The sequence below is a fragment of the Janthinobacterium sp. DSP2-3-3 genome (assembly GCF_049897325.1).
In the GTDB taxonomy this organism is placed as follows: domain Bacteria; phylum Pseudomonadota; class Gammaproteobacteria; order Burkholderiales; family Burkholderiaceae_D; genus Janthinobacterium.
On record NZ_JAFCWA010000001.1, the window covers coordinates 109224 to 565124 of the forward strand.

Consider the following 455901-nt stretch of genomic DNA (forward strand, 5'->3'; position numbering starts at 1 on the left):
AGACGGTGAGCGCGCCTGCGTGGGGCAATTTCTATGGCGAGCCGCGCAAGGCGCAACTGACCTTGCGCGCGCGCTTCTAAACCAGGCGCCTAGGTTGCCGGGCGCAGGGGCGCCTTCGGCAGCGGGATGAATTCCGTCTCGCCCGGCACTTGCCCCATGCGCTGGGCGGTCCAGTCCTCGGCCGCCTGCGACAAGCGCTCCTTGCTCGACGAGACGAAATTCCAGAACAGGAAGCGGTGGCCGTCCAGCGGCTCGCCGCCGATCACGACGAATTGCACCGGGCCGCTGCCTGCCGTCACGACAGGTGCGGCACCCGCATCGAGCAAGGCCATGGTGTGCGGCAGCAGCGCCACGCCATCGACCAGCACTTCCCCGCTGATCGGATACACCGCCGCTTCCGGTGGCAAGCCCTCCAGCCGTAGCTCGCGCCCCGCCTGCAGCGCCACGTCCAGGTACACCGTCTGCATGTAGGTGCGCACAGGCGACGTCTGGCCAAAGGCCGTGCCGATCAACACCCTCACCACGGCGCCATCGAGCGGCACGACGGGAATATCGGCTTGCGGCGTGTGCTTGAAACTCGGCTCGTCTTCTTCATGCGCCTTCGGCAGCGCGGCCCACAGCTGCAAGCCGTGCGTGCGGTGCGGCTGGCCGGCCAGGTCGTGCGGCGTGCGCTCGGAATGCACGATGCCGCGCCCGGCCGTCATCCAGTTGATGGCGCCCGGTTCAATGCGCTGGTAGGAACCGATGCTGTCGCGGTGATCGATCGCGCCCTCGAACAGATAGGTAACGGTGGCCAGGCCGATATGCGGATGGGGGCGCACATCGTGGTTGGCGTCGGGCGCCACGTCGATGGGGCCGAAATGGTCAAAGAAAATGAAGGGACCGACGGCCTGCTTGACGGCGGAGGGCAGCAAACGCCGCACGACAAAGCCGCCACCGAGATCCTTTTCATGGCTTTTCAGGATGGCCGCGCTCATGCCAGCACCGTCGTCACTTCGGTGGTCACAGCCGTCATCAATTTATGCAGCGGGCATTTGCCGGCTGCGGCCAGCAATTCCTGGCGCTGCGCATCGCTCAAGTCACCGCTCAGGTGCAGGGTGGCGGCCAGACGGTACACGCCCTTGCGCTCTTCGCTGGCATCGCGCTCGGTCGACACTTCCACGTGCTCCAGCGGAATGCCCTTGTGTTTGGCGTACCAGACGACGGTAAGCGCCTTGCAGGCCGACAGGGCCGCGTCATACAGGTCGTGCGGCGAGGGGCCGGCATCGCCGCCGCCCTCTTCCACCGAGGCGTCGGCGGAAATGATGTGATCGCGCACGTGCACGATGTGGCGCATGGCTTGCGACTGGTCGCGGATGGCTTTGATGGTCATGGCGTTCCTTGGTGCGTTTGGAAAGCCACAATTTACACCGTTTGCCCGCTTTGCGCAGCCTGCTCCCCGGGCGCCAGGCTATTTGATACGGAACACGACGTCGACCGTCTGCCCCATCTTCAGGCTGGTGACCATCAGCATGTCGTCGGGATTTTGCCGCTGGCGGCTGTTGGCGCGCTGGTAGCGGTCGGACGGCACCAGGCCGACCGCATTACCCAGGTTTTTCAGCTGGTCCGACGAGATGCCGGCCACGGCGCCGGCGCGCTTACCGAAACCGCGCGCCATGGAATCGGCCTTGCGCTGCGCATCCTTGACGGCTTCGCCCATCAGCTCTTCTTCCAGGCGGATGCGTTCGGTAGCGCCGAAGGTGACGGCAAACGCATCGAGGTTGGGCATGGCCAGCAGCGGACGCATGACGGCGGGCCATTTCGACAAATCGGCCACATTGATATGCACGCTCGCCTTGATCAGGTATTGCGGATTGGCGGGGTCTTGCTCGGCGCCCTTGCGGATTTCCTTGCGCACGTCGCGCACCTCGATGCCGGCAGCCGCCTCGGGCAAGCCCTGCTCCACCAGCAGCGCCTTGATTTCCGTGATGCGCGTCTGCACCAGGACCGTGGCCGCTTCGGGTGAGGGGTCGAAAACGCTGACATCGAAATCGATCTCGCCCAGGTCCGGCGTGACAAAGCTGAACGCCGTGCCCGTCGCATGGATGAAGGGGTAGCCGGGTAAATCGCCGGCAGCGGCAGCGATGGGCAGGCAGGCGAACAGCAAGGACAGCAGGCGGCGTTTGAACACGGACACTCCGGCACAGTTAGGGAGCATAAAGTATCCGTCAATATGAGTGATATAACAATGAATTAATCGAGCGTGCGCGCCACCCTGAAACCGACGATATCGTTCGACAGCACGGTGGAAAAGCCGTTGCGCAGGGCCGAGCGCAGGTAGCGCGGGTGGTACAGCCAGGAGCCGCCGCGCAGGATGCGCCGGCTGCTGTCGCTGCCCTCTTCCCATGCGCTGCCATCGACGGGCGCGCCTTCGTAACTGTCGTGCACCACATCTTGCACCCATTCCCACACATTGCCATGCATGTCGAACAGGCCCCAGGGATTCGGTGCGAAGCTGCCCAACGGGATGGTGCCGCCCCGGTACACGCCCCGCGGGCCGCCGTTGTAGACATACAGGCCATCGTAGTTGGCTTGCTCGGTGCTGATCGTGTCGCCCACGTTGAAGGCCGTGCGCGTGCCGGCGCGGCAGGCGTATTCCCACTCGGCTTCGCTGGGCAGGCGGTACTGCCGGCCGGTGCGTTCGCTCATCCACGCCAGGTACAGCTGCGCGTCATTCCAGCTCACGCCGACCACCGGGTGCTGGTCGTTCTGCACGAAACCTGGATTGTCCCAGTCCGTTTCAGAACCGCCCGCCCACTGCGTCGCGTTCACGAAAGCGCGCCATTCACCCACGCTGACGGGATGGCGCGCCAGCGCGAACGGGCGCGAGATGCCGACCCAGTGCTGCGGCGTCTCTCGCTCCAGCCAGGCCTGTTGCGAGCCGGCCTGGATGGCGGCCTTGTGTTCCGTCTCGTGCGCACCCATCTGGAAGCGGCCACTGGGAATGAGCACCAGTTCCGGCCCCTGCCCCGAGCCATCGAGGAAATCATCGCGCAAGATGCCTTCGGCATTCGCCACCGGTTCCACCTGTTCCAGTTCTGGCGCCGGCGCCGGCGCGGATGCCGGCGCAGGGACAGATGCGGCGGCGCGGCTGGCCTCTTCCCTGCGCGCCCGTTCCTGCTCGGCGCGGTAAGCCGCCTCCGCCTTGGCGACGATAGCCTTGCGCTGCAATTCCTGATGTTCTTGCAAGGCGGTGGCGGCATCGGCTTCGCGGCGCGCGCGCAACTGGCCGCGCAGCGCTTCCTTGCGCAGCTTGCGCGCCTCTTCCGCTTCGAAATGGCGCTGCGCCTCCTGTTCGCGGCGCAGTTTGTCCTGCCGCTGCTTTTCCAGCGCGGCCGCCTGGATTTCCGCCTTGCGCCGCTGGTCCAGTTCTTCCTGGCGTATCCGGGCCCGTTTGATCTCTTCCTCGCGGGCCTGTTCGGCGGCCAGCGCCGCCTGCCGTTGTTGCTGCGCCTGCTGCTGGCGCGCCTGTTCCGCCAGTTCTTCAGGCGACGGCCCGGCAGCGCGCTCCAGCCCTTCCAGCAAGGCTTGCACCGATTGCGGCCGCAGCTCCGCCGTCAAGGAAAAAGCATTCTGCAAGACTTGCCACTGTTGCGCGTTGAGCGCTTGCGGTGCCGACGGCAAATGGCTGGCGCTGCGCGCCTCGTCGAACGGCATGCGCCCTTCGAGCATCTGGTAAATCATCACCGCCACCGCATACACATCCAGGCGCGGGCTGGGCTGGCGCTGGTTGGCGCCTGCCTCGGGCGCCCGATAACCGTGCGTGCCGGCGTTCGGCATGTCCAGCGCCAGGCTGCTGTCCGCATTGCGCACGCGTGTAGCGATGCCGTAGTCGAGCAATTTGATGTCGCCTTTCGCCGTCAGGAAGACATTGCCCGGCTTGATGTCGCGGTGTACCAGCTTGTGCTTTTCCCACGCATACGACAGGGCGTCGGCCACCGGCTGCAGCAATTGCTGCACCCTGGAGAGCGGCAGCGCACCCTGGCGGCCCAGGTAGTGCTCGAGGTCTTCGCCATCGAGGCATTCCATGATAATGAAATAGCTGGCCGTGGCCGGGTCCTGCGCCCATTCATAGACGCGCACGATGTTTTCATGCGCGAGTTTGCGCGCCTGGGTGGCTTCCTCGATCAGCAGCTTGGCATGCGTGGCGCTTTGCGTCAGTTGCGGCGGCAAAATCTTCAGCGCCACCATTTCGCTGCTGCCCAGCTCCGCGTGCGTGGCCAGGTCCGTCGCTTGCCACACCTGCCCCATGCCGCCCGTGCCGATCAACCGTTCGAGCCGGTAACGGCGGTTTTGCGGGCCGATTTCCTGGCCTGTCATGAAGCCCAGTTCGGTGCCCTGGCGTACGGGCGGCGGCGCGGCCACAGGGGCGACGCCCGGCGGCGCGTATTCGGCGTCGAGGATGGCGTTCTTGCGGCGTTCAAAGTCCTGCTCGCTGAGCAGCCCGTCGTCGTGGAGAGCGCGCAGTTCCCGCAGTTTGTCTCGTGCTTTTTGCATCATCTGGGGTGAAACGCTTCCATCAAGGCTGCAGGGCGACGCCACAGGCGGCGCAGAATTTATCTTCCGGATGGCCCGCGCGCTGCGCATGGCCGTTCTTGCAGCGGGCCGGCGCGCCAGCGGCAGAAGCCGCGCCTGGCTGCAGCGCCTGCGCCGACAGGCCATGGCTGTGCGCCGCATTCTGCAGGTTGATCAGGTCGAGCTGCTGGCGCCGTTCGCGCTCGGCCTGGCCTTCCAGGTAGTTGCGCTCCTGCGCCACGCTGTCCTGCGCCATGCGCATGGCGTCGAGCGGCGCGACGCTGTTTTCGGCTGCCGCCAGCGCCGCCAGCGCATGAATCTGTTCGGCGCTCATGCCCGCCTGCAGCTGCACCTTGAGCACTTGCGCCAGCGCGGCCGCGTTCTGCCCGGCGGCCATGGCCACCTTGCCCGTGTCGCTCAGGGAGCCGATTTTCTCGATGCGGTCGATGTCGATGCGCGCCAATTCAGCCGCATGCGCCTGCTGCGCCAGCAGGGCTTCGTATTCGCCCTTCCAGCGCGCGTAATCGCTTTCGCGCTGCTGCGCCATGGCCAGCAAGTCGCGCTGCCATTGCGCTTCCTGTTCCAGCTGGCGCAGCTGCTGGCGCTGTTCCTCGATGGCCAGCGCGTCGAGTTGCGCCAGTTGCGACTGCTGCTGCAGCTGGCGCGCGTGCACGCCGTCGGCCTCGATGGTCCGCAGCAGCTTTTCCTGCTGCGCGATGGCGTCCTCGCGCGCGCCGCCGCGCCGCAGCGCCGCCACTTTTTCCGCGATCTCCGCCGCCTGCACCTGGGCCGCTTCATCCTTGTGCGCCTCGGCGCGCAGCAGTTCGCGCTGGCGCGCCAGCTGCATCTGGTCTTCCCACTCCTGCACCCGCTCGGCCTCGCGCTTGCGCGCCGCATTCGCCAGCATCAGGCCCTGCCAGGCGGCCTGGTGCTGCTCCGCCTCCAGCTGCGCCTCGCGCTGGGCCGCATCCGCCTCCGCCTGGCGCAGGCGCGCCAGCTGGGTGCGGCGTCCGGTCTCGTCATCGATCAGCAGCGCGCTCTCAATTTGCTGCGCGATCGACTGCAAGTGGACTTGATGGGTAAAGCGCTGCTGCGCCAGCTGGATCTGTTCGCGCCCATGCAGCTGCGACAGTTCCAGCTCGCTGCGCATCTTGATGGCAGCCAGCGCGCGCACGTGTTCCCAGTTGGCCGCTTCATCGGCGCGCTGCGCGCCCTTTTGCGCCAGTTCCTGTTCCAGTTCACCCAGCGTCAGCGCGGCGCCATGGTCGAGCGCCTGGCGCCGCGATTTCGCTTCCAGGATGCGCCCATACAGGTCGATCTGGCGCCCGCGCAGCGCTTGCAGGCGCTCCGCTTCCTGGTGCCCCAGCTCCGCTTTTTCCAGCGTCGCATCCTGCTGCAGTTCGGCGCGCCGGTGCGCATGGCGCGCCGCCAGTTCTTCACGGCGGATGCGCTGCCACTCTTCCTCGTCATACAGCTGGTCGAGCTGCTTCATGCGTTCCAGGCTGTGCTGTTCCAATTCCTGCGCCGGCAAGCCGCCCAGCCACAGGGTGCCAATGGCTGCGTCACCGTTGCCCTCGCGCTTGTCGTGCCGCAGGCTGAGGGTTTCCACGCGCGCCACGGCCAGGCCGCTGGGTGCCAGGCGCTGCGTCAGGGCCGATTGCAGGCGTTCGTTCAATTCGGGCCGCAAGTCGGCATTCGCGTCCATCTCGCGCAATGCGCGGCTGCCAATGAATTCCAGCGCAATCTGGCGCACGGACGGCAGCAGCAAGGCGTGCAGGTGGGCGCGCGTGACGGCGCCCGGCGCACGCATGAACTGGCGCGCGAACGCATCGGGCTGGCCCAGCGCGATATCCACGCGCAGGGATGCGGCAATGCCCAGCAGCTCGGTGCTGGGCAGGCCGGGCAAGTCGAATTCCAGGCTCACTGCGTCGGCGCGCGCGATCAGCACTTCGGCCGGGCGCGCCGGCAACAGCGCCGGCAGGCGCGCAAAGAAGCTGGCGCTGTCGTAGTCACCGGCCGGTATCACGGTGAAAGCGTCCGATTGCACGATCCAGGCGTGCGACTCGGCGGGCACCTGCAGGCGGCGCGCAGCGCTGCCGAACAGCGAGGACAGTTCGCGCACGCCAAAGAACAGGGCTAGTTGCCCGTCAGCAAGGTGCCAATGATTGGCATGCAGCACCGCATCGCTGTCGGGGGCGCCCAGCGACAAGCCGCATTGCGCGCAATAGCCGGCGGCGGCGCCGTTCTTGTGCTCGCAGCGCGGGCAGCGGGCGCCGCCAAAACCAAACAATTGGAACATGTGTGACTCCTGATGAGAATGATTGTGTGCGCAAGTGTGCGCAACACGGCTGCCATGCCGATTCTAGCAGGACAGCTGGCGCAGCACCTGCCGCGCGCCGAGCGTGCGCAACACGGCGCACAACACGGCGCACAACAGGCGCACAACACTGTGCAGTGTCGAATAATGCCATAGGGCAAGTGCATTCATATGCAGGGATACAGGGATAATTAGGCCTCAATTCAAGCGGTCGCTTGCCGGCGCCGTGCGCAGGCATTTCAGCGCCGTTTTTTTGCAGGCCATCCCGCCAAAACCACGGCTGGTCGCATCTGCATGGCGTAACGGCGCGCGCCTGGCTACAGTGCAGACATACCCACCCGCCCACCCGAAAGGAACGATCATGAACACGCCAAAAAACGCCTTGAAAAACATGGAAGCCATCTTCACCGTCGCCGTCGCCATCGCCTGCGGCGTCAGCTACGCCAGCTTTGTCCAGCCACAGGCCGAGCAAACCGCCGCTACCGCGCAAGCGAGCGCCATCCCCGTGGTGGTGGTCAGCGCCAAGCGCCTGACGGAACAGGAAAAGAAAACCTCGCTGATCGAGGAACGGCAAGCCTTGCTGGGCAATGCTATCGCCAGCACGCTGTGAGCCAGCCATGCTGACGCCACGCCGCCTGGCGCACCACGGCTAGCTGCCGCGCCAGGCCGCCATTTGTATCCGCCACGGATACACGGACACACAGTATTGTGTCAATTGTAATAAGTTGAATCAAAGACGAAAAACCGCCAGCAAGCGCCTATAGTCCATTTCACGCAATCACCGAAATGGAGCACACCATGAAACCCATCACACTCTACGCAGCAGCCATGCTTGCCATCAGCACCGCAGCCTTCCTGCCCGTGCAGGCGATGGCACAGAATCAGCTCGGCGTCAGCATTGTCGTCGGCAACGCCCCGCCTCCGCCACGGTTTGAAAGCGCGCCCGCGCCGCGCGCCGGCTATGTCTGGGCGCCCGGTTACTGGAACTGGGATGGCCAGCGCCATGTCTGGACCGGCGGCGAATGGCTGCGCGAACGCGGCGGCAACCAATACCGCCGCGCCGCCTGGACACAAGAGAACAAGCACTGGCGCCTGGATCGTGGCGGCTGGGTCGCCGCGCAAGTGCAGCCCGTGCGCTATGACGAGGTCCGCATCGCCCCACCACCGCCGCGCCGCGAAGCCATCCCGCGCGCCCGCCACGGCTACCTGTGGGCGCCCGGCCACTGGGAATGGCGCAGCCAGCGCTACACCTGGACCCCCGGCGTGTGGATCGCCGAACGCCCCGGCTATGCATATGCGCCGCCCGCCTGGAACCAGCGCGATGGCCGCTGGCAGATGGAGCAAGGCCGCTGGTCGCCACGCGGTCCGAACGGCGACCGCGACCGCGACGGCATCCCCAACCGCTATGACCGCGACAATGGCAACCGCCACGACCGCGACGGCGATGGCGTACGGAACCGCGACGATCACCGGCCAAACAACCCGAACCGCAGCTAATACGCGGCTGTAGTACCCACCAAGGCCACCCATCGCGGTGGCCTTGTCATTTTCCGGACATATCTGTGTATTAAAATCGCGCGACGATCAATTACACTGCGCGAGAAAGATTCACGATGGCGATGGAAACTGCCGGCTTTACCTACGGCTCGGATACCTCGGGCCTGGTCTGGGGCTTCCTGTTTGGCCGCGAGACGCAGCCGCTGGCGCTTGACTCGATGGCCGCACTGGCCTGGCTGGACGATGGCGCAGCCCGTCCGGCGCAGGAATTTGTCTGGCTGCATTTCAATTTATCACATGCCGCCAGCGAAAAATGGCTGATGACGCATACGCAGCTGGCCGATGAATTCTATGAAACCCTGCACCAGGGTTCGCGTTCCACGCGCATCGAACAGGCGGAAAACACCCTGATCGCCGTGGTCAACGATGTGGTGCACAATTTCTCGTTCGAAGCGTCCGACATTTCCACAATGTGGGCCAGCGTGGCACAAAATCTCGTCATTACGGCGCGCCGCGCGCCGCTGCAGTCGATCGAGCGATTGCGCCAGGCCGTCATCAAGAACCACGAGCCGATCCGCTCGTCGGTGGAACTGCTGATCCATTTGCTGCGCGACCAGGCCGACGTGCTGGTCAACATCGTGCGCGATGCCGTGGCGCGGGTCGACGATATCGAAGACCACTTGCTGGCCGGGCGCCTGGTGCCCAAGCGCGAAGACCTGGGTGCCATGCGGCGCGTGCTGGTGCGGCTGCAGCGCCTGCTGGCGCCGGAGCCGGCAGCCCTGTTCCGCCTGCTGCAACGCCCGCCTTCATGGGTGTCGGAGCTGGACAGCCTGGAATTGCGCCAGTCGACGGAGGAATTTTCTGTGGTGCTCAGCGATATGTCGTCCTTGCAGGAACGCATCAAGCTGCTGCAGGAAGAAATTGCCGCCAGGGTCAACGAGGAAAACAGCCGCAGCCTGTTCGTGCTGACCATCGTCACCGTGCTGGCCTTGCCGATCAATATCATCGCCGGCATGCTGGGCATGAATGTGGGCGGAATTCCGCTGGCCGAGCACCCACAGGGCTTCTGGATCATCGTTTCCATCATCGTCACGTTTACCGTCGTGGCGGGATGGCTGGTGGTGCGTGTGCAGCGCAATAGTTGATGATTGGACACACGGTCTGGCAGGCGAACGGCAGGCGCCGTCCGCCGTCACAGCTTAACGGTGGTATTCGCCGGCCCGTTCAGGCTGATAAACGATTTCCTCGATCTTCACCTTCACCACGCCGCCGGGCATGGGCCAGGCGATGCTGTCGCCGACAGACAGGCCCAGCAGTGCACTGCCGACCGGCGCCAGCACGGAAATGCGCTCGGCCTTGCCCTCCACATCTTTTGGATACACGAGCGTCAGGCAGAATTCCTCCTTGTTTTCCACTGTGAAGCGCACGGTGGAATTCATCGTCACGACGGTGGGCGGTATTTCTTGCGGCTCAAGCACCTCGGCACGGCCCAGCTCATCGAGCAAGGCGGCCTTGTCTGGCGACAAGTTATTTCCCAAGGCATACAACAACGCTTCCAGTCGTTCCAGGTCTTGTGACGACAAAATAATTTTTGGCTTTTTTTCCAAGATATCCTCACTATTGATCATTAGGGCGACGTCCGGCTTTGCTGGCGGCTGTTTACTTGGCCGCGGCAGACAAAACAAACAGCATCAGAACGTCCATCATCTGCGGATTATGGACGAACTCGCGGAGCAAGGCCATAGCGTTCTCGCATTCCTCATTAAAATTTATTAAAATCAATGACTTGCAATGGCACATACAAACAAAAAGTTAATCCGTGCCCGGATGAATGGAAGCAATCAAGTTATTCTTCATGACATTTTGTTTGCCGTCAGCATGTTTTTAGGAAAAAAAACCCGCCGGCAAAAAAAGGATTAAAATTCAGATTGTATTATTATTAGAAAGACACGTCCCGCCTTTTACGCCTGACTTGTCGCCTTGCATGCGGCCAACAGCCTGCGGCATGACCACTAAATTGCCGCGCGCCCTGTACTTTCACGCCGCAAAATGACAATATGTCGGCCTTAACAACACGTTGAGAGTTCCGGCTCACTTCGGTTTTCATCAGACTGGAACGTAAAGTATGGCAGGGCGAGGCGGGATCACACGGGGTGGCGACAAGCGAGGCCGGCAGGAGAATGCGTCATGATGGCGCCATTGATGCTGCCCTCGGTGCAGTTGCGCGGTGACCGGATAGCCAGGCTGAACCTGCTGGCCGCAGCGGCCATGCTGGCCGCGGCCAGCCTGCTGCTGATCCTCTTCCAGTTATTTTCCCTCCAGACATCTTTCCAGCGCAATCTGCGCATCCAGGCCGACATGCTGGCGCCTGCCGCCGCCCAAGCCATGCGCCAGGACGATCGTCTTGCGGCGCAACAGCTGCTCGCCTCCCTCGCCGCCGCGCCGCATATCCGGCAAGCGCTGCTCTACAGCCCGTATGGCACGCCATTCGCCCGCTACGCGCGCAGCGCCAGCGATGCCGCGCCCCAGGCGCCGCGTACCGGTCAGCAAATCGATTACCTGGACGGCAGCGCCGCCATCCTCCGGACCTTGCCCGGCGGCGGCGCACTGTATCTGCGCGCCAGCCTGGCGCCACTGCTGGGCAGCCTGGCGCAATTTTCCGCCTTCACCCTGCTGGTCTGCCTGTGTGCATTCGGCCTGACGGCGCTGATGGTGCGCCGCACGCGCAGCGCCGCACAGCATGCGGAACACCATTTGCATTACCTTGCCCACGTCGACCCGGTCACGCAACTGCCGAACCGCCATGAATTCAACGACGCACTGGCCTACGCGCTGGCGCGCGCCGACCGCCAGGACAGCAGCGTAGGACTGCTGTTGCTGGACCTGGACAACTTCAAGGTGGTCAACGATACGCTGGGCCACCACTGCGGCGACCAGTTGCTGAAACTGGTTGCCGAGCGCCTGGTGGCGATCCTGCGCGGCACCGACATCATCTGCCGCATCGGCGGAGACGAATTCGTCGTCATCGTCGAACCGGCCGACGACGCCTCGGAAATGGCCAGCGTGGCGAGCAAGATCCTCGCCGTGCTGGCCACGCCGTTCGCGCTGGAAGGGCACCAGCTGTATGTCAGCGCCAGCATCGGCGTGAGCCTGTATCCGTTCGATGCGCAGGACGTGGCGACCCTGACGCGCAATGCCGACACGGCCATGTACCACGCCAAGCACCAGGGCAAGAACCGCTACGCCGTATTCCAGTCAGAAATGGAATTGCGCGCCCAGCGCCGCCTGCGCATGGAAGCGAACCTGCGCAAGGCCCTGCAAAACGAGGAACTGTATCTGCACTACCAGCCGCAAATCGACTTGCGCAGCGGGCGTATCGTGGGCGTGGAAGCGCTGATACGCTGGCATTGCCGCGAGATGGGGCAGCTCAGCCCCAGCGAATTCATTCCCGTGGCCGAGGAAAGCGGCATCATCGTCGACCTGGGACGCTGGGTGCTGCAAAGCGCCTGCCGCCAAGCGGCCCTCTGGTGCAAGGCGGGCCTGCTCGATTCGCTCGAACACGTGGCCGTCAACCTGTCGGCCTGCCAGGCGCGCGACCCGGGACTGATGGACGATATCCGCGCCATCCTGCACGAGACGCAGCTGCCGCATGGCTTGCTGGAGCTGGAAATCACGGAAGGGGTATTGATGGACAATGTCCACGCCAACGTGGAACTGATGCGACGCCTGCAGGAAACGGGCATCCACCTGTCGATCGACGATTTCGGCACCGGCTACTCCTCGATGTCCTACCTGAAGCGCCTGCCCATAGACCAGCTGAAAATCGACCGCAGCTTCGTGCACGATTTGCCTGGCGAGGGCGAAGCCATCGTCACGGCCATCATCGCCATGGCGCACAGCCTGCATTTGAAAGTGGTGGCCGAAGGCGTGGAAACAGTGCAGCAGGTGGAGTTTTTAAGAAAAGCCGGCTGCGACAACGTGCAGGGCTTTTTCTTCGCGCGCCCGATGACGGCGGCGCAGCTGACGGCATTGCTACTGGAGCGGCGTGACTGGAGCACGCGCACGATCCTGCAGGCGTAAAAAAGGCAGAACCACCGGTTCTGCCCTTGGCACCTACTGCATATTCATTAAGCCAATTTCGCCGAATGCTCGCGCGTCGCGTGGAACTTCAGCTTCGGCCAGCGCTCTTCTGTCAGCCGCAGGTTCACGCCCGACGTCGCCAGGTAAGCCATGTTGCCGGCCGCATCGTAGGCCACGTTGTGACCCAGCGCGTTCTCGAAATCCTGCAGGACGCGCTTGTCGTCGCAGCTGACCCAGCGCGCGCTGCTGATGCTGGTGCCCTCGAACACAGCGTCAACGCCATACTCGTTGAGCAAACGGCTGGCCACCACTTCGAACTGCAACACGCCGACGGCGCCCAGTACCAGTTCGCCGCCCTGCACCGGCTTGAAGACCTGTACCGCGCCCTCTTCGCCCAGCTGTTGCAGGCCCTTGTGCAACTGCTTGATTTTCAAGGGATTACGGATGCGCACGGAGCGGAAGAAGTCTGGCGCAAAGTACGGAATACCCGTAAAGGTCAGCATCTCTCCTTCGGAAAAACTGTCGCCGATCTGCATGTTGCCATGGTTCGGCAAGCCGATGATGTCGCCCGCGTACGCCTCTTCCACCTGTTCGCGCGACGATGCCATGAAGGTCACCACGTTCGACACCTTGATCTCGCGGCCCAGGCGCAAGTGCTTGACCTTCATGCCGCGCTCGAAACGTCCCGAGCAGACGCGCAAAAAGGCGATGCGGTCGCGGTGCGCCGGGTCCATATTCGCCTGGATCTTGAACACAAACCCCGTGAACGGCTGCTCGGTCGGCGCCACCGACCGCACGGTCGCGTCGCGCTCGCGCGGCGCCGGCGCCCAGTCGACCAGCGCGGAAAGAATCTCGCGCACGCCGAAGTTGTTGATGGCCGAACCGAAGAACACGGGCGTCTGCACGCCGGAGAGGAATTCCTCCAGGTTGAACGGGTTCGATGCGCCGTGCACCAGTTCCACTTCCATGCGCAACTGGTCCATCTCCAGCGGGAACATCTCTTGCAGGCGCGGGTTGTCGATGCCCTTGATGATTTCGAAGGCGCCGTCAGCTTTTTCTTCGCCGGCCTTGAACAGCATGATCTCGTCTTTCAGCAGGTGATACACGCCGCGGAAGTTCTTGCCCATGCCGATAGGCCAGGTGACAGGCGCGCACTGGATCTTCAGCACCGATTCGAGTTCGTCGAGCAGGTCCAGCGGATCGCGCGTCTCGCGGTCCATCTTGTTCATGAACGTGACGATGGGCGTATTGCGCATGCGGCAGACAGCCAGCAGCTTGATCGTCTGCGCTTCCACGCCCTTGGCCGCATCGATTACCATCAGGGCCGAATCGACGGCCGTCAGCACGCGGTAGGTATCTTCCGAGAAGTCCTGGTGGCCCGGGGTGTCGAGCAGGTTGACGACGTGGCCGCGGAATTCGAACTGCATCACCGAGGAGGCGACGGAAATGCCGCGCTGCTTCTCGATCTCCATCCAGTCCGACGTCGCGTGGCGCCCCGATTTACGCGCCTTGACGGTACCGGCCATCTGGATCGCGCCCGAGAATAGCAGCAGTTTTTCCGTCAGCGTGGTTTTACCCGCATCCGGGTGGGAAATGATGCCGAAGGTGCGGCGGCGCTGCACTTCGCGCGCGATCACGGCAGGCGCCTTGCTGCTGGCTGACGCTGCGGCGTTGTCCGCATTGTCGCTGGAATCGGGGGTAGTGATGTCGTTCTCGTTGGCCATATTGGTGACCATAATATGGCCCTCGCAAAAAACCCTCGATTTTACAGAAGGATCGCCCTTCCGTGTGAACTGCTTCACTCTGGCGAACGGCAAAATTGACAGGACGAATTAGCCAGGCTGTCGCGCACTTCATCAAGAGGTCACAATCCGCAGGCAACATTGCACTGCAGAAATGTTGTCACCCTACCCTGGAAACCCGATGAAAATCCTCCTCACCCCCGCCATCCGACTCATGCAGCGCTTGCGCCTGCTACCCAAATTCATGCTTGTCTGCCTGGTTTTCCTGCTGCCGCTGGCGCTGGCGACCACCCTGCTGATCTCGGAGCTGGGCAAGTCGCTGGCCCAGGCGCAGGATGCGCAGCAGGGCGTGGCCTATGTGCGCCAGCTACACGAAGGCACGCGGCTGCTGCAGCAGCGGCGCGGCCTGGAGCACTTGCGCCTGAGCGGCAAGGCGGGCATGGACAACACGGCCCTGAATACGCGCATCACGGCCGCGCTGGCAGCCCTGACGCGCTTGCCGGCAGGCGCGGGCCTGCCCCAGGCGACCGAGCTGACGAAGCAGTGGCAAGCCCTGCTGGGCCGCCAGGCGGGCCTCGCGGCGCGCGACAGCTACGCGGCGCACACGGCACTGCTGCGCCAGGCGGCCAAACTGGGCCAACTGGTGGCCGACCGCTCGCACTTGAGCCTGGACCCGGACGCGGGCGCCAACCACCTGAGCGCCGTCTTCACGGCCACCCTGCCCGACTTGGCCGAGAGCCTGTCCGACATCGCCGGGCGCGGCGCCGCCTACATCGACACGGGCCTGTTCGAAGCGAATGAAGATCAACTTGTCAACGCCAACGCCCTGATCGCGCGCCACGAACTGGAGCGCCTGCCGGCCCGCTTCGACGAAATCGTCGCCGCCAAGCCGGAACTGCGCGCCAGCCTGCAAGCAGCCCTGAAAGCCGTGCCGGCCGCGCTGGCCTTCCTCGAACGCAGCAAAAATGAAGTGACGAATTCCTACGACCAGACTTCGGGCGCGCAATTCCACGCGGCCGGCATGCAAGCCATCGACACCTTGCACACGCTCTCGATCGCCGCGGCCACCGCCCTGGACAGCCTGCTGGCGCAGCGCATCGCCCGCGACGAGGCGCGCCGCGCCCTGATCCTGGCTGCCATGCTGCTGGTGCTGCTGGCCGCCGCCTACCTGTGCGCCGGCTTCTATGCCGCGTTCGCGCGCGACGTGACGCAATTGCGCGTGGCCGTCGGCGCGGCGGCGGCGGGCGACCTGTCGCAACGCATCACCTCGCAGGCGCACGACGAAATCGGCGACCTGGTACGCGACTTCGGCGCCATGACGCACGGCCTGGCCACCCTGGTGCAGGAAATCCGCGGCGGCGCGGCCGTCATCGCCGCCGCCGGCGCCGATATCGCCCAGGGCAACGCCGCCCTGTCCGGCCACACGGCCACACAAGCGGACGCGCTGGGCGCCACCGTCGACTCGATGCGCGAACTGACGGCCACCGTGGGCCGCAATGAAGCCCATGTGGGACAGGGGCGCACCCTGGTGGCGACAGCGGCCGACGTCGCCCTGCGCGGCGGCCAGACAGTGGGCGCCGTGGTCGAGACCATGGCCTCGATCAAGGCCAGCTCGCACAAGATCGTCGACATCATCGGTGTCATCAACGGCATCGCCTTCCAGACAAATATCCTGGCCTTGAACGCGGCTGTGGAAGCAGCACGCGCGGGCGAGCAAGGGCGCGGCTTTGCCGTCGTCGCGTCCGAAGTGCGCAGCCTGGCGCAGCGCTCGAACGAGGCGGCGCTGGAAATCAAGCGCCTGATCGGCGATTCCGTGGCCACCGTGGATGCGGGCGGCGACCTCGTCAATGCCGCCGGCAACACCATGCGGCAAGTTGTCGATGCGGTGCAGCAAGTGGCGTTGGTGATCGGACGCATCAGCAGCGCCGGCGCCGAGCAGAATGGCGAGATCGCCCGCATCAACCAGGCACTGGCGCAAATCGATGATATGACGCGCCAGAACGCCGGCCTGGTCGACGAAGCGCGCGCCGGTTCGCAGCGCCTGCACCAGGAAGGTGAGGCACTGACGCAGGCCGTCAGCCGCTTCCGCCTGGGCGAACACGAGATACCTGGCGCGCGCCAGGTGAGCGCCGCGAGCGTGCGTGATGGCTTGCCCAGCGTGCGTCCGGCCGGCCTGTGGAGCGCCAATAAGCCGCGTGTCATATCACAAAATCGCGCAGAACGGCGCAAGGCCAGCTAGTCAAAAGTGTGCACGTAGGACAAGGACTACAATTCCACCTCAAAAGAGACTACAAAGTGGCGACTGCTAATCTTATGTTCGCCACTTACATAAGCTTTTAAAGTAACTACATCGCGATCTGCACCGCGCGGTCGACAAAATGCTGTTACCACATGCGTATTACCACATAAGTATTACCACATGTGTTCGGCAACTTTTTTGACCAGCAACGCGGCAGTCGCACTCCGATGTAAAAAGCCTGTGAGGAATACTATGAACCATACTCAACTTATCACCCCGGTCCAGAAGAACCAGTTGCTGCCGCGCGTCATGCCAGCAGCCGGACGGGAAATCAAGCTTGCGTCGCGGGTTAGCCTCAGCAGTGCCCAACAGAATGAATTGCTGGCAGCCCTGCCGCGCGCCGCGCTCGAATCGCTGTTCGAAGACCTGGAATTGGTGGAACTGCCGTTCGGCAAGGAATTGTATGCCTACGGCAACAACATGGAATACAGCTATTTCCCCACCACCGCCATCATTTCCTTGTTGTATGTGATGGAAGATGGCGCCACGACGGAAATCGCTGTCGTCGGCCATGAAGGCGTGGCCGGTGCTTCGCTGCTGGCGGGCGAGCGCGCCATGTGCACGGCCGTCGTGCAAAGCGCCGGCTACGGTTACCGCCTGAAGACACAAAGCTTGCGCGATGCCTTCAACCAGGGCGGCGCCCTGCCCCAGTTGCTGATGCGCTATACCAACGCCCTGTTTGCGCAAATGGCGCAAAACGCCGTCGGCGGCCGCCACAGCTCGATCGAGCAAAAGCTGTGCCGCTGGCTGCTGGACCGCCTGGACCGTTCGCCATCGAACGAATTGAAAGTGACGCAAGAGCTCATTTCCATCATGCTGGGCGTGCGCCGCGAAAGCATCACGGCCGCTGCCGGCAAGCTGCAGGATGAAGGCTTGATCCACTATCGCCGCGGCAATATCACGGTGCTGGACCGCGCTGGCCTGGAAGGCTATGCGGGTGAGTGCTACAAGGTGGCCAAGACGGAATATGACCGTTTGCTGCGCGACGTGTCGCGCTGCTGATCGACGGTGCAGCAGGATCAAAAAAATGGCCGGGCGGCATGCCCGGCCATTTTTCTATCCCTACCCAGTCAAACGCTGGCGTCTTCGTCGATCTCTTCCGGCTCAGGCGTCAGCGGCAACGGAATCACGGCTTCCACGCACGTGCCCTTGCCTTCCGGGCCCTGGCGCACGGTCAGGCTACCACCCAACAGCAAGGCCCGCTCGCGCATGCCCAGCAAGCCGTGCGACATGGGTTTTTGCAGGGCATCTTCAGTAATACCGATGCCGTCATCGATCACACGCAGCACCAGGCCGTGTTCATTGCGTTTCAATGTCACGCTGACCATGCCGGCGCGCGCATATTTGAGGATATTCGTCAGCGATTCCTGCACGATACGGAACAGGGCGATCGTCAGGGTGGCTTCGCGGTTGTCGATATTGATGGCCACGTCCGTTTCGCAGCGTACCGAACTCATGCGCGTAAAATCTTCGCAATAGCTTTCGATGGCGGCGCAAAGGCCCAGGTTGTCCAGCAGGCTGGGGCGCAAATCCTCGACGATGCGGCGCTTCAGTTCCACCGTTTCCAGCAGGGTGGCCTTGGCACGTCGCAATTGTGCCGCCAGTGCCGGCTGCGTGTGCGCCAGTTGCTGCGTGACGGCGCCCAGGTCCATGCTGATCGAGGTCAAATTGGCGCCCAGCTCATCGTGCAGCTCACGCGCCAGGCGCGCCTTCTCCACTTCATTGACACTGATCAAATGGCGCGACAGCACGGATAATTGCTCCGTGCGCTTGCTGACCGTCGATTCCAGGGTGTCGTTGGCATTTTGCAATGCATACTCGACGGCCGCGCGGTTCTGGAAGCTGCGCCGCACCAGCTGGTAAAACATGATCAGCACGAGGATGGCCAGCGCATTGATGCCAATGCCGAGCAGCACGGCTTTCTGGTACTCATGATAAAAGGCGGCGCTGCCGGACGACAGCGCTTCATTCTGCTCGCGCGTCATGATCACCACCTGCAGGCGGATCTCGTCCATGGTGGCGCGGTCGTCGGTCACGCGCGAGATATTGACGATTTCGGCCAGCCCGCCCTGCTTGTAGACCTCGATCGACTCTTGCAACATCGACATCTTGCGACGGATCAAGCTTTTCAGCTGGGCCAGATTTTTCAGCTGGGTGGGACTGCCCGCGAGCAAGGTTTGCAGCTCGTTGAATTCGTTGTCGATTTCGGTGGTGGCGGTCTTCGACGGCCCCAGATAAGTTTCCGAGCCGGAAATGAAATAGCCGCGCAAGCTGCTTTCCGCGTCCAACACGAGCACGTTCAAATACTGCAGGCGGTCCGCTACGCGGGCGCTCTGGCTGAGCAAGGCGTTCGTGCCCTTCAGCGATTGCAGATTATGAAAGAGACTGAAACCATTAAGTACAAGCAACAAGGCGCAAGCCACGCAAAGGATTGTCTTGTAGAGGGGCAGGCGGTGATTCGGGGCCGGTTCAACGGTGAAATACATCCTGATGTGCATCCTTAGCAAGGTTCGGCGCGGGAGAAAGCGCCGGCGCCGGCCAATTATAATCCTCGCCACAGACTGCTGCACTGCACAAGTCGTGCTGCTTAGCTGGCTGAGCGATCATGTTTCCATGATCGCACCGCTGCGCTAGTCAAGCAAATTGTTTTTCATTGCGTAATAGGTCAAGTCGCTGTTCGATTGCAAGCCCATTTTTTCCATGATGCGCGTACGGTAGGTACTCACCGTCTTGATGCTCAGCGACAAGGCCACGCCGATATCGGACACGGTGGCGCCGCGCGCCAGGCGCAGGAAGACCTGGAATTCGCGGTCCGACAATTCCGTATGCAGGGCGGCATTCGTATCGCGGTCGAACGACTGCGCCAGCAATTCGCCGACGGTGGAACTGACGTAGCGGCGCCCCTGAAACACGGTGCGCACGGCCGTCATCAGCTCATCGGCTTCGCATTCCTTGTTCAGATAGCCATTCGCGCCCATCTTGAACAGGTTCAATGCGTATTGCTGCGCGGGATAGCCGCTGAGGATCAGCACGGGCAATTCCGGCTGGCCCTGGCGGATCGTGCGCAAGGTATCGATGCCGCTCTGATCGGGCATGGCGATATCGAGCAACAGCACATCGCAAATTTCGCGGCGGGCGATATCGAGCGCTTCACGCCCGGTACCGGCTTCCGCCACCACACTGAAATCGCTTGACGACGAAAAAATCTGTTTGAATCCAGCTCGTACTATTTGGTGATCATCACAAATGGCAACGCGTATCATTGTTTCCCCTTAAATTTTCCTGGCCTGGGAAAGACTACCGGAACCTGAACGCTGCTCCGGCTTAGCGTCACTAACAAAAACGCAACATTAACATTATATTCAAAATATAGCGTGTCGTACGATACCCGCAGCGTCTAGGCTTGTGCCATGCAGTATAGTCAAGCGGTATCGGACAACCCCACCTATATTGGTACAAATCTTATTTTAGCAAGTTTAAAATCGCAATTAATTCATTGCGCATCCACACGCGGTCCAGCGGTGCTTCCTGCGGCACGACAGGCACGGTCGGCAGCACAGGCAGCTCATCAAGGATGGCATGCGATGCGCCACGGCTATCGAGCTTGTTGCGCGCGCCACTGATAGTGAAGCCTTGTTCATACAGCAATTCGCGGATGCGGCGTATCAATAGCACTTCATGGTGTTGATAATAACGGCGGTTACCACGTCGTTTGACCGGCTTGAGCTGGGAAAACTCCTGCTCCCAGTAGCGCAATACGTGCGGTTTGACGCCGCACAATTCGCTCACTTCGCCGATCGTGAAATAGCGTTTCGCCGGAATGGGCGGCAAGGCGATCAACTCGGTTTTACTGATGCGCTCGTTCATCGCCACTCACTCAGGCAGCACGTGCCAGCGGACTGGTCTCTTCGACCATGCTTTTCAGCTTCTGGCTCGCATGAAAGGTCACGACACGACGCGCCGTGATGGGGATCTCTTCTCCCGTCTTCGGATTGCGGCCCGGCCGTTGCGGCTTGTCACGCAACTGGAAATTGCCGAAACCGGACAACTTGACGGCCTCTCCCCGCTCGAGCGCATTGCGGATCTCGTCGAAAAAGGTCTCGACCATATCCTTCGCTTCGCGCTTGTTCAGGCCCACTTGCTCGAACAACAGTTCAGCCAGTTCAGCCTTGGTCAAGGTGGGTAAATCTTTTTCCGCTTCCTGGCGCACTTTGGCAACCAGCATGGCCCGATGCAGATCGGCGGCCAGTGCGGATTGCAGTACGGCGGAATCAACGTCGCTGTTATTAATTTTCCTGCCCTGCCTTTTCTGTGCGCCCGAGCCTGCCACATGGCAAGCTCGTCTACGGTTGACGACGGAAAGGCCGTCACGCAAGGCGACGGCCAGTCCGGTAATTACGAACGCAGTTTCGCGTCGTGGCCCTGCTTGGCCGCATCGATCAGGACAGCCATCAGGCCATCGACGACATCGTCTTGCAGAGTGTTTTGAGTATCTTGCAAGCTAATCCGGAAAGCAAGGCTTTTTTCATCCGCTTCCAGCCCTTTTCCACGATATTCATCAAATAAAACAATGGCTTGCACGATACGCGCTGCCGGGCTTGCCTTGGCGGCAGCATGGAAGCTGTCGAGCAGATCCTGCACCGCCACCGATTGCTTGACGACCACGGCCAGATCGCGGCTGGCGCCAGGGAATTTCGAAATTTCCTGGTACACGGGCACGACTCTTTGCGTCAAGGCGGCGGCGTCGACTTCGAACAGCACGGGTGCCAGCGGCAAGTCATACTTTTGCATCCAGCGCGGGTGCAATTCGCCGATGAAACCGATGACCTTGCCATCGAATTCCACGTTGGCCGAACGGCCTGGATGCAGGGCCGGATGCTCCGCCTTCGTGAAGCGCAAGGCCAACGGCGCGAACAGCGCTTCCAGGTCCGCCTTGACGTCAAAGAAGTCGACCGTGCGTGTAGCCTGGCCCCACTGCTCGTCGGCTACCGGGCCGTAGGCCATGGCTGCCACGCGCTTTGGCTGGGCGTAGCCAGCCACCGACAAGGGACCGTTTTCCACGCTGTCGTCGCGCTGGTAAATGGCACCCACTTCGAAGATGCGCACGCGGTTCGTCTTGCGGTTCAGGTTATAGCGCACGTTGGCAATCAGGCTGCCGATCAGCGAGGAACGCATCACGCTCATCTGGCTGGCGATCGGGTTCTGCAATTTGATCGGCTGGGTGTTGCCCGAGAAATCGCGCTCCCATGCCGTATCGACAAAGCTCATGTTAACCACTTCCTGGAAGCCCAGGTCGGCCAGCTCATGACGCACCGCAAACAGCGAACGTGTATTTTCTGGCGCAATCTGCATCACGTTCTCAGCCACGGGCGGCAAGGTCGGGATGTTTTCAAAACCGTACACGCGCGCCACTTCCTCGATCAAGTCTTCTTCAATCTCGATGTCGAAACGGTAGCTGGGCGAGGTCACGGAAAATACGCCGTCCGCCAGGGTGAATGGCAAGGCCAGGCGCGTGAAGATATCGGCGATCAACGCATCATTGAGCGGCACGCCGATGACCTTTTGCGCGCGCGCCGTGCGCATCGTCACTGGCTGGCGTTGCGGCAAGTTCACCACGTGGTCGTCGACAGGGCCGACGCTGGTCGCTGGCGTGCCGCAGATTTCCACGATCAGGGCCGTGATGCGCTCGATATGCTCGACGGTGGTGGCGAAATCGACGCCGCGCTCAAAGCGGTGCGCCGCATCGGTGGAAAAATTCAGGCGGCGCGCGCGGCCTTGAATCGCGTTTGGCCACCAGAATGCCGCTTCCAGGTAGATGCTATGCGTATCGTCCGAGACCGAACTGGCGTCGCCGCCCATGATGCCGGCCAGCGATTCGATTTCCTGGTCATCGGCGATGACGCCGATCCACTCGTCGACGGCAACCGTATTGCCATTCAACAGCTTGACGGATTCGCCCGCCTTGCCCCAACGCACGTCGAGGCTGCCGTGGATCTTCGCCAGGTCAAACACGTGGCTAGGACGGCCCAGTTCCAGCATGACATAGTTGGAAATATCGACCAGGGCCGACAGCGGACGCTGGCCGCTGCGCTCGAGGCGCTGCTTCATCCAGTCCGGCGTGGCGGCACGGGCGTTCAAGCCGCGGATGACGCGGCCTGTGAAACGGCCGCACAGGTCCGGCGCGCTGACTTTCACCGGCAAGACTTCGTCGCTGGAAACAGGCACGGTGCGGAACTGCGGCACATTCAGGGGCACGCCCGTGAGCGCCGACACTTCACGCGCCACGCCCAGCACGGACAGACAGTCCGCCTTGTTCGGCGTCAACTTGATGGTGAATTTCAAGTCATTCAAGGCAAAATAGTCGCGGAAATTCTGGCCGATCGGTGCGTCGTCCGGCAATTCCATCAAGCCGGCGTTTTCTTCCGACAATTTCAGTTCGCGCGCGGAGCACAGCATGCCTTGCGACTCGACGCCGCGCAGCTGGCCCACCTTGATTTCAAACGGCTTGCCATCGGCGCCGGGCGGCAGCACGGCGCCCGCCATCGCGCAGACGACTTTCAAGCCTGGACGCACGTTGGGCGCGCCACAGACGATGTTGAGCATGGTGCCCGTGCCGACATCGACCTGGCACACATTCAGGCGGTCCGCGTTCGGATGTTTTTCCATCTCCAGGACCAGGCCCACCACCACGTTCGAGAACGGCGGGGCGACAGGATCGACGTCCTCGACTTCGAGACCGGACATGGTCAGCAGATGGGCCAGTTCGTCCGAAGTCATCTTCGGGTCGACCATGGTACGGAGCCAGTTTTCGGAAAATTGCATAATCAAGCTTTCAAATGTTCAATACGCGAGCATGCGATGGCACGCTCCAGCGCATCGAGTGACATGGAATAATGAAACGCCTTAGTTAAACTGCTTGAGGAAGCGCAAATCGCCCTCATAAAACAGACGCAGGTCGTTGATGCCATAGCGCAGCATCGTCAAGCGTTCCAGGCCGGAGCCGAAAGCAAAACCGATGAATTTCTCGGGATCGAGGCCGAAGTTCTTCACCACGGTCGGATGCACCTGGCCGGCGCCCGACACTTCCAGCCAGCGGCCTTTCAATGGACCGGAACCGAAAGCGATGTCGATCTCGGCCGACGGTTCCGTGAACGGGAAGTACGATGGGCGGAAGCGCACTTGCAAGTCGTCCGTCTCAAAGAAAGCCTTGACGAAGTTCAGGTACACGCCCTTCAGGTCGGCAAAGCTGATGTCTTCGGCGATCCACAGGCCTTCGACCTGGTGGAACATCGGCGAATGGGTGGCGTCGCTGTCGACGCGGTAGGTGCGGCCCGGCGCGATGACCTTGATCGGCGGCGTATGCGTGCGCGCATAGCGCACCTGCATGGGGCTCGTATGCGTGCGCAGCAGCAATGACTTGCCATCGGTGTCGTTGCCATCGATGTAGAAAGTGTCTTGCATGGAACGCGCTGGATGGTTTTCCGGGCTATTGAGCGCCGTGAAGTTGGTCCAGTCATTCTCGATTTCGGGGCCGTCGGCCACGTCGAAACCGATCGAGCGGAAGATTTCCTCGACCCGCTCCCACGTGCGCATCACGGGATGGATGCCGCCAGGCATGCGGCCACGGCCTGGCAAGGTCACGTCGATCGCTTCGGCGTTCAAGCGGCCTTGCATCTGGGCATCGGCCAGCGCATCACGGCGCGCCGTCAGCGCATCCTCGATCTGCACTTTGACGGCGTTGATCAGGGCGCCTTGCGCCTTGCGCGCGTCCGGATCCAGTTTGCCCAGGCCCTTCATCATTTCAGTAATCTGGCCAGTCTTGCCCAGGTAGCGGGCTTTGGCGTTTTCAAGTGCGGCAGCGTCTGCGGCGGCGATAAAGTCAGCCTGGGCCGAGACGACGAGTTCTTCTAGGGAGTTCATGCGGCATTTCCTGTTTTGGACATCAATTCTGGACTCGATTATCAAAAGTCCAACAATCAAAAACGGAAACGGGGCATAAGGTTCACACCCCTGCCCCGCTCTTTATGACGTCACCCTACGGATGACGTTGTGCAATGACCGATGCTTACGCAGCGATTTTTGCTTTAACTGCGTTGACAATCGCAGCGAATGCTGGCTTGTCCATCACAGCCATATCGGCCAGGACTTTACGGTCCAGTTCGATATTTGCTTTTTTCAAGCCGTTCATGAATACGCTGTACGTTACGCCATGCTCACGGGAAGCTGCGTTGATACGGGCGATCCACAGGCGGCGGAAAACGCGTTTCTTGTTGCGGCGATCGCGGTAAGCGTATTGGCCAGCGCGCATAACTGCTTGCTTGGCAACACGGTATACACGGCTGCGGCGACCACGGTAGCCTTTAGCTTGAACAAGAATCTTTTTATGACGGGCACGAGCTGTAACCCCACGTTTTACTCTAGGCATAGTAACTCCTTATATTGAGTGTGAGATTAAGCAGTCGGCATCATGCGGTAGACGGATTTCACGTCAGACGCAGCGACATTGGTGGTACCGCGCAGAGCGCGTTTCAGCTTGGTGGTTTTCTTGGTCAAGATGTGGCGTTTGAACGCATGGCCACATTTAACAGTACCGCCCGGACGCACGCGAAAACGTTTTTTCGCAGAGCTTTTGGTCTTCATTTTAGGCATAGCAATCTGTCCTCTTACGGACAGCTCCATTTATAACAGGATTGCAGGTGGCAACACGACGCTGCGCTTAGATGCCTGCTTTCACATGCTGTGCAGCGGATGCGAGTCCGCTACAGTTCGCGCGGCCCGGACATTGCTGAGCGGGCCGCGCAAATTCTGCCTGGAATCGTGTGTCGCACCAATGCTGGCACAAACCACGTCGACTCACAGTAAAACGCTATTGTAGCTTACTTCTTCTTCTTAGGCGAAAGAACCATGATCATTTGGCGGCCTTCCATCTTCGGGAACTGCTCGACCTGACCGTACGGTTCCAGATCGGCTTTCAGACGTTCCAGCATACGGAAGCCAATATCCTGATGCGCCATCTCACGACCGCGGAAACGCAGCGTGATTTTGGTTTTATCACCTTCATCGAGGAACTTGATGAGGTTACGCAACTTGATATTGTAGTCACCATCATCAGTCCCCGGACGGAATTTGACTTCCTTCACGAGGATGATCTTTTGCTTCAATTTGGCTTCGTGAGCTTTCTTTTGCTCCGAGTACTTAAATTTGCCGTAGTCCATCAAACGGCACACCGGTGGCTGCGCGGTAGGCGCAATTTCCACCAGGTCGACGTTTGCCTCTTCCGCCAGGCGGAAGGCTTCAGCCAAACTTACGATACCGAGTGGCTCGTTATCGACCCCGCTTAAACGCATTTCAGGGGCAGTGATTTCGCCATTGATGCGATGTGACTTGTCAGTAGCTATTGTAATTTCCTTTAAAAATCTTGTAAGACGGTCGTGCAGCGAGTTTCCTCGTCAGGCCTTGGTGTCGACTTCATGTTTGAGTCGCTCAATCAGGGCATCGACGGACATGACGCCCAGATCGATATTGCCCCGCGCCCGCACGGCCACTGTATTCGCATCCCGCTCTTTGTCGCCAATTACTAAGATGTAAGGCAATTTTTGTACGGAATGTTCACGTATTTTATAGGTAATCTTCTCGTTACGCAAATCAGCCTGTACGCGCAGCCCCGCTTTGCGCAGTTTTGTTGTAACTTCCTGTACATAATCGGCTTGAGCGTCGGAAATATTCAACACCGACACTTGCACTGGCGCCAACCACAGCGGCATCGCGCCCGCATAGTGTTCGATCAGGATGCCGATGAAACGTTCCAGCGAACCCACGATCGCGCGGTGCAGCATGATCGGCACCTGGCGCGTATTGTCTACCGCCACGTATTCGGCACCCAGGCGGCCCGGCATCGACGGGTCGATTTGCACGGTGCCCACCTGCCATGCGCGGCCCAGGCTGTCTTTCAGGTGGTATTCAATCTTCGGGCCGTAGAACGCACCCTCGCCCGGCAATTCTGTCCATTCCACGCCACAGGCGCGCAGGGCCGAACGCAAGGATTCTTCGGCGAAATCCCACGACTCTTCCGTGCCGATGCGGTTATCCGGGCGCAAGGCCAGTTTCACATCGATATTCGTAAAACCGAAAGCCGTGTACACATCCATGGCCTGCTGATGGAAAGCCGTCACTTCGCCGGCGATCTGCTCTTCCAGGCAAAAGATGTGACCATCATCCTGCGTAAAGCCGCGCACGCGCATCATGCCGTGCAAGGCGCCCGACGGTTCGTTACGGTGACATTGGCCGAATTCGCCGTAGCGCAATGGCAAGTCGCGGTAGCTGCGCATACCGTTGTTGAAAATCTGGATATGACCAGGGCAATTCATCGGCTTCAGCGCATAGGCGCGGTTTTCCGATTCCGTGATGAACATGTTTTCACGGTAATTGTCCCAGTGACCGGTTTTTTCCCACAGGCCACGATCGAGAATTTGCGGCGCCTTGACTTCCTGGTAGCCGTTAACTTGGTACACATTGCGCATGTATTGCTCGACTTGCTGCCAGATCGACCAGCCTTTCGGATGCCAAAAGATCAGGCCCGGCGCCTCTTCCTGGAAATGGAAGAAATCGAGCTGCTTGCCCAACTTGCGGTGATCGCGCTTTTCCGCCTCTTCCAGGTTATGCAGGTACAGTTCCTGGTCTTCCTTCTTGGCCCAGGCCGTGCCATAGATACGCTGCAGCATCTCGTTCTTCGAGTCGCCGCGCCAGTAGGCGCCGGCCAGTTTCATCAGCTTGAATACTTTCAGCTTGCCCGTCGATGGCACGTGGGGGCCGCGGCACAAGTCCGTGAACTTGCCTTCGGAATACAACGATACTTCCTGGTCGGCCGGAATCGAGCCGATCAGCTCTGCCTTGTAGGCTTCGCCGATGCTCTTGAAGTAGGCTATGGCTTCGTCGCGCGCGACAACCTTGCGCGTGACTTGCTCATCCTTCTTGGCCAGTTCCGCCATTTTCTTTTCGATCGCCGTCAAATCTTCGGGCGTGAACGGACGCTTGTAGGCGAAGTCATAGTAAAAGCCGTTGTCGATCACGGGACCGATGGTCACTTGTGCGTCCGGGAATAGCTCCTTGACGGCATACGCCAGCAAGTGGGCCGTCGAGTGGCGGATCACTTCCAGGCCATCGGCATCCTTGTCCGTGACAATCGCCAGTTCGGCGTCTTGCTCGATCAGATAGGAGGTGTCGACCAGCTTGCCATCGACCTTGCCGGCCAGGGCAGCCTTGGCCAGACCGGCACCAATATTGGCCGCAACCTGGGCCACGGTGACCGGGCCGTCAAATTGACGGGCGGAACCATCGGGAAGTCGGATTGTAAGCATATTGATCTCCATATCGGCGCTGGCGCCAGGTAAAACTGCGGTGTGATGGGCAAAATAACTGAAAGGAAAACGCAGACGCAAAAAAACGCGGACTAGCCGCGTTTTTCACTTTCTTGAGACAAAGGAAACCCGTTCGACTAGCGTCACTCCCAAAGCTTGGTAGTAGTTCGCGGTGTCATAACCGGTTTTACCTTTCTCTCTCACTGCATTCTGGTGGGCGGTGAGGAATTCGAATCCCCGACCCCTTGGATGTCGACCAAGTATTCTAACCAGCTGAACTAACCGCCCGTAAAACTTTTGTTGATCATTTTATTTCACATGACCGCTTGCGGCTTGCGCCAGCTTAAAAACCATCTACTGCCAAATTCTGGTGGGCGGTGAGGAATTCGAATCCCCGACCCCTTGGATGTCGACCAAGTATTCTAACCAGCTGAACTAACCGCCCCGAAGACCAGCATTATAGAGAGGCTTTCCCAGAATGACAAGGGCTGTTTTACAGGAAACTTTAATCTGTTTTTCATCCGCTTCCCGGGCGTCAGCCCCCTTTATACAGAGTCGGCCCGGCACGCGCGGAATGCCGCTAAAATCGCGGCATGAACTCCACCCTATTCAGCTGGCTGAAAACCCTGAGCCGCGTCTGCGGTTTCGAAACGGCCGATTCCTTCCCGCCCGGCCACCCGTATGCGCGCACGCGCTGGAATGCGGCGTACTTCGATATCGCTTCCGACGTGAAGCCCGACGAGATGGAGCGGCGCCTGTGCGCGGCCATCGCCAACACGCCGAGCGTCTTTGCCTACATCAGCAATCCCACGCCGCGCATGCAGCGCGCGCTGCTGAACGTGATCCACGACCGGCTACGGCGCCAGCCCGGCGCGGGCGCCACGGACCTGGTCTTGTTATTGATCAATGCCTACGCCAGCCCCCACATCACGGAAGCCGTGCCCGGCCTGCGCACCCTGATCTTCAACACGGAACATGAAGACACGAATCTGCGCGTGCATGCCATCCTGGAATTGCTGGTGGGCACGCCACGGGGGCTGGACGTGATCGATATGTAGTGAACGAGATGTAAATCAGGCGTGATTGGCGGGAACATAGCGTGCCCGCAAGCGCATGAACGGCGTTTCCACCACCTTATATAAGATCCAGCCCGTGGCAATGCTGAACGCGATCATCACCAGCATGGCCGGCAGGCTGTCCGGCCCGTAACCGAGATCCTGCAAAATCGGGCGCAGCAAAATGCACAACTGCTTGTGCAGCAGGTAAATTGCATACGACCACAGGGCCAGGCTGGCGGCGCCCGGCACGCGCACTTTGTACAAGACACTGGCGGGACTCAGCGCGGCGACCAGCAGCAAGCTGAAACTGACGGCCAGGGCTGGATAGCCGAACACCGTCACGCTATAGCCATAGTGATCGGTGAGAAACACGTAAAACATCAGCGCCGTGCCAGCGATTCCCGCCAGCAAGATGCGGTTACCGTATGAAGTGAGGCGCGTCCAGGCGATGGGATGGTAGTTTTTCAGCAGCGCCAGCGCCACGCCCGCCACCAACTCGTCGAAACGGCACCAGGAAGCGTAATAAATATACTTGTAATAGCCGAGGCCGCCGCGCGGCACTTGCACATATTCGTCCCATAGATACGCGCGCAGCAGCATGCCGACGATAAAGCTGGCGGCCACGGCCACCCACGCCCACAGCAGCGACTTGCGACAAGCGGCGACAAGCAAGGCCACGGCCGGCAGCAGCACATAGAACTGCTCTTCCACGCACAGCGACCACGCATGGGAAAACGCCGTGCCCGGTGTCAAATTGATGTTCTGCGTAAACGTCAGGAATTTCCACAGGGGCAGCAACGCGCTATCGCCGCGAAACGTGGGCCACAAATAATACAGCGCCAGCACGACATAGAAGTTGGGCAAGGTGCGCAGGAAACGCCGCGCATAGAAGCGGGGCAAGGAAAACCCGTGTTCGCTGCGCAAGGAGGCAAAGATCTGGTTGCCAATCAGATAGCCACTGAGGGCAAAGAACAGGTCCACGCCCGTCCAGCCGATTTCCCCCCAGAAACCAAACGCCCCGCCCTCGCTGACGAACAGCAAATAATGGTTCATGAACACCAGCACGATGGCCAGCGCGCGCAAGGTATCGAGACCAGCCAGGCGCGAGGAAGACGAAGAAGACGACATGGATATCAGCAATGGAAAACAACGGTGGCGCCGATCATGCCATGCCGCACACTGCCATGGCCAACTTTTTACAGGCGGCCACGGCGAATCCCGCTAAAATATGCCGACCTCGCTTTCCCTTCCCGCAACAGCATAGGATATGTCCAGCATGAGCAGCGCACTCCACTTCAAGTCCATCAACTACACGGGCCAGGGCAGCGGCCCGCGCCTGATCGTCACGGGCGCCGTGCACGGCAATGAAACCTGCGGCACCAAGGGCATCCACCGCGTGATGGCTGAACTCGACAGCGGCGCCCTCTCCATCCTGGCTGGCAGCGTCACTTTCGTGCCCATCACCAATCCACTGGCTTACGCCAAGGGCGTACGTAGCGGCGACCGCAACCTGAACCGCAATCTGTTTCCGAACGACAATCCGCAGGATTTCGAAGACCGCATCGCCAACTGGCTGTGCCCGTTGCTGGGCCAGCACGACGTGCTGCTGGACTTGCACTCGTTTAATGCCGACAGCCAGCCCTTCGTCATGGTAGGGCCGCGCAACAACGATGGTCCGCTGCAACCGTTTCAACATGCAGACAAGGAACGCGCGCTGGCGCGCCGCCTGGGCGTGCGCCGCTTCGTCGATGGCTGGCTGCACGCTTACGGCCAGGGCGTACAGCGCCGCCTGGGCAATAGCGACCAGGTGGGCCTGGTCTTGCGCTATGGCGTGGGCACCACCGAATACATGCGCTCGACGGGCGGCTTCGCCTTGACCCTGGAATGCGGCCAGCACGCGGACCCGGCCGCGCCGGATGTCGCCTACCGCGCCATTATGAACACGCTCGCCTTCCTCGGCTTCATCGACGCGCCGCAACCGCAGCCAATCGCCGACGTCGACATGGAAGCGCTGAACATGGTCGTCGTGCACGACAAACTGCACGCGGACGACCGCTTCATCAAGACTTGGTCCAGCTTTGACAAGGTGAAACAAGGCGAGCAGATCGGCGTGCGCGCCGACGGCACGCCCGTGACGGCCGAATTCGACGCCTACATCCTCTTCCCGGACGTCAACGCGGCAGCCAATGCGGAGTGGTATTACCTGGCGCGGGTGGCCAGCAGCTTTTGATTAGTGTCCGACCGACTTCGAAAACAAATTGATCACCAGCACGCCGGCAATGATCAGCCCCAGGCCGATCAAGGCCGGCGTATCCAGGCTCTGCTTGAACCAGAACCAGCCCACGGCGGAAATGAGCACGATGCCCACGCCCGACCAGATCGCGTAGACGATGCCGGTAGGAATGACCTTCAAGGTCAGGGACAAGCACCAGAAGGCGATGCTGTAGCCCACCACGGTGATGACACTGGGCAGCAAGCGGCTGAAACCGTCGGACGCCTTCAAGGCGCTGGTAGCGATGACTTCGGCGATGATGGCGATGGCCAGGTAGAAATACGTCATGGCGAGGCTCATGCGACAGTCCTTTCAAGGTAAATCAAAACAACAACGCCCTGCCCGCCCGCCGCCTGTTACATCAGGGCGGCACGACGGCGCAGGGCGGATCAGGGAAATTATTGAGGGCTGAGCAGCTTCAAGCCCAGGATGCCCGATACGATCAAGGCGATGCAGGCAATGCGCGCGGCGCTGGCCGGTTCACCCAACACCATGATGCCGAAGATGGCCGTGCCGACGGTGCCGATGCCCGTCCAGATCGCATACGCCGTGCCCAGCGGCAAGGTGCGCAGCGCCAGGCCCAGCATCACCACGCTGCCCAGCATGGAAATGGCCGTCAGTACGGATGGCACGAGGCGGGTAAAGCCGGCGCTATATTTGAGGCCGATGGCCCAGCCAATTTCCAGTAAACCTGCCAATACCAGGATGATCCACGCCATCACTACTCCCGAGGCGGCAGGGTCGTCCCCGCCATGCAGCCCCATCATCGAGCGGGGTCGTCCCCACAGGAGCAAAAGAAAAAGTATACCACTGGGTAAAAACACTTGCTGCAAGCACACTTTCCCCTGTGCGACCGCTCCAGTCAAATGTTGCCAAAAAACCTGCTGGTGGCAGCATAATGATTGCATCTCAACCATTCAGGAGCGACGATGCACACTCTGGCCCAAGTTCTTACTGCCCTCATCCTGCTGCTGCACATCTACATCGTGTTGCTGGAAACCGTGCTGTTCGATACCCGCGGACGCAAGGTGTTTGGCCTGTCCAAGGAAAAAGCGGAGCTCGTGCGTCCCGCCATGTCGAATCAGGGTTGCTATAACGGCTTTCTCGTAGCAGCGCTGGCGCTGGGCTTTTTTCACCCGGACGCGGTCATCGCCCATGCGTTTACCGTCTTCGGCCTGGCGTGCATCGCCGTGGCCGGCGTATGGGGCGCAGTGACCGTCATGACACGCATCCTCTATCTGCAAACGGCGCCTGCCGTCATCGCCTTGCTGCTGTTCCACTTCGATTGATTCCTGCCGGGCGGCCATGCGACCGCCCAACGCCTGCCCCCCTGAAAATCCACGCTGTCAGCAGTTTTTTATTTATATCGTAGTATAGCGATATTGAAATTCACAAAAGACGAACCATATATCGTCTACAGACGAACATAGACCTGGAGAAACACCATGGACATCGACGCCATCCACAAGGCGCTGGCCAACCCCGTGCGGCGACAGATCCTGCAATGGCTGAAGGAGCCGGAGCAGCATTTCGCCCAGCAAGACCATCCGCTCGACTTCGGCGTCTGTGCCGGGCTGATCGACCGCAGCCTGGGCCTGTCGCAATCGACGGTCTCGGCCCACCTGGCCACCTTGCAAAAGGCCGGCCTGATTTCCGCCAGAAAAGTCGGGCAGTGGAGTTTCTTCAAGCGCAATGAAGCCACCATTCAGGCTTTTCTGGAACATATGCAACAAGGTTTGTAACCGTAGCCCCATCCTTATCGCCGTTCGCGGCATTCTCGACAGGAAAGATAGCAACCATGGCAACCTTATTCGACCCCATCACCATTGGCAGTCTGCAACTGAAAAACCGCATCATCATGGCGCCGTTGACGCGTTCGCGCGCCGGCAATCCGGGCCGCGTGCCCAACGCCCTGATGGCCGAGTACTACACGCAGCGCGCTTCGGCCGGCATGATCATCTCGGAAGCGACGGCCGTCACGCCGCAGGGCGTGGGCTATGCCGACACGCCGGGCATCTGGTCCGAGGAGCAGGTAGAAGGCTGGAAACACATCACCCGGGCCGTACATGACGCTGGCGGCCTGATCGTGCTGCAACTGTGGCATGTGGGCCGCATTTCCGCGCCCGTCTTCCTCGATGGCGACCTGCCCGTGGCACCCAGCGCCGTCAAGCCGGCCGGCCATGTCAGCCTGCTGCGCCCGAAACAGGAATTCGTCACGCCGCGCGCGCTCGATACGGAAGAGATTTCCGGCATCGTGGCGGCCTACCGCCTGGGCGCCGAGAATGCGAAAAAGGCCGGTTTCGACGGCGTGGAAATCCACGGCGCGAATGGTTATTTGCTCGACCAGTTCCTGCAAGACAGCACTAACTTGCGCACCGACAACTACGGCGGCTCGATTGAAAACCGCGCCCGCCTGATGCTGGAAGTGACGGATGCGTGCATCGAGGTATGGGGCGCCGACAAGGTGGGCATGCATTTGGCACCGCGCCGCGATGCGCACGACATGGGCGATTCCAACCCGCGCGCCACCTTCGGCTATGTGGCACGCGAGCTGGGCAAGCGCGGCATCGCCTTCATCTGCGCGCGCGAAGCGCTCGGTGAAGACCGCCTGGGCCCGTACCTGAAACAGGAATTTGGCGGCGTGTACATTGCCAACGAGAAAATGGACAAAGCGGCGGCCGAAGCCTTGCTGGCCACGGGCGAAGCCGATGCCGTGGCCTTCGGCCTGTGGTTCATCGCCAATCCCGACCTGCCTATCCGCCTGCACAGCGACGCGCCATTGAATCCGCTGAATGCGGACACCCTGTACGCACCCGACGCTGCCGGCTACACGGATTACCCTGCACTGGCGGCACAGGCTTAAACAGCATTCTCAGCGCAGCATTCTCAGCGCAGCACCCTCAGCGGCACTGAGCTGCTCATCCCCCCGGCGGCGGGCGCAACGATACCAACGCAGCTGACTGCGCAATGATCGTGGCGCCCGCCGCCTTACTTTCGCCGCAGTTCCCCCACCTTCAGCGCCATCGGCGCCGTGCCGGCCGGGCCGGACGGCGCGCGTGCACGCTGCTGAACACACGACGTATCACCTCGGCCGGCACCGCGTGCTCACGCAAGTAGGCTGTCGCCACCGTCCGGCCCAGGGTGTGATGAAACGCCACGCCACGCTCGACGAGCTCGGCCATCACTTTGTCCGTCCGGTCATGCTCCCCAGGTACATCATCGATACTGTTTTTCATGCCATGCCTCCCTGTCGGCTGGATCAACGCTGCACCGAGTTTTGACCACATTGTGCGCATTTAGTGCCCGCCACAGTAACAAAGCATCGTTAAAATAGCAGCAACAACAGCCCCGGTGCCGCATGAATAGCAGCCTCGGCTGCTTGTCGCCACCGCCAGCCCCGTATAAAATGCCTGCGCAGAATTTTTGCTTCAAGGAAAATGGCCAGCAGCGCCATCCCATTAAGAACAGTGTCACTGAAGGGTATCAATGGACGATTTATTTGTACAAGCGGGCGACTTGCCGACCTGGCACCAGCGCTGCGCGCTGCGCGTGCTGCAGCTGTTTGGCTGGCGCATGCGCTTCCGTCCCCTGCCTGGGCCGCGCGGCATCGTCGTCGTCTACCCGCACACGTCGAACTGGGATTTCATGGTGGGCCTGTTCGGCAAATGGGCGCTGTCGCTGCCGTTCCGCTGGCTGGCCAAGGATACCCTGTTCCGCGGCCCCATGGGCAAGGTGCTGCGCTACCTGGGTGGCGAACCCGTCGACCGCAGCACCACCAGCGGCACCATCGGCCGCCAGGCCGAGCGCATGCTGGCCGCCGACTGGTACTGGCTGGCCATCACGCCGGAAGCGACGCGCAGCTACCGTCCGAACTGGAAAAGCGGCTTTTATCACCTGGCCCTGGCCGCCAAGGTGCCGCTGTTGCTGGTGTATATCGACTACCCGAACAAGGTGCTGGGCATCGTCGACCATATCTATTTGACGGGCGACAAGGAAGCCGACATGGCCGCCATCGCCGCCGTGTATGCGGGCCACCAGGGCTTGCATCCGGAAAAGGCGGCGCCCATCGTGCTATCCGAGAAGCGCCCCGGCGCTTAATTCATTCCCATCAGCACCACGCCGGCGGCCGTCAAGGCCACGCCGGCCACGCGCAGAACGCGCTCGGCCATCACCTGGCCGGCGAAACGTCCCGCACACAGCAGCATGGCCGAAGCCAGCATGAAGCCGCACGCGGCCGCTGCAGCCGGCAATTCCTGGCCATGCGCATTGCCATGCGCCAGCGCAAACATGCCCACCAGACCCACGCCCAGCCAGTTCGGCAAGGCCAGCGCCAACGCGATAACCAGTCCCACCAGCGCCACCGTGGCGGCGATGCCCGTTTCCAGACCGGGAATGCGCAAGCCCGCCATGCCGGCCAGCGCACCGAGCAGCATCATGCCAAGGAAAGTGGTCGGCTGGCCCCAGCCACGGCGCTGCTGGCCGCCCCAGAGACCCACGCCCAGCATGGCCAACAAATGGTCGATGCCCGTGAACGGATGGGCGAAACCGGCCAGGAAGCCGGCACTCTCGCCATGACCGGGGTGGGCCATGGCGGGCAGCGCCAGCAGGCACAGCGCAGCCACGGCGGCTGTTTTCTTCATCAGTCTTGCGCTCATTGCAGCTCCTTGCCTGGTTGGTCGAGCAAACCTTGCTCGCGGATAAAATCGATGACGACCTGCACGCCGTCGCCGCTGCGCAGGTTGGTAAACACGAAGGGGCGCTCACCGCGCATGCGTTTGGCGTCCTGCGCCATCACGTCCAGGTTGGCGCCTACATATGGAGCCAGGTCCGTCTTGTTGATAATGAGCAAATCGGAGCGTGTGATGCCGGGCCCGCCCTTGCGCGGGATTTTTTCGCCGCCGGCCACGTCGATCACGTAAATGGTCAGGTCCGACAATTCCGGACTGAAGGTGGCGGCCAGATTATCGCCGCCCGATTCGACCAGGATCAAATCCAGATTGGGAAAGTCTGCCTGCATGCGCGCGATGGCTTCCAGGTTGATGGAAGCATCTTCGCGGATGGCCGTGTGCGGGCAGCCGCCCGTCTCCACGCCCATTAAACGCTCGGCCGGCAAGGCACCGGCGCGCAGCAGGATTTCCATGTCTTCCTTGGTGTAAATGTCATTCGTGATGACGGCCATGTCGTAGCGTTCGCGCATGCCCTTGCACAGCATTTCGCACAAAGCCGTCTTGCCCGAGCCGACAGGCCCGCCGATGCCCACGCGCAGGGGATTGGAGTTGATCGATGTCATGTTGTAGTCTCTCGTTGTCGTGTTCAGGATCGGTACAGGCGGCTGTACTGCACTTCGTGCCGCATCGACAGCAGCGACAGGCCGGGCGCCCAGTTGCCCAGCTCGTCGTCCTGCAAGGTTTGCGCCGTCAGCGCCGCCGCTTCCAGCTCCGGCCGCAGCGACAGCAGCAGGCGCTGGCCCGCCACCTGCCCCAGCGGCACGGATTTCACACAGACGAGCACCTGGTTTTCCGCCCACGCAAACAGCATGGCAAGCAACGCTTCCTCGCGCGGAATGGCCAGCGCCGCCACGGCGCAGGCATAGGCCGTGGGCAGGGCCACTTCCGGCTGGCCCTGCAGCATGTCGATCAGCACGCCGTCGGCCACGCCCAGCTCGGCCAGCAGCTTGGTCAAGGAGTATCCCATCTGGATGGTCTCGGCGCGAAACTCCGCCGTGTCGCGCGAAGCGATGAAGCGCTCGCTCCAGCGCTGCACGGCGCACAGATCGTGCGCCTCGAACGCCTGCATCAAACGCCAGCACAGAGGTGCTTCCCAGCGCGCCACCACCTGCGTCAGATGCTGCGCGATCCAGTCGCGCGCGGTGACCGCATCGTTCACCAGGCCGCACTCCAGTGCCGCTTCCAGTCCCTGCGAATAGCTGTAGGCGCCAATCGGCAGGGCCGGGCTGGCGAACTGCAGCAAATGCAGCAGGGCCGAGGCCTGCATCATGCGGTGCCCGGTGTATCACCGGGGCGGTGGATTTTCTGCCGCAACGGCACGGGCGCCAGCAAATGCCGGCCGTGGCCGTCGTGGTGGCCATGGCCACCTCCATATGCGCCGGCCTCCGGCTCGAACGGCGCACTTTCTTCCGTCACAGTCGCCTGCAAGCCTTCCAGCATCTCCTTCAGCACCACGTCCTTGCGGATGCGCAAAAAGCCGTCGCCCACCTGCGCCTGCGTGTGGCGATTCCCCAAATGAAAAGCGCAGCGCAGCAGGGTATGCGCATCAAGGCAGCGCACCAGGTAGGTCGGTTCGCGTGCGGCGACGATCTGCACCACCTGGCCTTCCGGCCCCGTCATGCGCTCGCCGTCGCGCAGCACCGTGCCGCGCACAGTGAACACGGCCACCTCGTCGCCATTCGACAGCACGGCGCGCAGCCGGCATTTTTCGCGCTGGTCATAGGGCAGCACAAGTTGGACAACGGCGGCGCGATGATCGTCCGCCGCCAGTTTGGTATGCAAAGTGAGCATGATTGTCTCCTGCCTAGAATAGAAAATAGCGCTGCGCCATGGGCAGCACGGCGGCCGCCTCGCACACCAGCAGCTGGCCGTCGGCGCGCACGGCATAGGTTTCCGGGTCCACTTCCATGTGCGGCGTGGCGCTGTTATGGATCATGTCGTGCTTGCGCAAGCCGCGCATGTTTTTCACGGCGATGACGGATTTATTCAGTTTCAACTGGTGCCCGATATCGAGGTCGTAGGCCGCCTGCGAGACAAAGGTGAACGACTTTTTCAGGCCGCCGCCAAAGGCGCCGAACATCATGCGGTAATGCACGGGCTGCGGCGTGGGGATCGACGCGTTCGGGTCGCCCATCTGCGCGGCGGCGATCATGCCGCCCTTTAAAATCATCGATGGCTTGACGCCGAAGAAGGCCGGCTTCCACAGCACGATGTCGGCGATCTTGCCCGCCTCGATGGAGCCCACCACGTGCGAAATCCCATGCGTGATGGCCGGGTTGATCGTGTACTTGGCGATGTAGCGCTTGGCGCGGAAATTGTCGCTGCGCGCGGTGTCGGGCGCCAGCGGTCCCCGCTGCACCTTCATCTTGTGCGCCGTCTGCCAGGTGCGCATGATCACTTCGCCCACACGCCCCATGGCTTGCGAGTCGGACGACATCATGGAAATGGCGCCGATATCGTGCAGGATATCTTCCGCGGCGATGGTTTCGCGGCGGATGCGCGACTCGGCAAAGGCCACGTCTTCGGCAATGGCTGGGTCCAGGTGGTGGCACACCATCAGCATGTCCAGGTGCTCGTCGAGCGTGTTGACGGTGAAGGGCCGCGTCGGGTTGGTCGACGAGGGCAGCACGTTGGATTGCCCTACGGCGGCGATGATGTCGGGTGCATGGCCGCCGCCCGCCCCTTCCGTGTGAAAGGTGTGGATGGTGCGGTCCTTGAAGGCGGCCAGGGTGTGCTCAAGGAAGCCGCCTTCGTTGAGGGTATCGCTGTGCAGCGCCACCTGGATATCCATGCGGTCGGCCACCGACAGGCAGTTGTCGATGGCGGCCGGCGTGCTGCCCCAGTCTTCATGCAGTTTCAGGCCGATGGCGCCCGCGCGCACCTGCTCTTCCAGCGGCAGCGGCAAACTCACATTACCCTTGCCCATGAAGCCCAGGTTCATGGGAAACGCGTCGGCGGCCGCCAGCATGGCATGCAAATGCCATGGCCCCGGCGTGCAGGTGGTGGCGGCCGTGCCCACGGCAGGTCCCGTGCCCCCGCCCAGCATGGTGGTCACGCCGCTCATCAGGGCTTCCTCGATCTGCTGCGGGCAGATGAAGTGGATATGCGTGTCGACGCCGCCGGCCGTGACGATCATGCCTTCACCGGCGATGATCTCGGTCGCGCCGCCGATGGGAAGCGTCACGCCGGGCTGGATGTCCGGGTTGCCCGCCTTGCCGATGCCGAAGATCAGACCATTTTTTAGGCCGATATCGGCTTTCACGATGCCCCAGTGGTCGAGAATGACGGCATTCGTGATGACGGTATCCATCACCTCGGCCGCGCAGCGCTGCGACTGGCCCATGCCATCGCGGATCACCTTGCCGCCGCCGAATTTCACTTCTTCGCCGTAGATCGCATAGTCATGCTCGATCTCGATGAACAGTTCCGTGTCGGCCAGGCGGATGCGGTCGCCCTTGGTGGGGCCGAACATCTCGGCGTACGCGCTGCGGGGAATGCTGGCCATCTCAATCCTTTCCTGGTGGAGTGTCTTGCAGTGCGCCCATCACTTCGCGATTGAAGCCGTAAACCTTGCGTTCGCCCGCCAGCGCCACCAGTTCCACCGTGCGCTGCTGGCCCGGTTCGAAACGCACGGCGGTGCCGGCCGTGATGTTCAAACGCATGCCGTAGGCGCGCCAGCGCTCGAAAGCCAGCGCCGGATTGACTTCAAAAAAGTGAAAGTGCGAGCCGACCTGGATCGGCCGGTCGCCCCGGTTGGCCACCACCACGGTGGCCGTGGCGCGGCCCGCATTGAGGCTGATTTCGCCTTCTTCCAATTTGTATTCGCCTGGGGTCATGAGGGGCTCCTTCAAAGATCGCGTTACGCTTGCCGGCGGGTCGCCGGCGCAAAAACAGCCATGGCGCGGGTGGCGCCCTGGCCAGTCAAGAAACTACGGTATTGGATGGTGCACGGTCACCAGCTTGCTGCCATCGGGGAAGGTCGCTTCCACCTGGATATCGGGGATCATCTCGGCGATACCATCCATGACGTCGGCGCGCGAGAGTATTTTCGTACCGTCCGACATCAGCTGCGCCACCGACTTGCCATCGCGCGCGCCTTCCATGATGGCGGCGCTGATCAGAGCCACCGCTTCCGGATAATTCAATTTCAAGCCACGCGCCAGGCGCCGTTCGGCCAGCAGTGCGGCCGTAAAAATGAGCAGCTTGTCTTTTTCGCGGGGAGTCAGGTCCATGGTTTTCCTTGCGCTTCTTTCCTGATCAAGTGTTCCAGCTGCGGGGTACGACGGCGTCGCGTCCCAGCATGGCGGGGCGCAGCAACTGCCAGGCGACCAGCATGATTCGACGCGCCGCCTCGCTGTCGCCGCACAGCAGGCGCACCACCACCAGCGCCTTGATTTGCGTGGCGCCGAATGCGGCGCCGGCCGGCACGGCGATCTCGCGCACGGCCGCCAGCACGGCGGGAGAAATAGACGTGCCGACGGCGATCAGGGTGGCGCATACCGTGTGGCCTCCCAATCCCAGTGGACTGGCCATCAGCGCGCCGTCGGCGGCCAGCACGCCCTGCTCCCACCACAGCAGCTTGCCGCCGCGGCGGATTTGCACCTGCTGGCTGATGCTGCCCGTGTTAAAAATTTCGCCAGAGGCGCTGCGGCCCAGGCAAACGATGTCGCAACCGATGTAGCTGGCGTTCGCCGCCAGTTCCACCTCGTGGCGCAGGCGCACGCAAGCCTGGTCGAAGAAAATGCTCTCCTGTGGCAGCCACTCGATGGCGGCGCCGGCGCCGGCGCGCAGCACGATATGCTGACCCGAGACGTGGCCATTCGCGCGGTACCACTTGGCCGCGCCCGGCGACGTGAGAAACGCATGCGCGCCCTCGCCCACCGTGGCGTCGACGGCCAGCTGGTCGCCGCCCACCACGCCGCCGGGCGGATGGATGATGATGGCGTGGCAGACGGCATCGCCTTCGGGATATAGGGGCTTTTGCACGCGCAAAGGGCCGCTATGCGTGCGCTCGACCAGGCGGCTGACGCCATCGTGCCAGGCAAAGCCCAGGCGCAAATGCGCCTGCCAGGCGCTGTGCGCGCTGGCGTCATTCGATATAGCTGGACGGGTGCTGTCTGGCATGCGGAGCAATCGCGTAAATAAGCGACTACCTAAGCAGGATATGTGCCAGCGTCAGGGGAAGGAATAGTGAGCATTGCGCACCATGCTGCAGCGGATGCACCGGCATGGTGCATCGGCCGCACCGCGGGGCTCAGGTCACAGCCAGGATGCGCCGTTCGCGCAGCAAGGCCGTGAAGGCTTCCGCGGCAAGGGGCCGGCTGAAATAATAGCCCTGCATTTCGTCGCAGCCGTGTTCCGTCAGGAAGGCCACCTGTTCGCGCGTTTCCACGCCTTCGGCGATGACGCGCATATCCAGGTTGTGCGCCAGCGAGATGACGGAACGGGCGATGGCCGCATCGCTGCTGCTGGTGGTAACGTCGTCGACGAAGGATTTGTCGATCTTCAGCACATCGATGGGAAAGCGTTTCAGATAGCCCAGGCTGGAATAGCCGGTGCCGAAGTCGTCGAGGGAAATGCCCACGCCGATATCCTTCAGGCGCGTGAGAGCCGCCACCGCCTTGTCCGGGTCGCCCATCACCGTGCTTTCCGTGATCTCGATACCCAGACAGGCGGGCGCGATGCCGTATTTGCGCAAGGTCGCCTCGACAAACGGCACCGTGCGGTCCTGCGCAAACTGTTTACCCGACAGGTTGACGGCCACCTTGATGCTGCCCAGGCCCGCATCGTGCCAGACGCGGATCTGCGCGCAGACACTTTCGAGCACCCATTCGCCGATGGCCGTGATCGAGCCGTATTCCTCGGCCAGCGCGATGAACAGGCCGGGCGGCACCTTGCCCAGCACCGGGTTATCCCAGCGCAGCAGGGCTTCCGCGCCCAGCATGGCGCCCGTGCGCAAACACATTTGCGGCTGGTAATGCACGGCGAATTCATCGCGGCAGATGGCGCCGCGCAGTTGCTGCTGCATGGCCAGGCGGGCGCGGATATCACTGCCCATGCGCTCCGTGAAGAAGGCGTAATGGTCGCGCCCCATTTCCTTGGCGCGCACCAGTGCCGTGTCGGCGTGGCGCAGCACGTCGTCGAGGCTGTCGCCGTCGGCCGGGCACATGGCGATGCCGATACTGGTGGTCAGCGCCAGGCGCTCGCCATCGACGCTGAGTTCTTCGCGCAAGCCGGCCAGGATGGTTTGCGCCAGCGCAAGCGTGCGCCCCAGCAGGGCATCGTCGTGCAGCAGGATCTGGAATTCGTCGCCGCCCTGGCGCACCACGGTGTCGCCTTCGCGCACGCAGCCGGAGAGGAAACGTGCCACCACTTGCAGCGCCTTGTCGCCCACGGCCTGGCCGTGCGAATCGTTGATATTCTTGAAGCGGTCCAGGTCCAGGCACATCAGCACCACTTGCTGGCTGTCGCGCAGGGCGTTCGCGCGCGCTTGTTCGAAGCGCTCGCGCAACAGCACGCGGTTCGGCAAACCGGTCAGCGCGTCATGGTAGGAGAGGAAGTCGATCAGATGCTGCTCGGCCTTGCGCTCGCTGATATCGAGGAAGACACCCACGTAGTTGACGACGCCGCCATCCGGGCCATGCACGGTGGACACGCTGAGCAAACAGGGATAGGTGTCGCCGCTCTTGCGCCGCGTTTGCACCTCGCCCGACCAGCAGCCGCTGCTGCGCAAGCCCTGGCGCATGGCCAGCAGCACCGCTTCGCCCGTGTGCTCGGCATGCAGGCGCATGATATCCGTGCCCACCACTTCCTGCGCCGCATAGCCGGTGATGCGTGTAAAAGCGGGATTGGCCGTGACGATGACGCCGGCCGGATCCGTGATCAAAATGGCGTCCTGGGTGGCTTCGAAGACCTGGCCCGACAGGCGCAGCAATTCTTCATTGCCGCGGCGGATCTGCACTTCGCGCGCCAGGGTGCTGGCCACCTGCGCCAGTTCGGCCGTGCGTTCGGCCACGCGCCGTTCCAGGTTGGCGCGCTCCTGCGCCAGTTGCAGCTGCGCCCGCGCCAGGCGCACGTGCGCATCGGTGCGGGCCAGGATTTCCTCGGCCTGGAAGGGCTTGGCGATAAAATCGACGGCGCCCAGCGCAAAGCCGCGCACCTTGTCGTCCGTATCGTACTGGGCCGACAGGAAGATCACCGGCACCTGGCGCAAGGACGGTATCTCCTTCAGGCGGCGGCAGACTTCAAAGCCGTCGAGGCCCGGCATGCGCACGTCGAGCAAAATCAGCTCGGGCGGGCGCGCCTGGGCCGTCCACAGGGCCAGTTCACCGTTCGGCGCCTGGCGCACCGCATAGCCGGCGCCACCCAGCAAATCGCTCAACAACTTTAGCGAAGCCGGCGTATCTTCAACGATCAGTACTTCGCCCTTCGAATTTACTTCCGAAAAATCGCGGTGCATGTAGCAGTTCTCTCAGCTTTGGATGAGGCGCGGCGGTCCGTTGCCACGCTGGACAAGACATTTCTTTGCGATGAACTACGTACTATCATCATAATCTTTATTGCAATTTAGCACCATCCATGCGCGGCACTTAGTCCTCTTTTCATCGAATTCGATGTTGTCAGTCCACACTTTCAGGTAGGTGCCAGCGCGCCCTCGCTCTCCAGCAAGACGCACAGCTGACGGTACTGGTGCTGGTCGAGCATGGCCTGCAGCGGCGCCAGCAACGGCGCTGCCGCCGCCGGCAGGGTTGCCAGCAGCTGCGCCACCCTGGCCAGGTTCAATTCGCGCAGCGCCACCAGCAAGGCGGCGCGCTGATCCCCGGCCAGCAGCAGCAAGTCTTGCGCCTGCAGTGCCGGTGGCACTGCCGCCTGCGCCGGCACGGCCGGTGGCGCGGGAGCCTGCAATGGCGCCTGCGCCGCCTGCGCGGGTATGCTGAAACGGAAGATGGCACCCTGCCCCGGCGCCGATTCCAGCGTCAGTTCGCCTTTCATCAACTGCACGAATTCGCGCGAGATGGCCAGCCCCAGGCCCGTGCCATCCTTCGGTCCCATGCTGTCGGCCTGCACGAACGGTTCGAAGATGCGCTGCTGGTCCTCCGGGGCGATGCCGATGCCCGTGTCGCTGACGGCGAACGACAGGCGCCACGTGGCGTCATCGCGCCGCTCGCCGCGCACCCGCAAGGTGACCTCGCCGCTGCCGGCAAACTTGACGGCGTTCGACATCAGGTTCAGTAGCACTTGGCGCAAGCGCGTCGCGTCGAGCAGCACAGCCGGCGGCAGGTCCGCGCAATCGAGGCGCAGGGCCAGTCCCTGCTGCTCGGCGCGCATGCCCAGCATGTCCATCACTTCCTGCAACAAGGGCGCCAGCGCCACTACGGCCGTCTGCGCCTGCAAGCGTCCCGCCTCGCCCTTCGACAGTTCGAGGATTTCATTGATCAGGGTGAGCAAATGGTTGCCGGAGCGGTGGATGATGGCCAGGTTGCGCTTTTCATCGTCCTGCATATTGGGCGAGGCGGCCATCAGGCGCGAAAAGCCGATCACGGAATTCAAGGGCGTGCGCAGTTCATGGCTCATGTTAGCCAGGAAGGTGCTCTTGGCGCGGTTCGCCGCCTGCGCCTGGCTGACGGCCACCGACAAGGCGCTCGTGCGCTCGGCCACCAGTTCTTCCAGATGATGGCGGTGGCGCAGCAGTTCCAGTTCGGCCTCGCGATGCGCCGTGATGTCGTAGTTGGAGCCCACCATGCGCATGGGCTGGCCCCGCCCGTCGCGGAAGATCACGGCATCGGCCTTGATGTAGCGGATGGCGCCATCGGGCCACAGGATGCGGTACTCGTGCGTGAACGCCAGGCCGGCGCTCAGCGCGGCGCGCAGGGCCGCCTTGGTGGCCGGCACGTCGTCCGGCACCAGCGCCGCGCGCCAGATGGCCGCCGGCGCCATGCTGCTGGTCGCATCGGCCTTGAACTGCGCATACATCTGCTCGTCCCACTGCAATGCATCGCTGCTGACATTCCAGTCCCAGATGCCGATGCTGGCCGCGCCGGTCGCCATCTGCACGCGCTCCTCGCTGCGTTGCAAGGCGCGGTAGCGGCTGTCGAGCAGCGCCACCATGTCGCGGATGGAACGGTACAGGGTGCGCAACTCGCCCAGGAACCACGCTTGCGGCGGCGTGCCGAACGCTTCGCCCTGCCCCGCCTTGACGCCCGCGGCGTACTGGCCGATGGCCTTCAGGGGCTTGAGCATCAGACACCACATGAGCAGCCAGATGCTGGCCACCAGGATCACGTCGAGCGCCACGATCATGGCGCCGATGCCCAACGCGCGCTGCCGCAGCTGCGCGTGCAGCAGGGCCGGCGTCGCATACACGGCAACGCTGCCGATGACTTGTCCACCCATCGTCACGGGACGCCGCTGCACCAGCCAGCCCGGTTCGGCCGACAGCGCGGAGAGGCTGTCGATGGCGCCGTCGGCATTGCGGCGCAGGACCAGCGCCTCCTTGCCGATGCCCGGCGTGAGGGAACTGGCCACCAGATCGCGCTTGCCCAGCATGCTGCGCATGATGGCCTGCATCTGCTTTTCATCCAGGTTCCACAAGGGCAGTTCGATGGCCACGGCCAACTGGTCCGCGCTGACGGCCAGGCTGCGATGCAACTGCTGCAAGCGCTGCTCGCGTTCGGACTGGTAAAACAGCACGGCAAACACCAGCAGCAGCGCAGTGACGACACAGGTCAGCGCCACGCTGACGGCCAGCACGATGGATACGCTGCCCAGACGGGCGCCCTTGGGCGAGTGAAAAGTCATGCGTCTTCGCCCTGCGGTTCGCTGGCCAGCTGCGCCAGCAAGGCGCACAGCGGCTGGTACTGGTGCTGTTCCAGCATGGCGGCGATATGCGCGGACAGCTGCGGCAGGCTGGTGGAAACGCCGGCCAGCACGATGGCGCTGCGCCGCAAATCGAGGGCTTGCACGGATTCGAGCAGCGCCTGACGTTCGGCTGCGCCCAGCTGGCCCAGCGCCTGCTGCAAGTCAAAGGCCGCCGCCAGCACACGCGGCGGCGCGGCGGCGGCGCGCTGGAAGCGCACGCCCAGTTGCTGCTCCAGCATGGCAAACAGATGTTCCTGCTCGATCGGTTTGCGCAGGAAGCCGTCGGCGCCAGCCGCCAGCGCCTCCTGCTTTTCTTCCTCGAAGGCGGAGGCGGTCATGATCACCAGGCGCGGCTGCACCAGCGCCGGCTGCGCGCGCAGCCAGCGCGTCAGCGCCAGGCCATCCATGTCAGGCATGCGCCAGTCGCTCAGCACCATGTCGTAGCGCTGCGCCGCCAGCATGGCTTGCGCCTGCGCGCCGCCTGCCGCTTCCTGCAGCTGGAAACCCAGCGGCGCCAGCAAGCCGGCCAGCAGCTTGCGGCAGTTGTCGTCATCATCGACCAGCAGCACCATGCGCCCGCGCTGGCCCGGCGGCAGGCGCGCCACGCGGCCCGGCGCCAGCGCCGCGATGGCCGGCCGCTGCAGCACCGGCGCGCGCAGGTCGAAACGGAATACGGAACCGGCTCCCAGCGTGGAATCGACGCGCAGCTCGCCGCCCATCAGGCGCACGAATTCGCGCGAAATAGTCAGCCCCAATCCCGTGCCAGCCTGCGCCACCGCGCTGTCGGCCTGCACGAACGGCTCAAAGATGCGTTCCAGGTCCGCTTCCGCGATGCCGCTGCCCGTATCGCGCACGGCAAACGCCAGCGCCATTTGCCCATGGTCTGCCGCCTGGCACGCCAGCGACAAGGTCACGCTGCCTTGCTCGATGAACTTGAGCGCGTTCGACAGCAGATTCAGGAGCACCTGGCGCAGCTTGGCGCCATCGAGGCGCACCAGCGGCGGCACGCCGGAACGTTCAAGCTGCAGCGCGATGCCCTGGTCGCTCGAACGCATGCGCACCATCTCGAGGACTTCGTCGAGCAAGCCATTCAAGTCGACGGGTCCCGTTTGCAACTGCATGCGGCCCGCCTCGATTTTCGACAATTCGAGGATGTCGTTGATCAAGGTCAGCAAATGATGACCGGCGCGGTTGATGATCGCCAGGTTATGCTTTTCTTCCTCGAACATGCTGCTCGAATCGGCCATCATCTGCGAAAACCCGATCACGGAATTGAGCGGCGTGCGCAATTCGTGACTCATGTTGGCCAGGAAGACGCTTTTCGCGCGATTCGCCGATTCGGCCTCGGTGACGGCCACCGACAGGGCCGCCGTGCGCTGCTGCACCAGTTCCTCCAGGTGGTCGCGGTAGCCGAGCAATTCCTGCTCGCTATGCTTGCGCTCGGAAATATCGACGATGCCGCTGCGCACCAGGCGCCGCCCTTCCATGGGCAATTTGACCAGCCGTACTTCGCAGGGGAAAATGCTGCCGTCGGCACGTCGCACATTGCGCTCCACCAGGACAGGCTCGCCCTGCATGGCGCGGCGCAGATGCTCTTCCATCATCAGCCCCAGCGGCAGGCCATCGGGCTGCTTGCCGCTATACAGGTCGAAGGGCCCGCATGCCAGCAGCGCCGCGCGCGACAGGCCCAGCATGCGCTGCGCGCTGCTGTTGGCGTCGACGAAGCGGTCCAGGTCCAGGTCGTACACCAGAATGGCTTCCGGCGCATGTTCGACCAAAATGCGGAAGCGCTGCTCGCTCTCGCGCGCCTCGCTCTCGGCGCGGCGCAGGCGCCGCCGCTGCAGCAGCAAGGCGCTTAGCAAGCCAGCCATCACGATGAAGACGCCGCCCACCAGCAGCACGGCGACGCGGTGTTCATGCCACAGTTGCGGCGGCCGGTTAAAGAATAGCGTGTGCGGCGGCAGCAGGCTGATGTCCACATCCCAGCGCTGCAGCTGTTCCCAGTCATACATGGGCACCGGGCGGGCCGGCGGCAACAAGGCGCCCGGAGCGGCAGGCACCTTGCCCGCCAGCACGGCCAGCGACATCTGCGCCACCTGCTGCGCGGCCTGTTCGATGTGCAGGATGGAGCCGCCCAGGATGCCCTTGCCGACCGTCGCGTTGTACATGCCAAAGGTGGGCACATTGGCCAGCCGCGCCAGCTGCACGGAAAACTGCACGGGCGTGGCGACGTTACCGTCCACGTCGCGGTTGACATTGCCCGCCACCAGCACGCTATCAGCGGGCCAGTGCGCCACCACAGAGCGCATCTGCTCCAGGGTCAGGTTATCGAGATAGCGCATGGCCACCTTGCCCTGCCACGCCAGCGCCGCCTGCTGCATGCTGCGCTTCAAGACCTGGTCGGCCTCGCTGACGCCGACGGCCAGGACGATGGTTTTGGTCTCCGGAAACAGTGCCATGGCTTGCGCCAGGGTACCGGGAAAATCGACATTCGCCTTTTGCTGCCAGATGGCAACCGGGCTGCCGGCCGGCAAGGCCATGCCCGAGGTGTTAATCGCCAACACGGGCACGCCGCGCGCCAGCGGCGCCAGATCCGACAACAGGAAATCGAGCGCCGGCTGCTGCATGGCGATGATCAGGTCGGCTTTGCGCCCCATCATCTGAGTGTATCTTAAAAGCAACAAATCACGCATCTCGTTGCGCAGCGCCGGGTCGCCCTGGGTATTCAGGTTGAGGTGCTCAACCATAATGTCTTCGTTGGCCAAGCCCGCAGCCACCATCGCTGCCACATAGGTGCGCGTGTACGATTCCACGCCGGCGCGGCCATAGTCGTAGGCGTTAAGAAACAGCACGCGCTGGCCCTGGTGCGGCGGCTCGGCGGCGGCGGCGGGCGACGATGCGGGCAAAGCCGCAGGGGCTGCGGCGGCACAGAACGCCAGCAGCAATGCGCGGCAGCAGCGGCGCACCGCTGCCCTGCCCATCCCGCCGCCAGCCCGCAAGCCGCCCGGCACATCACGCATCATTTGCCATGCCCATGCCCATGCTCACTCCCGCCTGTCACCATGTTTCAACTATGCACTGACGGATCAGCCACCGACACTTACAAAAACATGATAACGTCAACTGCAGGGACAAGTCTATTCCTTAGGGCAATCTTTTCACAATGCACCCACTCGCAACGCCAACCATCGTTACGCGGCGGTGCCGCTGATACCGAACAATTCTAGCTTCAGCCCTTTTATGCCAGACGGCACATAAATCGCAATCGCCTGGGCTTTGATCATGCTGTCATAAATACTGCCCTTGTCATCAATCGAAAAGTAATACGTATTGGGCCGTACCGGCACTTCAGCAGGAACCTGTGCCATGTGGCGCAACTCGGCACCCGGAAGTGCCCGGTTCAGTAATAGTTCGATAGTGTCCGGAGACGAAATTTTGAATTGCAAGGGCACCGTGGCGACCAGTTCCAGCCCCGGCATATCAGCGTTTACCGCAAGAAAGAGTTCGGTCTGACGGTCAATCCGCGTGGCATCGAGCACACCGTGATAGTGGGTGTTTTGTTGCATGTCATTGGACAGCGCAATCGGGAAGTAACGCGACAGGAGCACAGTGTCGATCAGGTCGCGAATGATGCCATCGAGCTTGCCGAAACCGGGAGCCGCATCAGCGTGACAATAAGCCGGCAAGTCGCTCAGTGTGTATTTTTTAGAAAACGTCATCAAGCCACCAGCCAATGTCATCAATTTTTCAAACAAATACACGGGATGGTGGCGCCGGTAACTGGCGCAATGACTGAGCGTGGCGCTGGCCGTGCTTAATGTATTGAGCATCCAGAACGAGGAAACATCGCCGCCATGAAATTCCACCGTGTGATTACCGGGTTGACGATGGCGGCTGTACAGCGCCTCAATTTTCGCGCCCATGCGGTCGATCAGCGAATCGAGCATCTTCTGCAGCGAGGACTCGGCGCTGATGGTCAGGCCAGGCGGAATGAAGGAGGCATCGATTTCAAAGCTGCCATTGCCAGCCCGGTACAGACGGATCACCGGGATGGCAAGGTAATCATTCAGAGGATCCAGCTGCGACAGCAGATACACGCGTTTCTTCAGGTAAGCCACGTCTATGCTGACTGCCTCGCTGTACAAATCCGGGGTTTCGATATCCGCCTGGACATAGCGCGCGCCTGCAGAGCTCACATTGCCGCCATGTGCCTGCAACATGGGCAGTGCGGCATAAAAAGTAAAACTATGTTCGCCGGAAGGCAGCTTGGACAAATCAACCGCACTGGGCAATACATCGCCAAGCGGCGCTTCAAACAGTTCTCCATCCTGAAAGACGAGCGACATGTTGTCCGCCCGCAGGCTATTGTTAGCCAATGCATCCGCATTCCAGCTGACGCCATGCACACCCCATAAATGGGGATTAATCAACGAGGCCAGACGTTGCAAACGCGCTTCATGGTAGCGGTCCAGCTGCTGAAATTGCTGGGGACCGATAGCCAGCCCCTCGGACCACAGTAATTTGGATGGCAATGTCATTGCGTTCTCCATGTTGACCGTTGGAATCTTGCTGCCTTGCCAGTCTGATGTGGCCAGCTTGGAAGTCTTTGATGTTGCGCAGCAACCTTGTTCAATTATTTGCGCAAACGCAATTTACCTCTGAGCAAACGCTCGGATACTGGCCATTCCGCCACAATGACACAGGAAAAGAGAGATGGAGGACTTGCTGCCGTATTTCGAACGCGAATTGGTGATGCTGCGGCGACATTGCCGTGAGTTTGCCGAACGCTATCCGAGAATCGCCGGCAAATTGCACATGTCCGGCGAGTCTTGCGAAGATCCGCACATCGAACACTTGATCGAATCGGTGGCCATGCTGGCGGCACGCATCTCAAAACGACTCGATGACGACTATCCGCAATTTACCGAAGCCTTGTTCGAAGCCTTGTTCCCACATTATCTGCGCCCCTTTCCATCGTGCACGATCGTGCACCAATCCGCCCCGGCGGCTGGAGCGGGCGTATTGCACCTGCCAGCAGGCAGTGACATGGATGCAACGCCTGTGCGCGGCGTGCGCTGCCGTTTCAAGACGATCTACGCGATGACGACAGGAGCAACGGTGCTGGAAAGTGCGGTTTTCGATGCCATGATCAAGGCGCCGCCAGGCGTACGCCTGCCAGCATCGGCCAGTTCCTCGCTGAACATCAGCATCCGGCATCTCGATGCGGCGCCAGCATCGCTGCGCGTTTTCATCGATGCCGAAGCTTCTTTTTCCGCCGCATTGCGCGATGCCTTGTTCCTGCAGACAGTCTGCGCTTTTGTGTCTATCGACGCGGTGCAATGGTTTGTCTTGCCCGCCGTGCCTTTGACACCCGTCGGCTTCGCCGACACGGATGCCTTGATACCTTTCGGTGCTCGTTCGCAGCCGGCCTACCGCATCCTGAGCGAGTACTTTGCGTATCCGGAAAAATTCAATTTCTTTGACCTCGATATCGCTGCGCTGAGTGCTGCCCTGCCGTCCGGGTGCCAGCGCTTCACCCTGCATCTGTGCATGGCCGGTTTGCGACCCGATTCCGCTACGGCGCGCATGTTATCCAGCATTTCCAGCGAAAACTTGAGGCTAGGCTGTAGTCCGGCGGTCAATCTCTTCCGCCAGGAAGGCGTGCCGATCGCCATCACCCGGCAGAAAACCGACTACTCCGTGCTGGCCCATGCCACCCACGCGCATGGTTACGAAGTCGTCTCCGTCGACGCGGTGCGTTTGCTGCGCCAACGCGGCGGCGACAGCACGCTGACCGAATTTCGCCCGCTGTACAGCCTGCGCCATGGTGAAGGTGCGGCGCAACAGGGCCATTACTGGGTCGTACGCCACGATACGAATTTGGCCATCAACAGTCCTGGTCACGAAAAGAAAATCACGCTGGTCGATAGTGACTTCAATCCCTTGATCCATGAAAAGGCCAGCTTATCGCTGTCGCTGACATGCAGTAACCGCGATCTTCCCCTTGCGCTCAAATACGGCCAGCCGCAAGGAGACTTGCAACCGTGCGGCGGCGGACCTGCACTGCACATGCTGCGACGCCCCAGCCAGCTGCGGCGCTTTTCACCGGGCGCGGGCCTGCACTGGCGCCTGATTTCGCACCTGGCGCTGAATCATCACGCGCTGGTGCAGGAAGGTCTGCCGGCGCTGCGCGAAATGCTGACACTCTACGACTTGTCCCAAACGGCCACCTCGCAACGCCAGATCAACGGCATCGTCGCGCTGGCGCACTCGCCGACCACGACATGGCTGCGACACAAGCGCGGCACCTCGTTGGCGCATGGCGTGGAGGTGCGCATCACGCTGGACGAGGAAGCATTCGTCGGCAGCGGCATGCACCTGTTTGTGCAGGTGATCGATCACTTTCTTGGGCTGTATGTGCAAATCAACAGTTTCATCGAACTGGTGGTGCTGTCATTGCAAAGCGGAGAGGAGCTGATCCGATGCAAATCAAGAAGCGGACTGCAGAATCTGGTGTAATGCACCACTTGCTGGCCGAGCCGTACCGCTACCAGTTCGTGCAGGCGGTGCGTATTCTGCTGTGCTGGCTACGTAGCCAGAATGTATCCCATGCGCAAGCCTTCAAGCAGGTGTTGCGCTTCAAGAACAGCCTGTCCTTGAGTTTTCCCGCCAGTGAAATTGAACAGCTCTCGCTCGACGACAATGAACAACTGATTTTGATACCGACGTTCATGCGTTTTATGGGCGTCGGCGGCACCTTGCCCCTGCACCACACAGAACGCATTGCCGCCTACCGCTTGTCGAGCAAAGACGCTGGCGTCTCGGCCTTCCTTGATATCTTTTCACACCGCATGGTCGTGCTGTATTACCAGGCGTGGGAAAAGTATCGACTGGAATCCACGCTCCAGACCCAGGCAAAAGATGCACAATTGCCTTTGCTGCTGGCACTGGCTGGCGTGCGGCGCACTGCACTGCCGGCGAGCGCCGAACCTGATGCCGTGACGCAAGACGTGGCGGCCTGGTACGCGGGTCAGCTGCGCTGCCGTCCCGTCTCCGCGCAAGCGATTGGCCCCGTGCTGGCTGAGTACTGCGGTGTACCCGTCTCCCTGCAACAATTTGTCGGTGGCTGGGACTATCTAGAAAAAAATCGGCGCAGCCTGCTAGGCAGTGTCAACTTTACCCTGGCGCGCGGCGCAACCGTTGGCCTGCGGCTTTGGCGCCGCGACATGCGCGTCTGCCTGCATATCGGGCCGCTGGATCCCGCCGGCCTAGAACGCTTCCTGCCGCGCAGCACAGGCGCGGCGGCACTGGCAAAAATGCTGGCGCTGTTTGGCGTACCAGACTTGCAGTATGAAGTGCGGCTGATATTGAGTCCGCCATGCATTACCCCCCTGCTTCTGAGTTCCAATCCGTCAGAAAGACGGCGCCTTGGCTGGACGACGTTTCTGCAGACAGCACAAGGCAAGGTAGGCGGCGCCGAAGTGCGTTATTTGCTGCAACTGGCTTGAAGCAATGCATACATGGAAAGCGAGGCAAGCATGAAACATGCGGGACGCGGCGTCATCCGGCTAGGAGACGCAACCGATCATGGCGGCAAGGTCACCAGTGCATCGTCTGGCACCACAGTGATGGGAAAAACCGCGGCGCTGGCCGATGACACAACCTTCTGCCCCAAGTGCAAGGGCAGCTTTCCGATCACGCCCGATGGCGCCGGCGCAAAACATATGGGCAAGCCGTACGCCTATGACGGCGATGCCACCGCCTGCGGCGCACACCTGATCACATCGTTATAGCGGAGGCAGGCTATGCATGCAAGCATCCAGGCGGCACTTTCGGCCTTCGACCTCGCCGCGCAAGAACGGCGCCTGCTGAAGATCGATTTCCCCCATGAAGATGGACCGGCCGGGGCCATCTTGCTGGTCAACTCACTGACCGCCAGAGAAGAGGTATCGCGCGACTTCCGTTTCGAGGCCGAATTGCTATCCGATGATGCGCATATTGCGCTGAAGGCCATGATGGGCCGCATGGTGACCATTTCAATGGTGCGCGACGATGGCACGCTGCGCCACTTTAACGGCTATGTGGGCGAATTTTGCCTGCTGCGCGCCGATGGCGGCTTTGCGTGGTATCGGGTGGTGCTGCAACCATGGCTGGCTTTCGCCCGGCTGCGCCAGGACAATGTGTGCTTCCATGGCCAAAGCGTGATGCAGCTGACCGTAACGACGTTTGCGCACTACGGGCAGCGCGACTGGAAAACCAGCATCCATGGCGACGATCCGCAGATCACCTGCGCCAACCAGCATAATGAAACCGATTACAACCACCTGCACCGGCGCTGGGAAGCGCTGGGCTGGCATTACTGGTACGAGCACCGCGCCGATGGCCATACCTTATGGCTTGCAGACAATAGCACCTTGGCGGACATGATCGCCACAGCATCTGGCGACGGCGCCATGCGTTTCCATTCCGAATCGGGTTCCATGGAAGATGATGGCTTGCAACAGTGGCAAGCCGTGCGCCGGCTCGGCTCCGGGCAGCTGACCTTGGCCAGTTTCGACTATAAAAATCCACAGCCACGCCTTGCCAGCGGCTACTCCCTGAATCGTCAGGGTGATGTATTTGCCCACGAACTGTATGAAAACACGGGCGCTTATGGCTATAAGAATGTCGATGATGGAGAAGCTCTCGCACAGCGGCGCATGGAAGAAAGCGACCATCTGCGCCAGTACTTCGAAGCGGCCGGCAATCATCGTGACGCACAGCCTGGCCTTTGCTTCCGGCTCGATGGACATTTCAGCGCCGAAGAAAAATGCTGCCAGCCTGGCCAGGAGCGCCCTGACAGTATCGCCGAACGCGAATACCTGATCCTGTCAGTGGTGCATAGCGCCAGCAATAATTATCAGGTCGGCCCCAGCGCACCTTCCCACTATGTCAACACTATGGTGTGCGTGCGCCGGGACATCCGTTGGCGGCCGGGCCGTGGCTACAACAGCACGCCATGCATCGTTGCCGGCGTGCAGACGGCGCTGGTGGTCGGGCCGGTCGGGGAGGAAATCCATACCGATGCACTGGGACGCATCCGCCTGCAATTTCACTGGGACCGCCTGGGTGAATTCGATGAACGCAGCTCGCCTTGGATACGGGTCATGATGCCAATGGCGGGGCCGCAAATGGGGCAAATCGCCTTGCCGCGCGTGGGGCAGGAAGTCGTCGTGCAATTCCAGGATGGCAATATCGACCACCCCATCGTCATCGGCGTGGTCTACAACAGTGCGAACCTCCCCCCATGGCAACTGCCGCAGCAGCGCGCCCTGTCCGGCTTGCGCAGCCGCGAACTGGGCGCCCGCGGCGCCAACCACCTTGTACTCGACGATACCAAGGGCGCGATCCAGGCACAGCTGCGCAGCGAGCACCAGGACAGCCGGCTTTCATTGGGCAACATCACCCGCATCGACGACAATGCCGGCCGCAAGGAAGCGCGCGGCGTAGGCTTTGAATTGGCCAGTAACGCCTGGGGTGCACTGCGCGCTACCAAAGGCATGCTGATCACCACAGAAACGCCGGCAGGCGGCGGCTCCGTCAAGCAACTCGACGAAACACAGGCCCGCCTGGCGCAAGCACGTCAACTGCAGCAAGACTTGGCCGGCATGGCCGTCGACGCGGGTGCGCAAGACAGCGCAGCACAACAGGGCGCCGTCGCCGAGTCCATCCAGCAACAAAACGCCGCTATCAAGGGGAGCGCCGGCGATTTTCCGGAGCTGTCCGAACCGCATTTGCTGCTGACCAGCCCGGCCGGCATCGAACTGAGCACGGCACAATCTATCCATCTGGCCGCGAGCGAGCATGTGGCGCTCTCCAGCAGCAAGCATATTTCACTCGCCAGCGGCGACAGCATGTTCGCCAGCATCGCCAAGAGCTTCAGCCTGTTCGTGCACAAGGCCGGCATGAAGCTGATCGCCGCCAGCGGCAAGGTCTCCATCCAGGCGCACAGCGACGAAGTGGAAATCATTGCCCAGAAAGTGCTGTCGCTGATCAGCGAAGCGGACTGGGTCAACATCAAGGGCAAGAAAGGTGTCCGCCTGCACGGCGCCAAGCACATGCTGGAAATCAGCGACAAGGTGCAGTTCTTCACCTCTTCCCCAGTGCTCTTCAACGGCAACCTGGAAACCTTGGCGCCGAAGAGCGTGTCGCAGGAATTTAATGAGAGGCCAGTAACCCGTTTTGATCAGGCCGTCCGGCTGTTGGAAGTCGATGGCACACCCGCCCCCGATATAGCTTTTGAGTTAATACGCGAAGATGGCCACAGAATCAGTGAAAAGAGTAGCAGTGGTGGACTTACCCCAGTACAGAAAGGGGACGGCATGGATAGCTACACAATACGCTACAAGGGAGAACTTCCATGAATGACGATACGGATCTGAATGAACACGGCAATCACCAAGGTGAGTTTCGGCAGAGTGTTGGAGGATGGGCTGAATACACCGTCAATATGACTGAAATAATAGATACGATTCGTCATGACGTAACTATTCCGCCCAGGAAAATAATACCAATCATATTTCTACCGGGTGTTATGGGTAGTAACTTAAGAATGACAAAAAAACGTCAAGATGATATGAAGCGACCAGATAACAGATCATGGAGGCCTGATGATATGGTAGACAAATCTGGAAATTTGGCGGTTGCAACCGGTAGCGGTCTAGGTGGTTGGTTCAGGAGTGCGTCCCCCAGGGAACGACAATTGGCTTTTGATCCGAATGAAACTGAAGTTGAGTACTATCAATATTCAATTGAAAATGAGCGCTTCTTTCCAGGTGGTGATATCACCAAAGGATCCGACGTACGCCACAATAATGTTCCTGACGATTTCCTTGGAGTTCCACCATTGATTTCTGTTAGCCCTAAAAAAAATTCACAAGTAGATTCTATTCAGAAACCTGGAGTAACGGGAAGATTTATTCCCCGTGAGGTACGTGAAACGCCAGCACATATTGCACGGTGGCGCGGATGGAGTGAAGTTCTTTTCGCCGGTGCCTATGGAGAAATGCTTAAAAAGACAGAATTTTTCATGAATAATATAACAAGAAAAGGGCAAGTTTTACCTCATTGGAAAATTGATCCTTCCGATCAACAAACTGGTAGATATTCATTTGGCCAACAAGCCTACCCACCGATTGCCAAGCTTCTGATAAAAGATCCAAAAGAATTTGGTGGTTCTTCCGGAGTACCAATTGACAATTCTGACATGCTAAAGATTGCTCCATGTTGGTATCCGGTTCATGCGTTGGGATACAACTTCCTACAGAGCAATGCCATTTCTTCCGCTGTTATTGCCGAACGCATACGCGGCATAGTAAAAGGTTATCAGAGATGCGGCTTCAAATGCGGCGAGGTCATTCTCGTCACGCATAGTATGGGAGGTTTGCTCGCCAGAGCCTTGATGCATCCTAGATATGGAAATATGCTTAATGACAAGGATGTAAAAATACTTGGAATATATCATAACGTGATGCCTACCTTAGGCGCTGCCAGTGCATATAAACGCATGCGTTTCGGTTTTCAAGAAAAGAGTGGCCCATTAAATACTCTCGCAGCCCAAGTTCTTGCCATTGACGGCGAACATGCCACAGCAATTCTTGCAAATACGCCAGCTCCTCTAGAGATGATGCCCGGCATGGCATATGGTCAAGAGTGGATCAAAGTTGTTGACGCAAGTGATAAATTGCTTTGGAGTTGGCCACGAGATAAGGAGAGTGCGCTGGAGGGTATTTACCTGCAACCTGCGAATGCCTGGTGGAGGCTAATAAATCCTTCGTGGGTGAACCCGGCAAATATTCCACTTAACAAAGGAGGAGGCATCGACAATGTCATGCAACGATTGAAAGATGCCTCTGCCTTATTAAAGGAAATAGAGAAAATATTTCATCCAAATACATATGCAAGCTATTGCGCATCAAAAGAGTTCCTAAGCTATGGGGAAATAACGTTCAAAGTCATTGAAGGTTTGGAAATAAAAAAATCAGCCAGCCAAGAAAATACAACGCCCCCGCCAAATAAATGGAGGCTACTGACTGATGATGCAAAAGGCAACCTTACTATACAGGCTGGAACACGTGTTTTGAAGCTAAAATTACAACCAGCAAATTCCGCTGGCGATGAAACCGTCCCATCGGATCGTTCAGCAAAACACATACCTGGAAAAAAATTTGTCCATGGAGAGAAAGCTGGAACTGGATATGAACATCAAAATAGCTATACTAATCCACATGTTCTAGCATCTATGCTTTACTCAATTGTACAAATTGCAAAAACAGCAAAATGGGAATGAGTATGCAAAATTATAAAAAAGTCCTTATATTCATCATTTATATTCTATCGATCCAAACAGAGGCAAATGAGATTGAGCCGCACAAAATACATGAGGCAAAAGAAATGAACAAAAACAGCATTCAAAGAAAAAGAATAGAAACCTTATTCCAGAAGACAAAAAATATATGCTTTGGCAGATACCTGTTAAATCTACCGAGCGAAGCAGAATTAATAGTCGGAAATTCGGCAGTGGATTTATTTAAAGGAGGCCCGGGTAATTTAAAACACCAGGCAGAAATTGATTTAAAAAAGATACGATCCTTGAACATCTCCCCTGAAATTATTTACAATTACAATGGCCCAATAGAAAACAGTTGGCAACTTCGATACTACAATAGCAGCTCAGCCAAAGAAGCCAATTTTATAATTTACCGAACGTTAATCAACAAAGGGGATTTCATATTTTCCATAGGCGATGCTGTAGGTAATGGCGACACCGAAAGAGCAACTGCAGAAAGACAGCTCATTCAAGCAAAAAGTCTACGCTTGCGTGCTACTGAAGAGGTTCCAACCATGCCAGGCCTCTGCGTAGAACACGGATTCATGAGCGAAAATCAGTATAAATATCAAGAAATAGACGACGTAGGTATTTATTTACCCAGCTTGCCAGATGTTACTTTCTCCATCAGCTCAAATAAAGATGCATACGGTGACTACCCACCGGAAGAATTTGAGTCAAGGTTGCGTGGAGAACTATCACTACTCCATCGCATACAAGACGCAAAAAAAATTCAAGGCAACAACTACCCCAAGCGCACCTTGCTACGCGAAGGCAAGCGCACTGTTCAACACTGGAAAGGCGAAGAGTCGCTGATACGGCGTGCCGATGGCGTACATGATTTCGAATGGGCATTGGTAGGCAAGCCGAAAGACATCGCGAATCCATCTGTGCTGGAGGCATCCATGTACACCAAAGTCGCCCATAACATGGTCGGCGCCGCCGAGGCCGCGTCGCTGACCGACGAGGAGGCGATCGCCTTATGGGACAAGCTGCTGTCCGGCCTGAAATTCCGGGTGAAAGTGCCGGGAGCGCCGCCGGGCTCGTACTACATCGATCCGGACAAGCCAGCGCAGTGATGGCTGGACCAACGTGGCATGCACTCATGCTGGCGCCATGCAAGCCATTGCGCTAGCATGGTCCTTTTGCCCGGAGCTTCCATGCCCATCACCCTGCGCCCTGCCCTGCCCGCCGATATCGCCGCCCTGTGGGCCCTGCGCACGGTGGCCGTGCGCGTCAGTTGTGCCACGCACTATGCGCCGGAACAGATCGCCGTGTGGACGGCTTCGCCCGTGCCGCCTGCGTATGCCACCATGCTGTCTGCGGGCGGCGGCATTGTCGCGATGCAGGACCAGGCCATCGCCGGCTACGCCATGCTGGACGTCATTAAACACGAAGTGGACGCGGTGTTTGTCGATCCCGCGCGCGCGGGTCTGGGCATCGGCAAGCACCTGCTGGCGGCGCTGGAGCAACTGGCGCGCGGGCGCGGCATCGGCCGCCTGCACCTGTCCGCATCGCTGAACGCGGTGCCGTTTTACACTGCGGCTGGTTTTACGGCCTTGCGCGAGGAAGCGTATGCGCATCCCAGCGGCATCAGCCTGGCCTGCGTGGCAATGGAAAAGGCGCTGGCGGCCGCCTGAGCCATCAGTCGCCCGTCGCAGCAGCTTCGGACTCGGCCAGGCATTGCTGCAGCTTCGCTATCAAGGCGCGCACTTCGTCGCCGCCCAGGTCCAGCGGGTCGCCGTGCGCACCGACGGCGATCAGGCAGATGGCCGAGCCGTCGTACCAGGCGTCGAGGCGTTCTTCCTGATTATTCATACTGTCTGACTTCCTCTCGCAGGTCGGCAAGCAGGTCAGCCGGCGCCACGACGCTGGCGCTGCCTTGCGGCACGGCAAACACGGAAGCCAATTGATCATTGCCCGCCATGCCGGGCAGCCACTTGGTCAGGAAATCGTCGAGCGCGATGGCGCGCGGCCGGAAATCCATCCAGTCGCCACCGGCGCACGCCTGCGCAAAGGCCGCTTCCGGCCAGAATGGGATGGCGACCTTGCCGTCGACTTGCGCCGTGGCCCAGCCTGCATGGTACAAACCCCACACTTGCTGCGTATCAGCCACCTTGCGCACAAAGTAGGCATGGCGTTCGGCGGACGGCAGCCCCGCCACCTGCTTGAACTTTTCAGGATGCATGGTCGTCCCCTACCCCGTCCCATACCCGCAGCTGCGGTGTACACCAGCCCGTCACCATGTCGAGGGCGTCCAGTATCACGCCTTCCAACGGGCCTTCCAGCGGGCCTTCCTGCGTGGCCGGACGCAGTTCGTGCAGCAAGATGGCATGCAGCGTGAGCAAAGCTGTACTGCCCTCCGGCGCGGCCAGCAAATTCCGGTCGATATCGGCGATGATGGTTTGCGTGGTTTGCGCCATCTCAATCCGCCTCCCACGCGATGGTGGCCGGCTGTGCGCCGCCCGTCCTGAAAAACGCGACAAAGGCACGCTGGCAGTGTTCCACCTCCACGCACCATGCTTCGGGATACTCGTCCACCTGGCCATTGGCCAACAGGTAGCTGCAGGCGCCGTCTGCCTCCTCGTCGCCCAGTGTATGAAAACTCGAGTCATCCTGCCCCGACAGATACATCAGCCAGGCATTGCCGCCATTGCGCAGCATGCACAGGGCCGGCCCTTGTTCCGCTTCCGTGGCATTGGTCAGCCACAATTCGCATTGCGCCAGCGCACGCGCTTCCTGCAGCGCCTGTTCCAGCGCAAGGAGGCTATCGATCACGCGCGATTCGCCATGCAGATTCAGTTCCATGCTCATGTGTTTACTCCACTTAAGTCGGCAGTCGCCAGCGCCGTGCTCAGGTACAGCTTGCCGCTAAGGTCTTGCAGCAGGCTACTCTGGCGCAAGCGGTCCATCACGGGGCCCTTCACTTCGGCCAGGTTCAGACTGATGCCGCGCTTGGCCAGCGCGCTATTGAGTTCGATCAAGCCCAGCAAGGCCGTACTGTCGATCTGGTTGACGGCCGACAGCACCAACACTAGGTGGCGCGCCGTCGGATGGCCGCGCAATTCGTCCTCGACGCGCTCGGTGACGGCTTCCACATTGCCAAAGAACAAGCCCGCATCGATGCGCAACAGCAAGACGTCGGGCAGAGTTTGCGCTTCGTAGCGCTCCACGTTGCGGAAGTGCTCGCTATTCGGGATACGCCCCAGCACGGCGATATGCGGACGGCTAGCGCGCCAGATCAAGGTGCCCATCGACAGCAGCACACCGATCACCACGCCCGCCTCCACGCCCAGCACCAGCACGCCGGCCGTGGTCGCGAGCAGGGCCAGCGCATCGCTGCGGTCGTAGCGCCACGACAGTGTCAAGGTATCCCAGTCCAGCAGGCTGCTGACGGCAAAGATGATGGTGGCCGCCAGCACGGGCAGCGGCAGCAGGGCCAGCCAGCCCGTGGGCGTCACCAGCGCCAGCGCCAGCAAGCCCGCCGTGATGATGCTGGCCAGCGGCGTGTTGGCGCCCGCCTGGAAATTGACAGCCGAGCGCGAGATGGAACCGGTGACGGGAAAGCCGCCCGACAGCGCGCTGGCCACGTTGGCCGCGCCCAGACCCAGCAGTTCGCGGTTGGTCTGCAGTTTTTCGCCGCGTTTTTGCGCCAGGGTCTGGGCGGCGGACATGCTCATCAGGAAAATGATGAAGGCGATCAGCAGCGCCGGCGACAGCAGGGTGCGCCAATGGACGCTTGAGGTGGCCAGGTTCAGGCCCGGCAAGCCGCTGGGCACATGGCCCGTCATCTGCACGCCCATCGCTTCCAGACCACCATAAGCGACGAGCGCGATGCCGGCCAGCACCAGCGCCATGGGCGCCAGGCGCGCACCCACGTCGGCCGCCACCTTGTTCAAGCCGCAGCGCTGCAGCAGGCGCGACGCGTAGCGCTTGGCCAGCCACAGGAACAGCAAGCCGGACAGGCCGAGGATCAGGCTGGGCGCGTGCCAGTGGGGCCAAGTGGCGCCCAGCAAGGGCGTAATTTGCCCCCAGATGATCAAGATCGCGGCGCCATTGCTGAAGCCGCTAATCACGGGGCGCGACAGGAAACTGGCCATGAAGCCCAGGCGCAGCACGCCGCACAGCAGCAGGACCAGGCCGCTGATGAAGGCCAGCTGGGCGGCCAGGACGATGTATAAGGAAGAACCGGGGTCGGCCAGCGGCGCCAGGGCGGCGGCCGTCATCAGCGAGACGATGGCCATGGGGCCCACCGATTGCGTCATGCTGCTGCCGAACAAGGCGTACAGCACGGGCGGCAAGATGCTGGCATAGATGCCCACCACGGGCGGCAAGCCGGCCACCAGCGCGTAGGCCATGCCTTGCGGCACCATCATCATGGCGACAACGATACCGGCAGTGATGTCTCCGGCCAACAGAGGACGCCGGTATTGCCTGAGCCAGAGCAGCATGGATGATCCCAAAATCTGAAAACCGAAGCCTATCATGCGACGAGGCCGGCTGACAGGGGATACTTGGCTGCAGTGCTCAGTCTGACAGTAATTACGCCGTCACGGCAGCGAGGATTTCTGCCGACAGGGCCTCTGCGCGCCGCATCGACGCGGTGCCTGGTGGTCAGATAATTGTCGATAATGGCGGGCAGCGCGGGTGCGGGTCGCTGGCAACCTTCACCCGCCAGCCTTCCTGCCACTGATGCAAGGCATGCTGGCACGCCGCGATCATCAAGTCTTCCTTGGACGCGAAATGACCATAGAAGCCGCCATGCGTGAGGCTTGCATTCTTCATCAGGTCAGACACGCCGATGCGGTCATAGCCTTGTCATAGCCTTATTTGCGGAACAAGCTGGCGGCCACGTCGACGATGCGTTCGCGGTTCAGCGCCGCCTGTTCCCTGCTCACTTTCGTGCTGCACTCCCGCAATTATGTCAATCATCATGTAAATAACGCCTGTTTGCGCCACTCTGTTAGCAAGCGCACCGTTGGATGCGGGTGCCGCGCCGATACTGGACTTTCGTTTCCACGGAGGCCAGCATGAACGAGAACAAGGACCAGTCCGCCGGTAACTTGCAGCGCAGTATCCAGCAAGAGCAGGATGGCCGCGATGCCACAGCAACAAGCAAACGGGACAGCAATTCCCCCGTGCAGACGGGCAACCGCAGCCAGCCCGTCCCTCCCCTGCCCGCCCAGCACCTGGACAAACCCGGCATCGAAGCGCAGATGCAATTGAAACCCCGCTTCCTGGCGCCCGACTACTGCGGCAGCGGCAAGCTGGCCGGCATGGTGGCCATCATCACGGGCGGCGATTCGGGCATTGGCCGCGCCGTAGCCGTGCTGTACGCGCGCGAAGGGGCGGATGTCGCCATCATTTACTTGAACGAGCACGCCGACGCGAACGAAACCCGCCGCTACGTGGAAGCGGAGGGCCAAAGCTGCCTCCTGATTCCCGGCGATGTGCGCGAGCAGGGTTTTTGCCAGCAAGCCGTCAGCCAGGTGATGGACAAGTTCACGCATATCGACATACTGGTGAATAACGCCGCCTTCCAGGAACACGCGGAGTCCTTGCTGGACCTGAGCGAGGAACGCTTCGACTTCACCATGAAAACCAATGTCTACGGCTACTTTCACATGGCCAAGGCCGTGCTGCCCCATTTGCAGCGGGGCGCCTGCATCATCAACACGGGGTCCGTGACTGGTTTGCAAGGCTCAAAGCACTTGCTCGACTATTCCACCACCAAGGGGGCCATCCATGCCTTCACCATGGCGCTGGCCGGCAACCTGCTCGACAAGGGCATCCGCGTCAACGCCATCGCACCCGGTCCCGTCTGGACGCCCCTCAACCCGGCCGACAAATCGCCCGAGGACATCCAGAAATTCGGCGCGGACACGGACATGCGCCGCCCGGCCCAGCCCGAGGAATTGTCGCCCGCCTACGTCTTTTTGGCCTCGCCCGCCTGTTCCAGCTACATCACGGGCATCATCCTGCCCGTCACCGGCAGCGTGGGGAACTAAGCCATGGCGCGTGCATTGTGGAAAGGCGCCATCAGCTTCGGCCTCGTGCATATCCCCGTCGAGCTGATTTCAGCCAGTCTCGACCATGAACTGGATTTATCCATGCTGGACCGGCGCGACTTCGCGCCCATCGGCTACAAGCGCTACAACAAGCGGACGGGCAAAGAAGTCGAGTGGGACGACATCATCAAAGGCTATGAATACAAAACGGATGAGTACGTGGTGCTGTCAGAGGAAGATTTAAGGCAGGCGAATGTGAAGGCCACGCAAACCATAGCCATCTTCACCTTTGTGGATGCGGCCGAGGTGCCGCTGACCTGTTACGAGCACCCGTATTATTTGCTGCCCGCCAAGGGCGGCGAGAAAGTCTATGCATTGCTGCGCGAGACCTTACGCAAAGCCAAGAAAGTGGGTATCGCCAGCGTGGTCATGCGCACCAAGCAGCATTTGTGCGCGCTTGTGTGCGTCGGCAACGCCATCGTGCTCAACACCCTGCGCTACGCCGATGAAATCCGCCCCACGGATGACCTGGACTTGCCCGGCAACACCCTGAAGGCGGCTGGCATTTCCGACAAAGAACTCAAGATGGCCATGTCGCTGGTAGAAGGCATGAGCGAAACGTGGGAACCGGCGCAATACCACGACAGTTACCGCGAAGACGTGCTGGCACTGGTCAAAAAGAAAATCAAGGCCAAGCAGACCAAAACCATCACGCCGCCCGCGCCCGCGCGGGAAGAAGAGCATGCCAGCAATGTGATCGACCTGGTCGCCCTGCTGCAGCAAAGCCTGGGCAAAAAAATACCCGCCGCGCCAATCCGCAAGCGCGCAGCGGCAGCTCGCAAGCCGGCGCCCGCCGGGCGCAAGGCGGCCTGAACAACCCAACTGGCGCGCGTCGTCCCGCCGTTCAAGCGGGAGGAGTAAAGGCCAGCTTTTTCATCGCCGTATCGAGGCCCTTCGCGCTGCGCGCATAGCCATCCCATGGCGCGTTGCCCACGTCGAGGCGGCTGTGGACATTCCCCACTTTCCATTGATCGCCCGCCTTCAGCTTGTCGAGTTCCTGCCAGGCCAGCGGCACGGAAATGCCCAGCCCCGAACGCGTGCGGACCGACCACGCGCACACGGTGGTAGCGCCCCGTCCGTTACGCAAATAATCGATGAAAATCTTGCCGACGCGGTTGCTCGGCCCGCTTTTCAAGACAAAGCGCTGGGGAATCAGTTGCGCCATGTGCGCCACGATGGCTTGCGAGAACGCTTTCACCGTGTCCCAGTCGTATTTCGGGCGGATCGGCACGACCACATGCAAGCCCTTGCCGCCGCTGGTTTTCAGCCAGGCGGGCAGCCCCAGTTCCGTCAGGAAGGCGCGCAGCAGCACGGCCGCTTCGCGGATCGCGGCCCAGGCCACGCCCTTGCCCGGGTCCAGGTCGAACACCATGCGGTTCGGCGTGTCGTAGGCGCTGGCCAGCGCATTTTGCGTATGAAATTCCACCACATTCCATTGCGCCGCAGACAACAAGCCCTGTACGCTGGCCACTTCCAGCATGGCGGCATGCTCGGGATCGAGACCGGGATCGAGCTGTTTGACGCCCGGCATGGTCGAGGTATCAGCATGTTTCTGGAAAAACAGCTCGCCGCCCACGCCGGCCGGCGCGCGCACCAGCGACACGGGCCGGCCCCGTAAATGCACGAGCATCAGCTTGCCCACCAGCGCGTAGTAGCGCACCAGGTCGATCTTCCTGGCGCCGCTGTCCTTGTCGATCACCCTGTCCGCATGGCTGACCTTGAAACTGGCCGGCAAGACGCCGTCCGGCGTGGATGTATTGTGCATCGTCGTCTCCCTGTCGATCCGCTGCGCCCGCTCGCGCACGATGGCGGCCGGCTTTTTGTCCTCGCGCAAGCCGTGAAACACGGCATGGCGAACGGCGCCGCCACTGGTCCATTGCGCAAAACTCACTTCGGCCACCAGCTGCGGCTCGACCCACAGGGGATGGCGCACGCCGCCCGCCTTGCCCGCAAACGGACTCGTCCCGATGGCCAGCGCGTCCAGGCGGCGCCGCAAGTCGCGCAAGGTGGCATCGTCAAAGCCGCTGCCCACATTGCCTGCATAACGCAAATCCCCGTGCGCATCATGCACGCCCAGCAACAGTGAACCGATGCCTTCACGTGCACCCTGCGGCGCCGTATAGCCGCCGATGAGGAATTCCTGGCGCAGCCCGCATTTGAGCTTGATCCAATCGCCGGAGCGCCGCGTGACGTAGGGCGAGCCGCGCCGCTTGCCGATCACCCCTTCCAGCCCCAGGCGGCAAGCGTGGGCCAGCAACTGCTGCGGCGCTGCATCGAGCGCAGCGCTGAAGCGCACCAGCGGCGAGGCAGGCAAACTCTGCAGCAGCTGTTCCAGCAATGCCCTGCGCGCCTCGACCGGCTGGCCCCGTACATCGTGGCCATCGAAATACGCCACGTCGAACAGGTAATACACGATGTCGCTGGTGGTTTCCGCATCGAACGCGCGCTGCAAGGCGCCAAAATCAGGGTGGCCACTGGCATCGTTGACGACGATTTCACCGTCATACCAGCCTGGCGGCAAGCCCAGCGTTTCCAGCGCCTGCCGCAGCTTCGGCAATTTGGCCGTCCAGTCATTGCCATTGCGGGTGATCAAGCTGACCTGTTCACCATCGCAACGCGCGAGCAGGCGGTAACCGTCGAATTTCACCTCGAACAGCCATTCCTGCGGGTCTGGCGGCGGCGCGTCAGCCAGGGTGGCCAGCTGCGGCGACAGGGTGGCGGGCAGCCTGACGGCTGGCGCTACCGCCTGGTCCACACTCTTGCGCCTGGGCATGGCCTGGCTCTTGACGCTGTCGGGCTGCTCATCGACGACGGAAAACTCGACGGCGGACCGGGCATATTCGTCTTTTTCCTTGATCAGCAGCCAGGCCGGCTGCTTTTCGCTACGTTTATCTCCCTTGCCTTTCATGCGCACCAGTACCCAGTTGCCCTGCATCTTGTGGCCATGCAGGGTGAATTTCAGCTCACCGGCCACCAGCGCCGCGCGCGCGTCCGGCGTGGCCGCCTGCGCTTGCCATGTCCCCCGGTCCCAGATGATGACCTTGCCCGCGCCATACTGTTTTTCGGGGATCGTGCCTTCAAAACTGGCGTAAGCTATGGGATGGTCTTCCACTTGCACGGCCATGCGCTTGTCGTGTGGATCGTAGCTGGGCCCTTTCGGCACGGCCCAGCTTTTCAGCGAGCCATCGAGTTCCAGGCGAAAATCATAGTGCAGACGGCTGGCCCAGTGCTTCTGGATGACGAAGGTGAGCACGTCGCTCGCGTCCTCGCCGCCACCTCCAGGCTCGGGCGTGACAGAAAAATTGCGCTTGGCTTGATAGCTTTTCAGGGCGGCTTTCATGGCGGACCCATGCGGTGACGATGGCATCGAGTCTAGGCTGCTACCAGCTGCGGCGCGGTACGCCAGCTAACAGAGTGTCTGCCCCAACAAATGTAAGTGTTTGTAATGAGCCCGAATCGCTGTCAACGCTATTGCCGCCCGCCGCGTTCTTGCCTCAGTGACAGGGGAAATGCATCTCCTGAACTACAACCCCACTTCTCGAGGAACTGCACCATGAAAAAACGCATTGTCAACTTGACCGCTACTCTGATCGCCGGCTTGTTCGCTACCGCAGCCTTTGCTCAAACGCCAGCCGTTCCTGCCAAGGCCGAAGCCAAGCACACCAAGGAAGTGGTAAAAGCAGAAGCCAAGGAAACCAAGGCCGTCGTGAAAGCCGATGCGAAAGAAGCGGTCGTCGCAGCCGATGCGAAAGCCGATGTTGCCAGCGCCAAGGCCGACGCCAAAGCCACCAAGGCCAAAGCCCATCACAAAGCCAATAAAGCCAAAGCAAAAGCCGCCGAAGACAAGGTTGAAGCGACCGCAGCAGCCAAGTAATCAGCGACGCACGATTGCCGGATGCGCGATGCAAAAAGACAGCTTCAGCTGTCTTTTTGCATTTTCATGCCGCCTTCCCTAACTAACGTCGCTTAAATCACCTAATTGTAAGCAAGTGTAAACAAAGTCAACCATAACCTGTCAGGGCGCGTTTTATGCTCAGTGACACGGGAATCATCCCGCCACCAACAGACATACCAGACAAACCACCACTAAGGACTGCTCCATGAAAAACGTAATCGCCACCCTGATCGCCGGCTTGTTCGCTACTGCTGCTTTTGCCCAGTCCTCTGCTGCGCCAGCAGCGTCGGCAGCGCCCGCCAAAGTGGAAGCGGCCCACACCAAGGCCGTCGTGAAAGCCGATGCCAAGGAAGCGCAAGCCGTCGTGAAAGCGGATGCAAAAGAAGCGAAAGCTGTCGTCGCCGCGAAAACGGAAGTGGCCAGCGCAAAAACGGAAGCAACGGCACGCAAAGCCAAGGCCCATCACAAGGCCAAGCACACGAAAGCCAAGGCCGATGCAAAACTGGCTTCGGCCACCGCTGAAGCAGCACCGGCAGCCGCCAAGTAATCATCGACACCGCATCGTTTATCACTCGCCAGGAAAATAAAATGAAAAAAGTTATCGCCACCCTCGTCGCCAGCCTGTTCGCTACCGTAGCCTTCGCTCAAACCCCTGCCGCCCCGGCAGCATCGGTTCCCGCCAAGGCGGAAGCGACCCACACGAAAGCCGTGGTCAAGGCAGAAGCCAAGGAAACCAAGGCAGTCGTGAAAGCCGATGCCAAAGAAGCCGCCGTCGTCGCCGATGCGAAAGCCGACGTGGCCAGCGCCAAGGCCGATGCGAAAGCCACCAAGGCCAAGGCTCATCACAAGGCAAACAAAGCCAAGGTGAAAGCGGACGCCGCTAAAGCAGACGCAGCAGTTGCCGCCACACCGGCAAAATAAGCGCTGTCGCTTCCAGCGAAAAGACAGCTTCGGCTGTAATGCCGTTCAGTTAAGACTGGACGGCATTTTTATTGTGAGACTAGTAAACGCCCGGGCCAGCTGTAAAGCTATGTGGCTATGCTCGACGACACTCTCCATTTCCTGGCAAACCACTTTGAGGCCCCTGACTGGCGCCGACTAGGGGAACATTTGCAGGTCGAGTGGATTGAACAGGCCATACAACACACCGACACACCGACGCAACGACGCAACGAGCATCCGCCCCGGCGTCTGCCTGCCCAGCAAGTAGTCTGGCTGCGTGCGCCATCACTGGCGGCGATACGCAAGGATGCAAACGTGTCCTATTGACTTCGCTAAGCGATCGACGCCGCTACAAACCTGGCGATATTGCGAACGGCTACACGCGTCGCTGGGGCATGTGCATGACTGACAATCACGACGACAACCAGGACACTCCAAAGTAAAACCATGTAAAGATGTAATAAAACAACGCTTCTCAATCACAAAAATTTCCCATTCTGGTGTGCGCTCCAATAGAATTGAGAATTATTCTCATTCTCATCTTTAATTCAGGAGCCGTTTCAATGCCAGGTCGTACCGCCCCTTCTACCGTACCGTCCACCCTCACTGCGCTGTCATTGCGCCCACTGGCTCTGGCCATATCACTGGCGCTCGGTGCCGGTATCGCGCATGGCGCCGATAGCACACCAGCCGATGGTGCTGGCGACGATGCTCCAGTGATGCAAACCATTACCGTGACTGGCAGCAGCGATGCGAACGCCTACACGGCGCGCAAAAGCACTTCGGCCAGCAAGTTCGACCTGTCGCTGCGCGAGACGCCACAAGCGGTTTCCGTGGTCACGCGCGCGCAAATGGATGATTTCAGGCTCGATAACGCCAGCAAGGTGCTGGCACAGACCACGGGCGTGACGGTGGAAGCGGTGGAAACGGACCGCAGTTATTACACGGCGCGCGGCTATGACATCACCAACTTCCAGTTCGACGGCGTGGGCATTCCTTTCGTCTTCGGCAATGTGATGGGCGACCTCGATACAGCGCTGTTCGAGCGCGTCGACATCGTCCGCGGCGCGAACGGCCTGATTTCCTCGACCGGTAATCCGTCGGCCACTGTCAATTTCATGCGCAAACGCCCCACCCCAGGCCTGGCCGCTTCCGCCGGCGTCACGCTCGGCTCCTGGAATACACGCCGCCTCGACGCTGATGTTTCCACGCCGCTCAGCGACGATGGCATGGTGGCGGCGCGCTTCGTCGTCGCCCACCAGGAGGGCGACTCCCACCTGGACCGCTACTCGCCGCGCAAGGATGTCGCCTACGCCATCGTTGAAGCGAAACTGACACCGGACACCAGCCTGGCCGTGGGCCACAGCTACCAGAACAGCCTGGCCAGGGGCGGCATGTGGGGCGCCCTGCCCATCGCCTACACGGACGGCACGCCAACAAACTATCCGATTTCCACGTCGACCTCGGCCAACTGGTCGCGCTGGGGCATCCTCAACAACAGCACTTTTGCCGAACTGGCGCATCAGTTCAATGACGACTGGCGCGTGAGCGCCACCGCCACCTACAACCGCTCCACCTCCGATTCAAAACTGTTCTACGTCTACGGCACCCCGGACAAGGTCACGGGCGACGGCTTGTTCAGCTACCCTTCGCGCTACGGCTCGACCAACAAGCAGCGCCTGCTCGATATCGCCGCCACGGGCAAGTTCACGCTGGCCGGCCGCCAGCATGACCTCAGTATGGGACTGGCCTGGTCGAAATCCACGCTCGACGATATCTCCTACTATGGCCGCGGCATCGGCACGGCCCTGCCGAACGGTACGGCGTTCGACGGCTCCTACCCTGAACCGCTGTTCGACGCCTCGACCAACGGCAGCAACTACAAGGACGAACGCAAGAACGCCTACCTGGCAGCCCGCTTCAACCTGGCCGACAATGCCAAACTGCTGGCAGGCGTGAATACCGTCAAGGCCGACAGCACGGGCAGCGCGTATGGCGTTAGCCAGGCCAAGTCGCAAAGCGACACCACGCCCTACGTGGGCCTGGTGTATGACATCGACCGCCATGTGTCGGCTTACGGCAGCTACACGGAAATCTTCAACCCGCAAAGCAGCATCGACAGCAAGGGCCAGACGCTGGCCGCCGCCACCGGCAAGAGCCTGGAAGCGGGCCTGAAAAGCGAATGGTTCGACGGCCGCCTGAACCTGTCCGGCACCCTGTTCAAGACGCGCCAGAAGAATGTGGCCGAAGCGGCCGGCACCACGCCCGACTTCAAGACCTTCTACAAAGGCGTCGATTCGGAATCGCAGGGTTTCGAGCTCGATGCCTCGGGCGAACTGGCGAAAGGCTGGCAGGCGAACGCCGGTTATTCGCAGCTGCGCCTCAAGGGCGACGCTGGACAGGATGCGCGCACCTTCATCCCGCGCAAGCAGTTCCACCTGGCCACCACCTATCACGTGCCGGCGGTGCCGACACTCAAGGTGGGCGCCAGCCTCACCTGGCAGGACGCCATTTACAACAAGGTCGATGACGGCACGACCCTGCACCAGGGCGCGTATGCGCAACTGGGCCTGATGGCCAGCTACAACATCAGCCGCAACGTCAGCCTGTCGCTGAACCTGAACAATGTGACGGACAAGAAACATTTGACCAGCCTGTACTGGACCCAATCGCTGTACGCGGCCGGCCGCAATGGCAGCGCCACCCTGAGCTGGAAATACTAGGGAGCCGCCATGCGACTGCGTCCTCCCATGGTCGTTCTACACCGCTGGTTTGGCCTGGCGGTGGCGCTCTTCCTGTTCCTTTCCGGCCTGACGGGCGCCGTGATCTCGTGGGATCACGAGCTCGATGCCTGGCTCAATCCGCAGCTGTTTCACGCCGCCAGCACCGCCGATGCAGGTTCCGCAAAATCGGGGCTGGAGCTGGCGCGCCAGCTTGAGGCGCACGATTCGCGCCTGCGCGTCAATTACACGCTCACGGCGATCGAGCCTGGCCACACGGCGCTGATCTCGGTGGAAGGCCGGCCCGACCCGTCCACCGGCAAGCCGTTTGAACCGGGCTTCAACCAGGTGGCCGTCGACCCGGTCACGGGCGCCATTCAAGGCACGCGTCAGTGGGGCGTGGTTTCGCTGACGCGCGAAAACCTGCTACCCTTCCTGTATAAACTGCATTACACCATGCACATTCCCGATGGCTGGGGCATCGAACTGGGCGTCTGGTTCATGGGCATCATCGGCATCGTGTGGGTCTTTGACTGCGGCATTGCCCTGTATTTGTCGTTTCCGAACTGGCGCAGCTGGCGCAAGTCCCTGGCCTTCCGCTGGCGCGAAGGGGGCCACAAGCTGAATTTCGATCTGCACCGCTCGGGCGGCGTGTGGGTCTGGTTGCTGCTGCTGGTATTGGCCATCACCTCCGTGTCGATGAATCTGCAAACCCAAGTGATGCGCCCCCTGGTGGCGAAGTTTTCCACGCTCAGCCCGAACGCCTTCGACAACCGCACGCCGCAATCGCCCGACAACCCCATCGAGCCGCTGCTGACGCGCGAACAGGTGCTGGCCCTGGCGAAAGCGGAAGCGGCAAGGCGAGGCTGGACACTGCCGGCCGGCGGCGTGTTTTACTCGTCAAGCTACGGCCTGTATGGCGTGGGCTTCTTTGAGGCGGACAACGACCATGGCGATGGTGGCCTGGGCAATGCGTGGCTGTATTTCAATGGCCGCGACGGCAAGCCGGCCGGCGGCGTGGTGCCCGGCACGGGCAGCGCGGGCGACATCTTCCTGCAGGCCCAATTTCCCCTGCATTCGGGACGCATCCTGGGCCTGCCGGGACGCATCCTGATTTCCGCCATGGGCCTGGTGGTGGCCATGCTGAGCGCGACAGGCTTGATTATCTGGCTGCGCAAGCGCCGTGCCCGCGCCGGACAAGCCGGCAAGGCGGCACCGCCGCTTCATGCAAACTTCAGCAAATAGACGGCGCAAGACACCACAAGACGGCGCAGTTGGGCGACACTGGCAATCCGACCATCGCCACGAAAGCTGTCCATGCGCCGCCTGTCCCTGTCATTCCTGAGCACCCTGCTCCTGTCCTGCACCGTCCTGGCGCAGGACACTCCCCATTCCTCGCTCGATCAAGTCCTGCAAGCCCAGGACCACGACAGCCATGGCGACTTGCGCGCCGTCGTCGTGCTGCGCGATGGCGCCATCGTAGCCGAACGCTATTACAACGGCGAGACGGCCGATACCCTGCACGACATCCGTTCGGCAGGCAAGAGCATCACCGCGCTGCTGGCAGGCGCGGCCGTGGCGCGGGGCCAGCTGGCGACAACAAAAACGGTGGGCGACTATTGGCCCGAAGTCGCTGGCAGCCCCGCAGGCAAGGTGGTGCTCGACGACTTGCTGACCATGCGGTCGGGCCTGGCCGCCTTTGACGAAGACGAACACTCGCCGGGCAATGAAGACAAGCTCGATGAGGCGTCCGACCCCGCCGCATTCGTGCGTGGCGTGCCGGCAGCCACGGCACCGGGCAGCACCTACCGCTACAACTCGCTGGGCTCGTACATCGCGGGGCGCGTGGTGGAAAACGCCAGCGGCGCCGACCTGGAAGGCTATGCCGCCAAGGTGTTGTTCGCGCCACTGGGCATTACCCGTTGGCGCTGGGGCCGCGACGTGGCCAAGCACCCGAAAGGCCAGGGCAATCTGTCGCTGCGCGCGCGCGACACGGCAAAGATTGGCCAGATGGTGCTTGACGAGGGCATGGTCGATGGACGGCGCGTGATCGACACGGCCTGGCTGCAAGCCGCGCTGGCGCCGCGCGTGGCCATCGGCGCCGTGGACCGCTACGCGGACAGCTACGGCTATTTCTGGTACGCGAAGACGCAGGACATCGGGGGCCGGAAGCTTGTCGTGCATTTCGCCTCGGGCAATGGCGGCAACAAGATCTATGTGATCCCCGCGCGCCGCATGGTCGTGAGCGTGGCTTCCAGCGCGTATGGCAAGGGTTATGGACAGCACCGCTCGGAAGATATCCTGAAAGCCATCCTGAAGGCCGATGCAAGGCAGATGTAAGCGTTTGTAATGACCGTCAACGCAAGCGTCCGGGGGCGCGTTTTATGCTCAGTGACACGGGAATCATCCCGACACCCACAGACATACCAGACAAACCACCACCGAGGACTGCACCATGAAAAAAGCAATTGTTACCCTGATCGCCGGCCTGTTCGCCACTGCTGCCTTTGCGCAAACGCCCGCAGCTCCTGCAGCGCATGCCACCGCAGCAGCCTCGGTTCCTGCCAAAGTGGAAGCGGCCCACACCAAAGCTGTCGTGAAAGCCGACGCCAAGGAAGCGCAAGCCGTCGTGAAAGCCGATGCAAAAGAAGCCAAGGCAGTCGTCGCCGCCAAGACGGACGTGGCCAGCGCCAAAGCGGAAGCAGCCACCACGAAAGCCAAGGCGCACCACAAGGCCAAGAAAACCAAGGCCAAGGCTGACGAAAAGCTGGCATCGGCCACCGCCGAAGCGGCTCCAGCGAAGTAATTCATTCCCACTGCATTCACTGGAAAAAACACCAAGGATCTCATCATGCAAAAAAATATTTTTAACCTGAGCGCCACGCTGATCGCCAGCCTGTTCGCCACCGCCGCTTTCGCCCAGACGCCAGCTGTCGCACCAGTCGCTCCGGTGGCACCGGTTCCTGTCGTCGCCCCTGTCGCCAAGGCCGAAGCACCGGCAGCCGCCGTCAAGCCTGCGACGCACAAGAAAGCCAAGCATCACAAGGCGAAGAAAGCAGCAGCGGCAACGCCAGCAACTCCGGCGGCAGCTTCCGCGCCGGCAGCAGCGCCAGCCAAGTAATCAAGGCCGCACAAAGCAAAAAGACAGGGTTTTCCCTGTCTTTTTTTTCGTCTGCTTTTTTTTCTGCTTATTTCGGCATCAGCACCGTGTCAATGACATTGATCACACCATTCGATTGATACACATCATAGGTGCTGATGTTGGCGCTATTGCCGCCCTCATCCATCACCACGATGTTGTGCATGCCGTTCATGGCGAACATCAGCTTGCCCCCGCTGGCCGTGGGCAAGCTGGCTTTACCATTGTGCATCTTGATTTCACGGGCCAGCGCCTTGAAGTCGTATTTGCCGGGCACCACGTGATAAGTGAGGATTTTCGTCAGCGTCGCCTTGCTTTCTGGTTTGACCAGGGTCTCGACGGTGCCGGCCGGCAACTTGCCAAACGCCGCATTCGTCGGCGCGAACACGGTAAATGGCCCCTTGCCTTTCAAGGTATCGACCAGGCCTGCCGCCTTGACGGCAGCCACCAGGGTCGTGTGGTCGGCCGAATTGACGGCGTTATCGACGATGTCCTTGGACGGATACATGCTTTGGCCACCCACCATGGTCGTCATATCGGCGGCAAACGGGGCGCTGGCGGCCAGCATGGAAGTGACAAACAGTGCTGCGGGAACGAAGGTGCGCATGATGATATCTCCTGGATGACTGCGTTTGCATGATTGCAGGAGTACTTACGCGGCCTTTCCGCAAACGGATTCAACTTGCAGAAAACAAAAAAACGGCGTCGTGCAAGCGCACGACGCCGTTCCCGATATGCATCCCTTGCCGCGGGCCGGATACTCCAGCCCGCGGTGCCGGGAAACTAGTTGGCCGCCACCTGCGGCTCCGTCTCGCCCCAGCCGCCGCCCAGGGCGCGGATCAGCGCCACCGTGGTAACGGCGCGGTTGCCACGCAGCTGCACGGCGTTGCGCTCGATGGACGCCAGGTTGCGCTGCGCGTCGAGCAAGTCCAGGTAGCTGGAACGGCCCGCGTCGTACAGCTTTTGCGCCAGGTCGGCCGAGCGGCGCGCCGAAACAACGGCTTCGTCGATCTGCTGCGTCTGGCCCGACAGGATGCGCAAGCCGGCCAGGTTGTCTTCCACCTCGGCGAAGGCCACCAGCACACTCTGGCGATACGTCGCCACCGATTCTTCCAGCTGCGCTTCGCTGCGACTCACGGCAGCTTTATTACGTCCGCCGTCAATGATGGGCATCGACATCAGGGCGCCCAGCAGCCAGGAGCGGCTGCTCCACTTGAAGATATCCGAGAAGGTATCGGATGCGCCTCCACCGGAGGCGTTCAGCGTCAGGGCCGGGAACATGGCCGATTTCGCCACGCCGATGCGCGCATTCGACGCTTCCATGGTGCGCTGCGCCGACGCGATGTCGGGACGGCGTTCCAGCAGGGACGACGGCATGCCGGCCGGGATCACGGGCAGGAAGCCGCTATCTTGCAGCGGGTTGACGGTCGCCGTGAAACTGGCGGCCGGTTTGCCCAGCAGTACCGCCAGCGCATGCTCGCCGGTGGCGCGCTGGCGCTGCAGGCCGATGGCTTCGGCGCGCACGGTCGACAGCTCCGTGCGGGCACGCGACAGGTCGAATTCGCCGATGTCGCCTAGGTCATAGCGGCGCTGGTTCACATGCACGCTTTCCTCGCGCAGGCGCACCGTCTGGGCCAATGTCGCCAGTTCGGCATCCGTGGCGCGCAGCTGGAAGTAGGTCTGCGCCACGTCGGCCTGCAGCGACAGCAACACCGAGCGGTAGGTCGCTTCCACGGCCAGCGCATCGCTGCGCGAGGCGCTGACATTCGACGCCACTCTGCCGAACAAATCGACTTCGTAGCTGGCCGTCAGGTTGGCCTGGTAGACATTCGTGGCCGCCACGGGCGCGCCGTTCGGCACGCCGAGCGACACGGCGGAAGCGCGGTTGCGCTGGCCGCCCACGTTCACGCCCACTTGCGGGATGCGGTCCGCTTCGGCGATGCCGGCAATCGCCCTCGCCTGCTTGACGCGGGCGGCGGCGACAGCCAGGTTGGCATTCGCCTGCGTGGCTTCATTGATCAAGCTGGTCAAAGCCGGATCATTGAACGCCAGCCACCATTCGCCGCGCGCCTGGCGCTCGGCCATACCCGTCTGGCCCTGCTTCCAGCGCGTGCCATCGGCCGCCGTCTGCACGGCCGGCAAGGTTTGCGCTTCTTTGAACGCCGTCGGCGTCTCGATCTGCGGCTGCTTAAACTCCGGCGCCGCGCAGGCGGCCAGCAGCACGGCCGCTGCCATGGCGGTCAGCACAGGCTTGACACGCCAGATAATTTCCTTGGTTTTCAATATATATCTCCTTCCAGGTCCAGTGCTGGCGCGGCGACAGGCTTGGCGGCAGCGGCGGCTGGTTTTTTCTCAAAACGCTGCGCCAGGGTGCGCAGCAGTACGTAGAACACGGGCGTCAGGAACAGGCCGAAGAAGGTCACGCCCAGCATGCCGGCAAACACCGCCACGCCCATGGCATGGCGCATTTCCGAACCTGCGCCGTGCGAGAACACCAGGGGTACCACGCCCATGATGAAGGCGATCGACGTCATCAGAATCGGACGCAAACGCAGGCGGCACGCTTCCAGCGCCGCTTGCACGACGCTGCGGCCATGCCCTTCCAGTTCGCGGGCGAATTCCACAATCAGAATCGCATTCTTCGACGCCAACCCCACCAGCACGAACAGCGCGATCTGGGTGAACACATTGTTGTCGCCACCGGTCAGTTTCACGCCAAGGAGCGCGCAGAGGATCGACATCGGCACGATCAGGATCACGGCCAGCGGCAGGGTCCAGCTTTCGTACTGGGCGGCCAGCACCAGGAACACCAGCAGCACGCACAGCGGAAACACATAAATCATCGTATTGCCGGACAAGATGTCCTGGTAGGTCAGCTCCGTCCATTCATACGAAATCCCTTGCGGCAGCACTTCCTTGGCGATGCGTTCCAGCGCGACTTGCGCCTGACCGCTCGACACGCCAGGTGCGGCGCCGCCGTTGAAATCGGCTGCGGCATAGGCGTTGTAGCGCTGCACGCGGTCCGGACCATAGCTATCCTTGACGCGCATCAGCGACGACAGGGGAATCATCTCGCCCTTGTTATTACGCACTTTCAGCTGCGCGATATCCTGGGCATGCGAACGGAACGCGGCATCGGCTTGCACGCGCACCTGGTAGGTGCGGCCAAACTGGTTGAAGTCGTTCACGTACAGCGAACCGAGGTTGATCTGCAAGGTCTGGTAAATCGTTTGCAGCTGCACGCCCATCTGCTTGGCTTTAACGCGGTCGACGTCGGCAAACAGCTGCGGCACGTTGATCTGGTAGCCCGAGAACACGCCCGCCAGTTCCGGCGTCTGGTACGCTTTCGCGGCCAGTGCCTGGGTGGCGTTGTACAGCGCGTCGTAACCGAGGTTGCCGCGATCTTCGATCATCATCTTGAAGCCGCCGATGGTGCCCAGGCCGTTGACCGGCGGTGGCGGGAAGACCATGATGAAGGCGTCCTGGATACCGCCCAGGCGCTTGTTGATCTCGGCCGCGATGGCGCCGCCCGACAATTCCTTGGTGGTGCGTTCATCGAACGGCTTCAGCGTGGCGAAGACGATGCCGGCGTTCGGCGCATTGGTAAAGTCGTTGATCGACAGGCCGGGGAAGGCGATGGTCGATTCAACGCCAGGCACCGACTTGATGACGTCGGACATGCGGCGCACGACATCTTCCGTGCGATCCAGCGAGGCGGCGTCAGGTAATTGCGCAAAGCCCACCAGGTATTGCTTGTCCTGCGCTGGCACGAAGCCGGCCGGCACGGACTTGAAGGTGAAGATGGCGGCGACGACCAGCAGCGCATACACGCCCAGCGAGGCGCTCTTGCGACCCAATACACCCGTCACACCCGCTTCATAGCGGTGCGAAGCGCGGCCGAAGAAGCGGTTGAACCAGGCAAAGAAGCGGCCGAAGACCATGTCCATGCCACGCGTCAGCGCGTCTTTCGGCGCATCGTGCGGACGCAGCAGCGCGGCCGACAGGGCTGGCGCCAGGGTCAGCGAGCTGAAAGCGGAGATCACGGTCGAAATGGCGATGGTCAGCGCGAACTGGCGGTAGAACTCGCCCGACAGGCCTGGCACGAAGGCGATCGGCACGAACACGGCGCACAGCACCAGGGCGATGGCGACGATAGGACCGCTGACCTCTTTCATGGCCTGGATGGTGGCGTCGCGCGGCGACAAGCCTTCCTCGATGTTGCGCTCGACGTTTTCCACCACCACGATGGCGTCATCGACGACGATACCGATGGCCAGCACGAGGCCGAACAGCGACAGCGTGTTGATCGAGAAGCCAAAGCCCAGCATCACGGCAAAGGTACCGACAATCGACACGGGGACGGCCAGCAGTGGAATGATCGATGCGCGCCAGGTTTGCAGGAAGATGATCACCACCAGCACCACCAGGGCGATGGCCTCCAACAGGGTATGGATCACCGCTTCGATGGACGAGCGCACGAACTGCGTGGGGTCGTACTCGATGCGGTATTCCACGCCTTGCGGGAAGTCTTTTTTCAGTTCGTCCATCTTGGCGCGCACGTCGGACGACAATTGCAGCGCGTTGGCATTCGGTGCCTCGAAAATACCCATGCCGACGGCCGGATTATTGTTCAGCAGCGAACGCAGCGAGTAGCTGTTGGCGCCCATTTCCACGCGTGCCACGTCCTTCAGGTGCGTCACGGCGCCGTCGGCATTGGTGCGCACGATGATGGCGCCAAATTCCTCGGGCGTCTGCAGACGGCCCTGGGTATTGACGGTCAGCTGGAAGTCCGAGTTCTTCGCCGGCGAAGCGCCGATCACGCCGGCCGCCACCTGCACGTTCTGCTCGCGGATGGCGTCGACGACGTCATTGGCCGTCATGCCGCGCGCCGCCACTTTTTGCGGATCGAGCCAGATGCGCATGGCGTAGTCGCCGGCGCCGAAGATCTGGATGTCGCCCATGCCGGACAAACGGGCCAGCTGGTCCTTGACGTTCAGCACCGCGTAGTTACGCAGATACATGTCGTCATAGCGCTTGTTCGGCGAGACCAGGTGCACCACCATGGTCAGATTGGGCGAAGACTTGACGGTCGTCACGCCGATCTGGCGCACTTCCTCGGGCAGGCGCGGCAAGGCGCGCTGCACGCGGTTCTGCACCTGCGTCTCGGCTTGCTCGACGTTGGTGCCGATCTTGAAGGTCACGGTCAGCATCATCGAACCATCGGACGTATTTTGCGAGGACATGTACAGCATGTTCTCGACGCCGTTGATCTGCTCTTCGAGCGGCGCGGCCACGGTTTCAGCGATCACTTTCGGGTTGGCGCCCGGATATTGCGCGCGCACCACCACGGATGGCGGCACGACGTCGGGATACTCGGAGATGGGCAGGCCGAATATCGACAGCAGCCCGGCCACGAATATGACTATCGACAGCACCGCCGCGAAAATCGGCTTGTCGATGAAAAAGCGGGAAAAATTCATGTTTATTCCTTGGAAGTCGATGCTGCTTTGGCGGCGATCTTGGCTGCTTCAGGTTTCGCAGGGGCGACCGGCGCGGTCGGGTCAAAATCCATGGCCACCATCTGCGGCGTCACCGGCGCGCCGGGGCGCACACGCTGCAAGCCGTTGACGACGACTTTCTCGCCCGCTTTCAAGCCTTCGCGCACCACGCGCAAGCCGTCCGAGTTCGGGCCCAGCTTGACGGCGCGGTATTCAGCCTTGTTGTCGGCACCCACCACGTACACGTATTTGCGGCTTTGATCCGTGCCGACTGCGCGATCGCTGATCAAGAGGGCCGTGCTTTGCGCCTGCGGGCCGTTGCCGCCGTCGAGCTGGATGCGCGCGAACAGGCCGGGCACCAGCTGGCGCTCGGCATTGGCGAAGGTGGCGCGCATGCGCACGCTGCCCGTGGCAGGGTCGAGCTGGTTGTCGACGAATTCCAGCTTGCCTTCATGCGGGAAGCCCGTTTCGTTGGCCAGGCCCACCTTGACGGTGACGGGCGTGCCCTTTTGCGCCGTGCCGGCCACGCGCAGATACGTATCTTCATCGCCGTCGAAGCTGGCGTAGATGCGGTCCGTCGACACCACCGAAGTCAAGATGGCGGAAGCGTCGATCAGGTTGCCGACGGTGATTTCCGCCTTGCTGACACGGCCGCTGATCGGTGCCTGCACCTGCGTGTACGACAAGTTCAGCTTGGCCGCTTCATATGCGGCTTGCGCCGAGCGGGCGTTCGCGTCCAGCTCTTTCAAGCCCGAAGCCTTTTCATCGAATTCTCGCTGGGCGATGGCTTTTTCGGCCAGCAGCTTTTCAGCGCGCGACAATTCCAGCTTGGCCAGTTCCGCCTTGGCGCGGGCCGAGGCGGCCGTGCCTTCGGCGCGCGACACTTCTGCCTGGAATGGGCGCGGATCGATGACGAACAACACCTCGCCCTTCTTCACTTCGCTGCCCGGCTTGAAGTTGACGGCCGTGATGAAGCCGCCGACGCGCGAGCGGATTTCCACGCGCTCGATCGCTTCCAGGCGGCCCGAGAATTCCTGGGTTTCCGTGATCTGTTTTTCAATGACGGTGGCGGCCGAGATAGGCGGGCCACCGGCCGCTGGCGCGTCGGGCACCTTGCTGTTGGCCGAATCGCAGCCAGCCAGGCTCACGGCCACCAGTCCTGCCAGCGCGAGCGAAGCGGCCATGGGCTTGAGTAAGGTACCCAAGGTGGAAAATTGTTGAACGTTTTTCATTTTATTTCCCTGTTTTATGAAAATTTCTAATGGTATGGACGGCAGGAAGCAAGCCAACTAAAAGTGGAAACTGCAGCGTATGGTGGTGCCATGGCGCCCGACGGCGCTCGATCAAAGGTAAACAGGCCGCCAGCTGCTTAAAAGCGGACGGGGACGACGAAGCTGGCTGTGCGAGCGCACAACGCAGACAAGATGGGAACTACACTGCGTAGTGTAGCAACCGAAAATCAAAAAGTAAACTAGTTGGTGTAATTTTTTACAGCGCCGCAGAAGGCGGCGTCATGACTCAGGCTCCTGCCCCAGTCCAGCGACAAAGCTGGCAATTTCGCTCAATACCTGCACCTTGCAGGCGCACTCATTGCGGGCGGTCGCGTCTTGCAGCGGCGCGGCGGCCATGCGCCGCACGGTGGTCTTGATGCCGCAGGCGATCAATTTGCTGCCGTATTGTTCAGCCTCGTCGCGCAATGGGTCATCTTCGCTGGACAGGATGAGCGCCGGCGGCAGGTTCTTCAGGCGGCTCGACTGCAATGGCGAGGCGTACGGATGGGTACGGTCAGCGGCATTCGGCAAGTAGCCACGGTAGGCGGCGGCGCATTGGTCCGCCACTTCCGCCAGGTCCGGACAGGTCGGCAAGTGGCGCATCGAACAGGTCGACAGGCCGGGGTCGAGCATGGGCATGATCAGCACCTGGCCCGCGAGGGGCGGTCCGCCCCGGTCGCGCGACATCATGGCGCACACGGCGGCCAGGTTGGCGCCCGCTTCGATGCCCGACACTACCATCTGCTTGCCCGTCCAGCCCAGCTTGGACTTGTTCTTTTTTGCCCACAGCAGCACGGCATGCGCGTCTTCCACGGCGGCGGGGAATGGCCGCACCTTCGCCAGCGTGTAGTTCGCGGCCAGCACCACGTGGTCCGGGTTGCTCAGCACGAGGCAGCGCAGGAAGTCATCCGCGTCGTCCAGGTCGCCGTCGACAAAGCCGCCGCCATGGAAGAAGACGATCAGGCTGGACTGCTTGGCGCCCGGCACGCCAGCCGTGTAGACGCGCGCGGCGAGCGCATCCTGCGCCCCCTGCACCTGGATGTCGCGTATCTTCAGCGCCTGGCCAGGTGCCAGCTCGGCTGCGGTCTCGGCAAAGCTCATTGCGCCACCACCGGCTGCACCGCAACATCGAGCACCGTGTCGTTCAGGCACAATAGGGCGACGCCGCCCACTTCATGGGTCAGGGCGCTATAACCGCTGGCTTCGCTTTGCGCCGCCATCGAGTACGCATCCGTCGATACCATCGCGGCCAAAGCAAGCGAGCTCATAGCCAGAGCGAGCAGTGCAAAGATTCCATTCCGATGACCCATGATTTTTCTCCCGTGAACTTCCTGCGGCATCACATTTATGCTGCAGTACAACAACTATAGACTTGATCTACAATCTGATAAAGAGTGCAATGACGAATTGATTGTTCAGGATTCTGAATAATCTGGCATAAAGTGATAGGAAATCAAGTGAACAAGCTGCAAGCCATGGAAGTTTTCATCCAAGTCGTCGATGCGGGCGGCTTTACGCGCGCGGCGGAAAACATGCAGTTGCCGAAAGCCACCGTATCGACCCTGATCCAGTCGCTGGAAGCGAGCCTGTCGGTTAAATTGCTCAACCGCACCACGCGCCATGTCAGCATCACCTCCGACGGCGCCGCGTATTACGAACGCTGCGTGCGCATCCTGTCCGACGTGCGCGAGGCCGAGGAATCGCTGTCGCGCACGCGCCTAAGCCCCAGCGGACGGTTGCGCGTGGATGCCCCCACGGCCCTGGCCAGCGAACTGATCATCCCCGCCCTGCCCGATTTTTTTGCCCGCTACCCGGACATCTCGCTGGAACTCGGTTGCAGCGACCGACCCGTCGACCTGATCGAGGAAGGGGTCGATTGCGCCGTGCGCGGCGGCGAATTGGGCGACCTGAACCTGATCGCGCGCCGGGTCGGCGTGCTGCACTTCATGACGTGCGCCGCACCAGGCTACCTGGCGCACCACGGCACGCCGCTGCATCCGAACGATTTGCCGCGCCACCGCGGCGTGAATTTTTTCTCCGCCAAAACGGGTAAAACGTTTGAATGGGATTTCACGCGCGCCGGCGAACGCATCCAGATCGCCATGCCCAGCCATATCGCCTTGAACGACTCGAACGCCTACACGGCAGCCGGCCTGGCCGGCCTGGGCATCGTGCAAATGACGCATTTCATGCTTGCGCCGCTGATAGAACAGGGCAAAATGGTGGAATTGCTCGGCGAATGGGAATCCGACCCGCTGCCCATCCACGTGATCTATCCGCCCAACCGCCATTTGTCCGCCAAGGTGCGCGTGTTCGTCGAATGGGTCGCCGACATGTTTATCAACCACCCGGCTACGCAACTGAAGGGCAAGAGCAGTCTTCCCAGCGCGCGCGCCACCCAGACCGAGGCACAGCCATGACCGCAACAAGCACATCCCCGCACCCGCACCGCATCGTCTTTCTCGACCGCGACAGCCTGATCGCCACCGTGCGCCCGCCCGCCTTCGCGCACAACTGGGAAGAGTATCCACACACCAAGGGCAGCGAGCTGACGGTGTCCCGCCTGCAAGGCGCCAGCATCGTCATCACGAATAAAGTGCCGCTGCGCGCGGCCGAGCTGGCCCAGCTGCCCGACTTGAAAATGATCGCCGTTGCCGCCACCGGCACGGATATCCTCGACCTGGCCGCCTGCCGCGAACGGGGCATCGTGGTGGCGAATATCCGCGACTATGCGCGCGCCACCGTGCCCGAGCATACGCTGGCGCTGATGCTGGCTCTGCGCCGCCAGCTGGTCGCCTACCGGGCGGACGTGGAAGCGGGTCTGTGGCAGGCATCGGACCGCTTCTGCCTGTTCGGCCACCCGATCCGCGACCTGGCCGGCAGCCGCCTTGGTTTGCTCGGCTATGGCGCGCTGGGCAAGTCCGTGGCGCAACTGGGCCGCGCCTTCGGCATGCACGTCATCGTGCACAACCGTTCTCCCATCGATGAGGAGGGCGTGACGCAAGTGACGTTCGATGAATTGCTGGCCACTTCCGACGTGCTCAGCCTGCACCTGCCGCTGACGGACAAGACGCGCAATATCCTTGGCGCCAAGGAACTGGCGCGCATGCGGCCGACAGCCCTCCTGATCAACACGGCGCGGGGCGGCCTGGTCGATGAAGCGGCGCTGGCCGAGGCGCTGACCCGTGGCGTGATCGCCGGCGCCGGTTTCGACGTGCTATCCAAGGAGCCGCCCCTGCCCGACAACCCGCTGTTGAATTTACGCCTGCCCAACTTCATCCTTACGCCGCACACGGCCTGGGCCAGCGGGGAAGCCATGCAAACGCTGGCCGACATCTTGATCGGCAACGTGGAAGCGTTTGAACGGGGTGCGCCGGTGAATGTGGTGGCATGAGCCTGCTGAACGAACTCGATGAACTGCTGTGCAGCGACGACGATGAATACGACCGCCTCGACCTGTTCCTCGAGGCGGATGCGCTGATCGGGCAACTGCAGTGCGCCGACGTGCCTGCGCTGCTGGCCCTGTGGCAGACGCGCAGCCTGTTCTGGCAACAGCGCTACACGCAAGCCTGCGGCGCCATCGACGGCGCCGTGCTGCGCGCAGTGCTGACGGGCTTGCTGCAGATCAAGCAGGTGCCCCATGGCGTGTTCGAACTGATGAGCCGGCTGCCGCCCGTGGCCGACGCGTCCCCGCTCAGCGAGGCCCTGCTCGATTACGCAGAACAAGCCTGGCATGCGAACCAAGAGCGGCAGCGGCAAATCCAGATCAGTTGCTGGAGTTGCGGGCTGTCGGGCCGGCTGCTGAAGCGGCTGGGACTGGCTTCGTGGAAAGACGCGGGCTTGTAGGCACTACGGCGCGGCGGGCCGCTCGAAGCTGAATCCCGGCGCATACAAGTGATAACCGTCGAAATCACCCTTGCCGATGGCCGCGCCTGCACTGCGCGCAATCGCATACGCCATGCTGAAGTGAAAATAGAAATTCGGCAGAATGTACAAATTCAAATAGGCATCGGCCGGCAGCGCGATGTCGGCGAAGCCGGCGCGGTCGCGGCAGATGCGTCCGGGCGGCCCGTCAAAGCACTCTGCGGGAATGTCCTTGAGGTAGCGCATGGTCTGCGCGATCTGTTCCTGCAGGCTGGCGGCGGTACTGAAATCGGCCACGTCCAGCCCCGCCAGCGGACAGCAGCCGCGCAGGGAAAAGCTCACGGCCGCGCGCACTTGCTGGGCGAACGGCAGCATGTCCGGGTGCAAACGCGCCGCCAGCATCTGCGGCGCGGTGCCGGTCTTGTCGAGCATGGCGGAAAGCTGCGCCAGGGAACGGCAAAAGATGGTGGCGGGATGGATGGGCATCAAGTCCTTCATGACTGGCCCTTGCCGCTGGACAAGCGCAGATACACGCGGATGACGCCCCAGCCTTCGCACACATGGCGGTAGCTGAGGCCGCAGCACTTGGCCGGGTCGAGGGCGCTACGGCGCGGGGCAAAGTATCCGCCTATGTCCGGGTAATGCATGGCCAGGAGCACCTCGCTGGCGCCTTCGGCCTCCAGCCCGACTGCATACCCGCACAGTTCTTCGGGCGAGTGAAAATGCAGCGTCTCATGCTCCGGCGCCGAATACGCTTGCGCCACGGCCGCGCCGGGCTTGGCGAAGATCGCCTCGGCCATGGCCGCGATACCTGCTTCTGAGATTGCCACCATGCTCCCTTCATTTGCCGCATAGCACTGCAGCGATGAACGCCATCCTAGCATGGCGTCAGCGCCGATGGCGGCTGAAAAATTCCCAAATAACCTCATTCGCATCGATGGCGCGCGTGGTCTTGCCGATGGGCAGTCCGATATTGAAGGCATCGGCGCCGGGCCACGTGTGACCGCCTTCCTCGACGCGGATCAAGGCCACGCTGGCGCCGCCAGCACCACTCCCCTGCTCCCGCCAGCTGACCTGCGTGACGTCGCCAGCAGGGCCAGGCATCAGGCGCGGCTGCGGCATGACGCCTTCGATGCCGTTGTGCCTGCGCCAGTAGCCGAACGTGTCTTCGGCCGACAGGTAGCTGGCAGCCTTGCCCTCAAACAGCACCACCTTGTCCGCTGTCCCCTGTATCAACAGCATACCGACCTTGTCCGTCTTCTGGTGATGCTGCTGTACCGGTTCCGGCATGGGCGCGCCCACCGAGGCGACGGCAGCAAAGTATTGGGGCAGCTCGGCCGCCAGGCGCAGGGCAAAGAAACCGCCGCGCGACAAGCCCGTGGCATACACGCGCTTGTCATCGATGCGGTAGTCCTGCTTGAGCTTACTCAACATGGCTTGCGTAAAACCGATGTCGTCCGTGCCCGCCAGGTAATCCATGCCGAAGCCCACATTCCAGTCTTGCTTGATGCCTTGCGGATACACAACGATGAACTGGTGCCGCTCGGCAGCCCCGTTCATCTGCGTGTACAGCATTTGTTCCGCCATGCTCATGCCGCCGCCATGGAAATTGAAGACGACGGGAAACGCCTGCTGCGGCGCTTTATCATAGGCGGCGGGCGTGTAGACGATGTAGCGGCGTTTTTCCTCCTTGTGCTGCAGCGATTGCACCTGGGCCAGCACGGGCGTGGACAGGCTGCACAGGATCAACAGCTTGATGGCAATTTTCATGGGCTTCCCTTCAGAATAAAAGAGCAGCCAGCATAAGCAGGGTCAGGTGAAATCGCGGTGAAATCCAGCGTCTTTATGCTTGTTGCGCCAGCATGATGGCGACGCGGTACTGCGTCGCGCCGGGGTGGAAAGCAATCTCCCAGCGCATGGCCTGGGCCAGGCGCAGCAGCAGGTTCTGGCCGTGCGCAAAACCCTGGACGCGCCGCGGCTGCCCCGCCCGCAGCGTATTGACGATGCTCAGGCAGCCTTGCGCAAACGTAATGCTGAGGCGGCAATCGGCGCCGCCATGGAACAGGGCATTGGCCAGGCAATTATTGATGAGCAACATGACCAGCTGCCCGTTGCCGGCCACATCCAGCCGCTCGGGCAGCGCCAGGGTCAGCAAGTCGGCATCCCATGCAAAATCGTCAAGCAGGCGTAACAGGCATTGCTCTATGCAGCCGCGCAACTCCACCAACTCGCCGGGCAGCTGCTCGGCCCGCGCCAGTGCGAACAACACTTCGATGGTGGCGCGCATGTCGTCGACGCCCTGCTCCAGCTGCGCCCGCTCTTGCACGCCCAAGGGCTGCGCCCCGGCCAGCGCCAGGGTGTTGTGCATCAAGGTCAGCGGCGTGCGCAGTTCGTGGCTGACGTCGCGCGCGAAGGACTGTTCGCGCTGCAAGACCGCCTGCAGGTCGGCAAAGGTGGTTTCCAGGCGGCGCGCCAGGAAACCGATCTCGTCTGGCCGGTCGCGCTCGCTGAAATGGACGGCGCTGCCGGGCGCCAGCTGGCGCGCCTCCTGCGCCAGGCGCTGCAAGGGCTGCACGAGACGCCGCGCCAGCCAGTAGGCCAGCAGCAGGGCCAGGCCGATCAGCGCCAGCGCCACGCCCAGCACGACGCCGCCCACTTGCGGCACCAGGCGCGACACCACCAGCACGGGCGCCACGTCGGCCAGCAAATACGCGCGCCGCGACTGGCCCGCGGCAACGAGGTCCAGCGCCAGCACGTGATAATGCTGGCCAGTCGTGGTAAACACTTCCGCGCGCGGGGCCGATGCAGGCATCTTCTCACGCACCGCTTGAGGCAATGCAAGGTAGCTGCCATAAACCGTGATGAGGTCGCTGCCAGACGGCGTCAGCTTGCCGTGCTGGCGCAAGCGCATGCTGACGGCCGCCGCCTCGCGCTCGAGCAGGCGCTGCACCAGCATGTCTTCCGTCACGTAGGCAATCACCAGCGCCAAGCCCGTGTAACATAGGCACAGCAGGACGGTGAAACCGGCCAGGGCCGCGAACAGGCGGCGGCGAATCGACTTAGCCATCGCAGGCCGCCGCGTCGAAGGCAAGGCGGTAGCCCAGCTGCGGTATGGTCACCAGCACGCCTGCCGCACCAGCCCCGCCAAGCAACTCCAGCTGCTTGCGCAGCGCGTAGATATGCGATTTGAGGGCATCGCTATCGGGCGGCCGGCTACCCCACAACTGCTGCAGCAAGGCCGAGCGCGATACGGCGTGCGGATGTTCGCGGCACAGCAGCAGCAAGATTTTAAAGCCCGTCTGCGTCAGCGGCAGCGCCGCATCGCCATACAGGGCGCGCCCTGCGCGCGTCTGCAAGGTGAAGGGCCCCACGCGCATTTCCTGGTGCATGTGCAACTGCTGCCGGCGCGCCAGCGCTTCGCAGCGCAAGGCCAGTTCGCGCAAGTCGAACGGCTTGGTCAGGTAATCGTCGGCGCCATCGCGAAAGCCCCGCGCCTTGTCTTCATACGCATCGCGCGCCGTCAGCATCAAGATCGGCACATTGCTGGGCGCCCCCGCCTTGATGGCGCGGCACACTTGCAAGCCATCGATGTCGGGCAAGTTCAGGTCCAGCAGCACCACGTCATAGCTGTTGCTCGTGGCCAATTGCACCGCCAGCGCCCCCGTGCCAGCATGGTCCGTCTGCCAGCCCAAGCCGTCGAGAAAGTCGAGTACTTGGCGCGCGATGGCCAGGTGGTCTTCCACCAGCAGGATGCTCAAGGGAGGCGTGCTCATGGAACATCGGCAATGCGCGCATATAGCCAGAAGTTGCCGGATCTTCTACGGACTTGCCGGTAGCAGCGCAGATAGCCTTCCCGTTCAAAATCGCAGCGATCGAGCACGCGGATCGAACCTTCATTGCTCTCCAGCACAGTCGCCTGGATGCGCAGGAGGCCGAGGCGCTGGAAGCCCCAGTCCACGACAGCGTTTACGACGGCCGTGGCCACGCCCTGCCCCCATACAGCGGGCGCCAGGTCGTAGGCGATCTCTGCCGTGCGATGCTGGGGGGAAATGGCATTCAAGCCGATGGTCCCCACCAGTTGGCCGCCGTCGCGCAGCACGACGGCCAGTCGCATGGGCGAAGACGCCGCGGCCGATGCGTAATCATCGAAATTGACCTGCAGATCGTCGATGCAACGCAAGTCCCAGCTCGTGTGTTCAATGACGGCGGGGTCGGCCAGATACGCGTACCAGGCGGGCGCGTCGGTACGTTCCAGGTGGCGCAAGGTCACCAGTGGATGGGTGGAACAGGGCAAGTCAGGCGGTTTCATCGTTCGCTTCTGCAATGACTCACGCGGCGCCCTTGCGCCGCGCTTCCCACTCGCGCCGTAGCAAACCGTACAGGGCTGAATCGCTGACCTGGCCGCCGACGATCCAGCGTTCGGGCAAAAAGCCTTCCTTGTTGAAGCCCTGGCGCTCGAGGGCGCTGGCCGAACCGGCATTGAGCGGGTCGATATCGGCTTCCAGGCGGTTCAGGTCGCGCTCGACGAAGGCGAATTCCAGCAGCGCACACAAGGCTTCGTGCATATAGCCCTTGCCCCAGTATGGACGGCCCAGCGCATAGCCGATCTCGGCGCGGCGGTTCTGGCGGTGCTCGGAAAACAGGCTGCAGCTGCCCAGATATTCACCCGTCGCCTTCAGCTCGACGGCGAAGCGGAAGAACTCTTCGTTTTCGAAAGCGGCAAGGTCTTCGGCAATCTGGCGCGCCGCGCGGCCGGCATCGGTCCACGGCGGTTCGCTGAAATAGCGCATCACTTCGGGATCCGCATGCATGGCGAATTGCGCCGCTTCATCCGATGGCTGCGGCTTGCGCAGAATCAATCGTTCAGTGGTGATGGTCTTGCTGTAGGTCATGGCGCTCCAGTCTGGCGGCAAACGGACGAATACTCATTATTCCATGCAAAATAACGATGTGGCAATTTTGTGGCGGTGCCTTTAATGTACCATGGCAATATTTTTCCCCATATCATTGATACAACTTCATGCTCCGCTTATGCACGCCATAAAAGACGCAGCACACACCGAAGCCGACCATGCCCATCCCTAGAATCCACCTCACCATGCCGCTCGCCATCGGCGCACTGGCCGTCTGGCTGTGCCTGAGCTTGGGCGGCCGCTGGCTGGAATCCGCCGGCTACGCCTTGCCGGGCGCCGCCGTCACCGGCCGTATCGGCCTGTCGTGGGCGCTGGCCGCACTGTTCGCACTGGCGCTGCTGCTGGCCTCAAGCCGGCGCCGCGCGGCGGGCATGCGCGCGCCGCCGCTGAAAACGCTGTGGCTGGTCTGGCCACCGCTGCTGTATGCGCTGCTGATGCTGTTGCTGGCCTGGGCGGGCGGCTGGCCGCAGCCCCGTGTGCTACTGATCGTGGCGTGCAATGCGGCGCTGGTGGCCATCTCGGAAGAACTGATGTTCCGCGCCATCTTGCTACAGGGCATGCTCGACCGGTATGCCGTCTGGCCCGCCGTGTTGATGTCCTCGGCGCTGTTCGGCCTGGCCCATACGGCCAACGGCCTGGCAACGGGCGACGTCAGCGGCGCCCTGTGGCAAGCGGTGGCCGCCACGCTGCAGGGCATCGGCTATGCAGCCATCCGCCTGCGCACGCGTTCGGTATGGCCCATGGTGCTCGTGCATGGCCTGTGGGACTACGCGCTGGTGACGGCCACCTTGCCGAACCCGGCCGAGTATGGCGTGTCCATCCTGCCATATATCGCCCTGCTGGCCGTGCTGCCCTTGTGCCTGTACGGCATCTACCTGCTGCGCCCCAGCCAGAGGGCGGTCATATCTCAACTACAACCATAGGGAATCCGCATGGCGTTTTTTTCCCATGATTACGAAGTGTTCCTGCTGCTGGCCGCGCCCGATGCAGCACCGCTGTGGGAGGCGGCGCAATGGGCACCTTTTGCCGCCAGCCTCGATGCTATCGTGGCGCGAGCGGGAACGCGGGGCAAGACCGGCGTGCGCAGCCATCAATACAATCCCAAGGGCAAACCGATTGCCTTTGGCCGCCTGGGCTGGGACGATAAATCGCACGCGAAGTGGACGCACACGGCGGAGACGGTAGATGCACGTTTCATGAGCCTGGAAGCGTGGGCGCCATCGTGGACGACCTGCGAAAAGGACGACCAGGCACCCGATTTGTTCCTCGCCCTGGCCAATGAATCGCTGCTGGGACGGGCCGGCAAGCCCCTGCAATTCGGCCAGCGCCTGGTGTGCGCCATCGCCACGGACATGGGTCCCGATGCAGCCGCCGCCTTGCGGCAATCCTTGACGCAACTGGCCGCGCGGCAAGACGCCGTCGTCTTTGCCCGCACGCGACGCCCGTGGGGCCGCGCCGCGTATGGCGGTTTCACGGGCGCCATCCAGGATATGCTGATCGGTGGCCTGTTCCAGCCCGACGACCCGCATGCGCAGCCGCTCGATGCGGCCACGTTCCGTGAAACCTGGACCTTGTTCGACATCCCCCATTCTTGAACGGACTCCCATGCCACGCCTGACCTTCGCCATCCTGCTGTGCTGGAGCGTCCATGCGGGCGCCTTCGAACTGCGCGGCGCCATCCGCAGCAACGGCCCACCGTTGCCGCCAGCCATCACCATCGTTGCCGAGCGCATGCACGGCGAGCCGCAAATACATGGCACGGTCGAGAATGGCCGCTACCGCATTGATGTACCAGAAGGCGCCACACTGGCACTGCTCCTGCAATCGCCCGACTGGGAAGCGGAACCCAAGCTCATCTTCAGCGCAGCCACGGCGGGCGCGCTGGACTTCCTGCTGTATCCGACGGCAGTGCCCGAAGCGACGCTGGCAGCCGAATTGCGGACCATGGAACAGGAAGACCAAGCACTGCGCGCGGGATTCCCGCCAACGGGGCCGGACCTGGCCACACGCCAGCGCATGCTGGCCACGGATGGCGCACGCGAGCAACGCTTGCAGCAAATCATCGCTAGCAAGGGCTGGCCCACGCAAACAATGGTGGGCTACAAGGCAGCGGGCAGCGCCTGGCTGATTGCCCAGCACGGCTCGGAACATTTTCTGAGAAGCAGCGTGCCGCTGATGCGCGCAGCAGCGGCACGGGGAGAGATCACGCCATCGAAGCTGGCACTGGCGATCGACCGCGACCTGTGTAACGACAATCAGCCGCAGCTGTACGGCAGCCAGTTCCGCACGGATAGCACCGGCAAGACGGTCCCCTTCCCCATCCACGATCCGCAGCGGCTGGATCAGCGCCGCGCCAGCATGGGACTCGAACCCTATACACAATACCGGCAGTTATTCGAACAGGACAATTGACAACGCCATCGGCCGCATGGCATCCCTGTCCCATGCAATCGCCATTCCCGCCCCTGCCATCGATTATTGCCGCCATTCCAACGATGGTGGCTTAGCAAGAGTGTGATTGCCAAAGCCGCCTGCAAGGCGGCTTTGGTATGCTACAACTGGTCAAGACGTCTCGCAGGCTATGTTTCCCCCATCTGAGCGAGCGACCATGTTTTCTACTTCCAGCACCAACGACTCCCCCATCATGCACCTGGTGTGCCGCAAGATCGCGTCCGGAAAATCCACCTTAAGCGTCCGGCTAGCCAGCGCGGCGCAGACCGTGCACATCAGCGAAGACAGCTTGCTGGCGCAGCTGTATCCGGGCCAGATCGCCAGCCTGGCCGACTACGTGGCATGCGCGGCGCGGCTGCGCGCGGCCATCGCCCCCTTGTGCTTGCAGATGCTGCAGGCGGGCGCGTCCGTCGTGCTGGATTTTCCCGCAAATACGCCGGCCAGCCGCGCCTGGATGCGCGAACTGTTCCAGCAGGCGGGCACGCAGCACGTGCTGCATTACCTGGACGTGTCGGACGAGGAATGCAAGGCGCGCTCGCGCCAGCGCAATGCCAGCGGATTGCACCCGTTCTCCACCAGCGATGCTGATTTTGACGCCATCACGCGCCACTTCGTGCCGCCTTCAGCGGCCGAAGGTTTTCATGTCGTGCGCGTGGCCGCTTAAAACGTTCCCGGTAGCAGGATTTTTTTATCCACATGCTGCAAGTCGCGCAAGCCGCAAAAGGCCATCGTCAAGTCGAGTTCATTGCGGATGATGTCCAGGCAGCGCGTCACGCCCGGGCCGCCCATGGCGCCCAGGCCGTATAAAAATGGGCGGCCGATGTAGACGCCTTTCGCGCCCAGGGCCACGGCCTTGAGCACGTCCTGGCCCGAGCGAATGCCGCCATCCATGTGCACTTCGATCTGGCTGCCGACGGCGTCGACGATGGCAGGCAAGGCTTCGATCGACGATTGAGCGCCGTCGAGCTGGCGCCCGCCGTGGTTCGAGACGATCAGTGCGTCGGCGCCGCTGTTGACGGCCAGGCGCGCGTCTTCCGGGTCCATGATGCCTTTGATGATCAGCTTGCCGCCCCAGCGCTGCTTGATCCATTCCACGTCCGCCCACGACAGGCTCAGATCGAACTGCTGCTGCGTCCAGGCCGACAACGATGACATGTCGGAGACGGACGTGGCGTGGCCGACGATGTTGCCGAAGCCGCGCCGTTTCGTGCCCAGCATGCCCGCCACCCAGCGCGGCTTGGTGGCCATGTTGAGGATGTTGGGAATCGTCAATTTCGGCGGCGCCGACAGGCCGTTGCGCAAGTCCTTGTGGCGCTGGCCCAGCACTTGTAAATCCAGGGTCAGCACCAGCGCGCCGCATTTGGCCGCCTTGGCGCGGTCGATCAGGCGGTTGATGAATTCGCGGTCCTTCATCACGTACAGCTGGAACCAGAACGGTTTGCTCGTGTTCGCCGCCACGTCCTCGATCGAGCAAATGCTCATGGTCGACAGGGTGAACGGCACGCCGAAGCGCTCGGCGGCCTGGGCCGCGAGGATTTCACCATCCGCATGCTGCATGCCCGTCAAGCCCGTGGGCGAAAGGGCCACCGGCATCGACACGTGCTGGCCCACCATGGTCGAAGCCAGACTGCGGTTTTCCAGATTGACAGCCACGCGCTGGCGGAATTTGATTTTGGCAAAATCGCTGTTGTTGGCGCGGTACGTCGATTCCGTCCAGGAACCGGAGTCGGCGTAGTCGTAAAACATGCGCGGTACCCGTTTCTGGGCCAGCACGCGCAAGTCTTCGATGCAGGTGATGATACTCATGCGTTTCCTCGGTCGATGGCAAGTCGGACCATGATCGTGCATTTACCCGCAATTGTCTATCCGGCAGGCAATGCCACCGGATCTGGCACCACGCTTACCAGCCGCGCGCGCCGAGGATCTTCTCGCCCAGTTCGCTCAGGCGCGCTTGCGGATAACGCAGCTTTTCCTTTTCCTCGGGGTCGCCGGGAAATGCGTAGCCTTGCGGCGCGCTGCGTTCGCGCCAGCTTTGCACGCGCCAGTCGCGCAAGGCTAGCTTGTCTCCCTGCGCGGGCGTGAAGGATATGTATTGCGCCAAACGCACCTGGTCGGTGGAGGTGTTCGGACGGATGCCGTGCGCCAGCAGGCTGTTAAAGATCAACAACTCCCCTTTCTTCATGGCGATGAATTCCATCGGGTACGGCACCGTCGTCAGGTCCGGCTGCCACGGGTTGCGCTCCTTGGGCGCTTGTGCGCGCCATGCCAGCAAGTTGTTGAACAGTTCTGGATAACATTGAAAACCGCCGCTCTCGGACGAAGTGTCGGACAGGGCCAGCACGCCTTGCACATTGACGGGTAGCGGGTCGAGCGTGGTATCGGCATCCCAGTGGATGAAGCCGCCAAACTTGCGCTTGCCCTTGTTCGGCGTGTTCAGGTTGGCGCGGTCAATGGTCACCCACAGGTCTACACGGTCCCAGATATCGACAAAGGCGTCAACCACGCGCTGCGTCTGGCGGTTATCCCACAGGGTCTGGTGGTGATAGGCCTCGACCATGCCGGAACCGTTGAGTTCCTGCATGGCGTGCTCGCGCAGCTGGTCCCGGTTCCAGGTGGCGGGGTCGTTCTGGTCGAGTCCCTGGAATTCCCACAGGAAATCTGTTGTGCGGCGCACCTGCTCGGGCGCCACCGCATCCTTGACGATCACGTAGCCGTAGGTTTGCCAGTGCAAGAAATCGCTGGCGGACAGCACGCGCAGCGGCAGCTGTTTTTGGATGTCGCGCAACTGGGTTTGTTCCGTGTAGGCCACGGACGGGTTGCCGGGACGGCCTTCGCCGTATTGCGGGTTGACATGCTGAACCTGGTTTTGCATCGCTGTCTCCTGTGTTGGTGTGAGACAGATTGTGCAATGGCACGGGCAGCTGAAATGCGCGCCGAGCGGCTAATACTGATACTATCCTGACTATTCGCACCCTCAAAACGTCATAATGACGCCTTTATTCGAACAAGTCACGATACCCGCCGGCCACTCCTGGGGCTTGCTGTGGCGCGAACTCGATACCATTCCCTTCATCTGGCATTACCACCCGCAGTTCGAGCTGACCCTGACGGTGAATGCCCGGGGACAACGCTACATCGGCGACCACTTGGGCGATTTCGAACCGGGCGACCTGGTATTGTTGGGGCCGAATTTGCCGCACACGTGGTCGGCCAGCGAGCGCATCGACAGCGCGCAGCCCATGCTGGCCGTCGTCGTGTGGTTTTCGCTGGAGTGGCTGGAACAACTGGCGGCCTGTTTTCCCGAATTGCACGGCTTGCGGCAACTGGCGGCCCGCGCGGGGCCGGCCCTGCACTTTTCGTCGGCAACGAGCGCGCGCAGCGCGGCCAAACTGCTGCAATTGCAGGCCCTGCCCGCGCCGCAACGCCTGCCGCTGCTACTCGACGTGCTGCTGGACCTGGCGGGCGATGGAGCCGCCCAACCGCTGGCCTCGGAAGCGCTGGCGCCGATGCATGCCGATGCGCAGCAACAGCGAATGAAGGTCGTATTCGATTTCATGCACGCACATTTCCGGGAAGAGATTGCACTGGAGACGTTGGCGCAGCGGGCGGCCCTGTCGCTGGGCGCCTTCCACCGCTGTTTCAAGCGCCACGCGCATTGCACGCCGGGCGAGTACCTGGCGCGGCTGCGCATCGGCCGCGCCTGCCAACAGCTGATCGAAAGCAACCTGGCCATCGCCGTCATCGCGCAAGAGGCGGGTTACCGCAACCTGGCGCATTTCAACCGCCAGTTCCGCGCCGCCAGGCAAGTCACGCCGCGCGCATTTCGCCTGCAATACCGGCGCGGCGCCACAGGTGCAGCGTAAAACCATTCGGAAACGAAAAAGGGGATCAGATTTTACAATCTGACCCCCAATATTCTGGTGCGGCTGGCAGGAATTGAACCCACGACCCCTTGGTTCGTAGCCAAGTACTCTATCCAACTGAGCTACAGCCGCCTAAGACAAGATTATAGCAGGGCTTTGCAGAATGGCAAAGGGCGTGGTGCGGATATTTCACAATTGCCCAGGCCACCAGCATGGCCCCTGCCCCACCTGCCGTCAGGACGAAAAAAAACCCGGAAAGTGAACTTTCCGGGTTTTTTTCACTACTGCTGATACTGGTGCGGCTGGCAGGAATTGAACCCACGACCCCTTGGTTCGTAGCCAAGTACTCTATCCAGCTGAGCTACAGCCGCAAACTTTGACACACTTCGCCGGACGGCGCGAAGCTTGAAACTTTCATCAAAACGAAGCGAACTCCGTTCCGGTAATACTGGTGCGGCTGGCAGGAATTGAACCCACGACCCCTTGGTTCGTAGCCAAGTACTCTATCCAGCTGAGCTACAGCCGCAAAACTTCTACAACAGCTCCAATACGGCATGGAGGCAAAACTTTTTACAACAAAACCAGTCAAAGTCTGATTTTTAGTATTCTGGTGCGGCTGGCAGGAATTGAACCCACGACCCCTTGGTTCGTAGCCAAGTACTCTATCCAGCTGAGCTACAGCCGCGCAGGCAAACATTATAGCGTATTCATTTCGCTTTGAAAAGTTCGATTTTTCAATCGCTTAGCTGATTTTGCAGAATACCGCCCCGCACCACCAAGCCTCTTTTCACTGCCGAAAAGCCTACGCCTTTCATCGTTGGACAGACTTGCTTTCACAGTGCCGTCCAGCGCATCGAGAAGTTGCTGTCTCGAAAGAAGCGGGATTATAGGGACTGCCTTCCCGCCTGTCCAGTGCTATCTGCAGGCGGCACGCAAGCGTGCGGTGGCGGCGCGCCGCTTGGGGCTACAATACCAGCCAGACAGGGGCGCTTGTGCCTCCTCTCATGCATGACGGCAGGCGGTGCCATCATGCCCCACTAACTGAGCTTAGCGATGGCGGCCCGACGGGGCAACAGCCTGTGCGGCAGACTCACCGTTGCAGGATTTCCGATGGCTAAGCATGACCGCAAGCAAGATCTGCTACCCCCATCAGCGCCGCTGAGCCTGTCAGACGAGCGCGTGGCCAACTTACTGGAAAACATTACCGACGGCTTTTGCCTGCTCGACCACGACTGGACTATCCGCTACATCAATACGCGCGGTGCCGACATGCTCGCGCCGCAGCGTCCGCCCGGCAGCCAGCTGGCAGGCAACAGCCTGTGGCAAGCCTGCCCCGGCTTGCAGGGCACGCAACTGGAAGAGCCGTACCGGCGCGCCATGGCGCAGCAGCACAGCGGCAGTTTCGAGTTGCTGTATCGGCCACTGGGCCGCTGGCTGGAAGTGCGCATCTTCCCGTCCAGCGAAGGCTTGACCACATATATCCAGGACATCAGCCAGCGCAAGGCGGCCGAGGAAAGCTTGCGCCAGAGCGAGGAAAACTTGCGCGCGCTGGCCAATTCCCTCCCGCAACTGGCCTGGATCGCCAGCTTCGACGGCACCATTGCCTGGTACAACCAGCGCTGGCACGACTACACGGGCACCCGCGCGGAACAGATGGCGGGCGAGGGCTGGAGCATCGCCTATGACGCGCGGCACCTGACACCCATGCTGCAAGGCTGGAAGGCCGCCCTGCGCGATGGCACGCCCTTCGAAATGGAATTTCCCATCCGCGGCGCCGACGGCCAGTACCGCTGGTTCCTGACGCGCGCCAACCCCGTGCGCGACCGGGATGGCCAGCTGCTGCGCTGGCTTGGCACGAGCACCGACGTCGACCAGGTCAAGCACGCGCAGGAAGCCTTGCGCGACGAGACGCGCGTACTGGAATTGCTCAATAACACGGGCACGGCCCTGGCCGGCACGCTCGACTTGCCGGCCCTGCTGCAGGAAACCGTCGATGCGGCCACGCGCATCAGCGGCGCGCGCTTCGGCGCCTTTTATTATGACCATGCGGGTGATATCCACGACAACCCGGGCGCCCTGCCCACGGCACGCGCCGTCAACGGCATCAGCCTGCACCAGGCCGATGCCATTGCCGTGGAACTGCGCCAGGGACCGGCCATGCGCCAGAACGACTTGCTGACCGTGCCCGACGCCAGCGCCGACGGCGCGCCGCCGCTGCGCAGTTGCCTGAGCCTGCCCGTCAGCTCGCGCTCGGGTCTGTTGCTGGGGCGCTTGCTGCTGGGCCATCCGCAGACGGGCATGTTCGACGCGCGCAGCGAACGCATCGTCTCGGCCATTACGGCCCAGGCCGCCATCGCGCTCGACAATACACGCTTGTACGCAGCCGCCACGCGTGCCGCCGACGAGCGCAAGGTGCTGCTCGACAGCGAACGCGAGGCGCGCGCCGAGGCCGAGCACACGAATCAGCTGAAAGATGATTTTCTCGCTACCCTGTCGCACGAACTGCGCACGCCGCTGTCGGCCATCCTGGGCTGGGCCCAGGTGCTGCGGCGCGGCACGCGGGACCAGGCCGACCTGCACCGTGGCCTGCAAAGCATCGAACGCAATGCGCGCGCGCAGGCGCAACTGATCGAAGACTTGCTCGACATGAGCCGCATTACCTCCGACAAGGTGCTGCTCGACCTGCAAACCCTCGCGCCCGCCAGCGTCATTGCCTCGGCCATCGAAACCCTGCGCCCGGCGGCCGACGCCAAGCACATCGCCATCCACAGCAGCATCGCCAGCGATGCGGGCAACATCACGGCCGACCCCGGCCGTATCCAGCAAGTGATCTGGAACCTGCTGTCGAATGCCCTGAAGTTCACGCCGCAAGGGGGACGGGTCGATATCGGCGTGCGCCGCGAGACCACCCGTCTGGCCATCACGGTGGCCGACAACGGCGTGGGCATCAAGAAAGACTTCCTGCCCCACGTATTCGACCGCTTCCGTCAGGCCGACGCCTCCACCACGCGTCGGCATGGCGGCCTGGGGCTGGGGCTGGCGATCGTCAAGCACCTGGTCGAGCAGCATGGCGGCACGGTCACGGCCAGCAGCGCCGGCGACATGCAAGGTGCCAGTTTCACCGTGCGCCTGCCCCTGGACACGCCGGCCGCTGCCGCGCGCCAGCCGGACAGCACCCCGTCCGTCCGCCCTGACTTGCGCGGCGTCAGGGTGTTGCTGGTCGATGACGAGGCCGATGCGCGCGAACTGACGGCACGCATCCTGCGCGACAACCACGCCGAAGTGCATGGCGCCGCCAGCGTGGCGCAAGCGCTGCAACTGCTGGAGCAGCTGCAGCCCCACGTGCTGGTCAGCGACATCGGCATGCCCGATGCCGACGGTTTCGACTTGCTGGCGCACATCCGCGCGCACGCTTCCCCGGATGCCGCCCGGCTGCCCGCGCTGGCGTTGACGGCGTTTGCGCACCCGCAGGATCGCCAGCGGGCGCTGGCCAGCGGCTTCCAGGCCTGGGTCTCGAAACCGCTGGACCCGGCCGAATTGGTGGCGGCCGTGGCGCAACTTGCCGCGACGCGCATCATCGCCCCGCCCTTAAAAAGATAATGCAAAGAAATACATAGTGCAGAATAAAATGACTATTTTTGTGGGTTGGCCTTCCTACTTGCAGACGCGGCACTGTCCTACAAGCAACTAAGCTGAAGTTTGCTACACTGAAATGCAGAAGCGCACCTGCACGGCAGGCAGGAAACAGGCAGCCTTGGCTGCCATCAGTGGCAGAAGCGAGTTCAAGCGCTGTTGTGCGCCCTATCTTGTTGCAAGGCGCTACTATATTTCCCACCGCCGTCAGCCGATCATCAGCGGTAGAAGCCAGCGTTGCATAGACCGTATTAACCGAGACCCTACATGCCCAGCCAAGATGAGATTTTGAAAGCCAAAATTTTGGTCGTCGACGATTCGCCCGACAATGTCGACCTGATGCTGGAAATCCTGCGCGATGCCGGCTATACCAATGTCACGGCCACCATGCGTCCGGCTCAGGTCTGCCCTCTGCACCGGGAACATTGCTACGACTTGATTTTGCTGGATCTGCAAATGCCAGAGCTGAACGGCTTCCAGGTCATGAAAGGCTTGAAGGAAATCGAGCATGGCGGCTACCTGCCCGTGCTGGCCCTGACGGCACAACCGAGTTTCAAGATCGCCGCCCTGGAAGCGGGTGCGCGCGACTTCATCAGCAAACCGTTCGACCTGATGGAAGTGCACAAACGCATCCACAACATGCTGGAAGTGCGCCTGCTGTACAAGGAACTGGCGCAATACAGCAAGCAGCAGCAGGAACTGGCGCTGCACGACCCCCTGACGGGTCTGCCGAACCGGCGCCTGCTGGAAGACCGCATCGAGCATACCCTGTTGCAATCGGCCCGCAGCCGCGGCAAGTCGGCCATCTTGTACCTGGACCTGGACGGTTTCAAGGCCATTAACGACAGTTACGGCCATGGCTATGGCGATGACATCCTGAAAATGGTGGCGGCCCGACTGGTGGGCGCGTCGCGCAAGGAAGATACGGTGGCGCGCATCGGCGGCGACGAATTCGTCATCGTGCTGGGCAACCTGGCCGGCAAGGGCGACGCGCGCGAACCGGCCGCCAAGCTGATTGAAGTCATTTCAGAACCGTATTTCATCAATGACCTGACCTTGCGCCTGTCGACCAGCATCGGTATCGCCATCTACCCGGACGACGCCAGTACTGTCGAGTCCCTGCTGGGTGCGGCCGACACGGCCCTGTATGAAGCCAAGCGCGCCGGCAAGAACCGCTTTTGCTGCTCCCCCCACGAAGTTATCGTGTCACAGGTGAGTATGCAGAAAAGCAGCATCCCCTCGATCGCTTGAATGATGACTGCGCGCGGCGCGTAAAAAAACCGGCAAGCCATCACGGCCAGCCGGTTTTTTTATTGTAGCAACACTTTATTTCTTGCCTGCCGTCACTTCATGCTGGCCCGCATGCTGGTGGTCCGTTTGCGCATTCACGGTGTCCGGCGCCACTTCGATGCGCGTGATGCCGGCATCGACGGAAATCGGGTCGCTGGCGGGGAAGGTCATTTCCACGGCGTCGTCGAGCAGCTCTTCCTTGGCCCGCTCTTCGCCGCTCATGCCCTCTTCATCGGCCAGGATGGCCAGCGCACTGGCCCATTTGACGAAATTGAGGTTGGACAGTTCGCGCACGGTGTTCACGCCAAACGCTTGCTGCAAGGCCTTGGCATCCTTGGCGCTGACGCCGCGCAGGGCGCTGATGGGGGCATTGACGATGTCGCGGAAGCTTTTGTCGGCATATTCCTGGTCGACGATGGTATCGATATTCATGGCATGTCCTTTCGTTTCGGTAAGCGGGCCGGTGCTGCACCCTGCGCCGCATGGCGGCTGTGCTGCATGGGGAGAATGCATGACCCCACTATGGCAGCGCGCGGCGCCCCGGTATGTGCGCAGCCGTACGTAACGACAGGAACGGTGCCCCCTGGCGCAAACGATAATCTTGCCTAGTATATAAAAATGATGGAAGGAGATCAAAATTGCCGAAAAGACAGAAATTTTTCATCCATGCGCCCTGCGATGAAATCCTCATGTATGATCCACCACTTGAATTTGGTCCACCTTTCACCATTCACGGGGCGCTATGTCCGCACAAATAGATCCGAACAAGGAAACGGCCCAGGCCGATGCGGAACGCGCCGCCGATCTCAGCGAGTTGCTCGGTCATGTCAACACCAGTTGGGACAATGAACGGCGCGCCCTGTCGCGCCAGTTGCACGACAGCCTGGGCTCCTCGCTGACGGCACTGACCATGCACTTGTCGCTGCTGACGCAAAAAATGCCGCAGGAAGCGGCCTTGCTCGACCGTGCGGCGACCATGAAGCAATTGCTGTTGAATGTCATTGAAACCAATCGGCAAATGCAGATGAAACTGTGGAACGACAAGCTGGAATTTCTCGGCGTGAATGTGGCGCTGGGTGAACTGGCCGCGCAATTTGCCGAACAGCACAAGATCACCGTGCGCTGCAGCTTGCCCGAAGATGAACTGATTTGCCCGCGCAACGTGGGCGTGGCCCTGCTGCGCACCCTGGAAGAAGCGCTCAGCAACATCGCCACGCACGCCCATGCCACGCAGGTGGACATCATCATCGACGACAATGACGAAGCACTGATGATGACCGTCAAGGATAACGGCGGCGGCTTGCCAGCCAGCGAACCCGTCGAAATGAGCAAGCACGGCCTGCGCTCCGTGCGCGAGCGCGTCCACTACCTGGGCGGCAGCCTGAGTCTGACGGCCAACCCGCCAGGCGGCACCGCCCTGACCGTCGTCTTGCCGCGCATAAATCCGAAAGAATAGTCCTTACCAGCAGTACCAAGCCAGAACACCGCCGGAGCACCCTGCCCCGCCGAACGATTCGACGACAGGAGACCTCATGCAACGACTCATCCCCACCCTGCTGGCAGCGCTGCTGGCCATGGGCGCCGCCCAGGCCGCCGCGAGAACCGTGCCGCCGCCGGAAACGGTGGACAAGCTGGCCTGGCTGGCCGGCTGCTGGAATGTCGATGGCGCCGAACCAGGTTCCGGAGAGCAATGGAGCACGGCCGCCGGCGGCACCCTCCTCGGCACCAGCCGCACCGTCAAGGGCGGCAAGACGACAGCCTTTGAATTCGTGCAAATCCGCCTCACCGAGCCGGGCCAGCTGGCCTACATCGTGCAGCCGTCGGGCCAGCCACCCGTGATCTTCAATCTGCTGCGCCAGGACAAGCCGAATGAATTCATCTTTGCCAACCTGGACAATGACTTCCCCAGCCGCATCATCTACCGCCACGACAGCGAACGCATCTTGCATGCAAGCATCACCGGCACCATGAAAGGCAAGCTCACCACCATCGATTTCCCCATGACGCGGGGCCGTTGCGAAGCGGCGCCCCTCGCGCGCAGCAAATAAAAAGGGGCCGCAAGGCCCCTTGTTTGATCCGCCGCAAAGCGCTTGGTGCCGCTTGATCAATGCAGCTTGACCTGGGGCGAGCTGCGCTTGATCAGGAAGCGGCCCATGGCCATAACGGCCGTGCGCACGCTGCCCAGCACGGCGTTGTGGTGCATCAGGTGCAGGCTGACGTACATCATGCGGGCCACGAAGCCTTCCACGAACCAGCTCAGGCCCTTCAGGGAACCCATCAGGGTGCCGACCGAGGTGGTGCGGCCAAACGACACGAGCGAACCGTAGTCCAGATACTCGTACGGCCTGGTTTGCTGCGGCTTGCCCTTGGCTTGCAGCAGGAACGTTTTCAGCAGGTAATCGGCTTGCTGGTGGGCAGCCTGGGCGCGCGGCGGCACCAGCTTGCCGTCCGGCCCCATGCAGGCGGCGCAATCGCCCAGCGCGAAAATGTTCGCATGGCCCTGCACATTGAGCATGCCCGTCACTTCCAGCTGGCCGGCGCGGTTGGTCGGCAAACCCAAAGTCGACAGGAACTCCGGCGCGCGAATGCCGGCGGCCCACACGCAGATGTCGGCCGCATAGCTGGTACCGCTGGCCACCGTCACCTTGTCCGCTTCGATCGTGGTGACGCGCGTATCGGTCACCACGGTGATGCCATGCTTGTGCAGCAGTTTCGAGGCGGCAATGGAGACGCGCTCGGGCAGCGGCGCCAGAATGCGCGGCGCCCCTTCGAGCAGGGTGATGCGCACATCCTTGATGGCGTTGAGATTCTGGAAACCGTACGCGGCATACACGCCGCTCGCTTCGCGCAATTCGGCCGCCAGCTCCACGCCCGTGGCGCCGCCACCAATGATGACGATGTCGACACCGGGATGACCCGCATCGCCCTGGCGCTGCTCGGCCATGGCCAGCAGTTTCAACAGCGTCAAGCGGAAACGTTCGGCGTCTTCCGTGGCATTCAGGGAAATCGTGTTTTCCTTGGCACCGGGCACGCCGAAGTAATTCGAGGTGCTGCCCACGGCCAGCACCAGCTGGTCGTAGTGGATGTGCCGTTGCGGCAGCAATTGCTCATCCTTGTCGGTGGCGATGGCGCCCACGGTGAGGCTGTTCGAGGCCGCGTCGAGCGCGATCAAAGGGCCATAGACATAGGTAAAACCATTGTCATGCGCCAGCATCTGGTACGACAGGCCCTCTTGATGAATGTCCAGGGTGCCGGCCGCCACCTCATGCAGCGACGGCTTCCAGATATGGTACAAGCGGCTGTCGACCAGGGTCACCTGACCGGCGCCGAGCTTGCGGCTGAGTTTGCAGGCCAGCTCCAAGCCGCCTGCACCGCCACCTACGATAACGATTTTACTATGCAATGATCCTCCTGCTTGTTAATCCCTGTGCCCGTTGCCATTGCCATGGCCTTTGCCTGGCTTGTTGTCATGCTTGTTGTCATGCTTGTCGCGCTTGTCATCACGCTTCTCATCCCGCTTGTCGCGCTTGTCATCATGCTTGTCAAAGTGCTTGTCGTGCTTGTTGTCATAACGGCCGCGGTCGCCGTAATCGGGACGGTCATGCTCGCCATGCTGCTGACGGTAACGGGGTGCATATTGGTTGTTATACCAGCTATCCTGGACAAAATAGACTTCTTGGTTACAGGCATTATACTTGCGGCAGTGCTTGGACCAGTGTTTCGCATGGCCGGGTGGCACGCGCAAATAGATGGGGCGGGCTGAATAGTATTGCGGACGCTGCACGATGACAGGCTGGGCATAGATCAATTGCGGCGCAGGATAGTCGCCCACGTCGATGCGTCCGTAAAAGCCGGGCTGGCCGATGCTGACCGATACGCCGACCTGGGCAACAGCGGCAGTGGCGGCAGACAGCAAGACAGCGGCGAGAATGAGGGTTTTCATGGGGCACTCCTTTTATAGGTTATGCGTGGATTGTAGACCTTGTGCGCCAGCTAGTTTGTTCGCAAGGACACATAAGGAAAGCCGTGGCAAACTCACCACAGCTTGCCCAAAGGCACGACCAGGCCGCTGAACAGGGACCAGTCCGGCGACGCCGCCGTCAAGCCGCGCGCCATGCCGACATCGATGGTCAGCCGTGGCGTGGGACTGTAAGTGGCCGCCAGCAGCAACTGCGTCGTGGCCGCTGCGCCGCGCAAACGCGTGCCCGATACTTCCGCCGTGGCGCCCCAGCGGTCGCTGACGGGCATGGAAAAGGAGGCCGCCCAGCCCGTTTGTACCCTGCCCGTGCCAGGATCGGAGGCCCCCAGGCGCGTGGCGTTCAAATTGGCATCCACGTGCACGGCGCCCAGGTCGCGGCTGACAATGCCGTTCAGCGTGACATCGCTCTTGCCGCTGCCGATGGCATCCTTGGCTGTCGGCAACTTCCAACCGATTTCCAGACCCAGCGCTGTGGCACTGTCGAGGACAAAGGCACGTTTGAGCACGACCGTCGTGTCGCCCACGCCCGTCTCGCGCCGGCCCGTTTCATCGCGCGTGCGCACAAAACCCTCGCCTTCGAGCAGCACGCCCCATTCGGGCGTGAACGCCAGTTTAAACGTGTATGGCAGGCTGGCGCGGCGCGTGTCGTCCGTTTTCGACAGCAGGCCACCGGCCTCGAATTCCAGCTGGCCCGGCACGGGCAGCTGGGCAGGACTGGCCACGGAAGGCCGGTAAGGCAGGACGGGATCAGCCTCCTGCGCCTGCGCCACTGGCGCCAGGGATAGCAGAGAGAAACACAGCAACGGCAAGCAAGGAGCAGTCATGGAGAACCCGGAAGTGGCACACGCGCAATACCAACAGCCTACCACCGCCGCGCCAACTACGCCCGAGCCAGCCGGGTTCAGGCCAGGCGCCGCACGCCCTGCCTGGCAGATACAGCAGGCCGACGCAGCGGCGTGACATTACTGGCTGGCGCCACGGCCAGCTGTTGCGCCTGGGCATGCAGGCGGAACACGCCCACCAGTTCCGTCAAGGTCTGCGCCTGATCTTGCAGCGATTCGGCGGCAGCCGCCGCCTCCTCCACCAGGGCCGCGTTCTGCTGCGTCACCTGGTCCATTTGCAGCACGGCCTGGTTGACTTGCTCGATGCCGGCGCTCTGCTCGGCGCTGGCGGCCGTGATTTCCTGCATGATGTCGGCCACCTGGCGTACGCTGGCGACCACTTCGTCCATCGTCTTGCCCGCGTCATGCACGAGTTTGGAACCGATTTCCACTTGCTCGACGGAGTCGCCGATCAGGGTCTTGATTTCCTTGGCAGCACTGGCAGAGCGCTGTGCCAGGTTGCGCACTTCGGATGCCACGACGGCAAATCCGCGCCCCTCCTCGCCCGCCCTGGCCGCTTCCACGGCCGCGTTCAATGCCAAAATGTTGGTCTGGAAGGCGATGCTGTCGATGACGCTGATGATGTCGACGATCTTGCGCGAGGACGCATTGATCGATTCCATCGTCTGCACCACTTGCCCCACCACGGCGCCGCCCTTGCCGGCCACCTCGGAGGCGGCGCCGGCCAGCGCATTGGCCTGGCGCGCATTGTCCGCGTTCTGGCGCACGGCCGACGTCAGCTGCTCCATTGACGACGCCGTTTCTTCCAGCGAACTGGCCTGCTCTTCCGTGCGCGACGACAAATCCAGGTTGCCCTGGGCGATTTCGCCCGATGCCGTGTTGATGGTGTCCGTGCCCGAACGCACCTGGCTGACGATGCCCACCAGCTTGTCGCGCATGGTTTTCATGGCGAACAGCAAGCTGGCGCTGTCGTGGCTGGCCGTGCGAATATCCACGGTGAGGTCGCCCTCGGCGATGGCGCCGGCGATCTTGACGGCATACGCCGGTTCGCCGCCCAACTGGCGCGTCAAGCCGCGCGTGATCAGCGCCCCCAGCGCCAAGCCAGCCGCCACGCTGCCCAGCACCAGCGCGATCATGAAGCTGCGGCTGGCCTGATACACGCCGGACGCCTGCTCGGCAGCCGCCTTGGCGCGCTCTTCTTTTTGCAGCGAGAGTTTATCCAGCACACCATCGAGTTCGTCGGCATGCTGGCGCGTCTTGTTGAGCAGTTCGACCAATTGCGCGCTGCGCTGGGCCAGCGGCTCGCCCGCGGCCAAGGTCAGCGCCTGCTGCATGGTGGCAACGTACTCGGCTTCGACAGCGGCAAAGCGGGCAAACAGCTCCTTGGCCGCCGGCGTGACGAACAGCGGTTGCGCCTTGGAAAGGTAGCTTTTATTCAACTCGAGGAATTTGGCGATGTCGGCCTGGCGCGTGGCGCGTTCCTCGGCGGTCGTGGCCAACAAGAAATTGCTGCGCGCGCGGCCCACCTTGATCAAGGCGATATTGGCTTCCTTGATGTACGACAAGCCCAGCAATTCATAGTTGTACATCTGCCCCGCCATGGTATCGATCTTGCCCATGTTGAAGATGCCGATGCCGGCCACGATGGCCCCCATTAGCGCGACAGAGAAAAAAGCCGCCAGCAAGCGCGTTCCCACCTTCATCCGGTTCAACATGATTTCTCCCCTAGACTGGCCGATACTCGATGCAACTGGAGCGTACTGGCTTGAATATAAAGAAAAAACACGGGAAAAAATGCTCGGATTGTCACCGAACAATAATTCCTTGATGTGGAACAACATGCAAAACGACTTGCCATGCTAGGCAAGCCGTTGCGATGCTCAGCACCAATAAACCGTCTTAATGCCCGCTGTGGCCGGCCGGCTTACGCACCGTCATTTCCACGCCAGCCTTGGCCGCCGGTTTGCCCTTGCCCTGGCCGCGCACAGGTTCCGGCAAGGCGCCCGTCCATTCATAGGCAACGCTGCCGGCCGGGTGCTTGTACCAGCCCGGGTCGCGGTAGTCGCCCGGTTTCTGGTCCTTGCGCACCTTCACCGTGGTAAACATGCCGCCCATGCCGATGGCGCCGAAAGGGCCGTCGCCGGCCATCATCGGCAAGGTGTTGTCGGGGATCGGCATCTGCATCTCGCCCATGTCGGCCATGCCCCGTTCGCCCATCACCATGTAGCCGGGCACAAGCTGGTTGATCTTTGCGGCCACACCCTGGTGGTCGACGCCGATCATGGTGGGCACGTCATGCCCCATGGCATTCATCGTGTGATGCGACTTGTGGCAGTGGAAAGCCCAGTCGCCCAGGTCGGTGGCGGTGAACTCCACGGCGCGCATCTGCCCCACGGCCACGTCCGTGGTGACCTCGGGCCAGCGCGATTCCGGGCGCGTCCAGCCGCCATCCGTGCCCGTCACCTCGAATTCATGGCCATGCATGTGGATCGGGTGGTTCGTCATGGTCAGATTGCCCACCCGCACGCGCACCTTGTCGCCCTGGCGCACGACCATCGGATCGATGCCGGGGAAGACGCGGCTGTTGAAGGTGAACAAATTAAAATCCGTCATGGTCATGATCTTCGGCGTGTAGCTGCCGGGATCGATGTCGTAGTTGCTCAGCAAGAAGACGAAATCGCGGTCCACCTTCATGAAATTCGGGTCTTTCGGGTGCGTCACCCAAAAACCCATCATGCCCATGGCCATCTGCGTCATTTCATCGGCATGCGGGTGGTACATGAAGGTGCCGGGCCGCTTGGCCACGAATTCATACACGAAGGTCTTGCCGGGAGGAATGCCCGGCTGGGTCAGGCCCGTGACGCCATCCATGCCATTGGGCAAGCGCTGTCCATGCCAGTGCACGCTGGTGTGTTCCGGCAACTTGTTCGTCACGAAAATGCGCACCCGGTCGCCCTCCACCACTTCGATGGTGGGACCGGGCGACTGGCCGTTGTAACCCCACAGGTTGGCTTGCATGCCGGGCGCCAGTTCGCGCACGACAGGTTCGGCCACCAGGTGGAATTCCTTGACGTTGTTGTTCATGCGCCAAGGCAAGGACCAGCCATTCAGGGTGACGACAGGGTTGAATGGCCGCCCGTTCGGCGGCGGTGGCGGCGCCTTGGTGTCCGCGCCGGCCATGCTGACGGCTTCGGGCAACGATGCCGCGCCGACGCGGCTGACTGCCGCCGCGCTCAGGGCGACAGCGCCCGCATTCATGAAAAAATTTCTACGTGTAATCATCATTATTCCTTGTCGGCAGGGCCGCTGCCATTGATGGCCGATTGCAATGCTGTTTGGGCGATCCAAAAATCGCGCTGGGTCTCGATGGCGCTGTTCACGCTGGCAACCTGCTCGCGCGCGTCAGCCAGCAGCTCGAACACGCTGGCCAGCATACCGTTGTAACGCAGCAATACTTCATGCGAGATCGTCTTGCGCAGCGGCACGACTTCATCGCGGTAGTGGCGCGCCAGGTCATACGCCGTGCGGTAGCTGGAATACGCCTCGCGCACTTCGGAGCGTGCCCGCACCGCCGTGCCCGCCGTGCGCTGCAGCGATTGCTCATACAAGGCTTGCGCCTTGGTATTGCGCGCCGCGCCCCAGTCGAACAGGGGCAATTCGAGAGACACCGCATAGCCGTTCTCGCGCGGCGCCTCGCTGCTGCTCTTGTTGGTATAACCCAAGTCGAGCACATTGATGAAACCCGTCACCTTCGCCAGGCCCAGCGCGTCGGCCGTGGCATGCGCGTCGAGTTTCGCTTTTTGCACGTCGAGGCGCTGCTCCATCGCCTGCGCCTCGATATTGCCCGCCTCAGCCGCCGTGGCCGGCAAGTCGGGCAGGCGCGGCGGTAAAGTAAAGGCCGTCTGCTTGCCCCACAGGCCCAGCAAGCGCGTCAGGTGCTCGCGCGTGGCAGTAACTTGATGGCGCGCACGCGCCAAGTCGCCGACAGCGTCCGCATAAAACACTTGCTGGCGCGCCTGGTCGAGGCGGCTCCAGTTGCCCGCCTGCTGCAAGCGCGTGGCCAGTTCGGCGCCCGCCTCGGCCGATACCAGCGCCCGCTGCATGAACGCTTCCGTTTGCACGGCGGCCACGGCATTGAAATACGCGCGGCGCGTGTCAGACGCCAGTTGCACGGCGCTGATGGCTGCCTGCAGCTTGGCTTGCTCGAAACGGCCCCGCTCGATGTTCACGCGCATCGGCATGGTCAGCAGGCCGGCCAGGTCGAAGCTGACGCCGCGGTCGATTTCATTGCCGTGGCTGCCATGCGAGCGGCCGAACGACAGGCCGGGATTGCGCAAGCGCCCCGCTTGCACCAGGTCCGCCTCGGACGCGCCCAGTTCGGCCAGCGCCACTTTCATGCCATGGTTATTCATCAGGGCGATGCGCACGGCGCTGTCGGCATCCAGGGGTTGAGCCAGCAAGGTAGCCAATTTTTCCTCGCCGCCCTTGTCCGCCAGCGCAGCGGGGGCACCCGTGCGGGCGTCGGCCAGCGCGGATACGGTCTGCATGCCGCCATCGGGGCTGAAGCTGGCGCAACCGCTGAGCAGCAAGACGGCGGCCAGCGCCAGCGGCGTCAGGCAGGTTGATTTTGTGAAACGGGCCATGTCAGTGTCCTTCATGCTGGTGTTGCTGGGCGGGCTGGGCGGGCTGGGCGGCCGGCTTGGGACTGGGCTTATCCGTTGGCATCTTGTGGCCATCCATCTTGTGGCCCTCCATCTTCATCATGTGGCCGCCGGCCTTGCCGACTTTCTCGTTGACGGCACGCCAGGTCTGATCGGGCGTGGCCTCGTCTTCGGCGGCGTGACGGTAGCCGGCGAAGGCGGAGCGGTAGGTGGTCGCCGGCACGGGCGCTTGCACGTCTTGCGGGGCGGATGGGGCTGGCGTCGATGCGGCCGGGCTGGCGGCACTGGCGGCCAGCGGCAGCACGGCCAGCGCGAGGCTGAACAGGTGTTTCATGGTATTCCTTGAAGGAAAGGGTATGGCGGGCTGGAACACTGGCGCAGCCGCTACGACGTGCAGGGACGCGGGACGGCGGCACCGCCAGGTTCAACGGGCGGTCAGACGGAGTGCGTGCTTCTCGGGGGACGTTCTGGTCCGGACGGGATATGCCCGGCGAACAGGGAATCGGGCGCCAGCACCGGTGGCGGCGCGCGCAAGGTCAAGGCGTGCAAGGCGGACATGCCGGGCGGCGCCGTGGCGCCCACCGTGCACGCGCCATGGTTGCTGCAATCGTGGCCATGGTGCGTGGCGCCGCCATCGTCCATGGCCATGTTCATCTGCACCGGCTGGTCCGCCATTTGCATGTCGGCCATATCGTGGCACTGGGGTGCATCCATTGCTACAGCGGTGACGGTGACCGCTACCGCCAGCTCGTCCACGCAGCAGCTGCGCATGGCCGACGCAAAGCCCTGCAAGGGCAGCGTGACGGCCAGCAGCCAGAGCAGCGAGCGGGCGAGAAAGCGGAAAAAGGCACGGTTCATGACTGCACTATAAACCTTCCCACACAAGGAAGGTCAAGTCCCTATTCAAGCTCGCCGGCCGTGCGTCAGCCAGATGACGTACACGCCGTAATAGCCCTGCCCGTCGAACAGGACCTGACCATAGTCAAACGACACTTGCTGCACTTCATTGACGGTGAAATAGGCGCGGTCGTCGGCCGCCTCCACATCGCCCCAGTGGCGCGCACGCGGTGGCCGGTAGCCGCTGGCCCGCCCGATGGCGGCCAACAAGTCGCCGATCATGAAGTCGACCAACATCCCGGCCAACAGCGGCCGGTGGCCCGCCAGCATGGCCGTGATGTCCGGGTAGCCCGCTTCCTTGAGTTCGGGCAAGTCGCTTTCCTCGTACTGCAGGTCGTCTTCGCGGCAAGTCTGCAGGAAACTGTTGAAGGATGCGTCGAGCAGGCCCGCCAGCGCCGCTTCCGGCACGCTCAGGCGGAACGGGTGCAGCGGCAGCGCGCTGCGCTGGCCGTAGTTGAGTTCGCGGCAGCCAAGGAAGGCCAGCGGGTGCAACTGGCGACCGACCTCGCAGCGGATACCGGATACCTGCGCCATCAACTGCCCATCCCCGCCGCCCGCATCAACAGGCGCATCACCCACGCCGCCAAGCCCAGGGTGGCCACGCTCACCAGCCAGAGGCCGGCCATCCAGGCCAGTCGTTTCCACCATGCTTGTTGTCCCTGTTCAAATTGTTTCATCAGTGATATCCATCTTCCGGCCGGACTTTGCCACGAAACACATAATATGACCACACCGTATACATCAGGATGACGGGAATGATGAACAGCGCCCCCACCAGCGTAAAGCCCTGGCTTTGCGGCGGCGACGAGGCGTCCCATATCGAGACCGATGGCGGGATGATATGCGGCCACACGCTGATGCCCAGGCCCGTATAGCCGAGGAAGACGAGCGCCAAGGTGCACAGGAACGGCGCCACCTGCCGCCCCTGCCTCAGGGACCGCAGCAGCAGCCAGCCCGCGCCCAGCACCAGCAGCGGCACGGGCAGGAACCCCACAAGTTGTGGTAGCGCAAACCAGCGCGCGGCGATGGCCGGATCGACCAGCGGCGTCCACACGCTGATGACGGCGATCACGCCCAACAGCAGCCACACGAGCACGCGCGTGATGCGGCAAGCGCGCGCCTGCAGGCTGCCCTGCGTCTTCATGATCAACCAGGTGCTGCCCAGCAAGGCATACGCCACCACCAGCCCCGCGCCCGTGAACAGCGAGAACGGCGTGAGCCAGTCCAGCGCGCCGCCCGCATAGCTGCGGCCCTCCACCGGCATGCCCTGGATGTAGGCGCCCAAAGTCACGCCCTGGAAAAAGGCGGCCGCCACCGAGCCGCAGATAAATGCCTTGTCCCACACATGGCGCTCGTGCTCGCGCGCCTTGAAGCGGAATTCGAAGGCCACGCCGCGGAAGATCAGGCCCATCAACATGAAACTGAGCGGCAGATAGCAGGCGCTCAGCACCACCGAATAGGCAAGCGGAAAGGCGGCCAGCATGCCGGCGCCGCCCAGCACCAGCCAGGTTTCATTGCCATCCCAGACGGGCGCGACCGTATTCATCATCACGTCGCGCTCGCCCTTTTCCTGGAAAAACGGATACAGGATGCCGAGGCCCAGGTCGAAGCCATCCATCACCACGTACATCATGATGCTGAACAAAATAATGATGGCCCAAATCAATGGCAGATCAATGCCCATGCGAATATCCTCCTTGCGCTTGTTCTTCAAGATGCGCGGCCGAGATGGGCCGCGCGGGTGTGCGTTCCTGGCCCGGCCCGCCATGCTCGACGCGCTCGCCCTCGTGCGGCTGCGGCCCCACGCGGATCAAACGCAGCAGGTAGCCGATGCCCGTGCCGAAGACGGCAAAATAAATGACGATGAACAACACCAGAGTGATGCCCAGCTGCGTGGCGCCATGCGCTGAGACGGCGTCTTCGGTGCGCAGCAAGCCGTACACGGTCCACGGCTGGCGGCCGATCTCGGTGGTGTACCAGCCGGCCAGCATGGCCAGCAAGCCGCTCGGCCCCATCCACAGGGCGCAGCGCAAGAAGAGGCGCGAACGCCACAGGGTGCCGCGCCAGCGCAGCCACGCGCCCCAGATGCCCAGCGCGATCATCAGCATGCCCAGTCCCGCCATGATGCGGAAGGACCAGAACACGACGGGAGAATTGGGCCGGTCGCGCGGAGCGAATTCCTTCAGGGCGGGAATCGTGCCATTCCAGTCGTGCGCCAGGATCAGGCCGCCCAGGCGGGGGATTTCCACCTTGTACAGGGTTTCCTCGCGCTGCATGTCGGGCCAGCCGAACAGGATCAGCGGCGTGCCCTCGTTGCCCGTGTTTTCCCAGTGGCCTTCCATGGCAGCCAGCTTGGCCGGCTGGTGCTCCAGGGTATTCAAGCCATGCAGGTCGCCGATCACGGCCTGGATGGGCGCGACGATCAGCAGCATGGACAAGCCCATGCTCATCATCTTGCGAAGCGCCGCATTGTCATTGCCGCGCAGCAAATGCCAGGCGGCCGACGCCACCACCAGCAGGGCCGTGGCGAGGAAGGCGGCCACGCTCATGTGCAGCAAGCGGTACGGGAAGGAGGGGTTGAAGATGACGGCCAGCCAGTCCACAGGCACGATCCTCCCGTCGACGATTTCATGGCCTTGCGGCGTCTGCATCCAGCTGTTCGAGGCAATGATCCAGGTGGCCGAGATCAGTGTGCCCAGCGCCACCATGGCGGTGGCTAACATGTGCAGGCCGGGTCCCACGCGGTGCCAGCCGAACAGCATCACGCCGAGAAAACCCGCTTCCAGGAAAAAGGCCGTCAGCACTTCATACGCCAGCAGCGGCCCCGTGATGCTGCCCGCGTAATCGGAAAAGAAACTCCAGTTGGTGCCGAACTGGTAAGCCATGACGAGGCCGGAAACGACGCCCATGCCGAAGTTGACGGCGAAAATCTTCGACCAGAAGTGGTACAGGTCGCGGTACACATCGTCGCGCGTGCGCAGCCACACCGCCTCCAGCACCGTCAGGTAACTGGCCAGGCCGATGGTGATCGCAGGAAAAATGATGTGGAATGAGATGGTGAAGCCGAACTGGACGCGTGCCAGTTCCAGTGCCGTAAGCCCTAACATGTGTTGCCTTCCCGACGTGTGACGTCTGTTTTACCCAGGCCTCCACTCTAGGCTTTTGCAGTAAAACATAACAGACTCAGAATCGGGAGAAAACATAAGATCAGTTTGACGTTTTCCGAATGACAAGATCAAACCGGTCCGGCGCAAAGCACCTCAGGCGGGCTCGGCTAGGCCCACGCGGTTGCGTCCACTTTCCTTGGCCACATACAGGGCCGCGTCGGCCGCCAGCAGCACCGCGTCCGTGCTGCGCTCCCCATGCGACGACGAGACCACGCCCAGCGAGACCGTGATGGCGCCCGCGCCGGGAATCACGGCGGCGGCCACCTTGGCGCGCAGGCGTTCGGCCACCTGCATGGCCACGTCGAGGTCGGCGTCGGGCAGCAGCATGATGAATTCATCGCCGCCATTGCGGCACAGCACGTCGGCATCGCGCGAACAGGCGCGCATCAGCTGTGCCAGGCGCCGGATGACGTCGTCGCCCACGGCATGGCCCCAGCGGTCATTGACTTGCTTGAAATGGTCGATATCGATGGCGATCACAGAAAAGGGCCGCGCCTGCGCCTGCCAATCGTCCAGCGCCGCCGCCATGCCGCGCCGGTTCGACAAGCCCGTCAGCGGGTCCGTCTGCACGTCGGTCTTCAGCTTGCCGATCTTGTTTTGCAGCAGCGCCAGGCCTTTCAGCAAGGCTTTCTTGATCTGCGCCGCTTCCACATACCACGAGCGGATGGCGGCGATGTGCTCTGCCGTGCCGGGTGCATCCATGCGCCGCGCGCCCTCGGCCAGCTGCACCAGGGGCCGTGAAATCAGGCTGGCCAGCCACCAGATGAATGGCAGGCTCAGCAAGGCGATCGGCAGCGAATGCCACACCGTATTGGCCATCAGCTGGTCCAACGGGGCCAGCGTCATGGCCGTCGGACGCTGCGCCACGATGCCCCAGCCCGTCGACGGCATGACGGCGTAGCCAGCCAGCATGTCCACTCCCAGGCTGTTGTGCATGCGCCGGCTGCCGCCGCCCTGCTGCGCGATGATGGCATCGATCACTTCATTACCGCCGGCCAGGACGCCCAGGCGCTCAGGGTCCGGGTGGTATAGCAGGCGCCGCTTCTGGTCCACCACGTACAGGTAGGAGCCGTCGCGGTAGTAATGCTGACCCAGCATGGTGTACAGAATGTTTTTCTGTTTCAGGTAGATGCTGCCGCCTACATAACCGAGGTAGCGGCCATCCTCGGCGACGATGGGATGCGAAATGAAGACCACCAGGTTGCCGGCCGAGGACATGTACGGCTGCGTCACTAGCGGGCGCCGCTCGCGCAGCGCCTGCAAGGCGCCGACCGAATCGAGCGTGCGGTGCTTGAGGGCCAGTGTTTCCGGCGACACGCCCAGCACCTTGCCCTGGGCATCGACGACGAGCACGGAATTGAAGCTGTTGGTTTGCAGGCGCAGCCGCTGCGCCTCGTCCGTCAGCCAGGCGTCGTCGCCCATGCGCGCAGGCAGGCCACCGGCACTGTAAGCGAGCTGCTGGCGCGCCGACTGCAGGAAATCCTCGGCCGTGCTGGCCAGCTTGCTCGCATATGCCTGGTTCGCTTCCAGGGTGGTATCAATCAGCAACTGGCGCTGCACGCTGTAGCTGGCGTAAAACGTATTGGCCAGCGATACCAGGGCGCTGGCAAAGGCCACAAGCACGATCAAACGGCGCAAATTCATGCGCGGAACAGGTTTAGTCCACATGGCGTCGGCAAAAATTGGATGAAGGGGAAGTGTTGCGCTAAAGAAAAGGCGCATTATACCGAGACACCCGTGCCAATATTGAAATGTTGGCAGCCATGGGCAAAGAATGTGTACAAGCGGCAACGCAGGGCGCTGCCGCCTTGATCTGCATCAAGCGTGGATGGCGTGCTTCCTGACCCAGTCCACATAACGCTGCATCCAGCCCTGGAAGAAGCCCAGGCTGGCCGGGCCGATGCCGCCATGCTCGTCAAACAGGCCGTCCTTGGCTTGGATAAACATTTCGGGCTGGCCCAGCAGGGGCACGTCCAGGTAGGCCAGCACATTGCGCAAATGCTGCTGCGCCAGCGCCGTGCCCGTGGCACCCACGGAAACACCGAGCACGGCGCCCGGCTTGCCGCCCCACACGCTCTGGCCATACGGGCGCGAACCGTGGTCGAGAGCGTTTTTCAGCACGCCGGGGATGGAGCGGTTGTATTCGGGGGTGAGGAAGAGCAAGGCTTGCGAAGCGGAAATGTCCGACTTCAGGCGCAGCACCTGCTCGGCCTGCGCGCCATCGTCGTCCTGGTTGTACAGGGGCAAGTCGCCGATGTCGATATGTTGAAAAGAAAACTCGGGCGGCGCCAGCTGTATGATGGCGTCGGCCAGCTTGCGGTTGAAGGAATCCTTACGCAGGCTGCCGACGATGATCGCAACGTTATATTGACTCATAGAAATCCCCGATGATGGTTGAAAAAAGCCCTGAAGTGAAGCTCACGCCAGAGCTATCTTGCCACACAATCATCGGTTTCGCGCGCTAGCGTGCGGATTGAGCCAGGCCTCTATATTCGCGGTAATAACGCCCGCCCAGGTTGGTCAACACTTCATAGCCGATGGTGTTGGCCATGGCCGCCACAGCGTCGACCGGGTGTTCGGCGCAAATCAGGTCGACCAGGCTGCCTGGCACCACGCGTTCCTGGGCAATGGCGCTCACGTCCAGCGTGATGGAATCCATCGAGATGGCGCCGATCTGCGGCACTTTCACGCCATCGACGACGGCCAGTCCCTGGTTGCTCATGCTGCGCAGCCAGCCATCAGCATAGCCGACGGAAACGGTGGCCACCTGGCGCGGCTCGCTGGCCGTGTAGCGGCGGCTATAGCCCACGTGGTCGCCGGCGGCTATCGTGCGCGTTTGCAGCACTTTTCCTTGCAGGCGCACCACCGATTGCAGGGGATTGGGCGCGTCGCCCTGTGGCGCGATGCCGTACAGGGCAGCACCGGGGCGCACCAGGTCAAAGTGATAGTCGGGCGACAGGAAGATGCCCGAGGAATTGGCCAGGCTGGCGCGGTACTGCGGCAAACGGGCGCGGATGGCGATGAAACGGGCCAGCTGCTCGCCATTCATGGGGTTGCTCCGCTCGTCGGCGCAAGCCAGGTGGCTCATGATGTAGCGTACTTTGATGCCATCGAGAAAGTGTGTGTCAAGCAGCCAACCATCGATTTCCTGCGGCGACAGGCCCATGCGCGACATGCCGCTGTCGACCTGCACGATGGCGTTCAGGGTGGTGCCCAGCGCTGTTGCATGCCGGCGCCAGCCCGCCACCTGCGGCTCGCTGTTGAGCACGGGGGTCAAGCCGTGGGCCGTGAATTCGCTTTCCGTATCGACGGGTGGGCCGTGCAGCACGAAGATCTCCGCATCCGGCGCCACGTGCGGGCGCAGGCTGATGCCCTCTTCCAGGTGCGCTACAAAGAAATGGCGGCACCCCTCTTCATACAGGGCCGCGCCGACTTGTGCGGCGCCGAGGCCATACGCGTCGGACTTCACCACGGCCGAGCAGGCGGCCGGATGCGCCTTGTCGCGCAGCAACCGGTAGTTGGCGCGCACGGCGTCCAAGTCCACCGTCAGGATGGCACCGCTACGTTCCTTGGGAGGCATGCTTCCCGCCATCTCAGGCTCCCGCGTATTGCAGTTTGCCGCCGCGCTGCGCGCCGCTGTAGCGGCTGACGGACAGGTCGTCTGCCAGGATGGCCGGCTGTTTCGACGACATCAGGTCGGCCAGCAATTGCGCCGAACCGCAGGACATGGTCCAGCCCAGCGTACCGTGACCCGTGTTCAGGAACAGGTTGCGCAGCGGCGTGCGGCCGACAATCGGCGTGCCGTCCGGCGTCATCGGGCGCAAGCCCGTCCAGAACGTGGCCTCGGCCGTGTTGCCGCCGCCGGGGAACAGGTCATTGACGACCATTTCCAGGGTTTCGCGGCGGCGCGGGTTCAGGTTCAGGTTGTAGCCGGCGATTTCCGCCATGCCGCCCACGCGAATGCGGTCGTCGAAACGCGTCACGGCAATCTTGTAGGTTTCATCGAGGATGGTCGACACGGGCGCCTTGGCCGCGTTGACGATGGGCACGGTGATCGAGTAACCCTTCAGCGGATACACGGGAATGTCCAGCAGCGGCTTCATGAAGCCGGTTGAGTAGGAACCGAGTGCCACCACATAGGAATCGGCCTTGACGATTTCCGCGCCGCATTGCACGCCAGCGATTTCATCGCCCTGCGTCAGCAAGGCGTCAATCGATACGCCATAACGGAACTTCACGCCCAGCGCCACGGCCATCTCGGACAGGCGGGTGGTAAACAGTTGGCAATCGCCCGTTTCATCGTTGGGCAGGCGCAAGCCGCCGAACAGCTTGTCCTTGACACCTTCCAGGGCCGGTTCGGCGCGCGACAGCTCGTTGCGCTGCAGCACTTCGTACGGTACGCCAGCGTCTTTCAACACTTCGATATCTTTCGCGGCGTCGTTGTATTGCTTTTCGGTGCGGAACAATTGCATCGTGCCTTGCTGGCGGCCTTCATACGTGATGCCCGCCTCGGCGCGCAGCACCTTGAAGCAATCGCGGCTGTATTCGGCCAGGCGCACCATGCGTTCCTTGTTCACGGCATACGCTTCCGGCGTGCAATTACGCAACATCTGCCACATCCATTTCAACTGGGCGGCGCTGCCGTCGAGCGAGATGGCCAGAGGCGCGTGGCGCTGCATCATCCACTTCACGGCTTTCAAGGGAATGCCGGGCGCGGCCCATGGCGAAGCGTAGCCGGGCGAGATTTGCCCCGCATTCGCGAAGCTGGTTTCCAGTGCCGGGCCAGGCTGGCGGTCGATGACGGTCACCTCATGTCCTGCCTTGGCCAGATAGTAAGCACTGGTGACGCCGATGACGCCGCTACCCAGAATCACAATACGCATAGTTTCCTCAATTATATTTATGGCTATTGCCAGATTAACCGCTATCATATTGGGAAAGAGCCAGTATTTGTTCACGTATAAATCGAGATATTCAGCAATAAATCATGAGAATCCTTAAAGAATCGGCACGTGGCCTCGACAAGCTGGACCGTCACATCCTGCGCATCCTGCAACAGGATGGCCGCATCTCAATGAAAGACCTGGGCGAACAGGTGGGCCTGTCCATCACGCCTTGCATCGAGCGGGTCAAGCGCATGGAGCGCGACGGCGTCATCACGGGCTACCATGCGAAGGTCAACCCGGCCGCGCTGGGCGCCAAGCTGCTCGTCTTTGTAGAGATTACGCTGAATCAGAAGTCGGCGTCCGCCTTCGAGCAATTCCGCCGCGAAGTGTTGCAAATTCCCGAGGTACAGGAGTGCCATCTGGTGTCGGGCGACTTCGATTACCTGATCAAGGCGCGCATCCATGAAATGGCCGAGTACCGCAAGCTGTTGGGCGACATGCTGTTGCAGCTGCCGGGCGCAGCGCAATCGAAAAGCTATGTGGTGATGGAAGAAATCAAGGAAACCCTGGCACTCTCGACCGACGTGCTGCAGACTCGCTGAAGGTACCGGCTGCCGGTACTGGCGGCATCGTTTTGTGCGTCTTTGTATAATTTTGTAGCACATTCGTGGCGACACAAGCACACTCCCCTCCTGACATCACGCCCGTCCCCTCTGAGATTGGAAGCAGTGATGCACACTGGGAGTCCGTATGAACACATTGATAAAACTGGCATTTTCCTGCCTCGCGGGCCTGGCCGTGGCCATGTGCACCGCCAGTGAATACAAGGTCAACCGCGCGCCGGCCAACGGCGCCATCTACCAGAACATCACAGTGGGCAAGACCACCCGCCTCGACCTCGACGCGGCGTTGGGCAACGCCACCGTGGTCAGCTTTGACCCAGGCTATGAAGTCTGGGTCTACAAGAACCAGTTGCAAACGCCCAGCGTGACGCGTTTGATCCCCCTGCTGGGCGAAAAAGGCACGCGCGAAGTGGCCGTCATGTTCGACCAGGCGGGCATCGTCAGGAAATTCCGGATACACGAGCCGCGCAAGTAGGTCGCACAAGCAAGCCATGCGGACGCGCCCGCCGCGTCCTCTTGCTCTACACTGGCGCTTTCTCTTCCGGTGCCCCCATGCAATTACCCGCAAGCCTCGCGCAGATCTCAATGGACAAGGATTGGCGGCACGACACGCTCTATCCGCCCCTCGGCTTCAGCCCCTTCTTCGAAGGCGCGCTGGGCAATGGCGACACCTTCGGCCCGTACTGGCCCATCGGCCGCGAAGCGTTCGAACCGATCGTCGGCCATCCAGGCAATCATATCGCCACCGTCCTTTGGCGGCCCGCCGTTGAAAGCCTTGCAATGGCTGCGCACGCAGGCGGTGCCGGATGGGGAACTTGACCCCATCCGGCGCGCCTGCGGGCAGTTGTCGTTCAACTTTGGCGGCAACAAGGAAAATGCCGATTATCCCGTGCTGCTGGCCGCCATAACCACCTATCTGGAGCAAGGCAACCATGTTTCCGCCTCGACCCTGATGCAGACGTATGCCGAGCTGATGAGCGCGGAAACCGTCTCGTTCCAGGAACGCTACGCCTTCGAGCCGGCCGCCTTCATTGCGCGGCAAGTCGCCGTCAGCGCGAAGCTGCCCCAGGGCAGCCGCGACCCTGCAGCGCTATGGTTGTCGGGCATGGATTAGTTGCTGCCGGAACAGCTTGCGATACGCAGAAGGCGACGTCTGCAGGCTGGCGCGGAAATGCTGGCGCAGCGACAGGGCCGTGCCGAAGCCGGCCTCTTGCGCCACGACATCGATCGAGGCCGCGCTTTTTTCCAGCAGGCCTTGCGCATGCGCCAGGCGCTGGTTCAGCAGCCATTGTTTAAAGGACGTGCCCGTCGCTTGGCGGAAGTGGCGCGTAAAATTGCGCCGGCTCATGGCGGCCCGCTCGGCCAGGGCGTCGATGCTGTGCGCCTGGCCCAGGTTGGCCGTCACACAGGCGAGCACGTCGGCAAAGCGCCCTTCGCTGCCGGACACGGGCAGCGGGCGCTCAATGAATTGCGCCTGTCCGCCCTGGCGATGCGGCGCCACCAGCAGCCGGCGCGCCACCCGGTTGGCCACCTCGGCGCCCGCCAACTGGCGCAGCAGGTACAAACAGCAATCGAGGCCGGCCGCCACACCGGCCGACGTGAGTACTCCGCCATCATCCACGTATAGCACTTCCCGGTCCACCCTGACCTTGGGATAACGGGCCGCCAGCCGGTCCGCCATGCCCCAATGCGTGGCCGCGCTCTTGCCATTCAACAAGCCCGCCTGCGCCAGGGGAAACGCGCCCAGGCACAAGCCCACCATGCGCGCACCGCGCCGGCTGGCCGCCTGCAGCGCCTCGATCAACGGCGCCGGCGCGTCGCGGCAATCGTCGTGCCAGGCCGGCATGATGACGATATCGGCCCCCTCCAATCCTTCCAGCCCGAACTCGGGCATGATGCCGAAGCCAGCCGCCGTGCGCAGGGGTGCGGGATCGGCGGCGCACACGCGCACGTAAAAAGGCGGCAGATCGGCCTCGCCCGTCTGGGCACCAAACACGAGGCAAGGCACAGACAGGTGAAATGGCGTCATGCCGTCGAAGGCGATCACGGCCACGCTCAAGGAGGAGGAGGAGGAGGACGAGGACGCAGGAATAGTCAGCATGGCCCGATTTTATCTCATATCGGCCTTCAGGCCACTTTTTGTTTGCAATGCCTGGCCTGACAATGGCGTTATCGAGGAAGTCCTTCCTCTTTCAACCGTTCCAGGAGAATCCATGTCCACCCAAGCCTCCACCGCGCCACGCCGCGCCTTGCTCGTCATCGATGTACAAAATGAATATTTCACGGGCGACATGCCCATCGAATATCCGTCCGTCGACATTTCACTGCCCAACATCGTTCAGGCCATGGCTGCCGCTCGCACTGCCGGCGTGCCCGTGATCGTCGTGCAGCACGATGCACCGGAAGATTCGCCCATCTTTGCCAAGGGTAGCGACGGCTGGCAGTTGCACCCACAAGTGGCCGCTTTCGCCGCCGACCACCGCATCAACAAGAGTATGGGCAGCGCGTTTGCGGGCACGGATTTGCGCGCCTGGCTGGACAGCCACGGCATCGATACCCTGAGCGTGATCGGCTACATGACGCACAACTGCGACGCCGCCACCATCTACCACGCCGCGCACGACGGCTTGCAGGTCGAATTCCTGCAGGATGCCAGCGGCACCCTGTCCTACGCCAATGCGGGCGGAACGGCCAGCGCCGAGGAAATTCACCGCGTCTTCAGCAGCGTGTTTCATTCGAATTTCGCCGCCGTCGCCAGCACGCAGGCCTGGCTCGATGCCGTACGCGAAGGCAAGCCGCTGGAAAAGGACAATATTTATCTGTCGAACCAGCGCGCGCGTAAGGCGCAGGCGAACTGACGCTGGCAGGAATGGACGGGTATCATGCGTCCATTCTCTACTTGATGATGAAACATGCGAAAAATAACTGTGCTGGGTTCAAGCGCTGTCAGTGTTTTCCTGCTGGCCACCGCCGCCCTGGTGCTGGCGGGACTCAACGACAAGGAAGCCCCCGCCGATGTGATCGTCGTGCCGGGCAATACGATCATGCCGGACGGCACGCCCAGCCCCCGCCTGCAGGCGCGGCTCGACGTAGCGCTCAAGCAGTTCCAGGCGCACCGCGCCCCACACATCCTCGTCAGCGGGGCCACGGGCAAGGAAGGTTTTGACGAGGCCGCGTCGATGGCCCGCTACCTGCAGTCGCGCGGCGTGCCGGCCAGCGCCATCCTTGAGGATAATCAAGGCTGGACCACGGACGCCACGGCGCGCAACGCGGCGGTCTTGATGCGCCAGCATGGCTGGCACACGGCCATGGTCGCCACGCAATACTTTCACGTACCGCGCTTCCGGCTGGCTTTGGCGCGGGCCGGCATAGCCGTCAGCGGCAACGTGCACGCACCCTATTTTGAACTGCGCGACCTGTATTCGGTGCCGCGCGAAACGGTGGGCTACGCCGTGTATTTCGCGCGGCCCTGATCTCCGCTTATTCGCTCCAGTCGCGCGAGCGCTCCACTGCCCGCTGCCATTTATGCAGCCGCGTCAGACGCTCGTCGGAGGCCATCTTCGGCTCGAAACGCCGCCCTACCTGCCATTGAGCGGCGATTTCCTCCTGCGATTCCCAGAAACCCACGGCCAGGCCCGCCAAGTAGGCGGCGCCCAGGGCTGTCGTTTCCGTCACCACGGGGCGCACCACGGGCACGTTCAGAATGTCGGCCTGGAATTGCATCAGCATGTCGTTGCGGGCCGCGCCGCCATCGACGCGCAATTCGGATAGCGCAATGCCCGCGTCATCCTGCATGGCGGACAAGACGTCCACGTTCTGGTAGGCCACGCCTTCGAGCGCCGCGCGCGCGATGTGCGCCTTGCCCGTGCCACGCGTGATGCCGATCAGGGTGCCGCGCGCGTACGGATCCCAGTACGGCGCACCGAGGCCCGCGAATGCGGGCACGAAGACCAGGCCGCCCGAATCGGGCACGCTGGTGGCCAGCGCTTCCACTTCAGACGAGTCGCGGATGATGCCGATGCCGTCGCGCATCCATTGCACGGCCGCGCCAGCGATAAAGGCGCTGCCTTCGAGCAAATAGTCAGTTTTATCCGATCCCGGGCCCAGGCTCCAGCCCACCGTCGTCAACAAGCGATTTTTCGAGGGCAAGGGGCGCTTGCCCACGTTCATCAGCATGAAGCAGCCCGTGCCATAGGTATTTTTCGCCATGCCCGGTTTCAAACAGGCCTGGCCGAAGGTAGCCGCCTGCTGATCGCCCGCAATGCCGGCAATCGGCACGGAGACGCCTAGCAGTGCCGCATGCGTGTGGGCGGCCACGCCGCTCGATGGCACGACGTCGGGCAGCAGGGAGGCGGGAATGTCGAGCAGCGCCAGCAGGTCCGTATCCCATTGCAAAGTGTGAATATTGAACAGCATGGTGCGCGCCGCATTGCTCGTGTCCGTCAAGTGGGCGCCGCTCATCTTGTAGATCAGCCAACTGTCGACGGTGCCGAAGGCCAGCTCGCCGCGCTCGGCACGCGCGCGGGCGCCGGGCACGTTGTCGAGCAGCCATTTCAATTTGGTGGCGGAAAAATAGGCATCCAGCACGAGACCCGTCTTGCGCTGAATCAAGTCCGCCTTGCCCTGTTCGACCAGTTGTGCGCAGTAAGCCGCATTTCTCCGGTCTTGCCAGACGATGGCGTTGGCGACAGGCTCGCCCGTGGCGCGGTCCCACAGCACCGTCGTTTCACGCTGGTTGGTCACGCCGATGGCAGCCACGTCGGAAGCGGCCACGCCGCTGTCGCGCAGCACCTGCTGCAGCACGCCCTCTTGCGAAGCCCAGATTTCACCCGCGTGGTGCTCGACCCAGCCCGGCTGGGGGAAAATCTGGCGGAATTCGCGCTGCGCGCTGGCGTGCGGCCGGCCCGCATGGTCGAACAGGATGGCGCGCGAACTGGTGGTGCCCTGGTCTAAAGCAAGTATGTATTTGGTCATGGTCACTACTACGTCTATACAGTGAAGAGGCACGGGCGAACGCCCGTGCCCGGGGAAAGCGGCGGCAGAAGTTTACACGACTACCTTACCTTGCCTTCTTTCCAAGCTTGCAGCAGCTTGTCGTAGGCAATCGTTTCACCCTTCGGCTTTTCATTTGCCAGCTTTTTCCATGGGGCGTGCTGGTCCGACAGATACTGGTTCGGGTCGCCCTTGGCATTGAGCTTGGGCGCGCACGCCTTCATGCCCGCCCGCTGCAAGCGGGCCATGACCTGGTCCATTTCCTCGGCCAGGTTATCCATGGCGGCCTGCGGCGTTTTTTCCGCCGTGATGGCCGTGGCCACGTTTTTCCACCACAGTTGCGCCAGCTTCGGATAGTCGGGCACGTTGTTGCCCGTCGGCGTCCACGCCACGCGGGCGGGGCTGCGGTAGAACTCGATCAAGCCGCCGTATTCGTTCGCGTGTTTCGTGAAGTAATCGTGGCGGATGTCGGAATCGCGGATGAAGGTCAGGCCGACGATGGATTTCTTCAGCGACACGGTTTTCGAGGTGACGAACTGCGCATACAGCCAGGCGGCGGCCTTGCGGTCGTCCGGCGTGGACTTGAACAGGAACCACGAGCCCACGTCCTGATAGCCATTCTGCATGCCCTCTTTCCAGTACGGGCCATGCGGCGACGGCGCCATGCGCCATTTCGGCGTGCCGTCTTTATTAACCACCGGCAAGCCCGGTTTCGTCATGCCGGCCGTAAATGCCGTGTACCAAAAGATCTGCTGGGCGATTTCGCCCTGCGCCGGCACGGGACCCGATTCCGAGAAATTCATGCCGTTCGCTTGCGGCGGCGCGTATTTCTTCATCCAGTCGATATATTTCGTCAGCGCAAAGACGGCCGCCGGCGAATTGGTGGCGCCGCCGCGCGACACGGATGCGCCCACGGGCGTGCATTTGTCGGCCGCTACCTTGATGCCCCACTCGTCGACCGGCATGCCGTTGGGAATGCCCTTGTCGGCAGCGCCAGCCATCGACAGCCAGGCATCGGTGAAGCGCCAGCCCAACGACGGATCTTTCTTGCCATAATCCATGTGACCATAGACTTTCTTGCCGTCCAGTTCCTTCACGTCATTCGTGAAGAAATCGGCGATGTCTTCATAAGCGGACCAGTTTTGCGGCACGCCCAGCTCGTAGCCATACTTGGCCTTGAACTTGGCTTGCAAATCCTTGCGCGCGAACCAGTCGGCGCGGAACCAGTACAGGTTGGCAAATTGCTGGTCGGGCAACTGGTACACCTTGCCGTCCGGCGCCGTGGTAAAGCTGATGCCGATGAAATCTTTCAAGTCCAGGCCGGGATTCGTGAATTCCTTGCCCTTGGCGGCCATGTAGTCGGACAACGGTTCGACGGCGCCGTAGCGGTAGTGCGTGCCGATCAGGTCGGAATCGGAAATCCAGCCGTCATAGATGCTCTTGCCGGACTGCATCGACGTCTGCAGCTTTTCCACCACGTCGCCTTCCTGGATGATGTCGTGGCGCACCTTGATGCCCGTGATTTCCTCGAAAGCCTTGGCCAGGGTCTTCGATTCGTAGACGTGGGTGTCAATGGTTTCCGAGACCACGGAAATTTCCTTGATGCCCTTGGCTTTCAGCTTGGCCGCCGCATCGATGAACCATTTCATTTCAGCAAGCTGTTGCTGCTTGCTCAGGCTGGATGGTTGGAATTCCTTGTCGATCCAGGTTTGCGCCTGTTTGGCGTCGGCCAGGGCCGCATTCGACACGAGCATGGCCGCAGCCGCAAAGACCGTGAACTTCAATTTCATCGTGAATCTCCTTTTATAGTTTTTACCGGCCGCCTGCTGGCGGTACGGCACCCATCAACACCGGCAAGCCGGCTATCCCCAACGCATCACAATTACCAACAACACAAAACTGATGGCAGCACCAATCGCCTGCTGCATTTCCGTCAACCCCGCCCAGGCCAGATTGACATACGCGGCCGTGAGCAAGCCGATGAACAGGCGGTCGCCGCGCGTCGTCGGCATGGGCAAGAAGCCCTTGCGTTCTATGCTGGGTGAACGGATTTGCCACACCGTCATGCCTGCCAACATCAAGCCGATGCAAATGAAAAAGATGGCCACTTCAGGCGTCCAGGCCATCCAGCCGAACAGGCTGGCTGTGCTATCGGTATTTTCCATGTCACACCCTCCCCATCGCAAAACCCTTGGCTATGTAATGCCGTACGAACCAGATCACCAGCGCGCCGGGCACGATGGTCAGCACCCCTGCGGCCGCCAGCACGCCCCAGTCCATGCCGGCCGCCGAGACCGTACGCGTCATGGTGGCGGCAATCGGCTTGGCATTGACGGATGTCAAGGTGCGCGCCAGCAGCAGCTCCACCCAGCTGAACATGAAACAGAAGAAAGCCGTCACGCCCACACCCGACTTGATCATCGGCAAGAAGATGCGGATGAAAAAGCGCGGGAAGCTGTAGCCGTCGATATACGCCGTCTCGTCGATTTCCTTGGGTACGCCGGACATGAAACCTTCCAGTATCCACACGGCCAGCGGCACGTTGAAGACCATGTGCGCCAGCGCCACGGCCAGATGCGTATCCATCAAGCCCACCGTTGAATACAGCTGGAAGAAGGGTACGAGGAAGACGGCGGGCGGCGTCATGCGGTTGGTCAGCAGCCAGAAGAACAGATGCTTGTCGCCCACGAAGTTGTAGCGCGAAAAGGCATACGCGGCCGGCAAGGCCACCGTCACCGACATCACCATATTCAAGGCCACGTAAATCATGGAATTGATGTAACCGCTGTACCACGATGGGTCCGTAAAGATGGTTTTGTAGTTAGCGAACGTCAGGTGCTCGGGCCACAGGCTCAGCACGCCGACGATTTCCTCGTTGGTCTTGAGCGACATGTTGAGCATCCAGTAGATGGGCAACAGGGAGGCCAGCAAAAAGACGACCAGGATGGCACTGCTCATTTTCTTGTGCATCATTTCTGGTCTCCCGTGCCGACGCGCTGCATCCACGTGTACAGCACAAAGCAGAACAGCAGGATGATCAGGAAGTAAATCAGGGAAAACGCGGAAGCCGGCCCCAGGTCGAACTGGCCCACGGCCTTTTGCGTCAGGTATTGCGACAAAAAGGTGGTCGCATTGCCCGGTCCGCCGCCCGTCAGCACGAACGGTTCCGTGTAGATCATGAAACTGTCCATGAAGCGCAGCAAGACGGCGATCATCAGCACATTGCGCAGTTTCGGCAACTGGATGTAGCGGAACACGGCCAGGCGCGAGGCGCCGTCGATGCGCGCCGCCTGGTAATACGCGTCGGGAATGGCGCGCAAGCCCGCATAGCACAGCAGCACCACCAGGGGCGTCCAGTGCCAGATATCCATCACCATCACCGTCAGCCAGGCGTCGAGCGAATTGCCGTTGTAGTTGTAATCAAAACCCAATTGATTCAGGGTATAGCCCATCAGGCCGATGTCGCCGCGGCCAAAGATTTGCCAGATCGTGCCCACCACGTTCCAGGGAATCAGCAGTGGCAGCGCGATCAGTACCAGCGCCAGCGAGGCTTTCCAGCCATCGGCAGGCATGCACAGGGCGATCAAAATGCCCAGCGGAATCTGGATCGCCAGCACGGAGCCGGAAAATAGCAGCTGGCGCAGCAAGGCGCTGTGCAAGTCGCCGTCGAGCATGACCATGCGGAACCATTCGGTGCCCACAAACACCTTTTGCGTGGGGCTCAGAATATCCTGCACGGAATAGTTCACCACTGTCATCAGGGGCAGGATGGCGGAAAAAGCCACGCACAGCAGCACGGGCAGGATCAATAGCCAGGCGCGGCGGTTGTTATCGGTTTTACCGTTATGTATCATCAGGCCACCCGCTTATCGTTGACATAGAAAAGGGTACGTTGCGGCGGAAAGCGCAGCCGCACGGTCTCTCCCGCTACCGCATCGATGGCGCGCAGCTTGGCCGCCACCGTCGCGCCGCCCAGCTGGAATTGCGCCAGGTAATGCGTGCCCATGTTGCGCACGGCCGTCACCGTGGCGTCCAGGCAATGGTCGCCACCTTCACCTCCCTTGCCCACCGTCAGGCATTCGACGAATTCAGGCCGCACGCCCAGCGTGATCTTGCCCCGCGCGCCAGCCAGGGCCGCGCGGGCGGCAGCGGACACGGCCAGTGCCTGTCCCGCCACCCTCGCTCCGCCATCGTCCAGGGTGCAATCGAGCAAGTTCATGCCCGGATTGCCGATGAAATAGCCGACAAACGTGTGTTCCGGCTCCTCGAACAGCGCTTGCGCGCTGCCCGTCTGCACCACTTCGCCCTGCGTCATGACGACCACCTGGTCGGCAAAGGTCAACGCTTCCACCTGGTCATGCGTGACGTAGATCAGGGACAATTTGAGTTCGTGGTGGATTTCCTTGAGTTTCCGGCGCAACAGCCATTTCAAGTGCGGGTCGATCACCGTCAACGGTTCATCGAACAGCACGGCCGCCACGTCGGGGCGCACGAGGCCCCGACCCAGCGAAATCTTTTGCTTGGCGTCCACGGACAAGCCGCTGGCGCGCAATTTCAGGTCGTCCGTCAACTCCAGCATCTGCGCCACCTGCTGCACGCGTTTTTTCACTTCGATCTCTTTCCAGCCGCGATTGCGCAGCGGAAAGGCCAGGTTGTCGTGCACGGTCATGGTGTCGTAGATGACGGGAAACTGGAACACTTGCGCGATATTCCTCGCTTCGGTGGGCAGTTGCGTCACATCCTTGCCGTCGAACAGCACCTTGCCATGCGACGGTTTCACCAGGCCGGAGATGATATTGAGCAAGGTCGTCTTGCCGCAGCCGGACGGCCCCAGCAAGGCATACGCGCCGCCGTCATGCCATTGCATGCTCATGGGCCGCAGCGCATAGTCGGCGGGTGCCGTCGGGTTCGGCTTGTAGGCGTGGGCCAGGTCGAGCAGTTCGATGCGCGCCATGTCACACTCCTCCTTGCACAGGGGCAAACAACAGGCCGCCGTCGTCTGCGAAAATCAGCAAGGCATGCGGCTGGCAATACACGGTGCAGGCGCTGCCGATCTCCAGCTGGTGCACGCCACCGAGTTGTGCCACCAGGGCCAGCTCGCCGCGGCGCGCATGCACATACGTTTCCGAGCCGCTGATTTCCGCCAGATCCACCTGCGCCGCGATGGCCACGTCGCCATCGGACTGCGGCGACAGATGCAGGCTGTGGGCGCGCACGCCGAGGATCACCTCCGTGCTGTCGCCCAGGCTGGCGCGCTGTTCGCCGCTCAAGTGAATCGCCAGGCCATCGGCCGCCTGCGCCACGCCCTGCGCATCCACGCGCGCGGGGATCAGGTTGATCGGCGGATCGCTGAAGGTGCGCGCCACGGCGATGGAGTTGGGCGCGTTGAAGACGTCGAGCGTCGGTCCCTGCTGCAGCAAGCGTCCCTCGTGCAGCACGGCCACATGGCCGCCCAGTTGCAGCGCTTCCAGCGGTTCCGTAGTAGCGTACACGACCGTCGTGCTACCGCTGGAAAACAGTTCCGTCAATTCGCGGCGCAATTCCTCACGCAGTTTGTAGTCGAGATTGACGAGCGGCTCATCGAGCAGCAACAGAGAGGCATCCTTGATCAGCGCGCGCCCCAGCGCCGTGCGCTGCTGCTGGCCGCCCGAGAGTTCGCCGGGCGTACGCTGCAGATACGGCGTGATATGCAGGCGCTCGGCCAGCGCCAGTACTTTCGCGCGGATCTGCTCCTCCGGCACCTTGCGCAAGCGCAAGGGCGAGGCGATATTGTCGTACACGGTGAAGGCCGGATAATTAATGAATTGCTGGTACACCATGGCCAGGTTGCGACGGCTGACGGGCACGCCCGTCACGTCCACGCCATCGGCCGTGACGGTGCCCCCGCTGGGCTTGTCCAGACCCGCCATCACGCGCATCAAGGTCGTCTTGCCGGCACGCGTGGTGCCCAGCAAGACGTTGATGGCGCCCGGCACCAACGCCAGCGACATCGGATATAAAAAGTCATCAGCCCCCTGTTTCCTGCTAATCATGTCCAGTACCAGTTGCACGCGCTTCTCCTCCAGTGATGGTTTCTTATTCTTCGCCACACCCTCTGCGGAGCGCGGTCGCCAACGTATTCTGTGTTCTTCTTACGGCAGCAACGGATGCTGCAACAACCAGGTATCGAGCCTGGCCGCCGTCTCGCGCGGCAGGTGCAAGCCCAGCTTGGAGCGCCGCCACAAAATGTCGGCCGCGCTGACGGCCCATTCATGGCGCCGCACATATGCGACTTCCGCCGCGTACAGGCCGGCGGCGATTTCCTCGCCCATGGCCGCCACGTCCGTCCGCCCATCGAGCAGCACATGGATGCGCGTGCCGTAAGCGCGCGCATAGCGCGCCACCAGCGCCGCCGGCAACCACGCATATTCGCGCTGCAAGCCTTGCACGAACTGGCCGAACTCGCGCACGGACCGGTTTTGCGGCGTGCTGCCGAACAGATCGCCGCCTGGCAGGCAGGCGTTGGCTGTCCAGGCCCGTCGCCTCTTGCCTGGCTCGGGCACCAGCAACGGTTCGAGCACATCGAGCGCTTCCTCTGCCAGCTTGCGGAAGGTAGTGATCTTGCCGCCGAAAACACTCAGCAGCGGCGCACCTTCCTGGTCCAGCTCGAAGCGGTAATCGCGCGTGACAGCCTTGGCGTCAGCCGCCGCGTCTTCCACCAGCGGACGCACGCCCGCATACGCCCAGACCACGTCGGCAGGCACGACGGGCTTGCTGAAATAGTAACTGGAAAGCTCGCACAAGTAACGCATTTCCTCGTCATCGATTTCCACCTTGCCACGTTCGCCGTGGTAGTCGAGATCGGTGGTGCCGATCAGCGTGAAATCGTGCTCATACGGAATGGCAAACACAATGCGTCCGTCCGGATGCTGGAAGATATAGGCATGATCATGCGCGAACAGGCGCTTAACGACGATGTGGCTACCCTTGATCAGGCGCAAATGCCGGCCCTGTCCGCCGGGCGCCGCCTGTTGCAGGAATTCGGCCGTCCACGGTCCCGCCGCATTGACGACGCTGCGCGCCCGCACCAGCGTCTGCCTGCCGCTGGCGTGCTGCAGGGTGGCCAGCCAGGAAGCGTCCTCACGCCCGCCCTGGCGCACGAGCGCCGTGCAGCGCGTCTGCGTCAGCACGTGCGCGCCCTTGTCCGCCGCGTCGATGGCATTGAGCACGACCAGGCGCGCATCGTCGACCCAGCCATCGGAATACACGAAGCCGCGCTTGAATTCGGGTTTTAACGGTTTTCCCGCCGCGTGGCGCTCAAGGTCGATGCCGTGCGAGGCTGGCAGGATTTCCCGCTTCGCCAGCAGGTCGTAGAGGAACAGGCCGGCACGTATCAGCCAGGCCGGGCGCTGTCCCTGCGCATGCGGCATAACGAAGCGCAGCGGCCACATAATGTGCGGCGCCGAGCGCAGCAGCACTTCGCGCTCGATCAGCGCCTTGCGCACGAGGCCGAATTCATAGTATTCGAGGTAGCGCAGGCCGCCGTGTATCAGCTTGGTGGAAGCCGATGAGGTGTGAGCTGCCAGGTCGTCCTTTTCGCACAGCACTACGGACAAGCCCCGCCCGGCCGCGTCGCGCGCGATGCCGGCGCCATTGATGCCGCCGCCCACCACCAGCAGGTCGCATTCCATCGCAGGCGCCACCGCTGCGTCGATTTCCTGCTGTATTGAGGCCATCGGGACTCCATCGTTATCAAGCACAGGCAACCAAGAAAGACTAGGCACACCCGGCGACTGTGGTTAAGATCAATACGGATGTCATACGAATGCAATATGAATGAGATTACGCCACAAATCGAACTTATAGCAACATGTTTTTACCCACATTTGTTCGATTTTTTTCGTTTGTGGAATTTTAAAGAGACACGCCCATGAATTTGAATCCCCGCCAGCGCCGCTTGCTTGAAGTGGTGCGCCAGAAAGTCACCATGTCGGTCGAGGAGTTGGCCCAGCAACTTGACGTCACGCCGCAAACCGTGCGGCGCGACGTCAAACAGATGGAGGAAGCGCGCCTGCTGGCCCGCTATCACGGCGGCGTGGGCTTGCCCTCCTCCGTGGAAAACATCGATTACAACCAGCGCCAAGTATTCAACAGCGAAGCCAAGCGGCGCATCGCCACCGCCGTGGCGGCGCAAGTGCCGCATGGCTGTTCGCTCCTGATCAATATCGGCACCACCACCGAGGAAGTGGCGCGCGCGCTGGGACAGCACACGGGCTTGCACGTGGTGACGAACAACCTGAACGTGGCCGCCATCCTGGCCGACAACGCCGCCTGCGAAGTCATCGTGGCCGGCGGCGTGGTGCGCGGGCGCGACCGCGGCATCGTGGGCGAAGCGACCATCGACTTCATCCGCCAGTTCAAGGTCGACATCGGCATCATCGGCATTTCCAGCATCGACGAAGACGGCAGCTTGCGCGACTTCGATGCGCGCGAAGTAAAAGTGGCGCAAGCCATCATCGAGCAGTCGCGCGAAGTGTGGCTGGTGGCAGACCAGCATAAATTCGGCCGCAAGGCGCTGGTGCGCCTGGCCGACCTGGCGCAAGTCGACATCCTGTTTACGGACGCGCCGCCGCCGGCACGCTTTGCCGAAGTATTGCGCGAAGCGGGCGTGAAGGTGGTGGTGGCCGCCTGACGCCGAGCGTTCCACGGCTGGTGGCGCGCGCCATCACCGGGCAAGACAGGGCATCCCCGGCTCAGTGCGCGATGGCAAGCTTGCCGAAGTGGCGCCCGCCGGCAGCCAGCTCCGCATACGCCGCGGCTGTGTCGTCGATGCTGAACACGCGGTCGATGACGGGCACGATGCCATGTGCGGCGATGGCCTGGGCCGCCTGCGCCAGGTCGGCCACGGAACCGGTGTTGTTGCCGACGATGCGCAAGGCCTTGACGATGACGGGCAGCAAGTCGATGCTGGCGGCCGTGCCGCCCACAAAACCCACGGTGAAGACCGTGCCACCCACCGCCGCCGCGTTGAGCGAGCGCACGATGGTGGCGCCGCCCACCGTCTCGACCACCAGGTCGGCACCCCGCCCAGCGGTCAGCTTCAGCACTTCCGCATCCCAGGCGGGCGTGGCCCGGTAGTTGATCAAGTGATCGGCGCCCAACTGGCGCGCCCGTTCCAGCTTTTCATCGCTGGACGACGCCAGGATTACCGTGGCGCCCGACGCCTTGGCGAACTGCAAGGCAAACAGGCTGACGCCGCCCGTTCCCAACAACAACACCACCGATCCGGGGCGCACTGGCGCCGAACGCACGGCATTCCAGGCCGTCGTCGCCGCGATGGGCAACGCCGCGCCCTGGACGAAATCAAGGTGGGCCGGCAAGGCGACCAGGCTGGCAGCGGGGACGGCCACGTACTCGGCCAGCGAGCCCGGCAAGGTGACGCCGCGCATTGCGCCCACGTTGTGCGGCGTGATGTCGCCGCCCTGCCATTGCGGCATGAAGTGCGGAATGACGCGGTCGCCGACGGCCAGGCCGCTGACGCCCTCGCCCAGCGCCGCCACTTCGCCCGCGCCGTCGGCGACGGGAATCAGCGGAAAGGCCGCGCCGGCAAAATTGCCCGTCGCAATGGCCACATCCAGGAAGTTCAGCGTGGCGGCGCGCAGGCGCAGCAGCACCTCGCCCCGGCCGGCCTGCGGCTCGGGCAGCTCGGTCGGGCGAAACGCGGTGAGGGAAGGAGCGGTCAGTTGTATGGCTTTCATGATCTGTTCTCAGGCGATGTGTGTCAGGGTGGCCGCACGCTGGCGGGTAAAACATCAGTGTCATTTAAAATCATTAATAGATAAACTATGGCTTGATTCAATGATTTGACACTGAGGATTACCAATGGATTTGCTCGACAGCATGAAGGTGTACATACTGGCCGTTGAGAAAGGCAGTCTGAGCGCTGCCGCGGCCGCCTGCGGGATCTCCGCGACGATGGCCGGCAACCACCTGCGGACGCTGGAAAAACGCCTGGGCATGCAACTGCTCCAGCGGACCACCCGGCGCCAGCACCTGACCGCCTTCGGCGAGGATTACTATGCGCGCTGCAAGGAAATCCTCAGGCTGGTGGCCGAAACCGATGTCCAGGCGCAAAACCTGCAACTGGCGCCCGCCGGCAAGTTGCGCATCACGGCGCCCCTCACCTTCGGCGCGGAAGCGCTGATGCCCGCCATGGCCGTGTACCTGGAGCGCTATCCCGAGGTGAGCATCGATGTGGCCCTGAGCGACCGCGTGATCGATCTGGTGGAGGAAGGCTTCGAGGCCGCCATCCGTATCGGCCGATTGCCCGATTCATCGCTGATCGCCAGGCCGCTGGCGCCCTACCGGCTGATGATCTGCGCCTCGCCCGACTACCTGGCGCGCAAGGGAACGCCGCGCCAGCCGGCCGACCTGAGCCAGCACGAATGCCTGTCCTTCTCGCCCGCCGCACTGGCGCACTGGCGCCTGACGGGCCGCCAGGACGACGTATGCAGCGTGCCCGTCTCGGGTCGATTGCAAGTCAACCACGGCCAGGCGCTGCGCGTTGCCGCATTGCATGGCATGGGCATCGTGCTGCAACCGACCTTCCTGCTTGAAACGGACGTGCGGGCGGGCCGCCTGGTCCAGCTGTTTCCCACGCATACACTGCCCAGCCGCCCCTTGAGCGTGGTCTACCTGCCGGACCGCTACCGCTCGCCCAAGTTGCGCAGCTTCGTCGATTTTCTGGTGGAACGGTTCAGCTGATGGGCGCCGTTTCAGGCATGTGCCATTCGACATCAATCGCAGTTGAAATATTTATCAATTCGGCAAAAATCATGTTACCATTGATGCAACATGAGTTATTTTTTTAATCTTCCTCTCCGGCAATACAATTATTTGCTTGATATTGCTTTTTATCTATCCAGAGCAAGAAAAAAAGGAAAAACTCTTTACCGGTAAATGATTTCCTGTGAAAACAGTGTTAGAAGTACCTCAAGCACGATAATTGTTCCCAAACAAACCACTCGACAGCAAGCGTGAAGGCCTTGACCATGCCGGTAACGCCGCCCAGTGAAGGAAGAAAAATGAGCCATAATTTTGAAACGGCCGCCACGCAAGCCGCCCATCCCAACAGCGTTCCCGTCAGCGAGCTGGAAGCCCATCTCGGCTACTGGCTGCGTTTCGTGTCCAACCACGTTTCCCACAGCTTCCAGAAAAAAGCCGAGGCCAACGGCGTGACGGTGTCCGAATGGGTGGTGCTGCGCGAAATGTTCCGCCTGGGCTGCACCTCGCCCACGGTGTTGGCGCAAGTGTCCGGCATGAGCAAGGGTGCCGTGTCGAAGCTGATCGACCGCCTGGAAAGCAAGGGCATGGTCAGCAAGTCGATCCTGCTGGCCGACCGCCGCCAGCACTCGATCGAATTGACCACGGAAGGCGAAGCGCTGGTGCCCGTGCTGGCCGAGATGGCCGACCAGAACGACGAGGAATTCTTCGGCAAACTGCCACGCCAGCTGCGCGACGACCTGCTCGAGGCGATGAAAGAAGTGGCGCGCACGCATCAGCTCAAAAGTGCGCCCTTGAATTAACAGGGGCAGCTTGCGGCAAGGGTGAGACGGTGGCACGGGCGCTTCGGCTATGATGCTGGCCTGACCGTCTACCAGGAACACGCATGGCCCTGCACATCGAAACCCCTCTGCTCAACTCGCGCGCCCTGAGCCTGCACAGCGACCGCGCCATCTGGCTCAAGCTCGAAGCCTTGCAGCCGCCCGGCTCCTTCAAGATCCGCGGCATCGGTCTCGCCTGCGAAGAATACGCGCGGCGCGGCGCCAGCCGTTTCATCTCTTCTTCCGGCGGCAATGCCGGCATCGCCGTGGCTTATGCGGGACGCCGCCTGGGCATTCCCGTCATCGTCGTGGTGCCGGAAACGACCAGCGCGCGGGCCAGGGCCCTGATCGCGCAGGAAGGCGCCGAAGTCATCGTGCACGGCGCCGCCTGGCAAGAAGCCAACGCGCTGGCGCAAGCTATGCTCACGCCGCAAGATGCTTTCCTGCATCCATTCGACGACCCGCTGCTGTGGCAGGGCCATGCCGGCATGATCGATGAAGTAGCCGGCGCCGGCATGAAACCGGACGCGGTGGTGCTGTCGGTGGGCGGCGGCGGCCTGCTGGCCGGCGTGGCCGAAGGCTTGCAGCGCAACGGCTGGGACGACGTGGCCCTGGTGGCCGTGGAAACCGAAGGCGCGGCCTCGCTGTCCGCCGCCGTGGCCGCGTGCGAACACGTGGCCCTGCCCGCCGTGAGCAGCATCGCCACCTCGCTGGCCGCGCGCCAGGTGTGCGCGCAAGCCTACGCCATCAGCCAGACGCGCCTGCTGCACAGCGTGGTGGTCTCGGACCGGGCCGCCGTCGATGCCTGCCAGCGTTTCATTACCGACCAGCGCCTGGTGGTGGAACCGGCCTGCGGCGCGGCGCTGGCGGCAGTTTACGGCAAGGTGCCGCAACTGGCACCTTACCGCAATGTGCTGGTCATCGTCTGCGGCGGCGTCACGGCCACCATGCAGCAGCTCGACCACTGGAGCGCCACCCTGTAACTCCGGTTACGGCGCCGCCTCGAGCAGCGCCACGCCATCGCGGCCCTGCCTCTTGGCGGCATACAGGGCCTGGTCCGCCAAGTCCAGCAACTGCGCCGGCGTCAGCGTGCCTTCGCGGAAGATGGCGATGCCGATGCTGGTCGTCACCGGCAGCGGGCCGCTGCTCAGCTCGAAGGGTTGACGGATGGCGTCGATGATCTTTGCGCCGATCTGGCGCACTTCGGCCGCGCTGTTCACACCTTCGAGAATGATCACGAATTCATCGCCGGCCAGGCGCGCCACCAGGTCGCTGGCGCGTACGCTGCGCACCAGGCGCGCGGCGAATTCCTTCAGCACTTCGTCGCCGGCATGGTGGCCCAGGCTGTCGTTGATGGCCTTGAAGCGGTCGATATCGAGATAGGCCAGCGCCATCGGCGCGCGCGCGGCACGCGTACGCTGCATGCTTTGCGCCATCTGTTCGTCGAAGCGGCGGCGGTTGGCGATGCCCGTCAGCGTGTCGGTGGCGGCGGCAAACTGCAGCGCCGTGTGCTCCGCCTTGGTCTTGGTGATTTCGTGGATCAGGCCATACACGCCTTCCACCGTGCCGCTCTCGCCCACATCGGGCACGTAGCTGGTCTGGAAGGCGCGCCGGCCCGACTCCCTCTCGCCATCGATGGTGAACTCATATTCGACCTCCTCGCCCGCGAAGGCGCGCTGCAGGTACTCCTCGCGCAGCTGGTAGGCTTCCTCGCCCAGCACGTCGCGTATCGACTGCATCATGCTTTCCTTGCGCGACCGGCCGAACCATTTTTCAAACGTGGCGTTGATGAACTGGTAGCGGTGCTCGCGGTCGATGTAGACGATTACCACGGGTACATGGTCGGTCAGCAGCTTCAAGCGCCGCTCGCTGTCGCGCGTCTGCGCCTCGGCGATTTCGCGCTCGGCCACCAGCGAGTAAAAATCGCGGCTCAAGTCGCCGATCTCGTCGCGCCGCTCGATTTGCAATGCCTCGATGCCCAGGCGCTGGCGGCGGATCTGGCGCACCTGGCGGCGCATGCGCTCGAGTGGCTGCAGCAAGCGCAGCACCACGCGCCAGCCGGCCAGTCCCGCCAGCACCGCCAGCAACACGGCGGCCAGCAATATCTTGCTGCGCATCGCATGCAATGGCGCGAACGCTCCATTCATCGGATAGACCGAGGCCAGTATCCAGCCCGTGGCGGCGATGCGATGGTAGGCGAACAAGGCATCGACGCCTTGCGTGGTGGTGCCTGTCAGCCAACCCTCGAAGCCCTGCATGGCGCGCCGCGTCGGTTCGCTGATGGGGCCATGCGCTTCGATATGCTGCATGATGCGCGACTTGTCGGGATGCTCGACGATGACGCCTTCGCTGGTCATGATGTACAGATAGCCGCCCGCGCCCGGCTTGAGCGCGCCAAGGCGCCCCAGGAAATCGGGCTGGCGCAGATTCACGCTGGCGGCCAGCACATAGCGCACGGCGCCCTGCGCATCGAACACCGGTTGCGTCACCACCACGATGGGCATGCCGGAAATGCTGCCGTTGAGCGGCGCGGAAATCACCGAGCGCCGGGTCGCCAGCGTCTGTTCGAAATAGGGACGACCTTTCAGGTTCAGCCCCGCCTGCGGCTTGAAGGGACTCACGCTGGCCAGCACGGCCCCGTCGACACCAACCACGCCGGCCGTATAAAACTCCTTGCCCAGCACCGTTTGCGCGGCCAGGAAGCGCTGCAGGCTGGCGTCATCGCGCGCGCCGCTGGCCGACAGACTGTCTGCCATCGCGCGCAGCACATTGCGCTTCGCATCAAGTTCTTCATCGATGAAGACGGCGGCGCTGGCCAGCGATACGTACTGCTGGTGCCCCGTCACGTCGCGCATGCCGCGCTCGGCCACGCTCAGGGTGGCCAGCGCCAGCGATGCCACTGCGGCCAGCACGAGCAGGAAGACGACCACGCTCATGCGCGCCTTCAGGCTGGCCGGCAGGCGCAGCAGTTTGCGCAATCTCATACGCATCGCCACGACGCCATCACAACCGCTGCTGCAAATGCCGGCACAGACGCTCGACCGATTCTTCCAGCGTCAGCGTGCCCGTGTCCAGGGTCAGCGCGGCAGCCAGAGGCGCTTCATAAGGCGCGGAAATGCCCGTAAATTGCGCCAGTTGCCCCGCCCGCGCCTTCGCATACAAGCCCTTGGGATCGCGCGCCTCGCATTCGGCCAGCGGCGTGCTGACATGGACCTCGATGAAATGCGCCGCGCCGATGATGGCGGCGGCCATGGCACGGTCGGCGCGGTAGGGCGAAATGAAAGCGGCGATGACGATCAGGCCCGCGGCGTTCATCAGGCGCGCCACTTCGGCCGCGCGGCGGATGTTTTCATGCCGGTCTTCCGGCGTAAAACCCAGGTCGCGGTTCAAGCCATGGCGCAGCTGGTCACCGTCGAGCAGCGCCACGGTGCGGCCCTGCGCCTTGAGCTGGCGCGCCAGCGCATCGGCGATGCTGGATTTGCCGGCGCCACTCAAGCCCGTCAGCCAGACCGTGTCGTGTTGTCCTGCTGTCATTACACTGCCTCTCTATTATAGAGCTGGCAATATAACAAAGCCGCGCAGGAAAGGACAGATTATCAGGCCGCGCTGCGCGCCTCAAACAGCAACTGTCGTATCTCGGGCACGCAGGAGCCGCAATTGCCGCCCGCCTTGACGCAGGCCGTCACCTGCGCCGTCGTCGTCAGCTTCTGTTCCACGATGGCGGCGCAGATGGTGTTGCGACCCACGCCAAAGCACGAACACACGGTGGGACCGGCATCGACGCCCTTGCCGATCGGCTGGCCCAGCAGCACGCCAGCGCGGTCCGCCGCATCCATTTGCGCATGCGCAAACAGGCTGGCCAGCCAGCTGCGCGACGGCAGGTCGGGACGGGGCGAGACATACACGCATTGCGCGATGCGCCCCTCATCAAGGTGCACGGCGCGGTACACGCCGGCGCTGGCGTCCGCATAATCGAGCCAGTCGGCATCCGGGTCCGCCACGCCGAGCAGCGTGCGCGCCCAGGCGCCCAGGTCTTCGATGCGCTGGCGGCCGGCCAGCTCGTAGCGCAGGAACTGCTCGCCCTGGATGCGCGTCCAGTGCGCCACGCCGTCAAGTTCCAGCGGCGTGCGACTCAGGACAAACGCATGCCAATGCACGCGGAACTGCTCGATACGCACGGGTGTGTGCTTGAATTCGGGCTCGCCCGAAACGGGGTCGACGACCGGATTGACGACGGCGCCCACGCGTGCGTCGGAGGCATTCGCGCCGCTCCAGTGAATCGGCACGAAGACCTGGCCGCGCGCGATGCCGCCGCCATGCACGACCCGCGCCACCATCGCGCCCCAGGCGCTGGAAACGCGCGCCAGCTCGCCTTCGCGCACGCTGTACAGCAGCGCATCTTGCGGGTGGATGTCGATGAACGCTTCGGCGACATGGCCCGACAGTTTGGCGGCCTTGCCCGTGCGCGTCATCGTGTGCCACTGGTCGCGCACCCTGCCCGTGTTCAAGATGAGCGGATAATCTTCGTCGGGCGCGTTGCGCGGCGCGCGTGGCGCAGTGGGCACGAAACGCGCGCGCCCGTCCGCATGCGCGAAGCGGCCGTCGCCGAACAGGCGCGCCCGGCCCTGCGGCCACTGCTGCGGCGCCAGGGCGTCGTATTGCGCCGCATCCAGCTTGTCCAGGCCCGCCAGATTGAACAGGCGCGCCAGCTCACCCACATTGCGGAAGGTGGACAGGCGCGCGTGCTCGTCGAAGATGGCCTGCGGCGACGTGAAATCAAAACCGGCATAACCCATGCGCCGCGCCACGTCGCACAGCACGTCCCAGTCGGCACGCGCCGCGCCGGGTGCCAGCAAAAAGGCGCGCTGGCGCGAGATGCGGCGCTCGGAATTGGTCACCGTGCCATCTTTCTCGCCCCAGCCCAACGCCGGCAGCAGCACGTCGGCATGGGCATTCGTGTCCGATTCGGCGCTGATGTCCGATACCACCACCAGCTCGCACTTGCCCAGCGCGCGGCGCACCTGCTCGGCGTCCGGCATGCTGACCAGCGGATTGGTGGCGATGATCCACACGGCCTTGACCTTGCCCGCTTCGATTGCGTGGAACAGTTCCACGGCCTTCAAGCCAGGTTTGCTGGCGATGCGGGGCGCATCCCAGAACGTCTGCACGGTGTCCCGGTGCAGCGGCTTGTCCAGTTCCAGGTGCGCCGCCAGCATGTTTGCCAGGCCGCCCACTTCGCGTCCGCCCATGGCGTTCGGCTGGCCCGTCAGCGAAAACGGCCCCATGCCGGGCTGGCCGATGCGGCCCGTTGCAAGGTGGCAGTTGATGATGCTATTGACCTTGTCCGTGCCGGAAGACGACTGGTTCACTCCCTGCGAAAAGGCCGTGACGACCTTGCGCGTGGCGGCAAATGCCTGGTAAAACGCCAACAAGGCATGCGGATCTACCTTGCAGATGCGCGCCACCTGCAGCGGATCGCCGCAGTCCACATGAGCGGCCGCCAGCGCCTCGTCCAGCCCGGAACTGTGCTGCGTGACGAAATCGCCGGCGATCACGCCTTCCTGCGCCAGGTAGCACAGCAAGCCGTTGAACAGCCACACGTCCGTGCCGGGCTTCACCGGCAGGTGCAAATCGGCCAGCTCGCAGGTGGCCGTGCGGCGCGGGTCGATCACCACCAGTTTGACTTCGGGCCGGCTTTCCTTGAGGCGCGCGATGCGCTGGAACAGGATGGGATGACACCAGGCCGTGTTCGAACCGACCAATACGATCATGTCTGCCAGTTCCAGGTCTTCATAGCAGCCCGGCACGATATCCTCGCCAAACGCGCGCTTGTGGCCCGCCACGGCCGACGACATGCACAGGCGCGAATTGGTGTCGATATTCGCGCTGCCCACATAGCCCTTCATGAATTTATTGGCGATGTAATAGTCTTCCGTCAGCAACTGTCCCGAAACATACAGGGCCACGGCGTCGGGGCCGTGTTCAGCGATGATGGCGCGCAAGCCGCCAGCCACCTTGTCCAGCGCAGCATCCCAGGAAGCGCGCTGCAGGACGCCATCGACGCGCACCTGCGGCTGCAGCAGGCGATTCTCTGGCCCCAGGGTATCGCCCAGCGCCGAGCCTTTTACGCACAGACGCCCCAGGTTGGCCGGGTGGCTGCTATCGCCGGCGATGCGGATGGCGCCGTCGGGCAGGCGTGTCGCTTCCACGCCGCAGCCGACGCCACAATACGGGCAAGTGGTTTTTACGGGCGTGCACGTGGTCATGGGCGTATCCTGTTGGTCGCTATCAGGCGGCCTGGCCGCACAGGGCCTGGCCAAACAACAAGTGGGAGCGCAGCGTGCTGATATCGCGGCGCTGCTGGATCAGGTCGAAATACCAGGGACCGTCCTGCACGTCGCCATACAGCACGGCGCCGGCCAGGCGGTTGCCCTGCACCACCAGGCGCTTGTAGACGCCGCGGCGCGGATCGCGCAGCACCAGGTCTTCGCTGCCTTCGCCGCCGATGATGTCGCCGGCCGAGTACAGGTCGATGCCCGTCACTTTCAATTTGGTGGCGCTGGCCTGCTGCACATAGCGTCGGTGCCCGGCGCCTGCCAGGTGCGCGCCGCACACGCGCGCCTGTTCCCAGATGGGCGCCACCAGGCCGAAGGTGGCGCGCCGGTGCTGCACGCATTCGCCTACCGCATACACGCGCGGGTCATAACTTTGCAGGCAGTCATCGACGACGATGGCCCGTTCGCAGTGCAGGCCGGCCGCCTGCGCCAGGGCGATGTTCGGCCGCACGCCGGCCGTCATCACCACCAGGTCGGCGGGAATGCTGCTGCCGTCAAGAAAACGCACGCCTTCCACCCTGTGCGTTCCCGTGATTTCGCTGGTTTGCGCGTGCATCAGGAAACGCAGGCCGCGCGCTTCCAGCGCCGTTTTCAGCAGGCAGGATGCGGGTGCGTCCAGCTGCTGGTTCATCAGGGCGCCGCTCATGTGCACGACGGTGACGTCCATGCCCTGGCGCTGCAAGCCGTTGGCCGCTTCCAGGCCCAACAATCCGCCGCCGATAACCACCGCGTGGCGGTGCGTGCGCGCCGCCTGCAGCATGGTGTCGACGTCGCTGATATCACGAAAACCGATCACGCCGGGCAGCGCGTGGCCCGGCACGGGCACGATGAACGGCGTGGAACCGGTGGCCAGCAGCAGGCGGTCGTAGCGCACCGCGATGCCCGACAACGCCACTACCTTGCGCGCCTTGCGGTCGATACGCACCACGGGGTCGCCCGCGTGCAGGGTGATGCCGTTTTGCGCATACCAGTCGCGCGTGTGCAGCATGATGTCGTCCACCGTCTTTTCGCCGGCCAGCACGGGAGACAGCAAAATGCGGTTGTAGTTGCCGTGCGGCTCGGCGCCGAACACGGTGATGTCGTACAGGTCGGGGGCGAGTTTGAGCAATTCCTCGACCGTGCGCATGCCGGCCATGCCGTTGCCGACCACCACGAGCGAGGGGCGCGCAGTTGCCTTGGCTGGCAGGTTCATATGGCCACCCATACGAGACCGTCGGCCACGCGCGCGGGCCAGGTGGTCACCGAGTGCTCGGGCGCTTCCAGACATTCGCCGCTGGCCAGGTCAAAGTGCTGCTTGTAGATGGGCGAGGCGACGACGACGCGCTCGCCGATGCTGCCCACCAGCCCCCGCGACAGCACGGAAGCGCCCGCATTCGGGTCGACATTGTCGATGGCGTATACGCGCGGCGCCGCATCGCCGACGCGAAACACGGCCACGTGACGTCCACCCAGCAGCGCACACACGCCCGTGTCGGGCACGATGTCGGCTAGCGGGCAGATGGACAGCCAGTTGGCGTCATTGATGGTGCCGGGCAGTTCATTCATGGCATTCATGGCTCAAGCCTCCACGGCAAGGATGGGGATCACGGTGCTGCGGCGCTCGTCAAGCGTGGCGGGCCGAATCTGGCCCCGCTCTTCCACGAACACCACGTTTTCATCGTTTTTCTCGCTGTTGACGAAGTGGCGGAAACGCTGGCGCACGGCGGGGTTGGAGACCGCTTCCTTCCACTCGCAGGCATAGGTGTCGACCACGTGCTGCATGTCCGCTTCCAGCTCGTGGGCGATGCCCAGGCGGTCGGCCACGACGACTGCCTTCAGGTAGTCGAGGCCCCCTTCCAGGTTGTCGCGCCACACGCTGGTGCGCTGCAAGCGGTCGGCCGTGCGCACGTAAAACATCAGGAAGCGGTCGACATAACGCACCAGGGTCGCTTCATCGAGGTCTGACGCCAGCAGTTCCGCATGGCGCGGCTTCATGCCGCCATTGCCGCACACGTACAGATTCCAGCCCTTTTCCGTGGCGATCAGGCCGATATCCTTGCCCTGCGCCTCGGCGCATTCACGCGTGCAGCCGGAGACGCCAAACTTGATCTTGTGCGGCGTGCGCAAGCCCTTGTAGCGGTTTTCCAGCTGAATGGCAAAGCCCACGCTGTCGGCCACGCCATAGCGGCACCAGGTGGAACCGACGCATGATTTGACCGTGCGCAAGGATTTGCCGTAGGCGTGGCCCGACTCGAAGCCGGCCGCGATCAGTTCTTCCCATATGGCCGGCAATTGATCGACGCGCGCGCCGAACAGGTCGACCCGCTGGCCACCCGTGATCTTGGTATATAAACCGTACTTTTTCGCCACCATGCCCACGGCGATCAAGCCATCGGCCGTCACTTCGCCGCCCGGCATGCGCGGCACGACGGAATACGTGCCATCCTTCTGGATATTGCCAAGGAAATAATCGTTACTGTCCTGCAGGCTGGCGTGCACGGGCGACAGCACGAAATCGTTCCAGCACGAGGCCAAGATATTCGCCGCCACGGGCTTGCACACGTCGCAACCGAGACCTTGTCCATGCGCGCCCAAGAGCGCGCCGAAGCTGCGGATTTTGCCCACGCGCACCAGATGGTGCAATTCCTGGCGCGAGTACGCAAAGTGTTCGCACACGTGGTTGTTGACGGCCAGCCCCTGCTTCTGCATTTCCGCCTTCATGATCTGCGTCACCAGCGGCACGCAGCCGCCACACGCAGTGCCGGCTTTTGTGCAGGATTTTAATGCGCCGATGGTGGTGGCGCCCTCGGCGACAGCCGCGCACAGCGCGCCTTTTGAGACATCGTTGCACGAGCAAATTTGCGCCGACTCGGGCAAGGCGTCCACGCCCAGGCCCGCCTTTTGCTGGCCGTCAGCCTGTGGCAGGATCAGGAATTCGGGGGATGCCGGCAGCTCGATCTTATTCAGCATCATCTGCAGCAAGGTGCCGTACTCGCTGGCGTCGCCCACCATCACGCCGCCCAGCAGGTATTTGCCGCAATCGGAGACGACGATCTTCTTGTAGATCTGCTTGCGTTCGTCCATGAACTGGTAGGAACGGCTACCGGGCGCATTGCCGTGCGGGTCGCCCAGGCTGGCCACGTCCACGCCCATCAGTTTGAGCTTGGTGCTCATGTCGGCGCCCTTGAATGACGCTTCGCCCTCCTCCTGCAGCACGTGGCGCGCGCAAATGCGCGCCATTTCATAGCCGGGCGCCACCAGGCCAAAGATCAAGCCGCCCCACAGCGCGCATTCGCCGATCGCATAAATATCCGGGTCGGACGTGACGCAGCTGTCGTCGATGGCGATGCCGCCGCGTGGTCCCACGTCCAGGCCGCAGGCGCGCGCCAGCTCGTCACGCGGGCGGATGCCGGCCGAGAAGACGATCATGTCCGCTTCCAGGTGGCTGCCGTCGGCGAACTGCATGCGGTGCGTGGCCGCTACACCATCGACAATAGCCAGCGTATTCTTTTGCGTGTGCACGGTCACGCCCAGTTCCTCGATCTTGCGGCGCAAGACACGCGCGCCGCCTTCATCGACTTGCACGGCCATCAGGCGCGGCGCGAATTCCACCACGTGGGTGTCCAGCTTCAAATCGCGCAAGGCCTTCGCGCATTCGAGGCCCAAGAGTCCCCCGCCGATCACCACGCCCGTGGTGGACTTGGCGCCCCAGGCCAGCATGGCTTCCAGGTCTTCGATGGTGCGGTAGACGAAGCAGCCATTACGCTCCTTGCCCGGAAGCGGTGGCACGAACGGCGTGGAGCCGGTGGCGAACACCAACTTATCGTAGGCCAGCACTTCGCCCGTGCTGGCGATGACGGTTTTCGCCGCGCGGTCGATGGATACGGCGCGCGCATTGAGTTTCAGGACGACGTTGCCCTTGTCGAAAAAGCCGGGCGCCACCAAGGACAGGTCTTCCGCCGATTTACCGCTGAAAAATTCGGACAGGTGCACGCGGTCGTAGGCGGGGCGCGGCTCTTCGCACAGCACGGTGACATGCAGGTGCGGCGCATTTTCCAACGCCAGGCGTTCGAGGAATTTGTGCCCGACCATGCCATGGCCAAGGACGACGATGTTTAAGGGGAGGTTCATGCTTGTCTCCTCAGGCCGCGGCCATGTTCGGTTCGGCCGCCAGACCTGTGAAACGGGCGGCGATGGCGCACAGGGCCGAGATCACCACCAGCGCGCTCAAGATGATCAGGGTCTGGCGGATGTCGCCCGTGCCCTTCATCAGGAAGCCGGCCGCCACGGCGCCCACGTTGCCGCCCGCGCCGATGATCCCGGCCACGCCGCCCAATGCCTTGCTGTCGATGAAGGGCACCAGCGCATACGTGGCGCCGCAAGCCATGTGGGTGAACAGGCCGAAGACCAGCATGGCGATCACGGCGTACGTGACGCTATCGACTTTGGCAAACCACAGCAAGCCGACGCCTTCACCGATCATCAGCATGAACAGCAGGGTCACACGGCTGTTCAGGTTGCCGCGCAGGGCCAGTTTGTCGGACATCCAGCCGCCCAGGGCGCGGGCAAACAGGGCCAGCAAGCCGAAGCTGCCGGCGGCCAGACCGGCCGATTTCAAAGACAGGCCGAAATGGTCGACGTAGTACACGGCGGCGATGTTGTGAATGAAAATCTCGATGCCGAAGCAGGCGCCGTAGGTGACGAACAGCAGCCACACGCGATAGTTGGAACTGGCCGCCTTGAAGCTGTCCCAGCCGCCGCCTTTGCCACCACCTTTGCCACCTTCGATGGCCGTGCCGGCAGCGCGCAAGTCCGAATAATTTCCTTCAGGACAATCCTGCGTATAGCGCCAGTACAGCACGGCCATCACCAGCATCAGCACGCCCGGCACCAGCAAGGCGACACGCCAGCCCAGCGATTCGGACACGCCCAGCATTACTACAGCACCGAGCAACAGCGGCATCAGCGCCTGCGCCGCCCCGCCGCCCGCATTGCCCCAGCCGGCGGCAGCCGCATTCGCCGTCCCCACCACGCGGGGCGCGAACATCACGGAGGTGTGATATTGCGTAATGACAAAGCTGGCGCCGACGGCGCCGATGCCCAGGCGGAAAAACAAAAAGCTTTCATAGCTTTGCGAGGCCGCCACGCCCAGCACGGGAATGGCGCCCAGCAGCAGCAAGCCCGTATACGTCTTGCGCGGGCCGTAGCGGTCGCACAATGGCCCCACGATCAGGCGCACGAGGATGGTGATGGCGACGGCCGCGATATTGATATTCGCCACTTGCGCAAGGGAAAGCCCGAACTCGCCCTTGATGACAGGCATCAGTGGAGCGCAGGCGAACCAGGCGAAGAAACACACGAAAAATGCCATCCACGTCAGGTGGAATGCCCGCATGGGCGGCGTGGCGAGGGAGAAGAGCGCGATGCGCGTTGCTTTTTGGCTGGCCATGATTGGTTCCCGAAGTATCCCGAAAATAACAAAAATGCAAACAAAAACGGCGCCCGCCCCGCCGATGCAAGATCAGCCTGGGCGGACGCCGTTGTCCATGTGGTCCGTCGTTGGACCGTTGTGCGTTTATTCAGGGGATCGCCGTTGATCCGTACCTTCTGTTTAGCAAGCGCCGTGCCAGCTATCTTGAGGGGCACACAGCGCCATTCGCACCTGCTTTGCGCCAGATCATGGCACCTCACGGTGCAAGCGCGCCACTTGCTGGTGCATGCGGGAACCAGCACGTCGCATCTCTTGTCTAACTACCATCTCAAGCAGTCACGGGAGGCCACGATGGTCAAGACACTGAGCCGCCGTTTACGCTTACCTTGGTCACCTTGGCCACCCTGGCTGGCTTGCGTGTGCGCTGGCGTGTTACTCCTTACGTGGAGCAACACTGCCGCCGCGCAAGAGCCGAAGGAACACAGCGAACTCGATGCCACCGTCGTCGCGCCCTTCCGCGCCGTGCGCGCTGATACTGCCACGCGGACGCGCACCTCACAGTCACGCATCTCGCAGTCACGCACATTTCTGGTCCGCCTCGATTATCCCGACGGCGGCCGCACCCATGCGGTGCGCTGGACGCTGACGCTGTCCGGTCCGGGGCCGCAAGGCGCCGTGCTACGGCGCTGGTCGGGAAGCGAACAGCTGGGGGCCGTCGGCGTAAGCTTGGCCTTGCCCTGGGATGGCCGCGCCGACGCCGATGCGCGCGAGCGGCGCGTGCTGGTGCCGGACGGCTTGTACCAGCTGCGCCTGCTGGCCGTGGCGGACGCCGGCACGCCGCAGGAGGCGCAAGTGGAACAACAATGGCACATTCAGGTGCAGCGGGGCGCAAGCACGGCACCCAGAGTGCCCGCCTTCCAGGCGGGCCTGCAACAACTGTCCAGCCTGGAAGGCCAGCCCGGCTACCGCATCGTCTACGCCAACCTGCACAGCCAGACGCGCCACAGCGACGGCGGCGCGGCGCTCGACGCTTGCCGTGGCGCGCAGGAACCGCAAACGGCGCCCTACGGCCCCATCGATGCGTATAGGTATGCGCAGCAACATGGGCTCGACGCCCTGCTGACCTCCGAGCACAACCATATGTACGACGGCTCCGATGGGACGAATGCACTTGCCAACCCTGCCGAAGCAAAAGCCCTGTACCAGACGGGGCTGGCCGAAGCGGCTGCCTATACGGCCGCCCACCCGGGCTTCCTGGCCCTGTACGGCATGGAATGGGGCGTCATCAACAAAGGCGGCCATCTGAACATTGTCAATAGCGAGCAGTTGCTGGGCTGGGAAAGAAATGCCAGCGGCGAATTGCTGGCCGATCTGGAAACGCCGAAGGGCGATTACGCGGGCCTGTACGCGCTGATGCGCGAACGGGGCTGGATCGGCCAGTTCAACCACCCTGCGTCGGCGGGTCAGTTTCTCGTCAACGGCCAGCCGCTGGGCTACACACCGGACGGCGACGCGGCCATGATGCTGTGCGAAGTCGTGAACACGTCCGCCTTTTCCACCAACGACCAGGAAACGGAGACGCGGCGCAGCAACTATGAAGCGGCTTGCAACCGGGCGCTGGCCGCCGGCTATCATGTGGCATTCAGCAGCAACCAGGACAACCATTGCGCCAACTGGGGCGCGGCCTACGGCAACCGCACGGCCGTGCTGGTGGCCAGCCCGACCGCCAGCATGCCCGTTTCACGCGACAGTTTCCTCGCAGCGCTGCGCGCGCGCCGCGTGTTTGCCACCATGGACAAGCATGCGCAGTTACTGTTTACTGCCAATGGCAAGTTGATGGGCGAGCGCTTCGAGAATAGCGGTCCTTTGCACCTGGTCATCAGTTTCAGCAACAGCGCGGGGCGGCAAGCGGCCGCCGTCGCCATTTTCCACGGTGTGCCGGGAAGCAACGGCTCCGTCACACAAGTGTCGGATCAGGCCGAGGTCACCCTCACGCCCGCGCCCGGCCCGCATTTCTTTTACGCGCGGCTGACGCAGGATGACGGCAACGTCGTCTGGTCCGCGCCGGTGTGGGTCAATCAGCTGCCGTGATGGTGACAGGGCGGGCGGAATGCTGGGCCATCAGTTCGGCCACCCAGTCGATAAAGACGCGCAGTTTCTTGCTGACATGGCGGTTAGGGGGATAGGCGAGATAGAGCGGCATGGCGTCGACCGTCCATGCGTCGAACAGCGGCAGCAGCTCGCCCCTGGCCACGTGCGGCCGCGCCATATAATCAGGCAGCCACAGCACGCCCAGCCCCGCCACCCCGGCCGCCAGGTAGGCGTTGCCATCGTCGATCGACAGCACGTACTGGCCATGGATCTTGATGCTCCGGCCCTCGTGGTGCATTACATATGGAAAGCCATTGCCGCTGCGGGTCCAACGAAAACGCACGATACGGTGCGCGCTATCCTGCAATTCCAGCGGATGCAAGGGGGTCCCTACCCGTTGCAGGTAGGCCGGCGCCGCATACACGCCCAGTGGCAAGTCGGCGAGCTTGCGCGCCATCAGCGACTGGTCGGTGATGTCACCGCCGCGTATCACGCAATCGACATTGTCGGCGATCACGTCGACAATGCGGTCGCTGGCGCCCATGTCGAGCACAATGTCGGGATACAGCGCATGAAACCTGGGCAGCGCCGGCACCAGCAGCAAAGCGGCGAGCGGGCTGGGCACGTCCACCCGCAAATGGCCCCGCGGCAAGGCGGCGGCATGCGGCAAGCTCGTTTCGATTTCTTCCAGGGTATCGAGCACCTGCACGATGCGCTCGTAGTAGGCGGCGCCATCGGCCGTCACATTGATCTTGCGCGTGGTGCGGTTCAGCAGTTTCAGGCGCAGCCGCGCCTCCAGCTGCTGCACCAGCTGCGTCACCGTGGTGCGGCTCATGTGCAAGGTCGCGGCCGCCCGCGTAAAACTGCCCGTCTCGACCACCCGCACGAACGCCTTCATCGCATCAAACCTGTCCATCCACACCTCCTCCACCCGATTGTTTTGATTATACAAATAGTCTAGGCCGATCTTGCCGCTTTATCCGCAGGCGAACGATGATTACAGTGTTCTCCATGCAGCAACTTCGCTGCAAGACCAAGGAGCACTCAATGAACTCGGAAATCAACAAACGCGACGCCGTATTCCCTCCGGGCCGCCAAGCCCTGTATGAACAGAACCGCTATTCCCCGGCCGTGCGCGCCAACGGCTTGTTGTTCGTGTCGGGACAGGTCGGCAGCCGCGAAGACGGCACGCCAGAACCCGGGCTCGAGGCCCAGGTCCGGCGCGCGTTCGACAACCTGAACGCCATCTTGCAGGCCGCCGGCTGCACCTTCGGCGACGTGCAGGATGTGACCATCTTTATCGTCGACCCGCAATCGAACTTCCAGCGCATCTGGGATATCGTGCAGGCCGGATATTGGGGCCATGCGCCGTACCCGACGGTCACGGCCGTTGGCGTGACATGGCTGTATGGTTTCCAGTTCGAAATCAAGGTAGTGGCCAGGCTGCCTGGCCACCACGCTGCGCCCGGAGTCGTGCAGGAAAAATAGCCAAAAAAGCAGGTCTCCTCGCACGATTGCCCGCCGCAGCGTACGCTGGCACTGATCTATGGCAACATGGCAGCGCCGTTTTGACAGCAAGGCGGCGCAACCGACCCATGCCAGGAAACGCAATGAAGCCAAAAGCGCTGATCATCGCCAATATTGAAGCGTTCTTGCTGGAGCCGCTGACCGCAGCGGGCTTCAAGTTCTCGCCAAGCCAGCTAACCGTCAAGCGCACGCAGAACGAATTCGTCCAGGCCATCCATTTTCAGGCCAACCGCCATAACGAAGAGCATGCCTGCGGTCCAACTGGGAAAATGCGCCCCTGCCCTTTGTCCAAGCGCAAGGCTCGCATGCCAGGGCCTGCGATTTTTATCTGATGGCTGGCAATCATGAAAAAGCCTTATGGGCCTTGAACGAAGGCATTGCCTACTGGGAAAGAAACCCCAAGGCATCTTATCCGCAAGAAAAAGAGGAGATCGCTTTGCGCATGGAACACTACTTCAATGCCACACCAATCTGACCATGACAGACATCACTTGCCCCTACCACGACGCCTGCGGCCATCATTTTGACAGTAACGCACTCGATGCAGCCGATGGCGATTTTCTGAAATCGGCCCTTGGCAAGAGCATGACCTTCATGTTCCTGCACTGTCCCGTATGTTCAAGGATATTCCAGTTCAATCCAGTCGCCTGGACAGCGCAGGCTTGCGAGGCGGTCGCACCCAAGGCCGCCAGGGTAGCGAAGAAAAGCAACAAGCAGCTGGAAAAATTGCTGGCGAAGGAAAAAGTGGCCCTGCCCCAGGCCTATCTCGATCACCTCAACAGCGGAAAGTCACGTCCCGACGTGGCGATTTTCAAGGATGAAGATCACTTCACACTGTACCGCCTGGATGCGCTGTGCAAAGAGGTCGATGTGGATGGAACACGATATCTGGCAGTCAGGCAGCTGGCAGGCTTTGCGCAGGCCCTGGCACAAGTGGGGGGAACAGGATCAAAGCAGGCAGCACCGTTCAGTCTTGCCGAGCTGGCGGCTTGCCTGGCCATCGGCGAGGAAAACACGCGCATCCTGTTTATCGACAGCCGCGACAATGATGCATTGTGGATTTATCACCTAGACGGCGGCGATGTTGAAAAGACGCGGCTCAGCGTAACCTCCCTGATCGGGCCTGGCGTATCTTGAAAGGCGCAACACACCGCAGATTCTGCGGCCTGCGTCCATTCCAGCAAACAATATTTGAAAAGCAATTATTTTTTAAGTAGTCGTCCATAGACACTGGTTCCTCCCAGCAATCCATGGCACCATAGGTGCGCCGTTTTGCCTGCAACGCGGCCTCCATCGGACCAACCAGGAACCCTCTATGTCGTCATATCGTACCTTCGCCAGCAGCATGCTGCTCGGCCTGGCCGCAGCGGGCATCGCCCATGCACAGGCACCCACGCCCGCCGCGTCCACGTCTCCCGCCGATCCCCACCTGTGGCTGGAAGAAGTCCTCGGCGACAAGCCGCTGGCCTGGGTCAAACAGCACAATGCCGTCACCACCAAAGAATTGGAAGCCCGGCCCGGCTTCCCGGCCCTGCAGGCGCGCCTGAAAACCATCCTCAATTCGAAGGAACGCATTCCCTACGTTAGCAAGGAAGGCGAGTTTTACTACAATTTCTGGCGCGACGCCCAGCATGTGCGCGGCATCTGGCGCCGCACTACCCTGGCGCAGTACCAGCAAGCCGAACCGACCTGGGAAACCGTGATCGACCTCGACCAGCTGGCCGCTGGCGAGAATGAAAACTGGGTCTGGGGCGGCGCCTCCTGTCTGTATCCGAAGGGCGAACGCTGCCTCATTTCCCTGTCGCGCGGCGGCGGTGACGCCAAGGTGGTGCGCGAATACGACGTGGCGAAACGCACCTTTGTCGACGGCGGCTTCATCCTGCCGGAAGCGAAGGGCAGCGCCAGCTGGATCGACCAGGACACCCTGTTCGTCTCCACCGATTTCGGCCCCGGCACCATGACCAGCTCGGGCTACCCGCGCATCATCAAGGAGTGGCGGCGCGGCACGCCGCTGGCGCAGGCGCACACGCTGTATGAAGCGAAACCCGACGACCTGAGCGCCGGCGCCTACAAGGACTTCACGCCCGGCCACGAACACCAGTTCATCGAGCGGCAAATCGATTTCTACAGTGGCGAAACCTTTTTGCGCGACGGCGCAAGCCTGAAGAAAGTGCCGAAACCGGACGACGCCACCGTGTTTACTGTGCGCGATCAATTGATCATCACCTTGCGCTCGGATTGGAAAGTGAACGGCAAGACCTACCTGCAAGGCTCGTTGCTGGCGACGGACTTCAATGCCTTCATGCAGGGCAAGCAGGAGCTCGAAGTGCTGTACGCGCCCACGGCCACGTCTTCACTGGACAATGTCACACCGACCAAGTCGGCCATCCTCGTGACGACCCTGGACAAGGTCAAGAACCGCCTGACAGAACTGCGCCACGTGAACGGCAAGTGGCAGCGCCGCGCCGTCGATGCGCCGAAACTGGGCACCCTGGCCGTCAGCGCGCTCGACCCGGTCGACACGGACCAGTACTTCCTGACGGTGACGGACTTCCTCAACCCGACCACCCTGTACCTGGCCACGGCGCAAAGCGACAAGCGGACAAAAATCAAGTCGCTGCCAGCTTACTTCGACGCGGCGCCGTACAAGGTGGAGCAATTCGAATCGACGTCGAAGGATGGCACCAAAGTGCCGTATTTCGCCATCATGGGCAAGAAGACGAAGTTCGACGGCAGCAACCCCACCGTGCTGTATGGCTACGGCGGCTTCGAAGTGTCGCTGAAACCAAGCTACAGCGGCACCACGGGCGTGGCGTGGCTGGAAAAGGGCGGCGTGTATGTGCTGGCCAATATCCGTGGCGGCGGCGAATTCGGCCCGCGCTGGCACCAGGCGGCGCTGAAGGAAAACCGCCAGCGCGCGTATGACGATTTCATCTCGGTGGCGCAGGATTTGATCAAGCGCAAGGTCACCAGTCCGCGCCACCTGGGCATCATGGGTGGCAGCAATGGAGGCCTGTTGACGGGCGCCGTGCTGGTGCAGCGGCCCGACCTGTTCAACGCCGTCGTCAGCCAGGTGCCGCTGCTCGACATGCGCCGCTATAACAAGCTGCTGGCGGGCGCCTCGTGGATGGGAGAGTACGGCGACCCGGACGTGCCGGAACAATGGGCTTACATCAGCAAGTACTCGCCGTACCAGAACGTCTTCAAGGACAAGAAATATCCGCGCGTGCTGTTGACCACCTCGACGCGCGACGACCGCGTCCACCCTGGCCATGCGCGCAAGATGGTGGCCAAGATGGAAGAGCAAGGCCACGACGTGCTGTACTGGGAAAACACGGAAGGCGGCCATGCGGGCGCCGCCAACAACGACCAGCAGGCGCTGATGTGGGCGCTGACCTACACCTTCCTGCTGGAGCAGCTGAAGTAAGGCTGCTGAAGTAAGGCTGTTGAAGTAAACCCGGCCTGACGGCACCTGGCAAAGAAGAACGCCTGCACCGGATTCCGGCGCAGGCGTTCTGCATTCGGCCCTTACTTCGCCTGCGCGCTGGGGCGTTCGGCGATGCGGTCGCGGTAGGCCTGCAAGTGTTGCAGCCCTTCCGCGCCCGGCCGGTACTTCATCAGGCCGCGCGCAAATTCCAGCGCGCAGAAAGCCGTGATGTCGGCAATCGTAAACCGGTCGCCGGCGATGTACGGCTGCTGGGCCAGCACCTGGTCCAGCCATTGCGCCGTTTCGCGTAGCTTGCCCGCCTGCGCCGTGGCGAAGTCGGGAAACTGCGGGTTTTCCAGCGCCACCAGGGCCGGATGGCCATGGCGCACCCAGTTGGCGGCGGCACTGAACAGATGCAGTTCCACGCGACGGTCAGCCATTTCAATGAAGGCGCGTTCCTCGAAACCTTCGCCCATCAGGTTGGGCTGCGGCTGCAAGCCTTCCAGGTAGGTGCAGATGGCGCGCGTCTCGGTCAGCACGCGCCCGTCCGCCAGCTCCAGCACGGGCACGCGGCCCAGCGGGTTTTTCACCAGGAAGGCGGGATCGCGGTGCTGGCCCGCCATCAGGTCAAGCGCCACTTCCTCGATGCCGGTGATGCCCTTCTCGGCGATGAACATGGTGACGCGGCGCGGATTGGGCGTGCGGGGGCTGATAGTCAGTTTCATGTGCAGGTCTCGTCTTGTTATGGTGGTGGATGGTGGTTGACCATCAGCTGCGGCACCAGCCTATGGCAATGCAGTCAGGCGCCCATCATACCAGCGCACCGTCATGCTGCGGCACTCCTGGCGCGTTGACTTTACCCCTGTTTCACCTTAGATTGCTGTACGGGAACGCTGGCTTTCAGTTCCAGCGATGTCCCGCTACCGCCATCAACGCTCGCAGTCTATCCGACTGGCGGGCGTTTTACTCATGAACCAAGGGCATACCATGCATCGCATTCCGACTCCGCGTTTCCGCCGCAGCCAACTGGCCGCCGCCGTCCTGGCAATGACCGCCGCCACCGCTTTCAACACGGGCCACGCCGCCCCCGCCGCCAAATACGCGTCGGCCAGCCACGCCCTTGGCACCACCACGCAGCTGCCGCGCGGCGTCACGCCTTTGCACTATATCCTGTCGATCACGCCGGACGCCGCCGCCTCCACCTTCAAGGGCGAAGCCGCCATCAAGGTGGCCGTCGACACGCCAACGGCCAGCATCACCTTCAATGCCCTGAACCTGGCGTTTACCGCCGCCGCCATCGAAGGCGCAGGCGGCAGCAAGCAGGTGACGCGCAAGATCGAGTTCGATGCGGACAAGCAGACGGCCAGCGTGCATTTTGCCGAGCCGCTGGCCAAGGGCGAGTACCTGTTGCGCATCGACTACAGCGGCAAGATCGGCACGCAGGCGACGGGCCTGTTCTCGCTCGACTACGACACGCCGCAAGGGCGCCAGCGGGCGCTGTACACGCAATTCGAAAATTCGGATGCGCGCAGCATGCTGCCATCGTGGGATGAGCCGGACTACAAGGCCACCTTCGCGCTGGACGTGATCGTGCCGAGCAACCAGATGGCCGTCGGTAACATGCCCATTGCCAGCAGCGAAGACCTGGGCAATGGCATGAAGCACGTGTATTTCGCCACCACGCCGCGCATGTCGACCTATCTGCTGTTCTTTGGCCTGGGCGACTTCGAGCGCGCCACGGCAATGGCCGACGGCACCGAAGTGGGCGTCATCACGAAGAAAGGCGCGCTGGCGCAAAGCCGCTTCGCGCTCGACGAATCGGCCGCGCTGCTGCGCGAATACAACGATTATTTCGGCGTGCGCTACCCGCTGCCCAAGCTCGACAACATCGCCGCGCCGGGCCGCAGCCAGTTCTTCGGCGCCATGGAAAACTGGGGCGCCGTCTTCACCTTCGAATACGGCCTGCTGCTGGATCCGGCAATCTCGACCCAGTCCGACAAGGAAAATATTTACACCACCCTCTCGCATGAAATGGCGCACCAGTGGTTCGGCGACCTGGTCACCATGCGCTGGTGGGACGACCTGTGGCTCAACGAAGGTTTTGCGTCGTGGATGGAAAGCCGCACCACGGAGCGTCTGCACCCGGAGTGGAACACGGCCCTGTCCAACGTGGGCGGGCGCGAATCGGCCATGAGCCAGGACGCGTTGCGCACCACGCATCCGGTGGTGCAGCGCATCGCCACCGTGGAACAAGCCAGCCAGGCCTTCGACGGCATCACCTACCAGAAGGGCGAAGCGGTGATCCGCATGCTCGAAGCGTACGTGGGCGCCGATACCTGGCGCAAGGCCGTGCGCAGCTACATGCGCAAGCATGCGTATGGCAATACGGTATCCGACGACCTGTGGCGCGAAGTCGATGCCGCCGCCGGCAAGCCTGTCAGCGCCATCGCCCATGATTTCACCCTGCAACCGGGCGTGCCGATGATTACGGTGGGCCAAGCCGTGTGCAGGAAGGGCAGCACGCGCGTGAGCCTGACGCAGACGGAATTTTCCAAGGACCAGCCGGACAAGAAGCCGCTGTCGTGGAAAGTGCCGGTGATCGCTTCGACGGTCGGCAACGGCAAGCTGGCCAAGGTGGTGCTCAAGAATGGCAAGGCCACCCTGAACGTGCCCGGCTGCGGCGCCCTGCTGGTGAATGCGGGCCAGAGCGGCTACTACCGCACCCTGTACGCTCCCGCCAACACGCGCGCGCTGGCGGGCAGCTTCGCGCGCCTGGCGCCGATCGACCAGCTGGGCTTGCTGGCAGACAGCCAGTCGCTGGGCATGGCGGGCCTGCAAGACCCGGCCGGCTTCCTGGAACTGGTAAAGGCCACGCAGCTGTCGGCCGATCCGCAAGTGCTGGGCCGGGTGGCCGCCTCGCTGAACGGTCTGTATGAGCAATATGCGGGCGACAGCGTGGAAAGCAAAGCGCGCCAGCAGGCTTTCGGCCGCTTTGCCATGGCGCGCCTGGCGCCGATGATGGCGCAGACGGGCTGGGAGGCGCGCGCGGGCGAGGCATCGAGCGTGGCGACCCTGCGCGGACGCCTGATTTCCATCCTCGGCGACATGGGCGAGCCCGGCGTGCTGCTAGAGGCGCGCCGCCGCTACGCGGCCAGCGAGCAGGCCGGTGAGCAAAATGCGGCCGCCATGCCCGCGCCGCTGCGCCGCACCATCCTGGGCGTGGTGGCGCAGCATGCGGACGCCGCCACTTGGGAGCAATTGCACGCCAGGGCGCAGCAGGAAAAGACGCCGCTGGTCAAGAACCAACTGTACGACTTGCTGGCCTCGACCGACGATGCGGCCCTGGCGCAGCGTGCGCTGGCGCTGGCGCTGACGGAGGAACCGGGCGTAACCAACAGCCCGGCCATGATCTCGCGCGTTTCGCGCCGGCATCCGGAACTGGCCTTCGACTTCGCGCTGGCGCACCTGGAGCAAGTCAATGCGCGCATCGACGCTAGCTCGCGCAGCCGCTACTTCCCACGCCTGGCGGCCGGTTCGGCGCAGCCGGACATGATCGCCAAGCTGGAAGCATACGCGCAAGCGCACCTGCCGGCCAGCGCGCGCGGCGACGCCGACAGTTCCGTAGCCGGCATCAAGTACCGCATCAAGGTACGCGCCGAGCGCCTGCCGGCGGTCGATGCGTGGCTGGCGAAACAGGCAGGCTAGGCTGGATTCCCGGCGCCGCCGCGCCGGGAGGAAGAAAAAACAGGCAAAAAAAACCGGCTTCGCAGATTGCGGTAGCCGGTTGAAACGCTGTTTCAGAGCGCAGGGATAAAGCAGGAAAACACATGAAAAAGTGGAAATCGTGCCGGTCATTGAGGTGTCCGGCAACCCTGCGCCCGGGGTTTCCGTGCGCCATGTATCCACTATGCCAGCCCTTCGTTGAGTCAGGCTTAGGACTTCATTAAATCCCTGCCCGATCCCTGCATTTCCCTGCCTCACCCTGCGATCATTATTAAAAAACAAATTTTACATGTCTGGTGCCGATGGTTGAGCTCACCGGCTAAGCTGTTGAGTCATGCCTGCATCCTATCGCTCCCGGAACGTAGTGACCTGCGCACCGCATGCTGTGTGCCAACAAAAGCATCATAGCAGCGGCATATGACCGGCTTATGACGTAGCGCTAAGGTGCGCCGTCCTCTTTCACTGAACGCTTGACACCCGTCAATTCAATTTCCACCCGGCGGTTCGGCTGCAAACAGGCGATCAGCGCGGCGCGCGGCGTCACCTTCTCGCAGGCGACGAGCGGCTGCGCCTTGCCCTTGCCATAGGCGCTGATGACATTGGCGATGCCTTGCTCGCGCAGCAACTGTTTCACCGTCAACGCACGCCGCTCGGACAGGGCCTGGTTATAGCTGTCCGTACCCAGGCGGTCCGTGTGACCCGTCACGGACAGCGTATCGATCTGCACATAGCCCTGCTTCAGGCGCTCCGCCAGTGCGCGGATTTTCTCTACGCCCTGCGGCAACATGTCGGCCGCGCCCGCCTTGTCGAAGCGGAACAAGGCATCCATGTCCAGCGTGACGCGTTCATGCGCGATGCGCGGCGGCAGGATTTCCGGCTGCGGTTCCCGCTTCGGCTTGTCGGCCGGGCACGCCGCTACGGCGGACTGGCCTGCCGCCTGCGCATCCTCGGCCAGCTGCACATACGGGTTCGCGTGGCGCCAGCCCTGCTGCTTGTATTCGTTGCCAGCATGCACCAACTCCACTTCGCCGCACGCCACCTTTTGCGCCGCACAGGCGAAGCCCGGCGACTCGCGCAGCTTGCCAAAGCTGGCCCACAGATCGTCGCGCAGGCGCGTGGCGTCGTTCACCAGCGGCGTGGCGTCGCCGGGATTGGGCATGCTGCCGTCTTCCAGCGCGGCAACGATCTTGGCCGATTCCTGTAACGCCTGCAGAGGGAAGGCCGAGCGGTCGTTGCGCGTGTATTCGTGGAAAGACACGTCGAGCCAGCATTGCGCCTTGGACAGGTAATAGTCGCCCACGCGCACGCCGCCATTGTTGAGCTTTTTGATGCGCTCCTGCAGCAGGCGGTAAGCCTGCTGGTCGGCAGAGACGGCCTGGTCGCTGATGCGCAGCTGGGGCATGGCCAGCGGCGCCGTTGGCAGGGTCGGCGTGGCCGCCTGGGCCAGGCCCATGGCCAGCAGGCTGGCCAGCGGTATCAGTTTCATCATGGGGGTCATCATCGGTGTCATCGTCGGTATCAGTGAGGGAGTCATGGTAGTTTTCATGGCCGGGCCAGGGTACGGTTGATGGTGGCGTCTTTGCCTTTGAACAGGTTTTCATCGAACTTGAAGCGCAGGCGCAAATACGCTCCGCGCGCCGTGTAGTCGGCGCCCGTCAGGTCGCGGTCGGAAAAGCCCGACCAATTGTGGCCGGCCGACAGCCACAGGTTTTGCGCCAGCAGATAGCCCACTTCGACGCCGTTCGCCCACTGGCGGCTGCCCCCTTGCGGGCTGCCCATCACGGCCGCCAGCACGCCGATGTCCCAGTGCTTGCTGATGTCGTAGACGGTGCGCCCGGAAAACAGCCACGCCGTGTACTTTTCCTGGCCCACAGGCAAGTTCTTGTCGTTGTTGTGCTTGGCGGCAACCCTGCCCGTGAACCACCACGGACGGCTGGGGTGGTAGTCGAGGTGCGTGGAAACGATGTGCGCGCGGTAATTGTCGCCATCGATCTGCGATTGGTCACGCACGGTCTTGTACTCGTAGCGTGCCAGGCCGTTGAAACGGTTGTCATCCACGGGCCGCCAGGCAAAGCCCAGCTGTGCCCGATCCTGCAGCACGTTACCCACGGGCGCACCACTGGCGTCGTCGTTGTTGCGCGTGTACAGCAGGTAGTTGCGTGCAAGCAAAGTCCAGTCACGGCTCAGCTTGCGCGCCCAGACGATGGTATTAAGCCATTGATCCTGGCGCTGGTCGCCCGGCGCGATTTCGCTGTCGAACAAGCGCCGGTACTCGAGCTTGACGGAACCGCGCCACAGCGGATTGACCGAATAGTCGAAGCCTGCCGCCACGGCCACGGCTTGCTGTTGCTGGCCGTTCATGACTTTCAGATATTCCACATTCGTGTTCGCCGCCAGCCCTTCACCCAGGTTCCACGTGTTGCGCAAGCCCGATGCCAGCTGCAAGTCGCGCTGGTTGCTCAGGCTGTAATCCATGGCGTCGCGCATGCGGTACTCGCCAAATACGGTACCGCCCGGCATGTAGCCCGTATCCGCACCGGCCACAAAACTGGTGCTGCGGTCGGCCGGATTGAGCGAATAGGCGGACGCCAGGCCCGTCTGGTTTTCATAGCGCGCGTACAGCCGGCTGCGTTCGGCCAACTGGTATTGCGCACCCAGGCCGTAACGGTGCTGGTCCGCGTCGGAAATGCTTTTTTCCACGTCGCCATTCAAGGTCCAGCGCTCCGTGGCCTTGTATTGCGCCCCCAGGCGCACGGTGGTGGCGTCCAGCGGCACCGTCGCGCCTGCACCCGCGCCGGGATTGATAGGCGCAAACGTGGTGATGCTGCCGCCCGTGACGGGGTCGATCGCCGTGTTCGCCGTGCCGTTGCCAAAGAAGCCGCCCGTGGGATTGAGACCCGTGCCCAGCGGCGAGGTATTCGGCGCGATGCCGGCCGTCGACGGCATGCCGCCACTCTCCTTCATGTGCTGGACGGAGACGTCGAGCAGCCAGCGTTCGCTGGCATTCCAGGCCACGCCCAGGCGCTGCGCATCGCGGCGCGCATCCGTGCTGCGCTCGTCGCTGCGGATGGCCTCGCCATACACGGTGACGGCGGGATTGAGCTTGTAGCCCGCCTTCACGCCCGCCTCGCCCCGTCCGCCCGTGATGCCTGCCGCCGTGTTGTTGAAGTCCTTGTCGGAGCGGCTCCAGAAGACTTTCGCTTCCAGCTTCTCATCCTTGTGCTGCAGCTCGACCCGGGCCGCATTGCCGCTGACTTCATCGCGCAGCTCGCCCGCCTGGCCCGACGGCGTCGTGTAGATGTTGCCGCCCGCGCTGTAGCTGGTGGACGTGGTGCGCGCCACTTCGAGCACCAGCAGGCTGTGCTCGCCGAAGCGCAAGCCCGCATTGACACTGTGCAATTTGTACGGCGACAAGGGATTCTTGTCTTCCACGGCCGAGCCACCGAGCGAGACCATCTTGCCCAGTTGTACTTGCCCATCCACGCCCAGGGTCCAGAATTTTTCGCCGCCCTGGTCAACCTCATAGCTGATGCGGATCGATTGCGGATCGCCATTCGGCGTCAGCGCGGGGATCGCCTGCTTGAACAGGATGCGCCCGCTGAACGGCTCGAAGCTGTAATCCTCGAAACGGCGCAGCTGCGTCACTTGCACGATATTGCCATTCTGGTTCTTGTCGCGCACCACGATCTCGATCTTTTCCGAGTTGTCGATGGCGTTATTGTTGCGCACGGCGAATGGCCCCGACGTGCCATTCGCCCGGTATTCCTCGACCACTTGCTTCAGGCTATCGTTGATGGCGAAGGCATTGGCGACGATGCCATCCTGTTCGTAATGGCCGCGCCCGCCCGTAGCCGTGCGGTTGTACTGGCCCAATTTTCTCTGCTGCAAGTTGGCCACGGCGCCGCCGCCCGTCATCTGGCTGAAGCCGTCGCCAGTGGCAAAGTCGCCATACAGCACATAGCTTTTCTGCTGGTCGATGCGCACGTACAGGCGGTCGCTGGAACGGGCGTCGAAGTTGCGCACGGAACTGTCGCCGTAGACGGGATAAAACTCTTCCGGATTGACATCGCGCAAGAGGCGCGCGCGCGTATCCTTGTCCGAATCGTAGGCGGCCGTCAGCAAGGCGTCGCCACGGATGGTTCCCTTCAGGAACATGGCCGCGCGGCCCGCCACATTGGCCTTGCCATTGTTGAATGCCCGGCTCCAGCGCTGTATGTCGCGCTCGAAACCATCGTTGAAGCGCGATGGTGAAATGGAACTGCTCGACAGGCTGCGCTTGCTGATGATGCCGTCAATCAAGCCCACGGCCAGCATGTCGCGCAGTTCTGGCAGGAAACTGATCGTGCCCTGCGCCGCCACGCTGCCGGCCGACACGCGCAGCAGCACGTCCTGCGGCGTGGACGGGGCCAGCAGGCTGAAGCTCGCTACACCATTCTCCACCGCCAGCTGCGTGCCCGGCGTGACCTTGTCCACGTCGCGCCGCTCGGGGCCCAGTTCATCCGTACGGGCGCCGGGCAACAAGATGCGCCCGCCGCTGGCCTCGATGGTGAGCAAGGCCGTGCCCGTCAAGGGCTTGCCGTGCTCGTCATACAGCCTGACCGTCACCTTGACGGGGCTCTGGCCATCGGCCGGTACGTCATTCCCGTCCGTTTCGACGGCGATGCGCGCCACGCCCCGGTTGATTGTATAGTCGGCAAGGCCCACCTTGCCCGCAAACAAGGATGGCGCAGCCACGCTGTCCGGCACGGGCATCTGGGCCTGGCTAGCGGCCGGGAAGACCAGCAAAGCCAGTACGGCGGCCATGCGCCGAGGCGCGGGGAGAGTTGTCTTCATGGCCTGTGTCTCTTTAACAGCATTGGCATGCGTCACGTGATGGGATGAAGGCTTATTGCACATGGCTGCCTCCCGTGGCTGGCGTGGCGGCGGGGGTGCGCGGCGCGACAACAGGCTGGTTGGCGCTGTCCGTCGCTTGCGCGGGCGCACTGGCGGGCTGGCTGCTGAAACTCAGTCCCGGCCCCGCCCTGCCCTCCTTTTCCACGCTGCGCACTTCGCCCTGCGCGCGGCGCGCCTTGACTTGCTCGAGCACGGGATTCGAGCACGAGCCTTCGATGAAATCGGCGCGCAGCAACTCGCCGTTCTTGGTATCGAGGAACAGGCTGTGCGGATCGCCCAGGTTGCGGTTCGACGCTTCCATCATGCGGCTTGCGCGCGGCAACGTTGCACCATCGACCTTGATGACGTGGCTATTCGGCGTGATGCCGCAATAGCTGTACTTGCCTTCCACGTCCGTGGTGAAGTTCGTGCCATCCTCCATATACAGGCGTACGCCGGGGATGCCCAGTTCTTCCGCATCCTGCACATGATTGTTGTTGCAGTCGACAAATACCTTGCCGGCGATGCAGGCATCCGTGGTGAACACGCCGCCCGTCACTTTCACTTTCGCGCGCGCCTCGTTCGAGGGTGGGCCGTTGGTGGTCGATGCCTGGGCGCGGTTGATGCCGTCGCCCTGCAGCGAACCGACGCCCACGCGCAGGCGGTAGCGGAAGCTGGCGCTGGCGTTCGGCGCCAGCGATTCCAGCTCGAAGCTCAGCTGCGGCCCCGGCTTGCCGGACGGATCGGGCTGCGCCACATTGTTGCGCGTGGTGGTGCCGTCGATGTAGCGGAAACCGGCCGGCAGCTTATCGAGCACGCTGACGCCAAACGCCGTCGCCACGCCCGTATTCTTCACCTCGATCGTGTACTGCAGGCTGTCGCCGATCTCGGCCTGGGTCTTGTTGACGCTCTTGCTGATCAACAACATCGGCTTGTCCGTCGTGTTGAACACCACGGGGGTGAAGCTCGGTGGCGTGGCGCCAGGCGAGGCCGGCAGCAGCAAGGTATCGGCCGAGCTGGCCAGGGCCAGCACGCTGGCGGGCGCCACTGGCGTCGTCGACGTCCCCGTGCCGCTGTAGCTGTGGCCAATGTTCATGCCACCGCCATCCGTGCCGAACATGGTGCTCGCATACACCTGGTTCAGCTGCGGCACGGTGGGAATCGCGGCCACGCTGCCAAAGTCGACCAGCACCGTGAAAACGATGTTGCAGCTTTCCTGCGGCTGCAAGTCGCCCTTGCCAGTCAACAGGCCAAAAACGGTGGCGCCGTTGAAGTCGCCATTCGCGACGCAAGCCGTGGCGCTGGCGGGCCGCGCCGTGACGGCCAGGCTGCCCGGCTTGAAGGTGACGCTGGTGGCCGTGGGGAAGACGGCCCTCAGGTTTTCCGCCACCTGCACCATGGTCGAGGTCGGATAGCCTGCAGGATAGCGGTTGGCCGCCTGCACCGTGTAGCTGATCTCGAACTTGCTGGCGTCAACTTGCTGCTGTGCCGACACGGCCTTGATGACATCGACCACCTGGCGCAGCAACACCACGGGCGTGGGCGTATCTTCGCCCGTGAACGGCACACCGCCCACGGTATCCGAGGCATTGCCGTTGCGGTTGGGATCGACCTTTTCCGCCAGCGCGGCCACGTCGGCTGCCGTGGCCACGGCGCCCGCATGACTGCCGCCATTGTTGGAAGCGTCAAACACCAGGCTGCCCACGGGCGGCGTGTAGGCTGGGTTGGCGGCGATGACGCCGGCAGCCGGGGCCGGTGGCACGCTGATGACGCCGCCAGCGTTGGCGAGATTGCCGCCCAGCGCGCTGGCAAACACGCTGTTGTTGTACTGCGGCAAAGTTGTATCCTGCACCGTAATTTCCACGCTGAAAGTGATGACGCTCAACTCGCCCTCGCCCAGTGCCGTATCACCGTTGAGCAAACGCAAGTCGTTGCCGCCGCAACCGCCCGTAAAGCCCGGATTGACGGCCAGTTGCCGGCTGCCGCCAATGGCGGGCGCGGCAGGTGGCGCGACGATGCGGCACGTGACGGGTTCAGGGAAGGCGGCGCGCAGGCTGTCGAGCGCCTGCACATTCTGCGCCGCGCCCTTGCCCACGTTGCGGATCACCACCGTGTACGGCACATTGAAGACTTTGGCCGACAGCTGGGTCACTTTGCCCACGCCCAGCGCCACGCCGACGGCCGGGTTGGCCACCTCCGTAACGGCCATGCAATCAGATGCCTGCGCGCAACGTGGCAAATCGGTACCGGCGGGCACGATGGTGTTGCTCAGGGTGCCGCTGGCGGCCACTTTCGCACTCAGCGTGACGGCGGCCACGGCGTTCGGCGCCAGGCCGGCAGGCACCGTGCACACCAGCTTGTTCGCGGCCAGCGGCGCGCAAGTGGTGGGCGCGGCGGGCGTGACGACGATCTCCGTCAGGCTGGCGGCCAAGTCGTCCGTCAGCGTAATGGTTGCCGTGGTGGCACCGCTGCCGCTGTTGGTGGCCGTGATAGTCCAGCTGACGGTGTCGCCGATGCTGGCGTTGGCCTTGTCCGCGACTTTTTTCACCATCACGCTGGGGCTGGTCACATTGGTGCTGGTCTGGCAATCGCTTGGGGCCAGGCACAGCGGGGCGTCGGGCCCGGAAGGCACGACGCGGTTGAGCGCCGTGCCCGCCTGGGTAACGGTGGCCGACACTTCCACGCTGGCTTCGCCGCCATTGCCGATCAGGCCGGCAGGTACGCTGCAGTTCAGCACATTGCCGGCCACGGGTGCGCAGGCGGCGCGCACAGGCGTGAGCACCACATTCGTCAGGCCGGCCGGCAAGGTATCGATCAGGGTCATGACGGCGCGCGTGGGGCCGCTGCCCGTATTGCTGGCCGTGATGGTCCACACGACGGTGTCGCCCACATTGGCGCTGAGGCGGTTGACGCTTTTGCGCACTGCAACTTTAGGTCCCGTTAGCACGATACTGGACTCGCAGTTGTTCGCCTGCACGCAAGCTGGATTGTCTGGCCCGCTCGGCATCACGCGGTTTGACAGCACGCCTTCCAGCGTGCCCGTGGCCGTCACGCGCACGCTGCGCGTGCCATTACCGACAGCCAATTGACCAGCAGCAATGCTGCAGCTTTGCACGCTGTTCGGCAGCCAGTTCGCCAGCGGCGGGCACGTCACGCCAGCGTCGGCATTGACCGCCAGCACCGTCAGGTTCGGTGGCAGGATATCTGCCAGGGTTACCACGCCCTGGTTGGCCACGCCGCCGCTGTTGACGGCGGTGATGGTCCAGATGATGCTGTCGCCCACGTTGGCGCTGCCGCGGTTGGCCGTCTTGCTGACGCGAATGACGGGGCCCGGCATGGTTACCGTGGCCGTGTTCGGCAAGTCGTACTGCACTTCCGTCGAGCTGGTGGCGATGAGGCTGACGATGGTCGAGACATTGCTGGCCGGCTGGATGTAGGACAGGCCAAAACTGTGCAGCTCATTGGGCGCCAGGCTGGCGGGCAAGCCCGTCACCGTCAGCATGCCGCTGATGGCGTCATAGCTGCCGGCCGCGCCGCTCAGGGTCACGCCCATCAGGCCCTGTGCCAGTTTCAAGCTGTACGTCACGTTCTCGGCCGTGCCGGGACCGGCATTGCTGAAGCTGACGATGCCGTTGATCTGGTCGCCGGCACTGGTGCTGCCGGGGAAACCATTCAGGGTGGTAGTCACGTCGACCAGCAGCTTGATGGCCGTGGTGCTGGTGCTGCAGTCCGCCGCCTGCACGCAGACAGGATTGTCCGGACCGCTTGGCAACACCGTGTTCTGCAGCACGCCAGCCGCGCTGGCCGTGGCGCGCAGCACCACTTGCGCCTGTCCACCCGGCGCCAGGCCGGCCGTCACGCTGCACGTGACGATATTGCCGGCCACGGGCGCGCAAGTGGCCAGCTGTGTGGAAACCACTTGCACGCCGCTGACGCCGGCTGGCAAGTTGTCGGTCAGCACGATGGCGGATTTGGTCGCGCCCGTGCCGCCATTGCTGGCAGTAATGGTCCAGGTCAGCAAGTCGCCCACGCTGACATTGCTCTTGTCGACGCTCTTGCGCACCGTCACTTGCGGCGCCACGAGGGCCGTCGTAGCTTGGCAGGCGCTGGCCTGTTCGCAGGCGGGATTGTCGCCACCGCTGGGCAAGACACGATTCGACAGGCTTCCGCCCGCAGTGCCGCGGCCCGTGATGACGACCTTGCGGCTGCCATTGGTGGCAAGCAATTGACCTGCCGCAACCGTGCATGCCTGCACACTGCCAGCCGTCCAGCTGGCGGCCGGCGGGCAGCTCACGCCCGCGTCAGGCGTCACGCTGAGCACGACAATGTTGGCAGGCAGCACATCGCTGACGACGACCGGGTTTTGATTCGGCAAGTTGCCCGTGTTCGTCGCCGTAATGGTCCAGGTCAGGATGTCGCCCACGGCCGCGTTCACCTTGTCGACCATCTTGCTGGCGCGGATCACAGGACCCGGCAAGTTCGTCGTCGCCGTATTCGACAAGTCGTTGACAATTTCCGTGGAACTGGTGCCCACCACGCTGCTGATGCGCGAGCTGTTGCTGGCCGGCTGCGTGTAGAACAGGTTGAAGCTGGCGCTCTGCCCGCTGATCAGGGTGGCCGGCAAGCCGCTCAGCACATACAGGCCCGTGCCGCTGTTGTAGACGCCGCTGATGCCGGGCGCGCCGCTGACGGGGCTGACGGAAACGCCGCTCAGGCCCGCTTCCAGCTGCAAGCTGTAGCTCATTGTTTCCGCCACGCCAGGACCCACGTTGGCAAACGTCACCACGCCACGGATGGCGTCGCCCGCATTGCTGCTGGCGGGAAAACCGTTCAGGGTGGTGGTCACGTCCACCAGCAGTTTCGACACCACCGTGGTGGTCTGGCAATCGCCCGGGGTGGCGCAAACGGGGTTGTCCCCCCCTCCCGGCAGCAGTGTATTGACGAGGCTGCCCGACAAGGTCGCCGTGGCGCTCAGTTTCACACTGGCGCTGGCGCCGGCGGCAAGGCCGGCAGGCACGCTGCAGCTGACGACATTGCCCGCCGGCGCGGCGCAGGTGACGGGTGCCGTTGGCGTCACCAGCACATTCGCCAGGCCCGCAGGCAGGGTATCAGCCAGGGTGGCGATGGCCGTGCTGGGACCGCTGCCGATATTGCGCAAGGTCAAGGTCCACACGAGGGTATCGCCCACGTTGGCCGCCGTCTTGTCGACGCTCTTGCTGGCGTTCAGCAAGGGCGCGCTGACAGTGCTGGTGGTGCTGCAGTCGCCCGCCTGCAAGCAGAAAGGATTATCCGTGCCGCTGGCGCTGACGCCATTGACGAGACTGCCTGCTGCGGCGGCGCGCGCCGTCACTTGCAGCGTAGCATTGGCGCCGGCGGCCAGGCCGGCCGGCACGCTGCACGTAAGGATATTGCCGGCCAGCGGCGCGCAGGTGACGGACGCGGCGGGCGTGACGACAATATTCGCCAAGCCGGCCGGCAAGGTATCGGTGATGGTGACGATGGCCGTGCTAGCCCCTGTGCCGCTGTTGGCCAGGGTGACCGTCCACGTCAGGCTGTCGCCGATATTCAGGGCTAGCTTGTCGACGCTCTTGCTCAGCGCCAGGCTGGGGCTGGTAATGCTGGTTTGCGTCTTGCAACTGCTGGCCTGGAAGCAGGCTGGATTGTCCGGGCCGCTTGGCATGACCTGGTTGGCCAAGGTGCCGCCCGCGCTGGCCTTGCCGGTCAGCACAATCTGGCGTTGGCCATTACCGGCCGCCAACTGGCCGATGGCCACGCTGCAACTCTGGCTGCTGTTGGCCACCCAGCTGGCCAGCGGCGGACAGGTGACGCCGCTGTCGGGCGCCACATTGGTGACGATGATATTGGCCGGCAGCAAGTCCGTCAAAATGACGGCGCCCTGGTTGGCCAGGCTGCCCGTGTTGCTGGCCGTAATCGTCCAGATAATTTCCTCGCCCACGTTCGCCACGGCCTTGTTGGCCGTCTTGCTGACGAGGATGATGGAGCCGGGCATGGTGACGGTCGCCACGTTGGGCTGGTCGTTCGGCACTTCTGTCGACGTCGTGGCAATGCGGCTGACCACGGTCGACAGATTGCTGGCCGGCTGGATGTAGCTGAGCTGGAAGCTGAAGCCCTGCCCCGGCGCCAAAGTGGCCGGCACGCCGCTGAAGGTCACCAGGCCTGAGCCTGCGTTGTAGCTGCCTGTCACGCCGCTGAAGTTCACGCCGGCCAGTCCGGGCGCCAGCTGCAGGCTGTACGTCACGCCTTCGGCCGGCCCGGGACCGATATTGCTGAAATTGACCGTGCCGACGATCATGTCGCCCGCTTGCGTGCTGCCGGGGAAGCCGTTCAGGGTAGTCGTCACGTCGACCAACAGTTTCACGGCCGTGCTGGTCGTGCTGCAATCGCCGGGCTGCAGACAGATGGGATTGTCGGGGCCGCTCGGCACGACAGTATTGACGTAGGCGCCGGCCGCATTAGCCACGCCCTTGACGACGATATTCAGCGTGGAAGCTGCAGCCATGCCGGCAGGAATCGAGCACACCAGCTGATTGCCGCTCGGCACCGCACAGGTGGCGGGCGACGCTGGCAGCACTTGCCACAGGGTCAGATTGGCCGGCAAGGTGTCGGTCAGGGTGATGACGCCCATGGTGGCGCCCGTGCCCGTATTGGCCACGGCAATGGTCCAGGTCAGCGCGTCGCCGACATTGATATTGCTCTTGTCGACGCTTTTATGCACGGCCACTTGCGGGCTGAGGATGGTGGTGCTGGTCTGGCAGGAAGCTGCCTGCGCGCAGGCGGGATTATCGGGGCCGCTCGGCAAGACTTTGTTGCCCAGGCTGCCACCGGCCGTGCCCCTGGCTGTAATGACGATGCTGCGGCTGCCACTCACGGCAGCCAGCTGGCCGGCCGCGACGGTACACGCTTGCGCGCTGTTGGCCAGCCAGCTGGCCAGTGGCGGACAGCTGACGCCGGTGCCCGGCGTGACGGACAGCACGACCACGTTGGCGGGCAGGATATCGGTCAGGGTCACCACGCCCAGGTTGGCCAAGCTGCCCGTATTCGTGGCCATGATGGTCCACGTGATCGTCTCGCCCACGTTGGCCGTGGACTTGTCGGCCAGTTTCGTCACGCGGATGATGGGGCCGGGCACGGTTGCCATGGCCGTGTTCGGCAATTGGTTCGCCACCTCCACCGAGGTGGTGGCGATGGTTGACGTCACCATCGACAGGTTGTCGGCCGGCTGCGTATAACTGACATTGAAGCTGGTGCTCTGGCCATTCGCCAGGCTGGCGGGCAAGCCGCTGAGGGTCACGACGCCCGTGGCGGGATTGTAGCTGCCCACGGCGCCCGTCAAGGTGACGTTGCTCAAGCCCGGCGTCAGCTGCAGAGTGTATGTCACGCCTTCGGCCGGGCCCGGTCCCACGTTGGCGTAGGTGACGGTGCCGGAAATCGTGTCGCCCGCCAGGGTATTCGGCGGGAAATTGTTCAGGGTGGTGGTGACGTCGACCAGCAGCTTGACCACCGTGGTGGTGGTGCCGCAGTCGCCGGGCAGCACGCAGGCGGGGTTGTCTGGCCCCGATGGCAGCACGCTGTTGACGGCGGCCCCGGCCAGGGTGGCAGTGGCGCTGACAATGACCTTCACCGAGGCGCCGGGTGCCAGGCCGACCGGCACGCTGCAGGTCAGGTTCTGGCCCGCCACTGGCGCGCAGCTAGCTGGCACCTGCGGGCTGACGACGATGTTCGCCAGGCCGGCCGGCAAGGTGTCGGCCAGCGTGACGATGCCCGTGCTGGCGCCCGTGCCGCTATTGCTCACCGTTAAGATCCACGTGATGGTGTCGCCCACGTTGACGCTGGCCTTGTCGACGCTTTTCTTCACCGCCACGTTCGGGCTGGTGACGCTGGTGGTGGTCTGGCAATTGGCCGGCGCGGCGCACGCGGGATTGTCGATGCCGCTCGGCACGAGGCTGTTGGCCACCGTGCCGGGCGCATTTGCCACGGCCTTGATGAGCACTGTCGCCTGCATGCCACTGCCCAGCCCTGGCGGCACGGTGCAGGTCAGGGTGTTGCCCACAGGCACGCCGCAATTGGCGGGCGCCACGGGCAATATCTGCAGCGCGCCCACGTTCGCGGGCAAGCTGTCCGTCAGGGTAATGGCACCATTCGTCGGGCCGCTGCCGCTGTTGATGGCTTTCAGCGTCCACGTGATGGTGTCGCCGAGATTGACCGTGGTCTTGTCGACGCCTTTCGTCACGGCCACGCTGGGGCTGGTCACCGTGCTGGTGGTGGCGCAGCCGGCAGTCGTGGCGCACGCAGGATTGTCGGCGCCAGTCGGCACGACGCTGTTATTGTAGGTACCCGCCGCCGCAGGCTGGGCCGTGACGGTGAAGCCGGCGACGCCGCCGTTCGCTGCCAAGCCGGCCGGCACCGTGCAGGTGAGGATATTGCCTACCGGTACGGCGCAGGTGGCGCTGCCGACCAGCGCCACGTTCAAGCCCACCAGATTGGCCGGCAAGGTATCGGTCAGCGTGATGGGCGCGGTGCTCACGCCATCGCCGCTATTCGTCGCCGTGACGCTCCAGGTCAGGCTGGCGCCGATATTGATGCTGGCATGGTCGACGGTTTTCGTCAGCGCCACCTTGGGGCTGGTGATCGAGGTGACCGTGCGGCAGTTTTCCGCCGTGGCGCAAGACGGATTATCGGGTCCGCTCGGCATGATGCGGTTCGCCAGGCTGCCGCCCGCCGTGGCGTGCGCCGTGATGGTAATGGTGCGGCTGCCGTTGAGGGCCGCCAGCTGGCCGGCGGCGATGGTGCAGGTCTGGGTGCTCGACGCCACCCAGCTGGCCAGCGGCGGGCACGTCACGCCCGGCGCCGCCACCACGCTCGTCACCACCAAGTTGGCCGGCAACAAATCGGCAAGGGAAACCAGGCCCTGGTTGGCGATATTGCCCGTATTGCTGGCAGTGATCGTCCACGTGATGTTCTCGCCCACATTCGCCGTCAGCTTGTCGGCCACCTTGGTGACGCGCACGTTCGGCCCCGGCACCATCACGGTGGCCGTATTCGGCAAGTCGTTGGCCACTTCGACCGAGGAGGTGCCGACCACGCTGGTGACAAACGAACTGTTCGAGGCGGGCTGCGTATAGCTGAGATTAAAGGTGACGCCCTGCCCGGCCAGCAGATTCGGCGGCAGGCCGGACAGGGTAATGAAGCCCGTGCCCGCGTTGTACACGCCTGTCACGCCGCCCACGGACACGCCCGTCAAGCCTGGCGGCAACTGCAGCGTGTACGTCACGTTCTCGGCAGTGCCCGGCCCCATGTTGCGATAGGTGACTGTGCCGCTGATGGCATCGCCCGCATTCGTCGAACCGGGAAAGCCGTTCAGGGTGGTAGTCACGTCCACCAGCGCCTTGCTGACGACAGTGGTGGTCTGGCAGGCGCCGGCCGTGGCGCAGCTGGCGCCATTGCCGCCGGACGGCGCTACGCTGTTGACGAAATTGCCGGCCGCTGTCGGCACGCCAGTGATGCTGACCTGGGCGCTACCGCCCGACGCCAGGCCGGCCGCTACCGTGCAGGTGACGGTATTGCCGGCCAGCGGCGCGCAGGTCGCGGGCGCCGTGGGCGTGATGACGATGCTGGCCAAGTTGGCCGGCAGGGTATCGACGAGGGTCAGGGCCGCCGTGGTGGCGCCCGTGCCGGTATTGTTCGCCGTCAAGGTCCACTGCACGCTGTCGCCGATGAAGGCGCTGCTCTTGTCGACGCTTTTTTGCACGCGCACGAGCGGACTGACGATTCCCAGGGTATCGCTGTCCACATTATTTGCGGGGATGGGGTCCAGCGTGGTGGCGCCGGCCGTCGTGGTGATCGTCAGGCTGCCGCTGGCGGGCAGGTTGAAGGTGGAGCTGCAATTGATGCGCGAGCCGGGAATGAAGGGCGCCACGGGTGCGCTGCAACTGGCCGTGGCGCCGGCTGGCAAGCCGCTCATCACGCAGGTGGGGGCGGCCGCGTTGTCGGGGCCGTTATTCGTGCACACGCCCGTCACCGTCACAGGGGCACCGGCATTGTAGGGACCGGCTGGCACCGTCGTGACGGCTTGCATGTCCGCCTGCAGGCGGCGGTTGCTGATGGTACACGTGACGGGCGCCTCGGGCATGGTGAAGTTACCCGCGTTGGCCGCGCCGCTGGAAATGACAGCGGCCGTATCCGTACGCACGCAACTGTAGCTGCTCTGGTACTGCGCCAGGATGGTGGCCGTGCCCGCGTTTTCCGCGAACGTTGCAAGGTTGCCCGCGCGCACGACGGCGCTGGCCGTGGCGCCGTTGCCGCCCTGCACGCCCGCCGTGCCGTTGGCATTCATGATGAACAGGCCGCTGTCGCTGGCGGGCGTCAATACCTTGAGCACCGTCAAGGTATTTGTCCTGACCGTGGCCATGCTGCTGCTGCTGTTGTTGCTGAGATCACTATCCGTTTCATTGGGCGAGACGGTCACACTGGCCGTATTCACGATACTGGCGGCGTCGCCCGGCGTGGCCGTGATCGTCACCGTCAGGTAGGAACCCGTGGTGGGGTTGCTGACGGCCGCATTCACGGGCAGGTTGCCCATGGTAATGCTGACGCTGTTGCTGCCCGAACCCGAGGTTTTCGTGCCGCAGGAAGCGCTGCCACTGGCGGCGCACGTCCAGCTGACGTTGCTCAAGCTGGCCGGCAGCACATCGCTGAAAGTGGCGCCCGTGCTCAGGGCCGGGCCGCGGTTCCACACTTTCATGGTATAGCTCAAGGGCTTGCCGACAGAGAACTGCGCCGGGCCCACCTTGCCGACGGCCAGGTCGGTCTTGCTATTGGTGCAATTGGCATAGGAACTGGCCAGGCTGGGGTCGCGCAATTGCGCTGCGGGAATAATTTCCGTCACATTGTCAGGACGCGTCCAACGCATGTGCAAATAATTGATGCCGCCCACGTTATTCCACAGGACGCGGGCCAGATAACAGCCACCGGGCGTGGCGCTATTGAAATTGCCGGCCAAATTCTGGAAATCCGTTTCATTATTCGAATATTCGGCCACGCTACCCACGGGCACGTTGTACACGGCATTGCGGTAATTGGTCGAATACTGGGTCGAGAAATCGACTTTCACGTCATCGTCGTGCGAGACGCTGAATTTGTAATTGCCCGCCTGCGGAAACACCACCAGCGTGTACATCACGCGACCCATGATCCAGGCCTGGCAGGCAGCCGACGTTTGCTGCGTGTCGAGGTTGCATAACTGCGCAGGATTGGCGGGCGTGCCATTGGCCCAGTCCAGCTGCGGCGAGGTGCCCATGCGCGCCGCATTGACGGCGGGATTGACAGCCAGCGCCGCCAAACTGGCCAGGCGACCCGTGCTGCCCGCGTTAAAGCTGTTGTCGTAATTGGGCAAGGCGGGATTGGCCGGCACCCGCGAAATTCCCCGGTAATCCTCCCACAGCACTTGCGCACGGGCGGGCGCGGTGGCGCCCAGCAGCAAGGAAGCGAGCAGCAGCGGTATGACATGCCACCTGGAAAGGTCAGGCAAGCGGGCGCGGTGGACGATCGCGGTCAGCATCCCCATGTAGCGTCCGGCGGACAAAAAAGCTGCATGGCGGCCGGAACGGCCTGCCGTTTCCTGGAGTGTTTTGATCATGTTGTTCGCTAAGAAATGTACCGCTGCAAGGTGCAGACCAATATAAAAATGACATTTATTTGTCATGATTATATGAACAAGTAACAGTTCAAGCGTACGACAACAGTGGTTTTTTTGTTTCCAACAAAGAAATTAAATTATCTCGTTGATATTTCGCAACACATTGATCAAATTAATCGTGTAGTTTCGCTGATATTCTCTTTTCTGCCGCATACTGATTAGCTCGACATCATATTTAAATTATCATTTATGCAATGATGTGAAACTATCAAACACATAGTTTGTTTTTCAAAAGAAATTATTAATTTTGATTATCAGTAATTATTTCAATACACATTTCCCTTCCATGATCAGCATTCCATTATTCGATCCTGCGCTGCAGCAGAGTCATTTTCCAGCGCCTGCTTGAATACCAACTCACTGCATTCATGTCTGCTGCCCTGCAAGACAGGGCATGCGGCAAGACGAATTGATCTTGCAAAACGGCCGCGCACGCTATCCGGCTAGCGCGCCGGTGCCCGGATCGCTTACTATCGCCGCATCGCGCCCTGCGCCACCACCGTTGCCACCCCTTTGTCAGGAGTCCTCATTGATGCCACATGCCCACCGCCGCGCGCTGCTGGCCTACGCCTGCACCTTGCTCGCGGCCTGCACCCCGTTCGCCCCGCCGCCCGCCGCCTCGCTGCCAGCCGCGCCAGTAACGGCACCAGCCATGCAGGCGCCCCTGTGGCAGCAGCCGGGCGTGCATGTCTTGCACATCGCCCCGCTGGAATCCCTGCTGACCATCACCGTGCGGCGCGGCGGCGCGCTGGCGCGGTTGGGGCATGACCACGTGATCGCCAGCCGCACCTTGCAAGGCGTGGTGGCGCCCGCGCTGGGACGCGCGCAATTCCAGTTCCGGTTGGATGAGATGAGTGTGGATGAAGAAAGCTTGCGCCAGGCGGCCGGCCTGACGACGACGCCGTCGGCCGACGCCATCGCTGGCACGCGCCACAACATGCTGGTGCGCGTGCTCGAGGCCGAGCGTTATCCGTGGGTGCGCATTGACGCCCGGCGCGCGGGCAACGGCGAGGTGCTCGACGCCGCTATCACCCTGCATGGCGTGACGCGCACGCTGCAACTGCCGGTGCAGATAGCGTTAGCGGCCGATGGGCGCAGCCTGCAAGCCAACGGCAACCTGCTGTTAAAACAGAGCGACTTCGGCATCGTGCCGTTCGCCATCCTGGGCGGCGCCATGGCCGTGCAGGACCAGATGGAACTGGCGTTCCGCATTACCGCCCGGCACGACGTCAGCGCGCGAGGATCAGGCGCAAACCCAGGCCGATGAAGATGGTGCCGGCTACGCGGTCCAGCCACAGGCCGGCGCGCGGGCGGCGGTTGAGCCACAGTCCGACGGCGCCGGAAAAATAGCCGAGCAGGCCGAACAGCACGCAAGCCTGCGCCGTGAAGACCAGGCCCAGCTGCGCCGTCTGCCAGCTGGCATTGCCCTGGCCCGCGACGATGAATTGCGGCAGGAACGAGAGAAAAAACAGCACGACTTTCGGATTGATACTGTTGGCAAACAAACCCTTGCCGAACAGGCGCAGCAGCGATTCGTCGGGCAAGGCCGCCGCGCCATCGACTCTGGCGCCGCCACGGCTGCGCAAGGCGCCGATGCCCAGCCACACCAGGTACAGGCCGCCAACCACTTTCAGCGCGGTCAATGCGGTGGGCGAGGCGGCCAGCAGGGCCGACACGCCGATGGTCGCCAGCAGCGTGTGCGTGAGGCAGCCGAGGGCGCAGCCCAGGCCGAACGCCATGCCCTGACGGCGCCCGCGCGACATGCCCACGCCCAGCACCATCAGGTTGTCGGGGCCGGGACTGGCGGTAATGAGGACGGCGGCGGCAAGGAAGGCCAGGAACTGGTCGGGACTGAGCATGGAGGACTCGCAGGCAAAAGGCGCCATGATACCGGAGCGGGCGCCATGCCGGCAGGAGATGAATGCCCGTGTGTCACCGAGAGTCGATTAAAATGGGTACTCTACAGCAAACGGCGTTGCCGCCAGTTCCCACGCGACCATCACCACACTCATCGATGCCAGCCCACCCGCCCCCATCCCGCCACCGCGCTTCCTGCTCCCGCGTCAGCGCCTGGCTATGCGGCTGGCCGCTTCTGTGCGGCCTGCTGTTCGGCGTGCTGGGCTGGGCGGGCGCGGCGCAGGCATCCACATTGCCCCTGAGCGAGCAAGGCATCCAGCACCTGGGCAGCGGCGGGCAACTGTTTTTCGCCGGAAATGACGCCGCGCCGGCCGATGCCGCCGCCCTGCCCGCCTGGCTGGCGCGCCAGCGCCCGGCCGACCAGGTCGACCTGTTCGGCGGCGCCTACTGGCTGCATGCGCGGGTACGCAACGACAGCAGCGTGGCGGCCTGGGTCATCGACCCGAACGACACCCTGATCGACCTGGTCGACCTGCACGTGTATGGCCCCGGACCGCACACGGCGCCGCACACCTTGCTGACGGGCTACCAGCGCCCGCACGAGTATTTACTGCACTACGGCAGGAACGTGCAGCTGGCGCCGGGTGCCACGTATGACATCCTGATTCGCTTTTCCAGCCCCTATTACGCGCGCGCGCCCCTGTTCGGCGTGACGACGCAGCAGGACTACCGCAAGCTGGTGGGCAAGGAAAACTTCCTGATGGTCGCTTCCATTGGCGCCCTGCTGGCGCTGGGCCTGTTCAATTTTTTCATCTTTTCCATCACCCTGGAAAAAGCCTCGGCCTATTACGCGCTGTACGTGCTGACGTATGGCCTGGCCTGGGCCATGACCTTCCACGTCTTTGCCGACCTGTTCGACTGGCACCTGCTGCAACTGCATTACGTGCCGTTTTTCCTGCTGCCCGTCTTCAGCACCCTGTTCTACACGCATTTCCTGCACCTGCGTGACTACTCGCCGCTGCTGTATCGCATCAGCAAGGTCAACCTGGTGCTGCCCCTGCTGCTCTTGCCCAGCTGCTTCTTCGCCCTGTCGTATGCGCACACCTTGGCCACCATCGCCATCAGCATCTGGATGCTGCTCGCCCTCATCTGCGGCATCGTCGTCTGGTGCCGCGGCTACCAGCCGGCGCGCTTCTTCGTGCTGGCCTTCGTCGCCCTGATGCTGCCCGGCTTCCTCATCTTGCCGGCCAACCTGGGCCTGATGCCGGCGATGGTGGCCAATGCCCAGTTGGTGACCTTGCTCGGCGGCACGCTCGACGGCTTGCTGCTGGCCTTTGCCCTGGCCGACCAGATCCGCCTGCTGCGCAACAACCTGGAACAGCGCGTGCAGGAACGGACCTTGGCGCTGACCCTCAGCAACGATGCCCTGCTGAAGGCCAAGGAGCACGCGGAAGTGGTCAGCCGTCACCGCATCGACTTCCTGTCGGCCATGAGCCACGACATCCGCACGCCGCTGGCCGGCGTGATCGGCATGCTGAAATTCGCCCTGCGCGACCAGTCCGTCAAAGGCCGCACGCAGGAATACCTGCGCATCGGCCTGCACAATGGCGTCTCGCTATTGACCATTCTGAATGACATCCTCGATTTCTCGAAGATCGACGCGGGCAAGCTGACCCTGGAAACGCTGGACTTCGACTTGCTGGCGCTGATCGGCGACGCGGCAGGCATCGTGCAGGGCCAGGCCGACGCCAAGAGCCTGCTGCTGCGCCGCGAACTGGCGCTGGACCTGCCGCGCTACGTACGCGCCGATCCCACGCGCCTGCGGCAAATCCTCATCAACCTGCTGGGAAACGCACTGAAATTCACGGCGAATGGCGAAGTGCTGCTGGAAGTGCGGCGCGCCCGCACGCCGCCGCGCCGCGATGGCCGCAGCGACATCGACTTCATCATCAGCGATACGGGCCCCGGCATCGACGCGGACACCTTGCCGCGTTTGTTCCAGAAATTCGAGCAGGCCGACCATTCCACCACGCGCCGCTACGGCGGCACCGGCCTGGGCCTGGCCATCTGCAAGGAACTGGTTGAACTGATGCAAGGCACGATCGGCGTGGAAAGCCGTGTCGGCATCGGCTCGCGCTTCCATTTCACCTTGCCGTTGCTGGACGGCAGCGCGCCGGCAGCCGACGCGCGTCGGCCGACACGCCAGGCGCGCCATGCCTGCCGCCTGCGCATCCTGTGCGCCGAAGACGTGCGCACCAACCAGATCATCATCGGCACCCTGCTGGAAGGCATGGGACATGACGTGACCATCGTGGAAAACGGCGAGCTGGCGCTGCATGCGCTGGGCACGGGCGCCTACGACTGCGTGCTGATGGATGGCCGCATGCCGCTGATGGATGGCGAACAGGCCGCGCGCCTGATCCGCAACGGCGGCAACGGCCAATTCCCGATTCCCGACGCGCAGATTCCCATCCTCGCGCTGACGGCCAACGCCAGCGAACATGACCGGCAACGCTACCTGGCCGCCGGCATGGACGACTTCCTCAGCAAGCCTGTCGACGAAACGCTGCTGTTCAGGAAAATCGACGCCATCATCGACCTGCTGCTGGCGCGCGGCCACGCACTGCCACCGGCCATGCCCACCGCGGACGATACCCTGGCGCGCCAGTTCGGCCTGGATGACGCCAGCATCCCGGCGCAGGCGGAAACGCCGGCGCCGGCCGATCCCATGACGGCGCCCGTGCACATCCTGCCGCTGGCAGGCTTGTCGCCGCAGCACTTGCAGCGCATCGCGCAAGCGTTCCTGATGGAAGCCCCGCGGCGCCTGGACCTGGCGTGCCACGCCGTGCGCGATGGCAACGCCAGCGCGGCCGCGGCCGCCTTCCATGCCTTGAAAGGCAGCGCCGGCTACCTGAGCCGCCCCACCCTGCACAGCCTGTGCCACCAGATGGAAACCCTGGCCTCGAATGGCCAGCTCGATAATGTGGAGCCATTCCTGCCGCAGCTGCAGGCGGCGCTGGAGGTGGCGCGACGCGACCTGGAAGCTCAGCCCGCCGGCTGAGCCATCCAGCCATGTACCTGCAGCCACGCCAGCAGCAACTGCGGCCAGACGGCCGGTGCGCTGCCCGGCTTGCCCAGGCCCCAGCCATGGCCGCCGCTCTGGAACTGCTGCAACTCGACAGGCACGCCCGCGCGGCGCAGTGCCGCTGCCATCAATATACTGTTCTCGGGCGGCGCAACCGGATCGTCCAGCGCCTGCGCGATAAATGTGGGCGGCGTGCGCGCATCGACGTGCCGCTCCACCGATAGCGCATCGCGCGCCGCCTGCGTGGGCTGACTTCCCAGCAACTCTTTCTTCGCATGCGTCGTGTCGAATGGCCGCTGCATGGTCAGCACGGGGTACAGCAGCACGGCAAAGTCGGGCCGCGCAGATACCCCATCCATCGCATCGACGGGCGCATACAAGACTGCATCGGGCTGGACGGCCGTCATGCCGGCCAGGTGCGCGCCGGCGGAAAAACCCAGGATGCCGATGCGCGCCGCATCGATGCCCCATTCGGCCGCCCGCGCGCGGATCACGCGCATGGCGCGCTGGCCATCCCGGAATGGCGCGGCCACACCGCCGCCCTCCCGCGGCAAACGGTACACGAGTTCAAACGCCGTGATGCCCTGCGCCTGCAGCCAACTGGCGGCCGGGCCGCTTTCCTTGCCCGCCTCGATATGCGCATAGCCGCCGCCGCTGATCAGCAGAATGGCCGTGCCGTTCGGACGCGCCGGGCGGTGCACCAGCAGATACGGTTGCTCGACCTGCGTGATGGAGCCTTTGGCGCTGTCGCGCTGCGGCCCGGGCGCCGCGCCACCGGGCGGCACGCCGGTCCACAGCAGGATGACGCCCGCCGGCGCGGCGCCCGCATGCAGGTGGACCAGGACAAGACACAGCAGCAACAGGCGTTGCATGATTCGCTCGCGCAGGACTCGATGAAACGCCATGATAAGCACATCGCTAGAAATCCGTCTCGCCCTGGATCACGGCCGGATAGCCCGTCATGGCGCGCGAAGTCTGCATGCCGGCCATCACGGCCGCCTCCACGCAACCCGCGTTCAAACCCGTCTTGATCCAGTCGCCCGTGAGGAACAGGTTGCTGAACCCTGACTGGTCGGTGGCCAGCCGGTACTGCGTGCTGCCCACCACCGACATCACGTAGCGCTCGGACGGGTCGACATTGGCGCGCCAGTACTGGCTGTCGAAGCGCGCCGGCCCCGTGCCAGCCTTCGCGTCGACCAGCCATTGCCACGGAAACGCCCCCGGCGCGCCCGCCTCGGGCCACAGCGCGCCGATCTCGCGCTCCAGCTGGTGCAGCGCTCCCTCTTTGGCCCTGGCCGCGCAGCGGGCGGGAAAGCCCGTGTCGGTGACGGGCGGGTAGCTATCGACGGGAAAAGCGCTGCAAAAATACGAGACGTTTTTCGGTTCCAGCCCCGCCGGCCAGTCTTCGTGCGCCAATAATTGATCCATGGGCGCCCACGTGTCGTACGGCTCAGTGAAGGCCGACAGCACGGGCTGTTGCCCTTTCGGCTGCGTGGTCCAGCCCATCTGCGCCAGGTTTTTGTTCAGCCACACCTGGTACGCCTGCGTGGCCACCGTTTTTACCTTCTCGGCCGCGAGTTGCAGGGCCGGGCTTTGCGCCAGCAATTGCGGGCACAGGGCGGGCAGCGAGCCGATGGAAATGCCGAACACCACCTTGTCGAAATCCACGCCCTTCTTCAATACCGTGGCGGGCAGCGCGCGGCCGAACGCTTGCTGGTACTGCTGCGGCCAGTCGCTCCAGTACGATTCCAGGTTGACTTCCTGCGCTTGCAGCAGCGCCGCCTGGGCCGGCTCGATCTGCGCGTAATCGGGCGCGCTGGGCCAGCATGCCAGGCCTTTGACATCCACCAGCGGCGCGTAGCCGGCGGCCGGGTCCTTCAATTGCACCTGCTGCGTGATGTGGATGCTGTCGATGTCACCCGCGCCCGGCACCAGTTCTTCCACGCGCTGGAAGAATTTGAATTCCACTCCCCTTTTTTTCAGCACTTCGTACATCGGCGTGAAAATCGTGTCGCCCATGCCGGCCTGCATCTTGAACATGATGCCGCCCTTGTAGGCCAGGCCGATGCGCGCCATCGAGCGCAGCAAGGTGCCCGCCTCGATATTCGGCTTGGAAAAATCGCCGCCCTCGTAGGCGAAAACCAGGTCGTAAAAGCCTCGCACGGGCGCCGAATTGACGCTGAACTGCTCGTCGCCGCCATGTTTTTTCAGCCAGGCGCGGAAGTCGATATCGTTGATGACGTCAAAGCCGTTCTTGAACACGCCATCCTCGAACATGCCTTTCATGACGGTGATGCCCAGGTCCAGGCAGGTGAACAGTCGGCGCAATTCATCGTCGCCATCGATCAGGGCGCGGTAACGCAGGCGCAGCCAGGCGCGGATGCCGTTCAGGGTGCTGGCCAGCAGCTGGTGGCGGGCCTGGTCGTGGCGCGTGGAGTCCGGCGCCAGGTCGGCCACCAGCGCTGCCAGCGCGCCCACGGACAGGCCCACGTCGAGGCCCAGTTCATCGGCTTGCCCCACCACTTCATCGGCCAGGCGGCGCAGCCAACCCGGCCACACGCCCCCGCCTGGCGCCGCGGTGGCACTGGCACTGGCACGCTCGATGCGCGCGTCGGCGTCCGCCACTTGCCGGATCTGACGTATCCATTGCTCGATCCAGCCCACCATGGCGATGGCCATCTGCCACAGGGTGATGTCTTCGCCACCCTCGCCCGGCTCGCCCGGCAAGGTGGGAAAGACGATGGACCAGTTGCGCCACTGGCCCTTGACGTCTTCCGACAGGGCCACGTAATCGTGCTGCTTGAAAGCGTCGCGCCAGGTGGCCAGCGGGGCGCCGGGCGGACGCTCCAGGCTGGCGTACGCTTCCTTGATCATTTTGAAGGCGTTCGCATAAAAGCCGAACCAGATGTGCAAGCCGTGTTCCTCGATGCGCTGGCCCACTTGCGCATTGCGCCCGCTGGCGCCCTTGCCGCCCAGGCGCCAGCCCAGCTGGTAGACGGTGATGGCGTGCTGGTTTTGCCAGCCCGGCTGCTTCGTCAGATAATAGGCGGTGGTCATGGCCGCCACGCCGCCGCCCAGAATGGCGATCTTTTCCGGGGTGATGCGGGAATTGTCGACCAGTTCCTCGCCCGGCATGGCCGTGAAATCGAAGTTCACATTGAACGGCAATATCGCCGCCTGCGGTCCCAGCTGCAAGCCCAGGGTCTGGTCCAGCGGAAAGCTGTCGAAGGCATGCAGCGTGCATTCGTATTCATAACCGAGCAGGCGCGCGCTGTGCAGGCGGTTGATCTCGGCCGGCGCGGCTACCAGGGCCTGGTACACGGCTTTCACGCCGGCGCTGTCGGGGAATTGCTTGAGGAAGATCTGGTCGATGCGGGGCTTGCGCAGCAGCGACAGGATATCGGCCCAGCCGGCCTGGTCCATGTCAAAGAAATCCGGGATGGAGAGGAAAACCGTAAAGGCTTGCTCGATCAGTTCGAGGAAACTGTTGACGGGCTTGTGCTGCCCCGTCTGCACGGTGGCATTGACTTCCAGCAGCGGGTGCAGCGCCAGTTTGGTTTCCGGCGAAAAATGCTGGAAACCCTTGGCGGCGACGGAACAGCGCAGCGGCTCGCTGCCGGCGGCGGGAATGTCGTATTCGCACAGGTATTTCGGATAGCCGAACAGTTCGCGCCCGTTGATCAGGGCCATGGCGTCGTCGACAAAAATATGGCACGGGTACCAATAGATATGCGCGAGCTTGCCCGCCGCATCCATCTCGCCGACCATGATCCAGGTAACGATGTCGACTTCCGTGATCCAGCCCTTGGCCTGGTCGACGGGGTTGCTTGAATCCGCATGGTTGACGCGCGTAAATGTCAGCATCACATACGGCGACAGGGCTTTCAGGGTCATCTTGCGGCCCGCCACCTGGTTCAAAGTGATATTCACGGTCGCTTGCAGTTTCGCCAGATCGCCCCTGACGAAATAGCCGTACATTTCCGACTGTTTCAATTGCAGCGGCGAGTGCATCATCACCGAACCGCCCTGATAGATATACGAAGGTCTTGCCGAAGGTTGCGCCGTCATTGCCCTGTCCCCTTTAAGTTTCATTCAAACAAGATTGCTACAGTGTATGAGAAAGATCAATGAATGATATGAAATAAATTAAAGGGTTTGCCAAGATGCATAGGCTCGGCAGAAAGGAGAAAAGTACAAGCGAAATGCAGGTGGCGGCCATCCGGTGTAGGATGGATCATCCGTGCAAAGCAGGTGAGCTAACCCAGAAATGATTACTACCGACTACGTATCGACCTATTCCGGCAACCGTTTTTATCCCTTGCGCCCGCATATCGACAAGGTCGCCATCGAAGACATCGCTCACGGGCTGGCTTACCAGTGCCGCTTCAATGGACAGACGCAAGTGTTTTACTCGGTCGCCCAGCACAGCCTGATCGTCGCCGAGCTGGTACCGCCCCAGTTACGCCTGGCCGCCCTGCTGCATGACGCGGCAGAAGCCTACCTGGGTGATATGGTGAAGCCCCTGAAAGTGTTGTTGCCGGAATTTTCCGTGCTGGAAGATAAGGTCAGCGCCATCATCGCCGCCACCTATGGCCTGGATTTTTCCGATTACGCGCCCATCAAACGAGCCGACCTGATCGCGCTGGCCACGGAAAAGCGCGACCTGATGCCCCACTCGGCCGAGCGCTGGGCTTACCTTGACGGCATCGCCCCCTTGCCCGGTATAATCGAGGCCATGGGTCCGGCCGAAGCCAAGCAACGCTTCCTGCACGCCTTTGCCCAGCTGGGCGGCCTTGGGCTTGCGGCATGAATGCTTCCACCCTGCCGCACGAACGGGCGCTAAGCCACGGTTTTTGCACGACTCTTTTAGATATCCACAGCAACTGTGGATAAAGTTGTTGATAAGCCCCTCTTGACAAGCCGCAACACCAGTATTGATGCGGCTTTCAACAATTTGCTGATTTCACAGGCATTTTTTTACCTCAATGAAATCAATGACTTAGAATCATGATTTTGCGCTAGCGCAAAGTTACTCGACCACCATGAAAATATATTTTGCTGTGCATCTGCAATCTTGCTCCAGGCCGTCTTGTCTGAACAGCATTGTTTTGACAAACCCCGCAGACTGGCATAGTGTGGAGTGAGCGAGCACGATCAACGGTGGATAAATGCATGAATATGGATAGCGATAGCACCGCCAAGGGGGCGGATGAACCCGACTGGCTGATCGACGAGCCACCCGAGCGGGCAGACGCGGCGGCAGACTCCGCCAACGCGGCGCCATGGCGCGTGCTGATTGTCGATGATGACGTCGATGTGCATGTGGTGACCAAATTCGCCCTCAGCCAGGCCAGTTTCCAGGGTCGCAGGCTGAGCTTTCTGCACGCCTATTCGGGCGCCGAGGCGCTGAGCCTGCTGCGCAGCACGCCCGATATCGCCGTGGTGCTGCTCGATGTCATCATGGAAACCCAAGATGCGGGGCTGCAAGTGGCGCGCCAGGTCCGCGAAGACCTGCACAACAGTGCCGTGCGCATCATCCTGCGCACGGGCCAGCCTGGCCAGGCGCTGGAACACCGTATCATCATCGACTACGATATCAACGATTTCTGGTGCAAGACCGACCTGACCACGCGCAAATTGTTTACCACCGTGATTGCCTCGCTGCGCACCTACGCCACCTTGCGCGAAGCGCAGCAACAAGTCGCCGAGCTCGCTGCCGCCCTGGCTCAGTGCGGGGACGCGCCAGCGGCACCGGCCGGCGGCACGCCCTGACCGTCCGCCGCTACTTTCAGTCATAAAAACAAGAGCACTGGATAGGCATACAGGCTTCTGGCACGCCCCATTTTGTCCCATCTTGCTGCCCGATTGCATGCGCTGGCTGGCCCCACTTCCTAAGTGGCGGATTGTTAAGCGCTTTTTCAGATATCCACACGGACTGTGGATATCTTTGTGGATAAGGACCTATTGACAAGCCTCAAAGCCACAGCCCGTGCGGCTTTCAATAAACTGCTCAATCAAACAGCAGAAATAAAAACCATTAAAATCAAGCACTTAGAAAGTCACACATAATCACAAGAAAATTATTTCGTCAGTTTCGCTAACCCATCATTTGTGCATAACTGAGCCGTAATGATCAATCCGACAACATCAAACTAGGGCTGCCGGCAACACAGTTGCCGTGCGGACACTCAGTGCACGGTCTGGCGGCGCTGCTCCGGGTGCAGCAGCACGCGCTCGATCAATTCGGGGGAGACATTGTATGACTTCAGGTATTCCAGTGCACACAAGGTACTGAAGGCAGCCTGCACGGCGATGCCCAAGTTGACGATATCGGACATCTTCTGATCGAGCCGGGCATGCAGCATCACGGTTTTGACGGGCATATGCAGCGTTTCTGTGGAATTAGGCATGATGAACAACTCCTGCGAAGGGGGAAGGAGGGGCGGAGACGACATACCGGTGCGAACTGCGCCAGCGCGGACAGGAACAGCGGTCATGTTGTCGATAAAGTATTGCTGATAAACTCTCGATGTCAATGGCAGGGAAACATGAGCCGCGGTTTTTTTCTTGCAGGCACAACTGGAGCCGAAAGCGATGGACAAGCGCAATCGGCCACGGCGATAATCAGCCATGCCCTCCTCCCCCCTTTCCGCCCTCCCGCCCGACCTGCCCCGCCCGCAACCCGCCTCGCTGGCCGACCTGTTCTTCTCGTTCACCTGGCTGGCCCTGCAGGGATTCGGCGGCGTGCTGGCCGTGATCCAGCGCGAAATGGTCGAGCGCAAGCGCTGGCTGACGCAAGAGGAATTCCTGGAAGACTGGGCCGTGGCGCAAATCATGCCGGGGCCGAATGTTGTCAACCTGGCGCTGATGGTGGGCGGGCGCTATTTCGGCTTGCGCGGCGCGCTGACGGCGCTGGCCGGCATGCTGGCCGTGCCCCTCGTCATCGTGCTGCTGCTGGGCGTGCTGTACACGCACTTCGGCGACAATCCGCAGTTGGCGGGTGCATTGCGCGGCATGGCGGCCGTCTCGGCCGGCATGATCGCCGCCACGGGCGTGAAACTGGCGGCCGCGCTGGTCAAGCATCCGCTGCCCCTGTGGCTGACCTTGTCCATCACCGTGCTGGGCGTGCTGATGGTGGCGATCTTCCGCTGGCCCCTGCTGTACATCCTGCTGGGCCTGGGTGGCATAGCCTGCCTGCTAACCTATCGAAAGCTGTCCTCATGACTCCGCCCTTGCAACTGGTCTTGAGCGCGGGCGACTGGCTGAACCTGTTCGGCCACTACCTGATGCTGTCACTGATGTCGATCGGCGGCGCCATTTCCACCACTGCCGAAATGCACCGCTTCCTCGTCGAGCAGCACGGCTGGTTGACACAGGCGCAATTCAATGAATCAATTGCCATCGCGCAAGCCGCGCCCGGCCCCAACGTGCTGTTCGTCGCCCTGATGGGCTGGAACGTGGGCATGAATGCGGGCAGCTACACGGCCGCGTACCTGGGCGTGCTGGTGACCATGGTGGGCATCATGCTGCCCAGCACCACCCTCACCTACGTGGCAGCCCAGTGGGGCTACCGCAACCGCGACTTGCGCCCCGTGCGCGCCTTCAAGCAGGGCATGGCGCCCATCGTCGTGGCCCTGCTGATTTCCACCGGCATGATACTGGGCGGCGCCAATCACGACATCCGCACGGACTGGCCCTTGTGGAGCCTGTCCATCGTGGCCGGCATCATCATCTGGCGCACGAAGCTCCATTTATTGTGGCTGCTGGGGGCCGGCGCCGTGCTGGGCTGGCTGCAGCTGGTGTAAGCCTACACGGCCAGGTGGCGCTTCACCTCGTCGCCATCCATCTGTTCTGCCTTACCGCTGGCGACGACACTGCCGCGCGACAGCACGATGAATTCGTCGGCCAGTTCGCGGGCAAAGTCGAAATACTGTTCGCACAGCACGATGGCCATGTCCCCGCGCTGTTTCAACAAGGAAATGACGCGGCCGATATCCTTGATAACGGACGGCTGGATGCCTTCCGTCGGTTCGTCGAAAATGATCAGCCGTGGCTCGGCCAGCAAGGCGCGGGCGATGGCCAACTGCTGTTGTTGTCCGCCGGACAAGTCGCCGCCACGCCGCTGCAGCATCTCTTTTAATACCGGAAACAACGCATACACCTGGGGATCGATGCGTGTAGCGTGCCTGCCCGTCTTGACGGCCAAGCCCATCAGCAAGTTTTCCTCGACCGTTAAGCGCGCAAAGATGTCGCGCCCCTGTGGCACATATGCCATGCCCAGCTTTGCCCGCGCATGCGGCGCCAGCCTGGTGATATCGCGGCCATCGAGCACCACCTTGCCCTGCGCCACGGGCAACACGCCCATCAGGCATTTCAATAAGGTCGTCTTGCCCACGCCATTGCGCCCCAGCAAGGCCAGGCATTCCCCCTTGCGCGCCGACAAATTGATGCCGCGCAAGGTATGCGAAGAACCATAGTATTGATTTAATTGTTGCACTTCGAGCATGATTACCTTCCCAGATAGACTTCGATGACCCGCTCGTCGGCTTGCACTTCATCCATGCGCCCCTGCGCCAACACGGCCCCTTCATGCAGCACGGTGACGATGCCTTGCTGGGCAATCTCCGTGACGAAACCCATGTCGTGCTCGACAACCATGATGGAATGCTTGCCGCGCAATTCATTGAGCAGCTCCGCCGTGCGCGCCGTTTCCGCATCCGACATGCCGGCCACCGGTTCATCCAGCACAATCAGCTGCGGCTCCTGCATCAAGAGCATGCCGATTTCCAGCCACTGCTTTTGCCCATGCGACAGCAAACCGGCCGGCCGCGCCTCGTGGCCATTGAGGCGTATCAAGCGCAATATGGATTCGATCTTGCCTTCCTGCTCCGACGTCAGGCGCGCAAACAGGGTGGGTGCCACGCGCTTGTCCATCTTCATCGCCAGTTCCAGGTTGTCGAACACCGTATGCTGCTCGAATACGGTGGGGCGCTGGAACTTGCGACCGATGCCAGCGTGGGCGATTTGCGCTTCCGTCATGGTCGCCAGGTTCATGGTCTGGCCGAACCAGGCCGTGCCGGATGTGGGCCGCGTCTTGCCCGTGATCACATCCATCATGGTCGTCTTGCCCGCCCCGTTAGGGCCGATGATGCAGCGCAATTCGCCCACGGAAATATCAAGGCTCAGCTTGTTGATGGCCTTGAAGCCGTCGAACGACACGCTGATATCTTCCAGATACAAAATCGCGCCATGCGTCGTATCGACACCCTCGCCTTTCACGCGGGAATAGGTGGCGCCCGCTTCGGCGCTGGCCATGCCGGGCAACATGCGGATACTCATGCTGTCTCCTCTGCCACGACGGCCTTGCGTTTGAGCTTCTTCAACACGCCCAGCATGCCTTGCTGCATGAACAGGGTAACGACGATGAACAGCAGGCCCAGCGCGAACAGCCACAGTTCCGGCAAGGCGGCCGTGAACCAGCTTTTCAAGCCATTGACGGTAAAAGCGCCCAGGATGGGGCCGATCAAGGTGCCGCGCCCGCCCACGGCCACCCACACGACCATCTCGATGGAGTTCGCAGGCGACATTTCGGACGGGTTGATGATGCCCACCTGCGGCACGTACAGGGCGCCGGCGATGCCGCACAGCATGGCCGACAAAGTCCACACAAAGAGCTTGAACCACAGCGGGTTATAGCCAAGAAACATCAAGCGTGCCTCGCTGTCGCGCACGCCCTGCAGCACCCGGCCCAGCTTCGAGCGGACGATGGCGCGCGCCCCCACCAGCGCCGCTAGCAGGATCGCCAGGGTCAACAGGAACAGCACGGCCCGGGTGGCGGGCGCCGTGACGCTATGGCCGAGAATGGTCTTGAAATCCGTGAAACCGTTGTTGCCGCCAAAGCCGGTGTCATTGCGGAAGAACAAGAGCATGAAGGCATACGTCATCGCTTGCGTGATGATGGAAAAATACACGCCCTTGATGCGCGAGCGAAACGCAAAGTAGCCAAACACGAAGGCAAGCACGCCCGGCACCAGCACGACGAGGGCCATGCAATACCAGAAATGTTCCGTGAAGGCCCAGTACCATGGGTAAGTTTTCCAGTCGAGAAAGACCATGAAATCGGGCAAGCTGCTGTGGTACTGGCCCTGATCGCCAATGGCACGCATCAGATACATGCCGTGCGCATACGCGCCAAGGGCAAAGAACACGCCGTGTCCCAGCGACAGGATACCCGTGTAGCCCCAGACGAGATCCAGCGCCAGCGCGGCCAGCGCGTAGCACATGAACTTGCCCACCAGCGCCACCGTGTAGGCGGACACGTGCAGCGCATGCCCTTCGGCAAACGCCAGATTAAAAATCGGCAACAGCGCCGCCAGCACAGTACAAACGGCAATGGCCAGCCAGACGGGCCGGGGAAACAGGCCCTCATTGACACGGAGTGAGGTAATCATTCGACGCTGCGTCCCTTCATGGCAAACAGGCCCTGCGGCCGGCGCTGGATAAAGATGATGATGAACACCAGAATGGCAATCTTCGCCAGCACGGCCCCCGCCACCGGTTCGAGGAATTTGTTCACTTCGCCCAGGCCCAGCGCGGCGATCACGGTGCCGGCCAGCTGGCCCACGCCGCCCAGCACCACCACCATGAAGGAATCGACGATGTAGCTTTGCCCCAGGTCCGGACCCACATTGCCCAGTTGCGACAGGGCCACGCCGCCCAGCCCCGCGATGCCGGAACCGAGGCCGAAGGTCAGCATGTCGACCCTGCCCGTGGCCACGCCCACGCAATCGGCCATGCGACGGTTTTGCATAACGGCCCGCACGAACAGGCCCAGGCGCGTCTTGTTCAGGATCAACCACACGGCCACCACCACGACGATGGCAAAGGCGATAATGGCCAGCCGGTTGTACGGCAGCACGAGGCCGCCCAGCACGGTGACGCCGCCCGACATCCAGGCGGGATTGGCCACTTCCACGTTTTGCGCGCCAAAGATCGTGCGCACCGTCTGCATGAGGATCAGGCTGATACCCCAGGTGGCCAGCAGGGTTTCCAGTGGCCGCCCATACAGCCAGCGGATCACCGTGCGTTCGAGCACCACGCCCACCAGGCCGGCGACAAAGAAAGCGGCAGGCAGCGCAGCCAGCAGGTACGCATCCTGCATGCCGGGCAGGTAGGTGCGGAAAAACAGCTGGCATACATAGGTCGTGTAAGCGCCTATCATCAGCAGTTCGCCATGCGCCATATTGATGATGCCCATCAAGCCAAACGTGATGGCCAGCCCCAGCGCGGCCAGCAGCAACACGCTGCCCAGCGAAATGCCGTAGAACACATTGCCGGCGAATTCCATGCGCGACACTCTTGCCTTGATCTGGCGCATGGTCTCGATGGCGGCCAGTTGCACGGCTTCATCGGGCTCGCCAGCCATGCCGTCAGACCCCGTTTCCAGCATGGCTTGCAGCACGGGCAGCAAGCGCGCATCGCTGCTGCCGGCCAGCGCTTGCACGGCTTGCTTGCGCGTGGCGGCATCGGGTGCCTGCAGGTTGGCGCTGGCGATCAGCACTTGCAATATCTGTTGAATGTCAGCATCGCTTTCCCGCCCCAGGGCGGTGCGGATCAGGGGGATTTGCGCGGGATCAACAGCCTTTTGCAAGGCTTGCGCGGCGGCCAGCCGGGCGCTGCGTTCCGGCGCCAGCAACTGCAAGCCCGACAAGGCACCCGCCACGGCCGCGCGCAAGCGGTTGTTGACCATCACGCCATCGATGCCGTCCGGCACCGGACCAGTCTTGCCGCTTGCCGGATCGTAGGCTTGCTCGCCGTCGACGATATACACCTTGCCATCGGGCGTGGCATACAGGCTGTCATCCTGCAAGGCTTGCAGCACGCGGGCGGCCTCGGGTGTGGCCAGCGCGGCGATCTGGGCGACGGCAGCGACCCTGGTGTCGGGGTCGTCGCCGGACAGCGGTTTCAGCAGGTCAGGAGGGATGGCGGCCTGCGCCACGGATGACAGGCACAGGCAGGCGTAGACCAGCAGCGATGTGAATAGCCTCATTGATACCCCGGGAAAGCGTTGATGGTCAGCACCACCGGACGCATGCCCGATGGCGCAGGCGTTGCTTTTACAGCTTTTGCTTACCCTCATTGCCCTTGATATACGGGCTCCACGGCTGTGCGCGTATTGCTTCCTTGGTTTTCCACACGACATTGAATTGCCCATCGGCCTTGATCTCGCCGATCATCACGGGCTTGTGCAAATGGTGATTCGTCGCGTCCATGGTCAAGGTGAAGCCCGATGGTGCTTTCATGCTCTGGCCGGCCATGGCGGCGATCACCTTGTCTGTCTCCGTCGACTTGGCTTTTTCCACCGCTTGCGCCCACATGTGGATGCCGACATAGGTCGCTTCCATGGGGTCGTTCGTCACCACGGAACCCGCGTTCGGCAACTTTTTCGCCACCGCATACGCCTTCCACTGCTTGATGAAGGCCATATTCGCAGGATTCTTGACGGATTCGAAATAATTCCAGGCCGCCAGATGACCGAGCAAGGGCTTGGTATCGATGCCGCGCAACTCTTCCTCGCCGACGGAAAACGCGACGACGGGCACGTCCGTGGCTTTCAAGCCCGCATTACCCAGCTCCTTGTAGAACGGCACGTTCGAATCGCCATTGATGGTGGAAATGACGGCCGTCTTGCCGCCCGTGGAAAACTTCTTGATGTTGGCGACGATGGTTTGATAGTCGGCGTGGCCGAACGGCGTGTAGACCTCGCTGATATCGCTATCCTTGACGCCTTTGCTTTTCAGGAAGGCGCGCAGGATCTTGTTGGTGGTGCGCGGATACACATAATCCGTGCCCAGCAACACGAAGCGCTTGGCGCCGCCGCCATCCTTGCTCATCAGGTATTCGACGGCAGGTATCGCCTGCTGGTTCGGCGCGGCGCCCGTATAAAACACATTCTTTTCCAGCTCCTCGCCCTCGTATTGCACCGGATAAAACAGCAGGCTGTTGAGTTCCTTGAACACCGGCAAAACCGACTTGCGCGACACGGATGTCCAGCAGCCGAACACGACGGACACTTTATCTTGCGCCACCAGCTGGCGCGCTTTTTCCGCAAACAAAGGCCAGTTCGACGCGGGATCGACGACGACGGCTTCCAGCTTCTTGCCCAGCACGCCGCCCTTGGCATTGATCTCGGCGATCGTCATCAGGGCCACGTCTTTCAGCGACGTTTCGGAAATGGCCATGGTGCCCGACAGGGAGTGCAAGATGCCCACCTTGATGGTATCGGCGGCCAGGGCTGCCTGCAGGTAAGTGGACGTGGCCAGGGCCAGTGCGCCGGCGGCGGCCGCTTTCAGGATGATGCGTCGTGACATGGAGACTCCTGTGATGGGTTCGTGGGGGTCGAGCTGGGCATACGATGTTGTTAAAGCAGAATGCATGCCAGCACCAGCAGACGTCCGCCATGGTGCACGCTGCCAACGCCGCACGAAAAAAAACCTGGCTGCACAAGGACTGTGCAGCCAGGTTTCAAATTGCCGTAAAACGGTGCGCCGGGCGCATCAAGCGTTGTGTATCAAGCGTTGTGTATCAATCCTTGTGCATCAAGCGTTGCGCATCAATTCTTGCGCGGCACTCCGCGCAGGCGGCGCCAGCCCTTGCGGCCCAGCGGGAACAGCAGCACGAAAGCGATCAGCCACGGCAGGATGTAGGCCATGGCCGTGATGGCGTTGGCCACGCCTTGCGACAGGTTTTCCGTGAAATTGCCCAGCGCGCGCTTGACGGGCCGCCAGAACGATTGCTTGCCTTCGGCGCTGATGGCCACGTTCAGCAAGTCCGTATCGATGCGCTGCATCAACAGCGCATTGGCCGCTGTCGCCTGCTCCAGTTCCACTTGCACGGTGGCCAGTTCCTTGGTCACCTTGATCAAGGCATCGACGTTCGCGCCTGAGCGTTTTTCCAGGTCTTGCAGCTGCGCCTGGTACTGCTTGAGCATTTCCAGGCGTTTCTTGCTGTCGAGCACAGGACGACCGAGGTCTTCTACCTTGGTACCCTGGCTGGTGACGTCGCCTTCGGCCGCGACCAGCGCGACGAGCTTCTTGATGCCGGCCGGTTTGGCGCGCATGCTGATGCGTGCGTGCACGTAACGGCCGCCGTCGACGCTGGAATCGAGCAGAAAACAGCCATTTTCCGTATCGGCCTTGCAGGCGGCGACCACTTTTTCATACAGGGGCCGCACTTGCGCCTCGTGCGTATCGACGCTGACATTGTGTTCGTAGGCAAGAAACTCGCTGCCCTTTTCCTTGCCATCGAGGCGCGCGGCGCTCGATTGCCCGCCGCTCTCGCCCTTGCTGCCGCAACCGGCCAGCAGCAACAGGCCAATCAGACTAATAGAGATTTTTTTCATGATTTCTTTCTTTGGATTATTTGCTAAGCGGAAGCATCTCGACATCGGGCAAATGCGCCGCCACGTCCTGCACGGTCGCATAGCCGGTCAGCGCAGCCACCACCTGCGGCAACGGTGCCGGCCAGATTTCCGGCAAATCGCGCTCTTCGGGCGCCAGCACGGGAAAGGCCAGCTGTTCCTGCGGTGGCGTGAAGGCGGCCGCGACGCCCGGCTTGTTGCCGCGCGCATCGATGCGGTACCAGCCAAACTCTTGCAAGTACACGGCATTCAAGCCATGCAGGCAAAACGGCGGCCCCGCTTCACCGACGGCCAGGCGCTGGTAGCACAGGCCGGCAGGAATGCCGTTGGCGCGCAGCAGCGCGGCCAGCAGATGGCTCTTCGCATAACAATAGCCCGTGCCATGCTGCAACACGTCGGAAGCGTGGCAGGTAACGGGATTGCGCTGGTAGTCCCAGCTGTGGGCGATCTCGTCGCGCACGAAGGCAAAGCAGCGGGCCGCGATGGCGGCATCGCCCGACATATCGCCCGCTACCCCAGCCGCCAGCGCGGCCGCCCTGGCGCGCACGGCCGGATGGTCGCTGTCTATGTAGGTGCTGCTGGCTAGATATATGGAAAAGTCGGGAGAAAAGTCGGTAGACATGGCATCAAGGTCATGCAAAAAGATAATGCGCGATTCTAGTCGAAGCAGGCCGAAATCGAACGTTTCCTTGCGCAGGAACAAAGAAAATCCACGCCGCAGGCAAGCTGAAACAGGGGCGGCGACTTTGGCGCCGACGCCGTAGCTGGTATCATGCGGGCAAACGCAGCCGGCCATATTGGCGCGGCACTTGCACTACCCTGCGAAGCGGCCCCGCCACCCGGCGCGCCGCCGACGCCACCCTACAGATCAGAGAAACGAGTTCCCATGAGCACACCATCGTCCCACCCATCGTTCTGGCGCCGCGTCCCGCTGGCTTTCGGCGCCTTCTTCAGCACCCTGTCGGACGCTGCCTATGCAGCCCGCGTGGAAAAACTGTCCTTGCCCGAGGCCGCCCCCGTGGCGCCAGTGGCTCCGGCCCCAGCGCCAGCCCCCGTGCCGACGCCGGTCGCCGCGCCCGTCATTTTGAAAGAGGCCACGCCGGACGCGGCCCTGCAATTGCTGGCCCTGCTGCAACGCGAAGCGCGATTGATCGACTTCACCCAGGAAAACCTGGGCAGCCATGCCGATGCCGACATCGGCGCGGCTGCCCGCGTGGTGCACGAAGGCTGCGCCAAGGTCATGCGCGAGTATTTCACCATCGAGGCCGTGCGCCAGGAAGCCGAAGGCAGCCGCATCGTCCTGCAGGAAGGCTTTGACTCGGCCAGCGTGCGCCTGACGGGCAACGTCGTCGGCTCGGCCCCATTCACAGGCACCCTGAGCCACCGCGGCTGGCGCGCGGCCAGCGTGCGTCTGCCGAAACTGAGCGAGCAGCACGACGCCGCCATCCTGGCCCCGGCCGAGGTGGAACTGTGAGCGATACCGTCAACCCTACCCCGCGCTACGCCATCGGCATCGACCTGGGCACCACCCACAGCGCCCTGTCATATGTGAACCTGATCGAGAGCGACGGCGAAAAGTCCAGCCACGGCGTGCTGAAAGTGCCACAATTGTCGGCGCCGGGCACGGTAGAGGAATTGTCGCTGCTGCCATCGTTCGTGTATCTGCCGCACGCCGATGAAGTGGCGGCGGGCGACCTGGCCCTGCCCTGGGTCACCGAGGAAGCGGAAGCGCCGTTCGTCGTCGGCGAAATGGCCCGCAGCCGCGGCGCCACCACGCCGATTCGTTTGGTCTCCAGCGCGAAAAGCTGGCTGTGCCACCCGGGCGTGGACCGCCGCGCGGCGATTTTGCCGAACGACGCGCCGGCCGAAGTCGCGCGCATTTCGCCGATCACGGCCGCCACGCGCTACCTGACACACTTGCGCCAGGCCTGGGACAACGCCCACCCGCAAGCGCCGTTCGCGCAGCAGGAAATCACCGTGACCATCCCCGCGTCCTTCGATCCGGCCGCGCGCGAGCTGACGATGGAAGCGGCGCAGGCGGCCGGTTACACTTCGCTCACCCTGCTGGAAGAGCCGCAAGCGGCCCTGTACAGCTGGATACAGACCAGCGAAGGGCGCTGGCGCAAGGAAGTCAGGCCGGGCGACATCATTCTGGTCGTCGACGTGGGCGGCGGCACCAGCGACTTTTCGCTGATCGCCGTGCTCGAACGCGACGGCGTGCTGGAACCGCACCGCGTGGCCGTGGGCGAACACATCCTGCTGGGCGGCGACAATATGGACCTGGCCCTGGCCCACCTGGTGGCGCGCAAGCTGGCCGCCAACGGCACCCAGCTCGATGCCTGGCAAATGCGCGCACTCACTTACGGCTGCCGCAGCGCCAAGGAAAGCCTGCTGGCCGACAGCGGCCTCGATGTGGCACCGATTGTCGTGCCGAGCCGTGGCTCGAAACTGATCGGCGGCTCCATCCGCACGGAACTGACGCGCGCGGAAGTGTCCACCTTCATCCTCGACGGCTTCTTCCCGCAAGTGGAAGCATCGAGCCGCCCTGCCGTGCGCACGCGCGCCGGCTTGACGCAATTGGGCTTGCCATATGCGCAGGACGCGGCCATCACGCGCCACCTGGCGGCGTTCTTGGGCCGGCAAGTGGCGGCGACGGCCGAACTGGAAGGCTTTGCGGGCCGCCAGGCGGCTGGCGCCAGCTTCTTGCACCCGACGGCCGTGCTGTTCAACGGCGGCGTCTTCAAGTCGGACTTGCTGGTACAGCGCATCATGTCCACCGTCAACGACTGGCTGTACCTGGAAGGCGCGGAACCGGCGCGCATGCTGGCCGGGGCCGACCTGGACCTGGCCGTGGCGCGCGGCGCAGCCTATTACAGCTACGTGCGGCGTGGCCATGGCGTGCGCATACGCGGCGGCACGGCCAGTGCCTTCTACGTGGCCATCGAGTCGGCCATGCCGGCCATCCCCGGCATGGAACCGCCGATCCAGGCACTGTGTGTGGCGCCGTTCGGCATGGAAGAAGGCAGCGAACTGGAACTGCCTGGCCAGCAATTCGGCCTGGTGGTGGGCGAGCCCGTGCACTTCCGCTTCTTCGCATCGTCCACGCGGCGCAACGACCAGATTGGCGACTTGCTCGATTTCTGGGGTCCCGATGAATTGCAGGAGCTGAGCGAAATCCAGGCGACGCTGTCCGCCGAAGGCCGTCAGGCCGGCGACGTGGTGCAAGTCAAGCTGCATGCGCGCGTCACGGAAGCAGGCACGCTGGAGCTCCTGGCCGTTTCCCCTGACGGCGCCGAGCGCTGGAAAGTGGAATTCGACGTGCGCGGCACGCCGCAGCAATAAGCATGCGCAGCGCGAAGGTGCAGCCGGCCTGGCTGGTCGGCATCGACCTGGGCACCACCAACACGGTGGTGGCATATGCAAATGCGGCCGATGCGCAGGCGGGCATACAGCTGCTCCCCATCGAGCAGCTGCTCGCCCCCGGCGAAGTGGGCGCACGCCCCCTGCTACCGTCCTTGCGCTACCACCCCGCTGCCGGCGAACTGGCGGCGGGCGATCTGCAACTGCCGTGGCCGCAGGGCGATGTCACCAGCACCGAGCACCCCGTGCTGGGCGCCATGGCGCGCCAGCTCGGTGCGCAAGTGCCGGGCCGGCTGGTCACCAGCGCGAAGAGCTGGCTATCACATGCGAACGTGGACCGCCAGGCGCCCATCCTGCCGTGGGGCGCAGACGCCGACGTGGCCAAGGTGTCGCCCGTGGCGGCCAGCGCCAGCTACCTCGCCTATGTGCGCGCCGCGTGGAATCACCGCTTCCCGCATGCTCCCCTCGAAAACCAGGAACTGGTGCTGACCATCCCCGCCTCGTTCGACGAGGGTGCGCGCGCACTCACCCTGGAAGCGGCCCGCTTGGCGGGGCTGCCCACCTTGCGTCTGGTGGAAGAGCCGCAGGCGGCGTTCTACGATTTCTTGCAGCGCCGGCGCGCCACCCTGCGCGCAGACCTGGCCAATACGCGCGGCATTTTAGTCTGCGACGTGGGCGGCGGCACCACCGATTTCAGCCTGATCGATGTGGCCTTCAATATCGATGGCGAACCCCAGCTCACGCGCAGCAGCGTGGGCAACCATTTGATACTCGGTGGCGACAATATGGACCTGGCGCTGGCCCACCTGGTGGAAACGCGCATGGCGGCAGGCGTGGAAGGCGTGGAAGGCGGCATGAAGCTATCGGCCGCGCGGCTGTCGCAACTGATGGAACGCTGCCGCGCCGCCAAAGAACTGCTGCTGTCGCACGATGCGCCGGAGAGCGCCACCGTCACCCTGCTGGGCGCGGGATCTCGCCTGATTGGTGGCAGCCGTTCCGTCGACATCACGCGCGAGGAAGTGGCGGCCATGGTGGTCGACGGCTTTTTCCCGATGGTTGAATTCAACGAAATAGCGAAAAAGGGCCGCGCCGGCATCGTCGAATTCGGCCTGCCATATGCGCAGGACGCGGCCATCACGCGCCACCTGGCCAGTTTTTTGCAGCAGCATCAAGGGGCACTGCGGGGTGCGCTGCCCGACACCTTGCTGCTGAACGGCGGCGTGTTCCGCGCCGACGCGCTGGCGCGACGCCTGGCAGAAACCCTGGCGCACTGGCGGGGTCAGCCCCTGACCATCCTGCACAACGATAATCCCGACGTGGCCGTGGCGCGTGGCGCCGTCGCCTACGCGCTGGCGCGACGTGGCCAGGCGCCGCGCATAGCCGGCGGTTCCCCGCGCAGCTATTTCCTCGTGCTGGGAGAAGCGGGCAAGGACAAGCGCGCCGTGTGCATCCTGCCGCGTGGCAGCGCCAGCGGCGAGGAAATCCGCCTCACGGAACGGCTGTTCGCGCTGCGCCTGGGCCGGCCCGTGCGCTTCCACCTGGCCACTTCCCTCTTTGAGGCGGGCACGCCGCCGCAACTGGGCGAGATCGTCGATTTGAGCGCCGGCGAGTATCTGCGCCTGCCGCCACTGGCCAGTGTGCTGCACGATAAACACGATGCCAGCGACAAGCGTGACATCACCGTGCAGCTGGCTACCGTCATGACGGAAGTGGGCACCCTGGAAGTGCATTGCGTGGCCGAAGCCGAAGCCGATGCCGATGCCGATGCCGATGCCGGCCAGCGCTGGCTGCTGGAATTCCAGTTGCGCGGTGGCGAGGAAGAGCCAGGCGATGGCGAGGCTCAAGCCGTTTCGCCACGCATCAAGGAAGCGGTCGAGAAGATCGAGCGCATCTTCGGCGGCAAGGCGCAAAAGGTCGACACCAAGGAAGTGCGCCAGCTGCGCCAGCACCTGGAACGGGGGCTGGGCGGGCGCGAGAGCTGGGATACGCCATTGCTGCGCCAGCTGTTCGATGCCCTCCTGCTGCGCGCCCGTGGCCGGCGCCGCTCCGCCGAGCATGAACGTGTCTGGCTGAACCTGGCCGGCTACTGTTTGCGGCCAGGCTACGGCGATGCGCTCGACCCATGGCGCATCGAACAGCTGTGGGCCCTGTTCGACACGGGCGTCCAGCATCACAAGGACAACCAGGTGTGCGCCGAATGGTGGACACTGTGGCGTCGCGTGGCTGGCGGCTTGAGCACGCAGCAGCAGTTGCGCCTGCTCGACGACTTCGCCTTCAACCTGCAAGCCGATGCAGCGCAGCGCGGCAGCCGCCCCGTCACCTTGGTCGACGGCAGCGACGACGACATGCTGCGCCTGGGCGCCTCGCTGGAGCGCATCCCCGGCGCCTACAAGGCCGAAGTGGGCGCCTGGCTGATCAAGCGGCTGGAAAAGGCCGACAAGAAAGGCGAAGCGGCGGATACGAATACCCTGTGGGCGCTGGCCAGAGTCGGCGCGCGCCAGCCCTTCCACGGCAGCGCGCATGAAGTGGTCGACAGCGCCACCGTGGCCGGGTGGCTGCACGTGCTGCTGGCGCTGGACTGGAAAAAAATTGAACCGGCCGCCTTCGCCGCCACCCACCTGGCACGCATGACGGGCGACCGCTCGCGCGACATTGCAGACGAGCTACGGGCCACCATCCTCGCCCGCCTGAAAGCTGTAGGCGCCCCGCCCCTGTGGCAGGCGACGGTCGGTGAAGTGACGCAGCTGGACGAAGCGGCTACCAAACGCATGCTGGGCGAGGCGCTGCCGCCGGGGTTGAAGCTGATCGGGTGATTGGCTTCCAGCCCTACACCAGCGCCACCACCAGCAGTACCAGCGCCAGCGGCGCCTGCACCAGCACGATGCCCGGATGCGTGCGGCGCAGCTGAGCCCAGACGGACAGGCCCGGCACTTCCTCGTGCGGATGGTGGGCTTCGTCGCGCAGCGACATGGCGTGCAGGAACATGCCGGCGATCAGGGGGCCGGGGTTGACCCACCAGCCCTGCTCGAGCAAGCCGCGCGACAGGTAAATGGCCAGCGCGCCGATGGCAAACGGCGAGGCCCACACCAGCACCAGCATCAGGCGAATGCCATAGAATTCCGCCAGGGTGCCCAGGCGGTGCAGGCGGCTGAAATCGTGATCGGCCATGCGCTGGTCGATGGCCAGCTCGGCCCGCCCGTACAAGGTCCACAGGCCGCCGAACAGGCAACCCAGCAACACACCGATGACGATATCGGCCACGAACACCGCATATTTGTTGACGTCGGCCGTGCCGATGCCCAGCGAGGTGTGGGCGGCCGCATGCAGATGCAAGCTGGCCTGCTCGCCTTCGGCCGTCGTATAGCGGTCGCGCACGTCATAGGTGCTGCCGATATACACGACGTTCTTGCGCAGTGCCCCGGCATCCACGCCGGCCTGGCCATCGATCAGTTTGACGCGCGTGCGCGTGGGGTTCAGGAATTGCGGCGCCACGGCGGCCGGGTGAAACGGCGCGGTGACGGCGTTCTGTTCGGCCGCCTCCTTGGCGTCGCCGCGGATGACGGGTTCGAACGCCCAGCGCGCCAATTCCTTTTCGCTGCCCGTGCGCTGCGCCAGCTGGCACACGCGACCGGCCAGCGCCAGCACTTCCTTTTGCTCCGACAAGACGGCCGGCATGGGCTGCTTCTGCTCCTGCTCGTCGGCGCCATGCGCCAGCTCGAAAGCCACGGCCGCCAGCACGGGGCTTTTCAGTTCGATGCGCGTGACGGCGCCCATGCGTTCGCGGATCCGCGGGCTGGCAAAATGGATGCCGGCGGCGCAGCGCGCGCGTATCCACGGCAGGTTCGCGTTCCGGTCCGATTGTTCGGGCAGGATCAGCACCAGTTGCCGGCCATCGGCGGCCAGCCGGTCGAGCAGGCGGTCCAACGGCCGCTCACCCGCTTTGTGCTGTTCATACACGGCCGGAGCCAAGTCCAGGTTGATGGCCAGCACCTTGCTGCCGCGCGCGGCGGCGCTGGCGATCAATTGCTCCAGACGCGTGCGTTCCAGCGGTTCGCGCTCGTCGAAGACCTGTTCGAACGCGGGCTCATCGATTTCAATGATGCCGGGCCGGTAGGCGGCGCCCGGATCCTTGCCCCGGTTCAGCAGCTGCCCCTGTTCCGCACTGGCGCGCAGCATGGCCGCATCGAGCCATTCGAGCACATGAAAACCTTCCAGCACCAGCATCAGCGCGGCGATCAGGCTGGCGCCGATCACGTGGTGCAGCAGATGCGTGCCCGTCAGTTTGAAGGCCGAGCCTAGCTGGGCGAGCGGCCACAGCAGGCGCCGCCAGAGCGGCGGGCGCGGTTGGTCCGGCTGGCTAGTTTCCACGGTGCATTCCCCTTGCGTACCTTGCTTGAATGATCATTCAAGCAACGGTGATAACAAAAGGACAGTGTATTGCAGTTGTGCCCGTTCCGCCGCACGGCTGGCACGGGCCCGCCCGGCAGCTTACTTCGGCTTGGCCAGCAGCAGCTTGCCCAGCGCTTCGAAAGCCGGCGTGGTGGTCGGGTCGTTGGCCGCATTGGCCGCTGTCGGCGTTGAGGCGAAACGCACGATCACCATTTCCGCCTTCGGGTCGATGTAGATGCGCTGGCCGTACACGCCGCGCGCCATGTAGGCGCCATGGTCGTTATGCGTGACCCACCACATGTCGCGGTAGCTCCAGCCCTTGAGCAAATCATACCCCCCCTTGGCGAACAGCTGCTTGTCGCCGCCGCGGCGGATATCGTCGACAGCCGCCTTGGGCAAAATCTGCTGACCGTTGTAGCGACCATCGTTGCGCAGCATCTCGCCGAAGCGGGCCAGGTCGCGCAAGCCCGCATTCAAGCCGCCGCCGGCAAACGGCGTGCCGGTCGAATCGACCGTCATGTAGGCATCCTGTTCGGCGCCCAGCTTTTGCCAGATATGCTCGGACAAATACGCGTTGACGTTCTGCCCCGTGACCCGGGCGATGATCCAGCCCAGCACGTCGGAGTTGACCGTGCGGTAGCCGAACGCCTCGCCATGCCTGCCCTCGTGCTGCACCGTTTGCAGATACTCGAAATAGCTGCGCGGCCCGGTGTAATCCTTGGGCTTGGGCAGCGGGCTGCCGGCCGCCGCGTGCTGCCACACTTCCGCTTTCGGGTCGGCGTAATCTTCGCTGAATTTCAGGCCCGTGGTCATGTCCAGCACCTGGTGCACGGTGGCGTCGCCAAACGCTGACGCGGCCAGTTCCGGCACATACTCGGCCACTTTTTTGCCTGGATCGAGCTTGCCTTGGGCCACCAGGGCCGCGCCGATGGTCCCCATCAAGGATTTGGTCACCGACATGGCGCCATGCTGGCCGCTTTCCTTCAGCACACCGAAATAGCGTTCATACACGATGCGGCCCCGGTGCAGCACGACGATGCCATCCGTGTAGTTGGCGCCCAGCGACTGCTCCCAGGTCATGGTTTCGTTCGCACCCAGAGGCGTGAAGCGCAGGCTGTCGATATCCTTGCGCAGCGCGCGCGGCAAAGGCACAGGCGCTCTCAAGCCGCGCGACACCTCCACCGTCGGCATCAACTGGCGGAAGTGCGACACGCTCCAGCGCAGCTGGGGGAAATTGAAATAGCTGCCATCGTCGAAGCGAATGATTTTATCGGCTGGCGGCGGCGCGCCCAGCATCCATTTCAATGCAGCCGGATCGCTGGCGGTCGCTGACAGCGGCGCTGCCGCATGAGCGCCGGCGGCCAGTGCCATGCAGGCTGCGACCAGGGCCAGGCAGCGGGTTTGTGGCGATGTCTTCATACATGTTCTCCTGTCGTGGCTGGCACCGGCAACGGCGCTCGCTTCATGCGATGGATGCTACCAGAGAAACTTTTTATCTTGTTCTGCAGCATCCTATTGTGCGCACCCAGCACTGAGACAAAAGTCTCACGCGCGCCCATGCTGCAGCGCAGGATGCGCTGCCCCGTGCTTCGTGCTACAAACTAAAACACCATAAAAACCAGACACGAGACACTGGAGAGCGCCATGCCCTACGTCCGCCAGACCAGCCATATCGACCGCGTGCGCGACCTGATCGCCGGCCGTATCGTCAATCCAGGAGCCGACACGGCCAGGCTGGCCTCGTCCTACCGGCGCTCGCTGGACGACTACCGGCTCGACCCCGCCTCCACCACAGGGCCGCGCATCCTGACGGGCGCCGAACTGCGCGCCATCCAGCAATCCGAGGAAGGCTTCCTGCGCTCCACGGGCCAGTGCCTGCCGCGCCTGCACGCCATGGTGCGCGAAGCAGGCTACTGCGTCATCCTCGCCAATGCGCGCGGCGTGACCATCGACTACGTGGTCGACACGGACCAGCGCAAGGATTTCAAGAAGGCAGGCCTGTATCCGGGTTCATGCTGGTCGGAAGAGGAAGAAGGCACGTGCGGCATCGCCTCCGTACTGCTGGACCACGAAGCCATCACCGTGCACAAGACCGACCATTTTCGCGCCGCGTTCACGGGCCTGACCTGCAGCGCCGCGCCGATTTTTTCGCCGCACGGCGATTTGATCGGCGTGCTCGATGCGTCTGCACTGAGCTCGCCCGACGCACGCGACAGCCAGCGCCTGGTCAAGCAGTTGGTGCGACAGGGCGCGACCCTGATCGAGGACGGTTTTTTTCTCAAGTCCTACAGCCATTGCTGCATCCTGCTGGCGCACCGCAACCGCCATTTCGTGGAAGTGCAGCCGGAGATGCTGCTGGCCATCGACGAACATGGCAATATCGTCGCTGCCAACCGCTGCGCGCGCGACGTCATCGGGGGTCTTGCTGGCCTACCCCGCCCCGTCGCCGAGGTGCTGGAAGTGCGCGCCGAACGGCTGTTCGATGCGCGCGCGGGGCACAATCTGCTATCCCTGCGCCTGGCGGGCGGCAGCACCTGGCTGCACGCCCGCGTGCGCGCGCCGCTGCGCCAGGCCAGCACGCGCCTGCGCGCCACACGCGAGGCGCCCGTCGCGCAAAATGCGGTGACCTACACGCCGCCGGAGCTGGCCGAGCGCACGCACATCGTCAACGCCATGCATGCCGCCAAATGGCGCCCGCTGCAAGCAGCTGCCATGCTGGGCATCTCGCGCGCCACCCTGTACCGGCGCCTCAAGCAGCTGCACATTGTGGCGCCGCACCGGCAATGAAGCGTAATGAAGCAATAAGCACACTGAGACTTCCGTCTCAAGCGCCGCCATGCTGCGCTGCAGGATGCGGCGCCAAAACGCCAGTGTTACAACATCGTCAGCGGCAACACAGCCGCATCCCATCATAAAGTCAGCAGACTTGGAGGAGACACGATGCAAACCGAAATCAACCCGCACGACCTGGCCGTGGCCTGCATCCTGGAGCAGCTCGAAGGCGCGCTGCGCGCCAGCGACAGCACGGGCGCCGCGCAACTGTTCGAACAGGACGCCTACTGGCGCGACCTGGTGCTGTTTACCTGGAACCTGAAAACCCTGGAAGGCCGCGAACAGATCGCCGCCATGCTGGCCGCCCAACTGGGCCCTGTGCAACCGGTCTCCATCCGCATCGCCGACGGCGAACATGCAGTGGAAGCCGGCGGCGTGCTGCAAAGCTGGATCACGGTGGAAACGAACGTGGCGCGCGGCGTGGGCTTCCTCCGCATCCGTGACGGCAAGATCTGGACCCTGCTCACCACCATGAGCGAATTGAAAGGCTTTGAAGAAGCCAAGGGCGGCCGGCGGCCCATGGGCGCCGAACATGGCGCGCGCACAGACCGCAGCAGCTGGCTGGAAAACCGCGAGCAGGAAGCAAAGGAGCTGGGCTACGCGCGCCAGCCCTATTGCCTCATTATCGGCGGCGGCCAGGGCGGCATCGCGCTCGGTGCGCGCTTGCGCCAGCTCAATGTCCCCACCATCATCATCGAGAAAAACGCGCGTCCCGGTGACAGCTGGCGCAAGCGCTATAAATCGCTGTGCCTGCACGACCCCGTCTGGTACGACCACATGCCCTACATCCCCTTCCCGGACAACTGGCCCGTCTTCACACCCAAGGACAAGGTCGGCGACTGGCTGGAAATGTACACCAAGGTGATGGAACTCAATTACTGGGGTTCGACCAGCTGCGAATCGGCCAGCTTTGATGACGCCACCGGTGAGTGGACGGTGCAGGTGCTGCGCGACGGCCAGCCCGTCACCCTGAAACCGAAGCAGCTGGTGCTGGCGACCGGCATGTCGGGCAAAGCGAACATGCCGAAGTTCAAGGGCATGGACATATTCTTGGGCGAGCAGCAGCACTCGTCGCAGCATCCGGGGCCGGACGCCTACGTGGGCAAGAAAGTGGTGGTGGTCGGCGCGAACAACTCCGCGCACGATATCTGCGCCGCCCTGTGGGAAGCTGGCGTGGACGTGACCATGGTGCAGCGCTCGTCGACGCACATCGTCAAGTCCGACTCGCTGATGGACCTGGCGCTGGGCGACCTGTACTCGGAACGGGCGCTGGCGGCCGGCATGACGACGGCCAAGGCCGACCTGACGTTTGCCTCGATTCCGTACAAGATATTGGCCGACTTCCAGAAGCCCATCTTCAAGGCCATCCGCGAGCGCGATGCGAACTTTTATGCACGGCTGGAAGAACGGGGCTTCATGCTCGACTTTGGCGATGACGATTCCGGCCTGTTCATGAAATACCTGCGCCGCGGCTCCGGCTACTATATCGACGTGGGCGCCTCCGAGCTGGTCGCCGAGGGCAAGATCAAGCTGAAAAGCGGCGTCGGCGTGCAAGAGTTGAAAGCCCATTCCATCGTACTGTCCGACGGCACGGAATTGCCGGCCGACCTGGTGGTGTATGCCACCGGCTACGGCTCCATGAATGGCTGGGCGGCCGACCTGATCTCGCCCGAGGTGGCCAACAAGGTGGGCAAGGTATGGGGGCTGGGCTCCGCCACCACCAAGGACCCCGGTCCGTGGGAAGGCGAACAGCGCAATATGTGGAAGCCTACGCAGCAGCAAGCCCTGTGGTTCCACGGCGGTAATCTGCACCAGTCGCGCCACTACTCGCAATACTTGTCGCTGCAACTTAAGGCGCGCATGGAGGGCTTGACTACCCCAGTGTATGGGCAGCAGCAGGTGCATCACTTGTCGTGATGGCAGGGGCAAGCAGATAAAAAAATGGCGGCGGACCGAAGTCCGCCGCCATTTTTATCATGCAGCCAACAAAGTTATTGTTTAATGGCTTCGATGGCAAACGTCAAGGTCACGTCATCGCTGACAGCTGGCGCATATTTGCCGGCGTTGAATTCCGAGCGCTTGATCTTGGCCGTGGCGTTGGCGCCGCAAGCGTCTTTCTTCAGCATCGGGTGCGGTGCGCAGGCAAACGAGGTGACGGTCAGGGTGACTGGCTTGGTCACGCCTTTCAGGGTCAGGTTGCCATCCACGGACGCCAGCTTGTCGCCGTCAAAATTGAACTTGGTCGATTTGTAAGTGGCGACCGGGAACTTGTCCGTTTCAAGGAAACCATCGCCCTGGATGTGCGAGTTGAACAGGGTCGAACCCGTATCGACGGACTTGGTGTCGATCAGCACTTCGACGGCGCCCGTCTTGGCGGCGCGGTCCAGCGTGACCTTGCCGGTGGTGTTATTGAAACGGCTTTGCTGCGTCGAGAAACCCATGTGGGTGTACTCGAAACGGGGGAAAGTGTGGCTGCCATCGATGACGTAGACTTCAGGAGCGGCAACGGCGGACAGCGAGAAGCCGGCGGCGGCGATAAAAGCGAGCAGTTTTTTCATGATGGATTCCTGATAGGGAGTGGAGGATGTCAAAACCGCAAGCAGCTGCAAGCGAACGGCGCATGCGGCTGATTGTCCGGCTTCAGTTGCAATGGATTATGCATGGCATGAAGATCGATGTAAAACGCAAAATATGCCTAGTTAGCATCGATAAAATCGATAATAAGGGCGATACTGAACGTGACAGCGCCTTCTACTGCCGATTATTGTCTGCATTGTCAAAAATATCCAGCGTTATCCAGGTGCTCAGATATTGCATCAAATGAGAATGATTCTTGTTATTATTCTTTTGGATTGTTATCATCACGGCCCTGGCACGCATGCAGCGTCGCCTTGATTCATCCATAATAGAGCCGAAAACAGAGCAGAAAAACCATGACGGCCACCCGCCACAATACGAGCACAGTGAACGCATACACCACCACCACCGCCCCGTCCCGCAGCCTGGACCTGACAGCCGGCGCCTTCACCTGATGCAGGAGCCGCACGCCCAGGCCTCCCTGCGCGAAGCGCACGGCGTGCGTCTGCGCCGCTGGGCCTGGACCGCCGCCGGCGCCCTGATGGTGCTGCTGGGTATCATCGGCGCCATGCTGCCCGTCATGCCGACGACGATTTTCCTGATCCTCGCCCTGGCCTGCTTCAGCCGCGCGTCGCCGCGCCTCGAGCACTGGCTGCTGCAGCATCCCCGCTTCGGTCCGCCGCTGCGCCAGTGGCGCGAACACCGTGCCGTCTCGCGGCGCGGCAAGGCCATGGCTTGCCTGGGCATGGCCATCGGCTTTGTCGCCATGTGCCTGGGCCATCCGCCGTGGTGGGTCATCGCCATGGTGGGCACCATGGAAATCGCCGTCCTCACCTACCTGTTGCGGCGTCCCGAAGGCCCAGCCGCCTGCGGAGCAGAATCTGCCCGCGAAGAGGGCAATGGCAGGCAGTAAACGGCGCTGCCCACGTCAAAAAAACGGCACGCCAGCCAAACCTCACATAAAAATACCGTGACGCCTGCGCAGGGCGCGTCGAACTTTTCACCGAGATGCGGCTCCGTCACGCCGATCCACGCGATTAAATTCGGCGAGAACGCGACTTTCCCGCTTTTTCAACTTGAAAACAGACGCATAGACATTATTTGCATATTCAAAGCAAGATTCTGTCGTAGGAGTAATAACACGATCGGAGGTATACTACGCAACCGACGTAACAGGCTGGGCGATTTGGCTCCTGCAAGCAAGCCTGTCACGGTCCAATGAAAAAGGAAACACTGCATGACCACACCACACCGTACGCCGGTGATTCGCATCGATGGCGCGAACAAGACCTTCGCGCTGCCCAAGGGCGAACAATTCCACGCGGTCAAATCGGTCACGCTGGAAGTCTATCCCGGTGATATTTTCGGCCTGATCGGCAAGAGCGGGGCCGGCAAATCCACCTTGCTGCGCCTGATTAACCTGCTCGAGCGTCCCGACAGCGGCACCATTACTGTGGCCGGGCGCGAATTGACACGCCTTGGCAAGAGCGAATTGCGCGACGCGCGCCAGAACATCGGCATGATTTTCCAGCAATTCAATCTGCTGCAAAACGCCAGCGTCTTCGACAACGTCGCCTTCCCCTTGAAAATCCATGGCACGACCAAGGGCGAGCAAATCGCCGCCCGCGTCGAGGAATGCCTGGCGCTCGTGGGTTTGTCCGACAAGTTGCACAGCTATCCGGCGCAATTGTCCGGCGGGCAGAAACAGCGCGTGGCGATTGCGCGCGCCCTGGCCAGCCATCCCGACGTGCTGCTGTGCGACGAGCCGACGTCCGCACTGGACGCGGAAACCACGCGCGCCCTGCTCGACACTTTGCGCGACATCAATGCGCGCTTGAAAGTGACCATCGTCATCGTCAGCCATGAGCTGTCGGTGCTGGGCGCCATCTGCAACCGCGTGGCCGTCGTGGAAAACGGCGCCATCGCCGAACAATTCGATTTGAGCGACACGGCCACCCCGCGCAAGACAGCGCTGGGACGCGAGCTGGCTTATTACGGCACCGAGGCGTTTGAAGCCACCGCATGGAAGGATGCAACACATGTTTGAAGAATCGATCAATAACGTCATCAAGCTGCTGCCGGAAATCTGGGTGGCGCTGGGCCAGACCATGACCATGCTGGGCATAGGATTGACCGCCGCCATCTTGATCGGCGGCCCGCTGGGCATTGTGCTATTCCTCGTCTCGGAAGGCCAGTCGCTGGAAAACCGTCCGCTGTCGACGATTTTGGGCTGGCTGGTAAATACCGTGCGCAGCTTCCCCTTCATCATTTTGCTGGTCGCCCTGACGCCGTTTACGCGCATCATCGCGGGCACCTCGATTGGCCCGCTGGCAGCTGCCGTGCCGCTGTCGTTCGCCGCCATTCCCTACCTCGCGCGCCTGGTGGAACAGAACCTGCGCGAAGTGCCGCGCGGCGTGATCGAGGCGGCGCACGCCATGGGCGCGTCGGAAATGCAGATCATTTTCCGCGTGCTGCTGGTCGAAGCGCGCTCCGGCCTGGTGCTGGCGCTGACCGTGCTGTCGATCAGCTTCCTCTCGTATTCGGCCGTGGCCGGCGTGGTGGGCGGCGGCGGCATTGGCGACCTGGCCATCCGCTACGGCTACTACCGCTTCGAGACGGACATCATGGTCGTCACCGTGGCTATCCTGATCGTGCTGGTGCAAACCATCCAGTTCGCCGGCACGCGCGTCGCCAAGCGTCTCGACAAACGTTAATTCATATTCAGAAACAAGGACCTACATGAACCACATTCGCCGCACCCTGCTCCTGGCCGCCACCAGCCTGGCCTTCGCCACAGCAGCCCACGCCAAGGACCCGAAAGAACTCGTCATCGGCACCAGCTCCGGCCCGTATTCGGACCAGCTGAAGCTGGGCATCAAGCCTATCCTGGAAAAACAGGGCTACAAGGTCAAGATCGTCGAATTCAACGACTACGTGCAGCCGAACTACGCGCTGGCCGAAGGTTCGCTGGATGCCAACGTGTTCCAGCACATCGTCTACCTGACCAAGTTCGCCACCGATAACAAGCTGCCATTGAGCCCATTGATCACCGTGCCGACCATGCCGATCGGTCTGTACGGCGGCAAGCAAAAATCCCTGGCCGAAGTGAAGAACGGCGCCACCATCACCATGCCGAACGACCCGACCAACCAGGCGCGCGCGCTGGTCATGCTGGCCAAGATGGGCTGGATCAAGCTGAAACCGAACGTCGATCCGCTGCGCGCTTCCGAACGCGATGTGCTGGAAAACCCGAAAAAGCTGAAACTGGTGCCGCTGGAAGCGGCGCAGCTGCCACGCTCGCTGGCGGACGCCGACTACGCTTTCGTGAACGGTAACTTCGCCCTGGCCGCCGGCATGAAGCTGACGTCAGCCCTGAGCGTGGAAAAGATCTCGGACAGCTACATCAACCTGGTGGCCATCCGCACGGCCGACAAGGCCAAGCCATGGGTAAAAGACCTGGAAGCGGCCTACCGCTCGCGCGCCTTCCTCGACGCGACGAACAAATACCTGGCCGGCTACGAAAAGACGGACTACCAGCTGGCGCTGGAAAAGACGCTGAAAAAATAAACCGGCGCAGGCAATGCAAAAAGACGGCCAGGTGCAAACCCGGCCGTCTTTTTTATGCTGCGCGCCACGCGGGCGCTGTCATGCCATGCTTAGAAGCGATAGCCGACGCCTACGCCGATCAGGATAGGGTCAACCTTGACTTCGCTGATCTTGGCGCCACCGGCCAGCACGTCGCTGCGGATCTGCACTTTCTTGATGTCGAAGTTCAAGGACCAGTTTTTATCCAGCTTGTAGTCGACGCCAGCTTGCAGCGAGTAGCCCCAGCTGTCATGTTCCAGGCGGCCAGCGCCGTTCAGCAATTTCACGTCCGAAATATTCGTGTAATTCACGCCTGCACCCACGTAAGGGCTGAACTGTTTTTCAGGCATGAAGTGGTATTGCAGCGACAGGGTCGGCGGCAAATGCTTGAAGGTACCGATCTTCGTGCCCGACAAGGTGACGTCATGCTTTTGCGGATACGTCAGGATCAGCTCGGCAGCGATATTCGGGGTGAAGAAGTACGAAATATCGATTTCAGGAATCGTCTTGCTGCTGACATGAATCTGGTCAGCTGCGGCGAGGCCAGTCACAGGAGCAGATTTGTTGGCCGGGTCGATGTGCACGGCGCGCGCGCGCACCAGCCATGGGCTTTCCTGAGCCATTGCATTACCGGCAAATGCGCCGATGGCGGCCAAAACGATTGCTGCTGCAGTTGCGGACGTTTTCATTATGTTTTCCTCTGTCGTTAAGTAACGCTGCGAAGTCTATGAGTGCAGTGCAACAAAAACTTTGATCCACATCAAATAGTGCTAGATGGCATCACTAGAGGGATTTTTTTCTTTTCCCAGGTCAAGAAAATACCGCAGCGCGTCAATGCACGCCTTTAAACAGGCTGGCGACCCAGTCGGCAAACACGCGCACGCGCGGCGACAATTGACGGTGATGGGGATACAGCACGGACACGGGCAAGGGGTCGGGACGCATGGCCCCCAACACTTCCACCAGCTCGCCGGTGGCCAGCGCCCGCTCCAGGTGATAACGGGGCGCCTGGATCAAGCCCAGGCCTGCGCGGCAGCAGGCGTGATACGCGTCGGCGTTATTGACGGACACCATGCCCGGCACGGCCACGCTGTGTCGCTGGCCGTCCAGCCTGAAATCGAAGGGCCAGACCTTGCCCGTCTGGGCGGAAAAGAAATTCACGGCGCGGTGGCCATCGAGCTGCACCAGATTCTCCGGCGTGCCGTGCGCGGCCAGGTAGGCGGGGCTGGCGCACGTCATTTGTTCCAGCAGCGCCAGCCGACGCGCCACCATGGACGAGTCGCTCAATTCACCCACGCGCAGCACGCAATCGACGCCCTCGCGCACCAGGTCGACGAGACGGTCGCCCATGCCGATTTCCAATTCGATCAGCACAGCCGCGCTTCGAGCTGCTTGATCGCATGCGTGACGGTCGCCTTCGGATAGCCAAGGTCATGCGCCGCCTGCGTGAAACTGCGTAACTCGGCGATGCGCGTAAACAGGCGCATCGCATCAAATCGGTCCATGCCCCCTTCCTTTGTTCATTGTTCATTGTTCATTGTTATCACGTGCCGCACAGTGTAGCGATTTGAGCGCAGCTTTCCATCTTCAACGATAACCCTGGCACAAGTTGCCCGTCACGCAATCGCCACTTGCGCCAATGGCACTGGATCGCCGCCTGCCCGCGCAGCATAATATGTCCAGCACGCACATGAGAATAGTAATGATTATCATTTGCGATATAATGCAGGCTCACGCTTAAGCGCACGCTCAGGCGATCATAAAAGGAATGGGAGACATGGATATATTGAGGGAACTGCGTGAATCGGGCTTGAAAGTGACCATCCCCCGCTTGCGGATTCTGCAGCTGTTTCAAGAAGGCACGATCAAGCACCTGAGTGCGGACGATGTCTACAAACTCTTGCTGGCTGAAAAAATCGACGTGGGTCTGGCCACCATCTACCGCGTGCTGATGCAATTTGCCGAAGCGGGCATTCTGTTTCGCCGGCATTTCGAATCGGGCCACGCCGTCTTCGAACTGAATGAAGGCCAGCACCACGATCACCTGGTTTGCACGGGTTGCGGCAAGGTCGATGAATTCGTCGACGAAGGCATCGAACTGCGCCAGAATGAAATCGCCACCGAGCGAGGCTTCGTGCTGCACGAGCACGCGCTGTCGCTGTACGGCACCTGCGCCGAGTGCACGGCGAAGAAAATTCCGCCACGCCGCGCCTGAGGGCGCTTGGGCCGCCTGGGCGCCAGTGCCTTGGGGTAAGATTCGCTCAAGCTTGAGAAAGGATCACCCATGTACATCGGAGAAATCGCCCGCCTGGCGGGCACCTCGCCCAAGGCCTTGCGTCACTATGAAACGCTGGGCTTGCTGGGCGACGTGCGCCGTTCCGGCGCCTACCGCGTCTACACGCAGCGAGACCTGGCGCAAGTCAAACTGATACGCCAGGCGCAGGCCCTGGGTTTCCGCCTGGCCGAACTGCTACCCATCCTGGCCGGCGACGACACCGACTGGGCCGCCCTGTCCCGGCATATCGCCGCCAAGCGCGCGCAAGTGCAGCAGGATATTGCCCGCCTGCGCCAGCTCGACGCGCAATTGGCCGACATCGACACGGAAATCCGCGACTGCCTGGCGCACCAGCGCCTTCAAACGGCCGCTTGACTCTGCCACTAGGGACAAGCTTTAGCATGCAAGCTGTTCTTTACTGGAAAGCCTGCATCATGACCAAGACGATACCCAAGCGCATTTTAATCATCCTCGGCCACCCGTCCAGCGACAGTTTCTGCGCCGCCCTGGCCGAGGCCTACGCCGCCACGGCCCGCAGCGCAGGCCACAGCGTGCGCGAACTGCGCCTGGGCCAGCTGGACTTCGACCCCATCCTGCACGAAGGCTACCGCCAGGTGCAGCCGCTGGAAGCGGACTTGCTGGCGGCACAGGATGCCATCAGCTGGGCCGAACATCTGGTGTTCGCCTACCCCATCTGGTGGGGCGGCGCGCCGGCCCTGCTGAAAGGCTTTGTCGACCGCGTCTTCCTGCCCGGCTTTGCCTTCAAGTACCGTCCTGGCAAGGCTTTCCCGGCCCAGCTGCTGAAGGGCCGCACGGCGCAACTGCTGGTGACGATGGACACGCCGCCCTGGTATTTCCGCTGGGTCTACCACATGCCCGGCATCCACCAGCTGCGCAAGACGACGCTGGAATTTTGCGGCGTCAAGCCCGTCAAAGTGGCCAGCTTCGGCCCCATCCTCGATTCTACCGAAGCGCAACGCACGCGCTGGCTGGCACAGGCCCAGGCACTGGCCCGACGCCTGTAAGCCCGGCAACGGCTTGCCATGCAGCCATGTTGCATACGGTTTTGACAAGCTGGTAATCAAGCCGTCATATTCCAAGGCTACCATGATGATATTGCCTGTTTGTCAGTCGCCTTGCCGTCGCGACAACAAGGGTCCGATCGTCATGTAAAGGTAACCGCTGTGGAGTTCAACGCTTCTCGATTGCATCTTCCCCGTTATCGCACCTCCGTGGCGTTTGATCTGTGCATACCCACGGAATCTGTGCAGGCCGACGCCAGCAATTTCGCCGTGCTGGAACTGTTCACGGAACGGCGCGACATGATGAGTTTGCCCGTCACGGAGCGGCAAAAGCCCATCGGCTTGATCAGCCGCAACATCTTCATGTCGCAGATGTCCAAGCCCTTTTATCACGAGGTGTACGGCAAGAAGAGCTGCATCGCCTTCATGGACAAGGAACCGCTGATCGTCGACGGTGCCATGAGCATCGAGGACCTCACCTTCCGCGCCGTGGAAGCGGGCGAAAAGGCGCTGGCCGACGGCTTCATCATCACCGAGGATGGCGCGCTGGCCGGCGTGGGCTTCGGCTTGCAGTTGATGAACGTGGTGGCCACCATGCAGGCGGAAAAGAACCGGCAAATCATGCACAGCATCGACTACGCCAGCGTGATCCAGCGCGCCCTGCTGCGCACCTCCGATGCGGAACTGCGCGCCACCCTGCCCGACGCCCACCTGGAGTGGCAGCCGCGCGACGTGGTCGGCGGCGATTTTTACTTCTTCGAGCGCCACGCAGGCGGCTGGTTCGCCGCCATTGCCGATTGCACGGGCCACGGCGTACCGGGCGCCTTCATGACCTTGATCGCCTCATCGGCCCTGAGCCAGGCCTTGCGCGAACTGGGGCCGCGCGACCCGGCCGCCCTGATCGGCGCCGTCAGCCGCGCCATCAAGACCTTGCTGGGCCAGGACGGCGCCGGCAGCGGCAACGGCCACGCGGGTTCGAACGACGGCATGGATTGCGCCTTCCTGTGCCATGACGAGGCCAGCGCCAGCCTGCGTTTCGCAGGCGCGAAACTGGCGCTGCACGTGGTCGCACCGGGAGAAGAAGCCGTGCGCGCCATCGATGGCGCGCGCATGGGCGTGGGCTATGTCGATACGCCGGCCGACTACTGCTGGCACAACGAGACGCTAGCCATCCCCGCCGGCAGCCTGTTATTCATCAGCACCGACGGCTTGCTCGACCAGATCGGTGGCGCGCGCGACATTGCCTATGGCAAGCGACGCATGCGCGAGCAGTTGCTGGCGCAGCGCGACTCTCCCGCCGGCGACGTGGCGGCGGCGCTGCTGCAGGACAGCGCCGCCTGGCAGGGAGCGCAGCCGCGCCGCGACGACCTGACCTTTTTCTGTTTCCGCGTGTAGTTTTGGCGCCATCGAGCCACCTTATCAACAAGAAACCGGGTCACCGGCTAGCCAGGAGCACGAACGTGCTGTACGAAGAATTCAACGAGTTTTGGGATGTGGCGCGCAAGCGCAACATCATCTTTTTTTACGTGGGCTATTTCTCGCAGCACGTGGTGAGCGCCATTTCCGAAACCATCAAGGCGCGCCTCGACACGGCCGGCGCAGCGGGGCCCACGCGACGGCGCATCTTTTCCTCGTTCATCGAGATGTCGCAAAACATCATGCATTATTCCGCCGACAGCCTGACGCCCGATGCGCAGCTGGACCAGCAAATGCGGCGCGGCTCGTTTTGCATCGGCACGCGCGGCGACAGCTTTTTCCTGCTGTGCGCCAACCCTGTCTCGACCGACAACGTGGCGCAGATCCGCGCCCGCCTGGAGCCGCTGCATAGCATGACGATGGAAGAAATCCGCCTCGCCTATAAAAAGGCACTACGCGAGGAAACGCCGGCCGACAGCAAGGGCGCTGGCCTGGGTTTCCTCACCATGGCGCGCGACGCCAGCGAGCCGCTGGAATTCGAATTCGTCCAGGATCCCCAGGAGCCGGGCCATACCATCTTCTGCATCAAAGCCATCATTTGAAAGAGCCGACTCAGGAAAGCATATGCAATTACCGTCACCACTGTTCATCGCCGCGACCCCCAGTTCGCCCGAAATCGACTTCCGTTTCGAGCAGCACACCCTGTCGATCAAGGGCGAATCGTATCCGGAAAACGCGGCCGCCTTCTATGGCCCGCTGATCGCCGCCGTGCGCACGTACCTGGACGGCTGCCGCGAGAGCGCCATCACCGTCAACGTCTCGCTGGCCTACTTCAACAGCTCCAGCACGAAAATGCTGTTTACCCTGTTCGACACCCTGAACCAGGCGGCCGTGGAAGGCAACCAGGTGCGCCTGAACTGGTATCACGACGAGGATGACGACACCATCCTGGAATTCGGCCAGGAGCTGCAGCAGGACTTTATCGCGCTCGATTTCCGCGACCATCCGGTGCAGGGCAGCTAAGGCATGCGCGCCGCCATCTCCGAGTCCAGCCTCGAACCCGACCTGTTCACCGTGGAAGCGGCGGCGCTGGCTGCCGCGCGCCGCATGCACGCCGACGTCCAGGCCAGCGGCGAGGCGCAGCGCCGCGTGTTCGGTGAACTGATCGTTCACTACGAACGGCTGATGCGCGAGACGCGGCGCCTGATCGGCCGCAGCGACCGCGCCGAGCGCGACATGCATTTGCTGAATCGCCAACTGCAAACCCTGGCCGGCCAGCTCGAGTACCGCGCCACGCACGATCCGCTGACGGGTGCCCTGAACCGCGGCGCCGTGATCGACCATGCCTCGCGCTGCCTGGCGCAGGGCGACATGGCCCTGATTGTGCTCGACATCGATCTGTTCAAGCAAGTCAACGACGATTTCGGCCACCCGGCCGGCGACGGCGTGATCCAGGCCGTGGTCGACTGCCTGAAGGGACTGCTGGGACAAGAAACGGCCATCGGCCGGGTCGGCGGTGAAGAGTTTTCCGTGGTCTGGCCCACCTCCTCGCGCGACGACGCGGCGACGGTGGCGCAGCGCATCTGCGAGAGCGTCGGCCGCCAGCGCCATGCGGCGCCCATCACGCGCCCCATCACCGTCAGCGTGGGCCTGAGCTGGAACCGCGCCGGCACCGCCTTCGAGACGGCCTACAGCCATGCCGACCAGGCCCTGTACCAGGCCAAGCGCGAAGGACGCAACTGTGTGCGCCAGTGGCTGGAAAGCTGAATCAATGCATTGAATCAGCGCAGCTGTTCGCGCGCCATGCTGCCGTCACGGCGCATGGCGGCTGCCGCGCGCTGCATGGCCGCCACCTGCGCCTCGGGCACCTTGAGGTTACAGGCCAGGTAAGTCTGCACGCGATTGAAGGTCAGCAGCGGCACCACTTTGCCCTCCCACTCCTTGCCGGCAAACGGCTTGCTGCCCACCGCCATGCCCACGGCCCATAGATCGATGCGCCCGAGCAGCAGTTTTTGCGGATTGAGCCACTCCTGCGTCACGGGCGCCACGCTCAGGCCGCGCTGGCGCAGGTAGTCGTCGCGCGCGTCGCCCAGCACCGTGCCGATCACCAAGCCGCGCGCATCGGCTAGCGTGCGCAGCGTCAGATGCCGCTCGGCCAGGCCATACAATATCCACTCCGCTTCGTTGAGCGGGCCGATCCAGCGAAATTGTGCTTCGCGCTCTTGCGTGCGGCTGGTGGAAAAGATGCAGGTGTCGGCTTCGCGCAGCGCCTGCGCATACGCGCGCTTCCATGGCAGCAATTCGATACTGTAGGCAATTCCGGCGCGCGCCATAATCTCGCGCACCTTCCTGGTTTCGCGTCCCACGACGACGTTGCCTTCCATCATGCTCGATGGCGACAAGTGCTCGCCAACGATGCGCAGACTTGTCGCCGCGGCCAGCGCCGGCATCAGCAGCGCCACTGCCAGCAGCCATGCCATGCTTGCTTGTTTCATGCTTGCTTTCATCTGCTACAGGGGTTTCAAGCCGATGTTACCATCGGCCCGCTGTTACGTCAGAAGAGAAACTTGAATCGCCCCTCATTGGTATCAAAAACTCAGGATTTTCATCCAGTACTTTTCGTCTCATAGCCTCTTGAATAGCCGCTAGATCAAGCATCTTGTCATAAACTTATTTCAATATACGCGTGAATGGCCTTGTTGCGAGCAAGCCTCATATAGGTCTGCACTCCAGGCTACGGATTGACGTCTGCCGAATGCTCCGACTGATTGCGCACTTCAAGAATAATCGTCATGAGGTCTGTGTTCCCATCAGCCACCGTCAAAAATCTGGCTTGCTGCCGATGGTTGTTGAAGCTATTCCCCGCAAGGAGCAAGCCGAGGAACTGATCTGAATTATCTTAATTGCAGTCGAGGCTGATCGCTCAGACAAGTTTTACCATCAGATCCACCAGCATGCGCGCAGGAGCGCTGAGGCTCGCCTGAGCGCGGTGTACCAATCCAATATCCCGATGGAAGGTGTGTGCCCCGAGATCGATGACGCGAATTGCAGCCGGCCAACGCCGATGGGCAGCAGTTTGTGGCAGCAAGGCAACGCCAACGCGATTGGCCACGAGCTTGATGATCGCATCGAGTTCGTCCACTTCACACACTTCGCGCAAAGGCAGATGCATTTTCCGCAGGAAACGATCGACTTGGCGCCCGCCGAACGAGGCACGGTCATAACGAACAAAAGGCTGCTGCGACAATAACTCCACCCAGTCATCACCGGGCACGTCGCGTGGCACGATCAAACGGAACGGTTCGCGCGCCAGCGTGGTCCAGCGCAAGTCGCTCTGCAGTGAGAAAGGTGGGCGAATGATGACCGCCATGTCGATCTCGCCCGCGTCTACCATATTCAACAACTCCATTGACAAGCCAGGTAAAACGCGCGTGCGGCAATCGGGCAATCGCTGGTGCAGCGCGGCCAAGGCGTCCGGCAGGAAGGAACGCTGTACTGACGCGATCGCGCCCATGGTCACTTTGGCGGCCGGCGCACCGGCGCTTGCGGAGCCCAGGTTGTCGTACAGGCGTAACAACTCCTGGGTCTGCTCCAGTATCTGATGCCCCATCTTGTTGAGCCGAGCGGAGCGCCCCGCGCGGTCGAACAAGGATAAGCCCAGTTCCGCCTGCAGACGCTGCATCTGTGCGCTGACCGCCGCTTGCGTCAAGCCGATCTTGTCGCCGGCAGCCGCAAACGTGCCCTCGCGCGCGACCGACACCAGGGTTTTGAGTTCTCGTATCATTCATCAATCCTATTTGTGTTTATGGAAAAAATATATTGATTATTTTTTTCATTGCAAGATTCTACAATACTTGAGTGGCGTCATTGACTTTCTCAAATATTGCCGAACCACGCCATACATCAAACACTAATAGGAGATTTCCGCATGAGTCTTTCACCTTTTCACCTTGCTATTCCGGTCTATGACTTGCCGGCGGCACGCCGTTTTTACAGCGATGTTTTTGGCCTTGAAGAAGGACGTTCAAGCGTGCAATGGGTCGACTACAACTTCTTTGGCCATCAACTGGTGATCCATGAACACCCCAAGACAGCCTCCCAGGAACACGTGCATTCGAACCCCGTCGATGGACATGACGTGCCGGTGCCGCACTTCGGTGTCGTGCTCAGTTGGAGTGACTGGGAGGCATTGGCTGAGCGCCTGAAAACCTTCGGCACCAAGTTCGTCATCGAACCGTACATCCGTTTCAAGGGCCAGGTGGGTGAGCAGGCCACCATGTTCCTGTTTGATCCGTGCGGTAACGCCCTGGAGTTCAAGGCTTTCCAGAACATCGACCAGCTGTTCGCCAAGTAATACCGGTGGCACGGGTCTCGCCCCGTGTCCAATTGCCATACAATAAAACGGGGACAGGCATGAAACGGATTTCTTTGGTTGTACAAATCGCCATCGGACTGGCGCTGGGCATACTGGTCGGCTGGTATTTCAACACGCATCCCTTGCACCAGGACTGGATGAGCTCGCAAGTGCTCAAGCCTTTGGGCGATATCTTTATCAAGATGATGAAGATGGTGGTGGTGCCGCTGGTGTTCTGCTGCATGGTGCTTGGCATTGCCGGCGGCGACAACAAATCGTTCGGCCGCATGGGCATGAAGTCAATCGGCTACTTTTTCGCCATCACCAGCCTGGCCATCGTCGTCGGTCTGCTGCTGGCCAACCTGTTCCAGCCTGGCACGGGTACCGATATTTCCTCCATGGTCCATGGCGCCACGACGATGAAGATGGAGCCGCCCAAAGGCGCGCTGGTGATCCTTCAGAACATCGTCCCGGAGAATATTTTCGTCGCGCTGGCGGAAGGCAAATTGCTATCCATCCTGTTCTTTGCTGTGCTGTTCGGCCTGTCCCTCAATTCCCTGCCGCAGGCCAGGAGCGCACCGGTGGTGGCAGTGCTGCAAGGCATACTCGACACCATGTTCAAGGTGGTGCGCATCGTCATGGCCTACGCGCCAATCGGCGTATTCGGCATGATAGGGGCCACCGTCTGCAGTTTCGGCTTCGCGTCGCTGTTGCCGCTGTTAAAGCTGATCGGCGTGGTTTACCTGGCGCTGCTGCTGTTCGCGCTGGTGGTGCTGGGCGGCATCTGTTACCTGATCGGCGAAAACATCTTCAAGTTGATACGCTATTTCAGGGATGAATTGCTACTGGCCTTTTCCAGCGCGGCCTCCGCCGCCGTGATGCCACAGCTGATGGAAAAACTGGAAGCCTATGGCGTGCCACGGCGCATCGTCAGCTTCGTGGTGCCGGTCGGCTACGCTTTCAACCTGGACGGCGCGGCGATTTTCCTCGGCGTGGCGACCATCTTTATCGCGCAACTATATGGCATCGACCTGTCGGTGACACAACAAGCAATGCTGGTGATCACCATGGTGCTGACGTCGAAAGGGGCAGCTGGCGTGCCGGGCTTTGCCATCATCATTTTGTCCGCCACGCTAGCCTCGGCCGGACTGCCGCTGGAAGGCGTGGCCCTGATCGCCGGGATTTTCAGGATTATCGACAGTGGCACGACGACCCTCAATGTACTCGGCAATGCCGTCGCGCCGCTGGTCATCGCGCGCTGGGAAAAAGAGGCTTTACTACCGCAACATTCCTTGGCGGGAATGGCCCGCCCTTGAGACGAAAAAAGCTTGCGGACGCGTCAGCGCCGCAAGCCGTCCTGGCGTCAGCTAAGTTCGAGCCTTGCCAGATAGGACTGTAAGCTCTGATGCCCGCCAACGATCAACGCATGTATCGCCGCCGTTTGCTGCTGCTGCGGATCCGGCTCGCGCAGATCGAAGGTGGCTTTCCAGGCGATCAGCGTCGTCGCCTGGTCGCTCACTGGCGTCAGGCGGATGGTCGCGACATAGTTGTCCACCGGCAGTGGCGATTCTTCGAAGCGGTACGACAGCCTGCGCTCGCTGTCATCAACCGACAGCAGTCTTTCGCGCAGGATGGCACCGTTCTCCAGCGTCAGGTGGCGCATGCAACCGACCATGCCATCCGGCAGATCGCCTTCGATGCGACTGAGCGTGATGGCCGGGTGCCAGGTACTGATCTGGCCAAATTGTTTTAGCACACGCCAGACATCGTCTGCCGCATGCTCGACCAGGGCGCAATATTCGACTGTTGCCATGATGGCCTCCTGTCTCAGGTAAATGTTCAGGCTGCGAACTGGTGGTAGACCTTGGCGATGACTTTCCATCCTTCGGGCAGTTTGATCAGGGTCAGGTAGTCGTTGTAGTCAGCCCCGATGGCGTCTTTTTCCATATCCACGCGCACCACGGCGGTAGTTGGCGTGATGGCCAGCACGTCGAGGCGTGTAGTGATGTCCGGCGCCCTGCCATTGGTCTTGACGAAATCGAACAGCTTGCTGATCGGGCCGCCCAGCAGTTCGCCATTGGTAAAGCCGTACATCACGGCATCCTGGTGGAAGGCTTGTGCAACGCCTTCGATACTGCCCGCGCGCAAGCCGTCGACATATTGTTGTGCAACAGCGATGACGGCAGCGTATTGGCTGGTGGCTACTGCCTTGATATTGTTGTTCATGATGGTTCCTTGTTAGTCAATAGAAAAGATGATTCAGGGTGCGACATGCGTGTGATAGATCTTGCTCACCACGGTCCACTTGCCTGCCACTTTCAGCAGGTTGAAGAAGTCGGTAAAGCAGAAGCCGGAAATATCATTGGTATCGATGCGGGCGCTGGCGGCCGAGCCGACGATGTCGATGCGTGCAATCACTGCCCGCGCCTCTGGCGACGGACGAAATGCCGTGTCGATGGTATCGAACAAGCCCTGGATGGCACCGCCCGTCAATTGATCGTCTGCAGTGACGCCGAAGATGGTGGCCTGCTCGCTGAACGCGGGCTTCATGATGCTGCTGTTGGCCTGTTTACCACCTTCGTTGTACTGATTGAGCACATCGACGATGGCGCTGTATTCCTGCACATAGCTTGGTTGGGACATGGATTACTCCTTAGTGATGGATGAATGGCCGGCGCTGCCAGGGCATGTGCCGGCATAGATCTGTAGCAATCGCTACGGAATAAGTGTATTATATAGTGATTGCTACAGATCGTGTCAATCGATTCGATTCAGCTGTGCCTGCGGGATTGCCGGGGCACCCACTATCACCGAAGGCCAGCGCAAGCGGGCCACTGCTCAGCGACCTTAACTGGTCGAGACAAGGAAAACACATGAAAGATAACGCCAGCCGTACCGATTTATTTTCGCCCGTCAACATGGGCGCCATCGAACTTGCCAACCGTATCGTGATGGCGCCAGTCACGCGCAGCCGCTATAGCGAGGAAGGCATCCCCGAAGAAATGCATGCGCTGTACTATGCCCAGCGCGCTAGCGCCGGCCTGATCGTGGCCGAGGCAACCAATATCTCGCCGCAGGGACGCGGCTATGCCGCCACGCCCGGTATCTGGAGCGACGCGCAGGTGGCAGGCTGGAAAAAGGTCACCGATGCCGTGCATGCGGCCGGCGGCAAGATCGTCAGCCAGTTATGGCACGTGGGCCGCTTTTCAAACGTTGCTCTGCAGCCTGATGGCGCCTCTCCCGTGGCTCCATCAGCCATCCAGGCTGAAGGCAACACCTACACCGCCGAGGGTTTCGTGCCGGTATCGATGCCGCGCGCGCTGGACACCTCCGAGATCCCGGGCATCATCGAGCAGTACAGGATTGCCGCGCGCAACGCAAAACGTGCCGGCTTCGATGGCGTCGAGGTGCATTCGGCGAACAGCTATCTACTGGATCAGTTCCTTCGCGACTCCACCAACCACCGGACTGACGCCTATGGCGGTTGCATCGAAAACCGCGCGCGCCTGACGCTGGAAGTGACGGCTGCAATCGTCGAGATATGGGGTAGCGAGCGTGTCGGCATCCGCTTGTCGCCGGTCACGCCCGATGCAGGCAACACGCCGCCGGACAGCAATGTGATGGCCATGTACGGCCACCTGATCCGTGAGCTGAACCGCTTTAACCTGGCGTATCTGCATTTTGTCGAAGGCGCGACCGCAACCTCGCGCGAGGTGCCGGATGGTATCGACCTCGATGCATTGAGCGCGCAATTCCAAGGCCCATTCATCGGCAACAACAACTACGACCTGGAAATGGCGGTACAGCGCCGCGCGGCAGGCAAGATCGACGCCGTTGCCTTCGGGCGCTGGTTCATTTCGAATCCCGACCTGGTGCACCGCCTGCAGTCCGGCATCGAGCTGGTGATCGCGCCACGCGAGTCCTACTACGGCGGCGGCGCCAAGGGTTACACCGACTGGCCAACGGCCGCCAACTGATTCGCCAGCAATTTATCGCCATTTAGTGCCCGGCGGGTGCCGGGCATGCAACCGAAAGGAAACATCATGAGTCATCTTCACAACAAAACTGCCATCATTACCGGCGCATCGTCGGGCATCGGTGCGGCATCGGCGCGCGCGCTGGCCGCGCATGGCGCGAAAGTCGTACTGGCGGCGCGCGACCAGGTAGGCCTGGACGCCATCGTCGCTGAATTGACGGCGGCCGGCGGGCAAGCGATCGGCATCGTGTGCGATGTCACCAAGCCGGCCGAGATGAAGGCCCTGGCGCAATCGGCGCACGACCATTTCGGGGCCGTCGATATTCTCGTCAATAACGCCGGCCTGATGCTTTTTTCCAACTGGACCGACCTGGCTGTCGACGACTGGGAAAAGATGATCAATGTTAACGTCAAAGGCTATCTGAACGCGATCGCCGCCGTGTTGCCATTCATGCTGGCGCAAAAATCCGGACAGATCCTGAACATGGATTCGGTCGCCGGCCACCAGGTAGGCCCTGCGGCGGGCGTCTACAGCGCCACGAAATTTTTTGTGCAGGCGATGACGGAATCGATGCACAAGGAGCTTGGCGTCCAGCATGGCATTCGCGTCAACACTGTCAGCCCCGGCGTGATCAACACGGGGTGGGCCGACAAGGTCACCGATCCGGCGGGCCGCAAGGCGGCGCAAGAACTCAATAAGATTGCGATTGCGCCGGAAGATATCGGCCGCGCGGTAGTCTACGCGCTGGACCAGCCGGCCAATGTGACCGTCAACGATCTGATCATCTCGCCGACCCGCCAGGACTGGTAAGCTTCCCCACGGCACGCCAGGCCGCCCGGGCGAACGCCCCGGCGGCCTGTTTGCATTGCCGTTGCCGGGCGATGGCCGGTATACTCGGCAACGAGCAGTTTTATGTGCAGCAGATTTGAAAAGAGGCGGTAATCCTGATGTCCAGCATTGAAAATCTTCCATCGACCACCAGAATCAAGGGCCGGCCGCGTGGCTTTGACCGCGCCGAGGCCCTGGTGCGGGCACTCGATGTGTTCTGGCGGCGTGGCTACGAACCGGCCTCGCTGGCCGAGTTGTGCTCGACCATGGGCATCAATCCGCCCAGTTTGTATGCCGCCTTCGGCAACAAGGCCAAATTATTTCTCGAAGCCGTCGATTTTTATGAGCGTACCTACTGGGATGCGCCGTGGGCGCGCATGGCCGATGAGCCGGACGTCCATCGCGCAATTGATCGGTTCTTCAAGGAATCTGGCGAGATATTGCTCTCACCACAGGTACCCTGCGGTTGCCTGGTGGTGCTGGCCGCCATCAATGTGTCGGCGGAGTCGGTCGAGGTCTTCGATGCTGTGAAAGCCTTGCGGCAAGAAGGTATCGCACACTTCAGCAAGCGGCTAAAAAAAGGCATCAGGGACGGCCAGTTGCCCGCCAGGACCGATGTCAAATCGCTGGCGGCCGTGCTCAACACTTTATTGGAAGGTATGTCGATTCATGTACGCGATGGCGTGACGTTAAGCGAAATGACAAAGCTTGCTGCGTACGCGGTAAGGCTTCTTCCAACAAAGGCTCTTACTTGAGCGCTACGCAGCATGAACGACTTGTCGGTTACTACCAGGCCCATCGTTCAACACCAATGCCGCGCTTAGGGCGCGACGTGGGTATGAAATATCTTGCTGACGATGGTCCACTTGCCATCGACCTTGAGCAGATGGAAAAAGTCGCTGAACGAGAAACCCGAGACATCGTTGGAGTCGACGCGCGCACTGGCAGCGGTGCCGACGATATCGATTTTGACGATCACGCTTTGCGCTTCAGGTGATGGGCGAAATGGCGGGTTGTCGATAGCCTTAAACAGTTCCTGGATGGAGCCGCCAGTCAGCTTGCCCTTGGCATCGACGCTGAAGATGGTGGCTTTTTCACTGAAGGCTGGCTTCATGACCGTGCTGCTGGCCTGTTTGCAGCCGTCTATGTATTTGTTCAGTACCTCCGTGATGGCTTGATAGTCCTGCACGTAGGTGGGTTTGTTGATGGCCTTGCTACTGGCAACTTGCTGGCCGCCTTGCAGGTCTGCGGCTTGAGCAGTGGCGCCCATGCCAGAAATGATTGCAGCGAACAACAAGGTCTTGAAGAGGGTTTTTTTCATTTAGTCACTCGTGATAACGGTTGCAACTGCTGATGAAGGCAGCAGATTTGAAGGGAGGCCTGATCTGCTATGCATGCTCATCGCGGACTGAACAATGCACACCGGAAGTTCAGGGTGCGATGTGCGTGTGGAATATTTTGCTCACTACCGTCCACTTGCCTTCAACTTTCAGCAAGTGGAAGAAGTCGGTAAAGCAGAAACCAGAAACATCGTTCGTGTCGATGCGCGCACTGGCGGCGGTGCCGACGATGTCGACTCTGACGATTGCCCCCTGAGCTTCAGGCGATGGATGGAAAGCGGTGTCGATGCCGTCGAACAGATTTTGAATACCTCCGCCAGTCAGCTTGCCTTCGGCATCAACGCTGAACATCGTTGCCTGTTCATTGAAGGCCGGTTTCATGATGCTGCTATCGGCTTGCTTGCAGCCTTCGTTGTACTTGTTCAGTACTTCGACGATGGCCTGGTAGTCCTGCACATAGGTCGGTTTGCTCATGTTTTTACTCCTGGTTGTTAATACTAAAAAACCGGCCGCCCTGGCCGACATGGGGTTCAATCCTTGCGGGTAGAAGCGGTAGCAGCCGGTGCCGGGGACCATGCACCCAACTGTGCCAACTTGCTGGCACGGTGGTCGAGCCACCAGCCGGCCTGGACATTCCAGTTGGCATAGGCTGCGTCCGGGTTAGCCGCTCCCAGCGCCTGCTGTGCATGCAGGGGGAAGTGCGGATCGCGCAGCGCCGCATGGCCCAGTGCGACCAGGTCGGCCTGGCCGGAAGCGATGACGGCTTCGGCCTGCGCCGGATCAACGATAATGCCGACGGCCATGGTGCCAATATTGGCTTCGCGGCGGATCTGCGCGGCGAACGGCACCTGGAAGCCATAGCCGTTCGGGTATTCATAGACGCCGAAACCGCCGGACGAGCAATCGATGACGTCAACACCGACCGCCTTCAGCGCTTCGGCCAGGGCGACGCTGTCGTCAATGGTCCAGCCACTGCTACTGCCATCGACCGCCGACAGGCGCACGAACAGTGGCTTGTCCTGCGGCCAGACCGCGCGCACTTCACGGGCGATTGCCAAAGGCAGGCGGATGCGGTTCTCGAAGCTGCCGCCGTATTCATCCGTGCGATCATTGGTCAGCGGTGAGAGGAAAGCGTTGAGCAGAAAGCCGTGCGCATAGTGCAGCTCGAGTACATCGAAGCCTGCCTCCAGCGCACGGCGGGCGGCAGCAACAAAATCATCACGGACCTTGGCGATGCCGTTAGCATCGAGGGCTGTGGGCAGCAGCCAGCCGTCGGCCACCGGACGCGCGCTGGGCGACACCACTTCCCAAGGGATCTCACCGCGCGCCGCGTCCATTTCGTTCAAGGGGCCGTTGCCTTCAAAGGCGCGCTGGATGCTCGCTTTCGGCCCCGCATGGCCTATCTGGATGCCAGGCGTGGCACCATAGGCCTTGGCAAAGGCGGCGATGCGCGCCAGGCCGGCAATGTGCGCGTCATCCCACAGGCCCAGGTCGCCATGCGTGATGCGTCCTTCGGGCGAGACGGCGGTCGCCTCGACCATCAGCAGGCCGAAGCCGCCAAGAGCGAAACGTCCGTAGTGGATGGTGTGGTAATCACTGGCCAGGCCGTCTTTCGCCGTGTACTGGCACATCGGACTGAGGGCATAGCGATTGCGCAGGGTGACACCACGCAATGTCAGGGGTTCAAAGATTTTGTTCATGCTTCTTTTCTCGAAAGATGGCTGGCGTAGCCGGAATGATTTGCTTGATGTGATCAGTATGCAGATCAGCGATAATGACGTAAATAGTCATAGGTGGAGATACAGTATGAGCAAAAAAGTCATAATAGAAGCTCCGGCCAGCACTGAGGATGCAGGGCGCGCACTCCCTTCACCGCCGTTGCACCTTCCAGGTTTGCTGACCTTCGAGGCTGCCGCCAGGCATTTGAACTTCGCGCGCGCTGCCGCAGAAATAGGCGTCACGCCGACTGCGGTATCACGCACGATCAAAAACGTGGAAGCCCAACTGAATGTGCGTCTGTTCAATCGCACTACACGTAGTGTCAGTCTGACCGAAGCTGGCGCGTCATTGAACGCGGCATTGTCGCCTGCACTTGCCTTGATCAGAAACTCCTTGTCACTAGCTTTGCTCACGACGGATCAACCGTCGGGCATGTTGCGCGTCAGTTCATCCTACGTTGCCTACCGTATCTTGATCGAGCCCCATATGGCGTCGTTCCTGGAACAGTTCCCCTTGATTAATGTCGAGATATCACTCGATAATCAACTGAGCGATATCGTCAGCACCGGTTTTGATATCGGCATACGCATGGGGAGGAAACTGCAAAATGACATGATTTCTGTACAACTGGGAGCAGTACAAAAAAGAATTGTGGTAGCAGCGCCCGATTATTTCCGCGAGCGCAGTGAGCCACAAACGATGGCTGAACTGCTCAAGCACAACTGCCTGCGCCAGCGCTATTGCGTGGGGGGCAGATTGTATGACTGGAAGTTCGAAGATCGCGGTCAGATGGTGCAAATCGATGTTCAAGGGCGCTTTATTTTTGACGAAATGCGATCCGTGCTCGACGCTGCAATACAAGGCCAGGGCATCGCTTTCATCCTGGAAGATTTTGCGAAGCAGGAATTAGCCAAGGGCATGCTGCGACAGATACTGAGTCAGCACTGGGCATGGGATGACGCTTTTCATCTCTACTATCCCCATCGCGAGCACATGCCCGGAAAGCTGCGTGCATTCGTTGATTTCATGCGCGATGCCAATCAGACGAAAACGTCTTGATTTGATGGCTACTATTGCAGTGTGAATCTGCGGCAACGTAGCAACAAGCCAACGCCGGGAGAGCGCAATGAGAGCGCAATGAGAGCGACATTAGGGAGAGGGGTCGACGGAAAAGTAACTGGCGGAAAACAGTAGGAGTCGAACCTACGGGAGAACGTCTGACGCCCTCCACCGGGTTTGAAGCCCGGCCACATCACCGGATGAGTGTGCTTTCCGCAGTGCCTGAGTTAGTACTTAGCTGTTGGGCAAGACTGCGGTGTAGGACCACAGCGCCTGCGGGCGTAATAGATGCCCATTGCCAACACGGCGAGTATAACCGACGCGGTCAAAAAATTCCAAGACCTGGATCGCCCGCTTGCGGCCCAGACCGCTGGTATCGCGGAAGGTGGCGGCGCCGACGGCGCCACTGCCCACCGGCAAACCGCCGTCCTCTTCTGCTTTTTGCGCCAGTCCCCGTACCAGTTGCGCCAGCTCGGCCAGCGCCGCCTGGTGATAAAACAGGTCGTGCACGACCTGGCTGATCTGACCGGCCTTGGCAAGTTTGCGCAACAGCCGGCGCGTTTCGTCCTCGGCCAGGCCGAAGTCACGCGCCAGGTCGCGTGTCCACGGCGGCTCGAAGCGCCCGTGCAGCAAGGCCGCCAGCAAGGGCTCGGCCACCATTTCCTCCTGCGGCGTCAGTTCCACGCTGTGCGTCGGCAGATGCAGGCTGGCGCCGCGCGCCTGGAGTTCGCCGCGCGCCAGCAAGCCTTCGACCAGGTGGCTCCACAAGGCGTCTTCCATCTCGGCGTCGACGATGCGTTTCAGGCGCCATAGTTCCGGCCCCGCTTCATCGGGTGCCCGCGCGTGGAAGACAGCCAGGGCGGCCAGCACGCGCGCTTCCAGTGCTGCCTGCGCCGCCGGCGCCAGCAGCAGGGCATCGTCACCGCGCAGGGCGATGCGCTGCGTATCGGGCGGCAGCGCGATGGCGGCCGCCGGCAGCAGCGACAAGCGCACCAGCAGCGACTCGCGCAAACCCAGCGGGCTTTGCGCCAGCAGGGCCGCATAATCGCCCTGCGCGACAAAAGCCGCCAGGGCGTCCAGCCAGGCAAGCCTGGCCGGGCTGCGGCGCTTGCGCGCGGGACCGAACGGGTCGAGCACCATGCCACCGCCCACCGTTTGCGTCGCTTGCGCATTGCGCACGACGAAGCGGTCGCCGGGCACGGCGTGCATGGGCGTCTCGAACACCAGCTGTACCCTGCCCGTCTGCCCCGGCGACAGGGTCTCGCCATCGAGCATGACGGCGCGCGCCAACTGGTGCGCCGCGCCCAGATGCACGTGCAGCGGCGACCAGGCTTTCAGTTGCACGCCGGCGTCGGGCAGCAGGCTCAGTTCCACATCGACGCGCTCCGAGCATTGCGCCAGTGCCGGCGCGACGATCCAGTTGCCCCGTTCAATGCGTTCGCGGTCGATGCCGGCCAGGTTCAGCGCCAGGCGCTGGCCCGCCATGCCCATCTCGGCCGCGCGGTTTTGCGCATGGATGCTGCGCACGCGCGCGCCTGCGCCGCCGGGCGCCAGCTGCAAGGTGTCGCCAACTTTCGCCATGCCGGCCAGCGCCGTGCCGGTGACGATGGTGCCCTGCCCCGACAAAGTGAACACGCGATCCACGCCGAGGCGGAACAAGCGCCGCTCGTCGCGCTGCGGCAGGCTGCGCGACACTTGCGTCAAGTGCGCCAGCAAGGCGGCCACGCCGGCATCGTTGTCGCGGCTGGCGGCAGTGGGGAAAATCGGGCTGCCCGCCAGCGGCGTGTCGGACAGCAGTGCCTCGATATCCGCTTCCACCTGCGCCACACGGGCACTATCGGCGCGGTCGATCTTGGTCAGCGCCACGGCGCCGCGCGTCACCCCCAGCAATTGCAAAATGGCCAGGTGCTCGTGCGTCTGCGGCATGATGCCATCGTCGGCCGCCACCACCAACAGGGCAAAGTCGATGCCTGTCACGCCGGAAGCCATGGTACGGATGAATTTTTCGTGACCAGGCACGTCGATCACGCCCAGCACCGTGCCGTCCGCCAGCGGCAGGTAGGCATAACCGAGTTCAATCGAGATGCCGCGCGCCTGTTCTTCCTTCAGGCGGTCCGTGTGCACGCCCGTCAGGGCGCGCGTGAGCGTCGTCTTGCCATGGTCGATATGGCCTGCAGTGCCGACGATCATGCGGACAACTCGTCAAGCTGCGCGCTGAAAGCCGCCTCGTGCGCCGCCTCCAGGCAGCGCAAGTCCAGCCACAAGGCATCTTGTCCGATGCGCCCGATCACGGGGCATGGCAAGGCGCGCAGGCGCTGCTCCAGCGTTCCCAATGGATTGCTCAGGCGCGAGCCCGGCGCGCTGCGGATGGCCAGACCAAAACTGGGCAACTGATCGACGGGCAAGGCGCCGCTGCCGATCTGGCTTTTCATGGCTTCAGCCGTCACCACGTACTGCATGCCCAGCGCGCGTTGCAACAGCGGCAGCAGGGTTTCCGCCTGCGTGCGCATGGCGGCAGCAGGACGTGTCAGCAGGCGCAAGGTGGTCAGTCGCTCGGCCAGCAAGTCCGGCGCGCGGTACAGCTGCAGCACGGGGGCCAGCGCGGCCAGCGTGAGTTTGCCGACCCTCAGCGCGCGTTTCAGGGGGTTGCGCTTGATCTTCGCGATCAAATCGGCGCGTCCGACGATGACGCCGCATTGCGGGCCGCCCAGTAATTTATCGCCGCTGAAGGTCACCAGGTCGGCGCCCGCTGCGATGGTTTCGCGCACCGTCGTTTCATGTGGCAGACCGTATTGCGCCAGGTCGACCAGGGTGCCGCTGCCCAGGTCCACGGCCGTCGGCACGCCGTGTTTTTCCGCCAGCGGCACCAGTTCGTCGAGCTCCACGCTTTTCGTGAAACCGGTGATCGCGTAATTGCTGCAATGAACCTTCATCAGCAGGCTGGTCTGCTCGTTGATCCCGTTCGCATAATCAGCCAGGTGCGTGCGGTTGGTGCTGCCCACTTCGCGCAGCACGGCACCCGCGCGCGTCATCACGTCGGGGATGCGGAAGGCACCGCCGATTTCCACCAGTTCCCCGCGCGAGACAATCACCTCTTTATTCTGCGCCAGGGTATTCAACATCAGCAGCACGGCTGCGGCATTGTTGTTGACGATGGTGGCCGCTTCGGCTCCCGTCAGTTCGCGCAGCAGTTCCTCTACCAGGTCGTCGCGGTCGCCCCGCTTGCCCGTTTCCAGGTCGAATTCCAGGTTCATCGGCCACTGCAGCGCCTCCACCACGGCTTGCACGGCGTCGTCGGGCAACAGCGCGCGGCCCAGGTTCGTGTGCAGCACGGTGCCCGTCAGGTTGAACACGGCGCGCAGCTGCGAGCACGATTGCGATTGCAGCCGTTCAGCCATTTGCGCGACGATGGCGGCAAGCGATGCGCCCTCTTCGCACACTGCGCCCGCCAGCATGGCGGTGCGCAGTTCGGCCAGCACGGCGCGCGCGCAGGCCAGGGTTTGCACGCGGCCGTAGTGTGCCATCAGCGCAAGGCAAGCCGCGTCGCCCAGGATGCGGTCAACCGACGGCAGGCGCACGGTTTGCCCCGTCGTCATGCTTGCTGGCCCTCGCTGGCGTCGTTCTTCCCCAGCCACAGCAGCGGATTGCCGCTGGCGCGCTGGTAGCCCGCTTCGCCCACCAGCAGGTCGAGCATCAGGCTGGCCAGGTCGTCGGCCAGCGGCTCGACGTTGTAATCGTGTTCCTGGTTGAAGACCTTGCGGTAGGTATGACAGTCGTCGCAGGTTTCCGCGCGCGCCACTTTTTTCGGATCATTCGCCTTGTTGGGCAATTTGTCGTCCTTCGCCGCCACCGGGTCGAACGGCGCCGCATCGGCCGCGTCCAGACCCTGGTAAGCGATTTTGCCATTCTGTTCGCAGGTCGAGCACTTCACGCGCACCATATGCCATTCGCTTTCGCAGATGCCGCAGTGCAGATAGCGATAACCCTGCGACTGGCCGCCGATGCGGATCACGCTGGCGACGGGATGCGAACCGCAAACGGGGCACAAGGTGCCCGTTTCCAGGTCCGGCACGCGCGCGGCGCGCAGTGCGCTGGCCGACACCGACCACAGGATTTGCAACGCGGCCGCGACGAACGGCGCGTGCATGGGATTGAGGTTGTCGCCGTTTTCATCGAGCACGGCATCGGCGCAGGCGTCGAGTGCTTGCGCGTCGAGCGCGCGCAGCTGGGCCAGCACCTGCGTCAGGCCGCCGGATAATGCCGGCTGGCTGGCCGCCGTGGCAGCCAGTTCATCGAGCAGGCTGGCAAAGATGTCGCGCCAGACAGGCGGACGGGCGCCGCTGACAGGCAGCACGGGCATGCGGTGCTGGATGGCGCGGCGTAGCGCGTCGGGATCGGCGGCAGGCACGGCGCCGGGCGCCAGCTTGCCCACCACGGCGGCCTGCGCATCGGCCAGCGCGGCCATCAACACCAGGTAGCCCTGCATGCCCGCGTCGACGGGGATGCCCTTGATGTTGCCTTGCGCCAACTCTCGCAAGCGCAAGGCGCGCGCCGTGAACAGGCTGTCAGGCTGCGGCAGCAGCAGGCGCGGTATCGCGTTGTGGTCCAGGCCTTCGATTTCGCCTGGTTGAAGAATGCGTTGTACCAATGGAGTTTTCCCATCAAAAAAAGCAAGGCATAGCCAGCGGAGTTGGCTGTGCTGTAAAAGTATTTTAATCGATAAAGAGAAAGGGGCCGATCCCGTGGGACCGGCCCCGGCTCTTGCAGCAGGGTATCGCTTGCAGCAGCTTAATCCTTGCTGTTGCGCATCACCGCTTCAAACCACTTCGGATGGTGCTTGCGCGCCCAGCCGTAGGTGACCGTGCCGCGCACCATGGCGCCGATCGAGCCCTTGACCCACAGCGCCGCGTAAATGTGCACGATGATGGCGCAGATGATGGCAAAAGCACAACCGGCATGCAACAAGGCGGCAAAACGCACCACGTCGATCGGGAAATAGAACGCGAAATACGCACGCCAGATCACGATGCCCGACAGCAGCAATCCCACCATGCAAGCGAGCAGCACGAAGAACAGGATCTTCTGGCCGGCATTGTATTTGCCAATCTTCGGAAGCTTTTCTTCGCGGTTGTTGAGCACATCGTCCATCTGTTTCAGCCACTGCTTGTCGCCGTCCTCGAACTTGTTGTGGTGCCAGAAGCGCACCACCAGGATCGCGAACGAGACAAACATCACCAGGCCGGCGAACGGATGCAAGATGCGCGTCCATTGCCCGCCGCCGAACAGGTTCGCCAGCCACGCCATCGAGGGATGGAACATGGCCAGGCCGGACAAGGCTAGCATGACGAAGGTGATGGCGGTCACCCAGTGATTCGTGCGCTCGTTGGGATCGTAGCGCTGGATCAGCGGGTTGCCATCCTTATCGCGCAGCTTGCCATCGTGCTGTTCACGATGCTGTTCACTGTGATTCATGCTGTTCCTCCCGGATCCGCTTAGCCTCTTCCAAGGCTTCGTGCTCTTCATCCTTGCTCACTTCGTTCGGACCGACACGCGTGTAATGGAAGAAGCCTGCCAGCGCCGTGGCAGCCATGCCGGCCACGGCCAGCGGCTTGGACCAGCCCTTCCAGAAGCCCACCATCGGGCTGATACGCGGGCGTTCCGGCAAGTTCGAATACAGCTTCGGCTTGTCGGCATGGTGCAGCACATACATCACGTGCGTGCCGCCCACGCCCAGCGGATCGTACAAGCCCGCGTTGTCGAAACCGCGCGACTTCAGGTCGACGATGCGCTCTTCCGCATGCACCTTCATGTCTTCCTTGGTGCCGAAGACGATGGCGCCCGTCGGGCAGGTTTTCACGCAGGCCGGTTCCTGGCCCACGGCGACGCGGTCCGAGCACAAGGTGCACTTGTAGGCGCGGTCGTCCTTTTTCGAAATGCGGGGCACGTCGAAAGGACAGCCGGCCACGCAGTAGCCGCAACCGATGCAGTTTTCCTGGTGGAAATCGACGATGCCGTTCGTGTATTGCACGATGGCGCCCGGCGCCGGACAGGCTTTCAAACAGCCCGGATCCTCGCAGTGCATACAGCCATCCTTGCGGATCAGCCACTCGAGGTTGCCGTCATTGTTTTCGTGTTCGGCAAAACGCATCACCGTCCACGATTGCGGCGTCAAGTCCGTCGGATTGTCATAGGTGCCGTGGTTTTCGCCGACTTCATCGCGCAAGTCGTTCCATTCCATGCACGCCGTCTGGCAAGCCTTGCAACCGATGCATTTCGACACATCGATCAGCTTGGCCACGGTGCCGGTCACGGGGCTGCGCGCTTGCGGCGGCGTCACCGTGGTCGCCGACAGGCGCCGGATATCTAAGGATTGCAGTGCCATTATTGAGCTCCCATCATGCTTTTTCCACCTTCACCAGGAAGGACTTGAATTCCGGCGTTTGCGAATTCGCATCCCCCACGCCCGGCGTCAGGGTATTAATCAGATACCCCGGCTTGGCCACGCCTGTAAAGCCCCAGTGCAGCGGCAGGCCCACGGTATGCACCTGCTTGCCCTCGATCATCAACGCCTTGATGCGCTTGGTGACCACGGCCTTGGCGATGATGTGCCCCCGCTTGGAACTGACGCGCACTTCACCGCCGGCAACGACGCCGATGCTCTTGGCCAGTTCTTCGCCGATTTCGACAAATTGCTGCGGCTGGATGATGGCGTTCAAGCGTGCATGCTTGGTCCAGTAATGGAAATGCTCGGTCAGGCGGTAGCTGGTCGCCACATGCGGATATTCCTCATGCGTGCCGAATTGCTTGCGGTCAGCGGCGAACACGCGCGCGGCCGGATTACTGGTCGCCAGCGGGTTTTTCGGATGCATGGGGTTGTAGCCCAGCGGATTTTCGAACGGCTCGTAATGCTCGGGGAACGGTCCTTCGGCCATGGCGCCACGCGCAAAGAAGCGCGCCACGCCCTCGCCCAGCATGATGAACGGGCCCATGCCGTTTTCCGGCGGTTCGTCGACCTTGAAGTCGGGAATATCGGCCCCGCTCCAGTTCGTGCCATTCCACTCGATCAGCTTGCGGGTCGGATCGAAAGCCTTGCCCTTCACGTCGCATGAGGCGCGGTTGTACAGCACGCGGCGGTTCGCCGGCCATGCCCAGGCCCAGCCCAGGGTCTGGCCGATGCCGGTCGGGTCGCTATTGTCGCGCCGTCCCATCTGGTTACCCGCTTGCGTCCAGCTGCCGGCAAAAATCCAGCAACCGCTCGACGTCGTGCCGTCGTCGCGCAACTGCGCAAACGAAGCCAGCTGCTCGCCCTTCTTGAGCAGCAGCTTGGTGGCATCTTTCGGATCGTACAGATCGGCCAGCGCCTTGCCGTTGAATTCGCGGGCGATTTCTTCCGGCTGCGGGTTATGCGGCTGCGCATAATTCCACGTCAGGTTAAGAATCGGATCGGGGAACTTGCCGCCCTCTTTCTGGTACATGGTGCGCATGCGCAAGAACAGGCCCGACATGATCTCCAGGTCGCTACGTGCCTGGCCCGGCGGTTCGGCCGCCTGCCAGTGCCACTGCAGCACGCGCGAAGAACTGACCAGGGAACCGCGCTCTTCGGCGAAGCAGCTGGTCGGCAAGCGGAACACTTCCGTCATGATCTTGGTGGGATCGACTTCGTGGTATTGCCCGTGCGGCTTCCAGAATTCGCCCGTTTCCACGGCCAACGGATCCATGATGACGAGAAACTTCAGCTTCGACAGCGCTTCCGTGACCTTCTGCTTGTTCGGCGCGGACGCCAGCACATTGAAGCCCTGGCAGATATAGCCCGTCATCTTGCCTTGGTGCATGTTCTCGATGGCTTGCATCAAGTCATACGGCTTGTCGAGTTTCGGCAGGTAGTCGAACGCGTAGTTGTTCTCGGCCGTGGCGAAATCACCCCACCACGTCTTCATGAAGCTGACGTGGAATTTGCGGTAATTACTCCAGTAACTGAGCTGGTTCGGCCGCAGCGGCTTGGTGGCGCGCGCAGCGATGTAGGCATCGAAGTCCTGCTCGGCTTCGTTGGGCAAGGTCATGTAACCTGGCAACAGGTTCGACATCAGGCCCAGGTCGGTCAAACCCTGGATGTTCGAGTGGCCGCGCAAGGCGTTCATGCCGCCGCCAGCGATACCCATGTTACCGAGCAAGAGCTGCACCATGGCGCCCGTGCGGATGGTTTGCGCGCCCGTCGAGTGGTGCGTCCAGCCCAGCGCGTACAGGATGGTACCGGCGCGTCCCGGCACGGCGGTCGAAGCCAAGGCTTCCGCCACCTTGTGGAACTTGTCGGGCGAGACGCCGCACGTGCGCTCGACCATCTCGGTCGTGTAGCGCGCATAGTGCTTCTTCATCATCTGGTAGACGCAGCGCGGGTGTTCCAGGGTCGGGTCGACCTTGGCATAACCGTCGTCGCCGATCTCGTAATCCCAGGTGGCCTTGTTGGTGTACTTGCCTTTTTCCTTGTCGAAACCCGAGAACAGGCCGTCTTCGAACGCATAGTCTTCGCGCACGATAAAGGGCATGTCCGTGTAGTTGCGCACGTACTCATGCTGGATCTTGTCGTTCGTCAGCAGATAATTGATGATCGCGCCGAGAAAAACGATGTCCGTGCCGGTACGCGTGGCGCAGTAATAATCTGCCACGGATGCGGTACGGGTAAAACGCGGATCGACAACGATCAGCTTGGCCTTGTTATGCGCCTTCGCTTCCGTTACCCATTTGAAGCCGCAAGGATGTGCTTCTGCTGCATTGCCGCCCATGACCAAAATCACATCGGCATTCTTGATATCGACCCAATGATTCGTCATCGCGCCACGGCCAAACGTCGGGGCAAGACCTGCCACCGTCGGTCCGTGTCATACACGCGCCTGATTATCAAAGGTCAGCATCCCCATGCTGCGCACTGTCTTGTGGGTCAGGTAACCGACCTCGTTACTGCCGGCGGACGCGGCCAGCATGCCGGTGGAGAGCCAGCGGTTGACGGTCTTGCCGTCGGCATTCTTTTCGATCAGGTTGGCATCGCGGTCATCCTTCATCAGGCGCGCGATCTTGTCGAGCGCCACATCCCAGGAGATAGCTTGCCATTCCGTGCCGCCCGGTGCCCGGTATTCGGGCACTTTCAGGCGGTTCGGGCTGTGGATGAAGTCGACCAGACTGGCGCCCTTCGGGCACAGCGTGCCGCGGTTCACCGGGTGATCGGCATCGCCTTCCACGTGGATGATGCTGGAGACGGCATTTTTCGCGCCGTCGCCCAGTCCATACAGCAGGACGCCACATCCTACCGAACAGTAAGGACATGTATTGCGTGTCTCAGTCGTGCGAGACAGCTTGTATTGCCGCACTTCCGCCATCGCCTGACCCGGTGCGAAACCGAGCAGGGCGAGGCTGGAACCAGCAATGGTCGCGCCAGTTACCCGAAGGAACTGGCGCCTGGACATCTGAACCATATTCAGGCCTCTATGATGTGAGTAAATAAAAAGTCATACAACGTCTTGGTGGTGTCATATCACTAAGATATAAGCACCATGCCTGTGCCGTATGACAGCATTTTACCCCTCAAAGCCCATCAAGGCTCAGAGCGCCGGAAAAAATTGCACATAGTCAACATTATTTTGTCGGTACCGAACAGTTCCTCTAAACAATGCCAACCTGCCAGCACCAGCCATGCACCGGTACTGCGCGCTTGCATATCGCTATCCATCCATCCATGAAAAAAACCGCTCGCAAGCGGGTTTTGAGGAAGTGACAAAAGTTACAGACTGTAGCGCAAGGTCAGCGCCACAGTGCGCGGTGCGCCCGGCAAGCTCAGGTTCGGGCTGGAACCATGGCCCGAAACGATGTAGCGCGTGTCGCCGATATTATTGACGTTCAGCTGCACTTCATAGCGGCCGGTGCGGTATGCGGCCATGGCGTCTGCCGTCACGTAGCCAGGCAAGACCACCGTGTTGCCCGCATTGGCGAAACGACTGCCGACGGCATTCGCGCCGCCGCCCACCGTGAAGCCATGGCCCAGGTCTTTCGTCAGCCACAAGTTGGCCGTATTGCGCGCCGTCAGGGTGGCGCGCTTGCCTTTGACAGGGACTTCTCTGGCGATGATGCCGCCCGCCACGTTGACGCTCTTGTCCTTGGCGATGGAGTCGGTGATCGTGGCGTCCAGCCAAGCATAGCCGGCCATCATTTTCCAGCCATCGTGCAAGTCCGCATTGAAGGTCAGTTCCAGGCCGTCCGTGCGCTGCGTGCCGACGGGCACGATGCGGTTCGTGATCGGGTCGCTGGTCTTGATATTGTCGCGTTCCAGGCGGAACAGCGACACGGTGGCGTTGGCGCGGCCGCCCCACAAGTCATACTTGGCGCCCACTTCCGTGTTGCGCGTGGTTTCCGGCGCCAGGTCGGCATTGTTGGCGGCCAGGGCAAAGTTTTCACCGCTAGGCTGGAACGAGCGGCTCCACGAGGCGTAGTACGACTGCGTCGCGCTAGGTTGCCAGACGAGGCCGGCGCGCGGGCTGTAGGCCGCATCCGTGCGCGACAGGTCCGCCGTCGTCACACCAAGCGCATTGGCCAGGCGCGATTGCTGCTTATAGCGGTCATAGCGCAAGCCGGCCAGCGCCTTCCACTCGTCGCTGAAAGCAATGGCATCCTGCACGTAGGCGGCGGCCGTGTCGTAGGTACCGAAGGTATCGCTGCGCGCGCCCAGCTTGCTGCGGTCAACAACGGGCAGGATAGGATTGAAGATCGATACAGGCTTCCCAAGTGTCGACACATCGATGGCTGCCCAACTATTGGCATCCTTGTTTTGCTTGCCGAACTCTGCGCCATACAGCACTTCGTGGCGCAGGCTGCCGGTGACCAGTTTTTGCGTCAGTTCCGTCTGGTTGAACCAGCCGCTCTCGTCGCGGTTCAGCTTGGCGTGGCCCAGTTTCATCGTCCCGGTGACTTCGTTGACGTTGCCGGAAATATTCGTGTTGTTGCGGTCCAGGTGGTAATCGTAGTAGCGGAAGGCATTGCGCAGCGACAAGGACTCGCTGAACTTGTGCGTCAGGGTGGCGGCAGTGGACACGACGCGCGACTGGCTGAAATCGGCATCGCGGGCGTTGGCGGCGCCGTAGTAAGTGCTCGCATCGACAGCCACCGGGCGGCCATGGTAGGACGGAATGCCGAAGTCCGTCAGGCGGCGGTCTTCCAGGTAATCACCTTGCAGCAGCAATTTGGTGGCGCCAGAGAGGCGGATGGCCACGGATGGCGCCAGCGCCGTGCGGTTGATGAATTGCTGGTCGCGGTAGCTGTCCGACAATTCGCGCGCGCCCGTGAAACGCCAGTCCACCGTCTCGCCCACCCTGCCCACATCGACTTCGCCGCGGCGCCCTGCCGTGTTCGTCAAGCTAAGGGCCACGTCCGTGATATCCACGCCCGGTTTCCTGGTGATGCGGTTCACCAGACCACCCGAGGAACCGCGGCCGTACAGCACGGCAGCCGGCCCCTTGATCACTTCCAGGCGCTCCACGTTCGACAGGTCGCGGAAATACAGCGCGTCATCGCGGAAGCCGTCGACAAACTGGTCACCGATGGCCGTGAAGCCGCGGATGAACACCTGGTCGCGCTGGCCGTCGCCCGTGGACAAGCCCACGCCGGGGATGTTCTTCATGATGTCCTGGATCGACATGGCGTTCTGGTCGCGGATGACGGCGGCCGGTACCACGTTGATCGTCTGCGGCACATCGCGCAGGGCCATTTCCGTCTTGGTACCGCTGGCGGAAGTGGCGGCGACATAGCCATCCTTGTCCTTCGATGCCGTCACGGTGACGGCGGGCAAACTTTCCTGGGCCAAAGCCGCCAGTGGCACGGCGCCCAAGGTCAAGGCGCCCAGTACGGCGATGGTGATCGGTTTACATCCTGGCTTGCGCTGTTGCTGCATACAATTCCCTGGTCGGTGGTTTAATACGAATGATTATCATTAGTATTTTATCAGCAGACGCAGCATAAGGTAAGGCGAAATGTAAGTGATAGTACTTATGGACTAGGTACTTGACGTAAAAAAGCAACAGGAAATCAATGCCAAAAAATAATTAAAATTGCTTTGAAAAACTATTTCCCTGCGTCAATGCTATACTTGCGGCTTGCTGGGCAGCGGTCAACCTGACCGATATGCTCCTTGCTTCACCTCCATCGCCACGCTCAGCGTGGCGCGCCGCACAGCCATCACGCGGCACACGAAGACCCCGATCCCCTGCGCCTTGCGGCGCCTGTCCGCCCCTGCTGGCGGCGGCGATCATGACTATTAAACTGTTAGGAATTACATGAAAAACCTGAACATCGGCAGCCGCCTTGGCGTCGGCTTTGCTGTCGTATTGCTGTTGCTTGCCGCCTTGACCATCACTGCCCTCGTGCGCATGCAAACGGCCAGCGACCTGACTTACCGCCTCATCAATACCAGCATCAAGAACCAGCGCATGGTGGCCGAATGGTCGAAGATCATTGAACTCAATAGCGTGCGCGGCGTCGCCTCGTTTGAAATCACCGATCCTGTCGTGCGCGCCAAGATCGAGGAGGACTTGAAGGTCGATGCGGAGCGTTCCAGCAAGCTGCAGGACGACATCATCGCGTCGCTGCGCAACCCTGCCGTGATCGAGCAATTCAAGGTGGTGCGCAAGGTGCGCACCGACTACGTGACGACGCGCGCACGCGCCTTCAAGATGAAAGCCGACGGCGACGTGGCGGGCGCCAAGCAAGTGTTCGAGAAGGAAGTCGCGCCGATCACCAAGGCCTACCTGGCCGAAGTGAAGCGCTTTGCCAACATGCAGATCAAGGCCGCCGACGGCGTCGGCGCCAGCATCATCGAGGCCTACAGCAGCACCCGCATTTTCCTGATTACCATGGGCGTGCTGGCCGTGCTGATGGGCATCGGCTTTGCGTGGTGGATCACGCGCTCGATCACCGGCCCCATCCGTGACGCCGTGAAAGTGGCGGAAACCGTGGCAGCAGGCGACTTGAGCAGCATCATCACGGCGCAAGGCCGCGATGAAACGGGCCAGCTGATGCATGCCCTGAAATCCATGAACGACAGCCTGGTGGGCATCGTCGGCCAGGTACGCAGCGGCACCGACACCATCGCCACGGCATCCGCGGAAATCGCCGCCGGCAATCAGGACCTGTCGTCGCGCACGGAACAGCAAGCCAGTTCGCTGGAAGAAACCGCCTCCTCGATGGAAGAATTGACCAGTACCGTGAAGCAGAATGCCGACAATGCGCGCCAGGCGAATAAACTGGCGGGCGACGCGGCCGGCATCGCCAGCCGCGGCGGCGCCGTGGTGGCCGAAGTGGTTGCCACCATGGGCGAGATCAATACCTCGTCGAAGAAAATCGTCGACATCATCTCCGTCATCGACGGCATCGCCTTCCAGACCAATATCCTGGCCCTGAACGCGGCCGTGGAAGCGGCACGCGCTGGCGAACAGGGTCGCGGCTTTGCCGTGGTGGCAACGGAAGTGCGCAACCTGGCGCAGCGCTCGGCAGCGGCGGCCAAGGAAATCAAGGGACTGATCGACGACTCCGTGCAAAAGGTCGACGTGGGCACGGATCTGGTCGACAAGGCCGGCAAGACGATGGAAGAAATCGTGCAAAGCATCGGCTTCGTCACGTCCATCATGAGCGAGATCAGCAACGCCAGCGAAGAGCAGAGCGCAGGCATCGAGCAAGTCAACCAGGCCATTTCCGAAATGGACCAGGTAACGCAACAAAATGCAGCCTTGGTGGAAGAAGCCTCGGCAGCAGCCGAAGCGATGCAGGAACAGGCGAGCGAACTGGCGCAGGTAGTCAGCGTCTTCCGCCTGGACGCCAATGCGGCGGCGACTGATCGTTTCAGCGTGAAAGCGGCGCAGCGCAGCGTGCCGGCAGCGCCAGCAACCCGGGCCGCGCCTGCCCGCAAGACCTCGGCCCCTGCCCTGCACCTGCCCGTGACACGCGCCAGCAGCAAGGCGGCGGCGCCGACTGAAGGCGAGTGGGAAGAGTTTTAAAGTGGGAGATGTAGTGCGTGGCAGTGGCTGCCACGCATGCCGAACGGCCAGGCATCAGCACAGCCTGGCTTGCGCATCTTCCATGAGCTTCGCCAACTCGCGCGGCGCGGATTGCCCTAGAAATGCCAGCGCCAGCGCCTCCGGATCGATGGCGGCGTCCGCCGGCAAGCCATGCTCGAAGCCGCCCACCATGATTCGGCAGAAATGCGGCGATTCCATCCGCGTTTCCACATACCAGCAGCCCGCATGGCCTTGCACGAAGTATTCGCCGATAAAATAGCCAAGCATGGTTTTCACCCACTGCCAGCTTTCATCACGGATGACGATGGTGCGCATGGCCGCATCGATGTACGGCAAATATTCGGCCGCATTCGTCAACACTTCGTGCGCGGGCTGGATGCCCAGGCGCTCGACAAAACTTACCAGCGACGCACCCAGCGCGTCATAGTAGGCATCAAAAGCCGTTTGGCTTTGCTGCAATAATTGTTCTTGTTCGTTCGACAGCATTCACACTCCACAGACATTCAACAATCCCGCCATTTTCAAGAAATTGCGCGGGTCAGACTATCCATCATTTTACGCCACGCTCACGTCCACCCCGGCCCGCTGCAGCAAGGCCTCATTGCGGGCGGACAGATGCGTCACCTGCAGATGCTTGCCGGCCTTGTCATAGCGCTCATACAGGGATTCGATGGCGGCGATGGCCGAGTGATCGGCCATGTGCAGGTGCCTGCAGTCGAGGATGACGCGGGCCGGATCCGACGCTGACTGGAACAGCTCCTGGAAATGCGTGGTGGAAGCAAAAAACAGGGTGCCGTGCGGCAGGTAAACGCGCCTGCCAGGGCTGCTGTCATCGATGTCGGCACGCATTTCGCGCGCATGTTGCCAGGCAAAATTCAAGGCGGCGATGACGATGCCGCACAGCACGGCCAGCGCCAGGTCCGTCAACACCGTGATCACCGTCACGGCAACGATCACCAGCGCATCCTGCAACGGCACCTTGCCCAGCACGCGCAATGAACCCCAGGCAAACGTTTGCTGCGCCACGACGAACATCACGCCGACCAGGGCAGCCAACGGGATGCGCTCGATCAACGGCGAAAGAAAAAGGATGAACAGTAAGATCATCACGCCGGCCGTCACGCCCGACAGGCGCGAGCGGCCGCCCGAGCTCAGGTTGATCATCGTCTGCCCGATCATGGCGCAGCCGCCCATGCCGCCAAACAGGCCCGAAACGATGTTCGAGGCACCGAGCGCGATGCATTCGCGGTTCGGCTGCCCCGGCATTTCCGTTATCTCATCGGTGAGATTAAAGGTGAGCAAAGTTTCCAGCAGCCCCACCATGGCCATCAGCACCGCATACGGGAAGATGATGTGCAAGGTGGCCATGTCCAGCGGCACGCTGGGCCAATGCAGCACTGGCAAGCCACCGGCGATATGCGCGAGGTCGCCCAGGCTGCGCGTGGGCAAGTGCAAGCTATAGCTGAGCACGCCCACGCCCAGGATGGCCACCAGCGCGGGCGGCACGACACGCGTGATGCGCGGCAGCACGTAGACGATGGCCATGGTCAGGGCCACCAGCGCGACCATCACGAGCAGGGGCGTGCCTTGCAGCCAGGTCTCCCCTTGCGGCGTGGCCTGGCGAAAGTGCTCCAGCTGCGCCATGGCGATAATGATGGCCAGGCCATTCACAAAGCCCAGCATCACGGGATGGGGCACCATGCGGATCAGCTTACCCAGGCGCAAGATACCAAACAGCGCCATCAGGATGCCGCTGAGCACGACGGTGGCCAACAGGTATTGCACACCATGCTGTGCCACCAGCGCCACGATGACGACGGCCATGGAGCCGGCAGCGCCCGACACCATGCCAGGGCGTCCGCCAAAGATGGCCGTCAATACGCAAATGATGAAGGCGCCGTACAGGCCCATCAGGGGATTGAGCTGCGCCACCAGGGCGAAAGCGATGCACTCAGGTACCAAGGCAAACGAAGTGGTCAAGCCAGCAAGAAAATTCTTTTGTAGATTCGGGAACCATTCTGCCCGAAACGTCGCGTTGATCATTGAACTATCCAGGTTTATAACAGTGAAATAGCGCCTGGTGCGGCGCATCCACGCGCACGCAGACGACAGCTTCGCAAGGGAAGCCGGCATATGGCGAACAGTTGGAAAATCAATGACTACATCGGTATGGCGGCAAGGACAATAAACCGCGCGCCGGGCGGCGCTGCTGGGCCAGCCTGGATTATACAAGATCACCCGGGCGGCCTTTACTGCCGGAAAGACCCAGGCCGTAGGCAACTATCGCCCAATGGCGGAAACACTTGAATTGAAGCACGAAACAATCGATGGCAAGCCGCCATTGCTTCGAACAACGGTGCGCATGTAGCGTCTTCCTCTCCCGCCGGCACCGGCTGTAGCCGCAGCAGTCCGGCTTGCCTGAAGGACGGCGCCGCACCCGGGATTGCACCGCGAAGTGGTGGCCGCACTGACCGGTGCGTTTGCGTACGGCCCCAGATCATCCCATCCCAGGCTCAGCGAGCGCACCGAGATAAGCGCGCACCGCCGCTTCAGTACGCGCCACCAATTGTAGCGGATCAACGCTGCCACGGCGGCCGGCGGCGTCTGTCAGCGCGCTGATGATGGCCATCAGATCGGTTGCAGCCAGTTCCGGCGCCAGCATTCCCTTGGAGATGCCAGCACGCACGAAGCCGGCCAGCGCCACATGCATGGTCACGCCATTGCCAGATGCCGGCATGACCGCCGACAAACGATGCTGTTCAAAATCGAGCAGCGCCGCCAACGCAGGCCGGCGCAACTGGTGGCGCACCGCAATCTCGATTAGCTGATGCAACGCCATGCATCGGTCATCCTGGGCCAGCGCCTGTATCGCCTCGCGCACCAAGTCTGCCCTCTCGCGCTCGATCAGCGCCACTGTCACGGCATCCTTGGTGGGAAAATATTGATAGAGCGAGCCGATGCTGACGCCGGCGCGTGCGGCGATGGCATTGGTGGTGTAACCGTCCAGTCCGGATTGCTCAAGAATGTGAGCCGCGCCTTCGAGTATGGCCTCGACGGTATGGGCGGAACGCGGCTGGGACGGCGCTTTGCGCGGCTTCAGGCGGCGCGCACTTGCCGCTTTGGATTGCGAGTTGTTCATGTGAGCTAATGCTCATATCATTTTCCTGCCACGTCAAGCGCAATTTCTGCGCTGGCGAACCACTACGGAAACATCCATGAACTCTTCAAACAATACACATGCCACGGCGTCCGGCGACGCCGAACTGCTGGCGCTGGTCGTGAAAGCCGTGCAGTCGGCAGGCAAGGTCATCGAGGCCCGTTTCAGCCCGGGTGCACGGCCTGAGCACCGGGGCGATATCGGCGCGTTGATCGCCGCCAACGATGCCATTGCGCTGGCCATCTTGCGCCCGGCCTTGTCTAAGGCCCATCCCGCGGCGCGATGGACGGAGGATGAAGGCGGCAGCGGCTTGTTGCCTGACGGCGAATGGTGGGTCTGCGATCCCGTCGAGGGAGCGATCAACCATATCCACGGCTTGCCCGAGTGGGGCGTGACGGCCACGCTGGTGCGCGACAACGCGCCCGTGCTCACAGCAGTGCATTTGCCCATGTGCGCAGACACCTATACGGCCTTGCGTGGCGGCGGCGCATGGCTGAACGGAAAACGGTTGCACACATCGCTGAAAACCGAGCTGAACGCCGCCATGGTCGGCACCGGCCAGGCGGTGCCCGGTGAAGGCAGCAGCGTCTACCAGCGCATCGGCAAGTCGGTGAGCGCCATGCTGGAAGCGGCGCTGGTGGTCAGGGTCTCGGTGCCATCGACCTTGCAGCTGGTGCAGGTTGCTGCCGGCCGCCAGGATCTGTTCTGGCAATACAGCCAGGTGCGCTCGGGCTTGCTGGCCGGAGCGCTGCTGGTGGCCGAAGCGAACGGCAGTGTATCTGACCTGGACGGCAATCCGTGGCACTTGGGCAGCAGCACCCTGCTCGCCGGGGCCCCGGCGCTGATGGGAGCCGCTGTTGCCGTCATGTCCACCATTGCCTGATTTCCAGTCTTTCAAGGAACATTCATGAAACTTGCCATTTTTGGTGCCTCTGGCGCCACCGGTCGTCAGCTGCTGAGGCAGGCGCTCGATGCCGGCCACACGGTCTCGGTGTTGCTGCGCAGTGCAGACGCTTTGCCTATCGATCATGCCCGCCTTACGCGCATCGTTGGCCAACTGGGTCACCCCGCCACCATGCGCGCTGTCGTGCAAGACGCCGAGGCGGTAATCAGCGTGCTGGGCGCGCGCAAGGGCGGTGCACAGAACATTTGCAGCGATGCCATGCGTCATATTTTGCCTGCCATGCAGGCGACCGGAGCACGCCGGCTGATTGCCCTGAGCGCCTATGGTGCATCGGAAACATACAAGGCGTCATGGTTCATACGCTTCGTGCGCAAGATGATAGGCGCAAAAATGCGCGACAAGGACAAGATGGAAGCACTGGTGCGCGCCAGCGCTACAGACTGGACGCTAGTGCGCCCGCCCGCGCTGACGAACGGCCCGTCGACCGGCGTGTATCGTAGCGGCACCACCTTGAAGCCTGGCATCATGGGACGGATATCGCGCGCCGACCTGGCCGCCTTCATGCTGCGGACGGCTGAACAGGGAAATCATCTCGATCAGGCGCCTGTCGTCTGCACCTGAGTGCACAGCGTCGCCGGTCGCGCAGAAACACTGCAGCTGGCGCCCAAATGAAAATAGCCCACTCGAAAGTGGGCTATTTTTTTCATCTGGAGGCGAGGACGGGAATCGAACCCGTCTAAACGGCTTTGCAGGCCGCTGCATAACCTCTTTGCTACCTCGCCAGAGGAACTGCTTGGATGGGCCTTGCGGCACACCATGAAAACTGGAGCGGGAGAAGAGTCTCGAACTCTCGACCTCAACCTTGGCAAGGTTGCGCTCTACCAACTGAGCTACTCCCGCATTGGAGCTTGGTTGCTGCTTAATCACGCTGCGTACTGCGGCGGATAAAAAAAGGAAGCCAGCTTAGCTTCCCTTTAGAATTCTGGAGCGGGAGAAGAGTCTCGAACTCTCGACCTCAACCTTGGCAAGGTTGCGCTCTACCAACTGAGCTACTCCCGCATTGGAGCTTCTATTATCTGCTACTGCATCTTGCTGTACTGCCTCCAACTTTCGCTGGAGCGGGAGAAGAGTCTCGAACTCTCGACCTCAACCTTGGCAAGGTTGCGCTCTACCAACTGAGCTACTCCCGCATACGAACCACTATTTTACTGCTTTTTCCTACCGTTTACCAGTGCTGCTTTACTGCTGATCCAGTATTCACTGGAGCGGGAGAAGAGTCTCGAACTCTCGACCTCAACCTTGGCAAGGTTGCGCTCTACCAACTGAGCTACTCCCGCAGTGGACAACATTGTATCAGAAGCTCTACTACATCACCAGTACTACTTTTTACTGCATACGCTGTTTTTACCTATGACACTCTCCAAAAAACTGGAGCGGGAGAAGAGGCTCGAACTCTCGACCTCAACCTTGGCAAGGTTGCGCTCTACCAACTGAGCTACTCCCGCGTCATCAACAACAGGCCAGCATTATAGAGGGATTACAGGGGCTGTCAACGGGCAATATCTGGTGTTTTGCAAAATATTCCGAAGAAAGCCGCCAATCCCACCTTAAGGTCCGCCGAATAGCGTAGCGAGCAAGCTCAATATCGTGTTGAGTAGCGGAGCTGTACGAAGGTACAGCGAGCAACGGAGACGCGAGAGTGAGCTGCGCAGTAGCTAGGCGGAGTGGCCTTAGTGCAAATTTCCCGCTTTTTCCTTGATCAAGGGCCATGCCAGGCGCAAATAATAGAACATCGACCATACCGTCAGCACGCAGGCGATCCACAGCAGCTTTTCGCCCCACACGTGGGTGTCGATCGCGCCGAAGATCACGTCGTGGTACAGCAGCAAGGGAATGGCCGTCATTTGCGCGGCCGTCTTGATCTTGCCGATCGAGCTGACGGCCACCGATTTCGATGCGCCGATCTGCGCCATCCATTCGCGCAATGCGGAAATGGTGATTTCGCGGCCAATGATGATGAAGGCCAGCACGGCATTGACACGGTCCAGCTGCACCAGCACCAGCAAGGCGCCCGCCACCATCAGCTTGTCAGCGACCGGGTCGAGGAAGGCGCCAAAGGCCGAGGTCTGGTTCCAGCGTCGCGCGAGAAAACCATCGAACCAGTCGGTCACCGCGGCAACAATGAAGACCAGGGTGGCAACCAGGTTCTGGTCGCCATGCAGCAGCATCGACGGCGGCAGGTAAAATACGCCGACGACGAGCGGTATCAGGGCCACGCGCAGCCAGGTCAAAAGAATGGGAATATTAAAAGGCATAAGGAAGCAATCGGCCGACGGGTAAATTGAACATGAAGAAAGCGTGAAGAAAGCGCCACTAGTCTACATGGCCCGGGGGTATTAGCCTAGTCCGGTTGCGGCAGCGCCGGTCCAGGCCACTTATCCATTAATGTAGCTGCTTGTAGATTTCTTCCGCGAGTTGCGTGGAAATCCCCTCCACCGACATCAAATCCTCGACGCTGGCATCGACCACGCCGCGCAAGCCGCCAAAGCGCGACAGCAGCTTCTGCCGACGCTTGGCGCCGATGCCTTCTATCTCTTCCAGGCGCGAGGTCTGGCGCGTCTTGGCGCGCTTGGCGCGCATGCCCGTGATGGCGAAGCGGTGCGCCTCGTCACGGATTTGCGCGATCAGCATCAGCGCCGCCGACTCCTTACCCAGTTCCTGCGCCGGACGACCATCGACGAACAGCAGGGTTTCCAGGCCCACCTTGCGCCCCTCCCCCTTGGCCACGCCGACAATCAAGCTGATATCGAGTCCCAGCTCGGCAAACACCTGGCGCGCCATTTCAATCTGCCCCTTGCCGCCGTCGATCAGCACCACGTCGGGCATCACGCCATCGCCATTGGCGACCTCATTGGCCACCTTTTCGTAGCGGCGCATCAGCACCTGGCGCATGGCCGCGTAATCGTCGCCGGGCGTGATGTCGTTGATGTTGTAGCGCCGGTATTCACCATTCTGCATGGTGTGGTGGTGGAACACCACACACGACGCCTGCGTCGCCTCGCCCTGCGTGTGGCTGATGTCGAAACACTCCACGCGCAGGCTGTCGAGGTCTTCCGTTTCCAGGCGCAGCGCCTCGGCCAGCGCACGCGTGCGCGACTGCTGCGAACCTTGCTCCGACAGCAGGCGCGCCAGCGAAATCTCGGCGCCCTTCTGCGCCATCTCCAGCCATTGGCGGCGCTGTCCCTGCGGCTGGAAGATCAGGTTGATGCGGTGGCCGCACTGCTCCATCAGGGCCACGATCAGGGCCGGCTGGTCGAATTCGATATTCAGGATCAGGGTGCCGGGGATGAATTTTTCCGTGTAGTGCTGGGCCAGGAAGGCGGCGAGCACTTCCACCTCGATGGGCTCTTCGGCAATCGCCGCCGCATCGCTGAGCTGGCTGGGAAAGTAGGCGCGGTCGCCCAGGTGGCGCCCGCCGCGCACCATGGCCAGGTTGACGCAGGCGCGCCCGCCCTGCACCAGCACGGCGAGGATGTCGACATCGGCGTCGCCCGTCGTTTCCATGCTTTGCTGGTGCAGCACGCGCGACAGCGAGGCGATCTGGTTGCGCACCACCACGGCCTGCTCGAATTTCAGCTCGGCGGCAAACGCATGCATCTTCTTTTCCAGGTCAGCCATCACTTCGCTCTGGCGCCCGCGCAGGAAGCGCGCCGCGTTTTCCACGTCGTTTTTATAGTCTTCCTTGCTGATCAGGTCCACGCAGGGTGCGCTGCAGCGGCCGATCTGGTGCAACAGGCAGGGCCGCGTGCGATTCGCATACACGCTATCCTCGCAGGTGCGGATGAGGAATACCTTTTGCAGGATCTGCATCGATTCCTTGACGGCCCAGGAACTGGGAAACGGCCCGAAATACTGGTTTTTCTTGTCCACCGCGCCCCGGTAATACACCATGCGCGGCGCGTTGCCGTTGGTGATTTTCAGGTAGGGGTAGGACTTGTCGTCACGAAACAGGATGTTGTAGCGCGGCTGCAGCGCCTTGATCAGGTTGTTTTCCAGGATCAGCGCTTCGGCCTCGCTGTGCGTGACGGTGGTTTCCAGGCGTGCGATGCGCTCGACCATCATGGCGATGCGGGGGCTGGCCAGGTTTTTCTGGAAATAGCTGGAGACGCGCTTTTTCAGGTCGCGCGCCTTGCCGACGTACAACACCTTATCCCCGGCATCGAAATAGCGGTACACGCCGGGCAGGTTGGGCAGCTTGGCGACCGTGGCCAGCACGTGCGCGCGCGGGTCGGGTGGCGTTTCCGCCAAGGTCGATACAGGGATCGAATCAGGGATCGGTTCTGGGCTTGCTTCGGTCATTGCTGGCTCATTGCGTACTTATGGCGCACTCATAGTTATGCTGCTTGCTCCACGATCACGAACGCGACCGCATATTCTTCTTCATCGCTGATGGTCACTTGCGCGCTCAGGCGGTGCTTTTCCATGAAGTCCGCCAGCACGCCACTGCAGACGATCATCGGCTTGCCGCTGGGATGGTTCAGCATTTGCGCGGCGGGCCAGGTCATCGGCATACGCAAGCCCAGGCCGATGGCCTTGGAAAACGCCTCTTTTGCCGCAAAGCGGGTGGCCAGGAAGCGCACGCCGCGCACGGCATTCTTGGCGCTGCGGGCGCGGAATTTTTCCATTTCCTGCGGCCCCAGTATCTTTTGCGCGAAACGCTCGCCATGGCGCGCCAGTGCCGCCTCGATGCGGGGAATCTTGCAAATGTCGGTGCCGATGCCGTAGATCATGCTGTCTCCTTTGTGCGCGCGTTTATGCTTTGCCAGCCAGGCGCGTGGCCACCATGATGGCCTTCATTTCGCGCACGGCGTTTTCCCAGCCGACAAACACGGCATGCGCGACGATGGCGTGGCCGATGTTCAATTCAGCAATGTCAGGAATGGCGGCGATGGCCTGCACGTTAGTGTAATGCAAGCCGTGGCCCGCATTGACTTTCAAGCCACGGCCCACGCCGAACAGCACGCCCGCCTTGATGCGCTCCAGCTCAGCCAATTGCTCGGCGCCGGCCGTATCCGCGTAGCGGCCCGTGTGCAGCTCGATCACGGGCGCACCGAGCTCGGCAGCGGCGGCGATCTGTTGCTCGTCAGCATCAATGAACAGGCTCACGCGGATGCCCTCGCCTTGCAATTGTTGCACAGCCGCCTGTACTTCCTTGAAATAGCGCACCACGTCCAGCCCCCCTTCGGTGGTCACTTCCGTGCGTTTTTCCGGTACCAGGCAAACATCGGCGGGACGGATGCGGCAGGCGAAGTCGATCATCTCAGCCGTGACGGCCGCTTCCAGATTCATGCGCGTGAGCAACTGCGGCGCGATGGCAATCACGTCCGCATCCTTGATGTGGCGCCGGTCTTCGCGCAAATGCAGGGTGATGGCGTCGGCGCCCGCCTGCTCGGCCAGCAGGGCCGCGCGGATCGGGTCCGGATAAGCGGTGCCGCGCGCATTGCGCAAGGTGGCCACGTGGTCGATATTGACGCCCAGGTCGATGACGGGGCCGGAAGGCTGCAAAAAGCTCATAGTGATGGTATCCGTAAAGTGCTGTCGTGCGGCAAACCGCCGCTACAGCTGCATTAAATCGATCAGTATCTGGCGCGTGTTCAAGGTGGCGCCACCCAGTTGATGGGCCAGCAAAAAGCGCATCAGCAGCTTGCTTTGCGCCTGCGTGGCCACGTCAAGATAATCTTCGCGCTCCATGTCGAGCAGGGTCTTGCCCGTGATCTTCGGCCAGGCATCGCCGGCACGCGCCGGGCGCGGCCCCCGTTCCGGGTCGACCACATAGACCTGCCCCGCCTCGACGGCCTGGCGCGTGCCGGTGCAGCGCGTCAGGTCGGCCGCCACGCCCGTTTCCTTGAGCAGCGCGCGCTCGAACTTGCGCAGCACGATGGGCGGCGGCTCATTGTGCGCCAGTTGATTCAAGGTGGCAACGTAGTGGTCGAACAGGACAGGATGCGGGTCGTCGCGCGCCAGCAGTTTCACCAGCAACTCATTCAAATAGAATCCGCACAGCAGGGCCGTCTTTTCCAGCGGCAACATGCCGCCCACCCATTCGGCGCCCGTCAAAATGCGCAGTTCGGATTTACCCGTCCAGCCCGCTTGCAGCGGTTGGAAGGTCTGCAGCACGCCGCGTAACTGCGAATGGGGCCGCTTGGCGCCCTTGGCGACGAGCGCGATGCGGCCGTATTCGCGCGTAAACACGTCGACGATGAGGCTGGTTTCTTTATGCGGGTAGCTGTGCAGCACGAAAGCGGGCTGGCCTGTGATGCGGCCGTCGCGCGTGGGCGGACGGCTGCGCCGGGGCGCTGTGGGCGTGGCAGTTGCGGGCGTTGCGGCCGGCGGCGCGATGGCCACCGGCGCGGGAACAGGTGCGGAGACAGCAAGTGAGGCTGGCGCGATGTCAGGCTGCGCTGGCGTGGTGGTGCTCATGCGTGTAGCGTCGCCCCCGGGTTGCGGATTACTCGTAGCCGTAGGCGCGCAAGCCCGCCTCGTTGTCGGCCCAGCCCGATTTGACCTTGACCCAGATTTCCAGGTACACGGGGCCGCCGAACAGTTTTTCCATATCCAGGCGGGCCTGGGTCGAGACTTCCTTCAGGCGCGCCCCCTTATTGCCGATGATCATGGACTTGTGCGTATCGCGCTCGACCAGGATGGCGGCGAACACGCGGCGCAAATCGCCTTCCTGCTCGAATTTTTCGATCAGCACGGTGCTCGTGTACGGCAATTCGTCGCCCACGAAACGGAAGAGTTTCTCGCGCACGATTTCCGAGGCAAGGAATTTCTCGCTGCGGTCCGTGATGTCATCCGGGCCAAAGATCGGTTGGTTTTCCGGCAAGAAACGCTTGATCTCATTCTGCAAGCCTTCCAGCTGGAAATGCAGCTTGGCCGAGACGGGCACGATGGCGGCGAAGTCGCGCATGGCGGCGATCTTTTGCGCAAACGGCAACAATACGGCCTTGTCCTTGACGCGGTCGGATTTATTGATGACGAGGATGCATGGCACTTCCTTCGGCAGCAAATCCATCACTTGCTGGTCGGCCGGGCCGAAGGTGCCCGCCTCGATCACGTACAGGATGACATCCGAGGAAATCAGCGTGTTTGTCACGGTTTTATTCAGCGTCTTGTTCAGCGCGTTCGAATGGCGCGTCTGGAAGCCGGGCGTGTCGACGTAAATGAATTGCGCGTCCGGCACCGTTTGGATGCCGGTGATGCGGTGACGCGTGGTTTGCGCCTTGCGCGAGGTGATGCTGACCTTCGCGCCGATCAGCACGTTCATCAGGGTCGATTTGCCCACGTTGGGGCGGCCCACGATGGCGATATAGCCGCAGCGGAAGTTGTCGGGCATTTTGGTGGCTGTCATGCTAGTGTCGATTCTGTTTAGTAGGAGCGGCGTTCGCCGGAACAGCCTGGGCTGCCACGTCGTCGCTCTGGATGGTGGCAATACCGGCCAGCTTGAGCTGGGCGGCGCGCGGTTTGGGCTTGCGGCTGGCGGCTGGCGACTTCAACAGCGCCTGCTCGGCCACGTCCAACGCCAGTTTGGCGGCGGCTTGCTCACCGGCGCGGCGGCTTCCGCCACGGCCGTAGACCTGGATGTTCAATTTCGGCACCAGGCATTCGATTTCGAATTCCTGGCTGTGGGCGGCGCCGTGGGTAGCCACCACGTTGTATTGTGGCAGCGAAATTTTCTTGCTTTGCAAAAACTCCTGCAGCAGGGTCTTGGCATCCTTACCCAGGGTTTGCGGATCGACCGAGTCGAGGATGGGAATGTAGAAAGCGCGGATCACCGTGCTGGCCGCGTCAAAGCCCGTATCGAGAAAAATGGCGCCCAGCAAGGCTTCCAGGGTATCGGCGAGGATGGACGGACGGCGGAAACCGCCTGACTTCAGTTCGCCTTCTCCCAGGCGCAAAAATTGCGACAGTTCCAGCTTTTGCGCGATTTCATACAGCGACTGCTGCTTCACCAAGTTGGCGCGCAAGCGCGACAAATCGCCCTCGTCGATAGACTTGAAGCGTTCGTACAGGATGGAGGCGACCACGCAGTTGAGAATGGAGTCGCCCAGGAATTCCAGCCGCTCATTATGCAAACTGCTGTGGCTACGATGCGTCAAGGCTTGCTGCAACAGGCCAGCATCCTGGAACGTATAGCCTAAACGGGTTTGCAATAGCTGAAGATTCATTGTTGTTTCTGTATCATCTGAGTAATTCGGCTGGCCGCCGCGCGGGGAATCGGCGCGGCAGCCATGGGTGGTCCATTACAGACCAGGCCGGCTTAGTGTATGCCGCCCACGCGTTTCGGATTGCTGAAGTTCATCCACACCAGGAAGGCCTTGCCGACGATATTCTCGTTCGGCACGAAGCCCCAATAGCGGCTGTCCGCGCTATTGTCGCGGTTATCGCCCATCATGAAGTAATTGCCTTGCGGCACCACACATGTAAAACCGTCTTCGTTGTAGTTGCACGCATCCTTGTGCGGGAAATCCTTCACTTCGCGCAAGTTCAACGTTGGAGCAGGCTCGTCGTTGAGGATGCGGTGGCTCACGCCCGTCAGATTTTCTTCCAGCTGCTTGTGATAAACAGTGCTTTCATCATCCAGGTAGTCGTCCAGCGGGGTATAGGCCACTTCCTTGCCGTTCACCGTCAAGCGCTTGTTTTCATAGGTAATTTTATCACCGGGCACGCCGATCACGCGCTTGATGTAGTCTTGCGACATATCTTTCGGGTACTTGAACACCATCACGTCGCCACGCTGCGGATCGTTGACTTCGATGATGCGCTTGTTGACGATCGGCAAACGAATGCCATAGGTGAACTTGTTGACCAGGATCAAGTCGCCCACCAGCAAGGTCGGCACCATCGAGCTCGACGGGATCTTGAATGGCTCGTACAGGAAGGAACGCAGGCAGAACACGAGGGCGATGACGGGAAAGAAGCTGCCCGAATACTCGACCCAGGTGGGCTGGCGCAACAGCGCTGCCTCGATGGTCGCGCGGCTGCCACCCGCATCGGACTTGATGCCCTCGGCGGCCAGCTTGGACTGACGCGCATCGAATTCAGCCAGGGCGCGGTCGGCCGCCTTGCGGCGCTGCTTGGACAGATAAAATACATCCAGGCACCAGACCAGGCCCGTCAACACCATCAGCACGAACAGAATTAAAGCGAAATTTCCTAAAATCACTTGCAGGTTCATTGATCAACCATCCACTTGTAAAATTGCCAGGAATGCTTCTTGCGGGATCTCCACGGAACCCACTTGCTTCATACGTTTCTTACCCGCTTTTTGTTTTTCCAGCAATTTCTTCTTGCGGCTGATGTCGCCGCCGTAGCACTTGGCCAGCACGTTCTTGCGCAAGGCTTTCACGTTCTCGCGCGAAATGATGTTCGCGCCGATGGTCGCCTGGATGGCCACGTCGAACATCTGGCGCGGGATCAGTTCACGCATCTTGGCAGCCACCTGGCGGCCACGGTACTGGCTGTTCGAACGGTGGACGATGATGGCCAACGCATCGACTTTTTCGCTGTTGATCAGCATGTCGACCTTGACCACGTCGGCCGCGCGGTATTCCTTGAACTCGTAATCCATCGAGGCATAGCCGCGCGACGTCGATTTCAAGCGATCGAAGAAGTCCAGCACAATCTCGGCCATCGGCATTTCATACACGAGCTTGACCTGGCGGCCATGGTAGCTCATGTCCATCTGGATGCCGCGCTTGCCGATACACAGGGTAATCACGGAACCCACGTATTCCTGCGGCATGTACAGATTGACCGTGACGATAGGCTCGCGCACTTCCTCAATGCGCGAAGGATCGGGCATCTTCGATGGATTGTCGACGTTGATCATGGTGCCGTCGCGCTGGATCACTTCATACACCACGGTAGGCGCCGTGGTAATCAGGTCCATGTCGAATTCGCGCTCGAGGCGTTCCTGCACGATTTCCATGTGCAGCAAGCCCAGGAAGCCGCAGCGGAAGCCGAAGCCCAGCGCCTGCGACACTTCCGGCTCGTACATCAGGGCCGCGTCGTTCAATTTCAGCTTTTCCAGCGAGTCGCGCAGGGCGTCGTACTGGTTCGCCTCGACGGGGAACAGGCCGGCAAACACTTGCGGCTGCACTTCCTTGAAGCCGGGCAATGGCGCGGCGGCAGGACGGCTGACCAGGGTGACGGTATCGCCGACCTTGGCCGCCTTGAGCTCCTTGATGCCGGCGATGATGAAGCCCACCTGGCCAGCGGAGAGTTGCGGCAAGGATTGCGAACGGGGCGAGAAGACGCCGAGGTCTTCCACCAGCTGCACCGAATCGGTGGCCATCAGGCGAATCTTGTCCTTCGGTTTCAGGGTACCGTTGACCACGCGCACCAGCATGACCACGCCCACATAGGCGTCATACCAGGAGTCGACGATCAGCGCCTGCAGCGGCGCATCGGGGTCGCCCTTCGGTGCCGGCACCTTGACGATCAGTTGCTCGAGCACATCCAGCACGCCGAAACCAGTCTTGGCCGAACAATGCACGGCGTCGGCCGCGTCGATGCCAATCACGTCTTCGATCTCGGCAATGGCGTTCGGCGGGTCCGCGTTCGGCAAGTCAATCTTGTTCAGCACGGGCACCACTTCCACGCCAAGGTCCAGCGCCGTGTAGCAGTTGGCAACCGTTTGCGCTTCCACGCCTTGCGACGCGTCAACCACCAGCAGCGCGCCTTCGCAGGCGGACAGCGAGCGCGACACTTCATAGCTGAAGTCGACGTGGCCTGGGGTATCGATCAGGTTCAGATTATAGATCTGTCCATCGCGTGCCTTGTAGTGCAAAGCCGCCGTTTGCGCCTTGATGGTAATGCCGCGCTCGCGCTCCAGATCCATCGAATCGAGCACCTGCGCCTCCATCTCGCGGTCGGACAAGCCGCCGCACAATTGAATGATGCGGTCAGCCAGGGTCGATTTACCGTGGTCAATATGGGCGATGATGGAGAAGTTGCGTATGTTATTCATTAACTAATATATGTGCGAGTGACAACACTGCTTTAACAGGAATCATGGGGATCATGCTCGGGCCAAACCAGGCCAAAACCGGGCACCCCACTCATGATGAAAAAAGCGCTCCGAGCAGGACATCTGCATGCCCAGGCGAGCGCTTTTGAAGCGACAGAAGCTGCTGCTTCGAACAGTAGCTTTTTCGACCTCCCCATTTTACCGGATTTCAGAGCGGAAAGCCCGTCTTTCAGAGGCCAGCACCGGGGCAAGGCGACATTTTCAGCTGTTTCCGGCAGTAGAATGCTGCAATGCAGTGTCAATATTGTCATTTAAGCTATACCAGGCAGCGCAGTACAGCGGCCTCGTCAAGAAAATAATGGCATAGCTCGGGTTGCGCCAGATCGCCAAACAACACCGGCACCAGCTCGTCGAAGCGCGCCAGCAGCGATGCATCGGGCGAGGCATCGATATCGATCACGTCCACTGTGAACGGTTTTTCAGGCGGCTGCAGCAAGAGCAAGGCGTCGAGCATGTCCTGACATAAATGGCAGTAACTGCGGGAATAAAGAGTGAAGTGCATGGGAAACTTGAATAACCCCAGGAGCGGCGACTGGGGCCGGACGGGGACGCCTGGTCCCCGAGGTCCGACCCCGGCCTTTGCGGGGTGCGGGTTGAAAAGTTATTTTGCCGATGGACGCAGCGAAACGAATTGTGCCGTGTCGCCACGGCGCACCAGCACGGCCGACGACTTCTTCGGATCGAGCTTGGCCACCAGGGCATTAAATTGCTTGGCATCTTTCACGGCAACATTGTTCAATTGCAAGATCACATCGCCAGGCTGCAGGCCAGCCAGGGCCGCCACACCATCCGCATCGTCGACCAGTACGCCGGCGTCGATCTTCATTTCCTGTTTCTTCGCGGCCGGCACGTCGCTGACCTTCAGGCCCAGTGCGTTGACGGCTTGCGCTTCCGGCTCCTTGGCACCCTTCTTCGCCGTTTTCTCGCCTTCCAGCTCGACGACGGTGACAGGAATATCCTGCTGCGCCCCCTTGCGCCAGACAGTCACCGTGGACTTGCCGTTGACGGCGGCGCCGCCTACCAGACGCGGCAGATCGGACGAACGCTCGATTTGGGCGCCGTTAAATTTCAGGATAATGTCGCCCGGCTTGATGCCCGCCTTGTCGGCCGGACCACCCGGCTCCACCATCGACACTTGCGCGCCCTTGGCATTCGGCAAGCCCAGCGATTCCGCCACGTCCTTGCTCACTTCGCCGATCTGCACGCCGATGCGCCCGCGCACGACCTTGCCCGTCTTTTTCAGTTGCTCGCCCACGCGCATGGCCTCATCGATGGGCACGGCAAACGAAATGCCATTGTAGGCGCCGGATAAGGTGGCGATCTGCGAATTGATGCCGATCACTTCGCCGCGCATATTGATCAGCGGACCGCCCGAGTTGCCAGGATTGACAGCCACGTCGCTCTGGATCAAGGGCAAGTAGTCGCCCGTGTCACGGGACTTGGCGGAAATGATACCTGCCGTCACCGTATTTTCCAGGTTGAATGGCGAGCCGATGGCGATGACCCACTCGCCCACGCGTATCTTGTCCGAGTCGCCAATGGTCAGGCGCGGCAGGTTGCCGCCCTCGATTTTCAGCAGGGCCACGTCGGTACGCGCATCGGCGCCAATCACCTTGGCCTTGAATTCGCGCTTGTCCGTCAGGGTCACGTACACCTCGTCGGCACCGTCGACCACGTGGGCATTGCTCAGCACGTAGCCATCAGCCGAAATGATGAAGCCGGAACCGACGCCGCGCTGCACTTCCTGCTCCTGCGGCACGGCACGGCGGCCGCCGCGCGGTGCCTGCTGACGCGGCGTCGGCATGGCGCCGCCAAAAAAGCGGCGCAGGAATTCCTGCATTTCCTGCTCATCCTGGCCACCCGCGCCGGGCGCACGCATCTTCAGGCGCTCGGTGGTGCGGATATTCACCACGGCCGGGCCGACGGCGTCGACCAGGTCCGAGAAATCAGGCAGTTTCACGGCCGGCACGGCGGCGTGCGCTTGTGGCGCCAGGCCCAGCATGCTGGGAGCGAGAAAGACGCCAGCCATACCGAACAATAAGGCGGAAAGCGTCTTCACTGAAAACGACTTGCTGACGGCACACATGTTTTTTTTCATGGAAAGGATCTTTTCGAGTATATAAACGGATCAAAACGCGGATCAGGCGATTACCTGCGTGCAGGTTTGGCCGTCATGACGGAATCCCAGGGGCAAAGACACCTGACAGCACGCATGGCAGCAACAATATATCGCAAAAGCAAGATATTGCCTGCATACAGTGTCAATCGTACCGAAGTCCAGTGTCAAGAGGGCCAGGAAGAAGTTAAGCCAGGCATAAGCTGCCGCAGTGCTAACGTTGCGCCAGCGGCCCTGCCTCCAGCGGCTCGGCCGCGCCCGGCGGCACGATGGCCGCGGGCAGGGGCAGCAATGGCTCCACATGGGCAGCCGCCCCCTCTGGCGCAGCCTCGGCAGCCAGCCGGCTGGCCAGGCGCGCGTCGAATTGGGCGCTCAGGGCATGGCCGCACTGCTCCGAGCGCAGCACATCACCAATCAGGCGATAGGCATCCCAGGCTTGCCGCCCCGATGGCGTATCGAGGGCGGCAAAAGCCAGTTCGAGTTCGCTCGCCGCCAGCTCGCCATCGGCAAGGGCGGAAATCGTCTCGTGCAATCGTGTATGCGTATCCATGATGGGTCCTGCCATTTCAAGAGGATAGTTGCGGAAACCGGACGCAGCCACGCCAGCCTCATATTCCCCAGATTACCAGCGCTTGTCAATCGGCATGTCCAACAACGGTTTCAATTTCTCCGCAATCACTTCGCGCGCGCGAAAAATACGGCTGCGCACGGTACCGATGGGACACGCCATGATTGTCGATATCTCTTCATAGCTGAGGCCCTCGATCTCGCGCAGCACGATGGCCGTGCGCAACTCGATGGGCAACACCTCCATGGCCGCATTGACGGTGGCCGCAATCTGCTTGCTGGCCAGCACTGATTCGGGCGTATTGTTGTCGCGCAATTTAGTGCCATCCTCGAAGGACTCCGCCTGCTCGGCGTCGGCATCGCTGGACGTGGCGGCACGCCGCCCCTGCGTGACGAGATAATTCTTGGCCGTATTGATGCCGATGCGATACAACCAGGTATAAAAAGCGGCATCGCCGCGAAAATGGCGCAGCGCCCGGTATGCCTTGATAAAGGTTTCTTGTACCACATCTTCGGCCTCCGCCGGGTCATGCACAAGGCGCGACACCAGGCGCATCAAGCGGCGCTGATATTTCGATACCAGCACATCGAATGCCCGTTTGTCGCCAGCCTGCACCCGCTCGACCAGTAACTGATCATACTCGCGCTCTGTCCTCACGCCCAATGTCCCTGTAGTCATGCAGCGTGGGCGCCTGTATGGATATAGAGTTGGCCCGCTGCAAGAAGTTCAATGTTCGTCCCACTTTTATTCCTCCCCACTCCGCGCCGCGATGGCCCGGCACGCCACGGCCAGCGGGCGGAAGGCGACGCAGCTGCTGCCACGCTGCACCAGCAACTGCGTGCGCCGCCCCGCGGCATCGGCCAGGCACAGCACCAGCAGCGACGGCCACAGGGTCGAGCCCGGCAACAGGCGCAGCACAGACGGCACCAAGACCCCTGAGCCGGACGGCGCTCCGCCATGCTCCAGATATACCGCCAGCCGCAACTGGCCGACCGGCGAAATATCAAGCGTCTGCGCCTTTCTGCGCCTGCGCAGCAAAGCCAGCAAAAACACACCGCCAGCCGCACTCGGCAGCGCACCGGGCCAGCCCAGCGCATAGCCGCCCACCAGCTGACCTGGGCCGGGGCCGGACTGGGCCGCAACGCGCCACGCGCCGCTCAAGGGCCAGGCGGCCAGCAATGCGCACAGCCCCAGCACCGCTTGCAGCCGACGCAAACAGACAGGCGTGCGAATAACAGCCGCTACCGCAATCGACATATTGCCAACTCAAAAAGGGAAAACATCAGGCGCGCCGACACCATGCCGGGCAAAATCAGGCACCAACGAACGTTGGCGCCGAATCAGCGCTCACTACGTTTTGACCGTAGCGAGCGCTTGAAAGTTCCTACTTATTTCGCTTTACCGAAAATCAGCGTGCCATTCGTTCCGCCGAAGCCGAACGAATTCTTCACTGCATAATCGATCTTCATATCCCGTGCCGTGTTGGCACAGAAATCGAGATCGCAAGCCGGATCCTGGTTGAAGATGTTGATGGTCGGTGGCGACACCTGATGGTGCAATGCCAAGACCGTAAACACCGCTTCCAGACCGCCCGCGCCGCCCAGCAAATGGCCCGTCATCGACTTCGTCGAGTTGACGACCAGATGCTTGGCATGCTCGCCGAAGGTGCGTTTGATACCCATCACTTCCGCCACGTCGCCTTGCGGGGTCGACGTGCCGTGCGCGTTCAGGTACTGAATCTGATCCGGGTTCAAGCCTGCGTTGTTGAGGGCCGCGATCACCGATTTGCTGCCGCCGCTACCATCTTCCAGCGGCGAGGTCATGTGATAAGCATCTGCGCTCATCCCGAAACCATGCACTTCGGCATAAATCTTGGCACCACGGGCCACCGCGTGCTCGTACTCTTCCAGCACCATGACACCAGCGCCCTCGCCCAGCACGAAGCCGTCGCGGTCGGTGTCCCACGGACGCGATGCCGTTGCCGGATCGTCGTTGCGGGTCGACAAGGCACGTGCCGAGGCGAAACCGCCCAAGCCCAGCGGCGACACGGTCGATTCAGCACCGCCTGCAATCATGACGTCGGCATCGCCGTACTCGATCATGCGCGCGGCAGCGCCAATGCTGTGCAAACCGGTGGTACACGCCGTCACGATCGCCAGGTTCGGGCCCTTCAGACCATATTTGATCGAAAGATTGCCAGAAATCATGTTAATGATCGAGGCAGGCACGAAAAATGGCGAGATACGGCGCGGACCGCGCTTCTCGTACTCGGATTTGGTTTCCTCGATCAGCGGCAAGCCACCGATACCGGAACCGATGATCACGCCGATGCGCTCGGCGTTTTCCTCGGTCACTTCCAGACCGGAGTCCTGCATCGCCTGAATGCCTGCAGCCATGCCGTAATGGATAAAGGTATCCATGTGGCGGGCTTCCTTACCGGAGATGTACTCTTCGATATTGAAACCTTTGACTTCACCGGCAAAATGCGTGGTGAAGGGCAATGCATCAAACTTGGTAATCGTGGCAATGCCGGATTTACCTTCAACGATTGCGCCCCACGCCTCGGCAATAGTATTGCCGACAGGTGAAACACAGCCCAGGCCGGTTACAACAACACGACGGTTTTTAGAACGGCTCAAGCGATTCTCCTGAAGTCGGTCAGACAGGCTTAGGCCTTGACGTGTGCGGTGGCGTAGTCGATTGCCTGTTGCACGGTGGTGATTTTTTCAGCTTGCTCGTCAGGGATTTCCATTTCGAATTCGTCTTCCAGGGCCATGACCAGTTCCACTGTGTCCAGGGAATCGGCGCCGAGATCGTCGACGAAGGAGGATTCGATTTTGATGTCTGCTTCTGCAACGCCCAGTTGCTCAGCGACGATTTTCTTAACGCGTTGTTCGATATCCGACATGTTATGGCTCCAAAGTGTGTGTTACGGAAAGTGCGCGCATTTTATCAGGTTTGCGCGTCCGAATACTAATTTCGGTGTCTGCTGCTAATTCGACCGAAGCTGCTGCTAAAAGATGCGATTATAGACAAAAACGACCGTTGAATCATGCCACAAACGCCCGCCCCGTCTACCTTTCCCATCAATTCATGTACATTCCGCCGTTCACGTGCAGGGTCGTGCCCGTGATATACGCCGCTTGCGGCGAGGCCAAAAAGGCCACCGCCGCTGCCACGTCTTCCGGTTTACCCAGGCGGGACAGGGGAATTTGCGTCAACAGGGCCGCGTGCTGCTCTTCGCTCAGGGCCTTGGTCATATCGGTATCGATGAAACCCGGAGCGATGCAGTTCACGGTAATGTTGCGGCTGCCGATTTCGCGCGCCAGGGCGCGGCTCATGCCTTCCACGCCGGCCTTGGCCGCCGCGTAATTCATTTGCCCCGGATTACCCGATGAGGCCACTACTGACGTAATATTGATGATACGCCCAGCTTTGGCTTTCATCATACCGCGCAATACAGCGCGCGACAGGCGGCCGACGGCCGACAGGTTGGTGGAAATCACGCTATCCCACTCTTCATCCTTCATGCGCATGGCCAACTGGTCTTGCGTGATGCCCGCATTGTTGACCAGGATCGACAGGCTGCCGTAGGTTTTCTGTACTTCATCGACGACGGCCGCGCAGCGCGCCGCATCGGTCACGTTCAGGACCAGGCCCTTGCCCGCCACGCCTGCGGCGGCCAGGTAATCGGTGATGGCTTGCGCGCCGCTTTCCGAGGTGGCGGTGCCAACCACGGTGGCGCCTTGCTTGCCCAGTTCGGTGGCGATGGCGCGGCCGATGCCGCGCGAGGCGCCCGTGACCAGCACGACTTGATTTGCTAAATTCATGAGTATCCTTAAAAGCAAGCGCGGCAGGCAGGCTGCCGCGATCTGATGTTTATTTGAGCTGCGTCAAAATGCGTTCCAGCGAGGCCTGGTCGACGATGGCGTCGCCCACCAGCACCGGATCGATGCGCTTGGCCAGGCCCATCAGGACCTTGCCCGGACCGCATTCGATCACTTGCGTGATGCCGTCGGCCGCCACTTTTTGCATGGTTTCCACCCAGCGCACGGGGCTGGCAGCCTGGCGCACCAGCGCTTCCTTGATGCCGGCGACATCGTTGACGATGGCCACGTCGACGTTGTTGATCAGGGCGATTTGCGGTGCCGAGAAGCTCAAGCCGGCCATGTAGTCGCGCAAACGGTCCGAAGCCGGTTTCAGCAGCGACGAGTGGAATGGCGCGGACACGGGCAGCTTCATGGCGCGCTTGGCGCCCTTGGCCTTGGCCAGTTCGCAGGCGCGCTCGACCGCCGCCGTATGGCCGGCGATGACCACTTGCGCAGGTGCATTGAAATTGACAGGTTCGACCACCAGGGCCGGGTTTTCCGCCACCGCTGCCGCACAGGCGGCGCGCACGTCGTCATCCGACAGGCCCAGCACGACGGCCATCGTGCCCTGCCCCACGGGCACGGCTTCCTGCATGGCTTGCGCGCGGAAACGCACGAGCGGCACGGCATCTTTGAAGGAGATGACGCCGGCGGCGACCAGCGCCGAATATTCACCGAGGCTATGGCCGGCCACAACGTTCGGCACGGGGCCGCCCGCTGCCAGCCAGGCGCGGTAGAAGGCCACGGCCGCCGTCAGCATCACCGGTTGCGTGTTGGTGGTCAGGTCCAGCTCTTCCTTCGGACCTTCGGCGATCAGCTTGCCCAGGTCGAATTGCAGGGCGTCCGATGCTTCGGCCACGGTCTGGGCCACCACAGGGTTGCCGGCGAAACCGTCGAGCATCGCAATCGCTTGCGAGCCTTGGCCTGGGAAAACAAATGCAAATTGTGTCATGGTGACTCCGTTTTTTAATAGTGTTGCGGGATTACATGCGCGCCAGCACGGCGCCCCAGGTAAAGCCGCCGCCCACGCCTTCCATCATGACGTTATCGCCCTTTTTGACGCGGCCGTCGCGCACGGCGATGTCCAGCGCCAGCGGGATCGAAGCCGCCGAGGTGTTGCCATGCTGGTCGACGGTGACGACCATCTTGTTCAGCGGCAAGCCGAGTTTCTTGGCCGTGCTATTCATGATGCGGATATTCGCCTGGTGCGGGATCAGCCAGTCGATCTGGTCCGCCGTCATGTTGGCGTGCGCCAATGCTTCGTGCGCGACTTTTTCCAGCACGGACACGGCCAGCTTGAACACGGCCGGGCCATCCATGTACAGGAAGGCGCTACCTGCCAGCGCGCCGCCAGCCACGCTGCCCGGCACGCTGAGGATGTTCGAGTGGCGGCCGTCCGCGTGCAGCTTGGTAGCCAGGATGCCTGGCTCCTTGGAGGCCGTCATGACGATGGCGCCGGCGCCGTCACCGAACAGCACGCAGGTGCCGCGGTCATCGAAATTGAGGATGCGCGAAAACACTTCGGCGCCGATCACCAGCACATTCTTGTGCATGCCTGATTGAATAAAACTATCGGCCGTGGCGACTGCATACACGAAGCCGCTGCAGACGGCTTGCACATCGACGGCGGCGCAGTTATTCGTGATGCCCAGCTTGCTCTGCACGATGCAGGCGGTGCTGGGAAAGCTGCCAAAGAAATCGGGGGTCGAGCTGGCGACGATGATCAGGTCCAGGTCATTGCCGTTCAGGCCCGCCATTTCCAGGGCTTTTTTGGCCGCTTCCACGCCCAGGTCCGAGGAGTTTTGCGACGGCGCCGCGTAATGGCGCGCCGAAATGCCGCTGCGCGAGACGATCCATTCATCCGACGTCTCGATGCCCTTGGCGGCGAGCTGTTCAGTCAAGTCCTGGTTGGTGACGCGCCTCTCGGGCAAATAGCTGCCAGTGCCGATGATTTTGCTGTAAGTTTTGCTAAAAACAGTCATGCAAGTACCCGTCCACTAAATGGTAGAGCTTGTTGATGTAGGTTCGTCCGGTATTGGCGTGCGCGGCATCAGCTCGGCGATCAGGCTGGCCAAGTGCGCTTGCACGTCATTTTTTGCCGCATCAAAGGCACGGCGCAAGGCCCATTCAAACGAATAGGCATCGGCGCTGCCATGGCTCTTGAAGACGAGGCCACGCAAGCCCAACAGGCTGGCGCCGTTATAACGCGAAGGATTCAAACGGTTGCCGATGGCTTTCAGGGCCCCGCGGGCAATCAGCGCGCCCAGCATGGTCAAGGCATTGCGCTTGAATTCGGAAGTGAGCACGTCTTTCATGAGGCGCGCCAGGCCTTCGATGGCTTTCAGGGTGACATTGCCGACAAAACCGTCGCAAACGACGATATCGGTGGTGCCCTTGAAGATATCATTGCCTTCCACGTTGCCGTAGAAGTTCAGCGCGCCACGCTCGTGGTCAGCCTGCAGCAGCTTCGAGGTGAGTTTCACCACTTCATTGCCCTTGATATCTTCCGTGCCCACGTTCAGCAAGCCGATCGTCGGGCGTTCGATGCCTTCCATGGCGGAAACAAGCACGGAGCCCATGATGGCGAACTGGTGCAAGTGATGCGGTTCGCAATCGACGTTGGCACCCAGGTCCAGCATGTAGGTCGGGCCGTTCTTTTGATTCGGCAAGATGCTGCAAATGGCCGGGCGATCGACGCCGGACATGGTTTTCAATACATAGCGCGACACGGCCATCAGGGCTGCCGTATTGCCGGCAGAAACGGAAGCTTGCGCAGCGCCGCTCTTCACCTGTTCGATGGCCACGCGCATGGAGGAATCCTTCTTGCGGCGCAGGGCCACTTCCAAGGGGTCGTCCATGGTAACTTGTTCGGAGGCATGCAATACCGACAGGCGCGGGTGCGTATCGGCTTTATGTTTCTTCAGTTCGGCACGGATCACGTCTTCCAATCCAACAAGGATCAGTTCGGCTTCAGGCTCATGTTTTACGAAGGAAATTGCTGCGGGGATAGTGACTGAGGGACCATGATCTCCGCCCATGCAGTCGATAGAAATTTTGATTGTCATTTGTGTTGATTCAATACCGCTGCGGGCGTGCGGCAAGATGTGAATCGGACTGGAGCATATGCAGGGCGCAGCATGTCATGCACAGACCTGGACAGCGTGATTCAAAATGACGGGTATGCAAGATGAATTGCAGCCGATAAAAAAGAAGAAGCGGCGCCACGCCGAATAACCACGCAACACCGCTTTCATCTTACCCAACAAAAACGTCGATTACTCGTCGTTTTTGGTCTTCAACACTTTGCGGCCACGATAGAAGCCGTTAGGGCTGATATGGTGACGCAGATGTGTTTCGCCGGTAACTGGCTCGACGCTCAATTGCGGCGCGACCAGGAAGTCGTGCGAACGGTGCATGCCGCGCTTGGAAGGGGTTTTCTTGTTCTGTTGAACTGCCATGATGACTCCTAATACATAAGTTCTAAAATTTTAGCACAATCGATTGGCAAATACATGCGAATCGAGTATCCCAGCGGCAAAGACTACCCGAAAATAGCCCGGACCGACATCGTTTATTACACTACATTTCACTACACTTGCCATACTCGATTACTACACGCGTTTGACACGTTCCTTGATTGGGGAGAACCCCTTACTACTTATTCTTGCTTCAAGTCTTTCAGTGCCGCAAACGGCGATTTCTTTTCACTCTTGAGAGCATCGAGCTGCGCCGTATCGGGGCAGACGTCATGTTTGGGTACCTGCGGCAGGGCCAGCAAGGCTTCATCTTCGATCAGGGCCGCAGCATCCATGCTGCGGCTGCCGACGATCACATCGATCGTCTCATCGCTGATGATTTCTTCGATCTCGTCCGCCTGCTCGTCATCCTTGCCCAGCATCAGAGTAGTCGTCGAATCAATTGCGTAAGCATACGGGGTCAGGCAGCGCTGGCAAACCAGCTGAACGGTGCCGTTGACCGACAAGGTCAGTTGTGGGTAGCCCAGCTTGCTGGTGCCGCCGACGATCTTCCAGGCGATGTCGCCGGAAGCATCTGCACAATCCTTGGTCAACCGGGTCATTTCAGCGACAGGAGTTACACCCTCGCGGCTCCCGCTGATACGACAAAAATCAAAGGCGTCGATCACAAAAGCATTCATTGGTAGAAAATTTCCCCGGAAAACCTGCGATAATAACAGGGTTTTCAGCACCGAGTCAAAGCCTTAGCATCTTTTTGACGACTTGATTGCCGTATTTGTGACAAACTCAGTGACAAACTCATCAACACCGTCATGCCGCATGGGGCCTCAGTTATGGGCTCTGCGCCCTGGAATTTGCGTAAAATTCCCCTGACATCAACCAGCGCGGCCATGCCGGCCGCTATCCATTACCGTATGATACCAACTTCCGCCCCATTGCGCTTGATTCTTGCATCGAGCTCAAGCTACCGCAAGGAACTGCTGGAACGCCTGCGTCTGCCTTTCGAGGTGGCCGTGCCCGATCTCGACGAAAGCCCCCTGCCCGGTGAAAGCCCCAGCGCCACGGCCATGCGCCTGGCCCAGGCCAAGGCGCAGGCAGTGCTCGACCGCTACCCTGGCAGCCTCGTCATCGGCTCCGACCAGGTCGCCACCCTGGATGGCGCGCAGATCGGCAAGCCGGGCAACCACACCAACGCCCTGCTGCAACTGCAAACCATGCGCGGGCGCCAGAGCGTGTTCCATACGGCCCTGTGCCTGCTCGACGGGCGCCACTCACCCGCCGTGGCGCAAGTGGAAGATATCCAGACCCTCGTCACCGTGCGCGACTTGCCCGATGCCGAACTGGATGCCTACCTGCGCATCGAGCAACCGTACGATTGCGCCGGCAGCGCCAAGAACGAAGGCCTGGGCATCGCCCTGCTCGAACGCATCGACAGCGTTGACCCCACCGCCCTCACCGGCTTGCCGCTGATCGCCCTGACGGGCATGCTGCGCAAGGCGGGCGTGGCATTTTTCACCATTTAATTTATCCACAAGAAGAATATGACCGGCACCCTGTACCTGATCCCCAACCACCTTGGCCTGTCCGAAGGCGCAATCGATCCGCTGTCACACATCATTCCAAGCCAAGTGCGGCAGATCACCTCGCAGCTCGATTATTTCGTCGCAGAAAACGCCAAGACGGCGCGCGCCTTCCTGAAATTGATCGGCAACCAGCATCCGCTGGCCAAGCCGTTGCAGGAAATCACCATTTCCGAACTCAACGTGAATACCCCGGCGCAAGCGCTGGCCGGCTTGCTGGCACCCTTGCTGGCGGGACGCGATGCGGGTCTCGTCTCGGAAGCGGGCGTACCCGCAGTGGCCGACCCCGGTGCCGACCTGGTGCGCCTGGCGCATCAGCACGGCATTAAAGTGCGCCCGCTGGTGGGCCCGTCGTCGATCCTGCTGGCCGTAATGGCCAGCGGCTTGAACGGCCAGAGCTTCGCCTTCAACGGCTACCTGCCCACGGATGCAGCCCTGCGCGCCAAGCGCATCAAGGAACTGGAAGTGCGTTCGCGCACTGAAAAGCAGACCCAGTTGTTCATCGAAACGCCCTACCGCAACGCCGCCATGCTCGAAGCGCTGGTGGCGCAATGCGCACCTTCCACGTTAATCTGCGTCGCCACCGACCTCAGCCTGGACACGGAAAGCGTGCAAACGTGGAATGGCGGGCAGTGGAAGAAACAATTGGCGGCAGGCAAGGCGCCCGACTTCCACAAGAAGCCGACAGTGTTCTTGTTGTTGGGACAGTAAACGACAAACGCCACGAACATATTTGCCGTGGCGTTTACTTTGCTCAACTACGATAGTTACGACACCTGACAAAACCGTAGCGAGCGGAAGGGAGAGGTGGCTAAGAAGCGCACCGTACTTTAGTACGGTGAGCATCGCAGGCCGCCTATACCGACGCGCAGTAGGTTTGGTCAGGTATCCTCAGACTCGGCGGGTACCCGTGTTTTTCTGACCGCCCTTGCCCGTTTCCAGCACAAACTTCGCGCCATCGTCGCGGCCCAGCACCTTGACCAGGTAAGGCATGACTTCGCGCAACATCGGCTCCAGCGTGTACGGCGGGTTCAAAATGAACATGCCGCTGCTGTGCAAACCGAAGCCGTCCGGCGACGGCGTATTGACCGTCAGGGTCACGTGCAGCCAGTCCGAGCTAGGCAATTGCTTCAGCTTGTCGGCAAACTGGCGCGATTCCATGCGCTGCAGCACCGGGTACCAGACGGCATAGATGCCTGAAGGGAAGCGCACGAGGGCGTCGGCCAGGGTGTCCTTGACCTTGCGGTAATCCATCTTGTCTTCATACGGCGGGTCGATCAGCACCAGCGCGCGGCGCGATGGCGGCGGCAGCAGGGCTTTCAGGCTCTGGAAGCCGTCGGCCTTGGTGATGAGCACGCGCTTGCCGCGCACGGTCGGACGCTCGCCCTGGGCCAGCGCATGCGCCTCGACCTTGCGGAAGTTGTCAGCCAGAATCTTTGCATCGGCTGGATGCAGCTCGAACAGGCGCAGACGGTCTTGCTCGCGGCTGACCTTGTCGGCGCAGTACGGCGACCCCGGGTAGTAGCGCATCTTGCCGCTCGGATTCATTTCCTTGATCAGCTTCATGTACTCGGCCAGCGAGGCCGGCAAGTCCGTGCGGTCCCACAGAGGCGCGATGCCCGTTTCGTACTCGGCATTTTTCGAGGCATAACCACCGTCGAGCGCATACACGCCCGCGCCGGAGTGGGTATCGATATAACTATAGGCGATATCTTTTTGATTCAGATATTGCAACAACTGAATCTGCACATAATGCTTCAACACATCGGCGTGATTACCCGCGTGAAAGGCGTGGCGGTAACTCAACATAAGCTGGCTAATTCCATAATAAAAATAAACAAAGGCGGGGCTGCGCTGACACCGGGCAGGGCATGAAAACAGACTGGAGGAGTCAGGCTGCGGGGCCAGGAAACAGCATGGACCAGCGTAATCAGCGCGCAATAAGCAGCATTATCCACCAGAAAGGTGCATTACATCAAAAAACACAGCTAAACAAGCTCATGCATTCTCAGGACTGAGGGGGCCGGGCAAGGTAGAATACGCGCATCGGGCACCCCGCGCCCATCCGCCTACTCATATATACAGCCATGCACAGCCTGACCCTCACGACCGATAACCGCGCCGACGTCGCGGCAGCCCTGGCCGGCCCGCGCTGGACGGTGGCTTGCCTGTGCGCGCTGTGGTGCGGCACCTGTGGCAGCTACCGCGCCACGTTCGAGGAACTGGCAGCGCGCCATCCGGATGCCGTGTTCGTCTGGATCGACATCGAAGACCAGGCCGACGTGGTGGGCGACCTCGACATCGACAACTTCCCCACCCTGCTGATCCAGCATGAGGACCATGTCGCCTTCTTCGGCACCGTGCTGCCCGACGGCGGCCTGGCGCACCGCATGGTGCAGGCGCAACAAGCCCTCAGCGGGGATGAACTGGCGACGCTGGCCGGTAGCACGCAGGAGCGGCGCGACTGGCAGCGCGATTGCAATCTGCGTCACTTACTGGCCGCCACCCTGGCCTAGAACACCCGACAAAACCTACTGCGCGTCGCGATTTGCGGCCTCCGATGCTCACTGTGCATCCGCACAGCTCCGCTTCTCAGCCACAACTCACTGCCGCTCGTTACGGTTTTGTTAGGTGTTCTTAATAAACCTTACCCCAGGCGCAGCGGCAGGCTACGCAGCCGTTTCCCCGTCAAACTGAATACGGCGTTGGCCACGGCCGGCGCGATGGGCGGCGTACCGGGCTCGCCCACGCCTTCCGGATGCTCGGCGCTGGCGATGATGATGGTTTCCACCTCGGGCGTTTGCCCCATGCGCAGCACGGGATAGTCGTGGAAATTGCTCTGCTCGACTTTGCCCTCCTTGAAGGTGATCTCGCCGCCCAGCGCCGCAGACAGGCCAAACAGCACGGCCGACTCCATCTGCTGGGCGATGATGTTCGGATTGACGGCGATGCCGCAATCGATGGCGCACACCACGCGCTGCACGCGGATTTCGCCATTTTCCACGGACACTTGCGCCACTTGCGCAACGATGCTGCCAAACGACTGGTGCAGGGCCACGCCATGCGCATGGCCGGGCGGAGGAGTGCCCGCCTTGGCCACCGCCGCATCGAGCACCGCCAGATGACGCGGATGCCTGACCAACATGGCGCGGCGGAAGGCGATACCGTCCTGCCCCGCCGCGTGAGCCAGCTCATCGATAAAACTTTCCTTGAAGAATGCGTTGTGCGAGTGGCCCACCGAGCGCCAGTAACCGATCGGCACGGGGCTGTCGGCGATGACGTGGGCGATGCGCTGGTTGGCGATTTCATACGGCATGTCGAATTCGCCTTCGGCCGTGGTCTTGTCCGGCCCCGCGCCGGGCAAGCCGAAATTGCGTTGCAGAAACTGGTGTGTGATGGAGCCGCTGACGGAGCGATTGTCCCAGGAAGCGATGCGGCCGTGCTCATCGAGGCGTGCCGTAAAACGCGCCAGCGCGGCGGGACGGTACATATCATGCTTTGTGTCCTGCTCGCGCGTCCACACCAGCTGCACCGGCGCACCATCGCACTGCAGCGCGATGGCCACGGCTTGCGCCACCATATCCACTTCCAGGCGGCGGCCGAAACCACCGCCGAGGAGCAGCACCTCGATGGCCACGTCCTTTGCATCGACGCCGGCCACCTTCGCCGCCACATCGATGGCGATGCCGGGCGCCTGCGTCGAGACCCACAGCATCACCTTGCCATCTTTTACCTGCGCGGTGCAGTTGATGGGTTCCATGGCGGCATGCGCCAGGAACGGCGCGCGGTACTCGGCCGTAACCTGCCGCAAACCCTGCGCAACCTTGCCCTCGACCTCGCCGCTGGCGTGGTAGACATGGCCCGCTTCGCTATCCAACAGGCGGGCAAACTCCGCATACACGCCGGCGCTGGACAAATTCGCCTGCGGGCCAGCCTTCCACTGCGTCGGCAAGGCGGCGGCCGCTTGTTTGGCGCGCCACCATGTGTCTGCCACCACGGCGACACAAGAGACGCTGCGCTGCGCCAGGTGCGGCGTCAGGTCCAGCACTTTTGTCACGCCAGGCATGGCCAGGATGGGTGCCGCATCGAACGCGGCCAGGATATCGCCCAGGCGCGGCGGCAAATGCAGGGCCGCGTACAGCATGCCCGGGGGACGCGCATCGATACCGAACCGCGCACTGCCATTCACTTTGGACGGCGTGTCGCGGCGCGGCGCCGGCTGGCCGATCAGTTTGAAATCCTGGGGCAGTTTCAGCACGGGCGTGCCCGGGTCGACACCGGCGGCGCGCTGCGCCAGGCTGGCGTAGCTGGCGCGCCGGCCATCGGGGTGGATCACTGCGCCATCCTGCGTGCGGCATTGCGCAGCTGGCATTTGCCACTGCGCGGCGGCGGCACCCAGCAACATCGCGCGCGCCGACGCCCCCGCCTCGCGCATGGGGCCCCAGCCATCCTTCACGCTCGACGAACCGCCCGTGACGATCACGCCCAGTTCGCGCGCCGCCTTGGCCACCGTCCACTGGGCCAGCGTCTTCATGCGACCCTGGTCGTCCGGGTGGAACGGCAGGCCATCCTTGAGCATGGCCACATTGCCGAAGATCTTATCCATGGGCGCCTGGATCAGCTTGACGCTGGTCAACGGCACGTCGAGTTCCTCGGCCACCAGCATGGGCAAGGCCGTGTGCACGCCCTGCCCCATCTCGCTGCGCGGCATGGCCAGGATCACCATGCCATCTGTGCCTATGGCCAGCCAGCCGTTCAGCGCCACGGCGCCATCCTGGAGCGGCAGCGGCGCGCTGCCCTGCAGGCGCTGGCGCGGCGGCAGCACGCCCCAGCCCAGCACCAGGGCGCCCACGCCGGCCACGCCGAGACCCAGGCCGCCGAGCAGGAAGCGGCGGCGCGACGGGGAAGATTGTACGGCCATGACTGTCCTTTATAGTGGTGAGTGATCGATCCAGCGTTCCAGCATATCCTGTGCCAGTACCGGGCGGCTATAAAAATAACCTTGCGCCAGCTTGCAGCCATGGCGCAGCAGGAAGGCGGCCTGCTCTTCCGTCTCCACGCCTTCGGCAATCACTGACAAGTGCATGCTCTTGCCCAGCTGAATGATGGCAATCGCAATCGCTTCGTCGTTCACGTCCGTCGAGATATCCTTGATGAAGGAGCGGTCGATCTTCAGCGTCTGCACGGGCAGCTGTTTCAAATACGCGAGCGAGGAATAGCCGGTGCCGAAATCATCGATGGCCAGACCCACGCCGATGGCATGCAAATCGTTGATGAAACCGAGCGCGTCGCCCGTGTTCATGATCACCGACTCCGTCACTTCCAGCTGCAGGCGCTGCGGCTCGAGCCCCGTTTCCTGCAAAATATCGGCCACCATGCCGGCGATGCTGCCCCGCTCGAACTGTTTCACCGACAGGTTGACGGCCATTTTCGGCACGTGCAAGCCCTGCGCCTGCCAGCGCATCATCTGGCGGCAGGCTTCATCGAGCACCCATTTGCCCAGCTGGTTGATGAAACCGCTGTCCTCGGCCAGCGGGATGAAGCGCACCGGCGGCACCAGGCCCAATTCCGGGTGGTTCCAGCGCACCAGCGCCTCGACGCCGACCAGGCGGCCCGTGTCGATTTCCACCTGCGGCTGGTAATTGAGGAACATCTCGTTTTTTTCGATCGAACGGCGCAAAAAGGTTTCCAGGCGCAGGCGCTCGACGCCCTCGCCCGTCATCGACGGCGCATAGAAGCGGTAGCCATTGCGCCCGCGCGCCTTGGCCTGGTACATGGCCACGTCGGCATTGCGGATCAACATGTTCAAGTCCAGCGCATCGTCCGGATACAGGCTGATACCCACGCTGCAGGTGACGAACAACTCATGGTCGGCCACCGTGAACGGCTGGTCGAACATGGTCATCAGTTTTTCCGCCACGTGCGTGGCGCCGTATTCACCATCGACGCGCTCGAGCAGCACGATGAACTCGTCGCCGCCCAGGCGCGCCAGCGTGTCGCCTTCGCGCAAGCGGGCCGCCAGCTGGCCGGCCACCTTTTGCAGCAATTCGTCGCCCACATGGTGGCCCAGGGTGTCGTTGACGTTCTTGAAACGGTCCAGGTCGATGAACAGCACGGCCAGCTGCTCCTGCTCGCGCGCGGCGCGCAGCAGGGCGTGCTGCAGGCGGTCGTGGAACAGCAGGCGGTTCGGCAGCGCCGTCAGCGGGTCGTGGTGCGCCATGTGGTCGAGCTTTTCCTGCGACTGCTTGATCAACGTGATATCGCTGAACACGCCCACGTAATGCGTGGTGTCGGCACGCGCGTCGCGCACGGCGCTGATGGTCAGCCACTCCAGGTAAACCTCACCGTTCTTGCGCTGGTGCCAGATTTCGCCGCGCCAGAAACCGCTGGCCTTCAGCTCGTGCCACATGGCTTCGTAAAACGCCGCGTCGTGGCGCGCCGAGCGGTTCAGCGACGAATGCCGACCCAGCGCCTCCGCTTCGCTGTAGCCCGTGATCTGCGTAAAGGCGGGATTGACGGTGACGATGATGCCGCTGGCATCGACCACCATCACGCCGTCGGCGATGTATTCCAGCACGGTGGCCGACAGGCGCAGCTTTTCTTCCGCTTCCTTGCGCGCCGTGATATCGGCATACACCCAGATGCTGCCTTCGTTGGGGCGCAGCGGATCGAGCGCGCAGCCGCTGACCAGCGCCCAGAACAGGCTGCCGTCGCGGCGCTTGTACTGGCGCTCCTCGCTGAAATCACCGCCGGCCGCCAGCGCCGGATACTGGCGCTCGCCCGCCTCTTCGAAGTCATACGACGTCATGAACACGATGGCGGTGGAACTGCCCGTCATTTCAGCATGCCCGTAGCCAAACAGTTCCTCGCAGCGGCGATTCACGGAAATGATGCGCCGGTGGCGCACGAACATCACGCCGAACATCACGTTGTCGAGGATGGCGCTTTGCTCCGTCAGCAACGCCTCGATGCGCATCTCGTGGTGCTTGCGCTGGCTGATGTCGGCAATAATGCCGTCAACCCAGATGACGCCCTGCTCGCCCACCTGCGGCTGGCCATTCTCGGCCACCCAGCGCTCAATGCCGACAGCGTCGACGATGCGGTATTCCAGCGCATACGGCAGCATCTCAAGCACCGCCTGGCGCACGGCGCGGCGATGCTCGCGACGGTCTTCCGGGCAGATCAAGTCGGCCCAGGCGTGCGAGGTGCCACGCATGAACTGGCGCGCCGAATAGCCGGCGATGTCCTCGATGGCATCGCTGACGAAATCGATGGGACCGTCGGGCCGATAGCGGAAGACGGCGCCCGGCACCTGCGTGACGATGGTGCGGAAACGCTCTTCGCGCTGGCCCACATCCTGGAACAACTGGCGGATGGCTGCGCGCATTTGCTCGAGCTGTGCCGTCAGGCGCCCCAGCTCGTCATTGCTGTGCGAGGCCAGCGGCGTGTCAAAATCGCCGTGCGACAGGCGGTCGGAAAAGCGCGTCAGGCGGCGCAGCGGTTTCAACAGGCGGCGGTTCAGGAATAGCACGATCAGCGCCATCGACACGGCCAGCTGCGCGCCCAGCACAAAAATATAGGATATCTGCTTTTCGCGCAGCTCCTGCTGGCTGCGCGCATCGTCCATCTCGACGACGACATGGCCGATGCGTTCGCCGCGCACGAGGATGTCGCGCTCGGCGCGGTACAGATTGCCCACGGGCCGCTGCGGCGCCTGCAGGCTGATGAATTCCGTGTCGCCCTGCCCCAGCACCTTCACCAGCAGCACGGCGCGGTCGCGCATCACCGACTCGACCAGCGAATGGGCCGATTCCGCATTCATGTTCCACAGCGATTCCTGCATGCCCAGTGCGAGGATGTCGGCATTGCGCTGCAAGGCCTCGTTCAGACTGGTGCGCGCCGACTGGCGTTCATGCACGCCGACCAGCAGATAGCTGCCGAAAATGGCGGGAACGACCAGGCCGCCAAACACCACCAGCAGCAAGGCGCCATAGATGGACGAGCCGTACAGCACACGCAGGCTGGCGCGCAGGCGCTGATAGGGTGAATTAAACATGCGGCAACAGGGCGACAGGGATCAGGCGGGCGATCATTGAACTTTACAGGGGAATTCGGGTGGTCAGGCAGGAAGAAACTTTATCAGGGGCAATTATGCATGGAAAAAGCGGGAAAAGTCACCAATAAACACGCGACAACGGCGACGTCATGCCATATAGACAGGGTTGAAAAACCACACGCGCGCTGGCGCGGCCGGCGAGCGCCAGCAGAAAAGCGCGCAGCTTGCTATCATCGCGCCACTTCACCTAGAGGAACCACCATGACCTTCTCCATCTACTCCGCTTCCATCCCCGTCTTCAAACAAATCCTGGGCAGCCTGGCCGCCATCCTGGACAAGGCGGAAACGCATGCGCAAGACAAGAAAATCGACCCGAACGCCCTGCTGCAATTCCGTCTGTTCCCGGACATGCTGCCGTTCGTGCGCCAGATCCAGATCGCCACCGACTTCGCCAAAGGCTGCGGCGCGCGCCTGGCCGGCGTGGCCGTGCCGCCGTATGAAGACAGCGAACAGAGCTTTGCAGAGCTGAAAGCGCGCATCGTGAAAACCATCGCCTTCCTGGAAAGCCTGCCGCAAGCGGACATCGACGGCAGCGAAACGCGCGCCATCACCACCGGCAGCGGCGAAAAGACCAAGCACTTCACGGGCCAGACGTATCTGTTCCACTACGCGCTGCCGCACTTCTTCTTCCACGCGACGACGGCGTACGACATCTTGCGCCATAACGGCATCGAAGTCGGCAAGAAAGACTTCATCGGCAGTTTCTGATACAAATCAGCGTCGACGCGATAGAGGGATACTGCTCTATCGCGTCGCTATTCAAGTATTCCGGCGCGGATACCCTTGCGCCAGAATGCGCACCCACACCACTTCCTTTTCTTCAGCCGTCATCGAGACCCAGTGGGCCACTTCCACTACGCTGCGCCCGCAGCCGCGGCAGACTTCATCGAACGTCGTCGAGCAGACAGCCACGCAGGGCGTATCGGGACGCGGCGGCAAGTCCTTGTCAGCCATCAGGCCACCTTCGGCAAGCCGAGCTTTTCCCAGCCTTCGACACCCAGCGCTTCCAGGGTAGCAATATTTTTGTCAAAGATTTCCGACGCTTCCGGAAATGCCTCGACGGCGCGCGCTATGCTGTCTTCGCGCAGCAGGTGCAGGGTCGGGTACGGCGAACGGTTGGTGTAGTTGCTGATGTCGTCTTCGAACGTCTCGGCAAACTGGTAGTTCGGGTGGAAGCTGGCCACTTGCAGTTCGCCGGCCAGGTGCATGTCTTCCACGGCCGCATCGGCCACATCGAGGAACTCGTTGTAGTCGAGGAAATCGTTCAAGGTGTAGGGGTGGATCAGCAAGGTCGTGTCGAGCTGCTCGGGGTCCGTGTCGGCCAGGGTTTGCAGCTCGTCCATCAGCATCGCCAGCAAATCTTCCGGATTGCCCGATTCGCACACCACATAGCGGATCTGCTTCTTGACGTGCACGGCCTTGGCGAACGGGCACAGGTTCAGGCCGATCACGGCCTTTTCCAGCCAGGCAACGGTATTGGCGATGATGACGGCGTTGTCGTCGTCGTGGCGCGGCGGGGTGTTCATATGCATGACTCTCTATCAATATGGCGGCCGGCAGCTGAATGGCCGGCCAAAGCCAAATTGTACGCACTCTTTGCGCAGTCTCATACTGAACGGCTGCCAAGCTTGCGCCAGCCTCCTCGCCATGTATGCTATAACAACGGCCGAATCACGCATTGGGAAAATTAAATTTGTAGTAATGACAGCATTTGCGAATGGAAACCCAGCCGCTTGCCACTTATTACCGCGTATTTTCTGTCATCAGGCTGACATAATTCTTGACTCCGGCATGTGGATATACGTACACTCGCAGCTTAATCATGGGTCTGTCCGATGTTTCTCCGACGACAACAATGGAACACTATGCACGAAAACTCCTTTAAATCTACCGTCCTGGCGGCGTTGGCCCTGGCGCTTGCGCCCGCCCTCAGCCAGGCGTACGAAGCCGGTGTTGAGAGCGATAACGCACCAGTCGCCACCGCACCGGCCCTGATCCCGATGACCGCCCAGGTCACGGCAAAACTCCCCACTCTCGACAACCGCCTGCAAAAGACTGATCGTCTGCTGAAAAACCTCAGCGACAATTCCGATCCGCTGCGCGAAGCCGACGTCTGGGGCCGCATCCGCAGCGGCTATGCGATTCCCGACATCAACAACCAACTGGTAACGAACCACGTCAACTGGTACGCCACCCGCCCCGACCACATCGCCCGCACCACGGCGCGCGCGTCGCGCTACATCTTCCACGTGGTACAGGAACTGGAAAAGCGCGGCATGCCGACGGAACTGGCCTTACTACCGTTCATCGAGTCCGCCTTCAACCCGCAAGCGTTCTCCAGCGCCAGTGCGGCCGGCATGTGGCAATTCGTGCCCGCTACGGGACGCGATTTCAACCTCAAGCAAAACATGTTCAAGGACGAGCGCCGCGGCGTGCTGACCTCGACCGATGCGGCCCTGACGTATCTGCAGCGCCTGTACGACATGTTTGGCGACTGGCAACTGGCGCTGGCCGCCTACAACTGGGGCGAAGGCTCGGTGCAGCGCGCCATCAAGAAAAACCAGGCGCTGGGCAAACCCACCGATTTCGAAAGCCTGGCCGACCTGATGCCGGCCGAAACGCGTAATTACGTGCCCAAGCTGCAAGCGGTGAAAAACATCATCGCCAATCCGGCCCAGTTCGGCCTGACCCTGCCCGTGGTCGACAACCAGCCTTACTTCACGGCCATCGACAAGACCAGCGACATCGACATCACCGTCGCGGCCCAACTGGCAGAACTGTCGATGGATGAATTCAAGGCCTTGAATCCGCAATTTAACCGCCCCGTCATCATCGGCGGTGAAAAGACCAAGATTTTGTTACCGCAGGAAAACGCCGCCAAGTTCACCACCAACCTGGCGCATTGGGGCCATGCCTTGTCGAGCTGGACCACGCACAAGATCACCAATGCGCGCGAGCGCATCGAAACCCTGGCATCGAAATTCGGCACCACGGCCGACGTGCTGCGCCAGGCCAACAATATTCCCCAGCGCACCAGCCTGCGTGCCGGCTCCACCATCCTCGTGCCGAAAACCTCGGCCACGATAAACAAGGATATCACCCAGGAAATCGCCGACAGCGCCACCATGCTGCTGGAAGCGGACCGTCCCGAACGGGCCGCCAAAGCGTTGCGCCGCGTCGCCAAGGGCGGCAAGGTGCAAGCTACGCCAATTTCTCTGGTGAAACCGCGCATCCAGCGCGGCGGTAGCAATAGCCGGGCAAAAGCGCGCCACTGATCGCCTGGTCCTTATCGAGACACGCCACCGGCCGCCACAGCTTTGCTGTCGCGGCCGGTTGTACATCCGCCCACCCCGCCCCCACTCAGACAGGAATCGTCATGGCTTTCTTGCAAGGCAAAAAAATTCTCATCACGGGCTTGCTGTCGAACCGGTCCATCGCCTATGGCATCGCCAAGGCTTGCCACCGCGAAGGTGCCACCCTCGCCTTCACCTATGTAGGCGAACGCTTCAAGGAGCGCATCACGGAGTTTGCAGCCGAATTCGGCAGCGAACTGGTGTTTGACTGCGATGTTTCCAGCGATGAACAGATCAGCGCCGTCTTCAGCGACCTGGCCCGGCACTGGGAACAGTTGGACGGCCTCGTGCACGCCATCGGCTTTGCGCCGCGCGAGGCGATCGCCGGCGACTTCCTCGACGGCCTGTCGCGCGACAGCTTTCGCATCGCGCACGATATTTCCGCCTACAGTTTTCCCGCCATGGCCAAGGCCGCCCTGCCCCTGCTGCATCCGGGCGCCTGCGTATTGACCCTGACCTACCTGGGTGCCATGCGCGCGGTGCCCTACTACAACACCATGGGCCTGGCCAAGGCGTCGCTGGAAGCGTCCGTGCGCTATCTGGCCGAATCGCTAGGCCCGCGCGGCATCCGCGCCAACGGCATCTCGGCCGGCCCCATCAAGACTTTGGCCGCCACCGGCATCAAGGATTTCAGTAAACTACTGGGCTTTGTGGCCGAGCACGCCCCGCTGCGCCGCAACGTCACTATCGAGGAAGTGGGCAACACGGCCGCCTTTTTGCTGTCCGACCTGGCGTCGGGCATCACGGGCGAAATTACCTACGTCGATGGCGGCTTTTCGCAAGTGATGGCCGTCAATCCCGAAGTAGAGTGATGCGGTGATGGCCCACCTTGGAGGCCTCGCATGGCACGCTCCTCGCATCCCAGGACAGAAATCGAAGCGGCACTGCGCCACGCGGAAAGCCAGGGTTGGCGTGCCGCAGTGGGCAACAGCTAAGCCTGGGGCAAGATTCACTGCCCTTGTAACGATGATGGCTGCCATGCTTGCCTGACTGGCGGAAAACTACGTAATCCTACTGATTTCACATAGGAAACATGTTTGAAACGTGGTAGGACTGTCGTTTCTTCCCATTTAGGCCGTGCAAAACGGCGGCAAATACGGTATAGTGTCGTTGTGCGCTGCAATATGTTCGCTTGAAGCGATGGCAACACCGCAGTTACATGCAATTACAAACTTAGCAGCTTCGCAAGCCTTAGCGCATCCACAGGATGCCGCTTATAAAGCCCTCCCGCCTTGTGTGTCGCACCTGACACCGTCCCGGCGCAAAGCTTTTGTGCCGAAATTTCTTTCTAGTTGAGTCATTTCGTTTTGGTTGGCGTTGCTATTTTGCGTTCTGCTTTTTGCAAGAACGCTGACTTTTACGAAAGAAAAGAATGACATTTGAATCCTTAGGCCTGCATCCGTCCATCATCGCCGCTCTGACCGAATCGGGCTACACCGCGCCAACCGCGGTACAGTCGCAAGCGATTCCAGCCGCGATCGAAGGCCGTGACCTGCTGGTCTCGTCGCAGACCGGTTCGGGCAAGACCGCAGCTTTCATGCTGCCGTCGCTGCACAAACTGGCCATCGCCGAACAAAGCGCCGCCGGCAAGACACCAAACCAGGAAATGCAAGCATCGCGCGCCCGCGGCGAGCGTCCACGTTTCAAGGCTGCGCAGCCAAAAATGCTGGTGCTGACGCCAACGCGCGAACTGGCACTGCAAGTGACCACCAACACCGACAAGTACAGCACCGGCATCCGCCGCATCAAGGCTGTGTCGATTCTGGGTGGCATGCCTTACCCTAAACAGATGCAATTGCTGGCCAAGAATCCTGAAATTCTGGTCGCCACCCCTGGCCGCCTGATCGACCACATGGACTCGGGCAAGATCGACTTCTCGCAACTGGAAATCCTGGTGCTGGACGAAGCCGACCGCATGCTGGACATGGGTTTCATCGACGACATTGAAAAAATCGTGGACGCGACGCCAGAAGGCCGTCAAACCATGCTGTTCTCGGCAACGCTGGACGGCGTCGTCGGCAACATGGCCCGCCGCATCACGAAAAACCCGCTGGTCATCCAGATCGCCGGTTCGTCGAACAAGCATGAAAACATCACCCAGCGCGTCCACTTCGTCGACGATCTGTCGCACAAGAATCGCCTGCTGGACCACCTGCTGCGCGACGAAACCCTGGACCAGGCTGTTGTATTCACCGCCACCAAGCGTGACGCCGACACCATTGCCGACCGCCTGAACATCGCTGGATTCTCGGCTGCCGCCTTGCACGGCGACATGCATCAGGGCGCGCGTAACCGCACCCTGGACGGCATGCGTCGCGGCCAGGTCAAAGTGCTGGTCGCCACCGACGTTGCCGCCCGCGGTATCGACGTGCCAACCATCACCCACGTGTTCAACTACGATCTGCCGAAGTTCCCGGAAGACTACGTCCACCGTATCGGCCGTACCGGCCGCGCTGGCCGCAATGGCCTGGCCATCTCGCTGGTGAACCACGCTGAAGGCATGAACGTCAAGCGCATCGAACGCTTCACCAAGCAATTGATCCCGGTCAATGTCATCGAAGGTTTCGAACCTAAGAAAACGGCGTCGGCACCGCGTTCGAGCGCCCGTCCAGGCGGCTGGAAACCAGGCGACAACCGTGGCGGCGCGAAGCCAGCGCAACGCACGTTCAGCAAGCCGGGCGCACCACGCAAAGATGGCGCGCCTAGCACCGGCGGCGGCTACAAGGGTTCCAACCCGCGCAGCACCGACGGCGCACGCCGCAGCTACGGCGACCGTTAATCACGGCGCACCGCCGTCGAGGCGGCAGGCAATAAAAACGGCCACCAGATCACTCTGGTGGCCGTTTTTTTATGCCCGGCGCATTTACTTCTTCGACACCTTCTGGCGCGACAGCTTGCGCAGCTTGGCTTGCTCGAAGCGCGCATGCTGCTCCGGCGTCTCCAGCACCAGCGGCGGCACGGCCACCGGCTTGCGGTTGGCGTCCACGGCCACCATCGTGAAATAGCAGCTATTGGCATGGCGCACCAGGCGCTGCTGAATGTTTTCCGTCACGACGCGGATGCCCACTTCCATCGAGGTCGTGCCCGTGTAATTGATCGAGGCGAGGAACGTCACCAGCTCACCCACGTGAATAGGCTGCAAGAACATCACCTGATCCACGGACAGGGTCACGACATAGCTGCCCGAGTAGCGGCTGGCGCAGGCGTAGGCGACGCTATCGAGATATTTCAGGATGGTGCCACCGTGCACGTTGCCGGAAAAGTTGGCCATATCGGGCGTCATCAAGACCGTCATCGTCAGTTCGTGGGCCGACCAGTTCATCGCGCTGTCCAAAGTATTCTCCAAAGGGGGATGTGAGGGGGATGTGAAAACCGGCCCCAGGGGCCGGTGTAGACCTTACAGGCCCAGGGTATCGATATCGGCCAGCGAGTCGCGGCCCTTGTCTGAAATGTCGTGCCCCTCGCCTTCGGCGCGCGCCACGATGTGGGCTTTCTTGCCCAGGAAATAGGCCACCTCCGTGTCCAGCTTGGTCAGCGGATCGGCGGCGACGGCGCGCAAACCCATGATGCAGCGGCGCAGGAACAGCAGTTGTTGTGCTTTCTCTGTGATGGACAGGCGGCCGTCGCGGGCGTAGCTGAGCAGCTTCAAGCCGGACAGGCGCTTGGCATTGCGGGCAACGCAAGCACTGGGGCGCTCGGTCTTGATACCGCGTGCAACTTGCTCCAGCGCGTCATATTCATCGGTTGTTAATTTCTCGTTCTTCATTACTTTTCCATAAGAGGCCAGGTGTTCGGCCCCCATGGTACGCGCCCCGCTGCGCATCGGCAACAGGCAACGTGATTCAGTCGCCGTCCGCCCCACGGACGGCGTGCTGAAAATGCGCGTGGAGCGCGCTTATTTGTAGGTGCGCAGCAGTAGCCACGCCAGACCGCAACCGGCCACGGCGCCCGCCAGGGCCAGCGCTGCGAGGTTTTTACTGGTGATCACAGGGCGCCGGCCCAGGTAGATTTTGTTATGCAAGGAATTGCCCATGATGGTCTCCTGTACAAGAATTTTTATGATGTCTCATTATAAGAACAGAATCGTGACGACCGCATGACACACAGCAGTTAGCGCTTGATTTGTATCCACTCGGCAACGTTTATTGGCATATTTGTTGTTTAAATGGCGTGGCGATCCCGCCGCCCGCGCAATCCATTTCCAACTAGAAATAAACAGCGCATGGCAGCGCGTGGCCGCTCAGGTTCGCTCAGATCCGCGACGACTTGCTCTCAGACCATCTTGACGGGCGGCGGTGGTGGCGTCGGTTCCTCGACGGGCACGGGATCCGTGTGCGGCGGCTTTTCAGGCGGCGGCGTCAGCGGATCGCCTTCGGGCGGCGGCGGAATATCTGGTTCAGGCGTGCTGTGCGCACGCAGCGGGGCATGACGGAATCGTGGCTGCATGGTGACCTCCTTTTACCCCACTGTAGCCGATGACGGGAAAGACTGGCGCCCGCGAGCAGCACTATTCACGCAGGAAAAAGGCTCTATCCACCTTAGGTAGGGGAAATCCAGAAATCTTCCTGGCCTCCTGCTGTCTTTTATATTTTATAGATCAGACAAACAGGAGTCTTCCATGCTGCCGCCCCAGAGCCTGGGCTGGCCAGCTCGGCTGTAATACGCCTGCGCCTGTGTAGGTGGCTTCAAACGTCGATTTTTTTTACACAAACGCAAAAAACGGCATACCTGTTTTTATAAGCTGTTGAATTTAAATACAAATATTACATGGTACAAATTCTGCTTCAAGGGCGTATGAGGTTATCTGAGGCAGCCGCCACAGTGACCTGGTCCGATCAACCCTCACGCTGAAGGAAATGTTATGAAACCGCTGTCCTCATTCCTGCGTTTCGCTCTGTCCGCGGCCGCCATCGGCGCCGCGCTGATCAGTGCTCCCGCACTCGCTGGTCCTTTGTTTACCGTCAATGAAGGCTCCGTCCCCGGTACCGCAGCCAATCTGGTTGTGGCCGACCGCATCAGCTTTGAATATCACGCACGCGTCGAACAAACCATCGTTGGCGGTTTGGGTGGTGGCAACGATCCCTTCACTCAAACAGGCTTTTTGAGCAAGGCCGCTTTCGGCAGCCCCACTGGCGGCAGCATACCATCGCAACTGAACGCCCTCAATGGCTATGGCATATATGGCCTGTTTACCATCACCGGGCAGTCGAACACTCTGGCTGGCGGGATCCACGCTACCTTTCAAAGCCTGACCATGACGCTGTACATCGACCCCAACCAGGACACGTCACTATCGGTCAGTAACGTAGCAGGCTCGCCGGTGAATGTCGGTGGTATCGCCGGGGACGACTATGCGATCGTGACTTACACGCTCGACCTGGGCGAAGCACACATTTTCGCCGGCCTGGCCCAAGGCGACTTCAAGGCCTTGCTTAATGCCACGCTGACGCCGCAAGGACAGTTGTTTTTCGTCAACCCCAACCCGTTTTTCCCGTTGGAGTCCCTCAGCGGGAATACGAACAGCTTCATCGGTGGCAGCTTGACCAACAGTTTCATCGCGATGGCCGACGGCGGCGGTCTGGAATTATTTCAAGCAGCTGTACCTGAACCAGGCACCATCGCACTGCTCGGTATCGGCCTGTTTGGCCTGGGCATGACTGCGCGCCGCCAGCAAAACAAGCAGCGCCAGGCTTGACATGCGATCATCCAGTTTAAGCGCCGCTGATGTCCTCAGCGGCTTTTTTCGCTGCGGCAGCCAGCAAACGCATGCCGTTCACGCATGCGTCCTCGCGTCGACCGGCGCCACCAGCAAGTCTTGCAGCGGCCGGCGCAAGGAGCGCGCCTGGGCCGCCGGGCCGGCGCCGATGCGGCCAAGGAACACGGCCCGCTCGACCACCACGGCACCCAGCACAGCCTGGCATTGCACCGCCAGTTCCTGCGCCAGCTCCAGCATGCCGTCGGTGCGCGAAAAGGCCCGCCGTTCGCGCACATAACGGGCAAAGATCAACGGCGTCAGTTCCGGCTGCAACTGCAGGCCCAGCTGCGTGGCCGTCAGCCAGAAGCGTTGCATGGCGCGGCCCGCCGCCACGTAATCGTCGATATGGCGCGGCGGCGCATCGGCCAGCAACACGAAATGCGCGGCGCAATACAGGCCTGGCAGCAAGTCCATCTGCAGGCGCGGGGCAATGGTGCCCGCCAGCCAGGTATTGAAAAAGTCCACGCGGCGCCAGCTGTGCATGACCCAGCGCATCAGCCGCGCCGTCATCGGGTCGACGCCTAGCGCCTGCTCCGGGATGCGGTCGCTACTGAAGCGCGCACCCCATTCGATCACGTCACGATGCACCTTGTGCGCTTCGGGCATGGTCAGGCGCAGCTTCGCATTGTCGAACATCAGGCGCGCGCAGGCCAGGAGCGCGCGCCAGCCTTCGAACCATTGCACAGCGTAGCCAGGCGGCAGGCTGGCCGCCAGCGCCGCCTTTTCGCTGGCGCGCAGATGGCGCGTGCTGAGCCGTCGCCGCTGCACGCTGCGCTGCGGCAAGAATGCCGCCAGCGGGTCGGGTAGCATGCCGGAATTATCAACAAAGCGTACGTCAAACGTGGGCAAGGTATCGGGCAAGCCGCCGCGCCGGCGTGCTTCCATGCGCAAGCCATGGCTACTGGCCGCCAGTGCCATGCTTTCGAGCAAGGCGCCCAGCGATAACTGGCTGGGATGGCCGTCGAGGTCGTACACGCAATGGCTGCGCGTATCGAAGCCATGCACGACGACATGGCGCTGCTCCACGATTTCAAAGCGCCACGGCTGCGTATTGTCGCCGCTGGGCGCCCAGCGCGCCTGGTCGAGGATGTTTTCCAGCACAGAATCGATCTGCGCGATCAGCAGTGCTTGCGCCATTTACGCCCCCTGCGCGGCACGGCGCCGCTTGATGATGGCCATCGTCAGCCGTTGCAGCGGATGACGGTTGCCGCCGGGACGCCAGGTATGCACGAGCTTGTTGCGGTAGGCGTCGAAATGCATGCCGTGCGGCGCCGCCATCACTTTGCCGCGTTTCAAGAGTATTTTCAGTGCCTCAGTGGCGGCCGCGCCCGCGCACAGCTGGCAGCCCATGATGGTCGACGGCCCGCGCCGCTCCTTCAGGTTGATGGCTGACGGGTCGACCAGGTAAGGGCCGTGCAAGCCGGCCGGCGCCAGCCCGACGAGAAAACGCAAAGCTTTTTCTTCTTCTGGCAAGTCGCCCCAGCCAAAATACGCTTCGAACGTCATGCCACCCGGCATGAAGCTGAGCACGGCCGTGCCCATGCCCAGCGGCGCGGCCGTGATGGCGGGGATACCCAGGCGCGCGCAGCAGGCGAAGGTGGCCTGGCGCGCGGGAAAGGCAAAGAAATCCAGGCCGTCCACATACAGGTCGACACCGGTAAAAAACTCGGCCAGATTGCTGTCATGTATGCCGTCAGGAAATTGTTTAATCTCCAGTTCGGGATTGATATCACGCGCCATCTGCGCCAGCACCGCCACCTTGGGCTGGCCCAGGGTGGACATCATGGCGCCGGCCTGTCGATTGAAGTTGGCGATATCGAAAGTATCGAAATCGGCGATGTGAAAAGCGCCGATGCCCAGCCGCGCCAGGGTTAGCAAATGCACCCCGCCCACGCCACCCATGCCGGCAATGGCCACGCGCTTGCCGCGCAAGCTGTCCTGCTCCGCCTGCGTGACCCAGCCCAGGTTGCGGGAAAATGCCGCCTGATAGGAAAAACCGTCTGTCATGCTGGCCTCTTCTGTGCATCCTCAAAGGATCAAGAATGGTTTGACAGACGGGCGGGCGATAAGTTCCCGCTATGACGACAGCTTAGCGCGCCAGACGGCGCTGCGCTGCCGCTGCCGGTGCCGCGCGCGAGGGCGCCGCCGTGTGCCGCGCCACTGCGTCTACCTTGAACACGCTGACGATCTGCGCCAGTCCGGCTGCCTGCTCGTTCATGGCCTGCGCCGCCGCCGAAGCCTGCTCGACCAGGGCCGAGTTTTGCTGCGTCATGTTATCCATCTCGACGATGGCTTGGTTGATCTGCTCGATGCCGGCGCTCTGCTCGGCGCTGGCCGAGGAAATTTCGGCCACGATATCGGTCACATGCTGCACGCTGGAAACGACTTTTTCCATCGTCTCGCCCGCCAGCGCCACCAGTTTCTCACCGGCGCCCACTTGCTCGGCGGAACTGTCGATCAATTGCTTGATCTCCTTGGCGGCCGCAGCCGAGCGTTGCGCCAGGTTGCGCACTTCACTGGCGACGACGGCAAAGCCACGGCCCTGCTCGCCCGCGCGCGCCGCTTCCACGGCGGCGTTCAAGGCCAGGATATTCGTCTGGAAGGCGATACCGTCGATGACGGCGATAATGTCGCCGATCTTTTTCGACGAAGCATTGATGGCGCCCATGGTGTCGACCACCTGGCTCACCACGCCGCCCGCCTGGCTCGCCACTTGCGAGGCCGAAATGGCCAGCTGGTTGGCCTGACGCGCATTGTCCGCATTCTGGCGCACTGTCGAGGTCATTTCTTCCATGGTCGAGGCCGTTTCTTCCAGGGATCCCGCCTGCTGCTCCGTGCGCGCCGACAGGTCATGGTTGCCGGAAGCGATTTCACCCGACGCCGTGGAAATGGCATCGGCATCGTTGCGCACCTGGCTCACCAGGTGCGCCAGGTTGTCGCGCATGGCCTTGATCGCCATCAACAGGCTGTCCGTGTCGCCCGGGCGCGTATCGATGTGCGTGGTCAGGTCGCCCTTGGCGATTTGCGCCACGATGGCCGCTGCATAGTCGGGTTCGCCGCCCAGCTGGCCCAGGATGCGGCGCAGCATCAAGGCCGCCAAGCCGCCCACCACCAGCATCAACGCGCCGCCAATGGCCAGCAGCACGCCGGCCTGGGCCCAGAACTTGTGGTTGATGTCATCGATGTAGGTGGCGGTGCCGATCAGCCAGTCCCAGGGCGCAAATTTCACCACCGCATACATCTTCGCCACGGGGTCCGTCACGCCGGGACGCGTGCCGTTCGCCTGCACCAGGCCGATGCGGCTATTGGCCAGGGCTGTCCGGTAGCGGTCGCCCGACTGCTGCATGTTCTTTTGCGGCGTGCCGATGCGCGAGGGATTCGGATGCACGTACAGCAAGTCGGTGCTGAAATCGCGCACAAAGTAATACATCTCATCCTTGACGAAGCTGCCGATGGCCAGCTTGGCCTGTTGCTGAGCCTGTTCACGCGTCAGCTTGCCCGACTGTTCCAGCGCATACGCCTTTTCCACCGACGCGTTGGCCAATTCCACCAACACCGTCAATTGCTCGACCCTTTCGGCCATCATGGTCTGGCGCAAGGAATACAGGGAAAACGAGGCGATGAGGACGATGCCCAATAAGGTGCTGAAACACAATAAGAGAATGCGCGAACGGAGAGTCATGGGAGCCTGGGTAACAATAAAGCGTGGAATTATAAACAATTTCCTTATGGAAATCTTTTTACAAAAGCAAAGCGGGCGGCGCTACCAGGCTGATGCCCGGCAGGCACCGCCCGCTTTGTTACTACTCGCTTGTTACTGACGGATCACGCCAGCGCTTCCTTGGCAGCCTCTTCCGGCGTCAAGCCGTCGTAGAACTGGTCGGTAAACCACTCGACCTGCTCTTCGATATGGTCCTGCGCCTGCGCCACGGTGGCGCCGCCGGCCACGAGGAAGCCTTCAACCTCGATACACCAGTTGATCAATTCCAGGGTTTCCGGATCAAGTTCTTCTTTCTTAGCCATCGCATTTCCTTGCTTGTTAAATTGCAATATCACATTCATCAGCAGCAGTTTAACAGCTTCGCCACACTGCCGCCCCTGCAGTTCAACAATGAAGATTACTTAGCTGCAACGTTTTTGCGTTCCGGATACAGCACCACCTGTACATAATTGTGCATGTCCAGGTAGCGCTGCGCCGCCAGTTTGACGGCTTGCGGCGTGATGGCGCGCACGCGCTGCTGGTAACGCAGGATGTGCGCGGGATCACGCCCCTGGGTTACCGAACCCATCAACTGACTCATCCAGTAGCGGTTTTCGCGCAGCGACTTTTGCTGGCGCGTGATCCAGTTCAGCTTAACCTTTTCCAGGTCGGCCACGGATGGCCCGTCCGCCTTCATCTTGTTGATTTCAGCAAAGGCGGCGGCGATCACCTTGTCCACGTTTTCCGGTCCCGTCGGCAAGTTCAGCGCCACCGAATAATGGCCATACGGATGCTGGCCCATGGAGGTTTCAAAGCCGCCGCCATAGATCATGCTCATCTTTTCGCGCAGCACTTCGATGACTTTCAGGTTCAGCACCTCGCCCAGCGCCTGCAGGGTCAGCTTTTGCTCGTCCGAATACGCCACGTTGCCATTGAAGGTGATGGAAATCGTGCTCTTGGGCTCGCTGCCCATGTAGATGTCCTTCTTGACGATCCCTGCCACCGGGCGCATGCCCACGTCGCGGTAGGCGTGCGGCACCTCCGCCACGGGCAAGGTGCCCAGGTAACTGGCGATCAGCGGCTTGATCTTGTCGAGCTCGAAGCTGCCCGTGAAGATGAAGGTCATGTCGCGCGCGCTGGAAAAGCGCTGGCGGAAGATCTCCAGCGAGCGGTCCAGGCCCACCTTGTCGAAGTCGGCCGCGCGCGGCACGCCATCGACGCGCGGGTTGTCGCCAAACATGGCGTGCTGGACGGCATCGTAAAACACGGCTTCCGGCTGCGCCATGCTGTTTTTCGCCAGGTCCTGTTGCTTGCCGATGAAGGACTGGTACAGGCCCGCATCCTTGCGCACGTCATGGAAATACAGCGTCACCAGTTGCAACATGGCTTCCACGTCGGCGCTGCTGGCCGAGCCGCCAAAGCCTTCGCTGAGTTCGCCCAGCGAAGCGCCCACGTTAACCGTCTTGCCGGCCAGAACTTTTTGCAAGTCCAGCGGCGCCAGGTCCTTCAAGCCCATGCTGCCGACCACGGCGCTGGCATAACGGGCGTTGTAGATATCGGCGTCGCCAAACAGGGACTGGCCGCCGAAACGGGTCGAGCCCATCAGCACCTGGTCATTCTTGAAGTCCGTCGGTTTCAGCAGCACGCGCACGCCATTGCCCAAGGTCAGCTCCGTCATGCCGATGGCGCTATGCAACTTTTCAGCGACGATGCTGCCGCCTGCCGGCGGGCCATCCATCAGCTTGCTGGCCAGCACCTTTTCCGTGCGCGGCTCGACCTTCTGCCGCTCGGCTTGCGCTACCGCGTCGAGCAACTGCTGCTGCGTCGGCACAACCGAGGCCGTATCACCCGCTTTCGGCTCGGCGCCCATGAAGACCACCAGTTTCTTTTGCTGGTCGGGGATCGCCCTGGCCACCGTCTCGTTGATTTCCTGCAGAGTTACCTGCGGCAAGAGTTCCTGCGCATACCGCAATTCATTGGCGATGCCGGGCATGGCTTCCTGCTCCAGGAAGTTGCGCGAATACTCGGCCACGAAGCCGGACGAATCAGACTTGTCGCGCTCACTGTACGCACGCTCGTAGTTGCGCAGCATGTCCTTGCGCGCGCGGTCCAGCTCATCCTGGCTGAAACCGAAGCGGCGCGCCCGCTCATCTTCTTGCACCAGCGCATCGACAGCAGGCTGCACGCCGCCCTTGCCCAGCAAGGCATACGCGCTGAACGATTCATAGCCGCGCACCAGCTTGCCCATGCTGCTGCCGCCCTGAATAAACGGGGGATTGGCTTGCTGCGTCAATTCCTGCATGCGCGCGCTGAGCATTTGCCCGTACAGATTTTCGATCATCTGGCGGCGGTAGTCGGCAATGGTGACGGGCTCCTGCGCGGCGCGGATCGGGTAGCGGATGAAGACCGTGTTGTCCGGCGCTTCCTTGTCCGTGATCACCAGCGCTTCCGTCTGCGCGCGCTGCGGCACCTCCGCATACAGGCGCGGACGCGGTTTCGCGGGGTTTTTCAGCTTGCCGAAATGCTGCTGGATCAGCTTTTCGGCCTGTTTCGGCTCCACATCACCGACCACCACGACGGCCATCAGGTCGGGACGGTACCAATCCTTGTAGAAACGCTTGATGGCTTCCGGCTTGAACGTTTTCAAGACGGATTCCTTGCCGATCGGCATGCGTTCCGCATAGCGCGACCCATTCAGCAGCTTCGGATACAAGACCTTGTTCATGCGGTCGCCGGCGCCCTTGCCCAGGCGCGCCTCTTCCAGCACGATGCCGCGCTCGCTGTTGATGTCGGCCGGATTGAATTTCAAGCCATGCGCCCAGTCTTCCAGCACGAGGAAACCCTTTTCCAGGTTGTCCTTTTTGGTCGTCGGAATCGGCAGCACATACACGGTTTCATCAAAGCTCGTGTAGGCGTTGAGGTCGGCGCCGAACTTCACGCCGATCGATTGCAAATAGGAAATCAACTCATTGCGCTTGAAATGCGTGGAGCCATTGAAGGCCATGTGTTCCGTGAAATGCGCCAGGCCTTGCTGGTCATCGTCTTCCAGGATGGAACCGGCTTTCACCACCAGGCGCAATTCCACTTTCTGGGCGGGACGGGCATTTTTCTTGATGTAATAGGTCAAGCCATTCGGCAATTTTCCGACGGTCACTTCTGGTGCCACCGGCAGGGGATCGGTCAAACGGATTTCTGCCTGGGCCATGCAGGCGCACGCCAGCAAGACGGCGCCCGAGATCAGGCGTAATTTACTCAGCTTCATGTATTCTCAACGGTAAGATTCAGTAAGCGTACCTTACACTGAAATCGTCTTTCCGCCATTAAAAACAGCTTAGGAAAACCTGCTTTGCCCTGGCAACTTTGCCGAATAACAAACTCAACAGTACCCTGCCAGCTTCTTTCAATTGTGCTAAAGTATTGCCGCCGGTCATGTGGACCGGCACAACAATACGTCTTCGGGGCGGGGTGCGATTCCCCACCGGCGGTAAGACCGGCAACGGTCAAGCCCGCGAGCGCTTGTCAAACGTCGTTTGACAGGGTCAGCAGATCTGGTGTGACTCCAGAGCCGACGGTATAGTCCGGATGAAAGAAGATGTGCAGTAAACGCGATGTCCGATCGACCTGTCGATGCGGCCGGCTGCGTCTATTCGCTTGCCCTGCAGCGTTTTTCGCCTATGCGAGGAGCGTTTCACCATGTTAGTCAACAGCTATACCCTGCTTTCCAACGACCTGGAAGGTCGCATCCAATCCGCCCTGGCCGCCATGCGCGCCGGCATTCCCGTCATCCTGCTCGACGATTTCGACCGTGAAAACGAAGCCGACCTGATCCTGTCTGCCGAAAAACTCACGCACGAAACCATGGCCTTGCTGATCCGCGAATGCAGCGGCATCGTCTGCCTATGCCTGCCGACGGACGTCGTCAGCGCGCTGGAATTACCGCCGATGTCGTCCGACAACGGCAGCCGCTACGGCACACCATTCACGGTATCCATCGAGGCGCGCGACGGCGTCACGACAGGCGTGTCGGCCGCCGACAGGGTCACCACCATCCGCGCCGCCATCGCCCCGAATGCCAAGCCAGCCGACCTGGTGCGCCCCGGCCACGTCTTCCCCCTGCGCGCCGCGCCCGGTGGCGTGCTCGAGCGCCGTGGCCACACGGAAGGCTCCGTCGACCTGTCGCGCATGGCGGGCCTGAACCCGGCCGCCGTGCTGTGCGAGCTGATGAACCCGGACGGCACCATGATGCGCGGCGACGATATCGAACGCTTCGCCGAACTGCATGGCATGCCGATCCTGACCATCGAAGAACTGGTGGAGTGGCGCAGCACGCGCGAGCAATAACGCGTCAATAACGCTTCAGGCGGCTGCGGCCTTGGGCAAATGTACCTGTTTGTACACGAGGCCCGCCGCCAGGCCATATGCGACGGCGATCGTCGCGTAGGCCAGCGGCAAGCGCAGCGACCAGTCCTGCACCATGTGCAGGATGCTGCCGATCAGGGCCACGCCCACCAGGGCGCCGATTTGCCGGTTTGCATTCAGGGCCGCCGCCGCGCTGTTCGCGTGCTGCTTGCCAGCCACCCGCATCACGGTGGCCGTCATGGCGGGAATGGCGATGCCGATGGCCACGTTCATGACGGCCGTGCCCAGCGCCAGCAAGCCATAGGGCGTATCTGGACGCAAGCCCATCAGCAAGAGCGCCATCACGGCGCCCACCAGCAAGCCGGCCAGCATGGGCAAGCGCGTGCCATGGCGCGCCGCGATTCCGCCCGCCAGGAAATTCCCTACCGTATAGGCCGCCATCATGGGCAGCAGGCGCAAGCCCGACTGCAAAGCATCGGCGCCGCCTGACTGCTGCAGGAACAGGCTGAGTAAAAACAGCTGGCCGAACACGCAGAAATTGATCAAAAAGCCTACGCCATTGGCCGCACCGAAGCTGCTGTTGCGAAACAGTGCGCGCGGCAACAACGGATGGCTGCCGCTGCGCTCGCGCCGCAGCAACTGCCAGGCCGACAGTAGCGCCAGCGTCCCCGCCGCCAGCACGCCCGGCGACAGCCAGCCCAGCACGGGGCCTTCGATCAAGACAAAACTCAGGCCCGCCAGCGCCGCCACGCCCAGTGCATGACTGAACAGCGATAAATCGCGCGGCTGACGCGCCGGTGCCGCCAGCAGCAGCTGCGCCATGACGATGGCCAGCACGCCCAGCGGCACATTCACCCAGAACACACTGCGCCAACCGAACTGGTGCACGAGGATGCCGCCGATCAGGGGGCCGGAGGCGCCCGCCACACCCACCAGCGCCGACCAGGCGCCCAGCATGCGCGTGCGTTCGCGCTCGTCGTCAAAGCTGTGCGTCAACAAGCTCAGGGAACTGGGCATGAACAGGGCCGCGCCGGCACCTTGCAGCAAACGCGCCGCCGTGAGGAAATGCCCGTCGGGCGCGGCGCCGCACAGGATCGAGCCGAGGATGAAGACGCCCAGGCCACCCTGGTACACGGCTTTCGGCCCATAGCGGTCGGCCAGCGCGCCGCCGGCCAGCAGCAGCGCGGCAAACGTCAGCGTATAGCCGTCGACCACCCACACCAGGCCCGTCAGCGGTATGGCCAGGTCCAGCGCGATATCGGACAGCGCCACGTTGACGGCCGTGACGTCAAGCATGGCCATGACGAAACCGAAGGCCAGGGTCAGCAGGATCAAGCCGTTGGCGCGGCGTGGTGTGGGGGCAGACATGGTTTTCCTTGCAAGGACAGCGGGGCAGTCATTATGCGAGCGTTGCATGATGCAGTAAACAGGCATAAAATCGGCGCTGCGATGCAAAAATGCATCACAAACACGAAATGGAAATCACTCATGGATTGGGATAACGCGCGCATCTTTCTCGCCATCGGCCGCGCCGGCACCCTGCGCGGCGCGGCGACCCTGCTGCGCATCGACCAGGCTACGTGCGGGCGCCGCCTGGCCGCGCTGGAAAGCTCCCTGGGCGCCACCCTGTTCCTGCGCACGCCATCGGGCTATGTGCCCACGCCAGCCGGCGAACTGGCGCTCACGGCCGCCGAAGCGATGGAACGGGCGGCCGACAAGCTACAAAGAGACATGCAGGGCGTCGACAACCGCCTGTCCGGCCTGGTGCGCGTGGCCACCACCGACACCATGGCCAGCCATTTCGTCATCCGCGCCATGCAGCAGCTGCATGCGGCCCATCCGGACATCCGCATCGTGCTCAACGTGGCGCCCGCACTGGCCAGCCTGACGCGGCGCGAAGCGGACCTGGCCGTGCGCGGCGTGCGCCCGACCGACCCGGACCTGATCTCGCGCCACCTCGTCAAGCGCAGCCTGGGCCTGTACGCCTCAAAAGCCTACCTGGCGGAACGGGGCGAACCCGTGCGCGGCACGGCGCTGGCCGGACACGACATCGTCATTTACCACCATTCCGTAACGCCCCGTCATGGGGAGAAAATCGCCGGCGAGCCCGTCGCCAACGCCAGGGTCGCCATGGAAGTGAACTCGGCGGCGATGCTGCAGGAAGCCACGCGCGCGGGCCTGGGCGTGGCCGAGCTGGCCACCCACCTGGGCGATATCGACCCGCAACTGGTACGCATCTGGCCCGAGCGGGCGGAGGCGTACGACATATGGCTGGTCATGCACGCCGACCTGAACCGTTCTGCCCGCGTGCGCGCGGCGGCCGATGCCATCATTGCCAGCGTGGCGGGCCAATAGCGGGCCAGCCGCGCACGGTTGCACGGCCAGGGAATCGCTTGTCTCGACCGCATCCAATGTTAAGATGCCATGATGACCCTATCCGTCTCCCTCATCATCAGCCTGCGCCGCCTGCACCGGGCCACCATGGCCTGGCTGGTCAGCTGGTGGCGCATGCTGCATTTCGCCATCCTCGTGTTTTCGCTGGCCCTGTCGCCATCGAGCTATAACCGCGACAACCGCCCCATCCTCGCGCACCGGCTGGTGACGAACACGGCGCCCAACTTGGTGTGGTTCAGCGTCGCCTGCGCGCTGGTCAGCCTGGTGCTGATCCGCATCGTCGTCGTCAGCGCGCAAAGCTACGGCCTGTCGCGCTATGCGCTGGAAATGGTGGTGCGCGTGCTGGTGCTGGAACTGATCCCGCTGACGGCCGCCCTGTTCGTCGCACTGCGCCTGACCCTGCCCGACGGCATTGCGTTCGCGCAAATGCGCTCTTCCGGCATGCTCGATACCATGCAGCGCCAGGGCGTGGACCTGCTGCGCCGCGAATACTTTCCACGCGTCATGTCCGGCATCTTCGCCGTGTGGATGCTGGCCATCGTCAGCTGCGTCACCTCGCTGATCCTCGCCTACCTCACCATCTACGGTTTTACGCCGTGGGCGCTGCAGGGCTACACGCGCGTGGTGGGGCAAATCTTCAATCCGGCCGTGGCCCTGATCCTGATGCTTAAAGTCATCTTCTTCAGCTTTGCCGTGGCCCTGATCCCGCTGGCCTCCTCCTACTACCCGGAAGAGCCGCATGGCCGGCGCAACCGCCTGTGGGCCGCGCACGGCCTGTCCGAGATGCTGCGCCTGTTTTCCGTCATCCTGCTGATCGAAGTGGCTTCGCTGATGGGCAATTACTACTGATGCCCCGCCCGCCACCGCCAGCGATCCCGAACCACCCATATGAGAGCCAGAATCCATGAGCCAGAGCCAGCCCCCCAATCCAGACCAGACCGACGTCACGGCGCCGGACGCCATCCTGCCCGCCCCGCCGCCCGTGCGTCACGCCGAACTGAAGGCAGCCATCCTGCTCGTCTTCATGTTCGTGCTGGTGGTCGGCTCCGTCGTCTACCTGATGTATGCGCGCGGCGCCTTTGAGGCAACGCAAACGCTGGTGCTGACGACCGACGATTCGGACGGCGTAGGCGTGGGCGCCGATCTGACCTTTTCCGGCTTTCCCATCGGCCGCGTGCAGCGCATCGAACTGGCGCCGGACGGCAAGGCCCGCGTCATCGTCGACGTGCCAAGGAAGGATGCGCACTGGCTGCGCAGCAGCTCCATCTTCACCCTGGAACGGGGCATCGTGGGCGGCGCCAAACTGCGCGCCTACAGCGGCATCCTGACAGACCCGCCGCTGCCCGACGACGCCACGCGCGACCTGTTGGTGGGCGACATGGCGGCGGAAATCCCGCGTCTGCTGGCCGCCGCAAAGGATTTGCTGAACAACGTGGCCAGCCTGACGGGCAGCGATTCCGCCCTCGACGGCACCCTGCGCAATGTGCAGGCCGTGACGGGCAAGCTGAGCGGGCCGGGCGGCGCCATGGGCTTGCTGACGGGCGACGACAAGCAATCGCGCCTGCTGGTCGAGCGGGCCAACGCCCTGTTAATCACGGCAGACCAGCTGGCGCGCCGCACGGATGGCCTGGTGGCCAATGCCGATACGCGCGTCTTCGGTGAAAAAGGCGTCATGACGGATGCGCAAGCAACCATCGTGCAACTGAACGCCCTGCTGGCCGACACGCGCGCCAGCCTGAAAAAAGTCGACGCCGTGCTGGTCGAGGCGCAAGCCGTGGGCGCCAACGCCAAGGCGGCGACAGCCGACCTGGGCCCGTTGCGCGCCGACGTGGAAAGCAATCTGCGCAAGGTCGAGCAACTGGTCAATGAAATCAACCGCAAATGGCCGTTCAAGCGCAATCCGGAGATCAAACTGCCATGATAAAACGCAATATCACCTTGTCCGCCCTGGCCGCATTGTTGTGCACTGCGCTCGCCGCATGCTCTAGCGGCCCGCCTGTGCCGGACTGGAAAATGAATGCACAAAGTTCCGTCGAACGGTTTCAAGCGGCCTATTTGAATGGCAACGCCCTGGTCGAACAGACGGAATTGCGGCGCGCCCGCAGCCAGGTGGCCGGCACGGGCAAGCTCGAACTGGTGGCGCGCATCGAACTGCTGCGCTGCGCTGCGCGCGTGGCCAGCCTGGCCTTTGAGGACTGTGCCGGCTTTGACGCCCTGCGCGCCGACGCCGGTGCCGCCGACCGCGCGTATGCAGCCTACCTGGCCGGCCAGGTGCAGCCGGCCGACATCGCCCTGCTGCCGGAAGCGCAGCGGGCGGCCGCCAGCGCCAGCTCGGACACAGCCGCCGCCAGCGCCGTGGCGGCCATCAAGGACCCGCTGTCGCAGCTGGTGGCGGCCGGCGTGCTGCTGCGCGCCAGCCGCGCCACGCCGGACCTGCTCGATACGGCCGTGACCACCGCCTCGGATCAGGGCTGGCGCCGCCCGCTGCTGGCGTGGCTGAGCGTGCAGCGCCTGCGCGCAGAACAGGCTGGCGACACGCAGGCGGCGCAGCACATCGCCCGGCGCATGGCAATCGTGGAGCAGCCGCTGGCGCCTTGAGCATGCAGATGACGGCCCAAGCTAGGCAGAATCAGGCATAATCGAGCCAGCATGACATCCATGCCGTGCAGGCAGCGAGGTAAGACCATGCAGTTTGAGGATTTCGACCTTTCCACTCCCGATGCCGGCCGGCATGCCGGGGCAGCGCCTGGCGAAGACGCGTCGGCCGGCACGGCCGTGCGCCTGCAATACCTGCTCGACAATACGCCCTCCATCATCTATTGCACCGTGCCCAGCGGCGATTTCAAGATGACCTTTGTCAGCAACAATGCCTTGAATGTGCTGGGCTACCAGCCCGAGGAAATGGTGGCCGACCCGAATTTCTGGTTCGACCACATCCATCCCGACGATGCGCCCGGCATCTTTTCCAGCCTGGCACAGATCTTCGTCGAAGGCGCGCGCGCCTATGAGTACCGTTTCCGCGTGCACGACGGCAGCTATCTGTGGATGCACGACAGCCTGCGCCTGGTGCGCGACGAGCATGGCGTGCCGTTCGAGGTGATCGGCTCGCTGACGGACATTACCGAACGCAAGCGCATGGAAGCGATGCTGCAAGCGCGCGGCGAAGAGCAGCAACTCCTGATCAGCAAGCTGCAGGAAGCGCACGACCAGCTGCTGCAATCGGAAAAGATGGCGTCCATCGGCCAGCTGGCGGCCGGCATCGCGCATGAAATCAATAACCCGATCGGCTTCGTCAACTCCAACATGAGTTCGCTGCAAGGCTATGTGGGCACCCTGTTCGGCGTGATCGGCCAGTATGAAGCGGCGATGCGCGAGGCGCTCGACGGCCCGGCTCTGGCTGCGCGCGTGGCTCAAGTGCGCGCGCAGGCCGACCTGGGCTTCCTGCAGGACGATATGGTGGACCTGGTGCGCGAATCGATGGATGGCTTGAAGCGCGTGCGCGACATCGTGCAGGCATTGAAGGATTTTTCCCACGTGGGCGAGACGGACTGGCAGGTTGCCAGCCTGCATGCAGGCCTGGACAGCACCCTGAACATTGTCGCCAACGAATTGAAATACAAGGCGCGCATCGAAAAACAGTATGGCGAGCTGCCACCGATACTGTGCCTCGCCTCGCAGCTGAACCAGGTGTTCATGAACCTGCTCGTCAACGCGGGCCAGGCCATCAGCGGCGACGGCGTGATCAGCATCCGCACGGGCCACGCAGACGGCTGGGTATGGGTGGAGATCGGCGACACGGGCGCCGGCATCGCGCCCGAACACCTGAACCGCATCTTCGAACCGTTCTTTACCACCAAGGCCGTGGGCAGCGGCACGGGCCTGGGCCTGTCGCTCTCGTACGGCATCGTCAACAAGCACGGCGGGCGCATCGAGGTCGCGTCCGACGTGGGCCGCGGCACGCGCTTTACCGTGCACCTGCCCGTATCTCCGCCGGCAGCCCAGGCAGCGCCCTAGCCTTCCCGCCCTAGCATTCCTTCAAGGGTGCGTACACGCGAATGCTGAGACGCCCGCCATTCTTGCCTTCGAAGTCGAGCAGCTGGGCGATCACGCGGGCCGTCAGCACGTGTTCGGCCGCCAGCAGCATCAGGCCGTCGCGGCTGATCAGGTCGCGCGACAGCACCATGCCCGGTTCCAGCTGGCCCGACAGCACGGTCAAGTCGTGCGCCGGCGCTTCCGTCTCGTCCATGATGCTGCGGAAAGCGGCCACCACGGCGGGGTCATAGCGTTTGCCGACGCTGTCGTAGATCAGGGTGCGGGCCTCGTCGGCGCGCAGGTTGCGTTGCACCATGGCGCCGATCTGCAAGCCGTCATAGTCCGACGCCAGCGCCAGGATGCGCGCGCCCAGCGGAATGGCCAGGCCCACCATGGCATCGGGAAAGCCGCCACCGTCGAAGCGCTCCAGTTGCGAGCGCAGGATCACGGAGACGGCGCGCAGCTCGTCTAGCGCCATCAGCAATTGTTCCGCGCGCAGCGGATGCTTGCGGAACGCGGCCAGCTGCTCGCCCGTCCAGGCGCTGGCCGGCAGTTCCAGCACATCGTCACTCAGGCTGAGCTTGCCGATATCCTTGAGCAGGGCCGCGATGAACACGTCGCGCGCCGCCTGCCCTTCCAGGCCCAGCGCCTGCGCCAGCTTGCGCGCCAGTTCCGCCACCCGCCGCGCATGGCCGACGAGCTTGCCCCCGCGCATCTCGATCAAGTTGGAAAACACCTTGATGGTCGTCACGAACGTGGCCTTCAGGCGCTCGTTGGCCGCCTGCACCTCGTCGTGCGATTGTTTCAGCTGCTGCGTGCGGGTGGCCACCTTCGCTTCCAGGCTGGCGTTAAGCGCTTGCAGCTGCACGTTCTGGCTGGCCGTCAGCGCTTCCAGACGCAATTTTTCCTGTTCCAGCGCGCGCCGTTCCAGCGCGTGGCGCACCACCAGCACGATATCGTTCTCGTCCCAGGGCTTGGTCACGTAGCGGTAAATCTCACCCTGGTTGATGGCGTCGAGGATGGACTGGATATCGGCATAGCCGGTCAGCAGCAAACGTATGGTGCCGGGCCAGCGCCGGCGCACCTGGGCCAGGAATTGCGCGCCATCCATATGCGGCATGCGCATGTCGGAGATGACCAGGTCCACCGTCTCGCTCTCGAGCAGGGCCAGGCCCGCTGCGCCGCCGTCGGCCGTCAGCACGCGGTAGCCGTGCGGGCGGAACAAACGCCGCAGCGACGACAGGATGTTCGGTTCGTCGTCGACGCACAGGATGGTCGGCGGCACGGCCACGGTGCTGGTGCTCATGCTGTCCTGTTCATTGATGGTCATGGTACGGCGGCCTGCGCCTGGCGCACGGGCAAGGTGATGCGGAAGGTGGTGCCGCGGCCGATGATGCTGCGCACGTCGATGCGGCCGTGGTGCTTTTGCACCGTGCTGTAGGCCAGCGACAGGCCCAGCCCCGTGCCCTTGCCGACGGCCTTGGTGGTAAAGAAGGGATCGAAGATGCGCGACAGGTGTTCGGGCGCGATGCCGCCGCCCGTGTCCTCGACCTCGATCCACACTTCCGTCGCGTTGTCGCTGCCCGTGCGCAGGGTGATGCGACCGCGCGCCTCGTCCATGGCGTGGGCCGCATTGACGACCAGGTTCATGATCACCTGGTTCAACTCGGAAGGCTGGCATTCGATATCGGGAATGTCGCCATACTCGCGCACCACGTCGGCCTTGTACTTGACCTCGTTATTCACGATATTGAGCGTGGTATCGATGCCCTGGCGCAGGTCGGCCCAGACCCACTCCTGGTGCGCATCCGTGCGCGAAAAATCCTTCAGGTCCTGCACGATGCGGCGCACGCGTGAAATGCCTTCCTTCGACTCGCCCATCAGCAGCGGAATGTCGGTGCGCAGGAAGTCCAGGTCGATCTGTTCGCGCAGCGCGCGCAGACGCGCCGCCACCACCGCGTCGGCGACGGCCGGCTCGGCTTCCTCGTAGGCGTCTAGCATGCTGAACAGGTCGTCCAGATACCCTTCCAGGGTGCCGACATTCGAAAAAACATAGCCGATGGGATTGTTGATCTCGTGCGCCACGCCGGCGGCCAGCTGGCCGATCGAGGCCAGCTTTTCCGACTGCAGCAGCTTTTGCTGGGCCAGCGACAGCTTGCTGTTCAATTCCGTCAAGGCCAGGTTACGCTCGCGCAATTCCAGATCGGCAATCTGGCGCTGGCGGATATCGTCGGCCAGGCGCTCGTTCATTTCAGCCAGCTGGGCCGTGCGCTTGGCCACCAGGTGTTCCAGGTTGTCGTGCGCCTTGCGCAGCGCCAGTTCCGCAATGCGCCGCTCGCTCACGTCGCGCAGGGTTTCGATGGCGCCCACCAGACGCCCTTGCCGGTCGCGCAGGGGCGCCGCCGTAAAATGCAGCCAGTGCCCATCGGGGCCGATATCGGCAAAGAAATCCTCGGCCTCGAAGGCGCCGGGGATCACGGGAGAGCGCTTCAGCTTGCCAAGGTAGAGCTCATTTTCACCGAACGCGATATCGTCGGCCACCAGCAAATCGGCCAGGCAGGCGCGCGGCTGCGGATAAAACGCCTTCCAGTGGTCGCGCGTGCCGACCATCTCGGCAGCCGTAAAACCCAGCAGTTGTTCGCAGGCGCTGTTCCAGTGCGTCACCACGTGGTCCGTGTCGATGGCGAAGGTGGCCACGGGATGGCCATCGAAGAATGCCGATAGCGCGATGGAATCGGTCTGGCGGCGTTCCGGCGTGGCGGGCAGCGCCTGCCCTGCGTCTGTTTCCATGGCCTCTATCCTGTTCATGCCAGCATGATGCGCGACATTTCATCGAAGGTGTGTTCCGTTTGCCGCAGCAACGCAAACCAGGCCTGCTCGTCCAGGGCCAGGCTGCGCCAGCCCGCAGGCGACACGGGCGGCACCAGTGTATCGTCGACGCCGGCCAGGTCCAGCGCGAGGGCGACGGCGTTGGCCATATGCACGGCCAGCGGCAAGCCTCCCGCCTCCAGCCGGTCGATGGCGTGGTGGTCGGCCACCGCCTGCTGTATCGCTTCGGGGAACTTCCAGTAAGCGGCCAGGGCGCTGCCCACCTGCGCATGATCAATGCCGATGACGGCCAGTTCGGCATCGGCCATCTGGCAGTCATGCGCCTGGCGGTAGCTGCGCACGAGCGCGTGCTCGGCCGGGAAGCGCGTCACCAGCACCAGCGTGCCCAAGTCATGCAGCAGGCCGGCCGTGAAGGCCGTCTCGGGATTGACGCGCAAGTGCGGCGCCAGCAGGCGCGCGGCGATGGCCGTGGCCAGCGAATGGCGCCAGAACGCCTTGAAATCGAAGCCGCCGCTCACCGGCGCGAAGCTGCCCGTCAGGGCACAGGCCGTGACGACGGTGCGGATGCTGTGAAAGCCCAGCACGGAGACGGCTTGCGGAATGCTGGTGACCTTCGATTGCATGCCGTAGAACGAGGAATTGGCGATGCGTAAAGTCTTCGCCGCCAAAGCCTGGTCCAGCTCGATCTTTTGCGCCAGCACATGCACGTCCGTATCGTCCTGGTCCATGCTCGACAGCAGCTCCAGCACGACCACCGGCAGCGACGGCAATTCCTGTATCTGGCGGATGATATGTTCAAAACTGAGACGTGTCATGCCCCGCTCCCTTGCCGGTAGCGCTGCAGCAGCGCCAGCAGTTCCGCCCCCGCAGAGTCGGGCGGCGTGGCGCGGAACAGCACGGCCAGCCGTTCCAGGCGGCGCACCCGTTCCTGCTCGGCATGCGCCTGCGCGGCCGGGTCCGGTTCCGCCTCCATGACGACGCGGCAGCGCTCCACATTGCGCCGGCGCAAAGCCGTCAGGCTGGCCGCCGTCAGGATGGCGCCTTGGGCCAGCAGCACGGCGCCGCTGGCGTCGCTCAGCGCCTGCGCCAGCACCATGCCTTCCTGTGCCTGATCCATGGAAATCTCGCGTCCGCTTTCACTCACGCTTTCACTCATGTACGAGCTCCATGACGACTCAGGGTGACCAGGCTGCCGCGCGAGCGCGAATGCAAGCCCATGGGATGGACCGCCACGGCATACGGCTGGCCATCGATGGCGGCCAGGCAGGGCGCGCCCTGCCCGTCGAACAGCTGCGGCAAGACCAGTGCCGCCTCGTTGCCCAGCAAGGCCGCGCCCCGCTCGAACAGGTTTTCCGCCGCCGCGTTGATGAAGGCGATCATGCCGTCCTCGTCGAGTCCGATCACGGGCAGCGGCAGAAATTGCAGCAATTCACGCGCGATGCCCAGGCTGACCTCGTCGCGGCTGATCTGATGCTGCTGCTGGTGCACCAAGGCCTGCATGGCGGCATTCGCCGCCGCCAGCGCCTGGTTGACGTCGCGCAGCTGCGCATTCAGGCGCACATTGTCGTCGTCGATGCCCTTCAGGCGGAAGGCTTCGGCGATATGCTCGCGCAACTGATGGTCTTCCCAGGGCTTGGTGAGGAATTTGAAGATGGCGCCCTCGTTGACGGCATCCGTGACGGCCTGCAACTCGGTATAGCCCGACAACATGATGCGTATGGTTTGCGGACACAGCAGCTTTGCCTTGCGCAGGAAGTCGGCCCCCAGCATGCCGGGCATGCGCTGGTCCGACACAATCACGTCGACCGCATGGATGGCCAGCACGTCCAGGCCTTCCTGGCCGCTGTTGGCAGTGAGGATATGGTAGCCATCGCGCCGCAGCAGGCGCTTGAGGGAAGCGAGGATATTCGGCTCGTCATCGACCAGCAGCAAAGTGCGCGGCTGCGCCGCAGGCTGCTGCACGGCATCCGCCGCCGGCACCGCAGTCCCTGGCATACCATGCTCGTCGTGCACATCCATCGGACCATCCTCTCATCGCCACGGCGATATGGGAGCTTGCCTGGAGCGGAAATCTGCCGCGCGGCTCAATCTTGCGCGGCAGCCACTTGCGCTGAAATTATACGACTAAATGTTCCCGTATGACACTAATCCCGCACTTATACGGCACTTATCCGCGCCTTGCCGGGCAAGGTGTGTCGCGGTAAAACACAAACCCGCCCAGGCCGATGGCTTGCGTATCGGCCTTCACGGCGTACACCAGCGTGTTCCTGGCCGCCTCGACCCTCAGCAAATTCTTGTGCAACACCGTTTGCGCGTGCGACAGGGCCAACGATGGCGTCGGCGCCAGTTCCAGGCGCAATTCAGACGTAGCGGCATCATACGCCCAGCGCCCCGGGTTAAAGAAAGCGAAGCCGCCGTCGAAGCGCAGGCTGCCATCCTTGAACTGGGTCAGGCAAATGCCGGGAAATTCGCTGGGCGGGTTGTACCAGGTGGCGGCCACGGCCGCATCGGCCTGCGCTTTGCCCGGCATCTGCATGCCGCTCGCGTCATTCTTTCCGCCCATGCCGGCGCAGCCGGCCAGCGCCAGCGCGCAAGCCAGCGCGCCCGCGCGTTTGATGAATGTCATGTGCATTCCCGTCCCCTTGCTTTATAGAAATACAATCTTAGTCCGGGATGCCTGGCCATTCAAGCGGCTAGCGCACATAAGGCGGATTTAATTGCCCTCGTCCGCCTTTGCCGCCATGGCTGCCGCTTCGCGCAATTTGTCTTTCTTGCTTTTGCGCGCGCCCTTCACGCCGCCGTTGACCGTATCCGTGACGGTACTCACCGGCGCGGGCAGTTCCGTCGGCTCGAAACCGGCCACCACTTCGCGCACGATGCGCAAATCGTTGCGGTTTTCGATCAGGCGGAAATGCGCTTCCATATCGGCCGTTACAAAACTGATGGCCGTGCCGCTTTCGCCGGCGCGGCCCGTGCGGCCTATGCGGTGCGTGTAGTCGACGGCCGAGCGGGGCAAGTCATAGTTGACGACGGCCGGCAAGCCGGCGATGTCGATGCCGCGCGCGGCCACGTCGGTAGCCACCAGCACCTGCAAGCGCCCCGCCTTGAAGTCGGCCAGCAGCTGGCTGCGCGTGCCCTGGCTGAATTCGCCGTGGAAGGCGCCCACGTGCAGGCCCGCGCGCTGTAGCTTGTCGGCCACGTGTTCGGCCGCGTACTTGGTGGCGACAAACACCAGCACCCTGTCCCATTGCTGCTGCAAGATCAGGTAGCGCAGCAGCTGCGTGCGGCGCGGCACGTCGACCGTGATGGCGCGCTGCACGATGTCGGGCTTATCCTGCGGTTCGGACGCCACCTCGATGCGCACGGGTTCCTTGAGCAGGCTGTCGGCCAGCGCCTGCACGCTGTCAGGGAAAGTGGCCGAGAAAAACAGGTTTTGCCGTTTCGCTGGCAGCAGCGCCAAAATCGCGTTGATTTCCTCGCTGAAACCCATGTCCAGCAAACGGTCGGCCTCGTCGAGCACGCACAGCGACACGCCGCCCAGTTTCACGGCGTTCTGGCGCACCAGGTCCAACAGGCGGCCCGGCGTGGCGACGACGATATCGGCGCCGCCGCGCAAGTCCATCATCTGCGGATTGATCGACACGCCGCCGAACAGCACGGAAATCTTCAATTTGACGGGCAGCGGCTTGGCCAGCGCGTGTACCGTCTGGCCCACCTGCGCCGCCAGCTCGCGCGTGGGCACGAGGATCAGCGCGCGCACCTGGCGCGGGCCGGAAGCGGGCGCCATCAGCGCCTGCAACAGCGGCAGCGCGTAGGCGGCCGTCTTGCCGGAACCCGTCTGCGCCGCACCCAACACATCGCTGCCGCGCAGGATGGCGGGAATGGCGGCCGCCTGGATGGCCGTCGGCGCGGCATAGCCGGCCTTGTCAACGGCACGGACCAGGGAGGGAATCAGACCCAGTGAGGAAAATGGCATAGCGGGCCTTCTTGTATAGTCGTAAAGTGAGACCGGCCGCAATGTGCGGCCGGTCGAATAGCGACAGTATAAGGCAGGCGGCTATTGTTTTGGCATTTGCCGCACCGGCTGGCCTTCTTCATCATAGCCCGGCATACCGCGGCGGATGGCGTGCGAAAAATCCGCATCGCCATTCGCGGCCCGCGCGCGCGCCGTGATGTGGCCGCCGTCGCGCAACTGCTGGAAGGTCAAGCCGGGCACCAGGCCCTGGACGTCGAACAGATAACGGTCCAGGTAGCCCGAGGCCAGCAGGCGGTAGTCGAACGGCAGGCCCGGCACGATGCGGCGCACCATCTCGAAGACGATGGTGGTGCAGTTGGCCGTCAGGGTATGGTAGAACTGCGGCTTGGCCTTCAGCGTTTGCGCCTCGTCCAGGTAGGCCAGGAACAGCGAGCGCATGGCCGCTTTCGGCATCATCACGCGGTACAAATGCATGTCCTCGCCCCGCGCATTCGTGCGCACGCGCAGGATGTCGCGCTCGTCGGCGGCGATCAGGCTCATCTCGAAATGCTTGAAAAAGCCGCCGATGGCGGAAAAGCTCTCGCCCTTTTCCTTGCGGATCTCGATGGAAAACGTCAAAAAGCGCCCGTCGGCAAAGCCGAACGAGATCAGGGTATGCGCAATGTACGGCCCCGTCCAGTACGACAGCGCCGTGTCAACCGTGCGCAGCTCGTCGAGGTCGTAGCTGCGCTGCTCCCACTGGACCGTGTAATCGTCATCGCTGCGCCAGTCAAAATTGCGCACATTGTCCAGCGTGACGAGATTGCCCGTCACCTTGCCCGTGACATTGCGCGCCACGTCGTCGGCCCACACGCGCTGCTGCTTCGGCGCGATCAGGCTCCACCACACGAGCAGCAGCACGAAACCGGCCGCATACGGCAGCAGCACGCGCACATCGCCGCGCGTCCACCACAGCACCACGCTGGCCACGCCCAGCGCACCCCACAGCAGGGCGCCGATGGCTTGCGCCGCCGTGCCGCCGGAGAGCTGGTACCACAGCGCCAGCGCGCCCCACAGGGCAGTCAACAGGAGAATCAGGGAAACGGCCATTTTGCCGATACTGGCCAGCACGGAGCGGGCACGCAGTGATAAGAAAGTCATGCCTGATTATACGGGCAAGCGCAGGAACAGGTGAGTTCAGGCAAGTACTTCGGCACAGGCCACGACGGCAAAATCATTGCTTGCCTACCAATTTATTTCATGAGAGTATATTGCCAAAATAAAATGTATAGACAAGGCGGCCTGTCACGGCAGCGATGCCTTGGCCATTCCAGGAGATACCTTGCAGCCGCCTTTTCTCTACGCCCTCGCCGGCAGCCTCAATTCCCTCTTCATCGTCGTCAGCCTGGTCGGCCTGTGGTCGCAGTTGCAAAAGATCTGGCGGCGCAAGCACGATGCCAGGATCGGTGCAGGCAAGACGACGGACATCCTGTCGATCAACCAGTTCAGCGTCAGCTTCCTCGCGTATTGCGCATTCTTTGTGTACGGCTATTCGATCACGCCGTTCAACCATTACATCGTCTGGCCGCGCCTGATCGCTGCGCTGATCGCGCTGGGCATCCTGTATGAAATTGACCGCGACCGCCGCAGCCCGACATCGCGCAATGCGCTGCTGGCCTGCGCGCTGCTGCTGTGCGCGGGCGTGGCGGGGCTGGCCTTCGGCCCCACGTTCACGGATGAAAAGCGCGTGCTGTCGCAAAGCCTGATCGTTGCCGTCACGGTCCTGCTGGCGCAGGGCTATGCGCAGCAGATCCGGTTGATCTGGCGCTCGGGCAAGACGGGCGCCGTATCGTTGACAATGAGCCAGTTCATCCTGGCGATGGATATCAGCACCATCTTCTTTGCCTGCGTCATGGGGCTATCGACGGGCTGGCCCCTGCTGCTGCTCGCCTGCGTCAGCGCCACGACCAAGCTGATCATCATGTGGCTGTTCCGCTGGGAGAAGACCAGCCCCGCCGCGCAGATCAAGCGGCAGGCGCTGGCCTGAGGCTAGAATGATGGTCTTGCCACCTTGATTGAAAGGGCCACCATGCAGCTGTCCCCTGCCATCCCCATCCTGCGCAGCTTCTCCGAAGCGAAAGCGCGCGAGTTCTACCTCGATTACCTCGGCTTCAAGCTGGACTGGGAACATCGCTTCGAGCCCACGGCGCCGCTGTACCTGCAGGTAACGCGGGGCGATCTGGTGCTGCACCTGTCCGAGCACTACGGCGACGCCACGCCAGGCGCGGCGCTGCTGATCCCCGTCGATGACATCGCCGCCCTGCACGCCGAGCTGCAGGCCAAGAATTACCCGCATGCGCGCCCCGGCATCCGCGACGAGGAATGGGGCCGCGTCCTGGAAGTGGCGGACCCGTTCGGCAACCGGCTGCGCTTCTGGCAGCGCAGCGAATAACGCTATTGCCCGCTCAGCGCCCGCATCTCGGCGTACAAATTTGCCTTGCCCTCGAAACCGATGCCGACCAGGGACCCAGGCCCGCGGCGATATTCAAGGACATCGGATGCCCGCCGTGCGGCATGCAGCGGCTGCGCGACCAGGCGTGCTGGTGCGGCGCCGCTGCATCGTACACCGGCAAAACGATGACGCCTACGGCATCTGGCGCCTGAGTAAGGGCCGCGCCACCCACACGGTGAAGCTGCGCGGCACGGTGTCCAGCAACGATGGCGACGTGGTACCGGGCTGGGCGCTGGACGGGCACGGCATCCTGCTGCGCTCGCAATGAAACCTGCCCCCCCTACCTCGCCAGCGGCCGCCAGCGCGTGGTGCTGGCCGACTACGCGCTAGCGCCCGCCTACCTGTGCACCTATTACCTGAGCCGCCACCAATTGCCCGCCAAAGCACGCGCTTTTATCAATTTTCTCGGCCAGCAGTTGCCTCCAGAAGCGGCCACGGCGACCGAATCAGGTTAAACTACAATATTGCGATACAGCAATGTTATGAAGGAGTAAGTTTTGCTAGTCATACTCGGATTTCTCGTCGTGCTGTTTTCCGTCTTCGGCGGCTTCGCCATGCAGGGCGGCCACCTGGCGGCCCTGTTCCAGCCGCTGGAATTGCTGATGATCGGCGGCGCCGCGCTGGGCACCTTCTTTGTCGGCAACGACGCCAAGGCCATCCGCGCCACGTTCGCCGCCCTGCCCACCCTGTTCCACAGTTCGCAATACACGAAGGCGCGCTATATGGAACTGATGGGGCTGATGTATGAAATCCTCAGCAAAATTCGCAAGGAAGGCTTGATGTCGGTCGAGGACGATATCGACGACCCCTACCGCAGTCCCATCTTCGTGAAATACCCGTACACGCTCGGCGACGAGCACATCCTGGAATTCATCACCGATTACCTGCGCCTGATGGTGTCGGGCAATATGGATGCCTACCAGATCGAAAACTTGATGGATAACGAGATCGAGACGCACCATGAAGATGCGGAAATGCCGATCCAGACGATTTCGCAGCTGGCCGACGCCATGCCCGCCTTCGGCATCGTGGCCGCCGTGATGGGCGTGGTGCATACCATGGCGTCCGTCGGCTTGCCGCCGGCCGAGCTGGGCGTGCTGATCGCGCAGGCGCTGGTGGGCACCTTCATCGGCATCTTGCTGGCCTACGGCTTCATCGCCCCGCTGGCCAGCTTGCTGCGCCGCAAGCACCATGAAACGGCGAAGATGTACCAGTGCGTGAAAGTGACCTTATTGGCCAGCCTGAACGGCTATGCGCCCGCGCTGGCCGTGGAATTCGGCCGCAAGGTCATTTCCGCCACGGAACGCCCATCGTTCAGCGAACTGGAAAACCACGTACGCCAGGTGCGCACGAAGAACTGATCCAGCCTGTTTCACCGACCTCGGCAACTTGTTCGGTGCTTCAGACTTCTGGCGCCGTCCAGACCAGGTTCCACAGGTGACCATCGATATCCTCGAAACCCTGGTCGTACATGAAGCCATTGTCCTCGGGCGGATGCGGTATGCGGCCACCAGCGGCGACGGCCTTGGCGATCAGGCTGTCCACCTCTTGCCGGCTTTCGCAACTGAGGCAAATGACGACTTCATTGGCTTCCCTGGCATTCGCGACCGGCTTGCCGATCAGGGACTGGAAGAAGGGTTCGGTCGTCAGCATGGGCTCGATGGCGCCGTCGACGATGTTCATGAACGCCGCGTTCTCTCCGCTAAAGCGGGGATTGAAGGCAAAGCCGAGAGCGGAAAAGAAAGCCTTGGATTTGTCCAGGTCCTTCACGGGCAGGTTGAGGATGATCTGTTTGTTCATGGCGCCTCCTTGCTGAAGGTGGAATGGTCAATCGGTGCCTCATCCCTGCGAGGAGTGACGGCACACAAAATCGACACGCTTGCGAAAAAATATTCTCCTCCAGAGTGGCAATAAATGAAAGCGTAAAAAGTGACGGGCAAGAGACAGCGTCTGTCAGCTCAAGTCTGAATGACTACACCTGATACGCCGGTGCGCTTTCGGCCGATTGCTGTCCTTGGCGGCATCCGCCCCGAAGCAGTCGCTGTCGCAACGAAAAATGTTGAGCTCTCTGCCGGTCTCTCGTCCAACAATTCCTAAACTGCCTTGCGCGATGACCTTGCAACGTTTCGCGATTACCTCTTAACCAACAGCCCGCGTAGTAGTAATTCCAATGCAGCAACTCCATGTATCAAACGCGCCTTGCCTTCGTCACCGTCTGCGATCCAGAACGCCGCTTCTGCCAGACTGCCGTAAATCAGCGAAGCCAGTGCCCGTGGGCTAGCGTCTGCCACGATACCTTGATGAATCAGCTCCTGGATAATCCCTTGCATCGACTCGACGCAATGGCGCTGCGAGTCCGGTGAGGCACCACCCAGGACCGCCCTGGCATCGCGCAAAACAATGCGCTGAATTTCCGGCTCCAGGGCCATCTCCAGATAGGCACGGCAGCGACTGCGAAAACCTTCCCACAGATCGTCGGCGCGTTCGGAGATGGTTTGCAGGCGGTCATCCATTTCCGCGTCGATCTGTCCTACCACCGCGAGCAGTAAACCCTTCTTGTCGCCAAAGTGGTGATACAGCGCACCACGCGTTAGCCCTGCCTGCGCGGTGAGGTCGTCCATTGATGTGGCGGCATAACCGCGCTCGCTGAACACTTTGCGAGCAGTGGCTAGCAACAATGCACGGGTTTCTTCCATTTCGGCACGGGTGCGGCGAACCATTGCTTCCTCCTTACATACGTAGCGTATGATTGTTTACATGCAGAGCGTATGAATATATAATTTATTCATACGTGATGTATGAATTATCACTGCGACGTGTCTCCATTGCAAGCAGGGCATGCCATTGCAAAACAGCGACCCGACGCCGCCTGATGCCGGCACAAGCCGTTTATCGAATGATCAAATGAAGGATATGAACCATGAGTATGTTTCCCAACGCTGCAGCAGAAACCGCTGCCCGTCACCCGTGGCTGGCGGTCACCGCTATAGGTATGGCCACCTTCTCGGTAGTGACGACGGAAATGCTCCCGGTCGGTCTGTTGACGCCGATTAGTGACACCCTGGACACCTCCACCGGAACCGCCGGCCTGATGATCTCGCTGCCAGCATTACTGGCAGCCTTGTTCGCTCCGCTGCTGGTGATCGCATCGGGACGCCTGGACAGACGCAAAATTCTATGTGGCTTGCTAAGTCTATTAGTGATCGCGAACATTGCCTCGGCATTGGCACAAAACATGGCGTGGATGCTGGCTGCACGTGTTCTCGTCGGTTTTTGCATGGGCGGAATCTGGGCCATTGCCGGTGGCCTCGCGTCCCGCCTTGTTCCTGCTCCCTCAATCGGCCTGGCAACGTCGATTATCTTCGGTGGAGTAGCGATCGCTTCTGTGCTGGGTGTGCCGCTCGGTGCACAAATCGGCGACCTTGCAGGATGGCGCTGGGCCTTTGGCGTCATGGCGCTGTTTAGCGGCCTGGTACTGGCACTGCATCTGGCCATCATTCCAGCGCTGCCCGCTGCCAGTTCGGCGACCTTGCGCCAATTCGGCAAGCAGTTGCGCAACCGGCAATTGCAAGCGGGGCTGCTTCTGACCCTGTTGCTGGTGACGAGCCATTTCGTGGCATTTACCTTTGTGCGTCCGTTGTTACTGTCAGTGTCGGGGTTTGATGCGCAATGGCTAGGCGCACTGCTGTTTTTCTATGGTTCCGCAGGCATCATTGGAAACTTCCTGGCTGGTGTCGTTGCGGTGCCGCGCACGGCGCCAACCATCATCGCTATCTCGAGTGGCTTGCTGCTCACGCCGCTACTGTTCCTGGCGGTCGGCGACTCCAGCATCGGCGGCGGCGTGGTGTTGCTGGCTTGGGGACTAGCCTACGGTGGTGTATCCGTCGGCCTGATGAGCTTGATGATGAAGGCGGCGCCCCGGGCCGTGGAGATAGTCGCCGCGCTGTATGTGGGTGTCTTCAATGTTGCCATTGCGCTCGGGGCATGGGCTGGTGGACAGGCCGTGGACAGGCTAGGCCTCTCCGCCAACCTCTGGCTCGCCGCAGGATTCGCCGCCGCTGCTTTGCTGCTATCGTTTAGTATCAGCTTTGTTGAACACAGAATGAAGGCTGCCGACAAGCAGCTTAGCGCTGCAACGGACTGACGGAATAAAGTCTGTTATGACCGCTTCTGGCCGGACCCGACCGTTGGGTCCAGCATAGCAGATTGCCAACTTGAAAAGTTGGTGGGGTGGCTCGACAGGCAGCATCCGACCCGAAGCGGACAAAGCTGAAACATGGGGTTCACGTCACGTTCTATCAAACCTTACGCTTTGCATGCGATCTTGCCGCCAACGCGAGATAGCCATCATGGTCGACAAAACAATCGCGAGATAGGTAGCAATGTCGAGGACCAGAGCCCCAACGGACAGATCGTCTTCGACGAACGCAAGTTGTCGCTCGACTGAAACGCCTGTCGCATCAAACAAGTACGCAACCGGGAAACCGCCTTTCAATACCGGCTTGTAGCAGAACTCGGAACCGCTCGGCCCGCACAGATTCCCATACACGGCCAGTTCAGGACCGGTGCACTCGACATATACCGACAGGAGCGCCAGCGTGATCGCCATGATAAGAGCCAGGCATATCAGAATCAATTTGGTCACGTGAGACATGCATCCCCCATTTGCTGCGCTTCACTTTCGATAGTCCGCTGTTGGCCGGCTGCCGTCGTCAGCAGGTTTCGCCCCGAAGAGGTTATTGAGGTAGCTCAACGATCAAACTCATTTAATGCCGGTATTAGGAAAAAAGCGTAGGTATCCAATGATGTCAGGCCCGTCTCCAGCACTTTTGTCTTTTGGATGGAGTCGGCCTTCGTTTACTGGTACCTCTTCAAAGTCAAACGGACTGATTCCTTCCAGGCAGGCCACATTGATCCCGAATTGATCGGATTTTGACCGGCGTTGGTGATGTGTGTATATCCCGCATTTTGAGCAGAAATAGTGCTTCGCTTGCATAGTGTGGAACTGATAGAGCGTGAGCAATTCCTCGCCAGAAGTGATCTCGATATCCTGAAGCGCTGCAGAAACCGCGATCGCACCGCGCATGCGGCAATAGGAGCAATTGCAGCGCCTTGCTGTCTTGAGTCCGTCGGTAAGTCGAACTTGAAATCTTACAGCTCCACAATGGCATGAACCTCGTAACTTTCCATCAGTGCTTTCCATTTCTCCTTCCAATGACGGCTCCTGGCGTATTGTGTTGAAAAACTCAGGTACGTAGACCTTCAGATAGATATCCTGCCAGCCCAGACTGACCAGTACCGTCGCCAGTGAACGATCACCGGCTGCCTGGAGATCTGAGACCTCCCGAAATTGTTGCCGCTCGACTTTTTCAACACAATAGGCCGTTCGCGGACGGTCAACATGGCTCAGCGCACGAAATCATTGCCTTCATGGCAAACAAGAGGTTTTGCCAGGCGCGCCAAGTCCTCTCACTGCCATTTACGGGGCCGGCACCGTCTCATCCGGGCAGCTGACCTCGTCCTCTGGCGTATATAAAGTCATCGGCACGCGCTGGCCATCGATTTCAAGTTCGCGCACTTTCGGTGGCACCAGCTGGAACTCGCCGGCCTGCAGTTTCTCGCGCAGGGGCTTGCAGCGCAGGGCATCCACGGGGATTTGCCCACGCGCCGACCAGCTGCCGTCTTCCTTCTCCGCCAGCAAGACTGACGAGGCGCGCGGGTCATTGCTGATCAGCAGCACGTCCTGCTTGCCATCGCCATCGAAGTCGAGCAGATACGCATCGCACTGCGGCCCTGCCCGCTTCAAACAGGCGGGCAAGCGCCAGGCCGGGCTCACTTGCGTCCAGTCCTGGCGCAGAAAACTCTCCGGCAACTTCGCCGTGGCAGGGCGCAGGGTCAAGTTGATCGACACGTCGCTCAGCGCGCCCGTCTCGTCGAGGCGATTCTGGCGCTTGAGCATGGCCTCGGCGCGGGCCCGCACGATGGCCGCGTCCGGCCCCGTCGTGCGTTTGCTCAATTCCTGCAAGGCCGCCTGGCCATAGCGGGCGCCCTGGAAGCGCAGGTACTCAAAATCGAACTTGTCCACGCCGACCTTGCCGCTCTCCAGGCGCGCCATCTGGCTGGCCACGGAAATGCGCGCCGGGTCCGCCAGCGGCGAGAACAGCGCGAACAGCACCAGCAGGGTGACAAAGGCGGTGGCCACGTTGACGTTGGCGATCAGGTGCAGCCAGTCGCCATACTTGCTGGCCGCCCAGGCATAGCCGGCGGCGTAGCAGGTGGCAACCAGCAGGCAGGCGGCAGCGATCAGGCGGTCGGCCGTCCAGCCATGCGACATCACGCGCAGGGTCAGCGCATAAATTGCGATGCCCACCACCCACGGCAGCAGCAAGCAAGCCAGGCGCGTGCCCAGGCGGATGCCGCGCGCCACACCATGGCCCACTTCGCCATTCTGGAAGGCGGCATTGATCAGCACCACCAGCACGCCGGCCATGCCCAGCAGCACGGACGCCGCATGGCGCGTGGCCCACAGGCGCTCGAAGCCGATGAATGGCAGGGTCAGCAGGAAACCGGAGACCAGCACGGCGGCGATCGGCATCAACCACGACAGCAGCACCAGCAGCAAGGTGCGGATGCCGCGCACGATGGACGGGCGCACGTCCGTGATATGGATGGCGAACGAAAACGCGAAGCAGATGACGGGGATCACGAACCAGGCCTGGCCCAGCAGTTTTTTCAGGAAAGTCAGCTTGATCAGCAGGAACAGTTGCCCGCCCAGCCACAGCACCAGCCACAGGCCCAGCACGAACAGCAGGGAAAACAGCAGCTGGATGCCCAGCTTCCAGGCGATTTCAAAATACGTGGGGTAGCGGGCGATGCGCTGGCCGTCCTGGGCGCTGGCCAGCACCAGCGCATGGGCGATATACAAACCCACCACGCAAAAGCCGAACAGCTGGGCGGAAATCACACGCAGCGGCGCACCCGGCTTGTAATTACCCCATATGACGTGTTCGGCGCCGCGCGCCACGTCATGCCAGGCCAGCACGGCCAGCACGGCGGCAGCACCCGCCATCCACAGGGCGATGCGCTTCGCCGACATGTGGCCCAGGCTGGAGACCAGCAAGATGGGCAGCAGCAAGCTGATCAGCATCAATGGCCCCAGCAGATAGGCTTCCGTGGCGGGCCACACCTTGTCTTGCGCCGTGCTGTACAGCCAGTACAGCAGCAAGCCTTGCAGCAGGCCCGTCACCAGGCGCGTCACCGCGATGCGCGGCGCCACCACCGGATCGAGCAACGCCATGTTTTTTCCTGCGGCATCCTGCTGCATAGTCATCCTCTTAATAGTCGTTCATTGCAGTCATTGCTGTACTGCGAGCACGGCCATTATTGCATTTCGTTATCGTCATCTCAACAACGATTCGTATGGCGCCCCTCCCCGCGCGCCTACACCGCGGCGCAGCGGCAGGCTTTGCACGAGGCCCCAGGCCAGTTCCGGTACGATGAACAGCCACAGCACGGGCTGGCCCGTCACCAGCAAGGCCCACGCCATCCAGGTGGAAAACAGGTAACGCGCCGCCGCGTCATAGCGGCCGAAGCGCGGCTGCGGGTCGATGATGCGCAGCACCGACCAGACCATCACCACGCTGCCCAGCAAGCTGCTAATCAGCAAATGAAACGGCACAAAGAGGGGCAGCGGCACGCCGCCCAGGCGCACGTTGAGGGTACTCAAGTGCTCGCGCAAGAGCAAGAACGTCCACGGCGTGGCGAATGCGGCCGTCATAAGCACATCATAAATGGCGCTGGCGCGCACCAGGCGGCGAAAGGCGGAAACAGACAACATGGCAACTCCTGTCATTGGAAAGTAGCCATGATCAAGGCTGGAGTACACTCCATGGTCAAGCATTTTATGAAAGAAACCACCATGCAGATCGGCGAGATGGCGCAGGCGACGGGCTTGAGCCGCGATACCCTGCGCTTTTATGAAAAGCGGGGCTTGCTGCGCGCGCGGCGCGGCGCGAATGGCTACCGCGACTACCAGCCCGAGGCGGCCGACTGGCTGCGCTACCTGCGCACGGCGCAACAGTTGGGCTTTACCCTGGCCGAAATCGAGGCCGACATGCCGCTGCTGGCCAGCGCCGGCGATCCCGCCACGGCGCAATTGCTGCGCGCGGCGCTGGTGCGCAAGCTGGGTGACATCGATGCGCGCATCGCCGGATTGACGCAGTTGCGCGGCGAACTGGCGCGGCGGCTGGGGCCGCAGGCGGCGGCCTGTCCCTTGCGCGGGGATGCCGATGCGGCGCGCTGAATGACTGCCGTGGCTGCTGTTGCCGGATGCGGACAGTACCCAAGACCCTCGAAAAACAAAAAACCGCCTGTGCGATGCAACAGGCGGTTTTGACGTGCGGCCAAGCTGGAATTACTTGGCAGCCTTGCGGCGGCGCAGGAAACCCATCAGGCCCAGGCCGGCCAGCAGCATGGCGTAGGTTTCCGGTTCCGGCACGGCAGCCATCACGGAAACGTTGTCGATCACGGCGCCCGAGTAATTGTCGAACGGCGTGCCAGCCTTGGCTGCGCTGGCAAACGACAGGGTCGCCAAGCCGGTGGTGGCGGCCGTGAAGCTCAGGGTATTGCTGTACAAGGTGTTCGAAGCGGCAGCCGTCGAGTAGAAATCGCCTGCCACGCCGCCGAAATTGACAGCCACGCCCTGGCCTGCCGGGCCGCCGGAATTGCGCGCCATGTCAAAGCTCAGGTTATACGTCTGGCCGGCAACGACACTGAAATTTTGCGACAGAAAACCCGGACCTGGCGTACCCAGCAAATCGATGCTGTAGCCATTGATGGCATTGTAGGCATTGCGGATCAGGTCGACGGAACTGGCGCCCACGGTCCAGCCCGTGATGGCCGACGAACCGCTGTTGACGACTTTAAAACCGCTGTCAAAGGTGTAGCCGGAAGCGACCGTGTCAAAATTGCCATTCGTGATCAGGTTGACGGGGCTGGCGCTGGCGGTGCCTGCAGAAAACAGGGCGACAACTGCTGCGATGGTGGCGATTTTCATGAGCTGATTTCCTTGCCTTGTTGATATTAAAGTTACCTTAAGTGAAATCATATCTCAGCCATGATAAAAATCAAAGAACTTTGCAAAAATATATTTAATGTGAGCAATTTACAACATCTCCACCTACCCCATCCCGGAGAGGGGATAACTCAATCGAGTTGCTGGCGCGCCACCAGGATGCCGTCCGCATCGGCGTAGATCCAGTCACCCGGATGCACGGCCACGCCGCTGAGCTGCACGCGCTCGTCGCGCTGGCCGGCGCCCGTCTTGTTGCTCTTGCGCGGATGCGTGGCCAGGGCGCGCACGCCGATCTGGCAGACATTGATTTCCTCGCTGTCGCGAATGCAACCATCGACGACGATGCCGGCCCATCCGTTGCTTTCAGCCAGCACACCCAACTGGCCACCGACCAGCGCGCGGCGCAGGCTGCCGCCGCCATCGATCACCAACACACGGCCCTGGCCCGGCATTTCCAGGGTGCTGCGCACGAGGGCATTGTCCTCGAACACTTGCAAGGTGGTGGCGGGGCCGCTGAAACGCACGCGCTGGCCGAAGGCGCGGTACACGGGCGGCAGTACGGCCAGGGTGCCATCGTCGAGCATGGCTGCATAGTCGTCGCACAGGTCGGTGGTGGCAAAGGTCATGGGGATTCCTTTCGTGGCAGGTGGCAACGATTCTATGCCTTTTGCAGCGCCGCGGCACGTGTTTTCCCGCCCACGCCCACGGCCGTGGCAATCGCCAGTGCCTGGAACACGCCGATGAAGACGAACAGCAGGGCCGGATGGTCGCCATCCATCAGCGCGCCAAAGAACAGGGGTCCCACGGCCAGGCCGCTGTCGAGACCCGAATACACGACGCCATACACGCGCCCCGTGGCATGCTTGGGCGCTGCCGCGCGTATCATCAGGTCGCGCGACGGCCCCGCCACGCCGGACGTCAGGCCGATGGCGCCCATCAGCACCACTGCGCCCCAGGCCGGCACGACAGCCATGGCCAGCAGCATGGCCAGCAGGGCGGCGGCGGAAAAGGCGATCGCCACGTTCCGGTCCGGCTGCTTGCTGCGCGCGCCCACCACGCCGCCTGCCAGCATGCCCACGGCCGAGGCCAGCATGTAGGCCGTGTAGGCGCTGGTGGCCAGCGCCAGGCTCATGCCGTACAGCTTGACCAGGGCCACGCTGGCAAAGCTCTGGATGCCGCCCAGGGCGATGGCGGTGATGAAGAAGAAGGCAAAGCACATCCACACGGCCGGCAGGCGCAGGAAGTCCAGGGCGCCTTCGCCGCTGGCGATCTGGCCCGGCGCGGCCTGCTTGACAGGCTCGGGACGGATGGCGTGGCGGTTCAGGAACAGGATCAGCAGCACGCCAAACGGCAGCACGGCCGCGCATTGCAGCGCGACCCGCCAGTCATACTGGGTGGCAACATACGTCATGAACAGGGGCGCCAGGGCCCAGCCGATATTACCGCTGATGCCATGCACGGAAAAGCCGTAGGCCACGCGGGCCGCCGAGACACGCTGGTTGAGTATCGTGTAGTCGGCCGGATGGAACACGCTGTTGCCCATGCCGGCCAGCATGGCGCCCAGCATCAGCGCCGCATAGCTGTGGGCGGTAGACAGGGCCAGCGCCGACACGCCCAGCAAGAATATGCCGGAAAACAACACGGCGCGGGCGCCGAAGCGGTCGACGACAAAGCCCGCCAGCGCCTGCCCCACACCCGAGATGATGAAAAACACCGTCATCAGCAGGCCCAGCTCCGCATACGACAGATCGAAGGCGGGCTTCAGCCAGACAAACAGGGCCGCGAGGATCAGATGGTAGAAATGCGACACGCCATGCGCCAGTCCCACCAGGGCGATGACGCGCGCATCGCTGCGCAAAGTTGGCGGCGACTGCGGTGGCAAGTGCCTTGCCGAGTTAGTTGTTATCATGTCATACCCTGTCTTATACTGGTGAAGCTCAAGTGTATGCAAAATACCATCGTCTGTTTTCCGACAGAACGACATAATTTATCGAATTAAGGCCAAGCTGATGGGTGTACCTATCCTCCACCATACCCGCATGTGTCCGCCGCGAGAGGCGCCCAGCGCGACTATCCCCGTGACGATGATCGCGCGCAACCTGCAGCCCGATGAGTTTTTATTACCGCACAGCCATCCCTGGGGCCAGGTCACCATGGCGCTCGAAGGCGTGCTGCGCATCACCGCCAACAACAGCAGCTGGGTGCTGCCGCCCATGCGCGCCATCTGGATCGCGCCCAACGTGGAGCATGCCGTCACGATACTGGAAAAAACCCGTTTGCGCCCCCTGTGCATCCATGCCGCGCGCGCGCCGTTTGCGGGACATGACTGCAAGGTGCTGGAAGTGTCGAGTCTGCTACGCCAGCTGATCATGGCGTTGGAACAACTGGACCCCGGCCAGGAACGGGCACGCGAGGCATTGCTGGCCGAACTGATACTCGATGAATTGAAACGCTCGGCCACGCGCCCCATCCGCGTCCCCTTGCCTGGCGACAAGCGTCTGAAAGCGCTGTGCGACAGCCTGATCGAGAAACCGGGCGGTAATCAGACCCTGGAACACTGGGCGCAGCTGGTCGGCGCCTCGGAGCGTACCCTGGCGCGGCTGTTCGAACGGGAGTTGGGCATGAGTTTTGGCCAGTGGCGCCAGCAGGTGCGCCTGGCGCACGCGGCGCCCCTGATCGCGCGCGGCGTGCCGCTGTCGCAGGTGGCCGAAGAACTGGGCTACGCCAGCCAGTCGGCCTTTTCCGCCATGTTCAAGAAGACTTTCGGCAGTTCACCATCGGCCTTCTTTGCCCAGGGCGACAGAATGTAGCAAGTGTGCCGCGCTTCAGGCCATGAAGTCGAAGAGCGAATTCTTGCCCGTATAACCCGGCAAGGCCGAGTTCGACCCCATCTGTTCCTGGGCGGAATAAGCTTTCACCAGCGCCTGCGCCTGCGCCGTCAGTGCCTTGGCCAGCACGGCTTTCTTGTTGGTCAGCGTAGTGATGTCCTTGCCCACCGATTGCACCTCCTTGCGGATGATGCTCGTTTCGCCCGTCAGTTCACCGATCTTGCTGGAGAACTGATCCGCCACGCCCTTGCCGTTATTCGTAAACAGCTTGCTGACGGCGTCCGGATCGGCCGCGATGGCCGCCTTGAGCTTTTTATCGTCAAGCACCAGCTCGCCGCTCTTGCCCAGGGTGACGCCGGCGCTGCCCAGTATGGAAGCGGGCACGCCCGTGCTGGCCGTGCGCAGCACTTGTTCCATCTGCGAGCGCACCTGGCCCAGGGCTGTGTCGGACTTCAAATCGCCCTGCTGCAGGCTTTGCAGCTTGCTGTTGAGCTCATTGTAGGCCGTGACGAAGCTGGCCACGTTGCTGGCGATCTGGCTGCTGTCCTTGGCGATGACGAGGTCGGTCGTGCCTTTTTTCTTCAATTCGATGGTGGCGCCCTCGACGGCCGTCGTCAAGGTATTCGTGGTGCTCTTGATGTCCTTGCCGTCGACGGTGAGCAGCGCATCCTGTGCGGCGGCCGTTTGCTGCAGGCCCTTGCCGGAACCGGGCGCATAGCTCAGCAGGTTGCCGACGGCCGCGTCGCCGGACACGCTGATGCGCATGCTGCTGTCGGCGCCGCTCTTGCCGTTCAGGGCCAGCGAATAGCCATCAGGCCCCTTGACCACGCTGGCGTCGATGCCCTGCTGCTTCAGCGCGGCGGCAATGCCATCGAGGCTATTGTTGCTGCTGTCGATGGTCAGCGAAATGATCTTGCCGCTGCCGGGCGTAAATTGCTTGCCGTCAGTCGCGCCCACTTCGATCTTGACCAGCGCCGGCGCCCCCGTGCCAATCGCCGTGCTCGAGGATTTCTGCGCTGCGCTGAGCAAGGTCTGCCCTTGCGCCAGCTGCTTGACGTTCAGTTCATGGCTGCCGCTGACAGCCTTGTCGGTGGTGGTGGCGCTCAGGACATCTCTGGTGCTGGACGTGGCCGCTGTAGCCAGGCCACTGCCGGCCATGTTCTTGGCCACGGTCTGGAATTTCGCCAGCGCCGATTGCAACTGGCCCAGGCCCGAGAATTTGGCCTGGTCGCGCGCCAGGTTGGCATTGAGCTTGACGACACCCGTGTTCTGCGACTGCATCTGGCGCTCCACCTTCGCATACACATCGGCCGAGATATTGCCCTGCGTGGTTTGCTGCGTGTTGTTGGTGTAAGCCCTGCTATTGATGGTCGAATTAAACATGGTCGGCATTCCCGTCGGGTGTAAGGTCATGGCACACGGTTCAGGTCATGACCGCGCTGCGCTGGAAATGGACGGCAGGCGCGCATGGCGCGGCAAGGTCCCTCTTCTGGTTGATAATTATGCAGTATTACCGGAATATCAAAACAGCGAACAGAACAAGTTTTTCCTGACTGCAAACCCATATGCACCATTCTAGCGCATGCTCCTCGCCGGGCGTGCCTCAGCGCATGAATTTCGAGATGGCACTGCTGACAGCCATGTCCAGCTGCAGGAAAGTGAGTCCCACCTTGAAACCTGCACTGCTGAAAATGCAGTGCGAGACGGATACGCGCGCCTCGATGATGTGCGCCGCGCCATCGTAAAACAACTCGAACAGCACCTTGCCCTGCTTGCCTGTCGGCACCGGCTGGGCGATGACGGCCGCCATGCCGCCCGGCCCCACATCGAGGGTACGCGCAGCCACGGGACCCGCGCCATCCATTACCAACATTGCCTTGGCACGCAAAATCTTGCGTGCGCCCTGCCTTTGCTCAACTGACACTGTATTCCGCTTCTCTATCTATGCATTGTCGATGCGGATTCACGCGGTGAATCCATCGGACAAATATTATAGTTCCAAACGGAAATTTTGTTTGACTTGTCTCAAGCTTGGCATTTAAGCCATACCAACTTTTACTCCAAGTCGCGCAACTTGTTAAACGCCTCGTCGATGCGCTCAACACCGATGACCTTGAGGCCTTCGATCGCTTGCTTGGGCAGGTTGGACTTGGGCACCACGGCCAGGGTAAAGCCCAGTTTGGCCGCTTCGCGCAAGCGCTCCTGGCCCCTTGGCGCGGGACGGATCTCGCCAGCCAGCCCCACTTCGCCAAACACCACGAGTCCCCGAGGCAAGGGTTTGTTGCGCATCGATGAGTTAATCGCCAGCAACACGGCCAGATCGGCCGCCGGCTCCGTGATCTTCACGCCGCCGACGGCATTGATGAACACGTCCTGGTCGAACGCGGCGATGCCAGCGTGGCGGTGCGCCACGGCCAGCAGCATGGCCAGACGGTTCTGTTCCAGGCCGACGGACAGCCGGCGCGCATTCGGCAAGTGGCTGGTATCGACCAAAGCCTGGATTTCCACCAGCAGCGGACGCGTGCCTTCCTGCGTCACCATCACGCATGAGCCGGGCACTTGATTGTCGTGCTGCGACAGGAATAATGCGGACGGATTCGACACACCCTTCAAGCCCTTTTCCGTCATGGCAAACACGCCCAGTTCATTGACGGCGCCGAAACGGTTCTTGATGGCGCGCACCAGGCGGAAGCTGGAATGGGCATCGCCCTCGAAATACAGCACCGTGTCGACGATGTGTTCGAGCACGCGGGGGCCGGCCAGCGCGCCCTCTTTGGTCACGTGGCCCACCAAAATAATGGTCACGCCCGTCTGCTTGGCCGCCCGCGTCAGCTGCGCCGCGCATTCGCGCACTTGCGCTACGGAACCGGGCGCCGAGCTGAGCGCGTCCGAATACACAGTCTGGATGGAGTCGATGACCACCACTTCCGGTTTCAGGTCGTTCAAGGTAGACAGGATCTTTTCCAGCTGGATCTCCGCCTGCAATTTCAGTTCCTTGGCATCGATCACCAGGCGCTTGGCGCGCAGGGCGATTTGCGCGCCCGATTCCTCGCCACTCACATACAGCACGCGCTTGTGGTGCGACATATTGGCCAGCGCCTGCAGCAGCAGGGTCGACTTGCCGATGCCGGGATCGCCGCCGATCAGCACCACGCCGCCGGCCACCATGCCGCCGCCCAGCACGCGGTCGAATTCCTCGATGCCCGTGCCGAAGCGGGGCACGTCGATGGCGTCGATATCGTCGAGCGACAGCACGGGCGCCGTCTGTGCCAGCGACATGTGCTGCGGGTTCGAATAGCGGTTGTTGCCGCCCGTCTCGGGCAGGGTTTCCACCATGGTGTTCCACTGGTTGCACGAGGTGCATTGCCCCATCCATTTATTACTGATGGCGCCGCAATCGCTGCAGGTGTAGATGGTCTTGACTTTTGCCATGGTGTACTGTGCCCGGGTAAGGTGAAACTGCTGTTTATATGTACAGTGAATTCACAGTATATACAAACGGCGGGCCGCCGTCACTGTGGCGCGTCGACCACGGGCACGCGCGGCGCCAGTGCGCACATCAGCTCGTAACCGATGGTGCCCGCGGCCAGGGCCACCTCGTCGATCGGCATGCCCTGGCCCCACAAGGTCACGCTGCTGCCGACCCGTGCGCCCGGCACGTGCGTCAAGTCCACCATCAGCATGTCCATCGAGACCCTGCCGATGAGGCCCGTGCGCACGCCGTCGACCAGCACGGGCGTGCCTTCGGGCGCTTGGCGCGGATAGCCATCCGCATAGCCGCAAGCCACCACGCCTACCTTGATATTGCCGGCCGCTGCGTAGCGGCTGCCATAGCCCACGACTTCACCGGCGGCGATATCCTGGATACCGATGATGCTGCTGCGCAAGGTCATGCTGGGCAGCAAGCCGAACGCTTGCGCGGAGGTGCCGCCGGGAGCGCCGCTGGGCGTGCCGCCGTACAGCATGATGCCGGGGCGTACCCAGTCGCTGTCGAGCTGGTGCAGCAGCAGGCCGGCCGAATTGCACAGGCTGCGCGGCAAGCGCGTGCCGATGCTGGCCGCGCCGGCTTCGAAGCGCAGCATCTGCTGGGGCAAAGGCAAGCGCGTGGGCCCCGCCTCGTCCGCATTCGCGAAATGCGTCATCAGGGTGATGATGCCGATGTGCGGCATGGCGCGCAAGCGCGCATACGCGGCGGCCACGGCTCGCGGCGTAAAGCCCAGGCGATTCATGCCCGTATTCATTTTCAAGTGTACGTCGATGGCGTGCGGCAGGCGCGCCGCTGCCAGCATGGCAATCTGTTCTTCGCAATGCACGCTGCCATTCAAGCCATATTGCGCCATGACAAGTAAATCGCTGGCGTCAAAAAAACCTTCCAGCAGCAAGATGGGCTTGGTCCAGCCCAATTCGCGCAAGCGCACGGCGTAGTCGACCTCGACCAAAGCCAGGCCGTCGGCCTCGGCAAAGCCCCGCATGGCCCGTTCCAGGCCATGGCCATAGGCATTTGCCTTGACGACGGCCCATACCTTCGCGCCGCGGGCGCCGGCATGCGCGCGCGCCAGATTCTGTTGCATGGCATCGAGATGGATGGTGGCGATGAGGGGCCTGGGCATATGCGTTGTTCACGGCGGGTGGGAATGCCGTATTTTACCGGATGGGCACGATGCGGGGCGGCAAGCCTGCAAAGCGGACGGGTGCGGTCGTCGCGCTAGTCGCCCACGACAGCATGTATAAAATGCTCACATGTGATGTATTTTTCTACGGCAGAATATTTAAAGTTCACTTAGACAATACTATGCAAAGCAGCCCCTTCCAAACTTGGGGTTTGCCGTTTTTTCGTGGTATAAAGCAAGCCAGATATGATTTCAGGCATTCCAGAATGAATCGTGGTTTTTATACCATCATGGCAGCGCAGTTCTTTTCCTCGCTGGCAGATAACGCCCTCTTTTTTGTCGCCGTCGATCTATTGGTGTCCATGAAATCCCCGGCGTGGATCACGCCGCTGCTCAAATTGTCGTTCGTGCTGTTTTACGTACTGTTGGCCGCTTTTGTCGGCGCCTTCGCGGACGCATTGCCGAAAGGCAAGGTCATGTTTATCGCCAACATGGTCAAGATCTTCGGCTGCGCCCTCGTCTTCTTCCATGTACACCCCTTGCTGGCCTACGCCGTCGTGGGTTTTGGCGCGGCCGTGTATTCACCCGCCAAGTACGGCATCTTGACGGAACTGCTGCCGCCGGAAAAACTCGTGGCGGCAAATGGATGGATCGAAGGCTTGACCGTCACCTCCATCATCCTGGGCACCGTCATGGGCGGCGCACTCGTCAGTGGCCACGTGTCCGACATGCTGCTATCCATCGACATCCCCCTGATCGACACGGGCATCGCCAACAAAACGGAAGCGGCCTTGTGCGTGGTAGTCGGCATTTATGTGCTGGCAACCTTGGCCAACCTGAAGATTCCCGACACGGGCTGCGTGTATCCGCACCAGGAACGCAATCCTATCAAACTGATTTCCGATTTTGCCAATTGCTATTCCATCCTGTGGAAAGACAAGCTGGGCCAGATCACCCTGGCCGTAACGACCTTGTTCTGGGGAGCTGGCGCCACCTTGCAACTGATCGTGCTGGAATGGGCCAAGCAGTCGTTGAACATGCCGTTTGACAAGGCGACCAGCCTGGTGGGCGTGGTTGCCATCGGCGTGGCCGCCGGCGCCGTGCTGTCGGCACGCTTCATTCCGCTGCGCAAGTCGCTGACCGTCATTCCGCTGGGCATCGCCATGGGCGTGATCGTCATGATGATGACACAAGTGCACTCCGTGTGGATCGCCTACCCGCTGCTGATACTGATCGGCGCCCTGTCCGGCTTTTTCGTCGTGCCCATGAATGCCCTGCTGCAACATCGCGGCCACGTCCTGATGAGCGCGGGCCATTCCATCGCCGTGCAGAACTTCAATGAAAACCTGTCGATTCTCACCATGCTGGCCGTGTATTCCATCATGATCCGTTTGCACCTGCCGCTCAATATCATCATCACCCTGTTCGGTCTGTTCGTCGCCGGCACCATGTACATGATCATGCGCAGGCACAAGCTGAACCAGGCCGAACACGACAATCTGTCCTTGATCGGCGAGCAAAAGCATTAACGGTGGTGCCGGATTACGCAGGTAGCGTGCCGGCCAGCCGCCGCGCGGCGGCCTGCTCCGTCCAGTCATGGGGCACGACAAAACCGCGCGTGCGTTCCACTTCCCAGCCGTCGATATGGTCCACCGCAGCCACCATTACCGGTTGCGCCAGATCAAACAACTGCGCGCGCAAGGCATCGAGGTCCAGCACTTCCACGTCGCGCCCCTTGAACGGCGCCAGCCATTGCAAGCGCGGCAGCACGACATAGCGCTGCTGCGGCAATTGCGTTGGCGTGCACCAGAAGCCGTGTCCATGTTCTTGGGAAATACCGTCCATGGCGGGCAGCGCGCCTGCCGCATAAAACAGCCAGCCCTTGACCAGCGCCTGCGCCGCGCGCACGGGGTGCACCAGCAGGCTTTGCGCGGCCGGATGGCGAGACAAAGCCAGTTGCTTGTCGAGAATCTTGCGCATCTTCAATCCCAAGGTGTCGGCCAGATTCGGGCCGATCAAGTGGTTGAGCACGCCGGGATCGGGCACCCCTTCGAGCAGATAAAACTTGGTGGCAAACTCCCAGTGCAGCAAATATTCCCCCTCCGACCCATCACGCAACAGGAAATCGAACTCGCCCACCGTGTCGTTGCGGTTGACTTGCACTTGCAAGCCATGCGCAGCCAGCATGCCGTGCTGCTCAAAATAAAAGGCCAGCAGCTTTTCAGCGTACAGGCCCAGGCGGGAATAAAATTTCAGCCCCAACGCCGCATCGAGCGGCGATGGATCCTCTTGCAGCGCCTCCAACCACCCCGCCACGGCAGGCGTGACGGGCGTGAGGCTGGCGATGCGCCCGCCCCAGTGGGCGCTGGCCGGGTCGAGCAAATCGGGCGAATCGAGCAGCCAGGCCAGCGCGCGCACGCGGGGGTGCGTCAAATGTCCCCAGCGGCGCTCGAAGCTGGCCTGGAAAGTTTCAATCACCGTGCGCGCTTTTCGCCAGGCACAGGTCGGCCCAGGCGCGCGCCTTGGCCTTGCCCGTCTCGTCCTGCAGCAGTTGCTCCGGGTGGAAAGTGGCGACAAGCGAGGCATTGCCCAGCTTACGCACTGTGCCGCGCACGGGTTTTTCGCCGGGATTGATGCCGGCGGCGGCCATCGAACCCAGGGTGACGATGGTGCGCGGCTGCAGCAGGGCCAGTTCGCGCTCGAAGTACGGGCGGCAGGCGGCTGACTCTAATTCGGTGGACAAGCGTTCCTGGCCCGCCTCGTCGAGCGGACGGCATTTCAGCAAATGCGTGATGTACACGTCGCTGCTCGCGTCGAGGTCGATGGCTTTGAGCATATTGTCGATCAATTTTCCCTGCTCGCCCGGCAAGGCGCGCCCTTCGCGCTCTTCCAGGCGCGATGGGCTGCTGGCCAGCATCAGCCAAGCGCCCTGGCGGTCGCCACGGCCCATGACGATACCCTTGCGCGTCTTGCACAAGTCGCAGCGCGCACACTTGGCCACGGCGGCCGTCAAGCCATCCCAATCGAGGGTGGCGATATCGGCATCGCTCAGTTGCTTGGCCGGTGGCGCTGGGGGCGCGTCGTCAAACCAGGCCGTGTCGTCAGGCGCGGCAGCGGCAGGCGTAGCGGCAACGGCTACGGGCGCCTCGGCAACCACCGCAGCGACCATGTGGACCACTGCTTCAGCGGCTTCGGCCACGGGTTCCGCCGCAGGCTCCGCCACGGCGACGTTCACCTCCACGACAGCCTCGACGACGTCAACGGCCTCGGGCGCAGCCCCCTGGCGCAAACGCCACAGGGGACCGACGCCCATTTCATCGAGGAAAACGGCGCTGCGGCTCATAGGGTATAACGCATCACGATGGCGTCCTCACGTTGCGAGTTGCTGGCCGGATAGTATCCCTTGCGCCGGCCGATCTGTTCAAATCCATAGCGCTGGTAAATATCGAGCGCGCGCACATTCGACGGGCGCACTTCCAGCAGCATCGATTCCATGCCCAGCTGGCGCGCGCAGGCGCAGGACTGGTTCAGCAGGAAACGGCCCAGGCCCTGGCCCTGGATGGCGCCCTCGACGGCCACATTGAGCAAGTGCGCTTCATCGACGACCAGCATCAGCAGAAAATAGCCGAGCAGGGTGCCGTCCACATCGCGCAGCACCCAGGCCGGGTAGCCGCTCTTGAGCGAATCGACAAAGTTGCCATGCGTCCAGGGATGCGGATACACGCGCTGCTCCAGCGCCAGCACTTCGGCCAAGTCCAACTCCCGCATCGGCTGATAATCAAGGCGCAACAAGTCCCAGTCTGCCACGCTGTCCTTGCACTTATCCGTACCTTTGCCGGCATGCATCACTGTGCCGACTCCGCAGCGGCCTTGGCCAGTTGCATCTCGTGCCGTTCCGCGCTCGTGTAAGCGATCTTGTTGCGCAAATACAAAGGCTGCGCCTCGGCCGCCGTCACGAAATGGCCGGCCGCAAAGGCGATGCGCGCCAGTTGTCCCACCTGCACGGCGTGCGGCATGATGGCGACGTCGGCCGTGGCGGCGCACGGCAGTGCGGCCAACGCCTCGGCATACGCGCCAAAGCCGTTGCCACAGCCGACGACGTCGCCTTGCGGCGCCACGCCGGCCGGCGCGCTCAAGGCCGGTGGCAGGACAGCCTGCAAGCCATTTTGATAGTCATATTGCGCCCAGTACACTTCGCCCATGCGGGCGTCGAGCACGGTCACGATGCGCTGCGCGCCATGCTGCTGGTGGCACGCCAGCGCCATCGCATCGAGGGTCACGACGGGCACGACGGGCAAATTGGCACCGTAGGCCAAGCCTTGCGCGATGCCGCAAGCCGTGCGCACGCCAGTAAACGAGCCGGGGCCGGAGCCGTAGGCGATAGCATCCACGTCAGCCAAGGTCACGCCCGCTTCGGCCAGCAATTCCTGCACCATCGGCAAGATAGACTGGGAATGGGTACGCACGCCGGACGACGAACGGGACAGGACGACATCGCCGCGCAACAAGGCGCAGGAGGCGAGTTCGGACGAGGTTTCAATAGCAAGCAGGGTGGGAAGTAAGATAGACATGACGTATTTTACCTTGCCGCGCCATGGCGCGGCACTCCCCGCTGCGGCATGCCTGGACCAGCCGGGCAGCGATCAAGCCGATGCGGCTTGCACAGCGGGCCCGCGAGGACGGCTATAATGAAAGACGCAGCTTATTATTTGACCGGCATCAAGTCTGCCGCGCCAAGCAATTATTCAGTAAATCAGTAAATAATTAGCCACATCGTCTTTCCACTCTTGCCCTGGTCCGTTCCGTGAATCCACTTCTTGCTAAACTGCAACCATATCCATTTGAAAAGCTGCGCCAGCTGTTTGCCGGCGAGACGGTCAATCCCGAGTATGCGCCCATCAGCCTGGGCATGGGCGAACCCAAGCATCCGACGCCAGCGTTCATCGAGCGGGCATTGGTCGACAATATCCACGGCCTGGCCAGCTATCCGACCACCATCGGTTCGGAAGCCTTGCGCAGCGCCATCGCCGGCTGGCTGGAGCGCCGCTACGCCATCCCCAAGCTCAATCCTGCCACGCAAATCCTGCCCGTGAACGGTTCGCGCGAAGCGCTGTTTGCGCTGGCGCAAACGGTGATCGATCCATCGGCCGGTTCGCTGGTGATCAGCCCGAACCCGTTTTACCAGATCTATGAAGGCGCGGCCTACCTGGCCGGCGCCGAACCGTATTTCGTCAATTCCGACCCGGCGCGCAATTTCGGCTGCGACTACGACAGCGTGCCCGCCTCCGTGTGGGAAAAGGTCAAGCTGCTGTTCCTGTGTTCGCCAGGCAACCCGACGGGCGCCGTGCTGACCTTGACCGACTGGGAACACCTGTTCGCGCTGTCCGAGCGCTACGATTTCGTCATCGCCGCCGACGAGTGTTATTCCGAGATTTACCACGGCGACACGCCCCCGCTGGGCGCGCTGCAAGCGGCGCACATGCTGGGTCTGTCCACCATCGAACGCCCGTATGCGCGTCTGGTGGTGTTTTCCAGCCTGTCGAAGCGCTCGAATGTGCCGGGCATGCGCTCGGGCTTCGTCGCCGGCGACGCGGAAGTACTGAAAAAATTCCTGCTCTACCGAACCTACCACGGCGGCGCCATGAGCCCTGCCGTGCAGGCGGCCTCCGTCGCGGCCTGGAACGACGAAACCCATGTCGAGGAAAATCGCGCCAAGTACCGCGCCAAGTTCGACGCCATCACGCCGCTGCTGCAATCGGTGATGGACGTGCAATTGCCGGACGCTGGCTTCTACCTGTGGGCCGACGTCAGCCGCACGGGCCTGTCCGACACGCAATTCGCGCAACGCCTGTACGCCGAATATAATGTGACGGTATTGCCTGGCAGTTACCTGGCGCGCGACGCACACGGCATCAATCCGGGCCGCAACCGCATCCGCATGGCGCTGGTGGCCGAAACGGCCGAAGGGCTGGAAGCGGCGTTGCGCATAGTAAAATTCTGCCAGCAGCTTTCCGCATCCGCAACTCCGCATTAACCCCTACATAAACAAGACATCATCATGAGCCAACAACTGCAAAACATCATCGACCTGGCCTGGGAAAACCGCGCCGAGATCAATCCAGGCAACGGCACTGCCGAACTGCGCGACGCCGTGTCCCACGTCATCAATGGCCTGGACAACGGCAGCATCCGCGTGGCGGAAAAGACCACGGGCGACTGGGTTGTCAACCAGTGGGTCAAGAAAGCCGTGCTGCTGTCGTTCCGCCTGGAAAACAACGTCGTCATGCCGTCGGATGGCACGATGCAGTTCTACGACAAGGTGCCGACCAAGTTCGCCGACTACACGCCGGAAGACTTCGCCAAGGGCGGTTTCCGCGTAGTGCCGCCAGCCGTTGCCCGCCGCGGCAGCTTTATCGCCAAGAACGTCGTGCTGATGCCGTCCTACGTCAACATCGGCGCCTATGTCGATGAAGGCGCCATGGTCGACACCTGGGCCACCGTCGGTTCCTGCGCCCAGATCGGCAAGAACGTCCACCTGTCCGGCGGCGTCGGCATCGGCGGCGTGCTGGAACCAATGCAAGCGAACCCGACCATCATCGAAGACAATTGCTTCATCGGCGCCCGTTCGGAAATCGTCGAAGGCGTGATCGTCGAAGAAAACTCGGTCATCTCGATGGGCGTGTACATCGGCCAGTCGACCAAAATCTACGACCGCGCCACGGGCGAAGTGACGTATGGCCGCGTGCCAGCCGGTTCCGTCGTGGTCTCGGGCAACCTGCCATCGGAAGACGGCAAGTACTCGCTGTACTGCGCCGTCATCGTCAAGCGCGTGGATGCAAAAACCCGCGCAAAAACGGGCATTAACGAACTCTTGCGCGGCATTTGATCACTGCACCGTGAAGCATCAGTAAGACCTGAATGTCCCGCCCCGGCGGGACATTTTCATTTCCGGCCAGCAACTTCAATCGTCCCGCTGCCCTCTCCCATCCTGTCCTATACTGGATGGCATGCATACTCCTCCCGTATTGATCGTCGGCGCCGGTCCTACCGGCCTCATGCTTGCCTTGCGCCTGGCGCGCCATGGCGTCGATTGCCGCATCATCGATAGGAACAGCGGCCCCGGGCAGGCGTCGCGGGCCATGGCCGTGCATGCGCGCACCTTGGAGTTTTACCAGCAGCTGGGCTTTGCCGACGAACTGGTGCACCTGGGCATCAAGATCAATGCCGTGCACATCCACGAAGGGGGCGAGGAGCTGGTGAAACTGGTGCTGGGCGAGATCGGCGAAGGTCTGAGCCCCTACCCTTTCGTGCTGAGCCTGCCGCAGGACGAGCATGAACGCTTTCTTATCAGCAAGCTGGCAGCAGCCGGCGTGCACGTGGAATGGAATGTCGCGCTGGATCTGTGGACGCAGGACGATAGCGAAGTACAAGCCATCTTATTCAAAGAGGGCGAACGCCAATATTGCACGTTTGACTATATCTGCGGCTGCGACGGCGCCCGCAGCAAGGTCCGCGACATCGCCGGTTTCGAGTTCTCCGGCGGCACCTACGACCACCTGTACTACGTGGCCGATGCGCAAGTGGCCGGCAACAATATGGATTTGCACGCCCACCTGGGCGCGAATTCGTTTGCGCTGATGCTGCCCGTGCGCACCAGCGGCATGCAGCGCCTGATCGGCATCCTGCCCGACCGCCCCGACGGCGTGCCTGCGCCTGTGTTCGACGATGTGCGCGAACAGGTGCAAGCCTTGCTGGGCATTCAAGTTGACCACGTGAACTGGTTTTCCACGTATAAAGTGCATCACCGGGTGGCGGCGCAGTTTCGCGAACGGCGCTGCTTCATCCTCGGCGATGCGGCCCACCTGCACAGCCCCGTGGGCGGCCAAGGCATGAACACGGGTCTGGGCGACGCCGTCAACCTGGCCTGGAAACTGGCGCAGAAGCTGCACGGCCAGAGCAACGACGCCCTGCTCGACACCTATGAAAGCGAGCGCATCGTGTTTGCCCGCAAGCTCGTCGCCACCACCGACCGCGCCTTCCAGTCCATCGTCGCGCAAGGAATCGCCGGGCAATTCCTCCGGCGCTGGCTGGTGCCGCATGCGCTGCCCTTCCTGTCAGGGTTCGGGCGGGCGCGCCGTTTGCTGTTCCAGACCGTGTCGCAAATCCAGATCAGCTATGAAGACAGCGCCCTCTCCGCCGGTCACGCGCAATACCTGCGCGGCGGCGACCGCCTGCCGTGGTTCTCGGACGGCACGCAAGACAATTTCACGGCCTTGCGCGGCATGGATTGGCAATTGCACATCTATGGCGAACCGGCGCCCGAACTGCTCAACGAGGCGCGCGTGCTGAAGCTGCCCGTGCATTGCTACACTTACAACGTGGCCGCCAAGCTGGCCGGCCTGGGCCGCGACGCGGCCTACCTCGTGCGCCCCGACGGCCATATCGCGCTGGCCCTGCACCTGCAGGAAAGCGGCGCCCTGCGCGCCCTGGCTCTGCGCCTGGGCCTGCATTTTGGTCCGGCAGAGATGGGCAAGGCCGCTCCACGGCCCGTGTAAGGAAATCACGGGGTCGTGTTGCAGCGCCGCATCGGCTGCGCATCAACTGTATAATGGCGGCTAACATCGCATTTTGCTCTGGCGCAAGCGCCGCGATCAAGCGAACCGCATTCATTCCCCTTAGCCCTACCCATGACGACGATTACACTCTACGGTATCCCCAATTGCGATACCGTCAAAAAGGCCCGCACCTGGCTGGCCGCGCAGCAACGCGATTTCACCTTCCACGACTTCAAGAAACAGGGCCTGGAACGCGCCACCGTGGAAGCGTGGCTGCAGCAGCTGCCATGGGATGTACTGGTCAACAAGAAAGGCACGACCTGGCGCGCCCTGTCCGACGAGCGCAAAGCATCGATTACCGATGCGGCCAGCGCCGTGGAACTGATGCTGGAAAATCCCTCCATCATCAAGCGCCCCGTGCTGGACAAGGATGGAAAGTTCAGCGTGGCGTTTTCGGATGCACAGTACGCAGCCATTTTCGGGCTGTAATTTTTACTTAAACAGAAGCACCCCGCTCTACACCATGACCACCGCCAAAACCCTCGCCCTGACCGAAAAACTGATCGCCTTGTCCTCGGTCACGCCCGACGACAAGGGTTGCCAGCAGCACTTGATCGACATCCTGACGCCCCTGGGCTTTGTCTGCGAGACGATACAGTCGAACGACGTCACCAACCTGTGGGCGCGGCGCGGCACCACGTCGCCCGTATTCGTCTTTGCCGGCCATACGGACGTGGTGCCCACCGGTCCCGTCGAGCAATGGCGCTCGCAGCCGTTCATCCCCACCCAGCGCGACGGCAAGCTGTACGGCCGTGGCGCGGCCGACATGAAGACCTCGATCGCCGCCATGGTGGTGGCTTGCGAGGAATTCATCGCCGCTACGCCCGAGCACTCAGGCTCGATCGCCTTCCTGATTACCAGCGACGAGGAAGGCCCGGCCACGGACGGCACCGTCATCGTCTGCGACAAATTGAAGGCGCGGGGCGAGCAGATCGATTATTGCCTGGTGGGCGAGCCGACCTCGAGCGCGCAACTGGGCGACATGATCAAGAACGGGCGCCGCGGTTCGCTGTCGGGCCGATTGACGATCAAGGGCGTGCAAGGCCATATCGCCTACCCGCACCTGGCGACAAACCCGATTCACGAAGCGGCGCAGGCGCTGGCCGACCTGGTCGAGGAAAAATGGGATGCCGGCAACGAGTATTACCTGCCGACGTCGTGGCAAATGTCCAACATCAACGCGGGCACGGGCGCCAACAACGTCATTCCGGGCGACATGGTGATCGATTTCAATTTCCGCTTTTCCACGGCCAGCACGGCGGAAAACCTGCGGGAGCGCGTGCACGCCATCCTCGACAGGCATGACTTGCAATATGATTTGCAGTGGACCCTGAGCGGCCTGCCCTTCCTCACGCCACGCGGCACCCTCTCCGATGCGCTGTCCGCCGCCATCCTGGAAGAAACGGGCCTCACGACGCAGTTGTCGACCACGGGCGGCACCTCGGATGGCCGGTTTATCGCGCAGATCTGTCCCCAAGTGATAGAATTCGGGCCGCCCAATGCCAGTATTCACAAGATCGACGAACACATCGAACTGCGCCACATCGATCCCCTGAAGAATATTTACCGGCGCACGCTGGAGCATTTGCTGCCCGTCTGAACCAGAATACCGAGGCCCGTCACGGCGGGCCAGAACACCGTCTTTTCGAGAATGCCATGACCCCGAACCCGTTTTCCACGCCACGCGACCTGCTGCGCTACGCCGTTACCCGTTTTAATACCGCCAAGCTGTTTTTCGGCCACGGCAGCGCCGAAGCGTTCGACGAAGCGGCCTATCTGATCCTGCACACCTTGAAGTTGCCGCTCGACAAGCTCGAACCTTTCCTCGACGCCAAATTGCTGCCGTCGGAAGTGGCCAGCGTGATGACGGTCATCGACCGCCGCAGCATCGACCGCGTGCCGGCCGCCTACATCACCAAGGAAGGCTGGCTGGGCACGTACAATTTCTATGTGGACGAGCGCGTGATCGTGCCCCGCTCCTTCATCGCCGAGCTGATCCCTGAATACTTTTCGCCATGGGTGGCGGAACCGGAAGCCGTGGAAAACATCCTGGAACTGTGCACCGGTTCGGGCTGCCTGGCTATCATGATGGCCGACGCTTTCCCGAACGCCACAGTGGACGCGGTGGACATATCCGCCGACGCGCTGGCCGTGGCCAAGCGCAACGTCGACACCTATAAATTGCAGGACCGCGTCAACTTGATCGAATCGGACTTGTACACCAAGGTGCCGGTCAAGAAATACGACTTGATCATCAGCAACCCGCCGTACGTGAATTCCGCGTCGATGGGCGCCCTGCCCCAGGAATACCTGGCCGAACCGCAAATCGCCCTCGACGGCGGCAGCGACGGCATGGACCTGGTGCGCAAGATCATCGCCGGCGCGGCCGAACGCCTGACGGACGATGGCATCCTGATGATTGAAATCGGCAACGAACGCGCATACGCGGAAGCGGCTTTCGGCGAACTGGGCCTGACCTGGCTGACGACGAGCGCCGGCGACGACATGGTATTCCTGCTGACGGCCGAGCAGCTGAAGCTGGCATAAGCGCTGGCGTAAGCGGCGCAGCGCCTTAATTTACAACACAAAGAAAAAAATGATACGTTTCCTACAAGTAAGCCTGATGCGCGGCATCAAACCGTTGCTCGAACAAGTCGATGTCACGCTCAACCCGGGCGACAAAATCGGCCTGATCGGCGCCAATGGCGCGGGCAAATCGAGCCTGTTCGCCATGATGCGTGGCGAATTGCACCCTGACCAGGGTGAGATCGATTTCCCGGCCAAGTGGCGCGTGGCTTACGTGGCGCAGGAAACGCCGCCGCTGGACCGTGCCGCGCTCGACTACGCCATCGACGGCGACGCCACCTTGCGCAAACTGGAAGCTGAGCTGGCGCATCTCGAGTCGCAACCGGAAAGCACGGAAAACGGCATCGCCATCGGCAACATGTACAGCGCGCTGGCCGATGCCGACGCCTACACGGTGCAGTCGCGCGGCGAGCAATTGCTGCTGGGCCTGGGCTTCACCCTGGACCAGATGCAGCAACCGGTGGCCAGCTTCTCCGGCGGCTGGCGCATGCGTTTGAACCTGGCGCAAGCGCTGATGTGCCCGTCCGACCTGCTGCTGCTCGATGAGCCGACCAATCACTTGGATCTGGACGCCATCATCTGGCTGGAAGACTGGCTGAAACGCTACGCTGGCACCTTGCTGATCATTTCCCATGACCGCGACTTCCTCGATGAAGTAGTCAACGTCGTCGTGCATATCGACGAGCGCAAGCTGAAGCGCTACTCGGGCAACTACTCGAGCTTCGAGCGCCAACGCGCGGCGCAGATGATCCTGGCTGCCGGCGCGCTGGAAAAGCAACAACGCAAGCGTGCCCATCTGGAATCGTTCGTCAACCGCTTCAAGGCGCAAGCGTCGAAAGCCCGTCAGGCGCAAAGCCGCATGAAGGCACTGGCGAAGATGGAAGAACTGGCGCCCTTGCGCGCCGCCGCCGAATTCTCGTTCGAATTCCGCGAGCCTTTGAGCGCGCCGAATCCACTGATGGTGATGGAAGACGTCGATGCTGGCTACAAGATCGAAAACGAAGCCACGGGCGAAATCACCCACAAGACCATCGTCAACGGCATCAAGTTTTCGCTGCAGATCGGCCAGCGCATCGGCTTGCTGGGCCAGAACGGCGCCGGCAAGTCGACCCTGATCAAGACCATCGCCGGCGAATTGATGCCTTTGAGCGGCGACGCCACCATGGGCAAGGGCCTCAACATCGGCTACTTCGCCCAGCACCAGGTGGAAATGCTGCGCCATGACGAATCGCCGCTGTGGCATCTGGCCAAGATCGCCCCGACCGTGCGCGAGCAGGAACTGCGCAACTTCCTGGGCGGTTTCAACTTCCCCGGCAACATGGTCACCGCCTCGATCGCACCATTCTCGGGCGGCGAAAAAGCCCGTTTGGCACTGGCACTGATTGTCTGGCAGCGTCCGAACTTGCTGCTGCTCGATGAACCGACCAACCATCTGGATCTGGAAACGCGCGAAGCGCTGACGGAAGCGCTGGCCCAGTTCGAAGGCACGCTGGTCGTCGTGTCCCATGATCGCCATTTGCTGCGCGCCACCACCGATGAATTCATCATCGTTGCCGACGGCAAGCTGCAACCGTTCGACGGCGACCTGGACGACTACAAGGATTGGCTGTTCAAGACCAAGCTGGGCAAAGGCACGGATGTGCTGCCGGCGGCCGGCAAGGCCAACAAGACGGACTTCCCCGTGACTTCTTCCGTCCCTTCGCCGGTAGCCCCTGCCGCGCCCGTGCGCGACAAGCGCCAGGAAGCGGAAGACCGCCAGAAGGCAGCCGCCTTGCGCAAGCCGATCGAAAACAAGATCAAGCGCCAGGAAGAGCAGATTGCCAAGCGCAATGCGCAAAAGGCGGAAACGGAAGCCAAGCTGGGCGAACCGACCATTTACGACGCGGCCAACAAGGCCAAGCTGAAGCAATTGCTGGCTGACCAGACCTTCTTCACCAAGGACCTGGCGCAACTGGAAGCGGAATGGCTCGATTTGCAGGATCAGTTAGAGAAACTCGGCTAACGCAAAACACAAAGACGACTTCCGGGTCGTCTTTTTTTTAAGCCGCCTGCATGGGGCTGGGGCTACGGATCGCCATCAGGCGGTCGATATCGACGAGGATCAGCCTGCGCCCCGCCAGCGTGCCCAGGCCCAGCAAATAATCGGCTTCCGCCTCGCCCAGGCCGGGCACGGCGGCGATGTCGGTGGGGGCCAGGCTGACGATATCGGTGACGCCATCGACCACCATGCCCATCACGCCATTACTCAGCTGCAGGATGATCACGTCGGTGGACGGGTCGGGCGCGCCCCGGGCGCTGCCGAACGCGGCGCGCATGTCGACGATGGGGATGATCACGCCACGCGAGATAGCCACGCTGTGCAGCACTTCCCCTTCCGAGGAAAAACGGTCGAGTTCCTTCAGCGGGCGCAATTCCCGCACGCAGCGGTAATCGAGGCCATATTCCAGGCCGCCCAGCCGGAAGCTTAAATACTGCGTCAAGTATGTGCTATGTTCCGCCGTTGCTGCGGCGCCAGGCGTCGTCGTGGGCTGCATGATGTTCCTTTCATCCGGTAAGCGCTGCCAGGATGCGCAGTGGCGCAACGTTGGCCCCATGCTAACCAGCATCGCCGCAGGCGGCGTTGAGAAACATCAACTTTCCAGGAAGACATCACTGGATGCGGCCTCGGCCTTGCGCCGGCGCAGCCATATTCCCTTACAATACGGGCATCGTTTCCCCACAGGCAGGCCATGCAACACCTCGTCAATCCCGCTGAAGTTGAATTCTCCGCCATCCGCGCCCAGGGCCCCGGCGGGCAGAACGTCAACAAGGTCTCCAGCGCCATCCATTTGCGCTTTCCCATCGCCGCCTCGTCGTTGCCGGAAGCGTACAAGGAACGGCTGCTGGCCTTGCGCGACAGCCGCATCAGCAAGGATGGCGTGCTGGTGCTCAAGGCGCAGCAATCGCGCAGCCAGGAACAGAACAAGGAAGAAGCCTTGCGCCGCTTGCAGGAAATCATCGACAGCGTAACCTTCCTGCCCGCCGTACGGCGCGCCACCAAGCCCACGCGCAGCTCGCAGCGGCGCCGCCTCGACAGCAAGAGCACGCACAGCGTCCTCAAACAGTCTCGCGGCAAGGTCACCGACTGATCAAGGTGGTGGCTGGTAGACCCAGTCCAGGCTGCCACTGCTGTCCGCAAACACGGGCTGCGTGGCTGGCGTGGCGCTGCGCAACAGCGCCTTGATCTCTTTCGGCGGCCGGTCGTAGACCTTGGCCGGTCCGGGTGGCACGACCATCGTGCGCACCGCCGTTTCGCCGTCGACCAGGCCCAGGCTGCAGCGCGACTGGCCGGCCGTCGCTTGCCGCTGCTGGCGCACCTGGGCCACCAGTGCCAGCATTTGCGCCTGCAGGATTTCCGACTGTTTCACCTCCACGCGCAGGCGCGCCACTTCCTTCAGCACGGGGGCGATGCGCGCGGCCAACTTGTCGTACTGCAGCTGCTGCGCCGGCTGCAGCTGCAATTCGCCGCGCCGCAGCTGGCCCGCCAGCGTCAGATAATTGCGCACCTCGGGCAATTGCGCAATGGCATCCATTTCCTGCTGGCGCTTGTGCTGCGCCTGCTGGTACTGCGCCGCCTTCTCCATGCTTTCCGCAATTCTCTGCTCCAGCGCGCTCAAATCGGGTACCAGCGGGAACAGCAGCATCTCCACTTGCTTTCGCGGACCGGCGCTGCCGATGCGAATGGTGCGTGCCGCCACGGCGCAGCCTTCGGCCAGCTCGATGACGACCTCGTCGGCGATGATCTCGCAATTGCTGGCATGGTCGATCACCACGCGCGTGCCGGCGATAACGCAGCTTTCGGCGCGCTTCAAATGTATTTCACCGCTCAGCGCCTGCAGCACGGAACCGGAAGCCACACCCTCGACGCGCACGTCGCCATGCTCGTTGAAGGCCGTCCCCCCCACCAGGTTGCGCTGTAGCCATATCAAGCCGCCATGCGAGTGCAGATGGCCATACACGTCGCCATGGATGGTGATGTCGCTGCCGTCGAGCTGGCGCTGCTCCTGCACTTCGCCATATTCCTCATACGCGGCGCGCAGCTTCAGGTTGCCCGTGGTACGGCTGCTGACGCCTTCGCGGCTGACGATCTTGTTTTCGATGGAAATCTTGCCGTGTTCATCGACATTCACATAGCCATCCTGGGTGGCCACGACGTAATCGCCATCGTTGAAGCGCTCGACCGCCGTGCCGGCGCCTGCCACCGCCAGCGGGTCCAGTTCCAGCGGCGCGGGCGGCGGCAGCAGTGTGCCGGCCAGATCGTAGCCGGGCAAGCCGGGCGCACCGGGCAGCAGCCGCAGCAGGCGCGCGTGTTTTTTCACTTGCGGAAAACGGTTCTTGAAACTGAGCAAATCGAGGCGGCCGTCGGAGCGTTCGCGCGGCGCGTCGTCGCGGTGGATGCCATGCGACACTTCAACCAGCTGGGCGTCGCGCCCCGGCTGCGGCGGCAGTGCGCGCGCCACCGTGATGCGCTCGGCCTTGCCGCTACCGAGAATGGACCGCACGGCCGCGCCATCGATGCCATAGCGCACGCCCTTGCACCACAAGTCGGCCACCAGCTCGTCAAACTCGCGGCGGGCCGGCACCTGGCCATCCGCGCCAGGCGACAAGGCTTCAAAGTAAAACTCGGCGCTGTCGCCGCGGATCTTGACTTGTTTATACAGCGCGCGGCGCTGGGGCGGGAATGGCGCCACGCGGGCGGCGATGCGCAGCAAGGCATCGCCCTTGGGCGCGGCGCGGGGCGCGGGGGCATGGAACAGGGTCAGCAGGAACAAAGCGTAATCGAGGCCGGCCAGCAGCTGCCCCGACTGGAATAGCTGGTCGACGGCGGCGCGCAACTGGGCCGGCGCCAGCGACAGGTCCAGCCACACGCCTTCACCGCCCTGGACCAGGCCGTGCGGCAAGCTACCTGCGGGGGCCGCATCAGGAACGGGCGTGTCGTCGTCGCTCACCACTTGCCTCCCCCAGCAACACATTCAGAGAATTGCCTCAGTTCACTAGCACAATATCACGGGGCGTGGCGGCGTGCCTGACTGAGCATAAATGAGCAAAAAAGCGGGTTGCCAGATGTAAACAGGGCCATGTCTTGCGAGATGGCCCTGTCGGATGGGGTGTGGAATGCCTAGCGGCGCGGGGGATTCGAGTAAATATCCTGACCCACTTCGTTGATCTGGCGGCGCAGGTCGCGGCGCTCGTCGGGCGTCATGCGGCCCGTGCGGCGCGAGGCCTCGGCGCCCTCGTTGGCGCGGCGCTGCTCTTCGGCGCGCGTGTCGAAACTGCGTGCGTCACGCTGTTCGCGCAGTCGCGTATCATTGCTATTGCTATTGCTATTGCTGCGCTGTACCTGTTCATAGCGCTGGGCCTGCACTTGCTGCTGGTCGTCACGGCGTGGTGGCGGCTGGTTTTGCGCTGACGCCAGGCTGGCGGCAAACACGGAGCAAACGATAAATGCGGACAGCACAGTCGTACGTGCGGCCGTACGTGCGGCCATACAAGCGTTAATAGCTGCGCTGGGAGCGGCTTGAATTTTTTTTGTAAAGATATTCATTGAGTTCCTCTTCCGCGATGCCGTATAAACTTAAAGCTGATTTCCACTGTGGCCCCAGTGTATGATGCTTTACACGGTGCAGTAAGAGTAATTGGGTAAAGTTTGTAACACTTTGTAATGGGTCGCCACAGCCCCTTGCCGACGCCGCGCGAGGCGTTACTATAGCAACTAATATAAGATAACACGACACCCCAAATGACCACAACCTCCACTTCCGGCAGCACGACGCCAACGCAATCGATCCACGGCCACCAGGCAAAAATCATGGTGGTCGATGACGATGTGCGCCTGCGCGACCTGCTGCGCCGCTACCTGACTGAACAGGGTTTCAATGTCTTCACGGCAGAGAGCGCGACGGCCATGAACAAACTGTGGCTGCGCGAACGCTACGACTTGCTGGTGCTCGATTTGATGCTGCCCGGCGAAGACGGCCTGTCGATCTGCCGCCGCCTGCGCGGCGCGGGTGACCAGACACCGATCATCATGCTGACGGCCAAGGGCGAAGACGTGGACCGCATCGTGGGCCTGGAAATGGGCGCCGACGACTACCTGCCGAAACCGTTCAATCCGCGCGAATTGGTGGCCCGCATCGGCGCCGTGCTGCGCCGCAAGGGTCCCGATGAAATTCCGGGCGCGCCGTCGGAAACGCCGCAAACCTTCGAATTCGGCGACTTCGTGCTGGACCTGGGCACGCGCACCCTGAAAAAGAATGGCGAAACGGTGCCCCTGACAACAGGTGAGTTTTCCGTGTTGAAAGTGTTTGCCCGCCATGCGCGCCAGCCGCTGTCGCGCGAGAAACTGATGGAACTGGCGCGTGGCCGCGAATACGAAGTATTCGACCGCAGCCTGGACGTGCAAATCTCGCGCCTGCGCAAGCTGATCGAACCCGATCCGTCGAGCCCGCTGTTCATCCAGACCGTGTGGGGCCTGGGCTACGTCTTCATCCCGGACGGACAGCCGCGCTGATCGCAGGCAAGGCATGATGAAGCTTGTTCCCGATATCAGCCTGGCGCGGCTGAAAAGCGGCCTCTTCTGGCGCACCTTTTTGCTGCTCGGCACCTTGACCACGGTCAGCATGATCACCTGGATCGGCATGATTTCCGTCATCCAGCGCGAGCCGCAGGCGCAGCAGATTTCCGCCCAGATCATTTCCGTCGTCACCATCACGCATGCGGCACTGACGCACTCGGCACCCGAGCTGCGGCGCGAGCTGCTGTTCGACCTCGTCAGCAATGAAGGCATCCGCATCTTCTCGCTGGAAGAGGACGACCGCATCGAGCCGCCGCCCGACAATTACCTGATGCCCGAGATCGAGGCGCAGGTGAAAGCCAAGCTGGGCAAGGACACGCGCTTTTCCGCGCGCGTCAACGGCGTGGCCGGTTTCTGGGTCAGCTTCAAGATCGATGACGATGAATACTGGCTGATGCTGGACCGCGAGCGCCTGCGCGGCCTGACGGGCTTTCAGTGGCTGGGCTGGGCCAGCCTGGTATCCCTGCTATCGCTGCTGGGCGCAGCCATCATTTCCAGCCTGATCAATTTACCGCTGTCGCGTTTGACGGCGGCCGCGCGCGACATCGCCAAGGGCAAGCAGCCGGCGCTGCTGCCGGAAAAAGGCCCGATCGAAATCATCGAGGCGAACCGCAGCTTCAACCAGATGGTCGATGATTTGAAGCAGGTGGAATCGGACCGCGCCGTGATTTTGGCCGGCATTTCGCACGACTTGCGCACGCCGCTGGCGCGCATGCTGCTGGAAGTGGAAATGGCGAACCTGTCGGACGAGGCGCGTGTAGGCATCCAGTCCGATATCGGGCAAATGGACGCCATCATCGGCCAGTTCCTCGACTATGCCAAGCCGACGGAAGCGTCGAGCTTTACCGATGTCGACCTGAGCGGCTTGCTCAGCGACATGACGCGCGAGGCGATGCGCCTGCCGGACCTGAAGATCAATGCCAGCATCGCCGAAGGCGCGCATGCGATGGGCAATCCCACCGACTTGCGCCGCGTGCTGAACAACCTGATCGAGAATGCGCGCCGCTATGGCAAGACGCCGGGCAGCGACGTAACGGAAATCGATATCGCCTGCCAGGTGCGCACCAGCCACGGCATGAAAAAGGTGATTATCGAGGTGCAAGACCATGGCACCGGCGTGCCGGCGGAAAAGATCGAGCAACTGCTGAAACCGTTCACCCGCCTCGACACGGCGCGCGGGCAAGCAAATGGCGCCGGGCTGGGCCTGGCCATCGTCGACCGCGTGCTGCTGCGCCATGGCGCTGACTTACAAGTGCGTAACCGCGAAGGCGGCGGCCTGGCGTTTCAGATCAGCTTGCCAGCGGTGTAAGCGAAGGGGCACGGCACGGCCATGCCGTGCCCTGCTTTCAGGCGGACGCCCGCTCCGGCGCCAGCAATTTATTCATCAACAATTCCGTCGCCCCGTAGCCGTACAGCGAATCGCTTTCCATGCCCGGCGTATCGAAGGGAATCGATTCCTCACGGTTCAGCTTGGCAGGGTCGGCATCCGCATAGCTGGCGCGCCAGGCGCGTTGCAAGGATTCATTGCGGCGGATAAAGGCCGGCATGGGCCAGGCATCGCGCTCCCAGTGGCCGCTGTCGCCCAGCAGGGGCCAGCGCTCGTTGAGCAAGGCCATGTCGCCCGTACGCAGTCGGCGCACGGCCTGTTCCGGCCGCAAGCCTTCCAGTTCTTCCAGGCTCGGCAAAGTATCGCGCTTCGGGCCGAACATATATGCCAGCATGATGCGCCCGGCAGGCGCCCTGCGCGCCACCACGCCGACGGCATAGCCGCCGCCCGGCAGGGGCACGGCAAACCAGCTGCCTTCTCGGTATGGTAATGATCTCATCGTTGCAAACTCCCCCAAAATCGTGTTCGGGGCACAGTCTACGCGATGCAAGGCGAAAGTGGCGCATGGTACGCCACAGCAACAAACCAATAGTTACACTATTTTCTCGTCATAGTGATACTGGGCAACAATCGGCCCCGCCTTGAACAGCGCTTCTTTCATGGCCGTGTCCAGGCGCGCGTCGCGGCGGCGCATCCATTCGAGCAGCATGGCCGCTTCCTTGCGGCTGGTGTCGCCTGCATGCGCGAGCACGCGGCGCAGTTCCGGGTCCGTGCATGCTTCGAAACGCTGGCTGTTCAAGTCCAGCGCCTGCAGTGCAGCGATGGTTGCGCCGATGGCGCGGTGCATGTCGAGTGCCGTGGCCGGCAAGCCTGATTCTTCCAGTGGGACGGTGGTCATGCGCATTCCTTTTCGCGTGGTGGTGACATCGGCTGCATTCTCCACCGTGCGGGCAAAAAGCTCAAGCGTCCACGACACGTTTCCACCCATTCGGCCATAATCATGGCTCAGCAACAGCCTAAACCTCAGCGGCAGGAGCCCCATGTTCAATTTCGACTTTTACAATCCGACGCAAATCCTCTTCGGCCAGGGCCAGATCGCCGCCATCGCCGGCCTGATCCCGCCGCAGGCGCGGGTCCTGATGACCTATGGCGGCGGCAGCATCAAGCAGAACGGCGTCTACGATGAAGTCAGGGCGGCGCTGGCCGGCCATACGGTGCTCGAATTTGCCGGCATCGAACCCAATCCCAGCTATGAAACCCTGATGCAGGCCGTGGCCCTCGTGAAAAGCGAGCGCATCGATTTCCTGCTGGCCGTCGGCGGCGGCTCCGTGGTCGATGGCACGAAGTTCATCGCCGCCGCCGCCCTGCACGAGGGCGAGGCGTGGGACATCCTGGCCAAAGGCGGCAAGATCGTCGAGGCCGCCCTGCCCTTCGGCACGGTCTTGACGTTACCGGCCACGGGTTCCGAAATGAATGGCTCGGCCGTGATCACGCGCAAGGCCACGCAGGAAAAGCGCTCGTTCATGAGCCGCAAGGTATATCCGAAGTTCTCCGTGCTGGACCCGTCGAAAACATTTACCTTGCCGCTGCGCCAGGTGGGCAATGGCGTCGTCGATGCGTTTGCGCATGTCATGGAGCAGTATCTGACCTACCCGGTGAATGCCTCGGTGCAAGACCGCTTCGCCGAAGGCATTCTGCTGACGCTGATTGAGGAAGGCCCGAAAGCCCTGTCGCACCCGGACGACTACGACGTGCGCGCCAACGTGATGTGGAGCGCCACCCTGGCCTTGAACGGCCTGATCGGCGTGGGCGTGCCGCAGGACTGGTCCACGCACGCCATCGGCCACGAATTGACGGCCCTGTATGAACTGGATCACGCGCAAACCCTGGCCATCATCCTGCCCAGCATGCTGCGCGTGCGCAAGCAGGCCAAGCGCGCCAAGCTGCTGCAATATGCGGCCCGCGTCTGGGGCCTCGATGGCGGCGACGAAGATGGCCGCATCGAGGCGGCCATCGCGCGCACGGAATTTTTCTTCCGCCACATGGGCGTCAAGACGCGTTTGGCCGACTACGGCTTGAACCATGCCAGCGTGGATGCCGTCGTGTCCGCCCTGGAAGCGCACGGCATGACGGCGCTGGGCGAACAGCGCGACATCACGCCCGCCGTCAGCCGCAAGGTGCTGGAACTGAGCCTGTAGCTTAGTTTATAGAATCTGCCACACTGTTGTAAAACGGTCAGCCAGCGGGACAGCTGGCCGTGCTTCATGCTAAGCTGTCATTTCGCTAGGGGTCCTGGAGCAGTCATCCGGGTGAGAGATACCCTTCGTACCTGATCTGGATAATGCCAGCGAAGGAAAGCGCAAAGTACCTCCCTCCTTTGATAGCTCCTGCGTTGGCGCCAGCCGAACAAGCAGCCTGCCGTGCTCTTTTCCCGGAGACGGCTTGAACCACGAGCAATCTATGTCCACACCGAATTTATCTATTTCTGTTCTGACCCTGGCCATCCTGCACGCGTTTGCCACGCCTGCCCTGGCCGCGAATGACACCGCCGAAGTGTCGGCCGATACGCCAAGCATGACCGAAGTTGTCGTCACGGCCAGCAAGGCGCCAGCCGCCAAGCGCGCCTCCGTGGGCGGTTTTTCCGACGCCCCGCTGCTGCAGACGCCGGCGTCCGTCACCGTCATTTCGCAAAAAGACATGCAGGACTTGCAAATCCGCAATCTCAGCGATGCCGTCAAGCTCGACACCAGCATCAACGACGCCTACAACGCCGTCGGCTATGCGGAGCAATTTTCCATCCGCGGCTTCAAGCTCGACAACAATTCCAGCTACCGCAAGGATGGCGTGGCCATTCCCGGCGACACGCAAATTCCGCTGGAAAACAAGGAGCGCATCGAAGTGCTGAAGGGCTTGGCCGGCTTGCAGGCGGGCGTGGCCGCACCGGGCGGCGTGATCGATTTCATCGTCAAGCGCCCCACCGCCGCGCCGCTGCGCACGGTCACCGTGGAAACGCGCGAACGGGGCACCCTGTACGGCGCCGTCGACCTGGGCGGCCGCCTGGAAGACACGCGCTTCGGCTACAGGGTCAACGTGGCTGCCGAGCGCCTGCGTTCCTACATCAAGGGTGCGGATGGCAACCGTCGTTTCATTTCCGGCGCCTTCGACTGGCAAATATCGCCGCAAGCGCTGCTGCAAATCGATGCCGACTACCAGGACAAGGCACAGGCGACGGCGCCCGGCTTCCAGCTACTGAATAACACCACCTTGCCGACCGGCATCAGCGCCGACGCCATGCTCAACTTGCAGCCGTGGACGCGCCCCGTGGAAACCGTCACCAGCAATATCGGCCTGCGCTTCCAGTACGCCTTCAATGACGACTGGCACGCCACCGTGTCGGCCAACCAGCACTCGTTCAAGCGCGACGACTACACGGCCTTCCCGTATGGCTGCAGCGCGCAAGAGCTGTACCCGGGATTTTGCGGCAATGGCGACTACGACGTGTATGACTACCGCAGCCTGGGCGAGACGAAAAAGCCGCTGAGCGCACAAGCCATGATCCAGGGCAAGTTTGCCACCGGTGCCCTGCGCCACGAATTCACGGCCGGCGTCTCGACCTTCCGCCGCAAGGACCGCGCCGGCCTGTACGTGTACGACTGGGCTGGCGTGAGCAACATCTACCGCCCGCAAATAGTCGAGATGTCGACGGGCGTACAAGGCCCCGTGCGCCTGGTGCGCAAGGATACGGAAAACTCCGTCTTCGTGCAGGATATCGTCAGCCTGGCCCAAAACTGGAAGCTGCATGGCGGCTTGCGCCATATCAATGTCGACGGCTACCAGTATGTGTTGAAGGCCGACAAGGAAATCCGCGCCAAGCACGACTTCCTGCTGCCCAACGTATCGCTGGTCTACACCCCGCTCGACAATGTGTCCATGTATGCGGCCTATTCGCAGGGCATGGAACATGGCGGCACGGCCGACCGCAAGGCGATGAATGCCAACGAAGAGCTGACACCGAGCCGCTCGAAGCAGATCGAATTCGGCGTGAAGATGGATGTGACGCAGGACTTCATGCTGGCGGCCAGCCTGTTCCAGATCCGCAAGGGCCTGGAATTCCAGAACGCTGCCGGCTACTTCGTGCGTGAAGGCCAGGCGCAGCACCGTGGCCTGGAATTGTCCGCGCAAGGCAAGGCGACCCGCGACCTGAACCTGGGCGTCTCGCTCACGGCCCTGAACAGCCAGCAATCAAACACGGGCAATGCAAACCTCGATGGCAAGCGCGTGCCGAACGTGCCCGCCTTCAAGGCGGCCGTGCATGCGGACTATGCCGTACAACAGGTGGCGGGCTTGAGCGTCAACGGTAGCTGGGAATATGCGGGCAAGAAAGCGTTTGAGTACAACAACACCACTTTCGTGCCGTCGTACAACGTGTTCAACCTGGGCGCCGCCTACGCCACGCGCATCGCCGGCACGCGCGCCGTGCTGCGCGCCGCCGTCAACAACGTGGCCGACAAGTTCTACTGGCGCGACGTGACGCCGGAATCGGACGGCTATCTGTACCCTGGCGCCAGCCGCACGTTCAAGGTGTCGGCGCAGTTCGACTTTTAATTGAAGGAAATGACAGGCGCCGCAGCGAGCGCCTGCTGCAGCAAAGGCGCCGCCTGTTCCAGGCGCGCTTCCAGGCTGTCGTGCAACACCTGGTAGACGATGCCGCGCGCGTCCAGCTCGTCGAGCAAGTAGCGGTAGATCAGCTGGCGCACGGCTTCCGACTCGCGCTGCAAGCCATCGGCCACCCACGGGCTGTCGGGTGCCGTCACCAACGTCACGTCGTACTGCGTGGCATCGGCCAGCGCCGCCAGTTGCGCATCGGCACCGTGAAAGTAATGGCGGCTGTAGACCACCGTCATCAAGGGCGTCGTGTCACAGAATAGGAAGTGACGCGCTTGCGCGGCAGCGGCCGTTTCACGTTCGACTTGTGTCAGCGCAATGCCATACTGGTCGGCTGCGACGGGCACCCTGCCCTGCGTCTCGACGAACTCGCGCAAGTATTCCGGCACCCAGACGGTGCCGTAGCGCTCGGCCAAGGCGGCCGCCAGGGTCGACTTGCCCGACGATTCCGCGCCCAGTATCGCCACGCGCACGCAAGGCGCCATCACTTGAGCACCATGGCATCGGGCGCGGCCGGTGCCGACTTTCTCCAAGCCAGCAAGCCGATGCTGGCCATGACGACAAACACCGCGTATAGGATGGCCGTCAGGGTCAGGTCCTTGTGCAGGTACAGCCACACATATAGGATATCGACGATGATCCAGACGATCCAGTTTTCCAGCTTCTTGCGCGACAACAAAAACTGGCCGACCAGGCTGCCTGCCGTGAGGAAACCATCCGCATGCGGCACGTCCGTGTCCGTCGTCGTCAGCAGCCAGGCAATGAGCAGGAAACCGACCAGCCAGCCCGCGGCGCAGGCCAGCCAGCCACGGCCATCGAGGCGGGTGACGGGCAGGGTCTTGCCGCCGCTGGCCGGATGCAGCCACTGGTACCAGCCCCAGAACGAGACGCTGATGAACAGCAGTTGCAAGGCCATGTCGCCATACAGGCGCGATTCGAAAAAGACGAAACCGTAGGCGGCCGAGGAAATGATGGCGAACAGCCACGCCCAGTGATTCTGGCGGATGTTCAGCGCAACAGTTGTCAGTGCCAGGACAAAGGAAATCAGTTCAAGCGGCGTGGTGGCAAAACCCAGCAGGAGAAGCGTATCGTTCATGGGAATCGTGATGAGGCTGGTGGTGCAGTATGCAATACCGGCCATGAATAAGCAAGATTGCCCGCAGCGTCACGCCCTTCCCTGTTCCGCCCCCTCAGGCAAAGCCGCGCTTGACGGCGCGCGCCAGCGAACGCTGCACGATCAGCTTGTGGAAGGGCCGGATCAGCAGGATGTAAGCGCGTCCCACCCGATTGTGGCAATGCACGACGCTGGACACGGTGACACTGCCATGCCGCCCCGCGTCGCGGTAGCGCAGCACGGACAGGCGGAAATCCAGGTGGCTGTCGTCCTCGCCCACGATGATTTCATCGTCGCTGACGGCGTAGATGCGAAAGATGCCGATGCGCTTGCCCGGCTTGCCTTCCATTTGTTTGGCCGTCTTGATGCCAAAGCGCGCCACGATGGCGTCGCGCAGCACCATCAGCCATTGCGCCCAGCGCGGCTGGCTACCCAGCAGCTGGCGCGCCAGGCTTTCCATGTCCAGCTCACGCGCGCGCGCGTTCGGCAGGTCGGCGGCATACGCATCGGCCAGGTTGCTGCCCTGGTACAAGGGGGCGATGCTGGCGCCCGGCGGCAAGGCCACGGCGCGGACGGCGATGTTCATCTCTTGCATGTGCTCTCGATGTTTTCAGTGATAACATGGCCATCATACACGACAATGTGAACAGCGATAACATAGAATGACGACAAGCAGCACCTATCATCACGGCAACTTGCGCGACACCCTGGTCGCCATCGCCATCGCGCAACTGGCGCAGCAGCACGACGCCGCCCTGTCGCTGCGCGAACTGGCGCGCACGGTGGGCGTGTCGGTCGCCGCCGTGTACCGCCACTTCCCCAGCAAGGAAGCCTTGCTGGCCGACGTGGCGGCGGCCGGCTTCGCCAGCCTGATCGCCAAATGGGAGACTGAACTGCCGCCGCCGGGCAGCCTGCCCGCCGAGCAGCGCTTTCAGCTGCTAGGCCAGCAATACATCGAATTCGCCCTGGCCGCGCCGGCCCACTACCGGCTGATGTTCGAGCACCAGGACGTGCGCCAGTTCCCGGCCCTGCAGGAAGCGGCGCAAGCGTGCTTTCAGTATGTGCTGCAAACGGCCGGCGAGGCCGTGCGCGAAGCGGGCCTCGCTCCCCGCTGGGACAAGGCCGCCGCCAGCGCCGGCTGGTCGCTGGGCCACGGCTACGTGATGCTGCTGCTGAGCGGGCGCCTGGCCATGGCGGGGAGCGGCGACGACCTGTCGCCAGCCATGGTGCCGCGCTTTTTTCAATTGCCGGTGCAGGCATTGATGCAGGCCAGGGATAAAGCGGGACAAGAACAATAAAATCAGACAGAACTCGGTATCGGGATACATACCAAGATCCGCTTTCGCTGCAGGCCAGAAGTGCCCCTCAACTCAAGATTCAGTCCTAAACGTAAACCCTGCACCGTCTTGAGCTTGGCGTTGATTGCCAGAGGATGGCATCACACCGCTGGGTTTGGCTGACGTTCGCTGAGGCTCGCCGCAGCGAGTTTCCCTAGGAAGCAAGCGGGTTCACCATCATGGGAGCTCGGGCGGCAGCGATGTCATTCCATTGGATGACATCGCCTCGATGGCTCCCACCAGCCGTAGAGGACAAGGTCACGAAGCCGCTGCTCGCGGCGTCTCAAGACATGGCCGCCGTCGCATCCGATTGATGACAATGTTTCAGCTGCCACCAACAGAACGCGCTGCAAAGTATCGTGCTGGGGAGTCGCCGAAGGAACGGCGAAACATGGCGATGAAGTTGCTCGGTGAGGCATAGCCCAGCGTGTCGGCAACATGCGTAACCGACTCTCCACGCGCAAGCATTTCCAGGGCGTGCGTGAGTTGTGCCTGCTGGCGCCATTGGGCAAAGCTCAGGCCTGTTTCAGCCAGCATCTGACGGCGCAGCGTTCGAGCCGACATCGCGCCCCAATCTGCCCAAGCTTCCAACGTTCGAATCGAACCTGGATCGTCCAAGATCGCCCGAGCGATGCGCTCCAGCCGGGCAGTTGTCGGCATTGGCAAGTGCAGCGACTCATGCGGCGCACGACGGATTTCGTCAAGGATGACGGTAACGACGTGCTCTTGGTCTGACGCCAGCTGATCGGACTTGTCCCATTCGGCGGCTCGGCGCACCAAGGCGCGCAACACCTCAGTGATGCCGATCACGCAAGGCTGGTTCGGCAAGCACTCACTGGATTCCGGGGTGATGAACAAGCTCCAGCCGGCAAGAGCACCGCTGACACGTACTTGATGCGGTACCTCTGGCGGCATCCAGCCGGCGCGGTTCGGCGGTAGCAACCAAGATCCTTGAGCTGTTCGCACATGGATTAGCCCGGCTTCTACGCAGAACACCTGCCCTCGATGATGGTGATGCAAACCGTACTCGCGTGTTCCGAGGCGGTACTCGCTGCCCTGAGCGTCATTCCCCAACAACGCGATCAGACGAGGACCATCAGACCACTCACTGAAGTCGTCTTCCGCTTGCGCATGCTCAGGATTCATTTTGGCCATTTATCACCATTTTAAGTCCATTTACCGTTATATGACTTTTCATATTGCTCGGCATACTTAGCCCCTACCGAACTTTTTGGCGGCAGTCGCCGCCGTCATCGTGCTGAGAGGTCAATAAATGTCTATATCTTCCGTACCGGCGATGCCGCCACAACTCCTGCGCAGCGGCGTATCGACTTGGATTGCTACCTTCGTCGCCTGCGTGTGTGCCTTCATGGTCGTGGTGGACGGTGCCATCGTGAACGTCGCGCTACCGGCGATGCGCGATGACCTGGGTCTGTCATCTGTCCAATTGCAGTGGGTAGTCGACATCTACCTGCTGGTGCTAGGTGGCTTCATGTTGCTCGCTGCACGCGCCAGCGACATCTACGGGCGCCGGCGCCTTCTGCTGTGGGGTTTGACGCTGTTTACTGGAGCCAGCCTGGTAGGTGGCTTTGCGACTTCCGGGACCATGCTGCTGGCCTCGCGCGCAGTGCAGGGTTTGGGCGCGTCGGTACTGGCGACCTCACCGCTGGCAGTCATCGTCGCCGCCCATCCCAAGGGTTCGGGTCAGGAACGAGCGATCGGCCTGTGGGCGGCCTGCGCCGCGATGGGCTCGGCCTTTGGTGTGGTCATTGGCGGCTTGCTGACGAGCCTAGCCTCCTGGCGCTGGGTGATGTTCGTCAACATACCTGTCGGTATCGTCTTGGCCGCGGTTGTTGCCGGCTGTCTGCGCCCTCAGCTCATGGCCGACGCCAGGGCGAAGCTCGATGTGCTAGGCGCGTCCACTGTCACGCTGGCGTTGGCCTCGTTTCTCTATGCGATCTCACAATCGGTACATGCAGGTTGGACATCCAGTACCGTGCTCAGTGCGTTGGCTACCGCGCTGATCATGTTCATGGCCTTCATCGCAGCTGAACGCCGTTCGGCTCAGCCCCTGATCAATGTCGAAATATTTCGGCTGCGAAACGTAACGGTCGGAATGGCTATGGTGTTGAGCCTCGGCGCAGTTCTCACCGTGTCGATGTTCTTTCTGTCGCAGGCTCTGCAGCGGATCGACGGGCGCAGTCCGCTCGACACCGGACTGGCTTTACTACCAATGGCTTCGGCACTGGCTATCGCATCGATCGCATCACGCTATTTGCGGGACGCTGGCGTTAAAAATTTGCCCTGTATTGGCAGCCTCGTGTCGGCAGCAGGCCTGATCTGGCTCAATTGGTTGCCTGTTCATCCATTGCAGGTCAGCGAATTTCTACTACCTACATTGCTGGTCGGCGCTGGTAACGGGTTGGTAATGATGAGTGCCACGCAAGCAGTTCTTGCAGGAGTTCCGCGGAAAGACTCGGGTCTTGCAGCAGGACTACAGAACACTGCACGCCAACTAGGTGGAGCAGTGGGCATAGCAGTACTAGGTGCAGTCGCCCATTCAGTCATGGCGGCGCAATTGGCCACCGGGCAACTACCCCAGGCGGCCGAACTTGCGGGTTACCGGTTCGCATTCTTGATGGCAGGCATCGTCAGCGTTGTCTCGGCAGTCGCGTCGCTCATGCTGAAGCACGCGCCCGCATCAAAAGAGTAGCGCGGAATTCCTTGGCTCCAGATGCGGCATTGCGTGAGAGCCAGTGCAGCTCGCTCATTCAGCATCAATCCTTGGAGAAAGCCTGCGGCCAGATGAAGCGGCCCCGCGCCAGCCGCTGGTTCAACAAGCATAGACCGGCGCCGGTCCACCACAGCAGTTTGATGATGTCACCGCGCCGGCCACGGAACACAGACACGTGGCCGTTGAAGCGGCAGCGCATGTCGGTGACGCCGGCAGCGATCCGGATGCGCGTGTGGGCAGGCAGGCCGATCATGGCAGCAGCCGCTGCAGCACCAGGGCCAGCAGCGTCGTATCGGCGGCACTCTCGATCCGCAGCTGGACCTTGCCGACAGTCAGGGCGATCACGCCGCCAGGCACACGAACCGGCTGGGGCGGATGCTTCGCCAATGCCGGCCTCACCACTGTCACCGGCAGCAGCGATTGTGCCACCAGCGCGCGCTTGAATTCGTCGGTGCGGCGCCGATAACTGCCACGTCAGAAATCGTTAAGTGACGCATTGGAAAAATGAAAAGTTCATTTCCCCCAGCCACAAAAAAGCCGCATCTCCAAACAGGCGGATGCGGCATTGCGCTAGCGCAAATGAATGCTTACTTCGTCGCAGCTTTCACAGCCTTCGGATACTTGACCGTCATTTCCTGCAGCAGCTTATCGGCGTGGTCCACTTCCTTCATCACCCACAGCATGTAGCGGATGTCGAGGTGGATGGCGCGCGTGATGGCCGTGTCGAAGTACCAGTCTTTGGTGATCGATTCATACGTCGAATCGAAGTTCAGACCGATCAACTCGCCACGCTTGTTCATCACGGCCGAACCGGAATTGCCGCCCGTGGTGTCCGCGCTGGTGAGGAAGTTGACGGGGACCGTGCCCAGCACCGGGTCGCGGAACTGGCCGTAGCGTTTTTCCTTGACGGCGTCGAGCAGCGCTTGCGGTGCTTCGAACGGGGCTTTGCCCGTGACTTTCTCGACGATGCCTTCCACGGTCGTGAACGGTCCCTTGGTGATGCCGTCGCGCGGCGAGTAGGGAGAGACGGTGCCGTACGTGACGCGCAGGGTCGAATTAGCGTCAGGATAGACCGGCTTGCCTTGCGATTTCTTCCAGGCAATCACGGCTTGCATGTATTGCGGAATCACGCGTTCCAGGTTGCCGTCGATTTCCTTGCGGCGCTCTTCCAGCGCTGCCTCGACCACTTGCAGCTTGATGGCCAGTTGCATGAAGGCGTCGTCGGACCCCGCAACAGCAGCTTGGTCCTTTTCCAGCCAGGCCAGGCGCTTGCCCGTGTCAGCCAGTTGCGTCTGCTGGTACAGGGCCGCTACGGCGCTTGGCGCCGGCAGCAGCGCGTCCAGGCCTTGCGGATGGCTCTTCGCCGCCAGCTGCGCGTAACGCTTCAGGCCCGCTGCAAAACGCGCCTGATCGACCTTGTTGACATACGACTGCTCCAGACGGGCCAGACGGGCCTTGATGAAGGCCAGGTCGCGCTGCTGGAAGCCCGATTCGCGCTCGGCGTCCGCTTTCTGGCGCTCCAGCGACAGGCGGTAGATGGTGCGCGCGCTTTTCAGCAAGTCGCTATTGGTGGCCACTGACCAGGCGAACTCTTCTTCGCTCAAGGCCATGTCGCTGGCAATCGCCGCGTCCAGTTCGGCCAGCAGCGTGGTCGAGACGTTCGGCTGCTTCGCATACCAGGCGCGGAACTCGGCATCCTGCACGTCCTTGATGGCGGCGATGTCCTTGCGGGCGAAACCGTCGAGCAAGCCCTGGGTTTTCTTCAGCACGTTGTTGATGCTTTTCACCACGCTCGCATAGCGCACGGCAGCGGCGGCGTCGCCATCGGTGGCATCGGCCATCACGGCCAGGTCAGCTTGCAGTTCGGATACTTTCAGGGGGAAGGCAGCATCGCGCGCAAAGCGGATTTCCGCCGGCAGCTTGTAACGGCTGGTACGGCCGGGGTAGCCCGCCAACAAGATGCCGTCACCGGCTTTCAAGCCTTCGGCCGAGACCACCAGGAAGTCCTTCGATTTGTACGGCACGTTGTCGGGCGACGGGTCGGCCGGACGGCCATCCTTGCCCACGTAGGCGCGCAGGAACGCGTAGTCGCCCGTGTGGCGCGGCCATTCGTAGTTGTCGATGTCGCCGCCGAAGTTGCCGATCTTGTCCGATGGCGCGTACACCAGGCGCACGTCGCGTATCATCATCTGGCGGATGCGGTAGTACTCGAGGCCGCGGTGGAAGGCGGGCACGGAGCAGCGGTACATCTTGTCCGTTTCGCATTCGGCGATCAGGTCCTTGACGCGCTTTTCCACGGCTTCGTGGCGCGCGCGGCCACTCATGTCGGCCGTCAAGCCTTTCAGTACGCGCTCGCTGACGTTCTCCACCTTGTCCGTCACATACACCAGGCTGTTCGGACCGCCCGGCAGCTCGCTAGCGCGCGTCTTGGCCAGGAAGCCGTTGGTGATGTAATTGTGTTCCGGCGTGGAATTGCGCTGCACGGCGCCATACGCGCAGTGGTGGTTCGTCACCACCAGGCCCGCGTCGGAAACAAAAGCGGCCGAGCAGCCACCCAGCGACACGATGGCGCTCATCGGGTGCTTGCTCAGGTCGGCCAGTTTTTCTGCAGGAATGTCGATGCCGACCCGTTTCAGTTCGGCTTTCAGCTGTGGCAGTTGGTGTGGTTGCCACTGCCCTTCGTCGGCGTGTGCGCCGGCGAACGCGCCCAGTAAGGCGACGGGTAAAACGATTGTTTTGAACAAGATATGCCCCTCCATAAATAGCAGGCGAAAGTATAGCCTGTCCGGCGGGGCATGAGTCGGCAAAAATTAACCCATTGCAATTTCTGTATCAGGCGGCAGGCCGCCCCGCCCCCGGCAAGGGAATCTGCAGGGACAGGCGGCAACCGGTGCCCGACGCCGGCATGCCCACCTCGAAGTGCCCGCCCAGCGCCGTCACCCGCTCGGCAATGCCGATCAGGCCAAAGCACTGTTTTTTGCGCTGCTGCTGTGGCGTGATGCCGATGCCATTGTCGCTGATGGCCACGTACACGGCGCAGGCATCCGAACTGAGCTCGATCTCGACCTGGCTGGCCTGGGCGTGCCGCATGACGTTGCTAAGCGCCTCCTGCACGATGCGGAACAGCACGATCTCGACCTGGCTGCCGATGGCGGCAAACAAGGCCTCGTCGCGTATCAGCAAGCGGCAAGCGACGCCGCTGCGCTTGCGGAAATCGCCCACCTGCCATTCGATGGCGGCCTGCAAGCCCAGGTCCAGCGCCATCGGGCGCAGCTCGTTCATGATGCCGCGCACGCTCTTGATGGTGGTGTCGACATTGCTGAGCACAGCGCCGACCCGGCGGTGCAGGCGCGGATGGGTACCCTCGGTGCGCGCGCTGAGCATGGAAATATCGATGCGCAGCGCCAGCAGGTTTTGCCCCAGCTCATCGTGGATATCGCGCGAGATGCGCTTGCGCTCGTCTTCCTTGGCCGTTTCCAGATGCAGCGCCAGCTGGCGCAACTGCGCGTGCGACTGGCGCAGGGCGCCATCCATCAGCTTGCGTTCGGTAATGTCCGTGTGCGCCACCACCACACGCAGCGGCTCTTCGCCAAGGAAACGGCTGATCCTGGCCTGCGACCAGCGCGGGCCGGCGCGCGTGGCAAATTCATACTCTAGCGCAAACGTGTCGGCAGTGCCGGCAATGACGGAACGGATGCCGGCAGCGAGCTCGCGTCCGGCGCTGCGCTGCCAGCGTGGGTCGGTCTCGCAAAATTCCAGGTACTGCAGCGGCCGTGACGTTCGCCCCACGAAGGCCAGGCATGCCTGGTTGGCATGCACGACGCAGCCGGACCGGTCCAGCACCAGCACCCGGTCCGTCAGCGAATCGATGGTGGCGTGGAAGAAACGCTCGGCATCGCGCAAGGCTTCCTGCGCCCGCTCGCGCTGGTGCACTTCCAGCTGCAGATGCTGGTTGGCTCGCAGCAATTCGGCCGTGCGGTCGATGACGCGCTGGTCCAGCTCACGATGCAGTTCACGCAAGTCCGCCTCGGCCAGCTTGCGCTCGGTGATATCGGAAAACACGCCGACAAAATGGCTGATGGCACCGTCCTGGTTGCGCATGGGCGTGATCGACAGCGACTCGACGAAGCGCTCGCCACTCTTGCGCCGGTTCACCAGTTCGCCATACCAGCTGCCATTCTGATGCAGGCTGCGCCACATGGCTTCATAGAAATGCGGCAAATGCGTGCCGCCGCCGAGGAAGGACGGATCGCGCCCGATGGCTTCCTCCGCCTGGTAGCCGGTGATGGTGGTAAAGGCGGGGTTGACGGAAATGATGCGGTTGCCGCTGTCTGTCACCAGCACGCCTTCGCGGATACTGTCGAGGATGACGAAGGCGCGCTGCAAGGCCGATTCGCGCGCATGCTCGTCGCCCAGGTCCATCACCAACATGCGCGCCGTGGCGCTGGCGGCGTCGACATTGGCTTCGATGCGCACCATGCGACCCGTGCGGCACGCTACGCCTTCGAACAGTTGCACCTCAAGTACCTGACGCGCGCCGCTGCTGAAGACAGCGTCGAGGAAACGGCGGAAAACACCGTGCGCCTGGGGCGCAACGAATTGTTCGAAACGCCGCCCCAGCAGCTGGCTCTTGTCACGCTGCAACAAACCGCAGGCAGCCACGTTGACACGCGTGATGATGCTCTCGCGCGCCACGGAAAAATAGCTGACGGGCGCCTGTTCATACAGCTGCGCATAAAGGTCGCGGCGGCTTTCAAATTCAGTCCTCATCTGTTCCAGTTCGCCCGGGGCTGCACTCTGCATTTCCAGCTCGATCTGCTTGATCTGCAGCTCATGCGTCTGACGCATCACGTCTTCATTCGACTGCGGCGGCGGTATCGGCTGGCGCTGCTGCGCCACTTGCTCGGCCTGCGCTCGCAATCTGGCCGGCATGCTACCGTCGTCGAATGGTCCGTTCATGAGGCTCTCTTTCCTGCTGTCCCGTCTGCTACGGCGCCGGACTGGATCTGACGCCGCCGGGCTTCCAGTATCCTCGCCGATTGCCACTCCTCATTGCTCACTTGCCATTCCCCCTTAGCCGGTTTGACTTCGTCGCGCGAGGTCTGGATGTCATGGCGTGCCTGGATCAGCTGCCGCCCCAGTTCCAGCACCTTGAGCTTCGGCGGGCGGCCCGGGGTGGCCGCCGGCGGCACGTCGGCAAGCTGGGGCGCCCAGTTGTCGGGGCGCTGGTACAGCCAGGCGGACGCCGTCGGCGGTGCGCACGGCTCGGAAGAATGTCCAGGCGTGTCGGCGCTCCCCAACAGCAATACGCCATCGCGGTTCAAGGCGTAATGAAACAGGGGAGTCAAACGCTGCTGCAGCTTGGTTTTGAGGTAAATCAAGGGGTCAGGCCGGCAATTGATAATCTTGCATTCTAGCACTCAAGCCACGCGTGAAAATGCGAATTTGGCGCAGGTTTTTCACCCTGCGCCAACCTGCCGTCTACTGCGCCGGCGGCACATGCCAGCCGCCGCCCAGCGACTGAATCAGGGCCACGGCCGTCGTCTGGCGGTCCGCCTGCGCCTGCACCAGCGAACGGCGCGCCGACAGGGCCGTCACCTGCGCCGTCACCACATCCGTATAGCCGACCTGGCCCGCGTTGTAGCGGTTCAGCATCTGCTGCTCGACCTGGTCGGCGGCGGACGACGCCTGCTGGCGCAAGGCCAGCTGCTCGGCCAGCGCGCGCGTGGCTGACAACTGGTCTTCCACGGCGCCAAAGGCGGCCAGCACCGTCTGGCGGTAGCGCGCCACGGCCGCTTCGTGGCCGGCCTTGGCCGCGTCCACGCTGGCCGTGGTGGCGCCCGCGTTGAACAAGGTTTGCGCGGCCGACACGCCCAGCGACCACAGGCTCGACGATGCATTGAACAGGTCGCCCACACGGCTGGCGCCGGACCCGTAGGAACCCGTCAGGTTCAGGCTCGGATAGTAGGCGGAACGGGCGATGCCGATCTGCTCGTTGGCCACGGCCACCCTGCGCTCGGCGGCGGCGATATCGGGGCGGCGCTGCAGCAGGGTCGACGGCACGCCCAGCGGCACCTCGGGCACGGTCAGGGTCCACGGCGCCACGGCCAGGCTGAAGTCAGACGGCGCCTTACCCAGCAGGATGGCGATCGCGTGTTCCAGCTGGGCGCGCGCACGCGTCTGGCTCGACAGGTCGATCTGCGCATTCGCCAGCTGCGTCTGCGCCTGCAGCAGGTCGGACTTGGCGGCGATGCCGGAATTGAAGCGGTTGCTGGTGATGTCGAGCACGCGCTTGTAGCCAGCTATGGTGGCGTTCAGCAGCGCGATCTGCGCATCGCTCTGGCGCAGCGAAAAGTAATTCGTCGCCAGTTCGCCCTGCGCCGACAGGCGCGCGGCGGCCAGGTCGGCCGCGCTGGCGGCCGCGCTGGCATCCGCGCCCGATACGCCGGCGCGCAGGCGGCCCCAGATATCCGGTTCCCACGACGCGCCGATGGCCGCCTTGAAGTTATTGTTCGTCTGCTGCTCGCCACCGCCACCGCCACCGGAACGGGCACCGCTGCCCGTCAGGTTCACGCTGGGGAACAGCGAGGCGCGCTGTTCGCGCACCAGCGCGCGCGCCTGCTCGTACGAGGCAATGGCAGCCGCCACGTTCTGGTTCGATACCTCAATGCCTTCGGCCAGCTGGTTCAGCTGCGCGTCGCCGAACAGGGTCCACCAGGGGCCACGCTCCAGGGTATCGGCTGGCACGGCCGGTTGCCAGCCGGCCGCCTCCTTGAACGCTTGCGGCGCGGCGGCGACGGGCACTTCATACGCGGGGCTGACGGCGCAGCCAGCCAGAAGAACTGCGGCCGCTGCCAATGCCAGCAGGTGGCGTGCGGGTACGGCGGACGGGATAGGTTTTACTTGCTTCATGATTGTGTGCTCGGGTTATCTGGCCCAGGAATGCGGCTCAATTGCTGCTCGTCGGCGCTGCGCGTGCGCAGCTTGTCGAGCAGGATATAGACCACCGGGGTGGTCAGCAATGTGAGTAACTGGCTGGCAATCAGGCCGCCGATGATGGCGACCCCCAAGGGCTGGCGTAGCTCTGACCCCTCGCCGAAACCGATCGCCAGCGGCAAGGCGCCAAGCGCCGCCGCCAGTGTGGTCATCAGAATGGGGCGGAAACGCAGCAAACATGCCTCGCGCACCGCCTCCACCGCTGTCAGTCCGCGCGAACGCTCGGCCTCCAGCGCGAAGTCGATGATCAATATAGCATTTTTCTTGACGATACCGATCAACAGGAACACGCCGATCAGGGCAATGATGGAAAACTCCATGCGGAACAGCAGCAATGCCAGCACGGCGCCCACCCCCGCCGACGGCAAGGTTGACAGCACGGTGATCGGGTGGATCAGGCTTTCATACAGGATGCCCAGCACGATGTAAATCACCACGATGGCCGCCAGGATCAACAGCGGCTGCTCCTTGTTGCTGTCCTGCGCACTCTTGGCCGAACCCTGGAAGCTGCCGCGCACATTCACCGGCATGCCGATTTCCGATTCCGCCTGGGCCACGGCGGCCTGCCCATCGCTGAGCGGAGAGCCGTCGGCCAGGTTGAACGAGACGGTGGTGGCCAGCTCACCTCCCTGGTGGTTGATGGACGTCGCCGTCGAGCTTTCGGCAAAGCTGCTAAACGACGACAGCGGCACCATCGTCGCCAGGGTCGTACTCAAGGCCGTACCGCTGGACGGATCGCGCGCCGCCGTCGTGTTCGAGGTGGTGGCAGTCGTCGCCGAGGTGACGGCGGAGGTGGTCGTGCTGACGCCGGCCGCATTCGACGCCGGCACATACACGGAGCGCAGCGCTTCCGGACTTTGCGCATAGCGCGGCGCCACTTCCATGATGACGTGGTACTGGTTCAGCTCATCATAGATGGTCGCCACCTGGCGCTGGCCGAAACTGTTGTACAGCGCATTGTCGATGTCGCGCACCTGCACGCCCAGCTGGGTGGCGCGGTCCTTGTCGATGCTGACAAAGGTTTCCACGCCATTTTCCGCCTGGTCCGTGTCGACGTCGATCAGGGCGGGCTGCAGCTTCATCTGGTCGGCCAGTTTCGCCGCCCATTTCTTCAGGTCCGCCTGGTTGTCGCTGATCAGGGTGTACTGGTAGGTCGAATTGCTGGAACGCCCGCCCATGCGCAAATCCTGCACGGGGTTGAGGAACAGCGAAATACCCGTCACCTTGGCCAGCTGCGGACGCAGGCGCGCGATCACGGCCTGGCCCTTGTCGGTGCGCTGCGAGGCCGGCTTCAGGTCGATGAACATGAAGCCGCCCCCCGCCCTGCCCCCGCCGGTGAACCCGACGACGGTGGCGACGGCAGGATCGTCCTTGATGATGTTGACCAGCTGGCGCAGCTTGCCCTGCATGGCCTGGAAGGAGATGCTCTGGTCGGCGCGCATGCCGCCGTTGATCTGGCCCGTGTCCTGCTGCGGGAAAAAGCCCTTGGGCGCGGCCGCAAACAGATACACGTTCAGGCCGACGACGAATACCAAGATGGTCATCACCAGCGCGGCGCTGGACAAGGCCCAGTCCAGGCAGTGTTCATACACCTTCAGCATGCGCTCGAAGCCCCGTTCGAACCAGCGCGCCACGGCACCCGGCGGCTTGTGATGCTCACCGCTTTTCAGCAGCCAGGCGCACATCATCGGCGTGGTGGTCAATGAAATCACCAGCGAAATCATCACGGCGGCCGACAGCGTGACGGCAAATTCGCGGAACAAACGCCCCACCTGGCCGCCCATAAACAGCAGCGGGATGAAGACGGCCACCAGCGACAGGCTGATCGACAGCACGGTAAAACCCACTTCGCGCGCGCCCAGCAAGGCCGCCTTGAAACGGTCCATGCCCGCCTCGATGTGGCGCTGCGTGTTTTCCAGCACCACGATGGCATCGTCGACGACAAAACCGGTGGCCACCGTGAGCGCCATCAACGACAGGTTATTCAGGCTGAAACCCAGCATGTACATCACGCCGAAGGTGCCCAGCAAGGAAACGATGGTGGCCACGGCCGGGATGATGGTGGCGCGCACGCTGCGCAGGAAAGCGCTGACCACCAGCACCACCAGCACGATGGAGAGGATCAGGGTGAATTCGATCTCGTGCAAGGATGAGCGGATGGAATTGGTGCTGTCGGACGCCACTTGCAGCTTGATGTCGCCGGGCAGCTGCGCCTGCAATTGCGGCAGCAGTGCGCGCACGCCGTCCACCGTGGCGATGACGTTGGCGCCGGGTTGGCGCGTGATCAGCACGATGACGGCCGGATCGCCGTTGAACAGGCCCAGGGTATTGTTGTTCTCCACGCCGTCGACCACTTCGGCCACGTCGTCGAGGCGGATGGCGGCGCCATCACGCCAGGCCACCACCAGGCCGCGGTAATCGGCCGCGCTGCGCCCGCCCGAGGCGGTGCTGGCGCCAGAATAGACTTGCAGGCTGCGCGCGTCGCCGGAGATCGCCCCCTTGGGCCGGTTGGCGTTCGTGGCCTGGATGGCTGCGCGCACGTCTTCCATCGACACGGCATAGTGATTGAGCTGGTAAGGCAGCAGTTCCACACGCACGGCCGGCAACGAACCGCCGCCCAGTTCCACGTCGCCCACGCCTTTGACTTGCGCCACTTTCTGCTGCACCAGGTTCGACACGGCATCGTAGATCTGGCCCGGCGTGCGCGTCTTTGACGTCAGCGCCAGGATGATCACGGGCGCGTCGGACGGATTGGCCTTGCGATACGTCGGATTGCTGCGCAGGGTGGCCGGCAAGTCCACGCGCGAGGCGGCAATGGCCGCCTGCACTTCGCGCGCGGCAGAATCGATCTTGCGGTTCAAATCAAACTGCAAATTGATGCGCGCCGAGCCCGTGCCCGACGACGACGTCATCTCGTTCACGCCCGAGATCACGCCCAGGCGCCGCTCCAGCGGTGTGGCTACCGAGGTGGCCATGGTCGCGGGGCTGGCGCCGGGCAGGCTGGCACTGACGGAAATGGTCGGATAATCGACTTGCGGCAGCGGCGAAACGGGCAGCACGAAGAAGGCGCCGACGCCCGCCAGCGCGATGCCGATGGTCAGCAGCACGGTGGCGATGGGCCGCTTGACGAATGGTTCGGACAGGTTCACGCGGCGCTCCCCGCGTTATCGGCCGGCTTGTCCAGGCTCACGCCCCGCGTTTTAGACGCGAAGCGCTGGCCCAGGCGGTCAAAGCCCAGGTAGATGACGGGCGTGGTAAACAGGGTCAGCACCTGGCTGACGATCAGGCCGCCGAAGATGGCCAGGCCCAGCGGACGGCGCAACTCGGCGCCCTCGCCCCAGCCCAGCATCAGCGGCACAGCCGCGAACAGCGCCGCCAGGGTCGTCATCAGGATAGGGCGGAAACGCAGCAATGCAGCCTGGTGGATGGCTTCCTGCGGGCTTTTTCCTTCATCGCGTTCGGCCTCGATGGCAAAGTCGATCATCATGATGGCGTTCTTCTTGACGATGCCGATCAAGAGGATGATGCCGATGATGCCGATCACGCCCAGGTCCTGCCCGGAAATCATCAGCGCCAGCAAGGCACCCACGCCGGCCGATGGAAGGGTCGACAAAATCGTCAGCGGGTGGATATAGCTTTCATACAGCACGCCCAGCACGATGTAGACGCAGACGACGGCGGCCAGGATCAGCCACAGCTGGTTCGACAAGGAATTTTCATACGCACCGGCCGCGCCCAGGAAAGTCAATGTCAGCGATGGCGGCAAGCCGATGTCTTTTGCCGCCTGCCGGATGGCGTCGACGGCGCTGCCCAGCGCCACGCCCTGCGTGGTATCAAAGCCGAGTGTCGTGGCCGGGTACTGCGCCACGTGCGTGATTTGCAGCGGCGCCTGTTTTTCGCTGACGCTGGCAAAGGCGGACAGCGGCGTCGACTTGCCGGAACCCGTGCGCACCTGCAGTTCCGACAGGTCGGCCGGCGTGGTGACGATGCCGGGCTGCGCTTCGAGAATCACGCGGTACTGGTTGGTTTCCGTGAAAATGGTCGAGATGATGCGCTGGCCGAAAGCGTTGTACAGCGCGTCGTCGACGGTGGCCGTGGTGACGGACATGCGCGCAGCGCTGTCGCGGTCGATGGCCACCACGACGGCGGCGCCCGTGGCGCCCGCATCCGTGACGACGTTGCGCAGCTGCGATTTTTCGCGCATGCGCGCCGCCAGCTTGCCGGCCCACTCGGTGACGGTGGCCGTGTCGGCCCCTTCGAGCGACACGCGGTACTGCGTCGGCCCCGATTCCGCATCGATGGTGAGATCCTGCGTCGGCTGCAAATACAGGGTTACGCCGGCCACCTTGGCCACGCGGTTGCGCAGGCGCTCCATGATGTCGTCCTGGCTGCCGCTGCGCGAACGCTTCAGGTTGATCAGCATGCTGCCCGTGTGCAGCATGGTGTTGTTGGCCGCATCGACGCCCACCAGGGAACTTAGGGTATCGACAGCGGGATCTTCCAGCAGCGCGCTGGCAGCAGCCTGCTGCAAGGTGGCCATGCGTTCGTACGAGACGGCTTGCGAGGTTTCGATGCGCGCCTTCAGCTGCCCCGTGTCCTGCGTGGGGAACAGGCCTTTCGGGATGGTGATGTACAAAATCACCGTCAGCAGCAAAGTGGCCAAAGCCACCAGCAGGGTCAAGCCCTGGCGTTTCAGCACCCACACCAGCGCATGATCGTACTGCACGATGACGCGGTCGAGAAAGGCCTGGATGCGCTGGCCCGTGGCGCTGACTTTTTCATCGGCGTGGCTTTTCAGCCAGCGCGCCGACATCATCGGCACCAGGGTCAGCGAGACCACGCCGGAAATCAATATCGTGATGGCCAGGGTCATGGCAAATTCGCGGAACAATCGGCCCACCACGTCGCCCATGAACAGCAACGGAATCAGCACGGCAATCAATGACACCGTCAGCGAGATGATGGTAAAGCCGATCTGCGACGCGCCTTTCAGCGCGGCCGCCATCGGCGTTTCGCCCTCTTCGATGTAGCGGGCGATGTTTTCGATCATGACGATGGCGTCATCGACGACAAAACCGGTGGCAATCGTCAGCGCCATCAGGGACAGGTTGTTCAGGCTGTAGCCGAGCAGATACATGGCGCCGCAGGCGCCGATCAGCGAAATCGGCACGGACAGGCTGGCAATCACCGTGGCGCGCAGACTATGCAAAAAGGCGAAGATCACCAGCACCACCAGCAGCACGGACAGCAGCAGTTCCATTTCCACGTGCTCGACCGAGGCGCGGATGCCTGTCGTGCGATCGCTCAACACGTCGAGTTTCATGGCCGCCGGCAGGCTCGCTTGCAGGTCGGGCAGCAGGGCCTTGATAGCGTCGACCGTCTTGATGACGTTGGCGCCGGGCTGGCGCTGCACGTTCAGAATGATGGCCGGCTGCTTGCCCGACCAGGCACCCAGGCGCGTATTTTCCGCGCTGTCGACGACGTTGGCCACGTCAAGCAGGCGCACGGGCGCGCCGTTTTTATAGGTGATGATCAGGCGCTTATAGTCTTCCGCCGTCACCAATTGATCGTTGGCGTTGATGGTAAACGAGCGCGTGGGGCCGTCGAAACTGCCCTTGGCACTGTTGACGTTGGCCGCCGCGATGGCCGTGCGCAGGCTGTCGAGGCCCAGGCCATATGAGGCCAGCAATTTGGTGTCGCCCTGGATGCGCACGGCGGGACGCTGGCCGCCCGACAGCGACACCAGGCCCACGCCGTTGACCTGGCTGATTTTCAGCGCCAGGCGCGTGTTGACGATGTTTTGCACCTGCGTCAGCGGCATGGTGTCCGAGGTGATGGCCAGTGTCAGCACGGGCGCGTCGGCCGGGTTGATCTTGGCGTACACGGGCGGCGCTGGCAAGTCGGTCGGCAGCAGGGAGCCGCCCGCGTTGATGGCCGCCTGCACTTCCTGCTCGGCCACGTCCAGGGTCTGACCCAGGGTGAATTGCAGGGTGATGAGGGAGACGCCGGCGGCGCTGGTGGAACTCATGCGCTGCAAGCCCGACATCTGCCCGAACTGGCGCTCCAGCGGGGCCGTCACGGTCTGCCCCATGACTTCGGGACTGGCGCCCGGGTATAAGGTCTGCACCTGGATGGTGGGGAAGTCCACCTGCGGCAAGGCGGCCAGCGGCAGGAACTTGAAGCCGACCAGCCCCGCCAGCACGATGGCCAGCATCAGCAGCGCCGTGGCGACGGGGCGCTTGATGAAGGGCGTCGATGGACTCATTGTGCTGCGCCCTTCGCTGGTGCCGCTGGAACGTTGGCCGGTGCGGATGCGGAAGCGGCTGCCGCTGCTGATGCGCTGGCAGCGCCGTCAGCCTGCTGGCGGCGGTGGCGGCGTTCGCCGCTTGCGCCAGGTGCACCGCCCGCACCGACCGGCTTGTCGCCCGCCAGGGTGACTTTAGCGCCTTCCTTCAGGCGGTCGGCGCCTTCCGTGATGACTTGCTCTCCCGCTTCCAGACCGGCGCGGATTTCCACCATGTCGGTAGTCGCCTGACCGCGCGTGACCATGCGCACGGTGACGGTTTTGTCGGCTTTCAGCACATACACGAAGTCGCCATTATTGCTGTGACGCAGAGCCGTCACGGGTACCAGCACGGCGCCCGTGATATTGCCCAGCTCCAGGCGCACGTTGACGAACTGGCTGGGGAACAGGGCCATCTTGTCATTCGTGTAGCGGGCCTTGGCGCGCACGGTGCCCGTCTGCACGTCGACCTGGTTATCGAGCGCGCTCAGGCTGCCCTTGTCCAGGGTATGCGTGCGCGTGCGGTCCAGCGCCAGGGCCGCCAGGGCCGAGCCGCCATTCAGGCGTTCCTGGATGGTCTGCACTTTATCCTGTGGCACGGAAAACGCCACGTCGATGGGCGACAGCTGCGTCACCACCACCACGCCGCCCGCATCGCTGGTGCTCACCAGGTTGCCGATATCGACCACCTTCAGGCCGGCGCGGCCGCTGATCGGCGACACCACCTTGGTATAACCGAGGTTCAGACTGGCCGTGCCTTCGGCGGCGCGGTCCGTCATGACCGTGCCTTCCAGCTGTTTGACCAGGGCGGCCTGCGTATCGACATCCTGGCGCGCGATGGAATCCTGGCCCAGCAGGGTTTGATAGCGCTTCAGGGTCAGGCGCGCGTTTTCCAGCTGCGCTTCATCGCGCTGGCGCTGGCCCGTGGCCTGCATCAGCGCCATCTCGAACTGCGCCGGGTCGATCTGCGCCACCACCTGGCCCGCCTTGACCATGCCGCCTTCCTTGAATTTCAACTCTTTCAAAATGCCCGACACTTGCGGGCGCACCGTCACGGTGGACGCCGCCGTCACGGTGCCCAGCGCATCGAGCACCACGGGCAAGTCGGACTTCACGGCCGTGGCCACGCCCACGGTGGTCGAGGGGCCGCCGCGGCGTCCACCGGGGCCGCCCGGACCGCCGGGTCCGGCCATGCCGGCGCCGCTCTGGGCGGCGGTGCCGGAGTGGGTCAGGTACCAGGCAGCGCCCCCCAGTGCAGCCATCACGGCCAGCGCGATGACCGTGCCGACGATTTTCGAACGGCGGCTGCGCCGCGGGGTGTTGGGTGTTGTCTGCGAATCCATCGCTTATCCTTGTATAGGCCGCTGGCACGGCGAGTCTGTGGCGCCGGCCGAGGTGGAACACACTCAGGCCGGACGACCGTTTTTCGGGGTTGTTTCGGTACAAAGCCGGGGGAGTCAAGAGCTGAAAGTCAGCTGAAAAAACATCGCTCCCTAGCGTGAAACGACTCTAGCATAGTCATGTTTCTGTTTCATTTCTACTTGAAACAATTATCCATGGCTTGCCGCGCGGGGCCTGGACACGCACGCCTGCTGGCATGCCGCCACTGTGGGGGAATGGTGGAAAAATCAGGCTTGGGGGGCGTCGTGCCACGGCGCCAGCGCTGCACGGGCGACTCGCATGCAGATACAAACTCGCTACAAATCTCCCGCCATCCGGCTTGACCTGCCGCCACGCGGGTGCTCAGGCAGCGACAGACGGCCGCGATTCTTTACCTGGATTTACAGCGTCATGCCAAGGATGACATCCTGGTAATCGGTGCGGCCCACGCGGAAAGTGCGCCTGCCCAGCTGCGCAAAGCCGCAGCGCGCATAAAACGCCAGCGCGTCGTGGTTTTCCGCGTACACGCCCAGCAGCACGCGCCCTGCGCCGCTGGCGCGCGCCCGCTCCACGGCCGCCTGCATCAGGCGCTGGCCCACACGCTGGCCCTGGAAGCGGTGCAGCAGGTAGATGCGCTTGATTTCCAGGTCATTCGGCTGCGGGTTGGCCACCGGCAGGCTGGCGGGACTGAGCACCAGGTAGCCGATGGGCGCGCCACCGGGCGTGGCCTCGGCCAGCCACAGCCGCATGGCCGGCAGCGCCAGCCAGTCGCGGTACAGTTGCACATCGTGCTGGCGCTGGCAGTGGGCGATGACGTCGGCGCCATCGAGGATGCCGGCAAACGCCTCCAGGAAGGTCGATTGTCCCACCAGCGCCAGCGCCTGTTCATCGCCCTGCACGCAAGGGCGAATGCTGATCGCCGTGTCAGTTTGTGTACTCATGTCGTTTGCCATGCCTTGCTCTTCATCGCTGCCCTGCATATGAAACAAGCCGGGCGAAGCCGGCTTGGGGGGCAAATCATTGTCTCGCGTCCGGCCTTACTTGCCGCCTAAAGGCACCTCGCACAAGCAGTGCGTGAGGGCCATGAACGGTTTGCGCTCGCGCGTGATGCCGGACAGCCAGCTCAGGTCCTGCGCCATGCCCAGCGCCGCGTCAGCCGGCAAGCCGGTGCTGGCCAGGCCCAGCTTTACGTGCTCGCCCAGCCCCAGCGAGGCCATGGTTTTGGAGCCGAACATGCCGATCAGGCGGTCCACGTTCGACGTTTCCTGCTCCAGGTAGGTCACCCGGTAGTCGCCGCCCAGATTGGCGCGCTTGGCCGCCGACGCCAGCGCATCGCCATAGCTGCCGATGCGGTCGACCAGGTTGCGTTCTTTCGCCTGCAAGCCTGTCCAGACGCGGCCCTGCGCCACTTCATCGATCTTTTCCGGCGTGGTCTTGCGCGCCTTGGCGGCCAGGTTCAGGAAGTCGCCATACACGTGGTTGATCGAACCCTGGATCACTTGCGCGAAGCGGGGATCGAGCGGGCGCAACGGGTTGCCCGCGTCGGCCAGCCAGGTGGTGGGCGAACCGGCCGTATGAATTCCCAGCTTTTCCACCACCTTGTCGGCCGTCGGCAAAATCGCGAACACGCCGATGGAACCGGTGATGGTGGCCGCGTCGGCGATCACTTCATCGGACGAGGTGCTGATCCAGTAACCGCCCGAAGCGGCCACGTTGCCCATCGAGACGACCACCGGTTTGCCGGCGGCGCGCGTCAGTTCCAGTTCGCGGCGGATCAATTCCGAGCCGAAGGCGCTACCGCCCGGCGAATCGACGCGCAGCACAATGGCCTTGATCGATTTGTCTTCGCGTGCCTGGCGGATCAGGCGCGAGGTGGACAGGCCGCCGATGGCGCCCGGTGGCGCGATGCCGTCGCCGATTTCACCGGAGGCGATGACCACGCCGACGGCGTCGCCGACGTGCACTGGGCGCAAACGCGCCAGGTAATCCGTGTAGTTCACCTGGCGGAAGTTTGTGCCTTCCGTGTTCTTGGCGCCGCGCGCCATCATGAACTGGCGCAGTTCATCGCGCGTTTTCAGGCCGTCGACTAGCTTGGCGTCCAGCGACAGCTTGCCCAGGTCACCGCCGGCTGCCGTCATCAGCGCGGGCAACGCATCGATCGATTGCATGATGGCGCCGGCCGGCAGCTTGCGCGCCTTTTCCACGTCCGTCGTGTAGGTAGTCCACAGGCCGTTGTTCAGGTAGCGGTCCGCTTCGGCCGCCGCTTCGGACGGGCCGTTGGCGATGAAAGGCTCGGCCGCGCTTTTATACGTGCCCACTTTCAGCAGGTTGACCGTCACACCCACCTTGTCGAGCGCGTCGCGGTAGTAATTGCGGTAGCGGCCAAAGCCTTCCAGCATGACGCCGCCCATCGGATGCAGGTATACCTCGTCGGCCTTGACCGCCACCAGGTACTGGCGCTGGTTGTAACTCGAACCCCAGGCCGTGACTTTCTTGCCGGTGGCGCGGAAGCGTTCCACGCCAGCCGCCACTTCGCGCAGTGACGCCAGGCCGCCGCCCTGCAACTCGTCGAGCAGGATCACCATGGAACCGATGTTCTTGTCCTTGGACGCCGTGTCGAGCACCGCCAGCACGTCGCGCAGCTGCGCGCTTTTCTTGACTTCGCCGCTGACATTGGCCAGCACCGCCTCGCGCACACCGCCCGGGGTTTCCTCGACCAGCGGACCTTGCAAGTCAAGCACCAGCGTGGTCTTTTCCGCCAGGGGCTTGGCGCCGCCGCCAAAGATGGCGATCAGGATGGCGATGACGATCAGCAGGAAAATCAGATTGATGACCGCGCGGCGGGTGGCGTCCAGCGCGCGCCAGAATGCGCCAAAGCCGCGGCGCAGCGGCGGGAAGGGGTTGAGTGACATTGATGCTCCGTGGGGTTATGTACCTAAAGGAAATCAATATAGCTGAAAATGGCCGCGATCGTCTTGGGATTCGTCTTATTTTGACAAGTATCGCGTGCCTTGGCCACCCTGCCCTGCCGGCGTGGAAATGAGAAACAGGCCGCCCAGCACCAGGGCGCCATTCAAAATCAGCAATTCCAGGCCGATGCGGTAATGTTCGAACAGCCGCGCCTGCTCCCCCTCGATCAGCGCGCACAGCAATGGCCCGGCCACGGCCACCAGCGGTACCCAGCGGTCGCGCACGCCGCGCCGGCTCAGCAGGCCGAAGGCGAACAGGCCCAGCAGCGGACCATAGGTATAGCTGGCCAGCTTCAGGATCACGACGATCATGCTGGGACTATCAATCCACTTGAAGGCCATGATCAGGATCAAGAACAGTGCGGAAAACCCGAGGTGGACGCGGCGGCGCCAGCGCATCTGCGTGGCGGCACTCAAATCCTGCCTGCGCTGCAGGCCCAGGATGTCGATGCAGAAGGTGGACGTGAGCGCCGTCAGCGCCCCGTCCACACTGGGAAACAGGGCGGAGATGAGGGCGATGAAGAAAATCAGCTGCACCACGGCGGGGAAATGCCCGAGCACCACGGCCGGGAACAGTTTATCTCCTGTGGCCGTCACGCCCGCCAGCGGCGCATACAGGTGCAGCAAGCCGCCGAGGAAGAGGAACAGCAGCAGCACGCCAGTCAGTACCACGGTCAGGCTGAGCATGTTCTTTTGCGAGTCGCGCAAGGTCCGCACGGAAATGTTTTTTTGCATCATTTCCTGGTCCATGCCCGTCATGGCGATGGTGATGAACATGCCGGCCACGATGTGCTTCCAGACATACGCTGGGCTGTCCGGGTCGACGGTGAAGATGCGCGTGAGGCCTTGCGCGCGCATGCGCTCGAGGCTATCGATAAGGGACAGGTCCATCTCGCGCAGCAAAAACACGCTGCAAATCACCAGCCCCGCCAGCATGCAGGCCGTTTGCAGGGTGTCGGTCCAGACGATGGTTTTCACGCCGCCCTCATACGTGTAGAGCAGGATCAGCAGCAGCACGACGCACGACGTCAGCCAGAACGGCACGCCGAAGCTGTCGAGTATCGTCGCCTGCAGGATATTGACCACCAGATACAGCCGCGCCGTGGCGCCCAGCAGGCGCGACACGATGAAAAACGCCGCCCCGCTCTGGTAGGAACGCCGCCCCAGGCGCAATTCCAGGTAGCGGTAAATCGACGTGAGCTGCAGCCGGTAGTACAGCGGCAGCAAAATAAACGTGATGGCCAAATAGCCCAGTACATAGCCGATCATGAGCTGGATGTAGCCGAAACCGTTGCTCCCCACGGCGCCCGGCACGCTGATGAAGGTGACGCCCGTGAGCGTGGTGCCCACCATGCCGAAGGCCACCAGCATCCAATTGCTATCCTTGTTGCCGATGAAAAAACTGTCGTTGGTGGCGTGGCGCGACGTGCGCCACGCCACGCCCAGCAGGATCAGAAAATACGCGAGCACGACGGCAAACAGGATGACTGGGGACATGGGCGTTGCACTGGCGGCAAAGATGAACAGGGGCAGAAATATACAACAAAGCGTACAGCAATGCCCCAGGTCAATCAGGCATCAGCAGCCGCTCGGTTTCACGCGCTCCACTTCCAGGCCAAACCACGGACGCAAGCGCGTGCCGACAACGTTGCCGAGGAAAGCGCAGACCAGCCACAGCCAGCCGTGCAAGCTGCCCGAGACGATGCCGCTGAAATACGCGCCGATATTGCAGCCGTAGGCCAGGCGCGCGCCATAGCCGAGCAGCAAGCCGCCGACGACGGCGGCGATGATCGAGCGACGCGGGATGCGCCACACGGGCGCATAGCGGCCGGCTAGCGCCGCCGCCAGCATGGCGCCCAGCACGATGCCGATATCCATCACCGAGGTCTTGTCTTGCGTCAGCGGCGCGGCCAGGGCGGCGGCGTTGGCCTTGGTGGACCAGTAGGCCCAGCTGGCAGTATCGATGCCGACCACCGATGCGGCCTTGGCGCCCCACAGGGCAAACGCGGACGTCACGCCCCATGGCTTGCCCGACAACGCCAGGGTGGCGAAGTTCAGCACGACGAGCGCGATGGCGCCCGCCACCAGCGGCCATGGGCCATGCAGCCAGGGCGATGCCTGTGTTGGCCGCAGCGGCGTGGCGACGAGCTTGCCATGGCGGCGCTTTTCAACGAATACCGTGATGCCGGCGATCAGCGCGAAGACGATCCAGTTCAGCGCCAGCGCGGGCGCCAGGCCCAGGGTCGTGACGAGAGAAATGGGCTTGAGCTGCGGCAGCGCCGTCCAGAACGGCATGTGCGCCGTGCCGATCACGGAGCCGACGATGAAGGCGGCCAGGGTGATGAGCATGCGCGTGCTGCCGCCACCGACCGTGTACAAGGTGCCGGAGGCGCAACCGCCGCCCAGCTGCATGCCGATGCCGAAAATGAAGGCGCCGAAGATCACCGAGGTGCCGGCGGGAGAAACCAGGCCCGCGACGGGCGTGCCGAACAGGGTGCCGGCCGACAGCGCGGGGAAAAACAGCGCCACGCCGACGGCCAGCATCAGCATTTGCGCGCGCAAGCCGTCGCCGCGGCCATCGGCAATGAAGACGCGCCAGGCGGACGTAAAGCCGAAGGCCGCGTGATATAGCGTAATGCCGAGCAAGGCGCCCACCACGTACAGCGCGGCCTGGGTGATGCCCACGGTCAGCGCCAGGTACCAGGCACCGAGCACAATGAGCAACAGGGCAATGCCCAGCGGTTTGGGATTGATAGCGGCGCGCAGGCGCAGGGGTGACGTTGCTGTATCGGACATGGGGAGTAGGGGCCAGAGGAAGGTAAGCCCTATTTTAAACCCTGCGCCCGCCCGTTTTGGTGTTTTCTGCCAGCAACTTACTTGTAGACCAGGGCAAGTTACCCAGGGTAAACAAGACCATCAACGACAGCAGCAGGGTCTTGCGGGGACCTTTGCCCGTCAGGGCAGTCAGGACAGGCGCGCCAACGGCGACGCCCAGCGCATACAGGCTGACCAGCAAACCGGCCGACGGCAAGTTCACGCCCAGATCCGCGACGATGGTGGGCAACAGCCCCACAATGACAAACTCGGTGGTTCCGATGGCAAATGCACTGAGAGGCAGCGCGAGCAGGGCAATGGACATGACAAACTCCGGTAAAAGATGTTGGCATGCAGTATGAGGATTTTCTTTATTCCGAAAAATAGCTCGCTCGGCAGAAGATAGTTGCGCACAAATCAACAATTCGAGGGTCTGCTACACTGCTCGGATCAACATGGGGTCACCAACATGAATTCAGAAAAACTGGCGCTGCTGGTCACGCGCGAAATGCCATATGGGAAATATCAGGGACGGTTGCTGGCCGATTTGCCAGGCCACTACCTGGGCTGGTTCGCGCGCGAAGGCTTTCCCTCGGGCGAACTGGGCAGTTTAATCGCGCTGATGTACGAGCTTGACCACAACGACCTAAGAAGCTTGCTCGACCCCTTGCGCACGCGCAAGTCGCCGTGGCGGCCGGGAGAGTAAGGAAGCGTTTAAAACTGGCGCACCTTCTTCGCCAGCATGCCGCTGAACTCGCCATTTTCCACCAGTTTTTGCAACTCGCTGGCGCCGCCGATAAGCACACCATTGACAAAGACCATGGGGAAAGTCGGCCAGCCCGTCCACATTTTCAAGGCATTGCGGCGGTGCCACTGGTTCAAATAGCTACCGTATTGCAAGTACTGATAAGGCGTGCCCAGCACGTCGAGTATCTTGCGCGCCTTGCGGGGAAACGGATTGAGCGCCATGCCGACCACCACCACCTGGTGCGCGGCGATGGCAGCCTGCACCTCGCGCACGATGTCCGTATGCTTGCTGCCGATCAAAGGTCGGGCGGCGGGATGTATTTGGGCTTCGTCTAGGATGGCGCGGGTCATGAAAGTCCTCGGGTGAGTGGCATGCGGGTCACGCATTGTGCCACGCACACAGGCTGGCGTGGGCTACACTGCGCCGTTTCTCTTCTTCGCCTCTTCAAGTATGAAATGTATGCAAGGAATCAATCCCATGTCTGACTGGAGCCGCACCCGCCGCCTGATCGGCGCTCTTCTGCTGGCCGCCAGTTGCGCCAGCGCCTACACCGTTGCCTATCCTGGGCTTGAAATGGGCTTGCTCCATGCGCTGCACCTGAAAAAGGGCACGACGGACAGAGTGGGCACCTCGGGCAAGGCGATCCAGGCCTACATGCGCGAAGGTTTTATCGGCAAGCAGCCCGACCAGCGCTTCGACTACACCGATTACTACCTGCTGAAAAAGCCCGCAAGCTTCATGGGACATGAATTAGTGCTCATCGAGGAAGAATACATCACGCAATACATCGGCTGCTGCGTCAGCTCCGGCGTTGGCGTAACGGTAAAGGTGCGCGGCAACACGCAGAAACTGCAAGCCTTCGCCCGCGCCCAGTGCTGCACCTTGACCGACCCGGTCGATATCCGGCATGCACTGAGCGACGTGGCCATCAAGACCAGGGTGGCCAAGGGGCATTACGCGTCATTGAGCTGCAGGGAACGCGATGCCGAGCGCGAGGAGCAGTAGGCTGCCAGCGCCGTGATGACTGGTGACATTCAGAACAGCTCGTCCAGCAGCAAGTGAAATTGCAGCTTGCCTTGATCGATATCAAGGAGCCCATATTGCTGCGCAAACCTTTGCTGTAGCGAGGCATCCAACTCACCGAGAGCACGCCAGACAATAGCCAGGTCCTGGTAGCGGTCGGCAACGCCGGCACGTCCCACGTCGATGCAGCCGACGACGGCGCCTTCCTGCATCAGGATATTCTCCAGCGAAAAATCGCCATGCGTGACGGCGAGGTCGGGCACCAGAGGCAGGCTATCCTGCAGCGCCGCCCACACCTGCCCTGCCGTCCAGCCTTCCCGCCCGGCATCGAAATCCTCTGCATCAACCAGGCCCGCATCGATGCGCCGGCGCGCCTGGGCCAGCCGAACGGCATGGCCGGCGTTGAACGGGCAAGCGCTCACGGGAAGCGCGTGCAGGCGGCGCAGGAAGGCCGCCAGCGCATCGACCACGGCGGGACCCAGCGCGGGGTTCGCTGCCAGCACCTCGGACGCCGTCGTGCCAGGCAGCGCAGTCATCAGCAGCCATGCCTGGTCCGGGTCAGCCATGCGGGCAAACTGCACCACCGCCGGCACGGGCAGGTACTGCGCCAGCCAGCGCAGCCGCGCCATTTCATCGGCGATATCGGCGGCGGCAACAGCCCTGCCGTGCTTCAGGTACAGGCCAGGCGCACCGTCCCTGCCATGCAGCCGGTAGACGGCAGCGCCCGACTCACCGATGCTGTCGCGCGCCCATTGATAAGCAGCCACGGCGGCGCGCAGGCTGGCGGGCATGGCTGCCGTCATGGCGACTTGCCTGCTTTTGGATATGCTCATCTGGCTGGCCTTTTCTCTATCCCAGCGGCACGTGCAAGCCCATCTTGAGGCAGGTCAATGCCACCGAGGTGCGGTAGCGCCGGATATTGTCGTCGCCGCCGAACAGGCGTTCCGTCAACGCCTCGTATTCGGCCATGCTGCTGGCAGTAATGACCAGCAGATAGTCGGCCTCGCCCGTGATCCCGTAGCACTGCTGGACGGCCGGTTCGGCCATGATGCGTGCGCGCATGCCGGCTGTGCGCAGCGGGTGCTCATCGTGCAAATGTACTTCCACCGTCAAGATCAAAGGGCGGCCCAGGCGGCTCGCGTCGAGCACGGCCACTTCATGACGGATCACCCCGCTTTCGCGCAGGCGGCGGATGCGTCGCTGCACGGCGGGTGCGGACAAATGCACGGCCTGGGCGATTTCGCGCTGCGAGGTGGTGTTATCGCGTTGCAAGATGTCCAGGATCGCCAGGTCGAAGGCATCGAGGGTAAAGGCAGGCGTGAGCGAAAGTTGCGTCATGGGGGTCAAAATGCAGTGCAAATATCAGAGCAGACACAATAAACTTTCATGCTTACGATATCAAGCCATACTCGCCATGCTACAGCACCGCTACTCTTCTTTTATCCCCTTGTTGGCCATCCTGGGCTCCGTCACCTGTCTGGGACTGGGCACGTCGTGGGCCAAGCATAGTCTGTTCCCGCTGGTCGGTGCACAGGGCACGACGGCCGTGCGCGTGGGCTTTTCCGCCCTGTTGCTGTTGCTGTTCTGGCGCCCGTGGCGCTGGCAGCTGAGCCGCACCGACTTACGCACGGTAGCCCTGTATGGCGCCGCGCTGGGCTTGACGAACCTGTGTTTCTATATGGCGCTGCGCACAATTCCCTTCGGCATCGCCGTGGCGATCGAATTTTCCGGCCCGCTGGCCGTGGCGCTGCTGGCCTCGCGCCGTCCGCTCGACTTTGTCTGGGTGGCATTGGCCGTGGCGGGACTGGCGCTGCTGTTGCCGCTCGGTCACGATATCAGCAATCTCGACCCCACTGGCGTGCTGTTCGCCCTGGGCGCCGCCGTCTGCTGGGCCACCTATATTATCTTCGGCAAGCGCGCCAGCCATTTGCATGCAGGTCATTCCGTGTCGCTGGGCCTGGCCATGGCCGCGCTGGTGGTCGTGCCCGTGGGCGTGCTGCACAGCGGCACCGCCCTGCTCTCGCCCGCCGTGCTGGCCGTGGGCTTGGGCGTGGCCTTGATTTCCAGCGCGATACCGATCTCGCTGGAAATGGTGGCCCTGAAACGGCTGACGCCGCAAGCGTTCGGCATCATGAGCAGCATGGAACCGGCCGTGGCCGCCATGCTGGCGTTCATCCTGCTCGATGAACGGCTGGACGCCGCGCAATGGCTGGCCATCGCCATGATCATGGCCGCGTCGATGGGCAGCTCGTACATGGCGCAGCGCCTGAAACGCGGTGCGCCGGCGCTCAGGCCCGAATATAAATCGTAAAGCGCGCGCCACCCAGCGGCGAGTCGTCGATGGCGATGGCGCCACCGTGCAGCGCGACGGCCCTGGCGGCGATGGCCAGCCCCAGGCCATGGCCGGCGGCGGTATGGTCCTGCTCGCGGGCCAGGCGATAGAATGGGGCAAACACCCGTTCGCGCTGGTCGGCGGGAATGCCTGGACCGTCATCCTCGATCACGATGCGCAGCGCATTACCATCGCGCACGGCCGACAGCGCGATGCGCACGACGGCATATTTGGCGGCATTGCCGAGCAGGTTGCCGATGGCGCGCGCCAGCAGGCGGGGATCGCCGCGCAGCTCGCCCAGATCGCCGGCGATGTCGGCGCTCACTTGTCGCGGCAAGATGGCCGCCATGCAGGTGTGCAGCAGGGGCGCCAGGGCGAACGGCTGGCGCGGCAAGGCTTGCGCATGATCAAGCTGCATCAGGTTCAGCAACTCATTGACCAGCGTCTTCAATTCTTCGACATCCACGCCCATGGCATCGATGCGCCGCCGCATGGCAGGGTCTTGCCCCGCATGCCGTTCAACCAGCAGCGCCAGTCCGAATTCCAGCCGCGCGATCGGTGTGCGCAGCTCGTGCGACACCGACAGCAGCAAATGCCGGCGCGCTTCCAGCAGGGAGCCGATGCGCTCGGCCATCTCATTGATGCGTCCGGCCAGCGGCGCGATGCTCGACGCAGGCCTGACCTGCGCTCGCGCCGCCAGGTCGCCCTGTCCAAAATCGTCGGCCATGCGCGACAGCGCCGCCAGGCTGCGCCCGTGTGCGCGCGTCCACCACCCGAGCGGCAGCAGCAGGCATAGCGCGATGACGGCGAAGCGGATCGCCTCCATGCGCAGCGCCTGGCCGACGTCGATGGGCAGGTTTTGCGCGTGGATCACATCGTCCTCGCTGCCGGCATAGCGCGCGCCGGTGCCGTCCACGCGGCGGTAAAAAGCCTTGCCGCCCACGTCCATCACGACGGCGCCTTGCAGCAGCTGCGCGCGCCGGGCGGCCGGCAGCGCCCGCAGCACAGTGGACAAGGGCTGCAGCTCCAGCGTGACGTCCGACACTTCGCGCACCTTGTTCAGGCGCGGCAACCATTCGTCGGCGGGCGCCTGGTCGATGTACTGCTCCAGCAGGAATATCTGGCCGGCGGCCTGGTCGCGCGCGATATGCTCAAGCGGATCGCCGAACAGGCGGCTGAAGGTGAAGTAAATGACGCAGCTGGCCAGCGCGATGGCCATCAGCATCAGCAGCGCGAAACGCCAGAAAAGACGGTTCATTCCCAGGCGGAGGGCGTGAGCAGATAGCCTTCGCCCCACACCGTCTTGATGCGCTCGGCGCCGCCGTCGTCGAACTTGCGGCGCAGGCGCGAGATGCAGTTGTCGATACTTCGGTCGAGGCCATCGAACTCGATGCCGCGCATCTTGACGAGGATATCGTTGCGCGACATGACCTTGCCCGAAGCGTCGGCCAGGATCGCAAACAGCTTGAATTCGGCGCTGTTCATGGCGATTTCCTGTCCGCGCCAGTGCACGGCGCGGTTCGCGCGCGAGATGCGCAACTGGCCGATGACGATGTCGCTGCCGGCCGCCGCGCTGCCGCGCCGCTGCAGCGCGCGCAGGCGGGCCAGCAACACGCGTGGCTGGACCGGCTTGTTCACGTAATCGTCGGCGCCCTGCTCCAGGCCCGAGACTTCGTCGAAGGTGTCTTCGCGCGCGGTGAGTATCAGGATGGGCACGGCGCTGAGCTGGCGCAGCTGGCGGCACACCACCAGGCCGTCGACGCCGGGCAGTGTCAGGTCGAGTATGACCAGGTCAGGCTGAAGGTCGCGGAAGCGCGCCAGGGCCTGGTCGCCCCGCGTCACCACGTCGACCACATAGTCGTATTCATCCAGGTATTCCTTGACCAGCGCGGCGAGCCGCGCATCGTCTTCCACCAGCATTACACGTTGCATCGCCCCTCCGCGCCGCCATTTTTGTGGCGTATTGTAGTGGAGCGCAGCGCAAAAGTGGCATATTCGACAATCACATACACATCTGTACACTTTTCATACAAATGTGCCCTACAAATTGAGGACAATTCAAGGACAAACTAGGGCGGATTCCGGAACGACGTTTGCCTAACATTCGTAGCTCCTACTTCAACCGGAATCCGAACATGAAAAAAATTGTATGTAGCACCCTGCTCGCCATCGCCGCCACTTCGATGGTCCATGCCGAAGGCCTGTATGTGGGTGCCAACGTCAGCCCGGCTACCGACGGCAAGATCCTGCGTGCCGATGGCGACACGAAGAGCCAGCGCGATGCCAGAGGCAAGGCGGTACCCTTCGGCGTCTTCGCCGGCTACGAGCTGACGCCGGCCTGGGCCCTGGAAGGCGGCTACCGCGCCAGCGGCGGCGCGACCAGCTTCGACCTCGATCCCGGCTACCAGTTCAAGGTGCGTTCCAGCGCCGCCTACCTGGCGGCGCGCGGCACATGGCACCTGGACGACGACTGGTCGCTGTTCGGCAAGGCTGGCGTGGCGCGCAGCCGCGTTGAATTCACCATCGACGGCAAGAATGCGCCGCAGGGCGAATCGGCAAGCAAGACCGGCCTGTACGCAAGCGTGGGAGTGGCCTACCAGATCAACAAGGACGTGGCGCTGCAGCTCGAATGGGAGCACGCCCCGAAAGTCAAATACGAAGGATTCGATAGCAGGATGAACCGCCTGGCGCTCGGTGTCCGCTTCGGCTTTTAAAAGGAATACATGAACAAGTTCGCTCCCCGTTTTTTTTCCCGTTTTTCTCCCCTGCTGTTGCTGCTGGCCGCCTGTGCTCCGGCACTGGCCGACGACGCCAGCGCGCTGATGATGCCCGACGGGAGCAGGGATATGTACGTGGGAGCGGCTGTCACGGGCAGCTCCGCGACGGACAATGGCGCACCGCGCGCCGCCGTCCTGCGGCCGCTGCTGCAAGTCCAGTGGAGCAACGGCGTGTTCGTCTCTGCCAGCGGCGTGGCGGGCATGCACCTGTCGGCAACGCCGGGCGTGGAGTACGGCCCGCTGCTCACCTCCAGCAACGCGCGCGGTCCGGAAGATAGCTGGCGCCTGCGCGGCACGCGGCGCATCAAGGGCTCGCTCGACGTGGGCGGTTTCTATGGCTATTACCTGGGCGGCGCGGCGCGCGTCACGTCGAACCTGCTGTACGACACGAGCGCACGCGGCTGGCGCGGCCAGGTCGGCCTGCAAAAGACCTTGCCCTCGCTGGCGGCTCATCACACGGTGATCTTATCGACCGGCGTGTCGCTGGCCAGCGGCGCCGTGATGGACGAGCAGTACGCCGTCAGCTTCGCCACCGGCGGCGCGCGCGACTACCGCCCGGCCGGCGGCGTCACCTCCATCCATGCTGGCATCAACTGGAACTGGGCCCTGAGCAGCAAGTGGCTGCTCAACAGCACCGTGACGGGCACGCGGCTGGGCAGCGGGCCGGCCCACAGCCCCTTCATCGAACGGCACAACGTCATCACCTGGTCCAGCGGACTCGGTTACCGGTTTTAAGCACCATGCTCAAACCCCTGCTTCTCGGCCTGGCACTACTGCCCGCGTTCGCCTGCGCACAGGAAGGAACCGACTGGACCGCGTATCGCGACGCCTACCGCCACATGATCTGGTTCGAGAAGTACGGCAAGCACAAGCAATTCCTGCAAAACCATCTGCGCCTGCGTCCGCGCGACGCCAGCGTGTCCATGGGCGACTTGCGCCTGACCTTGCACGGCAAGAGCGCGCAACTGGCGCTGCCGCTCGATGCGCTGGGCCTGGCCGTTTTCCCGTTCTCCAAGGCCGCGTATGACGACAATGCGGAGCTGACCTGGAACCGCAAGCCGGGGCAGATCACCACAAGCGCCTGGGTCTCCATCGTTACGCGGCCCGATGGCGTGTATGCGGCGGCCGACTTGCGCGCCGCCTGCGAACAGCTGCTCGCCTACCTGCGCTCCACGGGCGGGGCGAGCGGCAAGCGCTGCGCCGGCGTGCAGTTTTCGTATCCGAGGACGGAGGCGGCGCAAGTGCGCTACCAGGGCAGCGATGGTGCGGCGATTCCGCTGGCGGCGCAGGAAGGCCCCGCATTCCCCGGCGACGCCGTGGCCGGTTTCCGCATCTTCGTCTACCGTTTCCATGCGCATCAGGATGCGGGACAGGTCCTCACCAGCGGCACGCCGCTGGCGATTGCCGCGCTCCTGGAGTAAGGTGGGCGGGGCCGCGCTCAGTGCGCGACCACCCCCGCCACGTGGACAGCCAGATTGCGGCGCGCCAGCCACGCCAGCGGCAGCAAGGCGAGTAATGCGGCGGCCACGCCCGCCCACGGCGACGATGCCATCAATTGGTGCGAGACCATCAGCGCTCCCAGCATCGAGCCGAAGGAAATGCCCAGGTTAAACGCGGAGATATTCAGGCCCGAGGCGAAATCGACGGCTTGCGGCGTATAGCGCTCGGCCGTGGCCAGCATGCCGGCCTGCAGGGCGGGCGACAGGCCGAAGGCGAACACGCCCCAGACGAACAGCATCACCGTCATCATCCAGGGCGAGCTGATACTGAGGGCCACGCCAGCTTGCGTGACGGCCAGCAAGAGCAGCATCAGGCGCAAGGCCTTTTGCCAGCCCAGGTGGCTCGTCAGGTAGCCACCCGCCAGATTGCCGGCAAAAGTGGCGGCGCCAAACACGATCAGCAAGGCGCTAGCCATGCTGGCGGAAAAGCCCGTCACATCCGTCAGGATGGGCGTGATGAAGGTGAAGGCGGCAAAGCTGCTGCCGAAGCCGAACGTCGTCACGGCCATCATCGTCAAAATGGGACCGCTACCGAGGGCCGCCAGCTGCGTCATGGCCTGGCCGCCCTTGCCCTGCGGCAAACCGGCCGGCAACCAGCGCGCCATGGCGCCCAATCCCACGGCAGCCAGCACGACGACAGCAAAGAAGGGCAAGCGCCAGCCCATCAAATTGCCGAGGAAGCTGCCGAAGGGCACGCCGATCACCATGGCCAGGGTCAGGCCCGCAAACATTACGGAAATCGCCCTGCCCGCCTGCGCCTTGGCGACCAGGCTGGCCGCCACGGTGGCGCCGATGGCAAAGAAGGTGCCGTGCGCCACGGCCGTGATGACCCGCCCCGCCAGCAACCATTCAAACGTGTGCGAAAAGGCGGCCAGCAAGTTGCCGACCAGGAACATGCTCATCAGCCCCAGCAAGGCTGCCTTGCGCGGCAGGCGCGACATCAGCAGCACCAGCAGCGGCGTGCCGATGGCCAGCGCCAGCGCATATAGGCTGACCAGCGAGCCGGCCGATTCGATGGAAATATGCAAATCCTTCGCAATGCTCGGCAAGATGCCGACGACGATGAATTCGGTGACGCCGATGGCAAAGGCGCCGACGGCCAGCGCCAGCACGCCGGGCGGCATCTTGCTGGCTTGAGGGGAAACAAGGCTTGCGGTAGTCATGGATTTCTCCGGCAGAGGTCAAGCCAGCCAGTGTATCGATGGAACTACTTTTGATATAGACTCCAATAATGGAAACACCTGTGAAATGGATTCAATAATGGCCAGGCAAGACATCAACCGTGCATTCGAGATGGCCGTCTTCGCGGCCGTGGTGGAAACGGGCGCCTTTTCCGCCGCCGCGCGCCGCCTGGCCCTGACGCCATCGGCAGTCAGCAAACTGGTCAGCCGGCTGGAGGCGCGTCTCGGCGCGCGCCTGCTCCAGCGCAGCACGCGCCAGCTGCACACCACGCCCGAAGGCGACGCCTTTTTCGTGCAATGCAAGCGCATCCTCGACGATATCGATGGCGCCGAGCGCGAAGCGGCGCAGGGCGCGGCGCCGCGCGGGCGCTTGCGCATCAACTGTTTCGTGCCGTTCGGCGTGCATCATCTGCTACCCATCCTGCCCGAGTTTGCGCAGCGCTATCCCGACATCGTGCTTGACGTCGTCGTCAGCGACGCCATCGTCGACTTGCTGGAAGACCGCACCGACATCGCCATCCGCACGGGCAAGCTGAAGGAATCGAACCTGGTGGCGCGCAAGCTGGGCGAAGATGCGATGGTCGTCGTCGCCTCGCCCGCCTACGTGGCGCTGCACGGCCTGCCGCGCACACCGCAGGAGCTATCGCAGCACAATTTGCTGGCGTTCAACTTCCGCTGCCAGAACGACACCTGGCCCTTCCTCGATGGGGAGGGAAATACCTTGCAGGTGGCGCCGCAAGGCAATACTTGCGTCAGCGATGGCGAAAGCATGCGCCAGCTGGTGCTGGCGGGCATGGGACTGGGACGCTTGTCGCGCCAGCATGTGCGGCGCGATATCGAGCAAGGTCATTTAATACCCTTGCTGCAGGACTACAATCCGGGCGACAAGGAACTCGTGCACGCCGTCTTCGTGGGACCGGGCTTGCAAGTGCCGGCTCGCGTGCGCGTGATGCTCGACTATCTGCTGGAAAAAGTGAAGCTGGACATCGCTTAAGCCGCCACCGCATCCAGGCGCAGCTGCCGGCCCTCGCCCAGCATCACTTCGAATTCCGCCGCTGGCACGGCCGGGCTGAACAGATAGCCTTGCAGCTGGTCGCAGCCCAGTTCGCGCAAAAAGCGCATCTGCTCGGCCGTTTCCACCCCTTCGGCGACGATTTCCTGGCGCAACTGCTGCGCCATGGTGACGATGGCGCGGGCGATGGCGCAATCGTTTTCCTCGAACGGCAAGCCGATGACAAACGAGCGGTCGATTTTTAATGTGCTGATGGGAAATTTCTTCAGGTAAGCCAAGCTGGAATAGCCGGTGCCGAAATCGTCCAGCGCCAGTGCCAGGCCCATGGCCACCAGCTGGTTCATGATATCGATGACCTTGTCGGCACCCCGCATCAACAGGCTTTCCGTGATTTCCAGCATGATCTGGTCGGGCCGCACCTGGTAGCGTTCCAACACGGCCGCTATGCGCGCCGGCAACTGTTCATCGAACTGGCGCGCCGACAAATTGACGGCGATGGCCGGCATGTGCAAGCCACGGTCTTCCCAGCTGCGGATCTGGCGGCAAGCCTCGTCCAGAACCCAGGTGCCGAGTTCCAGAATCAAACTGGTTTCCTCGGCAACGGGAATGAAGAGGCCGGGCGAGACCATGCCGCGCATCGGATGCTTCCAGCGCAGCAGGGCTTCCGCGCCCACGATGCGCCCGCTGGCCAGGCTCACTTTGGGCTGGTAATGCAATTCCAATTCCTTGTCGCCCAGCGCCAATCGCATTTCGCTTTCCAGGCGCAAATGTTCTTTGGCCCTGCGGTTCATGTCTTCGCGGTAAAACAGGAAAGTCGATTCGATGGTCTGTCCCGCCTTGGCCACGGCCACGTCGGCAAAACGGAACAGGGCTGGCGCTTCCAGACCATCTTCCGGATACACGGTGATGCCGATGCTGGCGCCCACGTGCAGGGCGTGGGTATCGATATTGATCGGTGCTTCGAGCAGGTTGAGCAGTTTTTGCGCCACATTCGCCGCGTGTTCGCGCTTCTCGATGTGCAACAGCGCGACGACGAATTTGCTATTGTCGACCCTGGCCAAAATGTCCGCGTCGCGCAGGGCGCCACGGAACAACTGGCCGATGGCGATGACCAACTGGTCGCCCACTTCATGGCCCAAGGTGTCGCTGATGGAACCGATGCGGCTGATGTCAATGACCATCAGCGCGCCATGCGTGCCCTGGCGTTTCGCTTCGGCCAGGCCCTGGTTCACCAGCTGGTTCAGCAGGCAGCGGTTGGGCAAGCCCGTCAGGCTGTCGTAGTTGGCCATGCGCTGCATGCGCGCTTCGGCATCCTTGTGCACTGAGATATCGGAAAACAGGGAAAACACATGGCTGATTTCGCCAAATTCGTCGCGCACGACGCTGATGGTGACGTCTTGCGGGAACAGTTCGCCATTCTTGCGCTTGCCGATGATTTCGCCGCGCCAGGAGCCGTGCCCACGCATGGCGGCGCGCACCTTGGCGCGAAAATCGGGGTCGTGCATGCCCGAGCGCAGCAAGTCCGGCGTGCGGCCGATGGCTTCGGCCGGCGAATAGCCGGTGATGCGGGAAAACGAGCTGTTGATGGAGACGATGCGCTCTTCCGCATCCGTGATCAGCACGGCTTGCTCGCTGTCTTCGATGATGCGCGCGTGCAACCTCACCTTGTCCACGTCGGACAGCGGTTCGCTCATGGCCGACAGGCGCACGGCCATGCCGCACGCCTTGCCAGCCTGGTCGTGGATCACGTGACGGTGCATGCGCAGCCACGTCACCATGCCCGACTTCTTGCGCCGGCGCACATCGGTGGCCACGTCGCCCTGCTTGAAATGCAATTCCAGCACGCTCGCTTCCGCATCGTCTTCCGGATACAAAAACAGGATGTGCTGGCCCAGCGCTTCCAGTTCGGAATAGCCGAACATCTGTTCGGCGCCATGGTTCCAGCCGATCAGGAAGCCATCGGGATCGATTTCCAGCAAGGCGTCGGCCGGCGCCACGCGCACCACGGGCCGGCTGGCGCCGCGCAGCCGCTCCAGCTCTTCCTGCAGCCGCGCCAGGGTGGCGGCTTGCTGCGGCCCCGCCTGTTCACGGGCATCCTGGGCCAGGCGCAGGCACAGCGCAACCTTCGCCTCAAGCATGGCAACCCCACTCTTGGGCCAGGTCAGAGGAAGGTATCAGGGGCGCTGCAGTGTGTGTAATCATCAAAATCCCACTATGGGGCATGGAGGTCGGGGCAGAAAGACGGTCGAAATACTGTGAATATGGTAACTTAAAAATGTTGGCGTATGTCAACATTTTAAGATCTACGCAGAATGGCACGGCACTGCGTCCCAGGCTTGCAGCCGCTTAATGTCAGACAGCACGGCCCGGCAGATGCTGCGCCAGGCGCGCAAACATATCCGGTTCGCGCATGCGCGCCATCCACCAGCGCAGTGCGGCGCCATCCTCGCCCACGCGCCACGCCAGGTAAAACGTTTCCGACGGTTTTGGCTCTTCCACGGCCTTTTCCACCAGCAGGCCGCGCGCAATGGCGGCGCGCGCACACGGCCCCGGCAGGAAGCCAAAGCCCAGCCCCAGCACTTGATAATCGAACTTGACCTGCATGTTCGGTACGCTCAAGGCATCTTGTCCCAGCAGTAAACCCACGGTGCGCGGCGCCATCTGGCGCGCCGAATCGGCCACCACCACGGCCCGATATTGCTGCAAATGGCCGCGCGACAAGGGTTCCGCCACTTGCGCCAGCGGGTGCGAGGGCGCCACGGCAAACACGAAGTCGAGCATGCCGATAGGCTGCGCGATATAGCCGCCGCCCGCCGGCCCGTCGCCGGGCGCGCCCACCAGCAAGTCGACGCGCCGGTCCAGCAGCGCTTCCCAGGTGCCCGACAGGGTGTCTTGCGACAGGCGCAAGCGCGTCTGCTGCGCCACTTGGTAGAAAGCGCGCACGTCGTCGGCCAGGGCCACGGCGGAAAACATGGAATCGATACCGATGGACAATTCCGTTTCCCAGCCGGAAGCCACCCGACGCACGCGGTGCTCGAGGTCCTGCGCCGCCTTCAGCAGATAGCGGCCCTCTTTGAGCAATTCCTGGCCGGCCGCCGTCAGCATGACTTTCGGACCATTGCGCTGGAACACTTGCACGCCCAGATCATCTTCCAGCTTGGCCACTGTATAGGAAATGGTGGACGGCACTTTATGCAACTCCTTGCCCGCCGACGAGAATGATCCGCGGCGGTCGATGGCGTCGACGATTTGCAAGGCTTCCAGGCTGAGTCTTAACATTCGATTTTTTCGATCATAGGTCGCGAGATTTTCCGTTTTTCTTTCCGGGCTGGCCAGCCTATACTTTCTCCATCGTACAGCGCAGGGCAGCACAAACGCCACGGCAACTGCCAGGCAGCGGTCCTTCGAAATTATCGCACATTCACTGACAGAAACGGAGTCCACCATGTTACAGATTCGTCACAGCGAAGAACGCGGCGCCGCCAACCACGGCTGGCTCAATTCCCACCACAGCTTTTCCTTCGGCAGCTACCACGACCCGCTGCACATGGGCTTTGGCCCCTTGCTGGTGATCAATGAAGACCGCGTCACGCCAGGCCAGGGTTTCGGCACGCACGGCCACCGCGACATGGAAATCATTTCGTACGTGCTTGACGGCGCGCTCGAACACAAGGACAGCATGGGCACCGGTTCCGTCCTGCATTACGGCGATGTGCAGCGCATGAGCGCCGGCAGCGGCGTGCGCCACAGCGAGTTCAACCATTCTGCCACGGATGGCTTGCACTTTCTGCAAATCTGGATCCAGCCGAACGTGACGGGCATTGCCCCAAGCTATGAAGAGAAACATTTCGCGCCGGACAGCAAACGGGGCAAGCTGCGCCTGATCGCCTCCAGCGACGGCCGCCAGGGTTCCGTGCTGATCCACCAGGATGCGGCCATCTACGCCAGCATCCTGCAGGAAGGCGAGCAACTGGAACATGCGCTGGACGAAGGCCGCCTCGCCTACGTCCACCTGATCCGCGGCAGCTTGGTGGTCAACGGCACGCCCTTGAAAGCGGGCGATGCGCTGAAACTGACGCAGGAAGCGGGCGTGACGTTGACGCAAGCAGAAGACGCTGAAGTACTCGTCTTCGACTTGCCTAAATGATGGTACCTGGCCAAACCTACTGCGCGTCGCGCTTTCCGGCCTGCGATGCTCACCGGCTCGGCGCCCCCGTACTAAAGTACGGTTGCGCTTCTTAGCCACAAATCACTGCCGCTCGCTACGGTTTTGCCAGGCACCGCAAGTCAACCTTAAATCTTGATAAAACAATTGGATTAACATGAAAAATAACACTGATCTGCTGCTCCCCCTCGGCCGTGCCGCCCTTGGCGTGCTGTTCTTTGTCTCGGGCTTGCTGAAAATCGGCGGCTTTGCGGGCGTGGCCGGCTACATGGCCAGCCAGGGCTTGCCGCTGGCGAACATCCTGCTGGTCGGTGTGATCGCCCTGGAAGTGGGCGGCGGCCTGCTGCTGATTACTGGCTGGCAGGCGCGCTGGGCGGCGCTGGCCCTGGCGCTGTTTTTGATCCCGACCACGCTCATCTTCCACGCCTTCTGGAGCGCCGATGCGGCCCACTTCCAGGATCAGCTGACGAACTTCCTGAAGAACCTGTCCATCTTCGGCGGCATGCTGTTGCTGGTGGAGCGCGGTTTTAGCAAGGTCAAATAAGGCCGCGAGCTGCCTGAGCGAACGGGTCCGTCGCGTACGCGGTCCGCCCGCTTGGCAGCCTGTCACCGTATTGTCATCAAGCTGACATCGTGCGGTCACATACACTGATTATCATGCGGTTGCCATTTAATCACGTAACCACAGGACATCGCAGCCCATGAACAAGCCCAACGATCTGGCCATCAGCGCCACCGATCTGAACGACATTGACAGCAACGCGTCCCACGACAACCATTTCAATAGCATCCTGAACGCCCGTCTGAGCCGCCGCAACTGGCTGCGCGGCGGCGCCGTCACGGCCGCTACCGCCGTCATGGGTTCAATGGGCCTGTCCGCTTGCGGCGGCGGCAGCGATGCGGTCGCCGTCACGCCGACACCGACGCCGACACCCGAAAAACTGCTGGCCTTCGCCGCCGTGCCGAAAAGCCTGGCCGACGTCGTGTCGGTGCCGGCCGGCTACACGGCCACGGCCCTGTATGCGCTGGGCGACTCGCTGCGCGCAGCCACGCCAGCCTACAAGAATGACGGCAGCGATACCGATTTCGATAACCGCGCCGGCGACCACCACGACGGCATGGAATACTACGGTCTCTCCGCCGCCGGCGCGCCGCTGGCGTCCGGCGCCGAACGGGGCGTGCTGGCGATGAACCATGAAGCGACCACCGACGAAAAACTGTCCTCGCACTTCCTGCACGTGAATGGCGGCACCACTTCGCTGCCGCGCCCTGCGGCCGAAGTCGACAAGGAAGTGGCCGTCCACGGCCTGAGCGTGGTGGAAGTCAAAAAGACGGGCAGCGCCTGGGCCACCGTCAACGATTCCGCTTTCAACCGCCGCGTCACGCCGCTGACGGACATCGAGATTGCCGGCCCGGTGCGCGGCAACGCCCTCGTAGTGACCAAGTATTCGCCGACCGGCACCAAGACGCGCGGCACCATCAACAACTGCGGCACGGGCAAGTCGCCATGGGGCAGCTACCTCTCGGGCGAAGAAAACTGGGCCGGCTATTTCACGCGCTCGGCCACCGACAATGCGGCGCGCGGCGACAAGTCCGTAGTCTCGCTGAACCGCTATGGCCGCAGCCAGGGCGGCGCCTCGCGCCACGGCTGGGAAACGGGCGGCAGCGACGACAAGTATGCGCGCTGGAACCTGAGCAAGATTGGCGCCTCGACCAACGGCAGCGACGACTACCGCAATGAATTGAATGGCATGGGCTACATCGTCGAGATGGACCCGTACGACAAGACCCGCGCCATCCGCAAGCGCACGGCACTGGGCCGCTACGCGCATGAAAGCGCCGCCTTCAGCGTCCCGACCGTGGGTCAGCAGCTGGCCGTCTACATGGGCGACGATTCGCGCAACGAATACATCTACAAATTTGTCACGACCGCCGCCTGGGCCGCCGCGGACGCCAACCCGGCCGACCGCATGGCCACCGGCGACAAATACCTCGATTCGGGCAAGCTGTACGTGGCCAAGCTGGCCGCCGATGGCACGGGCCAGTGGATCGAGCTGGCCATGTCGAACGCGCTGATCCAGGCATATGGCGCCTACAAGTTCGCCGATCTGGCCGATGTGCTGGTGAATGCCCGCCTGGCGGCCGACGCCGTGGGCGCGACGAAGATGGACCGTCCGGAATGGTGCTCGGTCAACCCGGCCAATGGCGAGATCTACTACACGCTGACCAATAACTCGAACCGCAACGTCAATCCGAGCGGCTCGTCGCAGCTGGTGCCGGACAGCGCCAATCCACGCGCCTACACGGACATGAAAGGCAGCAGCGCGCAGAACGGCAATCCGAACGGCCACATCATCCGCTTCAAGGAAGGTACGGGCGCGGCTGCGGCCACCAGCTTTACCTGGGATGTCTACCTGTTTGGCGCCGAGAGCGGCGCCGACGCCAGCAAGATCAACCTGTCGAACCTGACGGCCGACCAGGATTTCTCGAGCCCGGACGGCCTGGCCTTCAGCCCCTACACCGGCATTTGCTGGATCCAGACCGACGATGGCGCGTACACGGATGTGACCAACTGCATGATGCTGGCGGCCATCCCCGGCAAGGTGGGCGACGGCGCCAAGTCGACCCTGAACTACGCCACGGCGGCCGGCGGCAACCTGGCGGTCGACACCTTCATCGGCAAGAAACCTACCGCCGACACGCTCAAACGCTTCCTGGTGGGGCCGGTCGGCTCGGAAATCACGGGCATCAGCGAAACGCCCGATGGCAAGACCATGTTCATCAACATCCAGCATCCGGGCGAAAGCACGGCGCTGGCGAATATCGGCGATCCATCCAAATACACGAGCCAGTGGCCGGCCAACGCCGGTTATGGCGCCGGCAAGCGTCCCCGCTCGGCCACCATCGTGATCACCAAGAACGACGGCGGACGCATCGGCAGCTGATGATCCGTGCCTGGCGGCGGCATCCGCCAGGCAAAGCCAGCAATTCACCTTGTAAAAGGAGGAAGTGTCCCTAAGTAAGGCTTATCACCAGACATTGCAACTACCGAATGGCAGCCCGGGAAAACGTTTCCCTGCTTTTTGGTATGATGGCAAGGCGCGCCGGCACCGGAGTGGTGTCGCGCGCCTTTTATTTTTGATAATTACTTATATGAGCACAACCATGCAAAGCGGCGCAGACCTCCTGGCGACAGGCGAATTGGATTACACGACTTCCTGCGCACTGCCGACGCCGTGGGCCCAGTTCACCCTGCACGCCTTTGTCGAGCATGCCACTGGCAAGGAACACCTGGCCATGGTGCTGGGCGATATTGGCAACGGCGAACCGGTGCTGGCGCGCGTGCATTCCGAGTGCCTGACGGGCGACGTGCTGTTTTCCCAGCGCTGCGACTGCGGCGCGCAGCTCGAAGGCGCCTTGAAACGCATCGCCGAGGAAGGCCGCGGCATTTTGTTGTACCTGCGCCAGGAAGGGCGTGGCATCGGCCTGATCAACAAGATCCGCGCCTACCGCCTGCAGGAAGCGGGCGCCGACACGGTGCAGGCAAATGAACAGCTGGGTTTCAAGGCCGACGCGCGCAACTACACCTTGTGCAAGCCCATGTTTGCGCAATTCGGCGTTAACAGCCTGCGTTTGATGACGAACAACCCGCGCAAGATCGCCGCGATGGAAGCGCTGGGCATCACGGTGGCCGAACGGGTGCCGCTGCTGGTGAACCGCAACGCCTTCAACCAGCACTACCTGAATACCAAGCAAAGCAAGCTCGGTCACATGATGACGCCGGAAACGGCGCCGGCGCTGGAAGACGGCGCCCTGTAATCCCCCTGGCTGGCGCAACGCGTGCACGATGCTGCGCCGGGTCGGCCTCGCTCCTGCTCACGCACAAAGGATGCATGAAATTATCTAACTTCGCCTTTTTGCTGGCCAGCCTGTGCGCTGCCGCTGGCGCACACGCGGCCCCGGCGCCTACGCCAGCCGCGGCCCCCACCGCTTCGACTCCCCCCGCCAAACCGCCGCCGGCCACCGCCGCGCCCGCCGCCACCGAACATGCGGCCCTGCCACCGCCCTCGTCGGCCGCGCAAAAGCTGTACACGGCCGCGCGCGCCGACATCCTGCAAGTGCGCGTGCTGCTGAAAAACGGCCGCACGCAGTCGTCGGTCGGCTCGGGCTTTTTGATCGGCACGGGCGACCTAGTGGTGAGCAACTATCACGTGGTCTCCCAATTCGCGCTCGACCCCGATACCTACGTGGGCGAATGGGTCGATACCAGCGGCCAGCGGGGCAATGTGGAATTGCTCGCGGTCGACGTGCTGCACGACCTGGCCGTGCTGCGCGTGAACCGCCACGGCACGGGTTTCTTCAAGATGCCCGAGCCGCTGGCGCCCCTGACACAGGGGCAATACCTGTATTCGATGGGCAATCCGCTGGACCTGGGCTTCGCCATCTCGGAAGGCTCGTACAACGGCGTCGTCACGCGCAGCTTCTACGACCAGCTGATGTTTACGGGACCGATCAATGCCGGCATGAGCGGCGGCCCCAGCGTGACGGCCAGCGGCGACGTGGCCGGTGTGAATGTCTCGAAGCGCCTCGATGGCGAACTCGTCAGTTTTCTCGTTCCCGCCCGCTATGCCCAGCAATTGCTGGCCAAAGTCGCCCTGCAAGGCAAGCCGCCGAAAGACTTCAAACCGCTGGTGACGGCGCAGTTGCTGGCGCACCAGGACCTCATGCTGGCGCGCCTGCTCGACACGCCCTTGAGCCTGAAAGCCATGGGCCCGTACCGCGTGCCCGTGCGCGAATCGGACCAGATGCGCTGCTGGGGCCGCTCTAACGTCAAGTCCGACAAGCCCTACATGCTCGACAACACCAGCTGCGCCATGGAATCGGCCATTTTTATTTCCGGCGCCCTGCAGACGGGGCAAGTGTCGATGCGCCACGAATTCCTGCGCAGCAGCGAACTGGGCGCACTGCGCTTTTCCGAGCTGGCCAGCGCCTCGTTCAAGAATGAAAGTGTCGGCAGCTACAAGAGCGTGCACCTGACGGGGCCACAATGCACCGAACAGTTCGTCAAGAATGTCTCTCTGCACCTGCGCGCCGTCCTGTGCGTGCGTGCCTACCGCAAGTTTACCGGCCTGTACGACTTTGCCCTGCTGGCCGCCAGCACCGATGAGCCAGTCATGAGCCTGCAAAGCCGCATCGACGCGCGCGGCGTGTCCTACGCCAACGGCATGCGCGTCACGCGCACCTTCCTCGAAGCGCTGTCGCGCGCCCCATCCACCAGCGGGACGCGCAAGCCATGACAGCGCCGTACTTCATCGAAATCCTCGCCGAGAATGGCGAAGTGCAGCAACGCCGGCGCATCGCCACCTTGCCGATTCGCATCGGCCGCGGCTACGATAACGACTTTATCGTCGACGACGCGCATACAGCCGCCCGGCACGCCATCGTCGAGGACGATGGCCAAGGCGGCCTGCTGCTGCGCGACCTGGGCAGCCAGAATGGCGTGATCCACCGGGGACAACGGCAACTGCAAGTGGCCTTGAACGGCAACAGCATCGTGCGCCTGGGCCACACGCGCCTGCGCGTGCGCGCCAGCGACCACCCTATTGCGCCCGAACTGAGCGACACCACCAGGCACGACTGGGAAGGCTTGCGCCCCGCCGTCGCCGGCCTGGCCATGATCGGCGCCTCGGCAGCCTTCAGCAACTGGCTCGGCGACGCGGAAGCCTTCGACCCGATTTCCTACCTGATGATCATCGCCTACGCGCTGGCCGGCGGCCTCGTGTGGGCGTCGATCTGGGCAGTGGCAAACCGCCTGTTCGGCCATGTGGCGCGCTTCGGCCGCCACCTGTTCATCATCGGCTGCGGCTTGCTGGCCATGGAAGTGTGGGAACTGGGCAGCAATGTGGCGGCGTATGCGCTGTCGCTGGAAGTGCTGACGCGCTACGGGCGGCATATATTCATCGTCATCGTCTGCACCATGATCTACTACCACTTGTGCACGATCAAGCCTCAGCACCCGCGCCGCTTCGGCCTCGTCGCCGTCGTGCTGGCCAGCATTGGCTCGACGCTGATCCTGCTGAGCAACCTGCAGACCAGCGGCCGCCTGGCCGACGAGGCGTACATGTCGGTGATCTACCCGCCGACCTTGCGTTTAGTCGCGGATCACACGACAGAGGCTTTCTTCCGCGATGCGGCCGGCCTGCAGCGCGCCGTCGACGCCGAGCGCGGCAAGGCGGCCAAGGGGGCCGACGAAGACGAAGACAGCGGCGATTAAGACGCCAATACGCAAAAAGCCCGCCGTGTCATCGCAGACCGGCGGGCTTTTTTATCGCGCGCTTGCAGGCGCACGCACGTACGTCATGGCAACTTAGAACTTGGCTTCCTGCTTGCGGCGCGCCGTAAAGCCCAGCAAGCCCAGGCCGATCAGCAGCATGGCGTAGGTGGTTGGCTCAGGGACGGCCGAAATCAAGCCATCGGAAGTGCTGAAGCTGGTGAAGTTCTTGTTGCCGATTTTGAACTGCGCTTGCTGGCCGCCATCGCAGCAGCCTTCCAGGCCATAGATGCTCAGCGTGTGATTGCCGGCCGACAGGGAGCTCGAACCGCTGAAGAACTGGCTACCATTGTTGTAGTTGCCTGCCCACCACATGTCATTGCTCTTGAAGTCCAGCGCCACGCCGTCGAGGAACAGGGCGCCGCCCTTGCCGAAGTCGACGCCGCTACGAAAGCTCCAGGCGCCCGCATTGGCCGCGCTGACGCCGAAGTTGATGGTCGATTTGAAAGCGATATTCGAACCACTGCCAAACAGGCTGCTGTTATCGACGTTGTTATAGCTGGCGACCGAGGTCGAACCATAACCGGCGCCCGGCGTAGCCACGGCGGCATTCACTACGGACTGGTAGGCGGCGGCGGAAGCTTGCGCGCCAGCGTTCGAGTAGCCGGTGGAGAGAGTGATGGTGCTGGCGTTCGCGTGGGCAAACACACCGACAGCGATCAGGGACAAGGCGATTTTAGGCAAGTTTTTCATGATGATATCCAGTAAGTAAGTATTCAGTGGGCGCAGCAAGGGGCGCTGGCGCTGAATACACGCTGCATTGAGGCGTGTCGGCGTAGCGCGCTAGTAATTGCAGAAATGAGCGGTCGGTGGCGTAGACTTCCGCGTGAAAGTGCGGACTTGCAGCATGCCATTGCGGCACTGCAAGCGTCCTGGAAAGGGTTCGGGTTCCCGGGACAAAACCAGACAGTTGACGGGTCAGGTAAGACGATGGATGTATTCTATCTTAAATTCCCTGGAAGAAAAGTATTTTTCTTTTAACCATGAAAGATATTTTTCTAGCAAGCACCTTCCCGGTGCGGGAAAAAGTGCCGCCTCTCACTCTGGCGCACTGGCCATACGCCCGTATCGGTGGCGCTTGGCGTGTCGCGGCAGCACCACAGACCAGTCCGCCACTGTCGCATCTTGCGCATTTCTTTTCGCATGCCGCTGCACCACGCGGTGAAACAGCATGGCAAAATGCAGTCATGCAGCTATCTGTCCGATGAGGAGGAAAGAGGAAATGGTCGACCTGGAAGAACTACGCTATCTGGCACTGTCGTTTCCCGACGCCACCGAGGAAGAACACCACGACCGTCCAGCCTTCCGCGTGGGCGGGAAGATCTTTGCCACCCTGCCCGACGACGAGCACATCAACGTGCTGCTCGATGCGGAAGCGGCGCATATCGCCACGGTCATCACGCCGTCCGGCTGCGAAAAACTGTGGTGGGGCGAACGGCTGGCCGGCATCACGGTGCGCCTGGCGGACGCCGAACTGGACATGCTGGCCGCCGCCTTGACGGCCGCCTGGCGGCGCAAGGCGCCCAGCGACCTGGCCAAGACCATCGCCCCGAGCGGGTAGTTACAGCGGCCAATTGCGTAGCAGCAATCCCACCATCTGCTGCAATTGCTCGCGCGACACTCCCGCCGCCGCCTGGATGGCCATGCCCTGCGACAGGGTCACGACAAAGCGCGCCTGCTGCTCCGGGCAGGAATCGGGCGGCAAGTCACCCTCCTCCTTGGCGCGCCGCAAGCGGTCGCGCAACTTGATCTCACCGCGCAGCCGACGCGCAAACAATTCATCGCGGATCGGCAAGGCATCGTCGCTGCAGGCGAGCGCCGCATTGACTCCCATGCAGCCGTGCGGACCATCGGGCATGGTTTGCGCGTCGACGTACTGCGTCAGCAAGGCTTGCACCACCTGGCGCGCTGTCGGCTGTTCCAGCGCCGCATCGAAAAACTGCATGCGTGTGTCACTGTAGCGCTCGAGCGCCTTGTGGAACAGCTGCTCCTTGTTGCCGAAGACGGCATACAGGCTGGGCCGGTTCATGCCCATGGCCTTCGTCAATTCCGGCAGGGAACTGCCCTCGTAGCCTTTTTCCCAGAATACTTTCATGGCGCAATCGAGCGCCTGGTCCGCGTCGAAGGTGCGTGGCCGGCCCGTTTTCGCCTTGACCGCTTGCTCTTTTTTATCTTGTTTCATACCGTTCGGTAAAAAATTATTGACAACAATGCTTGCCTGCCCTGATTATATACCGACCGGTTAAAAACCTCCCGGCTTTTCAGGACCTCCCATGCAAACACCACCTGCTTCCCCCACCGCCCCGGCGGCCGCCAGCGACGATACCACCGTGGCGCCCTGGCTGGCCGTCTTATCGGTCGGCATCGGCGCCTTCGCCCTCGTCACGTCCGAATTCCTGCCCGTCGGGCTGCTGCCGGCCATGGCGGCCGAACTGGCCATCAGCAAGGGCCAGGCGGGACTGATGATCACCACGCCCGGCATCGTTGCCGCGTTTGCCGCCATCTTCGTGACCGTCGGCTCGGGCCGCCTGGACCGCCGCATCGTGCTGCTGGCACTCACCGCCCTGCTGGTCGCATCGAACCTGCTGGTGGCGCTGGCCCCCTCGTATACCTGGATACTGCTGGGCCGCGCCATGCTGGGCGTGGGCGTGGGCGGCTTCTGGGCCATCGGCAGCGCCATCGGCCCGCGCCTGGTGGCGCCGCAGCATGCATCGCGCGCCATGTCCATCATCTTCGCCGGCGTCTCGCTGGGCACGGTGGCGGGCGTGCCAGCCGGCGCACTGGTGGGCGAGCTGATCGGCTGGCGCGTGGCTTTCGGCGCAGCCAGCGCCATTGCCGTGCTGGTCTTTATCGGCCAGCTATTGCTGCTGCCCAAGCTGCCGCCGACACAGGCCATCCGCTTGCGCCAGTTGCCGATGATTTTCGGCATCCGCAAGGCCAGGCTGGGCCTGATCGCCACGGCCATGCTCTTCACGGGCCAGTTCGCCGCCTACACGTATATCGCGCCGTTCCTCACGCAAGTTTCGCACCTGGCGGCCGGCACGGTCAGCGCCATGCTGCTGGTGTACGGTGCTTCCGGTTTCATTGGCAACCTGGTGGGCGGCTGGGCCGCCGGCCGCTACGAACGGGCCGCGCTGATGCTGACGGGCGCCGTGCTGGGCTTGTCCACCCTGGCCCTGGCCGCGCTCGGCAGCCATGCACTCACCGCCATGCTGCTGGTGGCCGTGTGGGGCTTCGGTTTCGGCGCCATGCCGATCGCCGTGCAGACGTGGATGTTCAAGGCCGCGCCACACTTAATGGAAGGCAGCAGCGCGCTGTTTGTTGCCATTGTACAAGTGTCGCTGGCGTCCGGTGCCTTGCTCGGTGGCATGGCGGTCGACCGCTTGGGTGTGTCTAGCGCGATGGTGGTCGGTGGCCTGTTCGCCCTCGGCTGCGCCTTGACGATCGCGCTCTTCGGCAAGCAGCAAGCCAGCGCCAAGGCGGGCGCCGGCGCGGTCTGCGAGGCCTAAGTAACCCCCAATAAATTATTGTGTTTTCTGACTTCCATAACCGGCGCTGTGCGGTGTTGCCCGCAGCTAGCAGTGCTCGCACTGCGTCGCTGCAGGCGCCTTGCACAGCATCCGGTTCTGTTCGTCATAAATTCACAATAATTTCCCGAGGATTACTTAGCAAGGCAGTCGGTTCAGATGCGGCCGCGGCGAAATTCGCCGAGGAATTTCCTCACTTCGGCCGGCGTCATTACCACGTCTGCATCGCCATGATACGCATACAGGAAGGGTGTGCCGCCCAGGCGGTCCGTCAGCTTGGCAAAGAGTAAAAAACGGCTGCCCAGCGGGTAACGCTGCAGGTCGACCAGGCGGCGCGAACACTGCACGGCCAGTTCGGGCGAAAAAGCCTGGCCCGGCACCGGGCGGATTTCCACGCGGCCATGGATGGCGCGCGATTCGACGGCGACGTGCCGGTATGCATAAGTATCACGGGCCATGCCGCCACCTTGAATGTAGTAAAGGCGCCATCTTAAGCGAAGACGGCGCCTGCCGTGCTACTGCGCCACGATGCGCAGCAAGCGGCCGTTGTCTTCATCGGTCAGCGCGTACAGGTAGCCGTCCGGCCCCTGGCGCACGTCGCGCACGCGCGCGCCGATGGCCAGACGGTCCTGCCCCGTCACCTTGCCATTCGCGTCGACGGCGATGCGGCGGATATCCTTGGCCGCCAGGCCGCCGCTGAAGATGCTGCCGCGCCAGGCGGCGATCTTGTCGCCCGTGTAGACGGCCAGCCCTGACGGGGCCGGCGACGGCACCCAGGCCACGCTGGGATTGCGCATGCCCGGCACCTCATGCTGGCCAATGGGCTCATGCGTCTTGTAGTCGGCGCCATAGCTTTGCAGGGGCCAGCCATAGTTGCCGCCCGCGACTACCAGGTTCATCTCGTCGCCGCCATACGGACCGTGTTCCGTGGCCCACACGCGACCGGAAACAGGATCGAGCGCCAGGCCCTGCACATTGCGGTGGCCGTACGACCAGATTTCCGGCAAGGCCCCCTTGGCCGCCAGCGGATTGCCGGGCGCCGGCTTGCCCTCTTCCGTCAGGCGCAGGATGGAACCCTGGTGCGTGGCCAGGTTCTGCGCCTGCTCGCGCGCCAAGCGGTCGCCGATGCGCAGCGGCGGATTGCCACCGTCGGCCACACTCATCAGCAAAGTGCCATCCGGCAGCCACAGCAGGCGCGAACCGAAGTGCTGGCCACCGCTCTTGTCCGTGGCAACCTTGAACAGGGTCTGGATGCCCGTCACCTTCTTGCCGTCGAACACGCCACGCACCAGGGTCGTGCGATTCGCGTCATTCGTGCCCGTCGATACCGTCATGTAGACTCTTGGCGCGGCCTTGCCCGCATCCTGCGGATGAATAACGATATCGAGCAAGCCGCCCTGCCCGCCGGTAAACACTTTGGGCATGCCTTCCAGCGCCACATCCTCAAATTTCTTGCCATTCAGCAGATGCAATGTCCCCTGCTTGCTGGTGACCAGCGCGCGTCCCTCGCCCAGCCAGGCGATGCCCCACGGCTGGCGCACGCCCTGCGCGACAGTCTCGGCCTTCCAGCCCTGTTTGGCGGCGGGCGGCTCGCCCGTGGCTTGCAGTTCGGCCCAGGCCGATGGTGCGGCGGCCAATGTCAATGCAAGCAAGATGCTGGTGCGGCGTAACTGGAACATGCTCTCTCCTGTCTGTGGATGATGCGAAGGTGGGATCAGGCGCGCAGCAGCAAGGCCACGGCTTCAGCCGCGATGCCTTCTTCCCGGCCCAGGTAGCCTAGTTTTTCATTCGTCTTGGCCTTGATATTGACCTGGCCCAAACTCACGCCCAGGTCTTCGGCCACGTTCGCGCACATGGCGGCGATGTGTGGCGCCATTTTCGGGCGCTGGGCGATGATGGTAGCGTCGATATTGCCGATGATATAACCGGTGGCTTGCACGCGGCGCGCGGCTTCGCGCAGCAGGGTGCGCGAATCGGCGCCCTTGAATTGCGCATCCGTATCGGGGAAATGGCGGCCGATGTCGCCCAGCGCGGCGGCGCCGAAGATGGCATCCGTGATGGCGTGCAGCAGCACGTCGGCGTCGGAATGGCCGAGCAAACCGAGGTGGTGCGGAATCTTCACGCCGCCGATGATCAGGTCGCGGTGTTCCACCAGCGCGTGGCAGTCATAGCCCTGGCCGATGCGGAACGGTAATACGGGAGTAGTGGTGGTCGTCATGCGGTCTTTCTGTTCAGGATTCAAGGATAGGCCAAGAGTGGGACAAATACAGCTCGGCCGTGTGTATGTCGCGCGGCAAGGTCACCTTCAGGTTGCGCGGGTGGCCTTCGACAAGCCTGGGTGCCAGGCCCAGCGCTTCGACGGCGCTGGCGTCATCCGTGATGGCTTGCGGGTCGGGCGCTTCCGATAATGCCCGGTGCAGCAAGGCGTAGCTGAACATTTGCGGCGTCTGCGCCAGCCACAGGCCCTCACGCGGCACCGTCTGCGCTGACATGGTGGCGGCACCCGTGCCCGGCCCGGCCCGCTTGACGGTATCGACCACGGGCAAGGCCAGCAAGCCGCCGGCCGGGTGCTCACCGACTTCGGTAATGAGCTTTGCAATCAGCGCCGGCGTCAGGCCCGGCCGCGCCGCATCGTGCACCAGCACCTGGTCATGCGCGGCTATGCTGCCTTGCACGGCGTGCAAGCCATTCAGTATGCTTTCCATGCGCGTGGCGCCGCCGCAGCGCAGCACCGTCACGCCCTGCTCCGGCACGACAGTGTCAATCAATCCATCCTCGGCGCTGACGACGACATAGGTGTGCGCAATCAACGGGCTGGCGAGAAAGGCGTCCAGCGCGTGGCGCAGCATGGGTTTGCCGGCGATGGGCAAATACTGCTTGGGACTGCCCGCTTCCATGCGCGCGCCCACGCCGGCGGCGGGGATCAGCGCAAAGTAGCGGACGGTGTTCGGTGCTGCTGTCATGCCATTCCTCATCTAATTGTCTAGTTGGCGGGCGCTGCCTTGCCCATCAGGATGTTCTGGATCTCGCCTTTGCACGCCTTGCCCAGGCGCGCATATTCCTGCGGAGAATCGATGGCCGCCTGCAAGGTTTCCACCTTGCGCATTTCTGCCTTGATATACGGCAACCAGCCCGTGTCGATCTCGCGCGCCAGCGCCGCCTTGGCCGTACCGCTGGGCGCATACAGGGGCCGCGCCTCGAAGCGTTTGGCCAGCGCGGCGCGCACGGTCTTTTCCACGCGCGGCAAATGTTCCATATAGGTTTTCATGTGGCGCAGTTCATGTGCGAGTATCTCATCATACGCGCAGCTGCCGGGGGCAAACTCGCGGCCGATATAGATCACCACGGGCGCATAGGTGAGGGTCACGGTAATCTGCGGCGCCACGCATTCGTAGCCGCTGGCCGGGTCTTGCAGCATGGGGCCGGCCAGAGCGATGGCCACGCGCGAGTCGGTCTTCGTCAATCCCAGCACCCAGGTGTTGGCGCGCGCCGTGCCCTTCATGACGGTCAGCGCCTTGTACGGCAGATGCGTGTCGATGCTGTAGCCGTTCTGCTGCGCCGTCAGCACGGACACCGTCTTGCTGATCGTGTCTTCGCAGCGCACCTGGAACGGCGTGCGCGTCTGCGCCTGCGCACCCAGGGTGACACAGGCAAGCAGCAGGAAAATGGGCAGGCGCATGCGGGGAATCAGGCCGGCTGCCAGGCGCCGCTGGTAATCTTGTCGAGCCAGAAGATGCCGATGACGGTTTTCACATCCGTGATGCTGCCATCCTTGACCCAGTCGAGCAGCTGCGGCACGGTCGCCGTAAACGTTTCCAGGAATTCGCCCTCGTCAAGCTGGCGCTCGCCCGCTACCAGGCCACGCGCCAAAAACAGTTCCAGGTGCTCGTCGGAATAGGCGATGGCGTTATGGATGGTGGAAACGAATTGCCAGTCGCTGGCCGTGTAGCCCGTTTCTTCCAGCAACTCGCGCTGGGCGCAGGCCAGGTGGGCCTCGCCCGCATCAATTTTGCCAGCCGGGAATTCGATGAAGACGCGGTCCAGCGGATAGCGGTACTGGCGTTCCATCAGTACCGTGCCATCGTCTAGCAGCGGCAGGATGACGACGGCGCCCGGGTGCAGGACGAATTCGCGCGCCGTGATCTTGCCGTCAGGCAGGGCAACACGGTCGCGCTGCACGCGCAGGAAACCGCCTTGATAAACGAGCTCGCCATCGACTTTGGTTTCAATCAATTGAGTATCGGTGGATTGGGTATCCATGGAATTCCTTTATTCAATAAAAAACGGCGCCAGAGGCGCCGCTTTCGGAGGGTGATGCTAGCGGCGTTTGCGCAGATAGCGTCCGACAAATCCGGGGAAAGCCAGCACCAGGAACAGACAGCCGGTGATGGCGTAAAACTCCCAGGTCTGCGGGAAACCGTTGCCGATGCGCGCTTCCAGCGCGAACGCCACGGCGCCGACGATGAAGTACAGAATCACCATCTCCAGCAGGCGCAGCGCCAGCGGCTTGCGCCAGCCCTGCTCTGCCTGCGCCGCCTTTTTCAGGGGCACGGCGGCAAACAGTTTCTCGTTCAAGAATGGCAGGTTGGCGCCCAGGATGCCCAGGGCGATTACCAGCCAGCTCGAGGCGGTGACATCCATCGATCAGGACGCCAGGGTCTTGGTGATGGCGGTCGCGCAGGCAGCCAGGATGCTGTTAGGCATCACACCCAACGCCAGCACAAACACGCCGTTCAGGGCCAGCACGATGCGCATGTCGCCATGCACGACCAGCGCGTTGGTGTCCGTCGGCTCGTCGAACCACATCATTTTCACGACGCGCAGGTAGTAGAAAGCACCGATCAGCGAGAACAGCACGGCAGCGATGGTCAGCCACAGCTGGCCCGTGGCCAGCACGGAGGCCAGCACCGAGTACTTGGCCATGAAGCCCATCAGCGGCGGCACGCCGGCCAGCGAGAACATGAACAAGGTCATCACCAACGCGAAGATCGGGCTGCGTTTACCCAGGCCCTTGAAGTCGGCCAGTTCTTCTGCTTCGAAACCATTACGTGCCAGCAACATAATCACGCCAAAGGTACCCAGGGTGGTGAACACGTAGGTGATGACGTAGTACATCGAGGCACCGTAGGCGGTGGCTGCGCCAGCCGCGTTCAGTGTGTTGTTCGGTGCGTCCACGGTGCCCGACAGCAGGCCCAGCAGCACGAAACCCATTTGCGCGATGGTCGAGTACGCCAACATGCGCTTCAGATTGGTTTGCGCGATGGCGGTGAAGTTACCGATGGCCAGCGACATCACGGCCAGTACCAACAGCATTTGCTGCCAGTCATGCGCCATCGGCAGCAAGCCCTCGCCCAACAGACGCAGGGTGATGGCAAACGCGGCCAGTTTCGGCGCGCCGCCCAGCAGCAGGGTCACGGCCGTTGGCGAACCTTGATACACGTCAGGCACCCACATGTGGAATGGCACGACGCCCAGTTTGAAGGCCAGGCCGGCTACCAGGAACACCAGGCCGAAGACCATGATGGTGCCGTTGGTCTTGCCGTTTTCCAGCGCCACGCGCAGTTCGCCCAGGTCCAGCGTGCCGGACGCGCCGTACAGCATCGAGATACCGTACAACATGAAACCGGAAGCCAGCGCGCCCAGGATGAAGTATTTCATGGCCGCTTCCGTGGCCTTGGCGTTGTCACGACGCAAGGCGATCAGTGCGTACAGCGACAGCGACATCAGTTCCAGACCCAGGTAGATGATCAGGAAGTTGTTGGCCGAGATCATGATCATCTGGCCCAGCAGTGCAAACAGGGCCAGCACATAGAACTCGCCGCCCAGGTTACCCGACAGCATATTGCGGTCGGTGGCATAGGCACGCGAGTAGATCAGGGTCAGCGCCACGGCGCCGTACGAGAACAGTTTCAGCAGCTGCGACATCGGGTCCGACACGAACATATTGTGGAAGGTGTAGACGGTGGTGCCCGCGTTGAAGTCGCCCACGGTCAGCAAGGCGCAGCCTGCCAAAGTCAGCAGCGACAGCGCATAGGTGATCGAACGCTTCGCCGCAGGCAAGAACATATCGATCAGCAAGAGCGCCGATGTGGCGATCAGCAGAAAGATTTCCGCGTACAGCGGTACCAGATTAGGTGCATTAGTCATGTTATCGGTCTTCTATTTAAGGCAACTTGCTGATGGCGACATGCTGCAGCAGGTCGGCAACCGAAGTTTGCATCGTGTCGGTGAACGGGGCTGGGTACAGACCCATCACGAGCACGGCGATGGCCAGCACAGCAAGCATGAAGAACTCACGTTTGTTGATGTCGGTCAATTCGGCCACATGCTTGTTCTTGATCTTGCCGAACACCACGCGCTTGGCCATCCACAGCGAGTACGCCGCGCCCCAGATCAGTGCCGTTGCAGCCAGCAAGCCAATCCAGAAGTTGTATTGCACCGCGCCCAGGATCACCATGAACTCGCCGACAAAGCCGGAAGTCGCTGGCAAACCGCAGTTGGCCATCGAAAACAAGACGAAGAAGGCGGCAAATTTCGGCATGCGGTTCACGACGCCGCCGTAGTCGGCGATGTTGCGGGTATGCATGCGGTCATACAGCACGCCGATGCACAGGAACATCGCGCCGGAGATGAAGCCGTGCGAGACCATCTGCACGATACCGCCCTGCACCGAGATGTCGTTGAACATGAAGAAGCCCAGGGTGACAAAACCCATGTGCGCGATCGACGAATAGGCGACCAGTTTTTTCATGTCCGTTTGCACCAGGGCAACCAGACCGATGTAGATGACGGCGATCAACGACAAGGCGATCATGAAGCCCGACAGGTAGTGGCTGGCGTCCGGCGTGATCGGCAGCGAAAACCGCAGGAAACCATACGCGCCCAGTTTCAGCATGATGGCGGCCAGCACGGCGGAACCGCCGGTAGGCGCTTCCACGTGGACGTCCGGCAACCACGTGTGGACGGGGAACATCGGCACTTTCACGGCAAACGCCATCAGGAAGGCCAGGAAGATGAAGATCTGTTCGTTCATCGTCAGCTTGAACGCATGCCAGGCCAGGATGTCGAAGGTGCCCGTCACATTGCGCAGGTAAATGATGGCAACCAGGGTCAGCAGCGAACCGAAGAAGGTGTACAGGAAGAACTTGAATGACGCGTACACGCGGTTCGAGCCGCCCCAGATACCGATGATGATGAACATCGGGATCAGGGTTGCTTCAAAGAAGAAGTAGAACAGCAAGCCGTCCAGCGCGCAAAACACGCCGATCATCAGGCCCGACAGGATCAGGAAGGCACCCATGTACTGGGCGATGCGCTTCTCGATCACTTGCCAAGCGGAAATGACGACGATGACCGTGATGAACGCCGTCAGTGGAATGAACCACAGCGACAGGCCATCGATACCCAGCGAGTACCAGATATTGAAAGTTGCTATCCACGGTGCTTTTTCGACGAATTGCATGCCGTGCGCGGCGTTGTCGAAATGCTGGATCAGCGGCAAGGTGCACAGCATGCTGAGCACGGCGCCAGCCAGCGACAGCCAGCGGGTAAAGCCCGCTTTGCTGTCACGGCCGAGAGCCAGGATCAGGACGCCGCAAATGATCGGCACCCAGATCGACAGACTCAGGTAAGGAGGTAGTGTAGAAATCGTAGACTGCATCATGGTTCTCAGTATTCTTTTATCAGGTCAGCTTACTTAGCGGGCCAGAATGGCAGGAAATAGATCAGGAAGCCCAGCACGCCCAGGATCATCACGAATGCATAGTGATAGATGTAGCCGGTCTGCAGCACTCGCGCCAGCGAGGACAGCCAGGCGACGACCTTGGCGCTACCGTTGACCAGCAGGCCATCGATCAGCTTCTTGTCACCGAAGTTCCACAGGCCATTACCCAGCAAGCGGGCACCGCCGGCGAACACGACTTCATTGAACTTGTCCAGGTAGTACTTGTTGTCCAGCAGGGTGTGGATCGCATGGAACTTGGCAAAGAACCAGGCCGGCACGCGCGGGTTGACCATGTAGCAGTAGTAGGCTGCCACGACGCCGGACAATGCCAACCAGAACGGTGCCGTCGACAGGCCGTGGATCGCCATCGCCATTGCGCCGTGGAATTCATGCGACAACTCTTCCATTGCTGGATGGTTTTCGCCGACGAAGATCACGCCCTTGAAGAAATCGCCATGCAGCATCGGGCCGATGGTCAGGTAACCGATCAGCAGCGACGGGATCGCCAGCATCACCAGCGGGAACCATACGACGAATGGGGATTCATGCGGCTTCTGGCCAGGTTCCAGACCGTGGTGGCCGTGGTCGTCCTCTTCCTCTTCGTGATGGTCGTCATGCGCATCGCCGTGCGCGCCATGGGCCGCTTTCGGTGCGTGATGGTCATCATGCGCGTGACCTTGGCCGAAACGTTCCTTGCCGTGGAAGACGAGGAAATACATGCGGAACGAGTAGAAGGCGGTGACGAACACGCCAGCCAGCACGGCAAACTGGGCAAAGCCAGCGCCCCAGATGTGCGTCGCTTCGACGGCTTCGATGATGCTGTCTTTCGAGTAGAAACCGGAGAACAGCGGCGTGCCGATCAGGGCCAGCGAACCGACCAGGGACGTGATCCAGGTGATGGGCATGTACTTGCGCAGGCCACCCATGTTGCGGATATCCTGGTCATGGTGCATGCCGATGATGACGGAACCGGCGCCCAGGAACAGCAGTGCCTTGAAGAATGCGTGCGTCATCAGGTGGAACACGGCCACGGAGTAGGCGGACGAGCCCAGCGCAACCGTCATGTAGCCCAGCTGTGACAAGGTCGAGTAAGCGACGACGCGCTTGATATCGTTCTGGATGATGCCCAGGAAACCCATGAACAGCGCCGTGATGGAGCCGATCACCAAGATGAAGGACAGTGCCGTGTCGGACAGTTCGAACAGCGGCGACATGCGCGAGACCATGAAGATACCGGCCGTCACCATCGTCGCGGCGTGAATCAGCGCCGAGATCGGGGTCGGACCTTCCATCGAGTCAGGCAGCCAGACGTGCAGCGGGAACTGCGCCGATTTGCCCATCGCGCCGATGAACAGGCAGATGCAGGCGACGGTCAGCAGGGCCCAGTCGGTGCCTGGCAGGCTCAACAGCGCCAGTTCGTCTTTCTTGGCAAACACTTCCTGGTAGTTCATGGTGCCGGCGTAAGCCAGCAGCAGGCCGATGCCCAGGATGAAGCCGAAGTCGCCCACGCGGTTGACGAGGAAAGCCTTCATGTTGGCCACGATGGCCGTCGGACGCTGGTACCAGAAACCGATCAGCAGGTAAGAGACCAGGCCCACGGCTTCCCAACCGAAGAACAGTTGCAGGAAGTTGTTGGCCATGACCAGCATCAGCATCGAGAACGTGAACAGCGAGATGTAGGCGAAGAAGCGGTTGTAGCCTTCGTCATCCTTCATATAGCCGATCGTGTAAATGTGCACCATCAGGGAGACGAAGGTGACCACGCACATCATCATCGCCGACAGCGAATCGATCTGGAAGCCCACTTCCATCTTCAGGGTGCCGATCGTCATCCAGTTATAGATCGTGCCATTGAATGTCGCGCCATCCATCACTGCCAGCAATGTCTGCACGGACAGGATAAACGCAATCAGTACGCCCAGAATCGTCGCGGTATGCGACGTCTTGCGTCCGACCAAATTACCCAGGAACTGGGTGCCAAGCAAACCTGCAATCGCGGCACCGGCCAGCGGCGCCAGCGGTACGGCAAGAAGGAGGTTAGGGTTGAGGAGTTGCCCCGCCATGATGAACCTTAATCGTTATTATTCGAGAGATCGAGTCTGAAAAACATCAGCCTTTGAGGCTGTCCAGGTCTTCGACGTTGATGGTATCCAGATTACGGAACATCACCACCAGAATAGCCAGACCGATAGCCGACTCAGCGGCGGCAACCGTCAGGATGAAGAAAACGAAGATCTGACCGGCCGCGTCGCCCATGAAATGGGAGAACGCGATGAAATTCATATTCACCGCCAGCAGCATCAATTCGATTGCCATCAGCAATACGATGATGTTCTTGCGGTTCAGGAAAATACCGACGATCGAGATTGCGAACAGGATCGCGCCCAGGACCAGAAAATGTGTGAGCGATAATGTCATGGTGCCTCCTTAACTTCCGGCTCAGCCGCAGGACGCTCGACGACCGCGTCCATCTTGATGATCTTCAGGCGGTCGTTGCGCTTGACGCGTACCGCGTCGCCTGGAGCAAAATGCTTGGTGTCCTTGCGTTTGCGCAGGGTCAGTGCAACCGCGGCAACGATGGCCACCAGCAGCACGACGGCAGCGATCTCGAAGGCGAATACATATTTCGTGTAGATCAGCAGGCCCAGTTCCTTGGTGCCGCCCAGGTTGACGTTCACCGGAGCGATACTAGGCGCAAAGTTGCGGAAACCGTGCCACAGGACAGCGGCCATTTCCAGCACGATGATCACGCCCACCGTCACCGACAAAGGCAGGTAGCCCCAGAAACCTTCGCGCATGCGGTCGATATTGATATCGAGCATCATGACGACGAAGAGGAACAGCACCATCACGGCGCCGACATATACCAATACCAGCACGATGGCCAGGAATTCAGCTTGCAGCAGCATCCAGATGCCCGCTGCGGAAAAGAAGGACAGTACCAGGAACAGTACTGCGTGGACCGGATTACGGGCCGTGATGACGCGCGTCGCTGCCAGAATCAAGATCAGCGCGAAGGCGTAAAACAAAATTGTTTTAAAGTCCATAAAAAACCCAATAGACGTACAGATGAACGAGGGGCGCGCCGCAGCCAGGGGCTACGGCGCATCCATCAGCGATAAGGTGCGTCGGCGGCGCGCGCAGCGGCGATGTCATTTTCATAACGATCACCCACGGCCAGCAACATCTCTTTCGTGTAATACAAATCCCCGCGTTTCTCGCCGTGGTATTCCAGGATTTGCGTCTCGACGATCGAATCGACCGGGCAAGACTCTTCGCAGAAACCGCAGAAGATGCACTTGGTCAAGTCGATATCGTAACGCGTGGTGCGGCGCGAGCCGTCGTCACGCTGTTCCGATTCGATCGTGATGGCCATCGCCGGGCAAACCGCTTCGCACAGTTTGCAGGCGATGCAACGTTCCTCGCCGTTCGGGTAGCGGCGCAGCGCGTGCAAGCCACGGAAACGCGGCGAGATCGGTGTCTTCTCTTCCGGGAATTGCACCGTGATCTTGCGCGAAAACATGTACTTGCCTGTCAACGCCATGCCCTTGATCAGCTCGCCTAACAAGAGGCTGCTGAAGAAATCTTTTACCTTATCCATTCGTATGCACTCTCTTACTTCCAAATATTCCAGGATGTCTGCATCCAGGCAGCGACGAAGACCAGGTAGACCAGCGTCAACGGGATAAACACTTTCCAGCCGAGGCGCATGATCTGGTCATAACGATAGCGTGGGAAAGTACCGCGCACCCAGATGAACACCGACACGATGAAGAAGGTTTTTGCAAACAGCCAGAAGAAGCCGCCGAAACCACCCCAGAACTCAAGGAAAGCAAACGGTGCGGACCAGCCACCGAGGAACATGATCGAAGCCAGGGCGGCGATCAGGATCATGTTGGCGTATTCGGCCAGCATGAACATGGCGTAGGCCATGCCCGAGTACTCGACCATGTGGCCGGCGACGATTTCCGACTCGCCTTCGACGACGTCGAACGGGTGACGGTTGGCTTCAGCCAAGCCCGACACCAGGTAGATGACGAACATCGGCAGCAGCGGCAGCCAGTTCCACGACAGGAAGTTCACGCCCTTGTCGGCGAAAAAGCCGATTTGCTGGCCGCTGACGATGTCGATGAAGTTCAGGCTGCCCGAGACCATCAGCACGATGACCATCACGAAGCCCATCGGGATTTCATACGAAATCATCTGCGCCGAAGCGCGCATGGCGCCCATGAACGAGTACTTCGAGTTCGAAGCCCAGCCGGCGATGATGATGCCGTAGACTTCCATCGAGGTAATCGCCAGCAGCATCAGCAAGCCCGCGTTGACGTTGGCCAGCACGGCTTGCGGGCCGAACGGCACGACCGACCAGGCGGCCAGGGCCGGCATGATGGTCATGATCGGACCGATCACGAACAGGCCTTTGGCGGCTTTGGCCGGGATGATGATCTCTTTGAACAAGAGTTTCAGCGCATCGGCGATCGGTTGCAGCAAGCCCAGCGGACCTACGCGGTTCGGGCCGACGCGGATCTGGATCCAGCCGATCAGCTTGCGTTCCCACAAGGTCAGGTAGGCAACCAGGCCCATCAGCGGCAACAGCACGCACAGGATCTTGATCAGGGTCCAGAAGAACGGCCAGGAGCCGCCCAGCAAATCCTGGCCGCTGCTGTTGATGACGTTTACAAATTCAGGCAGAGCCATCAGATTTTCCCCTCTGCTGTTTCAACTGTGATATCACCGAACATGCCGCCAAGCTTTGCTGTCGAGGCATGCGCCGCCGACACTTTCACCACATTGGCTGGCAGGCCGGCATGGATTGCCGCCACCAGGATGGCGCTGCCGGAGCCTTGCGCCACTTTGACCTTGTCGCCCGCCTTGATGCCCAGCTTTTCAGCCAGCGCCAGGGACAGGTGCGCTTGCGGCGCGGCACCATCGACCGTGCGTTGCAAAGGTTCAGAGCGGCGTACCAGCGCGTCGGCGAAGTAGATCGGCACGTCGGCGATGCGTTGCAGCGCAGGCGACGCCGGTGCGTACGCTGCCGCTTCCGGTGCGTTCTTGGCGATATTGTTCAGCTGTGCCGACAGGTCGGTCACACCAAAGCCAAACGCTTCGTCGCGGATCGCTTCGGAGGTGTCGTAGTCGAAACCGGCCAGGCCCAGGATGTTGCCCAGGACGCGCAGCACTTTCCAGGCTGGACGGGTTTCCGCCAGCGGTTTGACGGTGCCGTTGAAGCTTTGCGCGCGGCCTTCGCAGTTGACGAAGGTGCCCGAGGTTTCAGCGAACGGAGCGATCGGCAGCAAGACATCGGCGTAATCCATGCCGTGCTTGAAGGCGGACATCGCCACGACCATGTCGGCGCCATCCAGGGCGGCGCGGGCCGCTTGTGGATTGGCGGCATCGAGTTCCGGCTCAGCGTGCAGCAGCACGTAAGCTTTTTTCGGCACGGCAAAGGCAGCTTGCACGTTGGCGCGCGGCTTGGCGACCAGGTGCGCGCCAACCGTATTGGCCGCTTCCGTCAGGTAACCGAGCTTGGCGCCCGTCTGTTCGGCGATCCATTGCGCGGCAGCATGCAGTTGCGACGCTTGCGGGTGTTGCGTTGCCGCGTTACCCAGCAGCACGGCACCGTTGTCACCAGCCATCAGGCTGGCGGCGATGGCCACAGCCACGTCCGAAGCGGCAACCGCTTCAAAACCGTTAGGCGCGGCGATTTCTTTCGCTTTGGCAACCGCGACGACCACTTCCGACAAGGCCGCCAGCCAATCGCTTGGTGCGACGATCATCTTGTTGGCGATGGTGATCAATTGATCATCGTCGGAGGCGTGCAAGATCGACAGCTTGGCGCCGCCCTTGACGGACGCGCGCAAACGCGTGGCCAGCAATGGGTGATCCTTGCGCAGGAACGAGCCGATGACGAAGGCACGCTTGATCTGGCCAAATTCGTTGATCGGCATGCCAAGCCATGGTTTCACACTTGCGTCCAGCGCGAAGTCGGTCTGGCGCAGGCGGAAGTCGACGTTCTCGGAACCGAGACCGTTGACGACTTTTTGCAGTAGTACCAGCTCTTCGACGGTCGAATGCGGCGTGGCCAGCGCGGCGATGGCGTCGGCGCCATGCTCGTGCTTGATGTTTTTCAAACCGTGCGCCACGTATTCCAGCGCCGTTTGCCAATCGACTTCTTTCCACTCATTGCCTTGTTTCAGCATCGGGGAAGTCAGGCGTTCGGCACTGTCCAGCGCTTCGTACGAGAAACGGTCCTTGTCCGAGATCCAGCACTCGTTGACGGCTTCGTTTTCCAGCGGCAATACGCGCTTGACCTTGCCAGCTTTCACTTGCACGATCAGGTTCGCGCCCAGGCCATCATGCGGGCTGACCGATTTGCGGCGCGACAGTTCCCACGTACGGGCGCTGTAGCGGAACGGCTTCGAGGTCAGTGCGCCGACCGGGCACAGGTCGATCATGTTGCCCGACAGTTCGGAGTCGACCGTCTGGCCCACAAACGACACGATTTCCGAGTGTTCGCCGCGGCCGATCATGCCCAACTCCATCACGCCGGCCACTTCCTGGCCAAAGCGTACGCAGCGGGTGCACTGGATGCAGCGCGACATTTCCTGCATGGAGACCAGCGGACCGGCTTCCTTCGGCTGCACCACGCGCTTGTCTTCCTTGTAGCGCGATTCGCTCTTGCCGTAGCCCACTGCCAAGTCTTGCAACTGGCATTCGCCGCCCTGATCGCAGATAGGGCAATCGAGCGGGTGGTTAATCAGCAAGAATTCCATGACCGACTTTTGCGCCTGCACAGCTTTATCGCTGGCGGAGCGCACGATCATGCCGGCACTGACCGGGGTCGCACAAGCGGGCAAAGGCTTGGGCGCCTTTTCCACTTCGACCAGGCACATGCGGCAGTTCGCTGCGATCGACAATTTCTTGTGATAACAGAAGTGCGGAATGTAGGTTCCCAATTTGTTGGCGGCGTCCATCACCATGCTACCAGCAGGGACTTCGACTTTTTTGCCGTCTATTTCGATTTCAACCATGGTGATCGTTACCTGACGCAGCTTAGATATATGCGGGCACTAAGCAATGCTTGTGCTCGATATGATATTCAAATTCTTCACGGAAATTCTTAATGAAGGCCCGTACCGGCATGGCAGCCGCATCGCCCAGCGCGCAAATGGTGCGGCCCTGGATGTTGTCGGCGATCGAGTTGAGCATGTCCAGGTCGTCTGGACGACCCTGCCCCTGCTCGATGCGGTGCACCATGCGGTACATCCAGCCTGTGCCTTCACGGCAAGGCGTACACTGGCCGCACGATTCTTCAAAGTAGAAGTAGGACAGGCGCTCCAGCGCCTTCACCATGCAGCGTGTTTCGTCCATCACGATGACGGCGCCCGAACCCAACATCGAACCGGCTTTCGCGATCGAGTCGTAGTCCAGGTCGGTTTGCATCATGATGTCGCCGCGGATCACCGGCGCGGACGAGCCGCCAGGGATCACGGCCTTGATCTTTTTGCCACCACGCATGCCGCCTGCCAGTTCCAGCAGTGTGGCAAACGGCGTGCCAAGCGGCACTTCGTAGTTGCCCGGCAATTCCACGTCGCCCGAGATCGAGAAGATCTTCGAACCACCATTGTTCGGCTTGCCCATGGCCAGGTATTTCTCTGGACCAATGTTCAGCACGAATGGCACGGCCGCGAAGGTTTCCGTGTTGTTGATCGTCGTCGGCTTGCCGTACAGGCCAAACGAGGCAGGGAAAGGCGGCTTGAAGCGCGGCTGGCCTTTCTTGCCTTCCAAGGACTCCAGCAGGGCCGTTTCTTCGCCGCAGATGTAGGCGCCATAACCATGGTGCGCATGCAACTGGAACGAGAACTCGCTGCCCATGATCTTGTCGCCCAGGAAACCGGCGGCACGCGCCTCTTCCAGCGCTTCTTCGAAACGCAGGTATTCCTGGAAGATTTCACCGTGGATATAGTTGTAGCCGACAGTGATGCCCATCGCATAAGCGCCAATGGCCATGCCTTCGATCAGCGCATGGGGATTGTAACGAATGATGTCGCGGTCCTTGAAAGTGCCCGGTTCGCCTTCATCTGTATTGCAGACGAGGTATTTTTGACCCGGGAACTGGCGCGGCATGAAGCTCCACTTCAAGCCGGTAGGGAAACCCGCGCCGCCACGGCCGCGCAAGGACGAAGCCTTGAGGTCGGCGATGATCTGTTCCGGCGTGATTTTCTCTTCCAGGATACGCCGCAGGGCGCTATAGCCGCCGCGGTTCACATAATCTTGCAAATGCCAGTTCTTGCCATCCAGATCCTTCAGGATCAATGGATCGATATGGCGGTTGTGGAGTGACGTCATTTCTTGAGTTCCTCCAGCATGGCGTCGATTTTCTCGTTCGACATCCAGCTGCACATGGTTTTATTACTGACCAGCAAGACAGGCGCATCGCCGCAAGCACCCATGCACTCGCCTTCAACCAGGGTGAACTGGCCATCGGCGGTGGTTTCGCGGAAATCGATACCCAGTTTCTGCTTCAGGTAGTCTGCAGCGCGCACGCCGCCCGACAGCGCGCATGGCAGGTTGGTGCACACGGTGATCTTGTGCTTGCCCACGGGTTTCACGTTGTACATATTGTAGAACGTGGCCACTTCCTGCACGGCAATCGCCGGCATGCCGATGTAATCGGCCAGTTCCTTCATGGTTTCCGGCGCCAGCCAGCCCAGTTCATCCTGGGCATGGGCCAGCGCGGCCATGACGGCCGACTGACGTTGGTCGGCCGGGTACTTGGCCAGCTCGCGGTCAATTTTCTTATAGCATTGTTCTGATAACAACATACTTTTTGCCTCTTAGCGGTCAATACTGCCGAACACGATATCTTGCGTCCCGATGATGGTCACGGCGTCGGCAAGCATGTGCCCACGCGCCATCTCATCGAGCGACTGCAAGTGAGCGTAGTCTGGCGCGCGCAGTTTCATGCGGTACGGTTTGTTGGCGCCATCGGACACCAGGTAGACGCCGAACTCGCCCTTCGGATGTTCCACGGCGCTGTAGGCCTCGCCTGGCGGCACGTGGAAACCTTCGGTAAACAGCTTGAAGTGGTGAATCAAGGACTCCATGTTGGTCTTCATGTCGACGCGGCCCGGAGGCGCCACCTTGCGGTTGCTGGTCATGACAGGACCTTCATTGTTGCGCAGCCACTCCACGCATTGCTTGATGATGCGGTTTGACTGGCGCAACTCTTCCACGCGGACCAGGTAGCGGTCGTAGCAATCGCCGTTGGTGCCGATAGGAATATCGAAATCCATCAGGTCGTACACTTCGTACGGCTGCTTCTTGCGCAAGTCCCACTGCACGCCCGAGCCGCGCAGCATGGCGCCCGTAAAGCCCATGGCCAGCGCATCTTCCGGCGAGACCACGCCGATGCCGACGGTACGCTGTTTCCAGATTCGATTATCGGTCAGCAGGGTTTCGTACTCGTCCACCGAATTCGGGAAACGGCGCGCGAAGTCTTCGATAAAGTCCAGCAGCGAACCCTGGCGGTTTTCATTCAGCTTGCCGATGGCCTTGGCGTTGCGGATGATCGACGCCTTGTGCTGCGGCATCGCGTTCGGCAAGTCACGGTACACGCCGCCCGGACGGTAGTAAGCCGCGTGCATGCGCGCGCCCGAGACTGCCTCGTAGGCGTCGAACAAGTCTTCACGGTCGCGGAAGCAATACAGGAACGGGCCCATGGCGCCAACGTCCAGCGCGTGGGTACCGAGCCACATCAAGTGATTCAGGATGCGCGTCATCTCGTCGAACATGACGCGGATGTATTGCGCGCGCAGCGGCACTTCCAGGCCCAGCATCTTTTCGATGGCCATCACGTACGCATGTTCATTGCACATCATCGACACATAGTCGAGACGGTCCATGTACGGCACGGATTGCAGATAAGTCTTTTGCTCGGCCAGCTTCTCGGTAGCGCGGTGCAGCAGGCCGATATGCGGGTCGGCACGCTGGATGACTTCGCCGTCCATCTCCAGCACCAGGCGCAGCACACCGTGCGCGGCTGGATGCTGTGGCCCAAAGTTCAGGGTGTAGTTCTTAATCTCAGCCATTATTTCATCCCGTAATGTTCTTCGCGGATCACGCGCGGCACGTTTTCCCGCGGCTCGATCGTCACAGGCTGGTAAATCACGCGCTTTTGTTCCGGATCGTAACGCATCTCGACATAGCCGGAGACAGGGAAATCCTTGCGGAACGGATGGCCGATGAAACCGTAATCGGTCAGCAGGCGGCGCAAGTCGTTGTGGCCTTCGAAGAGAATGCCCAGCAAGTCGAACGCTTCGCGCTCGTACCAGTTGACGGCACGCCAGATGTTCACCACGGAGGGCAGCAGCGGCATGTCGTCGTCGGGTGCGAACACGCGCACGCGCACGCGCCAGTTGTGCTTGACCGACAGCAAGTGCGAGACGGCCGCGAAACGCAGGCCATCCCAGCTACCGTCGCCATAGGTCGAGTAGTCGACGCCGCACAGGTCGAGCATTTGCTCGAAATGCAGGCTCGGATCATCGCGCAAGGTCTGCATCACGGCCAGGTAGTCCTCGGCCTTGACGACCAGGGTAACTTCGCCCAGTGCAACCGTCGTGCTAACGCGATCGCCCAGGGCAGTGCCGAGGGCGTTTTGCAATACTTCTAAATGTGTTGTCATAATCTGAAGCGGCCCGGTTAGCGTGCGATCGTGCTGGTACGCTTGATCTTGTTCTGCAACTGCATGATGCCGTACAGCAAGGCTTCAGCGGTCGGAGGACAGCCAGGCACATACACGTCGACGGGCACGATGCGGTCGCAACCGCGCACCACAGAATAGGAGTAATGGTAGTACCCGCCGCCATTCGCGCAGGAACCCATCGAGATGACCCAGCGTGGCTCTGCCATCTGGTCGTAGACCTTGCGCAAGGCCGGCGCCATCTTGTTGCACAGGGTGCCGGCAACGATCATGACGTCGGACTGACGCGGCGACGGACGAAACACGACGCCGAAACGGTCCATATCGTAGCGGGCTGCGCCCACATGCATCATTTCGACCGCACAGCAGGCCAGACCGAACGTCATCGGGAACATAGACCCGGTGCGCGCCCAGTTGATCAGCTTGTCGGCCGAGGTGGTGATGAAACCTTCGCTTAATACGCCTTCAATAGCCATGGCTTATTCCCAGTCAAGGGCACCTTTCTTCCAAATGTACCAAAATCCGACCACGAATTCAGCGATGAACACCATCATCGTGACGAAACCGGCCCAGCCCAGGTCGCGCATTGCAACGCCCCATGGGAAAAAGAATGCCGTTTCCAGATCGAACAAAATAAACAGGATTGCGACCAGATAGTAGCGCACATCAAATTTCATGCGCGCGTCTTCGAATGCTTCAAAGCCACATTCGTACGGGGAGAGTTTTGCTGCATCAGGCTTGTGAGGGCCCAACAGGCGCCCCAGGAGCTGGGGAGCGATACCGACACCAAGGCCGATAATAATAAACAGCAGGACGGGGAAGTAATTTTCGAGGTTCACGATTGATAAGCTTATATTGAACGATCGGTTAAATGAGGACGCTGCGATCATTTGCAGCGTATCTAACGCACGACCCCAATCAAAGCTAAGACCAGGATCGAACGACACATCCTCGTAAAAAAAGCCAGCAACTTTGTACGAGCCATGGCTCGTGCGCCGTTGCTGGCTTCTGATTTCTGGTGCCGACGACGAGACTCGAACTCGTACAGCTTTCGCCACTACCCCCTCAAGATAGCGTGTCTACCAATTTCACCACGTCGGCGGTAAGGCCCGTATTCTACTCTGCTTTGCCGCTAAAGTTAATGCACAAATGCATCAAAACACAGATAAAAACGATAAATTTTTACATCTTCCAGCACGCCAGGATTTTTTCCTGCCGCACTGCTAAAACATTCAGCAATAATCTGCCCGTAATGAGAATTACTCTCGATGAGGTATCGCGCGAGCACTCAGTAACTGCTCAGTGACTAGACGATTACTTTGGAATCGCGCCTGCCGGGGTGCTGGCAGCCGGTGCCGCCGCTGCTGGAGCGCTGGCCGCTGGTGCCGCAGGGGCTGCTGGCACCGTCGTCGGGATCGCGCCAGCGCCGGTGACTGGCACTGGCTTGACGACTTTATCCATCACGCCGCCGCCGACGATGGTGGCGCGCTGATTCGCCATCAACGACAGGGCCAGGGTGGCGCCGAAGAAAATCGCGGCGGCAACGCCCGTCGATTTCGACATGAAGTTCGACGAACCCGTCGCACCAAACAGGCTGCCCGAGGCGCCCGAACCGAAGGCGGCACCCATGTCGGCGCCCTTGCCGTGCTGCAACAACACCAGCGCGATAATCGACAATGCCGAAATAACCTGTGCTACCACTACCAGATTGAACATCATGTTCATTGCAATTCCATTCTTAGTTTAAATTAATTCAATCAGCGGCGTGAATAATTGCCAGGAAATCCGCCGCCTTCAATGCCGCCCCACCGATCAGACCGCCATCGATATCCGGCATCGCCATCAATTCTTGTGCGTTCTCCGGCTTCATGCTGCCGCCGTACAGGATCTGCACGCCAGGCGCCGCTACCGCATTCTTTGCCGCCAGCTGGCCGCGCAAGACCTGATGCACGTCCTGCGCCATTTGCGGCGTGGCCGTCTTGCCCGTGCCGATAGCCCAGACCGGCTCGTAGGCCAGCACCAGTTTCGCCACGTCGTCGGTGGAAATCGCCGCCAGCACGGCGCCCAGCTGCTGCGCCACCACCGCGTCGGTCTGACCCGCTTCGCGCTGCGCCAGCGTCTCGCCGATGCAAACGATAGGCGTGATGCCTGCCGCCAGCGCGGCAACCGTCTTGGCTGCCACCTGCGCATCACTCTCGCCGTGGTAGGCACGACGCTCGGAATGCCCGATCACCACATAGCTGCAGCCAAAATCCTGCAACATGGCGGTCGAAATTTCTCCCGTGTAGGCGCCACTGGCGTGCGCGGACACATCCTGCGCACCCCAGCCAAGAGCCGAACCTGCCAATTGCGCTTGGCACTGCGCCAGATACGGCGCAGGCACACAAACGGCGCTGGCGGCGCCAGAGGCAGTCAGGCCAGCCACTATTTCAGACAATAACACCGCGTTCGAGGTGCGACTGCCGTTCATTTTCCAATTTCCGACGACGAGTTTGCGACGCATAGTAGCCTAAATTCTAATAACCCGTCATTCTAACTCCGGCACCGATGCCGGTCAAACAGGCAGTACCCCGTTTCAAACAACTTGCAACATGATCTTGCCCACATGCATGCTCGCTTCCATCAACGCATGTGCCTCGTTGGCTTTTTCCAATGGGAAAGTTTGATAGATCACTGGCTTGATCTTGCCCGCCTCGATCAGGGGCCAGACGGTCGCGCGCAGATGGTGCGCGATGGCCGCCTTGAAGGCCACGGGACGGGGCCGCAGGGTCGAGCCGCTGACGCTCAGGCGGCGGCGCAGCACTTGGCCCAGGTCCAGCGTGGCCTTGCTGCCGCCCTGCACCGCGATCAGGCCGATGCGGCCATCGTCGGCCAGGCAATCAATTTCGCGCGGCAAGTAATCGCCGCCCACCATATCGAGGATGACGTCGACACCGCGGCCAGCGGTCAATTCCTTGACAACCGCCACGAAATCTTCCGTGCGGTAATTAATGCCCCGTTCGGCGCCCAGCGCTTCGCAGGCGCGCGCCTTCTCGTCGCTGCCCGCCGTGGCGAAGACGCGGTGGCCGAGCGCGGCGGCCAATTGAATGGCCGCCACGCCGATGCCGGAGGTACCGCCCTGCACCAGCAAGGTTTCACCATCGGCCAGGGCGCAGCGGTCAAACACATTGCTCCAGACGGTAAAGAAGTTTTCCGGCAGGGACGCGCCCTCCAGCGGCGTCAAGCCTTGCGGCAAGGGCAGGCACTGGCCGGCAGGCGCGGCGCAATACTCGGCATAGCCGCCGCCCTGCACCAGCGCGCAGACCAGGTCGCCTTTTTTGAATTCGGTGTTGCTAAAGTCGCCATCGACAACTTCGCCCGCCACTTCCAGGCCGGGCAAGTCCGACGCGCCGGCTGGCGGCGCGTATTTGCCCAGACGCTGCAACACGTCAGGGCGGTTGATGCCGGCCGCGTGCACCTTGATCAGCAGTTCGCCCGCCTTATATTGCGGCATGGGACGTTCGGCGATCTGCAAAACGTCGGCGGGACCTGGCTGGCTGATGGCAACTGCACGCATGGCGGGACTCTTTCAAGGGAAAACGGCGATTGTACGCCAAGCCGCTTGCCCTTGCAGACCGCCCTCTCCTCTTAACCGGCGCCCGTCTTCGACTGGCGCGGCAAGGGCATGCCCGGCTTCCATTTCGACGACAGGGCCTGCCCTTCTTCGACCTGCTCATGCGTCATCTTGCGCACCACGGCGGCGCGCTGGTCGGCCGCATTCGCGTTGCCATTGGCTGCCGCCAGGTTCCACAGCATGTAGGCGATAACGTTGTCCTGCGGCACGCCGCCCATGTGGTAGCGGTACATCAGCCCCAGCACCTGCTGCGCCTCTGCATGGTTCTGCTCGGCCGCCTTGCGGAACCAGCCGACGGCCTGCTTGTGGTCTTGCAGCACGGCGTTGCCCGTGTAATACATGGCGCCCACCACATACTGGGCATCGGCCTTGCCCTGCTCGGCCGCCTTGCGGTGCCAGAACATGGCTTGCTTGTAATCCTGCGGCAAGCCGCGCCCCATGTAATACATCAAACCCAGCAAATGCTGGGCATCGGCGTTGCCGGTCTTGGCAAGCGGCAGTATTTCCTTGTAAGCCAGCGCGTAATTCTTGTTGTTGTAGGCGCTGGCGCCTTCGACGAAGCCAGCCCGCGCGGGTAGCTGTATCGTCAACAGCATGAGTAATGTAATGATCAGTTTTTTCATCGGAATGGGATGTGGTCTGACTACTTATTCTTGTCCTGCCGAAGGCTTGCGGCAGGATGCTTTTATTTCCAGCTTACTTTGCCCAGGCCCTCGACGCTGACATCGCGGTTGGCCGGCTTGCCGTACACCACCACCGAACCGAGTCCGCTCAGGTTCAACTTGGCATTCGTATGGGCATTCACCGTGGCATTGCCGAGGCCGCTCAATTCCAGGTTGACGGCGTCCGCTTCGAATTGCTGCGCATTCAGGCTGCCCAGGCCGCCCAGGCTGGCTTTCAGGATGCGCCCGCGTCCGCCCAGCACCACCGAGCCGGCGCCCTGCAAGTCCAGTTCCGCGCGCTCATTGTTGCCGATCCAGAGCTGCATGCTGCCCACGCCGCCCAGGCTGGCATTGAGCTTGCGGTAGTCGCCCACCAGCTTGATGCTGCCCGCCCCTTCCAGAGACAGGGTCAGCTCCTCGCCCTTGAAACCCGTGATATCCGTGCTGCCAAAGCCTTCCGAGCTCAGTTCGCGTAAGTTCGGCAAGACCAGGTCGGCGCGTATCGACGAGGGGCCGATCTTGAAGCCGCGCACTTCCGTTTCGATGTGCAGGGTATCGCCGCTTTGCGCCGTGCTGACATCGGCGATGTAGCGCTTGTCGGCCGTGATGCTCAGCGAAGGCACATTGCCCTGGCGAATGCGCACTTCCATCACGCCATCGAGCTTGACGCGCACCACGCGGGCGTCGATGTTGCGCATTTCCAGCAAACGGGTCTCGGCGGCCGCGCCGCGCACCAGGCCCAGTGTCGCCAGGAACAGCAGCGCCAGTTGCAGTGTCTTTTTCATGTAGTGCATCCTCGGTATCTTGTTTTTATCTGCCTGCTCGCCCGCCAAGGGCGCCTGCATTGCTCGCGCAGCACCACTGTAGCAGCGCCGAAAATTGCTGACAATCAATTATGCAAAACGGGCTTTTTCGGCGGCGCTCAGGCGCTTGGCCTTGACTACCACCACTTGCATGCTAGCCTTGTTCGCTGGCGCGGCCACAGTGGCCGTGGAACTGGCCACTTGCAGGGCCGGAGCGGCCGGGGCGATGGCGTAGCAGCTGGCGCTGAGCAGGATGGCGGCGGCAACGGCAATGATTTCCATGTTTTTAGCGACGTTCATGTTGTTCTCCTCGGGTGTCTGGCAGTGGGCTTGCGGTATGGTGTCACTATAGCCATACCACTCCAGGCAGACACGCCGATTGCGACGAACTGCGCTTTTGGCAGGCTGGCCTGACAAAAACGCGGATGAACGTGCCGAATAAGCGTCGCGGGTAAACGTCGCTTGATTGCTGCGCGCTTAAAACTCTTCCCACTCGTCGGCACCGGACTTGGCCGACTTGGCCGCCTTGACCGGCTTGGCCGGCGACAGTGCGCGGGCCGGCACGCGCGGCGCCGGTGCGGCCGGCCTGGCCTTGAGGCGCGTCACGGGCGCGGGCGCGTCGGCAGGACCGGCCTCACCGAGGCGGAACATGCCGACCGCCTGCGCCAGGTCCACCGCCTGCTCCTGCAGGCTTTCCGCAGCGGCCGCAGCCTGCTCGACGAGGGCCGCGTTTTGCTGCGTCATGGTGTCCATGTGTGTGACGGCCGTATTGATTTCGCCGATGCCGGCGCTCTGTTCGCGGCTGGCCACCGTGATCTCGCTCATGATGGTCGTCAATTGCTGCACCGAGGCCACCACCTGATCCATGGTCTGACCCGCTTCATCGACGAGGCGACCGCCTGCATCCACCTTCTCCACCGAATCGCCAATCAATGCCTTGATTTCCTTCGCCGCGCCAGCCGACCGTTGCGCCAGGTTGCGCACTTCGGACGCCACCACGGCAAAGCCCCTGCCCTGCTCGCCAGCGCGCGCCGCCTCGACGGCGGCGTTCAGCGCCAGGATATTCGTCTGGAAGGCGATGCCGTCGATCACGCCGATGATATCGACGATCTTGCGCGAGCTTTCCTGAATGCCGGCCATGGTGCCCACCACTTGCTGCACCACGCGGCCGCCCTTGGCCGCCACTTCCGAGGCGGACATGGCCAGCTCGTTGGCCGCATGTGCGTTTTCCGCATTCTGCTTGACGGTCGAAGTCAGCTCATCCATCGAACTGGCTGTTTCTTCCAGCGCGCCCGCCTGCGCTTCCGTGCGTGACGACAGGTCGGCATTGCCGGCGGCAATGTCCGCCGACTCGCTGCGCACCAGGGCGCTGATACTGCGGATCTGCACCAGCACGGTGGCGATCTTTTCGACGAACAAATTGAAGGCCTTGGCGATCTGCGCCAGTTCGTCCGTGCCATCCGCGTCGAGGCGGCTGGTCAGGTCGCCATCGCCCGTGGCGATCGCTTCCATCGCATCGCGCACCACACCCAGGCGGCGCAGGGCACGCGCCACCAGCGCGCTCAGTACCGTGGCGGCCAGGGCCAGCACCAGCAAGGCCGTCAGGGCCGAGGCGCGCAGCATGGAGCTCAGGGCTTGCGTGGATTCCGCACGGTCGAGCACGGTAGCCAGCAGCCAGTCGCTGCCCGGCACCTTACTCACATGCAAGATACCATCGCGCTCGCCGAGGCGAATGGCGGCACCATCGCCGCTCTTTTCAATATTGCCCAGCGCCTGCGCGCTCAAGCCCGGGTCGAGCTCGGCCAGCGGTTTCAGGGTCAGCTTGCCGTCCGGGTGGGCGATGATCTTGCCGCCGCCATCGACGAGGAAGGCGTAGCTGGACGCCGTTGGCTTGATCGAGGCGACATTTTGCACCACCGCATCCATCATCACGTCGGCCGCCATCACGCCCGTCACGCTGCCCTTGCCGCCCAGCGGCTCGGCAAACGTCACCACCAGCTTGCCCGTGCTGGCGCCGATATACGGTGCCGTGATGATGGGGCCGCCCGTTTCCGACGCCAGCTTGTACCAGGGCCGCGCCGTGGGGTCGTAGTCGGCGGCGCGCTTGCGCTCTTGCGAAAAGACGGCGTGCTTGTCGGCAAAGCCGATATACGCCATGTCAAACGTGCCCGCTTGCTCGGCAGCCTTCAGGGCCGGCAGCGGATCGGCCGCCGTGGCGCCCTGCTTGAGCGAAGCCACCACGGCTTGCTTGGAACGCAGCCATTCGGCGATGGCCTGCGCGTGGCTGTGCGATAACTGCAGCATTTGCGTGTCGAGCGCGGCCAGGGTGCTTGAGCGCGTAGTGTAGAAATTGGCAATGGCAACGGCCAGCATGGCCAGCACGACGATGGAAACAGCGATGGCGATCAGCCGCGCCTTAAGGGAGGACAACATGGTGCATCCAATAAAAAAGAGAAAATCGGGAGGGATGCGCCATGGTCAGGGAATAAGATTTTGTCGTCAAGCAATACCGACTATCAATTACCCATAAACAACAATTGATACCTTATGTTAACCACCTATTAACTACATTTCAACTAAAGTTCGCCGCGCAGTTTGCGCAAGGCCGGCGATTCGCCGCCCGTGGCCTCGATGCGGAAACGGGCAAACGTCTGCTCCAGTTCGGGGTAACGGCGCAGACCGCCTTCGTTAAAATAGCGCGCGCCGGGGATCTCACCCCAGGCCAGCGGCGCGCTCACGGCGCCAGCGGCCACCTGCGCCAGCAGCGGCGCCAGCGCGCTACGCAGGTCGGCCACCTCCCCGTCGGCCGGCGTCAGGCGCGCCAGCAACTGTTCCAGTTCGGTAGCAAGGGCTTGCAAGCGCTGCTGGTCCATCATCTCTCCTCAGTTTTTGATCGTGCCGATCAGCACAGGGACTGACCACAAGTTTCGGTTGGGTAGCAAATACTGTTGCGCCCCGCCCTTGCGCCGCACCAAGCCGCCCAGCTCCTGCGTGGGCGCCACCTGGCTGACAAACACCTTGACGGTGCCCTTGGGCATGATCTGATACACATCATACAGCGGCGCCTCACTCTTCAGGGGCAAGCCGAAGCAGTCAGCCAGGCTGGCACACTGGCCCGAGGCCAGCTGCAATTGCGCGCTGGTGGTGAAATACGGCGAATACGGCGACACATTCTGGCCATGCGGCACGATCTTCACCAGCGCGGCCGACATGGCTTGCAAGTCCGGCAAGGTACTGCCGGAAGCCAACTGCTCGACCGCCCGCGCATAGATGGTGTCGGCCGGGGCGGCGGGATCGGCGGCGCGCAGTTCGCGCAGGAACTGCTGCCCTGGTCCGCTATCGAGATAGGGATCGATCGCTTCCCGCTGCAAGCCCGCCGTCTTGAAGGTGCTGAGGTCATGGATTTCGCGCGCATGCACGGCGCGCAAGGCGTCGATATCCTGCGCCGGCATGGCCGTGGACGCGGCGGCGATGGGAATCGGCAGCGGCACCGGCGTGGGCGCGCTGTCCAGCTGTGCCCGGACGCCGGGCACGACGGCAAGCAAAAAGGCGGCGGCCAGCCCGCAGAATGTGCGCATGCTGCATCTCCTTGGAAGACTCGTTCAGGGGAAGATCCCATGCCGAATCTACAGAGAGCGACAGCGGTCGATACGCGCTACATCAAGGCCGGCGCAGACAGGCGGACAAGGCGGCATCCACCTTCGATACAGCGCAAACAAGACGTAAAAAACCGCCAGGCTTGCGCGCTGGCGGTTTTGAGCATGCGGCCGAGGCCGCACTCAGGCGAACTTAAACGAACTTAAGCGGCTGGCGCTTCGTTGCCTTCAGCAGCTTTCATCGACAGCTTCAGACGGCCGCGGTCGTCCGTTTCCAGCACTTTAACGCGCACCAGCTGGCCTTCTTTCAGGTAATCGGCCACGGCGTTGACGCGCTCGTTGGCGATCTGGCTGATGTGCAGCAAGCCGTCCTTGCCTGGCATGACTTGCACGATGGCGCCGAAGTCCAGCAGTTTCAGCACGGTGCCTTCGTAGGTCTTGCCCACTTCGACGGAAGCGGTCAGTTCTTCGATGCGGCGCTTGGCTTCCTGGCCGGCAGCAGCGTCAACGGAAGCGATGGTGACCACGCCTTCGTCGCTGATGTCGATCTGGGTGCCCGTCTCTTCGGTCAGCGCACGAATCACGGCGCCGCCCTTGCCGATCACGTCACGGATTTTTTCCGGGTTGATCTTGATGGTGATCAGACGCGGTGCGAAATCGGACAGTTCGGTTTTGACGTGCGGCATGGCTTTTTGCATTTCGCCCAGGATGTGCTCGCGGCCTTCCTTGGCTTGCGCCAGTGCCACTTGCATGATTTCCTTGGTGATGCCCATGATCTTGATGTCCATCTGCAGCGCCGTGATACCGTTGCGGGTACCGGCTACCTTGAAGTCCATGTCGCCCAGGTGATCTTCGTCGCCCAGGATGTCGGACAGCACGGCAAACTTGCCGCCTTCCTTGATCAGGCCCATGGCGATACCGGCCACGTGTTCTTTCATCGGCACGCCGGCGTCCATCAGTGCCAGGCAGCCGCCGCAGACGGAAGCCATCGACGAGGAACCGTTCGATTCCGTGATTTCCGATACCAGGCGCACCGAGTAGCTGAACTCTTCAGCTGCTGGCAGGGCGGCGATCAGCGCGCGCTTGGCCAGGCGGCCGTGACCGATTTCGCGGCGTTTTGGCGTACCGACACGGCCCGTTTCGCCGGTGGCGAACGGAGGCATGTTGTAATGCAGCATGAACGAATCGGTGAACTCGCCCATCAGCGCATCAATCTTCTGGCTGTCGCGGGCGGTGCCCAGGGTGGCGACGACCAGCGCTTGCGTTTCGCCGCGCGTGAACAGGGCCGAACCGTGGGTGCGTGGCAACACGCTGGTGCGGATCGAGATCGGACGCACGGTGCGCGTGTCGCGGCCGTCGATGCGTGGCTCACCGTCCAGGATTTGCGTACGCACGATTTTCGCTTCGATGTCGAACAGGATGTTGTTGACTTCGGCGCTGTCGATGGACGCGCCGCCGGCAGCAGCCGCTTCGGCCGACAGGTCGGCGATCACTTCCGACGTCGCTGCTTTCAGCTTGGCCGTACGCTCTTGCTTGTCCTTGGTTTGATACGCATCATTGATCTTGGCGTTGGCGAAATGCGCGACGCGGGCGATCAGTGCTTCGTTTTTCGGCGCAGGCGCCCATTCCACTTCCGGCTTGCCGCCGTCACGCACCAGGTCGTGAATCGCGTCGATGACGACTTTCATCTGGTCGTGGCCGAAAACCACGGCGCCCAGCATGATTTCTTCGGACAGTTGTTTTGCTTCCGATTCGACCATCAGCACGGCCGTTTCGGTACCGGCGACCACCAGGTCCATTTCCGACGTTTTCAGTTGCTGAACGGTTGGGTTCAGGATGTACTGGCCGTTGGCGTAACCGACGCGCGCGGCGCCGATCGGGCCGCTGAAAGGCACGCCCGATACGCACAGGGCAGCCGATGCACCGATCATGGCGGCGATGTCCGGATCGATTTCCGGGTTGACCGACAGCACGTGAATGATGACTTGCACTTCATTCAGGTAGCCTTCCGGGAACAGCGGACGGATAGGACGGTCGATCAGACGGGATGTCAGTGTTTCTTTTTCGGAAGGACGGCCTTCGCGCTTGAAAAAACCGCCCGGGATTTTACCGGCAGCATAGGTTTTTTCAACATAATCAACCGTCAAAGGGAAGAAATCCTGGCCTGGCTTGGCATCTTTGCGTGCCACCACCGTTGCCAGAACGACGGTATCTTCGATCGACACCAGCACTGCGCCGGATGCCTGACGTGCGATTTCGCCGGTTTCCAGGGTCACTTGGTGTTGACCGTACTGGAAGGTTTTCGTAACTTTGTTAAACATGGGGTATCCCTTTTCTAATTGCCGACAGATTTTCAGGGGCTGTCGTTCACCTCACCACAGGCGGCGGAAGAACCGTTGCCGCCTTTTACTACCTTACTTTTAAAACATGATATCGGTAAGAGAATACTGTACTTCCCGACATAAATCCGGAATTCAAATGACAAAATGCCCGCGTCAGCGAACTGGCGCAGGCATTTCTGTATAAACCTTGTACGGCAAAAATTACTTGCGCAGACCAAGTTTAGCGATCAGGTCGCGATAACGGGTAGCGTCTTTAGCCTTCAGGTAGGACAACAGGCTCTTACGACGATTGACCATCATGATCAGGCCGCGGCGGGAGTGGTGATCTTTCGAGTGGGCTTTGAAGTGGCCGTTCAGTTCGTTGATGCGAGCTGTCAGCAGTGCAACTTGCACTTCAGGGGAGCCGGTGTCGTTTTGACCACGTGCGTTGTCCGCGATGATAGCGGCTTTGTTGATGTTTTCTACTGTCATGATAAACCTTTCACATGCGGTGCACAGAGTCTGAACCCTATCCACCGTGAACTACGATTATTAAAATACTGGTCTATGCTTCCAACCAGACGCGCAAGTATATCGGAAAAAAGCCCGCCTGTATCCTGTCGTGCGGGCTTTTCTCGGCGCATGATAGGTTTTTCCTGCATTTCAGGAGGTCAAACATGAAAAAACTGCTCAATTTGGCAACACCGCTGCTGTTTGCCGCGCTGGCCGGCTGCGCCAGCTGGAACGTCCCGCCGCCCCAGCCGGGCGAGCCGCGCGCCGCCGTGGAAGCGCGCCTGGGCCGGCCGACGGCCATCTACTCATTGCCCACGGGCCCGGAACTGGAATACGCTACGGGGCCGTACGGCCAGTACACGTATATGGCCCGCTTCGGCCCCGACGACAAGTTAATTTCCTACGAGCAAGTACTCGACACGCCAGGCTTTGCCCGCATCAAGGTGGGCGTGTCGACTCAGCAAGACGTGTTGCACACCCTGGGTCGCCCGACGGAAAAATCGTATCTGGCGCTACCCAAGCTCTACGTCTGGTCTTACCGCTACAAGGAATCGGGCGTCTGGGATTCCATGATGCACGTGCACTTCGACCACGACGGCATCGTGCGCATGATGATGAACGGCCCCGATCCGGCCAAGGAAGAGCGGCGCTTTTTCTGGTAAAACATTACCGGCGTAACGACGCCTGATAAAACCGTAGCGAGCGGCAGTGATTTGTGGCCGAGAAGCGCAGCCGTGCTAGAGCACGGTGAGCATCGCCGGCCGCAAAGCGCGACGCGCAGTAGGTTTAATCAGGCGTCCTTTACTACGGCTGCGGGTTGATACGCTCGTCCTTGGCGTGCAGTTTATTGAGGGCCGACAAATACGCCTTGGCCGACGCGACGATGATGTCGGGGTCGGCACCCACGCCATTGACGATGCGTCCGTCGCGCGACAAACGCATCGTGACTTCGCCCTGCGACTGCGTGCCCGTGCTGATGGCGTTGACGGAGAACAAGACCAGCTCTGCGCCGCTGGCGGCTGCGCTTTCGATGGCGTTGACGGTAGCGTCGACGGGGCCGTCGCCCTGCCCTTCGCAGCTGCGTTGCACGCCGCCGACGAGAAATTCCACGCGCGCATGGGGCACGGCACCCGTCGTCGATTGCTGCGTCAGCGCAATAAAACGGTAGTGCTCACTCTCCTGCGCCTGCTGTTCCTCGCTGACGAGGGCCATGATATCTTCATCGAAAATCTCGGATTTCCGGTCCGCCAGCTCCTTGAAGCGCAGGAAGGCCGCGTTGACTTCCGCCTCCGATGCCAGCGCGATGCCCAGTTCGTGCAGCCGCTGCTTGAAGGCATTGCGGCCCGACAGCTTGCCCAACACGATCTTGTTGGCCGCCCAGCCCACGTCTTCGGCGCGCATGATTTCATACGTCTCGCGCGCTTTCAAGATGCCATCCTGGTGGATGCCGGACGCGTGCGCAAAGGCGTTCGCGCCCACGACGGCCTTGTTCGGCTGCACGGCAAAGCCCGTAATTTGCGACACCATTTTCGAGGTCGCCACGATTTGCGTGGTGTCGATGCCCACCGTCAAGTTGTAATAGGCGGCGCGCGTGCGCAGCGCCATCACCACTTCTTCCAGCGCCGTGTTGCCGGCTCGCTCTCCAAGGCCGTTGATGGTGCACTCGATCTGGCGCGCGCCGCCAATCATGACGCCGGCCAGCGAATTGGCGACAGCCAGGCCCAGGTCGTTATGACAATGCACAGACCAGATGGCTTTATCTGAATTCGGTATGCGTTCGCGCAAGCGCTTGATGGTATTGCCAAAGATTTCAGGCACGGCGTAACCGACCGTATCGGGGAAATTGATGGTGGTGGCGCCTTCGGCGATCACGGCTTCCAGCACGCGGCACAAAAAATCCTCGTCGGAGCGGCTGCCGTCTTCGGGGCTGAATTCGATGTCGTCCGTGAACTGGCGCGCGTACCGCACGGCGTTTTGCGCCTGCAGCAAGACTTGCTCTGGCGTCATGCGCAGCTTCATCTGCATGTGCAGGGGCGAAGTGGCAATAAAAGTATGGATGCGCTTGCGCTCAGCCGGTTGCAGGGCTTCGGCGGCGCGGGCGATGTCGCGGTCGTTGGCGCGCGACAGCGAGCAGATGGTGGACTCGCGCACGGCGCCCGCAATCGCCCGTATCGACTCGAAGTCGCCCTGCGAGGCGGCGGCGAAGCCCGCTTCGATCACGTCGACCTTCATGCGCTCGAGCTGCTTGGCGATGCGTAGCTTTTCCTCGCGCGTCATGGAGGCGCCCGGCGATTGCTCGCCGTCGCGCAAGGTGGTGTCAAAAATGATGAGTCGGTTGCTGGTGTTCATGGCTGCTCCTGGCTGGCTGAAGACTGGCGACGCTACCGACTCAGCGCATCAATGCTCGGGGTCGGTCTGGATGATGCTGACGGGCTTGCCCTTCGCCATGCGCCAGAAAAACACGGCGTAGCCGGACAGGCCATAGGCGACGAAAATCGGGAACAGCACTTTCGGCGGGTCGATGGAAATGAGCGCGAAGAACAATGCCAGCAGGAATACCACGATGAAGGGCACGGACTTGCGGAAATTCACATCCTTGAAACTGTAAAACGGCACATTCGTGACCATGGTGAGGCCGGCGAACAGGGCAATCGTCCACGAGACCCAGGCCAGTTGGTTGCCGGCAAACTCTAGGTCATTCATCAGCAGAATGAAGCCGGCCACCATGGCCGCTGCCGCCGGGCTGGGCAAGCCCTGGAAGAAGCGCTTGTCGACGACCTGGATATTTGTGTTGAAGCGGGCCAGGCGCAGGGCGGCGCCTGCGCAATACACGAAGGCCGCCAGCCAGCCCAGCTTACCCATGCCGCGCAGCGACCATTCATAGATCACCAGCGCCGGCGCGGCGCCAAACGACACCATGTCGGACAGGCTGTCGTACTGGGCGCCGAATTCGCTCTGCGTATTCGTCAGGCGCGCGATGCGGCCGTCGAGGCCATCGAGGATCATGGCGATGAAGATGGCCCAGGCCGCGTGTTCGAATTTCTGGTTCATGGCCATGACGATGGCGTAGAAGCCGCAAAACAGGGCTGCCGTCGTGAAAGCATTCGGCAACAGATAGATGCCGCGGCGGCGCAAGGTTTTCTTGCCAGTACCATCGTTGACCGGCTGGCGCACGAATTTGCTGAAGCGGGACGCTTTGGAGACTGCGGGGTTGCCGTTCTTGCCTCTACGACGGGGGAAGTTTGCCATGTTGTTCCATATCTTGTGTACTGCCGGGGATTCGGCGCCAGATGACGGGCGCACGGCCATTACACCATGCGCGCGCCGATCCTGCCATTATAGAGGAGCCACCGCCAAAGAAAAGCGCGGCAGCATCAAGCTGACAATATTGCCGCCCATTCAAGCTTTATTTGAAGCGTATTTTCGCCACCAGGCCCATATTCAGGGTCGTTTCGCCCGCCTCAAAGCTCGGTTCGGCTACCTGGTTGCCGCCATAGCCCACCGAGTCGGCGCTCATGGCGCGCGCACCTGCCATGTTGGCGCGCTGCGCGTAGTTGCCCGAACCTTCGAAATCGATGGTATCGATCACGGCGTCATTGACATTGCGGCCCATGGCGCCGGCGATGGCGGCCACGCGCTCGTTGAGGTTCTTGTAAGCGGCGGCGATGCGCTGATCGTCGAGCTTGCGGATGGTGGCGGGCGCCAGGCCAAAATTCAAACGGTTCAGGGTCAGCACGCCTTGCGCCGCAGACACTGTCTTCGGCAAGGCGGTCAGATTCGTCGTCGTCACCTGCAAGTACTGGCCCACGCGCCAGCCGGTCGGCACACGCGGCTTGGCGACGGTGCCTGGCGGCAAGGGCGCCGTTTCCGGGTACACGGCATACGTGTAGTAGCCCTGGGTCTTCAGCACGGCTTGCGGATCGGCTTTCTTGACGATGTCCGCGCCCTGGTTCATCTTCTGGTTGACGCGCGAGGCGGCAGCGGCCTTGTCCTTGTCCTGCTCTTCGATGGCCAGGGTGACGGTCACCTGGTCGTTCGCATGCACCACTTCGCCATTCGCGGGCACCACCACGAGGGTGCCGGAGGTAGGCAAGGTTTGGGCTTGTGCGCTCAGGGCAACGGTAGCGACAGTAACAACAACGGCGGCAGCCAGCATCGATTTCATGACGGTCATGGTGTTCTCCTGGAAAATAATGGGGCAAAAACGACCATGGGGCCAACAGCCCCATGATTTTTTAAAACATGCTAACGCGGAAATATTTCCACGCTGGCGCGCTGACTTCAGCTTACTTGAACTTGACCTTGCCGACGACACGCATGTCGAGGGTGGTTTCGCCCGGCTCGAAGCTCGGCTCGGCAACGGTGCTGTCTTCGGCCATCTTGGCGCTGCGCATCATCATCGGTGCGGCGGCAGGACGGCTTTCGGTGGCGTAGTTGCCCGAACCTTCGAAGTCCACCGTATCGAGCACGGCGTCGGAGACGTTACGACCCATGGCCTTGGCGATGGCGGCCACGCGCTCATTGAGGTTTTTATACGTGGCAGCGATGCGCTGGTCGTCCAGCAGACGGATGGTTTCCGGTTTCAGACCGAAATTCAAGCCATTCAGGGTCAGCACGCCTTGCGCCGCCGACACGGTTTTTGGCAAGGACGCCAGATTGGCCGTCGTCACTTCCAGGTACTGGCCAACTCTCCAGGCCGTTGGCAAACGCGGCTTGGCGACAGCGCCCGCCGGCAGCGGACGCTCTTCTGGATAGACGGGATAAGTGTAATAGCCATACGATTTGAGTGCCGCCGACGGATCGGCCTGCTTGACGATGGCGATGCCCTTATTCATCTTCTGGTTCACGCGCGACGCGGCGGCAGCCTTGTCCTTGTCCTGCTCTTCCACGGCCAGGGTAGCGACCACCTGGTCATTGACATGCTTGACTTCGCCAAATGCGGGTACGACCACCAGGGTGCCGTTGGTTGGCAAGGTTTGAGCTTGTGCGTGGGCTTGCGCGCTCAGGGCAACGGTGGCTGCGGCGGCAACAAGCAGGGATTTCATCACGGTCATGGGGTACTCCTAGGTAGTTAATGTGGCTGACAGTCCGCGAAGGGGGGGGCCACCCCGTTTCGCCTGAGAAACTTGTCAAACTGTGTAGATTCTAACGCCTCATTCATTCCTGTGGCGCAAATTAACAAATCGTCACAAAATGTGCTGACCAGTCACATCTGCTCACATCTCAACACACTGACATTAAAAATAACAATGTTATTAGTGACCTACCACCGCGCTGCCACTGCGCCGGCCCGGCTTGAAACTGTGGCGATGCGCGCGCCAGGCGATAGTCAATGCCACCAGCAGCAAGGCCAGCATGGCCAACGGGAAGGATGCCGCGCCATAGCCGTCGAGCAGCATGCCGCCCGCCAGGCCGCCGCCCGCGATGGCCACGTTCCAGATGGTCGCCACCATCGCTTGCGCCACATCCATGCCGTCGCCGGCCGCGTCCGCCGACGCCGTCTGCAGCAAGGTGCCCGCGCCGCCGAAGGTGATGCCCCAGATGGCCATGCTGACATAGATGACGACCGGCGAGTCCATCGCCAGTCCCAGCGCCACCACCACCAGAGCAAAGGCGGCGATGCAGCCCAGCACGAGCGGGCGCAGCCAGCGGTCGATCAGTTGGCTGACCAGCCAGATGCCGGCCAGCGAACCCACGCCATACACAAGCAGCACCAGGTCGACGCGGGGACGCAAGCCGGACGGCGCCAGGAACGGTGCGATGTACGTATATAAAATGTTATGCGCCAGCATCCAGGCGACGATAACAAACAGAATCGGCCGCACGCCCGGCGTCACGAACACCTGACGGATCGACAGGCGTTCGCCATTCTTTTGCCCCGGATAATCGGGCACGACCAGCAACACCCACGCGACCAGCACCACGGCCAGGCCGGACATGATGCCGAAGATGCTGCGCCAGCCCAGCACGCCGCCCATCAGGGTGCCCAACGGCACGCCCAGCGACAGGGCCAGCGGCGTGCCGATCATGGCAATGGCCATCGCCCTGCCCTGCTGCTCGGCGCTCACCATGCGGCGCGCGTAGCCAGCCATCAAGCCCCAGGCCAGCCCGGCAGCCATGCCCGTCACGAAGCGCGAGACGAGGGCGACGATGTAGTTGGGCGCCAGGGCCGTCGCCGTATTGAAGATCAAGAAGCCGATGATGGCCAGCAGCAATACATTGCGCCGGCGCCAGGTGCTGGTGAGCGCCGTCAGGGGAATCGCCGTCAATATGGAGCCGATGGCGTACATGGTCACCAGCTGGCCCGTCATGACTTCGGAAATATTAAGGTCCCGGGCGATCTGCGGCAGCAAACCGGCCGGCAAGGTTTCCGACAGGAGGGCAAGAAACGCCGTCATGGCCAGGGCCAGCAAGGCCAGGATGGGAATGGAAGAGTCAACAGCAGCCTGTGAGGGCGCCGTGGCGGTGATACGGTCAGTCATGGGGGGGTCCTTCAGCTTGCGCAGGTGGCTAAAAAACTAGCGCCTGGCGTGCTACGAAAGCGGTGATGCGCGTTGCGGTCGGCAGATACCGAAACAGATGCAGTCCATAGGAAACTGCAAAGGAAGGGCGGAATTATATAGGAGGCGGGCGAAAAACGTGCGCGCAAGAAAAAAGCCAGACACCTGATGGAGACCTGGCTTGCAGTCCAGCCCATTCATGGGCGAAGGCGACGCTCAGGCATCGTTCGCCGCGTTCAAGCTGCGGAAATAGGTATTGACGCTGGGACGAAAGAGAAAGAATGAAAAAATGGCAAACGCCGCCAAACCAGGCAGCAGCGCCGCTTTGTCCGGTACGCTGGCCAAACCTATGACGCCAGCGGCCACATTCCAGCCCACATACAGCAGCCGGCCCCAGTTGAGTCTCTTGAGCATGGCGACCGCTGCCACCACGTTGATGATGCCGCCGCAAAACATGGTGTAACGCAGCGATGTCGGCAACGCACCCTGCGCCAGCAACTCAAGCGCGGCAACCACGGAACCCCACAGCATGAGGAAGGTAATAATGCCGAGGGACATGGGACGGCGACGCAAGGCATTGACGGCATTCACGATACTGATCCTAAAAAATTCTGGGAGGCAATAATAACAAAAAGAAATATTTAAATATACGCATATTCCCGCCGTGATCGGCTCAGACGAAAAAAAAGCCGGCTTGCGCCGGCTTTGCTGTGCAGCAGACTGCTTAGTTTTTCGACTGGTCAACCATCTTGTTCTTGGCGATCCAAGGCATCATGGCGCGCAGTTTCGCGCCCACTTCTTCGATCTGGTGCTCGGACGTCAAACGACGGCGCGAGATCAGGGTCGGTGCGCCTGCCTTGTTTTCCAGGATGAAGCTCTTCGCGTATTCGCCCGTCTGGATATCTTTCAGGCATTGACGCATCGCATCCTTGGTGGCCGAGGTCACGATTTTCGGGCCGGTCACGTATTCGCCGTATTCGGCGTTGTTCGAGATCGAGTAATTCATGTTGGCGATGCCGCCTTCATAGATCAGGTCGACGATCAGTTTCAGTTCGTGCAAGCACTCGAAGTAGGCCATTTCTGGCGCGTAACCAGCTTCCGTCAGGGTTTCGAAACCAGCCTTGATCAGTTCCACGGCGCCGCCGCACAACACGGCCTGTTCGCCGAACAAGTCCGTTTCGGTTTCTTCACGGAAATTCGTTTCGATGATGCCGGCCCGGCCGCCGCCATTGGCCGACGCGTACGACAGGGCGATATCGCGGGCGATGCCCGATTTGTCCTGGTACACGGCGATCAGGTGGGGCACGCCGCCACCCTGGGTGTAGGTGGCGCGCACGGTGTGGCCCGGGGCTTTCGGTGCGACCATGATGACGTCCAGGTCGGCACGTGGCACGACTTGGCCGTAATGCACATTGAAGCCGTGGGCGAAGGCCAGCACGGCGCCTTGCTTGGCGAACGGGGCGATATTTTCGTTGTAGACCTGGGCGATGTTTTCATCTGGCAGCAAGATCATGATGACGTCGGCCGCTTTCACGGCGTCGTTGACTTCCGCCACTTTCAAGCCGGCTTGCTCGACCTTTGTCCATGAAGCGCCGCCCTTGCGCAGGCCGACGGTGACGTTGACGCCCGAATCGTTCAGGTTTTGTGCGTGCGCGTGGCCTTGCGAACCGTAGCCGATGATGGCAACGTTTTTGCCTTTGATCAAGGAGAGGTCAGCGTCTTTGTCGTAAAAAACTTTCATGGTATTTCCTATAATTTGATGATGCGTTGTTGTTTTAAATGCGGCGCCAGGGCCGCGTAGTGCTGCTGTGTGCTTTTATACTTTGAGGATGCGTTCACCGCGGCCGATGCCGGAACCACCGGTGCGGACGGTTTCCAGGATGGCGGCGCGGTCGATCGAATCGATGAACGCGTCGAGCTTGACCTTGTTGCCGGTCAGTTCGATCGTGTACGTCTTTTCGGTGACATCGATGATGCGGCCACGGAAGATATCGGCGGTGCGCTTCATTTCTTCGCGCTCCTTGCCCACGGCACGAACCTTGATCAGCATCAACTCGCGTTCGATATGCTGGCCTTCGGTCAGGTCCACCACTTTCACCACTTCGATGAGGCGGTTCAAGTGCTTGGTGATTTGCTCGATGATGTCGTCCGAACCGCTGGTGACGATGGTCATGCGCGACAGGGTCGAGTCTTCCGTCGGCGCCACCGTCAAGGTTTCGATGTTGTAGCCGCGTGCAGAGAACAGGCCCACCACGCGCGACAGGGCGCCCGCTTCGTTTTCCAGCAAGACAGAAATAATATGGCGCATGATTAGAGATCCTCCGAACCGAGCATCATTTCGGACAGGCCCTTGCCGGCTTTCACCATTGGCCACACGTTTTCGGACTGGTCGGTAATGAAGTTCATGAATACCAGCCTGTCTTTCATGCCAAACGCCTCTTTCAGGGCACCGTCAACGTCGCCCGGTTTTTCAATTTTCATGCCCACGTGGCCATAAGCTTCGGCCAGCTTTTCGAAGTCGGGCAGCGAATCCATGTACGACTCGGAATAGCGCGAACCGTAATCGATTTCCTGCCACTGGCGTACCATGCCGAGGAATCGGTTGTTGAGCATGATGATCTTCGGCGTCAAATGATACTGCTTGCACGTGGCGAGTTCCTGGATGCACATCTGGATCGAGCCTTCGCCGGTAATACAAGCGACGGTGGCGTCCGGATTGGCCATCTGCACGCCCATGGCATACGGCAAGCCGACACCCATGGTGCCCAGGCCGCCGGAATTGATCCAGCGGCGCGGCTTGTCGAAACCATAGTACTGCGCTGCCCACATCTGGTGCTGGCCCACGTCGGAAGTGATAAAAGCATCGCCCTTGGTGAGCTGGAACACTTTTTCCACCACCGATTGCGGCTTGATGACCAGGTCGGAGGTCGGGTATTTCAGGCATTCGCGGCCACGCCATTCGGCGATCTGCTTCCACCAGTTACTCAATGCATTGACGTTCGGCTTGGCTTCGGCCGCGTCCAGTTGCGCGAGGAATTCGATCAACACATCCTTGACGTTGCCGACGATGGGAATGTCAACCTTCACGCGCTTGGAAATCGACGATGGGTCGATGTCCACGTGGATGATCTTGCGCGGATGCGAGGCAAAATGTTTCGGGTTGCCGATCACGCGGTCATCGAAACGGGCGCCGATGGCGATCAGGACGTCGCAGTTCTGCATCGCCATGTTCGCTTCATAGGTGCCGTGCATGCCGGGCATGCCGACATACTGCTCGCTCGAGGCGCGGTAGCCACCCAAGCCCATCAAGGTGTTGGTGCACGGGAAACCCAGCCGGTCGACCAGCTTGTTCAGCTCGGGGGCCGCATTCGCCAGGATCACGCCGCCGCCCGTGTAGATCATCGGGCGTTCGGCTTGCAGCAACAGCTGCACGGCCTTGCGGATCTGGCCCGAGTGGCCCTTGTCGACGGGACGGTAGGAACGCATTTCGACTTCCTTCGGATAGTCGAAATGGCATTTGTGCATGCTGATATCCTTGGGGATATCGACCAGCACGGGTCCCGGACGGCCGGTACGGGCGATGAAGAAAGCTTTCTTGATCGTTGCTGCCAAGTCCTTGACGTCCTTGACGAGGAAGTTGTGCTTGACCACGGGGCGCGTGATGCCGACCGTGTCGCATTCCTGGAACGCGTCCTGGCCGATGGCGTGGCTCGGCACCTGGCCGGAGATCACGACCATGGGAATCGAGTCCATGTACGCGGTCGACAAGCCCGTGACGGCATTCGTGACACCCGGACCGGACGTGACAATGGCGACACCGACTTTGTTCGAGCTGCGCGAATAGGCATCGGCGGCGTGGATGGCGGCCTGCTCATGGCGTACCAGAATATGCTGGAATTTGTTTTGCTGGAAAATGGCGTCGTAGATGTAGAGTACGGCTCCGCCCGGGTATCCAAAGACGTGCTCGACGCCCTCTTCAGCCAGACAGCGCACGACAATTTCTGCGCCGGTGATAGGTCCTGCTGCTGCTTCGGTATTCATGAAACATTCCTTTCAAGGTCCATTGGAGATTGATCGGATGTTCTTTCCTGACGAAGTTCGCTGTGCGCGACAGTGCTCCTGCTTCCCTTTTCATGCGGTCACGACATTTCTTTGGGCACCCATAGATACCTTACAAAACAACGCTTAACGCAACTCGTTTGGCCGGAGTTTCTGTGGCGCCTGTACGAACCGCTCGCGCTTGTGGCACGGGTTAGAACAAACTGCCTACAAATGAAAGCGCGTCTTGCCGCGGATGGCCTTGTGTGCCGGTCGCGACTTGACCATAGGGCTTTGGGGTGTTCAAAGCGTCCCATACGTTATCGCGTTGCACCATTATGGTCAAGGAAAATGTCGGCCTCGCTGCATTTTTGCTCGCACGACGTGCAAAAACCCTGCGGAAACGCACATTTTTTGCTAGCATGCACAGGGATGCAAAAAGCATACCCGCCCCAATTCGCCCACCGCACCCGCAGCCGCTAAGATCCCCCATACCGCATGGCAACAGACAAAGAATTATCCGACTTTCTAGAAAATGTCGAGCGGCGCGCTTTCAAGCAAGCCGCCTACGCGGTCCGCAAGGAAGAATCGGCACTCGACATCGTGCAAGATGCCATGATCAAGCTGGCCGAGAAATACGGCGACAAGCCGGCCGCCGAACTGCCGATGTTGTTCCAGCGCATCTTGCAGAACACCATACTTGATTATTTCCGCCGTGAAAAAGTGCGCAACACCTGGGTCAGCCTGTTTTCCGGCATGAAGCCCTCGGGCGACGAGCATGAGGATTTTGAACTACTTGACACGTATGAATCGGAACAGGGATCGAGTGCCGCCGAATCGTCGGCCGATCAGGTCGAACGCGCGCAAATGCTTGATTTGATTGATGCAGAGGTACAAAAACTGCCGTCACGTCAACGCGAAGCCTTCCTCATGCGTTACTGGCAGGACATGGATGTGGCTGAAACAGCGGAAGCGATGGGTTGCTCCGAAGGTAGCGTGAAAACACATTGCTCTAGAGCTACCCACACGCTCGCCGAATCGCTGAAAGCCAAGGGAATAAAATTATGAACACCGACGATCTCAATTTCGCTTACAAAGTGCGCCATGCACTGAACGAAAAACTCGACGACCTGCCCGCATCGGCCACCGATCGCCTGGCAGCGGCACGCAAGCTGGCCCTGTCGCGCAAGAAGGCGGACGCGCCCGCCGCTGTTAGCGTGCGCCAGAACGTGTTCGCCGGCGTCGCCAGCCATTTGCTGGTCGAGCCGCTGTCGTGGCTGGGCCGCATGAGCGTCATCATCCCGCTGTTGCTGCTGGTCGGCGGCATGGTGGGCATCTATCAGTTTGAGCAAGAACAACATATTGCCGAACTGGCAGAAATCGATGCCGCCGTGCTGTCGGACGAATTGCCGCTCTCCGCCTATATGGACCATGGCTTCAACGCCTACCTGACGAAACGCGAGCAATAAGCATGGCACGCTTGAGCGTACGCAAAGGCTGGCTGGCTGGCGGTATCGGCCTGGGTGCCTGTGCCCTGGCTGGCGCCGCATGGATAGGCCAGCACCAGACGCCTCCCGCCGCCGTGGCAGCAACGCCTGCGACGGCGGTAGCACCTGCCCCGGCCGTCAAGCCCGGCTCGCCCCGTACGGCAGGCAAAGCCGGCACGCCGCCCAAGGCCAGCGACAACCCGTCCTGGAACAAGCTGTCGCGCGCGCAGCAGAAAGCCCTGCAGCCGCTGGCGGGCGAATGGAACAAGCTGGAAGCCTTGCGCAAGCAGAAATGGCTCGATATCGCCAACCGCTTTGCCTCCATGACACCCGACGAACAAACCCGCGTGCATGAACGCATGCGTGTATGGATCAAGCTGACGCCGGAACAGCGCCGCCTGGTGCGCGAAAACTATACGCGCACGAAGAAGATTGATCCTGGTCAAAAAACTGCGCAATGGGAGCAATACCAGCAATTGCCGGAAGATCAAAAGAAAAAGCTGGCAACGGAACTGGTGCCAAAAAAGCCGCTGGAGAAAGTGCCGGCAATCAATTCGAACACCAGCAAGCCAGCCGTGATCCTGGCGCCCACCGCGCCTGCAGCACCGTCCACCGCCGCGCCCTCCCTGCCGCCCGCTCCGGCAGCGGCAAGCGTGCCGCCAGCCGATCCTGCCGCAGCCCCCGTCACGCCACCTGCCCCACTGCCGAATTATGCCAAATAGCACGCCTGCCGCCAGCATCACCCATCCCACGATCAAGCGCCGCCTGATTTCCATGGTGTACGAGTCGCTGCTGGCCCTGGCCGTGCTATTCCTGCCCTTCCTGCTGTTTGAACTGGCCGTGCAGGGCGCGCACACACCGTTGACAGAACACATGCGCCAATGCCTGGCCTTCCTCGTCATGGGGGCGTATTTCATCCATCAGTGGAGCCGCGAAGGGCAAACCCTGGCCATGAAGACCTGGCGTTTGCAACTGGTGCTGGCGGGCCACGCCCACGTGCCGCTGCGCGTGGCCGCCTGCCGCTACCTCCTGTCGTGGATGTGGCTGCTGCCGGCACTGTTGGTGTCATATGTATTCGATTTGCAGCACTGGACAGCCCTGGGCGCCATCGGCATCGGCATCCTGGCCTGGTCTGCCACAGCCCTGTTCACGGGCAATGGGCAATTCCTGCACGACAAGCTGGTGGGCACACAGATCGTGCAATTGCCCGCACCGGCCAAGAAGTCGAAGAAAGTCGCCGCCTGAGTTTTTGCGCGGCTTGACCTGGGTCATTGAAGCGCCACGGGGGCTCTGCGATCATGGCATGCCATGAATAATACCGCCCCCCTCCCCCACACACGCTTCGCTCCCTACCGCGAGGAAGTCTGCAGCGAAGACGACGTCAAGCATCTCGTCCACACCTTTTATGCGGCCGCGCGCGACGACGCCATGCTGGGCCCCATCTTTGCCGCCGAGGTCAAGGATTGGGATGCCCATCTGGCAACACTGGTCGATTTCTGGTCAGGCTTGCTGCGCGGCACCATGCGCTATCACGGCAAGCCGCTGGCCCAGCACGCACAAATGGAACACCTCACGCCCTGCATGTTCCGCCACTGGCTGACCCTGTTCTTTGCCACGACCGAGAGCATGGGCAACCCGGCCCTGCAGGAGAAGGCCGATACCATCGCCTTGAATATTGCCGAACGGCTATGGAAAAGCTTTGCGGAAAGCCATGCCATCGTGGCGCCGCAGCTTTAGAAGCGTTCGTAGCCTTGCAAGTAACGCCATTGCCCCACGGGCATGGCGCCCATCGGGATGCGGCCGATGCGCAAGCGCTTCATGGCGACCACTTCCAGCCCCACCATCTTGCACATATGGGCGATCTGGCCGGGCTGTACGTTTTTCAGGGCGAAGCGCAAGCGCGTCTCGTTCTGCCAGCTGACCTTGATCGGCGGCAAAGGCTTGCCATTGAAAGGCAAGCCGTGATTCAGCAACGCCAGGCCGTTTTCCATGATGTCGCCCGATACTTCCACGATGAATTCCTGCTCCACCGTTTTTGCTTCGTCGACCAGCTTGCGGGCCACGCGGAAATCCTGCGTGAACACCAGCAGGCCGGACGCCATGGTCTCCAGCGGATTGGTAATGGTCAGGCCGATCAAATGGCGCCTGAGGAAGCGCGTGACGGCGCTGGGCAGTACATTTTCCGGGGTGAACAGCTCTTCGGGACGCAAACAAGTCAGGGCCGGCTTGCCTTCCGCGCCCACGCCGCCCAAGCCACCATTGATCCCGGCCGGCTTGTGCAGCAAGATCGTCACGGGCGGCATTTCTTCCAGTGTAGCGTTCGGCAGCAGCACCACCGCTTGATTGTCGGCCACGCGCGCGCCCGACTCTTCCACCAACACGCCGTCGACCGTGACCCAGCCGCCCTCGATATACAGTTCGGCCTCGCGGCGCGAACAGGGCACGTCTTCAGACAGGCGCTTGGCCAGGCGGACGGTGGGCATTTCAATAGGTGTGGTCATGGAGAGGCGCAAAAAGCAAGAGGAGGAGAAAGCCGGTATTGTAACCGACCCGCTCCTCCCCTCGTGTGCGACAGCGTAAGCTTACGCGGTGGCCTTGGCCAACTCTTCGGCAAAGAAACGGTGGCCCATCTCTTCCAGGCCCAGCGTCTGCAGCACTTCCTGCAGGCGTTCCGTCGGGCGCTGGCGCGGCAAGTTTTTGTAACTGGCGATGATCAGTTCATTCTTCATCGAATGCTCCCAGCCCACCAGCTCCGTCACGCTGACCTGGTAGCCATGCGCTTCCAGTTGCAAACAGCGCAGCACGTTGGTGATCTGGCTGCCGAACTCGCGCGTGTGCAGCGGGTGGCGCCACAGTTCCGTCAAGACATTCTTGCCCAAGCTCTTGCCCTTGTTCTTCTTCAAGACAGAAGCGACTTCGGCCTGGCAACATGGCACCAGCACCATGAACTTCGCCTTTTTCTTCAGGGCGAAATGGATCGCGTCATCGGTGGCCGTGTTGCATGCATGCAAGGCGGTGACGATGTCGATCTGCTGCGGCAGCAAGCTCGACTCCGTCGATTCGGCCACGGACAGCGGCAAAAACGACATGCCGGGGAACTTGAATTTCTTCGCCAGTTCCTGCGAGCGCTGCACCAGCTCTTCGCGCGTCTCGATGCCGTAGATATGCGAGCCGTCATTGCCATTCTTGAAGAACAGGTCGTACAAGATGAAGCCCAGGTAGGACTTGCCGGCGCCGTGGTCGACCAGCGACAAGGGTTTGGCAACCTCGGGATGATCGCCTCTCAATTCGCGCAGCAGCGGCTCGATGAACTGCGTCAGGTGATACACCTGTTTGAGCTTGCGGCGGCTGTCCTGGTTCATCTTGCCGTCGCGCGTCAGGATGTGCAATTCCTGCAGCAAGGCAACCGACTGGCCATCCTTGATCTCAGGCATGTTGCTGGCGGCCGTGATGATGTCTTTCGGCACGGAAGCCACGGCGGCGGGCGCCGCGCCCTTAGCGCGCTTCATCGATCCACGCCATCTGTATCGCTTCGAGCACTTTTTCGCCGCCGCGCGTGTGGTCATCGTCAAAGCCGTCCAATTCCACTACCCAGTTATGCAGGTCGGTGAAACGCACGGTCAGGGGATCGATGTTCGGATGCGCGTCGTACAGCGCCTCGGCGATCAGGTGAATGTCGGACCATTTCATCTTGGTTGCCATATTAGTGGCTGCCTTCGCTGACCTGATTGATCGTGTATTTCGGGATTTCGACGACGAGGTCGGCCTCGGCCACGATGGACTGGCACGACAGGCGCGACACGGCTTCCAGGCCCCAGGCCTTGTCCAGCATGTCTTCTTCCAGTTCCGTCGCTTCGTTCAAGGATTCGATGCCTTCGCGGACCAGCACGTGGCAAGTGGTGCAGGCGCACGATTTTTCGCAGGCGTGCTCGATGTCGATGTCGTTTTCCAGCAAGATGTCGCAGATGGACTTGCCGGCCGGGGCTTCGATGACGGCGCCGTCCGGGCAAAGCTTGGCGTGCGGCAGAATGACGATTTGGGGCATATTACCTCTACAATTTCAATGATTTGGGGCGCTGCCGCAGCAATGGCACACGGCGCGCATATCAACACTATTACAGCACCTGACAAAACCGTAGCGAGCGGCAGTGATTTGTGACCGAGAAGCGCAACCGTACTCTAGTACGGTGAGCATCGCCGGCCGCAAAGCGCGACGCGCAGTAGGTTTGGTCAGGTGTCCTCACACGACTTGATCCAGGGACTTGCCCTTCAGAGCAGTGCGCACGCTGCGGTCCATGCGGCGCGAGGCGAAATCCTCGGTGCCGTCGGCCAGCGCTTCGATCGCCAGTTTCAATGCCTGGTGGTCGATGGCGCCGCTTTGCGATTGCGCAATGGCGTCGCGCACCTTGCTCATCAAGCCATCCACGGTGGCGCGCTCAAGCGAGTCGAGCAAGCCGCCGTCTTCATCGAGGGCCGACTGCGTGGCCAGCACGATGCGTTCCGCTTCCACCTGCTCTTCGCGCAGCGCGCGCGCCACCATGTCGACGTCGGCCGAGGTGTAGGACTCCTGCAGCATGCGGGCGATGTCGTCGTCGCCCAGGCCGTAGGCCGGCTTGACGCTGATCGACGCTTCCACGCCCGAGCGCAGTTCGCGTGCCGAGACCGACAGCAAGCCATCCGCATCGACTTGATACGTGATGCGGATGCGCGCGGCGCCCGCCACCATCGGCGGAATGCCGCGCAGCTCGAAGCGCGCCAGCGAGCGGCAGTCGCTCACCAGTTCGCGCTCGCCCTGCAGCACATGCACGGCCAGCGCCGTCTGGCCATCCTTGAAGGTCGTGAATTCCTGCGCGCGCGCACACGGAATCGTCGAATTGCGGGGGATGATCTTTTCCACCAGGCCGCCCATGGTCTCGATGCCCAGCGACAGCGGGATCACGTCCAGCAGCAGCCAGTCGTCGCCGGCGGCGCGGTTGCCTGCCAACAAGTTCGCCTGGATGGCCGCGCCCAGCGCCACCACTTTGTCCGGGTCGATATTCGCGTGCGGCGTCGTATGGAAAAATTCGCTGACGGCGCGCTGCACGTGCGGCATGCGCGTGGCGCCGCCCACCATCACCACGCCGTCGACATCGTCCGCATCCACGTTCGCGTCGCGCAAAGCCTTCTTGATGGCGTTCATGGTCTTGCCCACCAAGTGCTGCGTCATGGCGGCAAATTCAGTTGCCGTGATGTGCAGGTGGATTTCTTCGCCCGAATTCAGGGCCGCGTCGATCATCGTTTCCGACTTGGTCGACAGCGTTTCCTTGATCTCGCGCGCTTTCACCAGCAGGATGGCCGTGTCTTCGTCCGACAGGGGCGCCAATTTGGCGTGCTCGCCGATCCAGCAGAACAGGCGGCGGTCGAAATCGTCGCCGCCCAGGGCCGAGTCGCCGCCCGTGGACAACACTTCAAAGACGCCCTTGCTCAGTTTCAGGATCGAGATGTCGAAGGTGCCGCCACCGAGGTCATACACGGCGTACACGCCTTCGGAGGCGTTGTCGAGGCCGTACGCAATGGCGGCGGCCGTCGGCTCGCTCAGCAGGCGCAGCACATTGATGCCGGCCAGCTGCGCCGCATCCTTGGTCGCCTGGCGCTGCGCATCGTCAAAGTAGGCGGGCACGGTGATCACGGCGCCCACCAGGTCGTCGCCCAGCGAGTCTTCCGCGCGCTGGCGCAGGGTGGCGAGGATTTGCGCCGACACTTCGACGGGGCTTTTCACGCCGGCCACGGTTTTCAGCTGCACCATGCCAGGCGTATCCTGGAAGTCGTAGGGCAGGTTTTCCGCATAGGCGATGTCTGCCAGGCCGCGGCCCATGAAGCGCTTCACAGACACGATGGTGTTCTTCGGGTCGGTGGTTTGCGCGGACAGGGCCTTGTAGCCGATGTTCGCATGGCCGTTCGGCAGGTAGCGCACGACGGAAGGCAGCAAGGAACGCCCGTCTTCGTCGTTGAGCACCTCGGGAATGCTGTTGCGGACAGTGGCGACCAGGGAATTTGTGGTGCCAAGATCGATGCCGACGGCCAGGCGGTGCTGGTGCGGCGCGGTCGACATGCCTGGTTCGGAAATTTGCAGAAGTGCCATTGTATTCGTGCCTCGATTAATTTTTTGCGTGATGCAGCTCATGCCTGTCGCGCATTATAAGACGCGCGCCGGACTGGCGCTTGGTCAGTCAGGCTTCCATGGCCTCGTATGCAAAACGGACTTCTTCGCCGAATTTGTCGAGGAACATCAGGGCGCGCACGCTTTGCGCGGCATTCACATAGTCGGCGGCATCCAGCTGGGCTGCCACCTGGGCCAGCAGCGCCTTGCGTTCGCCGCGCAGCCGGCGGTCCAGGGCGTCGAGCGCGTCGGCATCCTTGCCGGCCCGCGCGTCGCCCAATTCTTCGCGCCATTCCATCTGCTGCATCAGGAAGCTGACCGGCATGGCCGTGTTCGATTCCGTCTGCAAATCGACGCCATGGAGTTCGCATAGATATTGCGCGCGCTTTTGCGGGCTTTTCAGGGTTTGATAGGCTTCATTGGCGCGCGTGGCCCATTGCATCGCCACGCGCTTTTCAGCGCTGCTGGCGTTAATGAAACGGTCTGGATGGACCTTGCCCTGCACGTCGCGGTAGGCCGCGTCGAGCGCGCTCATGTCGAGCCCGAACTGCGCCGGCAACTGGAATAATTCGAAGTGATTTTGCATAATGGTCGGTGGTCGCTGTACCGCAATCGATGGGTACAGCGCACCGACCGGGGTCTTGCCAGCTGTTTAAATCCTGAAGGACTCGCCGCAGCCGCAGGCGTCTTTTTCGTTCGGATTATGGAACTTGAAGCCTTCGTTCAAGCCTTCGCGCGCGAAATCGAGTTCCGTGCCGTCGATGTAAGGCAGGCTTTTCGGGTCGACGAAGACTTTCACGCCGTGCGATTCGAAAACGCTGTCTTCGGCCGCCACTTCATCGACATATTCAAGCTTGTAGGCCAGGCCCGAGCAGCCCGTGGTGCGCACGCCAAAGCGCAGGCCCATGCCCTTGCCGCGCCGTTCGATATAGCGGTTGATATGTTTCGCCGCTTTTTCGGTCAGTGTGATCATGTATTTCTCCGCTCCTGCCCCAGGCCTTGCGGCACGGGGCAGAATGCAAACTTAGGCCGCAGCCGGATGACGGGTCTGGTAGTCCAGCACTGCCGCCTTGATGGCGTCTTCCGCCAGAATGGAGCAGTGGATTTTCACTGGCGGCAGGGCCAGTTCTTCGGCGATCTGCGTATTCTTGATGGCCAGCGCCTGGTCCAGGGTCTTACCCTTGACCCATTCGGTCACCAGCGAGCTCGACGCGATGGCCGAACCGCAGCCGTAGGTCTTGAATTTCGCATCTTCGATCAGGCCATCGGCGCCGACCTTGATCTGCAGTTTCATCACGTCGCCGCAGGCGGGCGCGCCTACCATGCCGGTGCCGATGGTGTCATCACCCTTGTCGAAAGCGCCCACGTTGCGCGGGTTTTCGTAGTGATCGAGTACTTTGTCCGAGTAAGCCATTTTGATGCTCCTTAAATATTCTTGCCGGCCCCATTCACGGGGCCACGGTGTTGGTTAGTGGGCTGCCCATTGGATCGAATTGATGTCGATGCCATCTTTAAACATATCCCACAGCGGCGACAGCTCACGCAGCTTGTGTACTTTCGATTTCAGCAGGTTCACGGCAAAGTCGATATCTTCTTCGGTCGAGAAACGGCCGATGGTGAAGCGGATCGAACTGTGCGCCAGTTCGTCGCTGCGGCCCAGCGCGCGCAGCACGTACGATGGCTCCAGGCTGGCCGAGGTGCAGGCCGAACCGGACGACACGGCGATATCCTTGATTGCCATGATCAGCGACTCGCCTTCGACGTAGTTGAAGCTGACGTTCAGGTTGTGCGGCACGCGGTGTTCCATGTCGCCGTTGATGTAAACTTCTTCGATTTCCTGCAAGCCCTTGGCCAGACGGTCGCGCAAGGCCTTGATGCGGCCGATTTCACTATCCATTTCTTCCTTGGCGATGCGGAACGCTTCGCCCATGCCGACGATCTGGTGCGTAGGCAGGGTGCCCGAGCGCAAGCCGCGCTCGTGGCCGCCACCGTGCATCTGCGCTTCCAGGCGCACGCGCGGCTTGCGGCAGACGTACAGGGCGCCCACGCCTTTTGGGCCGTAGGTTTTGTGCGCCGTGAAGGTCATCAGGTCGACCTTGGTCTTTTGCAGGTCGATGACGACCTTGCCCGTCGCTTGCGCGGCGTCGCAATGGAAGATGATGCCTTTCGAGCGGCAGAACACGCCGATCTCGTCGATCGGCTGGATCACGCCGATTTCGTTGTTCACCAACATCACCGACACGAGGATGGTGTCCGGGCGCACGGCCGCGGCCAGCTGCTCGACGGTGATCAGGCCGTTGTCCTGCGGTTCCAGATACGTCGCCTCGAAGCCGATGCGTTCCAGTTCGCGCACCGTGTCGAGTACCGATTTGTGCTCGGTCTTGACGGTGATGATGTGCTTGCCCTTGGTCTTGTAGAACTGTGCCGCGCCCTTGATGGCCAGGTTGTTGCTTTCCGTTGCGCCGGAAGTCCAGATGATTTCGCGCGGATCGGCGTTCACCAGGGCCGCCACGTAGCCGCGTGCCTCTTCCACGGCTTTTTCCGCGGTCCAGCCATACATGTGGCTGCGCGATGCCGGATTGCCGAACTGCTCGCGCAGGTAGGGAATCATCTTGTCGGCGACGCGTGGATCGATCGGCGTGGTGGCCGAGTAATCCATGTAGATCGGAAAATGCGGTGCGGTTTCAAAGTGCACTTGGCCTACGTTTTTTTCTGGGGCATTCATCAATAACTCCTGCAATCAGCAACTTGGTATTTTTAGTTTCAACCGAGCGCGGCGTGATTACGGTGCATCACCATCACGCTTTGCTCGGCATTCTTTTGTCTCTGCTGGTCGACCAGGTCCTGCAAGGACACAGAATCCAGATAATCGACCATTTTTTCGTTGAGTGTGGACCACAATTCATGCGTCATGCAGCGCGCACCGGTGGTCGCATCGGCGCCGTGGCAATGTTCCTTGCCGCCGCACTGCGTTGCGTCCAGCGGTTCGTCGACGGCGATGATGATGTCGGCCACCGTCACCTTGTCGGCACGGCGCGCCAAGCTGTAGCCGCCGCCGGGGCCGCGGATCGATTCGACGATTTCATGCCGGCGCAGCTTGCCGAACAGCTGTTCCAGGTAGGACAGGGAAATCGACTGGCGTTGGCTGATGCCGGACAAGGTGACCGGTCCCTTGCCCTGGCGCAGGGCAAGATCGATCATCGCTGTCACGGCAAAACGGCCTTTTGTAGTCAGACGCATACATCCTCGGCTCAACTGTTCAATAACTGGTTTAGAATATTGCGGCATTTCAACTTCTCTAACCCTGAGTAGTTGAATGATTTAGTCAAGTATAACAAATTCAGCGGGGTTTGTCAGAGCGCCCCTCGATGACCACAGGGCTGGCAGGGGCATGGCCGGCCGCGCCAGGCGCGGCGGCTTCAGGAAAACAACAGTACGGCTCAAGCGCGGAGAGCGCTGCGCACTTTCATCAGTTCAAAACCCAACAGGTTCAAGCCGTCCCAGCTGGCGGGGTCCAGGATGCGCGGATTGTCCGACGCCAGGCCCACGCCCCAGATGCGGTCGACGGGACTGGATTCGACAATGACGCGCTCGCCCGTGCCCAGCAAAAACTTGCGCAGTGCGGCCTTTTGCGAGAACTTGGCAAAGTTGCCATCGAAGACGATGCCGCTGCGCGCCGCCTCCCATACCTTGGCGTCAAAGTTCGCCACTTCGCGCCCCAGCTTCTTCACTTCCGACGGCCGCCCGGCCGCCACGATGCGCGCCTGCACGGCCGTGTCGCCAAACAGGGCCGCCTTTTGCGCCATCATGTAGTGCTCGGCCGTGGCATACGTTACGCCAGCGAGGCTGAACGGCGACGGAAACCACTGGCTGAAGCAGCTTTTGTCGGGCACCTGCGGCTGCGCCGGCGTGTGCCCCCAGAAATATAGATAGTCGGGCACGCCGCCCGCCGCTATCCACGCCTTCAATTCTTCCACATTACTGATTTGCATATTCCCCGCACTTCCGCCAGACAGGCGATCATTCAAGCTCAAGCACGCAATAGTTGCATCGGGCCAAACAAGGCCTGCATGTCACGATTGCCGATAAAAGACAGATTATACGGATGTTCCGCCGTCACCTGCGGCAGCATTGCCGCCACCGGCAAGCGCTTGATGAGCTCGGCGATCTTGCCCCACAACACCAGTTGTGGCAAGGCAGCGCCGTCCTGCTGCGCCAGCGCTTCCAGCACCACTTGCAGGAAGGGCAGCCAGCCGCGCGCATCTTGCACGGGCGGCACGTGGGAACGAAACACCAGCGCCGCGTTGAGCAGCAAGAAGCCCTGCTCCGTCATCTTGCGCTGCAAGTCGGACAGTGTCTGGATCACGCCGCTGCCGACTTGCTGCGCGGCGTCCGCCACGGGCGCCATGGCCGCGCCGGACGTGTCGCCGCCCTGCAACTGGCCATCGGCCACCAGCAGCATCTTCATGAAGTTGCGCAAGGACGTGGCGCGGTTGACGGGTTTCGACAGGCCCGTCGCCGACCACAGGCTGCCGACGGCGCCATCCATGAAGCAGACGCCCGTGGCGCTCTCGGCGCGCGGATACGGCCCCTCGCCCACCAGCACATGGCGCACCTGCGCCAACGGCAGGGCAAAGGCGGCGAACAGCCGGCCCTGCGTGGGCAGGTAATCGTCAACGGCCAGCGCCGGCAGGTAGGCAGGATCGGCTGCCATCACGGCGTGCAAGCCGCGCAGCAGGATGGGACGCCAGGAAGCATGTGCCAAGGACAGGGCATCAGTGATGCTGGCAGGAACGGTGGTAACGGTCATGGCGCGTGAAGTATTTGGACAAACGCAAATTGTAGCGCACCAGCAAGCTGGCATTGACTGCCCCAAATCAATCACGCGTAAAAAAGCCCCGGCCTGCATGCTGGCCGGGGCTGCTCACTGCTTGACGCGGATCAAACT

At 62.1% G+C, this 455901-nt stretch carries 426 protein-coding genes, 14 tRNA genes, 3 pseudogenes and 2 riboswitches (2 of these 445 running past the window's edge); of the genes and pseudogenes, 151 read left to right on the top strand and 292 right to left on the bottom strand.

Annotated elements, in window-relative coordinates:
• Nucleotides 1-80: the final stretch of a TonB-dependent siderophore receptor gene (locus ACP7DE_RS00620; protein ID WP_426070272.1), read on the top strand. 2398 nt of this gene lie to the left of the window's left edge; the window shows 80 of its 2478 coding nt (coding positions 2399-2478); the start codon falls outside the window, past its left edge; it ends in the stop codon at nt 78-80.
• A gap of 9 nt (nt 81-89) precedes the next feature.
• Here ACP7DE_RS00620 and ACP7DE_RS00625 read toward each other — a convergent pair whose 3' ends face one another.
• From ACP7DE_RS00625 to ACP7DE_RS00645, 5 genes are all read right to left on the bottom strand, one after another.
• The gene (locus ACP7DE_RS00625; protein WP_426070273.1) at nt 90-977 is read right to left on the bottom strand and encodes a pirin family protein; all 888 of its coding nucleotides are present in this window, start codon (nt 975-977) and stop codon (nt 90-92) included.
• Nucleotides 974-1372, bottom strand: a complete 399-nt coding sequence (locus tag ACP7DE_RS00630) for an OsmC family protein (protein ID WP_426070274.1) — start codon at nt 1370-1372, stop codon at nt 974-976. Before ACP7DE_RS00630 ends, ACP7DE_RS00625 begins: the two co-directional genes overlap by 4 nt.
• A 78-nt stretch (nt 1373-1450) precedes the next feature.
• A complete protein-coding gene (locus ACP7DE_RS00635) occupies nt 1451-2170 on the bottom strand; it encodes an SIMPL domain-containing protein (RefSeq protein WP_426070275.1) in 720 nt (239 codons plus the stop codon).
• A 62-nt stretch (nt 2171-2232) separates the two neighbouring features.
• Nucleotides 2233-4539, bottom strand: coding sequence for an SUMF1/EgtB/PvdO family nonheme iron enzyme (locus tag ACP7DE_RS00640; protein WP_426070276.1), 2307 nt, complete (start codon nt 4537-4539; stop codon nt 2233-2235).
• Nucleotides 4540-4558: 19 nt separating this feature from the next.
• A complete protein-coding gene (locus ACP7DE_RS00645) occupies nt 4559-6853 on the bottom strand; it encodes a hypothetical protein (protein ID WP_426070277.1) in 2295 nt (764 codons plus the stop codon).
• A gap of 379 nt (nt 6854-7232) precedes the next feature.
• On the opposite strand from ACP7DE_RS00645, the gene ACP7DE_RS00650 reads away from it, so the two are divergent.
• The 3 genes from ACP7DE_RS00650 to ACP7DE_RS00660 all read left to right on the top strand — a co-directional run bounded on the left by ACP7DE_RS00650 (nt 7233) and on the right by ACP7DE_RS00660 (nt 9513).
• Nucleotides 7233-7481, top strand: coding sequence for a hypothetical protein (locus ACP7DE_RS00650; protein ID WP_426070278.1), 249 nt, complete (start codon nt 7233-7235; stop codon nt 7479-7481).
• Between the two features lie 188 nt (nt 7482-7669).
• Nucleotides 7670-8368 (top strand): YXWGXW repeat-containing protein, encoded by a 699-nt coding sequence (locus ACP7DE_RS00655; protein ID WP_426070279.1) that lies wholly within the window; start codon nt 7670-7672, stop codon nt 8366-8368.
• Nucleotides 8369-8484: 116 nt separating this feature from the next.
• Nucleotides 8485-9513: a transporter gene (locus ACP7DE_RS00660; RefSeq protein WP_426070280.1), complete on the top strand. Its 1029-nt coding sequence runs from the start codon at nt 8485-8487 to the stop codon at nt 9511-9513.
• Nucleotides 9514-9567: 54 nt separating this feature from the next.
• On the opposite strand, the gene rnk is transcribed toward ACP7DE_RS00660, so the two are convergent.
• The gene (gene rnk, locus ACP7DE_RS00665) at nt 9568-9975 is read right to left on the bottom strand and encodes a nucleoside diphosphate kinase regulator (protein WP_426070281.1); all 408 of its coding nucleotides are present in this window, start codon (nt 9973-9975) and stop codon (nt 9568-9570) included.
• A gap of 580 nt (nt 9976-10555) precedes the next feature.
• Between rnk and ACP7DE_RS00670 the strand changes: the two genes are divergently transcribed.
• A complete protein-coding gene (locus tag ACP7DE_RS00670; protein WP_426070282.1) occupies nt 10556-12448 on the top strand; it encodes a putative bifunctional diguanylate cyclase/phosphodiesterase in 1893 nt (630 codons plus the stop codon).
• Between the two features lie 47 nt (nt 12449-12495).
• On the opposite strand, the gene ACP7DE_RS00675 is transcribed toward ACP7DE_RS00670, so the two are convergent.
• Nucleotides 12496-14184: a peptide chain release factor 3 gene (locus tag ACP7DE_RS00675; RefSeq protein ID WP_426070283.1), complete on the bottom strand. Its 1689-nt coding sequence runs from the start codon at nt 14182-14184 to the stop codon at nt 12496-12498.
• A 187-nt stretch (nt 14185-14371) separates the two neighbouring features.
• Here ACP7DE_RS00675 and ACP7DE_RS00680 point away from each other — a divergent pair, with 187 nt between their 5' ends.
• Both ACP7DE_RS00680 and ACP7DE_RS00685 read left to right on the top strand, forming a co-directional pair.
• Nucleotides 14372-16429 (top strand): methyl-accepting chemotaxis protein, encoded by a 2058-nt coding sequence (locus ACP7DE_RS00680; RefSeq protein ID WP_426070284.1) that lies wholly within the window; start codon nt 14372-14374, stop codon nt 16427-16429.
• 252 nt (nt 16430-16681) lie between these two features.
• Entirely contained in the window at nt 16682-17491 is an 810-nt protein-coding gene (locus tag ACP7DE_RS00685) for a Crp/Fnr family transcriptional regulator (RefSeq protein WP_426070285.1), read from the top strand.
• A gap of 68 nt (nt 17492-17559) precedes the next feature.
• Here the strand turns inward: ACP7DE_RS00685 and ACP7DE_RS00690 are convergent, their stop codons facing one another.
• From ACP7DE_RS00690 to ACP7DE_RS00745, 12 genes are all read right to left on the bottom strand, one after another.
• Nucleotides 17560-18900: a CHASE3 domain-containing protein gene (locus tag ACP7DE_RS00690; protein ID WP_426070286.1), complete on the bottom strand. Its 1341-nt coding sequence runs from the start codon at nt 18898-18900 to the stop codon at nt 17560-17562.
• 219 nt (nt 18901-19119) lie between these two features.
• A complete protein-coding gene (locus tag ACP7DE_RS00695) occupies nt 19120-19752 on the bottom strand; it encodes a response regulator (RefSeq protein WP_034783185.1) in 633 nt (210 codons plus the stop codon).
• A gap of 199 nt (nt 19753-19951) precedes the next feature.
• Entirely contained in the window at nt 19952-20356 is a 405-nt protein-coding gene (locus ACP7DE_RS00700; protein WP_426070287.1) for a MerR family transcriptional regulator, read from the bottom strand.
• Between the two features lie 10 nt (nt 20357-20366).
• Nucleotides 20367-20714: an integration host factor subunit alpha gene (locus tag ACP7DE_RS00705; protein ID WP_010399205.1), complete on the bottom strand. Its 348-nt coding sequence runs from the start codon at nt 20712-20714 to the stop codon at nt 20367-20369.
• Between the two features lie 170 nt (nt 20715-20884).
• The gene (pheT, locus tag ACP7DE_RS00710; protein ID WP_426070288.1) at nt 20885-23311 is read right to left on the bottom strand and encodes a phenylalanine--tRNA ligase subunit beta; all 2427 of its coding nucleotides are present in this window, start codon (nt 23309-23311) and stop codon (nt 20885-20887) included.
• Nucleotides 23312-23392: 81 nt separating this feature from the next.
• Complete coding sequence (gene pheS / locus ACP7DE_RS00715) at nt 23393-24409, bottom strand: phenylalanine--tRNA ligase subunit alpha (RefSeq protein ID WP_426070289.1); 1017 nt, start codon at nt 24407-24409, stop codon at nt 23393-23395.
• Between the two features lie 145 nt (nt 24410-24554).
• The gene (rplT, locus tag ACP7DE_RS00720; protein WP_010399214.1) at nt 24555-24914 is read right to left on the bottom strand and encodes a 50S ribosomal protein L20; all 360 of its coding nucleotides are present in this window, start codon (nt 24912-24914) and stop codon (nt 24555-24557) included.
• Between the two features lie 26 nt (nt 24915-24940).
• Nucleotides 24941-25138, bottom strand: coding sequence for a 50S ribosomal protein L35 (gene rpmI, locus ACP7DE_RS00725; RefSeq protein WP_010399216.1), 198 nt, complete (start codon nt 25136-25138; stop codon nt 24941-24943).
• A gap of 227 nt (nt 25139-25365) precedes the next feature.
• Complete coding sequence (gene infC, locus ACP7DE_RS00730; protein ID WP_373629882.1) at nt 25366-25926, bottom strand: translation initiation factor IF-3; 561 nt, start codon at nt 25924-25926, stop codon at nt 25366-25368.
• 12 nt (nt 25927-25938) lie between these two features.
• On the bottom strand, nt 25939-27846 hold the full coding sequence (gene thrS / locus ACP7DE_RS00735) for a threonine--tRNA ligase (protein WP_426070290.1): 1908 nt from the start codon (nt 27844-27846) through the stop codon (nt 25939-25941).
• Between the two features lie 211 nt (nt 27847-28057).
• Nucleotides 28058-28134, bottom strand: a tRNA-Val gene (locus ACP7DE_RS00740).
• An 80-nt stretch (nt 28135-28214) separates the two neighbouring features.
• A tRNA-Val gene (locus tag ACP7DE_RS00745) sits at nt 28215-28291 on the bottom strand.
• 148 nt (nt 28292-28439) lie between these two features.
• Between ACP7DE_RS00745 and ACP7DE_RS00750 the strand changes: the two genes are divergently transcribed.
• Nucleotides 28440-28904 (top strand): hypothetical protein, encoded by a 465-nt coding sequence (locus ACP7DE_RS00750; RefSeq protein WP_426070291.1) that lies wholly within the window; start codon nt 28440-28442, stop codon nt 28902-28904.
• A 15-nt stretch (nt 28905-28919) separates the two neighbouring features.
• Here ACP7DE_RS00750 and ACP7DE_RS00755 read toward each other — a convergent pair whose 3' ends face one another.
• Nucleotides 28920-30032, bottom strand: a complete 1113-nt coding sequence (locus tag ACP7DE_RS00755) for an acyltransferase family protein (protein WP_426070292.1) — start codon at nt 30030-30032, stop codon at nt 28920-28922.
• A 139-nt stretch (nt 30033-30171) separates the two neighbouring features.
• Between ACP7DE_RS00755 and ACP7DE_RS00760 the strand changes: the two genes are divergently transcribed.
• The gene (locus ACP7DE_RS00760; protein WP_426070293.1) at nt 30172-31134 is read left to right on the top strand and encodes a succinylglutamate desuccinylase; all 963 of its coding nucleotides are present in this window, start codon (nt 30172-30174) and stop codon (nt 31132-31134) included.
• Here ACP7DE_RS00760 and ACP7DE_RS00765 read toward each other — a convergent pair whose 3' ends face one another.
• Complete coding sequence (locus ACP7DE_RS00765; protein ID WP_426070861.1) at nt 31135-31464, bottom strand: SMR family transporter; 330 nt, start codon at nt 31462-31464, stop codon at nt 31135-31137.
• Nucleotides 31465-31574: 110 nt separating this feature from the next.
• Nucleotides 31575-31895: a quaternary ammonium compound efflux SMR transporter SugE gene (gene sugE / locus ACP7DE_RS00770; RefSeq protein WP_034783172.1), complete on the bottom strand. Its 321-nt coding sequence runs from the start codon at nt 31893-31895 to the stop codon at nt 31575-31577.
• 210 nt (nt 31896-32105) lie between these two features.
• Between sugE and ACP7DE_RS00775 the strand changes: the two genes are divergently transcribed.
• The 3 genes from ACP7DE_RS00775 to ACP7DE_RS00785 all read left to right on the top strand — a co-directional run bounded on the left by ACP7DE_RS00775 (nt 32106) and on the right by ACP7DE_RS00785 (nt 34039).
• Entirely contained in the window at nt 32106-32465 is a 360-nt protein-coding gene (locus ACP7DE_RS00775) for a DUF1304 domain-containing protein (protein WP_426070294.1), read from the top strand.
• A 156-nt stretch (nt 32466-32621) separates the two neighbouring features.
• A complete protein-coding gene (locus ACP7DE_RS00780) occupies nt 32622-32918 on the top strand; it encodes an ArsR/SmtB family transcription factor (protein WP_101481826.1) in 297 nt (98 codons plus the stop codon).
• 56 nt (nt 32919-32974) lie between these two features.
• Nucleotides 32975-34039, top strand: a complete 1065-nt coding sequence (locus tag ACP7DE_RS00785) for an alkene reductase (RefSeq protein ID WP_426070295.1) — start codon at nt 32975-32977, stop codon at nt 34037-34039.
• Between the two features lie 151 nt (nt 34040-34190).
• Here ACP7DE_RS00785 and ACP7DE_RS00790 read toward each other — a convergent pair whose 3' ends face one another.
• The gene (locus ACP7DE_RS00790) at nt 34191-34412 is read right to left on the bottom strand and encodes a hypothetical protein (protein WP_426070296.1); all 222 of its coding nucleotides are present in this window, start codon (nt 34410-34412) and stop codon (nt 34191-34193) included.
• Nucleotides 34413-34662: 250 nt separating this feature from the next.
• On the opposite strand from ACP7DE_RS00790, the gene ACP7DE_RS00795 reads away from it, so the two are divergent.
• A complete protein-coding gene (locus ACP7DE_RS00795) occupies nt 34663-35274 on the top strand; it encodes a 1-acyl-sn-glycerol-3-phosphate acyltransferase (protein ID WP_426070297.1) in 612 nt (203 codons plus the stop codon).
• Here ACP7DE_RS00795 and ACP7DE_RS00800 read toward each other — a convergent pair.
• From ACP7DE_RS00800 to tssK, 12 genes are all read right to left on the bottom strand, one after another.
• A complete protein-coding gene (locus ACP7DE_RS00800; protein ID WP_426070298.1) occupies nt 35271-35831 on the bottom strand; it encodes a HupE/UreJ family protein in 561 nt (186 codons plus the stop codon). The genes ACP7DE_RS00795 and ACP7DE_RS00800 overlap by 4 nt on opposite strands.
• On the bottom strand, nt 35828-36466 hold the full coding sequence (gene ureG / locus ACP7DE_RS00805; RefSeq protein WP_426070299.1) for an urease accessory protein UreG: 639 nt from the start codon (nt 36464-36466) through the stop codon (nt 35828-35830). The genes ACP7DE_RS00800 and ureG overlap by 4 nt, the downstream gene beginning before the upstream one ends.
• Nucleotides 36467-36489: 23 nt before the next feature.
• Nucleotides 36490-37170, bottom strand: coding sequence for an urease accessory protein UreF (locus ACP7DE_RS00810; protein WP_426070862.1), 681 nt, complete (start codon nt 37168-37170; stop codon nt 36490-36492).
• Nucleotides 37170-37694: an urease accessory protein UreE gene (gene ureE / locus ACP7DE_RS00815; RefSeq protein WP_426070300.1), complete on the bottom strand. Its 525-nt coding sequence runs from the start codon at nt 37692-37694 to the stop codon at nt 37170-37172. Before ureE ends, ACP7DE_RS00810 begins: the two co-directional genes overlap by 1 nt.
• 13 nt (nt 37695-37707) lie before the next feature.
• Complete coding sequence (gene ureC, locus ACP7DE_RS00820) at nt 37708-39408, bottom strand: urease subunit alpha (protein WP_426070301.1); 1701 nt, start codon at nt 39406-39408, stop codon at nt 37708-37710.
• A gap of 1 nt (nt 39409) precedes the next feature.
• On the bottom strand, nt 39410-39739 hold the full coding sequence (locus ACP7DE_RS00825) for an urease subunit beta (protein WP_426070302.1): 330 nt from the start codon (nt 39737-39739) through the stop codon (nt 39410-39412).
• 93 nt (nt 39740-39832) lie between these two features.
• Nucleotides 39833-40135 (bottom strand): urease subunit gamma, encoded by a 303-nt coding sequence (locus ACP7DE_RS00830; protein WP_034751936.1) that lies wholly within the window; start codon nt 40133-40135, stop codon nt 39833-39835.
• A 25-nt stretch (nt 40136-40160) separates the two neighbouring features.
• Nucleotides 40161-41027 carry an urease accessory protein UreD gene (locus ACP7DE_RS00835; RefSeq protein WP_426070303.1) on the bottom strand — a complete coding sequence of 289 codons (867 nt, stop codon included), beginning with the start codon at nt 41025-41027 and terminating at the stop codon, nt 40161-40163.
• 130 nt (nt 41028-41157) lie between these two features.
• Nucleotides 41158-43362, bottom strand: a complete 2205-nt coding sequence (locus ACP7DE_RS00840) for an EAL domain-containing response regulator (protein WP_426070304.1) — start codon at nt 43360-43362, stop codon at nt 41158-41160.
• 173 nt (nt 43363-43535) lie between these two features.
• Nucleotides 43536-45701: an ATP-binding protein gene (locus tag ACP7DE_RS00845; RefSeq protein WP_426070305.1), complete on the bottom strand. Its 2166-nt coding sequence runs from the start codon at nt 45699-45701 to the stop codon at nt 43536-43538.
• The gene (locus ACP7DE_RS00850; protein WP_426070306.1) at nt 45698-48784 is read right to left on the bottom strand and encodes a response regulator; all 3087 of its coding nucleotides are present in this window, start codon (nt 48782-48784) and stop codon (nt 45698-45700) included. The genes ACP7DE_RS00845 and ACP7DE_RS00850 overlap by 4 nt, the downstream gene beginning before the upstream one ends.
• A 168-nt stretch (nt 48785-48952) precedes the next feature.
• A complete protein-coding gene (gene tssK, locus ACP7DE_RS00855) occupies nt 48953-50299 on the bottom strand; it encodes a type VI secretion system baseplate subunit TssK (protein WP_426070307.1) in 1347 nt (448 codons plus the stop codon).
• Between the two features lie 175 nt (nt 50300-50474).
• Between tssK and tssF the strand changes: the two genes are divergently transcribed.
• The 7 genes from tssF (at nt 50475) to ACP7DE_RS00890 (ending at nt 59768) form a co-directional block, all read left to right on the top strand.
• Nucleotides 50475-52280, top strand: coding sequence for a type VI secretion system baseplate subunit TssF (gene tssF, locus ACP7DE_RS00860; protein ID WP_426070308.1), 1806 nt, complete (start codon nt 50475-50477; stop codon nt 52278-52280).
• On the top strand, nt 52280-53269 hold the full coding sequence (tssG, locus tag ACP7DE_RS00865) for a type VI secretion system baseplate subunit TssG (RefSeq protein WP_426070309.1): 990 nt from the start codon (nt 52280-52282) through the stop codon (nt 53267-53269). Before tssF ends, tssG begins: the two co-directional genes overlap by 1 nt.
• Before the next feature lie 12 nt (nt 53270-53281).
• A complete protein-coding gene (locus ACP7DE_RS00870; protein WP_426070310.1) occupies nt 53282-53554 on the top strand; it encodes a PAAR domain-containing protein in 273 nt (90 codons plus the stop codon).
• A 12-nt stretch (nt 53555-53566) separates the two neighbouring features.
• Entirely contained in the window at nt 53567-56164 is a 2598-nt protein-coding gene (locus ACP7DE_RS00875) for a type VI secretion system Vgr family protein (RefSeq protein ID WP_426070311.1), read from the top strand.
• Nucleotides 56161-58089: an esterase/lipase family protein gene (locus ACP7DE_RS00880; RefSeq protein ID WP_426070312.1), complete on the top strand. Its 1929-nt coding sequence runs from the start codon at nt 56161-56163 to the stop codon at nt 58087-58089. Before ACP7DE_RS00875 ends, ACP7DE_RS00880 begins: the two co-directional genes overlap by 4 nt.
• Nucleotides 58090-58091: 2 nt before the next feature.
• Nucleotides 58092-59207: a T6SS immunity protein Tli4 family protein gene (locus tag ACP7DE_RS00885; RefSeq protein ID WP_426070313.1), complete on the top strand. Its 1116-nt coding sequence runs from the start codon at nt 58092-58094 to the stop codon at nt 59205-59207.
• Between the two features lie 81 nt (nt 59208-59288).
• Nucleotides 59289-59768: a GNAT family N-acetyltransferase gene (locus ACP7DE_RS00890; protein WP_426070314.1), complete on the top strand. Its 480-nt coding sequence runs from the start codon at nt 59289-59291 to the stop codon at nt 59766-59768.
• A gap of 4 nt (nt 59769-59772) precedes the next feature.
• Here ACP7DE_RS00890 and ACP7DE_RS00895 read toward each other — a convergent pair whose 3' ends face one another.
• The 6 genes from ACP7DE_RS00895 to ACP7DE_RS00920 all read right to left on the bottom strand — a co-directional run bounded on the left by ACP7DE_RS00895 (nt 59773) and on the right by ACP7DE_RS00920 (nt 62913).
• Nucleotides 59773-59946: a hypothetical protein gene (locus tag ACP7DE_RS00895; protein ID WP_426070315.1), complete on the bottom strand. Its 174-nt coding sequence runs from the start codon at nt 59944-59946 to the stop codon at nt 59773-59775.
• Entirely contained in the window at nt 59939-60316 is a 378-nt protein-coding gene (locus ACP7DE_RS00900; RefSeq protein WP_426070316.1) for a DUF2750 domain-containing protein, read from the bottom strand. The genes ACP7DE_RS00895 and ACP7DE_RS00900 overlap by 8 nt, the downstream gene beginning before the upstream one ends.
• Complete coding sequence (locus tag ACP7DE_RS00905; RefSeq protein ID WP_426070317.1) at nt 60306-60551, bottom strand: hypothetical protein; 246 nt, start codon at nt 60549-60551, stop codon at nt 60306-60308. Before ACP7DE_RS00905 ends, ACP7DE_RS00900 begins: the two co-directional genes overlap by 11 nt.
• A gap of 1 nt (nt 60552) precedes the next feature.
• The gene (locus ACP7DE_RS00910; RefSeq protein WP_426070318.1) at nt 60553-60942 is read right to left on the bottom strand and encodes an Imm1 family immunity protein; all 390 of its coding nucleotides are present in this window, start codon (nt 60940-60942) and stop codon (nt 60553-60555) included.
• Nucleotides 60939-62579 carry a SulP family inorganic anion transporter gene (locus ACP7DE_RS00915; RefSeq protein WP_426070319.1) on the bottom strand — a complete coding sequence of 547 codons (1641 nt, stop codon included), beginning with the start codon at nt 62577-62579 and terminating at the stop codon, nt 60939-60941. Before ACP7DE_RS00915 ends, ACP7DE_RS00910 begins: the two co-directional genes overlap by 4 nt.
• A gap of 163 nt (nt 62580-62742) precedes the next feature.
• A complete protein-coding gene (locus tag ACP7DE_RS00920; protein WP_426070320.1) occupies nt 62743-62913 on the bottom strand; it encodes a TetR/AcrR family transcriptional regulator in 171 nt (56 codons plus the stop codon).
• 245 nt (nt 62914-63158) lie between these two features.
• On the opposite strand from ACP7DE_RS00920, the gene ACP7DE_RS00925 reads away from it, so the two are divergent.
• Together ACP7DE_RS00925 and ACP7DE_RS00930 are read left to right on the top strand one after the other, a co-directional pair.
• Complete coding sequence (locus ACP7DE_RS00925; protein ID WP_426070321.1) at nt 63159-64136, top strand: SDR family oxidoreductase; 978 nt, start codon at nt 63159-63161, stop codon at nt 64134-64136.
• A gap of 3 nt (nt 64137-64139) precedes the next feature.
• Nucleotides 64140-65009 carry a Ku protein gene (locus ACP7DE_RS00930; RefSeq protein ID WP_426070322.1) on the top strand — a complete coding sequence of 290 codons (870 nt, stop codon included), beginning with the start codon at nt 64140-64142 and terminating at the stop codon, nt 65007-65009.
• Between the two features lie 31 nt (nt 65010-65040).
• Here the strand turns inward: ACP7DE_RS00930 and ligD are convergent, their stop codons facing one another.
• Nucleotides 65041-67536: a DNA ligase D gene (gene ligD / locus ACP7DE_RS00935; protein ID WP_426070323.1), complete on the bottom strand. Its 2496-nt coding sequence runs from the start codon at nt 67534-67536 to the stop codon at nt 65041-65043.
• A 213-nt stretch (nt 67537-67749) separates the two neighbouring features.
• On the opposite strand from ligD, the gene ACP7DE_RS00940 reads away from it, so the two are divergent.
• The 9 genes from ACP7DE_RS00940 (at nt 67750) to ACP7DE_RS00980 (ending at nt 74874) form a co-directional block, all read left to right on the top strand.
• Nucleotides 67750-68070 carry a hypothetical protein gene (locus tag ACP7DE_RS00940; protein WP_426070324.1) on the top strand — a complete coding sequence of 107 codons (321 nt, stop codon included), beginning with the start codon at nt 67750-67752 and terminating at the stop codon, nt 68068-68070.
• A gap of 226 nt (nt 68071-68296) precedes the next feature.
• Nucleotides 68297-68638 (top strand): hypothetical protein, encoded by a 342-nt coding sequence (locus tag ACP7DE_RS00945; protein ID WP_426070325.1) that lies wholly within the window; start codon nt 68297-68299, stop codon nt 68636-68638.
• Nucleotides 68639-68679: 41 nt separating this feature from the next.
• A complete protein-coding gene (locus ACP7DE_RS00950) occupies nt 68680-69012 on the top strand; it encodes a hypothetical protein (protein ID WP_426070326.1) in 333 nt (110 codons plus the stop codon).
• A 117-nt stretch (nt 69013-69129) separates the two neighbouring features.
• Entirely contained in the window at nt 69130-69360 is a 231-nt protein-coding gene (locus ACP7DE_RS00955) for a transposase domain-containing protein (RefSeq protein WP_426070327.1), read from the top strand.
• Nucleotides 69361-69596: 236 nt separating this feature from the next.
• Complete coding sequence (locus tag ACP7DE_RS00960) at nt 69597-71756, top strand: TonB-dependent siderophore receptor (protein WP_426070328.1); 2160 nt, start codon at nt 69597-69599, stop codon at nt 71754-71756.
• A 15-nt stretch (nt 71757-71771) separates the two neighbouring features.
• A complete protein-coding gene (locus tag ACP7DE_RS00965; protein ID WP_426070863.1) occupies nt 71772-72998 on the top strand; it encodes a PepSY-associated TM helix domain-containing protein in 1227 nt (408 codons plus the stop codon).
• 72 nt (nt 72999-73070) lie between these two features.
• Nucleotides 73071-74093, top strand: coding sequence for a serine hydrolase domain-containing protein (locus ACP7DE_RS00970; RefSeq protein ID WP_426070329.1), 1023 nt, complete (start codon nt 73071-73073; stop codon nt 74091-74093).
• A gap of 115 nt (nt 74094-74208) precedes the next feature.
• On the top strand, nt 74209-74559 hold the full coding sequence (locus ACP7DE_RS00975) for a hypothetical protein (protein WP_426070330.1): 351 nt from the start codon (nt 74209-74211) through the stop codon (nt 74557-74559).
• A 45-nt stretch (nt 74560-74604) separates the two neighbouring features.
• A complete protein-coding gene (locus ACP7DE_RS00980; RefSeq protein WP_426070331.1) occupies nt 74605-74874 on the top strand; it encodes a hypothetical protein in 270 nt (89 codons plus the stop codon).
• A 67-nt stretch (nt 74875-74941) separates the two neighbouring features.
• Here the strand turns inward: ACP7DE_RS00980 and ACP7DE_RS00985 are convergent, their stop codons facing one another.
• The 6 genes from ACP7DE_RS00985 to ACP7DE_RS01010 all read right to left on the bottom strand — a co-directional run bounded on the left by ACP7DE_RS00985 (nt 74942) and on the right by ACP7DE_RS01010 (nt 82929).
• Nucleotides 74942-75499 (bottom strand): fasciclin domain-containing protein, encoded by a 558-nt coding sequence (locus tag ACP7DE_RS00985; protein WP_426070332.1) that lies wholly within the window; start codon nt 75497-75499, stop codon nt 74942-74944.
• A gap of 176 nt (nt 75500-75675) precedes the next feature.
• A complete protein-coding gene (locus ACP7DE_RS00990) occupies nt 75676-77127 on the bottom strand; it encodes an efflux transporter outer membrane subunit (protein WP_426070864.1) in 1452 nt (483 codons plus the stop codon).
• Nucleotides 77128-77171: 44 nt separating this feature from the next.
• The gene (locus tag ACP7DE_RS00995; protein ID WP_426070333.1) at nt 77172-80372 is read right to left on the bottom strand and encodes an efflux RND transporter permease subunit; all 3201 of its coding nucleotides are present in this window, start codon (nt 80370-80372) and stop codon (nt 77172-77174) included.
• A 2-nt stretch (nt 80373-80374) separates the two neighbouring features.
• On the bottom strand, nt 80375-81622 hold the full coding sequence (locus tag ACP7DE_RS01000; protein ID WP_426070334.1) for an efflux RND transporter periplasmic adaptor subunit: 1248 nt from the start codon (nt 81620-81622) through the stop codon (nt 80375-80377).
• Between the two features lie 279 nt (nt 81623-81901).
• The gene (locus tag ACP7DE_RS01005) at nt 81902-82762 is read right to left on the bottom strand and encodes an alpha/beta hydrolase (RefSeq protein WP_426070335.1); all 861 of its coding nucleotides are present in this window, start codon (nt 82760-82762) and stop codon (nt 81902-81904) included.
• Nucleotides 82759-82929 carry a hypothetical protein gene (locus tag ACP7DE_RS01010; RefSeq protein WP_161789575.1) on the bottom strand — a complete coding sequence of 57 codons (171 nt, stop codon included), beginning with the start codon at nt 82927-82929 and terminating at the stop codon, nt 82759-82761. Before ACP7DE_RS01010 ends, ACP7DE_RS01005 begins: the two co-directional genes overlap by 4 nt.
• Before the next feature lie 189 nt (nt 82930-83118).
• Here ACP7DE_RS01010 and ACP7DE_RS01015 point away from each other — a divergent pair, with 189 nt between their 5' ends.
• Genes ACP7DE_RS01015 through ACP7DE_RS01025 form a run of 3 tightly spaced genes read left to right on the top strand, consistent with a single transcriptional unit; the run spans nt 83119 to nt 85507 of the window.
• Nucleotides 83119-84081: a LysR substrate-binding domain-containing protein gene (locus ACP7DE_RS01015; RefSeq protein ID WP_426070336.1), complete on the top strand. Its 963-nt coding sequence runs from the start codon at nt 83119-83121 to the stop codon at nt 84079-84081.
• A complete protein-coding gene (locus tag ACP7DE_RS01020) occupies nt 84078-85055 on the top strand; it encodes a D-2-hydroxyacid dehydrogenase (RefSeq protein ID WP_426070337.1) in 978 nt (325 codons plus the stop codon). Before ACP7DE_RS01015 ends, ACP7DE_RS01020 begins: the two co-directional genes overlap by 4 nt.
• Entirely contained in the window at nt 85052-85507 is a 456-nt protein-coding gene (locus tag ACP7DE_RS01025; protein WP_426070338.1) for a hypothetical protein, read from the top strand. Before ACP7DE_RS01020 ends, ACP7DE_RS01025 begins: the two co-directional genes overlap by 4 nt.
• A 3-nt stretch (nt 85508-85510) precedes the next feature.
• On the opposite strand, the gene ACP7DE_RS01030 is transcribed toward ACP7DE_RS01025, so the two are convergent.
• The 7 genes from ACP7DE_RS01030 to ACP7DE_RS01060 form a co-directional block, all read right to left on the bottom strand.
• Nucleotides 85511-86023, bottom strand: coding sequence for a DUF1993 family protein (locus tag ACP7DE_RS01030; protein ID WP_426070339.1), 513 nt, complete (start codon nt 86021-86023; stop codon nt 85511-85513).
• A complete protein-coding gene (locus tag ACP7DE_RS01035; RefSeq protein WP_426070340.1) occupies nt 86020-86358 on the bottom strand; it encodes a hypothetical protein in 339 nt (112 codons plus the stop codon). Before ACP7DE_RS01035 ends, ACP7DE_RS01030 begins: the two co-directional genes overlap by 4 nt.
• A 55-nt stretch (nt 86359-86413) precedes the next feature.
• Nucleotides 86414-87295: an alpha/beta hydrolase family esterase gene (locus tag ACP7DE_RS01040; protein WP_426070341.1), complete on the bottom strand. Its 882-nt coding sequence runs from the start codon at nt 87293-87295 to the stop codon at nt 86414-86416.
• A 73-nt stretch (nt 87296-87368) separates the two neighbouring features.
• Complete coding sequence (locus ACP7DE_RS01045; RefSeq protein WP_426070342.1) at nt 87369-88592, bottom strand: sensor histidine kinase; 1224 nt, start codon at nt 88590-88592, stop codon at nt 87369-87371.
• Nucleotides 88585-89298, bottom strand: coding sequence for a response regulator transcription factor (locus ACP7DE_RS01050; RefSeq protein WP_426070343.1), 714 nt, complete (start codon nt 89296-89298; stop codon nt 88585-88587). The genes ACP7DE_RS01045 and ACP7DE_RS01050 overlap by 8 nt, the downstream gene beginning before the upstream one ends.
• Nucleotides 89295-89834, bottom strand: coding sequence for a GNAT family N-acetyltransferase (locus ACP7DE_RS01055; RefSeq protein WP_426070344.1), 540 nt, complete (start codon nt 89832-89834; stop codon nt 89295-89297). The genes ACP7DE_RS01050 and ACP7DE_RS01055 overlap by 4 nt, the downstream gene beginning before the upstream one ends.
• A 19-nt stretch (nt 89835-89853) precedes the next feature.
• Entirely contained in the window at nt 89854-90417 is a 564-nt protein-coding gene (locus ACP7DE_RS01060; protein WP_426070345.1) for a GNAT family N-acetyltransferase, read from the bottom strand.
• A gap of 179 nt (nt 90418-90596) precedes the next feature.
• On the opposite strand from ACP7DE_RS01060, the gene ACP7DE_RS01065 reads away from it, so the two are divergent.
• The 4 genes from ACP7DE_RS01065 (at nt 90597) to ACP7DE_RS01080 (ending at nt 93553) form a co-directional block, all read left to right on the top strand.
• Nucleotides 90597-91361: a CPBP family intramembrane glutamic endopeptidase gene (locus ACP7DE_RS01065; RefSeq protein WP_426070346.1), complete on the top strand. Its 765-nt coding sequence runs from the start codon at nt 90597-90599 to the stop codon at nt 91359-91361.
• Nucleotides 91362-91370: 9 nt separating this feature from the next.
• Nucleotides 91371-92033 (top strand): hypothetical protein, encoded by a 663-nt coding sequence (locus ACP7DE_RS01070; RefSeq protein WP_426070347.1) that lies wholly within the window; start codon nt 91371-91373, stop codon nt 92031-92033.
• A 10-nt stretch (nt 92034-92043) separates the two neighbouring features.
• Nucleotides 92044-92850, top strand: a complete 807-nt coding sequence (locus ACP7DE_RS01075; protein WP_426070348.1) for a DUF6624 domain-containing protein — start codon at nt 92044-92046, stop codon at nt 92848-92850.
• Nucleotides 92851-93046: 196 nt separating this feature from the next.
• Complete coding sequence (locus tag ACP7DE_RS01080; RefSeq protein WP_426070349.1) at nt 93047-93553, top strand: AAA family ATPase; 507 nt, start codon at nt 93047-93049, stop codon at nt 93551-93553.
• Here the strand turns inward: ACP7DE_RS01080 and ACP7DE_RS01085 are convergent.
• Nucleotides 93550-94695 carry an alpha-hydroxy acid oxidase gene (locus ACP7DE_RS01085; protein WP_426070350.1) on the bottom strand — a complete coding sequence of 382 codons (1146 nt, stop codon included), beginning with the start codon at nt 94693-94695 and terminating at the stop codon, nt 93550-93552. The genes ACP7DE_RS01080 and ACP7DE_RS01085 overlap by 4 nt on opposite strands.
• 94 nt (nt 94696-94789) lie before the next feature.
• On the bottom strand, nt 94790-95761 hold the full coding sequence (locus ACP7DE_RS01090) for a phytanoyl-CoA dioxygenase family protein (protein ID WP_426070351.1): 972 nt from the start codon (nt 95759-95761) through the stop codon (nt 94790-94792).
• A gap of 115 nt (nt 95762-95876) precedes the next feature.
• On the opposite strand from ACP7DE_RS01090, the gene ACP7DE_RS01095 reads away from it, so the two are divergent.
• Nucleotides 95877-96752, top strand: a complete 876-nt coding sequence (locus tag ACP7DE_RS01095; RefSeq protein WP_426070352.1) for a helix-turn-helix domain-containing protein — start codon at nt 95877-95879, stop codon at nt 96750-96752.
• Nucleotides 96753-96807: 55 nt separating this feature from the next.
• Here the strand turns inward: ACP7DE_RS01095 and ACP7DE_RS01100 are convergent.
• The 4 genes from ACP7DE_RS01100 to ACP7DE_RS01115 form a co-directional block, all read right to left on the bottom strand.
• Nucleotides 96808-96884: transfer RNA gene (locus tag ACP7DE_RS01100), tRNA-Arg, on the bottom strand.
• Between the two features lie 162 nt (nt 96885-97046).
• A tRNA-Arg gene (locus ACP7DE_RS01105) sits at nt 97047-97123 on the bottom strand.
• Between the two features lie 78 nt (nt 97124-97201).
• Nucleotides 97202-97278: transfer RNA gene (locus tag ACP7DE_RS01110), tRNA-Arg, on the bottom strand.
• Nucleotides 97279-97360: 82 nt separating this feature from the next.
• Nucleotides 97361-97437: transfer RNA gene (locus ACP7DE_RS01115), tRNA-Arg, on the bottom strand.
• A gap of 425 nt (nt 97438-97862) precedes the next feature.
• Between ACP7DE_RS01115 and ACP7DE_RS01120 the strand changes: the two genes are divergently transcribed.
• A complete protein-coding gene (locus ACP7DE_RS01120) occupies nt 97863-100352 on the top strand; it encodes an ATP-binding protein (protein WP_426070353.1) in 2490 nt (829 codons plus the stop codon).
• Between the two features lie 300 nt (nt 100353-100652).
• Nucleotides 100653-101636: a diguanylate cyclase domain-containing protein gene (locus ACP7DE_RS01125; RefSeq protein WP_426070354.1), complete on the top strand. Its 984-nt coding sequence runs from the start codon at nt 100653-100655 to the stop codon at nt 101634-101636.
• Between the two features lie 75 nt (nt 101637-101711).
• Here the strand turns inward: ACP7DE_RS01125 and ACP7DE_RS01130 are convergent, their stop codons facing one another.
• Nucleotides 101712-102107, bottom strand: a complete 396-nt coding sequence (locus tag ACP7DE_RS01130; protein ID WP_426070355.1) for a hypothetical protein — start codon at nt 102105-102107, stop codon at nt 101712-101714.
• Between the two features lie 310 nt (nt 102108-102417).
• Between ACP7DE_RS01130 and ACP7DE_RS01135 the strand changes: the two genes are divergently transcribed.
• Together ACP7DE_RS01135 and ACP7DE_RS01140 are read left to right on the top strand one after the other, a co-directional pair.
• Complete coding sequence (locus tag ACP7DE_RS01135) at nt 102418-103131, top strand: sensor histidine kinase (RefSeq protein ID WP_426070356.1); 714 nt, start codon at nt 102418-102420, stop codon at nt 103129-103131.
• A 76-nt stretch (nt 103132-103207) separates the two neighbouring features.
• A complete protein-coding gene (locus ACP7DE_RS01140) occupies nt 103208-103723 on the top strand; it encodes a DUF6265 family protein (protein WP_426070357.1) in 516 nt (171 codons plus the stop codon).
• A 56-nt stretch (nt 103724-103779) separates the two neighbouring features.
• On the opposite strand, the gene ACP7DE_RS01145 is transcribed toward ACP7DE_RS01140, so the two are convergent.
• The 16 genes from ACP7DE_RS01145 to ACP7DE_RS01220 all read right to left on the bottom strand — a co-directional run bounded on the left by ACP7DE_RS01145 (nt 103780) and on the right by ACP7DE_RS01220 (nt 120104).
• Nucleotides 103780-105078: an NAD(P)/FAD-dependent oxidoreductase gene (locus tag ACP7DE_RS01145; protein ID WP_426070358.1), complete on the bottom strand. Its 1299-nt coding sequence runs from the start codon at nt 105076-105078 to the stop codon at nt 103780-103782.
• Nucleotides 105079-105093: 15 nt separating this feature from the next.
• Nucleotides 105094-105618 carry a hypothetical protein gene (locus ACP7DE_RS01150; protein WP_426070359.1) on the bottom strand — a complete coding sequence of 175 codons (525 nt, stop codon included), beginning with the start codon at nt 105616-105618 and terminating at the stop codon, nt 105094-105096.
• Nucleotides 105619-105710: 92 nt separating this feature from the next.
• Nucleotides 105711-106478, bottom strand: coding sequence for a transporter (locus tag ACP7DE_RS01155; RefSeq protein ID WP_426070360.1), 768 nt, complete (start codon nt 106476-106478; stop codon nt 105711-105713).
• A 77-nt stretch (nt 106479-106555) separates the two neighbouring features.
• On the bottom strand, nt 106556-108211 hold the full coding sequence (locus tag ACP7DE_RS01160; protein WP_426070361.1) for a methyl-accepting chemotaxis protein: 1656 nt from the start codon (nt 108209-108211) through the stop codon (nt 106556-106558).
• A 184-nt stretch (nt 108212-108395) separates the two neighbouring features.
• On the bottom strand, nt 108396-109778 hold the full coding sequence (locus ACP7DE_RS01165) for a multicopper oxidase family protein (RefSeq protein WP_426070865.1): 1383 nt from the start codon (nt 109776-109778) through the stop codon (nt 108396-108398).
• Nucleotides 109779-109780: 2 nt separating this feature from the next.
• Nucleotides 109781-111139 (bottom strand): TolC family protein, encoded by a 1359-nt coding sequence (locus tag ACP7DE_RS01170; RefSeq protein WP_426070362.1) that lies wholly within the window; start codon nt 111137-111139, stop codon nt 109781-109783.
• Between the two features lies 1 nt (nt 111140).
• A complete protein-coding gene (locus tag ACP7DE_RS01175) occupies nt 111141-111491 on the bottom strand; it encodes a hypothetical protein (protein ID WP_426070363.1) in 351 nt (116 codons plus the stop codon).
• A gap of 101 nt (nt 111492-111592) precedes the next feature.
• Nucleotides 111593-112015, bottom strand: a complete 423-nt coding sequence (locus ACP7DE_RS01180) for a hypothetical protein (RefSeq protein ID WP_426070364.1) — start codon at nt 112013-112015, stop codon at nt 111593-111595.
• 45 nt (nt 112016-112060) lie between these two features.
• Complete coding sequence (locus tag ACP7DE_RS01185) at nt 112061-112588, bottom strand: hypothetical protein (RefSeq protein WP_426070365.1); 528 nt, start codon at nt 112586-112588, stop codon at nt 112061-112063.
• Nucleotides 112588-112731 (bottom strand): DUF2474 domain-containing protein, encoded by a 144-nt coding sequence (locus ACP7DE_RS01190; protein WP_426070366.1) that lies wholly within the window; start codon nt 112729-112731, stop codon nt 112588-112590. The genes ACP7DE_RS01185 and ACP7DE_RS01190 overlap by 1 nt, the downstream gene beginning before the upstream one ends.
• Nucleotides 112731-113738 carry a cytochrome d ubiquinol oxidase subunit II gene (gene cydB, locus ACP7DE_RS01195; RefSeq protein WP_426070367.1) on the bottom strand — a complete coding sequence of 336 codons (1008 nt, stop codon included), beginning with the start codon at nt 113736-113738 and terminating at the stop codon, nt 112731-112733. The genes ACP7DE_RS01190 and cydB overlap by 1 nt, the downstream gene beginning before the upstream one ends.
• A complete protein-coding gene (locus tag ACP7DE_RS01200; RefSeq protein ID WP_426070368.1) occupies nt 113728-115161 on the bottom strand; it encodes a cytochrome ubiquinol oxidase subunit I in 1434 nt (477 codons plus the stop codon). The genes cydB and ACP7DE_RS01200 overlap by 11 nt, the downstream gene beginning before the upstream one ends.
• A gap of 153 nt (nt 115162-115314) precedes the next feature.
• A complete protein-coding gene (locus ACP7DE_RS01205) occupies nt 115315-116889 on the bottom strand; it encodes a diguanylate cyclase (protein WP_426070369.1) in 1575 nt (524 codons plus the stop codon).
• Between the two features lie 150 nt (nt 116890-117039).
• A complete protein-coding gene (locus tag ACP7DE_RS01210; protein ID WP_426070370.1) occupies nt 117040-117597 on the bottom strand; it encodes an NADPH-dependent FMN reductase in 558 nt (185 codons plus the stop codon).
• A gap of 85 nt (nt 117598-117682) precedes the next feature.
• Nucleotides 117683-118801 carry an alanine racemase gene (alr, locus tag ACP7DE_RS01215; protein WP_426070371.1) on the bottom strand — a complete coding sequence of 373 codons (1119 nt, stop codon included), beginning with the start codon at nt 118799-118801 and terminating at the stop codon, nt 117683-117685.
• Nucleotides 118802-118814: 13 nt separating this feature from the next.
• Entirely contained in the window at nt 118815-120104 is a 1290-nt protein-coding gene (locus ACP7DE_RS01220) for a D-amino acid dehydrogenase (protein ID WP_426070372.1), read from the bottom strand.
• Between the two features lie 104 nt (nt 120105-120208).
• Here ACP7DE_RS01220 and ACP7DE_RS01225 point away from each other — a divergent pair, with 104 nt between their 5' ends.
• The 4 genes from ACP7DE_RS01225 (at nt 120209) to ACP7DE_RS01240 (ending at nt 121844) form a co-directional block, all read left to right on the top strand.
• Nucleotides 120209-120709 carry an Lrp/AsnC ligand binding domain-containing protein gene (locus ACP7DE_RS01225; protein ID WP_426070373.1) on the top strand — a complete coding sequence of 167 codons (501 nt, stop codon included), beginning with the start codon at nt 120209-120211 and terminating at the stop codon, nt 120707-120709.
• Nucleotides 120710-120857: 148 nt separating this feature from the next.
• A complete protein-coding gene (locus ACP7DE_RS01230; RefSeq protein WP_426070374.1) occupies nt 120858-121205 on the top strand; it encodes a hypothetical protein in 348 nt (115 codons plus the stop codon).
• A 77-nt stretch (nt 121206-121282) separates the two neighbouring features.
• The gene (locus ACP7DE_RS01235; RefSeq protein WP_426070375.1) at nt 121283-121549 is read left to right on the top strand and encodes a hypothetical protein; all 267 of its coding nucleotides are present in this window, start codon (nt 121283-121285) and stop codon (nt 121547-121549) included.
• A complete protein-coding gene (locus tag ACP7DE_RS01240) occupies nt 121497-121844 on the top strand; it encodes a hypothetical protein (RefSeq protein WP_426070376.1) in 348 nt (115 codons plus the stop codon). Before ACP7DE_RS01235 ends, ACP7DE_RS01240 begins: the two co-directional genes overlap by 53 nt.
• Here ACP7DE_RS01240 and ACP7DE_RS01245 read toward each other — a convergent pair.
• Nucleotides 121821-122789 (bottom strand): GlxA family transcriptional regulator, encoded by a 969-nt coding sequence (locus ACP7DE_RS01245; RefSeq protein ID WP_426070866.1) that lies wholly within the window; start codon nt 122787-122789, stop codon nt 121821-121823. The genes ACP7DE_RS01240 and ACP7DE_RS01245 overlap by 24 nt on opposite strands.
• A gap of 154 nt (nt 122790-122943) precedes the next feature.
• Here ACP7DE_RS01245 and ACP7DE_RS01250 point away from each other — a divergent pair, with 154 nt between their 5' ends.
• Both ACP7DE_RS01250 and ACP7DE_RS01255 read left to right on the top strand, forming a co-directional pair.
• Complete coding sequence (locus ACP7DE_RS01250) at nt 122944-123588, top strand: cysteine hydrolase family protein (RefSeq protein ID WP_426070377.1); 645 nt, start codon at nt 122944-122946, stop codon at nt 123586-123588.
• A 54-nt stretch (nt 123589-123642) separates the two neighbouring features.
• Nucleotides 123643-124203: a YdcF family protein gene (locus tag ACP7DE_RS01255; protein ID WP_426070378.1), complete on the top strand. Its 561-nt coding sequence runs from the start codon at nt 123643-123645 to the stop codon at nt 124201-124203.
• Between the two features lie 7 nt (nt 124204-124210).
• On the opposite strand, the gene glpK is transcribed toward ACP7DE_RS01255, so the two are convergent.
• From glpK to glpD, 8 genes are all read right to left on the bottom strand, one after another.
• Nucleotides 124211-125704: a glycerol kinase GlpK gene (gene glpK / locus ACP7DE_RS01260; RefSeq protein WP_426070379.1), complete on the bottom strand. Its 1494-nt coding sequence runs from the start codon at nt 125702-125704 to the stop codon at nt 124211-124213.
• 80 nt (nt 125705-125784) lie between these two features.
• Complete coding sequence (locus ACP7DE_RS01265) at nt 125785-127512, bottom strand: ABC transporter substrate-binding protein (RefSeq protein ID WP_426070380.1); 1728 nt, start codon at nt 127510-127512, stop codon at nt 125785-125787.
• Between the two features lie 72 nt (nt 127513-127584).
• Nucleotides 127585-127887: a DUF2160 domain-containing protein gene (locus ACP7DE_RS01270; protein WP_426070381.1), complete on the bottom strand. Its 303-nt coding sequence runs from the start codon at nt 127885-127887 to the stop codon at nt 127585-127587.
• A 1-nt stretch (nt 127888) separates the two neighbouring features.
• Nucleotides 127889-128695 carry a carbohydrate ABC transporter permease gene (locus tag ACP7DE_RS01275; protein ID WP_426070382.1) on the bottom strand — a complete coding sequence of 269 codons (807 nt, stop codon included), beginning with the start codon at nt 128693-128695 and terminating at the stop codon, nt 127889-127891.
• Nucleotides 128692-129576, bottom strand: a complete 885-nt coding sequence (locus ACP7DE_RS01280; RefSeq protein ID WP_034754965.1) for a carbohydrate ABC transporter permease — start codon at nt 129574-129576, stop codon at nt 128692-128694. The genes ACP7DE_RS01275 and ACP7DE_RS01280 overlap by 4 nt, the downstream gene beginning before the upstream one ends.
• Nucleotides 129576-130676, bottom strand: coding sequence for an ABC transporter ATP-binding protein (locus ACP7DE_RS01285; RefSeq protein ID WP_426070383.1), 1101 nt, complete (start codon nt 130674-130676; stop codon nt 129576-129578). The genes ACP7DE_RS01280 and ACP7DE_RS01285 overlap by 1 nt, the downstream gene beginning before the upstream one ends.
• Before the next feature lies 1 nt (nt 130677).
• The gene (locus tag ACP7DE_RS01290) at nt 130678-131772 is read right to left on the bottom strand and encodes an ABC transporter ATP-binding protein (RefSeq protein ID WP_426070384.1); all 1095 of its coding nucleotides are present in this window, start codon (nt 131770-131772) and stop codon (nt 130678-130680) included.
• Between the two features lie 81 nt (nt 131773-131853).
• Nucleotides 131854-133437, bottom strand: a complete 1584-nt coding sequence (gene glpD, locus ACP7DE_RS01295) for a glycerol-3-phosphate dehydrogenase (RefSeq protein WP_426070385.1) — start codon at nt 133435-133437, stop codon at nt 131854-131856.
• Nucleotides 133438-133631: 194 nt separating this feature from the next.
• Between glpD and ACP7DE_RS01300 the strand changes: the two genes are divergently transcribed.
• Nucleotides 133632-134393 carry a DeoR/GlpR family DNA-binding transcription regulator gene (locus ACP7DE_RS01300; protein ID WP_426070386.1) on the top strand — a complete coding sequence of 254 codons (762 nt, stop codon included), beginning with the start codon at nt 133632-133634 and terminating at the stop codon, nt 134391-134393.
• 61 nt (nt 134394-134454) lie between these two features.
• Here ACP7DE_RS01300 and ACP7DE_RS01305 read toward each other — a convergent pair whose 3' ends face one another.
• Nucleotides 134455-135459 carry a zinc-dependent alcohol dehydrogenase family protein gene (locus ACP7DE_RS01305; RefSeq protein WP_426070387.1) on the bottom strand — a complete coding sequence of 335 codons (1005 nt, stop codon included), beginning with the start codon at nt 135457-135459 and terminating at the stop codon, nt 134455-134457.
• Nucleotides 135460-135583: 124 nt separating this feature from the next.
• Between ACP7DE_RS01305 and ACP7DE_RS01310 the strand changes: the two genes are divergently transcribed.
• The 3 genes from ACP7DE_RS01310 (at nt 135584) to ACP7DE_RS01320 (ending at nt 138287) form a co-directional block, all read left to right on the top strand.
• Nucleotides 135584-136465 carry a LysR family transcriptional regulator gene (locus tag ACP7DE_RS01310; RefSeq protein WP_426070388.1) on the top strand — a complete coding sequence of 294 codons (882 nt, stop codon included), beginning with the start codon at nt 135584-135586 and terminating at the stop codon, nt 136463-136465.
• A 320-nt stretch (nt 136466-136785) separates the two neighbouring features.
• Entirely contained in the window at nt 136786-137286 is a 501-nt protein-coding gene (locus ACP7DE_RS01315; protein ID WP_426070389.1) for a MarR family winged helix-turn-helix transcriptional regulator, read from the top strand.
• An 83-nt stretch (nt 137287-137369) separates the two neighbouring features.
• On the top strand, nt 137370-138287 hold the full coding sequence (locus ACP7DE_RS01320; protein WP_426070390.1) for a pyridoxal-phosphate dependent enzyme: 918 nt from the start codon (nt 137370-137372) through the stop codon (nt 138285-138287).
• Nucleotides 138288-138293: 6 nt separating this feature from the next.
• On the opposite strand, the gene ACP7DE_RS01325 is transcribed toward ACP7DE_RS01320, so the two are convergent.
• The 7 genes from ACP7DE_RS01325 to ACP7DE_RS01355 all read right to left on the bottom strand — a co-directional run bounded on the left by ACP7DE_RS01325 (nt 138294) and on the right by ACP7DE_RS01355 (nt 149067).
• Nucleotides 138294-140288, bottom strand: a complete 1995-nt coding sequence (locus tag ACP7DE_RS01325) for a diguanylate cyclase domain-containing protein (RefSeq protein WP_426070391.1) — start codon at nt 140286-140288, stop codon at nt 138294-138296.
• Between the two features lie 19 nt (nt 140289-140307).
• Complete coding sequence (gene cysC / locus ACP7DE_RS01330) at nt 140308-140838, bottom strand: adenylyl-sulfate kinase (protein ID WP_426070392.1); 531 nt, start codon at nt 140836-140838, stop codon at nt 140308-140310.
• 62 nt (nt 140839-140900) lie between these two features.
• Complete coding sequence (locus ACP7DE_RS01335) at nt 140901-143570, bottom strand: molybdopterin-dependent oxidoreductase (RefSeq protein ID WP_426070393.1); 2670 nt, start codon at nt 143568-143570, stop codon at nt 140901-140903.
• A gap of 22 nt (nt 143571-143592) precedes the next feature.
• Nucleotides 143593-144831, bottom strand: coding sequence for an NAD(P)/FAD-dependent oxidoreductase (locus ACP7DE_RS01340; RefSeq protein WP_426070394.1), 1239 nt, complete (start codon nt 144829-144831; stop codon nt 143593-143595).
• Complete coding sequence (nirD, locus tag ACP7DE_RS01345) at nt 144828-145193, bottom strand: nitrite reductase small subunit NirD (protein ID WP_426070395.1); 366 nt, start codon at nt 145191-145193, stop codon at nt 144828-144830. Before nirD ends, ACP7DE_RS01340 begins: the two co-directional genes overlap by 4 nt.
• A gap of 3 nt (nt 145194-145196) precedes the next feature.
• Nucleotides 145197-147749: a nitrite reductase large subunit NirB gene (gene nirB, locus ACP7DE_RS01350; RefSeq protein WP_426070396.1), complete on the bottom strand. Its 2553-nt coding sequence runs from the start codon at nt 147747-147749 to the stop codon at nt 145197-145199.
• A gap of 10 nt (nt 147750-147759) precedes the next feature.
• Nucleotides 147760-149067 carry an MFS transporter gene (locus ACP7DE_RS01355; RefSeq protein ID WP_426070397.1) on the bottom strand — a complete coding sequence of 436 codons (1308 nt, stop codon included), beginning with the start codon at nt 149065-149067 and terminating at the stop codon, nt 147760-147762.
• Nucleotides 149068-149478: 411 nt separating this feature from the next.
• On the opposite strand from ACP7DE_RS01355, the gene ACP7DE_RS01360 reads away from it, so the two are divergent.
• The gene (locus ACP7DE_RS01360) at nt 149479-151140 is read left to right on the top strand and encodes a CehA/McbA family metallohydrolase (protein ID WP_426070398.1); all 1662 of its coding nucleotides are present in this window, start codon (nt 149479-149481) and stop codon (nt 151138-151140) included.
• Here the strand turns inward: ACP7DE_RS01360 and ACP7DE_RS01365 are convergent.
• Nucleotides 151124-152056: a LysR family transcriptional regulator gene (locus ACP7DE_RS01365; protein WP_426070399.1), complete on the bottom strand. Its 933-nt coding sequence runs from the start codon at nt 152054-152056 to the stop codon at nt 151124-151126. The two genes, ACP7DE_RS01360 and ACP7DE_RS01365, sit on opposite strands and share 17 nt — an antisense overlap.
• 131 nt (nt 152057-152187) lie before the next feature.
• Here ACP7DE_RS01365 and ACP7DE_RS01370 point away from each other — a divergent pair, with 131 nt between their 5' ends.
• The 5 genes from ACP7DE_RS01370 to ACP7DE_RS01390 all read left to right on the top strand — a co-directional run bounded on the left by ACP7DE_RS01370 (nt 152188) and on the right by ACP7DE_RS01390 (nt 156094).
• Nucleotides 152188-152628: a RidA family protein gene (locus ACP7DE_RS01370; RefSeq protein ID WP_426070400.1), complete on the top strand. Its 441-nt coding sequence runs from the start codon at nt 152188-152190 to the stop codon at nt 152626-152628.
• Between the two features lie 122 nt (nt 152629-152750).
• On the top strand, nt 152751-152999 hold the full coding sequence (locus ACP7DE_RS01375) for a hypothetical protein (RefSeq protein ID WP_426070401.1): 249 nt from the start codon (nt 152751-152753) through the stop codon (nt 152997-152999).
• Nucleotides 152999-153142, top strand: coding sequence for a hypothetical protein (locus ACP7DE_RS01380; protein WP_426070402.1), 144 nt, complete (start codon nt 152999-153001; stop codon nt 153140-153142). Before ACP7DE_RS01375 ends, ACP7DE_RS01380 begins: the two co-directional genes overlap by 1 nt.
• A gap of 2 nt (nt 153143-153144) precedes the next feature.
• A complete protein-coding gene (locus tag ACP7DE_RS01385; RefSeq protein ID WP_426070403.1) occupies nt 153145-153804 on the top strand; it encodes a hypothetical protein in 660 nt (219 codons plus the stop codon).
• 178 nt (nt 153805-153982) lie between these two features.
• On the top strand, nt 153983-156094 hold the full coding sequence (locus tag ACP7DE_RS01390; RefSeq protein ID WP_426070404.1) for a prolyl oligopeptidase family serine peptidase: 2112 nt from the start codon (nt 153983-153985) through the stop codon (nt 156092-156094).
• Between the two features lie 101 nt (nt 156095-156195).
• Here ACP7DE_RS01390 and ACP7DE_RS01395 read toward each other — a convergent pair whose 3' ends face one another.
• The gene (locus ACP7DE_RS01395; protein WP_426070405.1) at nt 156196-156819 is read right to left on the bottom strand and encodes a glutathione S-transferase family protein; all 624 of its coding nucleotides are present in this window, start codon (nt 156817-156819) and stop codon (nt 156196-156198) included.
• Between the two features lie 262 nt (nt 156820-157081).
• Between ACP7DE_RS01395 and ACP7DE_RS01400 the strand changes: the two genes are divergently transcribed.
• Nucleotides 157082-159799, top strand: a complete 2718-nt coding sequence (locus tag ACP7DE_RS01400; RefSeq protein WP_426070406.1) for a M1 family metallopeptidase — start codon at nt 157082-157084, stop codon at nt 159797-159799.
• Nucleotides 159800-160256: 457 nt separating this feature from the next.
• On the opposite strand, the gene ACP7DE_RS01405 is transcribed toward ACP7DE_RS01400, so the two are convergent.
• From ACP7DE_RS01405 to ACP7DE_RS01415, 3 genes are read right to left on the bottom strand one after another with little or no spacing between them, the layout of a single operon-like run.
• Entirely contained in the window at nt 160257-161351 is a 1095-nt protein-coding gene (locus tag ACP7DE_RS01405) for an OmpA family protein (RefSeq protein WP_426070407.1), read from the bottom strand.
• Nucleotides 161352-161359: 8 nt separating this feature from the next.
• Nucleotides 161360-164650 (bottom strand): hypothetical protein, encoded by a 3291-nt coding sequence (locus tag ACP7DE_RS01410; RefSeq protein ID WP_426070408.1) that lies wholly within the window; start codon nt 164648-164650, stop codon nt 161360-161362.
• 52 nt (nt 164651-164702) lie between these two features.
• The gene (locus ACP7DE_RS01415; protein ID WP_426070409.1) at nt 164703-176345 is read right to left on the bottom strand and encodes a hypothetical protein; all 11643 of its coding nucleotides are present in this window, start codon (nt 176343-176345) and stop codon (nt 164703-164705) included.
• A gap of 592 nt (nt 176346-176937) precedes the next feature.
• Here ACP7DE_RS01415 and ACP7DE_RS01420 point away from each other — a divergent pair.
• Nucleotides 176938-177672, top strand: a complete 735-nt coding sequence (locus ACP7DE_RS01420) for a YceI family protein (RefSeq protein ID WP_426070410.1) — start codon at nt 176938-176940, stop codon at nt 177670-177672.
• Here ACP7DE_RS01420 and ACP7DE_RS01425 read toward each other — a convergent pair.
• Nucleotides 177635-178264, bottom strand: a complete 630-nt coding sequence (locus ACP7DE_RS01425) for a LysE family translocator (protein ID WP_426070411.1) — start codon at nt 178262-178264, stop codon at nt 177635-177637. The genes ACP7DE_RS01420 and ACP7DE_RS01425 overlap by 38 nt on opposite strands.
• 155 nt (nt 178265-178419) lie before the next feature.
• Between ACP7DE_RS01425 and ACP7DE_RS01430 the strand changes: the two genes are divergently transcribed.
• Nucleotides 178420-181323, top strand: a complete 2904-nt coding sequence (locus tag ACP7DE_RS01430) for an ATP-binding protein (protein WP_426070412.1) — start codon at nt 178420-178422, stop codon at nt 181321-181323.
• Here ACP7DE_RS01430 and ACP7DE_RS01435 read toward each other — a convergent pair.
• Nucleotides 181308-182219 (bottom strand): alpha/beta hydrolase, encoded by a 912-nt coding sequence (locus ACP7DE_RS01435; RefSeq protein ID WP_426070413.1) that lies wholly within the window; start codon nt 182217-182219, stop codon nt 181308-181310. The two genes, ACP7DE_RS01430 and ACP7DE_RS01435, sit on opposite strands and share 16 nt — an antisense overlap.
• A gap of 46 nt (nt 182220-182265) precedes the next feature.
• Entirely contained in the window at nt 182266-185415 is a 3150-nt protein-coding gene (locus ACP7DE_RS01440) for an NAD(P)-binding protein (protein WP_426070414.1), read from the bottom strand.
• A gap of 199 nt (nt 185416-185614) precedes the next feature.
• Between ACP7DE_RS01440 and ACP7DE_RS01445 the strand changes: the two genes are divergently transcribed.
• Together ACP7DE_RS01445 and ACP7DE_RS01450 are read left to right on the top strand one after the other, a co-directional pair.
• Nucleotides 185615-186157: a phosphohydrolase gene (locus ACP7DE_RS01445; protein ID WP_426070415.1), complete on the top strand. Its 543-nt coding sequence runs from the start codon at nt 185615-185617 to the stop codon at nt 186155-186157.
• A gap of 362 nt (nt 186158-186519) precedes the next feature.
• The gene (locus ACP7DE_RS01450; protein ID WP_426070416.1) at nt 186520-187119 is read left to right on the top strand and encodes a hypothetical protein; all 600 of its coding nucleotides are present in this window, start codon (nt 186520-186522) and stop codon (nt 187117-187119) included.
• A 416-nt stretch (nt 187120-187535) separates the two neighbouring features.
• On the opposite strand, the gene ACP7DE_RS01455 is transcribed toward ACP7DE_RS01450, so the two are convergent.
• Nucleotides 187536-187757 carry a hypothetical protein gene (locus ACP7DE_RS01455; protein ID WP_426070417.1) on the bottom strand — a complete coding sequence of 74 codons (222 nt, stop codon included), beginning with the start codon at nt 187755-187757 and terminating at the stop codon, nt 187536-187538.
• Between the two features lie 220 nt (nt 187758-187977).
• Between ACP7DE_RS01455 and ACP7DE_RS01460 the strand changes: the two genes are divergently transcribed.
• Together ACP7DE_RS01460 and ACP7DE_RS01465 are read left to right on the top strand one after the other, a co-directional pair.
• Entirely contained in the window at nt 187978-188571 is a 594-nt protein-coding gene (locus tag ACP7DE_RS01460) for a chromate transporter (RefSeq protein WP_426070418.1), read from the top strand.
• Complete coding sequence (locus tag ACP7DE_RS01465; protein ID WP_426070419.1) at nt 188568-189152, top strand: chromate transporter; 585 nt, start codon at nt 188568-188570, stop codon at nt 189150-189152. The genes ACP7DE_RS01460 and ACP7DE_RS01465 overlap by 4 nt, the downstream gene beginning before the upstream one ends.
• Before the next feature lie 2 nt (nt 189153-189154).
• Here the strand turns inward: ACP7DE_RS01465 and urtE are convergent, their stop codons facing one another.
• The 7 genes from urtE to ACP7DE_RS01500 all read right to left on the bottom strand — a co-directional run bounded on the left by urtE (nt 189155) and on the right by ACP7DE_RS01500 (nt 196388).
• Nucleotides 189155-189853, bottom strand: coding sequence for an urea ABC transporter ATP-binding subunit UrtE (gene urtE / locus ACP7DE_RS01470; RefSeq protein ID WP_426070420.1), 699 nt, complete (start codon nt 189851-189853; stop codon nt 189155-189157).
• Nucleotides 189854-189855: 2 nt separating this feature from the next.
• A complete protein-coding gene (gene urtD, locus ACP7DE_RS01475) occupies nt 189856-190686 on the bottom strand; it encodes an urea ABC transporter ATP-binding protein UrtD (RefSeq protein ID WP_426070421.1) in 831 nt (276 codons plus the stop codon).
• Nucleotides 190683-191798, bottom strand: a complete 1116-nt coding sequence (gene urtC / locus ACP7DE_RS01480; protein ID WP_426070422.1) for an urea ABC transporter permease subunit UrtC — start codon at nt 191796-191798, stop codon at nt 190683-190685. Before urtC ends, urtD begins: the two co-directional genes overlap by 4 nt.
• Entirely contained in the window at nt 191795-193396 is a 1602-nt protein-coding gene (gene urtB, locus ACP7DE_RS01485; RefSeq protein WP_426070423.1) for an urea ABC transporter permease subunit UrtB, read from the bottom strand. Before urtB ends, urtC begins: the two co-directional genes overlap by 4 nt.
• A gap of 67 nt (nt 193397-193463) precedes the next feature.
• Nucleotides 193464-194717, bottom strand: coding sequence for an urea ABC transporter substrate-binding protein (gene urtA, locus ACP7DE_RS01490; protein ID WP_426070424.1), 1254 nt, complete (start codon nt 194715-194717; stop codon nt 193464-193466).
• 242 nt (nt 194718-194959) lie between these two features.
• Nucleotides 194960-195748 (bottom strand): DUF4349 domain-containing protein, encoded by a 789-nt coding sequence (locus ACP7DE_RS01495; protein ID WP_426070425.1) that lies wholly within the window; start codon nt 195746-195748, stop codon nt 194960-194962.
• 16 nt (nt 195749-195764) lie between these two features.
• Nucleotides 195765-196388, bottom strand: coding sequence for a transglutaminase-like domain-containing protein (locus ACP7DE_RS01500; RefSeq protein ID WP_426070426.1), 624 nt, complete (start codon nt 196386-196388; stop codon nt 195765-195767).
• 264 nt (nt 196389-196652) lie between these two features.
• On the opposite strand from ACP7DE_RS01500, the gene ACP7DE_RS01505 reads away from it, so the two are divergent.
• From ACP7DE_RS01505 to ACP7DE_RS01515, 3 genes are read left to right on the top strand one after another with little or no spacing between them, the layout of a single operon-like run.
• Complete coding sequence (locus ACP7DE_RS01505; protein WP_426070427.1) at nt 196653-197240, top strand: DUF2760 domain-containing protein; 588 nt, start codon at nt 196653-196655, stop codon at nt 197238-197240.
• Nucleotides 197237-199108, top strand: coding sequence for an Hsp70 family protein (locus tag ACP7DE_RS01510; protein WP_426070428.1), 1872 nt, complete (start codon nt 197237-197239; stop codon nt 199106-199108). Before ACP7DE_RS01505 ends, ACP7DE_RS01510 begins: the two co-directional genes overlap by 4 nt.
• A 2-nt stretch (nt 199109-199110) precedes the next feature.
• The gene (locus ACP7DE_RS01515; protein ID WP_426070429.1) at nt 199111-201939 is read left to right on the top strand and encodes an Hsp70 family protein; all 2829 of its coding nucleotides are present in this window, start codon (nt 199111-199113) and stop codon (nt 201937-201939) included.
• A 13-nt stretch (nt 201940-201952) separates the two neighbouring features.
• On the opposite strand, the gene ACP7DE_RS01520 is transcribed toward ACP7DE_RS01515, so the two are convergent.
• Both ACP7DE_RS01520 and ACP7DE_RS01525 read right to left on the bottom strand, forming a co-directional pair.
• A complete protein-coding gene (locus ACP7DE_RS01520; RefSeq protein WP_426070430.1) occupies nt 201953-203494 on the bottom strand; it encodes a CHASE2 domain-containing protein in 1542 nt (513 codons plus the stop codon).
• 120 nt (nt 203495-203614) lie between these two features.
• Nucleotides 203615-204934: a serine hydrolase domain-containing protein gene (locus tag ACP7DE_RS01525; protein WP_426070431.1), complete on the bottom strand. Its 1320-nt coding sequence runs from the start codon at nt 204932-204934 to the stop codon at nt 203615-203617.
• A gap of 225 nt (nt 204935-205159) precedes the next feature.
• On the opposite strand from ACP7DE_RS01525, the gene ACP7DE_RS01530 reads away from it, so the two are divergent.
• Together ACP7DE_RS01530 and ACP7DE_RS01535 are read left to right on the top strand one after the other, a co-directional pair.
• A complete protein-coding gene (locus ACP7DE_RS01530) occupies nt 205160-206302 on the top strand; it encodes a helix-turn-helix domain-containing protein (protein WP_426070432.1) in 1143 nt (380 codons plus the stop codon).
• 153 nt (nt 206303-206455) lie between these two features.
• A complete protein-coding gene (locus tag ACP7DE_RS01535; RefSeq protein WP_426070433.1) occupies nt 206456-208264 on the top strand; it encodes an NAD(P)-binding domain-containing protein in 1809 nt (602 codons plus the stop codon).
• A gap of 74 nt (nt 208265-208338) precedes the next feature.
• Here the strand turns inward: ACP7DE_RS01535 and ACP7DE_RS01540 are convergent, their stop codons facing one another.
• Nucleotides 208339-208905 (bottom strand): YceI family protein, encoded by a 567-nt coding sequence (locus tag ACP7DE_RS01540; RefSeq protein ID WP_426070434.1) that lies wholly within the window; start codon nt 208903-208905, stop codon nt 208339-208341.
• 26 nt (nt 208906-208931) lie between these two features.
• Here ACP7DE_RS01540 and ACP7DE_RS01545 point away from each other — a divergent pair, with 26 nt between their 5' ends.
• From ACP7DE_RS01545 to ACP7DE_RS01565, 5 genes are all read left to right on the top strand, one after another.
• Entirely contained in the window at nt 208932-209171 is a 240-nt protein-coding gene (locus ACP7DE_RS01545) for a hypothetical protein (RefSeq protein ID WP_426070435.1), read from the top strand.
• Nucleotides 209172-209378: 207 nt separating this feature from the next.
• Nucleotides 209379-209837, top strand: a complete 459-nt coding sequence (locus ACP7DE_RS01550) for a YbaN family protein (RefSeq protein ID WP_426070436.1) — start codon at nt 209379-209381, stop codon at nt 209835-209837.
• A 324-nt stretch (nt 209838-210161) separates the two neighbouring features.
• Nucleotides 210162-210971, top strand: coding sequence for a methionine ABC transporter ATP-binding protein (locus ACP7DE_RS01555; protein WP_426070437.1), 810 nt, complete (start codon nt 210162-210164; stop codon nt 210969-210971).
• Nucleotides 210964-211638 (top strand): methionine ABC transporter permease, encoded by a 675-nt coding sequence (locus tag ACP7DE_RS01560; protein WP_426070438.1) that lies wholly within the window; start codon nt 210964-210966, stop codon nt 211636-211638. The genes ACP7DE_RS01555 and ACP7DE_RS01560 overlap by 8 nt, the downstream gene beginning before the upstream one ends.
• A gap of 25 nt (nt 211639-211663) precedes the next feature.
• Entirely contained in the window at nt 211664-212491 is an 828-nt protein-coding gene (locus ACP7DE_RS01565) for a MetQ/NlpA family ABC transporter substrate-binding protein (protein WP_426070439.1), read from the top strand.
• 89 nt (nt 212492-212580) lie between these two features.
• Here ACP7DE_RS01565 and ACP7DE_RS01570 read toward each other — a convergent pair whose 3' ends face one another.
• Nucleotides 212581-213198: an OmpW/AlkL family protein gene (locus ACP7DE_RS01570; RefSeq protein WP_426070440.1), complete on the bottom strand. Its 618-nt coding sequence runs from the start codon at nt 213196-213198 to the stop codon at nt 212581-212583.
• 142 nt (nt 213199-213340) lie between these two features.
• Nucleotides 213341-214014: pseudogene (locus tag ACP7DE_RS01575) on the bottom strand (LysR family transcriptional regulator).
• 272 nt (nt 214015-214286) lie between these two features.
• Between ACP7DE_RS01575 and fur the strand changes: the two are divergent.
• From fur to ACP7DE_RS01610, 7 genes are all read left to right on the top strand, one after another.
• On the top strand, nt 214287-214724 hold the full coding sequence (fur, locus tag ACP7DE_RS01580; protein WP_426070441.1) for a ferric iron uptake transcriptional regulator: 438 nt from the start codon (nt 214287-214289) through the stop codon (nt 214722-214724).
• Nucleotides 214725-214793: 69 nt separating this feature from the next.
• On the top strand, nt 214794-215159 hold the full coding sequence (locus ACP7DE_RS01585) for a MerR family transcriptional regulator (protein WP_426070442.1): 366 nt from the start codon (nt 214794-214796) through the stop codon (nt 215157-215159).
• Nucleotides 215160-215218: 59 nt separating this feature from the next.
• Nucleotides 215219-215809, top strand: coding sequence for an NAD(P)H-dependent oxidoreductase (locus ACP7DE_RS01590; RefSeq protein WP_426070443.1), 591 nt, complete (start codon nt 215219-215221; stop codon nt 215807-215809).
• 180 nt (nt 215810-215989) lie between these two features.
• Nucleotides 215990-217201, top strand: a complete 1212-nt coding sequence (locus tag ACP7DE_RS01595) for a SpoIIE family protein phosphatase (protein ID WP_426070444.1) — start codon at nt 215990-215992, stop codon at nt 217199-217201.
• Nucleotides 217202-217266: 65 nt separating this feature from the next.
• A complete protein-coding gene (locus tag ACP7DE_RS01600; protein WP_426070445.1) occupies nt 217267-217824 on the top strand; it encodes a SiaB family protein kinase in 558 nt (185 codons plus the stop codon).
• A 22-nt stretch (nt 217825-217846) separates the two neighbouring features.
• Complete coding sequence (locus ACP7DE_RS01605) at nt 217847-218245, top strand: DUF1987 domain-containing protein (protein ID WP_426070446.1); 399 nt, start codon at nt 217847-217849, stop codon at nt 218243-218245.
• Nucleotides 218246-218248: 3 nt separating this feature from the next.
• Nucleotides 218249-218989, top strand: a complete 741-nt coding sequence (locus ACP7DE_RS01610) for a GGDEF domain-containing protein (protein ID WP_426070447.1) — start codon at nt 218249-218251, stop codon at nt 218987-218989.
• 14 nt (nt 218990-219003) lie between these two features.
• On the opposite strand, the gene ACP7DE_RS01615 is transcribed toward ACP7DE_RS01610, so the two are convergent.
• Both ACP7DE_RS01615 and ACP7DE_RS01620 read right to left on the bottom strand, forming a co-directional pair.
• A complete protein-coding gene (locus ACP7DE_RS01615; protein ID WP_426070448.1) occupies nt 219004-219717 on the bottom strand; it encodes a substrate-binding periplasmic protein in 714 nt (237 codons plus the stop codon).
• Between the two features lie 428 nt (nt 219718-220145).
• Nucleotides 220146-221006 (bottom strand): LysR family transcriptional regulator, encoded by an 861-nt coding sequence (locus tag ACP7DE_RS01620; RefSeq protein ID WP_426070449.1) that lies wholly within the window; start codon nt 221004-221006, stop codon nt 220146-220148.
• Nucleotides 221007-221150: 144 nt separating this feature from the next.
• On the opposite strand from ACP7DE_RS01620, the gene ACP7DE_RS01625 reads away from it, so the two are divergent.
• Nucleotides 221151-221576 carry a VOC family protein gene (locus tag ACP7DE_RS01625; protein ID WP_426070450.1) on the top strand — a complete coding sequence of 142 codons (426 nt, stop codon included), beginning with the start codon at nt 221151-221153 and terminating at the stop codon, nt 221574-221576.
• A 59-nt stretch (nt 221577-221635) separates the two neighbouring features.
• Nucleotides 221636-222892, top strand: a complete 1257-nt coding sequence (locus ACP7DE_RS01630; protein ID WP_426070451.1) for a cation:dicarboxylate symporter family transporter — start codon at nt 221636-221638, stop codon at nt 222890-222892.
• Between the two features lie 47 nt (nt 222893-222939).
• Here ACP7DE_RS01630 and ACP7DE_RS01635 read toward each other — a convergent pair whose 3' ends face one another.
• Genes ACP7DE_RS01635 through ACP7DE_RS01645 form a run of 3 tightly spaced genes read right to left on the bottom strand, consistent with a single transcriptional unit; the run spans nt 222940 to nt 224219 of the window.
• Nucleotides 222940-223389, bottom strand: a complete 450-nt coding sequence (locus tag ACP7DE_RS01635) for an SRPBCC family protein (RefSeq protein WP_426070452.1) — start codon at nt 223387-223389, stop codon at nt 222940-222942.
• A gap of 26 nt (nt 223390-223415) precedes the next feature.
• Complete coding sequence (locus tag ACP7DE_RS01640) at nt 223416-223802, bottom strand: nuclear transport factor 2 family protein (RefSeq protein WP_426070453.1); 387 nt, start codon at nt 223800-223802, stop codon at nt 223416-223418.
• A 33-nt stretch (nt 223803-223835) separates the two neighbouring features.
• On the bottom strand, nt 223836-224219 hold the full coding sequence (locus ACP7DE_RS01645; protein WP_426070454.1) for a nuclear transport factor 2 family protein: 384 nt from the start codon (nt 224217-224219) through the stop codon (nt 223836-223838).
• A 230-nt stretch (nt 224220-224449) separates the two neighbouring features.
• Here ACP7DE_RS01645 and ACP7DE_RS01650 point away from each other — a divergent pair, with 230 nt between their 5' ends.
• The 3 genes from ACP7DE_RS01650 (at nt 224450) to ACP7DE_RS01660 (ending at nt 227136) form a co-directional block, all read left to right on the top strand.
• Entirely contained in the window at nt 224450-225553 is a 1104-nt protein-coding gene (locus ACP7DE_RS01650; protein WP_426070455.1) for an alkene reductase, read from the top strand.
• A 66-nt stretch (nt 225554-225619) separates the two neighbouring features.
• The gene (locus tag ACP7DE_RS01655) at nt 225620-226363 is read left to right on the top strand and encodes an SDR family oxidoreductase (RefSeq protein WP_426070456.1); all 744 of its coding nucleotides are present in this window, start codon (nt 225620-225622) and stop codon (nt 226361-226363) included.
• A 137-nt stretch (nt 226364-226500) separates the two neighbouring features.
• Complete coding sequence (locus ACP7DE_RS01660; RefSeq protein WP_426070457.1) at nt 226501-227136, top strand: TetR/AcrR family transcriptional regulator; 636 nt, start codon at nt 226501-226503, stop codon at nt 227134-227136.
• A gap of 65 nt (nt 227137-227201) precedes the next feature.
• Here the strand turns inward: ACP7DE_RS01660 and ACP7DE_RS01665 are convergent, their stop codons facing one another.
• The 3 genes from ACP7DE_RS01665 to ACP7DE_RS01675 all read right to left on the bottom strand — a co-directional run bounded on the left by ACP7DE_RS01665 (nt 227202) and on the right by ACP7DE_RS01675 (nt 229421).
• Nucleotides 227202-227702 carry a nuclear transport factor 2 family protein gene (locus tag ACP7DE_RS01665; protein WP_426070458.1) on the bottom strand — a complete coding sequence of 167 codons (501 nt, stop codon included), beginning with the start codon at nt 227700-227702 and terminating at the stop codon, nt 227202-227204.
• A 109-nt stretch (nt 227703-227811) separates the two neighbouring features.
• Entirely contained in the window at nt 227812-228195 is a 384-nt protein-coding gene (locus ACP7DE_RS01670; RefSeq protein ID WP_426070459.1) for a nuclear transport factor 2 family protein, read from the bottom strand.
• A 56-nt stretch (nt 228196-228251) separates the two neighbouring features.
• Nucleotides 228252-229421 carry an NADH:flavin oxidoreductase/NADH oxidase gene (locus tag ACP7DE_RS01675; protein ID WP_426070460.1) on the bottom strand — a complete coding sequence of 390 codons (1170 nt, stop codon included), beginning with the start codon at nt 229419-229421 and terminating at the stop codon, nt 228252-228254.
• Nucleotides 229422-229527: 106 nt separating this feature from the next.
• On the opposite strand from ACP7DE_RS01675, the gene ACP7DE_RS01680 reads away from it, so the two are divergent.
• Entirely contained in the window at nt 229528-230499 is a 972-nt protein-coding gene (locus ACP7DE_RS01680) for a LysR family transcriptional regulator (RefSeq protein ID WP_426070461.1), read from the top strand.
• Nucleotides 230500-230618: 119 nt separating this feature from the next.
• Here the strand turns inward: ACP7DE_RS01680 and ACP7DE_RS01685 are convergent.
• From ACP7DE_RS01685 to ACP7DE_RS01720, 8 genes are all read right to left on the bottom strand, one after another.
• A tRNA-Sec gene (locus tag ACP7DE_RS01685) sits at nt 230619-230714 on the bottom strand.
• A gap of 19 nt (nt 230715-230733) precedes the next feature.
• Complete coding sequence (selB, locus tag ACP7DE_RS01690) at nt 230734-232689, bottom strand: selenocysteine-specific translation elongation factor (protein ID WP_426070462.1); 1956 nt, start codon at nt 232687-232689, stop codon at nt 230734-230736.
• Entirely contained in the window at nt 232686-234095 is a 1410-nt protein-coding gene (selA, locus tag ACP7DE_RS01695; protein WP_426070463.1) for an L-seryl-tRNA(Sec) selenium transferase, read from the bottom strand. The genes selB and selA overlap by 4 nt, the downstream gene beginning before the upstream one ends.
• Nucleotides 234092-235147, bottom strand: a complete 1056-nt coding sequence (gene fdhE, locus ACP7DE_RS01700; protein WP_426070464.1) for a formate dehydrogenase accessory protein FdhE — start codon at nt 235145-235147, stop codon at nt 234092-234094. Before fdhE ends, selA begins: the two co-directional genes overlap by 4 nt.
• Nucleotides 235148-235287: 140 nt before the next feature.
• Entirely contained in the window at nt 235288-235971 is a 684-nt protein-coding gene (locus tag ACP7DE_RS01705) for a formate dehydrogenase subunit gamma (RefSeq protein WP_426070465.1), read from the bottom strand.
• Nucleotides 235958-236881, bottom strand: a complete 924-nt coding sequence (fdxH, locus tag ACP7DE_RS01710) for a formate dehydrogenase subunit beta (RefSeq protein WP_426070466.1) — start codon at nt 236879-236881, stop codon at nt 235958-235960. The genes ACP7DE_RS01705 and fdxH overlap by 14 nt, the downstream gene beginning before the upstream one ends.
• A 13-nt stretch (nt 236882-236894) precedes the next feature.
• On the bottom strand, nt 236895-239966 hold the full coding sequence (gene fdnG / locus ACP7DE_RS01715; protein WP_426070467.1) for a formate dehydrogenase-N subunit alpha: 3072 nt from the start codon (nt 239964-239966) through the stop codon (nt 236895-236897).
• A gap of 305 nt (nt 239967-240271) precedes the next feature.
• A complete protein-coding gene (locus ACP7DE_RS01720) occupies nt 240272-242431 on the bottom strand; it encodes a TonB-dependent receptor (protein ID WP_426070468.1) in 2160 nt (719 codons plus the stop codon).
• Between the two features lie 382 nt (nt 242432-242813).
• Between ACP7DE_RS01720 and ACP7DE_RS01725 the strand changes: the two genes are divergently transcribed.
• Nucleotides 242814-244529 carry a methyl-accepting chemotaxis protein gene (locus ACP7DE_RS01725; RefSeq protein ID WP_426070469.1) on the top strand — a complete coding sequence of 572 codons (1716 nt, stop codon included), beginning with the start codon at nt 242814-242816 and terminating at the stop codon, nt 244527-244529.
• Nucleotides 244530-244583: 54 nt separating this feature from the next.
• Here ACP7DE_RS01725 and ACP7DE_RS01730 read toward each other — a convergent pair whose 3' ends face one another.
• From ACP7DE_RS01730 to ACP7DE_RS01740, 3 genes are all read right to left on the bottom strand, one after another.
• Complete coding sequence (locus ACP7DE_RS01730) at nt 244584-245036, bottom strand: hypothetical protein (RefSeq protein ID WP_426070470.1); 453 nt, start codon at nt 245034-245036, stop codon at nt 244584-244586.
• Nucleotides 245037-245105: 69 nt separating this feature from the next.
• On the bottom strand, nt 245106-246593 hold the full coding sequence (locus ACP7DE_RS01735) for a SulP family inorganic anion transporter (protein ID WP_426070471.1): 1488 nt from the start codon (nt 246591-246593) through the stop codon (nt 245106-245108).
• A gap of 454 nt (nt 246594-247047) precedes the next feature.
• Complete coding sequence (locus ACP7DE_RS01740) at nt 247048-247689, bottom strand: TetR/AcrR family transcriptional regulator (protein WP_426070472.1); 642 nt, start codon at nt 247687-247689, stop codon at nt 247048-247050.
• Nucleotides 247690-247765: 76 nt separating this feature from the next.
• On the opposite strand from ACP7DE_RS01740, the gene ACP7DE_RS01745 reads away from it, so the two are divergent.
• Both ACP7DE_RS01745 and ACP7DE_RS01750 read left to right on the top strand, forming a co-directional pair.
• Nucleotides 247766-248590: an inositol monophosphatase family protein gene (locus ACP7DE_RS01745; RefSeq protein ID WP_426070473.1), complete on the top strand. Its 825-nt coding sequence runs from the start codon at nt 247766-247768 to the stop codon at nt 248588-248590.
• A gap of 24 nt (nt 248591-248614) precedes the next feature.
• The gene (locus ACP7DE_RS01750) at nt 248615-249232 is read left to right on the top strand and encodes an NAD(P)-dependent oxidoreductase (protein WP_426070474.1); all 618 of its coding nucleotides are present in this window, start codon (nt 248615-248617) and stop codon (nt 249230-249232) included.
• Between the two features lie 87 nt (nt 249233-249319).
• Here the strand turns inward: ACP7DE_RS01750 and ACP7DE_RS01755 are convergent.
• The 15 genes from ACP7DE_RS01755 to lepA all read right to left on the bottom strand — a co-directional run bounded on the left by ACP7DE_RS01755 (nt 249320) and on the right by lepA (nt 259643).
• Nucleotides 249320-249393, bottom strand: a tRNA-Cys gene (locus tag ACP7DE_RS01755).
• A gap of 42 nt (nt 249394-249435) precedes the next feature.
• A tRNA-Gly gene (locus ACP7DE_RS01760) sits at nt 249436-249511 on the bottom strand.
• Nucleotides 249512-249594: 83 nt separating this feature from the next.
• A tRNA-Gly gene (locus ACP7DE_RS01765) sits at nt 249595-249670 on the bottom strand.
• A 55-nt stretch (nt 249671-249725) separates the two neighbouring features.
• Nucleotides 249726-249801, bottom strand: a tRNA-Gly gene (locus ACP7DE_RS01770).
• Between the two features lie 71 nt (nt 249802-249872).
• Nucleotides 249873-249948: transfer RNA gene (locus ACP7DE_RS01775), tRNA-Gly, on the bottom strand.
• Between the two features lie 92 nt (nt 249949-250040).
• Nucleotides 250041-250116, bottom strand: a tRNA-Gly gene (locus tag ACP7DE_RS01780).
• 225 nt (nt 250117-250341) lie between these two features.
• Nucleotides 250342-250926, bottom strand: coding sequence for a CDP-diacylglycerol--glycerol-3-phosphate 3-phosphatidyltransferase (pgsA, locus tag ACP7DE_RS01785; protein WP_101481959.1), 585 nt, complete (start codon nt 250924-250926; stop codon nt 250342-250344).
• Between the two features lie 127 nt (nt 250927-251053).
• Nucleotides 251054-252970 carry an excinuclease ABC subunit UvrC gene (gene uvrC, locus ACP7DE_RS01790; RefSeq protein WP_426070475.1) on the bottom strand — a complete coding sequence of 639 codons (1917 nt, stop codon included), beginning with the start codon at nt 252968-252970 and terminating at the stop codon, nt 251054-251056.
• 35 nt (nt 252971-253005) lie between these two features.
• On the bottom strand, nt 253006-253401 hold the full coding sequence (gene acpS / locus ACP7DE_RS01795; protein ID WP_426070476.1) for a holo-ACP synthase: 396 nt from the start codon (nt 253399-253401) through the stop codon (nt 253006-253008).
• 22 nt (nt 253402-253423) lie between these two features.
• Nucleotides 253424-254185: a pyridoxine 5'-phosphate synthase gene (pdxJ, locus tag ACP7DE_RS01800; RefSeq protein WP_426070477.1), complete on the bottom strand. Its 762-nt coding sequence runs from the start codon at nt 254183-254185 to the stop codon at nt 253424-253426.
• Nucleotides 254186-254227: 42 nt separating this feature from the next.
• Nucleotides 254228-255091, bottom strand: coding sequence for a DNA repair protein RecO (gene recO, locus ACP7DE_RS01805; RefSeq protein WP_426070478.1), 864 nt, complete (start codon nt 255089-255091; stop codon nt 254228-254230).
• Between the two features lie 28 nt (nt 255092-255119).
• On the bottom strand, nt 255120-256022 hold the full coding sequence (era, locus tag ACP7DE_RS01810) for a GTPase Era (protein ID WP_034749612.1): 903 nt from the start codon (nt 256020-256022) through the stop codon (nt 255120-255122).
• Between the two features lies 1 nt (nt 256023).
• Complete coding sequence (gene rnc, locus ACP7DE_RS01815; RefSeq protein ID WP_426070479.1) at nt 256024-256839, bottom strand: ribonuclease III; 816 nt, start codon at nt 256837-256839, stop codon at nt 256024-256026.
• A gap of 92 nt (nt 256840-256931) precedes the next feature.
• A complete protein-coding gene (gene lepB / locus ACP7DE_RS01820) occupies nt 256932-257849 on the bottom strand; it encodes a signal peptidase I (RefSeq protein ID WP_425254046.1) in 918 nt (305 codons plus the stop codon).
• Nucleotides 257850-257852: 3 nt separating this feature from the next.
• Entirely contained in the window at nt 257853-259643 is a 1791-nt protein-coding gene (gene lepA / locus ACP7DE_RS01825) for a translation elongation factor 4 (protein ID WP_426070480.1), read from the bottom strand.
• Between the two features lie 93 nt (nt 259644-259736).
• Between lepA and ACP7DE_RS01830 the strand changes: the two genes are divergently transcribed.
• Entirely contained in the window at nt 259737-259958 is a 222-nt protein-coding gene (locus tag ACP7DE_RS01830) for a hypothetical protein (RefSeq protein ID WP_426070481.1), read from the top strand.
• A 1-nt stretch (nt 259959) separates the two neighbouring features.
• On the opposite strand, the gene ACP7DE_RS01835 is transcribed toward ACP7DE_RS01830, so the two are convergent.
• From ACP7DE_RS01835 to ACP7DE_RS01895, 13 genes are all read right to left on the bottom strand, one after another.
• Nucleotides 259960-260205: a glutaredoxin family protein gene (locus ACP7DE_RS01835; RefSeq protein ID WP_426070482.1), complete on the bottom strand. Its 246-nt coding sequence runs from the start codon at nt 260203-260205 to the stop codon at nt 259960-259962.
• 99 nt (nt 260206-260304) lie between these two features.
• Complete coding sequence (locus ACP7DE_RS01840; protein ID WP_426070483.1) at nt 260305-261801, bottom strand: DegQ family serine endoprotease; 1497 nt, start codon at nt 261799-261801, stop codon at nt 260305-260307.
• 232 nt (nt 261802-262033) lie between these two features.
• Nucleotides 262034-262369, bottom strand: a complete 336-nt coding sequence (locus tag ACP7DE_RS01845) for a sigma-E factor negative regulatory protein (protein ID WP_426070484.1) — start codon at nt 262367-262369, stop codon at nt 262034-262036.
• Nucleotides 262370-262441: 72 nt separating this feature from the next.
• A complete protein-coding gene (rpoE, locus tag ACP7DE_RS01850) occupies nt 262442-263065 on the bottom strand; it encodes an RNA polymerase sigma factor RpoE (RefSeq protein ID WP_426070485.1) in 624 nt (207 codons plus the stop codon).
• Between the two features lie 66 nt (nt 263066-263131).
• A complete protein-coding gene (locus ACP7DE_RS01855; protein ID WP_426070486.1) occupies nt 263132-263644 on the bottom strand; it encodes a hypothetical protein in 513 nt (170 codons plus the stop codon).
• A gap of 131 nt (nt 263645-263775) precedes the next feature.
• Complete coding sequence (gene fabF / locus ACP7DE_RS01860) at nt 263776-265026, bottom strand: beta-ketoacyl-ACP synthase II (RefSeq protein WP_426070487.1); 1251 nt, start codon at nt 265024-265026, stop codon at nt 263776-263778.
• 29 nt (nt 265027-265055) lie between these two features.
• The gene (acpP, locus tag ACP7DE_RS01865) at nt 265056-265295 is read right to left on the bottom strand and encodes an acyl carrier protein (RefSeq protein WP_008449912.1); all 240 of its coding nucleotides are present in this window, start codon (nt 265293-265295) and stop codon (nt 265056-265058) included.
• A 178-nt stretch (nt 265296-265473) separates the two neighbouring features.
• Nucleotides 265474-266217 carry a 3-oxoacyl-ACP reductase FabG gene (gene fabG / locus ACP7DE_RS01870; RefSeq protein ID WP_426055377.1) on the bottom strand — a complete coding sequence of 248 codons (744 nt, stop codon included), beginning with the start codon at nt 266215-266217 and terminating at the stop codon, nt 265474-265476.
• Between the two features lie 49 nt (nt 266218-266266).
• Complete coding sequence (fabD, locus tag ACP7DE_RS01875; RefSeq protein WP_426070488.1) at nt 266267-267208, bottom strand: ACP S-malonyltransferase; 942 nt, start codon at nt 267206-267208, stop codon at nt 266267-266269.
• Nucleotides 267209-267239: 31 nt separating this feature from the next.
• Nucleotides 267240-268238, bottom strand: a complete 999-nt coding sequence (locus tag ACP7DE_RS01880; RefSeq protein WP_426070489.1) for a beta-ketoacyl-ACP synthase III — start codon at nt 268236-268238, stop codon at nt 267240-267242.
• A 15-nt stretch (nt 268239-268253) separates the two neighbouring features.
• Nucleotides 268254-269321, bottom strand: coding sequence for a phosphate acyltransferase PlsX (plsX, locus tag ACP7DE_RS01885; protein ID WP_426070490.1), 1068 nt, complete (start codon nt 269319-269321; stop codon nt 268254-268256).
• A gap of 210 nt (nt 269322-269531) precedes the next feature.
• Nucleotides 269532-269714 (bottom strand): 50S ribosomal protein L32, encoded by a 183-nt coding sequence (gene rpmF / locus ACP7DE_RS01890; protein ID WP_010399517.1) that lies wholly within the window; start codon nt 269712-269714, stop codon nt 269532-269534.
• Nucleotides 269715-269914: 200 nt separating this feature from the next.
• The gene (locus tag ACP7DE_RS01895) at nt 269915-270412 is read right to left on the bottom strand and encodes a YceD family protein (protein ID WP_426070867.1); all 498 of its coding nucleotides are present in this window, start codon (nt 270410-270412) and stop codon (nt 269915-269917) included.
• Between the two features lie 234 nt (nt 270413-270646).
• Here ACP7DE_RS01895 and ACP7DE_RS01900 point away from each other — a divergent pair, with 234 nt between their 5' ends.
• Complete coding sequence (locus tag ACP7DE_RS01900) at nt 270647-271255, top strand: Maf-like protein (protein ID WP_426070491.1); 609 nt, start codon at nt 270647-270649, stop codon at nt 271253-271255.
• A gap of 18 nt (nt 271256-271273) precedes the next feature.
• Nucleotides 271274-272023 (top strand): SAM-dependent methyltransferase, encoded by a 750-nt coding sequence (locus ACP7DE_RS01905; protein ID WP_426070492.1) that lies wholly within the window; start codon nt 271274-271276, stop codon nt 272021-272023.
• A 180-nt stretch (nt 272024-272203) separates the two neighbouring features.
• Here ACP7DE_RS01905 and ACP7DE_RS01910 read toward each other — a convergent pair whose 3' ends face one another.
• Nucleotides 272204-273121, bottom strand: a complete 918-nt coding sequence (locus tag ACP7DE_RS01910; RefSeq protein ID WP_426070493.1) for a 23S rRNA (adenine(2030)-N(6))-methyltransferase RlmJ — start codon at nt 273119-273121, stop codon at nt 272204-272206.
• 278 nt (nt 273122-273399) lie between these two features.
• Between ACP7DE_RS01910 and ACP7DE_RS01915 the strand changes: the two genes are divergently transcribed.
• The gene (locus ACP7DE_RS01915; protein ID WP_426070494.1) at nt 273400-273828 is read left to right on the top strand and encodes a thioredoxin family protein; all 429 of its coding nucleotides are present in this window, start codon (nt 273400-273402) and stop codon (nt 273826-273828) included.
• 131 nt (nt 273829-273959) lie between these two features.
• On the opposite strand, the gene ACP7DE_RS01920 is transcribed toward ACP7DE_RS01915, so the two are convergent.
• Both ACP7DE_RS01920 and ACP7DE_RS01925 read right to left on the bottom strand, forming a co-directional pair.
• Nucleotides 273960-276233, bottom strand: coding sequence for a molybdopterin cofactor-binding domain-containing protein (locus tag ACP7DE_RS01920; protein WP_426070495.1), 2274 nt, complete (start codon nt 276231-276233; stop codon nt 273960-273962).
• Nucleotides 276234-276242: 9 nt separating this feature from the next.
• Entirely contained in the window at nt 276243-279368 is a 3126-nt protein-coding gene (locus tag ACP7DE_RS01925; RefSeq protein ID WP_426070496.1) for an EAL domain-containing protein, read from the bottom strand.
• A 261-nt stretch (nt 279369-279629) separates the two neighbouring features.
• On the opposite strand from ACP7DE_RS01925, the gene ACP7DE_RS01930 reads away from it, so the two are divergent.
• Nucleotides 279630-280136: a DUF1993 domain-containing protein gene (locus ACP7DE_RS01930; protein WP_071322895.1), complete on the top strand. Its 507-nt coding sequence runs from the start codon at nt 279630-279632 to the stop codon at nt 280134-280136.
• A 51-nt stretch (nt 280137-280187) separates the two neighbouring features.
• Here the strand turns inward: ACP7DE_RS01930 and ACP7DE_RS01935 are convergent, their stop codons facing one another.
• Together ACP7DE_RS01935 and ACP7DE_RS01940 are read right to left on the bottom strand one after the other, a co-directional pair.
• Complete coding sequence (locus tag ACP7DE_RS01935; protein WP_426070497.1) at nt 280188-280382, bottom strand: DUF1289 domain-containing protein; 195 nt, start codon at nt 280380-280382, stop codon at nt 280188-280190.
• The gene (locus ACP7DE_RS01940) at nt 280382-280954 is read right to left on the bottom strand and encodes a DUF1415 domain-containing protein (protein ID WP_426070868.1); all 573 of its coding nucleotides are present in this window, start codon (nt 280952-280954) and stop codon (nt 280382-280384) included. Before ACP7DE_RS01940 ends, ACP7DE_RS01935 begins: the two co-directional genes overlap by 1 nt.
• A gap of 339 nt (nt 280955-281293) precedes the next feature.
• Here ACP7DE_RS01940 and ACP7DE_RS01945 point away from each other — a divergent pair, with 339 nt between their 5' ends.
• From ACP7DE_RS01945 to ACP7DE_RS01955, 3 genes are all read left to right on the top strand, one after another.
• The gene (locus tag ACP7DE_RS01945; RefSeq protein ID WP_426070498.1) at nt 281294-282703 is read left to right on the top strand and encodes a transglycosylase SLT domain-containing protein; all 1410 of its coding nucleotides are present in this window, start codon (nt 281294-281296) and stop codon (nt 282701-282703) included.
• Nucleotides 282704-282804: 101 nt separating this feature from the next.
• On the top strand, nt 282805-283593 hold the full coding sequence (gene fabI / locus ACP7DE_RS01950; RefSeq protein WP_426070499.1) for an enoyl-ACP reductase FabI: 789 nt from the start codon (nt 282805-282807) through the stop codon (nt 283591-283593).
• A gap of 560 nt (nt 283594-284153) precedes the next feature.
• Nucleotides 284154-285560, top strand: coding sequence for a DEAD/DEAH box helicase (locus ACP7DE_RS01955; RefSeq protein WP_426070500.1), 1407 nt, complete (start codon nt 284154-284156; stop codon nt 285558-285560).
• A gap of 84 nt (nt 285561-285644) precedes the next feature.
• Here ACP7DE_RS01955 and ACP7DE_RS01960 read toward each other — a convergent pair whose 3' ends face one another.
• The 4 genes from ACP7DE_RS01960 to ACP7DE_RS01975 all read right to left on the bottom strand — a co-directional run bounded on the left by ACP7DE_RS01960 (nt 285645) and on the right by ACP7DE_RS01975 (nt 287227).
• Complete coding sequence (locus ACP7DE_RS01960) at nt 285645-286103, bottom strand: acyl-CoA thioesterase (RefSeq protein WP_034750191.1); 459 nt, start codon at nt 286101-286103, stop codon at nt 285645-285647.
• 75 nt (nt 286104-286178) lie between these two features.
• The gene (locus ACP7DE_RS01965; RefSeq protein ID WP_426070501.1) at nt 286179-286547 is read right to left on the bottom strand and encodes a hypothetical protein; all 369 of its coding nucleotides are present in this window, start codon (nt 286545-286547) and stop codon (nt 286179-286181) included.
• A gap of 129 nt (nt 286548-286676) precedes the next feature.
• Nucleotides 286677-286814 carry a hypothetical protein gene (locus ACP7DE_RS01970; RefSeq protein WP_166674638.1) on the bottom strand — a complete coding sequence of 46 codons (138 nt, stop codon included), beginning with the start codon at nt 286812-286814 and terminating at the stop codon, nt 286677-286679.
• 239 nt (nt 286815-287053) lie between these two features.
• Complete coding sequence (locus ACP7DE_RS01975; protein ID WP_426070502.1) at nt 287054-287227, bottom strand: hypothetical protein; 174 nt, start codon at nt 287225-287227, stop codon at nt 287054-287056.
• A 415-nt stretch (nt 287228-287642) separates the two neighbouring features.
• On the opposite strand from ACP7DE_RS01975, the gene pepA reads away from it, so the two are divergent.
• Nucleotides 287643-288476, top strand: coding sequence for a flocculation-associated PEP-CTERM protein PepA (gene pepA / locus ACP7DE_RS01980; RefSeq protein WP_426070503.1), 834 nt, complete (start codon nt 287643-287645; stop codon nt 288474-288476).
• A gap of 78 nt (nt 288477-288554) precedes the next feature.
• Here the strand turns inward: pepA and ACP7DE_RS01985 are convergent, their stop codons facing one another.
• The 5 genes from ACP7DE_RS01985 to ACP7DE_RS02005 all read right to left on the bottom strand — a co-directional run bounded on the left by ACP7DE_RS01985 (nt 288555) and on the right by ACP7DE_RS02005 (nt 295498).
• A complete protein-coding gene (locus ACP7DE_RS01985) occupies nt 288555-289673 on the bottom strand; it encodes a nitroreductase family protein (protein ID WP_426070504.1) in 1119 nt (372 codons plus the stop codon).
• Nucleotides 289674-290543 (bottom strand): ThiF family adenylyltransferase, encoded by an 870-nt coding sequence (locus tag ACP7DE_RS01990; RefSeq protein WP_426070505.1) that lies wholly within the window; start codon nt 290541-290543, stop codon nt 289674-289676.
• An 82-nt stretch (nt 290544-290625) separates the two neighbouring features.
• Nucleotides 290626-292218, bottom strand: coding sequence for a methyl-accepting chemotaxis protein (locus ACP7DE_RS01995; RefSeq protein WP_426070506.1), 1593 nt, complete (start codon nt 292216-292218; stop codon nt 290626-290628).
• A 143-nt stretch (nt 292219-292361) separates the two neighbouring features.
• Nucleotides 292362-292559, bottom strand: coding sequence for a hypothetical protein (locus ACP7DE_RS02000; protein ID WP_010399555.1), 198 nt, complete (start codon nt 292557-292559; stop codon nt 292362-292364).
• Nucleotides 292560-292654: 95 nt separating this feature from the next.
• The gene (locus ACP7DE_RS02005) at nt 292655-295498 is read right to left on the bottom strand and encodes a M16 family metallopeptidase (protein ID WP_426070507.1); all 2844 of its coding nucleotides are present in this window, start codon (nt 295496-295498) and stop codon (nt 292655-292657) included.
• Between the two features lie 185 nt (nt 295499-295683).
• Nucleotides 295684-295834: riboswitch (FMN riboswitch) on the top strand.
• 95 nt (nt 295835-295929) lie between these two features.
• On the opposite strand from ACP7DE_RS02005, the gene ribB reads away from it, so the two are divergent.
• Nucleotides 295930-296577, top strand: coding sequence for a 3,4-dihydroxy-2-butanone-4-phosphate synthase (ribB, locus tag ACP7DE_RS02010; RefSeq protein WP_046683947.1), 648 nt, complete (start codon nt 295930-295932; stop codon nt 296575-296577).
• Nucleotides 296578-296592: 15 nt separating this feature from the next.
• On the opposite strand, the gene ACP7DE_RS02015 is transcribed toward ribB, so the two are convergent.
• Nucleotides 296593-297963 (bottom strand): MFS transporter, encoded by a 1371-nt coding sequence (locus ACP7DE_RS02015; RefSeq protein WP_426070508.1) that lies wholly within the window; start codon nt 297961-297963, stop codon nt 296593-296595.
• A gap of 120 nt (nt 297964-298083) precedes the next feature.
• On the opposite strand from ACP7DE_RS02015, the gene ACP7DE_RS02020 reads away from it, so the two are divergent.
• From ACP7DE_RS02020 to ACP7DE_RS02040, 5 genes are all read left to right on the top strand, one after another.
• Complete coding sequence (locus ACP7DE_RS02020) at nt 298084-298950, top strand: LysR family transcriptional regulator (RefSeq protein ID WP_426070509.1); 867 nt, start codon at nt 298084-298086, stop codon at nt 298948-298950.
• 72 nt (nt 298951-299022) lie between these two features.
• On the top strand, nt 299023-299838 hold the full coding sequence (locus ACP7DE_RS02025) for an MlaE family ABC transporter permease (RefSeq protein ID WP_152254685.1): 816 nt from the start codon (nt 299023-299025) through the stop codon (nt 299836-299838).
• Between the two features lie 55 nt (nt 299839-299893).
• On the top strand, nt 299894-300910 hold the full coding sequence (locus tag ACP7DE_RS02030; RefSeq protein WP_426070510.1) for an MlaD family protein: 1017 nt from the start codon (nt 299894-299896) through the stop codon (nt 300908-300910).
• Complete coding sequence (locus ACP7DE_RS02035) at nt 300907-301587, top strand: hypothetical protein (RefSeq protein WP_426070511.1); 681 nt, start codon at nt 300907-300909, stop codon at nt 301585-301587. Before ACP7DE_RS02030 ends, ACP7DE_RS02035 begins: the two co-directional genes overlap by 4 nt.
• 87 nt (nt 301588-301674) lie before the next feature.
• Nucleotides 301675-303003, top strand: a complete 1329-nt coding sequence (locus ACP7DE_RS02040; protein WP_426070512.1) for an ATP-binding protein — start codon at nt 301675-301677, stop codon at nt 303001-303003.
• A gap of 10 nt (nt 303004-303013) precedes the next feature.
• On the opposite strand, the gene ACP7DE_RS02045 is transcribed toward ACP7DE_RS02040, so the two are convergent.
• The 8 genes from ACP7DE_RS02045 to ACP7DE_RS02080 form a co-directional block, all read right to left on the bottom strand.
• Complete coding sequence (locus ACP7DE_RS02045) at nt 303014-304351, bottom strand: HD domain-containing phosphohydrolase (protein WP_426070513.1); 1338 nt, start codon at nt 304349-304351, stop codon at nt 303014-303016.
• Nucleotides 304348-305811, bottom strand: a complete 1464-nt coding sequence (locus ACP7DE_RS02050) for an ATP-binding protein (RefSeq protein ID WP_426070514.1) — start codon at nt 305809-305811, stop codon at nt 304348-304350. The genes ACP7DE_RS02045 and ACP7DE_RS02050 overlap by 4 nt, the downstream gene beginning before the upstream one ends.
• Nucleotides 305812-305825: 14 nt before the next feature.
• Nucleotides 305826-306665 carry an HDOD domain-containing protein gene (locus ACP7DE_RS02055; protein WP_426070515.1) on the bottom strand — a complete coding sequence of 280 codons (840 nt, stop codon included), beginning with the start codon at nt 306663-306665 and terminating at the stop codon, nt 305826-305828.
• Nucleotides 306662-307006, bottom strand: a complete 345-nt coding sequence (locus ACP7DE_RS02060) for a hypothetical protein (protein ID WP_426070516.1) — start codon at nt 307004-307006, stop codon at nt 306662-306664. The genes ACP7DE_RS02055 and ACP7DE_RS02060 overlap by 4 nt, the downstream gene beginning before the upstream one ends.
• Nucleotides 307003-307845 carry a response regulator gene (locus tag ACP7DE_RS02065; RefSeq protein ID WP_426070517.1) on the bottom strand — a complete coding sequence of 281 codons (843 nt, stop codon included), beginning with the start codon at nt 307843-307845 and terminating at the stop codon, nt 307003-307005. The genes ACP7DE_RS02060 and ACP7DE_RS02065 overlap by 4 nt, the downstream gene beginning before the upstream one ends.
• Nucleotides 307846-308017: 172 nt before the next feature.
• Nucleotides 308018-308476: a hypothetical protein gene (locus ACP7DE_RS02070; RefSeq protein ID WP_426070518.1), complete on the bottom strand. Its 459-nt coding sequence runs from the start codon at nt 308474-308476 to the stop codon at nt 308018-308020.
• 87 nt (nt 308477-308563) lie between these two features.
• Nucleotides 308564-309826 (bottom strand): DEAD/DEAH box helicase, encoded by a 1263-nt coding sequence (locus ACP7DE_RS02075; protein ID WP_426070519.1) that lies wholly within the window; start codon nt 309824-309826, stop codon nt 308564-308566.
• 81 nt (nt 309827-309907) lie between these two features.
• Nucleotides 309908-310966 carry a DUF4105 domain-containing protein gene (locus ACP7DE_RS02080; protein ID WP_426070520.1) on the bottom strand — a complete coding sequence of 353 codons (1059 nt, stop codon included), beginning with the start codon at nt 310964-310966 and terminating at the stop codon, nt 309908-309910.
• 181 nt (nt 310967-311147) lie between these two features.
• On the opposite strand from ACP7DE_RS02080, the gene ACP7DE_RS02085 reads away from it, so the two are divergent.
• Together ACP7DE_RS02085 and ACP7DE_RS02090 are read left to right on the top strand one after the other, a co-directional pair.
• Complete coding sequence (locus tag ACP7DE_RS02085; RefSeq protein WP_426070521.1) at nt 311148-311852, top strand: hypothetical protein; 705 nt, start codon at nt 311148-311150, stop codon at nt 311850-311852.
• A gap of 42 nt (nt 311853-311894) precedes the next feature.
• Entirely contained in the window at nt 311895-312257 is a 363-nt protein-coding gene (locus ACP7DE_RS02090; RefSeq protein ID WP_426070522.1) for a glyoxalase superfamily protein, read from the top strand.
• Nucleotides 312258-312259: 2 nt separating this feature from the next.
• On the opposite strand, the pseudogene ACP7DE_RS02095 reads toward ACP7DE_RS02090, so the two are convergent.
• Nucleotides 312260-312411 (bottom strand): annotated as a pseudogene (locus ACP7DE_RS02095) (mandelate racemase); the annotation flags it as partial.
• Here ACP7DE_RS02095 and ACP7DE_RS02100 point away from each other — a divergent pair.
• Together ACP7DE_RS02100 and motA are read left to right on the top strand one after the other, a co-directional pair.
• On the top strand, nt 312364-312585 hold the full coding sequence (locus tag ACP7DE_RS02100) for a hypothetical protein (protein WP_426070879.1): 222 nt from the start codon (nt 312364-312366) through the stop codon (nt 312583-312585). The pseudogene ACP7DE_RS02095 and the gene ACP7DE_RS02100 sit on opposite strands and share 48 nt — an antisense overlap.
• A 229-nt stretch (nt 312586-312814) precedes the next feature.
• Nucleotides 312815-313678: a flagellar motor stator protein MotA gene (gene motA, locus ACP7DE_RS02105; protein WP_426070523.1), complete on the top strand. Its 864-nt coding sequence runs from the start codon at nt 312815-312817 to the stop codon at nt 313676-313678.
• Between the two features lie 40 nt (nt 313679-313718).
• On the opposite strand, the gene ACP7DE_RS02110 is transcribed toward motA, so the two are convergent.
• A complete protein-coding gene (locus tag ACP7DE_RS02110) occupies nt 313719-314117 on the bottom strand; it encodes a VOC family protein (protein ID WP_426070524.1) in 399 nt (132 codons plus the stop codon).
• Between the two features lie 332 nt (nt 314118-314449).
• A complete protein-coding gene (locus tag ACP7DE_RS02115; RefSeq protein WP_426070525.1) occupies nt 314450-315037 on the bottom strand; it encodes a TetR/AcrR family transcriptional regulator in 588 nt (195 codons plus the stop codon).
• A gap of 200 nt (nt 315038-315237) precedes the next feature.
• On the opposite strand from ACP7DE_RS02115, the gene ACP7DE_RS02120 reads away from it, so the two are divergent.
• On the top strand, nt 315238-316461 hold the full coding sequence (locus tag ACP7DE_RS02120; RefSeq protein ID WP_426070526.1) for an MFS transporter: 1224 nt from the start codon (nt 315238-315240) through the stop codon (nt 316459-316461).
• A 144-nt stretch (nt 316462-316605) separates the two neighbouring features.
• On the opposite strand, the gene ACP7DE_RS02125 is transcribed toward ACP7DE_RS02120, so the two are convergent.
• The 4 genes from ACP7DE_RS02125 to ACP7DE_RS02140 all read right to left on the bottom strand — a co-directional run bounded on the left by ACP7DE_RS02125 (nt 316606) and on the right by ACP7DE_RS02140 (nt 320154).
• On the bottom strand, nt 316606-316926 hold the full coding sequence (locus tag ACP7DE_RS02125; RefSeq protein WP_426070527.1) for a hypothetical protein: 321 nt from the start codon (nt 316924-316926) through the stop codon (nt 316606-316608).
• Nucleotides 316927-317079: 153 nt separating this feature from the next.
• Nucleotides 317080-317520, bottom strand: a complete 441-nt coding sequence (locus ACP7DE_RS02130) for a GFA family protein (RefSeq protein WP_426070528.1) — start codon at nt 317518-317520, stop codon at nt 317080-317082.
• Nucleotides 317521-317796: 276 nt separating this feature from the next.
• The gene (locus tag ACP7DE_RS02135) at nt 317797-319614 is read right to left on the bottom strand and encodes a DUF4153 domain-containing protein (RefSeq protein WP_426070529.1); all 1818 of its coding nucleotides are present in this window, start codon (nt 319612-319614) and stop codon (nt 317797-317799) included.
• Between the two features lie 102 nt (nt 319615-319716).
• Nucleotides 319717-320154 carry a hypothetical protein gene (locus ACP7DE_RS02140; RefSeq protein ID WP_426070530.1) on the bottom strand — a complete coding sequence of 146 codons (438 nt, stop codon included), beginning with the start codon at nt 320152-320154 and terminating at the stop codon, nt 319717-319719.
• Nucleotides 320155-320235: 81 nt separating this feature from the next.
• On the opposite strand from ACP7DE_RS02140, the gene ACP7DE_RS02145 reads away from it, so the two are divergent.
• Nucleotides 320236-320619 (top strand): MerR family transcriptional regulator, encoded by a 384-nt coding sequence (locus ACP7DE_RS02145; protein ID WP_426070869.1) that lies wholly within the window; start codon nt 320236-320238, stop codon nt 320617-320619.
• 111 nt (nt 320620-320730) lie between these two features.
• Here ACP7DE_RS02145 and ACP7DE_RS02150 read toward each other — a convergent pair whose 3' ends face one another.
• The 3 genes from ACP7DE_RS02150 to ACP7DE_RS02160 all read right to left on the bottom strand — a co-directional run bounded on the left by ACP7DE_RS02150 (nt 320731) and on the right by ACP7DE_RS02160 (nt 323299).
• Nucleotides 320731-321372 carry a choice-of-anchor C family protein gene (locus ACP7DE_RS02150; RefSeq protein ID WP_426070531.1) on the bottom strand — a complete coding sequence of 214 codons (642 nt, stop codon included), beginning with the start codon at nt 321370-321372 and terminating at the stop codon, nt 320731-320733.
• Between the two features lie 149 nt (nt 321373-321521).
• Nucleotides 321522-322016: a ribonuclease E activity regulator RraA gene (rraA, locus tag ACP7DE_RS02155; protein WP_426070532.1), complete on the bottom strand. Its 495-nt coding sequence runs from the start codon at nt 322014-322016 to the stop codon at nt 321522-321524.
• Nucleotides 322017-322048: 32 nt separating this feature from the next.
• Entirely contained in the window at nt 322049-323299 is a 1251-nt protein-coding gene (locus tag ACP7DE_RS02160) for an MFS transporter (protein WP_426070533.1), read from the bottom strand.
• Nucleotides 323300-323399: 100 nt separating this feature from the next.
• Between ACP7DE_RS02160 and ACP7DE_RS02165 the strand changes: the two genes are divergently transcribed.
• On the top strand, nt 323400-324200 hold the full coding sequence (locus ACP7DE_RS02165; protein WP_426070534.1) for an AraC family transcriptional regulator: 801 nt from the start codon (nt 323400-323402) through the stop codon (nt 324198-324200).
• Between the two features lie 15 nt (nt 324201-324215).
• Here the strand turns inward: ACP7DE_RS02165 and fliD are convergent, their stop codons facing one another.
• On the bottom strand, nt 324216-325601 hold the full coding sequence (fliD, locus tag ACP7DE_RS02170) for a flagellar filament capping protein FliD (protein ID WP_426070535.1): 1386 nt from the start codon (nt 325599-325601) through the stop codon (nt 324216-324218).
• On the opposite strand from fliD, the gene ACP7DE_RS02175 reads away from it, so the two are divergent.
• Nucleotides 325600-325797: a hypothetical protein gene (locus ACP7DE_RS02175; protein ID WP_426070536.1), complete on the top strand. Its 198-nt coding sequence runs from the start codon at nt 325600-325602 to the stop codon at nt 325795-325797. The genes fliD and ACP7DE_RS02175 overlap by 2 nt on opposite strands.
• A 24-nt stretch (nt 325798-325821) precedes the next feature.
• Here ACP7DE_RS02175 and ACP7DE_RS02180 read toward each other — a convergent pair whose 3' ends face one another.
• From ACP7DE_RS02180 to alr (ACP7DE_RS02190), 3 genes are all read right to left on the bottom strand, one after another.
• Entirely contained in the window at nt 325822-326142 is a 321-nt protein-coding gene (locus tag ACP7DE_RS02180) for a PilZ domain-containing protein (protein ID WP_426070537.1), read from the bottom strand.
• 131 nt (nt 326143-326273) lie between these two features.
• The gene (gene radA, locus ACP7DE_RS02185; protein WP_101482026.1) at nt 326274-327650 is read right to left on the bottom strand and encodes a DNA repair protein RadA; all 1377 of its coding nucleotides are present in this window, start codon (nt 327648-327650) and stop codon (nt 326274-326276) included.
• Between the two features lie 80 nt (nt 327651-327730).
• Nucleotides 327731-328828, bottom strand: coding sequence for an alanine racemase (alr, locus tag ACP7DE_RS02190; RefSeq protein WP_426070538.1), 1098 nt, complete (start codon nt 328826-328828; stop codon nt 327731-327733).
• 266 nt (nt 328829-329094) lie between these two features.
• On the opposite strand from alr (ACP7DE_RS02190), the gene lplT reads away from it, so the two are divergent.
• Nucleotides 329095-330357, top strand: coding sequence for a lysophospholipid transporter LplT (gene lplT / locus ACP7DE_RS02195; protein ID WP_426070539.1), 1263 nt, complete (start codon nt 329095-329097; stop codon nt 330355-330357).
• 13 nt (nt 330358-330370) lie between these two features.
• On the opposite strand, the gene ACP7DE_RS02200 is transcribed toward lplT, so the two are convergent.
• Genes ACP7DE_RS02200 through tsaB form a run of 4 tightly spaced genes read right to left on the bottom strand, consistent with a single transcriptional unit; the run spans nt 330371 to nt 333399 of the window.
• Complete coding sequence (locus tag ACP7DE_RS02200) at nt 330371-331306, bottom strand: DUF1853 family protein (RefSeq protein ID WP_426070540.1); 936 nt, start codon at nt 331304-331306, stop codon at nt 330371-330373.
• A complete protein-coding gene (locus ACP7DE_RS02205; protein WP_426070541.1) occupies nt 331299-332171 on the bottom strand; it encodes a uracil-DNA glycosylase in 873 nt (290 codons plus the stop codon). The genes ACP7DE_RS02200 and ACP7DE_RS02205 overlap by 8 nt, the downstream gene beginning before the upstream one ends.
• Nucleotides 332168-332674: a ribosomal protein S18-alanine N-acetyltransferase gene (rimI, locus tag ACP7DE_RS02210; RefSeq protein ID WP_426070542.1), complete on the bottom strand. Its 507-nt coding sequence runs from the start codon at nt 332672-332674 to the stop codon at nt 332168-332170. The genes ACP7DE_RS02205 and rimI overlap by 4 nt, the downstream gene beginning before the upstream one ends.
• Nucleotides 332674-333399: a tRNA (adenosine(37)-N6)-threonylcarbamoyltransferase complex dimerization subunit type 1 TsaB gene (gene tsaB, locus ACP7DE_RS02215; RefSeq protein ID WP_426070543.1), complete on the bottom strand. Its 726-nt coding sequence runs from the start codon at nt 333397-333399 to the stop codon at nt 332674-332676. Before tsaB ends, rimI begins: the two co-directional genes overlap by 1 nt.
• A gap of 233 nt (nt 333400-333632) precedes the next feature.
• Between tsaB and dapC the strand changes: the two genes are divergently transcribed.
• The 7 genes from dapC to ACP7DE_RS02250 all read left to right on the top strand — a co-directional run bounded on the left by dapC (nt 333633) and on the right by ACP7DE_RS02250 (nt 342031).
• Entirely contained in the window at nt 333633-334862 is a 1230-nt protein-coding gene (dapC, locus tag ACP7DE_RS02220) for a succinyldiaminopimelate transaminase (protein ID WP_426070544.1), read from the top strand.
• 24 nt (nt 334863-334886) lie between these two features.
• Nucleotides 334887-335714, top strand: a complete 828-nt coding sequence (gene dapD, locus ACP7DE_RS02225) for a 2,3,4,5-tetrahydropyridine-2,6-dicarboxylate N-succinyltransferase (RefSeq protein WP_426070545.1) — start codon at nt 334887-334889, stop codon at nt 335712-335714.
• A gap of 121 nt (nt 335715-335835) precedes the next feature.
• A complete protein-coding gene (locus ACP7DE_RS02230; RefSeq protein ID WP_426070546.1) occupies nt 335836-337383 on the top strand; it encodes an FAD-dependent oxidoreductase in 1548 nt (515 codons plus the stop codon).
• A gap of 132 nt (nt 337384-337515) precedes the next feature.
• Nucleotides 337516-337872 carry an ArsC family reductase gene (locus ACP7DE_RS02235; protein ID WP_426070547.1) on the top strand — a complete coding sequence of 119 codons (357 nt, stop codon included), beginning with the start codon at nt 337516-337518 and terminating at the stop codon, nt 337870-337872.
• Nucleotides 337873-337906: 34 nt separating this feature from the next.
• Entirely contained in the window at nt 337907-339043 is a 1137-nt protein-coding gene (dapE, locus tag ACP7DE_RS02240; RefSeq protein WP_426070548.1) for a succinyl-diaminopimelate desuccinylase, read from the top strand.
• 56 nt (nt 339044-339099) lie between these two features.
• Nucleotides 339100-339990 carry a 50S ribosomal protein L3 N(5)-glutamine methyltransferase gene (prmB, locus tag ACP7DE_RS02245; RefSeq protein WP_426070549.1) on the top strand — a complete coding sequence of 297 codons (891 nt, stop codon included), beginning with the start codon at nt 339100-339102 and terminating at the stop codon, nt 339988-339990.
• A 49-nt stretch (nt 339991-340039) separates the two neighbouring features.
• Nucleotides 340040-342031, top strand: a complete 1992-nt coding sequence (locus ACP7DE_RS02250; protein ID WP_426070550.1) for an ATP-binding cassette domain-containing protein — start codon at nt 340040-340042, stop codon at nt 342029-342031.
• A gap of 37 nt (nt 342032-342068) precedes the next feature.
• Here the strand turns inward: ACP7DE_RS02250 and ACP7DE_RS02255 are convergent, their stop codons facing one another.
• Entirely contained in the window at nt 342069-342563 is a 495-nt protein-coding gene (locus tag ACP7DE_RS02255) for a chemotaxis protein CheW (RefSeq protein ID WP_426070551.1), read from the bottom strand.
• A 195-nt stretch (nt 342564-342758) separates the two neighbouring features.
• On the opposite strand from ACP7DE_RS02255, the gene arfB reads away from it, so the two are divergent.
• A complete protein-coding gene (arfB, locus tag ACP7DE_RS02260; RefSeq protein ID WP_034749850.1) occupies nt 342759-343157 on the top strand; it encodes an alternative ribosome rescue aminoacyl-tRNA hydrolase ArfB in 399 nt (132 codons plus the stop codon).
• On the opposite strand, the gene ACP7DE_RS02265 is transcribed toward arfB, so the two are convergent.
• Together ACP7DE_RS02265 and ACP7DE_RS02270 are read right to left on the bottom strand one after the other, a co-directional pair.
• Entirely contained in the window at nt 343158-345017 is a 1860-nt protein-coding gene (locus ACP7DE_RS02265) for a flagellar assembly protein A (protein WP_426070552.1), read from the bottom strand.
• A gap of 170 nt (nt 345018-345187) precedes the next feature.
• The gene (locus ACP7DE_RS02270; protein WP_426070553.1) at nt 345188-345556 is read right to left on the bottom strand and encodes a hypothetical protein; all 369 of its coding nucleotides are present in this window, start codon (nt 345554-345556) and stop codon (nt 345188-345190) included.
• Between the two features lie 321 nt (nt 345557-345877).
• Here ACP7DE_RS02270 and ompR point away from each other — a divergent pair, with 321 nt between their 5' ends.
• Both ompR and ACP7DE_RS02280 read left to right on the top strand, forming a co-directional pair.
• Nucleotides 345878-346579, top strand: a complete 702-nt coding sequence (gene ompR, locus ACP7DE_RS02275) for a two-component system response regulator OmpR (RefSeq protein ID WP_223278807.1) — start codon at nt 345878-345880, stop codon at nt 346577-346579.
• A 13-nt stretch (nt 346580-346592) separates the two neighbouring features.
• Complete coding sequence (locus tag ACP7DE_RS02280; RefSeq protein ID WP_426070554.1) at nt 346593-347951, top strand: ATP-binding protein; 1359 nt, start codon at nt 346593-346595, stop codon at nt 347949-347951.
• 37 nt (nt 347952-347988) lie between these two features.
• Here the strand turns inward: ACP7DE_RS02280 and ACP7DE_RS02285 are convergent, their stop codons facing one another.
• Together ACP7DE_RS02285 and ACP7DE_RS02290 are read right to left on the bottom strand one after the other, a co-directional pair.
• Complete coding sequence (locus ACP7DE_RS02285) at nt 347989-348468, bottom strand: Imm26 family immunity protein (protein WP_426070555.1); 480 nt, start codon at nt 348466-348468, stop codon at nt 347989-347991.
• Between the two features lie 93 nt (nt 348469-348561).
• Entirely contained in the window at nt 348562-348867 is a 306-nt protein-coding gene (locus ACP7DE_RS02290; RefSeq protein WP_332859178.1) for a hypothetical protein, read from the bottom strand.
• A 142-nt stretch (nt 348868-349009) separates the two neighbouring features.
• On the opposite strand from ACP7DE_RS02290, the gene ACP7DE_RS02295 reads away from it, so the two are divergent.
• Nucleotides 349010-350167, top strand: a complete 1158-nt coding sequence (locus ACP7DE_RS02295; RefSeq protein ID WP_426070556.1) for an iron-containing alcohol dehydrogenase — start codon at nt 349010-349012, stop codon at nt 350165-350167.
• Nucleotides 350168-350244: 77 nt separating this feature from the next.
• Nucleotides 350245-350342: riboswitch (TPP riboswitch) on the top strand.
• A gap of 87 nt (nt 350343-350429) precedes the next feature.
• Nucleotides 350430-352574 carry a TonB-dependent siderophore receptor gene (locus ACP7DE_RS02300; protein ID WP_426070557.1) on the top strand — a complete coding sequence of 715 codons (2145 nt, stop codon included), beginning with the start codon at nt 350430-350432 and terminating at the stop codon, nt 352572-352574.
• On the opposite strand, the gene ACP7DE_RS02305 is transcribed toward ACP7DE_RS02300, so the two are convergent.
• From ACP7DE_RS02305 to ACP7DE_RS02315, 3 genes are all read right to left on the bottom strand, one after another.
• On the bottom strand, nt 352571-353119 hold the full coding sequence (locus tag ACP7DE_RS02305) for an AAA family ATPase (protein ID WP_426070870.1): 549 nt from the start codon (nt 353117-353119) through the stop codon (nt 352571-352573). The two genes, ACP7DE_RS02300 and ACP7DE_RS02305, sit on opposite strands and share 4 nt — an antisense overlap.
• Nucleotides 353119-353730, bottom strand: a complete 612-nt coding sequence (gene pnuC / locus ACP7DE_RS02310) for a nicotinamide riboside transporter PnuC (RefSeq protein ID WP_426070558.1) — start codon at nt 353728-353730, stop codon at nt 353119-353121. The genes ACP7DE_RS02305 and pnuC overlap by 1 nt, the downstream gene beginning before the upstream one ends.
• A gap of 94 nt (nt 353731-353824) precedes the next feature.
• On the bottom strand, nt 353825-354343 hold the full coding sequence (locus tag ACP7DE_RS02315; RefSeq protein WP_426070559.1) for a DUF2867 domain-containing protein: 519 nt from the start codon (nt 354341-354343) through the stop codon (nt 353825-353827).
• 67 nt (nt 354344-354410) lie between these two features.
• On the opposite strand from ACP7DE_RS02315, the gene ACP7DE_RS02320 reads away from it, so the two are divergent.
• Nucleotides 354411-355046, top strand: coding sequence for a TetR/AcrR family transcriptional regulator (locus ACP7DE_RS02320; RefSeq protein WP_426070560.1), 636 nt, complete (start codon nt 354411-354413; stop codon nt 355044-355046).
• A gap of 363 nt (nt 355047-355409) precedes the next feature.
• Here ACP7DE_RS02320 and ACP7DE_RS02325 read toward each other — a convergent pair whose 3' ends face one another.
• Complete coding sequence (locus ACP7DE_RS02325; RefSeq protein ID WP_426070871.1) at nt 355410-356231, bottom strand: AraC family transcriptional regulator; 822 nt, start codon at nt 356229-356231, stop codon at nt 355410-355412.
• 127 nt (nt 356232-356358) lie between these two features.
• Between ACP7DE_RS02325 and ACP7DE_RS02330 the strand changes: the two genes are divergently transcribed.
• Nucleotides 356359-357798, top strand: coding sequence for an MFS transporter (locus tag ACP7DE_RS02330; protein ID WP_426070561.1), 1440 nt, complete (start codon nt 356359-356361; stop codon nt 357796-357798).
• Between the two features lie 64 nt (nt 357799-357862).
• Here ACP7DE_RS02330 and tnpB read toward each other — a convergent pair whose 3' ends face one another.
• The 14 genes and pseudogenes from tnpB to ACP7DE_RS02400 form a co-directional block, all read right to left on the bottom strand.
• Complete coding sequence (gene tnpB / locus ACP7DE_RS02335) at nt 357863-358072, bottom strand: IS66 family insertion sequence element accessory protein TnpB (RefSeq protein WP_426070562.1); 210 nt, start codon at nt 358070-358072, stop codon at nt 357863-357865.
• On the bottom strand, nt 358069-358248 hold the full coding sequence (locus ACP7DE_RS02340) for a hypothetical protein (RefSeq protein ID WP_426070563.1): 180 nt from the start codon (nt 358246-358248) through the stop codon (nt 358069-358071). The genes tnpB and ACP7DE_RS02340 overlap by 4 nt, the downstream gene beginning before the upstream one ends.
• Before the next feature lie 158 nt (nt 358249-358406).
• Nucleotides 358407-360563: a S46 family peptidase gene (locus ACP7DE_RS02345; protein WP_426070564.1), complete on the bottom strand. Its 2157-nt coding sequence runs from the start codon at nt 360561-360563 to the stop codon at nt 358407-358409.
• Nucleotides 360564-360651: 88 nt separating this feature from the next.
• Complete coding sequence (locus ACP7DE_RS02350) at nt 360652-362778, bottom strand: PAS domain-containing sensor histidine kinase (RefSeq protein WP_426070565.1); 2127 nt, start codon at nt 362776-362778, stop codon at nt 360652-360654.
• The gene (locus ACP7DE_RS02355) at nt 362775-363200 is read right to left on the bottom strand and encodes a hypothetical protein (RefSeq protein WP_426070566.1); all 426 of its coding nucleotides are present in this window, start codon (nt 363198-363200) and stop codon (nt 362775-362777) included. The genes ACP7DE_RS02350 and ACP7DE_RS02355 overlap by 4 nt, the downstream gene beginning before the upstream one ends.
• A gap of 100 nt (nt 363201-363300) precedes the next feature.
• Entirely contained in the window at nt 363301-364731 is a 1431-nt protein-coding gene (locus ACP7DE_RS02360; RefSeq protein WP_426070567.1) for an efflux transporter outer membrane subunit, read from the bottom strand.
• A complete protein-coding gene (locus ACP7DE_RS02365) occupies nt 364728-367964 on the bottom strand; it encodes an efflux RND transporter permease subunit (RefSeq protein ID WP_426070568.1) in 3237 nt (1078 codons plus the stop codon). Before ACP7DE_RS02365 ends, ACP7DE_RS02360 begins: the two co-directional genes overlap by 4 nt.
• Nucleotides 367961-371080 (bottom strand): efflux RND transporter permease subunit, encoded by a 3120-nt coding sequence (locus tag ACP7DE_RS02370; protein WP_426070569.1) that lies wholly within the window; start codon nt 371078-371080, stop codon nt 367961-367963. Before ACP7DE_RS02370 ends, ACP7DE_RS02365 begins: the two co-directional genes overlap by 4 nt.
• On the bottom strand, nt 371077-372441 hold the full coding sequence (locus tag ACP7DE_RS02375; RefSeq protein ID WP_426070570.1) for an efflux RND transporter periplasmic adaptor subunit: 1365 nt from the start codon (nt 372439-372441) through the stop codon (nt 371077-371079). Before ACP7DE_RS02375 ends, ACP7DE_RS02370 begins: the two co-directional genes overlap by 4 nt.
• Before the next feature lie 438 nt (nt 372442-372879).
• The gene (locus ACP7DE_RS02380; RefSeq protein WP_426070571.1) at nt 372880-373419 is read right to left on the bottom strand and encodes a GNAT family N-acetyltransferase; all 540 of its coding nucleotides are present in this window, start codon (nt 373417-373419) and stop codon (nt 372880-372882) included.
• Between the two features lie 96 nt (nt 373420-373515).
• Nucleotides 373516-375390, bottom strand: a complete 1875-nt coding sequence (gene sppA / locus ACP7DE_RS02385) for a signal peptide peptidase SppA (RefSeq protein ID WP_426070572.1) — start codon at nt 375388-375390, stop codon at nt 373516-373518.
• A gap of 75 nt (nt 375391-375465) precedes the next feature.
• The gene (locus ACP7DE_RS02390; RefSeq protein ID WP_426070573.1) at nt 375466-376944 is read right to left on the bottom strand and encodes a sodium:solute symporter; all 1479 of its coding nucleotides are present in this window, start codon (nt 376942-376944) and stop codon (nt 375466-375468) included.
• A gap of 81 nt (nt 376945-377025) precedes the next feature.
• Nucleotides 377026-378243, bottom strand: coding sequence for a YeeE/YedE family protein (locus tag ACP7DE_RS02395; RefSeq protein WP_426070574.1), 1218 nt, complete (start codon nt 378241-378243; stop codon nt 377026-377028).
• Between the two features lie 94 nt (nt 378244-378337).
• Nucleotides 378338-378586: pseudogene (locus tag ACP7DE_RS02400) on the bottom strand (MFS transporter); the annotation flags it as partial.
• 144 nt (nt 378587-378730) lie between these two features.
• Between ACP7DE_RS02400 and ACP7DE_RS02405 the strand changes: the two are divergent.
• A complete protein-coding gene (locus ACP7DE_RS02405) occupies nt 378731-378967 on the top strand; it encodes a DUF3820 family protein (protein ID WP_034749909.1) in 237 nt (78 codons plus the stop codon).
• An 8-nt stretch (nt 378968-378975) separates the two neighbouring features.
• On the opposite strand, the gene ACP7DE_RS02410 is transcribed toward ACP7DE_RS02405, so the two are convergent.
• A complete protein-coding gene (locus ACP7DE_RS02410; protein WP_426070575.1) occupies nt 378976-379359 on the bottom strand; it encodes a glutaredoxin domain-containing protein in 384 nt (127 codons plus the stop codon).
• Between the two features lie 127 nt (nt 379360-379486).
• On the opposite strand from ACP7DE_RS02410, the gene ACP7DE_RS02415 reads away from it, so the two are divergent.
• Nucleotides 379487-380014 (top strand): hypothetical protein, encoded by a 528-nt coding sequence (locus tag ACP7DE_RS02415; protein WP_426070576.1) that lies wholly within the window; start codon nt 379487-379489, stop codon nt 380012-380014.
• A 29-nt stretch (nt 380015-380043) separates the two neighbouring features.
• Here the strand turns inward: ACP7DE_RS02415 and ACP7DE_RS02420 are convergent, their stop codons facing one another.
• Both ACP7DE_RS02420 and ACP7DE_RS02425 read right to left on the bottom strand, forming a co-directional pair.
• Entirely contained in the window at nt 380044-380865 is an 822-nt protein-coding gene (locus ACP7DE_RS02420) for an APH(3')-I family aminoglycoside O-phosphotransferase (protein ID WP_426070577.1), read from the bottom strand.
• Nucleotides 380866-380881: 16 nt separating this feature from the next.
• The gene (locus ACP7DE_RS02425) at nt 380882-381370 is read right to left on the bottom strand and encodes an Lrp/AsnC family transcriptional regulator (protein WP_426070578.1); all 489 of its coding nucleotides are present in this window, start codon (nt 381368-381370) and stop codon (nt 380882-380884) included.
• Between the two features lie 76 nt (nt 381371-381446).
• On the opposite strand from ACP7DE_RS02425, the gene ACP7DE_RS02430 reads away from it, so the two are divergent.
• Nucleotides 381447-382343: an EamA family transporter gene (locus tag ACP7DE_RS02430; protein ID WP_426070579.1), complete on the top strand. Its 897-nt coding sequence runs from the start codon at nt 381447-381449 to the stop codon at nt 382341-382343.
• Here the strand turns inward: ACP7DE_RS02430 and ACP7DE_RS02435 are convergent.
• Together ACP7DE_RS02435 and ACP7DE_RS02440 are read right to left on the bottom strand one after the other, a co-directional pair.
• Entirely contained in the window at nt 382321-383622 is a 1302-nt protein-coding gene (locus tag ACP7DE_RS02435) for an ATP-binding protein (protein ID WP_426070580.1), read from the bottom strand. The two genes, ACP7DE_RS02430 and ACP7DE_RS02435, sit on opposite strands and share 23 nt — an antisense overlap.
• Complete coding sequence (locus ACP7DE_RS02440) at nt 383619-384296, bottom strand: response regulator transcription factor (protein ID WP_071076386.1); 678 nt, start codon at nt 384294-384296, stop codon at nt 383619-383621. Before ACP7DE_RS02440 ends, ACP7DE_RS02435 begins: the two co-directional genes overlap by 4 nt.
• Nucleotides 384297-384499: 203 nt before the next feature.
• Here ACP7DE_RS02440 and ACP7DE_RS02445 point away from each other — a divergent pair, with 203 nt between their 5' ends.
• The 3 genes from ACP7DE_RS02445 to ACP7DE_RS02455 are packed head-to-tail and all read left to right on the top strand — an operon-like array spanning nt 384500 to nt 386562.
• Nucleotides 384500-385078, top strand: coding sequence for a porin family protein (locus tag ACP7DE_RS02445; protein ID WP_426070581.1), 579 nt, complete (start codon nt 384500-384502; stop codon nt 385076-385078).
• Between the two features lie 9 nt (nt 385079-385087).
• Nucleotides 385088-385876 carry a MipA/OmpV family protein gene (locus ACP7DE_RS02450; RefSeq protein WP_426070582.1) on the top strand — a complete coding sequence of 263 codons (789 nt, stop codon included), beginning with the start codon at nt 385088-385090 and terminating at the stop codon, nt 385874-385876.
• A 5-nt stretch (nt 385877-385881) separates the two neighbouring features.
• Nucleotides 385882-386562 (top strand): hypothetical protein, encoded by a 681-nt coding sequence (locus tag ACP7DE_RS02455; protein WP_426070583.1) that lies wholly within the window; start codon nt 385882-385884, stop codon nt 386560-386562.
• A gap of 17 nt (nt 386563-386579) precedes the next feature.
• On the opposite strand, the gene ACP7DE_RS02460 is transcribed toward ACP7DE_RS02455, so the two are convergent.
• Nucleotides 386580-387803, bottom strand: coding sequence for an MFS transporter (locus tag ACP7DE_RS02460; RefSeq protein ID WP_426070584.1), 1224 nt, complete (start codon nt 387801-387803; stop codon nt 386580-386582).
• 97 nt (nt 387804-387900) lie between these two features.
• Here ACP7DE_RS02460 and ACP7DE_RS02465 point away from each other — a divergent pair, with 97 nt between their 5' ends.
• Nucleotides 387901-388815, top strand: coding sequence for a LysR family transcriptional regulator (locus tag ACP7DE_RS02465; RefSeq protein ID WP_426070585.1), 915 nt, complete (start codon nt 387901-387903; stop codon nt 388813-388815).
• Here the strand turns inward: ACP7DE_RS02465 and ACP7DE_RS02470 are convergent.
• Both ACP7DE_RS02470 and ACP7DE_RS02475 read right to left on the bottom strand, forming a co-directional pair.
• Complete coding sequence (locus ACP7DE_RS02470) at nt 388812-390971, bottom strand: putative bifunctional diguanylate cyclase/phosphodiesterase (protein WP_426070586.1); 2160 nt, start codon at nt 390969-390971, stop codon at nt 388812-388814. The two genes, ACP7DE_RS02465 and ACP7DE_RS02470, sit on opposite strands and share 4 nt — an antisense overlap.
• Before the next feature lie 214 nt (nt 390972-391185).
• Complete coding sequence (locus ACP7DE_RS02475; RefSeq protein WP_426070587.1) at nt 391186-392112, bottom strand: LysR family transcriptional regulator; 927 nt, start codon at nt 392110-392112, stop codon at nt 391186-391188.
• 166 nt (nt 392113-392278) lie between these two features.
• Between ACP7DE_RS02475 and ACP7DE_RS02480 the strand changes: the two genes are divergently transcribed.
• From ACP7DE_RS02480 to ACP7DE_RS02505, 6 genes are all read left to right on the top strand, one after another.
• Nucleotides 392279-392980 (top strand): pirin family protein, encoded by a 702-nt coding sequence (locus ACP7DE_RS02480; RefSeq protein WP_426070588.1) that lies wholly within the window; start codon nt 392279-392281, stop codon nt 392978-392980.
• A gap of 175 nt (nt 392981-393155) precedes the next feature.
• Nucleotides 393156-393542, top strand: coding sequence for a DoxX family protein (locus ACP7DE_RS02485; protein ID WP_426070589.1), 387 nt, complete (start codon nt 393156-393158; stop codon nt 393540-393542).
• 157 nt (nt 393543-393699) lie between these two features.
• On the top strand, nt 393700-395943 hold the full coding sequence (locus ACP7DE_RS02490; RefSeq protein WP_426070590.1) for a PhoX family protein: 2244 nt from the start codon (nt 393700-393702) through the stop codon (nt 395941-395943).
• A 220-nt stretch (nt 395944-396163) separates the two neighbouring features.
• Entirely contained in the window at nt 396164-396817 is a 654-nt protein-coding gene (gene ribA, locus ACP7DE_RS02495; protein WP_426070591.1) for a GTP cyclohydrolase II, read from the top strand.
• A 74-nt stretch (nt 396818-396891) separates the two neighbouring features.
• Nucleotides 396892-398295: a S1 family peptidase gene (locus ACP7DE_RS02500; protein ID WP_426070592.1), complete on the top strand. Its 1404-nt coding sequence runs from the start codon at nt 396892-396894 to the stop codon at nt 398293-398295.
• Nucleotides 398292-399272, top strand: a complete 981-nt coding sequence (locus ACP7DE_RS02505) for an FHA domain-containing protein (RefSeq protein WP_426070593.1) — start codon at nt 398292-398294, stop codon at nt 399270-399272. Before ACP7DE_RS02500 ends, ACP7DE_RS02505 begins: the two co-directional genes overlap by 4 nt.
• Before the next feature lie 93 nt (nt 399273-399365).
• Here ACP7DE_RS02505 and ACP7DE_RS02510 read toward each other — a convergent pair whose 3' ends face one another.
• On the bottom strand, nt 399366-400022 hold the full coding sequence (locus ACP7DE_RS02510; protein ID WP_426070594.1) for a CCXG family PEP-CTERM protein: 657 nt from the start codon (nt 400020-400022) through the stop codon (nt 399366-399368).
• Between the two features lie 529 nt (nt 400023-400551).
• Here ACP7DE_RS02510 and ACP7DE_RS02515 point away from each other — a divergent pair.
• Nucleotides 400552-400890, top strand: coding sequence for an MmcQ/YjbR family DNA-binding protein (locus tag ACP7DE_RS02515; RefSeq protein WP_152283168.1), 339 nt, complete (start codon nt 400552-400554; stop codon nt 400888-400890).
• On the opposite strand, the gene ACP7DE_RS02520 is transcribed toward ACP7DE_RS02515, so the two are convergent.
• On the bottom strand, nt 400891-401511 hold the full coding sequence (locus ACP7DE_RS02520) for a TetR/AcrR family transcriptional regulator (RefSeq protein WP_426070595.1): 621 nt from the start codon (nt 401509-401511) through the stop codon (nt 400891-400893).
• A 91-nt stretch (nt 401512-401602) separates the two neighbouring features.
• On the opposite strand from ACP7DE_RS02520, the gene ACP7DE_RS02525 reads away from it, so the two are divergent.
• Nucleotides 401603-402838, top strand: coding sequence for an MFS transporter (locus tag ACP7DE_RS02525; protein WP_426070596.1), 1236 nt, complete (start codon nt 401603-401605; stop codon nt 402836-402838).
• A 173-nt stretch (nt 402839-403011) separates the two neighbouring features.
• Here ACP7DE_RS02525 and ACP7DE_RS02530 read toward each other — a convergent pair whose 3' ends face one another.
• The 33 genes from ACP7DE_RS02530 to rpsO form a co-directional block, all read right to left on the bottom strand.
• Nucleotides 403012-403314 (bottom strand): hypothetical protein, encoded by a 303-nt coding sequence (locus tag ACP7DE_RS02530; RefSeq protein ID WP_426070597.1) that lies wholly within the window; start codon nt 403312-403314, stop codon nt 403012-403014.
• Nucleotides 403315-403371: 57 nt separating this feature from the next.
• Nucleotides 403372-404535: a PQQ-dependent sugar dehydrogenase gene (locus ACP7DE_RS02535; protein WP_426070598.1), complete on the bottom strand. Its 1164-nt coding sequence runs from the start codon at nt 404533-404535 to the stop codon at nt 403372-403374.
• A gap of 35 nt (nt 404536-404570) precedes the next feature.
• Nucleotides 404571-405074 carry a 2-C-methyl-D-erythritol 2,4-cyclodiphosphate synthase gene (ispF, locus tag ACP7DE_RS02540; protein WP_426070599.1) on the bottom strand — a complete coding sequence of 168 codons (504 nt, stop codon included), beginning with the start codon at nt 405072-405074 and terminating at the stop codon, nt 404571-404573.
• Between the two features lie 13 nt (nt 405075-405087).
• Complete coding sequence (gene ispD / locus ACP7DE_RS02545) at nt 405088-405819, bottom strand: 2-C-methyl-D-erythritol 4-phosphate cytidylyltransferase (RefSeq protein ID WP_426070600.1); 732 nt, start codon at nt 405817-405819, stop codon at nt 405088-405090.
• 20 nt (nt 405820-405839) lie between these two features.
• Nucleotides 405840-406535: a hypothetical protein gene (locus ACP7DE_RS02550; RefSeq protein WP_426070601.1), complete on the bottom strand. Its 696-nt coding sequence runs from the start codon at nt 406533-406535 to the stop codon at nt 405840-405842.
• An 8-nt stretch (nt 406536-406543) separates the two neighbouring features.
• Nucleotides 406544-407116 (bottom strand): NUDIX domain-containing protein, encoded by a 573-nt coding sequence (locus tag ACP7DE_RS02555; protein ID WP_426070602.1) that lies wholly within the window; start codon nt 407114-407116, stop codon nt 406544-406546.
• 57 nt (nt 407117-407173) lie between these two features.
• Nucleotides 407174-407497, bottom strand: a complete 324-nt coding sequence (locus ACP7DE_RS02560; protein ID WP_070224104.1) for a DUF2818 family protein — start codon at nt 407495-407497, stop codon at nt 407174-407176.
• A gap of 3 nt (nt 407498-407500) precedes the next feature.
• Nucleotides 407501-409003 (bottom strand): NADH-quinone oxidoreductase subunit NuoN, encoded by a 1503-nt coding sequence (gene nuoN / locus ACP7DE_RS02565; protein ID WP_426070603.1) that lies wholly within the window; start codon nt 409001-409003, stop codon nt 407501-407503.
• Between the two features lie 16 nt (nt 409004-409019).
• Nucleotides 409020-410519: an NADH-quinone oxidoreductase subunit M gene (locus ACP7DE_RS02570; RefSeq protein WP_426070604.1), complete on the bottom strand. Its 1500-nt coding sequence runs from the start codon at nt 410517-410519 to the stop codon at nt 409020-409022.
• A gap of 29 nt (nt 410520-410548) precedes the next feature.
• The gene (nuoL, locus tag ACP7DE_RS02575) at nt 410549-412642 is read right to left on the bottom strand and encodes an NADH-quinone oxidoreductase subunit L (protein ID WP_426070605.1); all 2094 of its coding nucleotides are present in this window, start codon (nt 412640-412642) and stop codon (nt 410549-410551) included.
• 46 nt (nt 412643-412688) lie between these two features.
• Nucleotides 412689-412997 carry an NADH-quinone oxidoreductase subunit NuoK gene (nuoK, locus tag ACP7DE_RS02580; protein WP_010399724.1) on the bottom strand — a complete coding sequence of 103 codons (309 nt, stop codon included), beginning with the start codon at nt 412995-412997 and terminating at the stop codon, nt 412689-412691.
• Nucleotides 412994-413626 carry an NADH-quinone oxidoreductase subunit J gene (locus tag ACP7DE_RS02585; protein ID WP_034779507.1) on the bottom strand — a complete coding sequence of 211 codons (633 nt, stop codon included), beginning with the start codon at nt 413624-413626 and terminating at the stop codon, nt 412994-412996. Before ACP7DE_RS02585 ends, nuoK begins: the two co-directional genes overlap by 4 nt.
• Before the next feature lie 65 nt (nt 413627-413691).
• Entirely contained in the window at nt 413692-414180 is a 489-nt protein-coding gene (gene nuoI / locus ACP7DE_RS02590) for an NADH-quinone oxidoreductase subunit NuoI (protein ID WP_010399726.1), read from the bottom strand.
• 14 nt (nt 414181-414194) lie between these two features.
• Entirely contained in the window at nt 414195-415277 is a 1083-nt protein-coding gene (gene nuoH / locus ACP7DE_RS02595) for an NADH-quinone oxidoreductase subunit NuoH (RefSeq protein ID WP_426070606.1), read from the bottom strand.
• Nucleotides 415277-417610, bottom strand: coding sequence for an NADH-quinone oxidoreductase subunit NuoG (gene nuoG / locus ACP7DE_RS02600; RefSeq protein WP_426070607.1), 2334 nt, complete (start codon nt 417608-417610; stop codon nt 415277-415279). The genes nuoH and nuoG overlap by 1 nt, the downstream gene beginning before the upstream one ends.
• A gap of 22 nt (nt 417611-417632) precedes the next feature.
• Nucleotides 417633-418928: an NADH-quinone oxidoreductase subunit NuoF gene (gene nuoF / locus ACP7DE_RS02605; RefSeq protein ID WP_426070608.1), complete on the bottom strand. Its 1296-nt coding sequence runs from the start codon at nt 418926-418928 to the stop codon at nt 417633-417635.
• A complete protein-coding gene (gene nuoE, locus ACP7DE_RS02610) occupies nt 418925-419404 on the bottom strand; it encodes an NADH-quinone oxidoreductase subunit NuoE (protein ID WP_034749989.1) in 480 nt (159 codons plus the stop codon). Before nuoE ends, nuoF begins: the two co-directional genes overlap by 4 nt.
• 12 nt (nt 419405-419416) lie before the next feature.
• Entirely contained in the window at nt 419417-420670 is a 1254-nt protein-coding gene (locus ACP7DE_RS02615) for an NADH-quinone oxidoreductase subunit D (protein ID WP_426070609.1), read from the bottom strand.
• Nucleotides 420670-421263: an NADH-quinone oxidoreductase subunit C gene (locus ACP7DE_RS02620; RefSeq protein ID WP_102121879.1), complete on the bottom strand. Its 594-nt coding sequence runs from the start codon at nt 421261-421263 to the stop codon at nt 420670-420672. The genes ACP7DE_RS02615 and ACP7DE_RS02620 overlap by 1 nt, the downstream gene beginning before the upstream one ends.
• A 17-nt stretch (nt 421264-421280) precedes the next feature.
• Complete coding sequence (locus ACP7DE_RS02625) at nt 421281-421757, bottom strand: NuoB/complex I 20 kDa subunit family protein (RefSeq protein WP_010399733.1); 477 nt, start codon at nt 421755-421757, stop codon at nt 421281-421283.
• Nucleotides 421758-421760: 3 nt separating this feature from the next.
• The gene (locus ACP7DE_RS02630) at nt 421761-422120 is read right to left on the bottom strand and encodes an NADH-quinone oxidoreductase subunit A (protein WP_071076971.1); all 360 of its coding nucleotides are present in this window, start codon (nt 422118-422120) and stop codon (nt 421761-421763) included.
• 177 nt (nt 422121-422297) lie between these two features.
• Nucleotides 422298-422382, bottom strand: a tRNA-Leu gene (locus tag ACP7DE_RS02635).
• 213 nt (nt 422383-422595) lie between these two features.
• Nucleotides 422596-423006 carry a preprotein translocase subunit SecG gene (secG, locus tag ACP7DE_RS02640; protein ID WP_426070610.1) on the bottom strand — a complete coding sequence of 137 codons (411 nt, stop codon included), beginning with the start codon at nt 423004-423006 and terminating at the stop codon, nt 422596-422598.
• Nucleotides 423007-423034: 28 nt separating this feature from the next.
• Nucleotides 423035-423784, bottom strand: coding sequence for a triose-phosphate isomerase (tpiA, locus tag ACP7DE_RS02645; protein ID WP_426070611.1), 750 nt, complete (start codon nt 423782-423784; stop codon nt 423035-423037).
• 72 nt (nt 423785-423856) lie between these two features.
• Nucleotides 423857-424837, bottom strand: a complete 981-nt coding sequence (locus tag ACP7DE_RS02650) for an NAD(P)H-quinone oxidoreductase (protein ID WP_426070612.1) — start codon at nt 424835-424837, stop codon at nt 423857-423859.
• Between the two features lie 71 nt (nt 424838-424908).
• A complete protein-coding gene (locus tag ACP7DE_RS02655) occupies nt 424909-425517 on the bottom strand; it encodes a tetratricopeptide repeat protein (RefSeq protein ID WP_426070613.1) in 609 nt (202 codons plus the stop codon).
• A gap of 62 nt (nt 425518-425579) precedes the next feature.
• Nucleotides 425580-426341, bottom strand: a complete 762-nt coding sequence (locus ACP7DE_RS02660; RefSeq protein WP_426070614.1) for a GIN domain-containing protein — start codon at nt 426339-426341, stop codon at nt 425580-425582.
• 108 nt (nt 426342-426449) lie between these two features.
• Nucleotides 426450-426659, bottom strand: coding sequence for a hypothetical protein (locus ACP7DE_RS02665; protein WP_426070615.1), 210 nt, complete (start codon nt 426657-426659; stop codon nt 426450-426452).
• Between the two features lie 177 nt (nt 426660-426836).
• On the bottom strand, nt 426837-428792 hold the full coding sequence (locus tag ACP7DE_RS02670) for a methyl-accepting chemotaxis protein (RefSeq protein WP_426070616.1): 1956 nt from the start codon (nt 428790-428792) through the stop codon (nt 426837-426839).
• Nucleotides 428793-428935: 143 nt separating this feature from the next.
• The gene (locus ACP7DE_RS02675) at nt 428936-429235 is read right to left on the bottom strand and encodes a hypothetical protein (protein WP_426070617.1); all 300 of its coding nucleotides are present in this window, start codon (nt 429233-429235) and stop codon (nt 428936-428938) included.
• A 6-nt stretch (nt 429236-429241) separates the two neighbouring features.
• Nucleotides 429242-429937 carry a hypothetical protein gene (locus ACP7DE_RS02680; protein ID WP_426070618.1) on the bottom strand — a complete coding sequence of 232 codons (696 nt, stop codon included), beginning with the start codon at nt 429935-429937 and terminating at the stop codon, nt 429242-429244.
• A gap of 221 nt (nt 429938-430158) precedes the next feature.
• A complete protein-coding gene (gene pnp, locus ACP7DE_RS02685) occupies nt 430159-432276 on the bottom strand; it encodes a polyribonucleotide nucleotidyltransferase (RefSeq protein WP_426070619.1) in 2118 nt (705 codons plus the stop codon).
• 222 nt (nt 432277-432498) lie between these two features.
• The gene (gene rpsO, locus ACP7DE_RS02690; RefSeq protein WP_010399743.1) at nt 432499-432768 is read right to left on the bottom strand and encodes a 30S ribosomal protein S15; all 270 of its coding nucleotides are present in this window, start codon (nt 432766-432768) and stop codon (nt 432499-432501) included.
• Nucleotides 432769-432953: 185 nt separating this feature from the next.
• On the opposite strand from rpsO, the gene bamE reads away from it, so the two are divergent.
• On the top strand, nt 432954-433451 hold the full coding sequence (bamE, locus tag ACP7DE_RS02695) for an outer membrane protein assembly factor BamE domain-containing protein (RefSeq protein ID WP_426070620.1): 498 nt from the start codon (nt 432954-432956) through the stop codon (nt 433449-433451).
• Nucleotides 433452-433593: 142 nt separating this feature from the next.
• On the opposite strand, the gene ACP7DE_RS02700 is transcribed toward bamE, so the two are convergent.
• The 9 genes from ACP7DE_RS02700 to ACP7DE_RS02740 form a co-directional block, all read right to left on the bottom strand.
• Nucleotides 433594-435138 carry a 2-isopropylmalate synthase gene (locus tag ACP7DE_RS02700; RefSeq protein ID WP_426070621.1) on the bottom strand — a complete coding sequence of 515 codons (1545 nt, stop codon included), beginning with the start codon at nt 435136-435138 and terminating at the stop codon, nt 433594-433596.
• Between the two features lie 48 nt (nt 435139-435186).
• Nucleotides 435187-436038: a CDP-diacylglycerol--serine O-phosphatidyltransferase gene (pssA, locus tag ACP7DE_RS02705; RefSeq protein ID WP_426070622.1), complete on the bottom strand. Its 852-nt coding sequence runs from the start codon at nt 436036-436038 to the stop codon at nt 435187-435189.
• 157 nt (nt 436039-436195) lie between these two features.
• Nucleotides 436196-436963, bottom strand: a complete 768-nt coding sequence (locus ACP7DE_RS02710) for an SIMPL domain-containing protein (RefSeq protein ID WP_426070623.1) — start codon at nt 436961-436963, stop codon at nt 436196-436198.
• 112 nt (nt 436964-437075) lie between these two features.
• The gene (locus ACP7DE_RS02715; protein WP_426070624.1) at nt 437076-437843 is read right to left on the bottom strand and encodes an SIMPL domain-containing protein; all 768 of its coding nucleotides are present in this window, start codon (nt 437841-437843) and stop codon (nt 437076-437078) included.
• Nucleotides 437844-438044: 201 nt separating this feature from the next.
• Nucleotides 438045-439271 (bottom strand): MFS transporter, encoded by a 1227-nt coding sequence (locus tag ACP7DE_RS02720; protein ID WP_426070625.1) that lies wholly within the window; start codon nt 439269-439271, stop codon nt 438045-438047.
• 234 nt (nt 439272-439505) lie between these two features.
• A complete protein-coding gene (locus ACP7DE_RS02725; RefSeq protein ID WP_426070626.1) occupies nt 439506-440033 on the bottom strand; it encodes a hypothetical protein in 528 nt (175 codons plus the stop codon).
• Entirely contained in the window at nt 440014-441030 is a 1017-nt protein-coding gene (gene ilvC / locus ACP7DE_RS02730) for a ketol-acid reductoisomerase (RefSeq protein ID WP_426070627.1), read from the bottom strand. The genes ACP7DE_RS02725 and ilvC overlap by 20 nt, the downstream gene beginning before the upstream one ends.
• A gap of 75 nt (nt 441031-441105) precedes the next feature.
• A complete protein-coding gene (gene ilvN / locus ACP7DE_RS02735) occupies nt 441106-441597 on the bottom strand; it encodes an acetolactate synthase small subunit (protein ID WP_010399754.1) in 492 nt (163 codons plus the stop codon).
• 2 nt (nt 441598-441599) lie between these two features.
• Complete coding sequence (locus ACP7DE_RS02740) at nt 441600-443330, bottom strand: acetolactate synthase 3 catalytic subunit (RefSeq protein ID WP_071076340.1); 1731 nt, start codon at nt 443328-443330, stop codon at nt 441600-441602.
• A gap of 495 nt (nt 443331-443825) precedes the next feature.
• Between ACP7DE_RS02740 and ACP7DE_RS02745 the strand changes: the two genes are divergently transcribed.
• The 5 genes from ACP7DE_RS02745 (at nt 443826) to ACP7DE_RS02765 (ending at nt 446551) form a co-directional block, all read left to right on the top strand.
• Nucleotides 443826-444395: an RNA polymerase sigma factor gene (locus tag ACP7DE_RS02745; protein WP_426070628.1), complete on the top strand. Its 570-nt coding sequence runs from the start codon at nt 443826-443828 to the stop codon at nt 444393-444395.
• The gene (locus ACP7DE_RS02750) at nt 444392-444796 is read left to right on the top strand and encodes a DUF3619 family protein (RefSeq protein WP_426070629.1); all 405 of its coding nucleotides are present in this window, start codon (nt 444392-444394) and stop codon (nt 444794-444796) included. The genes ACP7DE_RS02745 and ACP7DE_RS02750 overlap by 4 nt, the downstream gene beginning before the upstream one ends.
• A 2-nt stretch (nt 444797-444798) precedes the next feature.
• Complete coding sequence (locus tag ACP7DE_RS02755) at nt 444799-445536, top strand: DUF3106 domain-containing protein (protein ID WP_426070630.1); 738 nt, start codon at nt 444799-444801, stop codon at nt 445534-445536.
• On the top strand, nt 445526-446059 hold the full coding sequence (locus ACP7DE_RS02760) for an RDD family protein (RefSeq protein WP_426070631.1): 534 nt from the start codon (nt 445526-445528) through the stop codon (nt 446057-446059). The genes ACP7DE_RS02755 and ACP7DE_RS02760 overlap by 11 nt, the downstream gene beginning before the upstream one ends.
• 63 nt (nt 446060-446122) lie before the next feature.
• Nucleotides 446123-446551, top strand: coding sequence for a group III truncated hemoglobin (locus ACP7DE_RS02765; protein ID WP_426070632.1), 429 nt, complete (start codon nt 446123-446125; stop codon nt 446549-446551).
• On the opposite strand, the gene ACP7DE_RS02770 is transcribed toward ACP7DE_RS02765, so the two are convergent.
• From ACP7DE_RS02770 to maiA, 13 genes are all read right to left on the bottom strand, one after another.
• A complete protein-coding gene (locus tag ACP7DE_RS02770; protein ID WP_426070633.1) occupies nt 446548-447315 on the bottom strand; it encodes an rRNA pseudouridine synthase in 768 nt (255 codons plus the stop codon). The two genes, ACP7DE_RS02765 and ACP7DE_RS02770, sit on opposite strands and share 4 nt — an antisense overlap.
• A gap of 81 nt (nt 447316-447396) precedes the next feature.
• Nucleotides 447397-448323: a class I SAM-dependent methyltransferase gene (locus ACP7DE_RS02775; protein WP_426070634.1), complete on the bottom strand. Its 927-nt coding sequence runs from the start codon at nt 448321-448323 to the stop codon at nt 447397-447399.
• Nucleotides 448310-448504, bottom strand: coding sequence for a Fe-S cluster assembly protein IscX (iscX, locus tag ACP7DE_RS02780; RefSeq protein WP_426070635.1), 195 nt, complete (start codon nt 448502-448504; stop codon nt 448310-448312). The genes ACP7DE_RS02775 and iscX overlap by 14 nt, the downstream gene beginning before the upstream one ends.
• Nucleotides 448505-448517: 13 nt before the next feature.
• A complete protein-coding gene (gene fdx, locus ACP7DE_RS02785; RefSeq protein ID WP_034750070.1) occupies nt 448518-448859 on the bottom strand; it encodes an ISC system 2Fe-2S type ferredoxin in 342 nt (113 codons plus the stop codon).
• Between the two features lie 195 nt (nt 448860-449054).
• Nucleotides 449055-450935 (bottom strand): Fe-S protein assembly chaperone HscA, encoded by a 1881-nt coding sequence (hscA, locus tag ACP7DE_RS02790; protein ID WP_426070636.1) that lies wholly within the window; start codon nt 450933-450935, stop codon nt 449055-449057.
• Nucleotides 450936-451023: 88 nt separating this feature from the next.
• Complete coding sequence (hscB, locus tag ACP7DE_RS02795; protein ID WP_426070637.1) at nt 451024-451539, bottom strand: Fe-S protein assembly co-chaperone HscB; 516 nt, start codon at nt 451537-451539, stop codon at nt 451024-451026.
• 66 nt (nt 451540-451605) lie between these two features.
• Nucleotides 451606-451926, bottom strand: a complete 321-nt coding sequence (gene iscA / locus ACP7DE_RS02800) for an iron-sulfur cluster assembly protein IscA (protein ID WP_010399774.1) — start codon at nt 451924-451926, stop codon at nt 451606-451608.
• Between the two features lie 51 nt (nt 451927-451977).
• Nucleotides 451978-452367, bottom strand: coding sequence for a Fe-S cluster assembly scaffold IscU (gene iscU, locus ACP7DE_RS02805; RefSeq protein ID WP_116745102.1), 390 nt, complete (start codon nt 452365-452367; stop codon nt 451978-451980).
• 54 nt (nt 452368-452421) lie between these two features.
• Nucleotides 452422-453678, bottom strand: coding sequence for an IscS subfamily cysteine desulfurase (locus ACP7DE_RS02810; protein WP_426070638.1), 1257 nt, complete (start codon nt 453676-453678; stop codon nt 452422-452424).
• Nucleotides 453679-453716: 38 nt separating this feature from the next.
• Entirely contained in the window at nt 453717-454193 is a 477-nt protein-coding gene (iscR, locus tag ACP7DE_RS02815; protein WP_426070639.1) for a Fe-S cluster assembly transcriptional regulator IscR, read from the bottom strand.
• Nucleotides 454194-454393: 200 nt separating this feature from the next.
• Nucleotides 454394-454945 (bottom strand): NADAR family protein, encoded by a 552-nt coding sequence (locus ACP7DE_RS02820; protein WP_426070640.1) that lies wholly within the window; start codon nt 454943-454945, stop codon nt 454394-454396.
• Between the two features lie 38 nt (nt 454946-454983).
• The gene (locus tag ACP7DE_RS02825; RefSeq protein ID WP_426070641.1) at nt 454984-455763 is read right to left on the bottom strand and encodes a uracil-DNA glycosylase; all 780 of its coding nucleotides are present in this window, start codon (nt 455761-455763) and stop codon (nt 454984-454986) included.
• A 131-nt stretch (nt 455764-455894) separates the two neighbouring features.
• Nucleotides 455895-455901, bottom strand: partial view of a maleylacetoacetate isomerase gene (gene maiA / locus ACP7DE_RS02830; RefSeq protein WP_426070642.1) — the 3' portion only. Its footprint extends 650 nt past the window's final position; only the last 7 of its 657 coding nucleotides appear in the window; the start codon falls outside the window, past its right edge; it ends in the stop codon at nt 455895-455897.

Coding starts and splice junctions, on each gene's coding strand:
- ACP7DE_RS00750 (WP_426070291.1), top strand. CDS start 28,440: ATGAACTCCACCCTATTCAGCTGGCTGAAAACCCTGAGCCGCGTCTGC.
- ACP7DE_RS01310 (WP_426070388.1), top strand. CDS start 135,584: ATGGATTTGCTCGACAGCATGAAGGTGTACATACTGGCCGTTGAGAAA.
- ACP7DE_RS02550 (WP_426070601.1), bottom strand. CDS start 406,535: ATGCGCCTGCCCATTTTCCTGCTGCTTGCCTGTGTCACCCTGGGTGCG.
- ACP7DE_RS00775 (WP_426070294.1), top strand. CDS start 32,106: ATGCACACTCTGGCCCAAGTTCTTACTGCCCTCATCCTGCTGCTGCAC.
- ACP7DE_RS01325 (WP_426070391.1), bottom strand. CDS start 140,288: ATGAGATTGCGCAAACTGCTGCGCCTGCCGGCCAGCCTGAAGGCGCGC.
- ACP7DE_RS00830 (WP_034751936.1), bottom strand. CDS start 40,135: ATGGACCTGACTCCCCGCGAAAAAGACAAGCTGCTCATTTTTACGGCC.
- ACP7DE_RS01625 (WP_426070450.1), top strand. CDS start 221,151: ATGAGTCTTTCACCTTTTCACCTTGCTATTCCGGTCTATGACTTGCCG.
- ACP7DE_RS01880 (WP_426070489.1), bottom strand. CDS start 268,238: ATGACTGTTTTTAGCAAAACTTACAGCAAAATCATCGGCACTGGCAGC.
- ACP7DE_RS01970 (WP_166674638.1), bottom strand. CDS start 286,814: ATGGGCAATTCCTTGCATAACAAAATCTACCTGGGCCGGCGCCCTGTG.
- ACP7DE_RS02300 (WP_426070557.1), top strand. CDS start 350,430: ATGTCCACACCGAATTTATCTATTTCTGTTCTGACCCTGGCCATCCTG.
- ACP7DE_RS01945 (WP_426070498.1), top strand. CDS start 281,294: ATGCACGAAAACTCCTTTAAATCTACCGTCCTGGCGGCGTTGGCCCTG.
- ACP7DE_RS01265 (WP_426070380.1), bottom strand. CDS start 127,512: ATGAAATTGAAGTTCACGGTCTTTGCGGCTGCGGCCATGCTCGTGTCG.
- tssK (WP_426070307.1), bottom strand. CDS start 50,299: ATGACATTGCCATCCAAATTACTGTGGTCCGAGGGGCTGGCTATCGGT.
- ACP7DE_RS01525 (WP_426070431.1), bottom strand. CDS start 204,934: ATGAAGACATCGCCACAAACCCGCTGCCTGGCCCTGGTCGCAGCCTGC.
- acpS (WP_426070476.1), bottom strand. CDS start 253,401: ATGATCTACGGCATCGGCACCGACATTTGCAAGATTCCCCGCATCGAG.
- ACP7DE_RS01985 (WP_426070504.1), bottom strand. CDS start 289,673: ATGGCGCAAGCACTGCTGATCGCGCAGATCGATTCTGTGCTGGAAAAC.
- fabD (WP_426070488.1), bottom strand. CDS start 267,208: ATGACACAATTTGCATTTGTTTTCCCAGGCCAAGGCTCGCAAGCGATT.
- ACP7DE_RS00625 (WP_426070273.1), bottom strand. CDS start 977: ATGAGCGCGGCCATCCTGAAAAGCCATGAAAAGGATCTCGGTGGCGGC.
- ompR (WP_223278807.1), top strand. CDS start 345,878: ATGGTGGTCGATGACGATGTGCGCCTGCGCGACCTGCTGCGCCGCTAC.
- ACP7DE_RS01300 (WP_426070386.1), top strand. CDS start 133,632: ATGAATTTGAATCCCCGCCAGCGCCGCTTGCTTGAAGTGGTGCGCCAG.
- ACP7DE_RS01200 (WP_426070368.1), bottom strand. CDS start 115,161: ATGTTAGGGCTTACGGCACTGGAACTGGCACGCGTCCAGTTCGGCTTC.
- ACP7DE_RS01055 (WP_426070344.1), bottom strand. CDS start 89,834: ATGAAACCGCCTGACTTGCCCTGTTCCACCCATCCACTGGTGACCTTG.
- ACP7DE_RS02530 (WP_426070597.1), bottom strand. CDS start 403,314: ATGGCCCGTGATACTTATGCATACCGGCACGTCGCCGTCGAATCGCGC.
- ACP7DE_RS00800 (WP_426070298.1), bottom strand. CDS start 35,831: ATGAGCGCAAGACTGATGAAGAAAACAGCCGCCGTGGCTGCGCTGTGC.
- ACP7DE_RS01725 (WP_426070469.1), top strand. CDS start 242,814: ATGAAAAACCTGAACATCGGCAGCCGCCTTGGCGTCGGCTTTGCTGTC.
- ACP7DE_RS01535 (WP_426070433.1), top strand. CDS start 206,456: ATGCAAACCGAAATCAACCCGCACGACCTGGCCGTGGCCTGCATCCTG.
- ACP7DE_RS01280 (WP_034754965.1), bottom strand. CDS start 129,576: ATGATACATAACGGTAAAACCGATAACAACCGCCGCGCCTGGCTATTG.
- nuoG (WP_426070607.1), bottom strand. CDS start 417,610: ATGGTTGAAATCGAAATAGACGGCAAAAAAGTCGAAGTCCCTGCTGGT.
- ACP7DE_RS02765 (WP_426070632.1), top strand. CDS start 446,123: ATGAATAATACCGCCCCCCTCCCCCACACACGCTTCGCTCCCTACCGC.
- ACP7DE_RS01705 (WP_426070465.1), bottom strand. CDS start 235,971: ATGAATCACAGTGAACAGCATCGTGAACAGCACGATGGCAAGCTGCGC.
- ACP7DE_RS01160 (WP_426070361.1), bottom strand. CDS start 108,211: ATGTTGAACCGGATGAAGGTGGGAACGCGCTTGCTGGCGGCTTTTTTC.
- ACP7DE_RS02235 (WP_426070547.1), top strand. CDS start 337,516: ATGACGACGATTACACTCTACGGTATCCCCAATTGCGATACCGTCAAA.
- ACP7DE_RS01005 (WP_426070335.1), bottom strand. CDS start 82,762: ATGAGCTTTGCCGAGACCGCAGCCGAGCTGGCACCTGGCCAGGCGCTG.
- pepA (WP_426070503.1), top strand. CDS start 287,643: ATGAAACCGCTGTCCTCATTCCTGCGTTTCGCTCTGTCCGCGGCCGCC.
- ACP7DE_RS01555 (WP_426070437.1), top strand. CDS start 210,162: ATGACCACACCACACCGTACGCCGGTGATTCGCATCGATGGCGCGAAC.
- ACP7DE_RS02305 (WP_426070870.1), bottom strand. CDS start 353,119: ATGGCGCCTTGCGTGCGCGTGGCGATACTGGGCGCGGAATCGTCGGGC.
- ispD (WP_426070600.1), bottom strand. CDS start 405,819: ATGACAGCAGCACCGAACACCGTCCGCTACTTTGCGCTGATCCCCGCC.
- ACP7DE_RS01960 (WP_034750191.1), bottom strand. CDS start 286,103: ATGAACTGGTCGGCCCACGAACTGACGATGACGGTCTTGATGACGCCC.
- ACP7DE_RS01085 (WP_426070350.1), bottom strand. CDS start 94,695: ATGAGTATCATCACCTGCATCGAAGACTTGCGCGTGCTGGCCCAGAAA.
- thrS (WP_426070290.1), bottom strand. CDS start 27,846: ATGCTTACAATCCGACTTCCCGATGGTTCCGCCCGTCAATTTGACGGC.
- ACP7DE_RS01235 (WP_426070375.1), top strand. CDS start 121,283: ATGCAATTACCCGCAAGCCTCGCGCAGATCTCAATGGACAAGGATTGG.
- ACP7DE_RS01750 (WP_426070474.1), top strand. CDS start 248,615: ATGAAACTTGCCATTTTTGGTGCCTCTGGCGCCACCGGTCGTCAGCTG.
- ACP7DE_RS00915 (WP_426070319.1), bottom strand. CDS start 62,579: ATGCTGCTCTGGCTCAGGCAATACCGGCGTCCTCTGTTGGCCGGAGAC.
- ACP7DE_RS01075 (WP_426070348.1), top strand. CDS start 92,044: ATGCCACGCCTGACCTTCGCCATCCTGCTGTGCTGGAGCGTCCATGCG.
- ACP7DE_RS02750 (WP_426070629.1), top strand. CDS start 444,392: ATGAACACCGACGATCTCAATTTCGCTTACAAAGTGCGCCATGCACTG.
- ACP7DE_RS01040 (WP_426070341.1), bottom strand. CDS start 87,295: ATGAAAATTGCCATCAAGCTGTTGATCCTGTGCAGCCTGTCCACGCCC.
- ribA (WP_426070591.1), top strand. CDS start 396,164: ATGCAAAGCGGCGCAGACCTCCTGGCGACAGGCGAATTGGATTACACG.
- ispF (WP_426070599.1), bottom strand. CDS start 405,074: ATGACGACCACCACTACTCCCGTATTACCGTTCCGCATCGGCCAGGGC.
- ACP7DE_RS01530 (WP_426070432.1), top strand. CDS start 205,160: ATGCCCTACGTCCGCCAGACCAGCCATATCGACCGCGTGCGCGACCTG.
- lepA (WP_426070480.1), bottom strand. CDS start 259,643: ATGAATAACATACGCAACTTCTCCATCATCGCCCATATTGACCACGGT.
- ACP7DE_RS02670 (WP_426070616.1), bottom strand. CDS start 428,792: ATGTTGTCCTCCCTTAAGGCGCGGCTGATCGCCATCGCTGTTTCCATC.
- ACP7DE_RS01405 (WP_426070407.1), bottom strand. CDS start 161,351: ATGACTCCCTCACTGATACCGACGATGACACCGATGATGACCCCCATG.
- ACP7DE_RS00695 (WP_034783185.1), bottom strand. CDS start 19,752: ATGATACGCGTTGCCATTTGTGATGATCACCAAATAGTACGAGCTGGA.
- ACP7DE_RS02700 (WP_426070621.1), bottom strand. CDS start 435,138: ATGAACACCAGCAACCGACTCATCATTTTTGACACCACCTTGCGCGAC.
- ACP7DE_RS02150 (WP_426070531.1), bottom strand. CDS start 321,372: ATGAAAATCGCCACCATCGCAGCAGTTGTCGCCCTGTTTTCTGCAGGC.
- ACP7DE_RS01640 (WP_426070453.1), bottom strand. CDS start 223,802: ATGAACAACAATATCAAGGCAGTAGCCACCAGCCAATACGCTGCCGTC.
- ACP7DE_RS01450 (WP_426070416.1), top strand. CDS start 186,520: ATGAATATGGATAGCGATAGCACCGCCAAGGGGGCGGATGAACCCGAC.
- ACP7DE_RS01090 (WP_426070351.1), bottom strand. CDS start 95,761: ATGCAAAACCAGGTTCAGCATGTCAACCCGCAATACGGCGAAGGCCGT.
- ACP7DE_RS02515 (WP_152283168.1), top strand. CDS start 400,552: ATGGTCGACCTGGAAGAACTACGCTATCTGGCACTGTCGTTTCCCGAC.
- fabI (WP_426070499.1), top strand. CDS start 282,805: ATGGCTTTCTTGCAAGGCAAAAAAATTCTCATCACGGGCTTGCTGTCG.
- nirB (WP_426070396.1), bottom strand. CDS start 147,749: ATGAACCTCCCCTTAAACATCGTCGTCCTTGGCCATGGCATGGTCGGG.
- ACP7DE_RS01615 (WP_426070448.1), bottom strand. CDS start 219,717: ATGAAACAAGCAAGCATGGCATGGCTGCTGGCAGTGGCGCTGCTGATG.
- ACP7DE_RS01665 (WP_426070458.1), bottom strand. CDS start 227,702: ATGAAAAAAACCCTCTTCAAGACCTTGTTGTTCGCTGCAATCATTTCT.
- ACP7DE_RS01855 (WP_426070486.1), bottom strand. CDS start 263,644: ATGTCGATTGCGGTAGCGGCTGTTATTCGCACGCCTGTCTGTTTGCGT.
- ACP7DE_RS02330 (WP_426070561.1), top strand. CDS start 356,359: ATGTCTATATCTTCCGTACCGGCGATGCCGCCACAACTCCTGCGCAGC.
- ACP7DE_RS02420 (WP_426070577.1), bottom strand. CDS start 380,865: ATGAGCATATCCAAAAGCAGGCAAGTCGCCATGACGGCAGCCATGCCC.
- ACP7DE_RS01840 (WP_426070483.1), bottom strand. CDS start 261,801: ATGAAAAAAAACATGTGTGCCGTCAGCAAGTCGTTTTCAGTGAAGACG.
- ACP7DE_RS01630 (WP_426070451.1), top strand. CDS start 221,636: ATGAAACGGATTTCTTTGGTTGTACAAATCGCCATCGGACTGGCGCTG.
- ACP7DE_RS02560 (WP_070224104.1), bottom strand. CDS start 407,497: ATGGATGTCACCGCCTCGAGCTGGCTGGTAATCGCCCTGGGCATCCTG.
- sugE (WP_034783172.1), bottom strand. CDS start 31,895: ATGGCGTGGATCATCCTGGTATTGGCAGGTTTACTGGAAATTGGCTGG.
- ACP7DE_RS01255 (WP_426070378.1), top strand. CDS start 123,643: ATGCGAAAAATAACTGTGCTGGGTTCAAGCGCTGTCAGTGTTTTCCTG.
- pgsA (WP_101481959.1), bottom strand. CDS start 250,926: ATGCCTTTTAATATTCCCATTCTTTTGACCTGGCTGCGCGTGGCCCTG.
- ilvC (WP_426070627.1), bottom strand. CDS start 441,030: ATGAAAGTTTTTTACGACAAAGACGCTGACCTCTCCTTGATCAAAGGC.
- rpmI (WP_010399216.1), bottom strand. CDS start 25,138: ATGCCTAAAATGAAGACCAAAAGCTCTGCGAAAAAACGTTTTCGCGTG.
- ACP7DE_RS00960 (WP_426070328.1), top strand. CDS start 69,597: ATGCCAGGTCGTACCGCCCCTTCTACCGTACCGTCCACCCTCACTGCG.
- ACP7DE_RS02820 (WP_426070640.1), bottom strand. CDS start 454,945: ATGCAAATCAGTAATGTGGAAGAATTGAAGGCGTGGATAGCGGCGGGC.
- ACP7DE_RS00765 (WP_426070861.1), bottom strand. CDS start 31,464: ATGACGTATTTCTACCTGGCCATCGCCATCATCGCCGAAGTCATCGCT.
- ACP7DE_RS02015 (WP_426070508.1), bottom strand. CDS start 297,963: ATGTCTGCCCCCACACCACGCCGCGCCAACGGCTTGATCCTGCTGACC.
- ACP7DE_RS02175 (WP_426070536.1), top strand. CDS start 325,600: ATGGTCGGCATTCCCGTCGGGTGTAAGGTCATGGCACACGGTTCAGGT.
- ACP7DE_RS02375 (WP_426070570.1), bottom strand. CDS start 372,441: ATGGATTCGCAGACAACACCCAACACCCCGCGGCGCAGCCGCCGTTCG.
- fdx (WP_034750070.1), bottom strand. CDS start 448,859: ATGCCCCAAATCGTCATTCTGCCGCACGCCAAGCTTTGCCCGGACGGC.
- ACP7DE_RS00970 (WP_426070329.1), top strand. CDS start 73,071: ATGCGCCGCCTGTCCCTGTCATTCCTGAGCACCCTGCTCCTGTCCTGC.
- ACP7DE_RS01740 (WP_426070472.1), bottom strand. CDS start 247,689: ATGAACAACTCGCAATCCAAAGCGGCAAGTGCGCGCCGCCTGAAGCCG.
- ACP7DE_RS01720 (WP_426070468.1), bottom strand. CDS start 242,431: ATGCAGCAACAGCGCAAGCCAGGATGTAAACCGATCACCATCGCCGTA.
- ACP7DE_RS01000 (WP_426070334.1), bottom strand. CDS start 81,622: ATGAAAAACGTTCAACAATTTTCCACCTTGGGTACCTTACTCAAGCCC.
- cysC (WP_426070392.1), bottom strand. CDS start 140,838: ATGACAGCAGGACAACACGACACGGTCTGGCTGACGGGCTTGAGTGGC.
- alr (WP_426070538.1), bottom strand. CDS start 328,828: ATGCCCAGGCCCCTCATCGCCACCATCCATCTCGATGCCATGCAACAG.
- iscR (WP_426070639.1), bottom strand. CDS start 454,193: ATGCGTCTGACTACAAAAGGCCGTTTTGCCGTGACAGCGATGATCGAT.
- ACP7DE_RS02510 (WP_426070594.1), bottom strand. CDS start 400,022: ATGAAAAACTTGCCTAAAATCGCCTTGTCCCTGATCGCTGTCGGTGTG.
- ACP7DE_RS02770 (WP_426070633.1), bottom strand. CDS start 447,315: ATGACCACACCTATTGAAATGCCCACCGTCCGCCTGGCCAAGCGCCTG.
- ACP7DE_RS01900 (WP_426070491.1), top strand. CDS start 270,647: ATGATACCAACTTCCGCCCCATTGCGCTTGATTCTTGCATCGAGCTCA.
- ACP7DE_RS01010 (WP_161789575.1), bottom strand. CDS start 82,929: ATGAGCTCGCTTGCTTTGGCCGCGATGGTATCGACGGATGCGTACTCG.
- ACP7DE_RS01650 (WP_426070455.1), top strand. CDS start 224,450: ATGAAAGATAACGCCAGCCGTACCGATTTATTTTCGCCCGTCAACATG.
- ACP7DE_RS02760 (WP_426070631.1), top strand. CDS start 445,526: ATGCCAAATAGCACGCCTGCCGCCAGCATCACCCATCCCACGATCAAG.
- ACP7DE_RS00760 (WP_426070293.1), top strand. CDS start 30,172: ATGTCCAGCATGAGCAGCGCACTCCACTTCAAGTCCATCAACTACACG.
- ACP7DE_RS02165 (WP_426070534.1), top strand. CDS start 323,400: ATGGGTGTACCTATCCTCCACCATACCCGCATGTGTCCGCCGCGAGAG.
- ACP7DE_RS00930 (WP_426070322.1), top strand. CDS start 64,140: ATGGCGCGTGCATTGTGGAAAGGCGCCATCAGCTTCGGCCTCGTGCAT.
- fur (WP_426070441.1), top strand. CDS start 214,287: ATGGATATATTGAGGGAACTGCGTGAATCGGGCTTGAAAGTGACCATC.
- ACP7DE_RS02110 (WP_426070524.1), bottom strand. CDS start 314,117: ATGAACAAACAGATCATCCTCAACCTGCCCGTGAAGGACCTGGACAAA.
- ACP7DE_RS02055 (WP_426070515.1), bottom strand. CDS start 306,665: ATGACACGTCTCAGTTTTGAACATATCATCCGCCAGATACAGGAATTG.
- ACP7DE_RS01745 (WP_426070473.1), top strand. CDS start 247,766: ATGAACTCTTCAAACAATACACATGCCACGGCGTCCGGCGACGCCGAA.
- ACP7DE_RS02460 (WP_426070584.1), bottom strand. CDS start 387,803: ATGACTACCGCAAGCCTTGTTTCCCCTCAAGCCAGCAAGATGCCGCCC.
- ACP7DE_RS02810 (WP_426070638.1), bottom strand. CDS start 453,678: ATGAATGCCCCAGAAAAAAACGTAGGCCAAGTGCACTTTGAAACCGCA.
- ACP7DE_RS01955 (WP_426070500.1), top strand. CDS start 284,154: ATGACATTTGAATCCTTAGGCCTGCATCCGTCCATCATCGCCGCTCTG.
- urtA (WP_426070424.1), bottom strand. CDS start 194,717: ATGTCACGACGCATCATCCTGAAAGCGGCCGCCGCCGGCGCACTGGCC.
- ACP7DE_RS01585 (WP_426070442.1), top strand. CDS start 214,794: ATGTACATCGGAGAAATCGCCCGCCTGGCGGGCACCTCGCCCAAGGCC.
- ACP7DE_RS02585 (WP_034779507.1), bottom strand. CDS start 413,626: ATGGACTTTAAAACAATTTTGTTTTACGCCTTCGCGCTGATCTTGATT.
- iscU (WP_116745102.1), bottom strand. CDS start 452,367: ATGGCTTACTCGGACAAAGTACTCGATCACTACGAAAACCCGCGCAAC.
- ACP7DE_RS02500 (WP_426070592.1), top strand. CDS start 396,892: ATGAAATTATCTAACTTCGCCTTTTTGCTGGCCAGCCTGTGCGCTGCC.
- ACP7DE_RS02625 (WP_010399733.1), bottom strand. CDS start 421,757: ATGGCTATTGAAGGCGTATTAAGCGAAGGTTTCATCACCACCTCGGCC.
- rpsO (WP_010399743.1), bottom strand. CDS start 432,768: ATGACAGTAGAAAACATCAACAAAGCCGCTATCATCGCGGACAACGCA.
- urtD (WP_426070421.1), bottom strand. CDS start 190,686: ATGAGTATCCGCATGTTGCCCGGCATGGCCAGCGCCGAAGCGGGCGCC.
- ACP7DE_RS02465 (WP_426070585.1), top strand. CDS start 387,901: ATGGCCAGGCAAGACATCAACCGTGCATTCGAGATGGCCGTCTTCGCG.
- ACP7DE_RS02255 (WP_426070551.1), bottom strand. CDS start 342,563: ATGCAGCCCACGACGACGCCTGGCGCCGCAGCAACGGCGGAACATAGC.
- ACP7DE_RS01895 (WP_426070867.1), bottom strand. CDS start 270,412: ATGAATGCTTTTGTGATCGACGCCTTTGATTTTTGTCGTATCAGCGGG.
- ACP7DE_RS00630 (WP_426070274.1), bottom strand. CDS start 1,372: ATGACCATCAAAGCCATCCGCGACCAGTCGCAAGCCATGCGCCACATC.
- ACP7DE_RS02825 (WP_426070641.1), bottom strand. CDS start 455,763: ATGACCGTTACCACCGTTCCTGCCAGCATCACTGATGCCCTGTCCTTG.
- ACP7DE_RS02115 (WP_426070525.1), bottom strand. CDS start 315,037: ATGGTTCGCCGCACCCGTGCCGAAATGGAAGAAACCCGTGCATTGTTG.
- ACP7DE_RS01410 (WP_426070408.1), bottom strand. CDS start 164,650: ATGAAGACAACTCTCCCCGCGCCTCGGCGCATGGCCGCCGTACTGGCT.
- ACP7DE_RS00835 (WP_426070303.1), bottom strand. CDS start 41,027: ATGCCAGACAGCACCCGTCCAGCTATATCGAATGACGCCAGCGCGCAC.
- ACP7DE_RS01635 (WP_426070452.1), bottom strand. CDS start 223,389: ATGGCAACAGTCGAATATTGCGCCCTGGTCGAGCATGCGGCAGACGAT.
- ACP7DE_RS01995 (WP_426070506.1), bottom strand. CDS start 292,218: ATGACTCTCCGTTCGCGCATTCTCTTATTGTGTTTCAGCACCTTATTG.
- ACP7DE_RS00975 (WP_426070330.1), top strand. CDS start 74,209: ATGAAAAAAGCAATTGTTACCCTGATCGCCGGCCTGTTCGCCACTGCT.
- ACP7DE_RS00945 (WP_426070325.1), top strand. CDS start 68,297: ATGAAAAACGTAATCGCCACCCTGATCGCCGGCTTGTTCGCTACTGCT.
- ACP7DE_RS01030 (WP_426070339.1), bottom strand. CDS start 86,023: ATGAAGGACTTGATGCCCATCCATCCCGCCACCATCTTTTGCCGTTCC.
- ACP7DE_RS01735 (WP_426070471.1), bottom strand. CDS start 246,593: ATGATCAACGCGACGTTTCGGGCAGAATGGTTCCCGAATCTACAAAAG.
- ACP7DE_RS02230 (WP_426070546.1), top strand. CDS start 335,836: ATGCATACTCCTCCCGTATTGATCGTCGGCGCCGGTCCTACCGGCCTC.
- ACP7DE_RS00810 (WP_426070862.1), bottom strand. CDS start 37,170: ATGCAGGCCTCGGCCCTGCTGCATTTGCTGCAGTTCGCCAGCCCGGCC.
- ACP7DE_RS00705 (WP_010399205.1), bottom strand. CDS start 20,714: ATGCTGGTTGCCAAAGTGCGCCAGGAAGCGGAAAAAGATTTACCCACC.
- ACP7DE_RS02030 (WP_426070510.1), top strand. CDS start 299,894: ATGAGCCAGAGCCAGCCCCCCAATCCAGACCAGACCGACGTCACGGCG.
- rraA (WP_426070532.1), bottom strand. CDS start 322,016: ATGACCTTTGCCACCACCGACCTGTGCGACGACTATGCAGCCATGCTC.
- ACP7DE_RS00980 (WP_426070331.1), top strand. CDS start 74,605: ATGCAAAAAAATATTTTTAACCTGAGCGCCACGCTGATCGCCAGCCTG.
- ACP7DE_RS02290 (WP_332859178.1), bottom strand. CDS start 348,867: ATGACCACCGTCCCACTGGAAGAATCAGGCTTGCCGGCCACGGCACTC.
- ACP7DE_RS01425 (WP_426070411.1), bottom strand. CDS start 178,264: ATGCTCAGTCCCGACCAGTTCCTGGCCTTCCTTGCCGCCGCCGTCCTC.
- ACP7DE_RS00955 (WP_426070327.1), top strand. CDS start 69,130: ATGCTCGACGACACTCTCCATTTCCTGGCAAACCACTTTGAGGCCCCT.
- ACP7DE_RS01170 (WP_426070362.1), bottom strand. CDS start 111,139: ATGGCCCGTTTCACAAAATCAACCTGCCTGACGCCGCTGGCGCTGGCC.
- ACP7DE_RS00920 (WP_426070320.1), bottom strand. CDS start 62,913: ATGAAGAATGCAAGCCTCACGCATGGCGGCTTCTATGGTCATTTCGCG.
- ureG (WP_426070299.1), bottom strand. CDS start 36,466: ATGACATCGATCAACTCCAATCCCCTGCGCGTGGGCATCGGCGGGCCT.
- ACP7DE_RS01500 (WP_426070426.1), bottom strand. CDS start 196,388: ATGTCTACCGACTTTTCTCCCGACTTTTCCATATATCTAGCCAGCAGC.
- ACP7DE_RS02740 (WP_071076340.1), bottom strand. CDS start 443,330: ATGAATACCGAAGCAGCAGCAGGACCTATCACCGGCGCAGAAATTGTC.
- ACP7DE_RS02040 (WP_426070512.1), top strand. CDS start 301,675: ATGCAGTTTGAGGATTTCGACCTTTCCACTCCCGATGCCGGCCGGCAT.
- ACP7DE_RS02660 (WP_426070614.1), bottom strand. CDS start 426,341: ATGAAAAAGACACTGCAACTGGCGCTGCTGTTCCTGGCGACACTGGGC.
- ACP7DE_RS00650 (WP_426070278.1), top strand. CDS start 7,233: ATGAACACGCCAAAAAACGCCTTGAAAAACATGGAAGCCATCTTCACC.
- ACP7DE_RS02720 (WP_426070625.1), bottom strand. CDS start 439,271: ATGACTGACCGTATCACCGCCACGGCGCCCTCACAGGCTGCTGTTGAC.
- ACP7DE_RS01415 (WP_426070409.1), bottom strand. CDS start 176,345: ATGATCAAAACACTCCAGGAAACGGCAGGCCGTTCCGGCCGCCATGCA.
- ACP7DE_RS02405 (WP_034749909.1), top strand. CDS start 378,731: ATGAATTCAGAAAAACTGGCGCTGCTGGTCACGCGCGAAATGCCATAT.
- ACP7DE_RS02205 (WP_426070541.1), bottom strand. CDS start 332,171: ATGAGCCGCAGCGCCGTTTTCCTCGATGAAATGGGCGTCGGTCCCCTG.
- ACP7DE_RS01920 (WP_426070495.1), bottom strand. CDS start 276,233: ATGGCCGTACAATCTTCCCCGTCGCGCCGCCGCTTCCTGCTCGGCGGC.
- ACP7DE_RS00700 (WP_426070287.1), bottom strand. CDS start 20,356: ATGAACGAGCGCATCAGTAAAACCGAGTTGATCGCCTTGCCGCCCATT.
- era (WP_034749612.1), bottom strand. CDS start 256,022: ATGACAGCCACCAAAATGCCCGACAACTTCCGCTGCGGCTATATCGCC.
- rimI (WP_426070542.1), bottom strand. CDS start 332,674: ATGCATGCCGGCAAAGGTACGGATAAGTGCAAGGACAGCGTGGCAGAC.
- ACP7DE_RS02080 (WP_426070520.1), bottom strand. CDS start 310,966: ATGACTTTCTTATCACTGCGTGCCCGCTCCGTGCTGGCCAGTATCGGC.
- ACP7DE_RS01025 (WP_426070338.1), top strand. CDS start 85,052: ATGAGCCTGCTGAACGAACTCGATGAACTGCTGTGCAGCGACGACGAT.
- urtE (WP_426070420.1), bottom strand. CDS start 189,853: ATGCTCGAAGTGCAACAATTAAATCAATACTATGGTTCTTCGCATACC.
- ACP7DE_RS02005 (WP_426070507.1), bottom strand. CDS start 295,498: ATGAAGCTGAGTAAATTACGCCTGATCTCGGGCGCCGTCTTGCTGGCG.
- rnc (WP_426070479.1), bottom strand. CDS start 256,839: ATGAATCTTCAGCTATTGCAAACCCGTTTAGGCTATACGTTCCAGGAT.
- plsX (WP_426070490.1), bottom strand. CDS start 269,321: ATGACAATCAAAATTTCTATCGACTGCATGGGCGGAGATCATGGTCCC.
- ACP7DE_RS01990 (WP_426070505.1), bottom strand. CDS start 290,543: ATGACAGACGGTTTTTCCTATCAGGCGGCATTTTCCCGCAACCTGGGC.
- ACP7DE_RS01515 (WP_426070429.1), top strand. CDS start 199,111: ATGCGCAGCGCGAAGGTGCAGCCGGCCTGGCTGGTCGGCATCGACCTG.
- pdxJ (WP_426070477.1), bottom strand. CDS start 254,185: ATGAGCTTTTTGCAGCCTTCCGGCCCCGTCATCGACCTGGGCGTCAAT.
- ACP7DE_RS02325 (WP_426070871.1), bottom strand. CDS start 356,231: ATGAATCCTGAGCATGCGCAAGCGGAAGACGACTTCAGTGAGTGGTCT.
- selB (WP_426070462.1), bottom strand. CDS start 232,689: ATGATCGTCGGCACTGCAGGCCATATCGACCATGGCAAGACGACGCTC.
- ACP7DE_RS02615 (WP_426070609.1), bottom strand. CDS start 420,670: ATGGCTGAGATTAAGAACTACACCCTGAACTTTGGGCCACAGCATCCA.
- ilvN (WP_010399754.1), bottom strand. CDS start 441,597: ATGCGCCATATTATTTCTGTCTTGCTGGAAAACGAAGCGGGCGCCCTG.
- ACP7DE_RS00895 (WP_426070315.1), bottom strand. CDS start 59,946: ATGAATAATCAGGAAGAACGCCTCGACGCCTGGTACGACGGCTCGGCC.
- ACP7DE_RS00985 (WP_426070332.1), bottom strand. CDS start 75,499: ATGCGCACCTTCGTTCCCGCAGCACTGTTTGTCACTTCCATGCTGGCC.
- ACP7DE_RS02455 (WP_426070583.1), top strand. CDS start 385,882: ATGCTCAAACCCCTGCTTCTCGGCCTGGCACTACTGCCCGCGTTCGCC.
- ACP7DE_RS02675 (WP_426070617.1), bottom strand. CDS start 429,235: ATGATGGACCAGCAGCGCTTGCAAGCCCTTGCTACCGAACTGGAACAG.
- ACP7DE_RS01140 (WP_426070357.1), top strand. CDS start 103,208: ATGCAACGACTCATCCCCACCCTGCTGGCAGCGCTGCTGGCCATGGGC.
- ACP7DE_RS02390 (WP_426070573.1), bottom strand. CDS start 376,944: ATGTCCCCAGTCATCCTGTTTGCCGTCGTGCTCGCGTATTTTCTGATC.
- ACP7DE_RS00825 (WP_426070302.1), bottom strand. CDS start 39,739: ATGACCCCAGGCGAATACAAATTGGAAGAAGGCGAAATCAGCCTCAAT.
- ACP7DE_RS02125 (WP_426070527.1), bottom strand. CDS start 316,926: ATGGCGATCACGCTGGCGCTCCTGTCGGTATATGTCGAGTGCACCGGT.
- ACP7DE_RS00990 (WP_426070864.1), bottom strand. CDS start 77,127: ATGGCAGCGGCCGTGCTGCTGGCCGCCTGCGCGGCGCCGGAGTTTAAG.
- ACP7DE_RS02285 (WP_426070555.1), bottom strand. CDS start 348,468: ATGAGATCATTACCATACCGAGAAGGCAGCTGGTTTGCCGTGCCCCTG.
- ACP7DE_RS02435 (WP_426070580.1), bottom strand. CDS start 383,622: ATGAACCGTCTTTTCTGGCGTTTCGCGCTGCTGATGCTGATGGCCATC.
- ACP7DE_RS01655 (WP_426070456.1), top strand. CDS start 225,620: ATGAGTCATCTTCACAACAAAACTGCCATCATTACCGGCGCATCGTCG.
- ACP7DE_RS01395 (WP_426070405.1), bottom strand. CDS start 156,819: ATGAAACTGACTATCAGCCCCCGCACGCCCAATCCGCGCCGCGTCACC.
- tssG (WP_426070309.1), top strand. CDS start 52,280: ATGCACCACTTGCTGGCCGAGCCGTACCGCTACCAGTTCGTGCAGGCG.
- radA (WP_101482026.1), bottom strand. CDS start 327,650: ATGGCAAAAGTCAAGACCATCTACACCTGCAGCGATTGCGGCGCCATC.
- ACP7DE_RS01590 (WP_426070443.1), top strand. CDS start 215,219: ATGACCAAGACGATACCCAAGCGCATTTTAATCATCCTCGGCCACCCG.
- fabG (WP_426055377.1), bottom strand. CDS start 266,217: ATGAATTTAGCAAATCAAGTCGTGCTGGTCACGGGCGCCTCGCGCGGC.
- tssF (WP_426070308.1), top strand. CDS start 50,475: ATGGAGGACTTGCTGCCGTATTTCGAACGCGAATTGGTGATGCTGCGG.
- ACP7DE_RS01925 (WP_426070496.1), bottom strand. CDS start 279,368: ATGTTTAATTCACCCTATCAGCGCCTGCGCGCCAGCCTGCGTGTGCTG.
- ACP7DE_RS02065 (WP_426070517.1), bottom strand. CDS start 307,845: ATGCCAGGGACTGCGGTGCCGGCGGCGGATGCCGTGCAGCAGCCTGCG.
- ACP7DE_RS02480 (WP_426070588.1), top strand. CDS start 392,279: ATGTTACAGATTCGTCACAGCGAAGAACGCGGCGCCGCCAACCACGGC.
- ACP7DE_RS01150 (WP_426070359.1), bottom strand. CDS start 105,618: ATGAAAACCCTCATTCTCGCCGCTGTCTTGCTGTCTGCCGCCACTGCC.
- bamE (WP_426070620.1), top strand. CDS start 432,954: ATGAAAAAACTGCTCAATTTGGCAACACCGCTGCTGTTTGCCGCGCTG.
- ACP7DE_RS00870 (WP_426070310.1), top strand. CDS start 53,282: ATGGAAAGCGAGGCAAGCATGAAACATGCGGGACGCGGCGTCATCCGG.
- ACP7DE_RS00790 (WP_426070296.1), bottom strand. CDS start 34,412: ATGAAAAACAGTATCGATGATGTACCTGGGGAGCATGACCGGACGGAC.
- nuoI (WP_010399726.1), bottom strand. CDS start 414,180: ATGGATAAGGTAAAAGATTTCTTCAGCAGCCTCTTGTTAGGCGAGCTG.
- ACP7DE_RS01910 (WP_426070493.1), bottom strand. CDS start 273,121: ATGTTGAGTTACCGCCACGCCTTTCACGCGGGTAATCACGCCGATGTG.
- nuoE (WP_034749989.1), bottom strand. CDS start 419,404: ATGTTGTTATCAGAACAATGCTATAAGAAAATTGACCGCGAGCTGGCC.
- ACP7DE_RS01435 (WP_426070413.1), bottom strand. CDS start 182,219: ATGCAACGCCTGTTGCTGCTGTGTCTTGTCCTGGTCCACCTGCATGCG.
- ACP7DE_RS00680 (WP_426070284.1), top strand. CDS start 14,372: ATGAAAATCCTCCTCACCCCCGCCATCCGACTCATGCAGCGCTTGCGC.
- ACP7DE_RS00840 (WP_426070304.1), bottom strand. CDS start 43,362: ATGCACCGCGATTTTTCGGAAGTAAATTCGAAGGGCGAAGTACTGATC.
- nuoL (WP_426070605.1), bottom strand. CDS start 412,642: ATGGCGGGGCAACTCCTCAACCCTAACCTCCTTCTTGCCGTACCGCTG.
- ureC (WP_426070301.1), bottom strand. CDS start 39,408: ATGGCCAGCATTCCCCGCAGCGCGTACGCCGAGATGTTCGGCCCCACC.
- ACP7DE_RS02710 (WP_426070623.1), bottom strand. CDS start 436,963: ATGACCGTCATGAAATCGATGCTGGCTGCCGCCGTTGTTGTTACTGTC.
- pnuC (WP_426070558.1), bottom strand. CDS start 353,730: ATGAACGATACGCTTCTCCTGCTGGGTTTTGCCACCACGCCGCTTGAA.
- ACP7DE_RS00890 (WP_426070314.1), top strand. CDS start 59,289: ATGCCCATCACCCTGCGCCCTGCCCTGCCCGCCGATATCGCCGCCCTG.
- ACP7DE_RS02490 (WP_426070590.1), top strand. CDS start 393,700: ATGAACAAGCCCAACGATCTGGCCATCAGCGCCACCGATCTGAACGAC.
- ACP7DE_RS01375 (WP_426070401.1), top strand. CDS start 152,751: ATGAAGCCAAAAGCGCTGATCATCGCCAATATTGAAGCGTTCTTGCTG.
- ACP7DE_RS01020 (WP_426070337.1), top strand. CDS start 84,078: ATGACCGCAACAAGCACATCCCCGCACCCGCACCGCATCGTCTTTCTC.
- ACP7DE_RS02745 (WP_426070628.1), top strand. CDS start 443,826: ATGGCAACAGACAAAGAATTATCCGACTTTCTAGAAAATGTCGAGCGG.
- ACP7DE_RS01270 (WP_426070381.1), bottom strand. CDS start 127,887: ATGGAAAATACCGATAGCACAGCCAGCCTGTTCGGCTGGATGGCCTGG.
- ACP7DE_RS02505 (WP_426070593.1), top strand. CDS start 398,292: ATGACAGCGCCGTACTTCATCGAAATCCTCGCCGAGAATGGCGAAGTG.
- ACP7DE_RS01165 (WP_426070865.1), bottom strand. CDS start 109,778: ATGATTACACGTAGAAATTTTTTCATGAATGCGGGCGCTGTCGCCCTG.
- ureE (WP_426070300.1), bottom strand. CDS start 37,694: ATGCTCACTTTGCATACCAAACTGGCGGCGGACGATCATCGCGCCGCC.
- ACP7DE_RS02075 (WP_426070519.1), bottom strand. CDS start 309,826: ATGCCATTTTCCTCACTGGGTCTGATTCCCTCCCTGGTCCGTGCCGTT.
- ACP7DE_RS01220 (WP_426070372.1), bottom strand. CDS start 120,104: ATGCGTATTGTGATTCTGGGTAGCGGCGTCATCGGCGTCACCAGTGCT.
- pheS (WP_426070289.1), bottom strand. CDS start 24,409: ATGAACTCCCTAGAAGAACTCGTCGTCTCGGCCCAGGCTGACTTTATC.
- ACP7DE_RS01210 (WP_426070370.1), bottom strand. CDS start 117,597: ATGAGTCAATATAACGTTGCGATCATCGTCGGCAGCCTGCGTAAGGAT.
- ACP7DE_RS01130 (WP_426070355.1), bottom strand. CDS start 102,107: ATGAATATCGATACCATCGTCGACCAGGAATATGCCGACAAAAGCTTC.
- fliD (WP_426070535.1), bottom strand. CDS start 325,601: ATGTTTAATTCGACCATCAATAGCAGGGCTTACACCAACAACACGCAG.
- ribB (WP_046683947.1), top strand. CDS start 295,930: ATGTTAGTCAACAGCTATACCCTGCTTTCCAACGACCTGGAAGGTCGC.
- urtB (WP_426070423.1), bottom strand. CDS start 193,396: ATGAGGCTATTCACATCGCTGCTGGTCTACGCCTGCCTGTGCCTGTCA.
- tnpB (WP_426070562.1), bottom strand. CDS start 358,072: ATGATCGGCCTGCCTGCCCACACGCGCATCCGGATCGCTGCCGGCGTC.
- ACP7DE_RS01845 (WP_426070484.1), bottom strand. CDS start 262,369: ATGGATACGCATACACGATTGCACGAGACGATTTCCGCCCTTGCCGAT.
- ACP7DE_RS01125 (WP_426070354.1), top strand. CDS start 100,653: ATGCCCAGCCAAGATGAGATTTTGAAAGCCAAAATTTTGGTCGTCGAC.
- ACP7DE_RS02160 (WP_426070533.1), bottom strand. CDS start 323,299: ATGATAACAACTAACTCGGCAAGGCACTTGCCACCGCAGTCGCCGCCA.
- ACP7DE_RS02140 (WP_426070530.1), bottom strand. CDS start 320,154: ATGTTGTCTGTTTCCGCCTTTCGCCGCCTGGTGCGCGCCAGCGCCATT.
- dapD (WP_426070545.1), top strand. CDS start 334,887: ATGAGCCAACAACTGCAAAACATCATCGACCTGGCCTGGGAAAACCGC.
- ACP7DE_RS01830 (WP_426070481.1), top strand. CDS start 259,737: ATGATGAAAAAAGCGCTCCGAGCAGGACATCTGCATGCCCAGGCGAGC.
- nuoN (WP_426070603.1), bottom strand. CDS start 409,003: ATGACTAATGCACCTAATCTGGTACCGCTGTACGCGGAAATCTTTCTG.
- ACP7DE_RS01120 (WP_426070353.1), top strand. CDS start 97,863: ATGGCTAAGCATGACCGCAAGCAAGATCTGCTACCCCCATCAGCGCCG.
- ACP7DE_RS02680 (WP_426070618.1), bottom strand. CDS start 429,937: ATGCGCACATTCTGCGGGCTGGCCGCCGCCTTTTTGCTTGCCGTCGTG.
- ACP7DE_RS00905 (WP_426070317.1), bottom strand. CDS start 60,551: ATGGCGCAAACCACGCAAACCATCATCGCCGATATCGACCGGAATTTG.
- ACP7DE_RS01495 (WP_426070425.1), bottom strand. CDS start 195,748: ATGAAAAAAATCTCTATTAGTCTGATTGGCCTGTTGCTGCTGGCCGGT.
- ACP7DE_RS02020 (WP_426070509.1), top strand. CDS start 298,084: ATGGATTGGGATAACGCGCGCATCTTTCTCGCCATCGGCCGCGCCGGC.
- ACP7DE_RS01080 (WP_426070349.1), top strand. CDS start 93,047: ATGTTTTCTACTTCCAGCACCAACGACTCCCCCATCATGCACCTGGTG.
- ACP7DE_RS01065 (WP_426070346.1), top strand. CDS start 90,597: ATGCCCATCCCTAGAATCCACCTCACCATGCCGCTCGCCATCGGCGCA.
- ACP7DE_RS01430 (WP_426070412.1), top strand. CDS start 178,420: ATGCCAGCCCACCCGCCCCCATCCCGCCACCGCGCTTCCTGCTCCCGC.
- ACP7DE_RS01670 (WP_426070459.1), bottom strand. CDS start 228,195: ATGAGCAAACCGACCTATGTGCAGGACTACCAGGCCATCGTCGAAGTA.
- rpmF (WP_010399517.1), bottom strand. CDS start 269,714: ATGGCAGTTCAACAGAACAAGAAAACCCCTTCCAAGCGCGGCATGCAC.
- ACP7DE_RS00645 (WP_426070277.1), bottom strand. CDS start 6,853: ATGTTCCAATTGTTTGGTTTTGGCGGCGCCCGCTGCCCGCGCTGCGAG.
- ACP7DE_RS00845 (WP_426070305.1), bottom strand. CDS start 45,701: ATGACTTTTCACTCGCCCAAGGGCGCCCGTCTGGGCAGCGTATCCATC.
- ACP7DE_RS01440 (WP_426070414.1), bottom strand. CDS start 185,415: ATGACGGCGCAACCTTCGGCAAGACCTTCGTATATCTATCAGGGCGGT.
- ACP7DE_RS01340 (WP_426070394.1), bottom strand. CDS start 144,831: ATGAACCTGCCAGCCAAGGCAACTGCGCGCCCCTCGCTCGTGGTGGTC.
- ACP7DE_RS00785 (WP_426070295.1), top strand. CDS start 32,975: ATGGCAACCTTATTCGACCCCATCACCATTGGCAGTCTGCAACTGAAA.
- ACP7DE_RS01940 (WP_426070868.1), bottom strand. CDS start 280,954: ATGAACACCCCGCCGCGCCACGACGACGACAACGCCGTCATCATCGCC.
- ACP7DE_RS02555 (WP_426070602.1), bottom strand. CDS start 407,116: ATGGATACCCAATCCACCGATACTCAATTGATTGAAACCAAAGTCGAT.
- ACP7DE_RS01645 (WP_426070454.1), bottom strand. CDS start 224,219: ATGTCCCAACCAAGCTATGTGCAGGAATACAGCGCCATCGTCGATGTG.
- ACP7DE_RS01230 (WP_426070374.1), top strand. CDS start 120,858: ATGAACACATTGATAAAACTGGCATTTTCCTGCCTCGCGGGCCTGGCC.
- ACP7DE_RS02070 (WP_426070518.1), bottom strand. CDS start 308,476: ATGACATTCATCAAACGCGCGGGCGCGCTGGCTTGCGCGCTGGCGCTG.
- ACP7DE_RS02000 (WP_010399555.1), bottom strand. CDS start 292,559: ATGGCTAAGAAAGAAGAACTTGATCCGGAAACCCTGGAATTGATCAAC.
- alr (WP_426070371.1), bottom strand. CDS start 118,801: ATGCCTCCCAAGGAACGTAGCGGTGCCATCCTGACGGTGGACTTGGAC.
- ACP7DE_RS02090 (WP_426070522.1), top strand. CDS start 311,895: ATGCAGCTGTCCCCTGCCATCCCCATCCTGCGCAGCTTCTCCGAAGCG.
- ACP7DE_RS01185 (WP_426070365.1), bottom strand. CDS start 112,588: ATGGCGCAGGTATCCGGTATCCGCTGCGAGGTCGGTCGCCAGTTGCAC.
- ACP7DE_RS00660 (WP_426070280.1), top strand. CDS start 8,485: ATGGCGATGGAAACTGCCGGCTTTACCTACGGCTCGGATACCTCGGGC.
- ACP7DE_RS02250 (WP_426070550.1), top strand. CDS start 340,040: ATGATACGTTTCCTACAAGTAAGCCTGATGCGCGGCATCAAACCGTTG.
- ACP7DE_RS01905 (WP_426070492.1), top strand. CDS start 271,274: ATGACCGGCACCCTGTACCTGATCCCCAACCACCTTGGCCTGTCCGAA.
- nuoK (WP_010399724.1), bottom strand. CDS start 412,997: ATGACATTATCGCTCACACATTTTCTGGTCCTGGGCGCGATCCTGTTC.
- lepB (WP_425254046.1), bottom strand. CDS start 257,849: ATGAACCTGCAAGTGATTTTAGGAAATTTCGCTTTAATTCTGTTCGTG.
- ACP7DE_RS01465 (WP_426070419.1), top strand. CDS start 188,568: ATGACTCCGCCCTTGCAACTGGTCTTGAGCGCGGGCGACTGGCTGAAC.
- ACP7DE_RS02320 (WP_426070560.1), top strand. CDS start 354,411: ATGACGACAAGCAGCACCTATCATCACGGCAACTTGCGCGACACCCTG.
- ACP7DE_RS01420 (WP_426070410.1), top strand. CDS start 176,938: ATGCCACATGCCCACCGCCGCGCGCTGCTGGCCTACGCCTGCACCTTG.
- ACP7DE_RS02445 (WP_426070581.1), top strand. CDS start 384,500: ATGAAAAAAATTGTATGTAGCACCCTGCTCGCCATCGCCGCCACTTCG.
- ACP7DE_RS02450 (WP_426070582.1), top strand. CDS start 385,088: ATGAACAAGTTCGCTCCCCGTTTTTTTTCCCGTTTTTCTCCCCTGCTG.
- ACP7DE_RS01250 (WP_426070377.1), top strand. CDS start 122,944: ATGTCCACCCAAGCCTCCACCGCGCCACGCCGCGCCTTGCTCGTCATC.
- ACP7DE_RS02045 (WP_426070513.1), bottom strand. CDS start 304,351: ATGACCATCAATGAACAGGACAGCATGAGCACCAGCACCGTGGCCGTG.
- ACP7DE_RS01965 (WP_426070501.1), bottom strand. CDS start 286,547: ATGAAGAACGAGAAATTAACAACCGATGAATATGACGCGCTGGAGCAA.
- ACP7DE_RS02655 (WP_426070613.1), bottom strand. CDS start 425,517: ATGAAAAAACTGATCATTACATTACTCATGCTGTTGACGATACAGCTA.
- ACP7DE_RS01570 (WP_426070440.1), bottom strand. CDS start 213,198: ATGAAAACGTCCGCAACTGCAGCAGCAATCGTTTTGGCCGCCATCGGC.
- arfB (WP_034749850.1), top strand. CDS start 342,759: ATGCAACACCTCGTCAATCCCGCTGAAGTTGAATTCTCCGCCATCCGC.
- ACP7DE_RS02120 (WP_426070526.1), top strand. CDS start 315,238: ATGAGTATGTTTCCCAACGCTGCAGCAGAAACCGCTGCCCGTCACCCG.
- pheT (WP_426070288.1), bottom strand. CDS start 23,311: ATGCAATTTTCCGAAAACTGGCTCCGTACCATGGTCGACCCGAAGATG.
- ACP7DE_RS01045 (WP_426070342.1), bottom strand. CDS start 88,592: ATGGCTAAGTCGATTCGCCGCCGCCTGTTCGCGGCCCTGGCCGGTTTC.
- ACP7DE_RS02035 (WP_426070511.1), top strand. CDS start 300,907: ATGATAAAACGCAATATCACCTTGTCCGCCCTGGCCGCATTGTTGTGC.
- ACP7DE_RS02485 (WP_426070589.1), top strand. CDS start 393,156: ATGAAAAATAACACTGATCTGCTGCTCCCCCTCGGCCGTGCCGCCCTT.
- ACP7DE_RS02715 (WP_426070624.1), bottom strand. CDS start 437,843: ATGACCGTGATGAAATCCCTGCTTGTTGCCGCCGCAGCCACCGTTGCC.
- ACP7DE_RS01180 (WP_426070364.1), bottom strand. CDS start 112,015: ATGAACCGTGCCTTTTTCCGCTTTCTCGCCCGCTCGCTGCTCTGGCTG.
- nuoH (WP_426070606.1), bottom strand. CDS start 415,277: ATGGCTCTGCCTGAATTTGTAAACGTCATCAACAGCAGCGGCCAGGAT.
- ACP7DE_RS02475 (WP_426070587.1), bottom strand. CDS start 392,112: ATGTTAAGACTCAGCCTGGAAGCCTTGCAAATCGTCGACGCCATCGAC.
- ACP7DE_RS01675 (WP_426070460.1), bottom strand. CDS start 229,421: ATGAACAAAATCTTTGAACCCCTGACATTGCGTGGTGTCACCCTGCGC.
- ACP7DE_RS02025 (WP_152254685.1), top strand. CDS start 299,023: ATGACCCTATCCGTCTCCCTCATCATCAGCCTGCGCCGCCTGCACCGG.
- ACP7DE_RS01050 (WP_426070343.1), bottom strand. CDS start 89,298: ATGAGCACGCCTCCCTTGAGCATCCTGCTGGTGGAAGACCACCTGGCC.
- ACP7DE_RS02620 (WP_102121879.1), bottom strand. CDS start 421,263: ATGACAACACATTTAGAAGTATTGCAAAACGCCCTCGGCACTGCCCTG.
- ACP7DE_RS01305 (WP_426070387.1), bottom strand. CDS start 135,459: ATGAAAGCCATACAACTGACCGCTCCTTCCCTCACCGCGTTTCGCCCG.
- ACP7DE_RS01400 (WP_426070406.1), top strand. CDS start 157,082: ATGCATCGCATTCCGACTCCGCGTTTCCGCCGCAGCCAACTGGCCGCC.
- ligD (WP_426070323.1), bottom strand. CDS start 67,536: ATGAAAGCCGCCCTGAAAAGCTATCAAGCCAAGCGCAATTTTTCTGTC.
- ACP7DE_RS01190 (WP_426070366.1), bottom strand. CDS start 112,731: ATGAAACAATTTGAACAGGGACAACAAGCATGGTGGAAACGACTGGCC.
- ACP7DE_RS01540 (WP_426070434.1), bottom strand. CDS start 208,905: ATGAAAAAACTGCTCGCTTTTATCGCCGCCGCCGGCTTCTCGCTGTCC.
- prmB (WP_426070549.1), top strand. CDS start 339,100: ATGACCCCGAACCCGTTTTCCACGCCACGCGACCTGCTGCGCTACGCC.
- ACP7DE_RS02650 (WP_426070612.1), bottom strand. CDS start 424,837: ATGCGTGCAGTTGCCATCAGCCAGCCAGGTCCCGCCGACGTTTTGCAG.
- ACP7DE_RS00670 (WP_426070282.1), top strand. CDS start 10,556: ATGATGGCGCCATTGATGCTGCCCTCGGTGCAGTTGCGCGGTGACCGG.
- nirD (WP_426070395.1), bottom strand. CDS start 145,193: ATGAATGCCATGAATGAACTGCCCGGCACCATCAATGACGCCAACTGG.
- lplT (WP_426070539.1), top strand. CDS start 329,095: ATGAATCGTGGTTTTTATACCATCATGGCAGCGCAGTTCTTTTCCTCG.
- ACP7DE_RS02415 (WP_426070576.1), top strand. CDS start 379,487: ATGTCTGACTGGAGCCGCACCCGCCGCCTGATCGGCGCTCTTCTGCTG.
- ACP7DE_RS02280 (WP_426070554.1), top strand. CDS start 346,593: ATGATGAAGCTTGTTCCCGATATCAGCCTGGCGCGGCTGAAAAGCGGC.
- secG (WP_426070610.1), bottom strand. CDS start 423,006: ATGAACATGATGTTCAATCTGGTAGTGGTAGCACAGGTTATTTCGGCA.
- sppA (WP_426070572.1), bottom strand. CDS start 375,390: ATGTCACTCAACCCCTTCCCGCCGCTGCGCCGCGGCTTTGGCGCATTC.
- ACP7DE_RS02395 (WP_426070574.1), bottom strand. CDS start 378,243: ATGTCCGATACAGCAACGTCACCCCTGCGCCTGCGCGCCGCTATCAAT.
- ACP7DE_RS00640 (WP_426070276.1), bottom strand. CDS start 4,539: ATGATGCAAAAAGCACGAGACAAACTGCGGGAACTGCGCGCTCTCCAC.
- recO (WP_426070478.1), bottom strand. CDS start 255,091: ATGAGCACCACCACGCCAGCGCAGCCTGACATCGCGCCAGCCTCACTT.
- ACP7DE_RS01380 (WP_426070402.1), top strand. CDS start 152,999: ATGGCTGGCAATCATGAAAAAGCCTTATGGGCCTTGAACGAAGGCATT.
- ACP7DE_RS02410 (WP_426070575.1), bottom strand. CDS start 379,359: ATGACCCGCGCCATCCTAGACGAAGCCCAAATACATCCCGCCGCCCGA.
- tsaB (WP_426070543.1), bottom strand. CDS start 333,399: ATGTCTATCTTACTTCCCACCCTGCTTGCTATTGAAACCTCGTCCGAA.
- ACP7DE_RS01365 (WP_426070399.1), bottom strand. CDS start 152,056: ATGGACAGGTTTGATGCGATGAAGGCGTTCGTGCGGGTGGTCGAGACG.
- ACP7DE_RS02315 (WP_426070559.1), bottom strand. CDS start 354,343: ATGCAAGAGATGAACATCGCCGTCCGCGCCGTGGCCTTGCCGCCGGGC.
- ACP7DE_RS02430 (WP_426070579.1), top strand. CDS start 381,447: ATGCTACAGCACCGCTACTCTTCTTTTATCCCCTTGTTGGCCATCCTG.
- ACP7DE_RS01070 (WP_426070347.1), top strand. CDS start 91,371: ATGGCGTTTTTTTCCCATGATTACGAAGTGTTCCTGCTGCTGGCCGCG.
- ACP7DE_RS01275 (WP_426070382.1), bottom strand. CDS start 128,695: ATGATGCACAAGAAAATGAGCAGTGCCATCCTGGTCGTCTTTTTGCTG.
- ACP7DE_RS01505 (WP_426070427.1), top strand. CDS start 196,653: ATGAGCACACCATCGTCCCACCCATCGTTCTGGCGCCGCGTCCCGCTG.
- ACP7DE_RS02350 (WP_426070565.1), bottom strand. CDS start 362,778: ATGAACGGACCATTCGACGACGGTAGCATGCCGGCCAGATTGCGAGCG.
- rpoE (WP_426070485.1), bottom strand. CDS start 263,065: ATGACTACAGGGACATTGGGCGTGAGGACAGAGCGCGAGTATGATCAG.
- glpK (WP_426070379.1), bottom strand. CDS start 125,704: ATGACCAAATACATACTTGCTTTAGACCAGGGCACCACCAGTTCGCGC.
- hscA (WP_426070636.1), bottom strand. CDS start 450,935: ATGGCACTTCTGCAAATTTCCGAACCAGGCATGTCGACCGCGCCGCAC.
- ACP7DE_RS00925 (WP_426070321.1), top strand. CDS start 63,159: ATGAACGAGAACAAGGACCAGTCCGCCGGTAACTTGCAGCGCAGTATC.
- ACP7DE_RS02665 (WP_426070615.1), bottom strand. CDS start 426,659: ATGAACGTCGCTAAAAACATGGAAATCATTGCCGTTGCCGCCGCCATC.
- ACP7DE_RS02295 (WP_426070556.1), top strand. CDS start 349,010: ATGTTCAATTTCGACTTTTACAATCCGACGCAAATCCTCTTCGGCCAG.
- ACP7DE_RS00940 (WP_426070324.1), top strand. CDS start 67,750: ATGAAAAAACGCATTGTCAACTTGACCGCTACTCTGATCGCCGGCTTG.
- uvrC (WP_426070475.1), bottom strand. CDS start 252,970: ATGACCGAAGCAAGCCCAGAACCGATCCCTGATTCGATCCCTGTATCG.
- ACP7DE_RS02270 (WP_426070553.1), bottom strand. CDS start 345,556: ATGGCCGCACGTACGGCCGCACGTACGACTGTGCTGTCCGCATTTATC.
- ACP7DE_RS01285 (WP_426070383.1), bottom strand. CDS start 130,676: ATGGCGCGCATCGAACTGCTCGACCTGGCCCACGCCTACAAGCCGAAC.
- nuoF (WP_426070608.1), bottom strand. CDS start 418,928: ATGACGTCACTCCACAACCGCCATATCGATCCATTGATCCTGAAGGAT.
- ACP7DE_RS02470 (WP_426070586.1), bottom strand. CDS start 390,971: ATGCTTGAGGCGAAGGTTGCGCTGTGCCTGCGCCTGGCCCAGGATGCC.
- ACP7DE_RS01035 (WP_426070340.1), bottom strand. CDS start 86,358: ATGGTGGCAATCTCAGAAGCAGGTATCGCGGCCATGGCCGAGGCGATC.
- ACP7DE_RS01935 (WP_426070497.1), bottom strand. CDS start 280,382: ATGGCTGACAAGGACTTGCCGCCGCGTCCCGATACGCCCTGCGTGGCT.
- pssA (WP_426070622.1), bottom strand. CDS start 436,038: ATGGCAAACTTCCCCCGTCGTAGAGGCAAGAACGGCAACCCCGCAGTC.
- ACP7DE_RS02145 (WP_426070869.1), top strand. CDS start 320,236: ATGCAGATCGGCGAGATGGCGCAGGCGACGGGCTTGAGCCGCGATACC.
- ACP7DE_RS01560 (WP_426070438.1), top strand. CDS start 210,964: ATGTTTGAAGAATCGATCAATAACGTCATCAAGCTGCTGCCGGAAATC.
- ACP7DE_RS01135 (WP_426070356.1), top strand. CDS start 102,418: ATGTCCGCACAAATAGATCCGAACAAGGAAACGGCCCAGGCCGATGCG.
- ACP7DE_RS01930 (WP_071322895.1), top strand. CDS start 279,630: ATGACCTTCTCCATCTACTCCGCTTCCATCCCCGTCTTCAAACAAATC.
- ACP7DE_RS00795 (WP_426070297.1), top strand. CDS start 34,663: ATGGACGATTTATTTGTACAAGCGGGCGACTTGCCGACCTGGCACCAG.
- ACP7DE_RS01835 (WP_426070482.1), bottom strand. CDS start 260,205: ATGCACTTCACTCTTTATTCCCGCAGTTACTGCCATTTATGTCAGGAC.
- ACP7DE_RS00900 (WP_426070316.1), bottom strand. CDS start 60,316: ATGCATCCTGAAAAGTTCAAGCAGGTGGCGGGGCTGCCGTCCGCCGAA.
- ACP7DE_RS00780 (WP_101481826.1), top strand. CDS start 32,622: ATGGACATCGACGCCATCCACAAGGCGCTGGCCAACCCCGTGCGGCGA.
- ACP7DE_RS01545 (WP_426070435.1), top strand. CDS start 208,932: ATGTCAAAACCGCAAGCAGCTGCAAGCGAACGGCGCATGCGGCTGATT.
- ACP7DE_RS00850 (WP_426070306.1), bottom strand. CDS start 48,784: ATGATGCGTGATGTGCCGGGCGGCTTGCGGGCTGGCGGCGGGATGGGC.
- ACP7DE_RS02370 (WP_426070569.1), bottom strand. CDS start 371,080: ATGAGTCCATCGACGCCCTTCATCAAGCGCCCCGTCGCCACGGCGCTG.
- ACP7DE_RS01320 (WP_426070390.1), top strand. CDS start 137,370: ATGGCCCTGCACATCGAAACCCCTCTGCTCAACTCGCGCGCCCTGAGC.
- ACP7DE_RS02570 (WP_426070604.1), bottom strand. CDS start 410,519: ATGATGCAGTCTACGATTTCTACACTACCTCCTTACCTGAGTCTGTCG.
- ACP7DE_RS01680 (WP_426070461.1), top strand. CDS start 229,528: ATGAGCAAAAAAGTCATAATAGAAGCTCCGGCCAGCACTGAGGATGCA.
- ACP7DE_RS00685 (WP_426070285.1), top strand. CDS start 16,682: ATGAACCATACTCAACTTATCACCCCGGTCCAGAAGAACCAGTTGCTG.
- ACP7DE_RS01315 (WP_426070389.1), top strand. CDS start 136,786: ATGAGCCATAATTTTGAAACGGCCGCCACGCAAGCCGCCCATCCCAAC.
- ACP7DE_RS02130 (WP_426070528.1), bottom strand. CDS start 317,520: ATGGAAAGCACTGATGGAAAGTTACGAGGTTCATGCCATTGTGGAGCT.
- iscA (WP_010399774.1), bottom strand. CDS start 451,926: ATGATCACACTGACCGAAAAAGCGGCGAAACATATCAACCGCTATATC.
- cydB (WP_426070367.1), bottom strand. CDS start 113,738: ATGGGCATTGATCTGCCATTGATTTGGGCCATCATTATTTTGTTCAGC.
- ACP7DE_RS01205 (WP_426070369.1), bottom strand. CDS start 116,889: ATGTGGACTAAACCTGTTCCGCGCATGAATTTGCGCCGTTTGATCGTG.
- ACP7DE_RS01155 (WP_426070360.1), bottom strand. CDS start 106,478: ATGACTGCTCCTTGCTTGCCGTTGCTGTGTTTCTCTCTGCTATCCCTG.
- ACP7DE_RS01610 (WP_426070447.1), top strand. CDS start 218,249: ATGCGCGCCGCCATCTCCGAGTCCAGCCTCGAACCCGACCTGTTCACC.
- ACP7DE_RS01060 (WP_426070345.1), bottom strand. CDS start 90,417: ATGACCTACAGCAAGACCATCACCACTGAACGATTGATTCTGCGCAAG.
- dapE (WP_426070548.1), top strand. CDS start 337,907: ATGACCACCGCCAAAACCCTCGCCCTGACCGAAAAACTGATCGCCTTG.
- ACP7DE_RS00880 (WP_426070312.1), top strand. CDS start 56,161: ATGAATGACGATACGGATCTGAATGAACACGGCAATCACCAAGGTGAG.
- ACP7DE_RS01915 (WP_426070494.1), top strand. CDS start 273,400: ATGCACAGCCTGACCCTCACGACCGATAACCGCGCCGACGTCGCGGCA.
- ACP7DE_RS00885 (WP_426070313.1), top strand. CDS start 58,092: ATGCAAAATTATAAAAAAGTCCTTATATTCATCATTTATATTCTATCG.
- ACP7DE_RS02525 (WP_426070596.1), top strand. CDS start 401,603: ATGCAAACACCACCTGCTTCCCCCACCGCCCCGGCGGCCGCCAGCGAC.
- tpiA (WP_426070611.1), bottom strand. CDS start 423,784: ATGCGTCGCAAACTCGTCGTCGGAAATTGGAAAATGAACGGCAGTCGC.
- urtC (WP_426070422.1), bottom strand. CDS start 191,798: ATGATTACCTCACTCCGTGTCAATGAGGGCCTGTTTCCCCGGCCCGTC.
- ACP7DE_RS02100 (WP_426070879.1), top strand. CDS start 312,364: ATGCCCGCCGTGCGGCATGCAGCGGCTGCGCGACCAGGCGTGCTGGTG.
- fdxH (WP_426070466.1), bottom strand. CDS start 236,881: ATGGCACTGCAATCCTTAGATATCCGGCGCCTGTCGGCGACCACGGTG.
- ACP7DE_RS01095 (WP_426070352.1), top strand. CDS start 95,877: ATGACGCCTTTATTCGAACAAGTCACGATACCCGCCGGCCACTCCTGG.
- ACP7DE_RS00995 (WP_426070333.1), bottom strand. CDS start 80,372: ATGAATTTTTCCCGCTTTTTCATCGACAAGCCGATTTTCGCGGCGGTG.
- ACP7DE_RS01355 (WP_426070397.1), bottom strand. CDS start 149,067: ATGGCCAGCCAAAAAGCAACGCGCATCGCGCTCTTCTCCCTCGCCACG.
- ACP7DE_RS02135 (WP_426070529.1), bottom strand. CDS start 319,614: ATGGCGTTGCTCGATCCGGTGGTGGCGCCGCGCATCGCGGTGACGCGC.
- ACP7DE_RS00675 (WP_426070283.1), bottom strand. CDS start 14,184: ATGGTCACCAATATGGCCAACGAGAACGACATCACTACCCCCGATTCC.
- ACP7DE_RS02380 (WP_426070571.1), bottom strand. CDS start 373,419: ATGAGTACACAAACTGACACGGCGATCAGCATTCGCCCTTGCGTGCAG.
- rplT (WP_010399214.1), bottom strand. CDS start 24,914: ATGCCTAGAGTAAAACGTGGGGTTACAGCTCGTGCCCGTCATAAAAAG.
- ACP7DE_RS01975 (WP_426070502.1), bottom strand. CDS start 287,227: ATGCAGCCACGATTCCGTCATGCCCCGCTGCGTGCGCACAGCACGCCT.
- ACP7DE_RS01550 (WP_426070436.1), top strand. CDS start 209,379: ATGCAGGAGCCGCACGCCCAGGCCTCCCTGCGCGAAGCGCACGGCGTG.
- ACP7DE_RS02440 (WP_071076386.1), bottom strand. CDS start 384,296: ATGCAACGTGTAATGCTGGTGGAAGACGATGCGCGGCTCGCCGCGCTG.
- ACP7DE_RS01455 (WP_426070417.1), bottom strand. CDS start 187,757: ATGCCTAATTCCACAGAAACGCTGCATATGCCCGTCAAAACCGTGATG.
- ACP7DE_RS00655 (WP_426070279.1), top strand. CDS start 7,670: ATGAAACCCATCACACTCTACGCAGCAGCCATGCTTGCCATCAGCACC.
- ACP7DE_RS01660 (WP_426070457.1), top strand. CDS start 226,501: ATGTCCAGCATTGAAAATCTTCCATCGACCACCAGAATCAAGGGCCGG.
- ACP7DE_RS02060 (WP_426070516.1), bottom strand. CDS start 307,006: ATGAGTGAAAGCGTGAGTGAAAGCGGACGCGAGATTTCCATGGATCAG.
- ACP7DE_RS01620 (WP_426070449.1), bottom strand. CDS start 221,006: ATGATACGAGAACTCAAAACCCTGGTGTCGGTCGCGCGCGAGGGCACG.
- ACP7DE_RS01370 (WP_426070400.1), top strand. CDS start 152,188: ATGAACTCGGAAATCAACAAACGCGACGCCGTATTCCCTCCGGGCCGC.
- ACP7DE_RS01225 (WP_426070373.1), top strand. CDS start 120,209: ATGAGAATCCTTAAAGAATCGGCACGTGGCCTCGACAAGCTGGACCGT.
- ACP7DE_RS01565 (WP_426070439.1), top strand. CDS start 211,664: ATGAACCACATTCGCCGCACCCTGCTCCTGGCCGCCACCAGCCTGGCC.
- ACP7DE_RS02360 (WP_426070567.1), bottom strand. CDS start 364,731: ATGAAGCAAGTAAAACCTATCCCGTCCGCCGTACCCGCACGCCACCTG.
- selA (WP_426070463.1), bottom strand. CDS start 234,095: ATGACGACGGGGCAAACCGTGCGCCTGCCGTCGGTTGACCGCATCCTG.
- ACP7DE_RS01385 (WP_426070403.1), top strand. CDS start 153,145: ATGACAGACATCACTTGCCCCTACCACGACGCCTGCGGCCATCATTTT.
- ACP7DE_RS02050 (WP_426070514.1), bottom strand. CDS start 305,811: ATGGAAACAGACGCAGGGCAGGCGCTGCCCGCCACGCCGGAACGCCGC.
- ACP7DE_RS00950 (WP_426070326.1), top strand. CDS start 68,680: ATGAAAAAAGTTATCGCCACCCTCGTCGCCAGCCTGTTCGCTACCGTA.
- acpP (WP_008449912.1), bottom strand. CDS start 265,295: ATGTCGGATATCGAACAACGCGTTAAGAAAATCGTCGCTGAGCAACTG.
- ACP7DE_RS01390 (WP_426070404.1), top strand. CDS start 153,983: ATGTCGTCATATCGTACCTTCGCCAGCAGCATGCTGCTCGGCCTGGCC.
- ACP7DE_RS01460 (WP_426070418.1), top strand. CDS start 187,978: ATGCCCTCCTCCCCCCTTTCCGCCCTCCCGCCCGACCTGCCCCGCCCG.
- ACP7DE_RS02535 (WP_426070598.1), bottom strand. CDS start 404,535: ATGTTCCAGTTACGCCGCACCAGCATCTTGCTTGCATTGACATTGGCC.
- ACP7DE_RS02425 (WP_426070578.1), bottom strand. CDS start 381,370: ATGACGCAACTTTCGCTCACGCCTGCCTTTACCCTCGATGCCTTCGAC.
- ACP7DE_RS02520 (WP_426070595.1), bottom strand. CDS start 401,511: ATGAAACAAGATAAAAAAGAGCAAGCGGTCAAGGCGAAAACGGGCCGG.
- ACP7DE_RS00875 (WP_426070311.1), top strand. CDS start 53,567: ATGCATGCAAGCATCCAGGCGGCACTTTCGGCCTTCGACCTCGCCGCG.
- glpD (WP_426070385.1), bottom strand. CDS start 133,437: ATGGCCTCAATACAGCAGGAAATCGACGCAGCGGTGGCGCCTGCGATG.
- ACP7DE_RS01605 (WP_426070446.1), top strand. CDS start 217,847: ATGCAATTACCGTCACCACTGTTCATCGCCGCGACCCCCAGTTCGCCC.
- ACP7DE_RS02775 (WP_426070634.1), bottom strand. CDS start 448,323: ATGAAGCGCGCTAAGGGCGCGGCGCCCGCCGCCGTGGCTTCCGTGCCG.
- ACP7DE_RS00755 (WP_426070292.1), bottom strand. CDS start 30,032: ATGTCGTCTTCTTCGTCTTCCTCGCGCCTGGCTGGTCTCGATACCTTG.
- pnp (WP_426070619.1), bottom strand. CDS start 432,276: ATGTTTAACAAAGTTACGAAAACCTTCCAGTACGGTCAACACCAAGTG.
- ACP7DE_RS01445 (WP_426070415.1), top strand. CDS start 185,615: ATGATTACTACCGACTACGTATCGACCTATTCCGGCAACCGTTTTTAT.
- ACP7DE_RS02755 (WP_426070630.1), top strand. CDS start 444,799: ATGGCACGCTTGAGCGTACGCAAAGGCTGGCTGGCTGGCGGTATCGGC.
- ACP7DE_RS01175 (WP_426070363.1), bottom strand. CDS start 111,491: ATGAAACACCTGTTCAGCCTCGCGCTGGCCGTGCTGCCGCTGGCCGCC.
- ACP7DE_RS00910 (WP_426070318.1), bottom strand. CDS start 60,942: ATGAGCATGGAACTGAATCTGCATGGCGAATCGCGCGTGATCGATAGC.
- hscB (WP_426070637.1), bottom strand. CDS start 451,539: ATGCAAAATCACTTCGAATTATTCCAGTTGCCGGCGCAGTTCGGGCTC.
- iscX (WP_426070635.1), bottom strand. CDS start 448,504: ATGAAATGGTCCGACATTCACCTGATCGCCGAGGCGCTGTACGACGCG.
- ACP7DE_RS01335 (WP_426070393.1), bottom strand. CDS start 143,570: ATGACCACGTGCACGCCCGTAAAAACCACTTGCCCGTATTGTGGCGTC.
- ACP7DE_RS01730 (WP_426070470.1), bottom strand. CDS start 245,036: ATGCTGTCGAACGAACAAGAACAATTATTGCAGCAAAGCCAAACGGCT.